Raw genomic sequence first — 461373 nt, 5'->3', positions numbered from 1 at the left:
GCAGGTGCTTCGTTCTTCCCGATCAGCGGCAAGGCAGGGATCGCGGTGATGTCGGCTCTTAACGCAGTGCCGATTGTTGCACTGGCGCCCATCATGAACAACTGGTTTGGGGACGGCATCTGGTCACGGATTGCCGTAGTGGCCGTCATTACGATGGCTGCCATGGCAGTCAGTCTGTTCAAAGGGCTTACTTCCATACAGCCGCAGTACGGTGAATTGCTGGACGGACTCGCTGCAAGCCGTATGCAGGTGTTCTTGAAGTTGCGTTTGCCACACGCCTTGCCGTCCCTCTTTGCCGGACTGAAGATCAACATGTCCACCAGTATTATCGGTGCCATTGTGGGTGAATTTTTTATCGCTTCCCAAGGTCTTGGATATCTGCTGTCGGATCAGATTCGGCTCGCCAACATGCCACTTGCCTGGTCTTGTATCGTCATTGCTGCCGCTCTCGGCATCGTGCTCTATGAAGCCGTTGTACTGGCGGAGAAGCGGCTCATTCCATGGAACCGTGAGCGCACTAACGTATAACCCTCACCATCGTGCGGGAATACCACAGATCCGCTGCAGTACCTGATTGAATTCTTATATAAACAGGGGGTTGTTTGTATATGTACAAAACGTTGAAATCGGGTTTGATGGTCGTTGTGCTGATGCTCGCGGTTGCCTTGCTGGCCGCATGTTCCGCGAAGACGGAGCCGTCTGCCGAACCTGCTGCTGCAAGTTCAGGAGGAGACGCAGAACAGTCCTTAACGAAAGTGAAAATTCAGCTTAAATGGGTTCCGCAGGCCCAGTTCGCCGGAATTTATGCCGCGAAGGAACAAGGTTTTTTTGAAGATGAAGGCATTGATGCAGAGATTATTCCGGGTGGCCCGGATATCGTCATTGAACAGCAGGTGGTGAACGGCGCAGCCGATGTCGGCATCACGGGGGTAGACAGTCTGCTGGTGAGCCGTGACAACGGTCTGCCGCTGGTCTCCCTTGCCCAGATTTCACAGAAGAGCAGCTATCGCCTGATCGCCAAGAAGTCAGCAGGAATAACTGATCCGGCCCAGATGAAAGGCAAAAAGGTAAGCACATGGTTCGGCAGCCAGCAGTTCCAGGTCCTCGCTTTTATGGAGAAGAACGGACTTGATCCGAAGAAGGATATTGAGCTGGTGAAGCAGGGGTTTACGATGGATCAGTTTTTCAATGACCAGGTGGATGTCGCGACAGCAACCATATATAACGAATATCACGTTGTGCTGGAGAGCGGCGTACAGGAGTCCGATCTGGATGTGTTCAACATTGAGGAAGCGGGCGTAGGCATGCTGGAAGATACATTGATCGCGAAGAAGGACTGGGTCGATGGCAACCGCGATCTTGCCGTTAAAGTCACCCGTGCCATTCTAAAAGGCTGGAACTATGCCATTGACAACCAGGAGGAAACCGTGGATATCGTCATGAGCAACGTGACCGACGGCAGTACGACCCGTGAACATCAGGTTACGATGCTGGAGGAGATTGCGAAGCTGATTCGTCCGGAAGGATTTACGGAGCAGCAGGTGGGCAGCTTTGTGGATGAATCGTTTGCTCGTACAGCAGATATTGCACTGAATTATGGATTGATCAAGAAGGCAGCCAATCTGGATGAAGCGCTGGAGAAGAGCATTTACGAAGAAGCGGTGAAATAAGGCAGTCGAAGGAGGATGGCAAATGAGCTCCGTGGATCAGCAACCTCAGCCGCTTGGCGGTACCAAGGAAGAATGGCTGGAGAAAGACCGCAAATATGTGTGGCATCACATCTCACCTCATAATGATCATCCAATGATTGCGGTCAGCGGGGAAGGCAGCTGGATCACGGATCAGGATGGAACGCGGTATCTGGATGCCATGTCCGGGTTATGGTGCGTGAATGTGGGGCATGGACGGGAGGAGATTGCAAAGAGTGCATATGAGCAGATGAAAGCACTCGCTTATGTGCCGATGACCCAGAGCCATGAGCCGGCGATTTTGCTGGCAGAGAAGCTGAATGAATGGCTGGAGGGGGACTATCGAATCTTTTTCTCCAATTCGGGATCGGATGCCAATGAGGTGGCGTTCAAAATAGCCCGTCAGTTTCATCACCAGAATGGTGAGCCAACCAGACACAAGTTCATCTCCCGTCACCGGGCTTATCATGGCAACTCCATGGGTGCACTCGGTGCCACCGGGCAAGCTGCCCGCAAGATCAAGTATGAGCCGCTGGGTGTGGGTTTCTCCCATGTCCCACCCCCGTATTGCTACCGCTGTCCGTTTGGACGGAACAAGGAGGGGTGCGGACTCGAATGTGCAACCATCTATGAGGAGGTCATTCGCTGGGAAGGCCCCGAGACTGTTGCTGCGGTGATTATGGAACCGGTGATTACGGGGGGCGGCATGATTGTCCCGCCTCCGGACTACATGCGTACAGTGAAGGAAATCTGTGAGCGTTATGGTGTACTGCTGATCGTGGATGAAGTGATCTGCGGGTTCGGTCGTTCGGGACAGAAGTTCGGACACCAGAATTACGGGGTGCAGCCGGATATCGTCACTATGGCCAAGGGGATGACCAGCGCGTACTCTCCATTATCGGCTACAGCCGTGCGAGCGGAGCTGTATGATACGTTCCGGGAACCCGGACCGGATGCTCACTTTCGCCATGTGAACACCTTCGGCGGGAATCCGGTCTCCTGCCGGGTAGCACTGGCCAACATCGAAATTCTGGAGCGTGAAAATCTGGTGGAGCGTGCGGATGAACTGGGGCGAGTCCTTCGTGAGAAGCTGGAGCCGCTGCAGGAGCTGCCTGTGGTCGGAGATGTTCGAATGTTTGGCTTCGCCTGCGGCATCGAGCTTATAGAGGCGGACGGCTCTCCAGCTGATGCAGGGAAGGTGGCACACGTGCTGGCCAGTTGTAAGAGAGACGGCATTCTTATCGGTAAGAACGGGGACACGGTACCCGGTTTCGCCAACATTTTGACGATATCACCGCCCTTTGTCACCACGGAGGATGAGCTGGAGCTGATCGCGGAAAGTTTGCTTAAGGCACTGCGGAGTGTGGAGGCAGGATAGTGGCTGGATAGATAATTCCAGGAATGACTCTTGTATAACTCGTTTGAAAAATAAACCACGTGGAGGCGAGGCAAGATGCAGACCACAACCGGAATAGGCATTAACCATCTTCGGCTGAATGAACGAATTGAACAATTGTCCCGTATTGGACGAATCGGAGAGACGGGCGTTTGCCGGCTTGCCCTCACCCCTGAAGATATGGAAGGCATTATCCAGGTGCGTCTCTGGATGGAAGAAGCCGGACTGGTGACCCGTCTGGATCCATTCGGGAATCTGATTGGCCGCCTGGAAGGTACTGATCCTGCGCAGCCCATCTTGATGATTGGCTCGCATATTGATTCACAGCCTTATGGCGGTCGGTATGATGGTGCCATTGGTGTCCTGGGGGGCCTGGAAGCTGTGCAGTGCCTAATGGAGAGTGGCCTTCAGCCTCCGATGCCAATTGAGGTCGTAGCTTTTTGCGATGAAGAGGGTTCCCGATTTAACAAAGGCTTGTTCGGCTCCCGGGGAATGACCGGGCAGTTGGAAGATGGAGAACTGGAGCGGCAGGACAGGAACGGGGTGACTCGCCGGGAGGCGCTGGAAGCCTTCGGATGCTCGGTAGAGAAATTTGCTGAAGGAGTCTATGCACCTAATTCCATCGGCAGCTATCTGGAGCTGCACATCGAACAGGGCCCTGTGCTGGAATCGCTGGATGCCCCGGTGGGACTGGTCACGGGTATCTCCGGTCCATTATGGCTAACGATTACGATCAAGGGCATGGCAGGGCATGCCGGTTCGGTACCGATGGCCATGCGTCATGATGCGCTCGTTGGCAGTGCCAGAGTCATTGCAGCGTTTGACGACATGGTTAGAGCAGATCCGGCTGCCCCCACGGTTGGTACGGTGGGCAGTCTGAGGGTGTTCCCCGACTCGCGCAACATCATCCCTGAAGAAGTCAGCTTCACCTTGGACTTGCGCGATATGGAGATGGATCGCCGCAACCAGCTTGAAGCCCGGCTGATGAATGTGCTTGCTGAAGTATGCAGTCAGCATGGGCTTACCTATTCCGTGGCTGAAGATACCAATAGTGAACCGCGCTACTGTGCGGAACGAATCAAGGCAGCTATTCGCTCGTCTGCAGCGGAGATGGACTTGTCCTTGCCGGAGCTCATGAGTGGTCCATTCCATGATGCACTGGCGCTATCTTATGCGTGCGACTATGGCATGATTTTTGTCCGCAGCAAGGATGGGATCAGCCATCATCCGAGTGAGTATTCCTTCCCGGAGGACATTGCGCTGGGAACGGAGGTATTATACCGCACGATTCGGCAGATATGCGGGCAGCTGCCTGCTGACGATGAATCGGAGGGCTGATTCACCTTTTCTGATATGAAAAAGGAACCGATGAACGATCGAATTCATCTCTAATACATCCTAATCTGGGTAGAAGGAGGCGTTACTGGCGTATGGGGAAAATCAATATAGGCCTGATTCAGGCTTCGCATGAAGTGGAAGGATCGGCACCGGTTGAAGAGCACAAGGAGGCTGCCATTCAGAAGCATATCACCCTGGTCCGTGAGGCTGCAGCACGAGGAGCGCAGATTATCGGACTGCAGGAGGTCTTCTATGGACCCTACTTTTGCACCGAACAAAATCCCAAATGGTACGCATCTGCCGAACCGGTGCCGGAGGGACCGACAACCAGGCGTTTTCAGGCGCTTGCGAAGGAACTTGGCGTTGTGTTCATTTTGCCTGTGTACGAGGTAGAGGGCATTGCATCGTATTACAATACGGCTGCCGTCATTGATGCCGATGGCTCTTATCTTGGCAAGTACCGCAAGCACCATATCCCGCATGTGGAAGCAGGCGAGGGCACGAACGGCTTCTGGGAAAAGTACTATTTCAGGCCCGGGAATCTGGGATACCCGGTATTTGATACGGCTTACGCCAGATTAGGCGTGTACATCTGCTACGATCGGCACTTTCCGGAAGGAGCCCGACTGCTCGGACTCGCCGGAGCGGAGATTGTGTTTAATCCGTCAGCTACGGTGGCGGGTACATCGGAATATCTGTGGAAATTGGAACAGCCTGCCCACGCCGTTGCCAACGGCTATTACGTGGCTGCCATTAACCGGGTAGGCGTGGAGGCGCCTTGGAATATGGGGGAATTTTATGGTCAGTCGTATCTGGTGGACCCGCGCGGACGAATGGTTGCCATGGGCAGCAGGGATCAGGATGAGATCGTCATCGGCGAGATGGATACCGAAATCATTCGTGAAGTGCGCAATGTGTGGCAATTCTACCGGGATCGGCGCCCTGAGACGTATGAGCATCTGGTTAACCTGTAACTGGCATTTGAAGGGTTGTATTCAAAAAAGAACCCGGACCCTAATTCAATCCCTAGGAGGTGCATGTTCATGATAAACAGCACGGGAGCAGCGTTATCCGATTATGGATGGGAGAGCCGTTTTGCCGAGATGAAACCCGCCATGACAGGCAAGGAAGCGATGGAGGAATCCAACCGCTGTCTGTACTGTTACGATGCACCTTGCATCAAGGCGTGCCCAACGGACATCAATATCCCTTCGTTTATTCGGAAAATCTCGACAGGTCATCTGAAAGGCTCGGCCCGAACCATTATGGATGCCAATCCGGTAGGAGCCAGCTGTGCAAGAGTCTGTCCAACCGAGGAACTGTGCGAAGGCGCCTGTGTACTTAACGAATCGTCGAAGCCCATTCGCATCGGTGATCTGCAGCGATATGCCACGGACTGGGCACGGGAGGCCAATGAACCTTTGTTTCAGGCAGCCCCCTCCAATGGCCGTTCCATCGCTGTTGTTGGCGCCGGGCCTGCCGGCTTGTCCGCAGCCAGAGAGCTTGGCCGTGCAGGGTATGAGGTGACGATCTATGAAGCGAAGCCCAAGGGTGGTGGATTAAATACGTACGGGATCGTCTCCTTTCGTTTACCTCAGGAAGTGTCCCTGTGGGAAGTGGAGCAGGTTGAAGCGCTGGGAGTACACATCCGGTACGGTGTACGCATAGGCGTGGATCTGTCTCCTGAACAACTGCTGGAACAGCATGAAGCTGTCATTCTGGCTTGTGGTATGGGTTCTGTTCCGATGCTTGGGATCGAAGGAGAGAGCTTGGAAGGGGTGTACGATGCCATCGAACTGGTGGAATCCACGAAACAGGGCGTACCGCCTGCATTGAATGGTCTAAGAGTAGCTGTCATAGGTGCGGGCAACACGGCAGTGGATGCAGCCACCTGCTCGGTACGTCTGGGAGCAGAACGTGTACAGATGCTTTATCGGCGCGGAGAGGGTCAGATGACGGCCTATGCGTTTGAATATGCGTTTGCGAAACAGGAAGGGGTAGAGTTCCGCTGGTTTACGATGCCGCAGCGCATTATTGGCGATGAGAATGGGCGAGTCCGGGCTGTGGAGTGCGTGAAAATGGAGCTGGTCACGCCCCCAGGAGGCGGGCGAGCATTACCCGTACCCCAAGAAGGAACGGAGTTCGTGATTGAATGTGATACCGTTGTCCGGGCGATCGGACAGAACCGGCTGCTGCCTCTCATTGAAGCCTTCGGTCTGCGTCATCACTGGGGCGTTATTGAGGTGGAGCAGCAGACCTACCGAACGTCTCATCCACAGATCTATGCGGCAGGGGATGTGATTTTCGGCCAGGGGCAAGGCGAGGCCATGGTTGTCTCGGCTGCCCAGCAGGGGAAGCTGGCTGCAGCCGCACTGATGAAGGCACTGCCTGGACAGGTGGAGGAGACGGCTTGAGGTGAGCTTGTGCTTCGTATGGTGTTCAGACCATGAAGCCACCGAGTGCAGAGCAAGACCATATATGCAAACAACACCAAGGAGGGATCGTTATGGCTGACTTATCGATAAATCTGGCAGGTATTCGATCACCCAATCCATTTTGGCTGGCATCCGCGCCGCCGACGAATACGGGATATCAGGTGCAGCGTGCCTTCGAGGCAGGCTGGGGAGGTGCGGTGTGGAAGACACTGGGTGAACCGATCATTAACACGTCATCCCGCTTTGCCGCTGTACATTTCGGCGGACAGCGGGTAGCGGGCTTCAACAATATTGAGCTGATCTCCGATCGTCCACTGGAGGTCAATCTGCGGGAGATCGCTGAAACCAAGAAGCGCTTCCCGGATCGCGCGGTCATTGCATCATTGATGGTAGAACCGAAGCGAGAGAAGTGGCATGAAATTGTCAAAAAGGTGGAAGCCGTCGGGGTAGACGGACTGGAGTTAAACTTCGGCTGTCCCCATGGAATGGCCGAACGGGGCATGGGGGCGGCTTCCGGTCAGCAGCCGGATCTGGTGGAACTGCAGACGATGTGGGTGAAGGAAGTCGCGACGACCCCCGTGATCGTGAAGCTGACACCGAATATTACGGATATTACGGCAACAGCCCGGGCCGCAGTGCGCGGGGGTGCGGATGCCATTTCTCTTATCAACACCATTAACTCTCTGGCGGGGGTGGATCTGGATTCGTGGAATACCGTTCCCCATGTAGGCGGCAAAGGGGCCCATGGCGGCTATTGCGGACCAGCGGTGAAGCCGATTGCCCTCAACATGGTGGCCGAATGTGCCCGCCATCCGGAAGTGGGCGTGCCCATCTCGGGAATTGGCGGCATATCCGATTGGCGGGATACAGCAGAGTTTTTGCTCATGGGAGCGACAGGCGTGCAAGTGTGTACGGCAGCGATGCATCATGGTTTTCGCATCGTGGAGGATATGATTGACGGGCTGAACGATTATTTGGATGAGAAGGGCCTGAGCAGTGTGGCGGAACTTGTGGGCCAGACAGTTCCCCGATACTCGGACTGGGGTAATCTGGATCTCAACTACAAAGTGGTTGCCCGCATTAACCGTGATGTCTGTATTAACTGCAACAAGTGCCATATCGCTTGTGAGGACACATCGCACCAGTGTATCGATATGCTGACCGATCCTTCCGGCGCCTATCTGGAAGTGGTCGAGGAAGATTGTGTGGGATGTAACCTATGCTCGATTGTATGTCCGGTGGACGGGGCCATTGAAATGGTCGAGGTAGCACCTGAACAGACTCCATTAACCTGGAATGAACGTCAATCTGCGATTGCTGTGCTGCAATCGATTCGAGATCAATCAACCAAGGAGGCGATATCATGAGTGGGCGCAAACTGATTCAGAATGGCGTGTTGGTCACGGCAGCGGACACATTTGAAGCAGATATACTCATCGAGAACGGGAAAATCACGCAGATTGGCATGGGCATGGTGGCGGATGACCGAACGGAGATCGTGGATGCCTCCGGCTGTTATGTCATTCCCGGCGGTATTGATCCGCATACACATCTGGATATGCCTTTTGGCGGGACAGTGACCGCGGATGATTTTGCAACGGGAACTGCAGCCGCAGCGTTTGGCGGAACAACGACAATCCTTGATTTCTGTCTGACCCAGAAAGGCAAACTGCTCACCGAATCCCTGAAGGAATGGCATGCGAAGGCCAAGGGGAAGGCTGCCATCGACTATGGATTTCATCTGATGATCGGGGAGATGAATGATCAGGTATTGGAGGAACTGCCGCAGGTCATTGAGGAAGAAGGGGTGTCTTCCTTCAAAGTGTTCATGGCCTATAAAAACCAGTTCCAGGCGGATGATGGCATCCTCTATCAGACGCTGCAAAAGGCCAAGGAGTACGGTGCCCTGGTCATGGTGCATGCCGAGAACGGCGATGTCATCGATCTGCTTGTGCAGCAGGCGCTCGCTGAAGGACGGACTGAGCCGATTCATCACGCCCTTACCCGTCCTTCCATCCTGGAAGGAGAGGCGACAGGACGCGCTGCACGTCTGGCTGCCCTTGCGGATTCGCAGCTGTATGTTGTGCATGTGACGTGTGCCGAAGCTGTGGAGCAGATTGCACGCATGCGTGACATGGGTTACCGGATTTGGGGCGAGACATGTCCGCAGTATCTGACGCTGGATCAGTCCATCATGGATCAGCCTGATTTTGAAGGGGCGAAGTATGTCTGGTCCCCGCCACTGCGGGAAGCCTCCCATCAGGAGGTGTTGTGGAACGCACTGAAGAGCGGCCAGTTGCAGACGATTGGGTCCGATCACTGCTCCTTTAATTTCAAGGGGCAGAAGGATCTGGGGAAGAATGACTTTAGCAAAATTCCTAATGGTGGGCCTGTCATTGAGGACCGGCTTAGCATTTTATATTCGGAGGGAGTTGCCAAGGGACGTATTTCATTGAATCAATGGGTAGATCTGTGTTCTACCCGGGCGAGCAAGTTGTTTGGGATGTTTCCGCAGAAAGGAACGCTTGCAGTCGGTACCGATGCGGATATCGTTATTTTCGATCCTTCCATTTCCAGGGAGATATCGGCGAGTACACATCATATGAATGTGGATTACAGCGCCTTCGAAGGCATGCAGGTACAGGGATGTCCCGTTACCGTGCTGTGTCGGGGGGAGTATGTCATTAAGGATCGTCAGTTTGCAGGTGCGGCAGGATCTGGCCAGTATGTGAAGCGTGCCAAATACGATGCAGGTGCCCCCATGCCTGGGCGGCAGGCGGTTACGACAGTGACGGGAGGTTGAGGTGAATGCTGGAGAATGAAGCATTTGAAGCGGAGAAAGTGGCGATCGAACGAATGGTTGCGCTGGGATATCGAATCTATTCGGTCCAGGAACATTTGGAGGGTGCCAGTGTCGTATGGGAACATCCTGAACATCCGGGCGAAATGAAAGAGCAGCATGTGGGTACAGCGTCCGGACGAAAGTGGTTCGTCCACTTTCTGATCCGGCAGCTTCAGGAACAGCGGGGGCATAGTCCTCTTGCCATCTATGCAATTGGGCCATGAACGTATTCATAAGCGTAGATGGCGAGTTCGATGGCGACGCGTTTCTCGGGGAGGATATAGTCTTCTCCGAGCAAAGCTTCGATTTTGTCGAGCCGGTGATAGAGGGTCTGTCTGACAATGAATAGGGCAGTAGCGGTCTCCTGTTTGGAGCAGCACAGCACGAAATATTGCTTGAGTGTGCGCAGCAGCTGGCCGCCTTTCTCTGCATCATGCCGGATGACGGGGCCGAGGTATTCCTCAATAAAATCCTCGAGATTACCGCTCTGCTTCATCCCGGCGATGATGCGGTAACCGTGGAGATTGCTGTAAAACGGCTGCTGCATGGGTCCGGTATCCTTTTGAATGCGCAGCGTTTCCTTGGCCGTATCCAGGCTGTCCTTGAGTCGTGACAAATCGGCACAGCTGTGACCGATGCCCAGCAGACCGGAGAACAGACGATGGGTCTGGTCGGTTTCGTGCTGCTGGAGCTGCTCTATGCAGCGCCAGAGATGGCTTTTGCGCTGAGGACCTGGCTGAGGATCGAGGATGATCAGGATGATCTGATGATTCAATACCGTGCTGAACAGGGAGAACCCTTCCCTGGAGAATACAGAGCGGGCGACGATATTGCGCTGGATAAGCAGCTTCTGCAGCTTGAGGCTGTCGGTATAATTCGGATTACTGTCAAACAAAACGACGGTGCCTTTGCTGGCAGCAAGCTGGGGGCTGGCGGACAGGTACTCTTGAATTTCCTTGGCCGTGTGATGTCCGTTCAGCCAGTCGATGACCCACATATCTTCCTTGTAACGACGTTTCTCCTCCATGTATTTGGTTCGCATCCAGTCCTGTGCAATAGCGGCCGCGCAGCGCTCCAGTGCCTGAATGACAAATTCATCAGTAGGTTTGTGACGCAGTGACTCGGGCTCGTGTTCGGGAAGTTTCTCGAGAAAGAGCACCAGGTCTGCGAAGGTGTAATCGAGCGCTTGAACAGGCAGGGTATAGGCATTCATGGGCTGCTCCAAACGATGGGAATGGCTTGATTGTCCTGACTCAGGTGAATGGTTGCGCTGGGTTAACCAAGCCATTCTGCGGTTCTCCAATTGTTCTGGTGGACAATAAGGAACAGCACTGGCTTCCCCCTCGAGTGGGTATAATGCAACCGGGCAGCCGGTTGTGCGTGATAACAAGCGAAGCAGCGGCTGTACGCCGTCTCCGTTTAGCAGGAGCTGGTTGAACGAGGTAGTCAGATTGTCGAGTTCGGCGAGCATCCGCTGATGATTGCGAATCAGGGCGAAGTGCAGGTCCTGTGTAATATCAATATAGCGGACTTGTTCATGGAACCAGATCAGTGGAAAGTCATCTGCTGCTGCGATTTCCTTCATCGCTCCAAGTTGTGCCTTGGTGTGAATCCCCAGTTCGATACAGAGTCCAGCCGCACCACGGGCAATTAACTGCCGCAGAAAAGACAAACCTTGCTGCTCATCAGCCTGCCAGCCGATGCCGGTAGTCAGCACCAGTTCTCCTCCGTTTAACAAATCGCCTACATCCGGTACCTCCATAATATGGACCCAACGGACATACCTCTCCAGTGCCCGTTCACTGGCCAGTACCTCTGCCTTGCGAAATACAGGCCGTTTCAACATGTCTCTCATCTGAAGTTGGAGCGTCGTTTCCCCCATACAACCACCGTCCTTCCCCAATTGCATGTCGATTGCAATCCCGCCTCATGATGCAGGTTTCTGAAGAGCGTCTGTTATGTTGTGATGTACGAGCTGGATGACCTGTCTAAAATCCGTTAACTTACATAATTAAGCTATATTATAAGTCCGTTTACCGATGATGGGCTGAAATCTAACGCTGATTTGTTTTACATCACAAACTAGACTTCTTTCTTTGTAATATTGAATAATCCAGGTTCAGATTAGTGTCGTTTTACCTGACATTTAGGGAAGGGGCCCCTTAATGGTCAAACCAAAAAACCTCCTGATCTCATTGAAATGGTCAATCATTCCAATGGAGAACCAGGAGGTTTTTTATAATTCCGTATTGCTCTTTATGAACCGAAATTCAATGGAGCAGCTTAATCTTCGATTCTTTTCTTCTTGAATTTCATCAGGAATTCATACACGATCGGCACAATAACCAGGGTGAGCAGCGTAGAGCTGATCAGACCGCCGATAACGGTAATACCCAAGCCTTTCGAGATAATTCCCGCACTTTCTTCCAGTCCAGTAACGAGTGGCAGCAAGGCACCAATCGTTGCAAGAGCAGTCATCAGGATTGGACGCAGACGTGTTGCCCCTGCTTCAAGCAAGGCTTCACGCGTAGACATGCCGTCTTTCTCCATGTGAATGACACGGTCGATCAGGACGATTGCATTGGTGACTACGATCCCGATCAGCATCAGTCCACCCATCATGGCAGAGACGTCAATGGTGCCGCCAGCCAGGAACAGACCTACCATGATACCAATAACGGTAAACGGCAGGGAGAACAGGATGGCGAATGGTGCGAGACCGCCGCCAAATGTAACGACAAGTACAAAGTATACAATGGCGATGGCTGCCAGCATGGCAAGACCGAGTTGGGTAAAGGTGTCATTGATCTGCTCGGTTGTACCGCCAAATTTCACCTCAACGCCATCAGGCAGGTCCAGCTTGTCGATGTTATCCTGCAGGTTTTGTGAAGCCTTCTGCACATCGGAAGCCAGGATGGTAGCCGAAACTTGTGCAACGACTTTGCCGTCAATGCGCATGATCGAGTTCGGAGAAGTGCCTTCTTCAACGTTTGCAACATCCTTGATCGGTACTTGGATGCCGAGCGGAGAAGTCACGGTCTCATTTTCAATGTCAGTGATGCTGTCGAATGTCTTCTGATCTGTCTCGACATACACTTTATAGGTTTTGTTATCAATATCCACTTCCGTCAGTACCGGGCGTTCCTGTACAGGGCTCAGTGCCATAGCCAATTGGCCTGCAGTCAGACCGAGCGAGCTCAGCTTTTCCTGATCTGCAACGAGGGTATATTGACCATACGTGTCAGAGAGTGTGGTGTCAGCTTTTTCGAAGTTTTCGGTATCTGCTTCAACCAGCTTGAACACTTCATCCGTGACAGGCTTGAGCTGTTCCACATTGTCGCCGTAGATGGAGATGCTCAGGCTGCTGCCTCCCAGACCGCCGGACATATCCAGCTCACTCCAGGTACCTACGGGAACTTCTTTACGCAAACCTTCTACAAGCTGTTCCTTCACTTGGCTGAAATCTTTGGTATCTTCATTGTATTCGATATAGAAGAGTGCCGAGTTCGAGCTTCCTCCACCCAAGCTGCTCAGTGGATTGCTGCCGCCGATGGAATACTGCATTTTCTCCAGGCCAGGCTGCTTCAGCAAATATTTCTCAGCAGCAAGCGCTTCTTTTTCAACGTCTTCACGCAGGGAGCCGGTTTCCGGGCTGTATGTGATCGTCACATATTTGTCCTGCTGTTCTGGCAAGAAGCTTGCACCAATGAACGGATACAGGAACAAACTGCCGACGAGCAAGACTACGGCGATGCCAACGGTAATGATTTTATGCGAAAGTGTCCAGTTCAGCAGGCGTTTGTAACCCTCTGCCATCTTCCCTGGTTTTTCCTCATGATTTTGCTTGTTCTTCAGGCCTTTGCGGAACAGGGTATGAGCCAGCATCGGAACGATGGTGATAGCTACTAGCAAGGATGCCAGCAGCGCAAATACCATGGTTAATGCAAATGGCATGAAGAGTTCGCCTACCATACCGCTAACGAGTGCCAGTGGCAGGAACACGGCGATGGTTACGATTGTGGAAGAGAGGATCGGAATGAACATTTCACGAGTTGCTTCCCGGATCAGTTCACGGCCTTTCAGTTTCTCTCCCTTCAGGGTCAATCTGCGATAAATGTTCTCGATAACAACGATCGAGTCATCCACGACCCGTCCAATGGCAACGGTCATGGCGCCCAGAGTCATCATGTTCAGTGTAATGTCCATGAGCAGGAGCGCAGTCAATGCCATGAGCAAGGAGAGCGGGATCGAGATAATCGAGATAATGGTTGAACGAATATTGCGCAGGAACAACAGGATGATCAGGATGGCAAACAGGGCACCAAACACCGCTTTGCCAAGCATCGTATTGACGGAATCCTGAATCGGCTTACCTTGGTCAAGCAATACCGTCAGTTGGGCATTTTTGAATTGCGACTGCAATTCTTCCGCTTTGTCTTTAACGGCATTCACGACATCCACGGTATTGGCGTCATTGGATTTCACGATGGAGATACCGATGGACTCCATGCCATCTGTCCGTGAAATGGATTCGGCCTGACCGATAACCTCAATGTTCGCGATCTCGCTTAATTTCACCGTAGGAATTCCTGCGGCATTGGCAGCACCGGAAGCACTGCCTGCACTTGCATTTCCACCCGCGGATGGTGCGGCAGACGGGGTCGATCCCTGTGCGGCATCCGGAGCTGTTGCTTGGCCTGCAGCACCGCCTGCTTGAGCAGATGGATCTGCTGCAGCACCTGCGCCGCTAGGTACCACAGGAATGGCAAGGTTCTTCAGGTCATCAAGATCAATGATGTTACCATCAACTACAACGGCTTTTTGTGCTTCGTCCAGTTCGAACAATCCGAGTGGAACGCGGACAGAGGAACCTTGAACGATGCTGTTAACGGTATCTTCTGTCAGGCCGAGTTCATTCATTTTGTCCTGGTTGAACTTCAGTTGAACTTCCTTGACATACTGACCGGAAACCTGTACTTGGGCTACACCGTCGATATCTTCGAGTGCAGGCTGAATATCGGATTCAACGAGTCTGGTCAACTGCTCCAGATCTCCGCCGTCCTTATCGGACAAGCTCAGTGAGACAACCGGGAATGAATTGATGCTGAATTTGGAAATGGTCGGTTTCTGTACACCGTCCGGAAGCTGCACTTCATTTAGCGCCTCGCGAACAGCTGCAGTAGCATTGTCCAGATCTGTTCCATAATCAAATTCCAGTGTGATGGAAGCCGCATTCTCCATGGATGTGGAAGTGAGTGTCTTGATTCCCTCCACATTGCGCAGAGTCTGTTCCAGCGGCTTGGTCACATCCTCTACGATACCTTCTGGAGCCGCTCCGGGATCAATCGCCGTGACACTTAGAAATGGCACATTGATGTTTGGGATGGTTTCCTGTTTCATCGTCAGTCCGCTGTACAAACCAGCGAAGGAAATGATAATGGTCAGGATCCAGATCGCAAACTTGTTGTTCAGTGAAAAATTAATGATTCCTTTCATACGATGGTCTCTTCTCCTCTCTGTTCTCCCTGTTTCTATTTGTTTGACGAGTCAGCCTGGATGAACCGGCTATACATGGCATCCAGAATATGCTGAAGCTCGGAGTGCAACGATTCGATGGCAGGAATGTTCTCCAGGTTGTGCATCATGCCCAGGATAATGGCCCGGCGCGGCGTGAATTCCATCATTTCCTGCTTGAGAATGGCGATGGTTTCTAACGCATCGTTTCGGGATTGTCCTGCGGACAGATCGGTAGTTACGATATCCTGCATCTGTTTGATGATGTGAATGGGGTGACGCATCATGGTGGAATCCGTATTGGATTCGCTGGTCCATGCCGGCCAGTTTTCCAAGCTAATCAAAGGCTCAGGTCGCTGATCCAGCAAACCGTACGCTGCATAATCCATCGTTTGCAGCAGATTCGCGGCCATTTTGGATACGGTAAGGGATGGCATCTCCGTAAACCAGATCTTGATGTAGGACAGGAAAAGTCCGTGCGTCAGCAAAATAAGATCCACAGTATATGGCTCAATCTCGGGACCGTACAGATCCTCCAGCTTATCCTTGAACCAGTGCAGGGTTCGGATCTCCATATCCCTTTGATGCGGGTCGCATTTCCTGCCGGGATGCTGCTGCTCATCATCCATCATCATGCTGCGCAGCTGCACCCGAAGGAATTCTTTTAATTCGGATACATGAAGCAGCAGCGTCTCAATCTGCTTGTGCAGACGTTCTCGTGATGTGAGGCCAGCCTCATGTTCAATCTGTGACATTTCATCCAGCAGGGTATAGATGCAGTACTCCATCGTACTGGCTTCCAATTCCTCTTTGGATTTGAAAATCAGGTAGAGGCTTCCCTTGGACATGCCGCATAGCTCCGCAATTTCCTGCATGGACGTTGCAGCACTGCCTTTAGCAGAAAACAGCTTGAGAGCTGTCGTTATAATGAGTTTTTTCTTCTCATTCATTTCATGAATTGGATTCATTTACGATACCTTCACCTCATCTGCGGAACTTATGAGTTCTTGAATTGACTTCAGGGTCAAAACAAGTATAAACGAAGTGGAAGGGCGAATTCAAATGGGAGGGAATTGGAAATTTAAACAATCAGAGCAGTTCGGTTTTTCAAGGAGGAGAGAGAGGTGGAAGTGAGCATTGCCGTGGATAAACGTAAGAACGTGTAAAGAACTATGCTCCATTCCCGAAGGCATGTATGGCCAGAATAATGATGACTGTCAGTGCAACCAGATAAAATGCAGCCAGGAGGGCTAGGAATGAATAGCCTGCAAGCGAGCTGAGACCGACCAACCATTTCTTCATACCAGTCATCCTTTCCATATTCACAGAGTACATATGCCTATTTACATGATATACCAAAAAGACGACTTCCAGATGGAAGTCGCCCTAGTTTTTACAGAATGAAAACCATCTTTACGTAATCAGTTTCAATCCGACTGCAGCCACCAGAATCATGGCAATGAACAGCAGCCTTTTGGCCTCCTTGCGCTCACCGAACAGGAACATGCCCGTTAAGGTGCTGCCAACGGTACCAATGCCCGTCCAGACAGCGTAAGCGGTGCCCATCGGAATGGAGGTCATCGCATAGGACAGCAGTGAGAAGCTGAATACAAAGGAAATGAGCATAAGCACGATATAAGGCCAGCCCTTTTTGGTCGAAGCGCCATTGATTCCAATTACGCCGAAAATCTCACAGATGCCTGCGCCTACAATTGCTAACCATGCCATTATGCCACACCTTCTTTCGCTTCTTCTTGCTGATCCGTCACAAGCTTCAGTCCGATTACGCCACAGAGCAGCAGTCCGATCAGCAGGATTTTGGCCAGACGGAATGGCTCCCCGAACAGCAGCATTTCCGCCAGCACGGTGCCTGCGGTACCGATTCCGGTAAATACGGCATAGACCGTGCCCACCGGCAATCTCTTGGAGGCTGCGATGATTAGGGCGAAGCTGATGATAATAGCTGCAGCGGTCAGTGCCCATTCCCATAGATTGGAGGCATGCTTCAGTCCGCTTACCCAGACAATTTCGATGATGCCTCCGATAAATACGTATAACCAGTTGCGGTTCATGATGATGCTTCTCCTTCCGGCACGATCTTCTGTGCCTTTTCGTTCAAATGATGAATGCCATGCCAAAAGACAGGCCATGCCGCCTCAAGACGTCTATTGTACCGACGTGAGCTCCCATAAATGATTTCCACGGTAATCCCGTCAAGAGAGGTCATGAAGGCAATGGCAGCTTGTTCCGTTGGAATGGAAGGTAATTCTCCATGACGTACCGCTCGCTGCAGGAGCCGGTTCAGTGATCGCTCCATGCCATCAAGAAATGGATGCGCGATGTCCATGACTTCGTTGTACAGTCCGGGAGGGGGGAAGTAGGACATGCGCAGCATCAAGCGTGTTGAAGGGCTGGCGTTATATTCCTGTTCGAACCAGGGAAACACTCCCTTAAGTCTGTCTTCCAGGGGAAGTTCGGCATGATCGCGGAAATATTCCAATGTACGGCGTTTTACTTCTTGAAAAGCATGAGCCAGTGCCTGGAGGAACAAGTCTTCCTTGCCGCTGAAATGAGCATATATGGACGGTTTCTTAATTCCTACATCGTCAGCAATAGCCCGAAGGGATGCCCCTTCATATCCATCTCTGGCAAAGTGGAACAAGGCCGCATTACGTATGGATTGTGCTGTCATTTTATTCACCTTCCTAACGGTCGTTAGGAGACCATATTTTCATATTTTACATCAGATGTCAAGTCCATTCAAAAAAAGCCGCCTGCAGAAATTTCACAGGCGACCGATACACAGCTCAGGGCAGCTTAGAACGTGGTAAATCCCAATATGAGCTGCAGTTTATAGAGGATTCCCTTCAGGAAAGTGGTTTTCTCCTGGAATTCGTCCAGGTTCAGAGTGAACTCGGCATCCTCATTATTCCACACGCGTTCAAAATAATCCGCCACATTGCGACTGAACTCATTATCCGCAGGCGCAGCGACCCATAGTTCATTTTCAAGATTATAGTCATTCATGTTTCGGGGCGTAAGGTTGGTTGATCCGCCAAGCACAATATGATCCCCGGTGGCTTTGGCAATATACAACATTTTGGTGTGATACTGCTCCTTGGTTGTGTTGTACCAGCGGATTTGGATCTTGCCATCCGATTTATCATGCAGCTCGGCGGCTACAGGACGATTCGGGATACCGATTTTCTCCTGACCAAATGCATTCTCGTTTGGATCAAGCACAAGCCGGATATCTACTTCCCGTTTGGAAGCATCAAGCAATGCGTCCAGTACTTTTGGAGAAGCAATGTAGAACATGCCCATCCACAAGGTATCCCCTTTTTCCGTCAGATTGATCTCATGCAGTACGGCATCATTCACTTTTCCTTCGGTCAGATAGCGGATGCGCAGATCGCCTTGGTTTGGATCGGTGGAAGGAGCTGTGTAGGAAGGAACTTGACCTCCCCCTGATATGTCCAGTACGGCTTGTTCCGATTGAAGGATATCTCCAATGACGGGTCCTGTAACTTCAAACCCCACATTGGAGTGGTAGGCACTAGCATCATGGATGTTGCCGGAGGAGACAATTGCCTTTTTCTCACTGACCACCACCTTGCGGTGATTGGCCTTTACATTAAGCAGCTTAAGGTAAGAGCGCATCGTAACGTCCGGGCCATCGCTTGCCATCAGATTCGGAATCCAGCCATCTCCCGACTGGCCAAACCATTGGAAGAACGTACGCCACACAGCCGAGTATACGGGTGTCGAATCCCGGAGCGGATCCACATTGGTAATCACAACTTCAATGCCAGCCTGCTTCATTCGTTCGAGCAGTTCATTAGGTGCCGAATTATAATTGGTGTTCACTTCATCCGTAATGAACAGAATCTGCATGTTCGGATGCTGCTTTTTTTTGGCAACCAGAGCATCTGTGAATTCTACGCTAACTGGCGGAAAGTGCTGACCCTTATGCTGATAGTTGTTGAACAGGAACATATCCACCACAACAAATTGCCCGGCCTCCTCCACAATCTGCAGCATGCGCTGAAAAATCTGCTGCTCGTGTTCCATCTGCCCGTCTTCGGACGGATAAGTGAGATCATGAAGGAATGCGACCTCGTCTACGCGATATTCCGGGCTTTCGTAGGAAATGCCAGCGGGCAGTGGTTTATAGGTTTGATATAACATGACGGCCACAAGCCATAGAATAAGGAGTCCAAGAGCTGTTCGTATGTATGGAAAACGACGTCTGGATGTTTGGTGTTCTGATGATGAGCGCCTTGTATTAAACAACGGCATATCCCCTTTCTGTAAACGTGCTGACTACTATTACCACTCTGTCATGAGCATTGACGCAGGCTGTGTAGGGGACAGGGAGAAATGTACTTTATTCATATACGATTTGCCTGAATGCAATCGACAGGTGTGTGGCCGTTGTGTATAATGAGTGTATTATTTTTGTAGAATGTTGGGATTTCCATATACCTGACAAGGACGGAGGAAGTATTCGTTAACCTATTGACGGTCGGGATATTTCAGAAAAGAGAGTAGGTAATCAAGTGTATTCCATCAAACAAGTCGCTGCCATGCTGGACATTCCAACGGTTACGCTCCGGGCTTGGGAGAATCGGTACAGTGCGGTAACCCCTGAACGGACGGAATCGGGTTATCGATTGTATACAGATGAAAATGTTGAAGATTTGCGTTGGCTGAAGGAGCAGGTTGAACAGCATCAGACCAACATATCAGAAGCCGTACGGATGTTAAAAGAAAACAAAGCAGCACCGCCAGAAGCGGTCATCCCGGCTCCACTTACTGCACCTGTTCCCACAATGAAAGAGGCCTACTTACGCATGGCTGATCAGATATACGACTCGCTCTACCATTTCCAAGGTGAACGTGCAAACGGGTTAATCGATTTTGGGTTTACCATGTATGGATATGATTCGATGTTTTACCATGTGCTTGTACCTATTCTCGTTCGTGTGGGGGATGCATGGGAGCAGGGCAGAGCCTCAGTCGCACAGGAACATTTTATGACCCAGCTGATCTCACAGCGGTTCTATCAGTTTTTCCATCTGTTCCCGATCTATCCGCATCTGCCCAAAGTTCTGGCACTCTGTCCGGAGGGGGAGCATCATCAGGTGGGATTGCTGCTGTTCTCGTTGTTTATGCGCAAAAATGGAGCCGAAGTATTATATCTTGGTGCCAATACTCCCGAGGAAGGGGTATTTCCCATAATCCGGGAGCAAAAGATCAAACTGGTCTGTCTCTCCATTACGAACCCAGCCTTAAGCGAGCAGAGTGACCGGCTTGTCGATCGCATTATGAACGAGTTTCCGCATATGCGCTTTATCCTTGGAGGCAAGGGTTATGAGCGCAATGAGAATGCAGCTTATCCGGAGTGGATCATGCCGGAGGATTCATCAGACTGGCAGGCATGGCTTGAGCGCGAGTATCTGACAGACAATCCAACCCGAACACAGGGATAAGCAGCCGTTCATCGGACGATTACTGTCTCTGACGAAGAGTTTAACGAGCGAATGTTATCCCATAATAATGTATTGGTTATAATTGAAAAGGCATCCTTTGACGCAAGTGCGTCAGGGGGTGTCTTTTCTTGATATTAACGATCATTTTTGCAGTTATTTGACCCATGAGTCATATTTATGTTTACAAGCTCGTATAATATTTGTATTATATTTGTATAACGTTTTGGCTATAATCCGCTTCGGTGATACTTCAATGGTTTAATAATAGACTAAGAATGGTATAAGTGCGTTTTGGACCATAAGAAAGGTGAGTGGCATGATATCTAATCAGCAACGTAAACATGCGGCTGTAATTGGCGCGGGTCCAGGCGGGCTTGCAGCGGCCATGTTATTGTCCGGTCAGGGATATGAAGTGGACGTTTATGAGAAACAACCGGTCATTGGTGGACGCTCTGCCAGGCTGGAGCTCGGAGAATACCGATTCGACCGGGGCGCGACGTTTCTGATGATGCCCGGGCTGCTTGAAGAGATGTTCGAGTTGGTAGGACGCAAACTGTCCGATTACGTGGAGCTGAAGGAACTGACCCCCTTGTATGCCCTGAACTTCGGCGATAAGGTGTTCACGCCTTCCCGTAATCGTGAAGATACGGCTGCTCAGATCAAGAAATTGTTCCCTGGTAACGAAGATAATTACCTGAGGTTCATGCAGGATGAGGAAGTCAAGTTTGGTAAAGTCATGCCTTTGCTGCGCCGGCCTTTCGGCAAGCTGACAGATTATCTGCGCAAGGATGCGCTAACGGCTCTCCCGAAGCTGGACGTGAACAATACCGTCTATGGCATCCTGTCCCGTTATTTTACTGACGAGCGTTTGCGCTGGGCCTTTACGTTTCAATCCAAATATTTGGGCATGTCTGCCTGGGATTGTCCGGGTACATTCACGATTCTGTCATTCATTGAGCACCATTATGGGCTGTTTCATCCGATTGGCGGTGTAAATCGTGTATTCCAGGGCATGGCTGACATTGTAAAGGAATATGGTGGACGTATACATACATCCTGCTCGGTGAAGAAGGTTATCGTGAACAATGGCCGTGCGGAGGGCCTTCTGCTTGAGAACGGAGAACGCATTGAAGCGGATCACGTGGTCGTGAATGCAGACTTTGCCCATGCGGTGAATCATCTGTTCGAACCGGGTGTGCTTAAGAAATATACGCCGGAAAAAATGAAACGCAAGAAGTACTCCTGCTCTACTGCAATGCTCTATCTGGGAGTAGACGGAGAGATTGATCTGCCGCATCACTCGATCTACTTTCCTGAAGATTACCGACTGAACGTGGATGAGATCACGAAGCACAAAGTATTGTCCGCTGACCCGTCTCTATATATTCATAACCCTTCCAAGCTCGATTCGACACTCGCACCTGCAGGAAAATCTGCATTATATGTGCTTATGCCCTCGCCGAACCTTACAGGGGACATTGATTGGGATGTGGAACGGGAGAATGTACGCGAGGCGATGATGAAGCGGCTTGAAGCGATTCCGGAGCTCGCAGACATTCGGAGCCGCATTGAAGAGTCCATGATGTTTACCCCGCTTGACTGGGAAAATGAACTGGATGTGTACCGCGGTGCGACATTTAACATGGCTCACAATCTGGGTCAGATGATGTATCTGCGTCCGCATAACCAGTTCGAAGAGCTGAAAGGGGTATGGCTGGTCGGCGGTGGAACCCATCCGGGCAGCGGACTGCCTACGATATTTGAGTCTGCTCGAATCAGTGTCAGGCTGATCCAGGAAGAGGATGCCAAAACCCGTTCGAACCGGTCTTCCTATGTGAAGACTGCTGAAGCCGGAGGCCATTCATGAAGCGGGCAGCCATTGTAGGAGCAGGCATTGGCGGGCTGACCTCGGCACTGCTGCTGAACCGGCAGGGCTGGGACGTCACCGTTTACGAACGAGGTTCCCGGGTAGGTGGACGCATCGGCTATGAGCAGAACGGGGAATATCGGATTGACCAGGGTCCAACCATCGTACTTCTGCCCGACATGCTGCATGGCATTCTGGAAGAGGCTGGCGTGGATCGCTCCAAAGTGGAGCTGCTCCGCTGTGATCCGTTATACAGGGTTCACTACAGCAGCGGACGTGTCATGACCAAGATGACGGATCGCGGTCAGCAGGCTGACGAGATCGAGCGGTTATTCCCGGGAGAGAGCGGGGGATTCACAAGATTCATGAAGGACATGGATACCCTGTTCCCGGCAGGACGGTCTGCTTTCCTGGAAAGAGCTTTTCCGCGGAAAAGGGATTTCTTCACACCGTCTCTCATGTCCCTGATGGGCAGGCTTCGTGCACACAAAAGCGTACGTAAAGCTGTGGGAGATTATTTTCATCATGAGGAACTGGTTGATGCCTATTCACTTCAGAGTCTGTATATTGGCGGTTCGCCGTTCGGGACTCCGGGAATCTATTCCCTTCTTCCTTATGCAGAGCATGAATATGGAATCTGGATGGTGAAGGGCGGATATGCTGCATTACCGGGGATTCTGGAATCCGAACTGATCGCGCGTGGCGGGCGTGTTGTGCTGAATACGGAAGTAACGGGACTGCGTATTGAACAAGGAGTTTGCCGAGGTATTGAAACGGCCGCAGGTTCGGAAGATGTAGACGCAGTCATCTATAATGGCGATTTCCCTCATCTAACGGGTCTGCTGGGCGGCATACCAGAAGCAGTGCGCAAAAAGAAACCCTATCGTCCCTCATCCGGTTGTGTGTTGATTTATGTTGGGATCGACAAGACCTGGGAAGATGCAACGACGCATCAATTTTTCCTGCCACCCAGTCTTGATGGAAGCTTGCGGGAAGTATTCAATCAGCGCCGTATTCCGGAACAGCCTTCATTTTATGTATTTAACCCGGTAGCTGTAGATGATTCTGCTGCGCCAGCCGGTCAAAGTGTATTGTATTTCCTTGTTCCGGTGCCTGACGCAGAAGGTGTGGACTGGTCCAGAGAAAGTGGGGCTCTGGTGGAACGGGTGCTGGAGGAAGCAGAACAACGCGGTTTCCCTGGACTTCGTGAAGCAATCAGATGGAAGAAAGTACGCACACCCGCAGATGCCGAGCGAGATGGACTCTACGGCGGTGGAAGCTTCGGTATTGCACCAATTCTGTTTCAATCAGGTGTGTATCGGCCGCAGCCGCAGCCGTTCCCGACGATACGCGGATTGTACGCAGCAGGAGCATCGGTGCATCCAGGCGGTGGCGTTCCAATCGTAATGCAAAGTGCACGCATGGCCGTCAATCTACTCATGAAGGAGATGGGAACATGAATGAAATGATTTTGAACAGGTGCGAAGAGTTGATGCAGAAGGGATCTTCTTCTTTTTATCAGGCTTTCAGAGGTTTGCCTAGTCCGCGCCGTGAAGCGGTGTATGTGATCTATGCGTTCTGCCGCATTATTGATGACAGTGTGGATGAGCCGGAAAATTCGATGTATACCATACATGAGATTCGGGATCATTTTGAATACCTGGAAGAGGCGGAAGGTCATTTTATCTGGCCTGCACTGAGATGGTTATTCTCGAACTTCCCCCACCTGGACAAAGGACCTTTCTTCCGGCAGATGGATGGACAGATGACCGATCTGGAGGTAACTCATTATGCAACGATGAAGGAACTGGAACATTACTGCTATCTTGTAGCAGGAACGGTAGGGGAGATGCTGCTTCCTGTGCTGCGTGATGACAATGGTGCCGAAGTGGCTGTAAACGGCATTGCTCTTGGCAAGGGCATGCAGATTGTCAACATTATTCGTGACGTGGGGGAAGATCGGGCAAGAGCGCGCCGTTATGTTCCGCTCGAAATCATGGAAAAGCATGGGTACTCCGAACAGGATTGGGCAGATGGTATTGTGGACGAACGGTTTGTAGCCATCATTCAGGAATTGAAAGCCTCAGCACTCGAATGGTTCCGTCTTGGCATGGATCGGCTGGAGACCTATCCTACAGAAAGTGCATTTGCCATTGAACTGGCGGCAGCCTTCTACTCCACCATACTGCATGCGGTAGAACGTAACGATTATGACGTATATAACAAACGGGCATTTGTGACCGATGAGCTGAAATTGGAGATGCTTGGAGCCATTGTGAAACGTTATCCGGTACTCGCCTATCAGGCTTCCCGTACGGCGGTCTCCTGATGATTCAGGGTCTGTATTGGGCATGGTACATCATTGGCGCCACGCTAATGCTAACCATTGGAGTACCTGAACAATTATCATTTTCCAACGGACTGTTTCTGGTGTTCTATGCACTTTATGTCGTGGAACTGATCTATCAGGGACGAAGAAGAAATGGAATGTCCGACCAGTCAGTCATATGGAAGAAGCCAGGACTGTGGGTGTCTTCTGCCATTCTGTGGCTGGGTGGCATGGGAATAGAGTGGATTGGTGTCCATACGAATTGGCCCTTTGGTGAATATGGCTATTCAGACTTCTTCGGCGTTCACTTGTTCAGTGTGCCGATTACCCTGGGATTTGCCTGGATTGCCGTCGTCGGGAATTCTGCACTGTTAAGCGGCGGGGGTTCGACCTGGAAGGGCAAGCTGATTCGGGCAATCAAGACCGGCTTCTGGGCCATTTTGCTGGATCTGGTACTGGATCCGGTTGCGCACGCCAGAGGTTTCTGGCATTGGGAAGCCCCCGGTGGCTTCTATGGCGTCCCTTGGACCAATTACATCAGTTGGTTCATTATGGGTGCGTTCCTGTCGCTCTTTCTTCCAGCCATGCCTGCTGACCGCAGTTCGCTGCTGCGGGCCAAGTGGCTGTACCAGCTGTTCATCCTGCTATTCGGCCTGCTTGCATGGAAAGAAGGCATCACAGGCAGTTTCATCATTGCGCTTGTGGGCATGCTGCTAGCAGAAGGGAGCTGGTTCTATGATTCCCGCCGCAAAGTCAAAATCATTTAACCGACTGTTTTATTTATACAATCAGTATTACTTGCTGCGTCGTCGCTTTCGTTCGTTCACGCTATCGGGGACACTGGATCCACAGTTTGACAGCGTGTCAGGCTCTAACATTGACCCGAACCGGCCTGTTCTCTATTTCATGAATCATAGCTCCTGGTGGGACGGACTGCTGCTCTATCATGCATCCCGCCGTACTTCAACGGGGGACCATTACGTTATGATGGAAGAGAGGCAGCTGCAGCAGTATGCCTTCTTTCGCAAGCTCGGCGCATACTCCATCAACAAGGAGAGCGCTTCTGCGATCCGAAAGACCATGCAGTACACAACAGGGCTGCTTCAATCCGGCAAAAGGGTGTGGATCTTTCCGCAGGGTGAAATCCTGCATCAGGATGCAAGACCCATTCGGTTTCGCCCCGGCATCGGGCTACTGCTTCGCCGTTCTCCGCAGACGCTAGCCGTTCCTGTGACCTTGTGTCATGGTATGGTTCAGCATGATATGCCGGAAGTTTCGATGCTCGTCGGTGCGCCTCTAATGGAAGACTGGCATGTATGGAAGAGCGAAGAGATTGCAGCCAGACTTGGCGGGGTGCTGGAACAACAGTTAGACGAGCATAAGTCTGAGCTGGTTCGCATCGGACAAGGGAGTCTTCCGGGGGCAGTTTCCCTGATTCGTAACGGAAGATCCACAAGTGAAAAATACGATGCAGCACGAAAGCGGGGGGTCCGTTAACATGAGTGCATCCGAGATATTATGGATCCTATTGACAGCTGCACTCGGTGTGCAGTTGATTTTTGCTCTCTGGAATGCGACCTGTCTTCCCGGAATTCGTTCGTTCTCTGCAGACCGGCTGCTGCACCAGGATAAGCTCGTATCTGTCCTGATTCCGGCTCGGAATGAAAGACTGCATATTCAAGGATGCCTGGAGAGTGTGCTCGCAAGCGACACAACCGGCTACCGGATGGAAGTGCTGGTACTGAATGATCGTTCCGAGGATGAAACGGCGGCTTTGGTTCAGGAGATTGCGAATCGGGATGCGCGTGTGAGACTGCTTGATGGGGCAGAGCCGCCCGCTGGATGGATGGGCAAGTCATATGCGTGCCACCAACTGGTTCAGGAGGCCAAAGGCGAGTGGTTTATGTTCGTTGACGCGGATGTCAGGCTTGAGCCAGAGGCTATTCGGCAGACCGTAGCTGCCGGCTGTGAGCTGGGAAGAGGTCTGGTAACAGGGTTTCCCTATCAGGTGGCCAAGACCTGGATGGAGAAGCTGGTCGTACCGATGATGGTATTCACGATCATCAGTCATCTTCCTATTTTCATGATACGCAGATCATCAAGTCCGCTATTTGTAGCAGCGACTGGAGCCTTCCTGCTGATTCATCGTTCGAGCTACGAAGCTTCCGGTGGCCATGCAGCCATCCAGGGAGATCTGGTGGATGACATGAGTCTGGCGAAGGCGGTCAAGCGTGCAGGTCATCCGGTTATGCTGGCGGATGTGCATGAATTGGTCAGCACGCGGATGTATCAGAATGGGACCGAAGTATGGAACGGATATAAGAAGAACATGTACGAAGGAACGGGACGCAGGGATGTGCTCCTGCTGGGCACCCTGGTCATGTATACCCTAATGTACCTTGTCCCTCCGCTTGGATTGCTGTTCGGATTACTATCAGGAAGCTCTGCAGCTATTACGTATGGACTCATTGGCACAATGCTGGGCATGGGGGTGAAAAGGGTGGCAGACCAAACGGGAGGCCAACCCTGGTGGCTTGCATGTCTGCAATCTGTCAGCATGGCCTGCGTGATTGGTATTGGAATGGCGTCCTGGCGGGCTGGTCGCTCAGGGAAAGGATACGTTTGGAAAGGCAGGCGGTATAGTTGAGGAGAAAAGTGGTCATTATTGGCGCAGGCTTCGGTGGCTTGTCCTGTGCCATTCGCCTTGCATTCCAAGGCATACAGGTAACCATGCTGGAGCGTCAGACACATGTGGGTGGCAAACTGCAGCAAGTGGAACGAAACGGATATCATTTTGACCGCGGTCCAAGTACGATTACGATGCCTTCCACCTTCCGCTCGGTCTTTGAGCATGCAGGTACCAAAATGGAGGATTACGTCCAGCTGTATGAGCTGGAGCCCCGAACACGCAATGTGTTTGCAGACGGTACCGTGGTGGATCTGTCCGGCAAGCGCGAATGGATGGAGGAACAGATTGCAGTATACAGTCCGGAAGATGCACTGCGTTACGATGCATTCATGGATGAATCTGCAGCGCTTTATGCGGAAGCCGATCGTCATTTTCTTGGCAAACTGCTGCTGACCGCAAAAGACAAGTACAATCTCCAGATGCTTCGCAGCTTGCTGCGTGTGCGCCCGGCCGTGAAGCTTAATCAGCTGCTGCGGTCGTATTTCAGTCATCCCAACACCTTGGCGATGTTCGGTCGTTACGCGACTTATGTTGGCTCATCGCCTTATCAGGCTCCATCCATCTTCGCCATGATGGGTCATGTAGAAGCAGATGAAGGGGTGTATGGTGTCAAAGGCGGAACCTACGAGCTAATCAAAGCTATGACGAAGCTTGCTGAGGAAAAAGGAGTACGGATCATGACGGGCATCGAGGTCCGGCAGATTATTGTTCGTCATGGCAGGGTCATCGGTGTGGATACGGATCAGGGCTTCTATGAAGCCGATCAGGTGGTGGCCAACGGCGATGTGCTCAGTGTAAATCGTCTCCTGCTTGCGCCGGAACATCGAAAGCAGATGAGTGATGGCAGGATTCGCAAATATGAGCCGTCCATTTCCGGTTATGTGACACTGGCTGGCGTGCGGAAGCAGTATGACTCCCTGCTGCACCATACTGTTTTTTTTCCGGATAGGTATGAACCGGAGTTCGAACATATTTTCCGTGAACGCAGGATGCCGCTGGATCCGACCATCTATATCTGTTATTCCGGTTATTCGGAGGCAGGTATGGCTCCGGCAGGAGCGAGTAATCTGTTTATATTGGTGAATGCCCCATATCTGTCGGATGCATGGAACTGGGAAGAGCAAACGGAGCAGTACGGCGAGTTGGTGCTGGATAAGCTTGCACAGCGGGGAATTACAGGGTTAAGGCAATCCGATGTGTTGATACGATACACGCCACAGGATATTGAACGCGATACATTGGCGCATCAAGGATCGATCTACGGGATTTCCTCCAATTCAATGAGACAGACCTTCTCTCGCCCCGGGAACAAAAGCAGGGATGTACAGGGGTTATGGTACGTGGGTGGAACGACGCATCCGGGAGGCGGGACGCCGATCGTAACGCTATCCGGGCAGCTGGTGGGCGAGCAGCTTGCATCCGTTCTCATATGATTCATCAGAGATGAACGGGTGCGCCCTTTCATTAGCATGTCCAGAACGGTATACTGGGTAGAGTTGACGCGTGGAAGATATCACCGAGGACCCTATAGGATTTTTTTACATGCAGAATTATTCGTTACATATGAGCAAGAAATAAAAAAAGCAAACAAATGGAGGATTTCAATTGAACGGAACCGGCAGGGGGCCCTGTCCATCCGCACAATTTCTCACATAAGGAGGTCTCATCATGAATGAACAAGAGCGAGCCGGTAAACGGCTGCTTCCCGAGGTGGCTACGGGGGAACGGAAGCTGGAGCATGTGCGCCTCTGTCTGGAAGAGAATGTGGCAGGAGAAGGGATCACGAGCGGAATGGAGCGGTACGTATTTCGTCATAATCCCCTGCCTGAACTGAATTTTGATGAGGTCAGTCTGAACACGGTGTTCTTGGGAAAAGAGGTTCGCACACCGCTGCTCATCAGTTCGATGACGGGTGGAAGCGAAACGACCGGGGCCATTAATGAGCGGCTTGCCCGCGTGGCCAATGCCAGAGGCTGGGCGCTTGGCGTAGGTTCCATACGGGCCGCAGTGGAACAACCTGAACTGGCGCGCACCTTCGATGTACGGCGCTGGGCCCCTGACATCCCGGTGATTGCCAACCTGGGTGCAGTACAGTTGAATTACGGCTTCAACACGGCTGACTTCCAGCGTGCAGTTGAGATCGCCGGTGCGGATGTGCTGGTACTGCATCTGAACGGTCTGCAGGAGATCTTTCAGCCGGAGGGCAATACGGACTTCAGCGGGTTGTTGAACCGGATTGAAGATCTGTGCCGTACGCTGGATGTACCCGTTGGAGTGAAGGAAGTAGGCTGGGGCATTGATGGAATAACGGCACAGCGGCTGTATGATGCCGGTGCGGCATTTATTGACGTGGCCGGAGCGGGAGGCACCAGCTGGGTACAGGTGGAGAAATACCGGAACAACAACCCGGTTCGCCGGGCAGCAGCCGAGGCTTTTGCCGATTGGGGCATTCCGACTGCCGAGTGCATCCGGGAAGTCAGAGCACTGAATCCAGAAGGAGTACTGATTGGCAGCGGGGGACTTCATCATGGGGTAGATGCCGCCAAGGCGCTTGCACTGGGTGCAGACCTGGCCGGTTTCGGTCGTTCCCTGCTCGAATCCGCAGTGGCTTCAGATGAAGCACTGAATGGGCGGCTCGAGCAGGTGGAGTTCGAACTTCGTACGGTCATGTTCGGTATCGGAGCCGGGCGAATCGAAGATTTACAGCAGACAGAGCGATTGGTCGAGCGGCGTTAATACGGAAGAGGGGCATCCTGTCATGTTCATGCTGATGACATCGGGGAAGTCCCTTTTTTATTATAAAAAGACAGAAGGATTACCAACACTCTTCTTTTACCGTAATATTGTCGTTAGTTACGTTGACATAGGTCTTGCCGGATAGATACTCCGTGTAACCACAGACGACTTTGGTATGAATTTCCCCTCGGCTATCCGTAAATTGCAGGTGAACGGATGATTCCCCTGAAGGACTAAGCCTAGGAGTGAACTTTACTTTTTTACCGCTGGCAATATCCTTCTTCAGCTTGTACACGGAGCCATCTCTTTCACTGTTAACCGGACCTTCACCTTGGACCAGGCTTGCATTGACATTTGTAAGATCGAAGTCTGATTGATTATGAATGGTGATCCTGAGTGATCGGAATTGGTCTATGGTTGGATACGCCATGCCTATAATGATTCCAATGAAGATAACCACAGCCGCCAAGAGAATGATGATTTTCCTTGAAGGCCGTTTGCGACGTCTGTTCATTTAGATCTGCTCCTCTCGCTATGGTTATTAAACAATGGAAGTCTGATAAAAGTTATGCAGATTTTTTTCCACTTCAGGTATGATGAACAATAAATCGTTTCATTTAGATAAAGACTTAGAAAAATCGAATACGGAATTTGAACCGGGGAGGGAATACCATGGAGCTTGTATCCATGAATGAACAGGAATTTGCAGATTTTCGTAAGCGTTCCATTGCGGATTTTGCTGTTGAGAAAGTAGAAGCAGGGACATGGGCGGAGGAAGAAGCGCCGGAACTCGCTGAGGCATCTTATGATCGCTATTTGCCTGAAGGACTGAATACGCCTGGAGCCTACATCTATAACCTGGTGCATCCGGTAGACGGTAATGTGGGGTACATCTGGTTTAACGTTACGGACAATCGCCGGGGTAAGGAAGCCTTCTTGCTCGATATTGTTGTCGAAGAAGCATATCGGGGCAAAGGGTATGGTACCGAAACGATGGAAGCACTTGAACAAAGGGCCCACAGTCTTCAGGTGGATCGAATTGGTTTGCATGTGTTTGGACATAATGTGCGGGCGAGCAGCTTGTATCGCAAGATGGGGTACGAGATCACGGATCTGACGATGTACAAGGAACTTAAACGGTAGCCAGGCAGAAACGAAACCCGAAGTTCCTTGATGCCTCCGGGTTTGTCATATATAATGTATAGGATTATCCATACCGAACAAGTAATGAATGAGGAGTTGTCATATACATGGCTTTGAAAGCTGGAATCGTGGGCCTGCCTAACGTTGGTAAATCCACTCTGTTTAACGCAATTACACAAGCAGGTGCCGAGTCGGCAAACTATCCGTTCTGTACGATTGACCCGAACGTGGGGATCGTTGAAGTACCGGACGAGCGTTTGGACAAATTGACAGAACTCGTTGTACCGAAGAAGACAGTACCTACAGCGTTTGAATTCGTAGATATCGCAGGGCTTGTACGCGGCGCAAGTAAAGGCGAAGGTCTGGGTAACAAGTTCCTTGCCCATATTCGTGAAGTGGATGCGATTGTCCATGTGGTACGCTGCTTTGTTGATGAGAATATCACTCACGTAGATGGCAAAATTGACCCGGTAAGCGACATCCAGACGATTAATCTGGAGCTGATCCTGGCGGATATCGAGAGTGTTGAGAAAAAAATCGAACGCTCCAAGAAAAACATGAAGGGCGGCAACAAGCAGGCTGCTCAAGAAGTCGAAGTACTGGAGAAAGTGAAGGCAGTTCTGTACGAAGATAAGCCGGCACGCAGCATGGAATTGACAGACGAAGAGCGTCTGATCGTACGTGATCTGCACCTGCTTACCCTGAAGCCGGTTCTGTACGCAGCTAACGTAGCCGAGGATGAGATCGGTGATGTGGCGAACAATGCCTATGTGCAAAAAGTAAGAGAATTCGCGGCTGCTGAAAATGCAGAAGTGGTGCCGATCAGTGCAAAAGTCGAAGAAGAAATCTCCGAGCTGGAAGGCGAAGATAAACAAATGTTCCTGGAAGAGCTCGGTATCGAGGATTCCGGTCTGAACCTGTTGATCAAAGCTGCTTACAAGCTGCTGGGTCTGTACACATACTTCACGGCAGGTGTACAGGAAGTTCGTGCGTGGACGATCCGCAAGGGTACAAAAGCACCGGGCGCAGCAGGTGTAATTCATACGGACTTCGAGCGTGGATTCATTCGTGCAGAAGTCGTATCCTACGAAGACCTGGTTGCAGCTGGTTCCATGAACGGTGCCAAAGAACGCGGACAGCTTCGTTTGGAAGGTAAAGAATATGTTGTCAATGACGGAGATGTTATGCACTTCCGTTTCAACGTATAATCGGTTAACCAATTCAAGCAGTACATGATAGACATGAACAGCCCTGCTGTCTTCTCTGAAGATGGCAGGGTTTTTATTTGGAATGAAGGTAGAGTGGCAGATTAGAGGGAGTAGGTGAGAACAGCAGGGAAGGAATTGTGATGGCGACCCGCTTGTTCTGCTTATACTGGATTGTTTGCGCGGTGTGGATATAATAGAGGAAAAGGGCATGGGGGAGGATGGACAATGGAGGATGCAGTAACTCGTATTCCATATGATGAAGCCTATGTGAAAGCGATACATTTACCGAAAGAGATTAGCGATCTGCTTCTTGTTGAGGGATTACCCCAGTTTCAAGATAAGGGTAACGATCTGCTGGGTGTCCATTTTCGGCCCATGCCGGAACGAGGCTTGATTCAAGTACAGCATGAAGATGGCTTCATCACGCTTCTGCCGATTGGATATGAGTGGGAGGACACGGCAGCCCTGCTCGGTGTGGAGACAGGAACGGGCGCAGTTTACTCGGTAGACGCATCATCAGGTGAACACGGGCTGATCAACACCAGTCTGCTTCGGTTTCTTGAATTTCTCCAGCGTTACGCTCAATTCATTGAGAATTTCTCGGAAGTGCATGAGCCCAGTGTGATGACACTGGAAGAAGTTCAAGCCAAGCTGGCCGCTTTTCAGAGGGGAGAGCTCATACCTGGAAAGAAAAAGGTCCATGGTTCCGGCCGGAAAGAGGCCATAAGCGAACTCCGGGCATTCTTTGCCGAACAGGATCCGGGGAGTTTATCGAATGAAGAATCCTGGTGGAGCCTGGTGCTTGAGCAGCTTGAAGATGGCTTGTTGTAGTTCATACCCATATGTAACATAATGTAATTAAGGCCATTGTCACTTGTGCCATAATCCAAAGCGAACCTGTAGGCAGATGGAAAAGCATCTGTTCAGGTTGAGAAGAATATGCTATAATTAAGAGTCGTGTACCTAGGTTGATTTAGCTCGCTTTGTGTAAGACTTAAGCAGGGCTCCGCGTAAGGTACATGGGTTCTTTTATATAACTTAAAAGTAAAGGATTTGATGACGTTGTAGCGATGTTGCGTCGGTCATTAATGAATGTTACGGTCAGGGTTCGGTTTGGCTTAGAGCCTATGCGTTATGAAAATAGATGATATCAATAAAGAACATGGAGCGCCTGCCCGGAGAAGACGTGCAGCGCATCACCAAAATAAATCGTGAGGTGACTATATATGTTGGATAAATTACAGGCATTGGCAGACCGTTATGACAAGCTTAGCGAGCTGCTCTGTGACCCGGATGTGGCAAGCGATAACAAAAAGCTGCGTGAATATTCCAAAGAGCAATCCGATCTGCAGCCGACGTACGAAGCATACAATGAGTACAAACAGGTGAGTCAGGATCTCGAAGCAGCCAAAGAAATGCAAGGCGAGAAGCTGGATGACGAGATGCGTGAAATGGTCAAAATGGAAATCGAAGAACTCAGCGCCCGTCAGAAAGAGCTGGACGAACTGATTCGTGTTCTCATGCTGCCGAAAGACCCGAATGACGACAAAAACGTCATCGTGGAAATTCGCGGAGCAGCGGGTGGAGATGAAGCGGCATTGTTTGCAGCGGATCTATACCGCATGTACACACGTTATGCCGACAATCAAGGCTGGCGCGTGGAATTGATGGATGCCAATACGAATGATGTCGGCGGATTCAAAGAGGTTATTTTCCTCATCAACGGCCGCGGTGCATACAGCAAAATGAAGTACGAGAGTGGTGCACACCGTGTACAACGTATCCCGACAACCGAATCAGGTGGACGGATTCATACTTCTACTTCAACGGTTGCCGTTATGCCAGAAGCTGAAGATTTCGATATTGAAATTCATGACAAAGACATTCGCGTGGATACGTTCTGTTCCAGCGGTGCCGGCGGACAGTCGGTTAACACGACGAAATCTGCTGTACGGGTCACGCACGTTCCAACCGGAATCGTAGCGACATGTCAGGATGGTAAATCGCAGAACTCGAATAAGGAAAAAGCGCTGCAAGTATTGCGTACCCGGATTTTCGATATGATGCGCCAGGAAGAAGAAGCGAAAATTGCTGGGGAACGTAAGAGTAAAGTGGGTACAGGGGACCGCAGTGAGCGGATTCGTACGTACAACTTCCCGCAAAGCCGCGTAACCGATCACCGCATTGGTCTGACCATGCACAAATTGGATCAGGTCATGAACGGAGAGATTGAAGAAATCCTGTCTGCGCTGACGATTGCCGAGCAGACGGAGATGATGGATAGAGGAGAATAATGCTGTGACCCGCGCGCAGTTTGTGATGACGCCGGAACAGAGCTGTCGGGAAGCCTTCGTGGAGGCTTCCTCTTTTTTGGAAAAGAGCGGCGTGTACGAGCCGCAGAATAATGCCCGGCTGCTGCTGGAACATGTACTCGGCGTCTATGGCGCCGCGTATTACATGATGCAGCCGGAACCCTTCCCCAGCGAGCTGCGCAGCCGCTGGGAGGACGCAATCACGCGCAAGGCTGCGGGTGAGCCGGCGCAGTATATCATCGGCAGCCAGGAATTCTATGGGCTGCCGTTCGAGGTCACGCCGGCCGTGCTGATTCCGCGGCCGGAGACGGAGCTGCTGGTCGAGGCTGTGCTGCGCGAAGCCGACCGCGTGTTTCCCGGCGGCGCTCCGCTCGCCGTCGATATTGGCACGGGCAGCGGTGCGATCGCGGTGACGATCGCCTCGCAGCGCCCGCGCTGGCAGGTCGGCGCCGGAGATATCTCGGCGGCGGCGCTGCAAGTGGCCGCGCGGAACGCGGCCGCGAACGGGGTACAGATCGACTTCCGTGAAGGCGATCTGCTGGCCCCGTTCGCAGGGGTGCGGGTGGACATTCTGGTGTCCAACCCGCCATATATCCCGGCGGCGGATATCGCCGGGCTGCAGCCTGAGGTGCGCGATCATGAACCGCGCACGGCACTGGACGGCGGCCCGGACGGACTGGCACCGTACCGGGTCATGCTGGAACAGCTGGCACTGCTGCCGGCGCCGCCGCAGGTCATAGGTTTTGAACTCGGTCAGGGACAGGCTCGCGACATCGCCGCATTGCTTGAATCGGCCGGACACTGGCCGGAAATTATCATTGTTCCGGACCTTGCCGGGATCGAGCGGCATGTCCTGGGTGTTCGTACTTCGGAACAGGTGACGAAAATGTAAGGTTCTGCGGGTTTTCTTTTTGCCGCGAAATCCTCTACAATGGGATATACCGAAGATTGCTGAATGCTTGGGGGAACATAACTACATGCTGCATAAATTCAAAAAGATAGACTACTCGATTGTTTTTATATTGGTTATATTGATGGTTATCAGTATTTTGTCGATTTATAGTACGACCTTTGGCAGGCCAAAGCTCGAGGGACTCACGCAAAGTTCCATTATGTATTATATTTTGGGCTTCGTGGTCTTTTTTGGAATGTCGATGATTAATTACAAATTCATCATCAAAAACTATCTGTATATCTATGGCGTAGGTATGCTCTTGCTTATTTTTGTTATGTTCTTTGGTAAAGAGTATTACGGGGCAAAGGGCTGGTTATCCATATTCGGTGTAAGTTTGCAGCCTGCTGAATTGTTCAAGCTATGCCTGATTGTGTTCTTGTCCGCCTTATTGGCCCGAAAGAAGAATCGTCCGCTTTATTTTGGACGTGATGTCATTCCGGTCTCACTATGTGTTTTGCCGCCACTACTACTCGTTCTTCTTCAAAATGACTTGGGGAACGCACTGAGTTATGTAATTATTCTCGTGGGCCTGTTATGGATTGGTAATATTAAATTCTCTCATGCTCTTATTGGTTTTGTTATTGCAGTCGCTGCTTTTGTCGGCGGTATACAAGCTTATATTCATTATCATGACGAGATTGTTAAGTTTCTGAAGGATGTTGGGCGTTCACACTGGGCAGACCGTTTCGACCCATGGCTCGTGCCGGATCAGACCTCCAGAGACGTGCTCTGGCAGACCTATAACGCGAAGCTGGCGATTGGCTCTGGGGGCATTAGTGGTAAAGGATACTTGGAAGGTACAACGATTCAATCCAATCGGGTACCGCTGGCGTATGCCGACTCGATCTTTGTGCAGATTGGGGAGGAGTTTGGCTTTGTAGGAGCTTCAGTGCTGCTGCTGCTGTACTTTATTCTCATCCACAGGCTTGTACTTATCGCCCTCGAATGTAAAGATCGCGCAGGCCCTTACCTCATTGTCGGCATTATAGCCATGCTGCTTTACCAGATTTTTGTCAACATCGGTCCGTTTATTGGTCTGATGCCGCTGACCGGGATCACGCTGCCGTTTATCAGTTCGGGTGGTACGTCAATCATGATTAACATGATCAGTATGGGTATCGTAATGAGTATCAAGGTTCATACGGAAGAGAACGAGGATATTCTGGGCTCTGCAGAACAACCGGGAATTACGGATATCGTCCTCAAGTTGTTCAGAAGGAAACCGTCCCAGCAGGAACAGTAATTCCTTTTATCAGGTACAGGAAACAAACGAGTGAGTCATAGAACCCTGGAGAGATCAATCCAAGCCATTTGGATCTAATGCTTCCAGGGTTTTTCTTATGCTAGATTTTCTCTAATAGCTATGTAAGTTGAAATCCATCCTCCGCGCGGTGATTAAAATTTCCAATTTATCTCTCTATTTTATACAATGGAAATTATAAGTCAATTTGGAAAATGCGTATAGGTATCCGGGAGGACGATTGCAGTGATGTGGAGAATGCTGAAAAAGATGGACGGTGTAATTCTGTTTGTATTGTTTTTGCTGATGATCGCAAGTGTGTTTGCCATTTATAGTGGTACGCAGACGGATGCTACTTTGGCCAGGCATCATATCAAAACCATGTTGTTTTATATCGTCGGATTTGTTGCAGTAGTGGGCATTGGACTAGTAAATTACAAGCTGTATGTGAAATATGCCTTTTATTTGTATGCCTTAGGCATCGTTTTGCTTGTTCTCGTCAACTTTGTGGGCGGACCTATTAATAATGCCAATGGCTGGATCAAGCTTGGGGACAATCTTTCGTTTCAACCTGCGGAGTTGTTCAAGATGATCCTGATTCTATTTCTCGCACATTTGCTTGTGAAACGCCAGCGAAACACGCTCCGGTTCTGGAGAGATATCATTCCCATCGGATGTTGGGCGTTCGTTCCGTTTGCACTCGTCATGATTCAGAATGATTTGGGCAACGCGCTGGGTTACGTCGTCATCTTGGCCGCGGTATTGTGGATCGGTAATATCAAGCTAAAACACGCAATCATTGGCCTTGTTATTGTAGCCGTAACTTTCTTTGGCTTCGTCAAAGCCTACACGACGTATCATGATGAAATCTTTACCTTTCTCGAGAAGGTAGGCCGTGAACACTGGGCGGAAAGGATAGATCCGTGGCTCGTACCGGAAAAGGCCACATCCAAGGCGACATGGCACACCAAAAATGCAGGCTTGGCTATAGGCTCCGGAGGCATTATCGGCAAAGGGTATTTGCAGGGAACTTCCGTCCAAAGTGGACGCGTGCCGTATACCTATTCGGATTCCATCTTTGTCGTTATCGCTGAGGAATTCGGTTTTGTAGGAGCGTCGGTGCTGTTACTGCTGTACTTCATTCTGATTCATCGTATGGTTCTGATCGGTATGGAATGCAAGGATCGGGCGGGACCGGTCATTATTGTAGGCATTATTGGCATGCTCTTATACCAAGTGTTTGAAAACATAGGTGCGTTCCTCGGACTGATGCCATTAACAGGGATTACCCTTCCGTTCATCAGTTATGGGGGGACTTCATTGCTCATTAATATGGCTTGTATCGGACTGGTCATGAGCATTAAATTATATGGAGATGAAGAGGAAGACGACCTGCTGCTTGGAGAGCAGAAGCCTGGTTTGCCAGACCGGTTACTGCATTTGCTGAGAAAAGAAAAGAGCGCGTTGTAATCATCGAATAGGGTTATATATTGGGTTATATATTAACAGTTAGGTTTGATAGATCTTAAGCAAGGCTGATGCACATCGGTAACAGATGTGGTCGGCCTTTTCTTAATCCGGCTCAACCACGTTAAAATGAAAGAATGAATTTGCTAGATTCATGATTTTTGCTAGGTTTACTTCTGTCTCTTCCGGGCATACTGATAGACATGAGAGAGTTGCAGGGAACATGATCACGGGAGCCGAGGGGGAGAACGGGATGAGCAGAAGAACAGTGAAACAAATGGGACTTATTATCGTTTGTCTTATGATGATTATTATGATGTGGGAAGGTCAGAAGACGGATGCAGCTGTAGCCGCTACAGCAATTCCGGAGCAATCCATCCGTTTGCGGATTCTAGCGAATTCGGATGCGCCAGGGGACCAACTGGTGAAACGCGAGATTCGGGATGCTGTGGTTGCCCAGATGAGTGAGTGGGTTACAGAGCTGGATAATCCGCAAAGTCTGGATGATGCACGCCATGTCATTCGTGAGCATTTGTCTGAAATCGAAGATCGGGTGGGAGAAGAGCTGGCCAGCCGTGGACTGGACTATGCATACCAAGTGGAGCTTGGTGTCGTTCCGTTCCCTACCAAACTATATGGAGGCACGGTATATCCTGCAGGTGATTATGAAGCAGTGCGTATAACACTGGGAGAAGGAAAAGGTCAGAATTGGTGGTGTGTGCTGTTTCCGCCATTATGCTTCATTGATGCAAGCACAGGGGATGCACTGGCAAATCCGTCTACGGTATCTGCAGCGGCAGCTGCTGAGCCTGGAGATGCTGAAGCATCTGTCCAGGGAGCAACACCAGAAGCACGTTTTTTCCTGGTGGATCTGGCGGTTAAACTATGGGATTGGGTAGCCGGATTGTTTGCATAATATCGTGACAATGATAGGGAAGGGCGACTTCGATACAGGAAGCTGCTCTTTTGCCTCATTTTTAATGAATGGCTGTCATGTTTAAACGAATGGGGTTTACAAGAGAGATAGCGAGCCCGTTCTTAGGTTGAACAGATATGCTATAATTATAGGTATTCGAAATGAAAGCAAGACAGCTACCGCCAAGGTCGAGGCCCCGCGGTTACTAACCTATTGAAGTTTAGGGATGATGGATATATGAGTAGAGAACAAGACCAATACACAGGAAACAAAGATTCGGGAAACCCAGAAGGATTGCTTACCTCGGTGTGGGATGTCAGAGCATTGATGAGTGAGAAACAGCCGCATGTTGTGGGTAATTTGGTTATGGGTGAACCTGAGGGACAGGGATCTGATGAGAAAAAAAAGAGCGCCTATCAGCAGGCACTCGCTGACTTGCAGACTGCTGCTGCCTACATTCGTCAGGGCCAGACCGTTGCGTTCCCGACGGAGACGGTATACGGTTTGGGCGCGGATGCGCGCAGTACAACCGCGGTAGAGGCTATATTTGAAGCCAAAGGCCGCCCGTCAGACAATCCGCTCATTGTGCATATTGCACATCGCGATCAGCTGGATTCACTGGTTACGGAAGTGAATGAGGCGGCAGAAGCGCTGATCAAAGCCTTTTGGCCAGGGCCGCTCACGATTGTGCTGCCTGTTAAACCAGGCGCCGTATCCCCGCGGGTTACGGCTGGCTTGGACACGGTGGGTGTTCGCATGCCGGATCACCCGGTTGCTCTACAGCTGCTCGCAGCAGCGGCGTGCCCAGTGGCTGCGCCAAGCGCTAACCGCTCCGGGCGGCCAAGCCCGACGCTCGCTTCACATGTGAGCGAGGATCTGGCTGGCCGCATCGGCGGCATCGTGGACGGCGGCCCCACGGGTGTGGGCGTCGAGTCCACGGTAGTGCAGGTCGGTGACGACGGTACCGTCACCATCCTGCGCCCTGGCGGCATTACGGCGGAGCAGTTGTCCGCCGTTGCCGCCCATGTCGCCACGGACCCGGCGATTCTCGCGGGTGGGTCCGAAGGCGAAGGCAGCCTGGCGCCGCGCTCGCCGGGCATGAAGTACACGCACTATGCGCCCGCAGGGTCGCTGTGCGTGGTAGAGGGGCCGCCGCCAGCCGTGGCGGCCTGGATCAGCGCCGCCCTCGCGGAGGCGGCGCAGCGCGGAGAGCGCACCGCGGTGCTGGCGTTCGCCGAGCACGCGGAGCAGTACCGCGCCGATGCCGTATTCTCGCTGGGCAATGCCAGCGAGCTTGAAGAAGCAGCGCGCCGGCTGTATGCCGCGCTGCGCAGCTGCGATGAGCAGGGCGCCACATACATTGTGGCTGAAGCCTGCTCACGCGAAGGGCTGGGAGCAGCCGTTATGAATCGGCTGCTCAAAGCTGCTGGTCACCAACTTATACAGGTTGGTGACCAGTAACACCGTGACCGGAGCTGACAATGTCTCTCCGGTCCACCTAATCGGCAGGCCGTGGCAGCAAGCACAACCACACCACGGCCTGCCGATTAGAGCCATCCCCTTTTGACACGCTTGCCTGCGTCTCAGCCGACTATTCATTCTCTATCTCCCGTCATGTTTGTGTCCTTGTCCGCATATCGTGTACAAGAACCTTTACGTGACTTGGGGGTATGGGAATGTGGGATGTGTCTGCCCATTTGGGGCAGTTGGTAACCATTTTGATCATGGCCGTCGCCCTTGGGCTGGATGCCTTCTCGCTGGGCATTGGGATTGGCATGAAAGGCATTCGTTTGCGTGATGTGCTGCGAATCAGCTTGGTTACGGCCTTGTTTCATGTCATCATGCCGCTGATCGGCATGTACACGGGAAAATACGTCAGCTCTCTCTTGGGAGATATTACGACGTATGCCGCAGGCGGATTGCTCGTTCTGCTTGGGGGTCACATGATTCTGAATGCATTTCGTGAAGGTGACACCAAGCTGGTGGACCATCGCTCCATGCTCGGTGTGATACTGTTTTCACTCAGTGTAAGCGTGGATTCGTTTTCCGTTGGGGTGTCCCTCGGCATGTTTAGCAGTGATCTGGTGCTGACGGTACTTGCCTTTGGTGCATGCGGTGGAATCATGTCCGTCATGGGTCTGCTGCTGGGAAGACGAGTGAGCCAGAACCTTGGTGATTATGGTGAAGCGATTGGTGGAGCCATCCTGCTTGCGTTTGGACTGTTGTTTATTTTTTAATAGTCATAGAGCGAAGCAGTGCAGCCCTTGTGCAGTCATAACCAAACTCTTTAACTGTTCATCATTTAAAATTAAAATATTGCATCATTCGACAACATTTGCGAAATGGGGAGGCTATCACAATGAAACATATTTTGTTTGTATGTACAGGTAATACGTGCCGCAGCCCCATGGCGGAGGGGCTTTTGCGCAAGCTGGCAGCGGAACGGGGCATTCAGGTAGAGGTTCGTTCTGCAGGTGTGGCGGCAGCATCGGGAATGCCAATTTCCCGTCATGCCGAAGCTGTATTAAGAGATCATCAGGCGGAAGGGCCTGGTCATTCCACACAGCTTAACGCGAGCCTGATTGGCTGGGCAGATTTGGTCCTTACGTTAACGCGAAGCCATAAACAGCATGTTCTGCAGGTTTTCCCGGATTCGGTACACAAGACGTACACGCTGAAAGAATATGTGGAGAATGATAATCAGGTTCTGAATGATCTTCAGGAACTGGACAGCCTGTTCGCCACAATGGAACTGAAGCGTGCACTCGGTCAGGAGATTCTGGCATCAGAGCGTGAACGCGTGATTGAGATCCGGCAGCGTATTCCAAGCTTTGATATATCTGACCCGTTTGGCGGCAGTCGTGATGATTACAATATCGCCGCTGCGGAGATCAGAACTGCACTGGATCGCCTTCTGGACAAGTTGGGATAAACCCTGATTGTGCAGGTCATAGTAATGGGACAGTGAAGATTGAATTTTTAAATTAAATTGTTATGCAAAAACGAACACGTGGTGTAAATTACCCGTTGATTTTAAGCGTGGGTTGTTTTATGATGAAGGGGAAAACAGGGATCCGGTGTAACTGGCGACGAAGTGGGCACAACCACAATGGAGCACCGGAACAAACGGCCGGTCGCCTGGGCAAAAGAGCAATTCTGCGATACCCGCAGACTGCTCTTTTTTTCGTCTTTCATCTGATTATTCGCTATAATAGTACCTGAGATGCCGTGCATGAATACAAGAGCGGACTGCCGTGAGGAAGTCAGGCATGATTTTATCGGGAGGCGATAGGATGACTATTGAGTTAGATTCGGATCAACCCGGATTGCAGGAACAGACCGTAACCATTCTGCGTGAACTGGCACTTGCCGGTAAGCTTGGACCTGGACAGATCGTTGTGATCGGTACAAGCACAAGCGAGGTTGCAGGCCAAAAGATTGGTACGAGTGGTGCCGTTGATGTAGCACAGCAGCTTCTTGCAGGGATTCGCGAGGTGCAGCAGGAATTTGGCTTCGAGCCTGTGTTTCAGTGCTGTGAACATTTGAACCGTGCACTCGTGATGGAGCGTTCACTGCTCACGCGTCTTGGTTTGACTGAAGTGGGTGCCGTACCGGTTCCCAAGGCAGGCGGTTCCATGGCATCTGCAGCATATCGTTCACTGAATGATCCTTGTCTGGCTGAACATGTGCATGCTCATGCAGGAGTGGATATCGGGGAAACGATGATTGGCATGCACTTGCGGCATGTGGCAGTCCCCTTCCGTACAACACTTCGCTACATCGGGGAAGCCCGTGTAACGACAGCGTTGACCCGACCGAAGCTGATTGGCGGCGAACGTGCGGTGTATCAGATGGAAGAGCAACCAGATTCGACATTTTGTGACTGATATCTTCAACCTACTATAAAGCGAAATTAATGTTTACACGAAAACGGAGAGTGCAGGACAAATCTGGAGAAACGAAGTGCTTGCCTAAAAGCTTTCTGAAAGAAAGCTACATCGGAAGCATAGGCTATCACCGGATTTCCCCTTTAAAGGGGGATTCAAAAAAATCTGGGGATAACAGCGATCGGAAGATTGTGCTGCATTCGGAGTGGCGAGTGTAACCTTTCAATTTTGCTTTATAACTTCACTAATATACTGGGAGGAATTTAAACATGGAACAATTGCGTAAGAATGACCCTGCAGTACTTGAAGCGATGAATTTGGAATTGAAACGCCAACAGAACAACATTGAGCTGATTGCATCCGAGAACATCGTAAGTGAAGCGGTAATTGAGGCACTTGGATCTGTACTGACAAACAAGTACGCTGAAGGATACCCAGGCAAACGTTATTATGGTGGCTGCGAGCATGTGGATGTCGTGGAAGATATCGCACGTGACCGCGCGAAGGAACTGTTTGGAGCTGAGCACGTAAACGTACAGCCTCACTCCGGAGCACAAGCGAATATGGCAGTATATCTTGCCGCATTGAAACCTGGTGACACGGTGCTGGGCATGAACCTTGCTCATGGTGGACACCTGACTCACGGCAGCCCGGTGAATGCATCTGGTTTGCTCTACAACTTCGTGGCCTATGGCGTACAGGAAGATACATTCCTGATCGATTACGATGAAGTGCGCAAAGCAGCGTTCAAGCACCGTCCTCGTCTGATTGTTGCAGGCGCAAGTGCATACCCGCGTACGATTGATTTTGAAAAACTCGCTTCCATCGCAAACGATGTAGGTGCATTGTTCATGGTGGACATGGCCCACATTGCAGGACTGGTTGCTGCCGGATTGCATCCGAGCCCGGTTCCGCATGCCCATTTCGTAACAACGACAACACACAAAACGCTGCGCGGACCTCGTGGCGGTATGATCCTGTGCCGCAAATCCTGGGCAGCTGCGATCGATAAAGCGGTATTCCCAGGTTCCCAAGGTGGACCTTTGATGCACGTTATTGCTTCCAAAGCGGTAGCTCTGGGTGAAGCCCTGCAGCCTTCGTTCAAAACTTATGCACAAAACGTAGTGAAGAACGCTCAGGTTTTGGCTGAAACACTGATTGCCGAAGGACTGAACATTGTATCCGGCGGTACAGACAACCACTTGATGCTGATCGACACTCGCAGCGTGAACATCACAGGTAAGGAAGCTGAGCATGTGCTTGATTCCATCGGTATTACCGTGAACAAAAATGCAATTCCATTTGATCCGACCAGCCCGTTTGTAACGAGCGGCATTCGTATTGGTACTCCGGCAGCTACTTCCCGTGGCATGAACGAAGAAGCCATGGTTGCTATCGGTAAAATCATTGCAAAAACATTGAAAAATCCTAGAGATACAGCGAAGCTGGATGAGGCTCGCGCGGAAGTAACGGCTCTGACAGACCAATTCCCGCTGTACACAGATCTGAAATACTAGTCCACAGGCACATGGAATTATTGTACAACTAGAGCAAAAAAGGACCGGAACATGCCAAGTTTCCGGTCCTATTTTTATAGTATTCGGTTTTCTGTAATGATTACATGTCCTTTGATGGTGTAATTCGGTGTAGGTGATGATATAATATACAGGATTTATCGGGCCTATGAATGATAATTAGGCATTATTGGTAATGCTGTACATGAAGAACTTACCGGAGGGACAAATTAGATGGGAAAATTAGTAATATGTGATCACCCCTTGATTCAACACAAACTGACGTTTATACGCGACATGCGTACGAATACGAAAGATTTCCGCGAATTGGTGGATGAAGTGGCTACGCTGATGGCGTACGAGATTACAAGAGAGATTCCGCTCGAATCTATTGATGTGCAAACACCAGTAGCTGAAACACAAGGAAAGGTCATCTCTGGTCGTATGCTTGGTCTGGTACCAATCCTGCGCGCAGGTCTGGGTATGCTGGATGGCGTTGTTAAACTGCTTCCTGCGGCAAAAGTAGGACATGTTGGTCTTTTCCGTGACCCGGAAACACTGCAACCTGTTGAATACTACACGAAGCTGCCTACAGACGTTACGGAGCGTGAGCTGATTGTTATCGACCCAATGCTGGCAACTGGCGGATCTGCCATTGCTGCGATTGACGTGCTCAAAAAACGCGGCTGCACCCAAATCAAAATGATGAACCTTGTTGCAGCACCTGAAGGTGTAAAAGCAGTTCAGGACGCACACCCGGATGTGGACATCTATGTGGCTGCACTGGATGATCGTCTGGATGATCATGGTTATATCGTTCCCGGATTGGGAGATGCAGGAGACCGTCTGTACGGCACTAAATAAGCATGCTGCATGCTGAATAGAAAAGGGGCTTTGTTTGAATGTCCAAGAAAATTAAAGTCATGACGATATTCGGAGTTCGTCCGGAAGCCATTAAGATGGCTCCGCTTATTTTGGAACTTCAGAAACATCCCGAATCTATCGAATCCATCGTCTGTGTGACCGCACAACATCGTCAAATGCTGGATCAGGTTCTGGAAGTGTTTAATATTCAACCGGACTATGATCTGGACGTGATGAAAGATCGCCAAACGCTGAATGAAATCACGATTCGTGTCCTTGGTGGCCTGGAGCCTGTACTGCGCGAAGCAAAACCCGACATCGTGCTTGTTCACGGGGATACGCTGACTACGTTTGTAGCCAGCTATGCAGCGTTTCTGCAGCAGATTCAGGTGGGCCATGTGGAAGCAGGCCTTCGTACGTGGAACAAGCTGTCTCCGTATCCGGAGGAAATGAACCGCCAGTTGACCGGCGTACTTGCAGACTTGCATTTTGCACCGACAGATTGGTCGTTCTCCAACCTTGCCAAAGAAAATAAACCGGAGTCTAGTACCTATGTCACAGGCAACACGGTAACTGATGTGTTTCAATATACAGTACGGCAGGATTACACACATCCGGTACTTGAATGGGCACAGGGCAAACGTCTTGTGCTGATGACAGCTCACCGCCGTGAATCCCAAGGCGAGCCTCACCGTAACATTTTCCAGGCCGTTAAACGGATTGCCGACGAGTTCGAAGATATTGCCATCGTGTACCCGGTGCATCCAAGTCCTGCTGTGAAGGAGCCGGCTCACGCGATTTTGGGGAATCACCCCCGTATTCAATTAATTGATCCACTAGACGTGGTGGATTTGCATAACTTTTATCCGCATACTCACTTGATTTTGACCGATTCAGGCGGTTTGCAGGAAGAAGCACCTTCGTTTGGTGTGCCCGTGCTGGTTCTGCGGGATACAACGGAGCGCCCTGAAGGCATCGAGGCTGGAACGTTGGAACTGGTGGGTACGGATGAGGAACGTGTTTATGAACGGACCAAAGCTCTGCTTACAGATGAAACGCTGTATGCAAGCATGAGTCAAGCTGCCAATCCATACGGTGATGGACATGCATCGGAAAGAATTGTCAATGCGATTTTGCACCATTTTGGCGTAAATAGTGAACGTCCGGAATCATTTCACAGAAAATTCAAAAAATAATTCGTTTTTTCTGACTGAATCATAAAGGGTACAGCATACAGTTAAACTGTACGGTTTACGCGGGTTTATGGGCTCCCGGGGGCCTGTAAACCCGTCGTTTTACCCTTTAAAACACTAAAATCATTCAATTGACAAAGGCTCTCATCATTCAGTAAAATTAACTGGGATTGCAAGGGTGGCGTGGAAAATGGCCGATTCGAACAAACCAAATTCATCCCGTAACCATGACAACAATGTATGGAAAGCGATGGGGCTCGTGACAGCTTTTGGGATCGAGATTGCTGTTCTCGCTGTTGCCGGATATTACGCTGGCTCCTGGTTGGACAAGACCATTGGAGGTAACGGAATATGGATCGCCGTAAGCGTTCTCTTTTTTCTGGCGGCAGGTGGAGTGAGCATCTACTTTATCGCGAAAAAATTCATGGGGGAAAGTGATGAGTGAACTAACCAGATACCGCAGATGGATGACTGTTTCCATCATGTACTTTCTTATGATTTGTTTTCTCGCAGCGGCCTTTATGCCACGTGTGGAGACAATTGCTTTGGGACTGGCCCTGGGTACAGGAATTAGCTGGATCAATGCATTTTACCTGGGCTACAAAGTAAGGAAAATGTCAGATGATGCGGCAGAAGGTAACTTGAAGCGTGTGAACCTGGGATTTTTGACAAGAGCGGCACTCGCAGTGCTCGGTATATATATATCGATGCGCTTTCCGCAGTATTTCAATACATATGCGGTTGCAGGCGGTCTGGTCATTGCGCAATTTTCCTTACTGATTATAGGGATCGTCTATTCCCGCAGAGCAGAATGATGTTAGGTGCTGCAGCTTTCAAGTCGAGAAAGGGGTGAGAAAAATATGCATGAAGCTCCAATTATTATGCTTGGCGGATTTCGACTGGATCTATCGGTTGTGTTAATGTTGGTCGTTACAGGTGCCCTCGTTTTTATTTTTGCTGTCCTGGCTACACGGAGATTGTCCGTTGAGAACCCCGGCAAGCTGCAAAATTTTATGGAGTGGGCAGTCGAATTCGTCCGCAATCTGATTTCCAGCACGATGGATATGAAGAAAGGGAAACATTTTATCTCTCTCGCACTTTCCATGATTATGTTCATCTTTGTCGGTAACATGCTGGGTCTTCCGTTCCAGGCAGTTACGGAAGTTACAGAGGTCAGTCAGGCACAGGTGTTTAATCAACCGATCGTTACAGCGGTCGATGCGTTTGAAGAAGCGCATGCCAAAGATCCTGAAGCACATCCACACGTTGAGCTGGCTTGGTGGAAATCACCTACCGCTGACTTGTCGGTAACGATGGGACTAGCACTTGTTGCGTTCATGGTATCTCATGGACTCGGATTGTTCCGCAACACGAGAGGTTATCTCAAGCACTACCTTCAGCCATTCGCCTTGTTCTTGCCCATCAACTTGATTGAAACGGCATCCAAGCTGCTGACACACGGTATGCGTCTATTCGCCAATATCTTCGCGGGTGAGGTACTGATCGCAACGATCCTGAAGCTGACCACGTTTAAAGTGTTTGGCGCAATAGCTGCCATTCCGTTGCTGATGGTGTGGCAAGGCTTTAGTATCTTTATCGGCGCGATCCAGGCATTTGTTTTTGTAATCTTGATGATGGTGTACATTTCACAGAGCATCGAGACGCACGACGAACATTAAGTTCCAAGCCCTACGAAGATTTCTTCACCAGGCTGAACAATAAAAAATTTGATTTATAATTTTAAGGAGGATATACAAATGGGAGCAATGGCATTAATCGCAGCAGCAATTGTTGCAGGACTGGGCGCGTTTGGCGCAGGTATCGGTAACGGTATGGTAATCAGCAAGACAGTAGAAGGAATTGCCCGTCAACCGGAAGCAAAATCCACTCTTCAAACAACAATGTTTATCGGGGTAGGTCTGATCGAGGTATTGCCGATCATCGGTGTGGTACTCGCGTTCATGTTCTACGGTGCGGCTTAATTAAATTGATAAGGTTTGGCGGGGAAGGCCATAGCCATCCGCGCCTTCTTTTTAGGTAATGTCCGTTCATGCGGATGAACGTTTCAAGGATACCTCCAGGAAGGAGTGAACAGATTGAGTTTCGTATGGGAAAATACGCTTCTTGCGATTATCGCATTTGCAATTTTATATTGGCTGCTTAGCCGTTATGCTTTCGGTCCTTTGTTCTCCATCATGGAAAAACGTCGCGAACTCGTGCTGACGCAGATGAATGAGGCTGCTCAGACTCGGGAACAGGCCATTGCCTATGTGGAGGAACAAAAACAAGCTCTGGAGCAAGCGCGCAAGGAAGCTCACGACATCATTGAACAGTCCAAACAAACGGGCGGCAAACAGGCTGAGTCAATTCTGGCTGACGCAAAAGCTGAAGCTAATCGTCTGAAAGACGATGCGGTACGTGAAATTGAAAGCGAGAAGAACAAAGCAGTTGCAGCGCTTCGCAGCGAACTGGGTACAGCTTCCGTTCAGATTGCTTCCAAATTGATCAAAAAAGAAGTTGAGAACGGTCCAGCACAAGAAGAGCTTGTGAACCAATACCTCAATGAGGTAGGGGGCCGACAATGAGCCGCGATACGATTGTTGCCAAGCGTTATGCGAAAGCATTGTTCGAAGTCGCTCTCCAGCAGCAGCAGGTACTTGAAGTTGAACAGGAGTTGCGTGCGGTTGTCAGTGGATTGACTGGGGATACCGAGATCATCAAGTTCATCGTATCTCCGAACATCTCTGATGAAGCCAAACGGAACGTGCTCCAAGCGAGCCTTGAAGGCAAAGTGTCCGAACCTGTTCTGCGTACGGTTCTGCTCCTGATTGAGCGTGGCCGTGTTGAACTGCTGGAAGCTCTTTTGAGTGATTATCTGAAGATCGAGGGCGACTCGCTCGGCATTGCCGATGCCCGTGTTTACTCGACTTATGCATTGAATGATGAAGAAAAAGAAGCGGTAGCCCGTGAATTCGGAGGCCGTGTGAATAAAAAGATCCGTATCGAGAACATTGTCGATTCGACTCTGCTGGGCGGATTGAAAGTCGCCATTGGCGATACGATCTATGACGGCAGCTTGGCTGGCAAGCTCGAACGTCTTGAGCAGTCTTTTAACAGACGAGTACAGTAGATTGGGGTGAGGACACTTGAGTATCAAACCAGAAGAAATCAGTACATTAATTAAGAGCCAGATCGAACAATACAAGAACGATATCGATGTAGTCGAAGTCGGGACGGTTATTGAGGTGGGTGACGGTATCGCCCGTGTATACGGACTTGAGAATGTCATGTCCAACGAGTTGGTTGAATTCCCAAGCGGTGTTATGGGCCTCGCCATGAACGTGGAAGAGAGCAATGTCGGTGTCGTTATCCTGGGACCTTACTCTGACATCCGTGAAGGCGACCAAGTAAAACGTACAGGTCAAATCATGCAAGTGCCGGTTGGCGAAGCATTGATTGGACGCGTTGTGAACCCGCTCGGTATTCCTGTAGATGGCAAAGGGCCAATCGCTACAACGGAATTCCGTCCGGTTGAAGGTAAAGCACCAGGCGTTATGGATCGTAAATCGGTTCATGAGCCAATGCAAACTGGTATCAAAGCGATTGACGCAATGGTTCCAATCGGTCGCGGACAACGTGAGTTGATCATCGGTGACCGTCAAACAGGTAAAACATCGATCGCAATCGATGCTATCCTGAACCAAAAAGGCAGCGGCATGAAGTGTATCTACGTTGCTATCGGTCAGAAGCAATCTACGGTTGCTCAAGTTGTGGAAACTCTTCGTCGTAAAGGCGCAATGGAGTACACAATCGTCGTAACTGCAGCAGCATCTGATCCATCCCCGCTCTTGTACATTGCACCTTACTCCGGTTGTTCAATGGGTGAGTACTTCATGTACAAAGGCGAGCACGTTCTCGTTATCTATGATGACTTGACTAAACAAGCGGCAGCATACCGTGAGCTCTCCTTGCTGCTTCGTCGTCCTCCGGGCCGTGAGGCATATCCGGGTGACGTATTCTATCTGCACTCCCGTTTGCTGGAGCGTGCAGCGAAGCTGAATGATGAACTTGGTGGTGGTTCTTTAACCGCTCTGCCATTCATTGAAACACAGGCTTCCGACGTATCTGCTTACATCCCGACGAACGTAATCTCGATCACAGACGGACAAATCTTCCTTGAAGCCGACTTGTTCAATGCTGGACAACGCCCGGCGATCAACGTAGGTATTTCCGTATCCCGTGTCGGTGGTTCTGCTCAGATCAAAGCGATGAAAAAGGTTGCAGGTTCCCTGCGTCTCGACCTCGCTCAATATCGTGAGCTTCAAGCGTTCTCCCAGTTCGGCTCCGATCTGGACAAAGCGACTCAGGCCCGCCTGAATCGTGGTGCCCGCATGATGGAAATCCTGAAGCAGGGTGTAAACCAGCCTCTGCCTGTTGAACAGCAGGTTGTGAGCTTGTATACAGCGGTTAAAGGATTCCTGGATGAAATTCCAACAGGTGACGTTACTCGCTTTGAGCGTGAGTTCCTTGCGTTCATGGAGAGCAACCATCCGGAAATTCTCGGGTCCATCCGTGATACAAAAGAATTGACTGCAGACAACGAAAATGCACTGAAAGGTGCAATCGAGAAGTTCAGAAAGAGCTTCGCTGTCTCTGTCTAAATAGATGATTGCAGCTGCGGAGTTGTTTAACCGATTCCGCATGTCTGCATGTAAAACTTTGATGCTTTCAAAGTAAGATAATGCTTACGAAGTAGTTTTGACTACGTCAAAACTTGTGTTGATGCTTACGAAGTAACTTTGGCTCCGCCAAAGTTTTGAGGTGGTGAAATCATGGCAAAAGGCATGCGCGAAATTAAGCGGCAAATTAAAAGCGTACAGAGCACCAAGCAGATCACCAAAGCAATGGAGATGGTTGCAGCTGCAAAACTGCGTAAAGCGCAGGAAAAAGCTGAGGCAGCCCGTCCTTATTCGGAGAAACTGAAAGAAGTTGTGGCTAGTATTGCATCCAGCACGCAAGGCATCCAGCATCCGATGCTAGAGAGCCGTCCGGTCAAAAAGACAGCTTATCTAATCATTACATCGGACCGCGGACTTGCAGGTGGATACAATGCGAATATTCTGCGTCAGGTTAACCAGACACTGAAAGAACGCCATAACTCACAGAATGATTATGAGTTGTTCGTAATCGGACGTAAGGGACGCGATTACTTCAGACGCCGTGAGATTGCGATGGCTTCCACGACAACGGATCTGTCGGATTCGCCTTCATTTGCAGATATCAAATCCATCGCACACGAAGCTGTTCGTGGATTTGAACTGGCTGAATTTGATGAATTGTACATTTGTTATAACCGCTTTGTAAATGCGTTGACCCAGATTCCTACGGTAGAACGTCTTCTTCCTATGGATACACCTGAGGTATCTGCTGCGAATGGACCAACTGCAAGCTACGAGTACGAACCGTCAGCCGAGGCTGTACTGGAGGTTCTGCTTCCGCGTTATGCGGAGACATTGATCTACGGTGCGCTTCTGAACGGTAAGGCGAGTGAGTTGGGCGCGAAAATGACGGCGATGGGTAATGCAACCAAAAATGCATCCAAACTCATTAATGATTTGTCATTGACTTACAACCGTGCCCGTCAAGCAGCGATCACGCAGGAGATTACGGAAATTGTGGCAGGTGCCAACGCAGCACAAGGCTAACCGTTATTTATTTAATGAAGGCTTGCACTGCAAAGATAAACGAACGGAACTTTATTTTTGTCAAAGTAGCAGGCTTGTAGGAGGGGAACGTTAAGATGAACAAAGGACGCGTTGTGAGCATCATGGGTCCGGTTGTTGACGTCGAGTTTGAACGCGGCGGTCTGCCGGAAATCCTCAATGCCATTACGATCACTACAGTAACCGAAAGCGGCGTAAGTGTAAGTCTTACACTCGAAGCTTCGAAACATCTGGGTGACAACCGGGTACGTTGTATCGCGATGTCCTCCACGGACGGTCTCGTACGTGGTATGGAAGCAGTAGATACAGGAGCTCCAATCTCTGTACCTGTTGGGGAAGCGACACTGGGTCGTGTATTTAACGTACTTGGCGAAGCGATTGATACTGGCGGTACTGTTGCTGCTGAACATAAAAACCCGATTCACCGCTCTGCTCCTGCATTCGATGAACTGACGACTCAAGCAGAAATGCTGGAGACAGGTATCAAAGTTATCGACTTGCTGGCTCCTTACGCCAAAGGTGGTAAAATCGGTTTGTTCGGTGGTGCCGGTGTAGGTAAAACCGTTACTATTCAAGAATTGATCAACAACATTGCACAAGAGCACGGTGGTATCTCCGTATTCGCGGGTGTTGGTGAGCGTACACGTGAAGGTAACGACTTGTATCACGAGATGAGTGATTCCGGCGTTATCAACAAAACAGCAATGGTCTTCGGACAAATGAACGAGCCTCCAGGCGCACGTCTTCGTGTAGCCCTCACAGGTCTGACAATGGCGGAATATTTCCGTGATGAAGAAGGCCGTGACGTGTTGCTCTTTATCGATAACATCTTCCGTTTCACCCAAGCGGGTTCAGAAGTATCTGCCTTGCTCGGACGTATGCCTTCCGCGGTAGGTTACCAGCCTACGCTGGCAACAGAAATGGGTCAATTGCAAGAGCGTATCACTTCCACGAAAAAAGGATCGGTTACATCTATCCAGGCGATCTACGTACCTGCGGATGACTATACGGATCCGGCTCCTGCAACAACGTTTGCTCACTTGGATGCAACAACGAACCTGGAGCGTAAAATTTCCGAGATGGGTATCTACCCTGCGGTAGATCCACTCGCATCCAGCTCCCGGATCTTGGCACCAGAAGTTGTAGGTGAAGAACACTATAGCGTAGCTCAAGGCGTTAAACGCATCTTGGCGCGTTATAATGAGCTGCAGGATATCATTGCGATCCTGGGTATGGACGAGCTCAGTGAAGAAGACAGAGCGCTCGTTTACCGTGCTCGTAAAATTCAACGTTTCTTGTCCCAGCCTTTCCACGTTGCTGAAGCATTTAACGGTATTCCGGGTAAATACGTTCCGGTTAAAGAAACGGTGCGCAGCTTTAAAGAGATTCTCGAAGGCAAGCATGACGATCTGCCGGAAGCAGCATTCCTCTTCGTGGGTACGATTGAAGAGGCAGTGGAGAAAGCTAAAACACTGGTATAATCTGAATCCAAGATTGTCCTTATGAAGCGAGCTATCCTTCGGATAGTTTCAGGAGGGATGGAATTGAGCACCTTTTTGTTGGAAATTGTAACGCCTGAGCGTTTGGTCTATTCGTCGCAAGCAGATAGCATCATCGCTCGTGGTATTGAAGGGGAACTGGGGATATTGCCAGGCCATATCCCTATGGTTACTCCATTGCAGATTGCACCGATTATTATCAAAAACGGAAAAGAGAACAAGCAGGTCGCTATTGGCGGCGGCTTTATCGAAGTCCGCAAAGATAAGGTTGTTGTTCTCGCAGAAAGTGCCGAATTCCCGGAAGATATCGATGTGGATCGTGCGCGTGCAGCGAAAGAACGGGCAGAACGCCGTCTCAGCAGCCAAAGCAACCAGGACCACTTTGATCACCGCCGGGCAGAGATTGCTCTGCAAAAAGCGGTTAACCGGATCAACGTATACGGCAAATAAACGATTAAAGGAAGCCCGGCGGCTTGGTCTGCCGGGCTTTTTTTGCTGTGTTTTGCAGAAATGACTTCCATATTTATGTATGAAATCATTATTTACTGGATGATTTTATGTAGATTCACCGTTAATTTTTGTAAACAACGATCACCGTTCGTGTGATATTGAATATAGTATAGGACTATAGTAATGGTGATAGTTACCACTAATAGACCCATTTTTGGCCAGTTCAAACCAAATTATTTCCGAGGAAATGACAAGATCGATATCGAAATAGCGCTCTTTTATGTCGTTTTAGTCACAAAATCCCGATGATTTAAAATTAAAATATTTTCAAAGTGGAAATCAATGTAATTGACAATGTATGATGAAAGAGCCTATATTCCATAGAGTCAGCAGAGAATGCAGCTGCGAAGATGAATTCCATGATCATTCACAGCCAGATGGTGCTGCTCGAAGAGTGGGCAACACGAAGGATCTCCATATGGGGTACTTCAGCGGTGAATCAGTTGTGTTCTGCTGGAACAAATCATTCTTATGAGTTTGAATTAAGGGTGACAAGCAAAATTGCGCTGGTTGCTGCAACAAATGTGGAGGTAATGAATATATGGATATTGATCTGACGAATCAGTTGAACCAGTCATTAAGCACAAATGGGTTAGTTTCGATTGTCGTTTCGCTATTGTGTATAGCACTCGCATGGTGGGCGCTGCAAAACCTGAAGCTTGATCTGATTATCAGACAGCCGAAGGGCGCTCAGGGAAGATTGCTGCATTTGCTGCTTGCCATTATTCTGGGTCATGCCGTATCCGGGTTCGTTATTGATTATTTATCATGGACCCAAATGTTGCGTCATTTGTTTTAATGTTGAGATGGTTGGTTAATCATCTGTTAGGTTCTTCATGAAGCCTGATTGTCGAATAACATCGATTGATTGTGTCAACAATTAGAGTATGGCCAACCTGTTAACAATTAAGAAAAATGTGTGACGTATAATTGGTTGAACTGAGATGTTTTATGTAAAAATGCTTGTATCGTACAATTCAAAAATGTTATGATGGAAGTTAGGGAATTAACTATTGTTCACTTTAACCTTAGGTTATAAACGGGATCCCCGGTATTTACCGGCTAAAAATTATCCCAATCCGTCTGTCCTGATGTTTTGCTGACCTGTAAGCCTTAATTTACAAGTTTGCAGGCAATCAGCACGGCAAGTGTTATCATCAATTTTGGATTATAAACCAATTCTTTTCTGAACAGACATCAGGCGTTTTTTGCCGGGCAATGTCGAAATTCCACACACAGCAACAGTCCTTTCTAACACAGAGGGCTTACGTATTCCGGAATGAAGAAAAGGGAATAAAAGCGCGGAGGGAACCATGATGAGCAAATTTATCGTCCGCGGTGGCAAAAGGTTGACCGGAAGTGTCAAAGTTAGCGGCGCTAAAAATTCTGTTCTTCCGATCATCGCTGCCTCTCTACTAGGGGAAGAAGGACAAAGCGTTATTATTGACGCGCCTCCTCTAGACGATGTGATGACGATTAACAAAGTGTTGGAATCGCTGGGAGCGGGTGTTACATACCGGGACGAAGTGATTACCGTGAATGCGGAAAAACTTACTTCCTGTGAAGCCCCGTATGAATGGGTAAGTAAAATGCGGGCGTCTTTTCTGGTCATGGGGCCTTTATTGACGCGTATGGGTCATACGAGAATTTCGCTTCCTGGTGGATGTGCCATCGGAACACGGCCGATTGATCAGCATTTGAAAGGTTTTGAAGCCATGGGTGCCGAGATCAGCTTGGGCCAAGGCTATATCGAAGCTCGCAGCCAAGGACGGTTGCGCGGTGCAAAAATTTATCTGGATGTAGCTTCTGTCGGAGCTACTCAAAATATTATGATGGCTGCAACACTGGCTGACGGTGTAACCGTGCTGGAAAATGCAGCAAAAGAACCTGAGATTGTGGATCTGGCCAACTTCCTTAACGGAATGGGTGCCAAAGTCCGTGGAGCGGGTACAGGAGTTATTCGCATCGAAGGTGTGGAGAAACTCACTGGAGTGAAGCACACCGTGATTCCTGACCGGGTAGAAGCGGGTACTTACATGGCTGCTGCTGCAATTTCTGGTGGCGACGTGTACATCGAAGGTGCTATCTCCGATCATTTGGGTTCGGTTATTGCCAAGATGGAAGAGATGGGAGTGACCATCCTGCCGGATGAGAATGGGGTACGTGTCATTGCAGACCGTCCACTCAAGGCAGTAGATGTGAAAACTTTACCATACCCTGGATTCCCTACTGATATGCAGTCCCAGATGATGGCGCTCTTGCTGGCATCAGAAGGAACAAGTGTCGTAACAGAGACGGTGTTTGAGAATCGCTTTATGCATGTGGATGAATTCCAGTTGATGAATGCGGAGATCAAAGTGGAAGGCCGTTCGTCCATCATTACAGGTAATGCCAAACTGAAGGGTGCCAAAGTTACAGCTACCGATTTGCGTGCGGGTGCTGCACTCATTATTGCGGGTCTGGTTGCTGAAGGCACAACTGAAGTCGGCGGTGTTCATCACATCGACCGTGGCTACGTTCACTTGGCTGAAAAGCTGAATGGACTGGGAGCCGACATTTACCGTATTTCGGTTGAAGAACCGAAACTGGACGCAGCTAAGCCTGCAACCGAAAAAGCTGAGGAAGAAGTGCCGATGTTCAAGGTGCAACCGACTTGGGCTTAAATCATGTTTTTAGTAAAAAGCTAAGCCATCTGGCTTGGCTTTTTTTTATGCCCTTTTTTGACACGATACTATTAAAAGTATGGCCAACAATTCAGTACCTGATTCTATTAATAGCTGGTCCTAATGGAAGAACTGTGGGTCCAAGTTTTGAATATATACATTTGAATAAAAGAACATCAATAGAGAATGCGGTGCATGGTTAAGCATGTCCAGAATGGCTGTATAGCGGCGGTTTATCTACTATAGCAGAGCAATGTTAATCTAACATTAAAAAGAACCAAAAGCTCTTTCTTTCTCTCAAATCAGGTTCTATCAGATCGAAACAGCTCATACCCTAAACTATGGATTTGAACAAAAGGACCGGTCTATGACGGCCTATGTACAACGGAGGGTATGTCGAAATGAAAGAAGCTCGTATACAGGTTAAGGTGCCCCTTGTCCCCCGTCCAATGATGGAGGAGTCCAAGCAGACTTCGGATGCCGGAATGGAGAAAGACAAGCTCGCAGCGATGAATACCAGAAGTTCAGCTGCAGAGGCCAAAAGAACAATCAATCCAAACCCAACAGGAGCATCAGACCCGTCTGAGCGTGAGTCAAGGGGAATCCGCGGACCGGTCATAGAACTGGATCAGTTCCGCCCAATAAAGAGACGCCGGATGAGGACATTCGGAAGAGGACGCAGGTGGTCAAGTGCATCCAGGCGCTGGCAACCAGCTGCTGCTGTTTCAGGACTCCTGGCGCTGGCACTCCTAATCCCTGCTATATTAGTGTGGCCCCGGACAAGTGATCCGGTGAAACCAATCCCTGTTGCACCATCAACAGGCAGTATAACGAACACCGTTCCTGCCCCAGCTGTGCCAGTGACATACCCAGAACCCAATGTAAGAGTGTATCTGTCGGCAACGGGAACAACAATCAATCTTCCGCTTGAGGAGTACGTGACGGGTGTTGTTGCTGCGGAGATGCCTGCGGAGTTCAGGCTTGAGGCACTGAAGGCACAGGCCATTGCCGCGCGGACCTTTATCGTCAGAAGGCTGGCAGCACACGATACCAGCGGTGTACCTTCAGGCGATGCAGATGTAACGGATACGGTCAGTCATCAGGTGTTTATTCCGCCGGATCAGGTGGAGAAGGAGTGGACACGGTTGGGGAAAGCGGAAGAATGGCAGAAGTTACAACAGGCCATCCGCGAAAGCCGGGACGCCGTGATGACATATCAGGGTAAGGCGATTACAGCGTCCTTTTTTTCTACAAGTAACGGTTATACGGAGAACGCGGAGGATGTATGGGGAAATGTCGTACCCTATTTGAAAAGTGTTGCAAGTCCATGGGACCAGAAATTAGCTCCGGGATTCAAGGAGACCGTCACAATGAAACGCAGCGAAATTCTCCAGAAGCTGAATTTGAGTGCCAGTGCTATCCCGGTCACTGCCCAGGAAGGTGGCTCATGGATAGAAGTGCTGTCTACAACAGAAGGTCACCGGATTAAGGAGATGCAGATCGCAGGTTCAACGTTCAGTGGACCAGAGGTGCGCAAGCTGCTTGGATTGAGATCCAGTCAATTCAGCTGGACGACAGAGGGTGACGAAGTGCAGATTACGACCTATGGATACGGACATGGCGTGGGAATGAGCCAGTGGGGAGCGAATGGCATGGCGCAGGAGGGACACACCGCGACACAGATTCTGAAACACTACTATACAGGTATCTCCTTCGGACAGGCATCGAAGATGCTTGCCTCAAAATAAGAGACAACAAGACGGCTGAATAAATGCGAATCAATCTGAATTCATCGGGATATATCCGGATATAGCAGATGAATGCGCGTTAATCCAAATTAATCCGAATCAATTGAATGAATACAAGAGTACGCAGATGAGCAGTTAGGGTTGTGCCTCCTTTTATACACCATTGACTCTAACGAACCCTGAGATACCTTATGGGGCCATATCGTTCGATTGGAAACTTTAACGAATCTCAGACACGTTATATCAAAACATATAAGCAATTAAACCGATAAACTTTGCCCAAAAGAGTAATTAGAGTTTCAACGATTCGTTAGAATTCCCAACCTGTGAATTTCTCTCTAATAAGACCACTCAGGTTCGTTAGAGCCTAGAGCACAATAAATTGGTTTATCTAATTACTTCCTATATCGTGTCGCATCGCTTTCATCCGATAAATTCACTTCATAAAAGGATTGGCCAACACAGCCAATCCGGGCTTCTCTACCAACCACCCATTCTGGAGCTTTTAAGACTTGGCTATATATGCGGAAAGTGAGAGCGTATGGAGAGCGTAGGGGACAGAAAAGACCAGTAGAAGCGAAGCGTCCGCCTTTACTCCTGGATTTCACCTTTGAAGAAGGTGATAGAAGAAATCCGGGAGTAACAGCCGGTCGAAAGGTTTTCTGGCCCCGAAGCGGCGCATGCACTAACCACTCATCCACATATATAGCACTCTCTGAAACCTCCGTGAAAAAAATTAGAGTCGCGCGTGTATAAAAGAGTTGCACCCGGTAACACTTGTTACTGAGGTGATCAAGATGAATGAACAAAACAAAAAAACAGTCCAAGAAGAAACTCCTAAAACAACTCAAGGAGTACCGGCCAGCCAGCCCTCTTCATGGAAAAGAGCAATGTCCAAACGTTGGGTCTTCCCGGCAGCCTACATCGCAGCAGCAGGCATTATACTAACATTAGTGTGGGTCTATCAGGGTACAGGCGAGAAAACGCTGAACTCCGATCCTGCTAGTGGAGTAGTAGAAACAGGAGCATCGGGTACAGAAGAAACAGCAGTTGGTGGAGAAGAAAGTGTGGAAGTTGTCGCTCAGTCGGAAAGTTTTGCATGGCCAGTAGCAAGTCCGTCGGAAGTCTCTGTGGTTAAACCGTTCTATGAGAACGAAGGCTCTACCGAAGAACATGAAGCCGCAATGGTGCAGTACAACGATACGTTTATTCCAAACACAGGCGTAGACCTGGCGCGTGGGGATAACAAATCATTTGAAGTAAAAGCAGCACTCGGAGGTAAAGTGACACGGGTGGAGCAAAATCCGCTGACGGGTCAAGTTGTGGAAATCACGCACAGTGATAACCTCAAAACCGTATACCAAAGCCTGTCTGACGTCAAAGTGAAACAGGATGATGAAGTGAAACAGGGAGATGCAATTGCATCCGCTGGCGTAAATGAACTCGAAAAAACGCTCGGAAACCACCTGCACTTCGAAGTATACGAGGAAGGTCAACCCGTTAACCCGCAAGGATATCTTCCGGAAAAATAAATGATTTTTAACGCAGAATGAAAAGGGCAGAGGGAAATCTCCTCTGCTTTTTTTGTGCTTTTCAGAAATTATTGGGACCTCCGAAGCTTGTCACACCTCTAAACCGCGAATATATAGGCATGCTCCTCATATAATGTACCAAACTATCCACACAGTAGGGAGGCGGGAGCGTGCACGATTACATTAAGGAACGGACCATAAAAATAGGTCGCTGCATTGTCGAGACGAGGAATACGGTCCGTACCATTGCCAAAGAATTCGGCGTGTCAAAGAGTACGGTGCATAAGGACCTGACGGAGCGTCTGCCGGAAATCAACCCTGATCTTGCTGACCAGGTGAAACATATCCTGGAGTACCACAAGTCCATCCGCCACTTGCGGGGCGGCGAAGCGACGAAAATCAAATACAAAAAAACAAGTGGCAAAAAGCGTGAAGTTCTGGCTTCCGCTAAATCGTAACCATCGCGAAAAGACGTAGGCCAAAAAGCTCACACATGGATTGAATCCCTCCCCTGAAGTATGATATGTTAAAAGCTGGTACAGGATCGAATTATGACATCTTATCAGCCCGATTTTTACATATATATGTTGCACTTTGTCGAACGAGCGGTGACGTGATAAGGGACTCTTTTTCACAGGATACGCTGACCAAATAATATCACTTTGGGGGCTCTTTTATGTTAAGCAAGGATATCGGTATTGATCTTGGCACGGCGAACGTGCTTATTCACGTGAAAGGAAGTGGGGTCGTCCTCGATGAACCTTCCGTCGTGACCATTGAAAGCGATACGAAGCGGGTCCTTGCTGTTGGGGAAGAAGCGCGTCGTATGGTGGGGCGTACTCCGGGTAACATTGTTGCCATCCGACCGCTGCGTGACGGCGTTATTGCGGACTTCGAAATTACGGAAGCGATGCTCAGACATTTTATTAATCGTGTGGGGGCGAGAAGCTGGTACAGCCACCCGCGTATTCTGATCTGTGCACCGACGAATATTACTTCCGTGGAGCAGAAGGCGATCCGTGAGGCTGCGGAGCGCAGCGGTGCCAAAGAAGTATTTCTGGAAGAAGAGCCAAAAGCGGCAGCCATTGGTGCAGGAATGGATATTTTTCAGCCGAGCGGCAATATGGTCGTGGATATCGGCGGCGGAACGACTGACGTTGCAGTCCTGTCTATGGGCGACGTAGTCACCGCCTCTTCTATTAAAGTCGCAGGGGACAAGTTCGACGAAGCGATTATCAAGTTTATCAAAGCCAAGTACAAACTCATGATCGGTGAACGCACGGCCGAGGATCTGAAGATTGCGATTGGTTCCGTAAACCCGGCTGGACGTCAAACCGAGATGGACATTCGTGGACGGGATATGGTATCCGGTTTGCCTGTTACGGTAACGGTGTCGGGAAGTGAAGTACAGGAAGCGCTATGGGATTCCGTGCAATCCATTATCGTTGCAGCAAAATCGGTATTGGAGCGGACGCCACCAGAGCTGTCGGCGGATATTATTGACCGGGGTGTCGTGCTGACAGGCGGAGGCGCTTTGCTTAATGGGCTGGACGAGCTTTTGTCCAATGAACTGCATGTACCGGTATGGGTTGCAGAGGATCCGATGCATTGTGTCGTAAAAGGGACCGGCATTATGCTCAATAATTTGGATCAAGTGGTTAAGAAAAAGTTCTGATCTGCCGATATAATTATCAAAGGTTCGCCTATGCTCGGCAATAGAACGGACAAGCATTGATCCTGCAGTGCAGGACAAGCGCTTGAGGAGAGGGGTTTATTCATGCTAAGAGGTTTGTACACCGCTACCGCGGGAATGATTACGCAGCAACGCCGCCATGACACAGCGACTCAAAATATTGTTAATGCCAACACGACGGGATATAAACAGGTGAACAGCGTAAGCCGTTCATTCCCCGAAATGCTCATTACGTTGGTCGGTGGAGATGCCAATGTTCCGACGAAGCGGCTGGGCAGGCTGAACACAGGGGTGTTCGCGGAAGAGAGCTTGTCCATGAATTTGCAGGGGGCGATTATGGAGAGTGGTCAAAAGAGTGATTTTGCCATCTCGTCCAATCTGTCCGTTAATGATCCGCAGACGGGACAACCTGTCGCTTTTGACGGTTCAGGCAAATTTGTACGAGCTGATGGCACGGTGATCTACCAGCCTCAAGCGTATTTTACGGTGCGGGATGCGGAAGGTAATACAAGATATACACGTGATGGTCACTTCCAGGTTACCGGAACGGGAGAACTATTAAGCTCAACGGGAGCGCAGGTTTTGGATAATAATGGACAGCCCGTTGTGTTGACAGGCTCAGTGGACCAATTTAAAGTGGATGAGCAAGGCCGTCTTGTGGATGCGGTCACGGGTGCACCAACGGGGGTTACGCTTGGAATCAGCGTCATTGATCAGCCTAACCAACTGGTTCGTGAGGGTGACGGTAATTTTAGTCTGTATGACCAGGAAGGTGCTACAGCGCGAATGATGGCTGCGGGAGATAATGTGCAGATCCGTCAGGGCTACCTGGAAGGATCGAATGTGGATGCTTCTCAAGCTACGGTGGATATGAATGCCGCTTATCGTGCGTATGAAGCGAATCAGAAGGTTGTGCAGTTCTATGATCGAAGTTTGGACAAAGCTGTCAATGATGTAGGTCGTGTATAACGCGCGGCAATAGAGAGGATGAATTACTAAATGAATAATTCCATGATTAGTGCGAAGGTCTCGATGACCGCGATACAGCAACGTCTGGATGTCATTTCCGATAATATTGCCAACGTGAATACGGCAGGCTATAAAAGCAAGCAGGCGGCGTTCGAGGATGTACTGACCCGGGTGCAGCAGCAACCGGACAAGTATAAGCTCGATGGACGTTCCACCCCAATGGGATATAATCTGGGATTTGGTGCCCGTTTGACGAGCGTGACGAAGGATATGTCTCAGGGGACGCTGAATGAGACAGGCAATCCAACGGATTTGGCTATTGAAGGCAACGCGATGTTTGCCGTTGAAGCGAATGGTCAGAAAATGTGGACACGTCAGGGAGCATTCCATTTTGTCCCTGATCCAACACCTAACCCGAACCCCAATGCACCTCAGATGATGGTGTTGGTTAATGGGGAAGGCTATTTCGCGCTGGATCGTCAAGGTAACCGAATCACGGCTCCGAACAATAGTAAAGTGGCCTTCGATGAGAAAGGTAATCTGTTGATTCGTCGCGGCAATGAAGCCAATGCAACGATTGGAGCCCAGCTGCAGCTTGTAGACATCGAACGTCCGGAAGGACTTGTGCAATACGCAGATAATCTGTTTGGTCTGGATGCCGGATTGACCGAGGATGATGTGTTTGGCGCTAATGCGGCTACACGTGATTCCGTAGCTACAATTCGTGCGGGCTTTCTGGAGCAATCCAACGTGGATCTGACACAGGAGATGGCACTATTGATGCAAGGACAGCGGACCTATCAGCTGGCAGCACGTGCACTGACATCAAGTGATTCGATGGCAGGTCTTGCCAACACTATAAGAGCATAAAGGTGAATGCGATGACAGATACACAGAAGCAGAACAGCAAGCCGGAGGAGAAGGAAGTCAAGAAGAAGAATAAGAGTGGATGGCGCGTCGCCAGATGGTTCCTGATCCCGGTCTTGCTTGTTCTTGCCCTCGCTGGCGGCATGGTCGCTGGTTATGTGGTACTGGGCAAACAGGATATTGGCTCCGTGTTCCAGTGGAGTACCTGGAAACATGTATATGATCTGGTGTTCGCTTCATGATCGTGAAATAGCGAAAACTCCTGCGCAGGCAGGAGTTTTCTTTTTCGCGTTGAAAACAGTATAATGATGGATGACGTTTGACGTCAAAAGAGGCCTCCCCTGCGAAAGACGATTGTCATCGCGAAGAGAGACCCCTTATCTCAACCTTCACTACTGCAGTCATGAAGGATATTAGTAGTGTTAACCGAAAATGCGTTTTTCATACCAAATAAAAAATAACCCATTTATATGAATTGATATTTTAAACTTTACACGTCAACGGAGAGGGCAGAATAAACCTGAAGAAGCGTAGCGTTCGCCTTTATCACCGGATTTCCCCCTTGAATAAGGGGATCAAAGAAATCCGGGGATAACAGCGATCGGAAGGTTGTTCTGCCAGCGTAGTGAATAGTGTAAATTTTAACGGTTTAATTCATATAAATGACTCTGGAAGGAGATTACACTGTGCTCGATAGCAAACAGATTCAAGCCATTATCCCGCACCGTCCCCCGTTTCTGCTGGTGGATAAGATTGTAGAAATGGAGGATGGCAAACGCGCTGTTGGTCTGAAAAATGTAACGATCAACGAACCGTTCTTCATCGGTCATTTCCCGGAATATCCGGTAATGCCAGGGGTGTTGATCACCGAAGCGCTGGCTCAAGTAGGCGCAGCGGCGATTCTTAACGTGGAGAGCAATAAAGGCAAAATTGGCTTTTTGGCGGGACTGGATAATTTCCGATTCCGTGGACAAGTTGTGCCCGGAGATACGTTGATGCTGGAAGTGGAAATTACACGTCTGAAGGGTTCGATCGGTAAAGGCAAAGCGACAGCCCGTGTCGAAGACAAAGTCGTCGCTGAAGGCGAGATCATGTTTGCACTGTCTGACCCAAGCTGATTACAACCATGAGCATTTGCATCAGTCGGAGTGTGTATATTTTTGATTGATGCAAGATGCTGAATTAGCTCAGCAAACCATTGAATTTATATAGACGGAAGGGGTTTATAGGAATGGAACAGTTAAGCGGAACAGCAGCACAGACGTTACAGCAGTGGTTGGAGGATGCTTCGATTGATGAAGCGACGAAACAGGAGCTTCGTGATTTGCAGGATCAGCCGAAAGAGCTGGAGGATCGTTTCTATCGAAATCTGGAGTTTGGTACAGGTGGATTGCGCGGGGTCATTGGCGCCGGAAGCAACCGGATGAACAAGTACACCGTTGGTCGGGCGACTCAAGGTTTTGCACGTTATCTGCTCGAGCAGCATGGGGACAAGGAAGGCAGACCTTCTGTGGTCATCGCCCATGACTCCCGTCACTATTCGCCTGAATTCACACTGGATGCTGCGTTGGTTCTTGCCGGAAACGGTATTGTGGCCAAGCTGTTCACATCCCTGCGCCCTACACCGCAGCTGTCCTTCAGTGTGCGTCACTTGCAAGCAACGGGCGGTATTGTGGTAACAGCAAGTCATAACCCACCGGAGTATAACGGATACAAAGTGTACAACCACGAAGGTGGCCAACTTGTACCGCACGAAGCAGAGAAAGTCATCCAATACATTCAGGAAGTGCCTTCCCTTGCCGATGTGAAAAAGCTGACCCAAGAAGAAGCTGAAGCGCAAGGCTTGCTGGTATGGCTGGGTGAAGAGGAAGATCAGGCATTTGTCGATACGGTTGCCAGCGTAAGTCTGAGTCGTGATCTGATTCAATCAGGCGTAGGCCGTGACTTCAAAATCGTCTTTACGCCACTGCACGGCACAGGAAACATTCCGGTTCGTCGTGTGTTGGAACAGATCGGTTTTGAGCAGGTACATGTTGTAGCAGAACAGGAACAGCCGGATGCTGAATTCTCCACCGTGAAGTCTCCTAACCCGGAAGAACGTGAAGCATTCACACTTGCCATGAAACTGGGTGAATCCGTAGGGGCTGACATTCTGATTGGTACCGATCCGGACGCAGACCGCATGGGTGCAGTTGTAAAAGACAATGATGGCAAGTATTTCGTGCTGTCTGGTAACCAATCCGGTGCGATCTTGGTGCACTATGTGCTGAGCCGTCTGCAAGAGACAGGCAAGCTGCCAAGCAACAGCGCAGTGGTCAAAACGATTGTAACGAGCGAGATGGGCGCGGTCATTGCAGAGCATTACGGTGCAGAAGTGATGAACACCCTGACAGGCTTCAAATATATCGGTGAAAAAATGAACCAGTTCGAGGCAACTGGCAGCCATACCTTCTTGTTTGGATATGAAGAGAGTTATGGCTACCTTGCAGGCAGCTATGCCCGTGACAAAGATGCCATCCTGGCTTCGATGCTCATTGCAGAAGCTGCTGCATATTACAAAAACCAAGGTAAAACGCTGTACGATGTCCTGCAGGAGCTCTATCGCCAGTTCGGGTATTTCCTCGAGAAGCTGGAGTCCCGTACGTTGAAAGGCAAGGATGGTGTAGCTCAAATCCAGGCGAAAATGACGGATTGGCGTTCCAATCCGCCACAGGAAGTAGCGGGTATCGCGATGCAAGATGTGCTTGATTACTCTCTTGGTCTGGATGGCTTGCCAAAAGAAAACGTCCTGAAGTTCATTTTGGCAGATGGATCATGGTTCTGCCTGCGTCCTTCCGGTACAGAACCTAAGATTAAAGTGTACTTCGCTGTACGTGGTGAGAGCCTGGAAGATGCGGAAGGTCGCATTGAACGTTTGGCTTCCGCGGTAATGTCGCGAGTAGACGCACAATAAGTACGATTATTGTACGAAGCACGAATGGTTAAAAGCCTCTCCGCACCGTAAGGTTGGTTGGCGGAGGGGCTTTTCTTTTAGGTGTAATTTTTGTAGAGGTTGAAACAGATTGATCGGATATTCGGAGGCTTGTTGACACAAGCTGTGTATATACCCGTTAATTATTTGAATGAATTACTTGAGCTGAACGTGGATTTGGTTCCAACACTTGAGGAGGTACATGTAGTGCGTCAAAAATGGCTTTATTGGAATACCGCTTCCCGGAAGTGGCTGTGGCTTGTTGTCATTATAGGACTGATCGCTTCCATCCCTGTTATTAGTGATCGGGTACAGACAGAATCGTCTGCCAAAAAGGTCGAGCTTGTATTCAATTATAGAGGTCTGTTGGATATATCGGCTTATCAAGCCCATCCTCAGGATTTTATGAATGAGCAATTGACTCGTTTGAAAGATGCTGGCGTCACAACGATGGCTGTATTCGAAAGTACGCTGGATGAGCTTAGAAAGTCACGGAAACTTACCGTATATAACGGGCAGGATGTTGCGAACCTGACGCAGAACGTGGTTTCTCCTAACGAGAACTTCACGTATGTGTTGTTCACATCCGAAGAAAATGCTCAAACGTATACACCCATCATTGAACAAACGTTCGCGGATCGTCAGATTCCGGTGGTACCATGGAAATTTGAAGGTCGAAGCGGCTTGATTTTGCAGACTCCTCCGGAGAATGCCAACATGCAGCCGATGCAGCCGGATCCGGTTGCCATCCAAATGCTGCGTGATAAAGGGTTTTACATTTTGCCAAGGATCGCAGATAGCGTGCCTTACAGCCAGGAATCCATGGAGCGCCTGCTGACCTTCTTCGAAGAGAATGGCGTGAAACGCATCCTGTTTGATGGTGATGCAGTGAAAGGGTACAATGATAATGCGGAGATGAAGAGTCTCGATCAATTCGCACAATTGTTGAACAAACACGACATTGGACTTGCAGCCATTGAAAACTTGAAGAAACCTCAATCCGGATTTGAAACACTTGCTTACAAAACGGATTACAACGTTGCTCGTTTGTATTCGTTAAGTGAGGGAGATGCCAATCTGGATGTAGATGTTATTGCGGACCGTTTTGTGCTCGCCACCAAGGACCGTAACATCCGCATGATCTATTTAAATGCAGGGCCTAGTCGGAATACGGCCAAAGCCATGATTACCGATCCGATTGAGAATCTGATTAACAGTCTGGGTGAGCCAGGACATGCGATTGAACGCATGGAGAAGCGCGGATTCGAGCTTGGACAGGCTGAGGCATTTACAGTAAAAGAATCTTCAATTCAGCGTTATGCCAAGCTGGTTGCGCTAGTTGGTGCAATTGCCATGATTACCTTGATGGTGTCATACTTCGTACCACTGTTGACCTTACTTGTGTTTGTGTTAGGTTTGGTTGGAAGTGCGGGCTTGTTCCTTCTGAAACCGACTTTGCTTGAGCAGGGGATTGCCTTGCTCGTTGCGATCTCCGCACCAACCATCGCGATGGTGCTTGCGGTGAGAACCGTGAATTATCAGCAGCAGCGTCAACCAAATGCATCTGCGGGTCGTCGATTGGCACAAACGTTGATCTTATATGTAAGAACGTCCATTCTGTCGTTCCTTGCCGTGCCGTTTATGATCGCATTGCTCAACAGCATTACGTATAGTCTGGTCATTAACCAGTTCAGGGGCGTTAGCCTGCTGCACTTTGCTCCAATGGGACTGGTAGCTATTTATATCTTGTTTTATCGTGGATCGGGTACGATTTCCATTAAGCAGCTCAAAGGAATTCTGCGTACACCGGTTAATGTACTGATGGTTGTTCTGGCGATTGTTGCAGCCGCAGCTGGATATTATTATTTAACACGTACAGGGAACTCGGGTTCAGTAACCCCATTTGAGATGTTCCTGCGTACAACGCTGGAAGATACATTTGGCGTACGACCAAGGTTTAAAGAATTTGTGCTGGGACACCCGCTGTTTATCGTAGGCGTGTTCGCCGCTTTAAAATATCGTCAAGTCATCTTTGTACTCATTATTGCAGCGATTGGACAGTTGTCCATGGTGGATACGTTCGCGCATATCCATACACCGGCTGTATTATCTCTCATTCGCGGAGTAATGGGACTGGGAATCGGCTTAATCTTCGGTATCATTGCTGTGGGTGTGTGGCAAGTAGCGGAAGGATGTTGGAAAAAATGGTCACCACTTCTCAAAAGTTAGTCATCTCAGGATATTACGGATTCCGCAATAGCGGAGACGAAGCGGTACTTAAGTCGATTCTGACTGCACTGGAAGAGGAGAGTCACAGATCTGGCGTCAACATTGAGCCGATCGTGCTCTCCATCGATCCGGAGTCAACGACCTCCATGTATGGGGTTCGTTCGGTTCACCGTATGAAATTGAAGGAAGTTCGCGAAGCAATCAAGGAAAGTGACGGATTGATCAGTGGCGGCGGAAGCTTGCTGCAGGATGCAACCGGACTGAAATCCATTCCCTACTATTTGGGTGTAATCAAGCTGGCCCAGTGGCTGAAAAAACCTACGTTTATTTATGCTCAGGGAATTGGACCCGTTAATCGTAAATTCTTTAATCCAATGATCCGATCCGTATTCAAGGGTTGTAAGTATATATCGGTGAGGGATGAACAATCCGCTGATTATCTGCGCGGTCTTGGACTGCAGTGGAATCAGATTCATGTTGTGCCTGACCCGGTTATGGGATTGCCTTTGCCTGAAGGTAGCAGGGAAAAGGATGTTACGACGGGGAATGTGCCGGATCAATCGAGCGATGGTTCATCTACGGGGCAAACGAAACTTCCGGTCATCGGTGTATCCGTGCGTTTCTGGGAATCCGATCGGAAGGAACTGACGGCGATTGCCTCAGGACTGAAGAAGCTATGTGCCAAAAAAGCAGTTCATCTGCGTTTTATGCCATTTCATTTGCCAAAAGACGAACAGGCCTCCCGTTTTATTATGGAGATGCTCGGAGACGTCACTAGTAAAGGCAGCGAGGTCAGCATAACTCCGAATCTGACTGATCCACAGCTCATGCTGGAGGAAGTCAGCAAGTGTGATGTTGTCATTGGTATGCGTCTGCACAGTTTGATCTATGCCGCATCGCAGTATGTGCCACCTGTGGCCATCTCATACGATCCCAAGATCGATCAGTTTATGCTCCGTCTGGATGGTGAGCCTGTAGGAAGCACGACTGCACTCGATGGGGACAAACTGGCGAAGAGCGTAGCCTCTCTTCTGGATCAACGCTCACAGTGGTTGAAGGAAAACGAAGATCGCATTACTGAACTGAAGCAGGAGGCCAGAGTGCCTGCACAGCAAATTCTTAACTATTTAGGCCGCAAAGGGTGAGATAAAGATGAATCAGACCGGACCAATACCTACCGTTTCAATCTATGGCATTCCTTTTTCCAAACTGACGATGAAAGAAACGGTGGAGACTCTCCGGGAAGCCGTGTTGTCCAAGAAGCCGCATCAGGTCATTACAGCGAACCCGATCATGGTGATGGCAGCACTGGAGAATCCGTCCATGATGCAAGTGATGCAGTCTGCCGAGTTGATTGTACCGGATGGTACAGGCGTCGTGTGGGCTGCCAATTATTGTGGGGATCCTGTGGCAGAGCGAGTACCCGGATTTGAGCTTTTACATGAATTGCTGCGGGTTGGAGAAAACTATCGTTGGGGCGTGTATTTGCTCGGTTCCACCCCTGAGGTGATTCAAGAAACGGCAGTTCGGTTACAACAGCAATATCCGGCGATCCGTATTGTAGGCTATCGCGACGGTTATTTTGGTCCGGCTGAGGACGAAGAGGTGGTTGCTTCCATTCGCGAAGCTGCACCTGATCTGCTGTTTGTCGCACGCGGCGCAGATACGCAGGAGCCCTGGATTCACAAGTATAAGGAGGCGCTTCAGGTTCCCGTAACCATGGGCGTTGGCGGCAGTTTTGATGTCATTTCCGGCAAAAGTAAACGTGCCCCAAAACTGTTCCAGAAGCTAAGACTGGAGTGGTTTTACCGACTGCTTCGCGAACCAAGTCGTGCAGGCCGCATGCTTGCGCTTCCAAAATTCGCGATTAAAGTGATCCAGGACAAAGAAAACGTGACTAAAGCCCGTTAAATACAGGCTATTACGAGAAAAATGCACGTTTTTGCTAAAAATTGAGGTTGGCGTTTCGCGTGTGATCAGCGTATAATTCATTCCGGATTACATGTGTGTTCGCAAACAATGAATTAAACCGTTACACTTGGCACTACGATTGCAAGGCAACCTTCCGATTGCTGTTATCCCCAGATTTCTTTTATTCCCTTTAGATAGGGAGAAATCCGGTGATAAAGGCAAACGTTACACTTCTCCAGGTTTTCCTTGCACTCTTCGTTATCGTGTAACCAATAGTTTATTCATTAAATATGGCTAACAATATTTCTTTATATATATAAAAGAGATCAGGGGATTTATAATTTCGTATGGGTATTATAATTGGGGGTCGAATGTTCAAATGGTAGCGATCTTTATCATTGGATTTATCGTGTCGATGGGACTGGCTCTTGCCCTGACACCGCTTGTCAAAAAGTTCGCGGTTAGAATAGGTGCAATGGACACACCGAATGCTCGTAAAGTGCACACTCGGATTATGCCACGTCTCGGTGGTTTGGGAATCTTTCTTGCTTTTATAATTACAGTAGCTGCACTTCTTCCATTTGTATCTGCATGGTTTACAACAAGAGATATGAGCTTTGTCAGTGCCTTTCTGATTGGTGGATCCATTATCGTTCTGATCGGAGCACTGGATGACCGTTTCGAACTGTCAGCCAAAGTAAAACTGCTCGGGCAGCTCATTGCTGCAGCAGTTGTAGTATTCGGATTTAACATCCGAGTGGATTTTGTGAACATTCCTTTTCAGGATTCGTACTCTTCACTTGAAGCTTGGGTATCCATTCCACTGACGATTCTGTGGATTGTTGGTGTAACGAATGCGATTAACCTTATTGATGGTCTGGATGGTCTTGCTGCCGGTGTATCCGGTATTGCGATTGGTACCATTGCTGTCATGTCCTTTCTGATGGGCAATATGATGATTGCCTTGATGTGTCTTGTATTGCTGGGCAGTATTGTCGGTTTCCTGTTCTTCAACTTCCACCCGGCCAAGATCTTCATGGGAGATACGGGATCACTATTCCTTGGTTTCTCTTTGGCGATGCTATCCATGCTTGGGTTTAAACAAATTGCAGTCGTATCCTTTATCACACCGTTGATCATTATCGGTGTACCACTCTCGGATACCTTCTTCGCGATCATCCGTCGTGCGGTACAACGGAAACCGATTTTCTCACCGGACAAAGGTCACCTGCATCACTGCCTGCGTGAACTTGGATTCAGCCACCGCCAGACGGTGCTGATCATCTACGGTATTGCCGCATTCTTCGGTGTACTGGCGATCATTCAATCGTCGGCAGCCATGTTCGAAGCCAACTGGGTAACATTTGTCGTGATCTGTATCATGATGTTCTTCCTCCAGGTTGGTGCAGAAGTGATTGGACTTGTAAGTAAAACCAGAAGACCGGTTATTAATTTCCTGATGCGCATGCGTGTCAAAATTAATCCGGAGACTCGCTCGAAATCCTAAAGATAAACGCTCGGTTACTGCAATTCTTGAATATTATCCAAGCCCCAAACCTTATCCGTTATGGATAAGGTTTTTTGTTTATATTGTTTTTTTACTAAATAATTGGAACCTAGGCACCGATATAAGAGGTAACTGACTTAAAAAGAGGAGAGATGGAATTCATGACTCAAAAGAAAAGGCCTTTAATATGGCTGATGCTGGCCACAATGATCTTTTCGCTATTTCCGCCTGGCTTGTTTGGTACTAACGTTGCGTCAGCTGCATCACAAGCTCCTGCAACTTACTTTATCCCAGACTTGAACAGTATCAGCAAAACATCTTTGCTGACGACTGAACCTACTTCAGCAAATGCCACGCAAATTGCTCGTGATAATGTTTATATGACCACAAGCCCTAACCTGACGATTACAGGAACATACTCCTATGTTTCCAAAGATACAATGCGAGTTAAGGTTGAGCAATTGAACTCTGTTACTGTCGGGAGTACAGTGAGATGGGTAACGGATGATACTCATTTTACTTCTGGAGCTGTAACAGCAGATACAAATGCAAGTAACAAGTTTACTGCGAGTAACCTTAATCTTTTTTCCGGATTCAATAAAATTACCTTTTACGGTAATCAAGGGAATGTAGAGAGATCGGATACGTTCTATGTACTCTATGACAAAGTTCCTTTTGTAGAGGATTTGAAAGTCTTTTCGGGTAACAATTCGTTTAACCTAAACGAAGGAGCACAAGTTGTAGTAAACACTCAAGCAGTTGCTGTTCAAGGTAAAGCACAAAATGCTACCAAAGTTACAGTGTCTGTGAATGGTGGATCAGCACTTCTTTCCTCTTTACTAGAAGATGGAACGTTCTTTACACCACAGATGAATCTTTCTTCCGGGTTAAATAACCTTAAATTTTCGATCACAAATGCATCGGATACGATTAATATTGAGCGTTCAGTGTACTATTTTGACAGACAACAACCTTTTTCTAAACTGGAAGTAGTTAGTGATACAGAAACGAAGTCGCTTCTTGGCTCCACTCAAACTGTATCCACTCCAGGTAATCCTGCGGGCACAGCATCGTTAAATGCTGAAATTCTCTTGCCGTATGATGCAAGTAATCAAAGTTTCGCCACGACAGCGCAAATTACGATTAACAACACTCCTGTGAACTTTACAGTAATAAGTGATACCGTGGTAGCTGGTAATGATGGAATTACTCCTGCTTACCGATTGGTTGCATTTAAAACAAATAACTATACTTTACAAACAGATGCGAACGGGATCAAAAGTGATCAGGCTGCCAACCTTATCTTGAACTATGGAACGTTTAGTGCTGCCTACAATGGGGCATTTAAGTATCTTCCTGGAGATACCGTGATCACTGACATGTATTTGTTGCCTGATTTTGATGAAACACTAAGAACATTTACTTCAAAGGTTCCTTTGAATAACAGCCAAGTTGATAAGGATAGTTTTTATATCTTGGTTGCTGCCAACAAGGCGCCGACTACGGCATTGGAAGCTCATTATTTGCCACTGGGAACAAACGCGTTGTCCATCGTCAATGTGACACCTACCACGGCAATCGGTGCCAATGAAAAGGTATATCAAGTAACTAATTTTGCAAGTGGCCAACAACAGGTCCGTTTTAAGTATAACGGTGCATCATCTTCGGCGAATGCAAATATCTCGTTTGTTTCCAAAAGTTATATTTATGTATCCAATCTTTTTGATGGACAAACATACACGTTCGACTCTCGTACAACTACCAACAAACTGGACGTGAAAGGTCAATATATTGGGTTTACCGATCTGAACGATCCAATGTTTAACGCTCAAGTTTTCGTGAACGGTGTGGATCAGAAACCAGGTAGTACAGCCTGGTTTACAGATAAAACCAAGGGTACATTTGAACTTGAATTTGATATCAAAAAAGAAGGTCCTTTAGTATTTGGTGAAAACACGATCGTTTTGACCGGTACAGATAAAGATGCGAATGGCGGTACGAAGGAAATTCGCAAGGAATTGCGTATTTACATTCTAGACACTAACGTTTCCAACATTGATCGCTTTATGCCTACGCTTATTCCAACTAATCAGCGTCAAGCATTTAGTGAAAAGGAAGTAAAAAATTATACGGCAGATCAAATGTCCAGAATTTTCTCCGTGACACCTGATTTTGCTTTCCAAACGGACAAATATGTAACAAGTGAAGAAGAGTATGATTTGGTATTCAAAGGTGGCGGTGCTCAAATCGTTAATCTGTACTTTGGTTCCAAGGTTGTTTTGACATATAACCCTCCAGCCAAAGGAAGTGAGACGAACGGTACAGCAAGTGATCCTCAAAGCGGCTACAAATATGATTTTGCAGGTAATGAAGATGAATTTATGATTCGGGTGCAGGATCTGAAATTTGATGCACCAGGAAGTCATGTATATACTCTTGAACTTATCAACAGTACAGGTGCAAGAACCACACAGCGTCTTGAAGTTGTACGTGAGCCATCATCTTATCGAATTCTGGCACCTCAGCCAACTGTAGGTGACAAAATCGTAGTGAACAAAAACTTTGTTCGTTTCGATATTGAAGCTGAAGGGGCAACCCAAGTCATCATTGATAAGAAACAAGCTGTCAAACGTACAGATTTGAAAGACCGTTTTGTATATGATTATGTCGGGTTGAAACCGAACAAAACAAATGCAATCAAAATTCAGGTTGTCCGTGAAGGAAACACTATTAATGATACAATTAATGTGTTTTATACGGGAACAGTCGAAGTGGACAGCCAGTACATGGCGGAAGAGGCATCTAACAAGTATAGCGTGTTCAATAAAAAGCTTGAATTGAGCTTCCCAAAAGGAACTATCCTGCAGTCTTCATCACAAGTAGGAAGCGGTGTTGTTAAATTCTATCCGGATAACAAGCTATTGTTCGGTATTGCTGATCCCAAAGATGGAGTTGTAGAAAGAAGAAACGATTACGGAAATATTATTAACGTAAACCCAGACTCCCGCAGCGAGGGAGGATTAAGTACAATCATCATTCCAGACACACTGGTGCTTTATTTTAACTCAACATTAAACACAAGTAACTTCACATCAGTCTCGGACATCTACTGGATTAACGGTGGTGTTGGTGAACTGGGAGATCAAGGGTCTACAGGTTATAAGCCAGGCACGAATGGTCTCGCACCATATTCCATTGAGGGCAACTTTACTCAGTTCCAGGCTGAACGCAAACTGGTACCTTCCCAGCGTGGTACATTGAAATTGAACTATGATCCTAACATCGTTGATGAAGTGGGCTCAACCATTACTGTTTTCCGTTATACGGATAAAGGTGTATGGCAGAACATTGGTGGAGAAGTAGATACGAAGAAACACACGATTAGTGTTCCATTTGATGAGTTCGGATACTATAAGGTCATGAAACAGAGCAAGGGATATTCGGATGTGACGAATCACCCATGGGGTAGAAATCTGCTTAATGCGTTGTATTCCAAAGGTGTAATGAACAACATTAGATTTAATGAATTTGGTGCAGATGATCAAACCACACGTGGAGAGTTTGCCACACTACTTGTCAAAGGATTAAGCTTGCCACTGAACTATGACGATAAGCAAACATTCTATGACATTGTACCAGGAGCTCAATCATCAACATGGGATTATGCTTCCATTGAGACTGCTGCGCGTGCGGGTATCATTCAGGGTCTTAGTGATGGATTCTTTGGTGCAGACCAAAGAGTAACACGTGAGCAGGCTGCAGTTATGATCGCACGTGCAATGAGTTTGAAGCTTTCTGCGAACAATGCTAAGTTATCCACAAGTTTGGGTAAATCATTTATGGATTCGGCAGCTATGGATTTCTATGCACGTCCAGCGATTGAGGCTGTAAGCAAAGCCAAGATCATGGAAGGAAGCCCGGTAACCGTGGCAGGTGCTAAAAAGCCTTTAGTTCAGTTTAATCCTAAAGGGAATTTGACACGGGCAGAAGCAGCAAAAATTGCGGTGGAACTGCTCAAAAAGAGCACAAAATTATTCCCTAAAAACTTGAGTTAGTTTGAACTGAACAGCTCATGTGATGGGTAGACCTGCCCCTGAATACCAGGGGCAGGTCTTTTTATGACTGAAAATGCAATGGCAAAAGAACACTTTTATAATAGAAGAAAGATGTTTTTTACCAATAACTATTTTTGTAATTTGCTAGAGTTTAAGATACAATAACGGTAAATACACAATGATCTAGAGGGTGAAGTTAGCTAATGAAACCGATTTATTCGAAGGCCCAGCTGGGCTATATGAAGGCAAAGACTCAGTTCGAAAAGCAGGCAGTCATTCTGGAGAAGAAGTTGGAAGATACACGCAAGACTCAAGAGATCTCTCAGGAAGTGATGGAAGGGCTTGTACAGACAACTGGCTTCCATGATGCATATAACCAATTGGTACTCGCTGAGAATGATTTGATTGAATGGTCTCACACCACTATGAAGCATGAGAAGACATACCGGGAGAACCGTTTGGCCATCGACGATATGTATCTGAAATTGAACAGTGATCCAAAAATGCGTGCTCAGATTATCGATCTTGCCATGAAAATTCGTTAAGGTATAGAACGAGGAATTACTTAAGGCATCCCTGTAGGGGTGCTTTTTATTTTTTTTACATATCATACAAATTGTCGCTTCATGGAGGAAAATTAAGGGTATAAATAAACGTCTTCATCAAAATAAACACAGAGTATAAGCATAACCGCAGTTGATTTGATCAAGATTACATGGTTTTGAACTGTCCCAGACCCGCGTTGTATCAGTACATAAATTAGTTCAAAACTTTTTTTGAAGAATCCGCAACTTTTTGAAATCTACTGCGTTTAAGATGTAGAGTCAAAAACATTGGGCCACTTACCAAGATTGACCTCGTGAAGAATCTTGTCTATTTATTAGAAAAAATTGCTTTACGTCAAGAGAGACCCATTGTATAATACGTAAGGTAGGATTAGGAAACTACTCTATTTTCGTATGGTTCTATTATTACTCTAGTTTACAAGTTTCTGTGATTTGCTCACAGACATCATTTATATTAACTTGCTCATGACTCTGGAAAGGGGGTGCGACAATAGAATGAGAAACACGAGCGACCCTATTAAAGAAAATTCCCATGTTATGAACGCCCAAGGAGGAGAAAAAAAGGTTATGAAGAAAATTTTATCCGTCGCTTTGTCTACAGCAATGGCATTCTCGATGTTTGCATCTGTAGCATTCGGTGATACAGCAGTTACACCACAACAACAATTTGATGCATTGAAAGCTAAAGGTATCTTCAACGGTTACCCAGATGGCACAGCTGGTCTGGACAAAGAGATGACTCGCGCTGAGTTCGCAAAAGTTATCACTAAATTGCTCGGCTTGAAAGAGATCACTGGTGTGTACTCTTACAACGACAAAAACTACAACGCTAAAAACTGGGCTGCTCCTTACATCGAAGCAGTAACAGCTGCAGGCATCATGGAAGGTAAAAACGTTGAGAAGAAAATCTTCGACTTCAACGGTAAAGTAACTATCGCTGAGATGGCTACAATCCTGACTCGTGCACTGGATCTGGAAATCCCAACTGAAACTAACAACAGCGCAGCAGCATGGGCTAAAGGTTATGTTCAAGCAGCGATCAATGCTGGTCTGATCGATGCTAACGCTAACTTCAGCGCTAACGCTTCCCGCGAATTGTTGGTAGGCGCAGCTTACTCCATCGATCAAGCTCAAAGCTTGAAAGTGACATCTTACACAGTATCCGAAGCTGGTAAAGTAGTTGAGTTCAAAATCAGCGATGGTGAAACTGTTAAAGTGACTTTGGATAAAGCTCTTGAAGCTAACAAAGAAACAGAAGTGAAATTCACTTACAAAGATAAAGAATTCACTGAGAAAGTTACTTATGTAGTAACTGAAGCAACTAAATTGCAAACTGTATCTGCAGATAACTTGAAAGAAGTAACTCTTACTTTTGACGGTAAAGTTGATAAATCAACTGCAGAACTTAAAGACAACTATAAATTGAATGCTAGTCTGGCTGTTAAATCCGCTGTACTGAGCGCTTCTGGAAATGAAGTTGTTCTGACTTTGGATCAAGATCAAGCTTTCAAAAACCAACAAAAATACACAGTAACTGTTTCTGGTGTTAAAGCTGGAGCTAAAACAATTCAAGCTAACAATGTTGAATTCACTCCAGTTGACAACAAACTGCCAGAAGTAGTAAGTGTTACTGGTCTGGGAACAAAAGCTATTAAAATCGTTTTCAGTGAGCCAGTTAAACAGTCTTACACTAACAACTTCCAAGTTGACGGTCAAGGATTCTACAGCTCTCCAAATGTTGAGGGACGTGAAGTGATTCTGAAATCCAGCTCTGCACTGAGTGTTGGTGAACACACACTGACAGTGACTGGTGTTGAAGATTTCGCAGGATTCAAATCTTTGAAATCCGATCACAAATTTACAGTTGTTGAGGATACTACACCTCCAACAATTGCTGAAGCTACTGCAACTTTGGAAAAATTGACAGTAACATTCAGCGAAGATATCGATGACTCTACTTTGGATGTAGCTAATGTTTATCACAAACGTGGAGATTCCAAAATTAGCCCTGATCGTGTTGTAAGATTGGCTGCTAACAAGTATGAATTCTACTTCGCTACTGATAAAGCTTTGCCTTCTTACGAAACAACAATTTTTGTTGAAAAGGTAAAAGACTTCTCTGGTAATGAAATCAAAGAAACCTCTAAATTGGTTAAAGCTGAAATTGACACTGAGCGCCCTCAAGTTCTGGATGCACGTGTAACTGCGGGTAATAAGCAACAATTGGCTTTGACTTTCAGCAAATCGCTGGCTGATCAAGACTTCTTGAAATTGATCACTGTTAAAGATAAAGACGGAAAAGTTCGTCAAATCTCTAGCGTGTCTTTCAAAGATCCTTCAACTAAAAATATCCTTTTGGTGAACTTCTTCTCTGATCTCCCAGAAGGTACTAACACACTGACTATCGCTGGTGTGAAAGACAATACAGTTCTTGGAAATGTAATGCTCGATTACACAACAACTTTTAATGTTGGTGATACAACTGCACCAAAAGTTGGATCTGTTTCCTTCAACGTAACAGATAACACTCGTCGTGCTGTAATCGTATTTGATGAAAAAATGGATCCTGAGTCCTTGTTGAACCGTGCTAACTACGTATTGACTTTTGAAGGTAAAAACGTTGGATTGCCTAGCGATGCTTACCTGTCCATCACACAAGATGGTAAGGCTGTAGTAATCGAACTGCCAGTGACTATCAACAATGTTGATGTAACTGCTGACAATTTGACTCAAATTCGCGTTCAAGGTGTTAAAGACGTAGCAGGTAACTACTTGGCTGGATTCCAAGAAGATCTGAAGTTCTCCGACTACAAATTTATTACACTTGGCGAGTACAACGATGCGAAAGATGAAGCTTCGTTGACTGCGAAAAGAGAAATTAAAGTTAAATTGAATCAAACAGTTTCTCGCGTAGTTGATGGTAAAACAACAGTTAAAGTTACATCTGCTACTGGTAGCACTTATGGTGTGACAGACGTTGTTGCAAATGATACTGATGAAATCACTATCAAACTTGCTAACGATCTTTATACTACAGAGGGCCTCAATGTTGAATTTGCTGGAACTAAATTCATTGGTGCTGCTCAAAACAACATCAGTTTTGATGGTACTCAAAGTGTTACAAAAATTGATGATGAAGTAAAACCTGAAGTAGCTTCTAATCAAAACACTTATGCTACTACAGTTTCAGGTGCAACTTACACTGTTACAATCAATGTAACGGAAAACCTGAAAGATGATAATGCTGAATTGGTTAAACTGTTTGCTCAAGATTTGACGGTAACTCGTCTCTCTGACAACAAAGTTGTACCGGTTAGCACAGTAGCTGGTACTGATTTCAGCTATTCTGTATCTGCTACAAATAATGTAATTACTGTAACAATCATCGATGCTAAAGGTAGCCCAGCTGGTTACTCCATCGAAGTAAAAGACAATGCTAAGTATATCCAAGATAAAGCTGGCAATGTCATTGCAGCAAAAGGTGCAGTTCGTACTTCTAACTAATCATCTTTTATTAAGAAACCTGGAGATATCTCCAGGTTTCTTTTTTATACATATTGGTTATCCTTTCCTGACAACATCGTAACTTTCTCCTTTGCCAAAGCGTCTATACTGTAATTATCGTAAGTAATTTAGGGAGGTCTGAAAGTGGTACAACGGAAATTTTTTGTGAGTTTGCTGGTGAGTACTTTACTAATCAGCTCTACAGGTGGTTTGGTTGCTGCAGCTAGTACAACAAAAAATGACAAGCAGACGTCTGTAAGTAGTTCAATTAATGATTCATCCAAGAGGAATACACCTGAAACAACAAGAGTGGTACATACACTAAGCAGCTTATCTCCTGTTAAAGTAACCTCACGCAGCACCGTAAAGCTAACGGATGTAAACATCTTGTCTCAGGATGATGGCAATGTGGTTACGTATACATTGACTTATAAAAATAATGACAGCACGCCAATGATGATGCTGGATTACTGGAGCAAAGTGAAAACGAAAGGTGGAACGCTCTTCTCACCTAAACTGATTGCGAAGGATCAGGAGAAGAAAACCGTTTCCCCTGGATCAACCGTAGATCTGACGTACGTTATGAAAGTTGGACGTGAAGTAAAGCTGAGCGACCTGAACTTTCTAATCGTTAAATGGGATTTCAGTCAAGCTAACTATGAACGAACGCTGGGTAAGTTCAATGTGCCCGCTTCCTATAGCATTACAACACCCGTAGGGAAAACAAAAACAGTTCGACTTAGTGACTCAGCTGTAAAGGTAAAGGTTGCTGGTATTAAGGTATTCCCAGGGGAAGATAAGAATCAGTATGTGAAAATTGGTGTGAATGTAAACAATATTAGTTACAAATTGCTTGAAAACCCGAACATCAAATGGATTTTGCGTACACCGAGCGGAACCAATTATCCGCTTACTCCAGATAAGGATAGTACAAGCGTGAGCATTCAGGCTCAGGCCAATAAAGCTCTCAGCTTGATGGCATCACTACCAACTTCGGTTAAACTGCAAAAATCCGAACTGCTTCTAGTTGAAGAACAGGGCGAGGAGAAAACGGTTTTACCTGTAGCTGCATTACAACTGCCAGAAGCCAGTAAAACGAACGTGGAGGTGGCTGCGAATCAGCCGAATATCATATCGGTTGAAGGACAACGGTTGTCCACACTTCTAGAGTCTGCCAAGGTCCGAGTAGATGATGGAGCGTTCGATCTCAACATGCAGCTGGTGCTTAAGAATGAAGGTAAGAAAGCGATCAAAGTACCAACATATACATTTGAGATCCGTACTGCAGATGGAACGGTGTATCCAATAGAAACAAAAGCATTGGATGCTCTGAAGCTAAATCCTGGAGATATTAAAACGATCAAGCTTAATACGAGTCTTCAAGGAGACGGAGATACGAGCAAGATCAAGCTGTACGCCATGAGTCCGATGAATAAAAGGGAAAGCACAGAACCAGCGACTCCATCTAATAGCTTTGAATTTTCCTACCCAGTAGGCGTTTATGCCATTCCACAAGCTTTTTCCAGTGGTGATGGATTAACTACAGAAAGTGTGATTAAAAACAATAAAGGAACCTTTGGTGTTTCTCTAGGGTCTTTACAGCGTCTGCCTTGGTTGGATAGTGACATTGTCGCAGCCAAAGTAACCATCCGAAATGCAGGCACCAAAACAGTACAGTTACCTGAGCTGGAGGCCATGTTTACCATTGACTCCGCTCAAGTTGATGGAGACAAGAAGCTGATCTATACGCAGAGCGGCAAGTTGTTGGGAGTGGGTATGACGACGGAAGCCTATCTGTTAACCAAGATTCCTTCTGAGCTTCGTATGAGCCGACTGGAAGTAAGTTTAATTGAGAAAGTCAGTGAAGAAGAAACCAATGAATGGATTACGTTGAATACATCAGGGCTGATTCAGCCAATTTCTTATGTAGGCACAGGTAAGACATATACGTCTGGTACAGCGGATAAAGAGACGGAGATGGGTGTGCGAAGAACCATTCGTTATCCGGGCACTTCATCAGATATTGTGTATACCGAATTCGAGATGACCAATAAATCACTCCGTCAGAGCGGTCTTGGCAAGCTGGTCGGATACTTCAAAACCTCGGACGGTCAATATTACCGAGCAACGGACAAACAATCTGAACGATTGCCTGGACCTGGGCAAAAGTCGATTGTTACGTTTTGGGCCAAAGTTCCGAAATCAGGCACATTCTCGGATATGCGTCTGATTGTGGGAGAGGGAATTGCGGATAGTAAATTTGTTACGGGTGAAGGAGAGGCAACTGCCTACGTGAATGCACTGGCTTTTGAAGTGCCGCCTACGTCCATTAACGTATTGGGCACTTTAACGAATATTGATCTCTATCCATATACCTTAACCGCTAACAGTGTAAGAGCATATCTAGCAGGAAGTTCATCGGTTCAGGTAGAGATGAATTACAGTTTATCGCGTAATGAAGAGATTGAGATGGGCGAGAACGAACACAAACTCATTCTTACATTGACCGATCAGTCTGGCAAAACATTTGAAAAAGAGCTGGCCATAGGAACAGATCTGAAGGCTGGCAGCAATCAAACGTTAAGCTGGAGTATAGAAGACAGCTTCTTCGAAAAATTGCGTGGTGGTTCGTATCGCTTAACCGTATACGACCAATTCCAAGGACAGCGTATTCAACTGGCCGAGCAAGGATATGGATACGATACATCCAAGCTTCCAAAAGAAGAACCTGAAGAGTTTAGATAAGTTTCCAACCTTTTAATCTCGTGTAATTTGACAAGCAAAACCTCGTTTCGTTTCATTGAAGCGAGGTTTTGCTTGTCGCACTGGGTATTTTTCTCTATAGTAAATGATAGATAGATTACTAGAGGAGGAAACAAAGCAATGAAACCTTATATGAAAGTATCCCTAGCTGCGCTGGCTATTGGTGTTGGCGTGTGGGTTGGGTCTGTATACAGCAACACAGCTATAGGCGCAGGAACCATTCAACCAGGGACAGCGGATGATCCGGTTGTCACAAAGAGCTATGTAGATCAACAGATTCAAAAGGCCTTAAACGGAGGTACTAATGCCGGATCGGGAAGCTCCGCAGGCAATAATAGCGGATCTACCGGGACAGGCAGCACAGGTGGTGATACCTCGCTTCCACCAGTGGTATCTGGAGCATCTGATGCGGTAGAGATCGTTACCGTGAGGCCGGGTCAACAGTTGATCGGTGCTTCTGGTGCGGAGTTCATTGTACGCAGCGGCAAGGCTGTGATCGTCAGTGAAGGTACGAACGGTGTAGCTGATCTGACGGACGGGGTTGACCTGACGAATGGACAGGCTGCGCCGACCAATCACCTGCTCTCTTTTCCAAGGGATGGACGGGGTATAACGGTATTGGATGGTAACAAGTACAGCCTGACGGTTATGGTTCGCGGCGGATATTCTTTGAAATAGGTTAAGCAATTATTCGCATTTTTATTCATTTCATATGTGTAGATTAACCAGTTCTAACAAACATTTATACGGCTAGCCATCAGGGTTCCTGCTCACTCTATAATTGTACAAAACCAATTAACGGAGGTGCAGGAATCATGGCTAGAAGTAACCGCAGAGTGGTACCGGAAAGTCGTCAGATGCTGGATCAGATGAAATATGAGATTGCTGCCGAATTTGGTCTGAATGTAGGGTATGCTCAAAATGCTCTTGCTGGCGCAGATACCGAGTTTGGTTCTGAGCTTGGCGCCGTGAGTGATCACTCCTATGGTCAATACAAAGGCTGGGGCCATCTGACTTCCCGTGAGAACGGATCGGTTGGTGGCGAGATTACGAAAAGGCTGATTCGTCAGGCAGAAAAGCAGTTATTATAAGGTTTTCCCTTATCCCACATGGTTTGACACGGCTTGACAAATGCGATAAGATGGCAGTTGAGGTATGCAACCTTTTCCAGGAGGAAAAGGTTGATTTTTTGTTAAGGCAATTACCTGAAAAATCCTTATCTTCGTAACTGCGGACCCTGCGTCCTTATTCCGCCCGGAAAGCTTTCGAGGGTACAGTGAACGAATCACCGTAAATGTTTTGTTCGGGCAATCGCCATACTACTAGTTATGGGAGGTTGAAACTTCATGTCTGTTAAAGGCCGACATCTATTCACATCGGAGTCTGTAACCGAAGGACATCCGGATAAGATTTGCGACCAGATCTCGGACGCCGTATTGGACGCGTTTCTGGCGAATGATCCAAACGCTCGCGTAGCGTGCGAAGTTTCCGTGGCTACAGGCTTAGTGCTTGTCATCGGTGAAATCAGTTCAGCTTCTGAATACGTAGACATTCCGGCCATTGTACGTAACACGGTTAAGGAAATCGGGTACACACGTGCCAAATATGGTTTTGACTACAACACTTGTGCCGTTCTGACTTCTCTGAATGAGCAGTCAGCGGATATTGCGCAAGGAGTTAACGCAGCACTGGAGAACCGTGATCCGGCTCAAGTCGCTCGCGAAACAGAAAACATCGGTGCGGGTGACCAAGGTCTGATGTTCGGGTTTGCAACGAATGAAACACCAGAACTCATGCCATTGCCAATCGCATTGTCCCACCGTATCGCACGTCGCCTCGCTGAGGTACGTAAAAACGGTACATTGGATTACCTCCGTCCGGATGGTAAAACTCAAGTAACGATCGAATACGACGGCGACAAAGTCGTTCGTGTCGATACAATTGTGGTATCCACTCAGCACGCTGAAGAGATTACCCTTGAGCAGATTCAAAAAGACATTAAAGAACAAGTTATCTTGCCTGTTGTTCCAGCTGAATTGCTGGATGAGCAGACTAAATATTTCATCAACCCAACAGGACGTTTCGTTATTGGCGGACCTCAAGGTGATGCAGGCCTGACTGGACGTAAAATCATCGTAGATACTTACGGCGGTTATGCACGTCACGGCGGTGGTGCGTTCTCCGGTAAAGATCCGACAAAAGTAGACCGTTCAGCTGCTTATGCGGCTCGCTACGTAGCGAAAAACCTCGTTGCTGCAGGTCTTGCTGACAAAGTGGAAATCCAGCTCGCTTATGCGATTGGTGTAGCCAACCCGGTATCGATCAACGTGGATACATACGGAACTGGCAGAGTCAGCGAAGAGAAGCTGGTTGAGTTGGTACGTAACAACTTCGATCTGCGTCCGGCTGGCATCATCCGTATGCTGGATCTGCGTCGCCCAATTTACAAACAAACGGCTGCTTACGGTCACTTCGGCCGTACAGACTTGGATGTACCTTGGGAGCAAGTGGACAAAGCTGATGCTTTGAAAGCTCAAGCGGGTTTGTAATTGGTAGTGTTAGTTAACTGATACCATTAAAACCGATTCCTCAGGAATCGGTTTTTTGGTTTGCATTTTATAGGGACATATGATTTTAGTAGAAGCGTTAAAAGATATATTTTCTGTAGAGAGCCTCAGTTGCTTCTAAACAAATGTTGCATAATAGCCGACATACATAAAGAGGTCTGCCTTATAGACGATGGGTGAATAAAAGATGAAAGGAGATATATTTTGAAAAAGATACAAAAGAATTTACAAAAGGTTATGTTGTTAGGTTTGGTTTTTGTTTTAATGAGTACCGTTTGGCCATCGACCACGCTTCTTAAAATTCAAGCAGCATCAAGCTTGTCTGACTTGGGTATAGTTAGTAGCATTCCATCTCCGGGAGCCATAGGTGTTGATGGAACCCATTCCCTAACCATTGAATTTAATCAGCTTGTTAAAAAAGGGACAGGGAATATTACCATTAAAAGAATCTCCGACAATACAGAAGCTTTACCTCCGATCTCAATGGCTGACGGAAGGGTTGTTATCGACACAAGTGCGGATCCTTCTGCAACATACGGGACAAATGTGAGCATTAATAACCTAAATCTGGCCGGTGGTGGATATTATGTGCTTATAGATCAAGGTGCATTTACATATGCAGATGATACCCCGTTTGTTGGAATTTCAGATGCAAGCCGTTGGACATTCTGGACGAATGGGGTAGGTGCTCCAACAGTTACACAGTTATCTCCTGAGAATGGTGCAACACGAGTATTGCCTGCAGCAAATTTCAAATTGTCATTTAGCAAAGATGTATATCCAGCTAGTGGCACAATTAGTATTTTTAATGTTAGCAACGATGGACTTGTTGAAGCAATTCCTGTTACTTCAACTCAAGTTACAGGTGGTGGCACCGCAAATATTATCGTAAATCCCGCAAATGACCTTATAAATAATACAAGTTATTATGTGACTGTGTCTGCAGGGTCTTTCCGTGACGCTCAGCAGAACGAGACACCTGCCATCGTTAAAGGAAACTGGAATTTCAATGTTTCTACGGATAATACCCCACTTGTAGTATCTTCATTATATCCTGCTGATGGTGCTTCAAGTGCTCCGATAAATAGTGGACTAACTATAACCTTTAATAAAGAACTGGATCCAGCTTATAAAGGAACAGTAACTCTGCGTAAATCTACAGGGACGCCTGTTGCAGTAACGACTACAATTGACTCAACAAACCCCAGAGTAGTCCGTATTGTACCTCAAAGCAACTTGGAGAACAGCTCAATTTATTATGTAGATGTAGCCAGCGGTGGATTTCGGGATAAGGCAGGAAATATCTTTGCTGGATTAACAGGGACAACATCGTGGAGCTTTAAAACTTATACGAGAGATACAACAGCCCCTATTTTGCAAACGGCAAAAATGTATACAAACACGATGATTCAATTGACATATGACAAGTCGCTGAACAATGCTGTAAACCCATCAACATCAAGTTACTCCGTAACCGTTAATGGTGAAAATAGGAACGTAAGCTCCGCTTATGTTTCGGGAAGCAGCGTTTACGTTGTATTGGACACGGGGGTAGCTGTTGGACAGATTGTACGTATGTCATATACTCCAGGAGTGCGTCCGGTACAAGATACCTCATTAAATGCTGCAACCGCATTTTCTGGACGTGAAGTAGTAAACGGACTTGATTCGGTGATGTCTAAACCAAGGGAAGGTTACGTATATGGTAGCAATCTGACTCTATATTTCCCTGAGAGCGTATATGTTACAAGTTCAAATGCTAAAAATCAATTTACAGTAACGGCTAATGGTTCGAATGTTGGTATAAGTTCAATTTCAGTTAGTAGTGGATCTGCGGTTGTTCTTTATCTCGATCGTAATATAACCAATAGTGAAATTGTAAAGGTATCCTATGAACCTGGATCTGATCCAATTAAGGATTTGAGGAGTCAAACTCTCGCAGGCTTTAGTGATTTTTATATACGGAATAGTCTAGATACAATACCGCCTGAATTTCAAAAGGCCGAAGTAAACGGGTCTAAATTAACAATTAAGTACAACGAAGCTTTAAGCAGAACGAATATCCCACTGAAGAGTCAGTTTTCCATTTTGGTAAACAACGCACCACTTTATGTCACAGGGGTAGAAATTTTAGATGATACAGTGACGTTGACGCTTGCTTCACCTATTACAGCCAATCAAAACGCAACGCTTTCATACGTTCCAGGATCTCTTCGTTTGACTGATTTGAATGGCAATCCTGCTGGGTATTTAAACCTCGTCCCTCTTACCCAGACATCCGGTAACGGAAGCATTAAAACGGCAATAGTTCAAGGAGATACGATTACTCTAACGTTTAACAATAATGTATTGAACCAAACAGGCCTTACAACCTCCCAGTTTGTTGTAAAAGCGAATGGGAATACAGTTAATGTACTTTCGGCTTCTTCTTCTGGTTCGACAGTTGTTTTGAAGTTAATGAGTGCTGTTCCAACAGGACAAACGGTAACTCTGTCGTATTCACCAGAATATGTACCGCTAAGGGATAGTCAAAATCAGGTTATAGCTGCTTTTGGGCCTATAAACGTAACTAACAGTACAAATAGCACAGTAACGGATACTGGATCTACGAACTTGCCTGCATGGCTCAGTTTAAGAGAAGCATCCTTATTCGGACAATCCATGTATGTAATGAATCAAAATGCTGCTTCGACTGTCCAAACACAGTCTAGGTACAGCCGTTCTGTGCGGCAGTACAATGTTGATGCAGACAAGATAAAAGAAGGATTTAAATATACAAGAAGTCTGGGCGGTTCATTACACATGCTGATATTTGAAGTACCGACTACAGATACTGCTGCATATGTTGACTTCCCTTTAAATACGCTTCAAGAAGTATATGCAGAGGACCGAGGTGCTGCAATTGGTGTTCAGCTTGCTGATCAATTATGGACAATTTCGCTATCCAAACTAAACTTCGCTCAGATTGCAAGCAGTGCAGGTGCTTCAATCGCAGAAACGAAACTGGCGGTTCAATTTGAACCAGTACCATCTACATCTGCTGGAACTATGGATGGTTTGCTTCTTGGTGCGAATGCATCGAAGTTTTCTGAATTGACAGATATTTATTTATCGGCTTCAAGTCCCTATAAGGCTTCAGCAGAGCTGGAACTATCCAGTGAATTCTGGGTTCGTCTACCAGGAACACCCCCAGCTACATCAATAGGTTTAGTACAATTTGATAAATCAATTGCCAGACTATCAAGTGTACCACACACGCCTGTCCAAGTAGCTAATGCACTTGTTCTTAGAGGAAAGCTTGCAGGGAACCAGACACTTGTAGTTACACAACATATGGTTCGCTTCTCAGATATAGCTTCTCACTGGGCAAGGCCGACACTGGAGGAGATGGCCTCCAAGTGGATTATTGATGGACAAGATGGGATGCCGTATCAACCAGATCTTAAAATAACTCGTGCGGAATTTGCGGTCATGGTAGCTAAAGGACTTGGACTTACAGGAAGCCAGGAGACAGCACAACGCTTCAAGGATGTCTCTTATGGAACAACTACCAGTGCTTATATTGGCGCAGCAACAAAGGCTGGTATAATAACAGGTTACAAAGATGGCACGTTTAAGCCAAGCAATCTTATAACTCGTGAACAGATGGCTGTTATGATGGTACGTGTAATGGATTATGCAAAACAATCCCCGACGTTGCTTAATTCAGCGGCAGCTACTTTGAGTAAATTTAAGGACAATAAAAAAATCCAATCCAAAGAAATTGTTGCCCAAGCAGTGCAGGAGGGGATTATCCAAGGGATAACAACCAGCACCTTCCAGCCAGCTGGGAGTGCAACCAGAGCCCAAGCAGCTGTAATGCTCAAGCGGGTGCTTAATAAGATAGGGTATCTATAACGTTGCTTAGGTCCCTCAGAGTTTTAAGGATTAATAGATTGTCTTATCACCTCGGAACTTGCATATATTCTGCATAGTTCCGGGGTGTTTTTTGTTCTCTTGGAGTCACGCTGTGATTAGGAATACCCTCAAAGTTGGCTGCGGGCGTAACTTTTTCCACGAAAAGCAGTCTATTAATAGTAGAGTATACTAGGGATCTAGCTGTTCTCTGCCATCTGGCGGCAGGACACGTGATGTCTAAGATTGATATACAAGATGGGAGAGACGTTTCAAACATGCTGGGGAAACACGGGAAACCGCTGGAAGACGTGAAGGGCAGCAAGGCGAAGAAATGGGCAATTGTGACACTGGCAGGTGTGATCTGGATTGCACCGGTCTTAGGAGCAGGGCAGCAGGTTTGGTCGGGAACGACGTGGGAGTCGGTAGCCGCTGCAGCATCTACAAGCACAAGCAAGTTAAGTGAGGAAATTCTGACTTCCGGCGCGAAGCTCATGAAATACAAATATACAACCACAAGATCCGGCTCGAAAGTGAATGTGCTGGCAGACGTAATTCAGGTAGATCTGCAAAACCCTTATGTGAAACTCGATGTGATGACAGGTAAGGGCGGCAACTTGAACAGTAAACAAAGCACAGGCGGTATGGCCAAGGAAAATGATGCGGTTGCTGCTGTGAACGGTGATTATTTTAACGTTTCCGGGGAGCTTGCTCCAATTGGTGGACAGGTCTCTGATGGGGTTCTAATCTCCACACCTTCGGAACTGACGGGAATGTATGCCCTCACCGTGACCAAAGATGGCAAACCGATGATCGACGAATACTCTTTTGACGGTACGGTGAAGGCTGATGACGGTTCAACCTTTGCTCTGCGTGGAATTAACAAGGAAGACTATACGGTAGAATCAGGCTCAGTCAAATACAGTCACGCCAACTCGATGTATATTTATACACCAGCCTGGACATCAACCAAACGTCCGAACGATCCTTCTACCACACCAACAGAGGTGCTTGTGCAGAACGGCGTTATTACGCAAATTTCCGATAAAAAAGCATTGGACATGACGGTGCCGGAAGACGGGTACATTTTGCGTGCACATGGAACGGCAGCTACCTGGATCATGACTCATCTCTCTGTGGGACAGACGCTTAACGCGGATTACAAGCTCGTAGCCAAAACAACGGGGCAATCCGTTGACCCAAGTAACCTCGACATGATGATTGGCGGTCATACGATCCTAGTCAATGGAGGCAAAGCAGCTACGTTTTCCCGTGATATCGCCTCTTCCGGTATTGGAGGTATTCGTGCGAGAACAGCGGTAGGTTATTCGCAGGATGGTCGATATGTCTATATTATTGCGGCTGAGAAAAACAGTAACAGCAGCGGCATGTCGCTGACTGAATTACAATCCTTCATGACCAGTATCGGCGTATGGAAAGGCATGAACCTGGACGGCGGCGGCTCCACCACCATGGTGACACGTCCGCTTGGGGAAGAAAATGCAAGTCTGACCTTCAACACGGAATATGGTACAGAGCAGCGTCAGGTCGTAAACACGCTCGGCGTATTCTCTACGGCTCCGGAAGGCAAGCTGAAAGGGTTCGCTGTAAGTGGCAGCCAAACGCTGCTGGTAGGACAAGAAGGCAAGTATTCAGCCAAAGGCTATGACACGTATTACAACCCGATTGCGACCGGAGACATCAAGCTGACCTGGAAATCAAGCAACAACGGCATCGTCAGCGTAAGTAATGGCGTGATCAAGGGTGTTAAACCAGGAACGGCTACGCTGACAGCAACAAGCAGCGGTGCATCTTCTACCATTAAAGTAACGGTGCTCGGTGGAAGCGAGTTGTCCTCTCTGACAGCAGGTTCTGGTCTTGGCTCGCTGAAAGCGGGAACGACCATGTCCATCCCTGTGACTGCGAAGACGAAAGACGGACAAAGTGTAACCGTTCCGGCTGATTCGCTGACATGGGAATTTATCGGTTTCAAAGGTAAAGTGGCTGGCGATCAATTAACGGTATCTTCTGTAAATTCAGGAGCACAGGTTGGATATGCAATCGGTCGTTATGACGGCTACAGTACGGTCGTTGTTCTTACGGCTGCTGACAGCGAAACCACCTGGGAGAACTTCGAGAATGTAAGTTATCCAATCAACTTTACAACGAACGCCGCTGGCGTAACTGGTTCAGCAGCCATAACGGCGGGTACAGGTGAAAAGGCTGGCTCCAAAGTGCTTCAGCTGAGCTACGACATGACTGCAGGTACAGGGAAAATGTATGCTTATGCCCAATTGAACGGGACAACAGGCAGAGAAGTATCTTCAGCTGCAACGACCATGTCGATGGATGTAATGGGTGACAAGAGCCTAAACTGGCTCCGTGCAGAGTTTACGGATGCCAATGGGAAAACAGTGTATGCCGATCTTGCGAAGGCCATTGACTGGAGCGGGTGGAAAAAAGTGAACGTGGACCTGAGCGGTCTGAACATTGCATATCCAGCCAAGCTGAAACGGGTCTATGTAGTCAATGTAGAAGAGGGCCAGGATGAGCGCGCCATGACAGGTAACGTTGCATTTGATAACATTGCCTTCACTATGCCATCGAAATCCAGTGAAGTGGGACTGCCTACAGGAACAGCTTCCCTGGTACTTGGACAGAAGTCGATGACCGTGAACGGAACGAAAAAGGCAATTGATGCAGCACCCGTGCTGAAAAATGGTACAACATATGTCCCAATCAAGCATGTACTGGATGCCTTTGGCGGACAGGCAAGCTGGGATAGCAAAAATCAGCGGATCACCGTTATTCGCGGCGGGAAACTGATTGATCTGGTCGTGGGACAGAAAGAATTCATCTTGAATGGAAAAAGACAGAGCGCAACAGTAGCCCCATATGTATCTGGAGGCAGGACTTTAGTCCCTCTTCGACTCGTTTCCGAGCAGCTTGGATTGACTGTAAAATGGGAACAGAAAACGAAGACCGTTACCATCTCATCGTGATATGGTATGATATATACCGGAAACGATAGAAATGGAGTCGAACTAACGTGGATTTACAAGCCGATGCCATAGACCGCGTCATTAAAAACGCCATACAAGTCATGGAAAACAGCAAATATCAAATGTTCGAAATCATGGACTCAACCCGTGAGGAGCTAAAAACTCTAAATGAGGAGTTGAAGTCGGTTCTGAAGGAGACGGCGGAAACGATCGAGAAAGTAGATCAATTGGAGCTCAACTACCGCCGCTCCCGGATCCGTCTGACTGAGGTTAGCCGTGACTTCGTCCGTTATTCCGAGCATGATATCAAGCAGGCGTATGAGAAAGCGACGCAGTTGCAGCTGGACCTGATGATTTATCGTGAGAAGGAAATGTATCTGAAGGCCCGTCGGGATGATCTGCAGAAGCGTGCCAAAAATGTGGAGGCTTCTGTGGAGCGTGCCGAAACGATTGGTTCGCAGATGGGGGTCGTACTGGAGTACTTGTCGGGTGAGCTGGGTCAAGTGACCCGGATTATCGAATCCGCCAAGAATCGACAAATGATTGGTTTGAAAATAATTTTGGCCCAGGAAGAAGAGCGGAAGCGTATTGCACGTGAGATTCATGACGGGCCTGCACAGATGCTCGCCAATCTAGTACTTAGGACGGAAATTGTAGAAAGAATGCTCATTAAGCAGGATTTTAAGATGGTCCAGGCCGAAATAGTAGATTTGAAAGGCCAGGTTCGTTCCAGTCTTGAAGAAATGAGAAAAGTAATATTCAATTTGCGTCCTATGGCACTGGATGACCTGGGATTGATTCCAACGCTTCGGAAATACGTGCAGGATTTTGAAGTAAAAACAAAAATTCGCTCGATTTTTGAAACAAGAGGCAAGGAACACCGCTTGTCTTCTGCAATGGAGGCCGCAATCTACCGTCTCGTGCAGGAGGGTCTGTCCAATGCTGCAAAGCATGCTTATCCCACTCATGTTGTAGTGGAAATTACATACCAGGCTCAGCTCGTTAAAATTGTCGTTCAGGACAATGGGCTTGGCTTCAAACCGGAGCTTCTTGCGAAGAAAAGCAAGGATCACAACCATTTCGGTCTGATTGGGATGAGAGAACGGGTTGAACTGCTGGAAGGCAGAATAGAGATCGAATCCGCAGAAAATCAAGGAACCAAAATCGTGATTCATATCCCGACAAACGTGGATAAGGGAAAGGAGTAGCAGGATGGAAAACCGTGATACTGGTAATACATCAATTAAAGTTCTTTTGGCTGACGATCATCAGCTGTTCCGTGAAGGGCTAAAACGCATTTTGAACATGGAGGACGATATTGAGGTCATCGGCGAATGTGGCGATGGGATTCAAGTGCTTGAATTCTGCAACCAGGAGAAGCCGGATATCGTTCTGATGGATATCAACATGCCTGTGGAGAACGGGGTTGAGGCGACAGAGAAACTGCGTGAGCTGTTCCCGGACGTTAAAGTTATTATTCTATCCATTCATGATGATGAGAGTTATGTATTTGAGACTTTGCGTAAAGGTGCCAACGGATACTTGCTGAAGGATATGGAAGCTGAATCCCTAATCAATGCGATTCGTTCCGTTCATGAGGGGCATGCGTTCATTCACCCTAAAGTAACTGGCAAACTGATCATGCAGCTGCGTCGTATGACGTATCTTAATGAAACAGGTGCAATGAGTGAGGGTGCTTCAAAAGAAGCTGGGGTTAAATTTGTTGCTGGCGATAACAATCCGCTTACTCGTCGTGAAGCAGAAGTGCTTCGTCTGATGGCTGAAGGTAAGAGTAACAAAATGATTGGTGAATTCCTGTTCATCAGTGAAAAAACGGTGAAAAACCATGTCAGCAGCATTCTGCAGAAGATGGAAGTAGACGACCGTACACAAGCCGTTATTAACTCCATCAAGTATGGCTGGGTTACGCTCTAATACAAGAAAGATGTCCTGTTAATAAAATAAGACTGGTATCATAGATATCTGTTCACTCGCACCCTTCCCGATTGCCCGGATTGGTCTGCGGGTTAATGGACTTTATCACTGCATAGGAACAGAGTGTGGAATCGTGCGGAATGATTGTTCAAGCTTGGTATGAATGTGGATGAATGACCTGGCCTGTCGTTTCCTTGGTGAATGTCAGCCAAAAGAAATATGGCGCCTGCAATGTGCAGGTGTAACCCTTTCGGGAGTACGGCATATACTGTCGTATACAGGGATGTTCGCCATGGGTGAGCATGACCTTCCGAGGAGGTGCAGTTGCCATGGTTGCTCATTTGACTATGATTCTGCTCATATACTTCCTGGCGGCAGTGGCCGTTCATGCCATGCACCAGCGTCATCTTTCTCGTCCGGAACCCGAAGGTTTCGAGCAAATTCTGCTCATTCCTTCCAATCAGGAACAGCGGATCGAAGGCGTTGTAAGAGCACTTTGCCGGGAGCTGTTTTACCGTGGAAAGAGCTTCACATTGACAGTTGTTGCTGATCGTATGGAATCGGAAACGGTTCGGATTATTGAAAAGCTGATGCGCAAGCAGGGGTTGGAGCCTTCATACCTGGCAGCTGTACCACCCGATATGGAACGTCCGAAACCAAATGGAGATCGTACGTTTCGACTTATTGATCTGCGTGAGCCTGAGCATTAATTTTAGTTAAAGCCTGAATCGAATTGTTTTCCATAGATCCACATGAAGATTACAGCATAGCTGTAATCTTTTTTTGTTCATTGTAGCCAAGTCTGCTGTTAAATTAAAAATGGGTTTTTATGCAATCTATGGTTATTGTTTGAATGTGGAGCTGCTGAGTTTGAAGTAAGAAGCGATTTGAAACCGTACATCTTAACTTAAAAGTATAGACGGTACCGATTGGGAAAAGTTTCGCACTTTATGAGATTGATTTGAGGTATTCGTTAAATTGGTAAAATGGGCCTAAAACCTGAATTTTAATTTCCTAAAGCTTGTCCTGCACTGGAGCAATTGATATAGTAAAAAGACAATAAGATAAGACATTGGATGAAATCAGGACATGAAGCACATGCTCCGGCAGATAGCCGGTTAAAGCGTGTGCTTTTTTTGCGTTTCTAGAAATTATTAAGTTTGGGGGAAGGTTTGGATGAGAGTTGCGCTCTATGTGTGTAGAGTCAAGGATAGGTGGAACATGCTACTGTCCTTGGATCTGCGGGTGGATGTCACATGGTGGTTGGAGGGAGCGAGTGGTCAGCAGGTGCTGAGCTGGTTGTTGTTGGATGAAGCGTTTCCGCTAAGTCGGGCATCATGGCTGATTGAACATTTTGAACCGGAGCGCGGAATGGATCAGTGGAATGAAGGGTATTGGCTGGCATATATGCGCCGTAAAGTGGAGGCGTATGACAAGCTTTCGGGAGAACGGGCAGCCAGAAAGGAAGTTGCAGGCTTGGCGGGGAAAGCGGGGATAGCTGCCGGTGAACGTAGGGCTGGGACAAGTGGGATGGCTGCTGCCTCCAGGGGAGCTGGGGTGGGCGGGATGCCAGCTGCTTATCCCGCCGAAGGGTGGGCTCAGCTGGAGCAGGGCGCAGCTCTGCTGGCTGAGCGGCTTCGCGGCCGCCAATTGCTGGCGGCCGAGGCGGAGGCGCTGCTGGCGGACACCGTCCCGCAGCTGGCCTCCTGGCGCGCGGCTGCGCAGCTCGCGCGCTTGCACGGGAGGCTGAGCATCACAGCCGCCCTGGAACTGCCCACGAGCCGCCGGCTCGCGAGGCTCAGCGCGCAAGGCACGCCCCGCTGCCGCAGGTGCGGCAGCGTTGCCAGGCAGCGCGTGCCCTGCGCTGCCTGCGGCCTGGCGGCGTGCGCCTACTGCGAGGCCTGCCTCGCATTGGGGCGCAGCCGTGCCTGTGCGCTGCTGCTGCGCAGCACAGCGCCTTCGGCCGTGCGGGGCACGGCCGCTCTTGCCACCGGCGGCGGGCTCGCCCGGTGGGGGCTTAGCGCAGCGCAGAGCGCGGCAGCTTCTGCGGCGCTGGCGTATTTGGCCCGGCCTACCTCCGCAGAGGATGGGCCGGGGCGGTTCTTGCTGTGGGCCGTGACCGGTGCCGGCAAGACCGAAATGATCTTCCCGCTGCTTCAGCATACACTAAAGCGCGGAGGGAGAGCGCTTGTAGCAACCCCGCGTAGAGACGTGGTGTTGGAGCTGGCGCCACGTTTGGCCAAAGCCTTTCCTGACGTTGCGCTGGCCACCCTGTACGGAGGCAGTACCGAACGGTGGAAAGATGCACAGCTCACCCTCGCGACCACGCATCAGCTGATGCGTTTTTACCAAGGATTCGATCTGGTCATCATTGATGAGCTTGACGCCTTTCCTTATCACAATGATCCCATGCTTGCTCATGCCGCGGCCGCTTCCTGCAAACCAGATGGGAATTTCATATATCTCTCGGCTACCCCGCCAGCCCGGCTGCAAAAAGAAGTATCACAGCGGAAGCTCGCTCATGCGAGGGTACCTGTACGCTTTCACCGCTATCCACTGCCCGTTCCGCATTTGATCAAGATACCGACTGTTGCTGAATGTATTAAAAAACGGAGCCTTCCCGCTGCCCTAAAGAATAGCATCCAAACCTCCTTGCAGCGTGATGCCCAGGTGTTTGTATTCGTAACGCGCATTGCCCAGATTGAGGCCTTTGTTCACCTGATGCGGCGCATATTTCCCCAAATCCATATCCAAGGCACATCATCCCAAGATACGGAAAGGGCAAGTAAAGTCATGGCATTCCGCGAACGAGACATCCGTCTGTTGGTGACGACCACCATTCTGGAGCGGGGAGTGACCATTCCGCGCAGCGATGTCTTTATTTTGGATGCAGATAATGGGCTTTTCGATGAAGCTTCACTGGTACAGATGGCAGGCAGAGCAGGGCGTTCCATGGATGATCCGGCAGGCAGAGTCGTCTTTGCATCCTCTAAGCGCACCCGTTCCCAGGTCAAAGCGGTCGCACAGATTCGGAAAATGAACACTATCGCACACCGCAAGGGTTACCTACACCCGCAGCCCAAGAAATAAATTCACTCCATTCAAGGAGGTAGCATCATGCTCAATCGGCTTAACGACATATCCGATTTTGTTCACCAACTCACCCATCGCATACATAACCTGCTTGCCCCGCCTGGGGCAACCTGCCTGACCTGTGGCACTCGTGCCGTACTATCTCCAACCTACCCGGGGATTTGTGCACGATGCGCTCAGCAGATTCCCTGGATTCGCTCCATCCGCTGTTTGCGTTGTGGCCGGGCCATCGGTTGTCCTGACTGCATCCGCCCACATATGAACAATCGTTCGTTTATCTGCAATCGCAGTGCCGTCCAATACAATGCTCTTATGAAAGAATGGATCGGTATGTACAAATTCAGGGGCCACGTGCGCTACGCACCGCTGTTAACGACACTACTCATTCAAGCCTTTCAAGCCATGAGTGAAGAAATGAGTTTGGTTGCGGCAAAAGAAACCCAAGTTTCTGTGGCTCATTCCGCCACCTCTACTCTACCTCCGGTGGATGCCAGCTTGCATCCACCGAGCCCGCGCGCGTCAACTCACGCGCGCGTTCAACATTCTAACGCACACGCATCAACAGCCGTGCGTGCTAACCTTCAAGCAGCAACACGCCAACCGAAGTTGCTGCTCCCAAGCCCCAAGCCGCGATGGCGGCCTGACGCGGTGACTTACGTCCCAGTCAGTAACGAGCGCCTTGCCGAGCGCGGCTTCAACCAGGCCGAGCGGCTCGCTTCCGGACTCGCCGCAGCCTGCCGTCTACCCGTAGTTGATCTGCTGCAGCGCCGGATCAACACGACGAAGCAGAGCTTCAAGACACGTGCCGAACGGTTTGAGACCATGAAGGAAGCTTTTTCAATAAGCCCCGGAGCAATGGATATTTTAAGAGACTTCTATAAAGATAAAGCAGAATTTCATTCTGCTATAGAGCACTCTTGTGCTCGTGCTCTTCGATTGCTATTGATTGATGATATTTACACAACAGGAAGTACCTTGGACGCCTGCGGAAGGGTTATTTTACATGTGGCTGTTTCATTTGATATTCCAATAGAGATCTATACACTAACCATGGCAAGATCCTAATCGTTTTAAAAATTTCGACTTATTGAATGTTGATTTGAGTATGTAGTTTTATTAAAGTGAAGAAGATTGATGTTGCGCATTCATGCAGGTTTAGTCATGGTTTATGGTACAATATTAAAAAGTAGACTTAAAAAGACGATATAAAGTAAAGTAGAGACAGTTGAAGTTTGAGAGGGGCGTTAAGCGCGATGAATCTGGGTAATTGTCCTCGCTGCGGCAGATTGTATGCACTGAATTTTCGAGATGTGTGCTCGAATTGTATCAAAGAAATAGAGCGAGAATATCAGGATTGTGCTGATTATCTAAGGGAAAATAAGGGCGCAACCATACAAGAGTTATCAGATGCGACGGAAGTTTCCATAAAACAGATTACTCGTTTTATCAGAGAAGGCAGAATAAGCATTGAAAATGCTCCTAATATGATGTATCCCTGCGAAGTATGTGGAACGTTAATAAGGGATGGCCATATGTGTGACTCTTGCCGGACAAGATTAACTAAAGATCTGGCAGGCGCAGCTCGTGAAGTAGGACAGAAGGGGAATGACCAACTAGGAGGACGAGCCTACAATGCCGTCGACAAACTCCGGGATTCCTAGTAACCAAGCCTTAAAAAAGGTTATAGCTATAACAAATGTTTTAGACCCTACCGATAAACTTATTAAAGATTATCGGTTTTTTATTTAATCTTTCATGGAAGGTGGGATAGTCGTTATGAAAATTAACGAAACCGGACGGATCGGGGCCATCAATTCATACCAACGGAATGTTGAATCCGGAAATCAGGCAGAATTGAAGAAAAGCCGCCGTAAGGACGAGGTATCTATATCTCCGGAGGCGATTAAAATGCTCCAGGAACAAGGACGCACACAAGATGCAGAACGTATGCAACGCATTCAGGAATTAAAAAGCCAGGTGAGTGCAGGGACATATCAGGTCGATAGCGCTAAGCTCGCTGATAAATTGATGCCTTATTTTAAGTCGTCTAATCAGTCAGGAGATGTTTAATGAGCCTTTTACAGGTAACTCATGCTCTGAAACAATTGATTGAGCTGCACGAGCAGTTAATTGCTGTAGGTGAGGAAAAAAAGCAAGCAATTATGTCCAATGATATCAGTGTTGTTACTCATTGCGTAGCCAAAGAAGCCCAACTCGTAAAAAAGGTGAATGTTGCTGATGAGGGACGGGTAAATGGCGTGTATGGTTTTCTTCGGGAAAAAGGGATTCGATCCCAACTTAATTTGACAATTACGGAGATGACTCGTCTTGTATTTGATCCAGCAGAAAGAAACGAATTGATTGTTCTTCAAACAAGCTTACATGAACAGTTATCTCGATTGAAAGAACTGAATGCAATCAATAAGGATTTAATAGAGCAGTCGCTTACTTTTATTGATTATTCGATGAATCTTATTGTCAATCAGCCTGAAGATCATATGATATATCAGAATCCGTCCAAGCAGAAACTTGATGCACCCAATCGTAATTATTTCGATACGAGAGCTTAGAAGGTGAGGAAAATAGATGAGGTCGACATTTCATAATCTGGAAATTGGTAAAAGGGGAGTCGTAGCTCAGCAAACTGCACTCAGTACAACTGGGCACAATGTTACAAATGCCAATACTGAAGGGTATTCTAGGCAAGTTGCAAGGTTGACGGCTTCCATCCCAATTGAATATCCAGGTCTAAATAAATCAACATACCCTAGTCAATTAGGTACTGGGGCAGAAGTGGAAAGTATTCGTCGTGTCCGTGATTTCCTTATGGATATAGAATATCGAAATCAGAATTCGACACTTTCAACCTGGCAGACGAGACAGGAGAATCTAAGCAAAATTGAAGGAATTATAAACGAGCCCTCTGAGGAAAGCATTGCAACAACGGTATCTGAGTTTTGGAATGCTTGGCAACAGCTAAGTAAGAATCCAAGCAGTACAGACCTCTCCTCTCGTACGGTGGTTCAACAGAAGGCAATAGCTCTTACTGAGACCTTCAATCATATGGCGTCTCAATTGGAAACGCTAAGTACTAATTTAACGGATCGAGTTAATTCACAGATTGCTGAAGCTAATAATTATATTAGCCAAGTATCTGCACTGACTCAATCCATCAAACGTATTGAGGGCATGGGTGATAATGCTAATGACCTGAGAGATAAGCGTGATTTGTTAGTTGATCAATTGTCTAAGCTTGGGAATATTCAGGTAACAGAGACCAATGATACCTATCAATTGAGTTTTGGGGGTGTTCAGGTCGTTGATGATCTGCAATCCACCCCGTTTGACATTGCTAATGTAGCTGGGCTGACACAAGGGGCAATCGCAGGAAATATTATCTCGCGAGATACCCATGTAGCGGAATATACCAACCAATTGAACTTAATGGCCAACACATTGGCAAATGGTAAGGTTGAAGTTACATTACCGGCTGGATCCATTTTGCCTCCTGGAGTAACCATTCCGAATGCTACCATGGATGCTTCTAATCCCCGTATGTTGGCACAAGACACGACTTATACTGTTGATGGACTAAATGGGTTGCATAAGCTCGGTTATACATTGGGTTCACCCGCGAGTGCAGGTCAAGACTTCTTCGTAACCTCTGATGGAACAAATGTGATTACAGCCGCAAATATTCGTGTGAATTCAGCCATCATTAAAGACGCCGCGAATATTGCAGCTTCCATGCGAACGGAAACTGTAGCGAATGCCGATGGTACCTCAACAGAGAAAGTACTCCAAGGTAATGGGGATCTTTCGCTCTTGATTGCAGGGCTTTCCGAGAAAAAATTCAGCTTTGATCCTCTAAGAAATAATGGTGCCATAACGGATCAGGCAACCTTTGGAGGATACCTGCAATCTGTAGTTGCTCAGCTGGGTACAGAAGCGGATTTGGCTAACAAAATGGTCGAAAATGGAACGTTGCTTACAAACCATGCGGATAACCTTCGTCTATCGGTAAGTAGCGTTTCAATGGATGAAGAGATGTCTAACCTGATCAAATTCCAACAGGCATATAGTGCCTCAGCGCGGATCATTACGACTGTGGATGAGATGCTTGATAAGTTGATTAACGGCACAGGTGTCGTCGGAAGATAGGAGATGAGTTAATTGCGGATTACCCAATCCATGATGAGCAGCGGGATGATGCATAACCTGCAGAATAACTACCAACGAATGGATAAGTATCAGGAACAGCTGTTAACACAAAAACAGTTGAATCGCCCTTCGGACAATCCTGTAGGCGTTTCGAGTGCTCTTAATTATCGTCAAGAGGTATCATTTACGGTGCAGTTCTCTGAAAATGTAGAGGATGCGGATTCTTGGATGAAGTTCACCGACTCCGTACTGACAGAAACAACCAGTATTGTACAGCGGTTATCTGAACTAGCTGTACAAGCGGGTACGGAAACTATGCCAGAAGATGCTCGTATCAACGTATTGCAGGAAGTCGGCCAGCTGTATGACCAGTTGGTTTCCCTTGGGAATTCCCAATTTAAGAATAAGTATATATTTAATGGACAACGTACAGACCAAAAGCCATATCCTGATGATCCGGCGAATACGACGTATCAACTGGATACGGGAGTGGTGAACTATCAGATTGGAGCAGGGATTACAGTTCCTGTTAATATGATTGGTGACTCGGTTTTTGGTAAGTTTGGAGAAGCTGATGGATTGTTTAAAGTAGTGGATGAATTTAAGAATGCTTTGACATCTGATGATACGGCTGGAATTCAAAGTTCTATTGAAGCACTTCAAAATTCACTGCAGAACATTACAACGGCTCAGGCAGAAATCGGTGGTAAACAAAATAGACTTGACTTCACCATGAGTCGGTTGGAAGGTTTGGAGCTTAATTACCTTGATTTGCAATCCCAAGTGGAAGATACCGACATGGCTAAGGCTATTACAGAGCTGAAAACAGCCGAGAGCGTTTACCAATCGTCACTGGATACAATCGCACGAATTATTCGCCCGAGTTTGCTTGATTTTCTGAGATAGGGTGATACTATGCAATTTCCACGCATTCAAATTACGCAAGGTTTTAGTAAAATTGGCCTCGATAAAATTGAAGGGCAATGGAATATAAGACAACCTAAAGCAGAATTGGGTATGCATCAGCAACAAGGTGATTTGGCTATTAAGTACACACCGGGTAAATTGGATGTCGATCAAAGTAAAGCGTGGTCTGCGCTTGCACTGGGCAAATCTATTGAAATGATTGATCGTATAGCCCAAAATGCGATGGACTCTTCCATGCAAAATATAGCTGAGATCGCCCAAGCTGGAGATCGCATGATGGATATTACGAATAAAGGCAGTGCTTTTGCTGATCTTGCATATCAAAACTTCAATAAAGATAGACCTATGGAAATACGAGGGCCTGCTGGATACGATAATGTTGATATAACCTACACGCCAGGAACTACAGATATTCAATATACTCGAAACGGTGTTACGTTTAATCCGGAGTACAATAAGCCAATTATTGAGTACACCCCTGGAAGTGTAAGTGCTTATATTACACAGAAAAACTTCATAAAGTTTAGTACAACTGGTACACAGATGGACAAGGTTGTATAAATCGAATGTTAAGGTAGCTATAATGAACATGATATGTTTAGTATAGCTATTTTTTTTGAATATATATTTTTGATAATGTGTAGGAGGAATGTTCATGAAAGTTCAATCCGCTAGGTTTGGAGAAATTGAAGTAGCAGAGGATTCAGTTCTCCAATTTGTTAGTGCCATTTTAGGTTTTCAAGAGGAAACGCAATATGTGCTAATACCGCAGGTGGAAGAGAGTCCATTTCAATATATACAATCTATTAAAGATCCTAATCTGACTTTTGTATTAGCTGATCCTTTTCTATTTTGTGCTGATTATGAGTTTACGATCGAAGATCGCTGGCTGCAAAAGCTGGATTTGCAAAGTCAAGAGGATGTTGATATTAGAGCTATTACAACGGTACGTTCGTCCTCAGACATTTCTATTAACTTGAAAGCACCAATAGTGATTAACAAAAAAAGCAAGGAAGCCATGCAAATCGTATTGGACAGTGCAGACTACTCCACACGATATTCTCTGTTAAATGGACAAGGGGAGGCTAAATAATATGCTGATTCTCTCCAGAAATAAAGGACAGAAGATCATGGTCAGTGACGACATTGTGATATCTATTATTGAAGTCTCGGGAGATCAAGTCCGTATTGGCATTGAAGCTCCATCCCATATAAGCATCTATAGAGAAGAAATCTATACTGCGATTCAGCAACAAAATGCGATGGCAGCCTCTCCATCAAATGATCAAGTGGATCAACTTCTTCAGCAAATTCCGACCTCCAAGAAAAAGTAAATTTTTTTGAAAAATATTCTTATTATCTATAAACATTGTGTGGGTTTGTCCGATATATATATTATGGGACGCATTCAAGAGTTTGACGGCCGTAAACGAATGAATGCACCAAATCATGGGTGAAGCAAGGATGCTAATCACCAACACATTCCAAGGAGGAATTTTATCATGCGTATTAACCACAATATCGCTTCTTACAACACTCAGCGTCAATTGACTGCTAACAACAATGCACAATCCAAATCCCTGGAGAAATTGTCTTCCGGTTTCAGAATCAACCGTGCAGCTGATGATGCTGCAGGTCTAGCAATCTCTGAAAAAATGCGTAACCAAATCCGTGGTCTTGAGCAAGCTAACAAAAATGCTCTCGACGGAATCTCTTTGATTCAAACAGCTGAGGGTGCATTGAATGAAACTCACTCAATGCTGCAACGTATGGGCGAACTTTATACTCAAGCTGCGAACGAAGTGTTGACAGATGAAGACAGCGAGAAAATTGATGCTGAGATTACTCAATTGACTAGTCAAATTGATGCTATTGCTAGTCAAACTAGCTTCAATACTAAAAACTTGCTTGGTAACGCAGCTCCAGCTGATTTGACATTCCAAGTTGGTGCTAATAAAGACGAAGTTATTAAACTGACTCTTACAAAAGCTACAACTACACAATTGGGTATTAATGGTATGACTGCATTGGATGGTACTAACGCAACTGCAGCTGCAAACCTTGAAAAAGTGCAAGCAGCAATTGATACAGTTTCTGCAAACCGTGCAGGATTGGGTGCTGTTCAAAACCGTTTGGAACATACTATCAATAACCTGGGAACTACTTCTGAGAACTTGCAAGCAGCAGAATCCCGTATCCGTGATGTAGACATGGCGAAAGAAATGAGCGAATCTACTAAAACGAATATCCTTCAACAAGCTGCTACTGCAATGTTGGCTCAAGCGAACCAACAACCACAAGGCGTTCTGCAGTTGCTTCGTTAATCTTTTGTTTAACGCAGGGGCCGGCCGGATTTTCCGGTCGGTTTTTTTCTATATTTTAACAAGGGGTTGTAAAAAATGCGTATTAATCCATCCGCTGATCTTCCTCTTCGATCCAATGAACCAACTATAGTCAACCAAGCTACTGGAGTACATCCTGTTCAACCGGACAAAAATGAATCCGTTAGTAAACAGCAACTGGATAAATTAATCGAGGATGGAAATAAAGTTCTGCAACGAATGGATACCCAATTACGTTGGTCTGTGAACAAAGAGAGTAATCAAATGATTGTTAAAGTCATGGATACTCAGACGAATGAAGTATTACGAGAAATACCTCCAGAGAAGTACCTTGAATTAGTCCAAAATTTGTGTGAGCAGGTTGGGTTGTTTTTGGACGAAAAGAAATGAACCTAAGGGGGGAAAACATTGAGTAATATTAAATTAAGCGGAATGGTTTCCGGTTTAGATACGGATACAATTATCAAACAGCTTATGCAAGTAGAGCGGGCACCGCTTGATAAACTTATGCAACAAAAACAAAAAATTGCTTGGAAACGCGATGAGTACCGTGAGATGAATACAATGTTAACATCCATTCGGAATTTAGCAGACAAGATGAGATTCTCAGCATCGTTTAATAAGCAAAGCGCAACGAGTAGCAACTCAAGTGTTATTACTGCGACAGCATCCTCCTCAGCGACAAGTGGAAGTTACTCGATACAGGTAAACAAGCTAGCTTCAAGTGCTTTAGTTGCAGGTGATAGTGTTTCCGTTGATAGTATTAAATCCAAGGTTGTTGGTGATGGTGACATTACCTTTAAAAGTTATCAAGGTTCAGTGGAGAAAAGTGTCACCGTAAACATTACTGCCGGGGCTACAACATATGAAGAAGTGATTAAGAAAGTTAACGCTGCCAATATTGGTGTCACTCTTAGCTTTGATAGCGTTAATAAAAGATTTATGGCTACTACAACAGCCACAGGAGAACGCTCCTCTGTTCAAATTTCTGGAAGTGCAGTATCACAATTTGGTTTTCAGGATATGACGAGCCCACAAAAGGGTTCTGATGCTGAAGTCATGGTCAATGGGAAAACATTAACCAACGCCAACAATTCATTTGAATTAAGTGGCGTTCGATTTGATCTTAAAGGAGTATCTTCAACGGCAACTTCAGTAACGGTGGCGCAAGATACAGGAAATATTGTAGACCAGATTAAAAGTTTTGTTAACGAGTATAATAGTTTGGTTGATAAAGTGAATGAAAAAACGAAAGCTGTCCCAAGTCGTAGCTATCTCCCTTTAACAGATGAACAAAAAGAAAGCATGAATGAGAAACAGATCGAACTTTGGGAAACTAAGGCTAAGAGCGGTTTGTTATACAGAGATGATATTCTGACTGACACACTTTCATCTTTACGCAACGCTTTAATCAATAGCGTTAGTGGGCTAGCCTTTGTGAGTAGTGGTGTAAAGACTGGCATAGACAATTTGTCAGACATTGGGATCACCTTTAAAAAGTTTAGTCCAGGAATGACGGGAGAGTTGGGGAAGTTAGAGCTGGATGAAACAAAACTTAACGAAGCTATTGCAAGCAATCCAGACGGAGTTATGAAGTTATTCACCAACTCTTCAAAACTTGATCCGAAAGACAAGGATTATTTTAAAGAAAGTGGTATCGGAGAAAGGCTTTACAGTACGTTAAATACTCAAATTAATAAAATCATAAAACGTATTGGTAGTAACGCGCTGTCTGATGCTGCAGATGGCAGTCAGATGGGTATACAAATTCGGGGGCTAAACAGCAGGATAGATGTTGTGAAAACCCGAATGCAGGCAGCAGAAGACCGTTATTACAAACAGTTTACTGCAATGGAGTTGGCTTTGCAGAAGCTAAATAGTAAAGGTTCTTGGCTTACTTCTCAATTAGGACAGTAATTACTATGGCCAGAGAGATTTAATTATTCAACTTAAGTATAAAAGGAGAGAGATGTACAATGTTAGCATCCAATTATCAACAGCAATATTTAAAAACCAAGGTGGAAACAGCAAGTCCTGGTGATCTGACCCTCCTTTTATACGAAGAGTTGTATAGAAAATTAAATATGGCCAAATCACATCTAGAGAAAGATCAGGATATTGAGATGTTTGAGCGTATCGATGGAGCAAGAGCGATTATGTATGAGCTTATGGGTACGTTAAATTTCGAATATGCTATTGCACATGAATTACGTGATTTATATCAATTTTATGTAACACAGCTAAATGTATTTGCAATTAAAAAGCAACCTGAGTTACTAGACGCGGTTATTGAATTTGCGAAAGGCTTTGCCGAGACGTGGAAGCAAGCACTACAAATTTCCAAGAGCGGAAAAGGGAAATGAGATGGAACGTTATCAGGTGATGGTGCTCTTAAAAAAATTGTATGAAGAGATCATAGAGAGTCAGGATGCGAAGATATATCTGCTACATGAAGAGAGAATTGATCAGTTATTTAATGTGTTACATTCTAAAGAGAACAAGCAATACGATTTAAATGAGCTAGTTATATTAAGTGATCTTAATGAATTGAATAATTCAATCCAAGCTTTAATAGAACTTGCGTTAAATCGTATGCAAAAAAGTCACGATATGGCTCCGTTGCTTACTAAGCAGTATGAGACAGCGATATTAACAGAATCTTACTTTATCGATAGAAAGCAATAATGGGAGGCCAAATATGAGAAAGTTAAAAAAAATGCTGGTTATGATGTTAGTGTTTTTATTGGGGGTCAGTTCATTCCCTTTTACATCTCAAGCTGCAACAGACTATGTGTCAGCTACTAAGATGGTGAATCCTTCTAGTATTTTAGTAGGTGAAGAAGCTGAGGTTACTCTTAGTATTCAAGGAACCCCACCTGTTAATGTAGTAAAGCCTAATGATGTTATTTTAGTTATAGACAAGTCAGGTAGTATGGGACAAGAAAAAATGAATAGTGCTAAGGCGGCAGCCAAGGGATTCATTGATCTTATGGATTTAACCAAACACCAAGTTGGTATCGTGGATTATCAGAGTAGCCCCAGCAAAGGTGTGGAGCTTACAAGCGACGCCACGACAGTTAAAAAATACATTGACACTATCAACTCAGGAGGAGGCACAGGAACAGCTTCTGCAATTGATAAAGCAAGAGAAATGTTGGACAGCCATCGAGCAGACGCACAACCAGTAATTGTGCTTTTGACAGACGGGGATGCTACTGAAGCTGGGGATGGATTAAATGCATATCAGTACTCTCTTAAAAAGGCCGAAGAAGCAAAAAATGCAGGTATTGTCTTTTATACAATTGCATTGCTTGATCAGAGCACTAATCCTGAAACAAGCGGTCCAAACAAACTAATGAAGGATATGGCAACAACATCCCATCATCATCATTTTGTTCTTGGATCTACCGGTCTCTCTGATATTTATGCTGCTATTGTAAAAGAAATTGGGTTAGCGAGCGCTTATGATGTGGTGGTTACTGACATTGTACCCGATAATTTTGAAATTGTTCCAGATTCTTATAATAACAATATACCAAAACCTATTGTTTCTGGGAACACCCTGACATGGAGCTTTCTTGAGCTGAAAAAAGATACACTTAGTTTTACTTATAAAATCCGTCAAAAGACTGATGGAATCGCTGGAAAATTCCCTGTGACCAAAAATGGTTCAAAAATCACTTATAAAGATTATACAGGGGTCAGTAGAGATTATGTTATTCCATCTTCTAATTTAACAATAAAGTATCCAGCGCCTACCATTACAAATGTCACTCCGAATAAAGCTATAGTAGATGGAGGAGAAAAAGTAGTTATAGAAGGGCAACACTTTCTCCCTGGTGCAATGGTTAAGTTTGGGGGATATTTTTCCTCTTCTGTAGACTGGATTAGTGATGGAAGGTTGGAAGTTATAGTTCCATCCGGGAATCAGGGGAATGTTCAACTAACTGTCTATAATACAGATAATCAGTCTGCAACAGCAAATTTTGATTATTATGCAGATCCAGAAGTCGATGACTTACAGCCAGCTTCAGGACCAATGACAGGTGGCACGAATATGGTCATCTCAGGAAAGTATTTTATGACAGGTGTGAAGGTGAAAGTTGGAGAGGGATATTCCAGTAATGTAACCCGCCATTCTTCAATCTATTTATTTGCATCAACGCCACCTTCATCTAGTCCAGGTCCAGTTGATGTAGTCATTGAAAATCCAGACGGTACACAAATTACGTTGCCAAATGCTTTTACTTACGATACTCCACCCCAAATGGAACTTACAGAGGTAACTCCAGGTGAGGGGTATACTACAGGTAATGAAACAGTAACTTTAACAGGTCAATTATTTGAAAAGTCCAGTAAAGTATATTTTGGTGATGTAGAAGCTCAGGGTTTAGTTTTTTATTCTAAAAATAAAATCACCGTCAAGTCACCAACATGGTCACAAGAAGAAACAGTAGATGTAAAGGTAGTGAATACTGACGGAACGATTTCGACTCTCCCCCAAGCATTTAAATATGTATCCCCCCCACCACCGAATGCTCCTTCAATTGATTCGATTAATCCATCAAATGGACCTTTAGTTGGTGGAACCACAGTTTATATTGATGGGAAGGATTTTGTATCAGGTGCAAAAGTTGTATGGGGAGCTTCTGAAATTAAAACAACGTTTATTAATTCGAGCAGATTGATGATAGTCACTCCACCATGGACAAGTTCAGAAGCTATTAGTGTGGGAATTGTTAATCCTGACATGCAAAGTGTTTCGGTGGACAGTGCTTTCACCTATGATGCACCGCCGAAGTTACCAGCACCTACATTGAAGAGTATTTCACCAAGTAGTGGTCCACTGGTAGGGAAAACTACTGTCTATGTGGACGGAACTGGCTTCAATTCAAATAGTAAACTATTTTTTACTATGAATGGACAAGACGTTGATTTGAATGCTGTTTATGTAAATGCTAAAAGAATGATGATAACTACGCCAGCGGGTTTAAATCCGGGACCAGTTGATCTAAAAGTTTTAAATTCAGATGACCAATCTGCTTTGATGACTAGTGCATTCACTTATGATGCACCTCCGATTTATCCAGATCCAGTCATTTCAAGTATTAATCCGAACACAGGAAACATGCGTGGTGGATATGTCATTGATATTTTCGGGACTGATTTCCAAAGGGAAGCGACGGTCATGTTTGGCTCTACTCCATTGACTCTAACTGCTTATATGAATTCAAGCAACGTAAGAGTTACAGTCCCTGCTGTATTAGTTACAGGGAAAGTAGATATTACGTTAACTAATCCTGATGGTAAATCATCAACATTGGTTGGGGGATTTGAGTATAAGGATGACATCCCGACAATAACAAAACTTTCGCCTAATAGTGGACCGATGACTGGAGGAACTTTAGTCTATGTTGATGGCTCTTATTTTGCTCAAGGGATGATTGTTACTGTTGATGGGATTGAAGTTAGTCACACCTATATTAACTCCAAGAGAATTATGCTAACCACTCCAGCAAGAGCAAATCCAGGAACGGTAGAGATAAGAATCACTAATCCTAGTGGTCTCTCAGCTGCGATGGACTATACCTATGATGCACCTCCAGCATTGCCTGCACCTGTTGTTACAGGAGTTTCACCATCTTCTGGCCCTGTTGCTGGAGGGACTTATATATATATTGATGGTCGTAACATTGTATCGGGTGGTATGATTAATTTTAATGGGGTAAACTACCCCTCAACCTTTGTAAATTCTAAACGTGCCATGTTTAGGGTGCCGGCTGCTGCGTCTCCTGGCGTTGTATCTTTCTTCATTATCAATCCAGATGGACAAGCAAGTGGGACTTTGAATTTTGAGTACAAGTAGGTTAATAGGGGGCCAATTCGGCCCCTTGTTTTTAAGTTCAGGAGGGAAATAATGCAGAAAGAAACACTAATGCCGACATACATGAAAAATTTTTCTTGTATAGGGTCAGCTTGCGAAGATAGCTGCTGTGTTGGATGGAGAGTCACATTAGATAAAAAGACGTTCAAAAACTATAAAAACCTTAAGCATCCCGTACTTGGCAAGAAACTAAATGATTCTATGAAACGTATCAAAAATGGCACCTCTAGTGATTCGCAGTATGCATACTTTGTAATGGATGATCATAAGCGCTGTCCGATGTTGGAAGAGAGCGGTTTATGCGGTATACAGGCGACCATTGGGGAAGAGATGTTATCAGCTACATGTACAACCTATCCTAGAGTGATAAATAAAGTGGATACTAATTACGAAATGTCTGCTAAGTTGTCTTGTCCTGAAATTTCCAGGTTGGCTCTGTTGAATCCAGAAGGTATTGAATTTGAACACACTGAGTATGATATGAATTCAGCTTGGGGCATGAATAATGATTTTTTAGATTCATCGAAATCAGAGAATGGAGAAAATCTATTCTGGCCATTAAGAATGTTTACTATCGGAATCATTCAAAACAGAAGTTTAGAGCTGAGTGATAGAATGATTTTCTTAGGTATCTTTATTAATAAGGTACAATCACTGATAGATTCTAAAGAATATAACAAAATTGCTACCGTGATCGCAGAATATAAAAGTAAAATAAACAATAAAGAATATATCGCTAGTCTCATGAATATTAAAAGTAGTCCTGAGCTACAGTTAAGGCTTGTGGTTGAATTAATCCAGAAGAGAAACGTTTCAGGTGGAGAAGTGCCAAGATATTTGGAAAGTTATATCGATATGTGTAAAGGTTTTAATATTCAAGAAAAGGAAACATTTGATTTAGAAAAATTGAAAATTACCTATAAAGAGAACTATTCGAATTATTACAAAAGGTTTAATGAAGACTATGGTTATATATTGGAAAATTATTTAGTTAATTATATATTTGAAAGTCTATTTCCTAACATTAAGAAGAGTGATATATTTAATCATTTTACAAGGATGTCAGTGTTGTACTCCATGTTAAGAATACATCTAGTGGGTGTTGCTGGTTATCATAACGGTTTAAGTGAAGAAATAGCTATTAAAGTTATTCAGTCTTTCGCACGAGTCGTTGAACATAACATGTTCTATTTAAACTCTATAACTGATTCACTTCAGCAGAGCGGTATGGATACACTTGCTCATATTGTCTCCCTATTAAAAGAGTAAAGTAAGTTTCATGTGTTTATTCCTTAAAATCCAACATTAATCTACAAAATAATTCCAATAAAACATTTTCTTTACCAATTGACAATGGATAAGTCTGGATGGTATAGTCTGAATTGTGGGCTAAGGCCTTTGCTAGAGCCTCACTTCATTTGACGACGAAGGGAATGTTAGTGCATGCAAGGTAAAGTAAAATGGTTCAACGCAGAAAAAGGTTACGGTTTCATCGAGACTGAAGATGGCGGCGACGTATTCGTACACTTCTCCGCAATTCAATCCGAAGGCTTCAAAACTTTGGAAGAAGGTCAATCCGTAGAATTCGACATCGTCGAAGGCGCACGTGGACCTCAAGCCGCTAACGTAATCAAATTATAATCATCCGGACAATCCGACCTACATATATGGTTAGATGGTTACCAATTGAATTATCGCTAGCAATAGACTCCGGTTTTCCGGGGTCTTTTTTTGTTTTTCTAATAGATTTATTTTAAGATATTACATAATAGATTGAGAAATGAGGAAAACGGTTAATTACTTCTTCAAGCGCACTATATCAACATCATGTAAATACGGAATTTCGCCTGAATATCGTGAAATATCTCGAAATATGGCGTTACGCGTAGGTGAGCAGATGTGGCTTGAATAGATGTCATGATTCGGTCACCGGGAGTTTTTACATGGCGCTTACATTCGTGTTATAATGAAGTGGCAAAGGAAAAGGAGGAGTGCCCTATGAATTTAAGTATTCGAGGTCAACAAATCGAGGTTACCGATGCTTTGAAAGATTATGTCGACAAAAAGTTGAGTAGACTCGAGAAGTATTTCGATGCACCCCTTAACTCTGACGGTGCTGTTACATTGAGCACGACGAGAGGCTTGCATACGGTTGAGGTGACGATCCCTTTGAAAGGCATTGTGCTCCGCGCTGAAGATGAGAGCGACGACATGTACGCTTCCATTGATGCTGTGGTGGACAAGTTGGAACGTCAGATCCGTAAACACAAAACGAAAGTTAACCGGAAGTTCCGCCAGGAAGGCAGCTTGAAAACACTCTTCGTTGAAGATCCGACAGGTACAGTAGCTACTGCTGAACTGGATATGGATACAGAGGACGATGACCTGGAAGTGGTACGGACCAAGCGGTTTATGTTGAAACCGATGGACGTGGAAGAGGCAATCCTCCAAATGAACATGGTCGGCCACAATTTCTTCGTATTCTCCAACATTGAGAATGAAGAAGTCAGCGTCGTGTACAAACGGAACGATGGGAAATATGGTCTAATCGAGCAAGGTTAACCTCCTTGTACGACAATACTGAATGACCCATTAAAGGTTAAAATGAGTACTTACGAAAATTGGACTGCAGGAGGACATCTTCGTATCCTGTATGATTAATTGAACAAACTAACAAGAGCCTCTGTCCCATACGGGATGGGGCTCTTTTCTGCATGGACGCAGCCGGGAAAATTTGTGCAAGCAAGTTTATGAAACTATTTCCCATGCAGCTGCGTCTAATAGAGAGTAGGAAGCAAGAGTACTGCCTACCCAAAAGATGAACTTTTACACTCTTAATGTGTAAATAATGGAGTTTTATGATAGACTCAGTAAACTGAGAAAAGGTTCCAATTTTACCATGAACATTTTCTTAAACTAACCATATGATCTGTAAATATGACAGCGAAAAGAAAGGCTTCCGCTAACGGCTATGATTTTTTGCACTTAAACGTGTACGAAGAGGCTCCAGAAGTTCCAAGAAGTATGCCTCGGCGTGTTGCGGCGACCCTTACAAACTGTTACAATTTATGCAAGAGAATCATTGTCCTGATGAGGAATTGTCAACGAATGATCGCTAATCATAATCAATGACAGGCACAGCACCATGAACATGATTCGTAAGGTTTGGAATTGCCCTTATTATGCAAGGCGCGAGTCCGTGAATATCGAATCAGCTTCATGAGTAACCCTGGTCAAGCCTGGAGTTGATTCATCCATATTAATGTTTATATCGTTTGTCACCCCCGGGCAAGTGGATGTACATATCCATCCGATGGTGTCGCATGGCGGCAGCAGGGGGTCTATTCTGTTTTGCACGAAAGGGGTATACCATGCTAGGACTTGTCAAAAAGATCTTCGGCGACATGAACGAACGTGATGTTAAACGTCTGATGAAGACGGTCGATGTGATCAATAAACTGGAACCACAATTTCAGGCGTTGTCTGATGAGCAACTGAAAGCCAAAACCGAGGAATTCCGTGCCCGTATCGAAAAAGGGGAAACAACGGACGAGCTTCTGCCGGAAGCATTCGCAACGGTACGTGAAGCATCCCGCCGGGTTCTGGGCAAACGTCACTATGACGTACAGATGCTGGGTGGTATTGCTCTTCATGAGGGCCGCATCTCCGAGATGAAAACGGGTGAAGGTAAAACCCTCGTGGGAACTCTCCCGGTTTACCTGAATGCATTGATGTCCAAAGGGGTACACGTCGTTACCGTCAATGACTATTTGGCACAGCGTGACAGCCAGGAAATGGGGCAGATCTACGAATTCCTGGGCATGACGGTAGGGGTTAACCTGAGCGGCATGGACCACGCGCTGAAACAGCATGCATATGCTTGTGATATTACGTACGGAACGAACAATGAATTTGGTTTCGACTATCTGCGTGACAACATGGTGCTATACAAAGAGCAAATGGTACAACGTCCGCTGTTCTTCTGTATCATTGACGAGGTAGATTCCATCCTGGTCGATGAGGCGCGTACGCCTCTGATCATTTCCGGACAAGCTCAAAAGTCTACTGACTTGTACTATGCAGCAGACCGTTTTGTGAAACGTCTGACACCGGAAGATGACTTTACAGTAGATATCAAAGTGAAATCCGTTGCCCTCACTGAAGGTGGGGTAGCTAAGGCGGAGAAAGCATTCGGCATTGAGAACTTGTATGATCACGCCAATGTTACGCTTAACCATCACATCGTACAAGCGCTGAAAGCGAACGTAATCATGCGTCGTGACGTCGACTACGTAGTCAGCGATGAAGAAGTCATGATCGTCGATGAGTTTACAGGCCGTCTGATGGCTGGTCGTCGTTATAGTGACGGGTTGCACCAGGCGATTGAAGCAAAAGAAGGCATCGAGGTACAGAACGAGAGCATGACGCTCGCTACAATCACATTCCAGAACTACTTCCGGATGTACCGCAAGCTTGCGGGGATGACGGGTACAGCGAAAACCGAGGAAGAAGAGTTTAAGAAAATCTACGGCCTCGAAGTATTGCAGATTCCGACCAACCGTCCGAACAAACGGAATGACATGGCAGATGTCGTTTACAAGAGCATCGACGGCAAGTTTAAAGCTGTAGTTGAAGAGATCGTGGAACGCCACAGCAAGAACCAGCCGGTTCTGGTCGGTACAGTATCGATCGAGAACTCCGAGCGTCTCTCCGACATGCTGAAACGCCGTGGTGTCAAACACCAGGTACTGAATGCCAAATACCATGCGGAAGAAGCAGAAATTATCTCTGGAGCTGGTCAAGCAGGTGCGGTTACGATCGCAACCAACATGGCTGGACGGGGTACGGATATTATCTTGGGTGAAGGGGTAGCCGAAGTGGGCGGTCTTCATATCATCGGTACAGAGCGTCACGAATCACGCCGGATCGATAACCAGCTGCGCGGACGTGCAGGACGTCAGGGTGACCCGGGTTCTACACAGTTCTATCTGTCACTTGGTGATGAGCTGATGAGACGTTTCGGTGCAGACAACGTACTGAACATGATGGAGCGTCTAGGCTTTGAAGAGGACCAACCGATTGAGAGCCGCATGATTACTCGTGCAGTTGAGTCCGCACAGAAGCGTGTTGAAGGAAACAACTTTGACGTACGTAAAGTCGTTCTTCAATATGATGATGTCATGAACCAACAACGTGAGATTATTTATAAACAGCGCCGCGAGGTGCTTGAATCCGAAAATATCAAACAGATCGTTATGGATATGATCAAGCCTTCCATTGAACGTATTGTTGAAGCACACTGCAGTGATGATATTCCAGAAAACTGGGAACTGCAGGAAGTGGCGGACTACATGAACAGCAAATTGCTGGATGATGGTGCGATTACCAAAGACGAGCTGTGGGGCAAGGAAGCCGAAGAAATCATCGAGTACCTGTTTGATAAAGTGCAGAAGAAGTACAATGCACGCGAAGAGCGTATCGGTGAAGAAATGGTTCGTGAATTCGAGAAAGTTGTTGTGCTTCGTGCAGTCGACAGCAAGTGGATGGACCACATTGATGCGATGGATCAACTGCGTCAAGGTATCCACCTGCGCGCATACGGCGGTACAGACCCACTGCGTGAGTACCAATTTGAAGGCTTCGAGATGTTCCATCAGATGATTGCTTCGATTCAGGAAGAAGTGGCAACTTATGTGATGAGAGCTCAAATCGAGAGCAATCAGGAACGTCAAGCGGTAGTGGAAGAGAGCCAAATCTCGACTAGCGGAGAACCTGCTGAGAAGCGCCCGGTAAAAGTCTCTGACCAAATCGGCCGCAATGATCCTTGTCCATGCGGCAGCGGCAAAAAGTATAAACACTGCCACGGCCAAGAATAGTTAAGCGATATTCTCTTACACCATAACGGAGATTGCAGAAGCAATCTGTAGAAGCGAAGCGTTCGCCTAAAAGCTTTCTGAAAGAAAGCTGCATCGGAAGCATACGCTATCACCAGATTTGTTCCTTTTATAAAAGGGAATCAAAAAAATCTGGGGATAACAGCGATCGGAAGATGCTACTGCAATCGGAGTGTTATGGTGTAATAGCAGCTAGGTTAACTTATATAGAATACATGAACGGCTCCTTGCTGCCGGGCATTTCAAATGATCAAATGAAGGATGCAGAACCGATGATTGGTGCATAGTTATAACTATACAGCCATGATCCAGGTGAAGAGAATTGCCGCTATATGGTAATCCGGACACCGAGGTGAAGCATCTGATACCTGATCTGGAGAAGTGCCCGGTTTGCGGGGAGCTTATCTTAATGAAAAGAGGAATTGCACATGATTGATCCAAGCGTGAAGCAGGACCTGCGTGAAATAGGCAAGAAACTAACAAACCTTAGGGGGTCTCTTTGACTTAGATCTCAAACAGGAAATGATTGAGAACTTTGAAGAGAAGATGTCAGCTCCCGATTTCTGGGATGATAATGAAAAGGCACAATCGGTGATCGCCGAGATGAATGCGGTGAAGGGATCGGTTGATCAATACGCCAAACTCCAGCAGGACTATGATGATGCCCTAATGATGGTTGAACTGGCCGATGAAGAAGGCGATGAAGACCTGGCTGCCGAGGTTGCCAGCAGCGTTACGGCCATCGTAGGCAAGTTGGAAGAGTTTGAGCTTCAACTTCTGCTGAATCAACCGTACGATAAAATGAACGCCATTCTTGAGCTTCACCCGGGTGCGGGCGGTACCGAGTCACAGGACTGGGGACAAATGCTGCTCCGGATGTACACTCGCTGGGCTGAGAAACGCGGCTTCAAGGTAGAGATTCTGGATTATCTGCCAGGCGATGAAGCAGGGATTAAGAGTGTTACGTTATCCATCAAAGGACATAATGCTTATGGTTATCTAAAAGCAGAGAAGGGTGTCCATCGATTGGTGCGGATCTCTCCTTTTGACTCATCGGGCCGGAGACACACATCCTTCGTATCCTGTGACGTTGTTCCAGAGATCGACGATACGGTGGAAGTAGACATCCGGACAGAGGATTTGAAGATCGATACGTATCGTGCGAGTGGTGCGGGTGGACAGCACATCAATACCACCGACTCTGCCGTACGGATCACACACATTCCTACCGGAGTCGTGGTAACGTGTCAGAACGAACGTTCACAGATCAAGAACCGTGAGCGTGCGATGACGATGCTTCGTTCCAAGTTGTATGAGCGTAAAATTGAAGAGCAAAAACAACAGCTGGATGAAATCCGAGGCGATCAGTCGGATATTTCATGGGGAAGCCAGATTCGCTCCTATGTATTCCATCCCTATAGTATGGTAAAGGATCACCGTACGAGCGTAGAGACAGGAAATACAGGTGCAGTCATGGACGGCGACCTCGATGCATTCATCGACGGTTATTTGCGCAGCCAGATTAAAGTAGAAACCGAGTAACTAAAGTTCCTGTATGGACCGGATACGTGTAGGCGTATGCTGGTGTATACAGGGGCTTTTTTTTGAGCCCAAATAGGGAAGAGAGTTCAGCAACTTATCAGTCATATAAAAGGAGAGCACGACAACTATGCAAGAGCATCAGCATTTCGTTCCAAACCGCAAAAAGAGGTTAGCCACCCTTATCCCTCTGAATGGACCCTGGAGAAACGTAGTGGATACGGCATCCATTATTATTGGTTCGTTTCTCATTGCGGTAGCCTTTAACTTATTTTTATTACCTAATCAGATCGCTTCAGGTGGAGTATCCGGGCTGTCTATTCTAGGAAAGGAATGGCTGGGGCTTGAACCCGCATACACGCAGTGGGCCATCAATATTCCACTTCTCATTGCAGGGTTTCTACTTATTGGGAAACAGTACGGGATCCGTTCGGTACTCGGGAGTATTGTACTCCCCCTGTTTGTTTATCTGACGAAAGACTGGGCCATTCCCACGACGAATCCTTTGCTCGGATCTCTGTATGGAGGTATCGGTGTGGGGCTCGGCATCGGTATTGTATACCGGGGAAGAGGTTCAACAGGTGGGATGAGTATCCTCGCCAGAATCGTACAGAAATACAGTGGACTTAGTTACTCTCTTTGCGTTGTGATTATGGATGCTACGGTTATTATTATGGCTGCGTTTGTATTGTCGTTGGAACAGTCACTTTATGCACTGATTGGGCTATACGTTACCGGAAAAGTCATTGATGCCGTGGAGATGGGACTTGGTTACTCGAAGGTTGCATACATTATCTCCAACAAGACGGAGCCGATCACCAAAGTCATTCTCGCCGATCTGGATCGTGGATTAACGAAGCTGGAGGCAAAAGGTGGCTACACGGACGACCAGCGTACCGTATTAATGGTCGTGGTTGGGCAAAATGAGGTGCCAAGACTGAAAGCACTGATCCGGTCCGTGGACCCGCAGGCTTTTGTTATTATCAGTAATGCGCATGAAGTGCTCGGCGAAGGCTTTAAGCGAGACGAGGCATAATTTCAGTTAGTGCCGATTAACGAGCGACATATAAAATAAAAAAAGCAGGGATGTCCATTCCAGCCAAACATGGCGGAGGATGTCCCTGCTTTTTACGTTTTAAATTACCCTTTAAATTACCCTATATTACTGTTACAAAATGGGAGAAAGTAAGCGGGAGATCGCTTCTTTGAAACGAATCTTCAGGCTGCGCTTGTTGTACTCCTCCTGCGTCATCTCTCGGGACACCTTAAGGTCATGCTCAAAGGTATCGACCAATGCCGTGGCGATGACCTCATCATACATAAACGCATTCACCTCAAAGTTCAACCGGAAACTGCGGTAATCAATATTTGCCGTACCCACCGATGCGACCATGCTGTCAATAATGAGCGTTTTGGCATGGATAAAGCCGTTATCGTATATAAATACTTTTGCTCCGACTTTTAACAGTTCACCAATGTAAGACAGCGTAGCCCAGTATACGAAGGCGTGATCCGGTTTGTTGGGAATCATGATGCGCACATCAATACCTGACAGGCACGCGAGACGTATGGCTTCGAATACACTGGCATCCGGGATAAAGTAAGGCGTCTGAATCAGAATGGAATGTTTGGCTCCATTAATCATCTTCAGATAACTGTTCTTGATGTGCTCCGTCTCTGCATCCGGTCCGCTGGAGACAATCTGCATCGCCGTCGTTCCTGTACCCTCAATATGCGGGAAATGTTCAGGAACATATGGGGTGTCATGCTGCTTGGATGCCTCATTCCAATCAAGAAGGAAGCGCGTCTGAAGCGCATGAACGGCATTTCCCTGAATCCGCAGATGGGTATCGCGCCAATAACCGAATTTGGAATTCAACCCGAGGTACTCATCACCCACGTTAAATCCGCCGGTATAACCGAGGTTACCGTCAATGATGACGATTTTACGGTGGTTGCGGTAGTTCATACGCAGATTGATTAGACTGAATTTCGATGGGAAAAAGACTTCCACCAAACCGCCTGCTTCGCGCAATTCTTTGAAAAAGCGATTTGACACCCGCCGCGATCCAAGCGCGTCGTACAGTAGACGAACCTTGATGCCTTCCCGTGCTTTGCGGATCAGAGCATCCCGAATGCGTTTACCCAGCCGGTCGCCCCGGTAAATGTAATATTGCACGTGAACATGATCCTGCGCCGCTTCGATATCATCGAGTAACCGTTGGAACTTGTCCGTTCCATCCGTGATGATCTCTACAGCATTGTCTTCCGTAAGGAGAGCGCCGTTTTGTTTCAGATTCATATAGATCATATCCTGGCTGCTTTCGGTGGCTCTGTTGTTGAATGGCGTCCGATTATCATGCAGCTGTTCGAGCTGTGCGGCGATGCGCTCCTCCAGACCAAGCTTCTTTCTCTCTTTCCATTGGAACAGCCGGTAGCGGGTCAGATTCTGACCTGTTAGTAGATAAAGTACGAACCCAAGCACAGGAATAAAGTTCAATACAAGCAGCCAAGCCCAGGATGCACTGGCATCCTTGCGTTCGAAGAACACAACTGCTGCAGCGAAGATAATATTCAGGCCCAGGAGTACCATAAGTAAAATGGATTCGATATGCACTGTAGTCCCCCATGTCTCGTAATGACCAACGTGAATCCATTCATAAACCCTTCCTCGTGTAGAATTTGTTATGAATAAGACCTTGGTATGTAATGTTTCCTATAAAACGTATTTTAGCAGAAGTATTCGGGTTCGTCCGCAGATATTGGAAAGATATGTTCGGATTTGATAAGAATCCATGTGAAATTGATGGTAGAGTGTTGTATTTATATAACTAGAGTCGTATAATAATACACAAATATGCATAGAAGCGACGGAATTACAGTGTGAGGGCCGTTTGAGGGCGTGAGCATCGTATAAGTATCGCATACAACAGGATTGGGGGAGCGAGAGTGAGTAACAAATTGAGAGTGGCAATTGTCGGTTCCACCGGCTACGGCGGGGTGGAGCTGATTCGTTTTTTTCAGAACCATCCACAGGTTGAAATCACTTCGGTGATCTCTTCATCCAGCAGCGGCGAGTCTATTGCAGACGGATTTCCGCATTTGACGGATGTGATTCGCAGGCCACTGGATGGCGTGGTTCCGGCTGAGATTGCAGAACGTGCAGATCTGGTATTCACGGCTACCCCATCTGGAGTTAGTGCGAAGCTCGTTCCAAGCCTGCTTGAAGCGGGGCTGAAGGTGATCGATCTGTCTGGTGACTTCAGATTGAAGGATGGAGCCGTGTATGAACAGTGGTATAAACACCCGGCTCCGCCGAGTGATCTGCTGGAACAGGCTGTATACGGGATGGCCGAAGTGTACGGGGATGAAGTAAAAGGCAAAAACTTTATTTCCAACCCGGGCTGTTATCCTACAGCTACCCTTCTTGGACTTATTCCTGCAGTGGAAGCAGGATGGATCGATCCATCCACGATTATTATCGATGCCAAATCCGGTGTATCCGGTGCTGGACGGGGAACGAGTCTGACGAACCATTATGCAGAGATGAACGAAAATTTCAAAGCCTACAAACTTAACAAACACCAACATATACCTGAGATTGAGCAAGTACTTGGCAATATTACCGGAAGTCCGGTAACGGTCACGTTTACGACGCACCTGGTGCCAATGACACGTGGGATCATGAGTACGATGTACGCAAGCCTGGTAGGAGAACACAGTGATCGGGACCTGGTGGATCTGTACCGTAAGTATTATGAGAATCGGCCTTTTGTAAGAGTTCGTGAACCAGGCATCTGGCCTTCGACCAAAGAAGTGCAAGGCTCCAACTACTGTGATATCGGATTTGCAGTTGATCCAAGAACCGGACGCTTAACAATCATATCGGTCATCGACAACCTGGTGAAGGGTGCTTCCGGGCAAGCGATTCAAAATATGAACCTGATGATGGGATGGGAGGAAAACCTCGGGCTGAACATGACGCCGGTATATCCATAAGGAGTGGTGATCGGGAGAGCAGGCAGATGCACTTCCGGAACTGTTCAGGAGACCATCGGAATCGGGATTAGCAAGCGGTTAATCGGCATGCAGCCGAACGCACACGGGGGATAACATATGGGAACAAATGTGAAGCAACAGGCTTACACCGTAGTGGAAAACGGAACGATTGTAACCCCGCGCGGGTTCGCTGCTGGCGGACTTCATTGCGGATTGAAAAAAACATCACGCAACGATATCGGAGCGATCCGTTGTGAAGTGCCAGCCACGGCAGCGGCCGTGTATACAACGAACGTATTCCAGGCTGCGCCGCTGAAGGTAACTCGCGAGAGCTTGAGCAATGGACGCCTTCAGGCCGTTGTTGTTAACAGTGGTAATGCCAATGCTTGTACCGGGCAGCAGGGTGAAAAGGATGCGTATGCGATGCGTTCGGCAGCAGCACGTGAACTTGGCGTAGCTGAAGAGGATGTAGCTGTGGCATCGACCGGTGTGATCGGTGAGTTGTTGAAAATGGACGCAGTACACTCGGGTATCAGTGCACTGCCGGCAAGCTTGGGGCAGGGAGCCAATGAAGCGGAGCAATTCTCTCAAGCGATCTTGACAACGGATTTGGTGAAAAAGGAAGCCTGCGTATCTGTCGTTGTAAACGGCAGGAACGTTACGATTGCAGGTGCAGCCAAAGGATCTGGCATGATTCATCCCAACATGGCGACGATGCTCGCATTTATAACGAGTGATGCGGTTATTGGCGCAGAAGCACTGCAAAGTTTGCTGCGTCAGGCGACCAACCATACGTTTAACATGATCACCGTAGATGGAGATACGAGCACAAACGATATGCTGGTCGCGATGTCCAGTGGGATGGCGGGGAACGAAGAATTGACCACGGACCATCCGGACTGGGACGCTTTTGCTGCAGGATTCACTTATGTGTGTGAAGTGCTGGCCAAAGCAATTGCACGTGATGGTGAAGGAGCAACCAAGCTGGTTGAGGTGCAGGTTACGGGTGGAGTGAGTGATGAATCGGCACAGGCGATTGCCAAAACGGTTATCGGCTCCAGCCTGGTGAAGTCAGCGATGTTCGGTGCGGACGCAAACTGGGGACGGATTATTGCAGCCGTGGGGCGTGCAGGACAGCCAGTTAACCCGGACACCGTGGATATCCGTTTGGGAGATATCTCGGTACTTGAGCAGTCCCGCCCAGTTGTATTTGACGAAGAGGTGGCGCTGGCCTACTTGCAAACCGATACCGTTCGCATTGTGGTAGATCTGCACCACGGCGAAGGAAAGGCTACAGCATGGGGCTGTGACCTGACCTATGACTATGTACGAATCAATGCGGCATACCGCACTTAATAAACGATCTTTTAACTATCTTGTGTTATTCAATATTAATTATTGCAATTTTACATGGTAACGGAGAGTGCAGGACCAATCTGTAGAAGCGAAGCGCTCGCCTTTATCCCCGGATTTTACCCTGTAGAAAAGGGATCAAAAAAATCTGGGGATAACAGCGATCGGAAGATGGTGCTGCAATCGGAGTGGCAAATGTAAAAGGTTTGTTTTTATATAGAACAAAATACGAAAGGAGTGCTCCTCATGAATTCAACATTGCAAAATGAGAGTGCCGGAGTGGAAAAAGGTGCAGAGAAGCAGACGTTTGTCATGAAATGCGGAGGCAGCACGCTCGCGGCTTTGCCAGAATCCTTTTTTGCGGATTTGCGCGACTTGCAGTCCCAGGGAACTCAGCCCGTCATCGTGCATGGTGGAGGTCCGGCGATATCGGAGAATCTGGCGAAGCTGGGCATTGAAACCGAGTTCGTGAATGGACTCCGCAAAACGACCGAACCCGTGCTGGATGTCGTGGAGATGGTGTTGGCCGGGAGTATCAACAAACAGATCGTACGCCTGATAGAGCGCGTCGGAGGACATGCGCTGGGCCTGTCCGGCGTAGACGGTGGACTAATCCAAGCCAAACCTGTGGCAAATCATGCAGAGATCGGCTGGGTTGGAGACGTAACAGGCGTTCAAGCAGAAATCATTCAAGGCATAGTGAACATGGGATATATGCCTGTGATTGCGCCGGTGGGCGTGGATGCAAACGGACAACGGTATAATATCAATGCAGATACAGCCGCGGGTGCGGTAGCTTCCCACCTCGGGGTAAGCCGGATGATCGTTGTGACGGATGTACCTGGAATCATGAAGACCGTTAACGGGGAGAAAAAAGTACTGCCATCGGTCTCTGTACAGGAAATCGAGGACATGATTCAAACCGGAGAAATCTACGGCGGCATGATCCCGAAGGTGCGCGCAGCGATTGCCTGCATTCATGGCAAAGTACGCGAGGTTATTATCGTGGACGGAAGCGAGCCGCAGATCCTGAGCCGCGTGCTGAAGGGTGAAACGATCGGAACCCGAATTATCCGCATGCAATAAGGTGAATTTCAAAACAGATAGATTAATATTCTGTACGGATTTATATAAGTTGAATAGCAACGTTACACAAGAACGTAGAGTGCAGAACCAATCTGGAGAAGCAAGGCGTTCGCGTTTATACCCGGATGTTAACCTCTAAAAAATTAATTCAAAAAATCCGGGGATAACAGCGATCGGAAGATGGTGCTGCAATCGGAGTGGCTCTGTGTAGGTTGGTTTGTCTTATATGGAGTATCGGTATACTTACAAAAAGGAATAGGAGTGTGAAAGGTGATGGCAAAAGGCAATGAACAGCCAGGTTCTGGCACAGCAGTAGCGGGAGCAGCAACAGGTGCAGCGGCACAGACGGAAAGCTCTCTTTTCCAAACGTATGCGCGTTATCCAATCAGTCTGGTCAAGGGTAAAGGCAGCTGGTTATGGGATGATCAGGGCAACCGTTATCTCGACTTCATGTGCGGACTCGCTGTAACGAGCCTTGGCCATGCACCGGAGAAAGTGGGAGCCAAGCTGAAAGCTCAGATCGATGAGCTGTGGCATGTCTCCAACCTGTTCCAGATTCCGGGCCAGGAGAAAGCAGCCGCGTTGCTGACAGACAATACATGTGCCGATGCGGTGTTCTTCTGCAACAGTGGCGCGGAAGCCAATGAGGCAGCGATTAAAGTCGCACGTCGTTATCACCAGAAGGTGAAAGGGAACGACCGTTATGAAGTGATTACGTTTGCCCAGTCCTTCCACGGACGGACACTCGCAACACTGACAGCAACAGGGCAGGATAAGGTGAAAGAAGGATTTTTGCCATTGCCAGCTGGATTCGTGACCGTTCCTTTGCATGATATTGCAGCTTTGGAAGCGGCAATCGGCCCTAGAACAGCAGCAATTATGCTGGAAATGGTTCAAGCCGAAGGCGGTGTATATCCGGTCGAACCGGAATTCGTCAAGCATGTACGGAAATTGTGTGACGAGCATGGTCTCTTGCTGATCGTAGACGAAGTACAGACCGGAATGGGACGTACAGGCAAGCTGTTTGCACATGAACACTATGGCATTGAGCCAGATGTGTTTACGGTGGCCAAAGGGATCGGCAGTGGTTTCCCGGTAGGCGCGATGCTGGGTAAAGGTTTCCTGCGGGATGCGTTTACGCCAGGCAGCCATGCAACGACATTTGGGGGTACTCCACTAGCTTCCTCCGTGGTCATTGCTACGATTGAAACGATGTTGGAAGATCGCTTGCCGGAGCGCGCTGCTGAGATGGGTGACTATCTGATGAGCTCCCTGCGGAAGCGTTTGGCAGGCAATTCATTTGTGAAGGAAGTTCGCGGATTGGGGCTTCTGGTCGGAATTGAATGTGCAGAGCCAGTAGGCGACATCGTTTTGGCCGGACAGAAACGTGGTATCTTGTTCGTGACCGCAGGGCCGAATGTCATTCGTCTGCTTCCGAATCTGTATGTGAGCAAGGAAGAGATCGATGAAGCGGTATCCCTGGTAGCAACGTTGATCGAAGAGCACGTAGCAGCGAAGAAGGTTTAATTCATTTTGACAAAATGAAAAGCATGCTGTACTGGGGCCTTTCATGGCCCTGGCGCAGAACTAGATGATGAATCCCTGTAGCCGCGCGGAGAACCTGCGGAAGATAAAGAAAGCCACAGGCTGCCTGAGCAGCGCTGCCACAGCTGCTCTCTTCTGCCCGAGCGGGTGCAGGGAACCGGATATAAGGAGGACAACATTCACATGACAGCACAACAAACGGAGAAAATCCAGAAGATTGATCTTAGAGGCCGTGACTTTATTGAGTTTACCGATTACACGGCCGAAGAGATTCGCTACTTACTGGACTTGGCCATTGAGATCAAAGGCAAGCAAAAAAATGGCGTAGCCTATCAGCCGCTGAAAGGTAAAACGATTGGACTTATTTTTGAAAAATCATCCACACGTACGCGTGTATCCTTCGAAGTAGGCATGTTCCAGCTGGGTGGACACGCACTCTTCCTGAGCAAAAACGATATCCAGCTTGGTCGAGGGGAAACAACTCATGATACGGCTAAAGTATTGTCCCGCTACCTGGATGGCATCATGATTCGTACCTTTGGACACCATAATGTAACTGAATTGGCGGAGCATGCCGATATCCCGGTCATTAATGGACTGAGCGATGCTGCTCATCCGTGCCAAGTACTAGCGGACTTCCAAACCGTGCTGGAGTACAAAGGCAAACTGGCTGGCTTGAAAATGGCTTATGTCGGAGACGGGAACAACATGGCACACTCTCTCATGCTGGGTGCAGCGAAGATGGGCATGCATGTTGCTGTAGCAACGCCAAAAGGGTATGAGCCGGATAGCGCAGTGGTAGAGCAGGCGCGCAGCATTGCGAAGGAAAGCGGTTCTGAAGTGACTGTGACGTACAGTGCTCAGGAAGCTGTGAAGGATGCCGATATCATCTATACCGATGTGTGGGCAAGCATGGGCTTTGAAGAGGAGCAAAAGGTTCGTGAGCAGGCTTTTGCTGCGTACCAGGTCGATGAGGAACTGATGAAAGGCGCCAAGCCAGATTACATGTTCCTGCATTGTCTGCCGGCACACCGCGGAGAAGAAGTAAGTGCGGGCGTCATTGATGGACCGAACTCCCTGATCTTTGATCAGGCAGAGAACCGGCTTCATGCACAAAAGGCCTTGATGGCTGCGTTAATGAGCGAATAACCGCTGTTTACCTAAATGAGTTGATTTTAGGCGCAGGGTTAGCGATGATAGATTCATCTATTTATACACTGAAATAAGATAAATTGGTGCATTCGCAAAAACGGAGAGACAGAAATGACCTTTAGAAACGAACGATTTATATCTATCCTGGGACGTCTTTCAAATTTATATAAGTTGAACCTGAATAAAACACGATAACGGAGAGTGCAGAACCAATCTGAAGAAGCGGAGCTAAAAGCTTTCTGAAAGAAAGCTACTTCGTAAGCATAATCTCGCCTTTATCCCCGGATTTTCCCCTTTAGAGGGGAATCAAAAAAATCTGGGGATAAGAGTGATCGGAAGATGGTACTGCAATCGGAGTGTTGTAGTGTAACATTCTAAAAGGCTATCTGTATAAAAAAAGAAACGATGGATCTGGGGATAAGAGCGATCGGAGGGTTTTCTGGCTCGTAGTTTTTAGCAGATGCATAGCTTGTTTAACTTATTGGCAATTGAATTTGGGGAGGACCAACGAACATGGCTAAGGAAAAAATCGTACTCGCCTACTCCGGCGGGCTGGACACATCTGTAATTTTGAAATGGCTGAAAGAAACCTATGACGCAGAGATTATCGCATTTACTGCAGATATCGGACAAAAGGATGAGCTGGACGGCCTCGAGGAAAAAGCACTCGCTACCGGCGCTTCGAAAGTGTATATCGACGATCTGCGCGACGAGTTCGCGAAAGATTTTATCTACCCGATGTTCCAAGCGGGTGCTCTGTATGAAGGACAATACCTGCTCGGCACAAGTATCGCTCGTCCGCTGATTGCTAAACGCATGGTCGACATCGCTCGTGCAGAAGGCGCTACTGCGATCGCTCACGGCGCTACGGGCAAAGGAAATGACCAGGTTCGTTTCGAGTTGAACGCAGCTGCGCTGACACCGGACGTTCAAGTGATTGCGCCATGGCGTTTGGAAGAATTCCGCAACCAGTTCCCAGGACGCGCAGAGATGATTGCTTATGCAGAGAAACACGGTATTCCGGTAACGGCATCTGCTGCTAAGCCTTACTCTACAGACCGTAACCTGCTGCATATCAGCTATGAGAGCGGTGTGCTTGAAGATCCTTGGTTTGACCCAAGCACAGACGAGAACAAAGACATGTTCCTGCTCAGCAACGCACCGGAAGATGCACCAGATCAAGCGGAGTACGTTGAACTGGAGTTCGAACAAGGCAACTGCGTAGCCCTGAATGGCGAGCGTTTGAGCCCGCTTCAAATGATGGAACAATTGAACGAACTGGGCGGCAAGCACGGCATTGGCCGTGTCGACATGGTCGAGAACCGTTTTGTTGGCATGAAGAGCCGCGGGGTATATGAGACACCAGGTGGAACAATCCTGTTTACGGCACATCGTAAAATGGAATCCATCACCATGGACCGTGAAGTGATGAACCTGCGTGATAGCCTGATCACGCGTTACAGCACACTCGTGTACAACGGCTTCTGGTTCGCACCGGAACGTCTGGCACTGCAAGCGCTGGTAAGCGAAAGCCAGAAAAACGTAACAGGTACCGTACGTGTGAAATTGTACAAAGGCAACATCATTGGCGCAGGCGTGAAAAGCCCTGTCAGCCTCTACAACCCGGACATCGCTACGATGGAAGCTGATCCAACGCAAGCGTATGATCAAGGAGATGCTACCGGCTTTATCCGCCTGAACGCCCTGCGTCTGAAAGTTAATTCCGGCGTGGAACAAAACAAGAAATAATACTTTAAAATAGCCTCATATCATGACCAATATAACTTTACAGGGCAGGCCGTTCTTGCACATCGGGCAGGGGCGGCTTTGTCCATGAACGAAAGGGGAGAACTCACCGTGAGCAAGCTGTGGGGAGGACGTTTTACCAAACAAACCAATCATCTGGTTGAGGAATACACGGCATCAATCAACTTTGACAAAGCTTTGGCTGAGGAAGATATTCAAGGCAGTCTCGCCCATGTAACCATGCTGGGCAAATGCGGTATTTTGCCTGCGGAAGATGTGGAAACGATTAAGGAAGGTTTGATTACCGTACTGCACAAAATCCGTGCAGGCGAAGTGGAATTCTCTGTTTCGGATGAAGACATCCACATGAACATTGAGAAAAACCTGATCGAAACCATTGGCCCTGTCGGTGGCAAATTGCACACAGGTCGCAGCCGGAATGACCAAGTCGCAACAGACATGCACTTGTACCTGCGTGAGCGTGTAGTTGGTTTTGTTGGCATGCTGCATGCGCTGCAGGAAGCGTTGATCGGACAGGCCAAGGACAACCTGGATACAATCGTACCGGGCTATACCCATCTTCAACGTGCACAACCGATTCTGTTCGCTCATCACCTGATGGCGTATGTCTCCATGTTCCAACGGGATGCAGAACGTCTGATGGACAGCTACAAACGGATTAACGTTCTGCCGCTGGGTGCAGGTGCACTTGCAGGAACAACATTCCCGATTGACCGCCACTTTGTAGCCGAGCAGCTCGGCTTCGACGGTGTGTACGAGAACAGTCTGGACGCGGTTAGTGATCGTGACTTTATCGTGGAGTTCCTGGCAGCAGCTTCCCTCATCATGACTCACCTGTCCCGTCTGAGTGAAGAACTGGTGCTGTGGAGCAGTACCGAGTTTGGTTTTGTTGAACTGGACGATGCGTTCTGCACAGGCAGCAGCATTATGCCGCAGAAAAAGAATCCGGATGTCCCGGAGCTTGTTCGTGGTAAAACCGGACGTGTATACGGCAACCTGATCGGTTTGCTGACCGTCTTGAAATCTCTTCCTCTGGCCTACAACAAAGACATGCAGGAAGACAAGGAAGGCATGTTCGATACAGTTGCTACGCTGGAAGGCGCACTGCAATTGTTCGCACCGATGATTGCAACGATGAAAGTGAATAAGGACCGGATGCGCCAAGCGGTGAATCAGGACTTCTCCAACGCTACGGATATTGCCGACTTCCTCGTGGGCGAAGGCTTGCCATTCCGTCAGGCGCATGAAGTCATCGGTAAAACGGTGCTGTACTGCATCCAGAACGGCAAGTATTTGCTGGATCTGAGCATTGATGAGTTCCGTCAGTTCTCCCCGCTGTTTGATGATCGCATCTACGATGTGCTCCAACCGGAAGCGGTGGTTAACGCACGTAACGTATATGGTGGCACAGCTTCCGGACAAGTGGCTGAAGCCATCGGACGCAGTGAAAAGGTGTTGGAAATTACGGCGCAATGGATCACAAGCCGCGGCTAACGCCAAGGCTGTCCCGGCAGTACAAAAGTTGAATTATATAAAAAGAAGCAGACCAGTGGAGATTCCTCCATGGTCTGCTTCTTTTTTCGCTTTTTTAATTACAAATCAAGCTGAATATGAAGGCTCTCTCAGAAGTAGATCCTCTAGCTTGCCTTCATTGCTCCGAGGCGCGCTTCCCTTTAGTTCCGTTCAGGCAGTGGCAGCCACCGCAGCACATTCTGAATTTTCTCATCCCAGTAAGCCCAGTCATGTCCGCCAGGTTCTTCTTCATAGGTCAACTGAAAATCGGTCTGTATACAAGCCTCACGGAAAGATTGGTTTTCTTCATACAGGAAATCTTCCGTGCCGCAGCATTGATAGAGAATTGGACGTGGCCCTTGGCTTGTCTGACTTTCTTTTAGCAAATGAAGCAGGTCATTCTCCGAACCCTTGATCTCTGGTCCGAAAATGCGCTCCATTTCGGTCTGCTGTAGTGCGGAGAGAATTTTGTTATCCATATGGGCGGCCATATCCAGAGCCCCTGATAAGCTTGCTGCTGCGGCATATTGCTCCGGTTTGCGCAGGGCCAGTTTGAATGCCCCGTAACCACCCATGGACAAGCCGGCAACGTAGTTGTCTTCCCGTTTGGAAGACAGCGGGAAGAAGGAGCGTGCCAGGGCAGGCAGCTCTTCACTGATGAATGTCCAGTAACGTCCGCCTTCGGCCATATCCGTATAGAAGCTGCGATGCACTTGCGGCATGACAACAGCGATTCCGAGGTTTGCCACATAACGTTCAATGGATGTCCGGCGCAGCCAGATGGAATCATCATCCGATAGGCCATGCAGCAAATACAGCGTAGGGTGAAGTCCTTTGCCTGAAACGTTATCCATCCCAATCTGATTATGGGTCTGCTGTGGCAGAATAACATGCATGCTCGTGCTAAGTCCTAGCGTGTCGGAGTAAAAATCACATTTTATAAGTGCCATCTCTACAAAGTAACCCCTTTCATGAATTCATTAACTGAATGTCCTGCCTGAGTTGAATGCGGTCACAGTTAATGGCTCCTTCGTTTCTATCACACAGGTTATACCCAAACCCCGTCCATTGCAACAACAACATTTATAGCTAAAGAAAGTGATGGTTTAACGAGGTCAGGCAGTGTTCAATAAAAAGTTAAGTAGGTAGCGGTTAATTGAGGTTCATGTTGAGCAAAATGATTTCTAGGCTTCACAACGTAACAATGTTATGTTACACTTGCATCAACACAAAGGGGGACCATATATGACGGATGAATTGATCTCCAAAAAAGACTTGCTGGACCTTACGGGGATTTCCTATGGTCAGTTATACCGCTGGAAGCGGAAAAACCTTATTCCGGAAGAATGGTTTATTCGGAAGTCTTCATACACGGGTCAGGAAACTTTTTTTCCTAAACAGCAGATGCTGACACGTATCGATAAGATCCTCAATATGAAGGATGGATTATCACTGGATGAGCTGGCGGACGTATTTTCGCCCACATTGGGTGAGGTTGAAATGTCTGCGGAGCAATTAATGGACCGAAACATTGTTTCATCGCCTTCGCTTGAACTGGTAAAAGAGGCCGGACGGGAACAACCTATGTATGCTCTGGAGCAGATTATGATGCTCTATGTCCTCGAGAAGCTGCTGCTCAGCGGGGATATCACCCGTCAGGAGGGCTCATTGCTGATAGATGTCATGTCTGAGCACTATTATCGTTTTGCAAACAGAGCAAGTGAGCTGCTGCTTATTCGTAAGATGGGCGTACCGACATTTATGCTGGTTGGTTCAGGATCAGAGCTTTATTTTGATCAGGGCGTCAAAGTGGTACTGAGAATTCCGCTGGGCACGTTTATGGAAGAGCTGAAACTTAAATTGGGATAAGGGGAGAATGGACATGGAAGAACGTCATTTGAGAAATGACCTGAATGTATCAGGTTTGAGTCAAACAGCAGGTGGAGCTTTTCACCGGGTTTCCATTGATGGCATGGCCAAAGTAAACGGCAATCTGGATTGTACCTCCTTGAGTGTGAATGGGACGTTGAAGATGCACGGAGCCTTAAGTGCGGAAAGTGCAACCATCAATGGCATGTGCACGCTGAACGGCCCCCTGAACAGCTCCCGTGTTCGTGTGGATGGCCTGACAACCATTCATGGAAACCTCAGTAGTCCTGAGCTTGAAGTAAACGGCAAGTGTACCGTACGTGGGCGAGTGGATGGAGAACGCATCGATATTGGCGGCATGATCACGATTGATGGCGACGTACAATGTGAGTCCCTGAACGTACAGGGCAACATCAAAATTAGTGGCTTCCTGAATGCAGGATCCGTTGAGATCAAGCTGCATACATCTTCTTCAGCCAAAGAGATTGGCGGAGAACGTATTGATATTCGTCGAACGGAACAAAGTGGCTTTTGGAAAAGTATCGGTCTGGGCGGTACACCCTCCTTCAAAACATCCTTAATTGAAGGGGATGAGATCGTATTGGAAGATACGGAGGCTGATATTGTTCGTGGAAGCAAAGTATATATCGGCCGTGGCTGCAGCATCAAACTTGTTGAATACTCAGGCGAGCTTGAGATTGATCCAGATGCCAAGGTGGGCAGCAGTCAGCGGATTTAAGTGGGATTGATATAGAAAGGAACGGGATGCGACTTGAATAACCATAACGTTAGCCCATCAGACAAGAGGAATGACATCAGCATTATCGGTGAAGGAAGCTCCGCTGGCGGTGTGTACGGCAAGGTCAAGGTTGTAGGAGATTCCTCCTTTAATCATGACTTATATTGTGATCAATTCAAATGTACGGGCACGTCGGTCATCTACGGATCTCTTGAATCAGACGATATTAAAATTACGGGAACGCTAACTCTAACAGAACGAGCTGTCGGCGCTGAAGATGAGAGTGGGAGTGGCGTATCCGGCTTTCATGCAAAAGCTGAAAAAATGAAAGTGGTAGGTGAGTTTCATCTACCGGGTGACTGTCAGGCGGAGAATCTCAAACTCAATGGTCGTTTCACGGTCGGAGGTATGCTTACCGCAGAACAAATGACACTTAAAATTATGGGTCCGTCTGAAGCGAGGGAAATTGGCGGTTCAATCATCTCTGTGAAGACCGGCCGGGGGAAGCTGCTTGAAGGCTTGTTCTCGAATAATCAATCGATCCTTAAGGCAAACATGATTGAGGGAGATGACATTGAGTTAGAGAACACGGTAGCCGAGGTTGTCCGGGGAGATAAAATAAAAATTGGCCCAGGCTGCCGAATTGGTACAGTTGAATACCGTTCTTCTCTGCAGATCCATTCACAATCCGAAGTTTTGGTTCAGCGCAATCGGTCCATGGACTGATTATTGGGGGCGGCTTTTCGGATATACTATTTCAGTCATATGAATAGAGCGTGAATGGAGAGATTGAGTACAATGGTTGCACGTAAAAACAGTATTGGATTGGTGCTGGCAGGGCTGCTGCTCAGCATACTGATGGCTTCGATGGATAACACCATCGTGGCAACGGCGATGGGGGATATCGTCGGGAAGCTTGGTGGCCTCGACAAATTTGTTTGGGTGACTTCAGCTTACATGGTCGCCGAGATGGCAGGCATGCCGATCTTCGGTAAATTGTCCGACATGTATGGACGGAAGAAGTTTTTTGTATTCGGAATTATCGTGTTTATGCTTGGTTCGGCGTTATGTGGAACAGCAACATCCATTGTGGAGTTGACCATGTACAGAGCCATCCAGGGGATTGGTGCAGGTGCCTTGGTGCCGATTGCATTTACAATCATGTTTGACGTGGTTGCACCGGAAGCACGGGGCAAGCTGGGCGGATTGTTTGGAGCTGTCTTTGGATTATCCAGCGTATTCGGACCGCTGCTGGGTGCATACATCACACAGTATGCCACGTGGGAATGGGTATTTTATATTAACCTGCCGCTAGGACTGATTGCGTTTGTGTTTATTGCCTTTTTCTACAAGGAATCTCACCAGCATCAATCCCAGCAGATTGACTGGCTGGGTGCAGTGACGTTGATTGGTGCTGTCGTATGTCTGATCTTCGGCCTTGAACTGGGTGGTAAAACGTATGCCTGGAACTCGTGGCAAATTCTCGGATTGTTCGCCGGATTTGCATTGCTGGCGCTGTTGTTCGTATTTGCCGAATCCAGAGCGAAGGAACCCATTATATCCTTTAACATGTTCCGCAACCGCGTGTACTGGTCCAGTAATGTCATAGCCATGTTCAGTGGTGCGGCATTTATCACGGCGTCGGTGTACATTCCAATCTTTATTCAGGGTGTACTCGGGGGTAAAGCGACCAATTCGGGTCTTGTGCTGCTGCCCATGATGCTGGGGTCAGTCATCACCGCTTCGATGGGCGGGGTGCTGATGACCAAGATCAAATATCGAAACATTATGATCCCGACACTGGCGCTGCTGGTACTTGGTCTTGGGTTGCTGACGACACTGGACGAAAGCTCGTCCCTATGGACGATCCGCGTATTTATGGTGCTCGTTGGTCTGGGTGTGGGAGCTTCGTTCTCCGTGCTCAGCAATGCGGCCATGAATGCCTTCGAACCGCAGAGACGGGGTGCCGCAAGTTCTACGCTTAACTTTTTGCGGTCGCTCGGGATGACGATGGGGATTACAATCTTTGGGATTGTTCAGAGCCAGGTATTTACGCGCAAAATGAACGATGCCCTAGCCGGTCCGGCTGCAGAAGCGGGCGGTGCAGGAGCCGGAGTGCCAGCAGGCGGTATGCCGGAGGGCTTGAATCTGAGCGACCCGCACGCCTTGCTCTCTCCGGAGCTTAGACAGGCTATTCCACCTCAGGTGCTGGAGGCCATCACTCATGCGTTATCCTCCTCGATCGTGCAGTTGTTTGCCTGGGCGGCTATTCCGGCTGCTCTGGCTCTGATTGCTGCTTTCTTTATGGGAAAAGAAAAGATGGTGATCGGCGAGGAACAGGGAGAATACACAGCAGGGCATTAATATGAATGAACAACAAAGATACACCATTCTGTCTCCAAGTGGGAGCAAGAGAATGGTGTGTTTTTACGTTGTCCAACTCTTATGGCTGTTTGGTATCACTCACGCCGTCCTCTACAACAGAAGGCTCCTCCGGATCTGGCAGGCTGCTATGACCAGAACGTGCAATAAGGCGATCCTGAGCTTTGTAGGTATCTCGCGAAATGGTTTTGGACTCCACCACTTTGCCATCGACCTTTTTGATACGTACAGTTTCCACAATGTAGCCAGGCTGCCCGTTTTGCAAAACCTGCTGAGCACCATCCGGCAGCACATTGCTGGATACATACTTTACAGGGGCACTTAGCGTTTCGATGGTGTGGGATTCGAGTGCGTAGCTGACGTTCTCGGGAAAAGTACCAAAAAATTTGACGGTTAATTGGTGATTCTTCACTTCAGCAAGGATCAGCAGGGATTTGCCCGTATTGTTCTTGAAACGGAAATTGATAGCGCCCGAAGCAAAGGTGGCGTCCAGTCCTTTTGGCAAATATTTGACGGGTATCGAATGGTTGCGCCGCTCAATAATATCAAGTCCAGTTAACAAGGCTGCATTGTATACGGTGCTAGACACCTGGCATATGCCTCCGCCAATTCCCGGGGTGAGACGCCCCCTAACAATAACCGGGGCTTCGCGGAAGCCGTATTCCTTCTCGGCATGTTGAATGATTTTTTCATAGTCGAACATGCCGCCAGGCTCCAAAATCATGCCGTTCACGGATTGTGCTGCTGCACTGACATTATGTATGCGTCCTTCCGTGCTGTTGCCAAGCCCTGTGGAGAACTGGATGATCTTCCGCTCAATGCCTTCCTTGCGTAAAGACTCCACCGTGACTTCAGGCTGCTGGGTGTATAGCGGCAGCTGAATTAACAGTGCGGCAGGTTTATCCCCAATGTCCAGCACGGTGAAATCATGGGGAAGCTTCGCCAGCAGCCTAGTCTCCAGTTCATCCCAGGCAATCCGCCGGACGCCCTTCTCCGGAATGTACTGGACCTTGTCGTTTGAGGTGATCCGCCGGACAGCGTCTGCGGGGGTGCCGAAGGTTTCCTTTTCCCACTCAGGGCTCAAACGTGTTCTGAGCGCTTGGTTATTGTACCGTTGTTCGAGAGGCCATTCCTCTGCGAAATGATAACGGGCATACGCACGTTCCCACACATTCCCTTCGTCCAGCTTATGTACCGCCGCAAGAAAGGCGTCTGCCCTGTAATCCGCACCGGCTTCGATCGCAGTCATGTTCAGCGTCAGGGAGGGCTCATCCACCTCCAGCGTAACAGGCCAGTCCCCCAGCTTTTTCAAACGTTCATCCAGTCCCCGAAGCGCCTCACTCCGATTCACGCCCCCGATCTGCCAGCCGCCAACTTGCACCTTACCCGGCAAAGCGGGCTGATTCACATACATATACAACAATCCGTAGGAAGCGGAGCCGATAAAGAGAATGGAAAACACAACAATGACGGCCAAATGTATTTTTTTCATATCCGTACGCTCCTTTTTACTTCTGATGTTCCGCAATTCGTAACACTTTCTATATATATGATCCAATGCAGGAAAACTTTCGGGTACTCAATAGGTAACAAATTTGTTACAATATATTTTATATGTTTCCATCCCAGAGGATCGAAATAAGGGTGAAATGGATTGCTCCTGATGAATTTCAGGTCTTTTTAAAGGAATTGCCGGGATTGTGTCGAAATGATAATGGCTAACTATGTGAGCAGGAAGTGATGATGTGATAGAAATGCAGGACGTGTGGAAGACCTACGCCAATGGGACCCACGCATTACAAGGGGTGTCGGTGAAGATCGACCGCAACGAATTTGTGTATATCGTCGGTCCGTCCGGCGCAGGTAAATCAACATTTATGAAACTGATGTACAGAGAAGAAATTCCGACTAAAGGACAAATATCCATCAATGGATTTAATATCGGCAAGTTGAAACCACGCAAGATTCCTTATGTGCGCCGCAACATCGGTGTAGTGTTTCAGGACTTCCGTCTCTTGCCCAAGATGACGGCGTTTGAGAACGTGGCTTTTGCCATGGAGGTTATTGAAGCGCCGAAGCGTCACATCAAGAAACGGGTCATGGAAGTGCTCGATCTGGTGGGACTGCGCAGCAAGGCGAATCGTGAACCTTCGCAATTGTCCGGAGGGGAACAGCAGCGTATTGCCATCGCACGGGCGATTGTAAACAATCCGTCGGTGATTATCGCGGACGAGCCTACGGGTAACCTTGATCCGGAGACGTCATGGGGCATTATGCAGCTGCTGGACGAGATCAATTTCAGAGGAACGACGATTGTCATGGCAACCCATAACAAGGATATCGTGAACACGATGCGTAAACGGGTTATCGCCATTGAGCGTGGCCAGATTGTACGGGATCAGATGAGAGGGGAATACGGTTATGAATTTTAGTACTCTCTTGCGCCATTTGCGGGAGGGATTCAAAAACGTATTCCGCAACGGCTGGATGTCTGTGGCATCCATCATGTCGATCATCGTGTCACTGCTCATTCTCGGGGTATTCATGCTGCTCGTGCTGAATGTGAACTCCATGGCTAACCAGGTGGACAGCCAGGTGGAGATCAGTACGTTTCTGGAGCTGAATGTGGATGAGGATCTGCGCAATACGCTGCAGCAGGAGATCAGTGCCATGCCGGAAGTAAGCGAGATTCGTTTTGTCTCCAAGGAAGAGGGACTGAAGGAGTTCCGGGAACGTCTCGGTGACAGTGCGAATAACGTGCTGGACGGTTTTGATGTGGATAATAATCCGCTGCCGGAGACCATTGAAGTGGAGGTCATTGAACCGGAAACCGTCACTTTTGTGGCGCAAAAAATTGAAGCCCTGAACGAAAAACACCCGGAGAAGCCGATCATGAAAGTGAACTACGGCAAGGAAACGGTGGAAGTGCTGTTCAAATTTACACGCCTTGTGCGGAATATCGGATTTATTTTTGTCGGGGGACTGGCTCTGATGTCCATGTTCCTGATCTCGAATACGATTCGCGTAACGATTTTGGCCCGTCGCCGGGAGATCGGCATCATGAAGCTCGTCGGTGCAACGAATACATTCATTCGCTGGCCTTTCTTTATTGAGGGTGCACTGATTGGATTCATCGGTTCCATGATTACGGTAGCAGTCTTGTTCTTCGGTTACAGCCGACTGCTGGCTACCATTGGTCAAGATGTATTTATGCAGATGCTTAACCTGATCCCGCTCAGCGACATTTGGTTGCTGTTTGGAACCCTTTTGATCGGACTCGGTGTGCTGGTAGGTATTTTGGGAAGTACACTGTCCATCCGCAAGTCACTTAAGGTTTAATGTTTTATTATTGAAATTGCAGAAATTGTCGAAATAGAATGACAAAGCAGGTTCACAATTGGACGCTGTTTGACGATATGTAGGGAAGACGCACTCTTAATTAGATGGAAGAAAGCATAAGAACATGATGTTCACCACCTGTGCAGGTTGCTTTCTTGTGAATTCATAGGATGGGGGATCACCATTTTGAAAAAAACAGCTTCGCTGCTGGCCTTTACGTTATTGGCCGGATTGACGCTTCAACCTTCGGACGGATATGCCAAGAGTAGCATTAGCGACATCGATCAACAGATTAGCCAGCTGGAGAGCAAGGCGGCAGCGGCCAAACAGGAACAGAAAAAGGCTGCTTCCAACAAGAAGGAAGCCCAGCATTACAAGAACAAAACCAATGCCTATCTGAAGGTTGTCATGGAGCAGATCAATGTTGTAAGTGATGAACTGGCGAACGTTTCCCTGGAAATTGAGAATACGGAAGAAGATCTTCGCACGACGAAAAAAGATCTCCAGGCTGCAGAGGAGCGCATTGTCGCAAGGGAGAAACTGCTGGAATCGCGTGTACGTCTGATGTATACCGACGGAGCAGTATCCTATCTGGATGTGCTGCTGTCTTCAACAAGTTTCTCGGATTTCCTGACGCGTGCAGATTCTCTGAAAACCATTGTGGATCAGGATCAGCATCTGCTGAATGAACACAAAAAGGACAAGCAGCTCGTTGTCGACAAAAAGGCTGAACTGGACAAGCAGTATGCGGAAGCCAAAAGCCTATATGCACAAAAGAAACAACGCAAAGCCCAGTTAAATGAAAAGGAACAGGAGAAGCAGGTGCTTCTGGCGTCCTATGATGCTAAAATTGAAGAGTCGGAAGAGCTGACGCAGGAGCAGGAAGATGTGTTGATTCAGATCGCCAGCAAGCGTTCAGCATTGCTTCAGGAAAAAAACAAACTTCGTGAGCAGCAGGCAGCAGCCGCTGCCAAAGCAAAAGCAGCCGCAGCAGCTCGGGCTGCAGCAGCAGCGAAGGCGCCAACGAAAGTCAGCACAGGCAGCAGTGAACCCGTGTATACAGCAGGCAATGGTATCTTCTCCAAACCGGTATCCGGCGGACGCATTTCCTCGCCATTCGGTCGTCGTACACACCCAATTACGGGTGAAGTAGGCAAGATGCACAATGGTACTGATTTTGCTGTACCTGTGGGGACCTCGGTTCACGCGGCATCAGGCGGTATCGTTATCATGGCAGAGTGGTACAGTGGTTACGGTTATACCGTTATCGTAGACCATGGTGGCGGACTCTGGACTTTGTATGGTCACCTGCGTGAAGGCGGATTTAAGGTAAGCAAGGGAGATACAGTGAGCAAAGGCGACCTTATTGCCGAGTCAGGCAACACGGGTAATTCAACCGGACCTCACTTGCACTTCGAAGTTCGTGAAAATGGTACGCCAGTGAATCCAATGAATTACCTGTAATGGATTGACTGTGAAGGAATGGAAAAGACATATTCCGTACAAGCTAGACATATACTAAGCTGGCATGTTCAGGGAATGGATTCGGGCATATGGAATCTGACACGCTTCAAAACTAAAGGCGGTGAGCAAACGGATGATGAAGAAAAGATCGGCGCTGCTGCTTGCCATTGTGGCCCTCCTTGGAGGGAGCCTGCTTACGCTGGTACTGATGAGTTATCCCGGTGTGGCCAATCAGACCACTTCGGGTGAAGGCCTGCTGGCCAGTGTAACCGGCAATACGCAGCAGAAGAACGATTTGAAGAAGATTGAAACCGCAATGGATTTGATCTCAAGCAACTATTATAAAGATGTCGATAAGACCAAGCTGATCGATGGTGCGATCAACGGCATGATGGAATCCCTTGGCGATCCATACTCCAACTACATGGGACAGGAAACGGCTGCCCAGTTTGAGGAATCCATTGAAGGATCCTTTACCGGGATCGGGGCCGAGGTATCCTCGCAGGATGGAAACGTCGTTGTCGTTTCCCCGATCAAAGGATCACCTGCCGAGAAAGCAGGTATTCGGGCGAAAGATATGATCATGTCTGTGAATGGTGAATCTCTGCAAGGTCTTGAATTAAACAAGGCTGTTAACAAAATCAGAGGTCCAAAGGGCAGTGAAGCCAAGGTGCAAGTGAAGCGCGCCGGTTCTACAGAATTGATTGAATTTACCATTGTGCGTGATGATATTGATCTGGAGACGGTATATGCCCACATGGAGGATAACGGTGTAGGTGTCATTACCATCACCCAATTCTCGCTGAATACCGGAGAACGCTTTAAGGAAGAGCTGGCCAATCTGGAGAAACAGAATATGAAGGGTCTGGTCATTGACGTACGTAATGACCCGGGCGGCGTACTGCAAGTCGTTATCGACATTGCCGAGCAGTTTGTTCCAAAAGGCAAAGTGATCGTGCAGGTCGAGGACAAAAACGGCAAACGTGAGCAAAGCAAATCGAATGGTTCCAGCAAGTCGTACCCGATTACGGTACTGATGAACAAAGGAAGCGCAAGTGCATCGGAAATTTTGGCGGGTGCATTGCAGCAGTCTGCAGGAGCAACGCTGGTTGGCGAAAACTCCTTTGGTAAAGGCACAGTACAGACGAGCTATGACAAGCAAATGGGTGATGGCAGCCTGCTGAAAATCACCATTGCAAAATGGCTGACTCCGAATGGAGACTGGATTCATGAAAAAGGCATCAAACCGGATATAGCGGTGAACCAGCCGGATTACTTCTCGGTAGCACCGATTAACAAAGAGAAATTACCTTTGAAATATGACAGCAATAGCACGGATGTGAAAAGTGCGCAGACGATGCTGAGAGGACTCGACTTCAAGCCGGATCGTGTAGATGGATACTATGATCAGAAGACGCAAGAAGCGGTCAAAGCATTCCAGAAGCAGAAAGGCATTGAGGCCACCGGCGAGATCGACGAGAAAACCGCTGAATCACTGGAAGCGGCTCTGATTGAACGTATTGCCAATCCTCAATATGATGCACAGCTGAAGCGCGCGATCGAAAATGTCTCGAAGGATATTTAGACCGTCGTGTCGAAGCCATTAAGAAGGCTGATTATCAGCCTTCTTTTTTTCTGAACCGGCTGAAAGAGAGGGGTGACGGGCCATCATGGAATGGGCTTGGCCGTGGTTAACGACATTAGGGGAAGCATTGCTGCAGTTGTTTACTCAGCCGTTTTACTATATTGCGGTCATTTTGATTGCACTAATTTATCATCGTCAATTATTACAGGAACGTAGGTTGTTTCATGTTCGTCTGCAAAGCTCCATCACCCAGACGATCCGTGCCTTACTCGGAGGTATCGTCATTGGCATCATCGTCTCGGTAATATCCATCTTCCTTGGGGCGCACCTTACACTTGCCAGTGTCATTTGCATATGGGCCGCAACGTTAATTCTGGCATTGTTCCGTATTCGCTATCTGTGCTTCGCCTACGCGGCAGGGCTGCTTGGCGTAGTGCAATTTGGCCTGAACCTGGCCTCAGGCTGGCAGCCAGAGGGATGGCTTGGCAGTGTCACGGAGGCATTGCGTGCGCTGGACATGCCTGCTTTACTGGTACTGGCTGCCTTACTGCATCTAGGTGAAGCGATGCTGGTTCGCTTGCAAGGGGTATCCATGGCTTCGCCATTGCTCTTTGAAGGCAAGCGCGGCAAGCTGGTCGGAGGATACCAGCTGCAGCATTTCTGGCCGATCCCGATGCTGATTCTGGTCCCTGTAACGGGGAGCGGAGCAGAACTCGCTTGGAGTCCTCTCTTGAATGCAGGAGGTGGCTATATGCTGATGGCACTTCCGATCCTGCTTGGATTCGGCGAAGTTACGCAGAGTATGCTTCCTGGGCAAAAGGTACAGATATCCGCCAAGCGGCTCTTACTCTACGGGACAGGCCTGCTTGTGCTCAGTCTCTTGGCGGCGTGGTGGTCACCATTTATGTTGGTTGCTGCTCTGGCAGCATTTATCGGCCATGAATTTCTGGTGTGGTACAGTGGGTTCGAGGAACAGCACCGCAGTCCGGTGTATGTCCATCCGGTCCATGGTTTGAAGGTGCTTGGCATTATCCCGGATAGCCCTGCTGCAGAGCTGGGCATCGAAGCAGGAGAGACGCTGTATAAGGTGAACGGTGTAATGGTAGACTCACCGGAAGCACTGCATCGCGCACTGCGGATGAATCCGGCCTTTTGCAAACTGGAAGTTCGTAACCATCAGGGTGAGAGCAAATTTATGCAGCGGGCCATCTATGAAGGTGAACATCATCAGCTTGGGGTGCTTATGGCTCCGGTCAGCCATGAAGCTTGGGCAGTGCAGCTGCGTCCGCTGACATTGTTCCATATCATTACACTCAAATTGTTTGCCCGCCGCAAAAATAATCATAATGATGAATCTCCGCTGGCTCTGCCGGCTCCAGGCATGAATGAACAAGGAACAGTAGAAATGTAATCAATAAAGGGTACTTCACCGCATGGACAGCGAGGAAGTACCCTTTATGCTATTTGAATCTAATTCTTCAACATAAAGATGGCGATCTGTGTCCGATCACGCAGGCTTAGTTTTCCGAGAATTTCGGTGACATAGTTTTTGACCGTACCTTCACTCAAGAATAGTTTAGCCGCAATTTCCTTGTTGGACAGCCCCTCCGATATCGCTTCTGCAACGGCCAGTTCCATTCGTGTCAGACCGTAAGTATCAAGAGGTGGAAGTGGATGTGATTGGGGAGCCGCAGCCGGACGTAGCAGCCCTGCAAGCTTGCGGGCAATATCGGGGTGAATCAGCATATCACCGTTATGTACTGTTTTGATGCCTTGAATAATTCGGTCGGGAGGTACATTTTTGAGCAAATAACCGCTAGCACCGTTCTGCAGAGCCTGGATAATATATTCGTCGTCGTCAAATGTCGTCAGCATCAGAACACGCATATCAGGAAAACGGGACTTGATGATACGGGTGCCCTCCACGCCATTGCAATCCGGCATGCGGATATCCATCAATACAACGTCGGCAGTGGTTCCTGACTCCAGCAGCTCAAGTGCCTCACGTCCATTGGAGGCCGTACCCGTGACGATAATGCCGGGATCAAGTCCGAGCAGCACCTTCAGGCTCTCGCGAATAAAAGAGTCATCATCCGTGAGAATCAGCCGAATGGGCTGGATTTGTTCAGCTTCCTTATGGTTACTTGGTTCCATTCGTTCTGACATGGGCACCATCACTTCCTTTCTTAGATCAGATCAGCCTTCTTCATCATGGGCAAACGTGTAGTTACGGTGTAAGGGTAAGCCTGCCGGATCTCAAGCCGGCCTCCAATGGATTCTGTACGGAGTCGCATTCCTTCGTGCCCCATTCCCGATGGGCTCGAATCTGCTGCTATGCTGCGGTTCGATTGTGTTGCCTCAGGCTTGGCTCTTGCAGACTGCTCTGTTCTGATTACTCCATCATTGCTGACGGACATGCAGACCTCACGTTCCCCGAACTCCACTTCCACCGTAATTGTGCTGGCGTTTCCATGTCTCAGGGCATTGGTTAGCGCTTCTTTGGCATTTTTATATAGTACGATCTGCATGCTCGGATACAGCTCACGGGATGAACCGCGGACTTCATAACTCGTCTTCACCCCCGTCTCCCTGCCCACCTCTTCCAGAAGGAGATCCAGTGCGTAGGCTTCGGACACATACGAACTGGAACGCAGTTTGTGAAGCGTAGAACGCATATCATCCATGCTTGCCGCCAATTGATCGCGTATTTGTCTCACCATTTCCGTGCCTTGTTCATTATCCAAAGGAAGGGTCAACAGGGCAGCCTCGGACATCATTTTCGTACGAATGAGGCGGTGTCCAATATCATCATGAAGCTGCCTTGAAATCCGGGTCCGTTCTTCCTCCTGAGCCACCCCCTCAAGCTGCTTCGTGAACAGCAGCAGTTGTGCTCGAGCGTCTTGAAGCTCGTAATGTTTACTGCGAAGCTCGTCATATACCTGTTCCAGCTGTCCGCGACTGCTCGCCATTCTGGAACCCTGCCAGGAGAGTGCGGCGGTAAGGACAAGGATCAGGTTCCCGACCATTCTTCCCGCTGTCTCCTCCAGGAAGGGAATTTTAGGTTCCGTAGGAACTGAAGCAAACCAAGGAAGCAGCTCTTGAGGCGGAGCGTATTGCCAGTGTAACGCTATATTTGTGGCGACAAGCTGTGCCCCCAACATCAACCAGCGGGATGTCCCTTCAAGTCGATACATATACACATAGAGTATGGATAAGGACAAAAACAACATGAAGGGTCCGTATACAGCAATCAGCCAGCAGCTCCAGAGCATTTCAGCCAGGATGAGCAGCACATACCAAGCACGAGAACGGGCAAAGTCCTTGCAGACAGCGAGTCCCAGGGCAATGATGATATACAGCGTATATAAATCTTCCTGGTCCAAAGGCAGCATCAAAAGGTACAGGACCGCAGGAACGAGAATTAAACCGTATTGCAGTATACGCATCGGCATAGGTAAGAAACATCCTTTTTAAAAATGGAATGGGAAATTACGGGTAATGCACCCCTGATTATAGCACAGCATGCTTCATATGAAGGAGATGACTTAAGTCACCTCCATCTTATGACCTTTCGTACCTTCGCGGGACCATGGGATTCGGTACAATACAAATATGAAATCTGGCGGCGGGATGCTGGAGTGGAAGAGGAGTGTATGAGCGATGGCTATTCTTGAAATGGAACATGTGGTAAAACGGTACGGCAGCAAGCTTTCGGTCGATCACTTGAACCTGAGTGTGGAGCGGGGGGAGATATTTGGACTCTTGGGACCGAACGGAGCAGGCAAAAGCACCACCATCAGTATGATTGCAGGTCTGCTCAGCATCGATCAGGGTGAAATCCGGCTGAATGGCATCTCAGTCAAGGAGCGACCGCTTGAAGTCAAACGCAAGATTGGACTTGTGCCGCAGGATCTGGCGCTGTATGAAGCGATGACGGCTGCGGAGAATGTCACTTTTTTTGCCAGACTATACGGACTGCGCGGGAAACTGTTGAAGGAGAGGGTGCAGGAATCGCTCGAATTTGTCGGGCTTCAGGATAAAGCGAAGGATGCCCCGTCCACTTTCTCTGGCGGGATGAAACGCAGGCTGAACATCGCATGTGCCATTATGCACCGGCCGGATCTGATTATTATGGATGAGCCAACAGTCGGAATTGATCCCCAGTCGAGAAATCATATTCTGGAATCTGTGCGCACGCTTAACAAGATGGGATCAACCATTATCTATACAAGCCATTACATGGAGGAAGTTGCGGCAATCAGTAACCGGGTGGCGATCATGGATCAGGGACACATCATTGCCTGTGGAACCGAAGCGGAGCTGAGAGAGCGGGTAGCATCCGAGGAGAAAATCGTGCTAAGCGCTTCGGGAATTGGCCCCGGTGCCGTTGAGGAACTAAGGCTTCATCCGCGTGTGCGTGCAGTAGAAGTGGCAGGAGACACCCTGACTATTACGCTGCCTTCGGCGCAGCAGGATCTACAGGATATCCTTTTCATCTGCAGCAAACACGAGATTGCCATTCAGTCGCTCCAGGTTGAAGAGCCCGATCTGGAGACATTGTTCCTCAATCTGACCGGTCGAACGCTGCGGGATTAGGAGGTGGCATGGATGAACATTTGGCATATTTGCATGTTTGAAATAAGGCGGATTTTAAGAATCCGATCTGTTCTCCTCAATCTGTTTGTTCTACCGCTGCTGCTCATCTTTATTTTGGGAGCCGCGTTATCCAGTACGATGGATACGGGGAAGGACAATGTGCCTGGACAGGTACGCGTGGGAGTGATTCAGACAGGTTCGAATTCAGGTTCAGTCACGCAAGCCTTGAACGCATTTGTAGCGGCTCCGGCTATATCCGACATGATGAAAGTACAGCATTTTACGTCGGAGGAGGAAGCAGAACGTGATCTCCGGCAAGGTGAACTCGATTTTGCAGTCTTGATCCCACCCGATCTGGAGGAACGGATGGCGAAGGGGGAAAATGCGAAGCTGCAATGGATTCTGGGGAAAGACGGCACACTGAACATCGTAGGTGAGACGTTGTTTACCCGCTTCACGGATGAACTGAACAGGCATATGGCAGCAGTGGAAGTGTTGGGACCGGAAGCAAGCATGGCCGTGGCATCCATGACTGAAGAGGGCTCAGCCGATATCTCTTATGTTAACGTCAGCAATCCTGGGACGGCAGGTACCTCATACAGTGCCTCTCAATATTATGCTGCATCCATGCTGGCCATGTTCATGTTATACGCAGGCATGACGACGACCAGCAGCCTTTTTAGTGAGCGGGACAAGAAAACCTTAACCCGTCTGCAGGCCGCTCCCGTAGGCAATGGTGTCATTTTTGCAGGGAAAATTGCGGGCAACAGCCTCCTGGCTTTCATGCAGGCGCTGATTATTGTTCTGATGACCTATTGGTTATACGGCGTGAATTGGGGGACACATCCTTGGCTGATTGTTCTGATCTGCGTTCTGATCACCATATCTTCAATGATGATTGGTGTAATTGTGGCACTCGTGAGCAAAAGTGCAGCATCTGCAAGTGCGTTAATGCAGGGCATCATCATTGCCATGACGTTTATTAGCGGCGGCTTCACGCCGATTGCCATTGATTTTGTACAGCGGATTGGTGAATTTACGGTGAATCACTGGGCTCTGCAAAGTTTCCTGCGCATGATGCTGAACGCATCGATGAGCGAGATTATGCACAATATCCTCATGCTCGGTGTGGTGAGTGCGGTCTTGCTTGCCATTGCAGCTGTGATCTACGGGAAGGTGGGATACCGCTATGAATAGTCTGAATATTGCCTGGTTAATGATCAAACGCACCATAGGACGCAAACGGGGGTTTATGGCATTCCTGCTGCTTCCCTGCCTTGTTGTCACAGGAGCAGTTGCGTTATTTGGGAGCGAGCAAGCCACGCGGGCCGTTATTCCTTATGTAAACGAGGACCAAGGGGCAGCCGGTGCATGGATTGTGAACGAACTTGCGAGCAAGGAAGAATATCTGCTCAAGCCGATGGACACGGAGGCAGAACTGCGAGAAGCGATAACCCGGCAAAAGGGGAATGCGGGGATCATCATACCTGCTCATTATACGGATGACTTGCTGCAAGGGAAGCAGGTATCGATCGAGCTGGTTGAACTCCGTGTCAGTGAGAGCTCCTACACGCTGCGGGCTGCAGTGGAAGGGATGGCTGGCGGACTCCATCAGTCGGCCCAGGTTGTGATGGCGGCAACGAGTGCAGCATCAAGTCAAGAACAGATTGCAGAATCGGCAGCAACTCAAGAGCCATTCGAACAGCTGCTGCAGAAAACGGCGGAACATCAGATCTCCGGCGAAGCTACCGACCTGCAGATGTATCCCAAACCAGGACTGAACAATGTGACTGGATTTACAATCATGTTCATGATGGGGCTGCTGACTAGCGCAGTAGCTGTCATTATGGAAGACCGCAGGCAGCGGACGATGGCCAGAGTGTACACTGCTCCTGTTCGTGCATATGAAATTGCCCTCGGTAACTTCCTGGGCAGCTTTGCCATCGGCATGATTCAGATTGTGCTTGTGCTGGGGATCAGCAGGTGGGTGCTGCACTATGACGCGGGTATTCCATTTGGCGTACATTTCCTCATCCTGGCTGCCTTTATGCTGGTATCCATGGGGATTGCGAGTACGGTGGCCGGATTGATCCGCGAATCCAAAAACGCAAACGTCCTGAATTCGCTTATTATCACACCAACCTGCATGATCGGCGGGTGCTTCTGGCCGCTGTCGATTATGCCGGATTATATGCAAAAGCTGGCCAACGTTGTCCCGCAAAAATGGACGATCCAAGCGGTTGAAACCATCTCTGCAGGCGGCACGCTGTCCGACATCAAACTGCCTCTGCTCATTCTGTGTGGCATGGCTGCCATATTGCTGACGGTCGGATCGGTTATTCTCCGTCCTAATCAGCCTGGTGTAGACGCATAACCTATGGAAATATGCTGCGACCATTCAGGATTGGTTCAATTAATCACTAGAAAGACTTCCATAAATTCGAACGGCCGGGTGCACATTTGTGTATCCGGTTTTTGGGCTGTAATTAGGTAGGGAAGGTGCCAAGGGTCTGATTCGTGGTGCCTGCTTTTGGGTAAATCAGTGAAGTTATACCTATGTCCTCAGGTTGTTAATCTATGATAAATTGTTCGTTAAGGAATGAATTAGACAGGGTCCATCCGGTATGCCGGACTTGTATATGCCAGCATATAACAAGGTCTGTGGGATTGTCCTGTACATTTTATAGATGTTGAACAGAAAGAGGGTAAGTACTCCATGACAATCATCGGTATTGATCTGGGAACAACGAACAGCCTGGTATCCTGCTGGGCTGGCGGAGAACCCGTTATTATTCCAAATGCACTCGGCAACCGCCTGACGCCTTCCGTCGTTAGTGTCGACGACAACGGGGAGATGCTCGTCGGTGAAGTGGCCAAAGAGCGGCTGATAACACATCCCGAGCGGACTGCTTCTGTCTTCAAGAGGTATATGGGGACCGGGCGAACATTCCATTTGGGTACATATCATTTTTTGCCGGAAGAATTATCGGCTTTTATATTGAAATCGCTGAAGGCGGATGCTGAAGCCTACCTGGGGGAATCCGTGACTGAAGCGGTTATTAGCGTGCCCGCGTATTTCAACGATGCCCAGCGCAAGGCCACACAGCGGGCAGGAGAACTGGCCGGTCTCAAGGTCGAGCGCTTGCTCAGCGAACCCACAGCAGCAGCCATAGCGTACGGTCTGCATCAGCAGCAGCCAGAGACGAAATTCCTGGTATTCGATCTGGGCGGCGGTACATTTGATGTATCGGTCCTGGAACTGTTTGATCAGATTATGGAAGTGAAGTCGGTTGCCGGAGATAACTTCCTGGGGGGCGAGGATTTCACAAGACTACTGGCGGACATGTTTGCCGAGCAGCATCAGATTGAGCATGATACGTTGTCAGGCAAGGCACAGTCCGCCCTTTGGAAGCAGGCCGAATCTTGCAAACGTGCTCTTGTTGATGGACGAGAAGGTACGATGTCCTTGACGCTGGAAGAGGGAGTAAAGGAACTTCATGTTGACCGTGCAAAATTTGATCAAGCGGCTAAACCGTTACTGGCAAGATTGCAAAAACCGGTCGAGCGTGCATTGCGCGATGCTTCAGTCAAACTCAATGAGCTGGATGCCGTAATCCTGGTAGGCGGGGCTACGCGTATGCCGCTTATTTATTCGTTTACAGGTAAATTGTTCGGCAGACTGCCTGCGAACCATCTGCATCCGGATGAGGCTGTAGCCCTCGGTGTGGGAATCCAAGCCGCAATGAAAGAACGCCATGCCGATCTGGAGGAAGTGATTCTGACAGACGTATGCCCGTATACACTGGGGACCTCTGTGTCGATGTCGCTTGGCAATGGACGATTCGAATCAGGCATGTTTGCGCCGATCATTGAACGGAATACAGTCATTCCCGTTAGTAAGGTCGAGCGATACTATACCATGCACAACAATCAGGCATCCATTACTGCGGATATATATCAGGGAGAGAGCCGGCTGGCGAAGAACAATGTCAAGCTGGGGGAACTGACGATCTCGGTACCACCTGCACCCGCGGGGCAACAGGCCGTAGATATCCGTTTCACGTACGATATTAACGGCATCCTGGAAGTGGAAGTGTCTTCGGTGGAGACAGGGGAGAAAAAGGTAGCGATCATACAGGGCAAAGAAAGTGACTTGTCCAAAGAGGAAATTGCCGAGCGATTCAAAGCGCTGGAAGCGATCAAGATCCATCCGCGGGATCGGATGGAGAACCGATTGCTCCTGGCTCGCGGAGAACGGATGTATGAAGAATCACTGGCCGAGTACCGTACGATCATAGCCGAGGCCATGCTGCAGTTCGAAGAAACACTCAAACGTCAGGACGACCGTGAAATCAGGAAAGAAGCAGAAAAGTTGAAGGAAGTACTGGATCAAATTGAAAGAGTGCGGGAGTGATATGTGAATGGACATCTGGACAAGATTGGGGCTTGAGCCTACGCAGGATACCGGAGCCATTAGACGTGCTTATGCGAAGCAGCTGCGAAGTACGCATCCGGAAGACGATCCAGAGGGGTTCCAGGAATTGCGGTCAGCTTACGAGCAGGCCCTGAAGGCTGCGAAAGAACCGATGCCGGATCAGGAGCTGCTTGCGGAGCAGGTCAGCCCGCAAGCACAGAATCAGTCCGAGATGGAGCTCCGCTCTGTTCAGGCAGAAGGCCCTTTGCAAGAAGCTGCTTCCGAATCCGGTGAGGGTCCCGTCTACTTTACTGTGGATCACTGGGATGCTCCTGTTGAGACGGCAGCCACTTCGCTTCAAGATACAGCGGCAGTGGATGACACAGTCCATTTGCTTGAACGAGCACGTTCTATTGTAGAGGATGTATTCAAACGGGCAGATTCCGCCGTATGGGAGGACTGGCTGCAGAGAGAGGAACTATGGCAGCTGGACGTGAAATTTTATACGGGAACGGAATTGCTGCGGATACTGTATGAGCGTCCTTTTTTACCGAAAGCCGTCTGGGGACGGTTGAATGACTTCTTCGGCTGGACGGAACAGCAAGAAGAGCTGAAAGAGGTGCTTCCGGAGGAAATCGCTGAGTATCCGGGCATGGAACTGGGGCGTCCTTGGGAGCTTCGGTATGACACGTTTGATCCGGGAAGAGACGTAGACTATGAAACCTTCATTCGTCTGCGTGAAACGGCATTCCAACTGATGCTTCGAGGTGAACTTTCAGAAGCCGCACCACACATTGAAGCAGGTATGGCATTGTATCCGGATGACCCGGACTTGATTCGGCTGGCCGCCAAATTTCGCCTGTGGAACAAGGAGGAAGACGCCGCTCTGGTCTTGTTTGAAAGGCTGGCTGCACTCGAACCAGATGCAGTGGACGGGCTGCTGCATAGCGCAAGACTTCTGTATGCTGCCGGGCAGAAGGAGCAGGCTGAGCAGCTGTACCGCAAGGTACTGGAACACGAACCTCACCAACTGGATGCATGTAATGGATTGGCCTTGTTCTATCAGGAGCAGGGCGAATTGGAGACAGCACTCCACATGGTTGAGCAGATCGTTACTCAGTATCCTCACGATCTGGAGATGCAGATTACACTGCTGGAGCTGAAACAGAAACGGGTTGAGCAGAAGATCAGAGCGGCTGAGCAGCAAGCGGATGCGGTCGTTCGTCGCACGCTGCAGCGTGAAGCTGCCGAGGGGTATGCTGAACTGTGGAACGATGAGCAGCTTGTTCAGTATCTGGGCGAGATTAATGTAAACGAGGAGTTGGATGCGGCATTATATCTGCTCTGGGCCCAGGGCTTTGTTCGAATAGGTAAAGGCGAGGAAGGGATTGAAGCTCTTCAGTATGCTGAAGCTGCTGCTATCAGAGAAGGAATCAGCAGCTTTCCGATATTGCTCGAACGGGGCCAACTGCATCTGCGCATGGACAATAATACGGCTGCTATAGAGGATCTGGGCAGAGCAGCAGAAATGGATCCGTCGCATGCGGAGGTCAGGCATTTGCTGGCGAGTGCTTACCAGAGAGAAGATCAGCTTGAGCCTGCCATTGAACTATCCGGTCAGGCGATTGAGCTGAATCCCGAGCCCTATGAATATTATTCGCTGCGGGCGCTTTGTTATTTTAGAATGGCACGTTATGAAGAGGCGCTTGCCGATTATGAAATTGTTGTGGTTAAGGAGCATGATTTTGCAAATGCCTGGTACCGGAAAGGGTTCGCACATTTGAAACTGGGGCAGTATGCTGAGGCCGTACAATCTCTTGAAACTTCTTTGGTCCATGAGCATGAAGCGGTCATTTATTATTATCTGGCCATTGCGCGAACGAAACTGGGGGAGATGGAACAGGCGCTGCACGATATCCGGCAATTCCGGAGCGAGAATCCGGGGGACCAGGATGGCCCTCTGATTGAAGGAGATATCCTGCGTTTACAGGGGCAGCTTATGCCTGCACACGATACATACGTCAACGGGTTAAATGAACATCCGAACGTATATGAGCTTGCTAAAATGGCAGTCGTTTGCGTGATGGAGTCTGATATGAAGGACAAGGATCCACATTTGAACAAACTTGCGGAAATGATGTCTAACATGGAGACGGTCGAAACATGGGGGTTGCTGTTCATTACACGATATCTGGTAGAAGTCCAAGACTGGGCAAGTGTCCGAGCATATGTGGAAGCTTATATAGACGGAGAAGAACCGAAGGATATTGATCCTCATATCTGGTTGTATTCCGGAATTGCAGCCTATCATGCGGGAGATATGGACCAAGCCATTCTTGAACTGGGCAAAGCCTACGGCGCAGGTCTGCGGGGCGATGTGTGCAGTGCTCTGAGCATGGTGTATTACGATAAACATGAGTGGGATCAGGCGCTCGCCTATGCTGAAGAGGCTATACACAGCCAGCCAGACCACCCGGATTATGTTGTGCGTCGTGACGCTATTGCTGCTCGTGCGGCAGAACGGGGATTTTCCTTTTTGAAAAAGCTTCGCAAATCCAAGCCTGCGTATGAACTGTGGCCTTCGACTGTACCCCTTCAGCATCTGCAGCCAGATGAAGTCATGGACTTACATTTTACATAGGGAGGAGGGCAAGGATCATGGGACAGGACAGAGAAGCGGCTCAGGCTCTGCAAGGTGTTACGGACAAACAGCTGTGGTTTCGGGGCATGAGCGCCATCATGGATGAGATGAATGGACTGGATATACGCAACGATTACGAGCATGATGAGAATGAAGAGGAAAAAGATCGATTTCGTACCTCTCTGGAGGAAGAATGGCGTATTCATAACAGGGAAGAACTCCTGTCGGCTTTGGAATGGATCCGGGAAGGCGGACATCGGGTCGCCTTTGAACAAATGAGGACTTTTATGAACGCATTATCGGAAGCCGATCAATGGAAATGCATTCACTCCCTTAATCCGGAAACGGGCCGATATCACGAATATCTGGTGGTCAAAACGTATATGTACAAACTGCCCCCTGCCGGCATTGCAGCCTGGGATTGGGGAAGATACGCCAACCTGTGCCGCAAGAGTGCATATGTCGGGTTTATCACCGAAGTGGAAGCAGAACAATTGATTTTGGAGGCGGCCCTTGAAGCACAATCGGCTTACTCTTCGTGGAAAGAGTACGCGGTTGCTTTCCTGGCGGGCAGATTGTACTGGTTGGAGCAAACGGCCGAGCCGCTGGTTCAGCGTCAGATCAATTATGTGCGGAATTTGTTCGTGCAATCGAACAGCATTTATAACAAAGTGGACTGGAATTTGAATTTGTCCCTACAGTAAAATGTCCCTACAGTAAAATAAAAACACAAAAGCACGTTCTACTGAATTCGGTTCAGCAGGAACGTGCTTTTTTTGGTGAAGTAACGGGATGCCTCGTCCGATTGGAACTTAGGTTTGAGGTTGCAGCTGACGCAGTACGGTGATTTCGACTCGGCGGTTCTTTTGCCTGCCGGCTGCGGTGGAGTTATCACCTGTGGGACGTGTGTCTGCATAGCCTGCGTACTGAAATCCGTCAGGGTCCAGATTTTCTTTGTCCAGGAAAAACCGCAGCACAGACAGTGCGCGTTCACCGGAGAGCTCCCAGTTATCTTTGTATGTGGAATTCGCGCCGACAGGCACATTGTCGGTGTGTCCCTCGATGCTGACGACAGTGCTCAGGTCACGAAACAGGCTTGCGAGCTTGCTGAGTGTAGGTGCAGCGTCACTTTTGAGGGCGGCCTGTCCCTGATCGAACAGAAAGCGGTCACTCAGGGTGATGGAGATCCCCTGCGGATTATCTGCTACAAAAATCTGATTTTCCAGTTTATTATCTTCGATATACTGGGTAATCACATTGAACAGATTCTGCAGCTCCTCTTCCTGGGATCGAAACTGTTCTTCCCGCTCGGTCAGTGGCTGACCTTCTTCGGGAGATGTTGTATCTTCGCCCTGGACCTCAGTTGGAGGGACTTCAGTGATAATATGACCTGCGGTTTCATCAACTCCATTGCCAAGGTCAAGAATGGAGTCGGATTGATTAAATGTATTTTGCAGTGATTGGGTTACCACGTCGTATTTGCCGGAGTCCAGATTGCTCATGGCGTACATGATGACAAAAAAGATCAGCAGCAGCGTAATGAGATCGGCATAGGTAATCATCCATCGATCCCGATGGTCACCAGGTTCACGTTTTCCGCGCCTTCTACTGCGCCGACTCATCCAATCCCTCCTTCATTACAGGACGTGAGATTTGACGATGCGTGAGGGTAAAGGACTCAAGCCGTTTCCGTACAAGATGAGGATTCTCCCCATTCTGAATGGCGAGCACACCTTCAAGCAGCATCTCCATCATCTGAATATCTTCAGCACTTCTGGACTTAATTTTGGAGGCAATGGGTAAAAAGATAAGATTGGCACTGGCTACCCCGTATAAGGTTGCGGTAAAGGCTACCGCAATGGCCGGGCCCAGTCCGGTAGGATCCGTCAGGCTGCCTAGAACCTGAATCAGTCCCATGACTGTACCGATAATACCCATGGTTGGCGCGTATCCTCCGGCCGACTCGAAGATTTTGGCATAGCCCTCATGCTTCTGTTCTACGGAATCAATCTCCAGCTCCATGATCTGACGGATTACATCCTGATCGGTGCCATCGACAACCATCTGGATACCGTCTTTCAGAAATGGATGCGGATGATCCATCACCTGGCGTTCCAGGGCAAGCACACCTGAACGGCGGGCAATGGAAGACATGTCCACCAATTCTTCCATCCACTTGCGCGGATCATTGTCATTCCGACCAAAAGCCATGCGCAGTGCTGCCGGAATGGTGCGCAGCCGATGAGACGGGAAGCTGGCAACCACTGCAGCAATTGTTCCACCGAATACAATCAGAGCAGCTGTTTTTTGCACGAGGCCGGACAATTGGCCGCCTTCCCACAAAAAACCGCTGATCACTGCGGCAATCCCGGCAATAATGCCGATAAGTGTCGCAATATCCATAAATTAACCCACTCCTGTCTTTACTTCACGTTTGCATCACATGTACGAACGAGGTATAATTATACGGGAACAAATATTCCTATTACTATAAGTTTTCCCATATGAAAATTCGGGGAACTTCGACAATATATAGTGACTATTATTTTAGACGATAGGGTGAGATACGGCAATGAGCGATATTATAATGAGCGACAAAACGTTCGAGATCGAGTCCGAGTTTTCTCCCCAAGGTGACCAGCCTGCTGCCATTGAAGAACTGGTGCAGGGTGTTCAGGAAGGGAAAAGATATCAGACGCTGCTGGGTGCAACGGGAACGGGTAAAACCTTCACAATTGCGCAGACGATTGCCAAGCTGCAACGTCCCACGCTGATTATTGCGCACAATAAAACGCTGGCAGCACAGCTTGCGAGTGAATTCAAAGAATTCTTTCCAAACAACATGGTTGAGTATTTTGTCAGTTATTACGATTACTATCAGCCAGAAGCATATATTCCGTCTTCCGATACGTATATCGAGAAGGACTCCAGCATCAACGAGGAAATTGACAAGCTGCGTCACGCCGCGACCAGTTCGCTGTTTGAACGCCGTGATGTCATTATTGTAGCGAGTGTGTCCTGTATCTACGGTTTGGGATCTCCGCATGACTACTCTAGCATGTTGCTGTCACTGCGCGTAGGCATGGAGAAGCCGCGTAATCAGATCTTGTCCCGATTGGTCGAGATTCAATATCAGCGGAATGACATCAACTTCGTACGGGGAACATTCCGTGTACGTGGCGACGTCGTAGAGATATTCCCGGCATCCAAGGGTGAACATGCCATTCGAGTAGAGCTCTTCGGAGACGAGATTGAGAAGATTACAGAGATTGACGTGTTAACCGGAGAACTGATCGGTGAGCGCGATCATATTGCGATCTTCCCGGCATCTCACTTCGTAACCCAGGAAGAAACGATGCGGGTTGCACTTGTCAACATTGAGCGTGAACTGGAAGAACGGCTTGAAGTGCTCCGCGAACAAGGCAAACTGCTGGAGGCGCAGCGACTGGAGCAGCGTACACGTTATGATATCGAGATGATGAAGGAAGTTGGATTCTGTTCGGGGATCGAGAACTATTCAGGTCCGCTGACATTCCGTGAACGTGGTGATACGCCATACACGCTGCTGGATTACTTCCCGGACGACATGCTGATCGTTGTCGATGAGTCCCACGTGACCCTGCCGCAGATCCGTGCCATGTACAACGGTGACCAGGCACGGAAGACCGTTCTGGTGGATCACGGATTCCGCCTGCCGTCAGCACTGGATAACCGTCCGCTGAAATTCGAAGAGTTTGAAGAAAAGATGAACCAGATCATCTATGTATCGGCAACGCCAGGACCATATGAGATTGAGCATACAGATACAATGGTGCAGCAGATCATTCGTCCAACCGGTCTGCTTGATCCGATCATTGAACTTCGTCCAACGAAAGGACAGATCGATGACTTGATCGGCGAGATTAACGACCGGATTGCCAAGGACGAACGTGTGCTTATTACAACGCTGACGAAGAAGATGTCCGAGGACTTAACCGATTACTTGAAGGAAATCGGAATCAAGGTGCGCTATCTGCACTCTGAGATCAAGACATTGGAACGTATGGCGATCCTGCGTGATCTGAGGCTGGGCACATTCCATGTGCTGATCGGGATCAACTTGCTAAGAGAGGGTTTGGATTTGCCGGAAGTTTCGCTTGTTGCCATCCTGGATGCCGACAAGGAAGGTTTCCTTCGTTCCGAACGCTCCCTGATTCAAACGATCGGCCGGGCCGCGCGGAACAGTGATGGCCGAGTTATTCTGTACGGTGACAAAGTGACCGATTCGATGGACAAAGCGATGAAGGAAACGGAACGCCGTCGTGAAATCCAAATAGCATATAACGAGAAGCACGGAATTACTCCACAGACGATTCGCAAAAAAGTGCGTGATGTGATCGAGGCAACCAAGGTTGCCGAATCCAAGAACGAGTATCTTACAGGCGCTGCCGAGAAGATGTCGAAGAAGGAGCGTCAGTCACTTATTCAGCGTCTTGAGGCTGAGATGAAAGACGCCGCGAAGAACCTGCAGTTTGAGCGTGCAGCAGAGCTTCGCGATGCGTTGCTGGAGCTGCGTGCGGAGTAAATTGATAAATAGATATGCAACAAGAGAACGGCCAGTTGGCCGTTCTCTTGTTGAGTAAAGAACCGGCAAGGAATGACCGATAATTAGTCATGTTGAAAACCTGGAATCAGGTCTATACTGATAGAAATGTTGAATTTGGTTAAAAGGTTTATAGGAAAGCATTTGGAAGTCGTGTAGAGAGGAGCCGAGCCAAAGGCAATGGCGACTACCGCGAACGAGGCAGGGCCGTGAGCGTCTTGGTGTTTAGTAGAGCCGAGCCGAAGGCAATGGCGACCACCGCGAGCGAGGCAGAGCCGTGAGCGTCTTGGTGTCTAGTGGAGCCGAGCCGAAGGCAATGGCGACTTACCGCGAGCGAGGCGGAGCCCGTGAGCGTCTTGGTGTTCAGTGGAGCCGAGCCGAAGGCAATGGCGACCTACCGCGAACGAGGCGAAGCCGTGAGCGTCTTGGTGTTCATTGGAGCCGAGCCAAAGGCAATGGCGACTTACCGCGAGCGAGGCGGAGCCGTGAGCGCCCCTCACAGTAGAGCAGCCTTCCAAGAGACCGGCAGCAGGCCGGAATCTTGGAAGGAGCTGCGGGCACACGACATACCTTCACATAGCAAGACCCGACCCCACACCAAGCACAGCCTGTTTCGGGTGTCCAGAGGGCTGCGCCCTATGGGGCCCTCCCTTGGAAGGGAGGGTTTGGGTGGGATCGAAACGCCTTTTAAAAAGGTTGGAATTACAACATTGAGAGGATGGATAACCATTGGCGAGCGAGAACATTGTCATTAAAGGTGCGCGAGCGCACAACCTAAAGAACATTGATATTACCATCCCGCGTGACCGTTTTGTCGTATTGACCGGTCTGAGTGGCTCAGGCAAGTCCTCGCTGGCTTTTGATACGATTTATGCCGAAGGACAGCGGCGTTATGTGGAATCATTATCTGCTTATGCACGCCAGTTCCTCGGGCAGATGGAAAAACCGGATGTCGACTCGATCGAGGGCCTGTCACCGGCCATTTCCATCGACCAAAAAACAACAAGCCGCAACCCGCGCTCCACGGTAGGAACGGTTACGGAGATCTATGACTACCTGCGTTTGTTGTTTGCACGTGTGGGACATCCTCACTGTCCGGATCATGGTGTGGAGATCACATCCCAGACCGTAGAGCAGATGGTAGATCGCGTAATGCAGTACCCGGAACGCACCCGGTTGCAGATTTTGGCACCGATTATCTCTGGCCGTAAGGGCGAGCACAAAAGTGTATTTGCCGATGTATCCAAACAAGGCTTCGTCCGTGTGCGGGTAAACGGTGAAATTCGTGATTTGTCTGAAGATATTCAGTTGGAGAAAAATAAAAAGCATACCATTGAAGTGGTTGTAGACCGGATTGTAGTCAAGGAAGATGTACAAGCACGTCTGGCGGATTCCATTGAAACGGCACTTAATCTGTCCGGAGGACAACTGCTGGTTGATATTATGGGGGAAGAAGAACTGCGCTTCAGTTCCAACTTTGCCTGCCCGGTGTGTGGGTTCAGTATTGAAGAGCTCGCTCCACGGATGTTTTCCTTCAACAGTCCGTTCGGAGCTTGCCCTGATTGTGATGGACTGGGTGTGAAAATGATCGTAGACCCGGATCTGCTCGTTCCGGATCGCAGCAAAACGATTGAAGAAGGCGCGTTTGATGCCTGGACAGGCGGTACGTCCACGTATTATCCGCAGTTCCTGAAGTCAGTATGCGAGCACTTTAATATTCCACAGGATGTACCTGTAGAGGATCTGCCAGCGGATCAGATGAACAAGCTGTTAAATGGTACAGGTTCGGAGAAGGTCCGTTTCCGTTACGAGAATGATTTTGGGCAGCGCAAGGAAGCCATGGTGACCTTTGAAGGAATCGTTAATAACCTGGAACGCCGCTATCGTGAGACGGCATCCGAGGGGATCCGGGAGTTTATTGAAGGTTACATGAGTGCGAAGCCTTGTGGTACCTGCAAAGGACACCGATTGAAACGGGAAAGCTTGGCTGTTACCATCAACGACCACAACATGGCATATGTAACCGGCCTGTCCATCGGGGAAGCAGGACGTTTCTTCGAATCGCTGCAGCTTACCGAGAAGGAACAAGCCATTGCCAAACTGATTCTGAAGGAAATTAACAGCCGTCTTGGCTTCCTGGTCAATGTCGGTCTGGATTACCTGACCCTGAGCCGCGCTGCCGGAACATTGTCCGGTGGTGAAGCGCAGCGGATTCGTCTCGCGACCCAGATTGGTTCCAGTCTGATGGGCGTGCTGTACATTCTCGATGAGCCGAGTATCGGTCTGCATCAACGGGATAATGATCGTCTGATCTCCACACTTGCTCACATGCGGGATATCGGTAACACGCTGATTGTCGTGGAGCATGATGAAGACACGATGCTGGCAGCCGACTACATTATCGACATCGGCCCAGGCGCAGGTATTCATGGCGGTACCGTCATGTCACAGGGTACACCGGAAGAGATCATGAATGACGAGAACTCGCTGACGGGGCAGTACCTTAGCGGACGCAAGTTTATTCCTGTACGGACGGAACGCCGCAGTGTAGGAGATCGCTGGCTGGAAGTTCGGGGTGCGAAGGAGAATAACCTGAAGAACCTGAATGTGAAAATTCCGGTAGGAGTATTTACTGCAGTCACAGGTGTATCCGGATCAGGTAAATCGACACTGATTAATGAAATTCTGTACAAAACGCTCGCACGGGATCTGAACCGTGCACGTGTGCGTCCCGGCCAGCACAAAGAGATCCGGGGTCTGGAACATATTGATAAAGTCATCGATATCGACCAGTCGCCAATTGGCCGTACACCGCGCTCCAACCCGGCTACGTACACCGGTGTCTTTGATGATATCCGTGATCTGTTTGCACAGACGAATGAAGCGAAAGTCCGTGGTTACAAAAAGGGCCGGTTCAGCTTCAACATCAAGGGTGGACGCTGTGAAGCTTGCCGCGGGGATGGAATTATCAAGATCGAGATGCACTTCCTGCCCGATGTATACGTTCCTTGTGAAGTCTGCAAAGGGAAACGGTACAACCGTGAAACCCTTGAAGTTAAATATAAAAACAAAAATATTGCGGATGTACTCGAAATGACAGTTGAAGATGCTACACAATTTTTCGAGAACATTCCGAAGATTCATCGCAAAATGCAGACATTGCTTGATGTGGGTCTGGGTTATATTAACCTTGGTCAACCTGCAACGACCTTGTCTGGTGGTGAAGCCCAGCGTGTGAAGCTTGCTTCCGAGTTGTATCGTCGCAGTACAGGCAAAACAATCTACATTCTGGACGAGCCTACTACAGGTCTGCATGTCGATGATATTGATCGTCTGCTTAATGTGCTCCACCGTCTGGTGGATTCCGGTGAATCGGTACTCGTGATCGAGCATAATCTCGATGTTATCAAAACCGCTGATTATATCGTGGATCTGGGTCCTGAAGGTGGTAGTGGTGGCGGAACGATTGTGGCGACAGGGACACCAGAGGATATTATTAAGGTGGAAGCCTCGTATACAGGCAGGTACCTTAAACCGGTATTGGAACGCGATACGGAACGAAGCAAAACGCTGCAATTGACGGAGTAGGTGGCACAGTATTGTTCGTTGAAATGAAAACATAGTGACCATCCACCCCACTTGATTCAGATTCATATATCATTTACTTATCTGTATCTTGGCGACAAGCCGAGCTGGAACGTAAATTGTGGATTAGCTAACAAGGGTGGATATCTCTATAATCAATAACCCTTCTTTTGATGAAGGGCGAGGTATTTATTTTCCGATGAGTGCCTTGCTCCATTCAAAAGAGGGATTATTCCTTTTTCAATGAAGTTAGCATAATAGTTTATTTCGATGAAAGTGTTTACAGATGAGGTAGGGCAGGCATTACAGCAACCCGAGTCCGAACTGGATTTTTTTCATTTTTCTGGATGATAGGGCTTGCATTACTAGCAGGGGACAGATAACATAGAGGAAGATATTAGGGTATGCGTTAGCTGTTCAACTATGGTGAGGGGGTCTGTCTATCCATGCTGTTTGCAGAAGCTGCCACGGCGAGTACATCCAATTTTAATGCATTTGATATTTTTGTCATTCTGTTTACAATCATTATTTTTATTGGTGTGGTTCGTCTTCTTCGAGCACCGCAGAAGAATCTGTTTGCGATCGGATTTGCAGTAGTCAGTCTGCTTGTCTTCCTAATGACGGATTATGCAATGATTAAGAACTGGTTTAGTTAGGGTATTTCGAAAATAGCAAACGGAAACAGACAAAACACTTTCCTGGGTAATGGTGGAGGGTGTTTTTTTTGTGTGCTGGTGGGTATGTGTGAAGCCATGTTTTTCCGAGTAAAAGTAGGACTGAAAACATTTGTACAGGAAGAATATGTATGTTAAATTGGAGGATACCGGTATAGCAGATGATAGAGACAAGAAATCCATAGAGTTGGATGCTAGGATGTCGCATAACGGAGGATATATGGAGAGGGTTAGGTGAAAAGATGAGATCGTTGGGGAAAAAATGCATGGCGGTGTGTATGGCTGCTGTACTCGGGGTGAGTGTTGCGTCTACGGCTGGAGCAGCAGAGCAGACAGCTGGCATGAAGGCCAAAGTCGTCGACGGACAAGTGTATGTCAGTGCAGCTGATCTGGTCAAGTCCATGGGTGGGAATGGCCAGTATGATGCAAAAACGGGAACCTATCAGTACAAGGGGAATGAAGCCATTCCTAAAGTCATCGAGAAGGTGTCACCATCTGTTGTTGGTATCATTGGCAAAGCAGATGCAGGGCAGGAAGGGGTCACGACAGACCGCTATAACCTGGCTCATGGGACCGGCGTGATTATACGCTCCAATGGTTGGATTGTGACCAACGCACATGTAGTGGATGGATTAAGCAACGCCTTGGTTGTGACGACCGATGGTAGTACATATAAAATTACAAAAACATACAGCGATCCACTGAGTGATCTGGCGCTCATCAAAATTAATGCCAAATCGCTTAAACCAGCGACGTTCGCCAAGGCTTCCCAAACTTCAGTCGGCGAGACGGTTGTTGCTATTGGTACACCCATCTCCTTCTCCCTGCGAAACTCGGCAACCGTGGGTGTCATTAGCGGCCTGAATCGCGGAGTGGAGGCAACCTATCGTTTGATTCAGACGGACACAGCCATTAACCCCGGGAACAGCGGAGGACCTCTTGTTAACCTCAAGGGGGAGGTTGTGGGCATTAATTCCATGAAGTTTTCAGCGGTGGGTGTCGAGAATATGGGATTTTCGATTCCTGTGGATACCGTTCAATATATTATCAATCAGTTTTTTGAATACGGCAAAATCAAACGGGCAAGCCTCGGTCTGCAGCTCGAAGAGAGCTGGTCTGCGATTGTGGGTCTGCCTACGGACGATCCATTGACGATCACGGGTGTGCTGTCCAGTGAAGCGAAGAAAGCCAAGATCCAGGAAGGAGACGTGTTATACAGCGTAGCAGGTACGCGTGTCTCTTCCGTTGTGGATATTAATGAGCTGCTCAAGAAATATGTACCCGGGCAAAAGGTGAAACTGCTGATGCAATCCGATGGTGATATCGTCACACGTACATTGGTGCTTGCGGATCGTGCGGATATCCAAGATGAGGATGAAGAGCCGTTTCCGGCTGACGAAGAACAATAAAGCCCGGTGAACGACCCGGATTAGAGAGGACGATAGAACGGAATGAAGAAGTCATTTTTACGTGTGCTGAGCACAGGGGTGTTGACCGGGATGCTGACCATGGGTGCTGTAATGCCAGTATGGGCAGCTGAATATACAACGAACGAACTGCGGATCCAAGCCGGAAGCACGAGCGCCTACATCAACGGCAGCAAGCAAGCGATCGCCAAACCGTATAAGGCTAAAGGGGTGACGATGGTGCCTGTCGGTGTGTTCAAGAAGGCATTTGGCAGCGAAATTCGGCTCGAGAAAAACGATGTTGTCAAAGTGAAGGAAGGTCCGCATACGGTCACCTTAACGATTGGCAGCTCCATTGCCTGGGTGGATGGGGTCAAAAAGGAGATGGGTGCCGCTCCCAAAATGGTGAATGGCGTGCTTATGGTCCCCCTTCGTCCGGTAGCTGCCGGCATTGGGGCGACACTCGCTCCGAGCAGTTCCGGGGAAGTGGTCATTCGATTATTGCAAACAGATGATTCCGTGGATGAAGATGAGGGCGGTATCGATCTCGACGCAGGCAAAACGAGAATCGGTAACAGCTATTACGGCTGGTCCATTAATTACCCGGCAGATCTGATGGTTTTGCAAACGGGTGAGCAGGAGCGGATGATGACGTTTGGCTCGGCGGACAGCAGCTACTACCTTGAGGTGTATGTTAGCGATCAGGATGTGGCTCTGGATTCGGATGACATGCTGCAGCAGCTGGTGCAGGAGGCCAAGCAGTCGGGGGATACAGTGCTGGACCGGGAATCCGTTGCCAAAGGCAAAACGCCTTATGCCCGAATCGTGGTTAAAGATATGGACGGCATGTTATGGGAGATGCGCCAGTACATTAATAATGGTCGTCAATATGATGTTTACCTGGCGGATTACGATGCACTGAACTACAAGGATCTGAACAAACGTGCTGCGTTCCTCAACTCATTCCAGCCCACCTACGTGCAATCGGACCGGACCATTAAGGATCTGTCCACTGTCGATAATGGCATGCGTTCTGCCTGGAATGACGATTATGGCATCGAACTGAGTGTTCCAGCTGGTTGGTCCATGGATAATACTCAGATGACTTATGAGTCCAAGGATGGCGCGTTTTTGCAAATGCGTGTGACCTCAGCGCCAGCTGGGGCAACCGTAAAAGACTGGAGCGGCCAACTGGACAAATGGATGCGAGAAACGTTCACACCTGAAAGTTATGAACCGATTCGTTCGTATACCATAGACGTTTCTGGCGAAACGGCGGAGGTAAATGAGTTCCGTTATAACTTCGGTGACGGGTGGCAGACGGAGTTCGACGTCCTTTTGCAGAAAAATGGTTATCGCTATTACGCCGAATACACATTCCCTGAGGAGCGGACTCAGGATCGGGAATGGTTTGAGCGGGTGATGAATAGTGTGGTTATTGATTTTGATACCGTCTCCGATAACTTCGGACAACTGGATGAAGATCCGTATTTGACCGATAAAACGAAGACTTTAACACGTACGTCCAAACGGTACCATTATAGCGTCGACATTCCGCGTTACTGGACAGCGTATAATGACCGATTCGAGTATTCTCCCGTTGTTTATACGTTCACAGGTGGCCAGTTCTCCATTGGCGTGAACGAGGATCAATCGGTTGAAATGACGGTCAGCCAGCTGAGAGAAGCTTATGAGGAAGCTGCGAAAACGCGGAAAAACTTCAAGCTGCTGAACAGTGGGGAAACGACCATTGCTGGTGTTCCGGCGTTCTCCTTCACGTATCATGAGCTGGACAATGGCGTGCCGTATACCGGGCAGCAGATCGTCTTTGAACAGAATGGTATGACGTATACGATCACAACGGGACTGAATGATGCCAACAAAACGGATGTGCAGATCGCAGCGCTGGAAAAAGCCGTGAAATCATTTACTTTTACAAAATAATGAAGTTTAAGCCGGAGGGTCTGAGATCTTCCGGTTTTTCTATTTCAATCAAATGAATCCAATATTACACGGAACGAAGAGTGCAGAACCAATCTGGAGAAGCGAAGCTGAAAGCTTTCTGAAAGAAAGCTACATCGGAAGCATAAGCCCCGTTTATCACTGAATTTTCCCCTTTATAAAGGGAATCAAAAAAATCCAGGGATAACAGCGGTCGGAAGATGGTACTGCAATCGGAGTGGTAAAGTGTAAAATTATAATTGAACAGATGGAAATGAAAATGGTAAACGGTTTTTTCAGGAAAGCGTAGAAGAGTGAGTGCAGAAGTGGTACAATATCTTAGTTCAGGAGTTATGACTGCTGATCTGATAAATTAAGATGACTGTAGGCTTGGGAATCAGGGAATACAGACATAATGTATAGATATAGCGATACAGTGACAATGCAGGCATACGGGATGAAGGTACAGGCTAAACGTAAGAGGAAACAGGGATGAAATCCGGCGAAGGCCGGTTATGGGGAGGATCTACATGAAAACAGCAACATTACGAAGAGAAGACGTCGAGCTTCTGGCACCTGCAGGTGACTGGGATTGTATGCGTTCGGCGGTGGCCAACGGCGCGGATGCGATTTTCTTCGGAGTCGAAAAGTTTAATGCACGGGCGCGCGCGAACAATTTCCGCATGGAAGAACTGCCGGAGATTATGGCGTTTTTGCACAGTTATGGCGTAAAAGGGTTCTTGACCTTTAATATATTGATTTTTGAAAATGAATTGGCGGATGCCAAGGAACTGATCGACGCATGTGTCGATGCTGGCGTAGATGCCGTGATCGTACAGGATTTGGGCTTGGTGAAACTGATTCGCGAGATCTCACCGGATTTCCCGATTCACGGTTCCACTCAAATGACGATTACATCACCGGAAGCGGTTGAGTTTACGAAGCCGTTTGATATGGAGCGTGTCGTTCTTGGACGGGAGAACAACCTGAAGCAAATTCAGAAGATCGGTGAACAGGCGAAACTTCCAATGGAAGTATTCGTGCATGGTGCACTGTGTGTATCGTATTCGGGACAATGTCTGACCTCCGAGATGTGGGGCGGACGTTCTGCCAACCGCGGTGAATGTGCACAGGCTTGCCGTTTGCCATATGACTTGATGATTGACGGAGAGCATAAGCCGATGGGGGATGTTGCATACCTGCTGTCTCCGAAGGACCTGGCTGCCATTGACTTAATGCCGGAACTGATCGAAGCAGGCGTAACTTCCTTCAAAATCGAAGGACGTCTCAAAACCCCGGAATACGTGGCGAACGTGGTCAGCAAATACCGCAAAGCAATTGATCGTTACTTCGACGGTGACAATACGCCACCAAGCAAGGAAGAAATCCGTGAGCTGCAGCAAAGCTTCTCCCGCGGCTTCACACATGGTTTCCTGGACGGGACAAACAACAAACAGCTGGTTGATGGTACATTCCCGAAAAGCCGTGGTGTCTACCTCGGACGCGTGGATCAAGTTCTGCGTGACGGTGTTGTGTTGAAGCTGGACGCACCTGTGAAGCGTGGAGACGGCATCGTGTTTGACGCTGGTGATCCAACGCAGAAGGAAGAAGGCGGACGGGTATACGACGTACGTCGCAAAGGCGTGAAGATTGAAGGCGAAGCCGGTGAAGGCTGGATCGTGGACATCGTGCCAGGTCGTAGTGACGTGGATCTGCGCCGCGTGAAGGTTGGCGACAAAGTGTGGAAAACGAATGACCCTGCGCTGGACAAACGTCTGCGCCAGAGCTTCGAGACTGAGAAGCCGTACCGTGTATTCCCGGTAAAAGTAAAAGTCATCGGCAGCCCTGGGCAGCCGCTCAGCACTTGGTGGACAGACGTGCAGAAAGGCACGACCGTACGGATCGATTCCGAGATGGAACTGGACATTGCCCAGAAGCGTCCAATGACCTATGAATTGCTCGAGGAGCAATTCGGACGTCTGGGCGGCACCGTGTTCCAGCTGGAAGAATTGGACGTCAACCTGCACGGTGACGTCATCATCCCGATGCGCGAGCTGAATAACATTCGCCGTCAGGCGGTGGAACAGCTCGCGGGCGAGCGCCCTAAACCGCCCGTCTACGTGAAACGGGCGGTGGAAGTTTACGGTGATGCGGTTAAGCCGGCATCGCCAGTGGCTCGCGGTCAAGCGGAGCTGACCGCGCTCTGCCGCAGCCTGCCTCAAGTCGAGGCAGCGCTGGAAGCGGGTGTCGGCATGATCTACGCCGACTTCGAGTTTATCAAGCAGTTCCCGGCTGCTGTGGAAGCCGTGCATGCCGCTGGCCGCAAGATTGCCCTGGCAACGCCGCGCATTCACATGCCTGGCGAGAACGGATACCACAACAACATCCTGCGTCTGAAGCCAGACGCTGTGCTGGTACGTAATACAGGTGCGCTGTACTTCTACCTGCGCCACCGGATGGAGAACCCGGATGCAGATCATCCAGAGCTGATCGGTGACTTCTCATTGAACATCGCCAACCATAAGGCTGTGGAATTGTTCCTGGAAGCAGGATGTGACTGGATCACACCATCTTATGACCTGAACATTCAACAAATGGTTGATCTGCTCGGCAACTCCCGTACAAGCCAGACCGAAGTGGTTATTCATCAGCATCTGCCGATGTTCCATACAGAGCACTGCGTGTATTGTACGTTTATGAGTGAAGGAACGGACTATACGAACTGTGGACGTCCTTGTGAAGAACAGCGTGCATCCCTGCAAGACCGGATTGGCATGTCCCACCCGGTACGTGTGGATGAAGGCTGCCGTAATACCGTTTATAATGCAGTGGAACAGTCGGGTGCCGAGTATCTGACCAACTTCATGGACCTGGGTGTATCCCGTTACCGCGTCGAGTTCCTGGAAGAGACGCCGGAGCAGGTTGTGGAGGTTATTGATCTGTACAACCGTGCACTTCGCGGCGAGATCAGCGGTACACAAGTGTGGAAAACATTGAAAGCAACCAACCAACTGGGCGTTACGCGTGGTCAATTGGTGAAATAAGCGGATCGTAGGTTACATTTATTAGGACGATAAGTATAATAGCAAGCAACAAGTTACAAGCATGAAGCAACCCCAATCTCTGCTTTACGGAGCTCTTGGGGTTTTTTCTGTAAAAGGGACAGGTGGATTTAGAGTTATTCATACCCGTCAGAACGCATAAGGAGGCGAAATACGTGGCGCCATTCACCATGATGGATATCAAATTGCTGTGCGGGGTCACGGCATTCAAACGAGGGGAAGCCTATAACCAGTCCGGCAGGGTGAGCAATCTGGTTGTCAGTGACGATCAGCGTCATTATGAAGCCATGGTGCGTGGCACGGAACGATATCAGGTGAAGGTGGATTTGGACGAAAAAGGGGAAGTTGAGGCAAGTTGCACTTGTCCAGGCGATGGCCGGTATTATGACTATTGCAAACATGTCGCTGCGGTTCTGTTGGCGATTCATGAATGGGGTGAGCAGCAGGAGCTTAATGCTGCCGTTACCGGTAGTTCGCAGAAGTCATCCAAACCTACCTCAGGGAATCCTTCTCGCTCTGGTACAGGCTCCGCTTCCAGGGTAGGCACGCTGGTAGAAGAGAAGGAGTGGGAGCGTCCCAACTCTTCTTCAACCTTAGACTCAGCTAGGAACGACAATCCGGAACGACACGAAGGTTCAGCTTCAAAACGGTATATGGACTCCAGTACGAATACAACATCGCATTCTTTTGCACAAAAGAATGGATCCTCGGCTTCAGGGTTTAACCCCGCTGCTGATGCGGATCATCGACCAGTTGCTCATTTTGCCCAGGCAGGTCGCCCAAGTTCAGCCCCTGGCTGGGGACGTTCAGCAGACAAGCCTTCGTACCGCACAGCTGACCAGATTCTGTCCATGTTTGCCAAGGAACGCAGTCCCTTACATGCCGGTGAACGTAAATATACAGCACCTGTCACCCGCTCATCGCTGCGGGAAGAGCTTCAGGTTCAGTTTATATGCAAGCTCGTTCAGGTTCACAAGGGGGGAGCCAAGCTCACTCTGGAGCTTAAGGTCGGAAGTAAGCGGTTATACGTCGTGCAAAAGGTGAAGCAATTCCTGAGCTGCGTTGAGAAGGGCGAGCCGATGTCGTTTACCAAACTGTTTTTCTATGATCCTTCCATGCATTATTTCAGCCCTCAGGATCAGGAGATTCTATTCATGCTGATTCGTATGAGGCAGAGCGAGGAAGCGTATCGTGAATCCATCTCCGGTTATTTGGGAGCTTCGGATGGACGGGATATATTGATTGCGCCGCTGGTGTGGAAACCTCTCCTGGAATTGCTGCTTCAGGCCGACAGCCGGATGGAAGGTACGGGTCTTGCGAACGGGCCGCTCACATTGGGTGAAGGGGCACTGCCTTTGTTTTACCGGATTGCCCAGGGGGACAATGAGGGGTACCAGCTCGAGATCTCGGGTTTGCGCGAGTTGATTCTGCTTCCAGCTTATGATGCTGCTGTGGTCGAAGGACAGCTTCACATGCTGGAGCCGATGCAGATGCGCAGTCTGGAAGACTTGAGCAGGGCACTCACTTCGTATGGCATTAAGGAAAGCATCGATATTTCATCTCAGCAAGTCGATGAGTTTGTACAGCATGTGGTGCCGGAACTGCGTACGCTTGGACATCTGTCGATCGACTCTCAGGTGCGTGAACGAATTGCTGAGCCGGAGCTTGCGCCGAAGCTGTATATTGATTTTTACCGGGAGCGGATCACTGCGCGTCTGGAGTTTGATTATGGTGTAATGGTGATTAACCCGCTGGCTGAGTATCTGATCGATGAAGAAGAGAAAAAGGTTATCCTAGTGCGTGATCGTCATGCCGAGCGGAATCTGATTGAGCGACTGGATCGTTCCTTCCTGGAACGGGAAGGCAGTGTGTGGGCAAGTGAACGGGAAGATGCCATCTATGATGTGATGTATCATTTGGTGCCTGAATTGGAGAAACAGGTGGACATCTATGTCCCGAATGCCGTAAAGGCCATGATGCAATCCTACCCAACCCCTCCCAAAGTTCGGGCAGATCTCGGGAAAGGTCTGGACTGGCTGGAGATTTCGTTTGAGATGGAAGGTGTGAACGAGCAGGAACTTCAGGAAATCATGCGCAGCATTGTGGAAAAGAAACCGTATTTCCGCTTGCGCAGTGGTGTCTTTCTATCGCTTGAAAATGAAGGAGCTGACAGCTTCGCCCACATGGCGGATTCGCTGGGACTTGGAGCGGGCGATATCAAAGGCAGCCACATTCGGCTGCCAGCAGTTCGAGCGTTACAGCTTCCGGGCCGGGATGAGGTTTCCGGTCATGTGAAGTGGGGAGGTTCCTTGAAGCGTTTCCTGGATGACCTTCGTGATCCTGAGCGGATGGATTTTGCAATGCCGAATGGACTCGCTCCCGTGCTGCGGGATTATCAGGCCAGTGGATATCAATGGCTGCGCACACTCGCCTTTTATCGCTTTGGCGGGATCCTGGCAGATGATATGGGACTTGGCAAAACGTTGCAAAGCATCGCCTATATCACGGCTGAACTAAGTGAGAATCCAATCTTAGATAGAGATGTTGGAAGATCAGAGCGTTACAGGAAAAATCTGCGAGAGGGTGCTTCAGAGGCAGCCTATTCAGGGATTGACCCTGCAACCGGATTGCCATGGGATGAAGCGTCTCTCGTAGGGCTAGGGGGGAATTCCCATGCGTCGGGAACATCGCAGGATGGCCTAACCATTCGAAGCCAAGCGACTCATCCCCCTGTGCTTGTCGTCGCACCTGCTTCATTGACCTACAACTGGGCGAATGAATTTGCGCGCTTTGCCCCGCATTTACGCGTCCTGATCGCTGCAGGACAAAAGGAAGAGCGCGCCAATATGCTGGCAGACATGAATCAGGCGGATGTGATCGTAACGTCGTATCCATTGCTGCGTCGAGATCTGGACATGTATTTGGGAAGAACATTCCATACGCTTATCCTGGACGAGGCTCAGGCAATCAAAAATTCTTCCTCTCAGACGGCTCAGGCCGTCAAGCAGATTCAGGCCCCACGGCGCTTTGCGCTTACAGGAACGCCTGTAGAGAACTCGCTGGATGAACTGTGGTCCATCTTCGAAGCCATATTCCCCGGTCTGTTTCCAAGCTATCGCAGATTCCGGGATCTGCCGCCTGAGCGCATTGCCCGGATGGTCCGTCCGTTCATTCTCCGCCGCCTGAAGAAGGACGTACTGGAGGAATTACCGGATCGTATTGAGACGGTACAGCGCTCTGAGCTAACAGTGGAGCAGAAGAAACTGTATGCCGCCTACCTCTCCCAGCTTCAGGATGAGACCTCCAAGGATATGGAAGAGAACGGTTTTCAGAAGAATCGGATCAAAATACTTGCAGGCATCACCCGTTTACGCCAGCTGTGCTGTCACCCAGCTCTGTTTGTAGAGGGCTATCAGGGAGACTCAGGGAAAATGGAGCAGCTGCTCGAAACGGTTCAGGATTGTCTGGCTGCAGGCAAACGAATTCTGATCTTCTCCCAGTTTGCAAGCATGCTGAACCTGATCAGGCAGACACTGGCTGCGCAGGGTAGGAATCTGTTTTATCTCGATGGCCAGACACCGTCTCAGAGCCGTGTCGACATGTGCCGCAGGTTCAACGAGGGGGAAGGCGAGCTATTCCTGATCTCAATGAAAGCTGGCGGTACTGGACTGAACTTAACGGGTGCTGACACTGTTATTCTATATGATCTGTGGTGGAACCCCGCAGTAGAAGAACAGGCCATTGGCCGCGCCCATCGGATGGGGCAGAAGCAAGTCGTTCAGGTTATCCGACTGATTACGGAGGGAACGATTGAAGAGAAGATTCTGGAATTGCAGCAACGGAAGAAGGATCTGATCGCGGAAGTGATTGAACCGGGAGATGGGGGATCAACAACCTTATCCGAGCAGGATATTCGGGAGCTGTTGATGGTATAATGAAGTCCAATCATATTGGAGTTTTCCATCATTAAATATATTAAAATATGACTCTATCTAGCAAAGGAGTGGGTTCTGCTGCGAATCCGCAAAGCCATTATTCCGGCTGCCGGGCTGGGTACCCGGTTTCTGCCTGCAACCAAGGCCATGCCGAAGGAAATGCTGCCCATCGTTGATAAGCCGACTATTCAGTACATTATCGAAGAAGCGGTAGCTTCAGGTATTGAAGATATCATTATCGTTACAGGTAAAGGGAAGCGGGCCATCGAGGATCACTTCGATTATTCGTTTGAACTGGAACAGAATCTGGCAGGCAAACAGAAGTGGGACTTGCTCAACGAAGTTCGCAAACCTTCTGATATGGCAGATATCCACTATATCCGGCAAAAAGAACCGAAGGGCCTCGGCCATGCCATCTGGTGCGCTCGCAAGTTTATCGGGAACGAACCGTTCGCTGTCCTTCTCGGGGATGACATCGTGGAATCCAAGCAACCTTGTTTGGGGCAGATGATGGAAGTCTATGACGAGCTGCAATCCCCGATTGTAGGGGTACAACCTGTGGACTGGAGCGAAGTTTCCCGTTACGGAATCGTAGACGGAGAGGTCGTTTCTCCAACTGATGATCGTGTATTCCGTGCACGTCGTTTAATTGAGAAACCGAAGACAGAAGACGCACCTTCGAACCTAGCCATCATGGGACGTTATATTCTTACGCCAGATATTTTCGATATTCTTGGTCAGCAATCTGCTGGTGTAGGCGGAGAAATCCAGTTAACGGATGCCTTATCCCGCTTGAACGATCAGCGACAGATACTTGCCTATCATTTTGATGGTCTGCGTCATGACGTTGGGGAGAAGCTGGGCTTTATTGAGACGACCATTCATTATGCGCTTCAGCGCCCGGATCTTAGGGATGATTTACTGAATTATTTGAGGAAGATCGTGTCATCGAATTAGCTTAACTTCTAAAGGATTAGAGAAAAAAAAGGTTTGCCCATCTGGGCAAACCTTTTTTAGTGTGAAATATTATTTAATAGAATCATAAGGAACACTTTTTTGTTAGAAGTTCAGTTCAGCAATTTGTTTAATTTCGTTCGCTTCATTAGGTGCAACAGCAATCAACTTATCATACACCGCTTGATCTTGTTGTCCGTCTTTCGTCAGAGCCGCAAGATACCAACGAGCAATTTCACGGTTGGTCGCATCGGACAGATCCTCTGCAATTCCACCTTTTAGAATCGTTACAGCTCCGGCAGAATCGTTTGACATGTATTTCATTTTTCCTGCATTCAGAATCATTGTTGGGGTAAGCTCGAATGGCTGTCCTTGAAGCTGCCCTTCAGGGAGAGTCTTGAGATGTTCTACGCCATCAACAACATGTTGGTAAGCATCCAGACCTGATGTGAAGTAAGATTCCTTCTTAGCTGTATCTCCTTGTCCAAGTGCTTGATACCCGAGATCGAACGAACGGCTAATTAGCGTCTCATACCAATCCATATCCCAGATATAGTTGGTAGCATACTCTTTTTGGAGAGTATAAGCTGAATCATATTCTGTTCTTAGATCATATAAACGAATCAGTTCCTTAACTATACTTTTATTATATGGTTCAGCTGCGATACCTTTTTGAAGTAAATCAAGAGAGTTGTTGTAAAATTGATCATCTTTTGTTTGTTCATAGCCCTGTTGATAAAGGGAAGAAAGCATCAGCAACGAATCTGTATGTGTGCTCCGGATAGACAGATCTTTATCGAGTGGAGCTTTGATCTCCTGGAAGTCCTGACTAACTTGAGCTACCTCTTTTGCTTCGAAAGCGTAATGGTTAGCTTGCAGGAAGCGAACAGATATAATGAGTAGGAGAATAACAGCCAATCCGGCAATCGCACTGTACATTCCACGTGCTGTGGAGTCACTAAGCTTTAATCGACGCAGCGGCTTAGGATCCATCGCAGCAGCCATTCCGCCGAGACCAAGGAAAACAAGAATTCCAATAAAGACATAACTCATATTGAAATCAAGGATACTCAGTACCAGAATGGACATGGACAGGATGAAGTACACAAAATGAGATTCGCGTTCTTCCTCACTCCTTTTGACATAGCTACGCACATATTGATAGAAAACAAAGAGTATAAATGCCATAAAAATAATAAAACCTACGATTCCAACCTCAACGAGGTACTGCATGAAGAAGTTGTGAGCTTGAGCGCTGACATAAGGATTGTTCTGATATTTTTCATACAAGGTGGTCCAAGCTCCACCCCCGGCACCTATGATTGGATAGTCCGCAAATAGTTTTGTGGCATCTTTATAAAACGTAATCCGTTCGAGCACACTGTGTTGTTGAAAATTGATGTTTTCAAGTCGTGTGCTAATGCTATCGGGCAAAATGTTCCGCACACTCGTGCCGAGCAGAAGCACAGCAACAATGACTGTCAAAATAACAGACCCTAGTGGGATCCATAGACTGGAGCCCTTTCGAGCTGACCAGGATTGAAGCCCGTTCTCCAGTCGCGGTGCGATCCAACGCTGGATAACCCAACATACAAGAGCCACGGTTATGGATGCAGCAATTAAATACATCCAACCTTTAGCTGCGAGAGAGTTGGAGAATTGTTGTTGCAATTCAAGTCCTGCTGTATTTATCGGATTTAACACTATCAGTGTACCAATTGCAGCTATCCCCAAATAGATAAACCACAGAATTTGCTTAGCAGGTTTCAACATCAATAGCAGAATAACAAATACAATTGGGAGCATAACAAGCCCGGTCCGAGAGAGTGTCAATAGTAGAGACAGAATGATCGGTACAAGCATGAATCCATGTAGTATTTGGGTGTATACTTTTTTTGCGCGAATCATACTAAAAACGGTAATAAACAAGAAAGCCATCAAGAAAGCGGCGTATGTATTAGGATACTGAAATACCGATGCAAGTCGAGGGCCGTTTGAGTCGTTCCAGATGGTTTGATTATAAACGCCATTCACCACGCCGGATGAGAACCACCCAACTAGCTTGCCCGTAAAACTAAAAGCACCAAACCAATTTAGCAATCCAAATCCGACAATTACATATGCAATTCCTATTAAGGAAGAATGTATGATATGATTGGTTTTGTTGTTTTTGAGCAGATACATAGTCATTACAAAGATCATGGCATAGATACATTGGATAAGAATCATGTTGACTGCCAAATATTTTGATGCTGCACTTACAAGTGACAAGACGTAGGTGAGTGGCAGTAATATCACCGCAATCTTAAGCCAATCTTGCTGTGTTTCTAGTTTCATGTGCTTGAAAGAGGCAGCTACCCAAATAACGAATAGGAGGGTTGAAAGTACAACTGCCCAATAAATGGGGCCCTCGTATTGGAGCAATTGCCCATTAAATAACGCAACTTGGAAAGAGGACCAGAGTAAAAATAAGATAAGTCCTATGGTCAATGTCCATAGTAGTGGCGTATTCGAGTTGCTATTTGCTTTTCTCGACGTCTTATTAGATTTCCCGTATACTGGATTCGACAAGGTATGATTCTCCTTTTCTTGTAGATACGACAATATTTTAGCATAACTGTACTACAAGAGCTATATGAGGGAATCTTCTGAACATAATAATTGAAAACTATAGTATTAAAGGGTGTGTAAAATGAAAGGTATTATTTTAGCGGGTGGTTCTGGCACAAGACTTTATCCACTAACTAGAGCTGTTTCAAAACAGATGCTTCCTATTTATGATAAGCCTATGATTTATTATCCATTATCCGTCCTAATGTTGGCAGGAATAAGAGAAGTTCTAATCATATCAACACCTAGAGATCTTCCTTTCTTTACTCAATTACTTGGGGATGGTAGCCAACTTGGGATGGACTTTAAATATCAAATTCAAAATGAACCTAGAGGTTTAGCTGAGGCTTTTATTATTGGTGAGAGTTTTATTAATAATGAACCCGTAGCGATGGTACTTGGTGATAACATTTTTTACGGTCAAAGGTTTAGTCAAACCCTACATAGAGCTGCTGAATTAAAAGAAGGAGCACTGATTTTCGGCTGTAATGTAAAAGACCCAACTGCATATGGGGTTGTAGAGTTTGATGAGAACAATAATGTGCTTTCCATAGAAGAGAAACCAGTTGTTCCAAAATCAAATTATGCAGTGCCGGGTTTATATTTCTTTGATGGAGATGTTGCGAACATAGCCTCCAAAGTAATTCCTTCAGCGAGGGGGGAATTAGAGATAACTTCCGTAATAGAAGAATATAAATACAGGGAACAACTTAAAGTTGAGCTGATGGGCAGGGGAATGGCTTGGCTTGATACTGGAACACATGAATCATTGCTTGAAGCAAGTAACTTTGTGGAAGCAATCCAAAAAAGGCAAGGCCTATACATTTCATGTATTGAGGAGATTGCTTTTCGAATGGGTTATATCTCCAAGAATGATCTCGTCCAACTTGCTCAACCTTTGTTAAAGACTCAATATGGCCAGTATTTAATGGATATTTATAATCTTAGCTAATTTGAGGAGGTAGAAAATGGGGAACTTTATATTTACTCAAACCGATATTGAGGGCTTAGTTATAGTTGAACCTAAGTTGTTTGGTGATGAACGAGGTTATTTTATGGAAACATATCATGAAGAGGAGTTTAAGAAAAACGGGATCAGCACATCCTTTGTTCAAGACAACCAGTCTATGTCTAAAAAAGGTGTCTTGAGGGGAATGCACTACCAGACCAGAAATCCACAAGGGAAACTGGTTCGAGTTCTTGAAGGAGAAGTATATGATGTAGCAGTTGATCTTCGAAAGGGCTCCCCAACATTTCTAAAATGGCACGGTATCCACCTTTCGGGCACCAATCGTAAACAGTTTTTTATTCCTGAAGGTTTTGCACACGGCTTTCTTGTGCTTTCTGATGTTGCTGTGTTTTCATACAAATGCACACACTTTTACGATCCAGGGCATGAGTCAGGGCTTCTCTGGAATGACCCAAAATTAGGAATTCAATGGCCTTTAGACGGATTAGTTCAACCTTCTCTTTCGGACAAAGATGCGAATTGGAAACCTTTGAGTTAGAAAGTTTTGAAAGGGAGTGAGAACTTGAGAGTGTTAATACTAGGTGGATTCGGATTGCTGGGACAAGAAATTTACCGTCAATTTAAATTAGAGGGACACCAAGTAGTAAGAACACCAAAACAAGATTGTGATATAACTGATCTTAGTTCCCTTAAGGCAGCTATAGAAAAATATAAACCGGAAGTAGTCATTCATTCAGCTGGAATTACAAATGTTGATCAGGTCGAAGACGATCCTTTACAAGCCTATAATGTAAATAGTCTCAGTATGTATAATCTTATAGAGAGCGTAAGAGAACTACAACCAATCATTGTCTTTATAAGTACAGACTATGTTTTCGATGGCCATAGTAACATCCCGTATAGAGAAAATGATGATCGTAAACCAATTAATGTATATGGTAGATCTAAAATGCTAGCTGAAGATATTCTCAAGTCTAATTATGAAAATTATTATATTGTTAGAACTTCTTGGTTGTTTGGAAAGGGAGGAAAATGTTTCCCTGATACAATCGTAAAGAATATTTCAGGGGACGCAAAAATCTTGAATGTAGTAGATGATCAATGGGGCTCGCCAACTTATACGGTAGATTTATCGGAGTCACTACTTGAGCTTATTGGATATCCATATGGAACGTATCATATTACTAATACGGGAATTACCTCATGGTACGAATTTGCCAAGTTGATAGCTGAAGTTAAGCAGTTCAAGCACAGTGAAATATGTCCAGTGTCATCAGAGAAATACCCGACAAGAGCTAGGCGGCCAAAATATTCTGTCTTGGATAATTCAAATTTGATTCGCAATAAACGACAGTTGAGACACTTCAGTGAAGCGCTTCATAGCTTTTTTATCGAATAACAACAGGGAGAGATTATATATTATGTCTATTCAATTATTTATGCCTACATTTAGGGTTGAAGAATGTTTAGAGGAGATTCGTGAGTGTCTAGAAAAAGGTTGGACAGGTTTAGGTTTTAAAACCGTGCAACTCGAAGAAAAGTGGAAAGAGTACACTGGACTGGAGAATGCCCATTTTTTGAATTCTGCGACTGTAGGACTCGGTTTAGCATTTAAGATTCTGAAGATGCAGAAGGAATGGGGAGATGATGCTGAGGTTATCACAACACCACTAACTTTTGTATCCACTAACCATGCTATTTTGTATGAGGATTTAAAACCAGTATTTGCTGATGTAGATGAATTTATGTGTCTTGATCCTAAAGATGTGGAAGCTAAAATCACGGATAAGACTAAAGCGATATTATTTGTAGGTATTGGTGGAAATACCGGGAGATATCTTGAAATTGTTGAACTTTGTAAAAAATATGGTCTGGCACTTATTTTGGATGCGGCTCATATGGCAGGTACCAGACTAAATGGAAAGATCCCAGGTGGAGAAGCAGACGTAGTAGTGTATTCTTTCCAGGCTGTTAAAAATCTCCCTACAGCAGACTCTGGTATGATTTGTTTCAAGGATAAAGATAACGATGATTTATGTCGTAAATTGACTTGGCTGGGTATAAACAAAGATACTTATGCCAGATCTACGGATAAAGGGGCTTATAAATGGAAGTATGACGTTGAACATGTCGGTTACAAGTACCATGGAAATTCTATTATGGCCGGAATTGGTCTTGTGCAACTTAAGTATCTGGATCAAGATAATGCTTATCGTAAACAACTGGCTCTCTGGTATGATCAAGGGTTCGAAGGGCATGAAAATATTAGATCAGTTAAAGTAGCTCCAGGATGTGATTCCTCTCGACATCTTTATGTTATTGAAGTTGATAAAAGGGATGAACTCCTCCTTGCTTTAAATGAATCTGAAATTTATCCCGGAGTACATTACCGAGACAACACAGAATATAGAATGTACTCTCATGCTAAAGGAACTTGTCCAAATTCTCACTATATTAGTGAACGGATTTTGTCGTTACCAATGCATCTTAGAATGCAGAAGAGTGATGTAGACAAAGTAGTCGAACACGTAGTGAAGTTTACAAGTATGTGATGGGGGTCAAAAAGTGCACCACGACTATGTAATCAAAAGTAATAAGTTTATCTTAACACCAGTGACAGAAGCAGACATTGAGTTGATGAGGGGATGGAGAAACTCCCCTCTTAATCACTCCAGTTTTCTGACTAATAATTATATTGATATGGATCAGCAAAAGAGATGGTTTGAGAACTATTTACAGAAAACAAACGATATTATGTTTATAGTTAAAGATCTCGAAGACTCAGGTAAAAGAGTAGGGATGCTTGGCTTATATGATATTGATAATGACAAAAAAAGAGCCGAATTTGGTAGATTGTTGATAGGCGAACCCTCGACTCGTGGAAAAGGCTTAGGATTAGCTGTCACCCTTAACTTATGTAAATTCGGTTTTCAAATTTTAGAGCTAGATGAAATATATTTAGAGGTAATCACAGACAATGTAACAGCGCATAAAATTTATAAAAAGGCTGGTTTCCTGGAAACTGAAAGATACTTAATCAATGGTAGAGAAATTATTGAAATGTCCTTGTTTAAGGAGAACTTTTAAATGCGTTTAACAAAAGTTGTCGCATTCTGTCTAGGTGATATTCCATCTGCAAAGGTTGGAATAGTGGAAATTATGAATTATTTACAACATGAACAGTTTATTAACTTTCAATTTTATTTAACCGCTCAACTCACCAAGGAAATATTGGCGGAGGCTGATATCATAATTAGTATCCGTTCAGCAGATTCTTATGAACTTGATATTATCAAGGAATGCAAGAGATTGGGTAAATTAGTAATATATTATCTGGATGATGACTTATTGAATATTCCTCTAGATGCTACTAGTAAAGACTATTTTAATACTGAAATGGTCAGAAAAAATATAATTACAATTATAAACAATTCAGATTTCTTACTAACTAATAATATTCATATTAAAAGGAAATATGAACCATTTGTAATTAGAAGAGCAGTTATAATAGATGCTCCTGCCCTTTTGATTAAAGAAGTTGCAGTAGAGAAGCATTCAGAGAATGAGAGAAAGTGTATAAAAATAGGGTTCAGCGGTGGTATTGATCATAAGACTAATATCGAAAAGTTTCTGAAAAGACCACTTAATGATTTGAAAGCTAAATATAAAGATGGTATTTCTATTGAATTTATGGGAGCTGAGCCTGATTTAGGGGCATTAAACTATAAATTCATTCCTTATAAAACCGATTATGAGGAATATATACAAGAAATGAAAAGTCTACACTGGGATATCGGAATAGCTATTTTACCAGCTAGTGATTTTCATGCATCTAAATACTTTAACAAATATTTAGAATATGGGGCTATGGGAGCAGCAGGGATATATTCTGATGTTGAACCATATCGTTTTGTTGTGAAAAATGGAAAAAATGGGTTACTTGTAGAGAATACAGAGGATGGATGGTTTCATGGATTATCATATCTTATTGATAATACGGGATTAAGGAGAACAATTGCAATTAATTCAAGATTACATCTTGAGGAAAAATTTTCAGTCTCTAAAATTGCTAGTGACTGTATTGGTGAGTTAAATGATCTTGTTACATTCCGATCTCAGCATTGTAACCCTAACCAAATCAAACTTAATCTAGGATCAAAAAAACTTTTATTCAGTAAGGTTTTTAATATTTTTAAATCAATGGGATACAAGGCACCAGCTTATATAATCAAAAAAATTATAGGTAAAATATGGAGAAAAAAATAAATAATTCATTTATAAGGTCAGTGAGGTTAGAGATAGGGTGAAATATTTTAAAAATTTATATGAGGCCCGCTATATATTGTTGAGTTTGACGCGACAAGATCTAAAAAATAAATACAGGAATTCTTTACTCGGAGTAGCTTGGAATTTCTTCTCTCCTCTTGGTATCGTTCTTATTATTGGCTTGGTATATTCAGTAGTTTTTAATACCCCACTTAAAGAGTTGGTTCCTTACTTATTTTCCGGCTTATTACCTTGGATTTTCTTCACAAGTAGTGCTGAAGGTGGTGCGCTTTCCTTTTTAAGTTCTCAGGGATACATTAAGCAAACGCAAGTACCTATAGAAATTTTCCCTTTAAGAGCTAGTATTGTCAACTTTGTGAATTTACTTATTTCATTAGCGGCATTCTTTTTATTGTATATTTTTATAGATCCAGGAAGTTTTGGGTTCAATATGTTGTATATTTTTCCGGCACTAATAATTTGGCTGTTATTTTGTTCGGCTTGGGCTACGATCTCATCAATAGTGAACTTGTATATAAGGGATTTCCAGCCGTTACAATCACTGGTGCTTCAAGGATTTTTTTACTTGAGCCCAATTATTTATAAACCTGAAATGATGGATTCAAGAAACTTCCAATGGGTTTATCTTCTCAATCCATTTTATTACTTTTTGGAAATTATAAGAGGGCCACTATTGGGTAAAAACATCCCCGGTTGGAGAACTTGGATGATTTGCATAATAATTACGTTATTATTAATTCAAATATCTATAATACTCATTAATAAAATAGGCAGAAAAATCACTTTTAGATTGTGAAAGGTGAAACACTATGAGCTTAATTGAAATGAATAATGTTAATTTGCAGTACCAGATCATGCAGGAAAGCAGTTTGAAAGATATATTAACTCCAAAAAAATATAAAAATAAGTTGTTAGAGAAAAAAAAGACAATTCATGCTTTAAAAAATATTAATTTATCTTTGTCAGATGGTGACCGTCTAGGGATAATTGGCCACAATGGAGCGGGGAAAAGTTCGTTCTTAAAAGTTATAGCCGGCATATTTCCTCCCAAGAGTGGTGAAATGAGAATTGAAGGGAAAGTGGCTAGTTTATTCGAATTATCCACAGGATTCGAGATGGAAGCAACCGGCTGGGAGAATATTAAACTTCGAGGATTAATGCTTGGTCAATCACCGAAAGAGCTTTCAATGAAGATGCAAGAAATTGCTGATTTTAGCGAATTAGGTGAACATTTGAATTTACCGGTCAAATATTATTCCTCTGGTATGTTCATTCGACTGGCATTTTCAGTTTCGACATCAGTTGAACCAGATATTTTACTTCTGGATGAAGTTATAGCTGCAGGTGATGCTAAATTTTTGAAAAAGGCGCAATCTAGATTAAATGAACTTGTAGATCGTGTCAAAATTCTCGTTTATGTCACGCATAGTATGTCCTCTGCCTTAGAGTTTTGTAATAAGTGTATTTGGCTGGAATATGGAGAAATTAAAATGATTGGTACTCCAGAGGAAGTTACGACAGCTTATATAAATTACACAACTGGTTTGGCAGTTGATAAAGAAGGTACGATATGATTTAAAAGAAAAGAATATAGAAGTCTGTAAACCGGAGAAAAGTCGATGGATTATTAAAACAAGGGCATAAGTGTTACTGTACCCTTTTGACAAACCAGGTCAGTTTTACAAAAAAACGTATACTGAGGATCGCTAAAAGGGAAATTTATATCTTAAATTAACATTCTCCTTTCAAGAAATGGTTTAGATTTTGTTTAAAAAAGGGAAATGGAGGAGAAGAATGGGAAAAAGTGCTCTAGTGATTGGTGGACAAGGTTTTATAGGCTTTAGCGTAGCGATGACATTATATAACAATGGTTGGAATGTAAGAATTCTAGACAGAAATATCAATAATAGATTTAATGGATTAAATATAGAGACCATGGTAGGGAATGTATTTGATGAAAATTTAATTAATTTGGCAATGGAAAATATAGATGTTGTATTTTATTTTATTTCACATTCGTTACCAAGTTCTAGTCAATATAATTTGAGATTTGAATTACAGAATACACTTTCAGCACTGGATAGTGTCTTAGATACAATGGTAAGATTAAATGTTAAAAAGATAGTGTTTCCTTCATCGGGGGGGACAATATATGGAAGTGTCGAAGAACAAATTTTGACTGAATCGACTGAACTGAACCCTCTATCATCTTATGGGCAAGGAAAATTATTAAGTGAGGAAATTATAAAATTTTATAATCGAGTTCATAATATCGATTATCTCATTCTTCGGATTTCAAATATTTATGGTTGTCACTTTTATAGAAAAGTTGAGCAAGGAGTTATAGATATTTTTATACAGAATATTCTTAATGGCAAGGATATTTCCATATGGAGTGGAGCAGAGAATTCTGTAAGGGACTACATTTTCATTGATGACTTTTGTGATGCACTTATTACACTGTTAAATCGAAGCAAAAACGGGATATACAATGTTGGAACTGGTGAAGGCAGAAAGTTGATGGATATCATACAAATAATTGAGAGGGTTCTGGAGAGAGAAGCAGTAATAGTTAGGAAAGATAATTATAGTGGAGTTACTAGAAATGTTTTAGATATATCAAAGATTAAAGAAGACTGTGAGTGGTCACCAAAATATAACCTTGAAGAAGGAATTAAAAAAACTATTAACAGAAAAAAGGAAAATGATAATGAAATTTCAAGAGTTCACTAAAGATCAGAATATCCTTGATAATGGTTACGAGAATAATAATCCCTTAGTTAGTATTGTTATGCCAACTTACTCTAGAATGGCAGAAGGCTTCCTCAAACGTTGTATAGAGTCGGTCCTGAGACAGACATATAAAAATTTTGAATTTATCATTATTGATGATGGTTCTAGTGACGGATCACAAGATCTTATAACTCAATTTGCTTCAAAAGATAATAGAATAGTTTATATACGTCATGATATTAATTGCGGTTTACCAGCTGTTAGAACAAATGAAGGCATATTGAAAGCTAGAGGGGATTATGTTGCCTTTATATTTGATGATAACATATGGGACCCTCTTTTTTTGGAAATTTTACTAGATGAAATGAATACAAAACCAGCTGATGTTCAATATTCTATTACAAATATGAAAGTTAACGACGAGCAATATTTTCTTCTTGGAGAATGGCCGTTAACATTTGAAATATTATATCATTTAAACACTATTCCAAATGGTTCAGTGCTCTGTAAAAGGTCCTTCTTCGAAAAATATGGACTTTATGATTCTCATATTGGAATGCGGCGTTTATGTGATTGGGATTTATGGTTTAGAGCTAAATCTTTAGGTGCTTCCTTTAATTTTGTGAATAAGATACTTAGTACTGAACTAGGTCCTTCCTCTCCAGTTTCGCTGGGGCTTTCGGTTAAAATGGATTACAAATTAACGTATGCGTATATGACTGATGAAAGACTTATTACTGAAAGAACTAATAAGTTACTTCCGAGTACAATTGATCAATTTGATGTATTTGACTTCAACGCTTTATTACCGTATTTAAAAAGTTATGATGAGTACTTGAATGTAGAGAACATCGTATATAAACCTTTTTTTGATGGTCATATCTATTATAGCAATGAAAACTCGTTTAATAACCAATTGTTTGGGAATAGTAATAACAAACTATCACCATTCAGAACTGAATTTGGTTTAAATCGAAAAATGCGGATTCTTTTAGTATGTAATGTATATAACGATAAGGTTTCCATGTATAAAAAACTCCTACAACAGCAGTACTCAGATTCAATTGTCATAACTTGTGGAGAATGGCAACTATCATCATATTCGCCATCAGATATTGATTTTCTTTTTTTGGTAGACTGCTCTGGCCCTTCTATTATCGATTGTATTCACCAATATAAAGAACTCAATATACCAGTTGTATACTTAATCTCGTATGGTCTTCAAACAAAAATTTCCCCGAATGTGCTTGATTACAATCAACTTGAATGTGTTCAAAATGTATTTAAAATGGATTTATACTTTCCTAAAGAAGGTCTTCCATGGGATGAAAAACAGAGTAGAGCTGCTGTTCAATTAATGGACTTATCGAACCTTGTAATTAATCTTACTAAAATTGATGATTCTATACTCAAAACTAATACCAGAAAAGTATCATTAGAAGAAGATGATTTTAGTAGCTACATTATAAGTACGGGCAAATTGTTAACAAACATTAATCATAATAAATGTTTTATATTCCTGAATTCTTCTATGGTTTCTGGCTCGGAAATTTATGGTGTACAAATTGGTAAAATGCTTCATAGTGCCGGTATTGATGTTCAGGTTTGTGTACCTGAAGAAAAAAGCTACGGGGATGATGAAAACGATGCTATTATAAATAAATATATTCAAGATTTAGGTCTAAAACCGGTTATTAAGGCTCCGTATAATTCAAACAATAAAGAAGAAAATTATATTGAAATTTTACTTAATTGGATATCTTCTCAAAATATTGGATTAATAATATCTAGTAGTTACATTCCAGACATTGTCTCAGTGGCCTCCATGTCAGATATTCATTCTGTGTTTGCCTTATTTCAGCCAACAGGATATTCCTACGAAGAAATATTGGAATTAAAACTTGCAGCAAGTGGAACAATTTCTGATTCGGAGTGGGCTGCTAAAATTTACAATCAAGCATTTGATTTAACGACAGTAAAAATACCTTCAATAGTCTTACGGGATTGTTTCTCTAAAGGGGATAATAATGGGGAAAAAATTTCAATAGCAATTGGCGGCACATTACAAAAAAGGAAGCGCCAGCTAGAGGCAGTTAAAGCATGTCATCTACTCCTTCAAGATGGATATAACATAGAGCTCAATATATACGGATATAAACTTCAAGTATTGTCGTCCTATGTGGAGGAGATACAAACTTATATTGAAAAAAATGGATTACAGGAACATATTAAGCTTCATGGGCTTGCACCTATGGAGGAGATAATCTCTAATAATGACATTATATTGTCAACTTCAGTTGACGAAAGCATTCCGCAGACCTTGTTAATTTGCTCAGCAGGTGGATTGATCTCAGTCGCCTGTCCTTGTGGGGGAATACCTGAATTGATAGTTGATGGTGTAACGGGATATTTATCAGAAAATTTCACAACCACAAGTATCCATCAAACTATTCAGAGAGCTATTGAAAATAAAGAAAACTGGAATGATATATCTAGAAACTTTAAGAGATTAATAAAAGATGAATACACCTTACAAACAGTAAGAAATGGACTGTTAGAATATCTTGTGTTAAAAACCAGTACGCCGAAACATAAGAGACACGTTTTATCTTTGAAACAAGAGGATAGTCCTGTCACTCCTAGAGTCATAGACACTAATGCCCTTAGCTTTTCGAGGCCTATTTCTAAATCAAAGAAGTATACTTTTAATTGTGACATAACTCAGTTAAGTGAAATAGGCGTGATTTTCGGTACTATGAATGAAAAACTTGATAGTGGAACGATCCATATGTCCTTATTTTTTAAAGGGAGGAAGATAAGAGAGTCACTAGTGGAGAACAATGATATTAAGTTTAATAACTGGACTTATTTTAAATTTGAACCAATTTTCAATTGTTCAGAAAAGATGTTTACAGTTCAATTCTCATTCAAAAACAACTTCAATGTTATTGGGACATTCGAGAACAGAGATAAAAGGAGTTACTTATACAAATTATTTAATCGATTAGAAATTCACCTTCCGATTGTTGATTTGCTTTATATTGACTTGAAGGAATGACTTGTTATACGCTGGAGGGCGAAATTATGGAAGATTTAGTAAAAGTCGATTTGGGTTGTGGACAACGAAAGTCCAGGGGGTACCTCGGACTTGATCGTTTCCAACTCCCTGGAGTTGACATCGTGGCAGACTTAAATAATGGAATTCCTCTCGAAGACAATTCGGTTGATATTATGTTATGTTCTCATTCGTTGGAACATTTTGATGATATTTACTTCATCATGGAGGAAATTTATCGTGTAAGTAAGCATAATTCTTTAATCTATGTCTTGGCTCCTTATCATATGGAGACTGTGAATTTTGCGAATTTTTATCATAAACAGGTGTTTAATGAATCGACTTTCCGTTTTTTTGCACCGCCTGACTCTACTACCTCTATCGAACTAAAGGATTATTATAATCCTCATGCTTTTATTTGGGGACTAGGTACAAGTGATAATAGCAAATTAGCTATAAATATACACACAGTTAGTGTGGAGTACTTTTATTTCCCTGAATATATAGATTTATCTGAGGATGAGAAGCGAAATGCCCGTAGGTCACTCCAAAATGTATGTGATCAAATATACTATGTTTTAGCAATAAATAAATCAGGTTCTCCTTACACTTCGAATGAATTAATAGAATTAAAAGAGTTGGCTAATGAAAATGAACCCGATATTATTCATGAAGTTCGTAACAGAGAAATAAACCGAGACATGGGAACATCAGTTTTATCAGATGTTAAAAAATGGGATGAAAAACTTGAAAAAAAAATAGACAGAGACATCAAAGAAGTTAGAAATAGACTTGAAGAAAAGATAGACAGGGACATCAAAGAAGTTAGAAATAGATTAGTTGAATTAGAAAAAAAGTCTCGTTTTTTAGAAAAAAAGACAAATCAAATGGACGAAGTTTTTATTTCAGACAGAATGGATAATATCCAAGAAATCGGGTCTATGAGAGCTATTCTTCATGAAACATTACTAAAAAATAATAGTATAGCCTCATCGGTACTTGAACTGACAAAGAATAAAGAAGCTACTGCGTCTAAACTTGGCAGCCAAAAACTGTTTAGAAAAGAGCATGACCTTTATGATGTACTAGTTAGTAATCATCTTAGATTTATAGATGGAATTACAGTCCAAAATAAATATTTTAAGAAGAACTCAATTTTGACGATATCTAATACTATCCCATATAGTGGATATGTTGAGTATTCTTTATCTGGAGTGGGTAATAAAATTAATTATTTTCTTTTTTCAAGTCTGGGTGCTAATTTATTTTTAGAACTTGTTCAGGACGGAAGAATAGTTCAGCAAATGAGTTTTTCTGTAGCAAATGAGGGTATGCATGCTTGGGTTTTGGAAAGAGAAATTAATGGTGAAGCAATACTTAGATTTCGAGTTCTTGATAACTATAGTATTGTAAGATTATTAGAGATTACTAATCGAAAGCTTGTGCTATTATCTAAAAAGAGTTTGGCCGCCTTTATTACTAGGATCTAGAAAAAGAGCTCACTCTTTTGATTCTATAGTGGTGGCTAGCGCCATCCCAGTGACGCTATTTTGCCAAAATCATTCATAATATCTCCAAAGAGGAAAAAATGAAAAAAATATTGCTAATTCTATTCAATCTATTGCTTGTTGTTCTGTTGATAGTGCTAGTTAAAGCTGAATTTAAGCATACTATAAAACCTGAATCTAAACCTATCATAGTGAATCAAAAAGAGGACACTGTAGATGTTATACAGTTGTTAAAAAACGAATTCCCTAATTTGTTTAGTAAAAGCTCCCTCGAAGAAGCTTATAAAGAGGGTCAATCTATCAATAAATCTCAGATAAAATCTATAGATAATCTATTAGGGAATTTTGATTCAGTAACTAAGGTGTCGAGTAATATGGGCATTGCTTCAGGATGGTTTTTTTCAGATAAAGATCAAGTGGATTTCATTTTATTTATTGATGATAAGAATCAGGTTCTAGGAGCTGGATTAGCTGGAATTGAACGCCCTGGATTATCTAAAGCGATAGGGAAAGAGAATGCCGATGATGCTGGATGGGTTGGTTATATCAATCTCAATGATAGTGTAAAGAAAATTCAAGTCATTTGTAATTTTAAAAACAAAGCAGGGTTTTACGCTATTACTAGCCAAGAAGAATGGGACATGGTTCAAAATAATGAAAAGTAGGTGCTGACTTGAGAATTTTAGTAACTGGTGGGGCAGGATTTATAGGAAGTAATTTTATTAACTATATGTTGCTACATTATCCGGATTACAATATTATAAATGTTGATTCTTTGACCTATGCAGGAAATCTAGAAAATCTGGTCAATGCTAAAGGATACTCAAACTATAAATTTGTCTGTGCTAGTATTCTTGACCAAGACTCAATTGAACCATTATTCCAAGAAGGAATAGATGTAATCGTAAATTTTGCAGCTGAGTCTCATGTGGACCGGAGCATAGTGGATCCGAATGTTTTTGTTATGACGAATATAGTTGGTACTCAAACATTGTTAGAATTATCGAGGAAATACAGTGTTTTGAAATATGTCCAAGTGTCTACAGACGAGGTGTACGGTTCTTTGGGAGAAACAGGGTTATTCAGTGAAACAACTCCCTTGGTTCCTAATAGTCCTTATTCCTCTAGTAAAGCAGGAGCTGACCTGCTTGTGAGAGCATATTATGAAACTTATGGGCTCCCTGTTAACATTACCAGATGTTCAAATAATTATGGGCCATATCAGTTTCCGGAGAAACTTATTCCATTGATGATTATCCGAGCCATGAACAACAAGTCTTTGCCAGTTTATGGAGACGGCCTTAACGTAAGAGATTGGCTCTACGTTGAGGATCATTGTAGCGCAATCGACCTCGTGATCCATAAAGGGATTATTGGTGAGATCTATAATATTGGTGGGAACAATGAGTATACGAATATTGATATTGTAACGCATATTTTGCAATTATTAGATAAGCCTGATTCTCTAATTAACTATGTTGAAGATCGGCTTGGACATGATAGACGTTATGCTATTGATGCAACTAAAATTAAAGACGAATTAGGTTGGGAACCTAAGCATAGATTTGAAACAGGGATAAAAGAAACGGTAAAATGGTATCAAGAAAATCCAAAATGGTGGAGAGCTATATTGGACGGTACCTATCAGCAAAGATGATAGGTACCGTTCAATATAGCCTTACGATTTACTTAGATTTTTGTTTTAAATTAATCTAATAGTATGGATAGCGTGAAATTTTAATTACCTTTCTGGTTTCTATAGAATAGATTTTTAGTAATCTTATTGAAGTGACTCATATAGGAAACTACTCTCATGTAGCACCCTCTTGGAACTTTTGAGGGTGTTTTTCTAATGCATATTAAAATATTCATGTACGTTAGTACAACTATTATCACAAAAAATTCCATCACATGGATTGGACTTTGGATAAAGATTATTTAGAGTTGTGAAAAACATCCAATTACATCTGTTTGATCGGTAAACGATGATAATCAATAAGGTGCTTAATTTCGTGAAGAATAGCACCAAATGCAGTTAAATTGAATAAGTAATAGGATGAACGACTTTATGAGATGTACGTTTATTTTTTATCTCTAAAGGAGGTATCCCATGAAACTGCTTGTTACCGGCGGAGCCGGATTTATTGGAAGTAACTTTGTCATATACATGCTAGAGCAGTACCCGGACTATGAAATCATCAATGTAGATGCTCTCACTTATGCTGGTAATCTGGAAAATTTAAAATCACTTGAAGGCAACAAGCAGCATACTTTCGTCAAAGCAGATATCACTGATGCTAAAAAAATGGACCACCTCATCGATCAGGGTGTGGATGTGGTGGTTAACTTTGCTGCGGAATCTCATGTGGATCGCAGTATCTTGAAACCTGATGTATTTGTGAAGACGAACGTCAATGGTACTCAGGTGTTACTGGATGCCGCCAAGAAACACAATATCACCAAGTTTGTCCAAGTTTCAACCGACGAGGTGTATGGTTCTCTCGGGCCTACAGGATTGTTTACAGAAGAGACTCCGCTTCAGCCCAATAGCCCTTACTCTGCCTCCAAGGCTGGAGGAGATTTATTGGTACGTGCTTACCACGAGACCTTTGATCTTCCTGTAAATATTACGCGTTGTTCCAACAATTACGGACCATTCCAGTTCCCAGAAAAACTCATTCCACTCATGGTCTCACGTGCCCTGAATGATGAAGCTCTACCTGTGTACGGAGACGGACTGAACATTCGAGATTGGCTGTACGTTGAGGATCATTGCAGTGCGATTGATCTTGTTATTCATCAAGGACGTAATGGTGAGGTATATAACATTGGTGGCAATAACGAGCGAACTAACGTGCACATCGTGAAAACCATTCTTGAGCAACTCGCCAAGCCGGATTCTTTGATTACTTATGTACAGGATCGCCCTGGACATGATCGCAGATACGGTATCGACCCAACCAAAACAATGACTGAACTCGGCTGGAAGCCTAAGCATAACTTTGAGACGGGAATTAAGGAAACGATTCAATGGTATCTCGATAATAAGGAATGGTGGACGCGTATTCAATCGGGGGTCTATCAAGAGTACTATGAGAAGCAATACGGTTCACGTTTGGGAGACGCCAAGGCATGAAAGTCCTTGTGACTGGAGCCAACGGACAGTTGGGACGTGATGTGACGCTGCTTTTGGAAAAAGAAGGACATTCGGTTCTAGCTTGTACTCGCGATCAATTAGAAATTACGAATCAGCATAATTGTAATAATGTTATATCGACATATCGACCTGAAATAGTCATCCATTGTGCAGCCTATACTGCTGTTGATGCTGCAGAGACGGATGTAGACGGAGCATATCAAGTCAATGCCATAGGGACCCGGAATATTGCGGTAGCTGCTGAGCAGATTGGAGCAAAGCTCATCTATATCAGTACGGATTATGTATTCGACGGTACCTCAGAAGTACCTTACCAGGAATATGACAATACCAATCCACAAAGTGTCTATGGCAAATCCAAGCGTGCAGGAGAGGTGCTGGTACAATCGTTATCTTCCCGATGGTTTATTGTTCGCACTTCGTGGGTGTATGGTGTTTACGGAAATAATTTTGTTAAAACCATGTTGAAACTGGGTCAGGAAAAACCAAAGCTTCAGGTAGTACATGACCAAAAAGGATCGCCCACGTATACCGCAGATTTGGCTGGTTTCCTGCTGAAGCTTATGCAGTCAGAAATGTATGGAATATACCATGCTTCCAATAGTGGTACTTGTACTTGGTATGAATTCGCGGAAGCGATCTTTGCGGAAGCTCGAAATGCTGGAGGGTTTACCATCCAAGCACAATTGGAGCCTTGTACGACAGACCAGTTCCCCAGACCAGCCCCTAGGCCGCGTAATTCAGTAATGGACCATCTATCCATTCGGACCAATGGTTTGGCGGATATCCGCCCATGGCGGGAGGGTCTGCGTGAATTTATTAGCTTAATGTCAAAATAGGAACGGCCACAGTAGCACTATGTAACTCTCGCTCTTACTGTTGAGCGGGAGTTTTCGTATATAATGAAAAAAAGTCAGAACATGAGGTGACACGTGAATAAGCCTAAAGTATGCATTATGGTTTCTACATATAACGGAGTAAAGTACATTGATGAGCAGATGGAAAGCCTTCTGGCACAACTTGAAGTTGACGTCCAGATTAATATCAGGGATGATGGCTCATCTGATGGAACTGTACAAAAATTAAACGAATATGCTAAGTCTCATCCGGACCAAATCCGAGTTATTAAAGGTGAAAATTTGGGTGTGGTCGGGAGTTTTTTTGAACTGATGCGCCAAACTGAGCCTGTGTATGATTATTACGCATTTTGTGATCAGGATGATGTGTGGAAGCCTGACAAATTTAGAAGAGCAGTAGCTAAACTACAATTAAGGCAAACGAACATACCACTTATGTATTGTTCTTCTACACAAATGGTAGATCAGGATCTGAACGACCTGAATGTGTGGCCGACGCTCCCGCCGAAGCCGTTAAGTATGTATAATGCCATGGTCGAAAACTGCTGTGTTGGCTGCACAATGGTCCTGAATCCAATCACGTTTGAGCTGGTTAGACGAAGTATTCCCATCGATTTGAAGCCCATTATTATGCATGATCGATGGATTTATCTGTATGTTAGTGCGTTTGGAGAAGTGATTTTTGATGAAGAGCCAATGATTTTGTACCGTCAACACCAGGGGAACGTTCTTGGTGGGAGTAGCGAAGATTGGCTCATGAAATGGAAAAGTAGATTAAAGCGTTTCCTCAGTGAAGGAAACTTTAGACTCAGTAGACAAGCATCTTTTTTTCTTGAAACCTATAGAGATCAATTATCTGCTCAGCAACAAAGGGATATACAGCATTTTTTAAACCAATTAGACAGCTCGTGGATAAAACGAATTAGATATGCTTCCAAAATGCCCTTTTACCGTCAAGCGTCTCTTGATAACCTTGTTCTTAAGCTCATATACTTTTTGAAGAAGGTATAACTTGTAGGTTGGTTCTGCTTTCCACATATTCGCCCATAATATGCTATACTTTCAATAGTTAAACACAGCATTACAAAGTCAGGAGTTTACAAAATGGTCGAAACAGCAGATGTCCCCTTACGAGGGGGATCGAAAAATAATAACAACTATGGTCCTGATGTCAGCATCATCATTGTAAACTACAATACACGCCAGCTGACAATGGACTGTCTCGCATCAGTGTATGAATCTCTCACTTCCTTTAAATATGAAATAATTGTTGTTGACAATGCATCGCATGATGGATCCGTGGAAGCGATCCGAGGGGGATATCCAGATGTTAGATTAATTGCTAACAGAGATAATACAGGTTTCGCTGTTGCAAATAACCAAGGTATGGACATTGCCAAGGGACGTTACATTTTATTGCTGAATTCCGATACCATCGTAAAGAAGGATACCCTCCATACCATGATCTATTTTATGGACCGCCATCCTGAGATGGGTGCATCCGGCTGTAAGGTGATTCTTCCTGATGGCTCCCTGGATAAAGCGTGCAAACGGGGATTTCCTACGCCATCGGCATCATTTTATTATGCATTCGGTATCTCACGTATGTTTCCGAATCGTCCAAAGTTTAACCAGTACCAATTAGGACATCTCAGCCCGGATGATGAGTATCCGGTAGACTGTCTTGTCGGCGCGTTCATGCTCGTGCGGCGTGAAACCATCGACCAAGTGGGGGGCTTGGATGAAACCTTCTTCATGTACGGTGAAGATATCGACTGGTGTTACCGCATCAAAGAAGCAGGCTGGGGCATTTATTACTACCCGCGTACATATATTGTGCACTACAAGGGTGCGAGTGCCCGGCGTAAACCTATGAAAATCATTTATGAGTTTCATAGAGCGATGTGGGTTTTCCACCGTAAACATTATGCCAAGCGCTATGGTATGTTGACCAACACAGCCGTATGGCTCGGTATCTCATTAAAATTCTCATTGTCTCTGATCAGCAACAAACTATTTCGGTCGGGTCCACAAAAAAAATCAGCATCCGGCCACAAGGCAGCAGTTCATGAGACATCTTCCGAGGTGAAAACATGATTCGTCGTAATCAGCAATTTTTGACTCAACTGTACATTGCGGCTGACTTCATGGTGATACAGTTTTCCTTTTTAGTGGCTTGGTGGATGAAGTTTGAAAGTGAACTACTAATCAACCATGGTTCGTTGCCAATTGAGAAGTACTTTGCATGGAGCTTAGTTTACGGGGGGCTTTCCGTCTTTGCGGGCGTGCTGTCTTCCCTTTATATGCCTAAGCGAAAAAAACGTTTTGTAGATGAATTCATGAAACTGATTCAAGTCCATGGCATTGCTTTTTTTATGCTGATGAGCTTAATGTTCTTCTTCAAGGAAGTCGACATTTCTCGTGCATATTTGGCCATGTACATGATTGGCAACGTTGCATTTACCCTAATTTACCGTTACATCGTTAAGCTTCAACTGCGAAGACTACGTAAAAAAGGTTTCAACCGTCAATTCGTATTAATCCTTGGAGCAGGTTCTTTAGGCAAACGATTCTATAATAACCTCCGAAGTTATCCTGACCTCGGGTACGAGGTATATGGTTTCCTTGACGATCATCGTCATTGGGATCATGAGGAGGAGCAGCACTACAGGCCGATTATGGGGCACATTGATCAGTTGGAAGAAATCCTGTCAACTCATATGATCGACGAAGTTATCCTTGCTCTTCCGCTGGATGCTCACGATAAATATCCGCATATTATTGAGGTGTGCGAGAAGGCCGGCGTACGGACGCTGATTATTCCAGACTTCTTCGATTATCTTCCGGCCCGTCCGCATTTCGATAACTTTGCTGGCATGCCGATGATTAACGTGCGTGATATCCCGCTGGATATGGCAGTAAACCGATTAATGAAGCGTGCATTCGATATTCTGTTCTCTCTCGTCGCCATCATCCTGACCTCCCCGGTAATGGTCATCGTTGCATTGGGTGTACGATTGACGTCGCCTGGACCGGTCATTTTCAAACAGGAACGTGTTGGACTTAATCGACGCAACTTCATGATGTTTAAATTCCGCTCCATGAAAGTCATTCCTGAAGGTGTAGTCGACACCGGTTGGTCCACGAAGGATGATCCGCGTCGAACGGCATTCGGTACATTTATTAGACGCACCAGTCTGGATGAGTTACCTCAATTCTTCAACGTGCTACTGGGTCATATGAGTGTAGTCGGCCCAAGGCCAGAACGTCCATACTACGTGAATCAATTCCGGGATGAAATACCGAAGTATATGATTAAACATCACGTCCGCCCAGGAATTACGGGATTGGCGCAGAGTAAAGGTTTAAGAGGAGATACGTCCATCGAAGATCGGATCGAACAGGACATTTTTTATATTGAAAACTGGTCTTTATTATTCGATATTAAAATCATCTGGGAAACCATTCGAAATGGTCTCAAGAATGCGTATTAGATTCAATAAGCTAAACCATACCACCATTTAACAGCTGCCTCCGGGCGGCTTTTTTGTTTTACCCCTCATCAATTCGGGTAGTTAGCTATCAAAAAGGAAATCCCGCACATACACTGTCATGTCTTATTAGCTATCTACTTCCTACCTCCAATATCACTCCTAAAGGATGTGAACATCATATGAAACGAATCGCTGCAGTCATTACACTACTGATTGTTACCGTGGGGACCCTGTTTTTTGCCTATGAGAGTCAAAGTGAGGAACAGCGCGATGGATTTACAGCCTACCGACTGATTGCTCACGCCATGGGCAGTATCCGTGATCAGCCTTATACCAACGCTTATGAAGCGATGATTGCCAATTATGAGAAAGGCACTAGAGTATTTGAGATCGACTTCATGCTCACCTCCGATCGCGTAGCCGTAGCCAGACATGAATGGACTGCCAATATGAGCAAACTGCTGGGACAGGAAGAGGAGCTTCCTGAAGACAAACAGGCTGGGGCACTTACGCACGATGAATTTATGAACACCCCAATTTTGGGCATCTACCAACCCATGGACGCGGATGGCATCATTAATGTACTGTCGCAATATCCCGATATGTATATCGTAACGGATACGAAGGAGCAGAAAGATGAGGATATTCAGCAGGTGCTATCTTCTCTCGTCAACGCTGCCAAAAAGAAAGATCCATCTGTACTGGATCGCATCGTCGTGCAGATTTATAATGAGCCCATGCTGGAAACCGTGAAAGAAATCTATGCGTTCCCGTCCATTATCTATACCCTCTATGCAACGAAGGATACCGAAGAACAGGTCGTTGATTTTGTGAAAAAGAATGATATTGATGCCGTAACCATGCCGGAATATAAAGTGAATCAGAATTTCGTCGCCAAGTTGAAGAAGGCCGGCGCTGTTACTTACGTGCATACCATCAATGACACCGACCAGGTGGCGAACTATGAAAAGTGGGGCGTATATGGCGTCTATTCAGATGTGCTGACGGAAGAAGAGCTGGATCAGATGAATACACGTTTTGCCTGGAAGCCATAGCATTTATAAGTGGAAAATTAACATTCCAATTACCTCAGAAAAGTAGCCCTTCATTATTACTCGAGCCATTATTAATTAATTTCAATATAACTCATTCCTCTTATAATCACGGATCGACCCCGTACTTTACAGGGAAAAGTCTGTGATTTTTTGTTCCCCTTTTTATGCGAACATTGACACTCACTGCCTGCTGACTTAGACTTAGTTTACAAGCTTTTTAGGATGCAGAAGAACCTCTGGAGGAATGTTCGTTGATAGACATGATTAAGCAGTGGAGACACGTATTTAAGCTCGACCCAGACCGGGAAATCACGGATGAAGCACTCGATCTGGTATGTATGTCGGGGACCGATGCTATTATCGTCGGGGGCTCTTCGGGAATCACCTATGATAACACGGTAGACCTGATGTCCCGCGTGCGTCGCTACGAGCTGCCCTGTGTGCTGGAAGTATCCGATCTGGAGGCGGTTGTGCCTGGTTTTGACGGATATCTGATCCCGATGGTGCTGAATGCTACGGATAGCAAATGGATGATTGGGCACCACCAACAGGCCATCGAACGTTTTGGTTACCTCATACCGTGGGATCTGCTAATTGCCGAGGGGTATATCGTGCTGAATGCTGACTCCACCGTAGCGCGTTTGACCGGAGCAGATACAGAGCTGACGACTGGTGCGGCGGTGGCGTATGTCCAAGCTGCAGAGCGGCTGCTCAATCTTCCTATCGTATACATGGAGTACAGCGGAACGTTTGGCGATATGGAGCTGGTCGGCGAGACGTATAGACAACTGGATCGCGCACATCTCATTTATGGCGGGGGAATTGATAATCCCGATAAAGCAGCACAAGCTTCCGAAGTTGCAGACACCGTCGTCGTGGGTAACATTGTGTACAGCGATTTGAAGAAGGCACTTGAGACGGTACAAGCTGTAAAAGGAACCGTTTAATCGGTTTAGTTTACCATTCCCCCAATTTCCCCTTACGATCTGTTAAAATAGAACTTTGCCCTACTAAATTAAGCAAATTCGTATACAAGTTTATGTTTACACAGAAACGAAGAGTGCGGAACCAATCTGAAGAAACGAAGTGTTCGTATTTATCACCGGATTTTCCCTTTCATAAAGGGGATCAAAAAATCTGGGGATAACGACGATCAGAAGATGGTTTTGCAATCGAAGTCCAAGTGTAACTGATAGATCTGTTATACCGATCAACAAACGAAAGGAGCATGCATGCATGCAACCTGTAAATATACATGATGCCGTGGCACGGCTTAACACCCCTCAGCGGCAAGCCGTCGAGGCAACCGATGGACCGTTACTGATTATGGCCGGAGCGGGCAGTGGTAAGACCCGGGTGCTGACACACCGGATTGCTTACCTTATCGCAACACGCAAGACACCTCCTTGGGGAATTTTGGCGATCACCTTTACGAACAAAGCTGCTCGTGAGATGCAGGACCGGGTATCCCAGCTCGTTGGCGGCTCCCAAGGCCGCGACATTTGGGTATCTACATTCCACTCCATGTGCGTGCGCATCCTGCGACGTGACATTGAACGCATTGGTTTTACTTCGAACTTCAGTATCTTGGACTCATCCGACCAGTTATCCGTTATTCGCAGTTGTATGAAAGACCAGAATATCGACACCAAGAAGTTCGAGCCCAAAGCCGTTCAGGCAATGATGAGTACCGCAAAAAATGAACTGATCGGCCCTGACCAGTATGAGAAGCAGGCTGGCGACTATTTTGAAGGCATTGTGGCGAAGGTATATAAAATGTACCAGAAACGTCTGAGAGCCAACAATTCGCTCGACTTCGACGATCTCATTATGGCAACCATTCAACTGTTCAAAGAAGTGCCGGAAGTCCTCGACTTTTACCAAAAGAAATTCCAATACATCCATGTCGATGAGTATCAGGATACGAACCGTGCGCAATATATGCTGTGCCGCATGCTGGCTGACAGTCATCACCGGATCTGCGTCGTGGGGGATAGTGACCAATCGATCTATCGCTGGCGTGGAGCAGATATCAGCAATATCCTGAACTTTGAGAAGGACTATCCAGAGGCACAGACCATCTTGCTGGAACAGAATTACCGTTCGACGTCCAACATTCTGAATGCAGCGAATGAGGTCATTGGCCTGAACTCCGGACGTAAGCCGAAGAAGCTGTGGACGGACAAGGAGGGCGGTTCGAAGATCAAGGTATACCGTGCGGACTCCGAGCATGATGAGGGGTATTTTGTTACCTCTGAGATTAGTAAAAACGTGAAGAACGGCAAATCCTATCAAAACCATGCCATTTTGTACCGTACCAACGCCCAGTCGCGGGTAATAGAGGAAATTCTGATCAAGTCTGATATTCCGTATCAGATTGTCGGCGGCATCAAGTTCTACGATCGTAAAGAGATCAAGGACATCTTGGCGTATCTACGCCTGCTGTCTAACCCTGATGACGATATCAGCCTCACCCGGATCATTAATGTGCCTAAACGCAGCATCGGAGATACAACGGTGGCGAAGCTGGCAGCTGCAGCAGGAGAACGTGGAGTTTCCATATTCCGTGTGCTTCAGGTTGTGGATGATCTCGGCTTTGCGGGCCGTACGCGGAACGCGCTGGTGGAGTTCTACGACATGATTGCCGCACTGCATCAGATGGTAGAGTACCTGTCTGTAACAGAGCTGACCGAGAAGATTCTGGAGATGAGTCAGTATCGGCTTGAGATGCAGAACGAAAATACACTTGAATCCCGTGCACGTCTGGAAAACATTGAAGAGTTCCTTTCCGTGACCATGGAATTTGAGAAAAATAATGAAGACAAAACGCTCGTCTCGTTCCTCACCGATCTGGCACTCATTGCAGATATCGACAGCATGAACGATGATGAAGAGGATCAGAGCGACGCGGTTACTCTAATGACGATGCACAGTGCCAAAGGTCTGGAATTCCCTGTTGTGTTCATCGTGGGTATGGAGGAAGGCGTCTTCCCGCACAGCCGGGCCTTTATGGATAATGAAGAGCTGGAGGAAGAACGCAGACTTGCTTATGTAGGGATTACGCGTGCAGAAGAACAGCTCTTCCTGTCTTGTGCCCAGATGCGTACCTTGTTTGGACGCACAACGGCGAACCCGCCTTCGCGCTTCCTGGATGAAATTCCGGATGAGCTCAAAGAGGATACTTCCATTGCCCGTGACCGTTACCGTCGTGGTGCCAATGCAGGTGGTTCTTATGGCGGACGTGGGCTGGGCTCCAGTGGCGGAAGTAACTTTGGTGGTGGAAGTGCGGCCAAGCTCTTTGAACAGCAGAGCAGAAGTGGCTCCTCGGCTACTTCGTCCACGCCAACTTCTCGCGTGACCACAAGTACTTCGCGTCCAACATATGCTACGCCATCATCTGCCTCCAAGCCCGCAGCTTCGAATAGTGAAGCAGGCTTCAAAGCAGGAGATAAAGTGCAGCATGGCAAGTGGGGTACGGGTACCATTGTAGCGGTAAAAGGTACCGGCAATGACACGGAACTGCAAATTGCCTTCCCGGCTCCGGTCGGTGTGAAACGCCTGCTCGCCGGTTTTGCACCAATTACCAAAGTAGAATAATTGTTTACGAACGAACGCTGAGTTGCTCAGACGTTCGTTCTACATAGATTAAATTAACGGAGGGATGGCCCTGTATGGACCCGATGCACCGGATGGAGCAACTCGTTACCGAGCTGAACCAGCATAATTATCAGTACTACACGATGGATCAGCCGCAGATCAGTGACAAGGAATATGATCTCCTGTATGACGAACTGGTTACCCTGGAACAGGAGAGCGGGATGGTTTTGCCTGATTCTCCAACCCAGCGTGTCGGTGGCGAACTGCTGAAGGGGTTTACCCCACATCGCCATCTGTCTCCATTGTGGAGCTTGGATAAAGCCCAAAACATTGAGCAGCTGCGGAGCTGGAATACTCGTGTACTGAAGCTCGTGAATGACTACAACAGTAAAAATCCAGGCAACCCTTTACCGGAACCTGGCTACGTTATTGAGTTGAAGTTTGATGGGCTCACCTTGAACCTGACATACACTAATGGTGAATTGGTACAGGCTTCTACTCGCGGGAACGGAACGGTTGGCGAAGGGATTTTGGCTCAGGTTAGAACGATCAAATCCGTCCCGCTCCGAATTCCGTATACCGACGGTACAATTGAAGTACAAGGCGAAGGCATCATGAATCTATCCGTTCTGAACCGGTACAATGAAACAGCAGCAGAGCCACTTAAAAACGCTCGTAACGCAGCAGCCGGAGCCCTGCGCAACCTGAATCCGAAAACGACGGCCGAGCGCAGACTCAATGCCTATTTTTACAATGTAGGATACTCGGATGACATTGAATTTGCCAATCATCAAGAGATGATGGATTTTCTGCGTGAGAACCGTTTCAAAGTGAACCCGTCGATTACGTACTTCCATGAATTTGATGATGTGATGGAACAGCTTGCCGCCATTCAGGAGAATCGGGGACAGCTGGACTACCTGATTGATGGGGCCGTTATCAAAATCACCGACATGCGCACTCGTGAAGTGCTGGGTTATACGGACAAGTTCCCACGTTGGGCTGTAGCCTACAAGTTCGAAGCAGAAGAGACCACTACTGTACTCAAATCCGTGGATTGGAATGTGGGCCGTACCGGCAAAGTAACTCCGCTGGCACGTGTGGAACCGGTCGAACTGGCGGGAGTAACGGTTTCGAACTGTACATTGAACAATGTGGGCGATATTGAGCGTAAAAATCTGAAGTTTGCCTTGGGCACGCGTGTCTTTATCCGCCGCTCCAATGACGTCATCCCTGAAATCCTGGGTAAAGTGACGGAAGAGAGTGATGGGGAAGAGATCATATATCCAGAGCAGTGTCCGGCTTGCGGATTCCCACTGGAGCAGCGCGGAGCGCATCTGTTCTGCAATAACAAATTGGCTTGTAAACCGCAGACTGTGGCCCGAATCTCCCATTTTGCTTCCCGTGATGCCATGGATATTGAGACATTCAGTGAAAAGACAGCGATTCAGCTGTATGATGAGCTCAGTGTGCGTGAGCCTGCTGATCTGTATACATTGCAATTTGATGATCTGGTGAAGCTGGAGCGGTTTGGTGAAAAGAAAGCCAATAACCTTCTTGCTGCGCTGGAGCATAGTAAGGATCGTGACCTTGCATCGTTCCTGTACGCGCTGGGCATTCCGAATACAGGTAAATCAACGACTCGTATGCTGGCCGACCATTATCGAGATCTGCACGCTATTATGAATGCAACCGTGGAAGAACTTGTTGAACTTCCAGACGTAGGCGGCATTGTCGCAGAGAGTATTGTAACGTTCTTCGCAGATCCGTTTACCCAGGCTGCCATCGAAAAGATGCTGGAATTGGGCGTGAAAGCACAGGCACCTGAGGCACCAGCAGTGATCGTCGAAGACTCCTTCTTTAGTGGTAAAACGGTCGTGCTGACCGGAACACTGCATCAACTGACACGTGACGAGGCAACGCAAAGACTGGAAGCGCTCGGAGCGAAAGTCACTGGCAGTGTCTCGAAAAAGACAGATCTTGTCATTGCTGGAGAGAAGGCGGGCAGCAAGCTGGCCAAAGCGCATGATCTGGGCATCCCAACCATTGAGGATGAGGATGAACTCGTTCGTCTTTTGAATCAGCAGGGCTAACTTATAAGCTAGGAAATGAAGAAACCCCCGATTAGCCACATTAGTTGGATCGGGGGTTTTTGCTATGCGTCTGTAGGATGTTTTTCAATTCATAGACTCTACATCGTTGGAGGTGAAACGTTAGGAACTGATATTGGGAATGCGCTGGGCTGCGCCAGTAAGCCACGCATCCTTGTCATATCCTCGTTCCTCCCAGTAACCAATATGTTCGCTGTCGATGAGTTCAATGCGATTCAACCATTTTACCGACTTATAGGCATACATCTGGGGAATGACAAGTCGTACCGGACCCCCGAGATCTGCCGGGATGGGTTTGCCGTCATGCATGACAGCCACCATGATATCATCCATCTGTGCTTGATCCATCGTAATGGCATCCGTGTATACCCCATCTCCAGAGTAAAACTTGACACTGTGCGCACCGGGCTTCACTCCAGCTTGGGTTAGCAGATGTTTAAGGGGAATGCCTTCCCAGGTATTTTTGTATACGGACCAGCCCGTTACACAATGGAAATCACTGACCTGTACAGTGCGCGCGAGCTTAACGAACTGTTCCCAATTCCAGACCTGTGCCCGTTCGACAAGCCCATCAATCCGGAATGACCAATTCTCATTCGAAAAGGAAGGGATGGGCGTAACCGTGTACACTCGGAAATGCCCTTCAGCTCCTCCTCCAATAGGAGGGGAAGAAGCAGCCGCAGGTTGCGGCAGCGGACTCATCCGATTGGGGTCGTTCTCCAGCATACTGTCGATGCTGTTATCGATACTGAGATTGCGTCCCACCCAGGAGACAAAGGTAGGGCCGAGGGTAACGGCTAATCCCACACCTACAGCAGACCGAATAAACGCGCGCCGTGTATACACGGGTTCGGGTTTCTGGGGCTGCTCAGGTGATTTTGTCGCAGCGGTACGATCCGATCTAGGAGTTGAAATTGCAGCAGCAGCTGTATTTTCTCCAGATGTACCCAATGAATCAGCAGTACCGCGGATGTCTTTCGTTGATGTGGTAGCACTCACCGTGCGGCGAGTTGAATCTTTCAACCATTTGGTACGGGTAATGGAGTGGTAGATAATATAGGGCAGACCCAGCCAGGTTAACAAATCATGAGTTAGTAACGCTGCATTGGACCACTTTGGTCCTGCGATTTTAAATTGCCACAATACAATGCCAGAGATTAACCAACCAATCAGCAGAACAAGCACGATAATCGTATTTACTTTTTGCCAAGGCTTGTTCCGAAGCTGTTTCCAGTGTTTACTCGCCAGGATCAAGTAATAAACAACAGGGGCTAACATAGCCAATCCCACAATAATATGCAGCCATTTTAGCCATACGCGCCCAATACCGAGTAGTTCACGCCAGAATCCACCGACTAGCATAAGTCCCGTTACGGCGAGAATAACTACGATCCAGGCATTCCAGAAGTGGAGAGACACGAGTTTCTTGCCATACCCTTTGCGAAGTTTTTTTAGCCACTGTTCCAAGAGTGATCACCTCAAATAAAGTTATAAGCAGTAAATCTTCCTATGTAGTAAGCGGTGAAAATAAAGAACGTATTAACTGATGCTATGACATTGCTTTCTCTTTATTGTATATACTTCATTATAGAAGCTTTGGATCACTCACATCAAACCGTTACATTAGTATGCGTTATAAAGTGAAGTCCATCTTGTTAAAAATGAGAAGAAAGGTTTATGGCTGCTTATATATATTAAATGCTCTTTGAAAAAAAGATTAAAAAATGCTTGCTATCTAAATTCAGACATGGTATATTATTTCTTGTCGCTTCAAACGAGTGATTGTCGAAAGAGTTTGAATGATGACGAAAAAGAGTGTTGACAGTTAGTTGGTTAACATGATAAAATAAATATCCTGTCCGGTTGACAATGGTCAACAGAAACGGACAACAAGTTCCTTGAAAACTGAACAAATGGAAAGTGACTTATGATATACAACGAATCGTCAGATTCAAAATGAGCTAATCGCTCTTTTCAATACTTTATTGGAGAGTTTGATCCTGGCTCAGGACGAACGCTGGCGGCATGCCTAATACATGCAAGTCGAGCGGAGTTGATAGGAAGCTTGCTTCCTTGATGCTTAGCGGCGGACGGGTGAGTAACACGTAGGCAACCTGCCCTCAAGCTTGGGACAACTACCGGAAACGGTAGCTAATACCGAATACTTGCTTTCTTCGCCTGAAGGGAGCTGGAAAGACGGAGCAATCTGTCACTTGAGGATGGGCCTGCGGCGCATTAGCTAGTTGGTGAGGTGACGGCTCACCAAGGCGACGATGCGTAGCCGACCTGAGAGGGTGATCGGCCACACTGGGACTGAGACACGGCCCAGACTCCTACGGGAGGCAGCAGTAGGGAATCTTCCGCAATGGGCGAAAGCCTGACGGAGCAATGCCGCGTGAGTGATGAAGGTTTTCGGATCGTAAAGCTCTGTTGCCAGGGAAGAACGTCCTTAAGAGTAACTGCTTAAGGAGTGACGGTACCTGAGAAGAAAGCCCCGGCTAACTACGTGCCAGCAGCCGCGGTAATACGTAGGGGGCAAGCGTTGTCCGGAATTATTGGGCGTAAAGCGCGCGCAGGCGGTCATTTAAGTCTGGTGTTTAATCCCGGGGCTCAACCCCGGATCGCACTGGAAACTGGATGACTTGAGTGCAGAAGAGGAGAGTGGAATTCCACGTGTAGCGGTGAAATGCGTAGAGATGTGGAGGAACACCAGTGGCGAAGGCGACTCTCTGGGCTGTAACTGACGCTGAGGCGCGAAAGCGTGGGGAGCAAACAGGATTAGATACCCTGGTAGTCCACGCTGTAAACGATGAATGCTAGGTGTTAGGGGTTTCGATACCCTTGGTGCCGAAGTTAACACATTAAGCATTCCGCCTGGGGAGTACGGTCGCAAGACTGAAACTCAAAGGAATTGACGGGGACCCGCACAAGCAGTGGAGTATGTGGTTTAATTCGAAGCAACGCGAAGAACCTTACCAGGTCTTGACATCTGAATGACCGGTGCAGAGATGTGCCTTTCCTTCGGGACATTCAAGACAGGTGGTGCATGGTTGTCGTCAGCTCGTGTCGTGAGATGTTGGGTTAAGTCCCGCAACGAGCGCAACCCTTGATCTTAGTTGCCAGCACTTCGGGTGGGCACTCTAAGGTGACTGCCGGTGACAAACCGGAGGAAGGTGGGGATGACGTCAAATCATCATGCCCCTTATGACCTGGGCTACACACGTACTACAATGGCCGGTACAACGGGCTGTGAAGCCGCGAGGTGGAACGAATCCTAAAAAGCCGGTCTCAGTTCGGATTGCAGGCTGCAACTCGCCTGCATGAAGTCGGAATTGCTAGTAATCGCGGATCAGCATGCCGCGGTGAATACGTTCCCGGGTCTTGTACACACCGCCCGTCACACCACGAGAGTTTATAACACCCGAAGTCGGTGGGGTAACCGCAAGGAGCCAGCCGCCGAAGGTGGGATAGATGATTGGGGTGAAGTCGTAACAAGGTAGCCGTATCGGAAGGTGCGGCTGGATCACCTCCTTTCTATGGAGAATCGTTTCCCGTAGCGGAAACATTCAAATACGCAGGTTCACTGAACCTGCGATAGCAACATCGTTACTTATCCATTTGTTCAGTTTTGATGGAATTTGAGGGGCCATAGCTCAGCTGGGAGAGCGCCTGCCTTGCAAGCAGGAGGTCAGCGGTTCGATCCCGCTTGGCTCCACCAAAGAATTTCGTCTATTTAGCTTGTTCTTTGAAAACTAGATATCGAAACGAAAATTGCGAATTAGAACATTCCTTTTAGCTGAACTTGTGTACAAACAAGTTTCAAATATTAGTGATACTGTATGAGCGAGTGATCGAATGGAACGACTTTTGGATTTGCGCAAGCAAACCAAGGGAAGAGACAGCTCGAACACGAGCGAATTGGTTAAGCTACTAAGAGCACACGGAGGATGCCTAGGCGCTAGGAGCCGATGAAGGACGTGGCGAACAACGATACTGCCTCGGGGAGCTGTAAGCAAGCTTTGATCCGGGGATGTCCGAATGGGGAAACCCAACTGGGGTAATATCCAGTTACTCATAACTGAATACATAGGTTATGTAGAGGCATACCAGGGGAACTGAAACATCTAAGTACCTTGAGGAAGAGAAAACAATAGTGATTCCGTCAGTAGCGGCGAGCGAACGCGGAACAGCCCAAACCAGGGAGCTTGCTCTCTGGGGTTGTGGGACGTCTCACATGGAGTTACAAAGGAACCGGTTAAACGAAGAGGTCTGGAAAGGCCCGCCAAAGAAGGTAAAAGCCCTGTAATTGAAAGTCTGTTCCCTCCGAGACGGATCCCGAGTAGTGCGGGGCACGTGAAACCCCGTATGAATCCGGCAGGACCATCTGCCAAGGCTAAATACTTCCTAGCGACCGATAGTGAAGCAGTACCGTGAGGGAAAGGTGAAAAGCACCCCGGAAGGGGAGTGAAATAGAACCTGAAACCGTGTGCTTACAAGAAGTCAGAGCCCGTTTTAGGGGTGATGGCGTGCCTTTTGTAGAATGAACCGGCGAGTTACGTTCCCGTGCAAGGTTAAGGTGAAGAGCCGGAGCCGCAGCGAAAGCGAGTCTGAATAGGGCGAGTTAGTACGTGGACGTAGACCCGAAACCGGGTGATCTACCCCTGTCCAGGGTGAAGGTGCGGTAACACGCACTGGAGGCCCGAACCCACGCACGTTGAAAAGTGCGGGGATGAGGTGGGGGTAGCGGAGAAATTCCAATCGAACTCGGAGATAGCTGGTTCTCCCCGAAATAGCTTTAGGGCTAGCCTCGGAAAACAGAGTCGTGGAGGTAGAGCACTGATTGGGTGCGGGGCCCGCAAGGGTTACCAAGCTCAGTCAAACTCCGAATGCCATAGACTTACTTCCGGGAGTCAGACAGTGAGTGCTAAGATCCATTGTCAAAAGGGAAACAGCCCAGACCATCAGCTAAGGTCCCCAAGTGTGTGTTAAGTGGGAAAGGATGTGGAGTTGCACAGACAACCAGGATGTTGGCTTAGAAGCAGCCACCATTGAAAGAGTGCGTAATAGCTCACTGGTCGAGTGACTCTGCGCCGAAAATGTAACGGGGCTAAACACACCACCGAAGCTATGGCTTGATCTTATGATCAGGGGTAGGGGAGCGTTGTATAAGGGTTGAAGGTGTACCGTAAGGAGCGCTGGACATTATACAAGTGAGAATGCCGGTATGAGTAACGAAAAGATCAGTGAGAATCTGATCCGCCGAAAGCCTAAGGGTTCCTGAGGAAGGCTCGTCCGCTCAGGGTAAGTCGGGACCTAAGGCGAGGCCGAAAGGCGTAGTCGAAGGACAACAGGTCGAAATTCCTGTACCACCGTAAATCGTTACGAGCGATGGGGGGACGCAGTAGGGTAGTGACGCAGACTGATGGATGTCTGTCCAAGCAGTGAGGCTGATGTGTAGGCAAATCCGCACATCGTAAGGCTGAGCTGTGATGGGGAGTGAAAATTACAGTAGCGAAGGTCATGATCTCACACTGCCAAGAAAAGCCTCTAGCCAGATGAAGGTGCCCGTACCGCAAACCGACACAGGTAGGCGAGAAGAGAATTCTAAGGCGCGCGGAAGAACTCTCGTTAAGGAACTCGGCAAAATGACCCCGTAACTTCGGGAGAAGGGGTGCCCCGGTAGTGTGAATAGCACGAGGGGGCCGCAGTGAAAAGGCCCAAGCGACTGTTTAGCAAAAACACAGGTCTGTGCGAAGCCGTAAGGCGAAGTATACGGGCTGACGCCTGCCCGGTGCTGGAAGGTTAAGGGGAGCGGTTAGGAGCAATCCGAAGCTGTGAACCGAAGCCCCAGTAAACGGCGGCCGTAACTATAACGGTCCTAAGGTAGCGAAATTCCTTGTCAGGTAAATTCTGACCCGCACGAATGGCGTAACGACTTGGGCGCTGTCTCAACGAGAGATCCGGTGAAATTTTAATACCTGTGAAGATGCAGGTTACCCGCGACAAGACGGAAAGACCCCATGGAGCTTTACTGCAGCTTGATATTGAATTTGGGTACGATCTGTACAGGATAGGTGGGAGCCTTTGAAGCATGAGCGCCAGCTTGTGTGGAGGCACCGTTGGGATACCACCCTGATCGTATCTAGGTTCTAACCTGGTGCCCTTAGCGGGTACGGGGACAGTGTCAGGTGGGCAGTTTGACTGGGGCGGTCGCCTCCTAAAGAGTAACGGAGGCGCCCAAAGGTTCCCTCAGAATGGTTGGAAATCATTCGAAGAGTGCAAAGGCATAAGGGAGCTTGACTGCGAGACCTACAAGTCGAGCAGGGACGAAAGTCGGGCTTAGTGATCCGGTGGTACCGCATGGAAGGGCCATCGCTCAACGGATAAAAGCTACCCTGGGGATAACAGGCTTATCTCCCCCAAGAGTCCACATCGACGGGGAGGTTTGGCACCTCGATGTCGGCTCATCGCATCCTGGGGCTGAAGTAGGTCCCAAGGGTTGGGCTGTTCGCCCATTAAAGCGGTACGCGAGCTGGGTTCAGAACGTCGTGAGACAGTTCGGTCCCTATCTGTCGTGGGCGTAGGAAATTTGAGAGGAGCTGTCCTTAGTACGAGAGGACCGGGATGGACGTACCGCTGGTGTACCAGTTGTTCCGCCAGGAGCACCGCTGGGTAGCTATGTACGGACGGGATAAGCGCTGAAAGCATCTAAGCGTGAAGCCCCCCTCAAGATGAGATTTCCCAGTATGTAAGACCCCTTGAAGACGACGAGGTAGATAGGCTGGGGGTGGAAGTGCAGTAATGCATGGAGCTGACCAGTACTAATCGGTCGAGGGCTTATCCAAATCGCAGGTTCTAGTCGCAAGTTTCGTTTCGGATCTAGTTTTCAGAGAATGATCTCTGAAATGAAAATCGGTACAACACTCCAATGTGTGTATGATTTTCAGTTCCACAGACGCTGAACCATTCATCCACACCGATGTGTAGGACCGAATGGAACGCGAACGCATTTGATACACAAATGCTCGTTTGGTGGCGATGGCGGAGGGGTTCCACACGTACCCATCCCGAACACGACCGTTAAGCCCTCTAGCGCCGATGGTACTTGGACCGAAGGGTCCTGGGAGAGTAGGACGCTGCCAAGCAAAGAACCACTGCCGAAGAATCTCGGTGGTGGTTTTTATTTGTTTATTTTTCGTTGTACTTATACTTTACACATCTAAATATGAATCCCCGGAGATGCGTCAGCATCTCTTATTTGACTTTGTACGACGCCTCTGACACACTCATAGAAGATACATACATCACATTTAAGGACACAATTTGAGTTGCTTACAATTCTGAAGAATGGGGTGCAGGATGATATGGATATTCGTAAACTAACCACTGATGATTTTGAAGCATGTATGACGCTTTCGGAGTACGCTTTTCAGTTTGAATTAAACGAGGAACAGGTTGAAAAGCGCCGTAAGGAGTTCAACTCACACAATGTATTGGGAGTATATGAGGATGTACAAGTTGGAGCGAAGCTTCATATCATTCCTTTTCAAACTTATATTCAAGGTCGATCATTTGCGATGGGCGGTATTGCAGGTGTGGCAACATGGCCGGAATACCGGCGCAAAGGTTGGGTAGCAGGGCTGCTTAAATCTGCACTCGAAGAGATGAATCGGAATAAACAAAGTATTTCCTTCCTGCATCCGTTCTCGTTTGCTTTTTATCGGAAATATGGATGGGAGACTTATGTAGAGTTTAAAAATTACAAGCTGTCTACCGATCAATTACCTGCGAAGAAGCCAACTTCAGGTACTCTCCGGCGGGGCAATCCAGAGCTTTCGGTGCTGAAAGAGGTATATGACACGTATGCAGAACGTTATAACGGAACCTTAACCCGGAATGATGCCTGGTGGGAAAATTCAGTTTATGCTAAGAAAGGTAGCCAGCGGGCTGTTTACTATGATGAAGCAGGACTGCCTCAAGGCTACGTTCTTTATGAGGTTAAGGAAAGAAAATTTACCATCGGTGAGTTGGTTCATCTAAATGAAGAGGCAAGACAAGGGTTATGGATGTTTATTGCCAACCATGACTCGATGATTGATGAAGTGACGTTAAAAGCGCCTGCGAACGATACACTGGCCTTTCAACTGGATAGTCCGCGCATTCAGCAGGAGGTTACCCCATACTTTATGGCGAGAATCGTTAGTGTGGAGCAGTTCATTTCGCAGTATCCTTTTGCAAGCCAAGACTCTCCGGTACAGATTCAGCTTGAGGTAGAAGATGCACATGCTCCGTGGAATGAAGGGGTATGGGAATTGAACGTGGCTATGAACGGAACAGCTTCCATCTGGAAAAAGGGGGAGCTTACGACGGAAGATCAGCCTGTGCAGCATATCAGACTTAACATCCAATCGCTCACGGCAGTGTTGATGGGGTATCGCAGACCTGCTGAGATGGCCCGAATTGACAGGATTCAAGGCTCGGAAGAGGATATTCAGGCTTTGGAAAAAGCGATCCCTATTCGTCAAACCTACCTGATGGATTTCTTCTGATTTTCAATGTTGTTTAAGAGTATATCCGAAGCCACTTCATACTGGGTGCCTTCCCTTTTCATATTAATAGAAAAACAGTGCTACAGTGAGACAAATGAACTTCTCCGGCTTTTTTGGAGAAGTTTTTTTGTGTCCGGGGAATATTTCGTGTAAAATCGTAAAAAATGAATAGTGACCCCACTTGGCAAAACCACAAAATATGCTATAATGTATATAAAGTCAAAGAAAGTCAAAGTCAACTGAAGGTTAAATACTTACGTAGCTTTCTTTCTACATTCCGGTGATGAGACACATTTCATGAACAATGGATATCATCGGAAAGAGGCAGTACCAAGAGGACCTTCGTGCGTCCTTGCTCTCCCGAATAAGCCACTGGAAATCAAGATTCGTCGTTTCCCTGTTTGGTTAAATGGGTTGAGAAGGTGTACTCTGTGGGGGCGTGTGGGTCCTTATTGACTTAACGTTTCAGACAGTGGAGGATGAGTGGATGCGTAATATCTCTGATATTATCGAACAATATCTGAAGAGTATTTTGCATGAAAGTCCCGAAGGAATGGTTGAAATTCAGCGCAATGATCTTGCAGATCAATTCTCATGCGTACCATCCCAGATCAACTATGTAATAAGCACACGCTTTACTCTTGAAAAAGGATATTTGGTCGAGAGTAAACGTGGTGGTGGCGGTTATGTCCGCATACAGCGGATTGAATTGCCGGCCCACTCTGCTTTGCATAATCATCTGCACCATAGCATCGGGGATGAGATTGGACAGACAGCTGCCGAAGGCTTGATCTATCAGCTGGAAGAAGCACGTTTCCTGAGTAAAAGGGAAGCCGGGTTGATGCGTGCAGCTGTATCAAGAGAAATTTTATTGGTCAAACTTCCTTACCGGGATCAAATTCGTGCCAGAATGTTAAAGGCGATGTTAATATCTTTGCTCGGTAAATGAAAACCTATCGGGATCAAGGAGGTACATCCTAAATGCTGTGCCAAGAATGCGACAAACGTCCGGCGACTCTTCATTTCACCAAAATCGTAAATGGAGAAAAGACGGAATTCCATATTTGTGAGTCATGTGCCCGTGAAAAGGGAGAAATGATTCCCGGAACATCGAATGGATTTTCCATTCACAATCTGTTGTCCGGGTTACTTGATTTCGAACCTAAGAATGGAAATGCCGGGGCTCCCCCTGCTCAGACTCTTCGCTGTGAAGAGTGCGGCATGACTTACTCACAGTTTAGCAAAATCGGCCGATTCGGCTGCAGTTCTTGTTATAAATATTTTGACAGCCGTCTGGATCCGTTGTTCAAACGGGTTCATGGCAACACAACCCATGTGGGCAAAGTGCCTGCACGAGCTGGTGGTCGCATTAAAGTGAAGCGGCAGATTGCCGACCTGAAGCGCGATCTTCAGGAGAGTATCGCCCAGGAAGAATTTGAAGAGGCGGCTCAGATCCGTGACCAGATCAGGGAACTTGAAAAAGAAATAGCTCAGGAGTAGAGTTTGTCATGAGTAGGAGGGACGCGTAATGCCTAATCTGCGCTTTACAGAGAAGGCGCTCAGCGACTGGATGCGCAGTGAAGCGGCTGATTCCGAAATCGTCATTAGCAGCCGTGTCCGGATCGCACGTAATCTTCAGCATTACCCATTTCCAATGCTTGCTTCCAATGAGCAATCGGAAGAAGTGCTGAATAAGCTGAGCGAAGTACTTCAATATGATGACGTTCATGCCTTTGGAGATTTCCATACCTTGGACCTGATGGATATTGATGATCTCGATAAGCGGGTGCTGGTGGAGAAGCATTTAATTAGCCCCAGTCTTGTGAACGAATCAAAAAATGGTGCGGTTATTCTCAGTGAGGATGAATCCATCAGTATTATGATTAACGAAGAAGACCATCTTCGTATCCAATGCCTCTATCCGGGGTTCCAGGTGAAAGAAGCCTGGGAGAAAGCTTCCGCCATAGATGATGCTTTTGAAGCGCATGTGGATTATGCCTTTGATGATCGCAGAGGGTACCTGACCAGCTGTCCTACCAATGTAGGTACAGGGGTAAGAGCATCTGTAATGATGCATCTGCCTGCGCTGGTGATGACACAGCAGATTGGACGCATCCTGACAGCTGTTTCTCAAGTGGGGTTAACCGTGCGTGGGATATATGGCGAAGGCAGCGAAGCGATGGGCAACCTTTTCCAGATCTCCAATCAAATTACGCTTGGACAGACGGAACAAGAGGTTATCGATAATCTGCACAGCGTAGTGCTACAGATGATTGGGCATGAACGTACAGCCAGAGAGCGGTTAATTTCCGACTCGAGACTGCGGATTACCGATAGAGTGATGCGTTCATATGGGATTTTGTCCCACGCAGCCATTATGGATTCCAAGGAAGCCGCACAGCGTCTCTCGGATGTTCGCTTAGGTGTAGATCTGGGGCTGTTGAATGGATTGTCCATTACGGTAATGAATGAGTTAAACGTGATGACACAACCAGGCTTTTTGCAGAAAACATTCGGAGAAGATATGCGCACAGATGAGCGTGACATCTACCGGGCTCAGTTGATTCGTGATACGATCAATGCAGCCAGTCAATCCTAGTAATTGTTTTCGTGAGATTTAATATTTAGGTTTCATGCCGCGTCTGCGGCTTTATATAAAACGGGCATTGGACTAAATGCCAAATGACTTTATTCGCAGCATGGCTGCAAACAAGAATGATATGAATTATACGTCGGGATCATGAACAAGGCCCACGTTTTATCCAAAACCATGGAGGTGCAGGAGATATGATGTTTGGAAGATTTACGGAACGGGCCCAAAAGGTGCTCGCACTCGCGCAGGAAGAAGCTGTCCGTCTCGGTCATAATAACATCGGTACAGAGCACATTTTGCTCGGCCTCATTCGTGAAGGCGAAGGCATCGCAGCCAAAGCGCTGATCGGCCTGGGACTCGGATTGGAAAAAATTCAAGATGAAGTAGAAACGCTGATTGGCCGCGGTCAAGAGCAACCTACGAACATTGCATATACGCCTCGTGCGAAAAAAGTAATTGAACTGTCCATGGATGAGGCTCGCAAATTGGGCCACACCTATGTAGGTACAGAGCATATCTTGCTCGGATTGATTCGTGAAGGCGAGGGCGTTGCAGCACGCGTGCTGAACAACCTTGGTATTAGTTTGAACAAAGCACGTCAACAAGTGCTGCAATTGCTTGGCAGCAGTGAGGCTGTATCCAGTCATAATGGAACGCCTGCTAATGTAAGCACACCAACACTGGACAGTCTGGCACGTGATCTTACCGCTTATGCGAAGGAGAACAACCTGGATCCGGTTATCGGCCGCAGCAAAGAAATCGAGCGTGTCATTCAAGTATTGAGCCGTCGTACCAAGAACAACCCGGTATTGATTGGTGAACCTGGTGTAGGTAAAACAGCGATTGCTGAAGGTCTTGCACAGAAAATCATCGCCAACGAAATTCCGGAGACTTTGCGCGACAAACGTGTCATGACCCTGGATATGGGTTCTGTTGTTGCCGGAACAAAGTACCGTGGTGAGTTTGAGGATCGTTTGAAAAAAATCATGGATGAGATTCGTCAGGCAGGTAACATTGTCCTGTTCATCGACGAATTGCACACCCTGATCGGTGCAGGCGGAGCTGAGGGCGCCATTGATGCTTCGAACATTTTGAAACCGGCTCTGGCTCGTGGAGAATTGCAATGCATCGGGGCAACAACCCTGGATGAATACCGCAAATATATCGAGAAGGATGCAGCGCTTGAGCGTCGTTTCCAACCGATTACTGTAGATCAGCCTTCTCCGGAAGAAGCTATTCAAATTTTGCACGGCCTGCGTGATCGTTATGAAGCCCACCACCGTGTGAAAATTACGGACGAAGCGATTGTACAGGCGGTTAAATTGTCCGACCGTTACATCACAGATCGTTTCCTTCCAGACAAAGCGATTGACCTGATTGATGAAGCGGGTTCCAAAGTAAGATTGAACTCATACACTATTCCGCCGAACCTGAAACAGCTGGAAAGCCGTCTCGAAGATATCCGTAAGGAAAAAGACGCAGCGGTCCAAAGCCAGGAGTTCGAAAAAGCAGCAGCTCTGCGTGACACGGAACAAAAAATCCGTGAAGAGCTGGATGTAACGAAGAACCAATGGAAAGAAAAACAAGGTCGCACCGATTCCGAAGTAACGCCTGAGGATATCGCACAAGTGGTAGCCAACTGGACAGGAATTCCAGTGAACAAGCTGAAAGAAGAAGAGACACAACGCCTGATGAATCTGGAATCCATCCTGCATGAACGTGTCATCGGTCAGGACGAAGCCGTGAAATCAGTCAGCCGTGCGGTTCGCCGTGCTCGTGCTGGATTGAAAGATCCAAAACGTCCAATGGGATCCTTCATCTTCCTCGGTCCTACTGGGGTAGGTAAAACCGAGCTGGCTCGTGCGCTTGCCGAAGCTATGTTCGGCGATGAAAATGCAGTGATCCGGATCGACATGTCCGAGTATGGTGAGAAACACTCGACTTCAAGACTCGTTGGAGCGCCTCCAGGATATGTGGGTTACGAAGAAGGCGGTCAGTTGACAGAGAAAGTTCGTCGCAAACCGTATTCCGTAGTCCTGCTCGACGAGATCGAGAAAGCACATCCGGAAGTATTCAATATCTTGCTGCAAGTGCTTGAGGATGGTCGTCTGACAGACTCAAAAGGTCGTGTCGTGGACTTCCGCAACACATTGATCATTCTGACATCCAACGTGGGTGCCGAAGCGATTAAACGTAACTCTACACTCGGCTTCACAGCGGTTGTGGATGCAGGTGCGGATTACGATAACATGAAGGGTAAAGTCATGGATGAGCTGAAAAAAAGCTTCCGTCCAGAGTTCCTTAACCGGATTGATGAGATCATCGTGTTCCACTCTCTTGAAGAGAAACACATTGCTGAGATTGTCTCCCTCATGAGCGAGGAGCTCCGGAAACGTCTGCGTGAATATGAAGTCGACTTCGAGCTTACAGACAACGCCAAGGCCTTCCTGGCCAAAGCTGGCTTCGATCCAGCTTACGGTGCTCGTCCGCTTCGCCGGGCAATCCAGAAGCATATCGAAGACAAATTGTCTGAAGAATTGCTTACAGGTACGGTAACCAAAGGCGATTCGTTGTTGATCGACGAAGAGAATGGTGCACTGTCCGTAACCAAAAAGGAAGCTGCCGTTCCTTCCAATGAAGAAATCGAAACCAAATAAGCAAATTTCAAACCTGAGAAATGGTTTATGATCCTTTCCGGCTTCGGCCGGAGAGGATTTTTTATTTTATTGTTGTCCAAGGAACATGTGTAAAGTTTACGATAATCCTTTACGAAAAATCTCAAACAATGGTAAACTTTTATTAACCCTGCACGTCAGAAATTCAGGGCAAAATTCGTCGAAAAATGCAAAATGCTGTTATAAAATAAATCCTAGGAGTGCTGAAGTGGCCAAAGTTAAAACCAAGTTTCAATGTACGGAATGTGGTTATGAAGCCCCCAAGTGGTACGGCAAATGTCCGGGGTGTCAGTCATGGAATTCCATGGTGGAAGAAACGGAAACGGTTGTCAAAACACAAGGGAGAAATTCCCCCCTCTTTGACAGTAAAGATAAACCGCTTCCCATCATAGATATAGATAGCGGTCAGGAACCGCGTGTGCAGACTGGAATTGGAGAGCTGAACCGGGTATTGGGTGGAGGAATTGTTCCGGGTTCTCTCGTGCTGGTAGGCGGAGATCCGGGAATCGGAAAATCAACGCTGATGCTGCAAACCTCGCATGCTCTAACGCATTCGGGTTTGCGCGTGTTATATGTTTCGGGTGAGGAATCGGTGAAACAGACCAAATTGCGGGCTGACCGTCTGGATGCACTCTCTCCTGAACTGTATGTGCTGTGTGAAACGAATATGGAACGTGTAGAGGAAGCGGTGGAGCAGATCCAGCCGCATTTTCTTGTCATCGACTCTATTCAGACGGTATATCTCCCAGAAGTCACCAGTGCACCCGGCAGCGTAGCACAGGTAAGGGAATGTACTTCTCGGTTTATGCGGATTGCGAAAGGCCGAGGCATTGCAACCGTGCTTGTGGGGCATGTTACGAAAGAAGGAGCTATCGCTGGTCCGCGTATGCTGGAACATATGGTGGACTGTGTTCTTTATTTTGAAGGGGAACGTCATCATACGTATAGACTGTTACGTGCGGTTAAAAACCGTTTCGGTTCAACCAATGAAATTGGTATTTTCGAAATGGGCGAAGATGGCTTGCGTGAAGTGGGCAATCCTTCCGAACTTTTTTTGTCGGAACGACCGCTCGGTGTAGCGGGTTCTACGGTAGTTGCAAGTATGGAAGGCACTAGACCGATGCTGGTTGAGCTGCAGGCGCTCATCTCTGCGACACATTTCCCGTCTCCCCGCCGTATGGCAACAGGGATAGATCATCACAGGCTGAACCTGATTATTGCCGTGCTTGAGAAGCGGATGGGCATGTTTTTGCAAACGCAGGATGCGTACCTGAATGTAGCTGGGGGAGTTCGGCTCGATGAACCGGCGGTGGATTTGGCGGTTGCCGTCAGCATAGCATCCAGTCTGAGGGATGTGCCGACCAAGCCAGATGACGTAATATTTGGCGAAATTGGTTTGACAGGTGAGGTTCGGGCCGTATCACGGGCTGAACAACGTGTGAAGGAAGCCGAGAAGCTGGGCTTCAAACGAGTCATTTTACCGGAGAAAAGCTTAAAGGGCTGGAAACATCCTCGCGGGATACAATTGATCGGTGTGAATACCGTGGCAGATGCACTAGCGGTTGCTTTAGATTAGGGGGCATAACAAGATGAAAGATTCGAGCCAACTGGATAATATGAATGAATTGTTGAGGCTGATCGCACCAGGTACACCTTTCCGCGAAGGTCTGGAGAACGTGCTGCGCGCCAAGACGGGGGCACTGCTTGTTGTAGGATACAGCCCTGAAGTAATGGAAGTGGTCGACGGGGGGTTCTCGATCAATTGCGATTTCTCCCCCAACTATCTATATGAACTCGCCAAGATGGACGGTGCCATCATTCTTAGCGAGGACCTGAAGCGTATTCTGTATGCCAACACCCAGCTTATTCCGGATTCCTCCATCTCTTCCTCTGAGACAGGGATCCGTCACCGGACAGCAGAACGTGTAGCCAAGCAAACAGGCAAATTAGTCGTATCCATCTCGCAGCGCCGGAATATTATTACCTTATATCAGGGAACGCTTAGATATTCGCTCAAGGAAATTGGCGTTATTCTGACGAAGGCTAACCAGGCGATTCAAACGCTGGAGAAGTACAAAGCTGTACTTACCCAATCCCTTACGAATCTAAGTGCCTCGGAGTTCGAAGAACTTGTCACTATTCCTGAAGTGGTAAATGTCATTCAACGTACGGAAATGGTGATGCGCATCAAAACGGAAATCAAGCGCTACATCCATGAACTTGGGAATGAAGGACGATTGATCTCCATGCAAATGGAGGAATTGGTTGGAACAACGGAAGAAGAAGCGTGGTTACTGTACAAGGACTATGCACGAGATGATAGCGACGAGAAAATTCGGGAAATTATCGTGGGCCTCAAACGCCTGTCGGATGATGAATTGCTGGATGCACATCACATCGTCCGTCTGCTCGGCTATCCTTCATCGGCTGCTACATCGGAAGATTCGGTTGCACCACGCGGATATCGGGTATTGAATAAGATACCACGTCTTCCCAATGTCATTATTCATAACCTGGTGGACCAATTTGAACAATTGCCGCATGTGATTATGGCAACGATTGAAGAGCTGGATGAAGTCGACGGTATTGGTGAGGTACGCGCCCGGACCATTAAGGAAGGGCTGAAGCGTCTGCAGGAGCAAATGTTTATCGACAGACAAATGTAATCCAGAGCTATCAGTATAGGTTTGCCTATAACGGCCCTGAAGATGATGAGGTGAAACAACAATGTTAACCAGATTCATTCCGAACCTCTTTACCTTGGGTAATCTGTTTCTTGGAATGATGGCGATACTGCTTGCAATTGATGGGAATTACAGCCTGGCTGCAATTATGGTGATCGTGGCGATGCTGCTGGATGGGTTGGATGGCCGGGTAGCGCGTGCACTCAATGCCCAAAGTGAATTTGGCAAGGAGCTAGACTCCCTGTCTGACATGGTTTCGTTTGGTGCAGCCCCGGCACTCATTATGTTTATGGTTTCCTTTCAGGATGCATCACCGGTTCTCGCCTGGATCGCTACGGCAAGCTTCCCCATTTGCGGAGCCATTCGGCTGGCACGCTTTAATGTAAGACCGGGAATTCCCGGGTACTTTACCGGCCTGCCCATTCCGGCAGCTGGAGGTGTGCTTGCAACGCTGACGTTGTTTAACAAGGATATTGGTCCCGTGAGCATGATGATAGCTGCATTGTTATTATCCTATCTGATGGTCAGCTCGCTTAAATATCCGAATTTCAAAAAGGTCGGTCTGCCGCGAAAAGCGATCTGGATCGCTCCTTGGGTGATTGTATTTGCTGTAGCGGTTGCTGTCATTTTCCCGGAACAGTTGTCGAAGCTGATCTTTATTCCACTGGTGCTGTACGCTCTATATGGAATGAAGCATAATATGCGGATGGCAGCCTCCCGCAACAGGGCGAAGAAGCGCAAGGAAGAGAAGTCTTCTCGTCCTTCCGATCGGTAATGGTTTACGGATTGGCATACTGCCTTGGATGAATAAGAAAAAGCACGCATTCTCCTTCAGGAGCATACGTGCTTTTTTTTGTTGATTCGAATCTATACGGTACCTACTCTTGTACGGCAACTTCGCCAATCATTTACGACAAATTGAACATCCCTAACGTCGAACATTTCTGTGATTCGTGATTCACGACTTCTTCCATGTTGATATCCAGCAGATTGCAGAGAGCTGACATATAAAACAGGTTCCGCCCCAGTTCGGAGCTGATGACCTCTTTGCAATTCTCGCACAATTCACCTTCCACATGCGTTTCCAGCAGGCCCTTGGTTTGAGCAATACCGCTCTCGGGGGCATATTTCTGCTTGGTGGCGTGCAGCTCAATGCAGCCGCATTCGGTAATGGCCTTGGACACGGCACGGTTGACAGAAGCTCCGGCTTGTCCTGTTTTGGACAGTACGTCAATCAGACTGCGATGACGCAGCAACAGCTCGGAAACCTGATCCTGAAAAGCCTGTAAACTTAGCGTACTCATTTTGCTACTCACCTCGGGATATGAATTGAATTCATTATATGCCAATAATTTACCTTCTTTCAACTGACGATTGCAAACATTTCCAAAAAGTTCTTGCAACCGGGATTAGCAATCCAACAATTGGATCATACTGGATATGAAGATGAAGGACAATTAAAGGAGGTGCAGGGACATATGTGGAAAAAAGGCATTTTAACTTTTACAGGATTGTGCGGTGCATGGTTTGGCTACACGGCATATCATCTGGCAGGAAAATCCGTCCCGTGGATGGCTGAATGGATTCAGTCAGCAGGGCTGCTGGGGGCAGGAGTAGCAACGGCACTGGGTGCTGTATTGTTTATGGCTGTATGTAATATTGGTGGAACCTTGCTGGCAAGCAGGCTGCAAAATGGGATTGATGCTTTGGCTAAAGTACCGATGAACGAACTGGCTGCTGGTGCAGCAGGTACTGTTGCAGGGTTACTGGTGGCCTTGCTGCTCTATCCATGCCTGACTTGGCTGGGAACAGCAGGAGAGGTGCTTCAGGTGGCTCTGACGGCCGTAAGCGGTTATTCGGGGTACATGTTAGCCATGGCGAAGAAAGACGACCTCGCTGCATTCTGGATGTCTGGGCGATGGGGTCATCCCGAGCTGGATGAAGACAGACGGATGGAAGAACACAAGATTTTGGATACCAGTGTCATTATTGATGGCCGTATCGCAGATATATGCAAGACCGGGTTTATCGAAGGTACAATCGTGATTCCGGAATTCGTCCTGGAAGAACTTCAACATATTGCAGATTCCTCGGATCTGCTGAAGCGAAACAGAGGACGGCGTGGACTCGACATTTTGAATAAAATCCAGAAAGAACTCGACGTGAAGGTTCTCATTTACGAAGGGGATTTCGAAGAAATATCGGAAGTGGACAGCAAGCTGGTCAAACTGGCCAAAGTGCTTCAGGGCAAGGTGGTTACCAATGACTTCAACCTGAACAAGGTTTGCGAGCTCCAGGGTGTATCTGTACTGAACATCAATGATCTGGCGAATGCGGTTAAGCCTGTGGTGCTGCCTGGTGAAGAGATCATGGTGCAGATCATCAAGGATGGCAAGGAGCATGGCCAAGGTGTAGCTTATCTGGATGACGGTACGATGATTGTCGTGGAAGGCGGACGCGAGTATATCGGCATGATGATGGAAGTGCTGGTGACCAGTGTGCTGCAGACCTCCGCGGGACGAATGATTTTTGCCAAGCCTAAACTGTTGGAAAAAGCCCAATAAAGGGGTATGATGGGTAGTGTATCGTTCACCGATATTTATATCGCTTGAAGATATTCAGTATCGTAGAACGATAAACTGACAGACAAGGCAGGGATTACGGCATGGATAAAGGGTGGGGTGTCGTCATTGTGGCAGCAGGTCGGGGAACCCGAATGGGAACAACCGAGAGCAAGCAGTTTCTGCTGCTGCAGGACAAGCCCGTTTTCATACATACGCTTGAAGTGTTTGCCGCTCTGGACGAGATCAGCGAGATTGTGCTGGTAACCGGAGCCGCAGATGTTGAACGCTGCCTGGATTGGGTAAAAGAATACCGACTGGAGTCGCGTGTCCGTGTCATCCCCGGAGGGAAAGAGAGACAGCATTCTGTTCAAGAAGGCCTGAAGGCCTTACAGACGGAGTGGGTTCTCGTTCACGACGGGGTACGTCCTTTTGTTGACCGTAAGCAGATTACAGGTTGCATGGAGGCCGCGATGTCGGGGGGAGCCGCTGTACTGGCCGTTCCCGTGAAAGATACGATTAAACAAGTGAATGCGGAGGGAATCGTTACGGCGACGCCTGACCGCAGCAGTCTGTGGAGTATTCAAACCCCGCAGGCTTTTCGTCTTTCTTCACTGCTGCTTGCTTACGAGTCGGCCGCAAGGGACGGATTTCTGGGGACGGATGACGCCATGCTGGCTGAGCGCCAGGGGATGTCCGTCCAGGTTGTGGAAGGAAGTTATACCAACATCAAATTAACGACGCCGGAAGATTTGGAATATGCCGCGTTTTTGCTTGGGGGAGAGAAGAAGCGATGATACGTGTAGGACAGGGATTTGATGTACACCAGTTGGTAGAGGGACGTCCGTGCATCATTGGCGGGGTAACGATTCCTTATGAAAAAGGACTGCTTGGTCACTCGGATGCAGATGTGCTGCTGCATGCCATCAGTGATGCCATTCTGGGTGCACTTGCACTTGGGGACATTGGCAAACACTTTCCGGACACCGATCCGGAGTTTAAGGACGCGGATAGCCTCAAACTGCTGGAGCATGTATGGCAGCTCGTGAAAGAGCGCGGATATCGTTTGGGCAACATCGATTCCACCATTATTGCGCAGAAACCGAAAATGGCACCTTACATTCCACAGATGGCCGAGGTTATTGCCAAGGCTCTGGAAGCGGATGTTGATCAGGTCAATGTCAAGGCAACGACTACGGAGCAGCTCGGATTCCCTGGACGGGGAGAGGGGATTGCGGCCCAATCGGTTGTTTGCCTTGTTCGTGTGTGATATTATCAACCAACTAGTATACGGAGGGGATATTTTATGAGCACAGAAGTTCGTGTGCGTTACGCGCCGAGTCCAACGGGACACCTGCATATCGGGAATGCCCGTACGGCGCTCTTTAACTACTTGTATGCCAAGCATAATAACGGGAAATTTATCATTCGTATTGAGGATACTGACGTAAAACGGAACATTGCGGGTGGCGAGGAAAGCCAGCTTAAATATTTGAAATGGCTCGGAATCGAGTGGGATGAGAGCATTGATGTAGGCGGGGAATACGGACCTTATCGTCAGACAGAACGTTTGGATATTTACCGCAAATACACCCAGGAGCTTCTGGACAAAGGTCTGGCTTACCGCTGCTTCTGCACGGAAGAAGAGCTTGAGCAAGAGCGCGAGGAGCAAACGGCTCGTGGAGAAACGCCGCGTTATTCGGGCAAACACCGGGACCTGACGCCAGAGCAGATCAGTGCTTTTGAAGCGGAAGGCCGCATTTCGAGCATTCGTTTCCGTGTACCGGAAGAGCGCATATATACGTTTGATGACATGGTTAAAGGCACCATTTCGTTTAACAGCAAAGAGTCCGGGGACTTCGTCATTGTGAAAAAAGACGGCATTCCCACATACAACTATGCTGTTGCAGTGGATGATCACCTGATGAAAATCTCCCACGTTCTCCGCGGGGAAGATCACATCTCCAACACGCCGCGTCAGCTGATGATCTATGAAGCGCTCGGCTGGGAGCCGCCGCAATTCGGTCATATGACCCTGATTGTGAATGAAAATCACAAGAAGCTGAGTAAACGGGACGAATCCGTCATTCAGTTTATCGAACAATATGATCAGCTCGGCTACTTGCCAGAGGCGATGTTCAACTTCATCTCCCTGCTTGGCTGGTCGCCGGAAGGGGAAGAAGAGATCTTCTCGCAGGAACAGTTGATCTCTATCTTTGATACCAAACGTTTGTCTAAGAGCCCGGCTGTATTTGATACGCATAAGCTGGCACACTTGAACAATCACTATATTAAACATGCAGACCCGGATCGTATTGCTGAAATGGCAATTCCGCATCTGCAAAAGGCAGGACGCATCGCAGCTGAGCTGTCACCTGAGCAGAAGGAATGGGCGTATACACTCGTTCATCTGTACCAGGAGCAAATGACTGCAGCCTCCGACATTGTGGAACTGTCCGAAGTATTCTTCCGCTCCCATCTGGAGCTGGATGCAGAAGCGACCGCCGTACTTGGAGAAGAGCAGGTGCCAACAGTTCTGAAGGCCTTTGCCGATAAAGTTCAGGCGAGTGAAGAGTTTACCCCAAGTAAAATGGCCGCATTGATTAAGGAAGTACAGAAGGAAACCGGATTTAAAGGCAAGCAGCTCTTTATGCCTATTCGTGTAGCACTGACTGGACAGACCCATGGACGTGACCTGAATCAGACGATTGTACTGCTCGGCCGGGATACGGTTGTTGAGCGTCTGCATGCACAGGTGAAAGGCGCGTAATCCAGGAACGCTGTAGATCCTGGTACTGCCGCGGGTGAGGGTCGGTATCGCCTAGGATGAAGTTATTGCAAGGTTGTTGTCAGTCCAGTACCTTTTCGCTATAATAGCAACACAAAGGTTAAATGACATGTTTCAGCATTCATCATAGAACAGCAAAGACCGGGAGGAGTAAACCGAACCGGACAGTTCCAGAGAGGATGGTCCCGCAGCGAAGAATGAATTTCTTTGGCTGCGGTGGCTGAGAACCATCCACTGTCCGTCGGTCGAAATGCGCCCGTGAGCTGCATAGCCGAATCCGGCCCCGCCTCTTGTACATGTGGGAGAGGAAAACGTCAGGATAGGTTGTGACGGTTGGTTTCCGTTACCGAACCGCTTGAGGGTTTATTCTTATTTGTCGGAAGAGGTGGCAGCCATTCGCTGACTGTCTAATTCTGATACGTAAGTTTGAGCCGAGCAGAGTGGGACCGCGATTAACGCCTCTGCAGCATTATGCTGCAGAGGCGTTTTTTGTTTGGGGCGAGTCAGCAGTACACTACCAAGAGGGCTGCGCCGTCCGGTATGCCGGAGGACGAAGACCTGAACAAGAGGGGAACGAGCATGTTCAAGAAGATCAGATCAGATATCCAGGCGGTGTTTGAAAACGATCCGGCTGCCCGGGGATGGTTCGAGGTTGTATTTACCTATTCGGGGCTGCATGCCATATGGGCTCACCGGATCGCGCACTTTTTCTATAAACGGAACTGGTTCTCGGTTGCCCGGTTCATCTCGCAGATCAGCCGTTTTATGACAGGAATCGAGATTCACCCTGGAGCGACCATAGGAAATCGGCTGTTTATTGACCATGGAATGGGTGTAGTTATTGGTGAAACCTGTGAGATAGGCGATGATGTTGTTATTTACCAGGGGGTTACACTTGGCGGAACAGGGAAAGAAAAAGGAAAGAGACACCCGACGATTGGCAATAATGTGGTTATCTCATCGGGAGCCAAAGTGCTCGGTTCATTCAGCGTTGGTGATCAATGTAACATTGGAGCCAACTCGGTCGTATTGAAAGAAGTACCATCCAACAGTACGGTTGTAGGCATACCGGGGAGAATCGTCAAGCAGGACGGACGCCGGGTGGATCGTCTGAATCAGCAGCTGCCCGATCCGGTCATTGACTCTCTGCGCAGTATGCAGCAAGAGATCGAACGATTGCGTGAAGAAGTGCGTACACTACAGGATAGCCGTAAGAATGAGACTTCACGTGATACAATAAATAAATAGGGAAGTATGGATGAAAGGAAAGTGACCATGACGCTTCAAATTTACAATACGATGAGTCGTACCAAAGAGAATTTCGTTCCCCAAGAACCGGGGAAGGTAAAAATGTATGTGTGCGGACCGACAGTGTATGATTACATTCATATCGGGAATGCACGACCGGTTATTTTTTTCGACACCGTTCGCGGCTACTTGGAACAGACAGGACATGAAGTAAACTACGTTGTAAACTTCACGGATGTTGATGATAAATTGATTCGCAAAGCCGAACAGCTGGGTACTGACGTTCCTCATGTTGCAGAGAAGTTTATTGCTGCGTACTACGAGGATCTTGAGGGATTGGGGATTCCCAAAGCCAGCAGCAATCCGAGAGTTACGGAGAATATGCCGCTTATTATCGATTTTATCCGTGAGTTGGTTGAAAAGGGCATTGCTTATGAAAATGGTGGGGACGTATATTACCGCACAGGCAAATTCGAAGAGTACGGCAAGCTGTCGAAGCAGAATCTGCAGGAATTGCAGTTCGGTATCCGGATTGGTGTAGATGAGCGCAAAGAACATCCCGAGGATTTCGTGCTCTGGAAAGCAGCTAAACCAGGTGAGATCTACTGGTCCAGTCCTTGGGGCAATGGTCGTCCGGGCTGGCATATCGAATGCTCTGCTATGGCGCGTGAATACCTGGGAGATACGCTCGATATCCATGGAGGTGGACAGGATCTGCAGTTCCCTCACCATGAGTGCGAATGTGCACAATCCGAGGTGCTGACGGGCAAACCGCTCGCCAACTACTGGATGCATAACGGATTTATTCGCATCGATAACGAAAAAATGTCGAAATCACTCGGTAACGGAGTGCTTGTAAAAGACCTTCGAACCCAGTACAAACGTGAAGCCATTCGTTATTTCATGCTGTCGACACATTACCGCAATCCGTTGAACTTTACCGAAGATACAATGGAGCAAGCGCAAAACAGTGTAGATCGTATCGCGAATGCCGTTGGCAATCTGAAGCATCGTTTGCAGGCAGTAACGGTAGATCAGGATATTACAGCGGAGTTCGCTGCTAAACTGGAGCAGATTCGCCAGCAGTATCACGAGAAAATGCAGGATGATTTCAATACTCCGGATGCCATTACAGCATTGTTCGAATGGGCTGCGGAAGCAAACCAGCTGCTGCAAAAGGAAGTCGTAAACGCTGCAGAAATTCGTGCATTGCTTGAGCTGTTTGGTGAGTTGAATGCAGTGCTTCGCATTTATACGGAAGCAGAGCTGGAGCTCCTGGATGAAGAGATTGAACGCCTGATTGAAGAGCGTACGGAAGCTCGCAAGTCCAAGAACTGGGCACGGGCTGATGAAATCAGAGACGAATTGTCAGCGCAGGGCATCCTGCTTGAAGATACGGCTCAAGGGATGAGATGGCGGCGCAAATGAACGAGGACCAGTTGAAAAATCTGTCTGATTCTGTCGAACATTCGGAGCAGGGGGAACGGCCTGCTGAAGAGCAGACAGAGGCTGTGGCACAGGGAGGGTGGTTTCCGTACCCGCCTTCCCGGCCTGCAAGATTGATTCCTCCGATTGCACTCGCCTATATCGGTGATGCAGTATATGAGGTGGCGGTAAGGCAGTATCTGTTGTCCAAAGCCAATATGCGTCCGAATCACTTGCATCGCAGTGCGACGGGTCTGGTATCAGCCAAGGCACAGAGTCGAATCCTCACAGGGATCGAGGAACAATTGACCGAAGAAGAGCGCGACGTTGTAAGACAGGGGCGGAATGCCAAGTCGGGCAGTATCCCCAAGAATGCCGATGTGCTGGAATACAGACATGCCACTGCTCTAGAGTGCCTTGTGGGTTACCTGTACAGTAGTGGTCGGCATGAGCGCATGATCCAACTGATTACGCAGGGAATTGAGCATGCAGAGAAACAGTCACCTCCACCAAACAAAAAATAAAAATAATAACTTAGTCGTTCCTGTTGTACAAGCCAATCAGGAGGTATATGCAGGACGTAATAGAGAGGACCGAAGCAATATGGAAGAAGAATGGATTGCTGGTAAGCACTCCGTGACGGAGGCGCTGCGTTCAGGACGCACCATCAACAAAATATGGATCGCTGATACAGCACAGAAACACTTGACCCAACCAATTATCGCGGAAGCCAAAAAACTCGGTATCGTAATTCAGCATGTGGACAAGCGCAAGTTGGATCAAACCGTGCCGGGCATTCAGCATCAGGGTGTTGTGGCGCAAGCGGCCCCTTATGCTTATGCTGAGGTAGAGGATATTTTGGAAGCGGCAAAATCGAAGAATGAGCATCCGTTTTTGATTTTGCTGGACGAAATTGAAGATCCGCATAACCTGGGTTCCATCCTGCGGACAGCTGACTGCACGGGGGCTCACGGTGTTATTGTCCCTAAGCGGCGTTCAGCATCAGTGACTGCAACGGTGTCCAAAACTTCTGCAGGTGCAGCTGAATATGTACCGGTTGCTAGGGTTAGCAACCTGGCACAGACGATTGATCGTCTCAAGGAAGAGGGCGTGTGGGTTGTGGGTACGGATGTAACTGCACGTGAGCCGGTGTTTGGCAATGGTGTATTCACAGGACCGGTAGCCCTGGTTATCGGGAACGAAAACAAAGGGATGGGCCGACTGATTCGTGAGAAGTGTGATGTACTGGTCAAATTGCCGATGCAGGGACAGATTAACTCCCTGAATGCTTCCGTGGCGGCGGGTGTTGTCATGTACGAAGTGCTTCGTTCGCGCCAAGCACAGGGATAGATGGTATGGCTGATTCCCGGGATGTGCTTCTGGTAGACGGGTATAACATGATTGGTGACTGGCCGGAACTGTCCAGACTGGCAGAGAGTGGGCTCGAGGAGGCGCGGAATCGTCTTCTCTTCCGTCTTGCCGACTATCAGGCGTTCTCCGGTCGCAAGGTCATCGTTGTTTTTGATGCCTATCTCGTACCCGGACTTGGTAAAACATACACACAGAGCAAGGTGCAGATCTATTTTACCAAGGAAAAAGAGACGGCTGACGAATGCATTGAGAGACTCGTACGGGAACTAAGCTCGCGGAGACGCCAAATCTATGTAGCCACAAGCGATATGGTAGAACAGCATGTCATTTTCGGACAGGGAGCATTACGTGTATCTGCCAGAGAACTGCTGATCGAAGTGGAGCAGAATGAGAAAGAATTGCAGAAACGTCTGGAGGAGGACCAGGCCAAGTCCACACGTAATACATTGGGAGCCAAGCTTAGCCCGGATGTGTTGAAGCAATTTGAGCGCTGGCGGCGTGAATAGGGGGCTGTTTTACAAATATTTCAATTTTGAAAGTCTTGACAATTATGTTATTTATGATCTTTTTTAGGGATAGCGTGGTTGACGGTGTAAGGTGCCATCATATATACTGTTCGTATATTTCATAGAGTAGAGTAACGGTGTACCTTGCGTTGCAGCCGGAGGGATTGTCTGTGAGTGTCGACCTCAAAGATATCATGTTATCAAAGTATGATTACCAAAGTGACGAAGACATTGTCGAAGCGGTCCGTGAAGGTGAGAGCGAAGCGCTGGAGTTTTTGATTAACAAATATCGCAACTTTGTACGCGCCAAGGCAAGATCTTATTTTCTGATTGGGGCAGACCGGGAAGATATCATTCAGGAAGGAATGATTGGTCTCTACAAATCCATTCGGGATTTCAAGGGAGACAAGCTGGCTTCGTTCAAAGCTTTTGCCGAGCTGTGTATCACCAGACAGATTATTACGGCAATCAAGACGGCAACACGTCAGAAACATATTCCGCTTAATTCCTATGTATCGTTGGACAAGCCAATCTATGATGAAGAATCCGATCGTACGTTACTCGATGTGATTTGTGGAACCCAGGTCAGTGATCCGGAAGAGCTTATCATTAACCAGGAAGAGTTTGTAGGTCTGGAAGATAAGATGTCGGAGATTCTAAGTGACTTGGAACGAAAAGTATTGATGTTGTATCTGGACGGGAGATCTTATCAAGAGATTGCAGTAGATTTGGACCGACATGTGAAGTCCATTGATAATGCACTGCAGCGCGTGAAGCGCAAACTTGAAAAGTACCTGGAAGTTCGAGATAATTGAACAATGTTGCTATTGACGGAAAAGGCTCGGTGTTTGAGTCTTTTTTTGCTGCTCTAAGTTTATAAGTCAAAAGATTGATAATACTAGTAATCGCTTGGTCCAAGCAGGAGAAGAGAAAAATCAGAGACGCCCGAACTACACATTTTTTGAACGGAACTTTTACCAGTGATGAAAGGCTATTCTTTCATTGACATGGTTATACCCTTATGATAAAGTGTTTTAGGTAGGCCTAAATTCGCGGCTTTTTTTTAGGATCAATTTAGAGACTCTGCTTTAAAGTGGAAGTCTTCGGGAGGTGTACATCATGCGGGTAATTATTACTTTGGCTTGTACAAACTGCAAACAAAGAAATTACACTACGACAAAAAACAAGCGTAATCACCCCGACCGCATGGAGATGAAGAAATTTTGCAAGTTTTGTAACGAGCAGACTTCTCATCGCGAAACCAGATAGTTTTTGGGAGGTGTAGTCGGCGTGAAACGTAGTTTCAAATCTCTGATTTCCTTTTTCTCAGAAAGCTGGGCTGAACTTAAAAAAGTTCGCTGGCCTAATCGTAAAGAGCTGACCAACTACACATTGATCGTTCTTGGTACTGTTGTGGTTATGACGCTGTTTTTTTGGGTCGTTGATATCGGCATCTCCGCTGTGATCGAAGCGATTATTTAAGAAGGGTCCCAGGTGGCTTGATATGGAAAAAAGATGGTACGTCGTTCATACCTACTCAGGGTATGAGAATAAGGTCAAAGCCAATTTGGAAAAACGCGTAGAGTCCATGGGCATGGAAGACAAGATATTCCGCGTTCTTGTTCCTATGGAAGAAGAAGTGGTAAACAAGGACGGTAAGAAAAAGACCGTTATGCGTAAAGTTTACCCCGGCTATGTCTTGGTGGAAATGATCCAAACGGATGACTCTTGGTATGTTGTTCGCAATACACCGGGTGTTACGGGATTTGTCGGTTCGACAGGTTCCGGGTCCAAACCAACTGCTCTGTTGCCTGAAGAAGTGGAACAAATTCTGAAGCACATGGGTATGGTTGAGCCGAAGCCGAAAATTGAATTCGACATTAAGGAATCCGTACGAATTAAAGTTGGTCCTTTTGCGAATTTTGTGGGCTCCGTGGAAGAAATTTTGGTAGACAAAAGCAAGTTGAAAGTGCATGTGAACATGTTTGGACGGGAAACACCGCTTGAGTTGGAATATACGCAAGTGGAGAAGATATAGTCTCTTCAAGTTTCTTGTGGGAGGACCGAAAGGTTCGTTAACCACTATTTTGCAAGGAGGTGTCAATCATGGCAAAAAAGGTAATCAAAATGGTAAAACTGCAAATTCCAGCAGGTAAAGCGAATCCAGCGCCTCCGGTAGGTCCAGCTTTGGGTCAAGCAGGTGTCAACATCATGGCATTCTGTAAAGAGTTCAACGCTCGTACAGCCGATCAAGCGGGATTGATTATTCCTGTTGAAATCACAGTGTTCGAGGACCGTTCCTTTACTTTCATCACTAAAACTCCACCAGCAGCAGTTCTGTTGAAAGTGGCAGCTAAAGTGGAAAAAGGATCCGGCGAACCGAACAAGAAAAAAGTTGCTACTGTTAAACGTGATGCGGTACGTCAAATCGCAGAACAAAAAATGCCTGACCTGAATGCAGCGAACGTTGAGTCCGCAATGCGTATGGTCGAAGGTACTGCCCGTAGCATGGGTATCACCATCGAAGACTAATTTTTCATCTGAAACATGGCTTCGTAAAGCCGGCCGATTCGCGGCCGGTTGATGTGGGAGGTATATCCGCTAAAACCACAAAGGAGGAATATAACATGGCTAAACACGGTAAAAAATACCTGGAAGCTGCTAAGCTGATCGACAGCGAAGCAACTTACGAGCCTTCAGAAGCTGTAGAGCTTGTGAAAAAGGCAGCCACTGCAAAATTCGATGAAACAATCGAAGCAGCAGTACGCTTGGGCGTTGACCCACGTAAGCAAGACCAGGCTGTACGTGGTGTAGTTGTCTTGCCACACGGCACAGGTAAAACACAACGCGTATTGGTATTTGCAAAAGGTGACAAAGCGAAAGAAGCGGAAGCGGCTGGCGCGGACTATGTTGGTGATGCAGACATGATCAACAAAATCCAACAAGGCTGGTTCGAATTCGACGTCTGCGTAGCGACACCAGATATGATGAGTGAAGTAGGTAAATTGGGCCGACTGCTCGGCGGTAAAGGTCTGATGCCTAACCCTAAAGCCGGAACGGTAACTTTCGATGTAACTAAGGCTGTTCAAGAAATTAAAGCCGGTAAAATCGAATATCGTCTGGATCGTGCAGGTCAAATTCATGCACCGATCGGTAAAGCATCTTTCTCTGCAGAGCAACTGAACGAGAACTTGAAAGCTCTCATGGACGCTCTGAACCGTGCTAAACCGGCGGCAGCAAAAGGTGTTTATCTGAAGAATGTTTCTCTTTCTTCCACGATGGGCCCTGGCGCACGCGTGAACGCAGCTTCTTTTAGATAATATCTGTTGACAGACTTGTTCTGTTTTGATATGATATAAAAGTTGTGAGTCCGAGTGACTGACCGTTGACATTTGAATATGCTTGCCGTAGACAGTAGGTGCCATCAGGCTTAATTTCCTACCGAGGTATGATTATAGAACTTAGAACGATGTAAATCGATGATGAGTATATATCAAGCCTTCGTGATTCTACGGAGGCTTTTCTTAATGGGATAAATTTGATCAGGAGGTGTACAGTTTGGCAAACGCAAAAGTGATTCAAGCAAAACAAGAGTCCGTTGATGCAGTAACAGCGAAATTGCGCGAGAGCGCTACGACAGTTGTTGTTGACTATCGCGGTCTGAACGTTGCCCAAGTAACTGAGCTGCGTAAGCAGCTTCGTGAAGCCGGAATCGAATTCCAAGTGCTGAAAAACACATTGCTTCGCCGTGCGACTGCTGCAGCAGAACTGACAGAACTCGATAGCGTTCTTACAGGTCCTACTGCAATTGCATTCAGCGCCGAAGATGCTGTGGCTCCAGCCAAAATTCTGAACGACTTCGCTAAAAAGAACGACGCACTGGAATTGAAAGGTGCAGTTGTTGAAGGTCGTGTAATCGGAGTAGAAGAAGTTAAGGCATTGGCAGAACTGCCATCCCGCGAAGGTCTCCTCTCCATGCTCCTCAGCGTGCTTCAAGCGCCAGTGCGCAACTTCGCGCTTGCGGTTAAAGCTGTTGCGGAAAAAGAAGAACAAGGCGCGTAAGCTACTTGATCTGATCGCTGCTTAGGCAGCATTGAATGACAAAAAAATAAAATTATATATGGAGGTTCAATCATGAGTAAAGAGCAAATCTTGGAAGCAATCAAAGGCATGACTGTACTGGAACTGAACGATCTTGTTAAAGCAATCGAAGAAGAATTCGGCGTAACTGCTGCAGCTCCAGTAGCTGTTGCAGGTGGCGGAGCTGCTGCAGCAGAAGCTGAGCAATCCGAGTTCGACGTAATCTTGGCAAGCGCTGGCGCTTCCAAAATCAACGTTATCAAAGCAGTTCGTGAAATCACAGGTCTTGGCCTGAAAGAAGCTAAAGAAGTAGTTGACAATGCTCCAAAAGCATTGAAAGAAAAAGTTAGCAAAGAAGAAGCTGAATCCATCAAAGCTAAATTGGAAGAAGCAGGCGCTACAATCGAAGTTAAATAATTTGGCTTTTACAAGCTAAATGAACAAAACAACAAACCCCTTGACTTATATCAAGGGGTTTGTTGCTGTAATTGTATATGGAAAGTGAGTGAGGACATGTCCAATCATTATTATTCGGACAAACCGCAGGTCGCACATGACAGACGGGCAACGGAAGCGGAGCTTCGTGGATGGAAATTGCGATTCGTTACCGATGCAGGTGTATTTTCCAAGAGCGGAATCGATTACGGCAGCAGAGTACTGATTGATGCAGTAGAGTTAACTGCTGGGGCTCATGTTCTGGATGTGGGTTGCGGGTATGGACCAATTGGTCTTACGGCAGCCAAGCTTGTACCCGAAGGACATGTCACCATGATCGATATCAACGAGAGAGCGGTTGAGCTTTCCAGAGAAAATGCAAAAGCAAATGGAATCACGAATGTAACGGTATTACAAAGTAATCTACTTTCTGAAGTGAACCAGAGGGACTTTGACGCAGTTCTAACCAACCCGCCGATTCGAGCAGGGAAGGAAACCGTTCATACCATTTTTGAGCAGGCGTATCAGCATCTGAAGGTAGGTGGTTCGTTGTGGATTGTCATTCAGAAAAAGCAAGGGGCTCCTTCCGCAAAAGCGAAGCTGGAATCCTTGTTTGGAAGAGTGGAAGAAGTAACGAAAGATAAAGGCTACCGGATTTTCAAAGCGGTGAAAACGGGGGACTCGTCCGAAGGGTAGTTTCCGATTTGTAAAGTAAGCAGGGGAGCATTTTTTTTGCAATAGGACTATTGACTTGAAATTCAGGTCGTGGTATTATTGTAAAATGTCAGTATTAAGATGCCCTACTTGGCTTTAGCTAACTAAAAATGTCAATCTTTTTTTACGCCGAACGGGCTTATTATGCCTACGTTTGGCGTATAATATGTACATTTTGGGCAAACTGGGGATAAGTATGATTTTGGAAGACATCCGCCGATCAAAGTTGCTCTTTTTTCGAACGACATTCGAGTAAGGGCTTTTCTTTATTTGTGGATGCATTGCTTTGCTCTGTATGTGTACCATTATAAGGTTACAAACAGAGGTTCGCAACGAAATTTTTAAAGTGAGTAGACATTGAGGGGTGAGTTTAAGTTGGCAGGACATCTTGTTCAATATGGTCGACGCACTCGGCGCAGTTATGCACGAATTAACGAGATACTCGAAGTTCCGAACCTGATTGAGATCCAACAAAAATCTTACGATTGGTTTTTGGAGGAAGGGTTGCGCGAAATGTTCCAGGATATCTCGCCGATCCAGGATTTTACAGGCAACTTGATTTTGGAATTTATCGATTACAGTCTCGGTGAACCGAAGTATACAGTAGACGACGCGAAAGAGCGTGACGTTACTTATGCAGCACCGCTTCGGGTCAAAGTCCGGCTCATTAATAAGGAAACCGGCGAAGTCAAAGAGCAGGAAGTATTCATGGGAGATTTCCCGCTGATGACCGAAACCGGCACATTTATTATTAATGGTGCGGAACGGGTTATTGTCAGCCAGTTGGTTCGCTCTCCTAGCGTTTACTTCAGTACCAAAGTAGATAAGAACGCCAAAAAAACGTATACCGCTACAGTTATTCCTAACCGCGGCGCTTGGCTCGAATTGGAGATGGACGCGAAGGATGTTGTATACGTCCGGATCGACCGTACACGTAAAATTCCAGTTACGGTTCTCCTGCGTGCTCTTGGTTTTGGCACAGACGCTGAGATTCTGGATCTGCTCGGTAATGACGAATATATTCGCAACACGCTGGACAAAGACAATACGGATTCCACGGAGAAAGCGCTGATTGAAATTTATGAGCGTCTTCGTCCGGGCGAGCCACCAACGCTGGATAACGCGAAAAGCTTGCTCGTAGCTCGTTTCTTTGATCCAAAACGATATGACCTGGCTAACGTTGGTCGTTACAAAATCAACAAAAAGCTACACATCAAAAACCGTTTGTTCAATCAACGTTTGGCTGAGTCTCTCGTTGATACTGAAACTGGCGAAATTATCGCCGAAGCAGGTCAAATGGTAGACCGTCGTTTGCTCGATGAAATCATGCCTTATCTGGAGAAGAGTGTTGGCTTCCGTACGTATCACGTAGCTAACGGAGTTCTGGATGCGAATGATATCCCAATGCAAACGATTGACGTGTTCTCGCCGATTGAAGATGGTAAAGTCGTTAAGCTGATTGCCAATGCTAACATTGATAAATCAGTGAAGAACGTAACGCCGGCAGACATCATTTCTTCAATCAGTTACTTCATTAACCTTCTGCACGGCATCGGAAGCACAGATGATATCGATCACCTGGGTAACCGTCGTCTGCGTTCGGTTGGTGAACTCTTGCAGAACCAATTCCGTATCGGTTTGTCTCGTATGGAACGTGTTGTTCGTGAGAGAATGTCCATTCAGGATGCTAACGTGATCACGCCACAGGCATTGATTAACATACGTCCTGTAATTGCATCCATTAAAGAGTTCTTCGGTAGCTCCCAATTGTCACAGTTTATGGATCAAACGAACCCTCTGGGTGAATTGACGCATAAACGTCGTCTGTCCGCACTCGGACCGGGCGGTTTGACACGTGAGCGTGCAGGCATGGAAGTCCGTGACGTCCATCCATCCCACTATGGCCGGATGTGTCCAATCGAGACTCCAGAGGGACCAAACATTGGTTTGATCAACTCCTTGTCTACATTTGCCCGTGTGAACGAATATGGTTTCATTGAAGCTCCATATCGCTGGGTAGATCCGAAGACTGGTGTCGTAACCGAGCAAATCGATTATCTGACAGCAGACGAAGAGGACAACTACGTTGTCGCTCAAGCGAACGCGAAACTGAATGAAGATGGAACTTTTGCGGAAGAAGCGATCATTGTACGTTACAACAAACAATCGGATAACATCCTTACGATGCCGAGCGAGCGCGTTGACTACATGGACGTATCTCCTAAACAAGTTGTATCCGTCGCTACGGCGCTCATTCCGTTCCTTGAAAACGATGACTCCAACCGCGCACTGATGGGATCCAACATGCAGCGGCAGGCGGTTCCTCTCTTGATTCCTAAAGCTCCGCTCGTAGGTACGGGTATGGAACACAAAGCTGCAAAAGATTCCGGTGTATGTATTGTCTCCAAATATGACGGGATTATTGAACGTTCTTCTGCGAATGAAATCTGGCTCCGTCGTGTGGAAGAGGTAGATGGCCAAGAAGTTAAAGGCGATATCGTTAAATATAAATTACACAAATTTATGCGTTCGAACCAAGGAACATGCATTAACCAACGTCCGATTGTCAAACGTGGTGCTGTTGTCAAAGCTGGCGACATCCTCGCTGACGGTCCTTCGACGGAAATGGGCGAATTGGCTTTGGGACGCAACGTCGTTGTTGCCTTCATGACTTGGGAAGGTTACAACTACGAGGATGCGATTCTGCTTAGTGAAAAACTCGTGAAGGAAGATGTTTACACATCCATCCACATCGAGGAGTATGAGTCAGAAGCGCGTGATACCAAGCTCGGACCTGAAGAGATCACACGTGACATCCCTAACGTAGGGGAAGAAGCGCTGCGTAACCTCGATGAGCGTGGTATTATCCGGATTGGTGCCGAAATCGCTGCTGGCGATATCCTGGTTGGTAAAGTAACGCCTAAAGGTGTAACTGAACTGACTGCGGAGGAACGTCTCCTGCATGCAATCTTCGGTGAGAAAGCACGTGAAGTTCGTGATACGTCCTTGCGTGTGCCTCACGGTACTGACGGGATCGTCGTAGACGTGAAAGTATTTACCCGTGAAAACGGTGATGAACTGCCTCCAGGTGTTAACCAGCTCGTTCGTGTCTATATCGCTCAAAAACGGAAAATCTCCGAGGGTGATAAAATGGCCGGACGTCACGGTAACAAAGGGGTCGTGGCCCGTATCCTGCCGGAAGAAGATATGCCATTCCTGCCGGACGGAACACCGGTTCAAATCGTTCTTAACCCGCTGGGCGTACCTTCCCGGATGAACATCGGTCAAGTGCTCGAAGTTCACTTGGGTATGGCTGCTATGCAGCTCGGTATCCACGTAGCTACCCCTGTATTCGACGGAGCGAAAGAGTATGACGTCTTCGATACGATGGAAGAAGCAGGTATGCAGCGTAATGGTAAAACCGTTCTGTACGATGGCCGTACGGGTGAAGAGTTTGAACGTGAAGTAACTGTCGGCGTCATGCACATGATCAAGCTGGCGCACATGGTTGATGATAAAATCCATGCTCGTTCCACAGGTCCTTACTCACTCGTTACGCAACAGCCGCTGGGTGGTAAAGCCCAATTCGGTGGTCAGCGTTTCGGGGAGATGGAGGTTTGGGCGCTTGAAGCATACGGCGCTGCCTATACCCTGCAAGAAATCTTGACTGTTAAGTCCGATGATGTTGTTGGTCGGGTGAAAACATATGAGTCCATTGTCAAAGGTGAGAATGTTCCGGAGCCGGGTGTTCCTGAATCGTTCAAAGTATTGATCAAAGAGCTGCAAAGCTTGGGTATGGACGTTAAGATTTTGAGTGAAGATGAACAAGAGATTGAAATGAAAGAAATGGACGATGAAGATGACGCTGCGAGCGATAAGCTCAGCCTCAACCTTGAGGGTTCAGAGGTCGGAGTGGAGTAACCGCTTCGGGCGCATGATGACCGGCGTTTTTCATCAGGCTCGCGTCTTGCTCCGGCTTCGGCCGGAGAAGGCGTAACCTAGAATACAGGAATTGGTTAAGGAGGGTTGCTCCTTGTTGGACGTCAACAATTTCGAATACATGAAGATCGGGCTTGCTTCCCCAGAAAAAATTCGTTCTTGGTCCCGCGGAGAAGTGAAAAAACCGGAAACGATCAACTATCGTACGTTGAAACCGGAAAAAGAAGGGCTGTTCTGCGAAAAGATTTTTGGCCCTACGAAAGACTGGGAATGTCACTGTGGTAAATACAAACGCGTTCGTTATAAAGGCGTTGTCTGTGACCGCTGTGGTGTTGAAGTAACACGTGCCAAAGTACGCCGTGAACGGATGGGCCATATTGAGCTCGCTGCTCCGGTATCGCACATCTGGTACTTCAAAGGTATTCCGAGCCGCATGGGTCTCGCTTTGGATATGTCTCCAAGATCTCTCGAGGAGATTATCTATTTTGCATCTTATGTAGTAACTGATCCAGGAGAAACTCCACTGGAGAAAAAACAGCTGTTGTCCGAGAAAGAATACCGCAGCTACCGTGAAAAATACGGATATGGATTCCAGGCTGGCATGGGTGCAGAAGCGGTTAAAAAACTGCTTCAAGACCTTGATGTAGACAAAGAGCTTGAATTCCTAAAGGAAGAGCTCCGCACTGCACAAGGACAACGTCGTAACCGTGCAATCAAACGTCTGGAAGTTATTGAAGCTTTCCGCAACTCAGGTAACAAACCTGAGTGGATGATCATGGATGTACTTCCTGTTATCCCGCCGGAACTTCGTCCAATGGTACAATTGGATGGTGGACGTTTTGCAACGTCTGACCTGAATGATCTGTACCGCCGTGTAATTAACCGGAACAACCGTCTGAAACGCTTGCTTGATCTGGGCGCACCAGACATTATCGTGCAGAATGAAAAACGGATGCTGCAGGAAGCTGTTGACGCATTGATCGACAACGGCCGTCGTGGACGCCCGGTAACGGGTCCTGGTAACCGTCCATTGAAATCCCTCAGCCACATGCTGAAAGGTAAACAAGGACGTTTCCGTCAAAACTTGCTCGGTAAACGTGTTGACTATTCTGGTCGTTCCGTTATCGTTGTCGGACCTTACCTGAAGATGTATCAGTGTGGTCTTCCAAAAGATATGGCACTTGAACTGTTCAAGCCTTTCGTAATGAAAGAACTTGTGAATAAAGGGCTTGCCCACAATATCAAGAGCGCGAAACGTAAAGTTGAGCGTGTAAGTCCTGAAGTATGGGATGTTCTTGAAGAAGTAATTAAGGAGCACCCGGTTCTACTCAACCGTGCCCCTACGCTTCACCGTCTGGGTATTCAAGCATTCGAACCAATTCTGGTTGAAGGTAAAGCCATTCGTCTTCACCCACTCGTATGTACGGCATACAATGCCGACTTTGACGGTGACCAAATGGCCGTGCACGTTCCGTTGTCTGCTGAGGCACAAGCGGAAGCGCGTATCCTGATGCTTGCATCTGGTAACATTTTGAACCCGAAAGACGGTAAACCAGTTGTTACTCCTTCCCAGGATATGGTCCTAGGTTCTTACTACCTGACTATGGACAACAAGGAAGAAAAGGGAACTGGCATGATCCTGCGTACAGTGAACGAGGCTGTATCTGCGTATCAACGCGGTACTGCCGGCTTGCATGCACGCGTGGCGATTCCGGTTAAAGCCCTGGGTAAAACTAGCTTTACTGAAAAACAACAAGATGCAATGTTGCTGACAACTGTCGGTAAAATCATCTTCAATGAAATCTTCCCAGCAAGTTTCCCTTACATTAACGATGCAACTCGTGCAAACCTTTATCAAGGTACTGCAGAGCATTTCTTTGTGTATGAGAAGGGGACTGACCTGAGAGAAGCAATCATGAACGCACCTCAAGCAGGTGGTGTTGGTAAGGAATATCTGGGTACAATCATCGCTCGTTGTTTTGAAATTTACCATACAACGGAAACAGCCGTTATTCTGGATAAAATCAAACAGCTTGGTTTCACATACTCGACTCGTGCCGGTATTACGGTTGCGGTTTCGGACGTAGTGGTACCAGATGAGAAAACAGATATCCTCAGACAATCCGAAGAAAAAGCACAAATCGTTACGAACCAGTACCGTCGTGGTCTGATTACGAACGAAGAGCGCTATGACCGCATCATTGATATCTGGTCTAAATCGAAAGATGATATTACCGAGATTCTGATGAAGTCGATGGATCGTTACAACTCGATCATGATGATGGTTGACTCCAAAGCACGGGGTAACAAATCGCAAATCACCCAATTGGGCGGTATGCGTGGTCTGATGGCCAACCCGTCCGGTCGTATCATCGAACTCCCAATCAAATCGAACTTCCGTGAAGGTCTGACGGTACTCGAGTACTTCATCTCGACACACGGTGCGCGTAAAGGTTTGGCCGATACGGCCCTGCGTACAGCCGACTCAGGTTACCTGACTCGTCGTCTCGTAGACGTGGCACAAGATGTGATCGTGCGTGAAGATGATTGTGGTACAGATAAAGGATTTACGGTTAGCCGTATCCAGGATGGTAAAGAGGTTATTGAAGATCTCTATGACCGTATCGAAGGAAGATACTGCTTCGAAACTGTTCGTCATCCGGAAACAAAAGAAATTATTGCACACCGCAATGAATTGATTGACTCCGACAAGGCAGAGGCAATCATCAAAGCAGGTGTTACCAAATTGCAAATCCGCTCCGTACTCAGCTGCCGTGCTCGTCATGGTGTCTGCAAAAAATGTTACGGTCGCAACCTGGCGACTGGTAAACACGTGGAGATCGGTGAAGCAGTTGGTATTATCGCTGCGCAATCCATTGGTGAGCCGGGAACACAGCTGACAATGCGTACGTTCCACACCGGTGGTGTAGCCGGAGACGATATCACGCAAGGTTTGCCGCGTATCCAGGAGTTGTTTGAGGCTCGTAATCCTAAGGGTCAAGCAACGATCAGTGAGATTGACGGTATTGTCAAAGAGATTCGCGAAGCAAAAGACCGTCGCGAAATCGAAATTCAAGGTGAAGCGGAATCCAAAGTTTACTCCGTTACCTACGGTTCCCGTGTTCGCGTAAGCGAAGGCATGGAGATCGAAGCAGGCGACGAGCTGACTGATGGTTCCATCGATCCAAAAGAAATGCTGCGCATCAAAGGCGTACGTGGTGTACAGAACTACATTCTGCAGGAAGTACAACGCGTATACCGTAACCAGGGCGTAGAAATTAATGATAAACACGTTGAAGTTATGATCCGTCAAATGCTGCGTAAAATCCGCATCGTCGATGCAGGAGATACAACGCTGCTGCCAGGATCGTTCGTAGATACGCATGAGTACGAAAGAGCTAACAAAACAGCGATTCTTAGTGATAAAGAGCCAGCGGTTGCGAAACCAATCTTGCTCGGTATCACAAAAGCGTCTCTCGAAACAGACTCCTTCCTCTCTGCGGCGTCGTTCCAAGAGACTACACGTGTACTGACAGATGCAGCGATCAAAGGTAAAGTCGATCAGTTGCTCGGTCTGAAGGAGAATGTAATCATCGGTAAATTGATCCCTGCAGGTACAGGTATGAACCGTTACCGCAGCATCAAGTTTGCTGAGCCGGAGGATGGTCAATCTTCAGTTGAAGAACTTGAGCCTGTTTCCGTTGATTAAATAGATTCCCCCTGTTTAGGGTGAATATAAAGTTTTGTATGTCAGGGGATGGACGTCTGTTTAATACAGATGGACATTTCCTGATGTGCGAAAACTTTGAATAAATGTTTTACGATTAGCATTGACATTGCTTGCGCTAGATGCTAATATATCAAAGGTGCGTGAGCAGCTGATTGTATATGTCCTATTCGGAGGAATGAACAATGTCTAATGAAAAAGGCCTGCAAGATGCTCATGTCAAAATAGGTACAAAACAGACCATGCGGATGGTCCAGTCAGGAATGGCTGCTGAGGTCTATGTGGCCGAAGATAGCGATCCGCAGCTCACTTCCAAAATCATTGCCTTGTGTGAACAACACAATGTGAAGTACACGAAAGTGGACACAATGAAAAATCTCGGCAAAGCTTGCGGGATTGGAGTGGGAGCAGCAATGGCTGCTGTCGCAAAATGATAGGGTAAGGAACGTTTTTGTCCGAGAACTTTTTAGGGATTCTCCAAGGCAAAAACTTTTCATTTGTCTTTTTATGAACCGCCTGGGTCTGTGGACTTAGCGATAAGAGGTTTATAAAGAAACATGAACAATTGAGGAAGGGGGTGGCAATCACATGCCAACTATTAACCAACTGGTACGCAAAGGACGTCAAGCTAAAGTTGAAAAGTCCAAATCACCAGCATTGCAAAAAGGGTTCAACGCTTTGAAACGTGAATCTACTAACATCAGTGCCCCACAAAAACGTGGTGTCTGCACTCGTGTAGGTACAATGACTCCACGTAAACCGAACTCTGCACTTCGTAAATATGCCCGTGTTCGTTTGACGAACCGTCTCGAGGTAACTGCTTATATCCCGGGTATCGGACATAACTTGCAAGAGCACAGTGTTGTATTGATTCGCGGAGGTAAAGTTAAGGACCTTGCAGGGGTTCGTTACCACATCGTTCGTGGAGCACTCGATACTGCAGGCGTGAACAACCGTATGCAAGCTCGTTCTAAATACGGTGCTAAACGTCCTAAAGCTAAAAAAGCCTAACACATTATAAGAAGCGATCCTGAATATCCTTTGGCTTAATGTCCAGAGTACAGGATCAGCTTAGCAAGAAAGAAAGGGGGATATCCATGCCACGCAAAGGTCCAGTTACGAAAAGAGACGTGTTGCCAGATCCGGTATACAACTCCAAGTTGGTTACTCGTTTGATCAACCGCATCATGCTCGACGGAAAACGCGGTGTTGCTCAAAGCATTCTGTATAATGCGTTCAAGTTGATCCAAGAACGCACGGGTAATGACCCGATGGAAGTATTTGAGACAGCAATCAAGAATATCATGCCAGTCCTGGAAGTTAAAGCTCGCCGTGTCGGCGGTGCCAACTACCAAGTACCAATCGAGGTAAAACCAGAGAGACGTACTGCTTTGGGTTTACGTTGGCTCGTGAACTACTCCCGCAATCGCGGTGAGAAAACAATGGAAGAGCGTCTGGCGGCTGAGATCATCGACGCTTCCAACAACACAGGCGCTTCCGTTAAGAAACGTGAAGATACGCACAAAATGGCTGAAGCGAACAAAGCGTTTGCTCACTACCGTTGGTAGGATTCAGTTCACAATAAAAACTTCAATTTTGAAGGGAGACCCATTTCATGGCAAGAGAGTTCTCCTTGAAAAATACACGTAATATCGGGATCATGGCTCATATTGATGCGGGTAAAACCACGACAACTGAGCGGATCTTGTTCTACACAGGCCGTACGCACAAAATCGGGGAAGTTCACGAAGGCGCTGCGACAATGGACTGGATGGAACAGGAACAGGAGCGCGGAATTACGATTACTTCCGCTGCGACTACCGCTGCTTGGAAAGGCCACCGCGTTAATATCATTGATACCCCGGGACACGTTGACTTCACTGTTGAAGTTGAACGTTCCCTTCGTGTATTGGACGGAGCAGTTGGTGTATTCAGTGCGAAAGAAGGCGTTGAGCCTCAGTCTGAAACTGTATGGAGACAGGCTGACCGTTACGGCGTACCTCGTATCGCTTACGTAAATAAAATGGATATCATCGGTGCTGACTTTTTGAACGTTGTCGCTGACATGCGTGATCGCCTTCAAGCGAACGCTGTTGCGATTCAACTGCCAATCGGCGCTGAAAATGATTTCGTTGGTATCATCGATATCGTTGAACAAAAGGCTCATATGTACAAAGATGACCTTGGTCAAAATATCGAAGAAACCGAAATTCCTGCGGAATTTGCTGATCAAGTTGAAGAACTCCGCAACGAATTGATTGAGCGGGTTGCAGAACTCGACGAAGAATTGACTATGAAATACCTGGAAGGCGAAGAGATCACTGTTGAAGAGATCAAATCCGCTCTCCGTAAGGGTGTAGTAGAAGTTAAGATCTTCCCAGTAATCTGTGGATCCTCTTATCGTAACAAAGGTGTTCAACTGATGTTGGATGCTGTTATCGACTACTTGCCAGCTCCAGTTGACGTTCCAGCAATCAAGGGTCTCCTTGAAGACGGAACAGAAGCAGTTCGCAAGTCTTCCGATGAAGAGCCATTCTCTGCATTGGCCTTCAAAATCATGACTGACCCTTACGTTGGTAAATTGACATTCTTCCGCGTATACTCCGGTATTCTTCAATCCGGTTCTTACGTATTGAATGCCACTAAAAACAAACGTGAGCGTATCGGTCGTATCCTTCAAATGCACGCGAACAGCCGTCAAGAGATCACTGAAGTTTACTCCGGTGACATTGCAGCTGCCGTAGGTTTGAAAGATACAGGTACAGGTGATACACTATGTGATGAGAAAAACCCGGTTATCTTGGAATCGATGAACTTCCCTGATCCGGTTATCGAAATCGCCGTTGAACCTAAAACCAAAGCTGACCAAGATAAAATGGGTGTTGCTCTCGGCAAGTTGACAGAAGAGGATCCAACTCTTCGCGCTCACACTGACGAAGAAACAGGCCAAACAATCTTGGCAGGTATGGGTGAGCTTCACCTTGATATCATCATCGACCGTATGCGTCGTGAGTTCAAGGTTGAAACTACTGTGGGTAAACCACAAGTAGCTTACCGTGAAACATTCCGTGCTCCAGCGCGTGTTGAAGGTAAATTCGTTCGTCAATCCGGTGGTCGTGGTCAATACGGTCACGTATGGGTTGAGTTCGAACCACTCGAGCCAGGTACAGGCAGTCAGTTCGAAAGTAAGATTGTCGGTGGTTCGGTTCCGAGAGAATACATTCAACCAGCACTGTCAGGGATTGAAGAGCAAATGAAAAACGGCGTTATTGCAGGCTTCCCGCTTGTAGACGTTAAGGCTACAATTGTAGACGGATCTTACCATGATGTCGATTCCAACGAGATGGCATTTAAAATTGCCGGATCGATGGCGCTGAAAGCAGCAAAAGACAAATGTAGTCCAGTTCTGCTTGAGCCAATCATGAAAGTAGAAGTAACCGTTCCGGAAGAGTACATGGGTGACGTTATGGGTATGCTTAACTCCCGTCGTGGCCGCATTGAAGGTATGGATTCCCGTAGTGGAGCTCAAATCATTCGTGCTAAAGTACCTTTGTCCGAAATGTTCGGATACTCTACAACTCTTCGTTCCGGTACTCAAGGACGCGGCGTATTCTCCATGGAGCTTTCTCACTATGAAGAAGTTCCTAAGAGCATCGCTGAAGAGATCGTTGCCAAAACAAAAGGCACCGAGTAGTTTTCTCACACTGGATGCTAGTGCATAGGGATATAATCTTCTAGATGCTAACGTCCAGTGAAAACATAAAATTTAACATTTTAAGGAGGCCACGTTCAAATGGCAAAGGCTAAATACGAACGTAATAAACCACACGTTAACATTGGTACTATCGGTCACGTCGACCATGGTAAAACAACTCTGACTGCTGCAATCACTACTGTATTGTCCAAAACTTACGGTGGCGCAGCGATCGCTTTCGATCAAATCGACAAAGCTCCAGAAGAGCGCGAACGCGGTATCACAATCTCCACAGCACACGTTGAGTACGAAACTGACGCTCGTCACTACGCTCACGTTGACTGCCCAGGTCACGCCGACTATGTTAAAAACATGATCACTGGCGCGGCACAAATGGACGGAGCTATCTTGGTAGTATCCGCAGCTGACGGCCCAATGCCACAAACTCGTGAGCACATCTTGCTCTCCCGTCAAGTAGGCGTACCTTACATCGTTGTATTCTTGAACAAATGCGACATGGTTGAAGACGAAGAGTTGTTGGAACTGGTTGAAATGGAAGTTCGCGACTTGCTCAACGAATATGAGTTCCCAGGTGACGATACTCCAATCACTCGTGGATCCGCTCGTGAAGCTCTGCAAAACCCTGAAGGTGAGTGGGCTCAAAAAATCGTTGAGATGTTCAAAGAAATCGATACTTACATCCCAACTCCAGAGCGCGACACTGACAAACCTTTCTTGATGCCAGTTGAGGACGTATTCTCCATCACTGGTCGTGGTACAGTTGCTACAGGTCGTGTAGAGCGTGGTACTGTTAAAGTCGGTGAAGAGATCGAAATCGTGGGTATCCACGAAGAAACTAAAAAATCCGTAGTTACGGGCGTTGAAATGTTCCGTAAATTGCTGGATTCCGCTCAAGCGGGTGACAACATCGGCGCATTGCTGCGTGGTGTTGACCGTGAAAGCATCGAGCGTGGACAAGTACTTGCTAAACCAGGTTCTGTTAAACCACACACAGAATTTACAGCTCAAGTATACGTTCTGACTAAAGAAGAGGGTGGACGTCACAAACCTTTCTTCACAGGATACCGTCCACAATTCTATTTCCGTACAACTGACGTAACAGGTATCATCAACCTGCCTGAAGGTACTGAAATGGTAATGCCAGGCGACAACATCACAGTAACTGTACAACTGATCGCTCCAATCGCGATCGAAGAAGGTACACGCTTCGCGATCCGCGAAGGTGGACGTACAGTTGGTGCCGGTGCGGTTGCATCCATCCAAAAATAATTCAGCTTTCCGCTGAGTAAGCATATGCAACAGTGTACTGGAACGAGTAACATTGTACTGTAACGAAGCTTCGGAAGAGTTCTTTATCCGACATCGGATAAAGAACTCTTTTATTATGTATAAGAGATTCGGAACCTGCGTCATAATGTGAATAGCATTCAAATGTATGTATAGAAAGATCGGTTAAGGCAGCCTGCATAACGATGAAACAACGCATTAAACAACGTCATTTCAATATGAAAAGATTAGTTTAAATGTTTTTCTTAAATATGCTTGCAATACGCCCATTTTTTCTATATAATAATGAATGTTGTTCTGAGACGTTGCGATGATGTGAGAGGTTACTGACACACCCGGCCCCTTTGCCATGGGAGGGATGTCGGAAAATTTTCACGGAGTATGTCCGATAATAAATTGGGCGATAGAAGGAGGGACTAAAATGGCAAAGCAAAAAATTCGTATTCGTTTGAAAGCTTACGACCACAGAATTCTTGATCAATCCGCGGAGAAAATTGTTGAAACAGCAAAACGTTCGGGTGCTGGTGTATCCGGTCCGATTCCGCTTCCAACTGAAAAACAAATCATTACTATTCTTCGTGCGGTACACAAGTACAAGGATTCTCGGGAACAGTTCGAGCAACGCACACATAAGCGTTTGATCGACATCGTTAACCCGACTCCACAAACTGTGGATGCCTTGATGCGCTTGGATCTACCGTCCGGTGTAGATATCGAAATCAAACTGTAATATAAATCAATAAGACCATGTATAAAGGAAAAGAGGTGTCAACATGAAAGGTATCTTAGGAAAAAAACTTGGAATGACTCAAGTGTTTACCGCTGAAGGTAACGTAGTACCAGTAACGGTTATCGAAGCAGGACCTTGTGTTGTTTTGCAAAAGAAAGATCTTGAGAACGATGGCTACGAAGCAGTTCAAATCGGTTACTCCGATAAGAAAGAGAAAAATGCCAACAAGCCAGAAGCAGGACACGCTAAAAAAGCGAATACTGCCCCTAAGCGCTACGTTCGTGAACTTCGCGGCATCAACATCGCGGAATATGAAGTTGGCCAAGAGTTGAAAGCTGACATTTTCGCAGAAGGCGAATTCGTTGACGTAACGGGTATTTCTAAAGGTAAAGGTTTTGCCGGCGTAATCAAACGTTGGGGACAAAGCACTGGACCTATGTCTCACGGTTCTCGTTATCACCGTGGCCCGGGTTCGATGGGTTCGATCCAAGCTAACCGCGTTCCTAAAGGCAAGCACTTGCCAGGACACATGGGTCATGAGACAGTTACAATCCAACGTCTTGAAGTTGTTAAAGTAGACGCTGAGCGTAACGTGTTGCTCGTGAAGGGTTCCATTCCTGGACCGAAAAACAGTCTTGTAAAAGTTAAAGAAACGGTGAAAAAATAACCACTGAAGAAAGGAGGAACACAAAATGCCAAAAGTATCAGTTTACAATGTAGATGGTAGCCAAGTGGGCGAAGTTGAACTGAACGATGCAGTATTCGGAGTAGAGCCGAACACTTCCGTTCTGTACGATGCAGTGCTTATGCAACGCGCTTCCCTTCGTCAAGGCACCCACAAAGTAAAAGGACGTTCTGAAGTACGTGGCGGTGGACGTAAGCCTTGGAAACAAAAAGGTACAGGTCGCGCTCGTCAAGGTTCGATTCGTTCTCCACAATGGAAAGGCGGCGGTATCGTATTTGGTCCGACACCACGGAGCTATGCGTACAAACTGCCTAAGAAAGTTCGCCGTCTGGCGATCAAATCAGCTCTTTCATCCAAAGTGCTCGACAATGACATTATCGTTTTGGACGCTCTTTCGCTGAGCACGCCTAAAACAAAAGAATTTGCAGCCATCTTGAACAACTTGAAAGTTGGACGCAAAGCTTTGATCGTAGCTCCTAGCTATGATGATAATGTGGCTCTTTCCGCACGGAATATTCCTGGCGTGAAATTCGTAGCAGCTGACGGCATTAATGTTCTTGACGTGCTTGCGCACGACAAACTGATCATTACGAAAGAAGCAGTTCAGAAGGTAGAGGAGGTGCTCGCGTAATGAAGGATCCTCGTGATATTGTTAAACGTCCGATTATTACGGAACGTACTGCTGACATGATGAATGACTTGAAATATGTATTTGAAGTCGATATCCGTGCAAACAAAACCGAGATCAAAAAAGCCGTGGAAGCTATTTTCAACGTAAAAGTGAAAAACGTGAACACTCTTCGTGTTCCAGCTAAGCCTAAACGGTACGGACGTTATTCCGGATATACTAGCGAATGGAAAAAAGCGTTTGTAACACTGACACAAGACAGCAAAACGCTTGAGTTCTTTGAAACTGTATAATTGAAATTGTTGAAGTAAGGAGGGAAACCCAGTGCCAATCAAAAAGTATAAACCGACATCCCCGGCAAGACGGAACATGTCCGTATCTACATTTGAGGAAATCACCACAGATCAGCCGGAGAAATCGTTGTTGGCCCCACTGAGCAAAAAGGCTGGCCGCAACAACCAAGGTAAAATTACAGTTCGTCACCACGGTGGTGGACATAAACGTAAATACCGTATCATTGACTTCAAACGTACTAAAGATGGAATACCGGGCCGCGTTGCTACGATCGAGTATGACCCGAACCGTACATCGAACATCGCCCTGATCCACTATGCTGATGGTGAGAAACGCTACATCATCGCTCCTAAAGGATTGAAAGTTGGAGATCAAATCTTCTCCGGTCCTGAATCCGACATTAAAATCGGTAACGCACTGCCACTCGAAAACATTCCAGTAGGTACCGTTATCCACAACATCGAGTTGAAACCAGGTAAAGGCGGACAGTTGGTTCGTGCTGCTGGTACAGAAGCTCAATTGCTTGGTAAAGAAGAAAAATACGTTTCCGTTCGTCTCTCTTCTGGAGAAGTTCGTCGTATTCTGAAAGTTTGCCGTGCAACAATCGGTTCTGTTGGTAACCAAGACCACGAGCTCATCAAAATCGGTAAAGCCGGTCGTAGCCGTTGGTTGGGACAACGTCCTGAAGTTCGTGGTGTAGTAATGAACCCTAACGATCACCCACACGGTGGTGGTGAAGGTCGTGCTCCAATCGGACGTAAATCGCCAATGTCACCATGGGGTAAACCTACTCTTGGTTACAAAACGCGTAAGAAAAATAAAGCTTCTGATAAATACATCATTCGCCGCCGCACGAAGTAATACACACTGTGCATAACTTCGTGAGGCATCTGCGGATGCATAAACGCTATGTTTGAAGGGAGGATCTCCACATGGGTCGCAGTTTGAAAAAAGGGCCATTCATTGATGGCTACATGCTGAAAAAGGTAGAAGAGATGGACGCTTCCGGTAAAAAGAACGTTATCAAAACCTGGTCCCGTCGTTCTACAATTTTCCCACAATTCATCGGACACACATTCGGCGTATATGACGGACGTAAACACGTGCCAGTATACGTGACTGAGGACATGGTCGGACACAAATTGGGTGAGTTCGCTCCAACCCGTACGTACAAAGGCCATACTGATGATGACAAGAAAACAAGAAGATAAATGAACATCTTTAATGTTTGAGAGGAGGTTACACAATGGAAGCAAAAGCACATGCTAAGTTTATCCGGATTGCTCCTCGTAAAGTTCAACTCGTTGTTGACTTGATTCGCGGCAAGCAAGTTGGTGAGGCGGTTGCCATTCTCCGTCACACTCCGAAATCCGCTTCTCCAATCGTTGAGAAGTTGCTTAACTCCGCTATTGCGAATGCGGAACATAACTATTCTATGGATGTTAATAACTTGGTCATTTCGCAAGCTTACGTGAACCAAGGACCGACAATGAAACGTTTCCGCCCTCGTGCAATGGGACGTGCAAGTCGTATTAACAAACGTACTAGCCACATCACTTTGGTGGTATCTGAAAAGTAGAAGGAGGGAAAACGTGTGGGCCAAAAGGTAAATCCGGTCGGACTCCGTGTCGGAGTAATCCGTGACTGGGAATCTAAATGGTATGCAGGCAAAGACTTCGGTGATCTTTTGATGGAAGACGTGAAAATTCGTGAATTCCTGAAAAATAAATTGAAAGACTCCGCTATGTCTCGTGTTGAAATCGAGAGAGCGGCTAACCGCGTGAACGTAACGATTCACACAGCGAAACCAGGTATGGTAATCGGTAAAGGTGGATCTGAAGTTGAGAATCTTCGTAACCAAATTACGAAAATTGCTGGCGGTAAAAAAGTACACATCAACATCTCTGAAATTAAGAACCAAGACCTGGACGCAATCCTGGTAGCAGAAAGCATTGCACAACAACTGGAACGTCGCGTTTCTTTCCGTCGTGCTCTGAAACAAGCTATTCAAAGAACTATGCGCTCTGGTGCTAAAGGTATTAAAACTCAAGTGGGCGGACGTCTTGGCGGAGCTGAGATCGCACGTTCGGAAGGCTACAGCGAAGGAACTGTTCCACTGCACACGCTTCGTGCCGACATCGACTACGGTACAGCAGAGGCTCATACAACTTACGGCCGTATCGGCGTAAAAGTATGGATCTATCGTGGAGAGGTTCTTCCTACGGCTAAGAAACAAGCTGCTAAGGAAGGAGGCAACTAATCATGTTGGTACCAAAACGTGTAAAACACCGTAAGCAACAACGCGGACATATGAAAGGCCAAGCAAAAGGCGGAACTACGCTGAACTTTGGCGAATACGGTCTGCAAGCTACGGAACCGGCTTGGATTACGAACCGTCAAATCGAAGCGGCTCGTATTGCGATGACTCGTTACATCAAACGTGGTGGTAAAGTCTGGATCAAAATTTTCCCTGACAAACCAATCACTCAAAAGCCTCTCGAGGTTCGGATGGGTAGCGGTAAAGGTAACGTAGAAAAATGGGTTGCAGTTGTGAAACCAGGTAAGATCATGTTTGAACTTGCTGGTGTACCGGAGGAGATCGCACGCGAAGCGATGCGTCTTGCCGCTCACAAACTGCCAATCAAAACGAAGTTTGTGAAACGTGAAGAATTGGGTGGTGAAGCAAATGAAAGCTAGTGAATTTCGCAACCTAACCTCTGCTGAAATCGAGCAAAAGATTGCCGGATTTAAAGAAGAACTCTTTAACCTCCGCTTTCAACTCGCTACCGGTCAGCTGGATAACCCGACTCGAATCCGTGATGTGCGGAAAGAAATAGCTCGTGCTAAAACCATCATCCGTGAAAGAGAACTGGGTATCGGTTAATTAGAGGTCGGATATACATTCCGTCCGTAATCAGGAAGGAGGCCAACAATGAGCGAAGAACGTAACGCACGTAAAGTGCAAACTGGTAAAGTTGTTAGCGATAAAATGGATAAAACGATTGTTGTTGCTGTAGAAACTTACAAAAACCATAAATTGTACCATAAACGCATCAAGGTTACTAAAAAGTTCAAAGCGCATGACGAAGAAAACACTGCGAAAATCGGTGACACGGTGAAAATCATGGAGACTCGTCCGCTTTCGAAAGATAAACGCTGGAGACTTACTGAAATCGTAGAAAAAGCGGTTATCATCTAATGCATTATCAGCATAGCTGGAAGGAGGAATACTAAATGATTCAACCATTTACACGTTTGGCTGTAGCCGACAACTCCGGTGCGAAGGAACTGATGTGTATCCGCGTACTCGGCGGTACGGGACGTCGTACAGCACAAATCGGTGATCTGATCGTTTGTTCTGTAAAACAAGCAACACCAGGCGGCGTTGTCAAAAAAGGTGATGTAGTTAGAGCGGTTGTCGTTCGTACGAAACGTTCTGTACGTCGTAAAGACGGTTCCTACATCGGTTTTGATGAAAATGCAGCTGTTGTTGTAAAAGACGACAGAAGCCCACGTGGAACACGTATTTTCGGACCTGTTGCTCGTGAACTTCGCGAGAAAGACTTCATGAAAATCGTTTCCTTGGCCCCAGAGGTTATCTAATAGATTAAGCTCGTGATGTTTAGAAACAGGAGGTGTACGAAATGCCAAGAGTGAAAAAAGTTCTGGAATCCCATAACAACAAACTTCACGTTAAAAAAGAAGATACGGTTATGGTGATCAGCGGTAAAGACAAAGGTAAAAAAGGCCGTGTCATCGCTGCTTATCCTCGTGAGAACCGCGTCCTTGTGGAAGGTGTTAACATGATTAAAAAACACCAGAAGCCTAACCAGCAAAATCCGCAAGGCGGCATTATCGAGAAGGAAGCTCCGATTCACGTTTCCAACGTGATGCACATCGATCCAAAGAGCGGAAAAGTAACCCGTGTTGGTTACAAAGTGTTGGATAACGGAAAGAAAGTGCGCGTTGCTAAACGTTCCGGAGAAATTATCGACTAATTGAACCGAATGAGAAAGGAGGGCTATGATTCATGGCATCAAGAATGAAAGAACGTTACCTGCAAGAAATCGCTCCTGGTTTGATGCAGAAGTTTAACTATACAACGGTAATGCAAGTGCCTAAAATCGAGAAAATCGTTATCAACATGGGTGTGGGCGACGCTGTCCAAAACTCCAAAGTGTTGGATTCCGCAGTAAACGATTTGCAACTGATCGCGGGTCAAAAACCTGTAATCACTCGTGCTAAGAAATCTATCGCAGGTTTCAAACTGCGTGAGAACATGCCTATCGGTGTGAAAGTTACATTGCGCGGCGAGCGTATGTACTACTTCCTCGATAAATTGTTCAACGTTACATTGCCTCGTGTCCGCGACTTCCGCGGTGTATCGAGCAAAGCGTTCGACGGACGTGGTAACTACACACTGGGTCTGAAAGAACAATTGATCTTCCCAGAGATCGAGTATGATAAAGTAGACAAAGTCCGCGGTATGGACATTGTTATTGTAACAACGGCGAAAACAGACGAAGAGTCCCGTGAGTTGCTCACGCAACTGGGAATGCCTTTCGTAAAATAAAGTTGGCATAACGTTTCCGGGTGTCTGGAAGGACTCCCTTTTCTCCGAAATTATTTAGGAGGTGTCAGGCTAAAGTGGCAAAAACTTCGATGAAAGTTAAACAACAACGTACACCAAAGTTTAAAGTACGTGCTTATACACGCTGTGAGCGTTGCGGACGTCCACATTCGGTGCTGCAAAAGTACAAAATTTGCAGAATTTGCTTCCGTGAATTAGCTTATAAAGGCCAGATTCCTGGCGTGAAAAAAGCAAGCTGGTAAAAAGTCCTGAACGGGAAGGAGGTTAACTCACAATGACTATGTCTGATCCAATTGCAGATATGCTTACTCGTATTCGTAACGCGAACACTGTTCGTCACGAAACAGTAGAAATGCCTGCTTCGACAATGAAAAAACAAATCGCCGATATCCTGAAGCGTGAAGGTTTCATCCGTGACGCTGAAGTTATCGATGATAACAAACAAGGGATTATCCGTGTTTTCCTGAAATACGGTCAAAATAACGAGCGCGTTATCACTGGTCTGAAAAGAATCAGTAAACCTGGTCTTCGTGTTTACACGAAAAGCAACGAAGTACCTCGTGTACTTGGTGGCCTGGGTATCGCGATCATCTCGACATCCAAAGGTGTTATGACGGACAAAGAAGCTCGTCAATCTAAATCCGGCGGAGAAGTCGTTTGCTACGTTTGGTAATATAACGTCACAAGATAGGAGGTGCAACATATGTCTCGTATTGGTCGCAAACCAATTACAGTACCAAGTGGTGTGGACATCACACTGGACAACACCGTTATTACGGTAAAAGGACCAAAAGGAACTCTGACTCGTGAACTTCATAAAGACATGAAGGTTACAGTTGAGAACAACGAAATTACAGTTGTGCGTCCTTCCGATAACAAAACTCACCGTTCTTTGCACGGCACAACGCGCAGCGTTGTAAGCAACATGGTGAGCGGCGTTACTGAAGGATTCGCAAAATCTCTGGAGTTGGTTGGGGTCGGATATCGTGCAAGCAAATCCGGAGATAAAATCGTTCTGAACGTTGGATACTCTCACCCGGTTGAAATTACACCGGAAGCGGGAATTGAATTCGAAGTTCCTTCGAATACAAAAATCATCGTTCGCGGGATCGACAAAGAGCGCGTAGGTGCTTACGCTGCTAAAATCCGTTCCGTTCGTGAACCTGAGCCGTACAAAGGTAAAGGTATTAAATATGAAGGCGAGCGTATCATCCGTAAGGAAGGTAAAGCCGGTAAGAAGAAATAAGATTTCTCTTACCGCCTTTGCGCGGCTTTCGGCTTGCTTGCTTCGTGTGTTTCTAATATACCCCGTGGCTTCCGGTTTGAAGCCAGCGAGGTAACCTGAAAGGAGTGAATCCCTGAGATGATTACGAAACAAGATAAAAACAAGGCTCGTCTGAAAAGACACCTGCGTGTTCGTAAGAAAATCCAAGGAACGGCAGCACGTCCTCGTTTGAACGTATTCCGTTCTGGTAAACATATGTACGCTCAAATTATCGATGACGTAGCTGGTGTAACGATCGCTTCCGCGTCTACTGTAGACAAAGAACTGAGCAGCGACATCAAAAACGGCGCTTCTGTTGAGTCAGCTCGTAAAGTTGGCGAACTCGTTGCAAAACGTGCGAAAGACAAAGGCGTTTCTAACATCGTATTTGACCGTAGCGGATATCTGTACCATGGTCGTATCGCAGCATTGGCTGAAGCGGCTCGTGAAGCAGGACTTGAGTTTTAAGATATTTTTCAAAAGGAGGTTAACGACTTGCGTGTAGATCCGAATACTTTGGAACTGACTGAAAGAGTTGTAAATATTAATCGCGTAGCTAAAGTAGTAAAAGGCGGACGCCGTTTCAGCTTTAGCGCACTGGTTGTAGTCGGCGACGGCAACGGCTGGGTTGGAGCTGGTATCGGTAAAGCGGGCGAAGTACCTGATGCAATTCGCAAAGGTATTGAAGATGCTAAGAAAAACCTTGTACACGTTCCACTCGTAGGAACATCGATTCCTCACTTGGTAACAGGTAAGTTCGGCGCAGGACGCGTTCTGTTGAAACCAGCATCTGAAGGTACTGGTGTTATCGCTGGTGGTCCTGTACGTGCGGTTCTCGAACTTGCTGGTGTAGGTGACATTTTGACAAAATCTCTGGGTTCTTCGAATTCCATGAACATGGTCAATGCGACTTTGGAAGGTTTGTCCCGTTTGAAGCGTGCTGAAGACGTGGCTAAACTGCGCGGAAAATCCGTCGAAGAGCTTCTGGGTTAAGGAGGGAATCTCATGGCTAAATTGGAAATTACCCTCGTCCGCAGCTTGATCGGACGTCCGGAGACGCAAAGAACAACTGTGAAAACATTGGGCTTGCGCAAAATCAACAGCAAAGTGGTTCAAAACGATAATCCAGCCATTCGTGGTATGATTAACAAAGTAAGTCACTTGGTAGCTGTTAAAGAAGTAGAAGCTTAATTCGGGATATTCCCATAAATCTTTAAGGAGGTGCAACGAACGATGAAGTTACATGAGCTTTCCCCAGCTCCTGGATCCCGCAAAGAGCGTAAACGTGTTGGTCGCGGTCCAAGTAGTGGTACGGGTAAAACATCAGGTCGCGGTCACAAAGGACAAAACGCTCGTTCCGGCGGTGGTGTACGTCCGGGCTTCGAAGGTGGACAAAATCCATTGTATCGTCGCTTGCCAAAACGTGGTTTCGTAAACCCAACTCGCAAGGAATATGCGGTTGTGAATATTGAAGACCTGAACAGTTTTGCTGCGGGTACTGAAGTAACTCCAGAATTCTTGATGACGAACGGCGTAGTTAAAAACGCTAAATCCGGAATCAAGATCCTGGGTAACGGTGAAGTCACTGTGAAGCTGACTGTTAAAGCTAACAAGTTTTCTCAATCTGCGGTGGAGAAAATTGAAGCTGCCGGCGGTACAACCGAGGTGATTTAATGTTCAAGACCCTAAAGAATATCTGGCGGGTTGAAGATCTGCGCAAAAGGGTATTATTTACCCTTTTTGTACTGATCATTTACCGCATCGGATCCTTCGTTCCAGTACCTGGAGTAAACAAAGAGGTTTTCGAAGCGACAAATTCTGCGGGTAAAGAAGTTTTTGGACTTCTCAATACGTTCTCGGGTGGAGCACTGTTCCAGTTCTCGATCTTTGCACTCGGGATCGTACCTTACATCACTGCGTCTATCATAGTACAGTTGCTTTCCATGGACGTTATCCCTAAGTTAGCGGAATGGGCTAAGCAAGGTGAACAAGGTAAGAAAAAATCAGCTCAGCTGACTCGTTATTTAACGATCGGTCTGGCATTGATTCAAGCGTTTGGTACGTCGATCGGATTCAACCGCTTGTACAATACAGAGATGGTGCCTAACGCCACTTTTGCTGATTATATCTTGATCGCGATTGTACTTACGGCCGGTACTTCATTCCTGATGTGGCTTGGTGAGCAGATCACCGAGAAGGGCATAGGAAACGGGATTTCGATTTTGATCTTTGCGGGTATCCTTTCAACGGTGCCTAACATTATCAAACAGACAATCGAGTCCGACTTCATTCAACCTGATCAGTTGTTCATGAACATCCTTAAAGGTGTAATCGTCGCAATTGTTATTGTGTTGATTATCATCGGTGTCATTTACATTCAGCAGGCGATTCGGAAAATTCCTGTACAGTACGCGAAACGCGTCGTAGGTAACAAAATGTACGGTGGACAGAATACACACATCCCGCTGAAGATTAACGCAGCAGGTGTTATCCCTGTCATCTTTGCTTCATCTCTGTTGATGTTCCCAACGATTATCGCCAACTTCTGGGCTGATCGTTTATGGGCACAGTGGATCGGACAAAATCTGACTACTCACAAACCTCTGGGTATGTTATTGTATGTCGTGATGATCTTCGGTTTCACTTTCTTCTATACTTTCGTACAGATGAATCCACAGCAGATGGCTGATAATATGAAAAAGAACGGCGGTTACATCCCAGGCATTCGCCCGGGTAAAGCAACCGAGAAATATCTGACCCGTGTCATGACTCGTTTGACAATGGCCGGAGCCATCTTCTTGGCAGTCATTTCCGTTCTGCCTGTATTCTTAGGGGCACTTTCTGGTTTGCCTCAATCGGCGCAAATTGGAGGAACGTCTCTCCTGATCGTTATCGGTGTTGCGCTCGATACCATGAAGCAAATCGAAAGCCAATTGATCAAACGCCACTACAAAGGTTTTATCAATAAATAGGCAATAGGTACCGGTCAAGCTAAGACTTACTTGCCGGCACCTATTGTGCTGTTTGTTGATGTAGGGTAGTCTTGGAGGGAGTGACATAACGTGAACATCCTATTCATGGGCCCTCCGGGGGCAGGAAAAGGAACACAAGCAGACGTCATCGTGAAAGAGTTCGGTATTCCCCACATTTCAACAGGCGATGCATTTCGTCTGGCGATTAAGCAGGGAACTCCCATTGGCCTGAAAGCCAAGGAATATATGGATCAAGGATTGCTTGTACCAGATGATGTAACCATCGGCATCGTTGAAGAACGGTTGCAGCAGCCTGACTGCAGAGAAGGATTTCTCTTGGATGGTTTTCCAAGAACCCTGTCTCAAGCAGAAGCGCTTGATGGCATCCTGGACCGACTGAACTCAGGTCTCGATCATGTAATCAACCTGAAAGTGGACCGCGACAAATTGCTGGCTCGTTTGACGGGTCGTCGCATTTGCAAAAACTGTGGCGCCACTTATCATGTCGTATTCAATCCGCCTAAGCAGGAAGGTATTTGTGATAAATGCGGCGGCGAGTTGTACCAACGCTCGGATGATAACGAAGAGAGCGTAGGAACCCGTCTTGACGAATATATCAACAAAACAGCACCACTCCTCACGTTTTATGAGAACAAAGGTCTTCTTCGTCAAATGAACGGAGAACAGGATATTGATCAAGTCTCTCAAGAGATCGTGTCCTTACTGCGAGGTTAATTGAATGATCATTGGTAAGTCCGAAACGGAACTGGGCTTGATGAGGGAAGCAGGGAGAATCGTTGCGGAAACGCATCGTCTCTTGGCAGAGCATATCGCTCCCGGTATTACGACTGGAGAACTTGACCATATGGCCGATCAATACATCCGCAGTCAAGGAGCTGTGCCGTCTTTCAAAGGTTATAACGGTTTTCCTGCCAGTGTGTGCGCTTCAGTAAATGAAGAGTTGGTGCATGGATTTCCCGGCAAACGCAAGTTGAACGAGGGCGATATCGTTACGTTTGACATTGGCGCGCAGTACCAGGGGTATCATGGAGATTCTGCCTGGACTTATCCGGTCGGCCGTATTTCCGAAGAAGCCCGTCGTCTTCTGGACGTTACCGAGGCTTCGTTATACGCAGGTCTGGCGCTGGTTAAACCGGACATTCGCTTGTTTACTATATCTCATGCGATTCAGAAATATATTGAGGATGCCGGTTTTTCGGTAGTTCGGGAATATGTCGGTCACGGCATAGGAGCGGATCTGCACGAAGAACCCCAAATTCCGAACTATGGTCTTCCTGATCGAGGACCACGGCTTAAAGCGGGCATGGTGCTGGCCATAGAGCCGATGGTTAACGCAGGTAGCCGGTATGTGAAAACGTTGGAAGATAACTGGACTGTCGTTACTGTTGATGGATCGTTATGTGCCCACTTTGAACACACCGTAGCAGTTACACCAGAAGGCATGGAAATTTTCACAAAACTGAATGCGTAGGTGATGAGGCATGAATAATCAGTCTAATCCGCAGCTCGGTCAACTTGTGAAGATCCGTAAAGGCCGCAATGCGGACCAAGCCGCGGTAATTGTTGCTATAGCGGACAGTAGGTTCGTGTATATAGCGGATGGAGACAAACGTAAGTTTGATCAACCAAAGAAGAAGAATATTCTTCATCTGGAGCTCCAGCCGATGATCAGCAGCGAGGTTGTAAACAGTTTAAACGAGAGTGGTCGGGTGACAAACGGAAAGCTCCGCTATGCGGTTCATTCGTTTCTGGAATCCACCAACATTCAAGCTGAAGAGAAAGGAGACTGACTAATGGCCAAGGAAGATGTCATTGAAGTGGAAGGCACGGTTCTTGAACCGCTGCCGAATGCAACATTCAAGGTTGAGCTTGAGAACGGTCATCAAATTCTCGCTCACGTTTCCGGCAAGCTGCGGATGCACTTTATCCGTATCCTGACTGGTGACAAAGTAGTTGTTCAGTTATCGCCTTATGATCTGACAAAAGGACGTATAACTTACCGTAAATAGTAGTAGACAGTTGCAATGAACTGTGAAGCTTGAAGCGGGTTTTGCCCGGCAAAACTTGCGAAAGCTTCGAAGCCGGTTTTACAATGGTAAAACGAGGTCAATGCTTACGAAGAGAGTTTTGCTAAGCAGAACTTTGAGGAGGTAATTCACATGAAGGTAAGACCTTCGGTCAAACCGATTTGCGAAAAATGCAAAGTCATTCGCCGCAAAGGGAATGTTATGGTTATCTGTGAAAATCCGAAACACAAACAAAAACAAGGTTAATGAAGGGGGTGTAGCGTAAAATGGCACGTATAGCTGGTGTGGATTTGCCACGTGATAAGCGCGTTGAGATCGCCTTGACTTATATTTTCGGAATCGGTAAAACGACTTCCCAGAAAATTCTGAGCTCTACAGGCATCAATCCGGACACTCGTGTTCGTGATTTGACGGAAGATGAAGTCAGCAAATTGCGTGAAAGTATCGACAAAGAGGTCAAAGTAGAAGGTGACCTGCGTCGTGAAATCTCTTTGAATATTAAACGTTTGACGGAGATCGGTTGTTACCGTGGAGTTCGTCATCGTCGTGGTCTGCCTGTTCGTGGACAACGTACGAAAACGAATGCTCGTACTCGTAAAGGTCCTCGTCGTACAGTAGCGAACAAGAAGAAATAATAAGGGGGGATAAGAGAAAATGGCTAAACCGAAAAAAGTCGTACGTACTAAACGTCGTGACCGTAAAAATATTGAATCTGGCGTGGCACATATCCGTTCCACTTTCAATAACACTATCGTTACCATTACGGATCCTCACGGAAACGCAATTTCGTGGGCAAGCTCCGGCGGCCTCGGATTCAGAGGTTCCCGTAAATCGACTCCGTTTGCTGCACAAATGGCTGCTGAGACTGCTGCCAAAGCTGCAATGGAACATGGGATGAAAGCCGTTGAGGTTATGGTTAAAGGACCAGGCGCAGGCCGTGAAGCAGCGATCCGCTCTTTGCAAGCTGCAGGTCTGGAAGTTAACCTGATCAAAGACGTAACTCCAGTCCCACACAACGGATGCCGTCCTCCAAAACGTCGTCGTGTCTAATGAGATTTGCCCCTGCGTGTGGTATAAATCCAGCACAATCTGCTAATAATGGTTGTTTAGGCATACTACTACATGTTTTCGCAAGAGAAGGTAAATGTTTCATAGAGGACCGACGTTTTGAAGGAGGGGTATTGCAGTGATTGAAATCGAAAAGCCGAAAATTGAGACGGTTGACGTCAACGATGATGGCACCTATGGGAAATTCGTAGTAGAACCGCTGGAGCGCGGATACGGAACGACGCTTGGAAACTCGCTTCGCCGAATCTTGCTCTCGTCACTGCCGGGTGCGGCAGTGTCTTCGGTTCAAATCGATGGCGTTCTGCATGAATTTGCTACAGTTCCTGGCGTAATGGAAGATGTAACGGAGATTATTCTTAACCTGAAAGCTTTGTCGCTTAAAATTCATTCGGATGAGGAGAAAGTGCTCGAGATTGATGCTGAAGGCGAAGGAGCAATCACGGCTGGAGATATCCGTGCGGATTCCGATGTGGAAATCCTTAACCCGGATCTGCACATCGCTACGCTCGGACCAGGTTCGAGACTTCACATGCGTATTTTTGCCAATCGCGGTCGCGGCTACGTCCAGGCAGATCGGAATAAACGCGATGACCAGCCGATCGGCGTCATCCCAGTCGATTCCATCTTCACCCCGATCAGCCGCGTTAACTACGCTGTGGAAAATACGCGTGTTGGCCAAGTAACCAACTATGACAAGCTCACGTTGGAAGTTTGGACAGACGGAAGTATTCGTCCTGAAGAGGCTGTAAGCCTCGGCGCTAAAATTTTGACCGAGCATTTGATGCTCTTCGTGGGTCTTACAGACGAAGCGAAAGACGCTGAGATCATGGTCGAAAAAGAAGAAGACAAAAAAGAAAAAGTACTCGAAATGACGATCGAAGAGCTGGATCTCTCTGTTCGTTCCTACAACTGCCTGAAACGTGCCGGTATTAATACCGTGCAAGAGCTGACTACGAAAACGGAAGAAGACATGATGAAAGTCCGTAACCTCGGACGCAAGTCTTTGGAAGAAGTTCAAGAGAAGCTCGAAGAATTGGGTCTGGGACTCCGTACAGAAGAATAGACAGCTGAGTGCTTGAAGTGAAGGAGGGAAAACAATGGCATACCAAAAGTTGGGCCGTAATTCCAGCGCGCGTAAAGCTTTGTTCCGTGACCTGGTAACCGACCTGTTCTTGTACGAGCGCATTCAGACAACTGAAGCGAAAGCAAAAGAGGTTCGCTCTATTGCTGAAAAACTGATCACTAAAGCGAAAAAGGGAGATCTTCATGCCCGTCGCCAAGTGGCAGCTTATGTTCGCCGCGAAACTATCGATGGTGAGCAAGATGCAATCCAAAAACTGTTTAGCGAATTGTCCGGTCGTTACGCTGAGCGTCCAGGTGGATACACTCGTATCCTTAAACTGGGACCTCGTCGTGGTGACGCAGCGCCTATGGTTTACTTGGAACTGGTTGACCGCGCGTAAAACAGATGAGATGAGGAAAGGGGACAGAGTCGTTGATTCTGGATTAACCCTTTTTTTCACTTCATTTCGGAATTCGTGCTGTAATAGAAGCTCCGGAAGGGGCTTCTTTTGCTGTTCGGGGTAGGGTATGTATAGTATGGAACGAAGGTGTGGTAATGATGCGCAACTTGTGCATGACGCTTGCTTACGATGGCACTGCTTATTATGGCTTCCAGGTACAGCCGGGGGGGAATACCATCCAGGATCATCTTGAAGATGCCATTCGTGCATTGACAGGTGAGACGGTAAAGATAACGGGGTCAGGTAGAACTGACGCGGGTGTTCATGCTCGCAGGCAAATCTTCAACTTTGCTACCGAATCTCAAATCCCGATTGAACGATGGTGTATTGCACTTAATTCTAGATTACCCTCTGATATTGTTGTGATTGATGCAATAGAGGTACCGCTTGAGTTTCATTCTCGCTATGCAGCGAAAACGAAGACGTACCGCTATACGATCAATGCAAATCAATTTCCGGATGTATTCAACAGAAGGCTGCAATACCATCATCATGCCAGGTTGGACGTAACTGCAATGCAGGAGGGGCTTCGTCATTTTATTGGTACGTATGATTTCACCTCCTTTGCTTCTCGCAAGTCTCAGAAAGACAATCATATACGTTCGGTATACGACGCATGGATAGAGGTTGACCGTTCAATGTGCAGAGATCATCCGCGCGATCAGGGTGTCATTCATATTTATGTGAGCGGCAACGGCTTTTTGCAGCATATGGTTCGCATTATTGTTGGTACACTGCTGGAGATCGGAGAGGGCAAACGGAAAGCCTCTGATGTACCGAATATGATTGCCGCATGTAATCGCTCTGCTGCAGGACCAACTGCGGTAAGCTGCGGTTTAATGCTATGGGATCTTGAATACAAAAAAGATTAAATTTGGTGAGTGAAAAGCTTAATTAACACTTGCGATTTAAACTCCTATCATGTAATATAAAAGTTGTGTTTTCTTAATGGCTTTCCCACAGCCCCAATTAAGAGGTTCACATCGCAACAACTATCCATCAACACCTAAAGTTATCACTTAATGAACGAAGATAAATGAAAATGAGATTTTGAACATTTTAAGGAGGAACTTTTCAATGCGTACAACGTACATGGCGAAGCCTAACGAAGTTGAGCGCCAATGGCACATCATTGATGCCGAAGGCAAAACGCTCGGACGTTTGGCGAGCGAAGCAGCTGCTTTGATCCGCGGCAAACACAAGCCACAATTCACTCCACATGTGGACACTGGCGATTTCGTAGTTATCATCAATGCGGAGAAAATTGTATTGACTGGTAAAAAAATGCAAGACAAGAAATACTACCGTCACTCGATGCACCCAGGTGGTTTGAAAGTAACTTCTGCAGAAGATATGGTTAAAAACAAACCGGAACGTATGTTGGAATTGGCTGTTCGCGGTATGCTTCCTAAAACTCGCATGGGCGAGAAAATGAAGCTGAGACTTAAAGCGTACAGAGGCACTGAGCATCCACATGCAGCACAAAAACCAGAAGTTTACGAACTTCGCGGTTAATTAAAAGGAGGACAGTTTCATGGCACAAGTACAATACTATGGGACAGGTCGTCGTAAACATTCGGTAGCTCGTGTTCGCCTTGTACCGGGTGAAGGACGCATTGTCATCAATAAACGTGATATTAATGAATACTTCGGTTTGGAAACACTCAAACTGATCGTAAAACAACCACTGACTTTGACAGAAACGCTTAGCAACTATGACGTTTTGGTTATCGCTCATGGTGGCGGAATCTCCGGTCAAGCTGGAGCAATCCGTCATGGTATCTCCCGCGCTCTGCTCAAAGCAGATCCAGAATACCGTGCTTCCCTGAAAAAAGCAGGATTCCTGACTCGTGACCCACGGATGAAAGAACGTAAAAAATACGGTCTCAAAGCCGCTCGTCGCGCTCCTCAGTTCTCCAAACGTTAATATGTCTTACAAGCCTCTGGCCTCGGTCAGGGGTTTTTTTGTTGTCTATAAGACATGGATCAGTTATCCTATTTCCATAGGATGCCCAGACAAGTTTTCATATGTATGTGTTCTAAGATCTAATGTGATAAAACTCGGCTTATTTCTTATCTTAAATTTGACTGAGGATAGTTCTTACAAGACAGGTTATGCGAGGTCATAATCATCAGTTTTTCTTATGAATTCAATAAATGTCACTTACATGTATGCACAGAGAATTCAAATTTTTTCATGCACTGTTGGTCCCTTTGTATCTCGTATTTGGTTTTGTAACGAGTAATATCAATACGAACTTTAGTCCTGTTTAATCCAAAAAAACCAGAAGGGACAAAGAATTTCACATTTTGCTTAACGAATTGGACCTAATAACTTCTAGCCTGCTTAAATTAGTTGCAATGAAATTTATTGAAAGAGAATCGAAATGTTTACAAAATGATTGGTAATCCACACACCAAAATGGGCTGTAAAGGAATCATTTTACCATGCGGCAGGCCATTGACATCCCCCCTGAAAGATTTATACTATACATAATTCATATTAGATTGGTCGGCATTGAAGTTTTCGGGAAAAGCAGAATGGGGGAATTTCAGAATGAACTTGTTGGAAAAAGAAGAACTTGCTCGGGTGAAAGCAGAAGAATTGGAGAACGCAAGCCCTGAGGATATTATCCGTTACGCTGTTGAGACATTTCCAAATATCACTTTTGCATGCAGCTTTGGTGCGGAAGATGTTGTACTTGTAGATATGCTGCAGAAGATCAGTCCATCTACGGATGTTTTTTATCTCGACACTGATTTTCATTTCAAGGAAACGTATGAGACACGTGATCTTATGAAAGAGAAATACAATATGGATTTTGTTCGTGTTTCTCCTAAAATTACGCCAGAAGAGCAGGCGGCCCAACATGGAGAGGAATTGTGGAAATCGGATCCTAATGCTTGCTGCAATATTCGCAAGGTTGAGCCGCTGACACGTATCCTTTCCAAGTATGATGCATGGATCACGGGAATTCGCAGAGATCAAGCACCGACTCGTGCTAATGCGAAGAAGGTGGAATACGATACGAAGTTTGGACTTATGAAATTTAACCCGATCGCTCACTGGACTTCTGAGGATGTGTGGGATTATATTCGGGCTAATAACGTTGTATATAACCCTCTCCATGATCAGAACTATCCGAGCATTGGTTGTGAATATTGCACCCGTCAAGTTATGCCAGGTGAAGATCCGCGTGCAGGACGATGGTCCGGTAATGATAAAACAGAATGCGGACTTCATAAATAAAGTATTCGAAATAGCAGGAACATTCTTTAGAGCTTACATTATAGCTTTGAGCTTATCTCTATCGAACCACCACTAGGAAGAGAAATTAGGGAGCTGACAAAATGACATCCCTTCTGCCTCTATGACGTTATCCGTTACAAAAGTGCCTGGTCAGCTCCTTGATGGAAAGCCCGTGATGGAGAGTGCCCGCCACCAGAATTAACTCATCCTGAGGTAGCTGAAGTGCTGATTAAGGGAATGGCGGAGCAAGTCCGCTCCTAAGGGTATATTTGTCCATCTTGTCCCATATAGATGATTAGAGTCATTTATAGGGACGAGGTGGTTTTTTTATGCGTAAAAATATGGGGAAGCATTTTGTGGTATGGATCCGGTTGCGTACAGTGAAGCGTGTGCTATTAAGCCTCTGTCTACTGGCGATGTTGGTCGCTGTGGTGACGTATGAACTTCCTTCATCCAAGACGTCCGGATATTGGGGGCTGCCGCTAGCAGGTAAAGTCATCGCAATCGATGCAGGGCACGGTGGACCAGACGGGGGGGCTGTGAGCAAGCAGGGGGTTATCGAGAAGGATATTAATTTGTCGATTGCTTTGTATGTACGGGACTATCTGCAGCAAGCTGGAGCACTGGTGGTCATGACACGAGAGATTGACACAGATCTTGCAGAGGCAGATACCAGAGGATATTCCAAACGGAAGACAGAAGATCTCAAGCAGAGAGTAAGACGAATTGAAGACAAGCAGGCAGATCTGTTTATCAGCATTCACATGAACAGTGTCCCTTCGAACCGCTGGAGTGGTGCGCAGGTCTTTTATACACCCAACCACCCGGACAATGAAGGATTGGCCAATCTGTTGCAGCAAGAGATGATCCGTAATCTTGAAAATACAGATCGAATTGCGAAAACGGTAAATACCGTGTATCTGCTTCAAGCATTGAAAATTCCGTCTGCTCTCGTAGAAGTCGGTTTCTTATCTCATCCGGATGAAGCACGTCTTCTTGCTGATGAAGCATATCAACGTAAAGTAGCCGCTTCCATCTATAATGGAATCTTGAGGTATTCCTCGGGGGAACGTCCCAAAAGTTAGTTACAAAGAGAAGGAGAATGTTATAATTAACACAGCATACCTAATTACATGCCAATAGATAAAGCTGAGGTGCTGTCTGATGATATCAAAAGAACAGATACTTGAACTATTGCAACCTTTACAGGAACCACAATTGGGAGTAAGTCTGACCGAGCTTCAATGGATTCGTGATGTCATGGTAAAAGAAAATCATGTGGCACTGACCATTGTTACATTGGACAATCAGACTGAGGATACAACTGCTCTTAGTGACGCCGCACGTAACCTATTGTCTCAACATGGGATTCAGGATGTACATATACGTCTGCGTGCAGCATCAGAACATGAACGAGAGAGTGTGAATGCAGGACAACCAGGGAATGAGCAGAATGACGAGGAAGTGCTTGTAAAAGGCCATGCAGCAGGTCTGGATGGTCATGAGTTATTAAGCCCTGAATCGGGTGTTCGCTATATTGCAGTAGCAAGCGGCAAAGGTGGGGTAGGTAAATCTACAGTCACAGTGAATCTGGCTGCTGCCCTCGCTCGGCAAGGTAAAAAAGTTGGATTAATTGATGCGGACATCTATGGTTTCAGTGTACCTGATATGATGGGGATTGAAGAATACCCTGTTGTAGAGGATGGAATCATTCAGCCGGTTGAGCGTTTCGGTGTAAAAGTGATGTCGATGGGATTTTTCATTCGTGAAAATAACCCTGTAATCTGGCGCGGTCCCATGCTGGGTCGCATGCTGCGTCAGTTCTTCACAGATGTAAATTGGGGTGAACTGGACTACATGCTGCTTGATTTGCCTCCAGGCACTGGTGACGTAGCGCTGGATGTGCATCAAATGCTGCCGCAGAGCAAGGAGATCATTGTGACAACGCCGCATGCAACAGCTGCATTTGTAGCCGCGAGAGCGGGTGCAATGGCGATTCAGACCGAGCATGAGCTGCTGGGTGTGGTAGAGAACATGGCTTATTACGAATGTGGCAAATGTGGGGAGAAAGACTATGTCTTTGGCCGTGGGGGCGGCGGACGTCTTGCGGAAAGCCTGCATACAGAGCTGCTTGCACAGATTCCTCTCGGTTCACCGGACAATCATCCATCGGAGCCTGATTTCTCGCCATCTGTATATAAGGCTGATACAAGCATCGGCGCCATATACGATGAAGTAGCTCAGGCAATTGAGACTAAGTTTTAGCATATTGAAAAAAAATCAACACAACATCAAAAAGCCTGCATCCATCGGATGCGGGCTTTTATAACGTATAACATGGTTCCGTTCCTGAAATCAGGATTAACTGTATATCAACGGTATCCCTCGACAGGGGTTATGAGCCTCCGCCACTTCCGGAATCACTACCGCTACCCCCATCGCCGCTGTCTCCGCCGCCGCTTCCACCTTCTTGGCCGCCACCTTCTTGCTGTCCACCTTGTTCCTGCCCGCCGCCGGATTCAACTTTGGGCTGTAGTTCTTCCTGTACTACTTTTTTGAGCAAAGTCAGTACTTCCATCCGGAACAGTGGATTCTGCATGACTTCCTGCATGACGGTCATGGTCTGTTTACGATACTCTGGGGTTTTGGTCATGTCCATAAACATTTTGGACACTTCCGGTGATTTCATGATATCCCCAACCGATTTCTGATACGTGGGATCTTTGATCAACTGCATATGCAGCTGCTTGCTTTGCGAGTTAATGGCTTTGGCAAATTCACTCGCAAATTGTGGATCTGTCATGATTTTCTCGAATTCCTTTTGGTACTCGGGAGCCGTGATGGTATCTTTAACAGCAATACGTATTTGTTCTGAAGATTGCATGGGCATTAACATTTTCATACCGATGGTTCCAGACCCGCCACCCGATCCGCCGCCACTTTGTTCGGAATCTCCACCTTCGCCGCCACCCCCGGAGGAACTTTGGCCAGTTAGAGCTTCTTCGACAGCCTTCTTGCCTTCGTCACTTTTCAGAATATCCACGACCATCGTTTTCATCTCTTTATAACTGCCCTGAGGAGGCGAAGAATTCTGATCTGAACCGCAGCCGGCAAGCATGACGGATAGCCCCAATACGGCGCAGCTTAGCTGCCACAAAGGCCGTTTCATGTGCATAACCCCTCCTTGATTAGATACTGCATGTAGTATGTGATGGGCAAGCACTAAATATGTTGAATGATGATGGTTTTTTGCTGAGAAGGTTGGTAAAATAAACTCTCGGGGGTGGAAAACATTTGAATTTACGTAAATGGTTTTTCCTATTTTGGACAGCCTTACTTATCGGAGCAGCCGGATCGCTAGTAACAGGTCTCATTATGATGCTGGTGAACGGAGAAAGAACGAACGGAATTATCGATTTTCTGCTGTATCTCCTGATTTTATTTGGATCAGGGGTGATGATTAGTGTGTATTCTCAGATGGGTTTTTTCGCTTACTTGATACTGAATTATATGGGCAAAGGTGTATTTCCAAAAAGCGGCTGGCAGATCGTTCAGCTTGTTTTAACCGTGCTGGCTTTACTTGACGTCATGTTTTTGCGTTTGTTCGTTGGAGGCGGACGAGAGCGTCTGTCCGATATCGTACTTGGAATCATTATTTTGGCAGCCGCAATTGTTACCGCTTACGTGAAAGTGAAAAAGACACATATTTCGGCAATGGTCCCAACGCTCTTTTTCATGATTGCAGTAACCGTGGTGGAGACGATCGGTGTGCTCCGAATCGATGTAAATGCCGCTACCACCTTTATTGTGGTCCCGTTACTGGCATGTAATGCATATCAAATGCTAATATTACATAAGCTGGTGGATGGTTCTGCAGAGCAGGCCGTGAGCGGGAGAACGGAGCAAGCATAAGAAGGACGGCTATTCTGGATCTTTTAATAAAACGCGAAAAAGAGCTAACCTGGTTAGCTCTTTTCATTTATCTCTGCCAATATGATATTTAACCTTCAGAATGGAATATACAGCCTATAGTATAACCGTATATCTTGTGAGTTCTATTGAGCACTGGCTTGATCCCGGACTTCTGTACCTTTGGCACTGGAATGATTCAGCAGTTCGGAGACGGTTACGAATTCATATCCCTGGTTTCTTAATTTATCGATAATGACGGGCAGTGCTTCATGAGTTTGTTTGGAAGAATCACTCGCATGTAGAAGTACGATATCTCCAGGGTGCGCTTTGCTGACTACCCGATCTACGATGGTTTGTACACCTGGATTCTTCCAATCCTGTGAGTCGGTATCCCATTGAACGACCTGGTAGTTAAGACTGCTGGCTACTTGAAGTACGCGCTTGTCAAAATCCCCATTGGGCAGACGAAGCAGATTCGGTTCTTTTCCCGTTAAATCGGTTAAAATGCTATGAGCTGTCGAAATTTCCTTGCGAATTTCCTCTTCGGTCATGCTGCTGTAATTATCGTGCTTATGTCCGTGGCTGCCAATTTCGTATCCCGCTTCCTTGATGGAGGTTACAATCTCGGGGTGTGTCTTGCTCCAGGGGGAGGATAAGAAGAAGGTAGCCTTCTCCACTTTGTTATCCTGCAGCACTTTAAGGATTGGTTCCGTGCGCTTATCGCCCCAGCTAATATCAAATGTAAGTGCAATTACTTTTTTCTCTGTTGGTACGTTGTAGACAGCCGACGGTGCATCCTCCGAGAATACTGAAACATTGCCGCTTTCCAGATAAATAATCCCGATAGCAAAGACGGCAGCAGCCAGCACAATCAGGAAACGTTTAATCTTTTTGCCGCTAAATACATAGAACGAGTTCATTTCAATAAGCGCCCCTCTCCCATAAGAAATGCTTGTTTACTCTCCAATGTATGCTCGTACAGCGCAGTTATTCGCATGAGAAATTTGTTTGTCCATCAACTTCAGTCATTAGGAGGTTACCATGTTAAAATTCAGTACATTTCTAAGGGATCTGGGATCCATTCGTAACGCATTAATCTGGTCGGTCATATTGTTTGTTGCAGGGATAGGAGCTGGATGGGTAAGTACAGGGCCGCTGCAGGACATATTAATGAACCAGATAGGCGGACTTCAAGAAGTAAGCAGACAGCTCGAACAGAGCGGAAATGTGCAATGGAATTTCTTTATCTTTATCTTTTTTAATAATGCCATCAAAAGTGTACTCGTGATCTATGCAGGAATTTTCTTTGGCATATTGCCTGTTATCTTTTTAGTAATTAACGGAATGGTTATCGGTTTCCTAGTGCATATCACCACAGATAATGGGGCCAGCTTTTTTGATATCGTGGTAAAGGGGCTTTTACCGCACGGAATTATAGAAATTCCCGTTATTATCATTGCCTGTGCTTTTGGTCTCAAGTTTGGGGGACTGGCATCCAGAAGCCTTATTGAACTTGGAAGTGCTAAACGTCAGGGGTTAGGAAAACAGTGGGGGACTTTTTTGAAGAGGACGTTAACGGCGTCGTGCTGGGTCATTATCCTGCTGTTTATTGCAGCCATTATCGAAAGTACGATTACCTTCAGTATTGTGCGTGGATAAATTTGTATGGAATGACATTCATAAATTTTCAGAAAGTTGACCATAACAATAAAACGGGTTTCAGCAATCCCTTAGGTAAGAGAATTTATAACCCATAGGGGCTGGAATCGGCGCGTCTAATATAGCCCTGACTTTAGAGAGTGCAGGATTCAATATACAAATATAAAGGCGCGCCTTATCCATATGCAGAAAAAGGAGAACTCTTAATGCTGGGTATGCTGTTTAACGAGAAGGAATGTAAGGAACTCGATTATGTGTTACGTAAAGAGCTGGATGAGATGTTGTTTGACCTCAGTGATAATCGCCTCGACCAAGAGATCAAATACGCTATAGCGAGTAGATACAAAACAGTATTCCGCATGTATGCTCGATTCGCTCCGCCGAAGGAGCTGTCCAAATACGCAAGAAGTGGCAAACTCAAAAAGTCTAAACCGTAAGAAGCATGGTACAGAGCTTCAAACATGCAGTATTAATTGATGAGCGAGGTGCGGCCTACTGCAGCCAGAGCTGTACCTCTATAACTACCTAGGACGGAATCTATGAATGGAATAACATGAATGATATCAAATTGTCGAAAAAGGGTTGACCTATTGGTTTAGATATGATAAATTAATTTTCGTTCCTTTTTAGGACAAACCACTAAAACAAGTACCTAGCAGCAAAAGGAAAGAAAAACATTCCTGAAAAAAAGTACTTGCAAAGTGGAAGTGAACATGATATATTATAAAAGTCGCCGCTGAAAACGACGACAACATGAAAAACAGCAACGAACTGAATGTTTGATCTTTGAAAACTGAACAACGAGTGAGTAACGATCTTACTTTATAAGGTCGAAAAGCTGAGAAATCGGTACAAGTCATCTGACTGTATGATTTCGAAGCGAAAATGAGATTTTTAATCTCGTCAGATTCAAAATGAGCTAATCGCTCTTTTCAATACTTTATTGGAGAGTTTGATCCTGGCTCAGGACGAACGCTGGCGGCATGCCTAATACATGCAAGTCGAGCGGAGTTGATAGGAAGCTTGCTTCCTTGATGCTTAGCGGCGGACGGGTGAGTAACACGTAGGCAACCTGCCCTCAAGCTTGGGACAACTACCGGAAACGGTAGCTAATACCGAATACTTGCTTTCTTCGCCTGAAGGAAGCTGGAAAGACGGAGCAATCTGTCACTTGAGGATGGGCCTGCGGCGCATTAGCTAGTTGGTGAGGTAACGGCTTACCAAGGCGACGATGCGTAGCCGACCTGAGAGGGTGATCGGCCACACTGGGACTGAGACACGGCCCAGACTCCTACGGGAGGCAGCAGTAGGGAATCTTCCGCAATGGGCGAAAGCCTGACGGAGCAATGCCGCGTGAGTGATGAAGGTTTTCGGATCGTAAAGCTCTGTTGCCAGGGAAGAACGTCCTTGAGAGTAACTGCTCAAGGAGTGACGGTACCTGAGAAGAAAGCCCCGGCTAACTACGTGCCAGCAGCCGCGGTAATACGTAGGGGGCAAGCGTTGTCCGGAATTATTGGGCGTAAAGCGCGCGCAGGCGGTCATTTAAGTCTGGTGTTTAATCCCGGGGCTCAACCCCGGATCGCACTGGAAACTGGATGACTTGAGTGCAGAAGAGGAGAGTGGAATTCCACGTGTAGCGGTGAAATGCGTAGAGATGTGGAGGAACACCAGTGGCGAAGGCGACTCTCTGGGCTGTAACTGACGCTGAGGCGCGAAAGCGTGGGGAGCAAACAGGATTAGATACCCTGGTAGTCCACGCCGTAAACGATGAATGCTAGGTGTTAGGGGTTTCGATACCCTTGGTGCCGAAGTTAACACATTAAGCATTCCGCCTGGGGAGTACGGTCGCAAGACTGAAACTCAAAGGAATTGACGGGGACCCGCACAAGCAGTGGAGTATGTGGTTTAATTCGAAGCAACGCGAAGAACCTTACCAGGTCTTGACATCCCTCTGACCGTCCTAGAGATAGGGCTTTCCTTCGGGACAGAGGAGACAGGTGGTGCATGGTTGTCGTCAGCTCGTGTCGTGAGATGTTGGGTTAAGTCCCGCAACGAGCGCAACCCTTGATCTTAGTTGCCAGCATTTCGGATGGGCACTCTAAGGTGACTGCCGGTGACAAACCGGAGGAAGGTGGGGATGACGTCAAATCATCATGCCCCTTATGACCTGGGCTACACACGTACTACAATGGCCGGTACAACGGGCAGTGAAGCCGCGAGGTGGAACGAATCCTAAAAAGCCGGTCTCAGTTCGGATTGCAGGCTGCAACTCGCCTGCATGAAGTCGGAATTGCTAGTAATCGCGGATCAGCATGCCGCGGTGAATACGTTCCCGGGTCTTGTACACACCGCCCGTCACACCACGAGAGTTTATAACACCCGAAGTCGGTGGGGTAACCGCAAGGAGCCAGCCGCCGAAGGTGGGATAGATGATTGGGGTGAAGTCGTAACAAGGTAGCCGTATCGGAAGGTGCGGCTGGATCACCTCCTTTCTATGGAGAATCGTTTCCCGCAGCGGAAACATTCAAATCTAAAATCTAGCCAGGTCGGCTAGTTACTCACTCGTTGCTCAGTTTTGAGAGCTCAAACTCTCAAACGTTTGGTGGCGATAGCGAAGGGGTTCCACACGTTCCCATCCCGAACACGACCGTTAAGCCCTTCAGCGTCGATGGTACTTGGACCGCAGGGTCCTGGGAGAGTAGAACGCCGCCAAGCGTAAACCTTTTTGGGTTTCAATAATAATATACGGGCCCTTAGCTCAGTTGGTTAGAGCGCACCTCTGATAAGGGTGAGGTCGGTGGTTCGAGTCCACCAGGGCCCACCATTTACACTTTCATAATTTGATATGGGGCCATAGCTCAGCTGGGAGAGCGCCTGCCTTGCAAGCAGGAGGTCAGCGGTTCGATCCCGCTTGGCTCCACCAACAAGATTTCAAGCTTGTTCTTTGAAAACTAGATATCGAAACGAAAATTGCGAATTAGAACATTCCTTTTAGCTGAACTTGTGTTAAACAAGTTTCAAATATTAGCGAAAACTGCATTGCTCATCATGAGCATTTGGTTAAGCTACTAAGAGCACACGGAGGATGCCTAGGCGCTAGGAGCCGATGAAGGACGTGGCGAACAACGATACTGCCTCGGGGAGCTGTAAGCAAGCTTTGATCCGGGGATGTCCGAATGGGGAAACCCAGCTGGGGTAATATCCAGTTACTCACAACTGAATACATAGGTTGTGTAGAGGCATACCAGGGGAACTGAAACATCTAAGTACCTTGAGGAAGAGAAAACAATAGTGATTCCGTCAGTAGCGGCGAGCGAACGCGGAACAGCCCAAACCAGAGAGCTTGCTCTCTGGGGTTGTGGGACGTCTCACATGGAGTTACAAAGGAACCGGTTAAACGAAGAGGTCTGGAAAGGCCCGCCAAAGAAGGTAAAAGCCCTGTAATTGAAAGTTGGTTCCCTCCGAGACGGATCCCGAGTAGTGCGGGGCACGTGAAACCCCGTATGAATCCGGCAGGACCATCTGCCAAGGCTAAATACTTCCTAGCGACCGATAGTGAAGCAGTACCGTGAGGGAAAGGTGAAAAGCACCCCGGAAGGGGAGTGAAATAGAACCTGAAACCGTGTGCTTACAAGAAGTCAGAGCCCATTTTAGGGGTGATGGCGTGCCTTTTGTAGAATGAACCGGCGAGTTACGTTCCCGTGCAAGGTTAAGGTGAAGAGCCGGAGCCGCAGCGAAAGCGAGTCTGAATAGGGCGAGTTAGTACGTGGACGTAGACCCGAAACCGGGTGATCTACCCCTGTCCAGGGTGAAGGTGCGGTAACACGCACTGGAGGCCCGAACCCACGCACGTTGAAAAGTGCGGGGATGAGGTGGGGGTAGCGGAGAAATTCCAATCGAACTCGGAGATAGCTGGTTCTCCCCGAAATAGCTTTAGGGCTAGCCTCGGAAAACAGAGTCGTGGAGGTAGAGCACTGATTGGGTGCGGGGCCCGCAAGGGTTACCAAGCTCAGTCAAACTCCGAATGCCATAGACTTACTTCCGGGAGTCAGACAGTGAGTGCTAAGATCCATTGTCAAAAGGGAAACAGCCCAGACCATCAGCTAAGGTCCCCAAGTGTGTGTTAAGTGGGAAAGGATGTGGAGTTGCACAGACAACCAGGATGTTGGCTTAGAAGCAGCCACCATTGAAAGAGTGCGTAATAGCTCACTGGTCGAGTGACTCTGCGCCGAAAATGTAACGGGGCTAAACACACCACCGAAGCTATGGCTTGATGCTTTGCATCAGGGGTAGGGGAGCGTTGTATAAGGGTTGAAGGTGTACCGTAAGGAGCGCTGGACATTATACAAGTGAGAATGCCGGTATGAGTAACGAAAAGATCAGTGAGAATCTGATCCGCCGAAAGCCTAAGGGTTCCTGAGGAAGGCTCGTCCGCTCAGGGTAAGTCGGGACCTAAGGCGAGGCCGAAAGGCGTAGTCGAAGGACAACAGGTCGAAATTCCTGTACCACCGTAAATCGTTACGAGCGATGGGGGGACGCAGTAGGGTAGTGACGCAGGCTGATGGATGCCTGTCCAAGCAGTAAGGCTGATGTGTAGGCAAATCCGCACATCTAAGGCTGAGCTGTGATGGGGAGTGAAAATTACAGTAGCGAAGGTCATGATCTCACACTGCCAAGAAAAGCCTCTAGCCAGATGAAGGTGCCCGTACCGCAAACCGACACAGGTAGGCGAGAAGAGAATTCTAAGGCGCGCGGAAGAACTCTCGTTAAGGAACTCGGCAAAATGACCCCGTAACTTCGGGAGAAGGGGTGCCCCGGTAGTGTGAATAGCACGAGGGGGCCGCAGTGAAAAGGCCCAAGCGACTGTTTAGCAAAAACACAGGTCTGTGCGAAGCCGTAAGGCGAAGTATACGGGCTGACGCCTGCCCGGTGCTGGAAGGTTAAGGGGAGCGGTTAGGAGTAATCCGAAGCTGTGAACCGAAGCCCCAGTAAACGGCGGCCGTAACTATAACGGTCCTAAGGTAGCGAAATTCCTTGTCAGGTAAATTCTGACCCGCACGAATGGCGTAACGACTTGGGCGCTGTCTCAACGAGAGATCCGGTGAAATTTTAATACCTGTGAAGATGCAGGTTACCCGCGACAAGACGGAAAGACCCCATGGAGCTTTACTGCAGCTTGATATTGAATTTGGGTACGATCTGTACAGGATAGGTGGGAGCCTTTGAAGCATGAGCGCCAGCTTGTGTGGAGGCACCGTTGGGATACCACCCTGATCGTATCTAGGTTCTAACCTGGTGCCCTTAGCGGGTACGGGGACAGTGTCAGGTGGGCAGTTTGACTGGGGCGGTCGCCTCCTAAAGAGTAACGGAGGCGCCCAAAGGTTCCCTCAGAATGGTTGGAAATCATTCGAAGAGTGCAAAGGCATAAGGGAGCTTGACTGCGAGACCTACAAGTCGAGCAGGGACGAAAGTCGGGCTTAGTGATCCGGTGGTACCGCATGGAAGGGCCATCGCTCAACGGATAAAAGCTACCCTGGGGATAACAGGCTTATCTCCCCCAAGAGTCCACATCGACGGGGAGGTTTGGCACCTCGATGTCGGCTCATCGCATCCTGGGGCTGAAGTAGGTCCCAAGGGTTGGGCTGTTCGCCCATTAAAGCGGTACGCGAGCTGGGTTCAGAACGTCGTGAGACAGTTCGGTCCCTATCTGTCGTGGGCGTAGGAAATTTGAGAGGAGCTGTCCTTAGTACGAGAGGACCGGGATGGACGTACCGCTGGTGTACCAGTTGTTCCGCCAGGAGCACCGCTGGGTAGCTATGTACGGACGGGATAAGCGCTGAAAGCATCTAAGCGTGAAGCCCCCCTCAAGATGAGATTTCCCAGTATGTAAGACCCCTTGAAGACGACGAGGTAGATAGGCTGGGGGTGGAAGTGCAGTAATGCATGGAGCTGACCAGTACTAATCGGTCGAGGGCTTATCCACATTGCAGGTTTTAAGTCGCAAATTTCGTTTCGGATCTAGTTTTCAGAGAATAATCTCTGAATGTATAGCAGCATCGTTTGGTGGCGATGGCGGAGGGGTTCCACACGTACCCATCCCGAACACGACCGTTAAGCCCTCTAGCGCCGATGGTACTTGGACCGAAGGGTCCTGGGAGAGTAGGACGCTGCCAAGCGAACTCTTTCATCTTACATAGAAAACAGGCTCTGCATGTTAGCGTTGTACGATGAATTGCATTTGCCCTGCAAATGCATATTATTCCCTGATAGCTCAGTTGGTAGAGCACTCGACTGTTAATCGAGTTGTCACAGGTTCGAGTCCTGTTCGGGGAGCCATTTGCTCTCATAGCTCAGTAGGTAGAGTGCATCCATGGTAAGGATGAGGTCACCGGTTCGATCCCGGTTGAGAGCTTTGGAAATGGGGCCCGTTGGTCAAGGGGTTAAGACACCTCCCTTTCACGGAGGTAACAGGGGTTCGAATCCCCTACGGGTCATAGGATGGAGGCTTAGCTCAGCTGGGAGAGCATCTGCCTTACAAGCAGAGGGTCGGGGGTTCGAGCCCCTCAGCCTCCACCATCTTTATTATTGGGGATTAGCCAAGCGGTAAGGCAACGGACTTTGACTCCGTCATGCATAGGTTCAAATCCTATATCCCCAGCCATTTATTAAGAGCCATTAGCTCAGTTGGTAGAGCACCTGACTTTTAATCAGGGTGTCGAAGGTTCGAGCCCTTCATGGCTCACTTGTTATATGCGCGTGTGGCGGAATTGGCAGACGCACTAGACTTAGGATCTAGCGTCTTTGACGTGGGGGTTCAAGTCCCTCCACGCGCATCCTTTATAAGCGGACGTGGCTCAGCGGTAGAGCATCGCCTTGCCAAGGCGAGGGTCGCGGGTTCGATTCCCGTCGTCCGCTCCAATATATATGCGCCCTTAGCTCAGCTGGATAGAGCGTTTGACTACGAATCAAAAGGCCGGGAGTTCGAATCTCTCAGGGCGCGCCATTATTTCATCAATATCGGGATGTAGCTCAGCTTGGTAGAGCACCTGGTTTGGGACCAGGGGGTCGCATGTTCAAATCGTGTCATCCCGATTTTATGATTACGCGGGTGTAGTTCAATGGTAGAACTTTAGCCTTCCAAGCTAATAGCGTGGGTTCGATTCCCATCACCCGCTTATAGGATTTTAAGAGCAGTCTCTACATGATGTAGAGGCTGCTTTTTCTATACGACAACGCTTAGGGAAATGTATAAAAAACGTAAGAAGAAGCCAAGGCCTTCATGTGTAGAAGGTCTTGGCTTCTTGTACTCTGTACGTCACTTCATTCATCCTACAAGACAGCCTAAAAGGGCTTCTAAACACTTTAGTTGCATTTAGGAACCTTCGTATAGCTATTAACGTTCGTGACGGTCAGAAACTTTTCTACGCATACCTGCTAAGCCGAGAAGTCCGAGCAAACCGAGCCAGCCCCAGTCCATATCATTGTCTCGGTCAGTCGCAGCATTTGCACGAACATTGTTCGTACGGTAGTCACCCGTGTTGTAGTTTGTGCTGTTCATTTGTGTTCCACGGTTTTGATCCATACCTTGGGTTGCAGTACCATTCGCCGCGGCAGGACCAGCCAATGCTGCCACCAGAAGTGTAGAAGCAATAAGTGTAGATACCTTTTTCTTCATCAGATGTCGCCTCCTTTTTGTTTGAACTATATCTAATCTGCCTTTTACTAAATGAAATTATGTAAATGTTCTTACGTTAAAATATCCCTCTGGCATAAGTGATCATGCGGTATAAAAAAGCCCACCAATATTAGCTAGCCAAAGAATCGATTTACCCTCAAACCTTTGGAAATCCAGAATGAACTTTAATGAAGAATCATTTAAAACAGCTTAAAGAATCTATATTGATCATTGAAACGCATTTAAGCACATAATTAGGCATCAAAATTGGCATGGTTTCATCATAAATCATCTTCGCTTAAAGCCTCTAACTTGTTGTTTACATAAGGGGAGATACCAAATGATAATAATTTTTAAATTGACACTTTAATTTATTACATCACTGTGGTAAAGTATACAAAAGCTTGCTTTGCCGGTCATGTTTTTGCATGGGGATTGAACTGCATAAATCATGGAAATGATATTATACTCTTTTGTATGAGTATATTTAACGCTGCTGTATATTTATAAATTATAACGAATATGTATAAGATATTTGTTTATATAGAGTATGTGAAAAAGGTATCATGCGACAAGCTTTTGCTCATTAAATGAAGCAAATTAAGAAAATGAATAATAAAGTGCGTTTTTGTGCGGAAAATCGGGGATAATCCCCTTTTTTACTAATAGAAAAATAAAGATTTTCGTACCATTTTATTGTATGATGTTATGAAGGTGTCAAATTTACGTGTACGAATGTGAACGATCAGATGGGAGGATAAGCATGACTGAAACTATGGTAACCGCCAGCAAAAGCCAATCTAACAACCTGCTCCGGCGAGACGTGCGGTTCCTGGGCAATATACTCGGAGAAGTTCTTGTCCATCAAGGGGGCACGGAGCTTCTCGATATCGTTGAGAAAATTCGGGAAACGAGCAAATCGTTGCGTGCAGAATTTTTGCCTGAACTGTATACAGAGTTCAAAACGATGATCCAGGAATTAGATTCTGAAAATCGTCACCAGGTCATTCGAGCTTTTGCAATTTATTTTCAATTAGTTAATATTGCTGAACAAAACCATCGGATCCGGCGTAAACGGGATTATGAACGATCTGCAGGGGATGCAGTACAGCCTGGTTCGATCGAGAAGGCCGTACAGGATCTGAAGGAGCGCGGATTGTCTCATACCGAAGTCGAGCAGATTCTGGACGAATTGTCGCTGGAACTGGTTATGACAGCTCACCCAACCGAGGCTATGCGCCGGGTTATTTTGGATATCCACAAACGGATATCTGAAGATGTCATGCTGCTTGATAATCCTACGCTGACGTTGCGTGAACGTGAACAATTGCGGGAGAAACTGCTTAACGAAGTTATTACACTCTGGCAAACAGATGAGCTTCGCGACCGCAAACCGACTGTACTGGATGAGGTACGGAACGGAATGTATTATTTTCACGAAACGTTGTTCCACGTACTTCCGGATGTATATCAGGAGCTTGAACGCTGCCTGAATAAATTTTATCCTGACCACGACTGGCATGTGCCGACGTATTTGCGCTTCGGTTCCTGGATCGGTGGAGACCGGGACGGAAATCCTTCGGTAACTTCAGATGTAACGTGGCAGACGCTGTTGATGCAGCGCAAGCTCGCTTTGCGTGAATATCAGCGGATTATGATTGAGCTCATGGGGCATCTCAGCTTCAGTACGAACATCATCCACGTGTCGGATGAATTGGCTCAATCCATTGAGCAGGACCGCAGCTGTGTCACTTTGAAAAAAGTAGACATTTGGCGTAATGAGAAAGAACCTTATCGGATCAAACTGGCATACATGATTGCCAAAATGAATAATGTACTTGATGAAAATAAAGTCGGACAGCCGGACCGTTATGACAGCGCTCAGGAATTGATCGATGATCTGATGATTATTGACCGCAGCCTGCGCCATCATTTTGCAGATTATGTAGCGGATACGACGGTTCGCAAAATGATTCGCCAAGTGGAGCTTTTCGGATTCCACACGGCTGCGCTGGATGTTCGTCAGCATAGTCAGGAACATGAGAATGCGATGGCCGAAATTTTGGCGAAGATGAACATTGTTGAAGATTATGCTCGTCTGACAGAGGACGGTAAAATTGATTTGCTGGCTCGCCTGCTCGAGGATCCACGTCCATTGACTTCTCCATATCACCAGTACAGTGAGGGAACAAAAGAATGTCTGGATGTATTCCGTACAATCAAACGTGCACAGAGCGAGTTTGGTACAGGATGTATTACAAGTTATCTGATCAGTATGACGCAGGGAGCAAGTGATCTGCTGGAAGTCATGGTATTTGCCAAGGAAGTAGGATTGTTCCGTAAAGGACAGGGCGGAGAGATTATTTCGACACTTCAGGCTGTGCCACTGTTTGAAACGATTGATGACCTTCATGCAGCTTCTGACATCATGCAAAAGCTCTTCAATCTTCCGGTATACCGCGCAAGCGTAGCTGCCCGGAATGAGCTGCATGAAATCATGCTTGGTTATTCAGACAGCAACAAGGATGGCGGAGTGGTAACGGCTAACTGGGAGCTTCGGGTAGCCATGAACGCCATTACTGCTGTAGGTAATAAGCATGGCGTCAAGCTGAAGTTCTTCCATGGTCGTGGCGGTGCATTGGGACGTGGAGGTATGCCGCTTAACCGCAGTATTCTTGCACAACCACCTCATACCATTGGTGGGGGAATCAAGATTACCGAGCAGGGCGAAGTCATCTCATCCCGATATTCCCTTCAAGGTATTGCTTACCGCAGTCTGGAGCAGGCGACATCGGCATTGCTCACAGCTGCCCTGAACGGAATGGAGCCGCAAGAATCAGTCTCTGAACAACACTGGGATAGCATCATCAAGGATATTTCCGAGGTATCTCTCACGAAGTATCAAGATTTGATCTTCCGTGATCCGGACTTCTTCAAATTCTTCAAGGAATCAACACCGCTGCCGGAGGTCGGAGAGCTCAACATTGGTTCAAGACCATCCAAACGGAAAAACAGTGATAAATTCGAAGACCTGAGAGCAATTCCATGGGTATTTGCCTGGACTCAAAGCCGCTATCTTCTCCCTGCATGGTATGCAGCTGGAACAGGATTGCAAAGCTACTACCAGAATAAAGAGGAAAATTTGGCTGTCCTCAAAGACATGTATGCCAACTTCCCATTCTTCCGTACACTTATTGATACGGTACAGATGGCTATTGCCAAGGCAGATCTTGTAATTGCCAAAGAATATTCCGCAATGGCCTCCAATGAGGAAGCGCGTGATCGTATCTATGGTCAGATTGAGTCTGAATTCAAACTGACAAAAGAGCTGATTCTGAAAATTACCGGAGAAGAAGAGATTTTGGATGATGTACCGGTAATTCAGGAATCGATTCGTTTGCGTAATCCTTACGTTGATCCATTGTCCTATATGCAGGTGCAGCTACTTAGCGAGCTGAGAGACATGCGTGAGCGCGGGGAAGATGATACCGAATTGCTGCGTGAAGTGCTGCTGACGATTAACGGTATTGCTGCAGGACTTCGCAATACAGGCTGATGCATTACCTGGCCCATATGATTCATGTAGTGAATAGTTAATGGAATTGGATATTAAAATGCACGGTTCTCTCCGCAGTCTTGTGTGAGAGATGAAACGGGACTCCAGTAGGAGTTCCCGTTTTTACTGTTTTTGGTGGATATTTTCCGGCACAGTCTTGATTTTTGACCAAAGTTGATTTACGATTTGATTGGTGAATTACAAGTGTGGACGGGTATCAGAAGGCGGAAGACCCATCAGCATGTCTGGGGGAATAAAGGTGGACAATTTGGAGAACAGGCTGGTTAAGCTGGTCCTAAAGGGTGATCAGCGGGCCTTTGCAGAAATCGTAGAACTATACAAGGACAAGCTATTTCATTTGGCATACCGGATGCTGAACAATCGTCATGAAGCTGAAGACGTTGTACAGGAGACGTTTTTGCGTGTGTTTCGTAATATGGAGAAATATGATCCGAATCAGAAGTTTTCAACCTGGATTTACCGGATTGCAACCAACTTGTGTATCGACCGTTTACGGAGAAAGAAACCATCTTACTCTTTGGATGCCGAGTTGAATGATCAGGAAGGATCCGATGGTTATTCCATGCTTCCGAGTGATGATCGTACACCAGAGAGCGAAGCACTATTGTCAGAAACACAGACACTCATTCGTGAGGCTATAGACAGTCTGCCGGCCAAGTATAAGTCCGTCATGATTTTGAGATATTTACAGGACTTGTCGCTGCAGGAAATTAGTGATGTCACAGGCATGCCCGTAACAACGATCAAAACACGTGTGCACCGGGGCCGTGACTTTTTGCGTAAAAAACTGGAATATAAGCTGTAAATCCATTTCAATTTTTTTAGGCGAAATTATTTGAAACATATCCGAAACGGATGCGTATGTAATGTATGCAAGTCTTATGCGTTGTATTTGAAGATGCATGGACTAAGTGATCTAAGAAAGGATTGGCTCTCATATGGATTGCAACTCGGCCGTCTCTTTAATGCATGAATGTTTGGATGAGTCGTTGTCCCCGGCCCAGAAGGTAGAACTGAAAGGTCACCTTGTTACCTGTCCGGAGTGTCGCATGCGCTTTAAAGAGTTGGAACAGACGGAAATGCTGCTCTTTGCCATGAAACATTATTCACCGTCTGCCTCGGATGAGCTGACCAATCGTATTATGAATGCTCTGCCACAGCCCAAGAGACAACAGGTATGGCTCAAATGGGTCAAAGGACATCCCGGGCTGACGGCGGCAGCCTTCTTTTTGGTCGTGATGCTCTTTAGCGCTTGGAGCTTCTGGGATCAGAATAACGAAATGGTCGTGAAGGGGAATAATCTGGACCAGATCGTCATTGAAGGAAACACGGTAATTGTTCCTCAAGGCAAGTCAATTGCGGGCGATCTTACGATAGAGAATGGTACCGCCCAGGTATATGGTGATGTAGATGGCAATCTGACGGTGATCGACGGACAACTGTATCAAGCTTCGACGGCGCATATTTCCGGTCAGGTGAAAAGCATTGATCAGGCGCTGGACTGGTTCTGGTACAAAATAACCAATATGGTGAATGAAGTGGCTTACCGCTAGCACAGGGTGAATTCTTCAATGGTATATACCAAGCAGGGTACCTCCAGTTTGCATGGGGTACTCTTTTTTTATTGGTGAGATTGTAATTTATGGTATTTGTGTTGTTTCTGCGCAGTTTGTGACTGCCGTAACTTGCAACCTGAACGTTATCGTTATAACCTAGATACTAAAGAGAACATACTACTACATATAGAAAAGCATTTTGCATCTATCCAAAGGCGGTCTTCCAAGCGGCAAGATATAGAATGAACTGGTTATATTCGTCTATACATTGTTGTACCGGGGAACACTCTTTCCCTCCAACTTATATGGCCGGAGGCTTGTCTGTGTCGGATGTGCAAAAGCTAAGACCAGGGATTACATAAAATCCTAATGGGTTAATATGAGATCAGGGTTTACTCATCAATGGGGATAGCGGGGGCTAGCTTATGAACTATTTTGCTGACTTAACGTGGAAAGAGTCCATTAAGGACGTTATCGATATATTGATTGTTACCTATATTATGTACAAACTGATTTTACTTGTACGGGGTACACGTGCAGTACAGCTGCTCAAGGGCATTCTGTTCCTTGTGGTGATCTGGGCACTAAGCACATGGCTAAACCTGTATACACTCAAATGGCTCATGAACCAGATGTTTACATTTGGTGTGGTAGCCGTCTTTATTATATTTCAACCGGAACTGCGCCGCGGTCTGGAGCAGCTGGGACGTGGTAAATTGTTCGGACGCTCCACAGCAGCCAGCGATGAAGAATTAACGGTGTTAATTGGCGAGATTATTAAGTCTGTGAATTATTTGTCCCGTCGTAAAATTGGTGCACTTGTGGTCTTCGAACGAGAAACGGGCCTGAACGATTACACCGAATCCGGAATTCAGATGCAATCGTTGGTTAGCTCGGAACTGATGATCAATATCTTTATCCCAAATACACCGCTCCATGATGGGGCTGTGATTATCCAAGGCAAACAGATCTCTGCAGCGGCATGTTATTTGCCTTTATCCGAGAATCCGTTTATTAGCAAGGAACTTGGAACACGCCACCGTGCCGCAATTGGTATTACGGAGGTAGCCGATGCAATCTGTCTGGTTGTCTCGGAGGAGACTGGACAAGTATCGCTGGCGATGAATGGACAGGTCGTTCGTGACATTAAGGAAGAGTCGCTGATTGCCAAGTTATATGAAGAGCTTCGTCCAACATCCAATTTAAATAAAAAGAATAACTGGACTTCTTTCTGGAAACGGAAGGGGGGAACGAAGTAATGGATAAATGGTTCAACAATAATAACTTTGCCAAAATCCTTGCGCTTGCAGTAAGTTTGCTGCTCTGGTTTATGATTCATCTGGATGAAGTTCCTACCACGCCAACGATTGCTACAGGTACAACCAACAAGGTAGTAGAGCGTACCGTACCTGTTCAGCCTTATGGCCTTGACAGCAACTCGTATGTGCTCACTTCATTAAGTACGGATGAGGTGCGACTGGAGATCAAAGGACAGCGTTCCATGTTAACTTCCATATTTACAAATGATGATTATAAGGTACTCGTTGACCTGAGCCAGGTCAAAGATGGCTCCAATACGCTGCCGCTCGTTCCCGATCTGCCTTCTGGCGTCGAGGTGGTTAGCATGGAGCCTTCCATGGTTACAGTCAATGTTGAAAAATTGGGCACCAAATCCTTCAATGTGAATATTGTACCCGAAGGAGATCCATCCGCTGGTTACAGCCTTGGGACGCCTGTCGTTGAGCCAACGGGTCCGGTTAAGGTAACTCTTCCCGAAGGGCAGTTGGACGCTGTAGCGAAGGTACAGGGCAGTGTGAGTGTGAAGGATGCAAAGGATGATGTAACGCAGAAAAGGGTGAAACTGCAGGCATATGATGCAGAAGGCAAAGTACTTGAAAATGCAGTCATTACGCCGCAGACCGTTGAAGTTCGCATTCCGGTTAATCAGCCCTATAAATCAGTACCCTTAAGAATCAAATATTCAGGACAGCTGCCGGAGGGATTGGTACTGTCCAGTGTGGAACCAAGCGTGAAAGAAGTCTCGGTTTACGGTACGGATGAGGCGCTTGCGGGTATACAGGCCTACGACCAAGTTACCTTGGATCTGACACAATTTGAAGAGGCAGGTACATCGACAGTTAACGTGGACTTGACGCCGCCTTCGGGTTTTGAGAAAATCGAGCCTAGTTCGATTCAGATGAAGGTTACTGTGTCACCTTATGATGAGACAGAGGAGACAACAAAGGTCTTTCCCAATGTCCCCATAACCATTACGGGTGTGGGGAACGGTTTGGAAGCTGCACTGGTCACGCCAAAGAGCGGTGGTGTAAATCTTACACTGAAGGGTTCTCCGAGTATGCTTGAAGGTCTGAGTGGCGAGGATATCAAGCTGACGGCAGATCTTCAGGGGCTTGCCGCCGGGACACATGATGTGAAGCTGGATGCTGAATTGCCTCGATTTGCTGAGCTGGATGGTACCTCTACTCCATTGAGCGCTACAGTCAAGATCAGTGAAAAAGCAGAGGATACGACGGTTCCCCCAAGCGAAGAGCCCACGGATGAAGGAAATGCCGGGCCTGAGCCTTCGCCTGCAGAAGTGGAGAACGGAGAAACGGATCCTGCACCTGATGAAGGGGAAACGACAGAATCGAATACGGAAAATCAGGAGCAGCAAACCCAGCAAGGTAATGCAACGAATAAAGGGAACTCGGGTAACAGCAGCGGTAGCGGCGGTACCAATGGCTCGAATCCGTAATGATTCAGATCGATTTGATAAAATAACTATTTGATGCTCTTATATGATGCGAATAAAAGGAGTTAGATCATGGGGAAATATTTTGGTACAGACGGTGTAAGAGGTGTTGCCAATAAAGAATTAACGGCGGAGCTGGCTTACAGCATCGGTCGATGTGGCGGTTACGTGCTTGCTGGCGGCGTAGAGAGACCCAAAGTGGTTATCGGGATGGATACCCGGATCTCGGGACTGATGCTGGAATCTGCGCTGGTTGCAGGTCTACTGTCCATCGGTGCAGATGTCATCCGTCTGGGCGTTGTATCCACTCCGGGAGTGGCCTATATTACTCGTTTGCTTAAAGCCGACGCAGGAGTCATGATTTCGGCTTCCCATAATCCGGTAGAAGATAACGGAATCAAGTTTTTTGGCGGAGACGGTTTCAAATTATCTGACGAGACGGAGAACCGGATCGAAGAACTGATGGATGCTGAAACGGATCAATTGCCACGTCCTGTTGGCGGCGGATTGGGTACCGTAACGGTAGATGAGCAATCGCGTTACAGTTATCTCGAATACCTGAAAACAACTGTAACCGAGTCGTTCTCTGGACTTAAAATTGTACTCGATTGTGCCAACGGAGCAGCTTATGAGCTTGCACCTAAATTGTTTGCAGAGCTTGGGGCGGAAGTCATTGCAATTGGTGCTGAGCCTAACGGCCTGAATATCAATGAGCAATGTGGTTCCACACACCCGGAGCATCTGAAGCAAGAAGTGCTTAAACATAAAGCGGATCTGGGTCTTGCTTTTGATGGAGATGCGGATCGTCTGATTGCTATTGATGAAACGGGCGCAGAGGTCGATGGAGACTTCATTCTGTGCATCTGTGGTGATGCGATGAATCGTGCGGGCAAGCTAAAAGACAGTACAGTGGTATCCACCGTCATGAGTAACATCGGATTTTATAAAGCGACGGAGAAGCTTGCACTGAAAACAGCTAAAACGGCTGTGGGCGACCGCTATGTGATGGAGGAGATGCGCCGCGGTGGGTATAATCTGGGTGGTGAGCAGTCCGGCCATGTTATTTTCCTGGATTACAATACAACCGGAGATGGCATGCTGACAGCTATTCAACTCGTGGATACCCTCAAAGCATCGGGTAAGAAGCTGAGTGATCTGAAATCACTAATGACTCAATACCCACAGGTTCTGGTCAACGTACGTGTGGAAGACAAGAGCAAATACGAAGGTAATGCTGCAATCGAGCAGGCTATTGCTACAGTAGAACAGCAGCTTGGTGATAATGGACGTGTTCTTGTTCGTGCGTCTGGTACAGAATCTCTGATTCGTGTCATGGCGGAAGGACCAGATAAAGGTGAACTGGAGCAGTTTGTATCCCAGATCGCAGACGTGGTGCAAAAGGAACTGGTTTAACACCTTAGATATACATTTTGTGTACACATTCCCACTGTGGGATGACCATCATAGAATGTTATAATAAAGGGTATATGCTTGAAGCAAGAACAGAAAACCCGCGTCCCGACTGGCAAGGCCTAAGGTCTGATAATCCGGTCGGGATTGTGGGTAAATATGCTGATTTGGTCACAGGTACTTTGCTCCATTGCAAAATGAACCTGACGTGCATATAATGAGTGGAGTCGTCATTCAGACACAGAAAGTGAGGATCGTAAGGTATTAGTTACACAAGCGCCAGAGCTTGAAGTTGCGCGGGAAGGATTCTGAAGCGGTACGGATCTTGAAACTCAAGATTCACTGATCAGGATCGACGGCAATCAAGCTGACGAGGTGGAGGTGTTCGGATTGTTCGGCGGGGACCTCCCGGTGATGCACTATAGCCGTAAACCGAATTGCGGAAAATGGATGGGTGACTGTCCACACAACGCGCCGGTAGGTGCAGGAGTAAACTAAAATTCAAATGAATGTGCGCAAAGAGCAAAATAGGTGCGCGGACGGAAAAATGATGTACATTCATGATTGCATTCATAACATCTTATGATGACTGAAGAGCGGCAAGAGGCCGGTCTGATCATTGATAATTGAATAGGTAACAGGTATTCATGATACATTTAGGCAATCATTCATTTTTTCGATATGCCGCGACAGCCTGTTTCTCTTCGTGACACAGTATTCATATACAAACGGAGGAACTAAACTATGTGCGGTATTGTTGGATATATTGGTAATAAGAACACTCAATCGGTATTGGTCGAAGGATTGAAAAAGCTCGAGTATCGTGGTTATGATTCTGCAGGTATCGCAGTATTCACACCGGAAGGTCTGCAAATCACGAAAGCTCTTGGTCGTCTTGCGAACCTTGAAGCCAAGCTGGATGGTGCACCACTGGTAGGTAATGCCGGAATCGGACACACACGTTGGGCAACTCATGGTAAACCATCGGATGAGAACTCCCATCCTCACACGGATGGAAGCCAGAAGTTCTCTGTTGTTCACAACGGTATCATCGAGAACTATCTCGAACTGAAGGATGAACTGATCTCTCAAGGTCATACGTTCACTTCCGAGACAGATACTGAAGTTATCTCTCACCTGATTGCACGTGAATACAATGGTGATATCGTTAAAACAGTGCAAAAAGTGACCACATTGTTGCGTGGTGCATTCGCACTGGGTGTATTGACAGAGCATGAGCCGGAGAAACTCGTAGCTGTGCGTCAAGCAAGCCCATTGATTATTGGTATTGGTGAAGGCGAGAACTTCATTGGTTCCGACATCCCGGCAATTCTGGAACATACACGTAACGTGTACATTCTGAATGATGGTGAAATGGCTGTTTTGACACATGATGCTGTCGAATTGATGACGATTGAAGGCAACTTTATTTCTCGGGAAATGATTCGTGTCGATTGGGATGCTGTAACTGCAGAAAAAGGCGGATTCGAGCACTTCATGTTGAAAGAAATTCATGAGCAACCAAAAGCATACCGTGATACCATGCTGGGTCGCATCGACAATGAAAGCAAAAAGGTTCAACTTCCTGAGTTGAAAATGACTGAAGAACAAATCAAAAATATTCGTAACGTTCAAATCATTGCATGTGGTACTGCGTACCATGCAGGTCTCGTTGGACGTACAGTAATTGAGCAATTGGTACGTATTCCGGTTGAAACGGATGTTGCTTCCGAGTACCGCTATCGTTCCCCAATCGTGGGCAAAGATACACTCGTTATCGTGGTAAGCCAATCTGGTGAAACTGCGGATACGCTTGCTGCACTGCGCGAAGCACAATCCAATGGTGCACATGTACTGGCAATCACGAACGTAGTGGGCAGCTCCATTGCACGTGATGCAGATGATGTGATTGCAACACTGGCAGGACCGGAAATCGCGGTTGCTTCCACCAAAGCATATACATCACAGTTGATCGCATTTAACTTGCTTGGTCTGTACCTTGCACAAGTGCGTGGTACACAAACAGCAGAAGAGATTGCACATACCCTGGCAGCAATGCAGGCATTGCCAGAGCAAGTGGAGTCCATGCTGGAGCAAGCGGATGCGATCAAAGGATACGCAGAGCAAATCTCCAAACATCAACATCTCTTCTTCATTGGCCGTGGTCTCGATTATGCGGTAGCTCAAGAAGGATCGTTGAAACTGAAAGAGATCTCTTACATCCACTCTGAGGCATATGCTGCAGGTGAGTTGAAACACGGTACACTGGCATTGATCGAAGACGGTATTCCTGTTATTGCCTTGGCAACACAAGAGAACGTACTCGAGAAAACAGTGAGCAACATCAAGGAAGTAAAAGCACGTGGCGCGGATGTACTGGCAATTACGTACGAAGAGCACGTAGCAAGCTTGCTGAAATCCGTAGACCAAGCGTTTGCGATTCCTAAGACACTACCACTGCTCAGCCCGGCGTTGTCCGTAGTTGCATTGCAATTGCTGGCATACTACGCTTCCCTGGCACTGGGTCACGATGTGGATAAACCACGTAACCTGGCGAAAAGCGTAACGGTTGAGTAAGAGGTAAATCGTTCGTTTCGATAATGGATAAGAGTAGTGAATGGTATTCATGAAATCCTAATATAATATAATCGTTAGTAAAAAAGATGATATGACTTGGTCATATCATCTTTTTTTGTTATCCAGTATACTGAACATAAGTTTTTTCATCATCTGAACAAATTTAAATAAACATATTCCAAGATGAAAGAGGTAAAATGATGGCGACTTGTGCAGATGTGTTGATTGTGATCGATCTACAAAATGGCGTATGTTACAGTGGTGAGAATCATTTATATGAGTTGCCGAATTTACTCGATAGAGTCAATCGGAGAATTGCTATGTATAGAGAATTAGATAAACCCATCATTTTTGTCCAGCACGGTGATGAAGAATTAGTGCCTGGAGAGGAACCATGGGCTATTCATTCCGATCTGGATGTTCAAGAGCAAGACGTTTTTGTGCGGAAAATACATGCGAATTCATTTTATAACACAAACCTGAAAAGCCTCCTGGACCAATTCTCTGTAAAGCGTATTGAGTTTTGTGGTGCCCAGACAGAGTATTGTATGGATGCTACGATTAAATTTGCTCATGGGCTGGGATACGAAAACTACATGACACGTAATGCAACCTCTACTTTAGATAATCAATGGATGTCTGCAAAAGAGACCATTTCCTTTTATGAACACATATGGGGGGATCGATTTTTGAATTGGATAGATGATGAGTCTTAGAAGTTGGATAGATGGAGAACCGTTGAACACCCTGTATATAATCAATACATGAGCATTGATTAGCTGAGTGTAAATATATGTAAAAGTTAATAACAATACTCTAAGTAATTGTAATGTAGTAAAGGGTCCTGATGGCATTAAATACTGTCATAGGACCCTTTTTGCATCCAACAATAAGGTGTTTTTCTCTGTATGAATATCATTACAACTGTTTATATCTTTGAGGTTTGGCAGGTTAGTTAAAGCTCCTAATATAACTTTGAGACAAACGTACTACTTATATGGAGGCTATCCTCCTGTCATTCTTGTGAACAGCTTCTGATTATGCCCACGTGGTAATCGTATCAACCGGGAGGCGGTAGGAAGGATGCCCATCTTTGACAGCTTTGCCTATGGAAATCAGCATCACGGGTTGGAAACGTTCTTTGTCCAGGCCAAAGACTTCGGCAATTCGGTCTTTATCATAACCGGCCATGGGATTGGTATCATATCCGTGGGCACGGGCAACGAGCATGAGCTGCATACTAATAAGGCCTGAGTCAATGAGATTCATGTCACGCAGCTCGGATGGACTCATACTTGCATAATAAGGCTTGGCCTGCTGCATCTGCATTTCCTTGATGTCCTGCGGCATGTATCCCAATTCCACTGATTTACTGAAAATCTCGTCCATATACGCTATGTTCTCGGCATCGTAAAATACAGCAATAACTGCTGATGAGGTAAGAGCCTGTGTTTGGTTGAAAGAGGCTAGTGGGGCAAGCTTCTCTTTTCCTTCAGCACTGTCAATAACAAGGAAACGCCAGGGTTGCATGTTAATGGCAGAGGGGGCCCGGGAAGCCTTCGCCAATATCTCACTCATTTCCTCACGGCTGATTTTCACCTCGGGGTTGTAAACTTTAACGGAACGACGTTCCAGGACGATGTTATCAAAATCATTTGTTCTGTTAGATTGGCCAGTAGTTGTATCCATATCGTTATCTCTCCTCGATCATATTTGCGTGATTGGATTTAGGCTTTCATCCGACTCACTATGAGGAGTGTAAACTATGAAGTATACTTTATAGCAAGAGCACGAAGAGGGGCGATCCATATGAAAATTAGTGAAGTAGCTAAACGAGTAAACCTTCCTATATCAACGATCCGTTACTATGAAAAGATGGGGATTATCACGGATGAGTATGTTCTGAGAGACCAGAATAACTACCGGGTATATGATTCAGGCATCGTGCAGCATCTGGATGTGGTGAAGCAAAGCTTGGCTGTTGGCTTTACGATTCAGGATATTCAATCCATGATCTCCAAAGCCGGATTTTCACGAAATGAACAGAGAAGCATTCTTCAGGATAAGATATCCGAAATTGAAGAAATACAGAAGAAGCTGGAACACGCTAAACAAAATCTGTACGACATCCTTGAGGAGGATATTACCTGTGAGGATGGATTCGGAAAGTATTAGATCACTTCAAATCAAACATGCTCCAGTAAATCCATATAATATTGTCTCAGTGCTTGCTTCAAGCTGGCTGGCTTCATGATCTGAATGGATTTGCCATAGCCCGCAAGATAACGAATGATAAATTCAAGCTCATGAGGTTCATATGAACCAACAAGATAGGTCTGTTCCGCATACACTTCGAGTTTCATGGATGGGAAGTGTTCCTGCTGAAATAGCTCCATTCCCGCTTCATTGATGCGGCATTGAAAGGGGATGGCTTGTTCGGATGGCTTCCAGAGCGAGTGGGCATCCTGGAGCGAAAGCTCCTTGATATGATCCAGGGGCTCGATATCCGTTAGTTGGGGTGATGATATTCGGTCACATCGGAATACGCGGTAGGCTTGCTTATGCAGGTCATATGCCTGGCAATACCAATAGCCTCTCATCGCATATAGGGCGATGGGCTGGATGGTACGGACATTGGAGCTGGTTACGTTTGAAGACGAGCTCTTGGTATGTCTGCTCGTGCGAACATTTTGATAAACAATCTGTATCACTGTATTCTGTACGGCGGACATCAATAGAAACTCCAGGTTCTCACTATCCTTAATTTGCTCCGTATGTTTGAACGAAACCCGATGCTGTATGTTCTGGATTTCCAGACGCTGCTTATCGGATAAGGCGTTTATGAATTTCTCATGAATCGAACGGAAGGTAGCCTGAAAGGGCAGGTTAGAGAAACTCCGAAGGGCCTGCATGGCAAAATAAAGGGCATGAAGCTCTCCCGTATTAAACGATATGGGGGGCAGCTGCATCTGTTGAAGCAGACGATAACCACCGTACCTCCCGTACTCGGCATAGATGGGTGCACCGAGTTCTTCGAGTGAGGCGATATCTCTGATCGCGGTTCGCTTGGAGATCTGAAACTCCTGCATGAGATCCTGCAGGGTAAACTGCTGTTTTTGATTGATATAGCGCAGCATCTGGTTCATGCGTTCTGATTTTTTCATCGTAAAAAAACCTTTCAATGGTGCCATGTGTTGGCACCTTTTGTTGTTATGATGATAAGTGTAATCCAATCGAACCAAGGAGGCAAACGATAATGAATTTTGAAGTGATCCCATTTTTGTCGATGAACGGGGATGCGGCAGCAGCCATCGCATTTTACGAGAAGGTTCTGGGGGCCAAAGTGCTTTTTAAGAAAAGTTATAAAGAGATGAAGGAAATGAACCCGGGCTTCGAATACCCTGCAGGCCAAGATGAGTATATTACACATTCGGTGCTGGAGATTGGGGTAAACAAGATCATGATTGCAGAGGAGGCAATGGATCCGGAAAGACCGTGGCAGCTCGGAAACAGTACTTCGCTATGTATTCAGTCCAAGGATAAAACTACGATGGATCAGCTGTATACCTCTCTTGTGCAACATGAGGACGTGAAAGTGCTCGTACCTTACGAACAAAATGAATTTAGTCCAGGTTATGGGATTGTGCGTGATCCGTTCGGAATTGCGATTCAGCTCTGTGTGACGGTGCACGATTTCTAACATAAATCAAGGACGGGGGCTGCTCGCCCGGTACAATAGAATATCATCAAAAGCAACAAAAAAAGAAGATCCACTGGTAACCATGCCAGTGCGCTCTTCTTTCTTTGTTTTCCCGTATAGGGATGTTCCCACAATCTAAAGATGCCTGATCATCGAGGAATACAGGAGCCTGTCCTTCTTTTACTCATTTCCTTTGTAACTGTGACGCTTGAGCTTCATCATTTTTTTCACTGAAAATCAAAGCCAGTGCAGCGAGCATCAAAACGAGGGAGACAGCCCGCTGCCAGGAAAACTCAATGAGCTCACTGCCGAACAGTCCCGTTGCATCGATAATAAAACCGGCAACAATCTGACCTACGATTGCCGTAAGATTGGCAGGTGTTACCCCGAGTTTATTCACAGCAAAAGTGGATAGGAACAGATATCCAAAACCCATGAACACCGCAGAGAGCTGCAATTTGGGTGCATGAAGCAGGTCGAGCAGGTGCCCACTGCCAAAAAAGTTAATCAGCACGGCGAGAATCAGTGTACCTGACGCAAAAGTGAAAAATACGGTCTCCAGCAGGCCGATATTACGGCTAATGGTACCATTAATGGACGACTGTGCACTAAGCACTGCTCCACCGATCAAAGTAACGATGACAATCAATAAACCTATGCCCATGGTGATCCTCCTTAGAATAAAGTTAGCGCCAGCGCACCCAGCATCAATACCAAGGCGGCAATGCGTTTGCTCCCAACCGGTTTGCGGTTGCTCCCCAGCCATCCGTAATGATCAATCAGAATGCTGGTTACCATCTGTCCGACAACAATGGCAATCATGGAGATTCCTACGCCCACAATTGGAACACCAATGACCAAGGTCAGCAGGTAGATCACCCCGAGCAAACCACCAAGGAGGTTCCATTTTGGAAACTTGGTGATGGCAGAGAGGTTTCCTTTGCCGAAGAAAATCAACAAAATCAGGGAGATGATCGCACCCATGAAGAAATTATAAAAATCCGCTTCCAGCGTGCCGACTTGTTCCCCAAGTTTGCCATACAGTGCCCCCTCAAAACTTAGAAGAGCTCCTGTCGCAATGGCGATAATATAAAAAATCAGCTTTTTCAATTGATCTCGACTCCTTGAAATGTGATTAATTTGCAGGTGCATGACCCATCATAAGAAATTGGAGAGGCGAAGACAATGAAAGATCTTGCTTTGTTTTTCTGAAAAATTATAGATCTTGCTGTAGCAAACAGGGTATAGTAATACACTTAGAGAGTGACCAAGTATGGATACAGGAGGAGACTTCAATGAACGAGACAAGAAAAGAAGCGTCCTCCCGATTGCTGTACATAGGCAGAGTCAATGGTAATCCCAATTGGAATTTCCCAAGCCACATGCATGAGGATATCACTGAAATTGTCTATGTGTCTGATGGGGAAGGCATTATTAAAATTAACGAACATCCCTATGCGGTGCAAAAAGGCGATCTGTTAATCTACAATCAGGGTGTCATTCATGAGCAATGTACCTCTCCGGTCTGTCCACTCAGCCTTTATTATTGTGGAATAGCCAATATCTATACAGACGGGGCAAGGGGAGAACACATCATTTCCGAAAACGCCTCTCCGTATATCAAAACGGAAGCGTATGCTGACAGAATCGGCGAGCTGCTTGACTTCATGTATGAGGAATCGTCCAATCAACAGGCAGGTTATGAGAAAATCTGTGAAGGATTGCTGGGTGCACTGCTTGCCTTAGTACAGCGGTTGGTTCAACCGAATGATTCACGAAAGCAGGATTCGGATCACCTGGCTGTGCGGATCAAGGAATATCTTGATGAGAACTACCTGCAGCACTTGAAACTGCAGGATATCGCTGCGCATTTTCATATGAACCCTTACTACTTATCCCATGTGTTTAAGCACAAGTATGATGATTCTCCAATCCGTTACATTGTCTATAGAAGAATGGGAGAAGCGAAGTGCCTGCTGACCACGACAGACATGAAGGTGAGTGAGGTTGCACATGTTTTGGGCTATCAGAATGCAAACTATTTCACCATTCTGTTCACCAAGACGATGGGTGAATCGCCTACCCAATACAAGAAAAATGAACGTTCAGAACGCGTCGATCTAACAGAAACGTAAACCTAATGCTATAAGCATAGGGGGAGTGAACACCCTGCTCTACGTCATTAACTCATCATTGTGATGTTATGTATAATTAGAGGAAAGCCTAACGTCAGAGGTGGGCAAGTGTAAATAGTGAGGGGGCAGGGGATTGGATTGCGAAAACAAGGGGTTATCGGGAAAGAGAGCAGACTGCGACTATTGGAGGCTGCCACACAGGAATTCGCGTTAAATGGATTCTATCAGACGAAAATAAGCTCCATCGTTGCGCGTGCAGGGGTAACGCAGCCTGCATTTTATCTTTATTTTGAGAGCAAGGAAGCAGCTTTTGCAGAGCTTATTGATGGTTTTCGAAATGGACTAATCCAGGTTGTTCGGGATAGTCATATCGAGGCAGGGAAGAACAGGGACGATCTCAAGGAAGCCGTCGTGGAATCATTGAGTCAGATCTACCGTTATCTCGGGGAGAATCCGGCGCTGACCCGGATCGGGCTGTATCAGTCCGCAGAGTCGGTGAGAATCAAAGCCGAAATTGCGGGTCTGATGGAGCAAAATTTGATTGCAGAACAACAAGCCGGATATTACAGGCTGGATCTGGATACGGTTTTCTTCGCCGAAGCTTTGGTTGCCATCGTGGAGCGGTTAACACTGATCAAGCTGCTGCCGGGGCACGAAACGCCATCCAAGCTTGCTCGGATCACGCAGGATCTGTTTTTCTACGGAATTTTGGACACGAAGCATCGGGATTAAAATCCTATTCAATGCGCTATGCAGTTGAACCAGGCTTTTGATTTCATTATGGTTTTGCATTTGAATGATAACCTAATATGATAACACTAAGAGCCAGACTCCGAATTATCGAAGTCTGGCTCTATTCGATTTTCGGTTAGACTGCGCTCGCAGCATAAAAACCAGAGCGCACGGCAGTACCTACTTTACCAATTTGCACGCAATCGCCGATAAGGCTGGTTTTGGATTCGAACTTGGCTCGAATCTGCTCTGCTACGGTTGTATTTTTTCTCATACCAAAAGCATTAATCATCGTATCTGCCTCAATAAACACCTTGGTACCCGCCGAATTCTCCGCATATAAACCATTGGCTTCAAAGGAAAGGACTTTGTGCCCTCCGAGTATGGTCACCCCGTGACTTTCTAGCATGGGCATCAGAGCTGCCCGATTAATGTACATCACATCCTGTCCCGCTTCCGGACGCATCTCCACAATGGTCACTCTTTTACCTTCCATAGCCAGCTCAAGTCCCAGGTCACATCCTGTTAAACCGCCACCCGTGATGACGATCTGTTCGCCGCGAACAAGTTCCTTCTGCAGATGCGCCTCAATTGCCCCAATGACATGCTCACTATGAATACCGGGGATTGGGGGGATGAGAGGTACAGCCCCTGCCCCAATGAAAATGTGATCGGCCGATTGGAGCGCTGGATCATCCGGTGTGATCTCATGGTTCAGATGAATATGCACGTGAAGCTGCTCTAGCTGCCGTTCATACCAGCCAATCAAGGCACGCAGCTGACCTTTGAATTCAGGCGTAGCCGCACTGGTTACCTGTCCGCCAATCGCTGCCTCTTTCTCATACAAAGTAACCTCATGACCTTTGAGTGCAGCTACACGGGCTGCTTCTAGACCGGATGGACCGCCGCCTACAACGATAATTTTCTTCGGTGTCTTCGCAGGCTCGATGGTAAATCGCTTTTCATTCGCGGCCTGGATATTAACCGCACAGCTGATTTTGGTGTTGCGCTCAATAATGCGACCAATGCACTCCTCGTTACAACGAATACATGGACGGATATCTTCGCGCATATTGTTGCGCAGCTTGTTCGGAAGCTCGGCATCGGCAATGAGCGCGCGGCCGAACATGACAAAATCGGCATCGCCGGAGGCTATTAACCGTACTGCACTTTCAGGAGTATGGCTGCCCGAGTTCAGGATGGGAATGTTCACTGCTTGCCGGGCAGGTGCACACATGTAGTCCATACAGGCATCACCCAGATAGGCTGGCGGGAAAATGTAATCGATTCTCTCGTAGGAACCTGCATCGATATCTATGGCGTCCACGCCAGCACGTTCCAGAATCTGAAGCATCTCCAGACTATCCTCAACTGTACGGCCGCCTTCAAAGCGATGATCCAGCGCGCTTCGGAACAGGATAGGCATGTTAGGACCTACGGCCTTGCGAATCGCCTGAACAATCTCAACTGCAAATCGCATGCGCTTCTCGGTACTGCCTCCATATTCATCTTCACGTTTGTTCCAAATAGGGGACATGAACTGATCTATCAGATAACCGGCATGGGCATGAATCTCGATCCCATCGAATCCTGCCCGTTTCAGCCTGGCAGCCGAATCGGTAAATTGATCCATGATCGTCTGAATTTCCTCCACGGTGAGTGGATGACATAGAACCTCCGGATTATAGATCGCAGGGATGGCCGAGGCGGATACCGGGGGCTTGCCTGAACGATCTGGCAGTGCATTACGCCCGGTCCCGCAGCTTAACTGAGCGATAATCCGGGTACCGTAACGCTGCACTGCATCCACAAGATCGGTAAGCATTGGCACGACATAATCTTTTTCAACGATGCCTTCGAGTACACCCTGTGCCAAATCTTCGGTCAGAAATTGTGCACCTAAGATGATCATGCCTGCGCCACCTTTGGCACGTTCTTCATAGTAATCAATCTCTTCGAGTGAGATTCGGCCATCGGGACCGGCAGAGTTGGTCCCCATAGGGGACATGACGATTCGATTTTTCACGTCCATACTTCCGATGTGGAAGGGGGTGAACAGCTTTTCATAAGAATGACTCATGTGGATATACCTCCTGTTGTTCTGGCTCGTGGACTTAATCAATAAATGAATTCTAGAAATTTCGATTTCGCTAAGATAGGTTACTGGTGAGTAATATAATGAATAAGCTCATGGTAATACTTTTGCATGATATTAAAAGTGAAAAAAATCACAAACATAACCATTGTCTATGAAAGTGCCAACCTGTCAGTGATGCTTATCGTAATAATCGTAGCTGAATTAGAGGGACGAGGGCAGATGGTCTCAAGTGACGGTGGATAAAAAAGGCCTGCAGGAATGTTACCTGCAGGCCCAATGTATGATCCAAGCAATTAAACCTCCTGCAAGCTGGCGGCTTCGAGCTTGGCAAGACGTTTCATGACTTTCTTCAGCATCACGGAGGCTTTAACACGAAGGGGAAGATCAGGAGAGACTTCAATGGTGTAGTGCCCGGCAGCGATCAGCTCTTTCAGTTCGGCAACAGAGGCACAAGGGCGGTCCAATACATTAAACACACTGCCATATTGCAGACATTGGTGCGTATCACTTCCGGCCGTTACGGGTTTACCCAGAGATTGGGCGAATGTTTCAACCTGACTGCGGCAGGTATGGATACCGGTTTTGTACATATCTTTGGCGTTCAGGTCGAAGGCATCCAGACGTCCAAGCAGACCTGGGTCAAGCTCATACAGAGGGGTCGATTCCCGGAAAGGATGTGCACCAATTTTGAACAGGGGCCAGGCTTCGGCCAGATTCAGCAGGTTGGCAAAGGGGATAAATGACCCCTTGGCTGTATAATTTTCCAGCCCGGCACGAACGGCAAGGATATGTTCCTTTTGACCAATGAGCAAAATATGTCCAGTCTCCTGAATGTCCACCTCCATCCCGGGAAAAATGCACAGTCCGTCCGCGTCATAATATTCTCCGTTGTAGGGGTAGAGGCGATCCAGCGTCTCGTAAACATCGTAGAAGTGGCGAGTGTTGAAATGTTCGGTAAGCGCGAGGGCGTCCAGTCCGCTGGCCTTAGCCTCGGTGACCATTTCAGTGAAGTAGTCGACAGAGAAATCAGAGTTTTTGGATAATTTGCCGTGAGTATGAAGATCAATACGCATGAAAAGACACTCCTTTTATTCCATGAATGGTTAAGTATATGAATTACAAAATTACGTAATGTGCGCCCAGCCAGAACAGGAGGACAACATAGATGGCTGACCCGACAAGAAAACCAATATCGCGTGGGGTAACCTTCAGGTGGGCCAGCCTCAGCCGTTTCGAATCCGGATTCTTCATTCCGTAAGAGAAACCACGGGTTTCGAGTGCTTCCACAGTGGTACGGGAACGTTTGGCGGTTGCCAGCATTAACGGGAAGAAGGATACAACAAACAGTTTCATGTAGTAAACAACAAGCCTCCAGTAGAACCAGCCATGGCTGGATGGGACCTGACCTCGCAGTCTGTACGAGAGCATAATGTTGCGGAATTCACCAAACAACACGGGCAAAATGCGGTACGCATACGATAGGCTGAACGAGAATGTCGCAGGCATTCCGATTGCCAGCAAGCCATCCCCGATTCGTTCCGGATCCATACCGGAGAAGACAGTGATGCTTGCCAGGGATACGATCGACAGCTTCAGGGTTAGGAGTAACAATGGAAATGCGGATTCCAGGTTCCCCCCGAAGAACAGCGAGATAATAAACATCCAGCCCACCTGACCGATCAGCCCCAGACATAGAATAATGATGATGAAGGGAGCGGCGCGGGACAGAATGGTCGTGGTGACCATGAGCATAAACATGCCGAGCAGCACCGTACCGTTATGAACGAACCAGGGAACGATGGCAAAGAAGAGATACCAGATGAGCATGATACGCGGATCAATGCGGGACAGACTTGCATGACCGCTGCCATATACGGTATTCATCAACTCCAGCTGAATGCGTTCAATGGATATTTTGTCAAACCAGTTGCGGACAAGCTGCATCAATGTCTTCCTCCTTGGTAAACGAAAGATTCGAATGATTCAAAAGATTCTCCACAAATGTCTCGGGAGTCGGACAGAGTGCGGATAGACCCAACCGATGAGATAGTTCCATCATCTGAGTTAGGGCAAGTCCGGAGCGGCGCAGAAGCGGCTCGTCAGCAAACACCTCGGAAGGTGTCCCATCTGCTTCAACACGTCCGTCATGCAGCACGATGACACGACTGGCCCATCGGGTAACCAGTTGCATATCATGAGTTGCAATCACGGTTGTCCGCACATGCTGATCCAGTTCATCCAATACGCCGATCAGTTCTTCTCGCGTAGCCAGGTCCAGGTTGGCGGTAGGCTCATCAAGCAGCATAAGAGAAGGTTTCATGGCTGCGCCGATCGCAAGGGTAACGCGTCGCTGTTGTCCGCCGCTAAGGAGACGCGCATCCCGCTCCTGTAACGGAGTAAGCCGAAAGCGATCGAGTACATGTGCGATTTGTTCATCGGCTCCCTGGATGCGGCGGCGTCTCAAGAAATAGGAAACCTCTTTGCGCACACTGTCTTCGATGAACATCTCGGCCGATTGTTGAAAAATATAAGCAACTCGGCCAGCCAGCTGTTCCAACGATGAACGATGTGTGATCTCCCCAAGCACGCGGACACTGCCTTCCTGAGGCAGACTGATGCCGGCCATGAGCCGGAGTAGTGAAGACTTGCCTGCCCCATTGTTGCCCACCAGGGCAATCCGTTCTCCTTCATGGAGTGAAAAGTTAACACCACGAATAATCTCATGTTCTTTTTTGCCAAGCCCTCTATATCGCAGACGTGTATCCTTGAATTGAACAACCGGCAGAGAAGCAGCATGTGCATGTTCTTCAGAACGGGATTGTACCGTGCTCTCCGAAGGATGGGACTGTCTGCCCGGATTGGCCAGTAGTGCGGATATCGCAGCAGAGTGCTGTTTATGAAAATAAACCGCGGCTTCCTCCACTGTGACTGGAAAGAGCTGATGATGCAGCTGTTCGGGTTGGGTTGCCTGATCTCGCTTCAATAATGGAACAGCCTGAATGGCTGCACGGGTCACTTCAGGAGGCTGAATGCCCAGACGCTCCAGGTCTGCGATGCGATTCAAACCTTCCTTAACTGGCAGATTCCACAGCACACGTCCTTTGTCCATCAGGACCACATCTGCGCAGAAGTCAGCGATAAATTCGGTATGATGCTCGATGACAATAATGGTCTTGCCGTGATCTGTATTTAACCGAGACAGGCATTCATAGATGAGTCTGGCATGCTGTGGATCGAGCTGGGAGACGGGTTCATCCACGATGAGGATGTCCGGGTCCATGGATAGTGCCCCAGCGAGTGCAAGCAGATGTTTCTGTCCGCCACTCAATTCCCAGATATACCGATTGTGAATGGAGTCCAGTCCGCACATCGTCAGCGCACGTTCACCCAGCTCCTTATAGTTGGCCAGTCCGTAATTCAGTGGAGCGAAGCAAGCTTCATCGAGTACGGTCGGGCGCACCAGCTGATTATCAAAATCCTGATAGACATATCCAATTTTTCTGGACAGGTCGGCAACACTTTGCCCCGCGGCTGAGACTCCCAGTACATGAACTTCACCCGCAAAGTCACCCGTATAGAACTGGGGAATCAGGCCGTTAAACAATTTGCACAACGTTGACTTGCCACATCCGTTGCCTCCGATAATCGCAGTGAAGCTTCCGCGGGAGAGCTCCAGGGAGGCTCCGTTCAGAACAGGTTCTTCCGAACCGGGATAGGTAAACGTAACATCATGAATGGCAATAGCGGTATCGGGTGAAGAAGCAGGGTGGGAAGAGTGTGTATTAGGCATAAGGGCGATTCTCCGTACCTGAAATGCCTTTGTTTTTGCTTCGTTTCACTCGCATGATCCAAACTGTAACGACCGCGATGAATGCAGCAGCACCGATACTGATCCAGATCGAGGCTGAGCCGTATTGATCGGCATAGTCCGTTTCCCATACGGCGAAGTTGATGTCCATTTCGGACAGGGATTCCGCGCCAAAAGCTAGTGCGAGCAGCAGCAGACCGAATAGGAACAGCTTCGGACGGAAGAAACCGACACCTTCATATTTCATGCCAGGATTACGCGGTTTAATGCCAAGCAGTGGTTCAATTTTGCCATAGAGAAGAGGAACAAGGTACAGCGTAGGCAGCAGAGCGAACAGGATACCCGAGAATAATACGTCGTTCAGGAATCCAACGCCTTCAATCAGCACAACACTCTCGGCAAGTCCGGGAACGGCTTCGAGTTCTTCCACGCCAATCCATACTTTGCCGATATCAACCAATGAACTGAGAAATTGATGAATGATGACCCCAGTCATGGCTGCGATGCCTACTTGCCTGCGATTGCGCGGATCACTGACCATACGGCCTGCGACATACATCGCGAAGGAAAAGGTAATGAATTTCTCCAGTTCGCCGAGTCCGCCGAATTGGCCCAGCATCAGCTCACCGAAGATGACTTCACCAAGAGCAGCACCGAGAGCGGCAATCATGGGATGGAACAGGATGCAGAGCGTCAGTGGAATAAAAGCAAAATATTCAACCGACAATTCAATCGGTCCAAGCTGCAGCTTGGGAATGAGCTCTGTAAACATGTTGGACAAGCCGTACAGTGACATGGAAAGCACAAACACCATCATTTTCTGTGAAGACGTCAGCGTATACCGCTCAGTCATCTTCTTCATCGATACATACCTCCCTGAATGTTGTTGATCATAGCCACAGTCTAGGGGCAGAGTATTAACGCAAAAGGAGAGATTTGTAAATCAATTGTAATATTTATTACAGATTCAAAAATTAATGAAAAATTTATTACATAGATAAGCCACTTGATCAGAGGCCAGCTGGTATACTGATGGCAGAGCGAGAAAAGGAGTGTATTCGGAATGAATTTATTTGCCCAAAAAGAACAGCTATCACCTGGTCATCTGAAAATTGCCGATTTTGTTGAGCGCAACCCGGAGGAGATATTATTCATGACGGAGCAGGAAATTGCCGACAAGCTTGGAGTAAGTATAGCCACCGTTTCGCGCTTCTGGCGGGCTGTTGGATATGACAATGCCAAAGCATTCAAAATCCGGCTGCGAACCTCGGAGGACACGACACCTGCACTCAAATTAAATAAAACAATCTCCCGCATGGACACGAGCAGCTTGCCTGTGCAGTTGCTGGAAGCCTCGGTATCCCATCTGCAGGAGACGTTATCACATATGAAGCAGGGAGATCTGGAGCATGCGGCTTCCATCCTTGCTGAAGCCAGAAGAGTATATATCTATGCGCCCGGCCCCTCAGCCGGTTTGGCAGAGCTGCTGTCATTCCGGTTATCGAGATTTGGATTAACCGTCATCCATCTGGCTGGAAGCGGACATGAATTGCTGGAGTCGCTAATGCACATGCAGCAGGAGGATATGGTCTTACTGATGAGCTTTACCCGTCTGCTGCCTGAAGCAGAGGTCATTCTGGATTATGCCAAGGAAGTAAACAGCAAGGCCGTACTTGTGACAGACCGGGAGGATCTGTTATACGGATTGGCAACGGAATTGTCTTTCTATGTGAGTCGCGGTGAGCTGGGGGAATTCCACTCCATGGTTACTCCACTACTTCTTATGGAGCAGCTGGTGCTCGCTGTTGGGTTATTGCAGAAGGAGCTGGCGTTATCCAAGCTGGAGAGGCTTGCTGAACTGCGCAGCAAATATGCGGATAAGCTGCCTCGCGGATAATTCATGGTATAGCTGTGGGTAATCTGACGTTGTTATATCGGTCCTCTTATGGTGTAAAAACATGATGAGAGCAATTGCTGCTGCTCACGAGCATGTTGAATTACATATGGAATGAGGGGATCGTATGACAACAAGAGGAATCGACCATATAGGGATTACGGTGCCGGATGTGGAACAAGCGACTGTTTTTCTGCAGCAGGCATTAGGCGCCAGAATTATATATGACAACATTACGCCTCAGGATCCCCCGCAGGAAGGTCCGGAAGCAGAAGGGAAGCTGGGGCTTCGACCAGGCGCCAAGGTCACTCATATTCGGATGTTATCTGTCGGGGAGAGCGCCAGTATTGAACTATTTCAGTTTGGAAATACCGAGCAGAATGATCCCGCTAGGGCATCAGACTTCGGTGTCCAGCATGTAGCCTTATATGTGGATCAGATGGAGAAGGCGGCGAAACGATTCACAGAGGCAGGAGGAAAGCTTCTCTCCGAGCCCAGTGCATTGTCCGGCCCGATCGAAGGCGGGAAAGGCAATCAATTTGTATATGGGCGTGCACCGTGGGGCATGTTGATTGAGCTGATCTCCTACCCGGCCGGCATCAATTATCCCCAGGATAGTGAGGATCAACGGTGGACACCTAAGGCAGGAAGGACTGATTAGAGACTGGAAAAGGCCAATTTATGTTGATGTGCTGGGCATGCTCCTTGTGAGGACCGTTTCGGATGAAACGGTCCTTTTTTTGTGCGTATTTGTCCATTTACGTGTTGACACGTTGATAATAAAATGAAGTTTAGTCCATTAAGTTTACCAAAATAAGATTATGCAAAATTTTTTTTAGGGAAAATCAAAAATAAGTGATCCAAATGTCCTGAATTGGGGTATCAATAGTAGAAGCGTTCAGAACGATCACATGAATATATAAAAAAATTGGAGAAGACAGATTGTCCATTTTTTGAATATGTGCAGGGAGTAATCTATTAAGAAGTAATAATAAATAAGAATTAGAGTGTGGGGGAAATGGAGTGTCTATAAAACAATTGGATAAGAAGGACATGGTCACAGATGCGCTGGTCGTTAAGGCTATGGAAAAAAGTCTGGCGATCATTCGTTTTGACCTGGATCGGCGGGTAACTTATGTCAATGAGACCTTTGCTCATACGATGGGATACCCGGTAGATGAAATGTACGGGATGCATCATCGGCAATTATGCTTTGCTGATTTCGCAAACAGCCTGGATTATGAGTTGTTCTGGAACAGTATCTTCAACGGTGTAAGCTTCCAAGACAAGATCGAGCGTAAGGATGCCAGTGGAAACTCTGTCTGGCTTGAGGCAACATATATGCCTGTCTATGATGAGTTTAATGAGAGAATTCTGGGTGTCTCCAAAATGGCAACCAACATTACAAATCGTCAGAGAAACATCTCGGCTGTGGTCCACGAATTGAAAACGATGTCACATGAGATGAACGAGCATGCGGATATTGGGATGGAGCGCAGTCGTGAGCTGCTGTCCGGTATTACGGAAATTGCAGAAGTTTCGGCTCATAACCGGGCTACGTTGACTGATTTGCAGGAGCAAGCAGGCTCGATCCAAGGTGTCGTCAAAACCATTCAGCAGATAGCCTCGCAGACACAGCTGCTCGCACTGAATGCTGCCATTGAAGCTGCCCATGCAGGTGAGTACGGGCGTGGGTTCGATGTTGTAGCCAAGGAAGTCAGAAAGTTGTCTGCCATGGTGACGGATTCCATTAATGAAATCCGCGATAGCGTGAAAGGCATAACCAAAGAGATTCAGAACATTTCCAGCGGAACTCAGAAAGTTGAAGCGTACGCCCAGCAAAGCCAGCAAAAGATTGCGGTGGCGTTGAAGGATTTTACAGCCATTGCGGAATCTGCACAGCTGCTTGATGCCAAGGCGCAGCAAGTTACCAAGATCGTCTAAGATGCACACTCTTCTATAAAATAACCTTGAACAATAATAATAACGTAGCAGGTCTCCGACACAGGGGCCTGCTTTTTTATTACGCCAAAAAAACGGGAATTATTGTGAGCCTTCGGGGAAAGAATACTCAGAAATACATGTAGGTTCATAGCACAGAGAAATGTTGGGGTGAGGGTGATGTGGTCCAAAATTTTATCATACGTCCCGAGTTGGGAGATATGGGTACAAGCCTTTTTGGTTGTAATCATTCCGCTAGTGATATTAAAAGCAGCTCGGTGGATTAGCTCATCCATTAGAAAAGGTGCATTCACGAATCCCAGTTCGCAGCAAAAACAAAACTCAGGAGACTCCTCTTCGAATGGTACTGACCAGGCACAAGGAACTGAATCCGGTACATATGCGAACATCAAGCTGACAGGGCACTATACCACAGATCTGATCAGTTCAAGAGAGACCTTTGGGCAGAATGCTGACGTACATATCCGGGAGTTCTTCATCTATGGTACGGACACATCTGCGGCTGTCATGTATGTTGATGGTCTGGTGGATCAGGAGTTGGTCGACGACCATTTGATCACGCCTCTTATGCTAAGAGGCGTGCCTGAACTGAAACAGGATGCCTTCAATCATCCGGTACACGCCCATCTGCTTAAGGGATACCTGACAAATCATTTACTGCCTGTCAGTCAGGTAGAGGAAACCGAGTCATTACAGGAACTGGCTCTGGGTGTACTGTCCGGGAAAAATGCTCTCATTATTGATGGTATGCCTGGTGCTCTCCTCATTGGATCAGCCAAAGGAAAAACACGCAGTATTGAAGAGCCGTTATCCGAAGCCCTGCTCCGTGGGCCGCGCATTGGTTTTACGGAAAGTCTCAGTGATAATACGGGGGTACTGCGGCGATATGGGACTAACCAGAGCCTGTTCATACAGAAATATGAAGTAGGTACACGGATCAAAAAGGATCTGGTTATTGCGTATATTCAAGATATTGCCAACCCCGAGATTGTAGCTGAAGTACAAAAACGAATCGAAAAGCTGGATGTAGACGCCATGCTGGAATCCGGGTATGTAGAGCAACTCATTGAGGATGATCAGCTGAGTCCTTTTCAGCAGGTGCAGAATACGGAAAGACCGGACCGGGTGATCAGTGCTTTGCTTGAAGGACGTGTTGCCATATTGCTGGACGGTACACCCTTCGCCTTAATTGTACCGGCCACCTTCAGCATGCTGCTGCAATCACCTGAAGACTATTATGAGCGATGGATTCCGGGTACCTTTCTCCGTATGCTTCGTTTTCTGGCAGCCATGATCGCCCTTCTGGCACCTGCCTTGTATATCTCGTTTATTTCCTTTCATCCGGGTCTGATTCCGACCAAACTGGCATTAACCATTATCGAGACGCGAAAAGGAGTACCCTTTCCCTCCATTATCGAAGCACTCATTATGGAGACGGCAATTGAGATATTGCGCGAAGCCGGTATACGTCTACCGAAACCGATTGGACCCGCGATGGGGATCGTCGGCGGTCTCATTATCGGGGATGCCGCTGTACAGGCAGGGATTGTCAGCCCGTTTCTTGTTATTGTCGTTGCCGTTACAGCAATCTCGTCATTCTCCATTCCGACGTACAGCGCAGGGATAACGCTGCGGATTCTGCGTTTTATAGGCATGTTTAGTGCGGCAGTACTTGGCTTGTACGGGGTGGTTTTGTTTATCCTGTTACTCTGCAGTCATCTTGCACGGTTACAGAGCTTTGGCGTTCCATACGTCAGCCCGAGTGTCCCTTATCGATTATCAGACTGGAAGGACTTCCTAATCAGGGCACCAATGAGCATGATGAAGAAACGCCCTTACATGATGAAACCCAAAGATCAGGACCGCAAGAAATGAGGACAAGGCTATGAAACTGATGAAGAGGTGAAACCAATGAAGCCTTCCTACACACCCCTAACAACCGCTCAGGCTGCGATCATGATCATTAACTATATGCTGGGAGCAGGTATCCTGACCTTGCCGCGAACAACGGTAGAAGCCGTAGATACACCGGATGTCTGGATTTCCATTATCATCTCGGGTGTAATTATTACGCTCATTGGTTTCATCATGGTTACGCTGTGCCGGAGATTTCCAGGGAAAACGGTGTTTCAGTTTGTCCCGGAGATTACCGGCAGAATGATTGCCATGGTAATCAGTATGTCAATCATCCTGTATTTTCTCATTATCTCTGCATTTGAAGTCAGGGTGCTCGCGGAAGTGACCAATTTATATCTTCTTGAGCGTACGCCAACTTGGGCGATAGTAATGGGATTTATGTGGATCGGGATTTATCTGATATCGGGCGGTTTGAATGCAATCGTGCGGTTGTTCGAGATTATTTTGCCTATCACAATTGTTATTTTTGTCATAGCTATCCTGCTTAGCAGCAAAGTCTTTGAGATAAACAATCTGAGACCCGTGCTGGGAGAGGGATTTATGCCGGTCATAAAAGGATTGAAGCCGTCGCTCTTGGCCTATACAGGATATGAAATTATGTTTGTCGTTATGGCCTATATGAAGAGTCCAGAGAAAGGATTTAAGTCTGTTATTTGGGGGACAGCTATTCCTACAATGATCTATCTGGTTACAGTCATTATGGTGGTGGGCAGCTTGTCCATCAATGGCATGAAGACTCGAACCTGGCCTACACTCGATTTAATGCGAAGTTTTGAAATTCAGGGATTGATATTTGAACGCTTCGAATCGTTACTTCTGGTCATCTGGATTATGCAGATCTTCTCCACCTTCACCGTCACACTGTACGGTGCTTCCATAGGATGCGCTCAATTGTTCAAACGAAAGGAAATACTGGGAGCCATGTTTATTTTAGTTTCCATTATCTATTTTATTGCCTTTCTTCCAAACGACGTCAATCAGACTTTTGCACTTGGTGACTTTGTGGGAAAGGTATCTGTTTATTTGTTTGCTATCCTTCCAGCCCTTTTGCTGCTGTTAAGCTTTGTTCGCAAAAAAGGAGGCCAGAAGAAATGAAGATGCCTTGGAAGAAGCTGATATTGTTTTCTGTATCGCTATGCATGTTGTTTACGCAAACAGGCTGCTGGAGCAGCAAAGAAATTGAGGACTTGGGTGTCTATGTGGCTCTTGGGATTGATGTGCCTGAGCAAACTGAATTTGAAAAGGACGTAAACGCTCATGGTGGTCATTATCCCAAAGAAAACAATATAACCGCCACAGTGCAGATTGTACCTAAGGATTCATCCAAACAAAACAGCCAGCAAGGTTCTCCGTCAGCGGGCAAGTCCTATTTCAACGAACAATTAACGGGGGATTCTCTATTAGAAATATTCCGTCAGTTTGCACTGAGAAGAGATCGTCCCCTTATCGGACATCACTTGAAAGTGATCGTGGTTTCGCAAGAAATTTCACGGAAATATAGCTTGGAACAATTGCTTGATTTTGTATTGCGTGATAACGATATCCGTCCCAGTTGCCTGGTTGTGGTGAGTGATGAAAAAGCCATTGATGCTTTGCACTCCAATGATCCCAGTGAAATCCCGGCATTTTACCTGACAGGTCTTGTGGACAATTCATACTTGTCGAATAAAATCATGCCCGCTGTGTCACTAGCCAAGTTGGACGCAACCATGAAGTCTGGCAAAAGCTTTCTCCTGCAAAATGTTATTTCCTATAAAGGCGAACATAAATTTTCGGGTGCAGGCATATTTGACTCGAAGACAAAACGCCATATAGGAACCTTAAGCCAGGTCGATCTCGAAGGATTGTCATGGATTCAGGAAAGGCCTAGGGGTGGCGTAATTAAAACATATGAAGAACAAACCGGGAGTACCATCGTGTATGAAATTAAGCATACCAAAGGTAAAATTATCCCTACAGTGCATGGGGAAGATATCTCGTTCCATGTTAAGGTGGAATCGGAAGGGTGGTTCATGGAAGATTGGACTGTTCCCGAAGCCTCGGGAGACGAAGAATATCTTCACAAATTGGAGAATGATTTTAAGAAAATCGCGGAACAGCAGGTGAAACAGGTCCTCGATAAAATGCAGCATAAGTACAAGGTGGATGTTGGCGGATTTGGCGAGAAACTGCGCATTAAATATCCCAAGGTATGGAAAAAGGTTAAACCGGATTGGGATAAGACGTTCAGTAAAATTCCAATTACCTACGATATTAAAATCAAAATCAAGAATCAGGGATCTTCGACGGAGTAAGATCTGAAAAAGTAATATCTGGACAAGCCATACAGCCTTTTCAACCCGTGGAGGATCTGAGAAGGCTGTTTCACATGCCCTTGTCAAAGTTATTCAATTACCAGCATACGAGGCGACGTGTCCTGAATGACACGGGAGGAGAACCAGGAGCCGAGAGCTGCTGCAATAATGCCGACACAAACGGCTAGAACTATTCCAACCCCATTCAAAATAAGAGGAAGATGTACTATACCATAGTCAGCAAGGATCATTTCAAGAAGAATAGGCAGCACATACACACCAACCAGAATTCCCAGCAGGGCGCCCATAGCGGATAGGAGCGATACTCCCATGGCAATAGACATCCGAATGCGGCGCGAGGTTAATCCAAGCGATTTGTAGATACCATACGTTCTGCTTTCTTTGCGGATACTAATCCGGCAGGTACTGAAAATAATAATAAAGGTAACCAGGATAAACAGCAGCCCAATCAGGCTCATGGGGTAAATTAAAATATCTGCCGCTTCGGCGTAGACCGAATCGAGCAGGGTCTGCTGCGTTACAACTGAAGCGGAATCCTTGAATCGATGATTCATTTCCCTGGCAACAAGCTCTGCTTCCAGCGGATCATTCAAATTAATGAATACGGCATCAAAATCATTGTAATTCGGGCGAATCGTATTCATGGCCTCCATCGTAATTCGTCCCGAGATGGACATATTGGCAATAGCTTGATAAATTCCTGTGATGAGGAATGTGCGCTGTTCCCCTTCAATATAAAGCTCCAGGAAGTCACCCGGCTTTTTGTTTAAGGATTTAGCTACACCCACGCCGATGGCTATTTCATTCTCCTGCTGTGGGTTATTTCCCTCTAATGTCTCAAATCCAAGATCCTGATAACTTCCTTCCAGTACACTCAGAGTTACACTGGTAGAGTGCCGTTTATCATCCCCTGAAGAGTTTGGGCTAACTACGCCAGTAATGTTTCCTTGCCAGCCTGCATTTTTGATTCTTGCATCCTCTTGTAGCCATTGCTTGAAATCCTCTTTGGGAAAAGTACTCTTATTCACAACGACAGCGGCGATGTTGGCATTGTCATAACCCCACTGGGCAGCGGTCTGAGCAATTCCGGTGATACTGCTTAACAAAACATATCCCAGAACCAGTACGGAAGAGGCCGTAGTTGTCAGCAAGAGCATCAGAATAGAACTTTTAATGTTTTTGGTGACATGGCGGACTCCGATAACTGCAGCTACTGGAAGGCGAGTGAACCCGAAAAGGCGGGTTAGCGGGGAGTTCATTCTCCGTGCCATCCGGCTATTGTCCAGCTCCGACATTCCATAACGGATGGCCTGCACCGGCTGAATATTCCGTGCTTTTTTGGCATACATCACAACGAACAAAAGGATCATGGCGAACAGGAAGACGCCCACAAGCATGGCTAAGCCTATCCCCTCTACCGAGATATCTCGATTTCCCACGCGAAGAGAAGACACGGAGATATTGATGATGAATTTGGATATCCATATGCTGAGCCCAAGTCCCGGAAGGATGGCTATACCGGAAAGCATGGAATACTGCATGACATATGTGCCAATGGTTTTTGCCGAGGTCAGACCGAGTGATTTCAAAATACCGATCGTTTTATAGTTGGCCAGGATGGCATCCGAAATCGTAAATCCGATTGTAATCAGAGCGATGGCAAGCATGACAACTCCTAGGAAAATCATGATGAATCCGATGATTTGATTAATGATCAGATAGAAAGAAGAGATGCCCTCAAACTCCATCTTGGTTTCCAGAAACGGACTGCCTGTCTCGAGCGAATACCGTTCCCAATAGCTTGAATTGGCACTATAATCGTCGAAGTGGATACCCAGCATATAATTATCGTTGCCTTCAAAAGATTGAACATGCTCCGAATAATCGGAAGGGTTCATCCAGACACGTGCTGTGTTGGTGAATGGTGCCCCATAGGGGACATCGATTACAATACCGGATACATTCAATTCGATGGTAGTGCTCCCCGTTTTGAAGCCAATAGTATCTCCTGCCGAGACAGCGTAGGCATTGGCCATGGAAGTGGGAATCCAGACCGAACCTGGCGCAGGAAACATTTCCGGTGTTCCACTAGAAAAAATAAGCTCATCCACAATCCGCGGCGTTGACGGGGTATTTATCATGTAAAGGTAAATGTTAGGGATATCCGTTCCATGAAACGAGATGCCCGATAACGTTCGGTACGTTAACAGTTCAGACACTTTAACGCCTTCCTGGGAAGCCCACCAGGAGTGGACAGCTTTTGGATCATTCAAGCCTTTATCAAAAGTCAAAATCTGATGAGATCCATTGGTACGGGTATGCATTTCTCTAAACTGATTACCTGTGTTGGCCAGAATCATGACAGCTGTAGACAACAGCAGCGTGGATAGAAGAATGAGCAGAGCGATGAACGAGTTTTGGATTTTGCTTCTTCCCAGATAGGAGAGGCTAAGTTTCAACATGACAGCCATCGTTATTCCTTCCCCGATACAAAGGCAAATATCATGTCCTCACGGTCATGAACCTGGTGCTCGTTATAGGGTTCGAATTCGAGAATGCCACCCACTTTGCCGTCCCGGATTAATATCAGACGATCGGCACGACAGGCAGCCTTGATATCGTGCGTGACCATGACAACGGACTGCCCTTTTCGATGAATGTCTGTCAGGATGTCAAGAACAGCCTTACCATGCTCCACATTCAGACTTCCAGTCGGTTCATCAGCGAAAAGGACGTCAGGAGTATTGATCAAAGCCCGCGCAATGGCGGCTCGCTGCTGCTGCCCTCCTGAAGTCTGGGAGGGAAGACGGCTGCTCAGACTGTCAATATCCAAGGATTTCATCAATTGGTCTGCCCGCCGCAGAATTTCATTCTTTTTGGTCCCGGCGATGTAACCCGGCAGTGCAATATTCTCTCGAATGGAGAGATCCGGTACGAGATTTATACTTTGATAGATATAACCAATCCGGCGAGTGCGAAAATCAGACATTTCCCGCTCGCTGTAATCATCGATGCGTTGTTCCTGAAAATAGACCTCACCAGCAGTAACATGATCCAGACCACTCAGCAGATAGAGCAGGGTGGATTTGCCCGAACCGGAGTTGCCCATGATGACGGTAAAATCCCCTTGATATATATCCAGATCAACATTGCGTATAGCATGGTATTGTTCCGGGCCTGCGCTGTATGTTTTGCATAGGTTATGCGCACGAATAATCGTTGTTTTGCTCAAGAAAATCACTCCCCAAAGCAGTATATGTTTTATTTTAGAGGGGGGATGTTGAGGAAGTCTTATCAAATTATGAATAAAGTCTTACAGGCTGGATGCCAGCCTGAATGGGGTGGGACGAGTCAGCAGACCGGCAGACTAAATTGAAAGCTGGTTCCTTGCCCCTCTTTGCTTGAAAAGGATATGCGTCCTCCATGTGCTTCAACGATATTTTTGCAGATGGATAAGCCAAGGCCTGTACCCTCGTGCACGTGTCTGGATACAGGAGACGTCTGCCCTCGGAAATAACGTTCAAATACAAAAGGTATATCCTGTGCCCGAATTCCTTGACCAGTGTCTGTGATTGTCACAATGAACTGATTGGCTTCCAGCTCAGTATGAACACGGATGGTATCCCCGCGATGGGTGTGCTTCAGTGCATTGGATATGAGATTGGCCAGCACTTGCTCGATCCTTGTGGTGTCCATGCGTATTAATACATTTGGAACGGATCCGGGCGTTTCATACGTTAGACCTTTCATGCGTACAGCATGACCGAATGATCCAAGCATGGCTTCAAAAGAGGGACCGCTATAAACTTCACGCGGCTCTACGGATATCTGACCCAGTTCCTGCAGCGCATGAAGTAGCAGATCTTCAACCAATCGGGCTGTTTTGTCCGTGTGGGTCTGCATGATTCGCATATACTCCATCAGGGTTTCCTCATCTGCGCAAATGCCTTCCATAATGGCTTCAATATACGCTTTAACCGTAGTAATGGGTGTTTTGATATCATGCGAAATATTGGTGATGAGTTCCTTTTGCGCCTGTTCTTGCTTCGTGCGTTGTTCACTCAAATACTTGATTTCGGTGCGCATCAGATCGAACATGGCATATAACTCGCCTACTTCATCTGCATGTTTATAATGAATTGGACTATTGTACTGTCCCTTGAGAATAGATTCAGCATGATACTGAAGCATATGTACCGGTGACAGTAATCGTTTATGTATTTTGCGATGCATGGTTAATAAAAGAATGCCGAGAATAAGTGCGATTACGATGGATATGGCTGCAACCAGATAAGGCAGGATGGATGAAGGCTGGATAGTAACCATGACTTTAGGGATGGTAAAGATGGCATTTCCGATCTGAATTTCATCCGCAGCATGGAGGACAGGAAAAGCCATGTTCACCACATCCTCTCCATGGTTGGCATGCTCGGCATAGTTCAGATCATAATGCAAGGCGGATGCCAGATGAATATGTTTTCCTTGAGAGGATGGATCGGAAGAGAATAGGATCGTACCGTCCAGGCCGACATAGGATAACTGGATGCCTTGCTCTTCAGCGAGGGCACGAACGTTTTCCTGAACCTCCGGGCTGGTGAGTTGATGATGATTCTGCTCCAAAGCAAGCATTACCGGATTGATGATGAGCCGGACCAGATGAATGGACAAGTTGGACTCCTCTGTATGATGAACTGACCGATTCACGGCAAGTGTCAGGCTGCATCCAAGGAGAAAAATAAGCAGAATGAGTACGGTAATCAGCCAGCGTTTGGACCATTGGTGTAACAACATCGAGATTGTGGTCTCCCATCTATCTTAGTGGTTGAATTTGTAGCCGACGCCCCAGACTGTCTTCAGAACAACGGGCTCGGAGGGGGTGGCTTCAATTTTCTCTCTCAATCTTCGGATGTATACAGTGACCGTATTTTCATCCCCGTAAGCATCATATCCCCAAACTGCGTCCAGCAGTTGTGACTTCGAGAACACCTGATTCTTGTGGCTCGCCAGGTAGTACAGCAGTTCGAATTCCTTCGCAGAAAGCGAAACTTCATCTCCGCTTACCGTAACCTTGTACGCTTTCTTGTCGATTACCAGGTTGGAGAGACGAAGAAGATGTTCCTCCTCACGCTCGGATGCAAGACTGTCATACCGCCTGAAATGGGCATTGATTCGCGCAAGCAGCTCACTCAGGGAGAAGGGCTTGGTCATATAATCATCTGCCCCAAAGCCCAAACCAAGCACCTTGTCGGTATCACTTCCTCTTGCACTTAGAATGAGAATCGGAATATTGTTTCTTCGTCTTATTTCACGGCATACCTCAATACCATCCATATCCGGAAGCATGATATCCAGGATAATATAGTCCGGCTGCAGCATGTCCATCAGTTGCAATCCATCTTGTCCAGTGGCTGCGACTGCCGCGTCATATTGGTTTTTGTTCAGATAGTCTCTTACAATGCGTGAAATGTCCTGCTCGTCTTCAATAATGAGTATTCTACGTGAATGAGGCATGGGTATCGCTCCAATAAAGGGTAATGGAAATTTCGTTAATGATGGTTGAATCTGTAAATGACTATAATTTTAACTATACAGGGTTATGTGGGAGGAGTCATGAGTAAATTTGGAGCAGTAAAAAGTTCGAAGAACCCATAACGTGACCTGTGTATAGGTCGTCATGGGTTCGAGGTTCCAGGTGATGTTACACATGCTCCATATCAAAAGACGGGTGGGACTGGGATTTCAGATATTCCAGAGGGGACATGCCGAAGTGAGCGCGGAATACCCGGTGGAAATAGGAATAGCTGGCGAATCCACACGTCTCGGCGATATGCTCCAGTGTCATCTCACTGTACTTCATGCGTTCCAGTGCAACATTCAGACGAATTTCAATAGCGTACTGGATCATGGTTTTGCCGTAGTGTTCCTTGAACAGCCGTACTGCGCGTGACAGACTAAGACCAGCGTAACGGGCAGCCTCCTCAAGTTTGAACGTAACGGTAGCATGTTCTTCTATGAAGCGTTTTAGCTTCAGAGTGGAGGACACGCTTCGATCCGTCTGGAGACTTTCGCTAATCGCACGGTCGATGTACAGACAGAGTCCGCGCAATAGGGCGTCTTTTAACTCCTCATTTTCTTCAAGAGGTCCCCGGCGCTGCTCCAGCAAAATATTGCGCCACAGGCTGACCAGCTTGTCATCCAGTCCAATTCGGTTTACGGTAGGGCGCTGAATTCGCTTCCACCACTGATCAATCCAGGAACCTTCACAGAACAAATAATAATCCCCGCTGGACAATCGTCCTTCCTTATGCGGTTCTGCGACCACGAGATGATAGTCATCTCCTGGTTTCAACAGCAGTAAATCGCCGCTCGTCATCGTAAATTCTTCATCCTGCACATATACCTTGCAGGAGCCTTCGGTTTGCAGACGGAACAGATAGGTCTGAAGCTCGCCCTTCATGTTGTGGTTAAATGCCTTGTAGTGATAAGAGTAGTCACAGATCAGTACTGAAGTCTTCAACGGTTCCAAAGATGCAATCCTCCAATATAGGTATCCTGCATGCACTTTTATAGGTGAAATATCGTGATGCAAAATACTGGAATAAAAAATCAGTCAAATAGTTCATGTTCTGACGATATTGTATATGTTCATTCTAGCCTGTTTTGCGGTAGGATGATACCAGATAGAGCAATGAAAGCAAATTTGAGAGCAGAGGTGTATCATTCATGAAAAAACTTAATATTGGTTTGCAATTGTTCACCCTCCGTGATGAAACTGCAGCAGATTTTCGTGGCACATTGCGCAAGGTAGCAGAGCTTGGTTATGAAGGTGTGGAATTCGCTGGTTATGGTGACATTCCTGCCGAAGAGATGAAAGCATTGCTGGATGAGCTGGGCCTCAAAGGATTCAGCAGCCACGTTTCCCTGCACGCGATGCGCGAAGATTTGCAAAAACAAATTGATTACCTCAAAACCATTGGGGCTCAATATATGATCTGTCCTTACCTCATGCCTGAAGATCGCCCTGATAATGCTGAAGGCTGGACTAAGTTGTTCGCTGAACTACAGCAATATGGTGCGGAAGCAGCGAAACAAGGTTTGATCTTTGGTTATCACAACCATGACTTCGAATTCCATGGCCAAGTTGGCGACAAAAATGCCTTTGATGCCATGTTCGCTGAAACAACTCCAGAGGCTGTACAAGTGGAAATGGACGTATGTTGGGTGCAATTTGCGGGACAAAATCCGATCGAGTATATTAATCAATATGCAGGCCGTCTGCCGCTTCTCCATCTGAAGGACTTCAGCAAAGACGAACAGGGTCAGATGAAAACATTGGAACTGGGACAAGGTTCGGTTGACCTGCCAGCAGTTATTGAAGCATCAACGAGCGCAGGCGTGGAATGGCTGATCGTGGAACAGGATGTATGTCAGAATCCTCCACTTGAAAGCGTAGCCAACAGTTATAACTGGTTGAAACAGAACTACCTGAACCAATTTTAATCTAGCAATTCGAATCATTAAATGAAGCAAATGCTGAATCTACTTGTCAAAGGGGACATTAATCCATGAGTAAAATTAAAGTTGCTGTATTCGGCTGTGGAGCCATTGCTGAACGCAGACATATTCCAGAATACGCTGCTAATGAAAACGTAGAGCTTGTCGCTTTTGCTGATCCAATTGTGGAGCGTGCAGAGAAAATGGCCGAAACATACGGCGGGAAAGCATACTCCAGCTATGAAGAGCTGCTTGCAAACGAAACCGTTGATGCAGTTAGCGTATGCACACCTAACTATCTGCATGCCTCCATGGCCATTGCTGCTGCGAATGCAGGTAAGCATGTGCTGGTTGAGAAACCGATGGCTGTTACCACCGAAGAAGGCGAGCAAATGATTGAAGCTGCCAAGAAAAACGGTGTGTATCTGATGGTTGGACACAACCAACGTCTGATGCCTCCACACGTCAAAGCAAAAGAAATCCTGGATTCCGGCAAATTGGGTAAAGTGCTGAATTTCCGTACTTCCTTTGGTCACCCAGGACCGGAAGGCTGGAGTGTGGACGGAGCAGAGAGCTGGTTCTTCCGTAAGGAAGAAGCAATTATGGGCGCCATGGGTGACCTTGGTGTGCACAAGTCTGACTTCATTCGCTATTTGCTGAACGATGAAGTATCCGAAGTAGCTGGGTTCATCAGCACCCTGCACAAAGAAGGCACGCAAGTGGATGACAATGCGACATGCTTGCTTCGCATGAAGAGCGGTGCCATTGGTACACTCGTTGCCAGCTGGACTCAATACAGAGCAGGAGACAACAGTACGGTTCTGTGGTGTGAGAATGGCGTCATGAAGATCGGTACGGTTGAAGGCGACGAAGTCATCGTTGAGCTGACGAACGGAACGGTTGAAACGTACAAAGTTGGTGCGATGGCAACGAATGAGAAGCAGGTACCAAGCGGCGTAATCGACGCATTTGTGGAATCCATTGTGACTCAAACGCCTCCAAGCATCTCCGGTGAAGAAGGCCTTCGTTCCCTGCAGGTTATTCTGGCAGCGTTCGAATCCCAGAAGACCGGTCAGATCATTAAACTGTAAGACGGACCCGTTCAAGGTCATTATATATGTTCATGTGAGGGTACCTCCAGCGTTTCTCTGGTTGGTGCCCTCTTTATTTATTTTAGGAAGGAAAAGAGACGGCCTCCCGCATCGAAAGTGGGGAGGGCCGTCTCTTAAACTGTACTCCGTTTGAAGCGTTTCCGCTTTGGATCAGCTCTTGTGGTTACACAACCGGTTTGACGTCGCTCGCAAGATCAAGCCAGGCAATCTCGTCACCAGTCAGAGTCAGGCGTGAGCCTTCGTCACAGGATAACAGCTCATCGCGATTCTGTGCACCGATCAGTGCGCAGGTCGGGAAGGACTGATTCAATACATAAGCTAATGCAATCTGAATTGCCGTTGTATTCTTCGTTTCGGCCAATTCCCCGGCACGGCGCAGTCTTTCCCAGTTGCCGTCACTGTAGAAGACACGAACCAGATCGGCATTGTCACGAACCTCGGGTGTGAAACGACCGGTGAAGAAGCCGCGTGCCTGCGAGGACCAGGACAGCAGCGGAAGCTGTGTCCGTTCATGCCATGCCAGAGTCTCTGCATCTGCTGATACACAGCCAGCCCAAAACGGCTCGTTCGCCTTGGCCAGGCTAAGATTCGGGCTGCTGAATGTGAAGCCCTTCAGACCATGTGCTGCCGCATACGTGTTGGCTTCCTCCAAACGCTGCCAAGTCCAGTTGGAGGCACCAATCGCACCAATTTTACCAGACTCTATGTGCTCATTCAGTGCTTCAAGAATGATGCCAACAGGAATGTTCGGATCGTCCCGGTGTAATGCATACAATTCGACATGATCCGTCTGTAGACGTTCCAGGCTGGTAAGCAGATCGCTGCGAATGGCATCGGCATTGACACGAGGGCCGTTCTTATCATGATGGGCACCCTTTGTCAGAATGACGACCTGATCGCGATTACCGCGCTCTTGCATATAACGTCCGAGCACTTCTTCACTCTGTCCGCCGCAATAGATGTGAGCTGTATCAACAGTATTTCCGCCAATCGCCAGAAAAGCATCCATATTCGTTGCAGCTTTTTCGTAAGCATCATGCACAAAATAATCCGTACCTTTGATCAACCGGGAAATCGGTTTTCCTGCACCATTAATTGTAATGAATTCCATTGTACACACCATCCTCGCTTATAGTGTAATTCGTGTACGTTCCTCTGCAGAACGAAGGCAAGCTTCAAGCACTTTCATATTGGCCACCGCATCGGATGAAGCAAAACGCATATCTTTACCTTGAAGCACAGCGCGTGCCATATCATCCCCCTGCAGGGAGTAATGATTGACCTGAGGGACCTCAACTTCCCTGCGTTCACCGCCCGCCGTAACGTAGAAGTTCGAGCTGCGGTCCGGTTTGCTGATAAATGCGGACGGAACCTCGATTATGCCATCCGATCCAAGCACCTCCAGCGTATTGCGGAATGCTGCCCACATGCTGCTGTCAAACGTGACGCCGACGTGATCATTGAATTCAAGTAATCCCGAGGCCATCATGTCGACATGGTCGTGCTCAGGGGAGAACATGCCAATGACCGTTACCGCAGAAGGTTCCTGGCCGAGCAGCAGCCTTGCTGCACTGATGGAATAACAGCCGATGTCATAGAGAGCACCGCCGCCCCATTCACGTTTGAACCGGACATTGCCTGCAGAACCGGAATTGTTGAACGAAAATGTACTGTGAATACCGCGAATTTCCCCAATTTCACCGCTGGCAATGACATCTCTGATCTGGTCGTAACGGGGATGATGCCGATACATGAATGCTTCGGCGAGCAGTACTCCGGCATCATCACAGGCTTGCGCCATTTCGCGTGCCTCCTGCTCGGTTAACGCGAGTGGTTTTTCGCACAGAATATGTTTGCCCGCCTCAGCTGCGCGGATCGTCCACTCCCGGTGAAGATGGTTGGGAAGGGGAATATATACAGCGTCAATGGAGTCATCCTCGAGCAGTGCTTCATAGCTGCCGTAAGCCTGGGGGATTCCAAGCTGATCGGCGGTCTGTTTCGCCTTTTCCTCGTCCCGGCTTGCGATCGCCGCCACTTCATTCAACTCCGATTGCTGCAAACCAGGAATGACAGAACCTTTGGCAATGCTAGCGCTACCAAGAATGCCCCAGCGTAATTTTCGATCTGAATTCATGAGTTGTTTCCTCCTGTGGATGAATGTATATTGTGATTATAAGGAATAGATCGATGAATGAAAATGATAATATATTGAGATCTATTAACACAATATTGCTTGCCAAGGAGAAATATTCATGATGAGACAGACTGTATTGCTAACCCTTCAGGATATTCCATATTTTTGTTATCCCGAGTCCGTTGGCCATTATGTGGATCACCCCGAGCATTCCGTGTTGCGGGAGGCTGGAGCACTTAATAACTTCAATATTCACTACGTAGCTTCAGGTAAGGGATATGTGGAAGTGGACGGGATTATCCATGAACTTCGGGCAGGTCAGGCGGTACTCTATTTCCCGCAGCAGCGTCAGCATTATTACAGCAGTGAGGATGATCCGTGGGATGTGCGCTGGGTTCATTTTTACGGTGAACGTCTCCATGACTACATGATTGAACGGGGGCTGCATCGCAATCTGCTGTGGACGCTGCGGCAGCAAGCTCCTTGGGAAGAGGCTCATCTGGCCTTGCTGCACGAGGCTGAACAGAACCGGATGCTGCGTCCGGCGCAGCTGTCCACGTTGACGTATGCTGTTCTGGCTGAGTTTGTCCAGCATGCAGTGCCTCTGAAAAATACACGTACCAGCCAAGCGGAGAACCGCATTCTCGGATTGCTCCCGCAAATGCAGCAGGAGGCTTGTCAGCCGTTTTTGCTTCAGGATTGGGCAGACTTGGCGGGTGTCAGTTCGTATTACTTTTGCAAATTGTTCAAAAGTGCCGTCGAAATGACGCCGATGGAATTCGTAACCCGTTCCCGGCTGCAGATGGCGAAGCAGTGGCTGCTCGAACGTCCAACGGCCAACATTGGACAGATTGCCGAGGAGGCGGGATACCCGAACGCCAGTTATTTCAACCGCCAGTTTATGGCGCACGAAGGCATGACACCTACGGAGTACCGAGGACTTTATCACAATTAATAACTACTATATATAGAGGTTCCAAGTAACCGCGAAATCGCAGATCCTCTGGGGTTTGACAGCGAGCTCAATCAAGTCTATTATGGATAAATTAAATCCGCATACAATGAGGTGCCCTCATGAAATATTCAAAAGCAACCAACTATGCCTTGCATACCATGCTTCACCTTGTGATTACAGAACCGGAGCAGCTGGTTAGTGTTCATCAACTGGCTGATTTGCAGAAAGTCTCTCCAACCTATCTGTCCAAAATATTGACCAAACTGGTTAAAGCGGGCATGATTGAATCCACTTCCGGGGCCAACGGTGGCTATCGTCTGAGTCGCAAAAATCCGGACCCTTCGTTTCTGGAAATTATTCACGCCATTGAAGGGCAGGCATCCCTGTTCGAATGCTCTCAGAACCATAACGAGGGCTGTCTAATTCAGCAGGTCATGATTCATGCCGAGGAACAGATGGAGAACTATCTAAGCAATAAGAAAATGTCCGAGCTGGCTGCCCAGATGAAGGCATATCAGAGGTAACGTTTGGGGGAAGAGCGAATCAGCTTCAAGCTGAGTGCTGCTTACCACTTTAGTTTTAGATATAGATACGAATAAGTTCAAAAGTCCGAGGATAGGCATGCAGCAGCATGCCTATCTTTCGGACTTTTTTCGTAGTCATAACCAAACATACAATATGCCGTTGTGCCTAATACAAGCAGAATGGTACAATAAGGAAGATTAATAGATACATATCTTTCAACCTATTACATCTCTGGAGGGACAACAGATGAGCCAATCAACCATCACAGGACTGGAACAATTGCTTGCACTCGAAAATATCCGTAACACGAAGGCACGTTATTGCCGCTTTATTGATACGAAGCAGTGGGACGCGCTGGGCGATGTATTTGCACCGGATGCAGTAGCTGATTTCAGTACGGAAGGTAACCCCATTCCGGTATTAACGGGCCGTGACACCATCGTGCAGGTATTCCGTGACCTGGTGGATGTTGCTGTAACCGTGCATCACGTACACAGCGCCGAGGTTGAATTTGTATCCGCGAACGAAGCCAAGGTTATTTCTCCGATGGAGGATTGGGTAACATTCCCCGAAGGCAACGAGAACAAATCCTTCCACGGATTTGGACATTACCATGAGACGTTTGTTCAGATCGACGGTCAATGGTATATCAAGCATACAAGCCTGAAGCGTCTGCGTTTGGATATGTTTGAATAATAATCATGAGAGATATAAAGTAAATCAGAATAGCAAAAGCCCCAAGAACATGATTTCATGTCCTTGGGGCTTATTTTATTTTGAGAAGCCTAGCTAATCTAGTCTAGTCTGTCAATCCTTAAGAGCTTGGATTAGGACGAAGCGGAAGAGGCTTTTTTGCGGGACTGCATAGACAGATACACCCAAGAGAACATCACGGATGCCAGAGCAACCACGGTCATACCCCAGAAAATATTCGTATAGGCTGACGACAAGGACAGCTGCTGCATCGCAGTCAGAGCCACGCCGGTTACGGCAACACTGAATGCACCGCTGAAGAACTGGCTAAGTTGGAACAGACCCATGCCTGCACCCACCTGATCCATGGTCAGGTTATTGGACAGTTCGTTGGAAACACTCGTAGTAAGAGCGGAGAAACCTACACTCAGCAGGATATAAATGACCATAATGGCGTAGATGCTGTTATCTGCAAACAGAGCGAATAATCCCGCGGCAGCGAGCAGCAGCCATGGTGCAAACCTAAGCAGCTGTGTATTGCCATGTCTGTCAATCATTCGGCCAATCCGGTTGGACAGCAGCATGGAGACAACTGCACCAGGGAAGATAACCAGTCCGGATTGGGCTGGTGTCAAGCCGTACAGATGGGCCAGAATTTGCGGCAAAAGAAACAGTGTAGCAAAGTTGTTAATGTAGGAAACGATCCCTAGCGAGCTGAGCATCATATATTTTTTGTTTTTGAACAGAGCTGGCTGGACAAATGGATCGGCCGCACGGCGAATCCGTAACCAGAACAATAGAAGTGCTACGACACCAACGACAAGAGTGACCCACTCGCGTGAAGTGAGGAACAGCAGAACGCCCGTTGTTCCGATCGCGAGAAGCAATGCGCCCAGCAAGTCGAACGAACCCTTTTGCGGCATTTCACTCGGAAGCAGTTTGAAGAACACAGGGATCAGGAATAACGTTAACCCCGTAACGATAAAGAGATCATGCCATCCAAGAAATTGAGTAATGCTGCCGCCGATGACAGGACCAAGTCCAAGACCAAGGGAACTGGCAGACATAATCACAGCCATGGATTTACCCCGGCGGTCACTCGGAACGTAACGTGTGATGAGCACGATGGCGAGTCCCGGCACGGATGCGGCGCCTGCTGCCTGAATCAGGCGTGCACAGAGCAGGATAATGAAGTGATTGCTGAAGAATCCCAGAACCGATGCTGCACCAAGTAAAGTGAGACCGGTTGTAAACAGCGTCCGAATCGGTACAAAGTCCGACAGGCGTGAAAAGGTAATCGACGATATGGCAAAAACGATGGAATAACCTGTTACAATCCACGAGGAAGCAACGGATGAGAGCTGGAATTCGGCTGCAATTTTGGGCAGGGCCAGGTTGAACATCATCGTATTCATGACGACGAGAACTACCGTGAAACCGAGCAAACTTACAATTAACCCTTCCTGTAGTCCGGTCGTTCGTTCCCCGGGTGATGCGGTAGCGGTGTTATTCATGAAAACCTCCTTGATCTAATGTGTAATTTCGCAACATTTCAGAAACGGTATGTAACATTTGCAAAATGAGATATACAGTGAATCCCATGCCTGACAGCAGGGGAACCATTAACGAAATTAAAAATTAAAGTTCGATTGGTATCGAACATTAGAAATATATCATGGAATTGTGCTAAAATACAATGGATAGTCTGAAAAAAGGAGACTACATTATGAAAATTTTACATCATCCTCAATTGGAGGATATTGAACTTTCTTCCGTGTTGTACGCGTTAAGCGATCCGACCCGCCTTGGCATTGTTGCGGAAGCAGCCAAGAGTGGAGAGCAGCCCTGCAGTCATTTTAATGCGCCTGTTGTGAAGTCCACGATGTCCCATCATATTCGCACGCTGAGGGAAGCTGGCGTCATTCGGGTGAGGGTGCAGGGGACCCAGCATTTCCTTACATTAAGGTTGGAGGATCTGGAAACACGATTCCCGGGCCTTATGCAGCCTTTGTTGCAGGCCGCTGCTCAGGCGTCCACCCAACAGTCCTAAGACTTGTCCTTTCTTCAAGCTGAAGAGGGGGCATTTTTTTATTCCTGCTTGGCGAAAGGTCCATTAATACACCTACTTATTTCAGCCTGTACAAGAAAAAATATACAAATTTTAATTTTGGGGTAATCCGCAGCCCTTCATGTTCCGAATATTATAATAGATGGTCTTTTTTGGGTGATGGATATTGAAGGACAACAGGGGGCGGGAGTATGGTGCATAATCCGGAAACCATTCAGGAATGTATCGAAAAGGCAAGGCAAAGACTCTACCAGATCGCAAATTCACATGCGGAATTAATGCATCCGGAGGTCATTCGTCAATCGATGATTCTGGATGAGTTAATTAATGAATATAACAAAGCCATTCGTATAAACGGAAAAACACCCCGAGACAAAAGCCCCGGGATGAGATAATGCAACAATAATTCGCGTTCGTTCTATTCTTTTACCGCCCCAAGCACAATCCCCTTGACGAAGAAACGCTGCAGGAACGGATACACGAGCAGGATCGGCAGTGCACCAATGAAGATCTGAGCAGCATTGACCGTACGTTGAGACATGTTTTGTAGCTGCGTGGCATCCACATTCATGTTGGAGAAGTCCTGCTGTACGATAATGGTCTGCATCAACGTAGCCAGCGGATATTTGGAAGCATCATTCATATAGATGAGCCCGTCAAACCAGGAGTTCCATTGGCCTACCATGGTGAACAGCGAGATCGTCGCAATCGCGGGCATGGACACCGGCAGATAGATCCGGAACAAGGTTGTAATATGGTTAGCTCCATCAATAAAAGCTGCCTCTTCCAGCTCTTTCGGAACATTACGGAAGAAGTTCATCATCAGAATCAGGTTCCAGACCGCAACTGCTCCTGGCAAAATCAGTGCCCACAGCGTGTTGATTAGCCCCAGTTTTTGAATCAAAATGTAAGACGGGATCAGCCCGCCGCTGAACAGCATCGTGAAGATGAAAAACCAGGCATACATCGAGCGTCCTTTGAAATGAAGACTTTCTTTGGATAATGGATATGCCGTCAGAATGACCAGTACCATACTGAGCAGCGTGCCAAGAACGGTACGCTGAACCGAGATCCAGAGTGCGCTGAGAAAGTTGCTGTTACCAAATGTTTTGGTATAGGCGTCTACGGTAAAATCAATCGGCCAGAGTGTGACCAGATTGGCGGAGGCTGCAGCCTTGCCGCTGAAAGAGACCGCCAGAATATGAACGAGCGGCAGCACACACAGCAGTGAAACGGCTGCAATGAAGAACAGGTTGAAGCCATTGAATATCCGGTATCCGGTCGTTTTGTGATACACCTTGATTCCCCCTTAATGCAGTATGCTAAACCCCTTAGAAAATGCGGTAATTGGCGATTTTGTAAGCCATCCGGTAGGCAGTAATGACCAGGAACATCGCGACGAAGGACTTGAATAGTCCGACCGCTGTTGCGAAGCTCATTTTGCCATTCAGGATCCCCATCCGGTACACAAACGTGTCGATAATATCGCCCTTCTCATACACGAGCGGGTTATACAGATTGAAAATCTGGTCAAAACCTGCATTCAGAATATTGCCAAGGGACAGCGTTCCCACTACGATAATCATCGGCACCAGGGCAGGCAGCGTAATGTGCAGCGTCTGCTTGAGCCGTGTTGCCCCATCCACCTCGGAAGCTTCATAGAGAGCCGGATTAATCCCCGCAAGTGCAGCCAGAAATACGATCGTGCCAAATCCGAATTCCTTCCATACATCACTAATGACAACCGTTACCCGAAACCAGTCACCATCTCCGAGAAAGAAAATCGGTTCAATCCCTGCAGCTGCCAGCACCTGATTCACCAGTCCACCCTCTGGGGACAGCATGTCGAGCAGAATGCCGCCTAGTACAACCCAGGACAGGAAGTGGGGCAGATACACGAGTGTCTGTGAGAACCGTTTGAAGGTGGAGTTTCGTACCTCATTCAGCAAAATGGCGAATACCACCGGGGCCACCAGGCCGGCCACAATTTTCATGGAAGCGATCAGCACGGTGTTCCAGATCACCTGTACACTGTCCGGATACTCGAACATGAACCGGAAGTTATCCCATCCTACCCATTTGGAGCCCGTGAATCCGAGCCACGGTTTGAAATCCTGAAAAGCAATAATAATGCCGCCCATGGGTACATAGGCGAACAGCAATGTGAGCAGTACAGCAGGCAGCAGCATCAGGTGCAGCGGCCATGTGCGTTTGAAGTTCCAGCGGGTACGTTTGCGTGGATTGCGTATCGCCTGCCGTACCGGTGTGTTGGTTGTTAATGGTTGTTCCATAGCCATCAGTGTCCCTCCTTATGTATCGTCCAGCCTCCGCATGGTGAGGCATTTCGGCCTCTTGCAAAAAGTGGAGCAACTGAATTATAGCAACGGAAAAGGGTGCGCTATAGACCAACATTTCAAGGCGAATGTTGATTTGTTAACCTGTTGATGACATCCACGCTTTCAAAAATCAATATAGATATGAAAGGGTTTTCAATATAAAATAGGACTTCGAACACGTTCGATTATATCTCGAGACAGGGTGAAACGATGAAATTCACAGTATTTGCAAAAACGGTCATTCTGCTGATCTGCCTGCTGGTGCCCATCTTGCTGCTCTATACCTATGCCAACCAGGCGAACGTGGACATGGTCGTGGAGGAGAAACAGCAATCGAGCTTGAACCAATTCAATTATTTCAGCTCCCAGGTAGATAAAAATATTGAGCAGCTCTCGCTCTATGGGCTTACCCTTCTGAGGGACCCCAGCATACTGCATTACCGTTACATGACGGAAACGACCAGCCAGTATGAGAAGAACAGCATTTATCTCGATATTCTCGACAAATTATCGTTGTACCAGTCCACCAGCCGCTGGAAAAACGACATTACAATTGTGCTTCCGCAGGCCGAACTGGTGTTATCCACCAAGACAAGCCGAACCGTCTTCAATGAGAACATGCTGAAGTTTCCCCAGCCTGGCCAGTGGCAATTGGATGAGGGAGGATTCACGTTTTTTTTCACGGACAATTATGAGTGGAATGCCAAGTCAGCGACGACAGGGGTTCGTACCGTGATGGAGATTAATTTTGATCCCATGAATATTGTCGCCATGCTGGATGACTTCAAGGAGGCGCAGGGAGGGGACCCTTTTCTGTACGTGCCAGGCAATGACCCCTTATTAAACCGCAGTGCTGACCCCGATCTGGTCCAGGCCATTATGGAAAATATGCCGTTGAACGGGCTGGACAGCGAGGGGAATCATCAGCTGGAGGCCGGTGGCAAGCAGTATCTGGTGAGTTATGTCCCTTCCAAACAGCTTCATGGCGTCTATGTAAATCCCGTTGTACTGGATGATCTGCTCACCCCGATGGATAAGAGCCGGAACATGTTTGTTACATCTATACTCCTGCTGCTGGGATTGAGCATCGGGGCGGCATTATTGCTCTACCGCAAGGTACAGATTCCCATCTATCGCCTGATGCAGGGGCTGCAGCAGATTCGCAAAGGCCAGCTGTCGACCCGAATCCCGGTGGATCATTCACGCGATGAATTTGCGTACCTGACCCAGAGCTTCAATCATATGGCGGAACAAATTCAGGAATTGATCGAAAAGGTGTACGAGGAACGCATTCGTTCAAGAGAAGCCACGCTCAAGCATTTGCAGTCACAGATCAATCCGCACTTCCTGTACAACTGCCTGTTCTATATTAAAAATATGACCCAGCTCGGTCATTCGGAAGCCGTTATTGCGATGTCGCTGAGTTTGGGAGATTACTACCGGTACATCACCCGGGATGAGAATGACATGACAACGGTAGAGGAGGAAATTCGGCTGCTCGACAATTATTTGTCCATACAGCAGATGCGGACCAATCGTTTATCCTACGAAATTGCTGTACCGCAGGAGCTGATGCAGCAGCAGATTCCAAGGCTTCTCATTCAGCCGATTGTGGAAAATGCGGTCATTCATGGCATCGAACCAAGCGAAGGCAGTGGCCATATCGTGGTGACCGGAATGTCAGCCAAAGAGCAAATCAAAGGAAAATCCTTCAACCGCTACAGTTTGTTCGTGGATAACGATGGGGTTACGTTGACACCCGAAGAGATTGAAGCGTTGGAACGGGAAGTGAACGAGCCGATGGGTGAGGAGATCGGTACCGGCACCTGGAACGTGCACCAGCGTCTGGTTACGCGATATGGGCATTCATCCGGGCTTCATTTTGCAGCGATTCCTTACGGGGGACTTAGTGTGGAAATACGATGGTTTGAGGAGGAACAATCTCATGATGAATCTAATGGTCGTGGATGACGAACACTCAGCGGTGGAATCCATCGCTTCTTCTATCGCATGGAGGGAATATGGCATCGGTCAGGTATATAAAGCATATTCGGTCAAGGAAGCGTTGCAGCAGATGGCTGCTCATCAGGTTCATATCATCATTACGGATATCCGTATGCCGGGACTGTCTGGACTGGATCTCGTTAGTCATATTCGGCAAAAGTGGGAGAAGACCAAATGCATTATTTTATCAGGACATGCGTCTTTTGATTATGCTAAACAGGCCCTTAAACATGGAACGGTAAGTTATCTGCTTAAACCGGTGCGCGATGAAGAACTGATCGAAGCCGTGCAGCAGGCCTCCGTGCAGATCCGGCTGGAAGGAGAGAAGCAGCAGCTGCATCAGCGTGCGATGTATTCGGTAAGGGAGCATTTGCCGGAAAAAAGGGCGGAGTTAATGAAGGATGTGCTGCTCGGGCGCAAGTTTGCCGAAGATGAACTTGAGAGTAAGCTGGAACAATTGGAGATCGGCTTCCGTCCCCAGGATAAAATGCAGCTGCTGCTGATCCGCTATGATGACCCACAGCCAACGCACAAGGCATTTCGATTAATGAAATACGCCATATCCAATGTGGTGGAAGAAATCTTCAGCAGCAGCTACCATCTCTGCCATACCGATGATGCGTATGATGATCTCGTGTTTATGGCCAGTCCGAAACAGGCACAGTCTGAACCGGAACTGCTGATGGGACGGCTGGGCGATCGATTGATACACAGTGTGAAGCAGTATTTGAACGCAACAATCTCGCTATCGGTCAGCAAAACAGGCCGTTTCCCGCATCAGGTACCGCAGCTGTATCATCAGGCTGTGAGTGCCTTGCGGAAGCAGGGTGAAGCAGGGAAAGGATTGCATCTGAATGCCGCAGCCAGCTCGCATGGAGCCTCCTTGAAATCACTTACTGCGCTCTATGAACCACCTGGTCTGACAACGCTGCTGGAAGCCGGGAGAATGGAGGATGCACATCGCAAGATCGATCAGATCTTTGCCGAGCTATCAGGCAGCGTATTTCCGGAGCATGTCTACGTTGCCTTTCATTATCTGGCGGCAGCCTTCTCTTATATGGCTCACCGGGAAGGCAAACAGTTATCTGATGTGCTTGGGGAACAATATCAGCAGCTGCTGAAGGATGGTTATGGTGTATCGCTGCGGAGCCTGGAGGCATGGACCCGGAACGTCATGCAGCAATGGACAGAGCGTACGCAAGATTCGGGTCAAGAGAGCGGGTCCACCCTGATTCGGCAGGTACAGCACTGGATTGACCATCATCTGGGAGAAGATCTGTCCTTGCAGGTCATTGCGGGAGAGGTGCATCTGCATCCGGTGTATTTGTCCAAAATGTACAAACAGTCCACTGGCGAAGGCATCAGTGATTACATTATTCGCTCCAGAATGGAACGCGCCGTGCACCTGCTGAAGCATACCGGGATGAAGATCTATGAAGTCGGCCAGGAAGTGGGCTATAACAATACCCCTTACTTCATTCAAGTGTTTCGCAAGCATTATGGCCTGACACCACAGGATTTTCGGAACGGTTAACAAATCAATATGAACATTGAAATTGTGATATATGTTTGCCTCCCCGGCTGCACTATCCTTTTCATGTAAGGTGCATGAAGCATGAATGGATGATGCGAGATGCACAAAGGGTATCCAAAGTTACCTGAGGAGGGGTTAGTTGATGTATAAAAAGATGATGACGGCTGTGCTTGCATTAACCATGGTTGCTGTAACAGCATGCAGTTCGGGGGCCAAGGAGGAACCTGCGAAGGAAGCGGCAGCGCCGCTTGCGATGCAGAACGGGAAGTACGAACCAGCGGTGCAGATGAGCTACTTGCGGGCCTGGAACGATGACACGAAGTTTAAGAACGGGGAAACGGCACAGAGCAATGTGCATACCAAATGGGCCAAGGAACGTCTCGGCATAGAGCTGACCACACCATGGGCTGTGTCAGTGACCAATGACGCCTTCTATACGAAGCTTCGCCTGTCACTGTCTGCCAACGAGGAGCTGCCGGATATCGTCTCCATCCGTGGGGACTACAACCTGGTGCGTGAGTTGATTGAGTCCGGCAAGTTCGCTGATGCAGGTGCACTGTTTGATAAATATGCATCCGACACGTGGAAACAGGCGGCCGAATCGGCACCGGAGGAATGGTATCCTTACATGTATGAGGGTCAGCGTTACGGGATTCCGATCTTCGACTATGCCTACAACGGCGATCCCGTGATGTTTATTCGGGAAGACTGGCTGAAGAAGCTGGGACTGGAAGAACCCAAAACGATCGATGAGCTGGTTGCGGTCATGGATGCATTTACGAATCAGGACCCGGACGGTAATGGCAAGAAGGATACGTATGGTTTGACCGTCGGCATGAAGAATGCACTGAATACATGGATGACGGAATCCGGCTGGATCTTCGGCATGTATAACACGATGCCAGGACAATGGAACGAGGCTGAAGACGGAACGCTGCAATACGGCTCGGTGCAGCCAGGAGTGAAGGAAGGTCTGGCAACAATGAAAGACTGGCTCTCCAAAGGTTATCTGCCCAAGGAAGCTGGCGTATATGATGAGATCAAGGCAGCTGAACTGTTTACAGCAGGCAAGGCCGGGATCATCGTGGGTCCGCACTGGATGCCTAACTGGCCCATTGATGACGTGAAGAAAAATGTGGACGGTGCCACCTATAAAGCCATTGCTCTGCCGACCGGCCCGACGGGTGAGAGTCATCATCATGGTTCCGGAGCCAGCAACGGGGTAGTGTTGATTAACAAGGATATGGCTAACCCGGAAGTGTTCTTCACCTATCAGAATTATCTGTTCGATAACTTTGCCAATCCGGAGGTGGGCGGCGAGTTTGAGCATGGATTTGCCCAAGGATATGATTATGACATCGTGGACGGCAAAGTTGTGGGCGAAGCTGAAGTGAAAGATGGCGTATCGCCGCTGAAATACACGATTACCTATGACGGTGCACGGATCCCGAACCTGATGATGGATACGCTTGCAGAACTCGCGACAGGCAAGGAACCGGAGACACCTTTTGAGAAAAATACGAGCATCGCCAACAAACCGGAAGTATTTGCTGCAGCTCAAGTTGTCGTTGCACATAAGGATGATGCGATCAAGAACAAGTTCACGGGTGCGCCAACCGATACAATGAAGATGAAGAAGGATGCGCTCGACAAGCTGGAGAAGGATACGTTCAGCAAAATCATTTATGGGCAAGTTGGCCTTGAGGAATTCGATGCCTTTGTAACGAAGTGGAGGTCGATGGGTGGCGACGAGATTACCGCCGAAGTAAACGAATGGTTTAAGACCGTGAATTAATAGGGTAACTGATTCAGCAGCAGAGGGAGGTTACACTTTGCCACTCCGATTGCAGTACCATCTTTCGATCGCTGTTATCCCCAGATTTTTTTGATTCCTCTATTTAGAGGATAAAATCCGGTGATAAAGGCGAGCGCTTCGCTTCTCCAGATTGGTTCTGCACTCTCCGTTTTCGTGTAATCTTAACTGTCTGAACGGAATCATACTAAAGTATGAAAAGAAGAGTGAGGGTTTCGTGAATACACCGGATTTGGGCGTAAAGTCGCCTGACTCCGGTGTTTTTTTTGGTATGAGTGCCGGATGCACAGACAGGTGCAGAAGGGGGAGATCATCTATTTTCTTAGTCAACAACCGTGCATAAGTCTTATTGTTCCTGGTGTGCTTGAGAGAGTAAAATAATAGGTGTTATGCGAACGTCAATACGTATTTTCACTTGCGAGATCTATGGAGCGATCCTGAAGGAATAGAACATGAGTTATTTGAAAGAGTTTAATCACGAAAGGCAGGAGATAAGATGAGTACACTATATGATCAGGCCATGGACGAGATGATTGGCGCCATTCATGAATGGTTTGATGAACAGGAGAAGCGAAGCGACTTGGACAAGGTCGTGAAGCGAACCACACTGCAGATGGGGATCATGGGTGATGTTTTACTGGATTACAGACCTGGACGTACGACGGTTGACAGCCTGGATCTCGGTTTCGATGATGGCTTGAACTCCAGGAATGCAGGTTCATTTACGGAAGAGCAGGTGCGAAGCGAAATTCAGCCTCAGCTTGCTGAAGTGATCCAGAGAAGATTGGATGGGCTGGGAGATACACCACTGATCGACTATCATTTCACCTTTCGCGGGAAATTTCCAACAACCGAAGGGAAGCTGCATTTGACGCTATTTGAATATATCAACGAAGAGAAGAGAGAGCAGCTGCTGGATCGCATCCATACCTATGTCGAACAAAAGCTGGAGAATGGTACATATCCAACGAAGCCGCTGGAGTCCTTTTTTCTGACACGTCATTTGCTTGATCCAGTGCTGTTTCCGAGTCCAAATATTGCATGGATTATAGCTCAGTATGACCGCATTCAGGAATTGAATAAAGGGCGTCAGGATGCCCTGGCGGAGCATCGCGGCAATATCATTCGTGCATTGAAGGATTGGGCAGAGAATCAATTTTTGCCACAGTATTATGATATTCAGTTATCGGAGTATAGGTCGAACGAATATACACTCAAGCCAGGCGCCGTACTGGAACAGAATGAGTCTCATGGAGAAGTTAAGAACCAGGGGCAGCAAGAGGCCCAGCCTATCGATCTGCTGCTGTACGCAGCGGTCATGATTCTGCGTTTTGAGCCCAGCTACAGTAAACCGACAGGCCTTACCTTCCTGGAACTGGCGAAACAGCTGGGGAGCGACCGTGCAGTTCGAATGATGACAGAAGGCAGCGGGGCTTATGCCAAGGAAGATATTCATGTGAAAAATGAACAGGTGGAATGCACAGCCAATGATGTGTTCTCTCTCATTACAATCATTATCCGTCAGGAGGAAGCATCTGCCTACGAGCAGGCACTCGCATTCATTATTCGTTTACTGAAGAAAGGCTTCCCTAAGAGCTATAAGATCAAGCTTAAATCCAAGACAAAACCATATTTGCCGATAAAGGGACTCGCCAAGTCGGATACTCATCGGTTCTTCGCGAGTGCACTGGATTATCCGAATTTGCATCCACTTCTTGAAGAGTACGCTCGTGAAGCCATTGAAGAATTCGAATGGTATGGAGACACGGAGGGGGAGAAGAACTGTATGCCAGGCAGCTATGCCACGTTTGGACTGGGGCTCGCAGACGAGGCGTATTTTCCTTTGGTTGAATTTTATATGGGAGAAGTGGACGATGAACACCAATTGGTGCAGGACAAATTCACTGCTGCCTTTGCCGAAAAGCATGGTATAACAGCTAACTCTGCACCTGTATTGGTTGCCTGCCTACGACGTTCGACGGATGGCTTGAAGCTGAAGATTCAGCCCGAACTGGAGAATGAAGAGAAGCTTGCGCTTATGGTGCAGCAGATCAGCGGTCTGGAAACCTATGAAGTGGAGCGTGTGATATATCCAATCTGGGGCAAAGTGGAGAAGCTTGCAGGTCTGGCCCGCAAGGCTGAAGGGAAACGGAAAGAGCTGCTGCTAGAGCTCCTGCAGGCTGCAGGTAGATAGGAGCTTAGTCATCAAGGCGTGGAAGAGCATCTGGAAAGGCGGAGAGCCATGGAAACATTGACTCGTGCCATATGGGCAGGGTTATCTGTTCAGGAAAAAGAAGAGCTGCTGCAAGGGATGATTGCTTTGTGTCCGGCGGGTATGGAATACATCGGTGTAAAAACGTTTGAACGGTTCGGTCAGCGAACCGAAACGGGTGTATTTATGTATGCAGGGCGAAAGTTTGTGTTTGTACCTGGAGACCATGTGACCTTAGGGTGGAGTCAGTGGCAGGAGGGCATGAATGAGGAGACTTCAGCAGATCTAGCTGAGGCGATAAGTGAGTATGGCATAGAGGACGTGGATTCTTTTCTGGCGAGCCAGATGTCACCGGTAAGAGAAGCGGCTATCGCTCCCATGCTGGTGGAGTGCCTGACACAATCACTTGGCTGGATTGATGTTACCGAGGAAGAAGCACTCGCAGGGCATGAACCTGGTTTTGCAGCAGAGCTGGAGAAATTCAATCATTCTGATCTAAAGGGATTGGAGCAGTATCAGACATTTCGCCTGGAGCGTCAGGGTGAGGAAGTCCGGATACAACTATACAATGAGGAGCTTACGCCTGAAGACTTGCTGGAGGAACAAGCTGAAGCGGGTTTTGGTTTGCTCACCGAGGATGAATGGGAGTATTTGTGCGGGGGTGGCTGTCGTACGTTATTTCCCTGGGGCGACAGTTTCGATTATACGATGAAGTTGAAGCATTTTGGACGCTTGGAAGGGCTGACTGAGATCGTGGGTGAAACGGTCGAGACGGACCTGTCGCTTGTTGCAGAGGATGAAATGCCGTATGATTTGGAGCAGCCCAATTTTTTTGGACTCCAGTTTGCCGGAGATCCATACAAAGTTGAATTGACGATGGATTGTTCTGGAGAAGTGCTGCCCAAAGGCGGCGATGGCGGCGAGATGATCTGTGGCGGCATGGGTCCCTTGGTTGGTTATCTTCCTGCGTCTGCTGTATATTATCGTAACAGCAATGCTAGTGAACTGGACTGGGAAGATTGGTTGGATTCCATGTATTATAGAAGAGTTATTCGTTTAACCGATCTGACCTGAAGACGATAGGAAGCAGCAGGGAATATTCGGTCCTTGCTGCTTTTTTGTTTCTAGCTTCTCATTTAAAATTTCAAAATTCAGAAGTGATTCAACCCTGTGCGTTTTCACAGCTTAGTGGGTAAATATAATCAGGTTGAACGTCCCAAGAACAGGAGCGGGGGCGCATTGAGCCTGAATGATGATCCTTTTACAATAAAAAGATAGGCTCTTCCATTGGAGTTTGATGCATAAATCATGGAAAAGAGGAATGACTGTGCCTACATATACTTCGTTTACCTGCTCTGGCCGGGAGGCTCTGTTTCTGTTTCAGTTAATGAATATCCCGGAAGCTGAAGTACTCTTTGCACATCTGAACGATGCTGCATTACAGGGTGAGCGGGCCAAGCCTGCATTTGAAAAAATAAAAGCCGATCTGATCAAGGACGGCGTTATTGAATCTGAAGATAATGACATTACCATACATCCGCAAGTCCATCAGCTGCTCCAGAGCTGCAAGCTCAGCAGCGCAGTGATGAAGCTTCACTTGCATAACTCAGGCACAGCACAGCGTGAATCATCTCTGACCTATGGCTTCATTTCCGGAACAAATATCGTTGAATGGCTCTGGCATCCTGAACGGGATCAGGTGACCCTGACTTCATTCGAAAGCTTGCAGGACTTGCTTCGTATTATGGGCAATCGGATTGAATCGCCTGACTCTGCCGAGGAATCCATCCATACCCCTATTCAGAAGCACACACTGCAGCAGTTGCTGACGCTGGATAATGAATCAGGCATCGATAGGGTAACCAACGCCTTGCGCCAGGACCTGCATGTACATTCGGCTGCAATTCACGAACTGACCCAAGCGTTTGTTAACATCCAGAAACAAGGGCAGTTTGAGGTATCCACCCGCGGGATGCAGAACAAGCCACAGACCATTTATTTTATCGGCAGTCGTGCAGGCAATTGGCTGTTCATCGAAGACATGGAAAGTGAAAGAAAAGACATGTTTACAGCATTCAAGATAACAGAAGAAGAGCTGATCCAGAGCCTTTTTTTGCTAACGACGCGTTCGTTATCCATTTTGCCTGCAGTTTAATCCCATAGAACGCAGGTAGCTTAAGGGGGAGATCCAGTTGACCAAGATTATTATGAAGTCGGAGTACCTGAACTCGCTGGCACAGCAGATTGAACAGGTTACTGCACAGCTGCAGCAGGTAGATGGTGTTCTCCAGCGTTCCATTCAGGGAGCGGCCTGGCAGTCTAGTAACCGGCAGACCATTATTGGCTTGTATCAGTCGCATCAGCAGCGGTTTCAGACTGCTGGACAGAGCATGCAGCAGCTGGCTGCATATGTGAAAACGACTCGTGAGCGAATGGAACAGGAGGATCAATCCGGGGGAACATTTGGGCTGACAGGCATTAACCCACTTGCACCATTCGATGGTCCTGGCAGCACGGTGGGTACACTGACGGCGGCAGCGGCTGTTGCCAAACTGGGGTATCGGGTTAGAAATGGCTATATGGTGAAGCAGCAGCTTGATCGGAATACTCCGCGAATTTTGGTTCGTGAAAGTTATGATTCCGTCAAAAATAATACTGTAGTCAATGGCAGACCCCGTGAATATAAAATTCATTATGTTCGTGACATTGAAGCCAGAATAGCCAACGGAACGGCCACGCCTCAGATTAAGGAAATCGCCTCGATGATCAAACCCGGTTATGCGGTCAGATCAGCATTGACGGATAAGCTGGGCTGGGCCAGCGTTGGCATTGATGTGTTCACAGACACGCAGGAAAACATCAGCCAGAATGCATCCTCTGACAAAATTGCCGGGGATATCATCGGAAACGTTGTGGTTGGTGGGGCAACGACAGTAGGTGCAACTCTGCTGACCGCTGCGATTCTGCCTGCGGCAGCACCCGTACTGGCCGTTGGTGCGGTTGGTTTGGGTGTATCCGTAGGTCTGACGTATCTCGCCGAAGGGGTAACCATGAATATGGATCTGGATGGCGACGGGCAGGATGATTCCGTGAAAGATGTGGTGAAACACGGAGCGAAGAAAGCCTGGTCTACCGTATCAGGATGGTTCAAATAGATGGCCCGTCAGAAACGTTCCACGTCATCTACGAATAATTCTGCTGTGAAAAGGGTAGAAGGAACCTCCTACCACCCGGAGGCGTTTGAAAATTATCTTGCGGTATATGCGGCGGATGGGATTCGTTTCAGCGCAAGTACGCTGGTACTCTTTTTTCTGAATGTCTTCCTGCTAATCCCGATATTTAGTATTCCGTTCCAGTCCTTATATGCTTATATTCTGCTGCCTCCTCTGGCAGTCATGAATGTATGGGCATTAGCCCTGATTGCGGCACCGCGCAGACTGCAGCTGAATTATGTTTTGTTCCGCGGCGTATTTGGAATCGTCTGTTCCCTGGGATTCATGATCATCGTGCAAAAGTTTGCTTATGGCATGCTTGGACTGACAACCCCATGGTATGCGATCGGGTCGTTTGCAGTATACGGTTTCGCCTTGTATCAGTATGCCAGGTTCCATCTGCGTAAGCTGCAGCAACCTCCACATCGACCAAAAGCGGGTAAAGGCTCACGTATGCCTGTCGCGACGCTGACCATGCTGACTGGGGCCGGTTATCTGGTGGCCAATCTATCATTGGCCTTTGTCACGCAGCAGACGGTTGCGGTGGTCCTGATGTGTGTCTATATTATGCTGGCTTTTGTTGTATTTCACTTTATCATGGATGTGCATCGGTATTACTGGCTGCGCCGGGTACTGCATGCCCCGAAGGAAACCACCGCACATAAAGCGCAGAATAGTTGAAGGAGGTTACATACCATATGGAAAAAGATACATTGACTTTACTGCCCAACGGCTCCGTAATCCGGCTGAAGGAAGGCACCAAAAAGCTTGTCATTTATGGACGCAAGCAGATGTTAATGACAGAACCGCCTCGTCAGTTCGATTACATTGGGTGTTTGTACCCGGAGGGATATATTAATCCGGATTATACGTATGTATTTAATCATGAAGATATCGAAGAGATTATTTTCAGAGGGTATGTGGATGAGGAAGAAGAAGCATTTGCTGGGAATTTGAATGAATAAATGATGGCTTGAGTTGAAAAAAAATAAATATGAACGTTGCAGAAATGTGCAAAGTTGAAAATACAACCTTAACGGATAACGGATCAGTCCTAGCGTGACTGATCCGTTTCACGAAAGCGGGTTGCTGTCTGCTGCAGACTGGTGCTGGTCTCCTGCAAACCAAGGAGATAATTGCTGATCGATGTCATACTGTCGTTGATCCGCTGCATGAATTCACGCTGCCGTTCACCTTCCCACTGGCCTTCGGCTTGATCCACCATCGTTCTCAGCTGTGCCAAAATATCATTACCGTTCTGGGAAGCCTTGCTGAATTCACCTGCCAGCTGCTGCAGCTCCTCAGGCGAAAGATCTATTCGCTGGTTCATTGTTTTTCCCTCCCTATCTGTTCATGGCTCTATTAAATGTGCATATACCATTCATTATAACCGCATCTGGAGTGAATTGAAGCTGGACGAAAGCCTTGTTTTCATAACAGTCATATTGTTTGGAATAGGACAAAACACACATCAAAGCTGCCCCCGTTAATAGGAGCAGCATGATGTGTGTTTTAGTATGTTTCGTTTTATTTCAGTTTTTGCACGGATACGGCCATTTGTTCCAGCTGTGTGTGTGTCAGTGCATTATTTGGTGAGCTGAGCGTAACATAGCGATCATCCAGTTGGAAGGTCAGCAGATCTGTTTTGTCCGGTGTATACCACTTGGCTTTTACGCCGTTAGACAGTTTGACTTCTTTGCCATCATAGCTGAACGAGTAGTCTTTCGGGGATACCGTCACATTCATATGTTTGAAAACAAAGTTAACGCCATCACCGCCGGCACTTACACTTTTGAATGCATCTCCGGCAATCATGTGCTGAGGCGCGTAAGCCGTCTCAAAGCCATCGAATTTCGCAAATGCTTTACGAATGGTAGCTGCTTGTTCCTTGGTGTAATTTACATTGGCAAACCCGGTAATGCCTTGATCGTTGTTATTCACCTTTTGGACAGATACGGCCACCTGAGCAAGCTGTGCCTGAGTCAACTTATGGTCAGGGGAGCTAAGCGTTACATAACGATCATCCAATAGGAAGGTCAGCATGCCCGTTTGATCCGGCGTGTACCATTTGGCAGTTACTCCATTGGACAATTTCACATCTTTGCTGTCATAGCCATCCGAGTAATCACGTGGAGATATGCTTACTTTCATATGGGTGAAGACAAAGCTTACACCATCACCCCCGGCGCCAACGCTTTTAAACGTATCACCTTGGATACTTTGCTGAGGTGCATAGGCTGTTTCAAAACCATCGAACTGTGCAAATGCTTTTTGAATTGCTTCTTTTTGCGCAGCACTGTAGGTTACATTGGACAGGGCAGAAGGATTGCTGGCTGCTTCGCCGATGGTAACCTGACCTTTTTTGCCGTCGTACGATACAGGAACATGCAGCGCTTCAGCAATGGCACGTACAGGCAGGTAGGTTGAATTGTTGTAAGTGATCGGTGCAAGTTTATTCCCATTGCCATCCGTTGGTGTATAAGCTGCTCCATCTACATTGAAGCTGATGCCATGATTAAGATAAGCGGAGATTTTCTCCAGTTGAGTACCGGCGAATACACCAGCAGCTCCTGTTAAGGTCATGCCAAGAACCATCATCGCTGCAGCAGATTTCTTCAGGTTTTTTTTCATCATATATAACTCTCCTTTAGGCTCAGTGTATAAGTTGATCTGATCGAATTTACACTTTACCACTTCGTTTGCAGTACCGTGTAAAATGTTAGGATCAACTTATGATTGTCATTTGTAGGGCTCGCTGTCCCTTATGGCTTTATATTAAACCCGGAAGTTATCGATAATAATTCTGAATTATCTCCAACTTGTAAACATTGCAAATCTATTTATGAGCATAGTGAAACCAATAAAATGAAAAGGAGAGAGGGAAGCTTGACCGACATTCATTGTGGTTCGAATTTGAAGTTGGGTATGTGTATGAGGTGTATTGATCAAAAGGAGCCTTGTGTGAACAGATCCATGTATGGATGCTGCGAGGGTGCTTGGCGGTGATCAAGGAGAGGGGAATGAATTCCCCAGTCATCTTATATGTAAAACGAACGATTGAGATGTTGAACAGATATAAAGTCATACTTAATTGAACCAGGGAGTTCGTTTAGTTTACAAGGTAAAGGACCAGTCCGCCCATGCCAAGCACGATTGCACCAACGTATACATAGGTTAACCGGCTCAAATTCTGCTTGGTTCGGCGGTCGTATTCGGGGTTGCTGGTCTGATTGGCTTTGGAATTTCCGATGATCAGGGTGGCAATGCCGCCGAACAAGGCAATACCAATAATTAAAAGATAAGGCAGCCAACTCATGAGTGAACCTCCTTCAAAAGGCATATAATTCATCTCCTTTATTGTACCCCAGGATGACCTGGGATGTAAGGTTTTATTTGTGAGATTAAGGGAAATTAAGCAGATGACTTACAGTGTATACAACTCAATTTCAACAATAGATCACAATAAATTAAAATGATTATGATTATGAAAAAAACCAGTAGTGATGCGGATTCGCGGCTCTCTCAAACGGAGGCCGTGAATTTTTTTTGCCTATGGGGTGATCCAGATTAGGGATCCCTGCGTTACACCCTTTGAAAACGACGACGAGGAAACAAAGCATACAAAATTAGATTGAGGAGTGAATACGTAATGAAAATGAAAATGAAGAAGTTTATCGCACCCATGCTAAGCTTGACGCTCTTGATGCCGGGAATCGCAGGGGCTGCTTCTGCACAACAGATGCCACTGACTACGATGAAGGTTTCCGTGAACACACCTGCTGCTGACCTTAGAGCCAACTTGGATCACCTACTTTCGGAACATTTTGCACTGGCGGTAACAGCTATGGCTAAAGCATATGACGGAGCAAAAGATGCAGACGCAGCTTACAAAGCACTCGACCAAAATGCCCTGGATATGCAGCCGGCCATCGCCTCCCTGTACGGTGATGCAGGTGCGAAGGAATTCGAACGTATCTTCCGTGCTCATAATAAATACACCGACGACTTGGTGAAAGCAACCAAAATGGGCAACCAGGCTGGCATCAAACAAGCACAGGATAACATCAATGGATTTGTCGATGAGTTCTCCACATTCCTGAACACCGCAACGGAAGGCAAATTGCCAAAAGCGGCAGCCAAAGAAGCACTGAAGGTACATGAAGATCTCGTGCAAAAAGTATTCGATGAATATGTAGCCGGAGATTACAGCGATGCATACAAGGCGTACCGCGAAGGTTTCAAGGAGATGTTCGACGTAAGTAAAGCGCTCTCCACGGCAATCACGACACAAATGCCTGAAAAGTTCGAGAACACCAAAGCCGATACAAAAGCAGCTGATCTAAGATCTGCTCTGAATCACCTGGCTTCCGAGCACTTTGCGCTGTCTGCCCTGCAAATGCAAGAGGAATATGATGGACGGACAGCTGCCTCGAATGCTCTGGTTACAGCTGAAGCCGGGAACACAGCTGATTTCAAAGCAGCCATTGCTTCGATCTACGGTAATGACGGAGCCAACGCTTTCGAGAAAATTTGGGTAACCAATCATGTTAATGCACAGAGTGACTATGTAAAAGCCGTTAAAAACAATGATGCAGCAGCTCGTGCAGCGGTAGAGAAGCGTATTGATGGTTTCACCACAGAATTTGCTGCATTCCTCGATTCGGCAACTGCAGGCAATCTGCCTAAGGCAGCCGGACAAGAAGCACTGACTACACACGAGGAGCAAGTACAGAAAGTTCTCGACCAATATGCAGCCGGCAATTATGATGCTTCATATACAACGAATCGTGAAGGTTTCAAAGTGATGTTTGGTGTAGGTCAAGCCCTGGGTAATGCGATCGTGACTCAGAACAATGACAAGTTTCAGGAGCCGATGACACCTGCCCCAACACCAACGCCAGCTCCGGACATGACCACTGTTTGGATGAAGCTGAACAGCAAAATGCTGAAAATTAACGATAAAACGACCAACATGGACACTACACCCGTGCTCTGGAAAAACACGACGTACATTCCACTTCGCTTCCTGAGTGAAGGAATTGGTGCAACGGTGAAATGGGATAAAAAAGCCCAGGAAGTTACGGTTATGGCTGGTGATGATACCCTCGTATTCTGGGTGAACAACAAAGTCATGGAAGTGAACGGTATGAAGAAGAACGTAGGCTCCACAGTGTTTGTTAACAAAGACGGACGTACCCAAGTACCCCTGCGTTTCATTGCTGAAATTCTGAACTGGGACGTAAAATGGGCTCAAAAGGACGGTTCCATCACATTGACCAAATCGATGTAATCATAGGAAGTAGACCAACGAGTAACCAGAAAGAAGCAGGAGGGCTGCCCGCAAGGCAGCTCTTTTGTGTTTCACCAATTTATTCAAATATTTGGTATAATGATCATCATGTAACACCCTACATAACGGCTTGAATAGCCCTTGCGTCATGAATGAGGTATTATGATATTTCAAAATGCAGAGGAGGCCAGATGAATGAGTACATCATCAAAACCTGAGCGACCGGCGAGACACGTGGATACCCGGCTGTTTATTGCTTGGGCCGTATCCGTCATCGCGACGGGAGGAAGTTTATATTTCAGCGAGATTAAGGGATATATCCCTTGTGATCTGTGCTGGTTCCAGCGAATTTTTATGTATCCACTGACCATAGTACTTGGAATTGCCTACTTCAAGGATGATGTAGGGATTACCAAATATGTGCTTCCGCTTAGTTTCATTGGCGGTGGAATCTCGTTATACCACGTTACGATTCAGCGAATCTATTCAGCTACTGGCAATTCCGTTGCTTGTGGGCAAATTCCTTGTTATACCGACTATTTGAACTGGTTTGGTTTCATCACGATTCCATTGCTTGCCCTGATTGCGTTTATCATCATTATTGTAATGTTGTGGGGAATTGGCAAAACACCAAAATCTTCTTCATAAGAAAGGACAGATGATGGATGAGTGGACAAGTCCGTTGGTTCATGCCGTTAATTATCATTCTGCTCCTTACGACTGTGGGCTGCTCCAACGATGAGCAATCCCAGAGTACAGATACGCTGGAGATGATTAAGGTGCAGCTCATGGTACCGGATAAGGTGTCCATCCAGGATGATGTTGCCCTGCAGATTAAACTGACGCAGGGAGGTCAGCCCGTGGATGATGCAGACCATGTGCAATTTCAGGTATGGAATGAAAAAGATGAACCAGCAGCACCTGCTGTGGATCAAGGAATGAATCCTGAGGATCTGGAAGCTCAGGGAGCGATTACAGCCCAATCCACAGGGGATGGAATCTACGAGGCTAACTATGCGTTCGAGGAAACGGGCGTATATGTCGTACAGGTCCATGTAACCGCTGGGGCCATGCATGCAATGCCGAGAACCAAGGTAACTGTAGAGAGCGCTTCGGGCGATTAAAAAAGAATGCTCAGTTGAACATGAAAACCCGCCAGACGAGGTACAAGCCAATCAGGGCTGCTGTACTACGTATGACGGGTTTTCTAATGATGACTGTTATTAATTCCTGATTTGGAAGAGATCATATCAGCCCCTTAATGATATGGTCAAAAAGTTTAACCTTGACCTTGAAGTATGCTTCAAGGTTTATCCTTGTTGTATTACAGAGATGTTGGAGGTTGAACGATGAGAATATTGGAATGGATTTTAGTACTTGTAACTCTTGTGGTCGCCATATTGATGCTGGTTCGTCCGAGACGCGGGATGAGGATGGCTATGATATCTGCTTTGGTTTTGTTTACTGTGCTGCACGGTGTAATAGAGCAATTTCGAGTGCAAATGCTGCCTACATATCTTCTGGTCCTGGTTCTTTTGGTTATGATTGTTGTTCGACAAAAGAATCACAGATCACGGATCCAAGCCACGCTGACTTCTATCATGGTATTGCTACTTAGTGCAGGTTCAGTGGCACTGACCTGGTTACTTCCTGCTTTTACAATGCCTGAACCAACCGGCCTGTATGCCATCGGTACATTCCAACAGCAGCTCGTGGATGAATCCCGCGAAGAGACGAAGTCGCCTGAGCCAGGAGACAAGCGAGAACTTATGATCAATGTCTGGTATCCAGTGGATCACGAAGCTGCCAAGGGACTTCCGCTGGAGCATTATCCCGCAGAGCTGGGTGAAGCTATCAGCCTCGTGTTCGGTATTCCACCACAGGTGTTTAGCTATCTGGACACGATTCCCACACATGTGGTCACGGGTGCAAAGGTATCGGCCGCCGAGAGCAGTTATCCTGTGCTGCTGTTCTCTCCAGGGGTTCGTTCTGCCCGTTTCCAAAGTATGACCGCTATTGAAGAACTGGTTAGCCATGGATACATTGTGGTGGGGATAGACCATCCGTACACATCAGCACAAGTTACATTTCCGGACGGGCATGGCGTGGCGTATGAAGCTAATCCCGAATTCGATACGTCAGAAGAACTGTATCAGTATAATGTCCAAGGAGTAGGCATACGTGCAGCTGACGCAAGCTTTGTACTGGATACGCTCACCCAGTGGAATAAACATGATCCAAATCAACTACTGAAAGGTAAGCTGGATTTGGACCGTGTCGGTATCTTTGGTCACTCCTACGGCGGTGCGACAACAGCGGAAGCGCTGGCGCAGGATGACCGTTTCAAAGCAGGACTCAGTTTGGAAGGCGGATTCTGGGGGACCGTCTCCACGACAGCCATGAAACAGCCGTTTATGTATATCATGTCAGGTGAGACAGCCAAAAGTTTTGCACCAGACGCTACCGAAAAAGACAACGTGTTTTATCCGGAGTTTGAACCGGATTTGGATCATGTCATGACACATAGCTTGAATGATACCTACTACCTGACTGTGGATGGTTTTTTCCACCAGAGCTTCACAGATATCTCGTTGATCTTGCCCCGAATGTTTGCCAGGGGCATGACGCCAGAGCATAATGTGGATATCACGAGATCGTATACGCTGGCATTCTTCGACCGCTATCTGAAAGGAGAGCAGCAGGGGCTGTTGGAAGGACCATCAGACCGTTTCCCGGAGACAGCATACGATACCGAATATACAAGCATAGGTAATAAGTAGATGAATTAACAATAGGAGGAAAGGTGGGACAGACTTTGTGGGTACCATGACGAGAGGCGAATTGGCGAAACGGACAGGAATAAGCATGGCCGCCATCCGTTATTACGAGAATAGTGGCATACTGCCTGCTCCCCGCCGGGCATCTAACGGATATCGAATATATACAGAGGATTATCTGGTCAAAATCAAATTTATTCAGGATGCACAGTCACTGGGATATTCGCTCAAAGAGATTCAGGAAAACTTGCAGCTGCTTAGCCAGGAGGATATGGAAAGTGAACAGCTGAAAATGCTGGTACGTGACCGAATCACAGACATTGAGAGTCACATTAAGAATCTGCAACGTATGCAAGGGTTCCTTGAAGCCTTGCTCATGACATCGGAAAAGGATATCCATAACTACATTCAATCCTTCCGTAACAATAAAGAGGAATAAAATAATAACCTCCCTTCCATATTACGATGGAATAGGGAGGTTACTTATTTCAAATAAACCCTGCTTCCCGCAAAAAGTGGTGTACAATTCTCGTCTGGTACTTGATCCGTACGGATCGCTTCAGGCTCCAGCAGGTTTCAACGGTGACGGAACGAGCCTGCAGCAATCTGGCTGCAGCTGTCCGGGCAGATCCAGGAAGCTCATGCTGCTTCAGGTTGAAATGCCGATCACGAATGGCGATGGAACGATTCATGTGTTCAATAATTCTTCTGCATGCTGGAACAGCACGGCTTCCGGGATTGGTGATCAGGGTTTGCCCCAATACACGGGAGCTGAGCTGTGACAATCCGTTAGCCTCGTGCAGGTCGATCCACCAGTCCGGTCCATGTTCGCGTGCCAGACGAAAGACGGCAGCAGCAAGTGGATGTTTCGCTTTGGCAGATAAGCGGCGTGGAAATGTTCTGTTCAGATCGGGATTGCCCCTGATTTTTTTGCCATAAGCCTTCTGGTTCACTCTTGGAATAATAATGAGAAGACCACGCTGAATGGATAATCGTCCTGCTGCGCAATCGTCGGCGAGTTTTTGCGCAGCAGCCATGCTTGCGGTTTCATTTCCATGAACGCCGGAAGTGACAACCATCACGGGGCCAGACGCTGCACCACGCACCATGTAGTAGGGAGTAGAGTGTGTGCTGGACGCGGCCAGTACATGTTTAGTGACAAGCATGAACCTCACCTCCGTTACTACAGTACGTCATGTCCTTCTTGCATGTAACGGCATCCGAACAGGCCCTCATCCAGATCTGTCCAAATTGGGCCAATCAGTATACCTGGTGGATAATATCTTCGAAATCCGGTTCCTGCATCTCCACATCGATAATCTCGCCCCATTGCTCCAGCAGCTTCAGAATATTCATCGTACTCCATTCTTTCCGGTTCACTTGTACAGTTACGACCAGTCCATCCACCCCTGTAATCTGTATGGCAGGAGGTATGGCATCCGGAATATGAAACTCCCCTCGGTAAGTCACCCGGATAATTGTGGGCAGACCAATCGTATCCCGCAGAGAGGAGATCGTACCGTCATATGTGAGCCGGCCGTGATTGATAACCATCACCCGGCTGCATAACTGCTCGATATCATCCATATCATGCGTCGTCAGCAAAATCGTTTTGCCAAACTCTTCATTTAGAGTCCGCAGAAACTGACGTATGTTCCGTTTGGCGTTTACATCCAGCCCAATGGTGGGTTCATCGAGAAAAAGCAGTTCCGGATCATGCAGCATGGAAGCTGCCAGATCTGCACGCATTCGCTGTCCAAGTGAGAGTTTACGGACAGGCGTAGCCCAGAAGGATTCAAGGTCCAGCAGTTCAGCGAACTGGGACAACCGTTTCCTTTTGAGTTCAGCAGGTACACCGTACATTTCAGCCAGAATATCATACGAATCCTTCACGGGAAGATCCCACCAGAGCTGGCTGCGTTGACCAAATACTACTCCTAGTCGCCTTACGGTTTGCAGCCTTTCCTGATGCGGGTTCATGCCGGCTAGCAGGACTTCCCCCGAGGTCGGGTGGAGGATGCCGGTCAACATTTTGATCGTGGTTGACTTACCGGCACCATTCGGCCCGATGTATCCAACGAACTCCCCTTGTGGAATGTCAAAACTGATGTCACGTACAGCCTCTTTGGACACGTATTCGCGTGAAAATAACGTCCGGAGTCCGGAGAACCGGCCTTCCCGAACGACCGGCGTTTTGAATTCTTTTTGCAGCTGCCTCGCTGTGATCATGTTCATGGTAAGATCCCTCCTTAGCTTCCCGTGCTTTGATATTTGGTGATACCGTATTTCCAGAAGCGCAGACTGGCTGCCAGACACAAAGCAGCTACAGCCGCAATCGCGGCAAGCACCCAAGCTCCACCTTGACCCCGCAGTAGATACAGGGAGGGGATGTAGTTGACGAATCCAACCGGAATGACCGTCAGCAGAATGCCGGACATCCACTTGGGATATAACGTTAGCGGATATTGGGCAGCTGTACGGGCGGCATCTTCAGTGATTGTCTGCAGTTCTTCAATCCGTGTGGTCCAGAATCCCAGCGTCGCTGTAGCCAGTCCAATGGAGAAGAGGATGATGGCTCCGGTCACAATAATCAGCAGAGAGAGGGGAATGACCGTCCAGCCGATCTGCCCGCTGTGCATCATGCCTGCCAGAGACCAGCATAGAATGAATCCTCCCTGAAGCACTTCGCCGACCATGATGCGGAAATTTTGCGGCAGCAGGGCAAGTAATACGGGCATGGGCCTCGTTAACAGTTGATCCAGTTCGCCGCCGACTAAATATTTCTCCAGATGATGAACCTCATTGCCGAAGGTACGGTAAAGTGTTTTGGATAACGTCATGATGGCGAACAGATAACCGATCTCATGCAGAGACCAGCCTTTAATCGCACCAAACTGATGCAGCACCAGCGCAACCATGAGAAATTCGGAGATCTGAATCAGTGCGGCCAGAACGGATGCCAATATAAAATTGAACTTGTACTGCATCCGGCTGCGGATGCTGGTTCGAATCAGTATTTTATATAGATGGTACCAGGAAGTTCGCTTCATCCGCCCTGCACCTCCACTTTGCGGCGCATCACATGGGTGATGACCAGACAGATCAGGGTCATGAGCACACACCAAAGCAAGGTTCCCCAGAGCAAGGAGCCATCTTCAAAACCGAGATAGATTCGGGTAGGAACATAGAGCAGAAAGGGATAGGGTGATAACCAGGCCAGACGTTCGAGCCAGTCAGGAAGCCATTCGAGTGGAATGAAGAAACCAGCCAGCAAATTCATCATGGCATGATTGCCCCAGTGTAGCCAGGATGATTCGGTCGTCCAGATGGCAGTAACCCCAATGATGTAATTCATGCAGATGGATAAGTAGGATGCGCCGGCAAGACCAAGCGCTGCAAATAACAGGGTTGAGACCTCCGTAGGCCATTGCAGGGAAAAAACGATAGAGAATAGCAGGTAGATTGGAATGCTCTTGTACACGAACTGGTAGGCAATCTGTCCCCATTCGCGTGCCATAAGGTGAGTAAACAGATGCACCGGCCTCATCAGATCCAGCGCGATCTGCCCTGTCCTGACTGTAAGAGGAATTCCGAGTCCATTGGTGAGAAAACCCGAGATCCAGAGAGAGGATTGCGTAAACGCAATGTAACTGACCATCCCCTGTGTCCCGTATTCCCCGAGAGAGTGATCGGCCCCGATACCGATCCAGAGGCAGGCATACATGTAACCGAACATGGCGCTTGCCAGGTTATGTACCATGTGTGCTCCGCGGTATTGCAGATTCCGGGCGTAGGCTTTGGAAGCCAGAGTGAGATAAAGCATATAACACCTCCGATAAGTGGATTGAACGGCGGTCCCGTTCACTTCAGTCAAGGCGAAAAAGAGAGAAGGACAACAGCATACCAATATATTCCTTCACAGGCAAGACATTTTTTTGGGATATCCCGGAAGAAACGGGGCTGTTCAATAATGCGCCACAAGACATCGGTTCGCCAGGTCCTTTATAATGAAGGAGTAATGACGTAAACGTTTACAATTAGTGTTATTCAAATTTAAAATAATCCGCCGGGCATGTGCCTGACGATGGAGGATACAGCTTCAACAATCCGGCAAGAGAGAAGGTTGGAATGAAAAAAATTGCATGGGTTACCGACAGTACCAGCACACTCGATCCGCTGTTTGCAGAGCAAAATCATGTATACATTGTACCGCTGCGCGTTGTATTTGGAGAGGAATGCTATCGGGAGACCGAAGACATCTCATCCGAACAGTTCTATGAGATGCTTACAGAGGCTGCAAGGGCAACCAGCTCTCAGCCCCCTATAGGTGAGTTTATCGAACTATATGAATCGCTAAAAGGTCAGTATGATGAGATTATTACCATTCACTGCTCAACTGCACTTAGCGGAACGCTGCATACTTCAATGCAGGCGGCAGAGATTGCTGGAGTATCGATAACGGCAATTGATTCCAGAGCGGGAGCTTACCCGCTGCGGGAGATGATTTTGCAGGGCGTGGAAATGCAGAAACTGGAATGTTCCGTATCTGAAATCAAGCTTCACATCGAACAGATGATGGACAACATGTCCTTTTACCTCATTCCGGCCTGTCTGCAGCATCTTCACCGTAGTGGGCGGGTTTCAGGCACACAGCTTGTACTCAGCCAATTGTTGAAAATTCATCTGCTCTTGCGATTTGAAGAAGGCAAGGTCGTCGTGAACGAGAAGATTCGTACCTTCAAGCGAGCCAAACAGCGCATGTTAGAGGTGCTTAAGGTAGACATGGAGAAAGTAAAACATGTGTGTATCATGCATGCAGATAACCAGGAAGAAGCCAACACGATCAAGCAGCAAATCGCCGATCTGCTGCCCCGATTGAAGACGGAAATCATGCCTTTTATCCCTGTGGTGGGTATTCACGCAGGTGCAGGTACGATTGGTCTGTGCTGGATACGAAGCGAGACGACATAGATGGATTAGTGATCGACATGGCAGGCGAGCCACCTTGAATACAGGTGGCTATCCTGCCTTTTTTTGTTTTTTTTTGAGATGAGATTAGATAGAGTGTTATTCCACGCATTGCCAATTCGTGTGAACTGTGAGGTAATAAAAGAAAACAAAAAAGTTGGGGGAAATCACGTGTCGAGTCACCGTTTGCTGCTTGTGGAAGACGATCGTTCAATTAGCGAGATGGTTGGGCCATATCTGGAGAAAGAGGGGTACAACGTCACGTACGCATATGACGGATTAGAGGCTGAGCATAAGTTTCGAGAAGCGGAGCCTGCGTTTGATCTGGTCATTCTGGACCTCATGCTGCCGGAGCGAAGCGGCATGGACGTACTGCAGACCATCAGAGCTGCCAGTCTTGTCCCTGTCTTAATATTATCTGCAAAGGATGGGGAAGTGGACAAGGCACTGGGGCTTGGTTTAGGTGCAGACGACTATTTGAGCAAGCCGTTCTCCCTCATCGAATTGACCGCGCGAATCAAGGCGGCCATTCGCCGCGCCAATTATACAGTACCCTCGGTTACCTCGACACCAGCTAAGGATCAACGGATTGAAATTGGCGGGCTGGTCGTGGATATGGAAACCTATGAAGTGGAGCGGGAAGGCATCCCTGTAAGACTGACATCCAAGGAATTTGGCATTCTTAAGCTGTTTGTTACGCATCCTGGCAGAGTGTTTACGAAAGCACAGATTTACGCCTCTGTCTGGAATGATCCGTATTATGGGGACGAAAATATTATTAACGTACACATGCGGAGGCTGCGCGAAAAGATCGAGACCGATCCATCGAATCCGCAGTATATCAAAACGTTGTGGGGGATCGGTTACAAGCTGGAGGTGGAGTCCAAGTGATCATCCTATTGGCCATCTTAACTGTTGCTCTCCTCATGGTTGTCATTTTACTCGCTGTGAGGCTGAATAAGCGCAGCCGGCAATTGGCATATATTCATCAGAAGCTCGGAGGCATTCTGGAAGAGGGGACATATGAGCGTTTGCTGGTCTTTAGCAGCGATGCACAGATTCGCCTCCTGCTGGGGGATATCAACGAATTGCTGGACTACGCACACCGGACCGGTGCCCGTTATGCCAATCAGGAGAAGGAGATCCGCAATATGCTCTCCAACATCTCCCACGACTTGAAAACCCCTCTAACGGTCGTGATGGGTTATAGTGAAACGCTACTCCATAGCTCTTCATTAACCGATCAGGAACGGGAAGGTATGATCAGCAAGATTCAGGATAAAGCGCAGGAGGTGCTGCGTCTGATCCATTCTTTCTTTGATCTGGCCAAACTGGAGTCAGGGGATACCGAGCTTGCATTGACTCGAATAAATCTTAGTGAATTATGCCGGGTGAAGATGCTCTCCTTTTATGAAATGTTAACGAATCAGGGTCTGCAGGTGGAGCTGTCCATTCCTGAGAATGATCTCTTCGTAACCGGCAATGAGGATGCACTCGACCGGGTGCTGGATAATCTGATCACGAATGCAATGCGATATGGGGCGGACGGTAAGGTATTGGGCCTGCTGCTTGAACCAACGAATCATGGAGAGGTCATGCTGCAGATTTGGGACAAGGGTAAAGGCATTCCGGAAAAAGAACAGGACCGTGTTTTTGAACGTATGTATACGCTGGAGGATTCCCGCAACCGTCTCTATCATGGAAGCGGGCTTGGCCTCACCATCACGAAACGACTTGTCGAACGCATGGGGGGACGCATTGAGCTGCGCAGTGTACCCTATGAGCGGACCTCATTTAAAATCTCTCTTACATCTCGTTAGCCTGCCTTTTTGTGTGAATAGAGGAACTTAAGTTTTTTGTAAGATTTGATTAATAAAAAAGCAGACTTTTCTCTTTACAATACAGATATAAGAACCCGTCAGGGATCGTAAAGGAGAACAGAAGAGATGACATATATTGCACGCACCATCGGGGTGACCAAAACCTATGCAGGCACGGAGGTCGTATCCAACGTCAATATGAATATCAAGTACGGTGAAATATACGGATTTTTAGGGCCGAACGGAGCAGGGAAAACGACAATAATGAAAATGTTGACCAATCTGGTTAAGCCCACCGTAGGGGAGATTGAGATGTTTGGGGAGAAACTTACCCCTGACTCTTATGAAGTGCTTAAGCGCATAGGCAGCATCATTGAATATCCTTTTTTCTACGATAAACTGTCCGCCAGAGATAACTTGGAGCTTCACTGCGAATATATGGGGTTTCATAACAAGAAGGTTATCGGCGATATGATGGAAAGTGTAGGTCTGAAGGATACCGGCAAGAAACCGGTGCGGGACTTCTCTCTGGGGATGAAGCAGCGGCTGGGTATTGCGCGTGCACTGATTACAACACCGGAGCTCCTCATTCTGGATGAACCCATCAACGGGCTCGATCCGGTTGGCATTAAAGAAATGCGTGACCTGTTCAAACGCCTCAGTACGGAATACAGAATTACTCTCCTGATCTCCAGTCATATCCTGGGCGAGATTGAGCAAATTGCCGATACGGTAGGGGTGATTCGTGGCGGTCGTCTGGTTGAGGAAGTGTCCATGGAGAGTATTCGAGGGACTCAGAGCGAGTATATCGAGCTGCAGGTGATGGATGGACGCAAGGCGACTTATGTTATTGAGCATCAGCTTGAGTTGAACAATTATAAGTTGGTTGATGATCGTACAGTTCGCATTTATGACCCTGGTGTATCTCCTTCCCAATTAACAGGCAGGCTGGTTCAGCATGGTGTTGAGATTGAGTCGATTATCAAGCGGTCCCATTCGCTGGAGGAACACTTTCTTAACCTGGTGAAGGGGGATGGAGACGTTGCTTAAACTTATTTTTCTAGAAATGCGAAAACACCGGTTTGCTCGTAATTTCGGATACGCAGCGATCGCCAATGTGGGGATTCTGTTGTTTCTGATCATGATTGGTGTAGTGGACTGGGGAGCAGAAGATTATGCCTTTATCACATATCCTCTCTCCTTTATGCTGATTGATACCTTTGCCCGGGCAACCTTTATTATTTTTGGAGGGGCATTGATCTCGAAGCTGATTATTAGTGAATATAGCAACAAAACGATGAATGTGATGTTCACCTATCCAATTAAACGTCACAAAATTATTGCTGCCAAGCTGATTATCGTATTTGCCTTTACCTTTTTCATGATTATGTTTACCAACTTGCTAATGGGAGCAATCCTGCTGACAACAGATCACTTTTATCCCTTTATCACGGATGAGCTGACGGGTAATCAAGCACTTCAATTGCTGATCAAATATACGATTAGTTCGCTGTCTGCTGCTGCGATGGCATTAATACCACTGTTTTTCGGCATGCGAAAGCACTCGGTTACGGCAACCATGGTGTCGTCTATTTTCTTGGTTCTCGTCGTGTGTTCCGGTGTGAATGGACCGAGCGTTTCCATAAATTCCATTATTGTGATTCCATTAACTCTAGGCGCCATCGGACTTTGGATTGCTTCACTTTCCATGGTTCGGCTGGAGACAAAAGACGTGAACTGAAATGCGCGAAAAACCATGCTTCCTATGGCTTCAGATGCCATTGACATCCGCTCGTACAAGGGATAGGATAATGTCAACTGAAACATGAAGGAGAATGCGACTACCATGACGATTCCAAAAACATTGACAATAGCCGGCTCAGATACAAGCGGCGGCGCAGGAATTCAAGCTGATTTGAAAACATTCCAGGAGCTTGGTGTGTACGGTATGACCGTTCTGACGACGGTTGTGGCGATGGAGCCTGAAACATGGGACCATCAGGTTTTCCCTGTGGCTCTGGATGTAGTGGAAGCACAGCTCCGTACCGTTCTGGACGGAATTGGTTTTGATGCGATGAAGACGGGAATGCTGGGCTCCGTAGATATTATTGAACTGGTCGCGAAGCATGTTCGCCGCAGTGGTCTGCCACAGATCGTCATCGATCCGGTAATGGTTTGCAAAGGTACAGATGAGGTGCTGCAGCCTGAAAATACGGAAGCGATGATTGAATTTTTGCTGCCGGGTGCTGACCTGGTTACTCCAAACCTGTTTGAAGCTTCCCAACTGGCCAAGAGCGGACCGATCCGTTCCAAGGAACAGATGGAAGCAGCAGCTGCTGTAATTCACAACCATGGGGCGAAGCATGTCCTGATCAAGGATAGAGGCGTCATTACCCCAGGTAAAGCGATGGATCTTCTCTATGATGGCAAAAACTACGAATGGTATGAAGCCGATGTTGTTGGTTCCGGTTATACGCATGGGGCGGGTTGTACAACCTCTGCAGCGATTACCGCTGGTTTGGCGCGCGGTCTGTCTGTAAAAGAGGCTGTACGTGAAGGCAAAGCCTTCATTACTCAAGCGATTGCTGGCGGATTCCCGCTCAATCGTTTTGTTGGCCCGACGCTGCACGCGGCACACCGCTTGGAGCAACAACGCTAATAGCGGATGCGGTAAGCGATACCGGGAAAGAGAACTTGGATTCAGCTGAAGGGTGGTTGTCAATGGGCGAAGGTGGCTCGTTGGCAACCGCCTTTTTGTGTGGATTGCTGCGAATTCGGTAACTTATATGGGGTATTAATCGTATATAACATGGAGTTCATTCCAGAACATGGATGGACACACGAACGACACATGGAATCGGTATGTTAACAGAAGAAAGATAAAAGGAGAGTCGGCCATGGTGAGAACAGTGCTTCTCGTGGAAGACGAAAGCCGCATTCGTGAAATTGTGGCCGATTATTTTATAAAGGAACAATGGAATGTAATCGAGGCAGAGCATGGAATTGAAGCACTCCAACTGCTGGATCTTCATGAAGTGGATCTGGTCATTCTCGATGTGCTGATGCCTGAAATGGATGGATGGACGCTATGTGAGCATATTCGGTCTCAATCCACCGTACCTATTATAATGCTGACCGCAAGGTCTGAAGATGATGATAAGATCCACGGATTTAACCTTGGAGTCGATGACTATGTAACAAAGCCCTTCAGTCCTCGTGTGCTGGTTGCGCGTGCAGAGACATTAATGAAGCGAGTCGAAGGTGCAATCAGCAGGGAACAGGGTGTGATCCGGTTTGGTCACGCATTGCTTGATCCTTGGGCAAGACGACTGGAGATGAATGGAATGGAGGTAGAGCTTGCACCAAAAGAGTATGAGCTGCTGCTCTACCTGGCACGCAATCAGGGAATCGTTCTATCCCGGGATGCAATCCTTAATCGGGTCTGGGGATATGACTTTGATGGTGATTCCCGCGTTGTGGATACGCACATCAAGAAGCTGCGCAGCAAACTAGGGGATGAAGCCAAGTGTATCCGGACAGTTATTGGCACGGGATATCGATTCGAGGCTGAGGCATGAGACGTAATGGCGTAACGATGAAGCTATTTCTGGTTATGGCTGGTTTTCTGCTCCTCTTATATGGAACATCAGTGACCGCACAGTTGGTCTGGTTCCCGGACTTTTACCAGCATCAGAAGATCAGCAGCATGAAGAAAAAACTGGCGAAATTTGAACAGCAGTATTCCAGAGGGCATTGGGATAGTATACAGCTGGCCAAGGAAACCGGGAAGTTCATGCGTCAGAATCAGTCGCATCTGGTGATTTTGACAAGTACGGGTAAACTGGTCAACGATCCGTTTCACATTACTCTTCTCCGCGAGGATGGCAGTCAGGTGAAGGTCTCCCTGTCCCTGTTCATCAATAGTGAGAACGCGGGCTGGATTGCCACTCATCTGAAATATGGTCAGGAATTGACCGTCACAGGTCCGGCCAGCGGGTTGAACGAACCGATGGTCTATCCGTTGAAAATCCAGGACAACAACTCTGCCGCGCGAGGTACGGAGGACTTTCAGGAGCTCTCTGAGCCGGTTCAGGAATGGTCTGGTGTATTGACCGAAGTGGTGCTTCCCAATCTGGGAACATGGAGTCAGAGACAGGGATTGCTTGTGCAGGCACTGGACAGCCGCTTCCCTCTCTCAACGGAGGACCAGCTTAGTTTGGCTAATGGCAAGATGCTTAATGAAGAATGGACCGATAGCTGGAGTGGTGTTCGGAATGTGATTACCATTGCTCCGGTCCACAAAAACGGGCCTCAGCAGCAGCTTATTTTTTCCCTGACTTCTCTGCAGGAGATGAGGGAAGCCAATGAAGCAACGCGTTTGTTCTATGCATATTTTGGTATGGGTGCTTTTGTGCTGATTCTGTTGCTTTCTCTGTTATTATCCAGAATCGTCACAAAACCCTTACTGGCCTTGAACCATGTGGCCAAAAAGATGTCGACGCTTGATTTCTCCGTGAAATCACCAATCAAACGCAATGATGAAATTGGCAGTTTGTCCGACAGCCTGAACGCTCTGTCCACCACATTGGGGCAAACGCTGGAGGAGCTTAGACAGGCGAATCGTCAAATGCGGACCGATATGGAGATGAAGCAGCGGATCGAACAGCGGCAGCGTGAATTTTTTGCGGATGCATCGCATGAACTCAAAACGCCTATCAGTATCATCAAGGGATATTCCGAAGGGCTGAAGGATGGAGTCAGCGAGAACAAGCGGGAGCGTTACATTGAGATCATTGCGGATGAAGCGGTCAAAATGGAAACGATGGTTGAGGAAATGCTGGATCTCGTTCGGTTGGAATCCCAGGCGATCAAGCTGAATATCGGTGCAGTTGTCCTTGGAGACATGATCGAGGAGATTGCCGGACGTCTCGGCCCGCAGCTGAAGGAAAAAGGGCTCGAAATCGTGCTTGTCTCCACTACAGAGCAGACCGTCGAAGGAGATCGAAGCAAGCTGGAGCAAGTGATCTATAACATGATGATGAATGCTATACGTCATGCGCTGCCGCAGACCGATATAATGATAGAGATCAGCAGACTGGAAGGGCAGGTAAGAATCTCCATCGAGAATAAAGGCGAAGGGATCTCGGAAGCTGAACGCCAGTATATCTGGGAGAGATTTTATCGGGTAGAACGATCACGGAATCGCAAAATGGGGGGAACAGGCCTGGGCCTGGCCATCGCGAAGCAGATTCTTGATCTGCATGGATGCAGTTATGGAGTGGAGAACACGCCGGACGGAGTCCGCTTTTATATTATTTTTCCTAATGCTTAGTACGAAAGGGAGTCAAGTCTATGAAATCTTTACCGTCCATTTTAACATTGGGCAATTTAACTTCTGGCATGCTCGCCGTCATTATGGCTATTCATGGCGAGTTTGCACTGGCCGTGACAATGATTTGGGTGGCCATGTTCTTTGATCTGTTTGACGGCTATGCCGCACGAAAATTGCATTGTGAAGGGGAGTTCGGCAAGGCGCTGGATTCCCTGGCTGATGTCATTTCCTTCGGAACAGCCCCGGTGCTGATTCTGTATCTGAATTCCATGAACGAAGTAAGTGTGCTTGGCATGGCATTAACGGCATTGTTCCCAGTATGCGGCGCCTTGCGTCTCGCTCGTTACAACTGTCAGAAGACAGCAAGTGTAGGTTTCGTCGGAATGCCGATTACGTTTGCGGGCGGACTAATGTCCTTTTTCGCGCTCTGGAGTCCTTATTTCACCCACGGTGTAGCCTATCTTGTTATCGTTGTATTATCCGGTCTAATGGTCAGCCAAATTCGATTCCCATCTCTGAAACAGGTGTTGGCGCCTCATGAGAAGGACATCGTGGAACCGAAATAAGGAGCGAGTCAGTCATGGAAATTGCTAAGGAGTTTATTGGTCAATATGGATATTTTGCAATCTATGGATTGCTTGCTCTTGGTGTCTTCGGTATGCCCATTCCAGATGAGGTGATGATGACCTTTGTGGGTTATCTCGCCTCGATCTCGGTCCTTAATTATTCCGTCTCGATCATTGTCAGCTTTGGCGGTGCATTTACCGGCGGACTGCTCAGCTACGCGATTGGCAAGAAGGCGGGAAGACCCCTCGTCGTAAAGTATGGCAAGTGGATAGGGGTGAACCCCAAAAGGCTGGGGAGGGTGGAGGGCTGGTTTCTGAAGTATGGGTACTGGTCCATTATCCTCGGCTACTTTATTCCTGGCATTCGTCATCTGATGTGCTGCTTCTCCGGCATCAGCCGCATGGCCATCGGAAAATATGTAGTGATCTCCGGGATCGGGGCATTCATATGGTGCGTCGTATTTATAACGATCGGTTTCTACGTTGGTGTGTTAACTTAAAATGGGACAACCTGTTCGGGTTGAGGATAAAGACCTCTTGTATATGGAGCGGTCTTTTTTTGTTTTTCTAGAAGCTTGAAAGGAATACAAAAAGCCGCTCTGAACATTTACCCCTTTTTGGATCAAAAGGAGAAAATGTATCAAAGCGGCGTGTGCTTCACGGCCTAATTTTCTTTATTGAGGACAAGTATAACGTTAGAAGCCGGACTATTTCAATATTCAATATTGTAAAAGATAGTCATTCCGAAGCTCTACTGTGGAACATACTGCATTCGTTAAAGGGACTATCCATTTAAATGAGCGTCCTCAATCCCTTGTTCAACACGTGTCTCCCCTTTTTTGCGAGCAAAGGTTATTTTGAGCAGCGGCGGGGTAACAAGTGTAGTTATGATAACCATGATGACCACGCTGGTAAAATACTCGGGGTCGAGCAAGCCGGAAGTGAGTCCGGTTGAAGCAATAATTAGTGCAACCTCACCTCTGGATATCATTCCCGCACCGATGGCCATGGATGATGAGCGATCAAAGCCTGTAAGCCGTGCACCAGCTCCCCCACCAATCCATTTGGTTATAATGGCAATCAGACTAATGACTACGATGAGCAGGATCTGTGAACCAACCCCGTCAAAGGTAACATTTAGTCCGATGCTTACGAAGAACACAGGCACGAAAATGCTGTATGCGATGGGCTCCAGTTTCGTCTCGACTTCATGTTTGAAGTTGGTTTGAGAGATCGCAATCCCGGCGGCAAAGGCACCGATGATTCCTGCCACGCCCATCCATTCGGCGAAATAGGAGAAGGCAAAGCAGATGATCAGTCCAGCAGTAATGACGGTTTCTGTTACCCGTAAAGGGGCCATCCATTTCATAATCCGTGGAACAAGCCACCAGCCGGCAAAGGCGATGATAACGAAGAAGAGCGCCTTCTTACCGATAAGCAGGCCGATCGAGACATCACCTGCGCCAGCTCCAAGCAAGCTCATCATTACGGCCAGCAGAACAACGACCAGCACGTCGTCCACAACGGCTGCACCCAAGATGGTCGTACCCTCACGTGAACTGAGTTGATTCATATCTTTTAATGTTTGTACGGAGATACTGACAGATGTTGCACAGAACAGAAGTCCGAAGAACAGCGCATGTGCCTGCGTCATGCCAAAGGCAATAGCCGATCCATATCCGCCGATAAAAGGCAAGATCACGCCCCCAACCGCTACGGCGAAGGCCGACTTCCAATTTTTCTTCAATTGCTCCAAATCCGTTTCCAAGCCCGCAATAAACATCAGTAACAGTACACCAATTTCAGACATGTGATGGATGAAATCCGTAGGCTGAACCCAACCTAACAGCGCAGGTCCAAGAATTACGCCTACGATCAGTTTACCCAGTACAGAAGGCTGTCCTAATCTAACGGATAGGTCTCCGGCTATTTTGGTGAAAATCAGAATGATGGCAAGAACCAAAACAAATTCCATAGTGTGCTCCTCTCTTGTTCGCGTTTATAAGGTTACCTGTCCAAAGGTGTTTCATTCCAAGTCCAGCATACAAAAAAGGCATGCAGATAGGGCTTGGAAACTGCCTCTGCATGCCTAAAAAAGACAAAGAGGGGCCCTTGGTGACAGGCTCCTCCAGTTTTGAACGCGTATGTGATTAATTGCATTAATTATACCATAAACTCTGTTTTGGGTAAACCAGAGACTGCCTATATTCGGATGAAAACAAACTGTTAAGGGCATTTTATATGGGCAGGGGACGCTTTTTGTTCAGAGTGTTGTCACTTAACAGGGGGCAGGCCGCGAGATATAATGACATAGAACATAGAAGTTAGCATATGAGGAGGATTTTGCTTTGGGCAAACATAACAAAGGGGATTCGAATATTCAATCCAATTCGGCCGCCCCGACAAGTAATAAAAATTTTGCAGGTATCATTATTACCATTTCTATTCTTGCCAATGTCATTATTTTATTGTTGTTCTTCGCACCTTCGATCGGATACAAAGGGGATGTCGCCTTTGATATCACGGTGCTGCCGCGGTTCAATGCGGTGTTTAACAGTTTCACTTTCATTTTCCTGCTTGCCGCGCTGATTGCTATTATCAAAAAGAACGTAAAGCTCCATAAACGGTTTATTCTTGCTGCGTTCTCAACAACATTGCTGTTTCTTGTCACGTATTTGTCGTTCCACTATCTCTCTCCGGAAACGTCCAAATACGGCGGGGAGGGCATTGTTCGCTCCATCTATTTCTTTATTTTGATTACTCACAGTGTTCTTGCAGCCATTATTGTGCCGCTGGCTTTGTTCACTCTCGTGTGGGGCTGGACAAACCAATTGAAGAAACACCGCAAAATTGCTCGCTGGACGATGCCGATCTGGCTGTATGTTAGTTCCACAGGGGTAGTCGTTTACCTGATGATGGCTCCATACTATTAATGTAGTTCATTTTCTGAGGCATATCTCGCCGCACATGCGGGTAATGATTTCGAGGAAGGAGGTACGGCAATGTACAGAGTGGTATTAATTCGTCATGGACAGAGTATGTGGAATGTAGAGAACCGATTTACAGGCTGGACTGATGTAGACCTGACTAAGGACGGATATGGTGAAGCCCGCAAAGCTGGCAAAATCTTAAAGGAACAGGGTTTTGATTTTGACTATGCTTATGCTTCAGTACTTAAACGTTCCATCCGAACGCTGGACATTGCGCTTGATGAGATGGACCGGTTGTGGATTCCGATCACCAAGACATGGAAGCTTAATGAACGTCATTACGGTGCTCTGCAGGGTTTGAATAAGCAGCAGACCGCCGTCAAATACGGAGAAGACCAGGTTATGGAGTGGAGACGTTCAGTTAGCGTATCTCCGCCACCGCTGGATGAGACGGATGATCGTTATGTGCAGGATGTGGACAAGTATAAGCGTCTGGGTTGTACCATCCCCCGTACCGAGAACTTGATGGATACGTCCAAGCGGGTGCTGGAGTACTGGAACAGCGAGATCAAACCCATGGTGTCAGCCGGGAAAAGGGTACTGATCTCTGCGCACGGGAATACACTTCGTTCACTTGTTATGCATTTGGATGAGATGTCGGAAGCCGATGTTATGGCTCTCAACATCCCCACAGGCATTCCGCTTGTTTACGAGCTGGATGAAAATCTGCATCCTATCGGACACTTCTACCTGACTGCGGATGGTTCGACGTACAAGCATGAAGAAATGACCCATGTTGCACCGCCGTCGGATTGATCTCAAGTCAAAGAGCTAATCAAGGTGACTCCTAATTTTAGGGGTCATTTTTTGATGATATCAATTAGGGTGCTCGCATTCAGGAGAGTTCTCTGCATCGTATCCAGGAGATATGGCTAGCGTGACATAGCCGTTTCGTTTTCCTCACAGAGGGTAAATTTCAAGCAAGACACGATGTACATCAATCCCTTAAGGAGGAGAAACACATGTCTAAAAAAAGCGGAATTATAATGACGGCCATTGGTGCAGGCGTAACTTATCTGATGAGGAACAAGCAGGCTAGAGATAAACTGTTCTCAACGGTTTCCGGCATGATGAAAGGCTCAAATTCTTCAAATGGAAGCAAAAAAGTACAGCGAGTAGACATCAATTAGACTCACGTTGTGGATACATTAGCGAGGCCCGGAGCCCTTTAAGTTCCGGGCTTTTCTGTGTTTATTCCCATGGCAACCTTGGATGCGATTTTTACAAGGAAGAATGATACAATGGATACTTGCAGAACGTATGAAAGGGGATGTACACACATGAAGAAAAACCGTCTGGGCTCATCTGAACTGTACGTTGGAGAAATAGGACTGGGCTGTATGTCGCTCGGAACCGAAGTAGAGCCCGCCATTAATTTGATTCATGAGGCACTGGATCGCGGCGTCAATCTGCTGGATACAGCTGACCTGTATGATGCAGGACGTAATGAGGAAATTGTGGGGAAAGCAATCCAGGGACGCCGTGATCAGGTAATCCTGGCAACGAAGGTCGGCAACCGCCGATTGCCAGGGAAAGAGGGCTGGTCATGGGATCCGTCCAAAGCGTATATCAAGCAAGCTGTCCATGACAGCCTCAGACGACTCCAAACGGATTATATCGACCTGTATCAGCTGCATGGCGGTACATTGGAGGATCCAATTGAAGAGACGATTGAAGCCTTCGAGGAGCTGAAGCAGGAAGGGCTGATTCGGTATTATGGCATATCGTCCATTCGCCCGAATGTAATTCGGGAGTATGTAAGAAGATCATCCATTGCCAGTGTTTTGAATCAATACAGCGTCGTGGATCGCCGGGCTGAGGAGGAAGTGCTGCCTTTGCTTGAACAAAAGGGGATTAGCGTCATTGCCCGCGGACCTGTTGCCAGCGGTGTACTCGCAGATTCCGGTGCTTCCAAGGTAGAGAAGGGTTATCTGGATTATACGCCGGATCAGCTGCTTGCCATTCGTGAAGGCTTGAGCCGCCTCGTTACGGACAAGCGAAGCATGGCGCAAACTGCGATTCGATACGCCTTGTCCCATCCTGCTGTAGCTGCCGTTGTTCCTGGAGCAAGCTCCCGAACACAGCTGCTGCATAATATTGAGGCTGCATCATCTGCACCTCTTACGGCTGCGGAAATTCAAGAAATAAGGGAGCAATATCCGGCCAATCAGTACAAGCAGCACCGATAAACATCCGGTCTGCCTATTGCAATTGTAACTATTAGAGGTACAATAGAGGTCAACCATTAAGATTAGTACAAGGGAGAGAAGACATATGGAAAGAATTCAAAGTGAACAGCAATACCGTGATACCATTAATTCAGACGGGCTGACCGTCATCAAATTCGATACAAACTGGTGCCCGGACTGCAAAAACCTTGACCGTTTTATTGGCGCAGTCATCGATCAGCACTCGGACAAAACCTTCTATGCAATGGATGCGGAGGAATTCCAACCGCTTGCTGAGGAAAATGCGGTACGCGGCATTCCAAGTTTGCTCGTGTTCCAGAACGGCAAGAAAATTGCCCACCTGCATAGCAAATGGGCAAAAACGCCTACACAAATCTCCGAGTACCTGGAGACGCTGGAATCCAAAGTATAAGGATATGAAGAAGGCGACACCGGTTCCGGTAGGAACGCGTGTCGCCTTTTTAGATTTGTTTTTTACTTGAACTACATCATCAAAATGAAAAAGAATACAGCTGCCAGCACAAAGCGATAAATCGCAAAGACAGTCAGGCTGAGCTTTTTCAAAATGGACAAGAATGTCTTAATGGCAAGCATAGCTACGATAAATGCAGCGATAAATCCAATCGCAAAGATAGGGAAGTCGCTACCGTTCAGATGATCGATGCTTTTGTAGAGGTCGTATCCTGTGGCTCCAATCATGATAGGAACGGATACCAGGAAGGTAAATTCAGCAGCAGCAACGCGGCTTACCCCTGCGAACAATCCTCCAGAGATCGTTGAACCGGAACGTGAGAAACCGGGCCACAATGCCAAAATCTGAAAAAGTCCCACGACAAATGCTTGTGTATACGTAATATCGTCCACATCATGTGTTGTGATTCGGTGACTGCGGCGGCTCCAGCGCTCAGCTACAATCATCAAGATCCCGCCAATGACCAAACTGTACAATACGGTCTCTGGCCCAAATAGATGTGCCTTGATCCAGTCGCGGAAAACAAGTCCAATGACTACAGCCGGTACCATCGCCAAAAAGATATGTACAAGGTTCAGACGTTGGGAGTAGCTCCTTTTGCCTCCGGTGAAGCGGAACATATCAATGAATTTGTTCCAGTAGAGCACAACGACAGCAAGTACAGCACCGAGTTGAACAACCACTTCAAACGTTTTGACTGACTCGTTGTCCTCCGATAATCCCAGCAAGTGGGCGGTCAGAATCATGTGTCCGGTTGAGGACACGGGCAAAAACTCAGTCAAACCTTCGATGATGCCCATAATAATGGATGATAAAATGTCCAATGCTCTTCCTCCTTGAAATGCAGATGCAGAAGGTGGTCTGCTCTGCTTGACTGACAATGCTTGTTCAGCAGAACAAGGCTATCATCTATTATGATCAGAAACGTGTCCAACTTCAACTTATGCATTGAATTGATTGTTTAAAACCATATTGACAAAAACCTAGTTATCCCATAGGATATAGTTAACTGACTGACTGATCAATCGGGAGGGTATTGAAATGTCCAAAGTAAATGACAAGGAACCCGGAGAAGAACGCCGGGATCAGATTATACGTATTGCGATGCAGCGATTTGCGACTCATGGGTATCACCAGACCAAGATATCGGATATTGTTCGTGAAGCTGGTGTAGCTCAAGGGACGTTTTATTGGCATTTCAAGAGTAAGGAAGCCATCGCTGAAGAAATTGTGTTAACGGGCAGAGAGAAGCTGCTTGAAGCTATCGGTCAGGGTTATCGCAAGGATGCAGGATCGGTTGAGGATATGGTCAAGGCGTCAGAGCGATTGTTCGTCCGGTTGTTCTCTTTTGCCGCAGACAACCGTTACTTTATGGAGCTGCTGCTGAAAGGTGTCGTGACCGAAGAATCGGTACGTCGTCTGGTTGAGGAGACACGCGGTGCTGTGGAGTCAGCATTCCGCCATAACATGGAACGTGCCATTGAACTTGGCATGCTGCCACCTTCGATGGATGTGCCTGTACGGGCTGCTCTGTTGGTGAGTATGATCGAAGGCATGATCTCCCGCTGGCTGTTTGGCTCTGCGGAGCTGCATGAGGGTATATCGGCCAAGACAGCTGAATCGCTCGCGGCGGAAGCATCCAGCTTTGAATTTTACGGTTTGCTGGGCACGTAATGCTGTGCCTGTACCGAGGGCTTTTTTACATGATTGAGACAGAAGCAGGGAATAATGGATACAACTATTAACCACATGAATGAGAGGAAGTTAACATGATGAATAAAGGAACACCAAGTAACGGCAAAAAGATGCGCAAAAGTTGGATGCTGACGGCAATTCTGCTTATGGTTGTACTGGTTGTAAGTGCATGCGGAAGCAAAACAACCGACAATGGCAGCAGTAATGGAGCACAAGCAAGTAATGAACTGGAACAGATCAAGTCAGCGGGTACCATGAAAGTAGGTATGATGGGTACATACCGTCCATACAACTTCCTGAATGACAATAAGGAGATGGATGGTTTTGATGCAGATATCGCACGTGAGGTTGCCAAGCGCCTCGGGGTTGAAGTTGAATTTGTCTCCCAGGAATTCTCTGGCCTGACACCAAGCCTGCAATCGAAAAAGATTGATGCCATTATCAGCCAGATGACGATCACCGACGAACGGAAACAGGCGCTCGATTTCAGTGAAGGCTATATCACAAACCAAGTCAAAATCATTGTGAAAGACGATAATAGCGATATTACCAAACTCGAAGATTTCAAAGGGAAAACGATTGGTGTAGGTCTGGGTACAAATGATGAAACTTATCTGCGTAATGAAGTGCTGCCGAAAGTGGGAGACTTCACCATTAAGACGTATGACGATGTCATCACATCGCTTAAAGATCTGGATGCAGGACGCATCGATGCAACAATCAACAACCTATACGCGCTTAAACCCATTATTGATTCCAACGGATTCAAGATTAAGGCTGTAGGTGAACCGATCAAGAGTGACCAAGCCGGTATTGCTGTTCGGAAAAATAATCCGGAACTTGTTGCAGCGCTGAACGAAGCTCTTCAAGGCATGAAGGATGATGGCACGTACAATACCATTTTCAAAAAATGGTTTGGTGAAGAGCCTGCGCAATAATGACCGGCAAGGCGAAGGGAAGTTTGATCCATGGAACTGGTATTTGAGAATATCCCCTTCTTTTTGAAGGGGGCTTATTACACGCTTTATGTGACCATAATTTCAATGTTTTTTGCATTTTTGATCGGTGTGATTGTAGCTGTTGTCCGACTGAAAGGGCCACTATGGCTTCGGATGATCGCACGATTCTACGTATCCATCATGCGGGGAACCCCGCTGTTGGTGCAATTATTTGTTATCTATTACGGATTGGTCGATTATGGTGTAACCTTGGGATCACTCACAGCAGCATGTTTGGGACTTAGTTTGAATGCAGGAGCGTTCCTGTCTGAGACATTCCGAGGCGCCATACAAGCTGTGCCCAAGGGACAGACAGAAGCGGCTTATGCAACGGGAATGACACCTTTTCAAACGATGAAACGAATCATATTCCCGCAGGCAGTTCGCATTGCCATTCCACCGATGGGGAATACCTTTATTGGTATGCTGAAGGAAACATCACTTGTGGCAACCATCGGTGTAACGGAGCTTCTGCGCTCAGCACAGCTGCTGGTATCGCAATATGCTTTAAACATGCCGTTTTATCTTGCAATTGGTGTTATGTACTGGATTATGAGTATCGGCTTCTCGGCCATTCTGGAACAAGTGGAGCGCCGGTTGGCCCGGGCTTACTGATGGAGGGAGAGAACCGATGATTACAACGACTGGACTGAAGAAACATTTTGGAAATCATGAAGTACTTACGAATATTGACCTGCACGTGAATGAAAAAGATATCGTAGTCCTGCTAGGACCAAGTGGTTCCGGCAAAAGCACGCTGCTTCGCTGTCTGAATGGACTAGAGGAACTGTCCGGCGGAAAGATCGAAGTGAACGGCATTATCGTAGACAGCAATGATCCGCTGCGAGTTCAGCGCTCACGGGTGCTTGAGATCCGCCGTCAGACTGGCATGGTGTTTCAGCAATTCAACCTTTATCCGCACAAAACGGTACTGGGAAATGTGATGGAAGGCCTCGTGACGGTGAAGAAAATCAAGCGCGACGAAGCGGCCGAACGCGGCCGCATTCTGCTGGATCGTGTAGGACTGTCGGACAAGCAGGATGCTTATCCATCCCGGCTGTCAGGTGGACAACAGCAGCGGGTTGCGATTGCTCGTGCACTTGCCATGGAACCGAAAGTGATGCTGTTTGATGAGCCGACTTCAGCCCTTGACCCTGAACTTGTAGGCGAGGTTCTGTCGGTCATGAAGGAGCTGGCACAGGAAGGCATGACGATGCTGGTGGTCACGCATGAATTGAAGTTTGCCAAGAATGTGGCCAATAAGATCGTATTTATGGCCGACGGTTCGATCGTGGAAGAAGCCAGTCCACAGGCATTTTTCGAACATCCGGAACAGGAACGAACACGAAGATTTTTGCAGCAAATTACTGAATTTTGAGAATGCCGTACCTGAAACGGATATCTGCAGAACGTAAACCATTTTAAGAAAGAAGGATAACATCATGAATGTAACAACCGTATGGAAAGGCAAACGCGCGTTTACTTCCGAAGGACCCTCTGGCTATGCTGTAGGCATGGATGCCACGGCTGCTTATGGTGGTGACAGCAAGGGTGCTACACCGATGGAACTGTTGCTTGCAGGTCTTGGAGGATGTATGGGAATCGATATTACGATGATTCTGGACGCCTTCCTGGACAAAATCACCGGAATTGAGATTGAAGCTCAGGGTACGCGCAGTGAAGGGATGCCCAAAGGCTTTACGTCCATTGACCTCATCTTCAAAGTCGACGGAGATATCCCGGATTACCGTATCTGGAAAGCCATCCAGATGGCTGAAGAAAAATACTGCGCTGTATCGGCTTCATTGAGCGCGGATATTCATCCTAAGCTGATTCTGAATGGGGTAGAGACACCCCGTCCTTAATTGTTTAATATAGCTTCAGCAAAAGGGTCTTGCGTTTATATCGCCATCTGTTTGCGATGCAGCATATCTGCAAGCCCGGCCGCCATACCTATGGCGGCCTTTTTATTGTTTTTGGATGGTGAATACATCATTTGGTCACTGCAATTGAGCAAGAATGTATGCTAATCTAAGGAAATAATTGCCGAGACCAAAACCTGGAGATATAAGAGCTTATACGGGTTGTATGGTATGATAAGTGGAAACGCAGGAACTGATTGATCTTGCCATTTGTATGTAAGCGCTTATATAGACAATGGAAGGTGCAGATATGTTAAGAAGGTTTATACGTGTATCGAACAATCTCAAATTGAAGCATAAACTGCTGATTTCCTATGTACTTGTCGTCATGATTCCGGTTCTGATCATCGGTCTTGCCGTGACCGGATATTTCCGGCAGCAGGCACTGGATAATGCGATCGGGCAGACAATCAACAACGTGGACAAGATCAAGAGCCAGACAGCCACATTGCTGCGTGTGCCGACGGATATTTCCGATATTCTGATGTTCAACAACGAACTGAAGGAGATTGTGAACAAGCGCTATTCCAGCGTAATGGAACTCACTTCTGCTTATTTGGCCTATAAGGATTTTCAGGAATATAAGCGACAATATCGTGAGGTGGCAGGCATTCGTTTTTATTCCGATAACCCCACCCTGATCAATAATCTGGAGTTTATCCCGTTGAACGAGCAGACGAAGCAGAGCTATTGGTATCAAAAAGCGCTGTTATCGACGAACACGGGATGGTTCTACATTCCCGACAAGGAAGATAATCCGGTTCACAAACTCAGCCTGGTGCGCAAAGTGCCTTTTCCTGAATATCGCACTGAGGGTGTACTGCTGATTGAAATCAATCAGGATGAGCTCAACGAATTACTTCGACAGGAACCCTTTGAAACGCTGATGGCGGATGAGCAGGGTTATGTTGTGGCTGCCAAAAATACGGATCTGGTGGGCAAAACGCTGGACGAGCTGGATTTCGGCGTTGATTTACAGAATCAGGCCAAGGGAACACTGGAAGCTGATTTTCAGGGAGAGCCGTCCAATATTGTTATCGATGAGCTGCGCCCTGTGTCGAGTATGAACAGCTTGAAGGTGATCTCCGTCTTCGAGACCAAGGATATCGTCAAGGATGCCAATAAGATCAGTTTGATCGGTATGCTCTTTATCTCCCTTGTCTTAATCATTGCCCTCTTACTTGTATATATTATTTCATTCCTTACTTCGAACAGGCTGCTTCGTCTTAGCAAGCATCTGAACAAGCTGGCCCTTGGGGATCTGAATGTGACGTCCAGAATCGATGGAGACGATGAAATTGGACAATTATCGAGACAATTCAATTACATGGTCAAAAGCATAAACGAATTAATGACGCAGGTCGTTGAAACGACTGAGCAGAACAACCAATTGGAAATCGCGCAGAAAGAGATTAAACTTAAAATGATGGCAAGTCAGATTAATCCTCACTTTTTGTTTAACGCCCTGGAGTCCATTCGCATGAAAGCTCATATCAAAGGGGAGGCTGAGATTGCGAATATCGTCAGACTGCTCGGCAAACTGATGCGCAAGAGCCTTGAAATCGGGAGTGGCAAAACGACCTTCCAGGCTGAGCTCGAGATGGTTAGCTCCTACCTGGAGATACAGAAATTCCGCTACGGGGATCGACTTGCCTTTCAGATTCATATCGATCCCGGAGCAGAGAAAATATACATTCCGCCTTTGATCGTTCAACCTCTGGTGGAGAACGCCATTGTGCATGGATTGGAGAATAAAGAGGGAACGGTCCATGTCAATGTAGATATTCGTCTGGTCAATGATGTGGTACAGGTTCGTGTCAAGGATGATGGGGCCGGTATTACACCGGAGCGTCTTGCAGAGGTTATGCAATTTATTCGCGGACCGGAGGAGCAAGAGAAGAGCCGGATTGGGCTGCGCAACGTGCATCAACGGTTAACGCTGACATACGGTGAACCGTACGGATTACAGATTACGAGTGTGTATGGGGAAGGAACAGAGATTGCTTTTGAATTACCTTCAGGAGGGGAACCGCATGTATAAAGTATTTTTGGTGGATGACGAACCGAGCATACGCGAAGGACTGACAACGATCATTGATTGGGCCGAGTATGGATTTGAGGTGATCGCTACCGCCGCCAGTGGACGGGAAGCCATTACTCGATTTGATGAGCTTAAACCGGATCTGACCATTATCGATATCCGTATGCCAGGCATGACTGGACTGGACGTAATCGAAGAGGTGCGGAAACAACATCCTGGATCACATTTTCTCATTCTGAGTGGGTATGCCGATTTTGATTATGCCAAGAAAGCAATCAGCTTCGGTGTGGATGGATATTTGCTCAAGCCTGTGGATGAAGAGGAGATTATTGGTGAGCTTCAGCGTATTGCTGCCGTGCTTACACGTGAGCAGGAAGCGCTGGCGCGTCATGCAGGTGAAGATACGGCATATCGGGAGCATCAGATCGAGGCACTTTTGTTTGATAATCTGGAAGGCGTTGGTCCCATCGAAGAGGATGCCCTTGGGTTGAAGTGGCCGCAATATCAGGTTGTGCTGTTAGAGATGCATACTGCACCTGATGTGCAGCGTGGAGGTGTAGTTAAACGCAAGCTGGCAGAGGCCTTTGATCAAAAGGATCGGGGAATCGTCTTCTCTTATCATTCGGGTCTTGCCTTGCTGTGCAAGGATCCTATCACATCGGCTTCGTCTGCCGAGCATCTATATGATGAGCTGAAGCGGCTGCTCGGAGAATGGAACATTACGATGTACGGAGCTGCAGGTGAACCGGCCAACACCACCTCGGAGATTGTGAGATCCTATAAAGAGGCGAACGGACTGCTGGCAGAACGTTTTCTATTCACCGAACAACGCATTATGTTGTGGAATGAAGAGCTTGCTGCTGAAGGAACGGCTGCTTCCATGATCGGCGAAGATGAAAGCGCTGAGCCTGAAGAGTCGGAACTGGCAGACAAGCTGTATTATGCGCTCGACATACGCAGCATGGAATCTGTAATTCGGGTGCTGGGTGAGATCGAGGAGCGAATTGTCCCTTATCACCGGACAGAGCAGGCAATCAAAACAGCATTCTCTCAGGTATTCTCCATGGCTATCAACAAACTGGCTGCCTCTAACCAGCATATGCAGTCCATCATGCAGGAACATTCTGTCCTGATTAACGAAGTTTATCATCAATTAACGGTATCTGATCTGAAGGCGATGGCAGAAGGCCATCTAAGCCGTCTTATTCAACGTATGGGCGGTGGCAGTAAAGATACGGCACTAAAACAAATGATCGATTTTATTCGGCGTAATCCCGGGGAGAATCTCAAGCTGGAGGTTCTTGCTGAAGTGTTCAACTATAACAGCAGTTATCTGGGCAAGCTGTTCAAGAACCACACAGGAGAGTATTTCAACGCATTTCTGGACAAGGTTCGTATGGAAAAAGCGAAGGAGCTGCTTGATGAAGGGTTAAAGGTTCATCAGGTCGCTGCAAGAGTGGGGTATGCTAACGTGGATTATTTTCACGGCAAATTCAAGAAATATGTAGGAGAGTCTCCTTCCGCGTACAAACATGCCAGATCCCAATCTAAAGATCAGCCTGAAGAGCCTGACGGCGTATAGTCGCAGGTAAAATAGCTCTACTTTTTATATGTACATTTTCTTTTCTTAAGATATAAAACGTTTTCGGGCTTTTCATGTCTTATTTGCATCAGGATATAGTCCATCGTCTTCCTTATATAAGCAATGGTGCCTTCCATATGTACGTCTTAAACTGGATGTATCTCATTCCGGACAAGGAGACAATCAGATGAAACCATCGGATATACAAGCTGTTCGTCATACGTTTGACCTGAAGGGGACCTGGAAGTTCTGTCTCGAAACAGACCTAGCCAATGGCGGGAGACCGCCATTTTCTGAAGAATCCATATGGGGAACGATTCAGGTTCCAGGTTCCTGGGAAGAGCAGGGGTATGGGAACGAGCCGGATTATCACAGGATGGATACATGGACCAAAATACGTGAATACGAGGGTGCTGCCTGGTACTGGGCCGTAGTAGATCTTCCGGTGTCAGAGCCGGACTGCGATTATGTATTGAGACTTGAGGGAGTCAGATGGACAACAGATCTCTGGGTAAATGGACATCATGCCGGGCAGCGTGACAGTCTGCTTGTGGCGCAGGAATGGAACATTACATCTCTAATCCATTCGGGAGGGCAAAACCAGCTGGAATTGCGTGTGGATAATACGATGAAGCTGCCTTTGGCCGGAAGTCATATCCATTCCATCCATACGGCTACAGCGTGGGGCGGAATTACAGGCGGAGCCTATCTGGATCGGCTGCCGTCTTCCCGGATCAAGCAGTTGTATATCCTGCCTGACGCGGAGAACGGGATCATAACGATCCGATATGATGTAAGCGCTAGCGAGTCAACCCTATCCAGTACAAGTCAACTTCATGTGGATATTAGGCATCCTGATGGTAGCTGGCTTCCGAGGCAGAGCCGCACCATCGCTTCGATGTCTCTTCCGAATGAGGACCAACAATTCGAAGGGAGTTATGGAGCGGAGCAGTGGGATCTTGATCTTGATCTTGATCTGGAGAAGGACATTGCTCTGTGGTCAGATAGTTCTCCGAGGTTATATCAGGTCGTGGTCTCCTTGCAGGATGAGGGACGAGAGCTGGATCGGGTGGAACGGACATTCGGCATGCGTTCCTTCAGAGCAAATGGAAAGAAGCTTGAGTTAAACAATGTGCCGGTATTTTTGCGCGGATACGTGGATTGTTGCATTTTCCCATTAACGGGTTATCCGGTCTGGGACAAGCAGCATTATGTACAGCAGTTCCGTACGGCAAAGTCTTATGGATTCAATCATGTACGTCTGCATGGGTGGAGTGCACCCCGGCCGTTCTGGGAGGCTGCAGATGAAGAAGGCATGCTTGTCCAGGCTGAACTTCCACATTGGTCACGGTGGTTTGAGAATCGTGACGTGAAGGCACCAGCAGAGATCAAACTATTTTTGACCCGGGAATTAAAAGGTTTATTGCATTCCTTGCACACACATCCTTCCTTTGTCATGTTTTCGTTGGGAAATGAACTGATTGGGCCTAACGGACATCCTGAATTGAATGATTTGGTAGAACTCGCTCGTTCGCTTGACCCAACAAGGTTATATACGGATAATACGGGCTTTGGTCAGCTGCCGGCTCAAGGCCGAAATGCAGACTTTTATATTCAGTCATTGAACTGGCATCCTCCTCTGGAATCGGAGCTGTCTGCCGTACCGGACACCACGCTGGATTACCATGAAGTCACCCGGCTTACAACTAATCCGGTCGTTGGGCATGAACATGCACAGTTCACCATGTATGTACGCCCTCAGGAGCGGGAGAAGTACACAGGCGTCCTGCGCCCAAGCTGGCTTAAGTCCATTGAAGAGTCCATTGCACGCAGAGGTCTGGCCGATGATGTGGCAGATTTTCAGCATGCAAGTGGCATACATCTGATACGGTCGCTAAAGGAAGCAATGGAGCGAGTTCGCCGCACTCCAGATGCAGCCGGCATACAACTGCTTGATATCCGCGACTTTCCTGGACAAGGACATGCGACCACGGGATTTCTGGACGTGTTCTGGGAGAGCAAGGGAATAGTGGAACCAGCCGCATTCAAGCAGTTTAATGAAAGCATTGTGCTCTTGCTGGGTAGCAGACAGCGGACCTACTATGCTGGGGAACCCGTCCATATTGAAGCCAGCTTATCTCATTATGGAGAGAAGCCGATTGTAGATGCCTCAATCCATTGGAAGCTAATCCGTAATCATATCATTGAGGATGAGGGTGAATGGTCATATGGAGATATCAGCTGTGGCTCGGTTGTTTCACTTGGGCGTCTGACCATACAGGCACCTAAGGATGGGGCTGCTGCCTTTGTCATTGAAGCTGAGATCAGATCAGGCCATTCGGAGATCGTTGCAGATAGTGTCTGGTATGGGTGGTCATTTCCTCACTATCATCCTCACGACCGATCTCATCGGATCTGGAATGGTGTAGGTGAGCTGCAGCCATTTTTACTGGATTCCCTCCATCGTCAGGTGGACCATCTGGATGGAAAAGACTTGATCAGCCAAAGTCAGATAGACTTGGTAATCATCTCTTCACTTACGCCTAATGTACTTGATTATCTGATGAATGGTTGCAATGTCTGGCTTCAGGTCAAACCGGATGAACTCTATGATGCTGTAGAGACCAAGTATCTGCCTGTATTCTGGAATTATCTCATGTTTGCAACACAGTCTGGAGCAACAATGGGATTAAATCTGCAGGAAAAGGTACCTTTGCTGGGTCGTTTCCCCCATGATCAGGCTTCAGATTGGCATTGGTACCACCTGGTGAATGGTACTCCTGCGATATGCCTTGATTCGCTGCATGGAGTACGTCCCTCTATAGAAGTAATTGATCATTTTCACAGAGCCAAACGATTGGCATATGCTTTTGAGGCCAGAGTGGGGCGGGGGAAACTGCTAGTATCGTCTTTGCCGTTTGCCAATGTTTCCATGATGAAGCGCCCTGAAGCTGCTTTCCTGTTTCAGGAGATGGTCGCGTACTTGCTCGGAGATCAATTCGACCCTGCTGCCACGATATCGGCGGCCGAGTTGCTGGGCGTCGTTAAGCTGCAGACCATTCAATTCACATTATGATTATGAGGACCTGATTCAGGTCCTTTTTCGATTCTCTAAAAATGAAGGTAAACGAATTCTATAAAACGTTTTCGGTTTTTAGCATTTAAGATTATTTCTACCTTTTTATGGCGTAAATTGTAGATGAAAGGCTATAAAATAGCTGATTTTGAGCAGATAATGTCGAATTCTGTGGGGGGATATCTAATTTTTATATGATTTTCTCTAAAATCCAGATGGTATTTTGAAAACGCTCTATCAGTTATGATGGATCTATAAAACAGAGGAGGGGGAACGGAGATGGAAACGCTAACAAAAAAATCCGCTTCCGCGAAAAGAAGCAGTAACCCCAAGCCGCCAACAAACAAACGGCGGAACGGAATTTGGGATAGCATCAAGCAGCAGAAGTATCTATATCTCATGTCACTGCCATTCGTAGTTTGGGTTTTTGTATTTAACTATCTGCCGCTATGGGGATGGACAATGGCTTTCCAAAATTTCAAACCAGCCAGATCGTTCAGCGACCAAGAATGGGTTGGTTTTAAACACTTTGTAGAGCTGTTTAGCGATGAGCGGTTCTATCTGGTACTTCGAAATACGCTTGCAATGAGCTTAATGGGGCTGATTGTCGGTTTTGTCGTGCCGATTTTCTTTGCAATTCTCTTGAATGAGCTCAAAGGCATGTTCTTCAAACGTGCGGTGCAAACGGTATCATATCTGCCTCACTTTGTATCTTGGGTCGTGGTTGCGGGGATTATTACCAAGATGCTTTCCACCGATGGCGGGATCATCAATGACCTTTTGTTAGGTTTGAATATTATCGATCAGCCAATCCAGTTCATGGCGAAGGGCAACCTGTTCTGGTACATTGTAACCGCTTCAGATATGTGGAAGGAAACCGGCTGGAACGCCATCATCTATCTGGCGGCGATTACCGGTATTGACCAGGAACTTTACGAAGCTTCCCGAGTGGACGGTGCGAACCGCTGGAGACAGATGTGGCACATCACACTGCCAGGTATTCGGACGACAATCTCCGTATTGTTCATCATGTCCATCGGACACTTGATCAGTATCGGTTTTGAGAAGCAGTTCTTGCTTGGTAACAGTTTGGTGACCGACTACTCCGAAGTACTTGATCTATATGCGCTCAACTATGGTTTGAACATGGGACGATTCTCATACGGTACAGCTATAGGTATATTCAACTCCGTTGTCAGTATCATCCTTCTGTTTACAGCGAACGGGTTGTTTAAGAAATTCACCAAAGAAAGCATCATGTAGGGAGGGGGGAACACTATGGCGAACAAATCATTCAATGCTACACGGGGCGATAAACTGTTCGATATATTCAATATCATTGCTATGGCGCTGGTACTGATCGTGACGCTGTATCCATTCCTGAACGTGCTTGCGATCTCCTTGAATAACTCAACAGATACGGTACGTGGCGGAATTTACTTGTGGCCGCGGGAATTTACACTGGAAAACTACAAAACGATCTTCCAATATGACGGGCTGCTGCAAGGTCTGCAGGTTTCCATTATGCGTACGATTGTAGGTACACTGCTCGGTCTGATCAGTTCCTCGATGATTGCCTTTACACTGGCTCGTCCGGACTTCAAATTGAGAAAATTCGTATCCACTGCACTTGCACTTACGATGTATTTCTCCGGTGGTCTGATTCCGGTCTACATCCTGATGCGTGACCTGAACCTGATCGGTACGTTCTGGGTGTATGTATTGCCAGGCATGATCAGTGCGTTCAACGTATTCGTTATTCGTTCCTTTATTGACGGACTTCCGTATGCGCTTCAAGAATCGGCGAAACTGGACGGTGCCAATGACTTTAAGATTTATTACAAAATCATCCTGCCACTCTGTAAACCGGTTCTTGCAACGATTGCATTGTTCCTGGCGGTAGGCCAATGGAACGCATGGTTTGATACGTATCTGTACAACGGTTCCAAAGCACATCTTACAACACTCCAGTATGAGTTGATGAAAGTACTGCAAAGTACACAGCAAGGTTCTGGTGCTGGACGGAATGCCAATGACATGGCACAGCAGATGACGCAGATTTCACCAGAATCCATCAAGATGGCCATTACGATCGTTGTTACCGTTCCAATCCTGGTTGTATATCCATTCCTGCAAAAGTACTTCGTAGGCGGTATGACACTGGGTGCAGTAAAAGCATAATAATCAACATTATAGAGCTGCCAAAAAGAGCAGCCGTAAACTAAAAAAAGCATCAGATGCCCGAGGCGTGACCAACTGGTTTGCGCCTCACCGTATAGGGCTGCGGAGCGGCATTCATGAAGCTATAGACAGGGACAAAAAAGTCCCGGATAAGACAGACATATGAAACAGGGAGGATTACCATTATGGCAAGTTTTAAAATGAAAGGGGCACTGGCTCCTGTACTTGCGATGTCTTTGCTCGCAGGTTGTGGCGGTGGAGGAACTGGCGGCGAAACGTCGTTTAAAGACACAAGTGGTGAAACGACTCCGCTCACATTCAGCTTTTTTAGCGTCGATCCGAGTCCAAACTGGAATGGCATGAAGGATGAGGTTGGCCAGGTTATCACGGAGAAAACAGGAGTAACACTTAACGGTGAATTTGCCGTCAGCGGTGGTCAGGACAAAATATCCTTAATGGCAGCGAGCGGCGATTATCCCGATATCGTGTCACCCAAAGGTGAGCTTAGCAAGCTGGTGGATGCAGGAGCAATGTTGGATCTGACAGATCTGATTGACCAGTATGCTCCCAATCTGAAGAAGCTGTATGGTAATTACATGGACCGGTTGAAATACAGTAATGAGGATGAGGCCATTTATGTGCTGCCAACATATTACGCGGTAGACCAAAAGTACTTTGATGCAGGCGGCGGGTTCGGTATTCAGCACCGTGTATTGAAAGAGCTTGGCTACCCTGAGGTGCGCACACTCGAGGATTTCGAAAATGTGCTGAAGGCATACAAAGAGAAACATCCGACGATTGATGGACAACCAACGATCCCTCTAACACTTGATGCGGATGACTGGAGAATCATGATCACGGTAACGAATCCGGCTTTCCTTGCAACAGGTGCACCGGATGACGGTGAATACTACATCAATCCGGAAACGTACGAAGCAATGCTTCACTACAAGCGTCCAGAGGAAAAAGAGTACTTCCGTTGGTTGAACAAAATGTATAACGAGGGATTGCTTGATCAGGACAGCTTCGTACAAAAAACGGATCAGTATAAATCCAAGATCGCAAGTGGACGTGTACTTGGTGTAATTGACCAGGATTGGGGCTACTCCGATGCTGAAAATGCATTGAAAGCAGCAGGCAAACCTGAAGCAACGTATTCACACTTCCCGGTGACCCTGTCTGAGGACATCAAGGACCATTCCTATCAGGACACGGGATTCGTATCCGGCTGGGGTGTAGGTATTACTACGACGAATCCGGATCCGGTTCGTGCGATTAAATTCTTCGACTACCTGGCTTCGGAAGAAGGTCAAGTGCTGATGAACTGGGGAATTGAAGGCCAGCACTACGAAGTGAAGGATGGCAAGCGTGTCATTCCTGCCGATGTTCTGGACCAGAAGACAAACAATGCTGCCGTATTCCAAAAAGAGACAGGGATTGGTCTCTACACGAATATGTCCGGTCACTACGGAGACGGGGTTAAAGATTCGACGGATAACTACTACACCACGAATTTCCCTGAACAGATCGTAGCAGCTTATTCCGAACCAGAGAAAGAAACACTGCAAGCATATGGTGTTACAACCTGGAAGGACCTGTACCCAAGTGAAGATGAGTTTGCGGTTAAGCCATGGGGAGCAGCTTACAATTTGCCAACGCCAGGTGACTCCGATTATAACGTCATCTTCCAAAAAACGCAGGATATTATCCGTAAACGAATTCCGGAGGCTATTCTCAGTTCCCCGGATCAGTTTGACGGCATCTACGATGGAATGATTGCAGAAGTGAACAAGGCCGGAGCAGAAAAAATGGAGCAGCAATACACCGAGCTTGTCCAAAATCGCGTTAAATTGTGGAATGGTGAAGCTCAATAATTGATTATTGTTTATCATTCATTTTTTGAAGAGAGGAACCCAGAAACCTGGGTTCTTCTTTTTGTACTAAAACGTTTTCCGAAAAACGTTTTCAAATTTGTGATTTCACTATTGACAAGGAGTTTCGGAGCGATTATGATTCAATTATGAAAGCACTTACATCACTGGTATGACAGACCTTAACGGCTATCCCTTCAAGTTCGAAGTAAAGGAATATATCAGGTTTATTAATTTTGAAAAGGCAATGATCAACTCATTTGGTAAGCGCTTTTAAAGTAATAATAACTAAAGTTTTACATCGAGATCATTCACTTTCCGGTATGTGCAGGCCAGCCTGTTATACAATAGATAGCTTCATTTTATCCATAAGGGGGATTATACATGAAGGGCAAAACACCAAAAACATTCGCAATGCTCCTACTTGCAAGTGCACTTGCCATTACGGCAGGCTGCGGAGGAGGTACTACTGCTTCTGAAACACCGAAGGATACAGGGGATACAACCAGTCCAATCACGTTTACATTCTTTGGTGCAGATGCAAGTCCAAACTGGAACAATATGAAGGATGCAGTCGGCCAAGAGATTACCAAACGAACAGGTGTTACGATTGAGGCAGAGTACGATGTGAATAATGGCGGAGATCAGAAAATACCTTTGATGGCTGCCAGCGGTGATTACCCAGATATTATCTTTCCTAAAGGGAACTTATCGAAGCTTGTTGACGCAGGTGCTATGCTTGACCTTACCGATCTGATCGAAGAACATGCACCAAACCTGAAAAAGATCTATGGCGATCAGATGAATCGTTTGAAATACAGTCTCGAAGATCAGGCCATTTATGCCATTCCGACGAACATGGGCGTAGATAACGTTTCATTTGACGCTGGTGGTGGATTCGAGATTCAACAAAAGGTTCTAAAAGAGCTTGGATATCCAGAAGTGAAAACGCTTGAAGATTACGAAAACGTATTAAGAACCTACTATGAGAAACATCCAACGATTGACGGTCAGCCAACCATTCCTCTGACATTGAATGCGGATGACTGGAAGATCATGATTACGGTAACGAACCCGGCATTCCAGGCAACAGGTGCACCGGATGACGGTGAATATTATATCAACCCGGAAACATATGAAGCGATGCTGCACTACAAACGTCCGGAAGAAAAAGAATATTTCCGTTGGTTGAACAAAATGTATAATGAAGGACTGCTCGACAAAGATACCTTTGTTCAAAAAGATGACCAATACAAATCCAAAATTGCCAGCGGCCGCGTACTCGGTTTGATTGACCAGGACTGGAACTATGGTGAAGCTGAAAATGCCCTCAAAGCTGCGGGCAAAGATGACAGCACGTATGCTCACTTCTCTGTATCCCTGAACGAGGATATCGTGGATCACACATTCCAGCCAACTGGATTCGACGGATACGGAATCGGGATTTCAACAACGGCCAAAGATCCGGTACGAATCATCAAATTCATGGATTGGCTCGCTTCAGATGAAGGTCAAGTGCTGAGAAACTGGGGAATTGAAGGTCAACATTACAATGTTGAAAATGGCAAACGTGTTATCCCTGACGAAATTCAGGATCGCAAAGTTAACGACAATTCAGCATTTACCAAAGAAACAGGTATTGGTCTGTACAACATCTTCAGCGCGAGATATGGCGACGGGGTAAAAGATTCTACGGACAATTACTACACAACCAACTTCCCTGAACAGATCCAAGCGGGTTACACTCCAGCTGAGAAGGAAACGCTGAAAGCATATGGTATTACAACATGGAAGGATTTCTTCCCATCCGAAGATGAACTGAAATTGAAAGACTGGGGCGCTGCGTACAACATGCCGGTTCCATCGGATACAGACTACAACGTAACATTCCAGAAAACACAGGATATCATCCGCAAACGGATCCCTGAAGCTATTCTGGCGAAGCCTGAAAACTTCGATCAAGTCTACGACGGCCTCTTGGCTGAACTCGACAAAGCAGGGGCAGTAGAGATGGAGAAACAGTACACTGTATGGGTGAAGGAACGTGTAGCCCTGTGGACGGGTAAAGATGTGAAATAACTGAAATTTTTCAGAAAACGAACGATAATTTAAAGCTTTTGTTTTGCAGAAAGAGGCCTTGTAAAAAGGCCTTTTTTTGTTGTTGACGGGACGGGTCGGATAGCATATAATCATTGATGTAAGCACTTTCAGTAAGCGTTTTAAAGTAAGTTTCGAAAACGTTTTACCATTGTTAGAAGCATTAAAGTAATATGTCCATACAATATATTTTAGGCTTACAAAAAGTATGGATTGGTCTTATGGTAAGCGCATACAGAAATGCGCTCCAAAAGTGGTATTCGCAGGCTTAGCCTGTTATACAGATAAAACCTTCATAATAATAGGGGGAACTAGACAATGAGAGGCAAAATGAAAGGCAATACACCTAAGACTTTTGCAATGTTGATGCTCGCAAGTGCGCTGTTGGTTACTGCTGGTTGTGGAAATTCGGGAAGCAAAAGTGCTTCTGAAGATTCAAACGGTACCGATCCGGTTACATTTACGTTTTTTGGTGCTGATGCAAGTCCAACGTGGAACAAGATGCAAGATGCAGTCGGTAAGGAAATTACCAAGCAAACTGGCGTTACAATTGAAGCAGAATACGATGTAAACAATGGTGGCGATCAAAAGATTGGTCTTATGGCTGCCAGTGGTGATTATCCTGATATCATTTTCCCAAAAGGTAACTTGTCTAAGCTTGTAGATGCTGGTGCGATGATTGACCTCACGGATTTGATTGAGGAGCATGCACCGAACCTGAAGAAAATCTATGGCGATCAGATGAATCGTTTGAAATACAGCACGGAAGATCCATCCATCTACACGATCCCAACCAATATGGGTGTAGATAATATGACGTTTGACGCAACAGGCGGTTTTGAAATTCAGCAAAAAGTGTTGAAGGAGCTCGGCTACCCTGAGGTGAAAACACTTGAGGATTACGAGAATGTACTCAAAGCCTACTATGAGAAACATCCAACGATTGACGGTCAGCCAACCATTCCGTTGACATTGAATGCGGATGACTGGAAGATCATGATTACCGTAACGAACCCGGCATTCCAGGCAACAGGTGCTCCGGATGACGGTGAATATTATATCAACCCGGAAACGTATGAAGCGATGCTGCACTACAAACGTCCGGAAGAAAAAGAATATTTCCGTTGGTTGAACAAAATGTATAATGAAGGACTGCTCGACAAAGATACCTTTGTTCAAAAAGACGACCAATACAAATCCAAAATTGCCAGCGGCCGTGTACTCGGCTTGATTGACCAGGAATGGAACTATCAAGAAGCTGAAAATGCACTGAAAAGTGCAGGCAAGGATGACAGCACGTACGCTCACTTCTCTGTATCCCTGAACGAGGATATCGTTGACCACACATTCCAGCCAACTGGATTCGACGGCTACGGAATTGGAATCACCACTGCAGCGGAAGACCCAGTGCGTATCATTAAATTCATGGACTGGCTCGCTTCTGACGAAGGTCAAGTGCTTAGAAACTGGGGTATTGAAGGCCAACATTATAATGTAGAGAATGGCAAACGTGTTATCCCTGACGAAGTTCAGGATCGTAAAACGAACGACAACTCTGCATTCAGTAAAGAAACAGGTATTGGTCTGTACAATATCTTCAGTGCAAGATATGGTGATGGTGTGAAGGATTCTACAGATAACTATTACACAACGAATTTCCCTGAGCAAATTGTGGCTGGTTATACTCCAGCAGAGAAAGAAACGCTCAAAGCCTATGGCATTACAACCTGGAAAGAGTTCTACCCGTCTGAAGAAGACCTTCCTCTCAAAGAATGGGGAGCGGCATACAACATGCCTGTACCTTCAGGTACAGACTATGACGTAACATTCAGAAAAACTCAGGATATCGTACGTAAACGGATTCCAGAAGCAGTTCTGACGACGCCAGCAAATTTCGATAAAGTCTATGATGACATGCTCGCTGAGCTGGATAAAGCAGGTGCAGTGGAAATGGAGAAACAATATACGGTTTGGGTTAAAGACCGTGTATCCCTCTGGACTGGCAAAGATGTGAAATAATCAAGCATGGATGGAGGTTCATCCATAGTATAGAAGAGGCCCTGAACAAGGGTCTCTTCTTGTTTGTCTTGTGATGTTTTTCGTTGACGAAGAATTCTAAATCCAATATACTTTTCTTACTGAAAGCACTTTCACCTTAATGTTGCTAAAGCACTAAATTAAGGTGTACGGAGATCCAGTGAATACATGACAATGGCATCTGTTTTGATGTATTCGAAAACGTTTTAGTTATTTCGGTAAAATAATAGATGAATGAAGAGGAGTTAGTTTATGCCCCCATTCAATGAGGAAGCAAAGATCAATCGTCTATGGTACCGCCAGCCCGCAGCTCGATGGGAAGAGGCGCTGCCTATTGGGAACGGTCGTCTCGGCGGTATGGTGTACGGTGGTGCAGCAGAAGAACGTATACAGTTAAATGAAGATACCCTGTGGTCAGGTTTCCCGCGCGATACCATTCAGTACAGCAGCCAGAGGTACTTGAAGCGCACCCGTGAACTAATCATGGCGGGACAATATAGTGAAGCTGAAGAGCTGCTCAACCGTGAAATGTTGGGCCGTGATGTGGAAGCTTACCAGCCGATGGGGCACTTCATTCTGCAGCAGGAAGGACTTCTTGGGCTAAATTATGAAGAGTTTGAGCGTGAACTTGATCTGGAATCCGGTATAGCGAAGACGAGCTATGTCTACGAAGGCGTTCGTTATGTTCGTGAAGTGTACACCAGTACACCGGATGATCTGATGATATGTACGCTCACGGCTGACAGGGACGGGGCAGTTAACATCACTGCTCATTTGGATAGCCCGCATCCGTATACAACCCAGCTTTCTGAAGATGGCGTGACTATGTTCAGCCGTTGTCCGAGTCATGTGGAATCGAACTATTTCCGGAACCATCCCGAATCGGTCATCTATGAAGAAGACCGGGGGACACCGTATGCAGTTCGTTTAGCCGTGACAGTGACCGGAAATGAGGCGAAGATATCAACGGTGGATGGCAAGCTTCATGTTCAGGGAGCCAAACAGGTTGTATTTTACTTGGCTGCAGCTACTGCTTTTGAGAGCTATGAGATTGTTCCCGTAAAGGATGGACCGTTGCTTGAGCAAGAGTGCAGAGATGTCATTGCGAAAGCCATGACATTAGGGCATGAAAGTTTGCGTATTCGGCATGAGGCTGATCACCAGTCTTTGTTCTCTCGGGTCCGTCTTAATCTCGGATCTACTTCTAACGCAGAGCTGCCTACCGATGAGCGCCTGCAATCCTACCAGAGTGGAGTTCAAGATCCCGGGCTCGAAGCTCTTTATTTTCAATATGGCAGATATCTATTAATGGCCAGCTCGCGACCAGGCACACAGCCAGCCAATCTGCAGGGCATATGGAATCATCAGGTTGAGCCGCCGTGGCACAGTGATTATACGATCAACATCAATACGGAAATGAATTATTGGCCGGCTGAGGTGTGTAATCTGAGTGAATGCCATGAACCACTATTCGATTTGTTGGAGGACCTCAGCCAGACTGGGCGCAGAACAGCTCGCATATTGTACGGTGCTCGTGGATGGACAGCCCATCACAACGTGGATATTTGGAGAACGACTACACCTACGGGCGGTGATGCCAGTTGGGCATTTTGGCCGATGGGTGGTGTCTGGTTGACTTCACATCTGTGGGAACATTACCTCTTTACCGGAGATCAGCGTTTCCTCGAAGAGCGTGCTTATCCAGTCATGAAGGAGGCGGCACTTTTCTGTCTGGATTGGCTGATTGAAGGACCGGATGGATATTTGGTTACTGCCCCTTCAACCTCACCGGAGAACAAGTTTTTGACAGGTGAAGGAGAAGCACGCAGCATTTCGATGGCGTCGACAATGGATATGACACTGATTCGTGAATTGTTCACCAGATGTATAGAGGCAGCGGGGACTCTTGAGGTCGATCAGGCACTGATTGCGGAATGGGAAGACAGCCTGAGCAGATTATATCCGTTCCGGATTGGCAGTGAAGGTCAATTGCAGGAATGGTTCAGGGATTTCGCCGAATCGGAGCCAGGACATCGCCATGTTTCTCATCTGTATGGCCTGTATCCGGGGGAACAGATCAATCGAATGGATACACCAGAGCTTGTAGAAGCTTCGCGCATAGCGCTTGAACGGCGCATATCGCAAGGGGGCGGGCATACCGGTTGGAGCTGTGCATGGTTAATCAATCTGTATGCGCGTCTGCTTGACGGTGGCCAGGCGCATCAGTTTGTACGTACACTGCTTGCCCGCTCCACTCACCCTAATCTATTCGACGATCATCCTCCGTTCCAGATTGATGGCAACTTCGGGGGCACGGCCGGCATTGCAGAGATGCTGCTGCAGAGCCATCTGAATGAACTGCATTTGCTGCCGGCTCTGCCAGATGAATGGACACAAGGCAGCGTAACTGGTTTGCGTGCACGGGGAGGCTATACCCTATCCATGGAGTGGAAGGACAGCCAATTGGTATCTGCCGTAATCAAGGCTGAGCGGGATGGTTCGGTGACCATTCGAAGTGCACACGCGCTGCGAGGTGAACATGGGGAGCAGCATCAGGCTGTGCTGACACCACAAGGGGATTATGTAATAACTTTATCCATGACCGCAGGACAGACTGTCCGCGTATCATAGGGAGACGGGGGAAAAACCAATGACCATTTTTCAATTTCCGCAGGATTTTCGCTGGGGTACAGCAACAGCTTCCTATCAAATAGAAGGAGCAGCACAGGAAGGTGGACGCGGTGTATCCATTTGGGATACGTTTGCCCGGACACCAGGCAAAGTTTTCAACGGGGATAATGGAGATGTAGCTTGCGATAGCTACCACCGTTATGAGGAAGATATTAAGCTGATGAAGAAGCTGGGTATCAACACCTACCGATTCTCCATTGCCTGGCCGCGCATTATCCCGGACGGGGATGGCGAGATCAATCGTGAAGGCCTGGACTTTTACCACCGATTCGTGGACAAGCTGCTTGAGGCAGGTATTGAACCTTTTTGCACGCTCTATCACTGGGATCTGCCTCAAGTGTTGGAGGATGACGGAGGTTGGGGAAACCGGAGAACCGTCGATGCCTTTGTTAAATATGCAGAGGTCATCTTCAAGGAATTCACGGGTAAAATCAAGTTCTGGCTGACGTTTAACGAACCATGGTGTATTGCATTCCTGTCGAACCTACTGGGAATCCATGCACCGGGGAACAAAGACCTTCAGACCTCCCTTAATGTCGCTCATGGACTGCTTGTTGCTCATGGTAAAGCGGTACAGTCCTTCCGGCGCCTTGGCACAACGGGACAGATCGGTATTGCACCTAACGTATGCTGGGCTGAGCCTTACAGTAAGTCACCGGAAGATCAAGCGGCATGCGACCGCTCTATCGCACTCAACACAGACTGGTTCCTAGACCCGATCTACAAAGGTTCCTACCCGCAATTCATGGTGGATTGGTTTGCCCAAGCGGGTGCCACAGTGCCAATCCAGGAAGGTGATATGGAGATTATCTCGCAACCGATTGACCTGCTGGGGATCAACTATTACACGATGGGCATTAATCGTTTCAATCCGGAGGCAGGGGTACTGCAGTCTGAAGAAGTGGATATGGGCCTGACGAAGACGGACATTGGCTGGCCGATTGAATCCCGCGGGCTGTATGAGTTCATGCATTACCTGCAGAAGTATGGCAACGTCGATGTCTACATCACCGAGAATGGTGCTTGTATCAATGATGATCTGGAGAATGGGAAAATTAATGATGATCGCCGGATTTCGTATTACGAACAGCATTTAGCCCAAATTCACCGGATCATTAACGATGGCATTAACCTGAAGGGATACATGGCATGGTCTCTGATGGACAACTTTGAATGGGCAGAAGGGTACCGGATGCGTTTCGGTCTTGTTCATGTGGACTATCGTTCACTGGTAAGAACGCCGAAGGAAAGCTTTTACTGGTACCAGAATGTCATTAAAAACAACTGGCTGGAGACACGTAATTAGTTGGAGCTATCCATACACAATATAGATTCGAAACAAGACGGTGGGTTCGGTTTATCCGAACCGCCGTTTTTTTTTGTGACGATTTTCAGGGAAAGGAGACATGTTCATAAAGCGTTCAAAAGGTTAAATCCTATTGCTGTTATGAAGAGGCCGTTTTTGGGTTATACATAACAAGAGGGTAAATCAAGTGTTTGTCAACAGTCTAAATCAAAATAAAGTGTCCAAATTTCGAAATAAATTTGAACATTTGTTGACTAAAAATCATACTGATGTGGTATATTGGTAAAAGGAAAGCACTTACAAAAAGGGAAAAGGAAGTGTTTACTATGGCATCGAAGACAGCAATGGTAAGCCAATTGGAGCGTAAAGATAAGAATATGCGGCGCGCAGTGTTGACGATGACAGTTTTGGCCTGGATCGCCCTCATTACTGGAGTGGTCATGTGTTTGATTAACCTGAATGAATTTAATGACCGTAATCTTGGCTTGATGGTCGGTATCGGTTTTCTGGTAGGTAGTGTGTTTATTTATGTAATCGCCAAATCAATTGGTCTTGTTCATACACGCCGGGAAGATGAAGGAGCGGATTAATTATAATCTGGCGATCTTTCGTTCATAATAAGACTGGATAAGTACCCGGAATCCAGTCAATAAAGCCCTTTGCGGATTCGTTGAGACTGTTCAACGGGACTGCAAAGGGTTTTATTTTGTGACTCGAAGTGTAATGATTACAATGGAAAAATATCAAGTGTGCAAGTGATTTGTGAGAAAAAATTCACACATTTAAGGTGTAAAATCGACAAATTTGTTAACAAGACCAAAAAAGTTGCTCATTTCTGATATCTTTAGAAGGAAGAGAGTAGTATACTGATTTTTCAGTATGAGCGAATTTAAGGAGAGGGGATCAAGATGAACAAGAAACCTAGGTCGCTTACCCGGATTATCATTCCGGTTGTCCTGACGTTGGTTACAATTGCATTGATTGTCTGGCCAATGCTGGCAGGCGGGCAGTACGTTGTTCTGGATCCGAAGGGACCTATTGGCGCTTCGCAGAGAGATTTGATTGTCATTTCGACAATTCTTTGTGCGATCGTTATCGTGCCTGTGTTGATTTTGTCTGCTGTAATCGTTTGGCGTTACCGCGACAAGCCGGACAATAAAGCTGCTTATGAGCCGAACTGGGCTCATAGTACCAAAGCTGAGGCTATCTGGTGGACGGTTCCAATTATCATCATCGGATTGCTTGCGATCGTAACTGTTCGCTACACCTATGATTTGGAGCCATCGAAGCCACTGGCTTCCGAGAAAGAACCCATTACCATTCAAGTATCTTCACTGGACTGGAAATGGTTGTTTATGTATCCTGAGCAAGGCATTGCAACGGTCAACACGTTGAATATTCCGACAGACCGGCCCGTTAAATTTGAGCTTACTGCGGATTCACCGATGAACTCGTTCTGGATTCCGCAGCTTGGTGGACAAATTTATACGATGTCGGGTATGGCGATGACCTTGTATTTGCAAGCCGATCACGAAGGAACTTACTTCGGTTCTGGCGCCAACTTTACCGGCGAACATTTCGCCCAAATGCGTTTTGATGTCAATGCCACATCGGATGAAGAATTCAACCAATGGGTGGATGAAGTGAAACTACAATCCCAACCGCTGACACAAGAAACGTATAACACACTGGCGGAACCGGGAACTAGCAATGTTGCTTATTATTCTTCCTTCCCTGAAGGATTGTTCCAAGACATCGTGACCAAGTATGTCATTGAAGGTACAGGCGCTCATAACCATGGAACTTCGGAAGAAGCTTCAGGCGCCCAAGAAAATACGTCTACGAAAGTGGACAAGAGTTCTAACTAAAGATTCGAAAGGAGGCCCCCAATGTTAGAGAGACTTAAGGAGTTTGCATCGGAGTTTTTCGTTACCGGTGACCCGCTGATTTATGGTGCGGACGTGGCCATCGGTATTACGATGATTACCATCGTAGCGGTGCTGACTTATTTCAAAAAATGGGGCTGGCTCTGGCGTAACTGGTTAACAACCGTCGATCATAAAAAGATCGGTATTATGTATATCATTGCTTCCATCATCATGTTGTTCCGTGGTGGTGTCGATGCGCTGATGATGCGTCTTCAGCTAGCTATGCCTAACATGGATTTCTTGCATCCAGAACATTATAACCAAGTCTTTACGACTCACGGTACCATCATGATCCTGTTCATGGCGATGCCATTTATGTTCGGTTTGTTTAACGTAATTGTGCCTCTACAAATAGGGGCAAGGGACGTCGCATTTCCGTTCCTGAATGCTTTGAGCTTCTGGTTATTCTTCCTGGGAGCAATGCTGTTCAACCTATCCTTCGTTATCGGTGGATCACCTGATGCAGGATGGCTGAGTTATCCGCCTCTATCGGAGCTGTCACACAGTCCGGGGGTAGGACAGAACTTCTATATATGGGGTATACAGATCTCGGGTATCGGTTCCCTGGCTACCGGTATCAACTTCCTGGTTACCATCATTAAAATGCGTGCGCCAGGCATGAAATGGATGAAAATGCCGATGTTCACATGGTCGGTATTCTCCACTTGTATCATCATCTTGTTTGCATTCCCAATCCTGACTGTGACACTTGCATTGCTCTTCCTGGATCGATTCGGCGGGGCGCATTTCTTCACGCTTGATATGGGCGGTAACCCTATGATGTATATCAACTTGATCTGGATGTGGGGTCACCCTGAGGTATACATTGTCGTCTTGCCGGCATTCGGTGTCTTCTCGGAGGTTGTAAGTACCTTCGCGAAGAAAAAACTGTTTGGTTACAAATCAATGGTATTTGCGATGTTGATCATTAGCTTCCTGTCCTTCTTCACATGGGCGCATCACTTCTTCACGATGGGTTCGGGAGCAGACGTTAATGCATTCTTCGCTGTTACAACGATGTTGATTGCCATTCCGACAGGGGTTAAAATCTTCAACTGGCTGTTCACGATGTATCGCGGACGGATCCGTATGGCCACCCCGATGTTATGGACAATCGCATTTATTCCATGCTTTATCGTCGGTGGTATGACGGGGGTTCTGCTCTCCGTAGCACCAGCTGACTTCCAGTTCCACAACAGTTACTTCTTGATTGCCCACTTCCACCAAGTATTGATCGGTGGTGTAGTATTCGGATACTTCGCAGGTCTGTACTACTGGTGGCCAAAAATGTTCGGTTTCCAACTTGAAGAGAAACTGGGCAAATGGGCGTTCTGGACTTGGAATATTGGTTTCTATGTCTGCTTCATGCCGCAGTACGCTGTAGGTTTGATGGGTATGACACGTCGTCTGAGCACCTACGGCTGGGATACCGGCTGGTGGGAACTGAACTTCGTATCCACAATCGGGGCATTCCTGATGGGTGTAGGTTTCTTGTTCCAGGTTGCACAAATCGCAGACGGTATTCGCAAATACAAAACACTCAAAGCATCCGGCGATCCATGGGATGGTCGTACACTCGAGTGGTCGATTCCTTCACCAGCTCCTGAGTACAACTTTGCCATTACACCGCGCGGTGATGATATTGATGAGTGGTGGGAAGAGAAAGAACGTCGTGCCAAAGGCATCTACCCACCAGAACAGCCGCTCGAACCGATTCATATGCCTAAGAACTCCGCAATTCCGTTTATCATGTCTGTCTTCTGGTTCATCGCCGGCTTCGGCTTTGTATTCGGATGGCTGTGGATGGCGATTCTCGGACTCGCTGGCGTAGGGATCTGCATGATCGCTCGTTCATTCTCATACGATACGGATTATTACATTCCGGTCGACGAAATTAAGCGTACCGAAGCGTCGTTAAGGGGGTCGGTATAATGGCTCAAGCAGCCGCTAAGCATGGTCACGATCACGGTCACGACCATGGTCACCATGATCCACAAGAATTGAAATTGCTCGGTTTCTGGTTCTTCCTGATTTCCGACGTTATCCTGTTCTCCGTATTGTTCGCAACCTTTATTGTGTTGCGTGACAATACGGCGGGCGGACCAATATTGTCTGAGCTGATCAAAATGCCGGGCGTTATCGCCGAGACATTCATCTTGCTCACAAGTTCATTCACGAGCGGACTTGCCGTTCTTGCGATGAACCAAGGTAAAGTGAAGCAGCTGATTAGCTGGCTGGCAGTTACAGCCGTTCTCGGTGCAGCCTTTATCGCACTTGAAGTAACCGAGTTTGTTGAGATGATTCACGAAGGATTCAGCTACACGACGAGTGCTGCTTCCGGCGCATTCTTCACCCTCGTGGGAACTCACGGACTTCACGTATCGTTAGGTTTGATCTGGATGATCGGATTGATGTTCCAATTGAAAAAACGTGGTATTACCGATGTGACTCGCGGTAAAATCAACGTAATCAGCTTGTACTGGCACTTCTTGGACGTCGTCTGGATCTTCCTCCTGTCGATCGTTTATCTGATGGGGGTGATGTAGATGGCAGAGCATAACTCACATGATTCCCATGCTCACGAACAGCATGGCTCCATGAAGTCTTATGTCATCGGCTTCATTCTGTCCATCGTCCTCACAATCATCCCATTGGTGGTTGTACTGAACGATATGATGGGCAGAACAGGAACAATGGCTGTTATTCTCGTAACGGCCGCACTTCAGTTTGTGGTTCAACTCTTCTTCTTCATGCATATTCGTGAAACAGGAAAACCACGCTGGAATGTCATGGCTTTGATTTTCGGCTTGCTGATCATGTTGACCATCGTTCTTGGTTCAATCTGGATCATGCTGAACAATGCCGTTGCACATTAAGATTTGAATGAAGAGGATCTCCCCGTCTGCATTGCAGACGGTGGAGATCCTCTTTTTTGTTTTCGCTAAATTGGTAAACCCAAATACAGCTTAATTAAAATCTGTTTATTTTCGAAAAAAAGGTACACAAATGATACATAATGAACTAAAATGAACTTATATGAACTTTGTAATCAAATGATCTCAAACATCACTCAATTGACGAAGGGAATGGATTAATGATGGAAAATCGTTATGCTGCACACCCCAATGAAGTGAAAAATTATGATACGTCTCGCCTGCGTGAGGAATTTTTGATGGAGCAATTGTTCGCAACAGACGAGCTGGTTACTGTGTATTCTCATGTGGATCGTTATATTGTAGGGACTGCGGTACCTCAGAGCAAGGACATTGCGCTTGAAGTGAACCTGAAAGACATTGGAACGGACTTTTTCCTGGAGCGTCGTGAAATCGGTATCATTAATGTTGGAGGACATGGAACGGTCACTGCAGATGGACAGGGTTATGAGATTGGTGCCAAAGAATGCCTTTATATCGGAAAAGGTGTAAAAGAAGTCGTATTTAAAAGTAATGGAAATGAGCAGCCGGCTCAGTTTTACTTTGTATCCACTCCGGCACATCACGCTTATCCTACGCAAAAGGCAACCCAGGAACAAGCTCAGCCGAATCATCTGGGCAGTATTGAAAGTTCGAATGAACGGACTATCTATCGCTACATTCACCAGGGTGAGGGCGGAATTCAGAGCTGTCAGCTGGTGATGGGCATCACGGAGCTCGACAAGGGAAACATGTGGAACACAATGCCTGCACATACCCATAACCGCCGCTCCGAAGTATATTTGTATTGGAATCTGCCCGAAGACGGAGTAGTATTCCATATGATGGGCGAGCCGAACGAGACCCGGCATCTGGTTGTGCGTGACCGTCAGGCGATTATCTCTCCAAGCTGGTCCATTCACAGCGGCGTTGGCACAAGCAGTTATACCTTTTGTTGGGCCATGGCTGGTGAGAACCAAACGTTCGAGGATATGGACGGCGTGGCGATGAAAGACCTGAAATAAACGCGTAAATTCCAAGAAACAGGAAGTTGATTGAATGAATCCATTAAAAAGACATGAAAAAATTATGGAGGCTCTGCTGGAGCGCCAGGAAGTTACCGTTAATGATCTGAGCGAACTGCTGCAGGTGACAGGCAAGACAGTTCGGGAGGATCTCGACAAGCTGGAAGCGATGGGACTGCTTGTACGCGTCCATGGAGGAGCCATGCTGGCTCAGAATGATCAGTATGGTATCCTCACCAGCCGTGGAGCAACAGAGAAGCATCATTCGGAGAAGACGGAGATTGCCGAGCGTGCGCTCGCTTACATACGTCCCAATGAAATTATTGCGCTGGACGGAGGGAGCACCACACTCGAGATGGCGAAACGGATGGACAATCAGCCGCTCACTGTCGTAACCAATGATCTCTTTATTATTGCTGAGCTAACCAAGAAGGAGCAGATCCGGCTGGTCGTGCCTGGTGGGGCGAGAGTCCGTAATATGCTGGTGGGAGACGACACAGCGGCTTTTATCTCCAGTCTTAATATCCACAAAGCATTTATCTCTACCACTGCACTACATCCGGAGTTCGGACTCTCCATCTATACAGGTGATCTGGTTCCACTAAAAAAAGCGATGATCTCTGCCTCTCAGCAGGTCTTTGGCGTGGTTGACCATTATAAATTTGGACAATTTGCGCTGCGGACCTTCGCGCATTGTTCGGAGCTGGACTGTATTATCAGTGACAGTCAGCTGGGTGAAGAGACCGCTGCACTGTATAACCACATCGGTGTCAAAGTCGATTATCAAAGCTAAACGCACAGATGGACTTAATTTCTGAATCGCTAATCATATCCAAAAAGTTGATTGGCATCACTTACAGGTTTGCATCTCATAACATGCGGAGGAATCATTCATGAATCCATTTGATCTAAGCGGACAAGTTGCGCTTGTAACCGGTACTTCCGGTGGTTTGGGGCAGGGAATGGCGATTGGTCTGGCGGAGGCCGGAGCAGATGTGATACTCGTTTCCTATTCAAAACCATCCGAGACAGCAGGCGCGATCGAAGCGCTCGGGCGCAAAGCATATATCATTGAAGCCGATTTAAGTCGTGAAGATGAATTGCCGGCAGTATTTGAGAAGGCATTAGCATTTCAAGGTAAAATAGATATTCTCGTTAACAATGCGGGTATAATTCGTCGTACACCTGCGGCTGACCATGGACAGCAGGACTGGCACGATGTCATCGGGCTTAACCTGAACACGGTATTTTTCCTGAGTCAGCTGGCGGGCAGACACATGATTGAACGCGGTAGCGGCAAAATCATCAATATCGCCTCCATGTTGTCCTACCAGGGAGGTATTAACGTCCCGGGTTATACAGCCAGTAAGCATGGGGTTGCAGGCTTGACCAAGGCGCTCGCTAATGAGTGGGCAGGTAAGGGTGTACAAATTAACGGGATCGCACCAGGTTACATGGAGACGGATAATACCACTCAGATTCGTGCGGATGAAAACCGGTATCGGGATATCACAGCTCGTATTCCTGCAGGACGATGGGGAACTCCGGAAGATTTGAAAGGGCCAGTCGTGTTTCTTGCATCGTCTGCTTCGGATTATTTGAATGGTCATGTACTGAATGTAGATGGCGGCTGGATGGCTCGTTAATCTGCTCTGCTATCAATGGTGAAGGAGGCAGTGACATGAAACTTGGTATTCTGGCACATACGTTTGGCCAACAGCCTACAGCCCAGCTTGCGCAAACGATCGCAGATCATGGATTCAATTCGGTACAGCTGGCGCTTGCAAAAGCCCTATCGGATGTTGACTCGTCTAACGGCAAACTCAGTCCAGGACTGGCGAATGAAATTGGGGACCAGTTTGCTAGGCGCGGAGTCAAGATCGCTGTTCTGGGCTGCTATATTAATCCGATTGATCCGGATGCTGAACGCAGAAGGGCAGACATCGAGCGTTTCAAGGAACATCTGCGGTATGCCCGTGATTTTGGCTGCAGCATGGTTGCAACAGAAACGGGAGGTTTGGACACCTACCAAGCCACCCACCCAGATGGGTATGAAGAAAAAGCCTGGAGCGTGCTGCGGGAAACGCTGGAGGAAATCACGGAGGAAGCGGAAAAGTGGGGCGTACATGCGGCCATTGAGCCTGTATCTACCCATACACTTCATACACGTGAACATATGACTCGTTTGTTTGAAGAGATCCCCTCCTCCAATCTGGGCATGTTATTTGATCCATGCAATCTGATTAAACAGCCGAATGTTGCAGACCAGGGTGCTTTCCTGCGTGATGTAATGGAGACGCTATACCAGCGAATCATTGTCATTCATGCGAAGGATGTGGCCTTCAATGCACAGGGCGAGAAGATTAATCCAGTACCCGGTGAAGGCATATTGGATTATCCGCTGTTTTTCGAGCTGTTAAAAACGTATAAGCCACATATCGATATCTCACTGGAGGGGGTAACTGCCGAAGAGGCCGTTCCTGCAGCCAAGCATTTGCGTGAAGTATGGAATGGTGTGAGAGTGTAGAGATGGGCTGAAGATAAGCTTATTCTGCGATATCGCGATATTAAAATAGCCAGGAAACCTTTGCCCTCGCAAAGGTTTTTGGTATAACCTTGTCAACAATACATATAAAATATTTCTCATCGGATAAATCGGAAATAACTCTTTTCAAACACGACATCTTGTGAGAGAATATGGAAAACATATGCCACCATGTGAGGACATCAGGATCTTTGAAACGTATAAGCCAAGGGAGGATTCAGATTTATGTCAAACGAACGTGAGCTTTCATTTGAAACATTGGCAATTCATGCAGGCCAGGAGATTGATCCAACGACTCATGCACGTGCTGTGCCTTTGTATCAGACCACATCTTATGGTTTCAAGGACACGGAACATGCTGCCAATCTGTTTGGTCTGAAAGAGTTTGGCAACATCTATACCCGTCTAATGAACCCGACAACCGATGTGTTCGAGCAGCGGATTGCGGCATTGGAGGGAGGAGCCGGGGCACTGGCTACAGCTTCCGGGCAGGCAGCCATTACGTTTTCTCTCTTGAATATCGCAGGTGCAGGGGATGAAATTGTATCCTCGGCGAGCTTGTATGGTGGTACGTATAATTTGTTCTCAACCACATTGCCGAAGCTGGGTCTTGATGTGAAGTTCGTTGATTCCAGTGATCCCGAGAATTTCAGGGCGGCCATTACAGAGAAAACGAAAGCATTATATGCGGAAACGATCGGTAATCCTCAAGGAAACGTGCTGGACATTGAAGCTGTTGCGGCGATTGCTCATGAGCATGGTATTCCTCTGATCGTGGATAACACGTTCCCCAGCCCATACTTGCTTCGTCCGATTGAACATGGAGCGGATATTGTGGTTCACTCGGCCACGAAGTTTATTGGCGGTCATGGTACATCCATTGGTGGCGTGATTGTCGATAGCGGAAAATTCGACTGGAAAGCGAGCGGCAAATTCCCCGGTCTGACAGAGCCGGATGCCAGTTACCATGGTGTGGTATACACCGAAGCGGTTGGACCGATTGCCTACATTATCAAAGCACGGGTGCAGTTGCTGCGCGACCTGGGCGCAACCATCTCGCCATTTAATTCATGGCTGCTTCTGCAAGGACTGGAAACATTGCATCTGCGTGTGGAGCGCCATAGCAGCAATGCACTGGCTGTTGCGGAATATCTGGAGAAACATGAGGATGTGCTGTGGGTAAGCTACGCAGGTCTGCCAAGTCATGCATCTTATGAACTCGCACAAAAGTATCTGCCAAGAGGGCAGGGAGCAATCCTGACATTTGGTATTAAGGGCGGTGTAGATGCAGGACGTAAGCTGATCGAAAGTGTGAAGCTGTTCTCACACCTTGCGAATGTGGGTGATTCCAAGTCATTGATCATTCACCCCGCAAGCACAACCCATCAGCAGCTGACAGAAGATGAGCAGAACGCAGCAGGCGTTAACCCTGAACTTATCCGTCTGTCGATCGGTACGGAGAATATTCAGGATATCCTGTATGACCTGGAACAGGCCATCAAGGCGAGTCAGGGAGCAAGTGTTGGAGCGTAACCAAACAGATCATACGAAAGCCGCCGTCCTTTAGGACGGACGGCTTTTTTGCATTTCAGCAGCCTGTGATCAGGAAATTGCCCATTTACAAACGTCAGATCGAGGCCTATAATATACTCGAAGTTGTATTGGGTAAACATAATTGCATAAGTACAAAAATGATTATCATTCTCATTCAAAAACCATGCTGCTGCGGGATTCCCGCAGCAGCATGTGTCATTTTTAGGGCATTAACAATGGCTCTCATTCTCAATACGACTCTACTTAATCAACTAAACAAGAAAGGATCGTGATTCACATGCAAGCGATACATCAACCTATACCCACCCAGGTACAAGCAGAACAGAACTCTGCCCAGTCACCTAACCCGAACCGTGGACGTAAACCTAATTTTCGCGCCATGCTCCGGAATAAGGAGATGCAGGCGGCTCTCGGCAGCGGGTTATTAATGCTTGTTGCATGGGGAACTTCACCCTATTTCAATGCAATATCCATCATGCTGTACATCGTTTCTTACGCAATCGGAGGATGGACCAAGGCCAAGGAGGGTGTGGAGACACTGGTCAAGGACCGCGATCTGGATGTGAATCTGCTCATGATTGCAGCATCACTGGGTGCAGCAGCTATTGGATATTGGAATGAGGGCGCGATGCTGATCTTCATTTTTGCGTTAAGTGGTGCGCTGGAAAGTTATGCGACGGAACGGAGCCATAAGGATATTTCATCGCTGATGGCACTTAAGCCGGAGACAGCACTCCGTATTGAGAAGGGACAGATGAATCTTGTTGCCATTGATGAGCTGATGCCTGGTGACCTGCTGCTGGTCAAACCGGGGGAATTAATCCCGGCCGACGGTACCGTATATCGCGGGAGTTCATTCATTAATCAGGCTTCCATTACGGGGGAATCCCTGCCGGTGGATAAAGCTGAGGGAGACGAGGTTTATGCAGGAACGGTGAACGGCGAAGGAGCTCTGTATGTAGAGGTAACGAAGTCGGCTGCAGGTTCGCTGTTTGGCAAAATCATTAAGCTGGTCGAAGAGGCACAAGCCGAAGTGCCGGATTCACAGCGTTTCATAGAGCGATTCGAAGGCATTTACGCACGAGTGGTTGTGGGTGTAACTTTAATGGTTATCGCAGGAGCTCCACTGCTGCTGGGCTGGACTTGGAATGAGGCTTTTTATAAAGCCATGGTTTTTCTCGTTGTAGCTTCACCTTGTGCACTGGTTTCCTCCATCATGCCAGTCATGCTGTCTGCGATGTCCAGCAGTGCACGTCGCGGTATTCTGTTCAAGGGAGGGGCCCACGTGGAGAATATGGCTCAGACCCGAGTCGTGGCTTTTGATAAAACAGGGACATTGACCATGGGTACTCCCCAAGTCACAGATATATTAACAGCCGAGGGCATAAGTCGCGCCGAACTGCTGTCTGCAGCAGCTGCCATTGAGAACTTGTCCATGCACCCGCTGGCTCGAGCCATTGTAGATCAGGCAGTGCGTGAAGGTATTGTGACGCAAGAAGCCGAACGGGTACAAACACTGACGGGTTGGGGTATTGAAGGGTACGTACACGGTGTTCTCTGGAAGATTGGGAAAACGAATGAGATACACCTGGATACCCATTCACACTGGCACGACGAACGTGCACGACTTGAGCGTGAAGGCAAAACGGTATCCATCGTCATGGCGGATAACCATTTTGCTGGCCTGATCGCCATGCGGGATACCGTTCGTCCACAAGCCGCAGCAGCAGTGAAGAAGCTGGAGGATATGGGCGTGAAGGTGGCCATGCTGACAGGTGATCGGGCCACATCTGCAGCTGTAATCGCACGGGAAATAGGAGTAAGTCTCGTCTATGCCGATCTGCTTCCCGAAGATAAAGTGAAACAGGTACAGGCATTGCGTCAGGAGTACGGACAGGTGCTCATGGTTGGTGATGGTGTGAATGACGCTCCTGCACTTGCAGCGGCTACTGTGGGCATGGGCATGGGAATGTCGGGAAGCGGGACAGCGCTGGAGGTGGCTGATGTGGTGCTCATGAATGATAATATTGAGGAAATTGCCTGGGTGATTGAGCAGGCGCGAAGAGCACAACGGACCGTGAAGCAGAATATGTTTTTTGCCATAACGGTTATTCTGACACTGATCGCGGGGAATTTTCTGCAAGGAGTTGCATTGCCACTGGGGGTTGTTGGGCATGAGGGCAGCACAATTCTGGTAATACTTAATGGTTTAAGACTGCTTCGCTAATAATCCGGAAAATGAATCTCTAGGAAACCGTTCCATGCATCCTGATGGGACGTATTAAGCCAACCTTACAAAGTCTCCCAGTAATTTCATGTAATCTTCATTTGTGACCAAAAAAAGAACCTGCAGGGCAGAATGATCTGTCCTCAGGTTCTTTGGCATGTACGTTTATCTACGGAAAAGTCTTGCTTAGAATAGCTCAGTCAAACCAATCATCGTAATGAGTCCCAGCAAAAATGAAACGGTGGCTACACGTGCGTTGCCATCTCCGTGACTTTCGGGAATCAGTTCTTTATATACAATGAACATCATTGCACCTGCGGCGAATGCAAGCCCGTAAGGGACAAGTCCTGCGACAAGGCTGCTAAGCGTGTAGCCGATCATGGCGGTGATAATTTCGACGGCTCCTGTCAGGGTAGCGATTCCAAGTGCCTTGAAGCGGCCGATATTCTGATTCACCAGGAACAGAGCAACCAGGAATCCTTCGGGAGCATTTTGCAAACCAATCGAAAAGGCAATGAGATTCCCCAGACTGGCATCGGTACTGGCGTAACTGACACCTACAGAAAGGCCTTCAGGCAGGTTATGCATGGTGATGGCTGCAATTATCATGAAGGCTTTGGCTTCAATTTTAAATGGCATCTTCTCCGGATTCTCCAGATCCACATGAGGGATCTTCATTTCGAGTACCAGCAAAACCATGCTGCCGAGCATAATGCCAAGAGCGAGCACGAACAAGTTCGACTGCCCCAGCGCCTCGGGAATGAGATTGTACACCGAAGCCGAGGTCATGATGCCTGCTGCGTAAGCAAGCAAGATATCGCGCAGACGGTGTGTTACTTTCCGCATAAATAAAATAGGTACCGCCCCAAGGCCGGTAGACATGGCTGAGATAAAGCTGCCAATGAGTGCATCGTTCATGCTTCCATTTTCCCTCCTGATGAAGACTTCTTCATAATCGCTGCCGAGCATTGACACCGTAGTTAAAAGAGATCATAATGAACAACAGATTAGAATGATTATAAATTAGAATTCCATTTCTGCATAGGGCAATTGTCATATTGGGCAGGTCTTGTGGACATGAATTAGGCTTATATCGATCTAGTGTATGCAGGGGCATTTGCTTTTGATGCTAGTGAGCCCAACCTTTTTGCAGAACTCGGGGGAGGAACTATACATGTATAAATCCATTATTATCGGAACAGGCCCAGCAGGGCTGACAGCAGCAATCTATCTGGCTCGTGCCAACCTTAACCCACTGGTTATCGAAGGACCACAACCTGGTGGCCAACTGACAACAACAACGGAAGTGGAGAACTTCCCAGGTTTCCCTGATGGTATTATGGGTCCTGAACTGATGGATAACATGCGTAAACAAGCAGAACGTTTTGGCGCTGAATTCCGCACAGGTTGGGTAAACAACGTCGATATGAGTGAGCGTCCGTTCAAAATTCAGGTTGAGGGCATGGGTGAACTGGTATCGGAAACCCTAATCCTGTCTACTGGTGCATCTGCTAAATACCTTGGTATTCCTGGAGAAGAAACAAACGTGGGCCGCGGTGTCAGCACTTGCGCAACATGTGACGGATTCTTCTTCCGCAATAAAGAAATCATCGTTATCGGCGGAGGCGACTCTGCATTGGAAGAAGCAAGCTTCCTGTCCCGTTTCGGTTCCAAAGTAACTTTGGTACACCGTCGTGAGGAGCTTCGCGGTTCCAAAATCATGCAAGACCGTGCACGCAGCAACGAAAAAGTGGAAATAGCTCTGAACCGTACGCCGATCGAAGTCATTGCTGGTGATCATGGGGTAACTGGACTGAAAGTGTTGAACAACGCAACGGGCGAAGAAGAAATTCTTCCGGCAAGCGGCGTATTTGTAGCGATCGGTCACACACCAAACACTGGGTTCCTTGGTGGACAGATTACAACGGATGAACATGGGTATATTATGACCACACCAGGTACTTCTGAAACGAACATTCCAGGCGTATTCGCTTGTGGAGACGTTCAAGATACACGCTACAAACAAGCGATTACAGCGGCAGGCAGCGGATGTATGGCTGCAATGGATGCAGAGAAATTCATCGAAAGCCTGGAGCATAGCGCAGTAGCACTGTAAGGTATTTCGTTTAAATGGGTAAATTAACGTTATAACTATATATAAACTATATGAGGTGAATGAATAATGGAAAACGTAATTGTATACACATCGACCAACTGCCCGAACTGCAAAGCAGTGAAGACGTTCCTGGCTGATAAAGGAATTTCTTATGAAGAGCGCAACATTGAGACAAGTGACGAGTTTGCACAACAAGTATGGGATATGGGCGTACGTGCAGTACCTCTGACTGTTATTGGTGAACATCGCATCTTGGGTATGAACAAAACACAATTCGCAAAAGCACTGGACGCTTAATTATCCCCATCGGATTATTAAGAATGGATGGAGCTATTCCGGTTCGCGCGAGCCGTTTGAATATATAACTGAAAGAAGCCTTGGTCCTGCTCTGGACTAGGGCTTCTTTTGTTGCGATTACGTTATTTTTGAAGTGAAAAATCCCCTTGCGCCAGTGATCAGGAGCACATGGTAACATGAACTCTAGATTCACTGCGGAAAGGGATTTCGTCATTTAAAACGAGGGTTTTCATCTAAAAAAAGATGCTCATAAACGTCTGAAAAACTACATACACCAATACGCCTGACAGCATATACATGAACCCAGCCTTCTTTTTGCTCTGAAACAATCGAAGTATGCCGAGGCTGAACAGCGGCGCAAGCACGATCAAGAACAGGAGTACGGTGACAAACATTTGCGCCGAGATATCTGAAGTATCCACGTAGGTCACGGGTTTTCACTCCGTTTCGTTATAGGAATTAACACAGCGGCAATCATCCCGCCATGACAAAAATCACATATCCTCATTATAACTCTGGATTTCTTTAACAAAAAGGGAGGAAATGGGGCAAAATGATGTCAATTTTCAGCAGTTATTAGACCGACACTCTTATTTTACCTAGAAACTGGGAAATAGCAGAGTAAGCGGCACCAATACGGGTAGAACGGCTGCCCAGTGCTGCCCATTCGATTTGCAAACTGCGACGGTGATAGGGCAGTGTACGCTCTTCCACAACTTGTTTGAGCGCTGTTTCAATCCATGGACCTGCTTCGGAGAGTGGCCCGCCAATGATGATGCGCTCGGGATTGAAGCTGTTAACGATATTCGTGATGCCCACGCCCAGTTTGCGACCGATGTTTTCGTATAAGTTCAATACGGCCTCATGACCTTGCTGGGCATATTCTACGAGCTCGCGAGTGGTGTGAGCTGGCAAATGAAGCTGGTGGTCTGGGTGCTCATAGGCTTTTTCGGAAGCATATAGCTCCCAGCAACCGTGATTGCCGCAAGAGCAGGGTCTGCCTTCGGCTTCGATTGACATGTGGCCTGTCTCCCCGGCGTAGCCCCAGGCACCTTTGTACAATTCACCGTCTACCATAATGCCCGATCCGATACCCATCCCTGCACTGATATAGATGAGATGACGTACCCCAATGCCGCTGCCAAAATTCAATTCACCATGAGCCCCTGCATTGGCCTCGTTGTCAATCGTTACAGGAAGCTCAAACATCTCCTCCAGCATGGAGCGAAGCTCGACCTTCTCCCAACCCAGGTTGGGTGCAAACAGCACTGTACCAGCCTCATCCACCATCCCGGGTACCCCAATGCCAATACCAATTACACCATGTGGGGAGGGAGGAGCCGACTGAATCAGATGTTCCGCTGCACGTTTCAACTGTTCCAATACGGAAGGCACATCATGCTGTTCCAGCTTGATGGCATACTCCGTTATGATATGGCCCTCCAGATCGGTAAGCACACCCTTCAGGTGAGTTACGCTCAGCTCCAGACCAACTGCATATCCAGCCGTACCTCGAAACAGCAGCATGAGCGGCTTGCGGCCACCGCTGGATTCACCCGGACCAATCTCCTGGACAAGCTCATCGCTGATGAGATCGGCAACAAGGTTGGACACGGTTGCTTTGTTAAGTCCCGTAACTTCGGATACTCTTGCGCGGGAAAGAGGGGCATGGCGACGAATCGTATCAAGGACGATGGACTTGTTTATTTTTTTGACCAGCATCTGGTCTCCGGTAATTTTCATAACAATCAGGCACTCCTATTCTGTATATAAAAGGGTTCAATCATTCATCCCGTGCTCAAGCTATTCGACTATTATAGCGTAAACAAACCCGGAAAAAACAATTTTATTTTACTTTGTTTAACCAATAGACAAAGTATAACCGATGTGATAGGATAACGGTGTAAACGATTTCTTTAAAACTATTGAGGAGGCATTTTACATGGCCTATTTTGAATCCGTTAATAAAATCGCATTTGAAGGCAAAGACTCCACCAATCCTTTTTCTTTCAAACATTATAATCCGGAAGAAGTTGTTGCTGGCAAAACGATGGAAGAGCACTTCCGTTTCGGCATGGCTTACTGGCATACATTAACTGCAGGCGGCAGTGACCCGTTCGGTGCAGAGACAGCTGTTCGTTCTTGGGATAAATACTCGGGTCTGGACCTCGCGAAAGTACGCGTGGAAGCGGCTTTTGAATTTTTGGAAAAAATGAATCTCCCGTTCTTCTGTTTCCACGATGTGGACATCGCACCAGAAGGCAACAGCCTGCGTGAGTTCTACAGCAACATCGACACGATCGTTGACCTGATTGAAGACCACATGAAATCCAGCGGCAAAAAACTGCTCTGGAACACGGCGAACATGTTCTCCAACCCGCGCTTCATGTTTGGTGCAGCTTCCACATGCAATGCTGACGTGTACGCACATGCAGCAGCGCAAATCAAGAAAGGTCTGGAAGTGGGTAAACGTCTGGGCGCTGAAAACTATGTATTCTGGGGCGGCCGTGAAGGTTACGACACATTGCTGAACACAGACATGCAACTGGAGCAGGACAACATTGCCCGCATGTTCCACATGGCTGTAGACTACGCGAAGGAAATTGGCTTTGACGCACAATTCCTGATCGAGCCTAAACCAAAAGAGCCAACGAAACACCAATATGACTATGATGCAGCGACTTCCATTGCCTTCCTGCAAAAATACGGTTTGGACAAACACTTCAAACTGAACCTGGAAGCAAACCATGCAACTCTGGCAGGTCACACATTCGATCACGAAATCCGTGTTGCCCGTACAAACGGCATGCTCGGTTCCCTGGATGCCAACCAAGGCGATATGCTGATCGGTTGGGATACGGATGAGTTCCCAGTGGATATGTACGATGCAACATTGACGATGTACGAAGTATTGAAAAACGGCGGTATCGGCCGTGGCGGCGTGAACTTCGACGCCAAAGTACGCCGTGGATCCTTCGAAGCAGACGATCTGTTCCTGGCTCACATCGCAGGTATGGATACGTATGCTAAAGGTCTGAAAGTAGCTGCTAAATTGATCGAAGATCGCGTATTCGATGACTTCATCGAAAAACGTTACAGCAGCTTCAAAGAAGGTATCGGTGCTGAGGTTGTTGCAGGCAAAGCGACTCTGGCTTCCCTTGCAGAATACGCACTGAACAACGAAAGCCCACGCAAAAACCAATCCGGTCGTCAAGAATTGCTGAGAGCAAAACTCAACCAATACATCTTGGCTGACTAATAACTGGAATCAACTTGTATAAGCTTGGCTAGGGACACAGCCCATATATGCACGAGCTTGTACCATGGACGTTGAACAGCATGACATTCGGACCGTCCCCGACTTTCCCCTGGGAAGGCGGGGGCGGTTTTTTGATACCAAGCGGAGTGAATTTCATGCGCATCTAGGTTTGCATGTGCATTACTAATGACGGTTATATGTCGTTGGCGCGATTTTCAGCTACAGAAACGAGTACGTTTTACTCGTTTCATATCCATGTGTGTCCATGATAATGCATGCAGAACGAAGTGAGCAGAAAGGACCCGAGAAGCGGAGCGTTCGCATTTACCCCGGGATTTCACCCTTGCTAAAGGGTATAAAGGAAATCTGGGGGTAACGGCGATCCGAGGGTTTTCTGATCACGGAGTGACTTTCATGTAAACATGGATTTTCGTGGATATAACCTGTGATAAACGAGAGGAGTTAACCCATGAGTTACGTTATTGGTGTCGATCTGGGAACCAGCGCAGTCAAAACGGTGCTGGTTAACCGTGAAGGAAAAGTGGCATTTGAAGCATCCGAGGCTTACCCGCTGCACCAGCCCAAGGCGGGCTACAGTGAGCAGAATCCGGAAGATTGGGTAGAGCAGACGATTGTCTCCTTGCGCAAATTGCTGGAAGTATCCGGCGTACAGCCTTCTGAAATTGAGGGGCTTAGCTTCTCTGGGCAAATGCATGGACTCGTTCTGGTAGATGCAGAGGGGAAACCACTGCGCAATGCCATTCTGTGGAACGATACACGTACTACCGCTCAGTGCCGCCGCATTGAGAAAGTATTGGACAATAAACTATTAAGCATCGCCCGGAACCGTGCACTTGAAGGCTTCACGCTCCCGAAAATCCTGTGGGTACAGGAAAACGAGCCGGAGCTGCTGCAGCAAGCATCCTTGTTCCTGCTGCCGAAGGACTATGTTCGTTATCGCCTGACTGGCGATTATGCCATGGATTATTCGGATGCAGCAGGTACATTGCTGCTGGACGTTGCTGGCAAACAGTGGAGCAAGGAGATTGCGGAAGCTTTTGAACTGCCGATCTCACTCTGTCCGCGTCTCGTGGAATCGTTTGAAGAAGTGGGTACATTGCTTCCAGAGATCGCAGATCAAACGGGTCTTGCTGCGGCGACCAAAGTATTTGCAGGCGGAGCCGACAATGCATGCGGGGCAATCGGCGCAGGCATTCTGAGTGAAGGACAGACGATGTGCAGCATCGGTACGTCCGGGGTGGTGCTTTCTTACGAGGAACGCAAAGATCTCGATTTTGAAGGTAAAGTACACTTTTTCAACCATGGGGAGAAGGATGCCTTCTATATTATGGGGGTAACGCTTGCTGCTGGATACAGCCTGTCCTGGTTTAAGGATACGTTTGCAGCGGACAAATCATTTGATGTGCTCTTGCAAGGAATTGATCAGATTCCGGCGGGAAGCAACGGCTTGTTATTCACTCCTTATATTGTTGGAGAGCGGACACCTCATCCAGATGCGAACATTCGCGGCAGCTTTATCGGCATGGATGCCGGACATAAACTGGAGCACTTTGGGCGTTCAGTGATGGAAGGAATTACATTCTCCCTGCGGGAGTCGATCGATATTCTGCGTGGTGCAGGCAAAACGGTCAATGAGGTCATCTCCATCGGAGGTGGTGCCAAAAATGAAGCCTGGCTGCAAATGCAGGCGGATATCTTTGATGCCACGATTGTGAAGCTTGAGAGTGAGCAGGGTCCAGCAATGGGCGCGGCAATGCTTGCCGCATATGGCTGCGGCTGGTTCCCTTCCCTGCAGGAATGTGCGGCGGCGTTCATTCGCCCTGCCAAATCCTATGTACCGAACCCGGAAACGGTAGCCGTGTATGATGGACTCTTTGCACTGTATCAGGAAGTATACGGTCAGACACGCAGTCTGAATGATCGTCTGGCCGAGTACCGTTAATTCATAAAGTGAAACATTCAATATATGTAACAAAGGTTAACCGAGGCACTCGCGGAAGCGAGTGCTTTTTTGTTGTACAACGAAAGCAGCTAAAAGCACCGGATCACAGTGACGAGGTGAACAGCAAAAGGGGAGTTCTCAGACATAACCCCATCCGGGATTTGCATAGAATGAATATAGAGGATTGGCATAAGCCGAGAAGCCAAACGTTAAGTTGAGACCGATAATTGGTCAATAAGAAAGTTTATCTGATGAATACTTAAGCCTGTAAATAGGCTCTGATCCAGTCCTATATGCCTTTTTTCTATGCAATCAGATAGCAAATCCTTGAGAGATACTAGAAGTCAGCTTAAGACGCGGGGGTGAAGCTTTGAATGACCGTGAGGAAGAGGACAGACCACATATTACGCTGTCCATGATCGTACGTAATGAAGAACAGCGATATCTTAGACAGGCACTGCAAACGCACCGGCCTTGGATTGATCGTGCGGTCATCATAGATGATGGGAGCACCGATCATACGGTTGCTCTATGTAAAGAGCTGCTTGAAGGGATTCCCCTGGTCATGGTTGAAAATCGGGCATCCCGGTTCGCCGATGAAGTGAGTCTGCGTAAGCAGCAATGGGAGGCGACGATAGCTACTGGACCTGAATGGATACTGAATCTGGATGCCGATGAGATTCTGACGGCTGACTTTGGCATACAGCGCAATCAGCTCCTGGGAAGTAGCGAGGACGCGATCTACTTCAGATTGTTTGATATGTGGAGTGATACGCACTACCGGGAGGATCAATATTGGCAGGCACATGCATATTACCGTCCATTTCTCGTCCGTTATCGTCCCGGATTAACTTATGAGTGGAAGGAAATCCCGCAGCACTGCGGACGTTTCCCCCTTACGATCCAGCATTTTGCCTATGGATGTCATACGCCTCGTGTGAAGCATTACGGCTGGGCTCGCGAGGAGGATCGCATCCGCAAATTCGAGCGTTATCAGGCACTGGACCCGGATGCAAGGTACGGCTGGAGAGAACAGTATGAATCCATTCTGGATACAGATCCAAGGCTGCTGCCCTGGATGGAATAAGAAAGGGGGCCTGTACTTGAATAAGGTAAAACCGAAGGAGAAGGTGCTGATTGCCAGTCCGGTTCGTCAAACCGCAGCAGTGCTCCGTGAATTTTTGGAATCTCTGACCTTCTTGGAGCGAACGACGGTGGAGACGGACTATTTGTTTATAGACGATAATGAAGAGGAGGCGTCTTCCAATATCCTTCGTGATTTTGCATCCCAGCAGGAAGGAACGGTATTTGAATCCGATAACGATGATGGAACTGCTCAGGGAAAAGGGACATACAGCAGGGATGAGGGAGGTCATTACTGGCGCGACGAACAGATTTGGCGGGTAGCCGGATTGAAAAACCGCATCTTGCAGTACGCCCGCGAACAGAATTACGATGCTGTTTTCCTGATTGATTCGGATCTTGTGCTGCATCCCCGCACGCTGGAACAGCTTGCTTCCACGCACAAGGATATTGTATCGAATATTTTCTGGACGCGCTGGCAGCCGGGTACAAGAGAAATGCCGCAGGTATGGCTGCAGGATGAGTACGCATTGTACCGAAAAGGCGGGAAATCCGAAGCGGGTAAGGAAATTTTGGATGAGAACACGCAAACCGATGCCTTTCTAAATCAATTGCGAGTGCCAGGCTGTTACGAAGTGGGTGGGCTCGGTGCATGTACGCTCATTCGCAAGAATGCTCTGGTGGGTGGGGTTTCCTTCGATCAGATTCCGAATGTATCGTTCTGGGGTGAGGATCGTCATTTTTGCATTCGAGCCCAAGCACTCGGTTTTCGTTTATACGTGGATACTCATCATCCGGCCTATCATATCTACCGATTATCTGAACTTCCCGGTGCTGCTGCGTACAATCGCAGGGTCAGACGAGGAGAAGAGGCAATTCGTATTACGCTGTGTATGATTGTGAAAAATGAAGAGGCTTCCCTGGCCAGATGCCTGGATTCAGTGAAGGGCATTGCCGACGAGATTGTCATCGTGGATACGGGCTCAACCGATCGCACACGTCAAATTGCAGCCAAATATACAGAACGAATTGTTAATTTTGAATGGATCGATGATTTTGCAGCTGCTCGCAATTTTGCATTTGATCAGGCAACCACAGAATATATACTTTGGCTGGATGCTGATGATGTGTTCGAACCGAATGACCGGGCGAAGCTTATTGATTTGAAACACTCTCTTGATCCTGCAGTGGACAGCGTTACCATGGACTATAATTTGTCATTCACTCCAGATGGGAAGGTTGCCTACAGTTTGAGAAGGAATCGACTGGTGCGACGGGATCGAAATTTCCGCTGGATCGGTGCAGTGCATGAATATCTGGAAGTTGGCGGCAATTTGCTGCATAGCGATATTGCGGTGACCCATAAGAAAGACAAGGAGTACACCGACCGCAACCTGAGGATTTACCGGAAGCGTGAGGAAGCAGGTGAACATTTTACTCCCCGGGATCTCTATTACTTCGGTAATGAACTGAAAGATCATGGACAGCATGAGGATGCGATTACATACTACGGGAAGTTTTTGAATACGGGTCTTGGTTGGGTGGAGGATCAGATTGCTGCCTGCCAAAAAATTGCAGATTGCGAAGCGGCATTGGGGCACTCCGAACAGGAAGTTTCAGCGCTTCTGAGGTCGTTTGCCTATGATTTGCCGAGAGCAGAGATCTGCTGCCGCCTGGGGGGTTATTTCGCCGATCGAGGAGATTATCGCAAGGCAGTATTCTGGTATGAACAGGCGACCCATGCTGTTCGTCCAGCCGATCCGATGGTCGTGCTGAACGAAGCAGCCTGGACATGGATGCCCCACTTGCAGCTATGCGTATGTTATGATCGGCTGGGCAATCGTGCCAAGGCGAAGGAGCACAATGATATTGCTCTTGCATATCATCCTACACACCCCAGCATGCTGTACAATGATCAGTATTTCAAGGATCTGGAAAAGGAAAGTGTATTGGAAGAGGCTTGAATCCGGCAAAACCTCTCTTATGGTCATGGGTTGAATGGGGGTTCTCCACCGACATTCGCCCATGCTGATAAGAGAGGTTTTTTGGGTTGTGTATTTCATCAAGGATAAATTCGTTTTACAATATGAATTAACGGAAAAGCGGTGATACTAATATTGTCTTCGGCTGCCGAATCTATGAAGCAAGGGGAAGCTCGCATGAATTTGACGGAAGTACTACTGGAGTCGAGGCTGGTTGCCATTGTTCGCGGCATTAGCCGGGAAGCAGCAATAACAGCAGGAAAAGGCATGACAGACGGTGGAATCCGCCTGATGGAAGTAACGCTCAATACACCCGGGGCACATGAGATTATCGGAGACTGGCGGACCCGGCATGAAGGACAGGCTTATATTGGAGCAGGAACGGTTCTTAATGTGCAGATGGCCAAGGATGCAGTGGCAGCAGGTGCTCAATTTCTGGTATCGCCCAATGTCGATCTGTCCGTTATTGAATATGCTGTAGAACATGGGGTGGAAATATGGCCGGGAGCCATGACACCTACCGAGATTGTTGCTGCCTATGAAGCAGGCGCACGTGTGGTGAAGCTATTTCCGATGGCGAGTCTGGGACTGCCGTATTTACGGGAGATCAAGGCACCGCTTAATCATATCCCGCTGCTTGCAACGGGCGGAGCTAATCTAAACAATATCACAGACTACTTTGCTGCTGGTGCAGCAGCTGTAGGACTTGGCAGTGCACTTTTGCCGAGAGAAGCACTGGATGGAGGTAATCATGAACAGATTGCAGCATGTACACATGCATTTGTGGAAGCAGCCAGAGTCTAAATGTAAAAAACGCAATCAACAATATGTATATTTGGGTATATATAAAAGATGTAGCTATTTAACAGAACGTTAATGGTATTGGCGTAGAATAGGTGTAAGACAGAGGCCGGAGAGGAGAAATGCACAGTGAAAGCCAGAACGATGATTAGTGGAGTTATTGCGGTTGCTGCCGTGACGGCAGGTGGCTTATGGAAGGCAGCGGTGAAGAGTCAGACACCCAAAAAGATCCCCATCACGATTACTCCGCCCATGCCATTCGAAGATGTCACCTTCGAGAGTGGCGGAGGACGGGTTCATGGATGGTTTATTCCGGCTGGTGCCCATGTTCCCAAACCTTGGCCATTAATCATTATCGCCCATGGCTGGGGTTCCAACCGATCACGTGTGCTCCGTTACGCACGTCCCATCTGGGAAGCCGGATATGCTCTCTTCATGTATGATGTCCGGAGTCATGGGGCGAGTGATCCGGTAAAAGCAGCGTCTGCCTATCTGTTCCGTGACGATCTGCTCTCGGCACTACGCTACACCACCTCTCGGCCGGAGATCGATCCGGGTGCCATCGGCGTGCTCGGACATTCCCTTGGAGGTCTGGGAACGATCATGGCGGTAACGGAACATATTCCGGTGTCGGCCGTCATCACGGATTCGATGCCATCCCAGTTTGAAGTAATCGTCAGTTCGGAGCTGAAACGCCGGCGGTTGCCGCTGTTCCCACTGGCACAGTTGATTCCGCGGATCTGGTTCTGGAGGCTCGGTGAATCACTGAAAACGTACCGCCAGCGCGATCCGGTCCTGCTGCTGAATGAACGGCGTAAAGGCATGCAGCTGCCACTGCTTATGGTGCATTCCAAGGGAGATAATTTTATCCCGCCAAGTGAGCTGGAATACTTCATGTCCAAGGCTGATCCGCCTGTAGAGCATCTGTGGGTGAATAGCGGTGGACACAGCTGCTCAGAGGAAGACCCTGCCTTCTGGGAGACCGTCATTCCGTTCTTGAAAAAACATGTTCAGGTTCAGGCTCAACCGAACAATTCGGATATAACCTCTAATAAATCCTAATAAACCGTCAGCCTGCATGACAATCAGGCTAACAGTAAAACGCCAACCAGGTTGGCGTTTTTTGGTATGTTGCAACCATTATGCAAAAATTCTCATTTGTAAAATTGTTGGGAAAATGACGATTAAAAAGGAAGCTTATGGTATCATAGAATAGACTGGCAATATTCATGCAGGGTTATTTCGCATGCATCCATGTATGAAATTGAAGGGAGAGGTCCAGATTTGAGTTTTCAGATTCGATTCAAAATGATGACAGCCAGAGCTGCTTCAGCAGCCATGGCGGCATTGCTTCTGGCATCGCAGACTCCAGGGTTTGCAGGCAGCGTGTCAGCAGCACAAGCAGAACAGGTAACAGAAGCTGTACCGGGGGAAAATGAACAACTAGACGTGACTAGCAATGACGTGCCTGAGGGGGCTAAAATCTCCTCCAAGCAAGCCAGTGAGAATATATTGAAACTGTTTCCGATGTTGAAAAAAGCGACCATCACCTCGTCGCAATTTGATCCGAACAACCAATTCCCTCCGCTGGAGTACAAAACATGGGATATCGGATTTCAAATTACCGAGGGGAATCATTCCATGGGGTTCGGCGCATCTGTACATGCAGGGACAGGGGAAGTCCTGAGTGTGCATTTGCCATCTGATTTACTGGATAAGCAGTTATCTGGGTCAGAAGCCAAACTGACCAAGGATGAAGTGGAAGAGCAGGCTGTGGCCTTTCTGTACAAGGCTATCCCTGGTTTGAAGGAAGGTGCATACGCATCTTTGGGTGACCTGTACCAACCGGCGGGACAGCAATCGTTGTTCGGCAGAACCGAATATCAATTTGCATACCAACTGAAGCATGACGGTTTGTTATCTGAGGCGGAGAGGGTTTACATAAGTGTGGATCAAAGTGGCCTGGTAACAGGATATTCACGAATGACGACCGCGGCGGAATATCCTTCATCGAAACCGGCTGTTTCTGCAGAGAAGGCAAGGCAGCAATTCGAAGACCAGTTCGATGTGGAACTCGCCTACATTTCGAAAAACCGCCTGTCTTCCAAGCAAGGTCAGCAGTATTATCTTGGATATACGCCGAAGGATTCCAGCATGGTTCCGCTTGAGGCGAATACACTGGAAAGGTTCAACACCATGACTGGAAAAGTCATTACCGAGGATACCGTACAACAGGACAAACCGCTGAAAGGCAGTGTGGCCGCTTTTGTTCCAGCGAAAGGACAGAGACTGAATGCCCAGCAGGCAGAGAGCCTGGTGAAAAAGAGCTTTGACATTCCGGAAGGATACAAGCTGGATTACAGCCAGTTAAATAAAGGCAGCTACTGGAGCCCGAACAATCAGGTTTGGAGTCTGAGCTGGAGCAACCGGAACGCGAATATGTCCTATATGTTCATGCGGGACATTTCAGCACAAGTGGATGCCACCACCGGACAAATTTACAGCTATAGCCTGTATCAGCGAATAGGTTCGGATGCCGCACAAGAGAACCCCGATGAGAAAAATGAAGGCAAGTCCGTAACCCGTACACAAGCCGAGAAACTTGCGATTAATTCGGTTATTGCACTTGTGCCGGATGCCACGGAGCAGTTCAAGCTGTCCAGCGTGCTTGAGGTAGAGGACGCACGTACGTTCATTTTTCAGCGTTACTTGAATGGAATCGCCGTTAAGGATGATCTGGTGCAGGTACAGGTCCTGAACGATGGAACGATTAGCGAATTTTATGCCAATCTTGCTGCAACGCCTGAGCAGCTGCCTGCAAGCAAAGAGCCTGCGATCAGCTACGAAGAGGCAAAAGCGGCCTACCTCGAAGAATTCAAGCTGGTTCTGGCATACTCCCGTTATGGTGGACAGGGTACGAGCAGTGGCCAAGTCACGCCGTCGGGGATCAATCTTGCATATATGCCTACACGGGATGATCAATCGATCAACGGCGGCTATGAAGTACTTGATGCCAATACAGGCGAATGGATGTCTTTGTACAACACTTCCAGCACGGCAGCTCAAACTGCACCTAGTGATATTGCTGGTCATGTGGCCGAAGAGGCCATCCTTAATATGACCCAGCATAGCGTCCTGGTTCCTGATGAGCAGGGACGTGTCTTCCCGGATCGGGTGATTACCCGAGGAGATTGGTTTAACTATCTCGCAAGAGCAGTTAATCCGAATCTGGACATCTATTACACGGTGAACGGGGATGACAAGCTGTATGCGGACATTACGCCGGATAGCCCTTACTATCAGGCAGTCCGTACACTAATTGACCAGCGCTGGCTCGCTGGCGCAGATCCAGAGGTTAGTCTGAATCCACAGGATGAGATGACTCGGGAAGAACTGGCTGTATTACTTGTCCGTATTCTTCGTTACGAGAAGCTGGCTGGTTTCTACAGCATGCCATCAGATCTGCCGAACCTTGTAGATGCGAATTCGATTACCAATAAAGGTGCCGTATCTCTTAGCATGAAGCTGGGATTGCTTCCTTCCATTGAAGGACGTTTCATGCCGGCGCGCAAAGTGACTGTTGCTGAAGCGTCACAGGTACTGGAGCGATTGGCCAAGCTGCAGGGCAAGACAGATTCATTTATGACAGGCAGTCGTCTGTATTAAGAGGTATTCTTGCATAACCCGCTCTGGTAAGTCATAGGCTGGATATAGCGGGTATGTGTTTTTTTGCTGAAGACAAGGGAGACCTTCTGCGGAAGGTCTCTTTTGATGCTTTTCGACAAAACTAGAAGCCTGACGTCAGATCCTTTTGTGATACAATGAGGCTTGAGAATGTTGCAAAGAGAGGTGGTATCCTTTCATGGGCAAAAACGGAAAACGAGTGATCACCATATTGCTGGCAGGCTGTCTGATTGCGGTGGCTTTACCTCGTGCGGTTGACCTGGATCAACTGTATGCTGCATCCGACACATCAGATATTTCCACAACCAAGGATTTACGTCAGACGCTGCTTACAGCCATGTCACAGCGAACGGAGGAGCTTGTATTTACATACAAGGGCGATGTGAAAGGACTCAAAAAGCAGCTCCAGAGCTCCATTGATGAAGCAATGACCAGTGATCCCTACATCCAATATACCGTCAAGAGTTATGCTTTTAATTATAAAGGTTCCAACGTGTCGGCCGAGGTCCATGTGAATCTGTCCTACCGGGAGACCAAGGAACAGACCGATTACGTTAACCGCAAAGTAACCCATGTTTTAAAAGAGATTATTACACCTGGCATGACGAATCATGAAAAGGTAAAAGCGATCCATGACTGGATTGTTCTCCATCTTGCCTATGATACTTCTCTTCAGAAATACACGGCCTATGATGGACTTGTCACGGGCAGCACCGTATGTCAGGGGTATTCCCTGCTTGCGTACCGGATGCTGGATCAGGTGGGCATTGAGAACCGGATTGTGGAAGGTACGGCAGGTGATCAGCTGCATGCGTGGAATATCGTGAAGCTGGACGGCAAATGGTACCACATGGACACGACCTGGGATGATCCGACACCTGACCGTAAAGGGAAAGTTAGCCATAATTACTATTTGCTCAGCGATGACGAGATGGCACGTGACCATATCTGGACGGGCAAAGGCAAATATCCGACTGCATCAGCTCCTTACCGGGAGGCCCTGCAAACCTTGATACAGAGCGGCGGCAGCAAGGCACCTGCGTATCAGAAGCTGTACCACACGCTGGAATATTCGCTCTATGACGAGAAAGATGCGGTTAGTGGACATTCCGCACTGGAAACCAAGGTGCAGAATGTGCTGAAGGAAGGTGGAACCACACTGACTTTCAGGTACAAAGGTACCGAGACCAGTCTGGTTGAAGATTTGCAGAATTTGTATCAGCTCGGGATGAAATCGATATCGTATTATGTGTCCAAAATGGAAGATACAACGGATCTGCGTGTGAAGATCAATTGGACGTTATGAATCAAGGCGGATGTAATAACGCCTTCATCTTATTCAAAACAAAATCCCCCTGCTTCTAAACCGTACAGAACGGTCAGAAGCAGGGGGATTTTCTATGAGATTACTGCGCAGAGGAATCCGTAGGGGAGAAGTCACATTCCTTCAGCGGCACCACTTTGGTTTTCTTGATCCACTTGTAACCAAGCCATAGAATCAGGAACAGCGGTACACTCAGGTAGGCAACAAGCGCTCCGCTCCAGTCGATCTGATCGCCCGTAAAGGCCTGGTAGTTCTGTCCGATAATAACGATGATACAGAGTACAAAAGCGAATATCGGTCCGAACGGGAACCAGCGTGCGCGATAAGGCAAGTCTTTCAAGTCCCTGCCCTGGGCAACATAAGCCCGGCGGAAGCGATAATGGCTGATGGCAATGCCTAGCCAGGTGATAAATCCGCACATGCCGGAGGCATTCAGCAGCCAGGTATACACAATACCGTCACCGAACAGGGAAGCGAGAAACGCCAGCATGCCGACAGCTGTAGTTACAAGCAGGGCATTCATTGGAATGCCTTTTTTGTTCAGTCGTGCTAGGAAACGCGGCGCCTTGCCATCACGGGCAAGAGCATAGAGAACCCGGCTTGAAGCATACATGCCAGAGTTGCCGGCAGACAGCACAGAGGTCAGAATGACTGCATTCATGACCGAAGCTGCAATGGCAAGCCCGGCTTTTTCAAATACCAGCGTAAATGGACTGACACCGATATTCTTCAGATCACCTTTGAGCAGGTTCGGATGCGTATACGGGATGATCAAACTGATTACCGTGATGGCCAAAATGTAGAAGATCAGAATCCGCCAGAATACCTGCCGAATGGCACGAGGTACATTTTCACGCGGATTTTCACTCTCACCCGCAGCGACACCAATGAGCTCGGTTCCCTGGAAAGAGAACCCTGCAGCCATGAACACACCAAGTACGGCGAAGAATCCGCCATGGATGGGCGCATCACCCACTGTAAAGTTGCTGAAACCGACGGCTTCTCCGCCCATAATACCGAAGATCATCAGCACACCTACGGCCAAAAAGATAATGACGGTAGCCACTTTGATGATGGCAAACCAATATTCCGATTCGCCATAACCTTTAACAGACAGCACATTCAGAGCAAAGATTAAAACGAGAAATAGCAGGCTCCATAACATGGACGAGCTGTCAGGGAACCAATACTTGATGAGTACCGTAGCTGCAGCCAGTTCGGCCGCAATGGTGACGGCCCAGTTGTACCAGAAATTCCAGCCCATGGCGAAGCCAAGTGCGGGATCAACGAAACGAGCGGCATACGTATTAAATGAACCGGAGTCAGGCATAAATGTAGCCAGTTCTCCAAGGCTTGTCATCAGAAAGTAAACCATGATGCCGACGGCGGCATATGCAATCAATGCTCCACCCGGTCCGGCTGTGGAGATGGCGGTACCACTTGCGAGGAACAGCCCTGTACCGATGGAGCCACCGAGGGCAATCATCGTCATATGCCGTGCACGCAATCCCTTTTTCAGGGAACCGTTTCCTGCTGTTGTTTGCTTGTTGCGGTCTTGCAATGAAAACACTCCTTCACTCAGCGTACTGATGATATGGATCAATGGCACTATACACACAAAAGACCGCAGGCTTCAGCCTGCGGTCTTATTATCCATTGTCCGCACCTGTCCCAGATGTTATAAGATAGCTCAACACAGAAGAATTCATACCCACCCATGCGGGCTGGTGTGTATCTCTGTGACAGTTCTGTACCTTTCGGCAGCAGCCCCAACCATACTGGACAAATGTAAGGAACCGTCCAGCAGGCTTCGGCGGGTGCACCTTTCGGCTGATCTCATGAGCGGCTCCTTAGCGCCTCCTTCAGCTTACTGATCGCACCCGCGACCTCTACCTCATCATCATGGATGAGGTGTATCTATTGTCTATGAAATTATTGAATAGCAGAACGTTACATGCCATGTTCTGTTGCTCAAACAGACATTCAGTATACCTTTCCTTGTTTCATCATGCAATAACAAAAGTTGGATGTTCTCTTAACAAGGACTATTCCGTCTTTTTGTTGCGTCCGGCCATTTGCTGCCATACGGTACCTGCAGCCTGTTCACCGGATTCAATTCGCTCCAGTGCCATCTTGGCTTGCAGGCTAACTTCAAATTCAGGATCGTCCGCTGCCTTCCGCAGAGCTGGTTCTGCTTCTTCGGTTCCCACTTCATATAAGAAACGGGCTGCCCGCCAGCGCACGAGTTTGCTGCTGTCGGTGAGCGTAGCCGTCATCGCAGCGGTTGCAGCCGGGTCGCCGATATCGGACAAGGTGTCTCCAGCGGTACGACGTACGGCAGGGGAGCTGTCTTTGAGTGCTTCATACAGCAATTCCATGGCTTCCGGCGTTTTGATATCTCCAAGATAGACTACCGCCAACCGGCGTATCTGCATTTTACTGTCATGCAGAGCGCGGGCAATAAGCGGCAATCTCTCTTCTGTAGGCTCCATACCGTCAAAAGCTGCATAGCGTACATTCCAATCCTCACTGCTCAGTGCCGCTTCCAGCTCGGCACCTTCCAGCTTGCGGCGGCGTTCCACAAACTCTTCTGTATTGGTTCCGTGCGCAATGGCCTGTTCAATGACCTGCTTCAGACGCTCCGGAGGATAGGCTGCCTCCAGCTCCTGCTCAACCTCACGGGCAATATCCGGCAATTCGCCGTACCGTACGCCGTAATCACTTAACTTACGTTCTTTGATCAGCGTTGCACTGGCCACTTCGGTAACGGCTTTAACGAATCGATCGGAGAGAGAGATTCGTTCTTCCTTTGCACCGGCCTTAACCCGAATCTGCATCGGAACCCCGCGGAAAAACTGTACAAATACCTGTGCTTCGCCAAAATGCTCGCCTGAAGCATCCTCGGATTCAATCCAGTCGAGGTCAATTCCTTGTTGGCCCAGACGGTTCTGGACTTCTCCCAGAATGACGGACCAGTCGGCATTCCCCTTGCGATCCAGCGCCACGAAGTCCGTGGTATGAAACACACTTTTAACACCAGGAATATGGAGCATCTGGCGGATAAACGCTGGAGCAGAGCGTTCATTATCCAGCGTGTAGGTTCTGCGGATCCCGTCTTCGAGTCGCTCATCAAGATGAAGCATCATCGTATTGGGACTGGGTGTTGGTTCAATGGAAACAATATTCATCGGTTCATAACCTCCTGTACCGGATTCATCATTTAAGTTCCCGTGATAGCAACGGGTATATTCCTATTTTACATGAATGGAGGCAAACTGCGAAATGAGTGTGAAGTAAAAGGGAATTATGAAGAAAGTACATCCATTTTCATATTAACTTCATATGTGCACACAAACATTTTTAAATGTTGATTGGGAAAATAGGACTATATTACAAACTTGGAGGCATGACTATGGACCCTGTTTTTATTCTTTCAGATGGAGAAAGAAATATTCAATTTAAAGAAATCGTCCATTTCTATAATGTGATTTTAGGGGAGAACGAGGAAAGCTCAAACGGCAGCTCTTTTGACTCGTCACGTTGCTGTATCATTGACTATAAAGATCCTGAAAAAGTGGTCTCAGCTTCCAATGCTATCCGTGCTTTTCACCCACAAATCCCTTTATTAGTTATTACAGACATGAGATCTACCCTACAGGACAGTCATCTGTTGCGTATTACTGGTGTAGGTAGGATTCGTTTGCTGCATTGGAATGCAAACTATCCGGATAAACTACTTACAGACATACAGAGTTTGTTGCATCCGGAATATCCGGCCAAGAGTGCACATATTGCTTTCATTTTATCCGTATATAACGAAGAAAAACGATTTTCTTATGTTGAGAGCTTTTGTCGCAAGCTACAGGAATATATCCGTTCACATGTGATTGAGGGTTCGCTTTACCTTATTGACGATGGTAGTGGAGATCGGACTATGGAATTAATTCAAACCTTAGAGAAAGATACAACGTTGTCCATTAACAGAATAAATCGTGATGTAAGTCCATTAATGAATGCAAGAGAATTGGGTAGAAATACTAGAAAAGCAGGTACATATCTAGAAGGAATGAAGGAGATCGAAGCAGATTATTTTGTTTTTGTTGATGCGGATGACTCCTTTTTTATTGAGGACATTGCACGAATGCTGAATATTGTGAAATTGGGATATTACGATATGATCACTGGTACCAAGGATACTTCAGCAGAAAATCGTCCCTTATTGCGTGTCGGATTGAGCTTTTGTAAAAGATTAATATCCAAACCCTTTCTTCCAGAAGGAGTAATTGATTCACAGACTGGTTTAAAGGTACTGAATGCCATAGCTGTCCGAAGATTGTTTCCTCATTTGAAAGAAAATCTTGGATTGGCGGTGGATCTTGAAATGATGTTCTTAGCGAAAAAGCTCAGATTAAGGGTACTGCAGCTGCCAGTTGCTTGCATTGACCGGGAAGGATCGCATATCCATGTCTGGAAAGATTCGATACGCTTTCTAAGATCTATAGCTGATATCTGGCGCCTAGATCGGCGAATTCGATGAGTGTTACATTAGCGAGCAATCGTTGGCGGGTATTCGTATTTCCATTTTTTAATGTTCTATTAAACGGATTTAACTTTTTATTTCATATTATAGCCGGGCGTTATTTGACTACTGAGCAGTATGGGCAGTTCAATGCTCTGCTTGCCATGTTTACGTTGCTATCAGTGGTAGGATTGTCGATACAACTAGTTACCGCAAAGTTATCGTTTCAAGGTAGGGATATAGTAGTTCTTTCAAAAGCAAAAAAAATATCACTTTTTACAACTGTTAGCTGTTTTATTTTATTCGCCTTTGTACCCATAATTAGTAAATTTATTCAAATAAGCATTCTAAGTTATATTTGGCTGATTATCCTCATTTGGCTTCATATAATAACTAGCTACTACAGGGGGATGATGCAGGGAAGCGGATCTCTAATGAAGCTGAATCTTAGTTTTTATGCTGAAGTGGGGGGGAAATTGCTCCTTGTATTTTTCTTTATAAATCTTACTAAAACGGGCCTTGATGTGGAACGTTTAATGTTGGCGGTCATGCTGGGTATGCTTGCCTCAACCATTTATGGGTACATGTCTTCTACATCTGGTGACGATAGAGCAAATCGGAGAAACACAGGTGAAAAGATATCATGGCAGCAGGTCAAGCAGGATCTAGGGCAATCATTTGTTTTGAATTGTAGTATTTTATTTTTTTTATCAATTGATATGCTTGCTGTGCACTACTTTCTACCTAATCAATCAGGAGAATATGCAGTCGCTCTAAAATATGGTCAACTTGTATATTTTGCTGCATTTAGCATTATCACTGCACTGGTTCCGAAGATAAATAAAGCCCTAGCTCAGGAGGGTGAAACAATCAATGCAAAAACAAATACCATAACGATAATTTTAGCTGGGTATGGTATCTGTATTTTTTTCGGTCTAATTCTATATCTACTAATGAGTAATGTACTTTTTCTGCCGTCTATCTCGCTTTTTTTTGGCCCGGAGTATTCGGGCGTTTCGGCGATATTGTTACCGATCGGGATTGTATATGCAATATTAGCCTTGGTGGTTTTTCTAGCGTATCTTCACATGCTTTCTGGAAACTCCAGATTGAAGGTATGGCTTTTGGCTGGTGGAGTGAGCATAATGATCGCTTTCATTCTGAATCATCGTAATTTAAGACAGATACTAGTTGATGAAATAATCGTTTATGGATTGTTGTCCATAGGGCTATTTATAGACTGGTTACGATATAAAAATACTGATCGTGTGAATTCAATAAGTACAGAAGGAGATTAAACAAATGAATTTGAAGATGGAGCTTACAAAGCCGGTGGTGCTGCTCTTGTCATGGCGTGATATCCTTGCTCCTCGCAGAGGAGGAGCTGAGGTTTTTACTCATGAGATGCTGAAACGTTCAACCTCAGAACGATATCAATATGTTCATTTTTCTCCTGAGTTTCCAGGGTCGCAACCTATTCAAGAGATTGATGGAATCCTATATGTACGTTCTGGGAATATATGGAGTGTTATCCTGCACGCAGCAAAATTCTATCGTAAACATCACAAACAAATCAGTTATGTAATCAATCAATGTAATACACATCAATTTTTTACCCGTCTGTGGGTGCCACGATCCAAAAGGATTTTTTTTATTCATCAAACCACCCGAGAGATTTGGTATCAGAATATGGACATTATTAGAGGATTGTTGGGTTATGTATTGGAACCGATGTTACTTCGTATGGCAAAGTATGATCAAACTATTACGGTCTCTGCTTCTACTCGTAATGACCTAATACGCCATGGCTTTGATCCGGATGATGTAAAGGTGATTCCAGAAGGGATTGAATTTGATCACTGGCCACGTGAAAGTTGGTTACCTAAAGGATCACGTCCTACTTTCTTATATGTTGGACGTTTTATGAAGTACAAAGGTATTGATTTTGTATTTGAAGCCTTTGGTAAGTTGAAAACAACATTCCCTAATGCTGTGTTATGGATTGCCGGAAAGACTAACCACCAATATGTTGATCTAGAACTCAGACCTATTATGGAACGCTATAAATTGAGAGCAATGGAATATTCGGAAACAGATGATTTGGCTCAATTGAATGATCATGTGGATGTGATTTTTCACGGATTTGTTACAGAAGAACGTAAGCTAGAGTTAATGAGCCGTGCACAGGTGCTTGTTTTTCCGTCACAAAGGGAGGGATGGGGGCTGACCATTACGGAGGCAGCTGCAGTAGGAACGCCAAGTATAGTGAGCAACTCTCCAGGCCTTGTGGATGCAGTGGATTATGGGCGTAGTGGATACCTCGTTAGTCATGGAGATGTGGAAGCGTTAAGTAGACAAATGGTTCGTAGTATAGACAAGCCTGAGGAATATGAGTTCATTCGCCAGCAAGCTTACACATTTGCCAAACAATTTCACTTCGACCACACTGGACAGGAATTTGGTGAATGGTTAGAACATTTGAGTAGAGGGGAGAAGAGTAATGAAACCTAAAGTAGCTATTGTGTTTTCTACGTATAACAATGCGGAGTGTATTGAGGAGTGTTTAAAAAGTTGTCTAAACCAATCTTACTCAAATGTCGATATTATCATAGCGGATGATGGTTCTACGGATGAAACTGCATCATTGATTCATAAGGTAGCCCTCCACGGGAAGCATCATGTCAGAGTACTGAATCTACCACACGGGGAGCGTGGAATTGCAAGAGTTACGGCCGTAGAAGAGGCACAGCGAGAAGGTGCAGACTACATCCTAATTATTGATTCGGATATGCTTCTTGAATCAGATATGATAGATCAATTAATGGCTGTAGTAGAGAAGTATACGGAGATCGGTGCACTTGTCATTCCGGAAAAGGCCTTCACCGCACATCAAAACTTCTTCTCAAAGGTTAAAGTCTTTGAACGAAATATTATTAATAATGCTGGTGAAGAAGTAGGTAAACGCTCTATTGAGGCTGCGAGATTTTGGAGAATGTCTGACTACTTATCTACAGGGGGATTTAATGCGGGACAGATATCTTTTGAAGAAATTCAGCCCACTCTGCGGTATATAGAGCGGGGAGGAAGAATAAAGCGGGCTGTGTGTACAAATCTGTATCATGATGAGAAGAAAGTACTCCTAAGAGAGCTACTTGCTAAAAAAGCCTATTATTTTACCGCGATGGATCGTACTTTGGCATCAGAAAGCGAAGGACTTCGCAAAGCTCTGGAGCGTTGGTACTTTTTTCGCCCTGTCCTCTACAGAAAGGATAACATGAAGCAATACGTTAGACACCCGCTGTTGACTGCTGGGATGTTGTTTATGTATGGCTGTCTTAGTCTACTTGGCGTTTACGGAATCATTAAGGGTCGAATTGGACGTCAAACCCCGTTAGTACAAACGGAGAAAATAAAATGATGTACCAAACGTGTTTAGTCGTACAAGTGTGTACTCTTCATGCTCTGTGATATCTCTGTTGCTGGGTAGGATATGTAAATGATGATTTGGTAAATAAAATCCTTCCCATGCTTCATCCTTTAAAATAATACCCGGTGAATAAGCTTCAGATAGGGCAGGGTCTGCTGCGATAATTTCACCGTTATCTTTAAGTAAGAGGTATAGGCCTTCATTATGCTTGAGCATGGTGATCAAAAATTGTTGCAGTAAGGTCGCTGAGTGTTTCTCAGATATTTGTTTTTGTCTGTTTCGATTAGCTTGATTGAGTGCATTCAAGATGACAGTTGTGAATTGATCAGTATACTCTAAGGGCTTAGTCATAAATGCAAAAATACCGACTTCATTGATTGCGGTCAGCATGGAAGATGTATGAAGGTGTCCTGACAAAATAATACGTACTATGTGTGGATAGACTCGTTTAAGTGAGCGCAGGAAGGCAAGCCCATCCATATCGGGCATCAAAATATCTGAAATTACAACGTCGATTTCCTGATTTTCTAGAATTTCAAAAGCTTCTTTTGGATTAAGTACGGTAATTACGTTGACTTCTTCAGTTTCAAGCCAGCGCTTCAGGATGGTTAACACCATCTTGTTATCATCAACACATAAAATGTTTCTTGTTGTCATTGTTAGTGGCAGCTCCAATCTAAAAAAAGGAATGAACTCCTATATATGAATGATACCAACATTATTGCTTTTTTGAAAGACAAGAAGTTGGGAGAAAGTTTGAACCTAAATTTTAGGCGTATGACTTCACTAGAGAGGGCATTAAGGGCACGAGGAATGAAGCTGTTTCATGGGGTTCCAGAGAAAAAGTGGGGTCAGTTGAATTTCAACATCACAGACACACTAGAACATATTGACGGTACTCGTGATCTTTACATTATAGATGGGAGAGCATTTGATGTTGAAGGCTTGGAAGGGATGTATTTTGTTCGGAACAGTCGCATCCTTCTTCTTCATGACGGTAACGAACAAGCTTCTCATATCTATGAGTTCTTGGAACGCAAGGTTCAGTATTTGTGGTGTCTGAGAGTACCCTTGATAGAGTTTGAGTTGGAATGTATTGCAAAACAAGTATTTATCTAATGAAATAGTAGAGGAGAGGAAACAGACTGTTTAGAAAAGTGAATAATGTACTTCAATCGGCTCTCCCGCTCACAATCGTAGTTCTTGCAATAACATTGCTGTATTTCTGTGCTATCCAATATTTGAATTCCCAGTATCGAGAACAGTCCGTACGTAGCCATGAAATGGAGTTAGAGCGGACGATAACCGTAATGAGTGACAAATTGGAATCAAGCTACTTGTTGTGGCAACAATCCTTTAAATATTTTGCTGAAACTGGATTGATAGAAACAGCCGCTGGAGAATTTAAACCCACTCAAGAGAATGTTGAAGTGTTACCTGACACATGGGCAGTTTTAAATAAGAAAGGAGAAGTAATTGTCTCCAATGGCGAGAAAATAACTGTCGCCACTAACATATTGGACACAGTGACTGATTCGACGTGCAGCTGGACAGAGTTTTCCATAGAAAATAATGAACCCCATCAGTACTTCACATGCAAAATACCAAATGAGAGGGGAGCTGAAGTGTATGCGATTCTTCAGATAGGACCTGCTCAATTATCTGAATTAATAGATGAAGATCTGCCATATCATGTTTCTATTTATAATCATGAGTATCGAGTCATTGCATCTGATTCGGAAGAAGAAATAGGGAATGCTGAGATTACTGAGTTAACCAAAAAAATGCTAGATGGTAATACAGGAAAGGAATCGTCTGGTGGAAGGAAAACGGCATATGGGTTTAGTGATACGATTGCAGGCCCTCTCTATGTGACAGCATGGATGGACGATACACAGGTATACAGCGAGTCTAATAGATTTAAAACGTGGAGTTATCTGTCGATTGTGCCTGCTGTAATTGTATGTATGTTCATCGCTCTTTGGTACCGAAAAATGATTATCTCTCGTGAAACGGATCAACAGCGGTCAAGGGATGTTCTTCATCAGGAGAGTTTGTTGAAGAGACAGGATGAGTTTCATGTACCACTCATGCAAGAGATTAGTCAAGGGATTGGCAGTGTTCATAGCCGATTAGGTACATTGACAGGTGGAGAGAGAATGAGGCTTTTGGGCTTTTATCGGGACATAGCTGCAGAATGGGGAAAGGAAGACGGATTGACTCTCAATTTGGAAAGAGCAGAGAAAAAGGCATTTTTCGATGAGCTTAATGATATGTTTACCAAGAGTCAGATTAAACATGAGAAAGAAATCGAAGTCGTTCTAAATCAATTGAGAGCGATGGAGGAGAGAGTAACGTCGCATTTTCAGACTGGGATGAACAATGAACTAGTGGATATTAATCTTCTTATCAAGGATACTGTCATATGGGCCAGAAAAAATATGACATTATCAGGTGTAGAACTGCTTTTTGAGTCAGAGGATATTCCGGCAGTTTTAATACATACAGTCTCTTTTCGCAAGATTATGGTCGGATTACTCGAGAATGCATTGGAAGCTTCCAATAAGCATCAATATAATTATTTGGGGAATACCCCTTCAAGAAAAATAAGTCGCTCCAGAAGTGAATTTACCAAAACAAAAATTCAAATATACACGCGTTTGGAACCCCAGGAAATTATCATTGAAATGGAAGATGAGGCAGGGGGGCTGGACGACAAAATGCGATATCAATATTTTCAGGAGAACTATTCTAAGAGTCTTCAAGAGCATGGATTTAGTCTGTTCCGAATGGATCAGTATCTGAAGAGCATTAACGGCAAACTAAAGCTTAGGAATACGGATCTTGGGTTAAAAGCAACCATTCGGGTACCTCGTTAGTTAGCAAGAGGTCTATTAAAATTTAGTTTTTTTAATGCATGGGGGGCGAAATATGAAACAACGTTTATACGCCTATAGATACGATGCTGCAGCTATCTTTTTCATAACTGCAGTCATCGGCATATTCTTGGCCCCGATTTATGCAGATGGGCACATAGTATTCAGTGATCTGGCATTTGGTTGGAGTTCAAACCGCTATATGGAAGAAATTGTTGGAGTATGGAACGAGCGATGGTCTACTTCAACACTATTCAACGCACCAAGATTGCTATATATTTTACCGTTTTATGTTATCTCCACTTTGTTTGAATATAGCGGAGCAGTATTGATAAAGTCTTTTATAACCTGCTTGCTTCTTGTATCAGCACTCTCCATGTATCTGTTTACTAAAAGGCTTGTCAGTGTGTATTACTCTAAAAACTTTACATTTCACCGAATTATGGCTTTAACCACAGGTTCCTTGTTTTACGGTATAAATCCTTGGGTTGTTTTTCGTATTCAACATATTTACTTATTATGCGGTTATAGCTTGTTTCCCTTGGTCTTAATGTTTTTTTTCAATGCATTTGATCCCAAATTTCAGTCACAGCGCATAGCTGGATATCAAATTTTTAAAATATACCGTAAAAATGTTGTAGATCTTTTTTTGCTGGCGTTTGTTTTTACAATAAGTGCTGCAGCTATTCATTATTTCTTTTTTGGTGCCATTTATTTGGCATTTTTCGCTTTATTATTATTAATGAAAATAAGTTGGCAGCATAGAAAAGGCGGGCTGCCGGTATTAGTCGGCATATATCGGAATTGGATGCTAAAAGGACTGATATTTGCTGCCTTCTTTTTTATGCTTAGCTTTTATTGGTTGTCTTTGTATGGCGGAAGTATATTGATGGAGGCGCAGGCTTCACAGCATAATATTAATGTTGTGGACACCCTATCTTTATTTAGTCGTAACAGTACGCTGCTGAATGTACTTCTAATGATTAGTTATTGGTGGCCAATGTTTCCTCTCAGCAGTCTACCCTTAGCCTTTTATATTTGTGGGGGGATCCTGCTCATTCTGATGCTCATTGGTATGATAGTTCGTTCTAAACGGAGAACCTTAATTCTTATTTTTGGGGGGATTGGCCTAGTACTTGCTCTAACTGCTACAGGTACGACTATTCCATGGCTTGCCAATGTCTTTGTGATAGCCGTTACAAAAACTCCTATAATTGGTTCGATGTTTCGCGACCCCAATAAAATTGTTGGCCTTTTAGCTATACATTTGGCTATTTTGCTCACGTTTGGTGTCATCCAAATTCAGGAGTGGCTGAAGGGTAGGCGGTTGGGCCGTCCTTTCAAGGTTGCAATGGTCATTGCGGTAATTGCGTGCTTATGGCTCTACATAAATCCGGTCCGTCATGCTTTCATTGCGGGGTATTATAAACCCGTTCAGATTCCTGAGGAATATCGTGAAATTCAAGATGAACTTATTAACGCGAATAATCACGATAGTAAAGCGCTCTATATCCCACTGGCAGATCAAATGATCCAAAATTATAACGGTGTAGCCACACCCAAGTGGAACACAGGAGATACTGCAATGGAAAAAGCCACTGGTGACTTTCAAGTATATTCTTCCTCAAAAAATACGTTGTTCCATCATGAAGGAAACGCACCAAGTATCGGATATTATATGAACTTTTTGCAATATCTGCTCGATCAAGGACTCAGTTCTAAATTAGGGGAGTTGTACGTGCCTTTTGGTATTAATCAACTTATATACCATAATGAATATTCAGGCCAGGTGGAACGTCAACAATTTAACGAGCAAATTCTGAATCTTCAAAAGGGCATAGATTTAACCTATAAAAACTCTATTTTCTCTAGTTATCGATTGGGTGATCCACTCCCATACATGTCATTGATGCCAAGCAAAGTCATCACACCTTATGGGTACAGCCGTGCTGAGAGTTACAATCATCATCCTGGATTTGACTTCAAACAATTTGGTGTTTTATACAGTGCTCTTGACCCTACGTTGCCAACAGTTCAAACGGCAAATTCAGGCGATTACATAGAGGCTTCTACTATGAATGATCTGTGGTTGAGCCAACTTCCAGAGTCTTATTATTTACGTCCTTTTGATGTCATTGAGGATGGGAATGCATTTTTGAAATGGTCTAAAACGTATGTGTCCAATGCCGATTGGATGTGGTTTCTCAGCTCGCAGGGAATACGTAATTTTCCGTTTGATATGGATATGGGGACAGGGACTGCTGTTACTTTTGCCAGCAATAAATTGGATGTAATGCCCTACCAGATGAATCAAATCGAAGGTAGAGTAGTTGCCGACTTCGATTCGTTATTAAAAACGGAAAAGTTCTTTGAGGCTGATAACCCTGGAATGTTTGATGTTCAGGCCAATCCCGTTGCTGCTTCTAATGATATCCCTTTGCTCCATGGAGAAATCATTAAAGGTGATCCCGATAATATATGGCAAGTGGCTAAATCCGGGTTGCTGGATGCCAAAGAAAACAATCCATATCGATTCTCTATTATAGCCTCTGGGAGAGGCACCAATAAAATGCATGTAAAAGTACGTTTTTATGATAAAGACATGAAAGAATTAGGCATTAGTTACGTTGTTGCTCCAACTGAAGAATACAATTTCGACGGGGTTAACTTTTTTGGGGAGTATGTGTCACCTCCTGGTAGTGCTCATATGCGGATTGATCTATTGAGCCAACAGCGTCCCGAGCAAAAAACGTACTGGTGGGTTCATGATATACTTCTTCAGGATTTAGAGGACTATAAAAAACCTAATACATTTACCATGATTAAAAGAATGGAAAAGGATACGACAGCCCATGTCTATGCCAGGGTGTTAAAAAATCAGGCTGGTGGAGAAATTGAAATTGATTTGCCAGATGGGATTAAAATGTCCATAAAAACTAAAAGTCAACAAATCAATCAGTTTGAATGGATTGATTTGGGTACGCATAAATTCCCAGGTGGAGAAACACCAATTACAGTAAGAAACCAAAATGGTTTTAATGCAATTAATACCTTTGCAATTGTTCCTGAGAATCTTGTAGAGAAAGTGTTATTTCCAATTAAACAGGCGGTTAAACGAGCCAAAGTTTTTTTTGTATTGGAGGCCGAGAATGATTTCGAGGGAATCGCCCAAATTCAATCTACAAGAACCTATCCGGAACTAAGTCTCGGAAGGGGATTGCGGTATCAGAAAGGTAGGCTGACCAAAAATATAGATATTTTAAAATCCGGGGAGTATACCCTGTCCCTGCTGGCAGATATACCCAGGTCTACGGGAGGAAAGATCATTGTTAGCTTGGAGAACATGCACACAGGTCTGACAGTGAAAAATGTAATTGGTTCCAATGACATCGTCCCCAATGAGGATAACAAATCTGAACATAAAGTGGTTATCACTGATCCATTGCGTGAAGGATTCAACAGGATACTTACCTCTTCAGATGCAATTTTGGAAGGCTACGGACAAGCAGATATCAAACCAATTTATCTTGAGTCTGGACAATATAAGCTGAGAATTGATTTTGATAGCCAGGTTCCTTCGATGGTTTCGTTAGACCAATTTCACATGATGCGCGGCAATGAGTATGACCTGTCAGATATATCGGAAGAGAAAAACAACTATGATTTTATTGAAGATCCTTCATCAGCATGTGCTTTTAGTGGACTAAGTTTGGGTGAACTAAAGTCGAGAGTATCCAAAGGAATATTAAACATTGAGTACGGTAAGACATATTCATGTGAGTGGTACGCACATACATCTGATCAGGTTCCGGTTATCGGTCAGGAAGAATATCTTGTTTCTTTTAATGCTAAGTCTGAATTCATACATGATAGACATATAAAGGTAGCCTTTCTCGATAGCTCCAATAAGTTGATTGAAACAACTTATATAGACGAAGTTGAGGAGAAGGACAAGTCGAGGTGGAACCATTATGCTCAACTTATCACAGCTCCCCAGCAGGCAGTTTCAATGCAAATACAGATATTGGCCAAAGGTAATGGTTTGAAAAATGGAAACTTTAGCATGAAAGATATCAATGTGATTCCATATCATCAGTTAGTTATGCTTGATCAAATCATGGTTGCAGAGGGAAGTGACAATTCTTCTGGCTTTTTTAGAACAGAAACGAGTGTTGCTAAGATAAATTATGAACGTACAAGTTCAATGAGTCGTATATTATCATTATCTAACCCGAGAGCAGAGCGGTTGCTTATTAACGAAATTGAGTCACCTAATCCATTGTGGGAGTTTACTCTAGGTGAAGAGAAGAAACGTGCTCTTTTGGCTGTTAATGGTGTTACATCAGGATTCATAACAACAGGCTCCGGTATAGGAGAAATACAGATTATATTAGTGCAATTTTATCATATAGGCTTGATCCTGCTCCCATTGGGATTACTAGGTGGTATAGCCTGCATGGTACCATGGAAAAGAAAACGGAAAAAAACTTATAGAACATATTTGTAACCGGTGCCCCAGACCGTTTTAATGTACCGAGGATTTTTGGGGTCCGGTTCAATTTTTTTACGCAAACTTGAGATATGCACATCGATTGTACGGTCCAGATAGGCACGCTCAGATCCTTTAATCCGATCCATAAGTTCGTTTCGAGTGAATACTTTTCCAGGGCTGCGATGAAACTCTTTCATTATTTCGAATTCAATATGTGTTACTTCAATCTCACAATCTTCAACAAAAAGTGTTCTTCTATACTCGTTAACACTTACACGCCCTGGAACTACAGTTGCTTCGTTAGATACAACGACTTTCTCAGAATGAAAAATCGAGGATCTTCTCAGAAGTGCTCTTATTCGTACGTCTAGCTCTTTAAGGCTGAAAGGTTTACATAGAAAATCATCTGCTCCATTTTGCAAGGCGCGCAATCGATCATTCAGCATTGTACTTGCGGAGATCATAAGCACCGGAATGGTAGAATGCTGGCGTAAAGACTGTACTAACTCATTTCCGTCTGTCTCTGGCAGCATCAGATCCGTTACAACAATGTCGGGTTTGAATCCTGAAAATGCCTGCAGAGCTTCACGTGCATTATGTGCACGTTCAGTTTGGTAGCCTTCTTCTTCGAGGAAAAAAGCGATCATATCTGCCAGGTTTCTTTCGTCTTCAATTAGTAGCACTTTTACGGACATACCAACACACCTCTTATGTATAGATTTGTTAAGAAATTGCTAAGAAAATATCTAGTATGACAAAAAAATGATGGAAGAAGTTTAATGATTTTATCCCAAAATATAGGATGGAAAGCATTGGGTCTATTAATTGTATAACACTTTGTGATGAAAGGGGCATTCAGATGCGCTTAATATTATTATCGGGTGGAGCGGGCAAACGTTTATGGCCTTTATCAAATAATAATCGACCCAAGCAATTTTTGCCCGTTCTTCAGCATGGTAATATAAGGGAAAGTATGCTGCAGAGAGTATGGCGTCAACTTGAGGGTGCTGGTATGACAGATAATGTTATTTTTTCTGCAAGCGGCAGTCAGAAGGAATTGATCACTAGCCAGTTATCAAGAAATGTTGAGGTAATTGAAGAGCCTGAAAGAAGAGATACATTTCCTGCCATTGCACTTGCTGCAGCACACCTTTACTCTCAGAATGTGGACAAAAATGAGGTTGTGGCTGTTATGCCGGTAGATGGTTATGCTGATGATTCTTTTATAAAACAGCTTGCACATTTACCTAAAATATTGGAACAATCCTATTCTGAAATTGCATTAATAGGAGTTAAACCAGATCATCCGTCTGAGAAATATGGTTACATTGTTCCTGGAAATACGGGGATAGCTAATATTCCTTATCACGTGGTAGAGTATTTTTCCGAAAAGCCAGATATCCTCAGGGCCGAACAGTTAATACAAAAAGGAGCTTTGTGGAATTGTGGCGTATTTGCTTTTCGTCTGGGTTACATGATTGATATTCTTCGTAAAAAAGGACTACCTTATCACTACCATCAATTGCGAGATATGTATAGTAAGGTTCCTAAATCCAGTTTTGATGTCGAAGTTGTGGAGAAATCAAACAAGACTGCAGTTATTACTTATGGTGGAACGTGGAAGGATCTTGGTACCTGGGATTCGCTAACTGAAGAAATGCTATCAAATGTAGCTGGAAAAGGTTATCTATGCAGGCATTCACAAGATTCGCATATTATTAATGAGCTTGATTTGCCAGTAAGTGTGTGGAAAGTACCTAACATTATTGTTGTAGCCGGTCCTGACGGTATTTTGGTAACTGACAGGAATGAGGCAACAGGTATCAAAAGCATGGTACAAGAAGTGGAAATTTCGCCGAGATACGAAGAGAGATTGTGGGGAAAGCAGACGGTTCTCATGCATAAAAAAAATGCCGAGGGGATTGAAACCATCACCAAACGTATCATCATTTCTCCAGGCAGAGGCATCAGTTATCAAGAACATTATTTGCGTAAAGAAGTGTGGACAATTGTGTCGGGCACGGGTGAGACATGTTTGAATGGGGCTGTTTCTCCAATAATGGCCGGAGATATTATCATTGTTGAGGCTGGAACAAGACATGCTATACGTGCGGGAAATGAACATTTAGAATTAATCGAGCTACAAGTCGGGAAGGAGATTGGTGAGATGGATACAATTAGATTCACGCATGATTGGGATTATACGCCGCTAACAAGTTGATACAATGACAAGAATTGCAAAAGACACACTTGAGACGATGCTAGCTGAAAAATTAAGAAGACCTTGGATCGGAACGCTGGTTTTGACCGTTTTGGGAACGATAGGAAGCATTTTTCCGGTTAGTTTATTCCACGGTGTCAATCTAGTGATGGGGTCTTTAGCTGCTTTGGTTGTACTTCGGATGTTCGGCGGCATATATGCAATGGTTTCAATATTATTAATCAACATGATGTACATGCTCATAACCGGAGACTGGACACACAACTTGGTTGACATGACGATTGTTGTTCCTGAGATAGCGTGTGTCTGGTATCTCCAATATAAAAGGAAAAATACAAGTGTTCTAAAGGCAGACACCTTCTATTGGATCTTCATGATCATTCCTTTTTTTGTGATAGGACAGTGGGGGTTAAATAAGGGTTTGGACAACATTCAATACTATTATTTGAGTTATAGTGTGAATGGTATGGTCAATGCCTTAATCGCGGGAGTTATTATAGATTACTGGATTACCAAGTATCCAACCAAAAGAGAGAGACCCTTTACCATTCCTTTATCCCGAATTGCATCCAAGTATGTGGTGGCGTTTGTCGTCGTTGTTTCCTTGATGCTCATAACAGCCGACAGTCGCAGACAAATGAATGATATTAAATCTTCAATACTGGCCAATCTTAAACATGCTGCATATGGAGTAATACAGGATTCGAATAGAGGGATTTTAAACCTTGAAAATATAACAGATAGTATGCAACTATATAAAGAATTTTATGCCGTAAATTTAGTGATTGTAGACAGAGAAGAGAGAATTGTTGCATCCGCTATAGATGAAATAAATAGTGGGGAGACATTGGATTTAAGTGGGTACCATATGATTGACATTGATGAAACACAAGTATATCAGAGAAACACAGATAAATTTGAAAGAGACGTTTTACAAAATTGGAAAAACACGTCGTTTATCTATGAGATTAATATACCCGATGTATTTCCATATAAAATGCTCATTGAAATGGATTCCAAACAATACTACAGCCATGTTCGGAAAATTTATTTACTGGCTCTTCAGTCCATTTATCTAATCATGTTAACATCCATGATGGTGGCCTCCCCGCTAAGCAAAAAAGTAGTGAGTCCGATGAAGGGCCTTACCAGATTGACAGGCTCGCTACCGCTCATTTTATTTCGTGAGAGACAGATCAGTTGGCCTTCTAGCCATGTTACGGAAGTTCAAATTCTTATCAATAATCTAAGAAAAATGGCCAATGTACTCGTCGAGCAGTTTGAACAAATCCGACAGGACAAGATGACATTAGAGGATCGCGTAAATCAGAGAACGTCCGAGTTACAAAATAGTGAAGAAATCAAGAAGGCAATAATAGATTCTTCAATTGATCCTATTGTTTCCGTTGAACCGAGCGGAATCATCATAGAGTTTAATCCTGCTGCGGAGCAATTGTTTGGATGGCAACGAAAGGAAGTAGTTGGTTTGGTCCAAGCCTCCTCTTTGTTCAAAGGGGCAAGCTGCGAAGAGATCAAAAACCGATTAAATGGTTTTGGGTATGTCAGACACCAACGTTTTGTCGTACTTACTGATGAGATTTCTGGTCTGCATCGAGACGGTTCAACTTTTCCTATTGAGTACAAGATTGTAGAAATTCAGGTAGGGAATAATGAGTCCTTGTATAACCTTTTTATCAGAGACATGACAGAGCGGACTATCGCAGAAGAAGAAAAGGTCAGACAAGCTCTTGCTCTGGAAAACTTGAATGGAGAATTGGTCAAAGGAAAAAGCGCTATTGAAGAACAACGTGACATTAGTGAACATTTCATTGAGTCTGTCAGAGAAGGATTGGTAATGTGTGATCCAAAAGGTGTAATTACAATTGTAAATCACCAGATAGAACTAATGTTTGGGTTAGGGCATTACAGAGGGAAATCTATATCGGAATTCGCCAAGGAAATCGATAATGCCTCGACAAAAGTAGATCTTCAGTTGGCGGAAAAAGTGAATTCGTTCTTGTTGAGGGAACTATCGTTTATTGAAACTGAATTCACCTATGGCGCTGTGGGATCAGAAGGGAATGTGTTTTCACTATATATTAAGCATGTAGAGAGCCCTCACAAGTCTATAAATCATGGATTCTTGCTAGTTTTTAGAGATCGAACGGAAGAAGAGCGGTTAAACCGAATGAAGAATGAACTAATTAGCGTTGTATCTCACGAATTAAGAACACCTATTGCAGCAATTATGGGACACGTAGAATTGATGCTTATGTATGATATCCCTTCGGAAAAACGTAATCAGTTTATGCAAACCATATCTGCAGAGGGAACACGATTAACGGGTCTTTTAGACGATTTTCTGGATATTCAGCGTTTGGAAAATGACCGAATGACATATCACATGACATATGTGCCTTTGCTTGAAATGGTGGAGGGCGTTGCTGAACAGTGGAATCTCAAAGCAAAGCAACGAATATATGTGCATGCTCTGGACGGTGACTTCTTCGCTTATGCTGATCGAAATCGAATGATCCAGGTACTTCACAACATAGTAGGGAATGCAGTGAAATACTCTCCTGGTGCAGATCGCATAGATATTACCGTCTGGGAGGGAGAAGAATATTTGTGCGTAGACGTAAGAGATTACGGCATCGGAATTGCAGAAAATGTCCAAGATAATCTTTTTACGAAGTTTTATAGAGTTGATAATTCGGATCACAGGCAAATCGGGGGAACTGGACTGGGATTATATATTTCTAAGAGAATTGTTGAAGATCATGAAGGAACCTTAACCTTCTCGTCAACTCCCAATAAAGGCAGCACTTTTATGATACGGTTGCCTAAGTATGATGAATTAATTTAAATGTGCTATGTAGACGAGTCTAAGGAGGTGGATATATAAATTTGCTATAAAACAGACGAAATGGCAGACATACCAGGATTTTAGAAAGGTCACCCGGCAGGGGTGACTGTTAGTGAGGAAGGTGAGGTACATTTTTACTCAACAATTCTACATAGGGCCTTATAATTATGATGGATAACTACAGGTTTGCTCAGAAAATCTTGTTTTGCCTGTTAAGTCTGCTGTTAATCATTAATGAACCGGCATATGTAGGAGCACAAATTGCAACAAAAGATATTTTTAACGATATCCGATATTCATATGCAAATTATGAAATCAATGAGTTGGCACGAAACAAAATCATTGAAGGATATAAGGATGGAACCTTTCGTCCAAATCAGTTTATTAATCGTGAAGAATTTGCAACTATGGTAGGCCGAGTTTTAAAGCTTCCTGTACCCACGTCTAATCAATGGGTACCAGCTAGAGTTTCATCTTGGGCTGAACCATGGATCGTTGCTGTTATGGAAGCCCAGATACCCAATGTTTTACCAAATAGACACTGGTTTGGTGCCAAAAACCGAGTGACTAAGGAAGAAGCCATTATGTGGTACGTGAGGGGATTAGGTGTAGGAGTAAAGCTAGAAAAAATGGATAACTTGCCTGATTTTAATGATGTAGATCAGATTTCAGATGAGGCAAGAAACTCAGTTTGGCTAGCTCAACGACTTGGAATTATTCAGGGAAATGCGAATGGCGATTTGAAGCCACAGAGTATTTTAGATCGACAGGGAGCTGCTGCTATCTCTTATAGGGTATTTCGAAACGCAGCAAAGTACAAAGAAAGAGCCTTGAAGTTATTGGAAATGGTGGATTCCAAAGAAGGATCTGATTCGGAAAATCCGGTGGATCCAGGACCTACCCCGCCGAATCCGGTGGATCCAGGACCGACCCCGTCGAATCCGGTGGATCCAGGACCGACCCCACCGGATCCGGTAGATCCAGGGCCGACTCCGCCGGATCCGGTAGATCCAGGGCCGACCCTGCCGGATCCGATAGATCCAGGACCGACCCTGCCGGATCCGGTAGATCCAGGACCGACCCTGCCGGATCCGGTAGATCCAGGGCCGACCCCACCGGATCCGGTGGACCCTGTCGTGGATCCTATCACTGTTTCACTTGCTACCTATACGATTCCTGCAACGCATGAGGCTTACGGATCTAATTGGAAAATGGTATATACTTTTATAGATGTTCAGGGTCAAGAGATACCTTCCAATCGGCTACCTGCAGATCTACAAGTTACTTTTTCAGATGATTTGCAGATTTTAGGTTCGGATGGGGATATTTCAAATTTTTACAATATCCCGCCTTCAGGATCCTCAGTAGAAGGTCAGATCAGCGTAGTATCCTTGCAAAATGGAATTGACTTTAATCAATCTTTCAGTTTGACAGTCGAACCTTCTTCAATAGGACAACAATACTTTGGGGTTTCTATTTTGCTTGAAGATACCGGGGCTCAGGCGACAACCATTGCCGAAATGGATGAAATCCGAAGCATGTTGTCTACTATCGATCCATCATTAAAGGTGACATGGGCTCTGGATAACCGTTTTGTTTTTAATGAGAGTCAGCGTCCGCAATTAAAGCGTCTGTTAGAATATATAGATGCTTACGGCGATGAGGTAGGAATAGCAGCAGGTTACCCAAATAATAACTACTCGTTATCTGAATGGGCAAGTGAGATGAACTCATGGATGTATATGTATCGGTACAATGCATTAACCAACCTGCACGAGGGAGGAACGAATGGGCAATCTTCGGTTTGGAACAGCATTCCGGAAGCTTATCGGCCCAAGTCATTATCCACCTATGCAGTGAATCCCGAGCAAGCCATGTGGCTGAAACAAAATTTTAATATTGATTCGTTTATGGGATGGGCTGCAACGCAATATAACGTTGATCAACTTTCAGCGGAGGGTTCGCCTTTGATGCCTTACTGGTCCAATATTAACAATCCTATGGTGCCTGCTCAATCGTCTGGGGACAACAGTGGATTGATTTTCATGAATGCAATAACAATTGATCCTATCGGCTCACGTTACATCACAGGTTCATCCCGCTGGACAATTCATCCCGCAGACCCTTATGTTGATGAGATGAGTGCATTTCCCCAATTGCGGACAACGGCAAATTATATTAATAATCCGTATCGCAATTTAAACACTCAAAATTACTTATCACTAGTCGTAGGTGCTAATTGGATAATGCGAACTCCGAATTTAAAATCTAATTTTTCGGCCTATGTTAATCAATTCCCTGCAGGAGCAAAAACGAATATCGTGGGTGTACACCAGTTGTCAGAGACCTTCAAACAGCGTTCTGGAGGCAGCAATGATAACACCAGTTTCACTCTGATGTTCCGTGGTACGGGTTACACAACTTCATTGGGCAGCTATGTGTCTCCAGAAAATTTGCGCTATCTTTGGATGGAGACCAAGACAGAGAGAATAATATTAGCAAAAGAAGACCAAGAAACGGAATGGAATGTTATAGACTTTACAGATTATTCACGAACACCTATACCGATACTGCCTTACACCAAGCATGGTGCAGCAGAAGACATCAGTTATGTAACCGGGAGGAATTACAAGTTGGCTCCTGACGCACCTCTTGCACAATCTGAGGTGGATCGAGTGAAGCAGAGACTTCAATCTATACTATTTAACGAATCGGTACGTATACCTTAACAAATTTGCTTAATGAGCAAGGATATCAACATGTTAGCCTTTATCTTTCGGGGAGTGAGTTCTTCTCGAGGATAAAGGCTTTTTTTGTTTTTCAAATTTTCAGGATAAAAAACCATGAACTTTTGCAAACTGTCTATAGCGCCATAATTTGCATCGGATCAAAAGGAGGATGGCAGGTATATGTTTCGCAAACAGGAGAAAACGCTCATTATTGTCTGCCTGGTCGCAGCAGTGGTCGTACTGTATGCCGTTGTAAAAAGTATCATGCGTATCATGAGTTATTGAGCTATTAGGACAAGCAGATACATGAAGCTTTACATCATGATGAAGAGGAGTGTCACCCATGTCATCGCTGGACCCTGTTCTGCTCAGCCGGATTCTGACCGGTCTGACCCTGGCTGTACATATTATATTCGCCTCCATCGGCGTAGGCGTTCCGCTAATGATTGCGCTGGCCGAATGGCGGGGGCTGCGAACGAACGATATCCATTACACCTTGCTGGCACGCAGATGGGCACGGGGCTTTGTCATCACCGTGGCTGTAGGTGTCGTTACCGGAACCTCCATTGGTTTGCAGCTTAGCCTGCTGTGGCCGATGTTTATGCGGGTCGCGGGTCAGGCGATTGCCCTGCCGCTGTTTATGGAGACGTTCGCCTTTTTCGTGGAAGCGATCTTTCTGGGAATTTACCTGTATACCTGGGATCGGTTCAAGAAGAAATACACTCACATGCTGCTGCTCATTCCGGTAGCATTGGGATCATCCGCTTCGGCCATCTTCATTACAACCGTGAATTCCTTCATGAATCAGCCTCAAGGATTTACTTTGATTAATGGCATCATGAAGGATATTCATCCGATTGCAGCCATGTTGAACCCTGCTACGCCAACCAAGGTCTCTCACGTGCTGGGATCCTCATATACGCTCAGTGCCGGTATTCTTGCAGGTATCGCTGCGTTCAGTCTGCTGCGTGGTCGTGACCATGTTTATTACAAAAAGGCACTTAAGCTCACCACGGTATGTGCCCTAGTGTTTGCGGTTAGTACAGTCATGATCGGCGACTCCTCGGGCAAGTTTCTGGCGAAATACCAGCCGGAGAAGCTGGCTGCGGCAGAATGGCACTTCAAGACCATGAAGGAGGCCCCACTCGTCTATGGTGGAATACTCGACGAGAATAATGAGGTGAAATATGCGATTGAAATTCCGTATGCGCTCAGTATTCTCGCGGGGAATCGGCTGGACACCGAAGTGAAGGGACTGGAAGAGTATCCTGCTGATCTGCGGCCGCCGTTGTCCATTCATTACATGTTTGACCTGAAAGTAACGACAGGCGTGATCATCCTGCTGATTCCTGTTCTGTATGTGTTCCGCCGCTGGCTTCCGGGACGAAAGCCGTATCCGAAATGGCTCCTGCTCGGAATTGTTTTTCTCGGTCCACTGGCCATGATTGCCATTGAGCTGGGTTGGATGTTTGCCGAGGTAGGCAGGCAGCCATGGATTCTGCGGGGATACATGAAAGTGTCGGAAGCAGCTACTACCTCTACCTCGGTAGGATGGATGCTCGTTCTGTTCATCCTGTTATATCTGGTCCTGTGTTTTTCTGCTATTCGAGTACTCAGCAAGCTATTCCGGAACAAGGAAGCCGAGAAAGAGCTGGATTCGCTTGGACTTGAGGGAGGGATTGTCCATTGAGCTTCGAAATTGCTGGCATTGCGATATTATGGACATTTTTGTTTGGTTATTTGATCGTGGCTTCCATTGATTTTGGAGCAGGCTTTTTCAGTTTTTATAGCTTGCTCACAGGACATGAGAACAAAATCCATAACATTATTCAGCGCTACCTGTCACCAGTGTGGGAAGTGACGAATGTGTTTCTGATCTTTTTCGTCGTTGGTTTGGTAGGGTTCTATCCGGATAGTGCCTTTTATTATGGAACAGCTCTTCTGGTCCCCGGCTCCCTGGCTATTGTACTGCTGGCTATTAGGGGTGTCTACTACGCGTACAATACCTATGGCAATCATGGTAAAAACAGTCGCATTTACATGGCTCTATATGGTGCGACGGGATTATTGATCCCGGCTGTATTTTCTACGATATTGGCCATTTCAGAGGGCGGAATCATTGAGCAGGTTGGTGAGCAGGTGTTTTTTCGCTGGGGTGAATTCCTGACGAACCCATATACCTGGTCGGTTGTACTGCTTGCGCTTGTCAGTGTGCTTTATATTTCGGCGATGTTTCTGTCCTATTATGCCAAGAGAGCTGAAGATGAGGCGGCATTTGAAGTGCTGAGGGAATACGCACTGCTGTGGAGCTTGCCCACGATTTTTGCCAGCTTCCTGGCGTTCCTGCAGATTAACAAACAGAATCCCGTGCACTTTGATCAAATGGTCAATATTTCGTGGATGTTTATCGCATCGTTTATTTGTTTTGTGATTGCGGTCTCTCTTGTATGGAAGCGAAAGTACCTCGGCTCTTGCTTCATCGCCGTGATGCTTCAATTCGCCTTCGCCTGGTATGGATATGGCAGGTCGCATCTGCCTTATATCCTGTATCCGTACATTAACATCTATGACAGCTTTACCAACCGGACGATGGGGATCGCGCTCATCACGGCATTCAGTCTCGGTCTGCTGGTGCTGATTCCGTCGCTAATCCTCATTATGAAGCTGTTTCTGTTTGATGCGAATTACGTCCGTGGCCAATCGGGTAAAAAGAAAGGATGATCCTCATGAATCTGGAAGGGGTAACTGGCATTCCGGGCATAACGGGTTTGAGCTTCTTTGAAGAATTCACGATCATGTATGCACCGCCGCTCATTATTGTTGCTGCGATTGCGTTTCTGTTCGTGTATCTGGCAGTATGCAAAAACCCAAAAGATTAACGCGCCTCTCTTTTTTCAAAATGGCTTAGGTTGGGTTAAGATATTAGGAAGGGAGGAGGGCCCTTTCATGCCGAAAATCCGTTATAACAACATTGATAATGTAAGTACGGACAAAACGTTAAAGGAATTCAAGCAGTGGAGGGAGCAGCGGCGGAGCAAGGTGAAGGATTATTCCTATACCGTGCCCAAACACCCGCCTGAGCTGGATTACCTGCATGCCAACCGGGATGAGACAACGATTACCTGGATCGGTCACTCCACTTTTTTTATTCAATATTATGGACTGAACATCGTGACTGACCCCGTGTGGGCCGAAAAAATGGGATTTCAACGGAGACTGGGTCCCCCCGGTATTCCGATTCAAGATATTCCACCGCTGGATGTCATCCTGATCTCCCATTCTCACTATGATCATTTGCATCTCGCTTCATTGCGGAAGCTCGTTACCGCCAAAACCTTGCTGATTGTACCGGATGGGCTTAAACGAAAAATGGTGCGCAAGGGCTTCCATCGTTGCCATGAGATGAAGTGGTGGGAGCATATCGTGCTCGGCGGCGTCAAAATCACCTTTGTCCCTGCACAGCACTGGACCCGCCGGACGTTGTTTGATACGAATACATCCCACTGGGGAGGCTATGTACTGGAGCAGCATCATGGGCTGACGCCATCATCCGAGGAGAGTGCGGCTGCAAGTGAACAGAACGAACCGTCCTCAGATTCAAGAACGCAGAATTCGCAGCAATCAGAGGGACCACCTGTTTTGTATTTTGTTGGGGATACAGGCTACTTTCAGGGCTTCAAAACGATTGGAGAGCGCTTTGACATCGGTGTTACGTTAATGCCGATTGGTGCCTATGAACCCGAATGGTTTATGACATCCCAGCACGTCACGCCGGAAGAAGCGCTGCAAGGTTTCGTGGAGTCCGGTTCACAGCTTATGGTTCCGATGCATTATGGCACGTTTAAACTCGCGGATGATACGCCTAAGGAAGCGCTGGATCGGCTGGAAGTTGAACGTGAACGACTCGGAATCCACAAAGAACGAATCCGGGTGCTCGGACACGGTGAGACCCTGCGTATTCGTCATGAGGATCATAGAAAGAGCTAACAAAAGCGGGCTAAATATGCTAAGGTAAGGATATATCCGCAGCAGTTGCACAATTACCAAAACTTTAACGAGTAAAAAGCGGCTAATTTTCGAATTTGCCGTTTTTTTGTGTTATAATATGGTGCCAGAATAGGCTACGGGATATTGAATCCATGATTGCTATGAATGCAGTAGCAGATTATTAAAATAAAGGATGGTATGCTTAATGATTAGTACAAGCGGCATCACGCTCCGCTACGGAAAACGTGCACTTTTTGAAGATGTGAATATCAAATTCACGCCAGGCAACTGTTATGGCCTGATCGGCGCCAACGGAGCCGGCAAATCAACATTCCTGAAAATTTTGTCCGGTGAAATTGAAGCAAACTCGGGAGAGGTGCACATTACCCCGGGCGAACGTATGGCCGTTTTGAAGCAAAACCACTTTGAATATGATGAGTACCCGGTTCTCGAAACCGTAATTATGGGCCACAGTCGTCTTTACTCGATTATGAAAGAGAAGGATGCACTGTATGCCAAAGCGGACTTTACTGAAGAAGATGGTCTGCGTGCTGGTGAGCTTGAAGGTGAATTCGCCGAGCTGAATGGCTGGGATGCTGAGCCGGATGCAGCGGCACTCCTGATCGGTCTGGGTATCGATCGTGACATGCATGAGAAGAAGATGACAGAGCTGAGTGGTAACGAGAAGGTTCGCGTTTTGCTGGCACAGGCATTGTTTGGTACTCCAAACAATCTGCTGCTCGATGAGCCTACCAACCACTTGGATCTTGAATCCATTCAATGGCTCGAGAACTTCCTGATGGATTATGAAGGTACCGTTATTGTGGTATCCCATGACCGTCACTTCTTGAACAAGGTATGTACACACATTGCGGATATCGATTTCGGTAAAATCCAGCTGTATGTAGGTAACTATGACTTCTGGTACGAATCCAGCCAACTGGCGCTCGCGTTGCAGCGTGATGCGAACAAGAAAAAAGAAGAGAAGATTAAAGAGCTGCAAGCCTTTATTCAACGTTTCTCCGCGAATGCATCCAAGTCGAAGCAAGCGACTTCGCGTAAGAAGCAGCTCGACAAAATCACGCTGGATGATCTTCGTCCATCAAACCGTAAATATCCGTTCATCAACTTCAAACCTGAGCGTGAAGCAGGCAAGCAATTGTTGACTGTTGATCGTGTAAGCAAATCGGTTGAAGGCGAGAACATGCTGAATGATATCAGCTTCGTGGTAAACAAAGGGGATAAAATTGCTTTTGTTGGTCCTAACGGTAATGCCAAATCTCTTCTGTTTGACGTTCTGATGGGCGAAGTAGAGGCTGAAGGCGGTGAATATACTTGGGGTGTAACGACAACTCAGGCTTATTTCCCGAAAGACAACTCCAAATACTTTGACGGCGTAGAGATGACTCTGGTGGATTGGTTGCGTCAGTATTCCAAAGATCAGGATGAAACGTATCTGCGTGGGTTCCTGGGTCGTATGCTGTTCTCCGGAGAAGAAGCACTCAAAAAAGCGAGTGTGCTGTCCGGGGGAGAGAAGGTTCGCTGTATGCTGGCGAAGATGATGCAAACGGGCGCGAACGTACTCATTCTGGATGAGCCAACGAACCACTTGGATCTCGAATCCATCACGGCACTGAATAACGGTCTGATCGATTTTGACGGCACGATGCTGTTCACTTCCCATGACCATCAGTTCATCCAAACCATTGCGAACCGGATTATCGAAATTACGCCAAATGGCCTTATTGATCGCCAAATGAGCTATGATGAATATCTGGAAAGTGATGAAATTAAAGAACTGCGCAAAAAAATGTACCCGGTTGAAGCTTAATTTAAAATAAGGTGGGGTTCAGAACCCCAATGTAATAAAAAAGAACCGCAAGCCCTGTTGAAAGGAGCTTGCGGTTCTTTTTCTTGCATGCAGATCCGAGATTTCTCTAGGATCCGCCTGTACGGCGGCGCTGATTGTTAGGCTTTTTATTGTTTTGGCTCTTCATCGCTTTTGGTCCGCCTTCAAAGTAGGCGCTGGATTGGTTACCAGAGTTCGCCTGTTGTTTCTTCTGCGCCAGTTTCTGGCGTATCGCATCCTGCAAACTGATTTTTTTCGGTTCAGTGTTTTCGCTCATCATTGTTTCCCTCCCGGTCTTACAGTAAGCCGTCCAAATTGGACGGGATGTACCTATTTTATACGTTTTGCAAAAGCCCCACAAGGGCAACCTGATAATAAGCGGGGATCCTTCACTTTTTGACTAGGCCAACACTTTTTCTCTAAGGCTACAGCCATGCGGTTTGGCAACTTTGTTTCGGCTTCCCTACAGCCATGCAACCTGGCAACACTGTTTCTATAGACCCACAAGGGTGGCATTTGGTACCATGTAAAAACCGTAATACGAAACGTAAAAGGAGTGTCGCCCGGTTTGAACGCTTATGAAGAAATACGTAAAGGGGAGCGGGGGGCTTGGGTCAGCATTGCAGCTTATCTGATCTTGTCCGCCTTTAAGCTAATCTGTGGATATTTATTCGCTTCCAGCGCATTGCTGGCAGATGGTTTTAATAACCTTACGGATATTGTTGCTTCGGTTGCCGTATTGATTGGACTTCGGATTTCCCAGAAACCGCCTGACTCAGACCATGCTTATGGGCATTTCAGAGCAGAGACCGTTGCTGCTTTAATTGCATCCTTTATTATGGCCATGGTTGGACTTCAGGTTTTGGTTGAAGCAGTACGTTCATGGTATGTTGGGGACTTTGCAGCACCAAACTTATGGTCTGCTGCCGTTGCAGTAATCTGTGCGGTGGTTATGCTGGGGGTGTACCGCTATAATCATCGCTTGGCACTGCAGATTAACAATCAGGCGCTTATGGCCGCGGCCAAGGATAATCGGTCAGATGCCTGGGTGAGTATCGGAGCGGCAGTCGGCATTGTGGGGGCCCAATTTGGTTTACCGTGGTTGGACAAGGTAGCCGCAATTGCTGTAGGACTTCTGATCTGCAAAACCGCTTGGGAAATCTTCCGGGATTCCACGCATCGCTTAACGGATGGATTCGATCAAGATCAGTTAACGGATCTTAGGTCATCTGTAGCACGGGTTCCTGGGGTAGAGATGATTAAGGACGTCAAGGCACGTGTCCATGGGAGTCATGTGCTTGTGGATGTGGTCATTGAAGTGGATGGCGGGCTTAGTTTAATTGAAGGTCATCGGATCTGTGATCAAGTGGAGGAACGGCTGAAGCGTTCACACAATATAATGCATGTTCACGTGCATGTTGAGCCGAGAATGGAAGACATGGCAGAACCTACATGAGTGATCTGAGCTAAATATTTTTGGTTAAAAAAAGAGGACAGACGCTATGAGCGCTGTCCTCTTTACTTATGTTCAGAACGATTATACGATACTATTTAATGGCAACGTGGATCCACGCTTTGCCTTTCCAAGTGTACACTTGAACCCATTCGCCACCATCGAAACCGTCTACAACTTCACCAGTTGTATCGATTACTTGGGCACTGAGTGCACCGATTGGTTTACCGTTAGGTGCATCGTAGAACCAAGTGCGCTCCAGAAGGTTAAGCAGCATGGTAGGTACAAGAACCTCATCACCTGGTTTAACAACAGGCTCGTCGAAGATTTTGTCATCATCCGTGCCATATGTTGCGCCAGTAACCGTTTCTGTTGTACCTTCTACGGTTTCTACAACCGGTTTGTTTACTTCAACAGCAGGTGTTGTTTCCACAGTTGTTGCCTGAGTTCCTGTCTCCGGAGTTACAGTTCCAGTAACCGCTTCCTCAGCGCCGGCAGCAGCAGCCATCGAACCCATCAAAGTCAAAGCAGCGGCAAAACTTACGATTTTTTTCATTGTTTTTTCCTCCTCGGATTAGGTATGTAATTTGTTGTTCTGTGTTAAAAGTAACCAAGCGACCTCACTTGTGAATCAACATTTTAACAATATTTTCTTTTATTCTCCAGAGTCAACTGGAGCAATTGTGGGTATATGGGAAGCTTGTAAATATCAGACCACAGTGGGAGAAAACCGGGATGGCTATGTAAAAAAGTCCTGTTTGTGGTTAAAAATCCGGTTTAAAGAGAAGTGCGAATGGAATAGGGAAGAAAGGAGTGTAATACATAATAATTAGATGGGGGGACCTTATGCCCTGGGACAATCGATTCAAAAATGACAGACACATAACAAAAGCCTAACGGCTTTTGCAAGCACGCTAGGCTTTTGTATGTAATCTGTTGAAGAGATGATCCAGAGCAACCGGATTCATCGCATTCGGCTGCGTCCGGTAATCAGGGAGATGACGAACAATACAACAAAGATGAAGAAGAGGACTTTGGCAATCGAAGCAGCTGCCTCAACAATACCGAAGAATCCGAAAATCCCTGCTACAAGAGCAATAACTAGAAATAGTACAGACCATTTCAACATGAGTATTCATCCTTTCGTTTGAGAATATGGGGTCAGCGATGTTCATTCCGCTGCCGTGTGTAGTTGTTCTTTAACCTGGGGGTTTTGTAGTGAAACATCCGTGTGTTTTCCAAAAACAGGGGAGAATGAAGTCCGTTCTAATTTTGTTTCGCGCCTGAAATGGTCGGGTAACTATAGCAATAACAAAACGATGTATATGAGAAAGCGAGGTTCTTCTATGATCTATCAAATTAGTGTGGCCTTGATTGCGGTGGCTTTTGCAGTATTGGTTTTCTTTTTGATTCGTACACTGAAATCGGCCCAGGGCTCACTGGACAACGTGTCCAAGACACTTCAGGAGGTTCAGAAAACGATTGATGAACTGAGTTATGAAGTGAAGCAGACGGTAAGACATGCCAACGATATTACGGCTGATGTACAGCACAAGATGAAACAAATTGATCCGGTAATGGAATCGGTACAAAATCTGGGAGAGGTTTTGAATGAGGTGACCGAGGCCGCCAAACAGGTATCCACGACGATGATCGCCAAATTTCAAACGAAACGCAACAATCAAGACCCGCAAAACAAACGAGCAGAGGTAGCCAAAGTACAGACAACGCCTGCAACACCTACGGATCGGACCCTTCAAAGTTATCAGGCTACATATAATGATACTGCAAAGGGCGGGAAAAATTGGGTAAAGTATATCGATCTGGCGGCTAATGTGTGGCAACGTATGCGTAAATAACATGACCATGACCGCTGTGTAATCCTGAATGTCTTTCAGAGCGGTGATGAACTGAACTTGATGAAAGGGTGAGAATCATGATGAAACTACTGCTTGTTATGTTTAGCGTAATTTCTCCCTTTTCCGTTCAACCGGCGGCAGTACCTGCTGCTCAAGATATGCAATGGACGGTAGTGGAAGAAGAAGTGCCAGAGATTACTCTGGCTGCTGATCGATCCGGACCGGTTCGGCATTTTCAGACTCTGAATGGCATTTCCCTGGATGACAGCAAAGGTCATATTATATCGGAGAAGGGTCAGCCCCTTCACAAAAAGGCAGATCCATATCTGGGTTGTCCCGAATATGAGTTTAATGACGTCAAGGTTGGACTCTGTGAGGATACCGGAGAGATTCAGTATATTCACATTGATGGAGCCGAGGAGCGCTTGAAACTCAACCAGCAGTGGATTGACATGAATGTCGAATCCATTCGCCAGGTTTTGGGTGAACCGTATGTGGTGGCTGAAGATGGAGAAGTGTATCTGCGAGGTAATCAAGCCATTAAGGTTTATATCAAGCCCGGCACCGGGCAGATTGATGGAGTCGATCTGTTTGAAGATCATCTCCAGTAGAGGAGAAATGGTTTCTTATTAAAGAAGCGTTTCAAACCAATAGAGCAAGGTTATATATTAAAAGTAGCTCGAAAAGAAGATTATCAGAGGAGAGTGGAGACGATGAATTCAACCAATGCGCAAGCTTATGCAAAAGTGGTGGAAAACGGAGTTCAAGCGGTAGAAGCAGTGAAAGAGCTGCAGAATACCGGTTACCTTGCTGATCACATCTTCGTTCTGGCACACGAGAAGGATCGTACGGATCGAATTGCCGATACAGCGGATGCCAAGGAAATAGGCATCAAGGAAGAAGGCGTATTTGACTCCATGGCGAATTTGTTCCGATCACGTGGTGATGAACTCCGGGCCAAAATAGTATCCATGGGCTTTACAGAAGCTGAGGCAGACTTTTACGAGAGTGAACTCGATAAAGGCAAAGTGCTTGTTATTGCCAAGAAAAAGGATTAAATGGTTCAAATGGTAACTGAAGCATCCTGAATAGGACGAGCTTTAGATTCAAAAACATAGATAAGGAATGGGGATATCCCCATTCCTTATCTATGTTTTTGCGAGTTTGGAAGCGGGATCAGAACGCGGCAAAAACAGGGCAGCAAACAGGTGTTTTTTCCTGTGGTGGTGCCATTTACTGATAGAAGTTTTTTGCTTTTACGATTATAGTTATAGTAGGAAATATTATGTCTACCGCTGTATTGATCGCGAAAAATGTATATTTTGGGTTGTTACACGACTTGATAAAAATCGACAAACCCGGAACGGAACGCCACAGATAAGGGAGATAGAAATGAAAATACTTATTGTTGACGACAATCCGACGAATGTCATTATTATTCGAGAGATTCTGAAAAAAGAGAACTATCGTGACATTATAACCGCGAGTTCGGCCATGGAAATGTTTGAAGTTTTGGGAATCGGGGAGGAAAACAACGAACTTCGTCCCAGACCGTCGGATATTGACCTGATTCTGCTAGATATGATGATGCCTGAAATGGATGGAATTGAAGCTTGCGGTGTTGTTCAAAAATTCGAAAATCTTAAGGATATTCCTATTATCATGGTTACAGCAATCGGCGACTCCAAGAAACTTGCCGAAGCATTGGATGCAGGAGCGTCAGATTATGTAACCAAACCGATTAACAAGGTGGAACTAATGGCCCGAATTCGGCTTGCTCTCCGTTTGAAGCAGGAGAAGGACTGGCATAAGGAACGTGATCAGCGCATTCAGGATGAGCTTAAGCTGGCTGCCATGGTGCAGAATGCGGTGTTAAGTCCGGCAATTGAGGATCCGTTATTCCATGTGAATGCCATCTATAAACCCTCTTTTGAACTGGCAGGAGATCTGTATTCCTGGTACCCGCTGGGTGAAGGACGATATGGTGTATTGCTGCTGGATATGATGGGGCATGGTATTTCTTCTTCTTTGTTTACCATGTTTATCGCTTCGGTATTGAAGGATACGGTTACGACCTACGTAGACCCCGAGAAGGTGATTCAGGAGCTGAATCGTCGCTTTAATCAGCTGCATCTGGAAAAGCAATTAGTACAGTACTACTTCACAGCTATATATCTGGTTGTAGATACCCGAATGAAGCGTATTGACTATGTCAACGCAGGGCATCCGCCAGCATTGTTTTTCCAGGAAGATGGACGTGTAGCGACTTTTGATGCCGTATGCTGTCCGGTAGGTTTGTTCGATAAGATGGATATTGAACCACAGACCATCCACTACGAGGGTGACGGACATATTGCGCTTTATACCGATGGACTGCTGGAGGCCGTTCAAGGGGATCAGGAGGAGCAACTGGAATTCCTGAAAGAGCAGCTGAAGGGCTCACATCAATGGAATGAAGCTCACATGCAGGCTGTGTTCTTTGATGACGAGATTCCCCAAGAGCGAGATGATGATAAATGCCTGGTGTGGATTACGTTAAATAAAGGGGCGGAAACGGAATGAAGATCAGAAATAAGCTGCTGATTGGTTTTACCGCTCTCATGGCCATCTTGATTGTACTTACATTTGTGAGCTATGAACGGCTGAATAGCAGCAATCAACAGGTTGATCAGATGTATCAGGAGCGGTACTTAAAGGTTAGATATACTTCGTCTGTACGCGGAGAAGTTAACGATATAGCGAAAGTGCTGGCTAACTTACTGCTTAACCCAAATAACTCAACGAATGCTGCAGAAAATGACCTTAAGGAAATGCAGGAGCGAGGAGAAGGTTTCCTCAAGGAAGTTCGTGAACGGGCAGATAGTGCAGGCGAGCATCAGCTGGTCGACCGTGTAGATGCTGCCTGGGAATCATATAATTCATACGCGACTAGACAGATTAGCTTGATGGCTCAGGGACGTGCGGAAGATGGGAACAACTACCGCAATTCAACGGGCCTTGCCGTGCAGAAGGAAGCTGTAGATAGTCTAAACGCGCTCTCCCGTTTTCAGGACCAAGAGATTGATGCCGAAATCAGGCAGGCGAACGAGGAGTATAACCGTGCCGTTCAGATTACCGTAGGCATTATGGTTGGTGGCTTGCTGCTGGCACTTGGTGTGATTTTGTGGGTACTCCCAAGTATTACACGAGGGCTGAATACAGTCTCGATGATGATTACAAGTTTCGGTAAAGGCCGATATCGTACCATCAGACGCATTCAGGTCAAGTCTACAGACGAAATTGGGCAGATTGCGAATGTATTCAAAGAGGTATCAGCAGACCTGGAAGAAAAACAGGAAGTCGAGAAAGCTTACATGCAGGCACAGCAGGATCAGAACTGGATGAGCTCCAACATAGCCAGAGTGCCTGAATTGCTGCGTGGTGTTGGTTCCATTCGCCAGATCTCGCAAATGTTTATCAGTGAGTTTACTCCGGTCCTTGGAGCACAGCTCGGCGTGGTTTATCTGATTGATGAAGAGAAGCATCCCGATGAGTTGAGACGATACGGGGCATACGCTTTCGAGGAGAACGAAGACATTGGCAAGGAAGTATATCGGGTTGGCGAAGGATTAATTGGTCAGGCAGCACTGGATATGAAACCGATTATTCTTGAAAATACGCCTGGAGATTACATTAAGCTTGGTTCAGCATCGGGTTCTACCCGCGCAACCAGCATTATGATCTTCCCTGTCGTCTTTGAAGATGAACTCATTGGTGTTGTGGAATTGGCTTCTTTTGAAGGTTTTAATGATCTGCATAAGCAGTTATTCTCTCAGCTCATTATGAATCTGGGTGTCATTCTTAATAACGTGCGCCGCCGCCTGCGTGTGGAGGAGCTGCTGCGTGAATCCCAGGCTCTTACAGAGGAACTTCAGGTTCAGTCCGAGGAGCTGCAGACACAGCAGGAAGAACTGCGTCGTTCCAATGAAAATTTGGAAGAACAGACAGATGCCCTCAAACGTTCCGAAGAACTGCTGCAGCGTCAGCAGGAAGAGCTGGAGCACTTTAATACCGAATTGATTGCCAAGACGCGTGCACTTGAAGAGCAGGTTCGTGAAGTCGAAGAGAAAAATGACGAGATTGAGAAAACGAAAACGCAGTTGGAACAGCAAGCCATGCAGCTGTCGATGACAAGCAAATACAAATCCGAATTCCTGGCCAATATGTCGCATGAACTTCGGACACCGCTGAACAGTTTGCTGATCCTGTCTCAATTACTGTCTGAAAACAAGGAAGGCAATCTGAGCAGCAAACAGCAGGAATATGCTCAAACGATCTATATGTCCGGTGCGGATCTGCTTAAAATGATTGATGAAATTTTGGACCTGTCCAAGGTAGACGCAGGGAAAATGGATATCAATTATGAGACGGTTCGAATGGATGAGTTGACCGCTTTTGTGAAACAAAACTTTGGGCCTATGGCCAATAAAAAAGAATTGGATCTCAACATTGAATTTGAAAGTAATCTACCGGAATGGGTGTATACTGACGGCCATCGTGTGAAGCAAATTTTACGCAACTTGTTATCCAATGCCTTCAAATTTACCAACCGGGGATCCGTGAGCATTATTGGACGGAAGATGAAGCCTGAAGAACTTCCGGGGTATCTGAACACCAATCAGGAATATATCGGATTTACTGTGAAGGATACAGGAATTGGAATCCCTTCAGACAAAACAGATCTGATCTTTGAAGCCTTCCAGCAAGTCGATGGAACAACCAGCCGCAAATACGGCGGAACCGGACTGGGCCTATCCATCAGCCGTGAACTTGCTCGTCTGCTTGGCGGAGCGATCCAGGTCGAGTCCTCTGAAGGTGTGGGCAGTTCGTTTACGTTATACCTTCCGGACAATCATGAAGAAGCAGCTCCGGAAGAGGAAGGTGCTTCCCTGGCGGCTGCATCTGCCGAGTATGATTCGTCTGCAAACCAATCCGGGACAATACGTTCAAGCAGACAAACAGTCATTGCACCAGAACCTGACAGTATTTCTCTAATGAATATGCCAGCAAACGACACGGCTGTATCCGTTCAGATGGATGACGATCAGGACAATCTGGTGGAGGGTGACAAAATTCTGCTTATTATTGAGGATGACGTGAATTTTGCTCATATTTTGATGGATATGGCGAGAGGAAGAGGATTTAAGGCAATTGTGGCAACTCAAGGAGACAAAGGGCTCGAAATGGCTCGTCAATATTTGCCAGATGCGATTATTCTCGACATTCAGCTTCCGGTCATGGATGGTTGGGCGATTCTGGGCGAACTGAAGAGCAGCTCGGCAACACGCCATATACCGGTTCATGTTATTTCCGTAATTGATGATATGAAGCAGGGATTGATGATGGGGGCCATTGCCTACCTGAAAAAACCATCCAGTAAGGATTCTCTGGATAAAGCCTTCTCGCATATCGAATCCTATACAGAGAACCAGTTGAAACATTTGCTTATTGTGGAAGATGACGAAGTACAGCGCAAAGCAATCATTGAACTCATCGGACATGATGATGTTGCCATAACGGCAGTGTCTACAGGCAGCGAGGCTTTAACCGAGCTCCATAGCCAGCGGTACGATTGTATGGTGCTGGATCTAATGTTGACGGACATGACCGGATTCGAGCTGCTTGACCAGATCAGGGATGATGAATATCTGAATGACCTGCCGATTATCATTTACACAGGCAAAGAGCTGGATAGCAAAGAAGAAATGAAGCTGCGCAAATATGCGGAGTCCATCATTATCAAAGACGTGAAATCACCAGAACGTCTGCTGGATGAGACAACCTTGTTCCTTCACCGGGTAGAAGCCAATCTGCCGGAGGACAAGCGCCGAATTCTGCAGAAACTGCATAACAAGGAAACCTTGTTTGAAGGTAAGAAAATACTGCTCGTGGATGATGATATTCGAAATGTATTTGCCCTTTCGAGTGTGCTTGAAGGCTATCGAATGGATGTTACGTTTGCTGAAAACGGGCGGGAAGCTCTTGAGATTTTGGATAAGAATCCGGATATCGACCTGGTGTTAATGGATATGATGATGCCGGAAATGGATGGATACGAAGCGATGACACGTATTCGGCAGATTCCGAGATTCGAGAAATTACCAATTATTGCACTGACAGCCAAAGCCATGAAAGATGATCGTGGCAAGTGTATTGAAGCTGGTGCATCCGATTATGTGAAGAAACCGATTCAAACAGATCAATTGTTATCATTAATGCGCGTGTGGTTGTATTCGTAACCCGATAGTTTGGGTAATGAACAACAATACAACGATTACGCAAGTAACAAATGAAGAAGTGGAGAGAATCTATGACACCGTGGGAACCTACCGAGGCTGATGAACAATCGGTCCGCATGCCGCAAGATGAAGAACGCGAATTGATTGAGATTGAGTTGTTATTGGAAGGTATGCACCGTCTATATGGATATGACTTTAGAAATTACGCATTGCCATCTTTGAGAAGAAGAATTTGGCACTACGCACATTCGGAAGGTCTTAAAACGATATCCGGACTTCAGGAAAAGGTTCTGCATGAACGTTCAGCATTCGAACGTTTTGTCCAGAATCTGTCCATTCCGGTGACCGAAATGTTTCGTGATCCTGCGCTCTTCCGGACATTCCGTGAAAAGATCATACCTGTGTTAAGGACATATCCTTATATTCGGATTTGGCACGCAGGCTGCTCCACGGGTGAAGAAGTGTATTCCATGGCGATTATGCTGCATGAGGAAGGTTTGTATGACAAGGCACGCATCTATGCCACTGATATGAATGATCGCTCACTGCAGCAGGCCAAGGAAGGCGTATACGGAATTGAAAAGATGAAATTATACACAACAAACTATTTGGAGGCAGGGGGTACGAGAGCCTTCTCCGAATACTATACAGCGAAGTATAACTCCGTTATGTTTCATCCTTATCTGCGAAAAAACATTATTTTTGCAGAGCATAATCTGGCAACAGACCGGTCATTTAACGAATTTAACGTTATCTTTTGCCGCAACGTCATGATTTATTTCAATGATGAATTAAGGAATCATGTGCATGGGCTATTTCATGAGAGCTTGAGCCATTTTGGCATTCTTGTTCTGGGATCCAAGGAATCGATCCATTTCACAGAATTCAGCGATGCTTACGAGCCGTTAGACCGGACGGAAAAAATATACCGGAAGATCAAATAGGGGGTTAGGGTTAGCCATGGGGCTCAATGAACCAATCCACATATTATTGGTAGATGACCGCCCCGAGAATCTGCTTGCTCTAGAAGCAGTTTTGGAATCGGAACAGTATAAACTCGTCAAGGCAACTTCTGGAGAAGAGGCACTTCGATGCTTGCTTAAAGACGAATTTGCGGTCATTGTGCTTGATGTGCAGATGCCTGGAATGGACGGAATTGAGACAGCGAAGTTAATTAAAGCACGTGACAAATCAAAGGACGTCCCCATTATCTTTATATCTGCCAACAGCAGGGAAGCAGAACATTTATTTGCCGGATATTCGGCAGGGGCCATCGATTACATGGTGAAGCCGTTTATCCCCCAGATTCTCAAATCCAAAATTGAGGGTTTTGTCGAGATGTTCATCACGAACAAACGGCTGAAAACCCAAACCATGCTGCTTCATCAGAAAACGCAGGAACTCGAGAAAATGAATCAGCAGCTGATTCAGGCAAAAGAGGAAGCGGAAATCGCGGCCAATGCCAAAACCGAATTTTTGGCGATGATGAGTCATGAGATCCGCACACCGATGAATGGTGTTATCGGGATGGTTGATTTGCTGATGGAGACGGAACTGAAGGATGAGCAGAAGGAATATATCGATATCGTGCGAAAGAGCGCGGATGCACTTGTCACGGTTATTAACGATATTCTTGATTTCACGAAGATGGAATCCGGGAAAATGGAGCTGGAGGAGCATCCGTTTGAACTCGTTACATGTATTAAAGAGGTATTGGGCCTGTTTGCTGTGGAAGCCGGTAAAAAGAATCTGGAGCTGGACTATTTCCTCGAGGATTCCGTTCCTGCCTTGGTGTATGGCGATATGGCCAGACTGCGTCAGGTCCTGATGAATCTGATTGCCAATGCCATCAAGTTTACAGACCAGGGTGGGGTCTACCTGATCGTATCTGTTAACGAAGAAAAAGACGGTAGAATGACCTTGGAATTTGCAGTAAAGGATACAGGTATAGGAATATCCTCAGATAAGGTGGATCGCCTGTTCCAGCCATTTTCTCAGTTGGATACATCGATGACACGCAAGTATGGTGGAACGGGCTTGGGGCTTGCCATTTGCCGGACGTTAGTGGAAATGATGGGTGGCAGCATCCATCTGGATACGAGCGAGAAGCGTGGGGCTACCTTTGTCTTCACCATTCAGGTACAGCGCTATGTAGAGACGGAACTGATCATCGGGAACGGAGAAGAACAACTGGAGAATGTGGAACGTTATGAAATGCAACCTTCCGTATTGATTGTCGATGATCACCCCATTAACCAAAAGTTGATGGCGATTATGCTGAGCAAGCTGGGCTTCACATCCGATACCGCAGAAGATGGACAGAAGGCGCTGGATATGGTTCTAGAGAACCCAGGCTATGATTATATATTTATGGATTTGCAAATGCCGGTTATGGACGGATTGGAATGCACACGTAAAATTCGGGAAAGTCTTCCGAAGGAAAAGCAGCCTGTTGTACTGGCCATGACTGCTAATGTAATGGAGGGCATCCAGCAGCGCTGTCTTGCTGTCGGAATGGATGATTACATCAGTAAACCCGTTAAGATGGGCAGTGTGAAACAAAAATTGTCGCGATTTCAGGAAGACCGAAAGGGCTTCAAATCATCCTCCTCACCTATGAATCGAGCAAATTGAAATAATTGCTAATTATGATTTTGTTTCATCTGGGCACAAGTTGGGTTATTAGGTAAGGAAACCATTGATCAGGAGAGAGATGTCTAATGAATACAAATAAAAATGAAAAATTCAATGCAAAGACCGAAACACAGAACGGCGTGTGCACGGTATATCTTACTGGCGAACTGGATTTGTCGGTAGCTCCTGAATTTCGTTTGGTCATGGAGCCACTTGTGGACAACAAGGAGCAGGATTTAATTATTAACATGAAGGACCTGAAGTATATTGATAGCACAGGGATTGGAATCCTGCTATCTGTTCTGAAGGCACGACATGGAATGGAAGCACGCTTCGAAGTACAAGAAGTTCCTGCGCAGATTCAGAAGCTTTTTGATATGACGGGTATTGCCAAATTCTTTGTCTCACAGAAGAATTCCCAATAGGAAAGGATCGAAAAAGGAATGAATGCAGAAGTTCAAAGAGTCACCCT

General features: G+C 46.9%; 394 protein-coding genes, 14 tRNA genes, 7 rRNA genes, 1 pseudogene, 2 riboswitches and 1 other annotated feature (2 of these 419 cut by a window edge). Of the genes and pseudogenes, 356 read left to right on the top strand and 60 right to left on the bottom strand.

Annotated features, from left to right (window positions below; all coding sequences use genetic code 11):
• The 9 genes from F4V51_RS26615 to F4V51_RS26575 form a co-directional block, all read left to right on the top strand.
• A protein-coding gene (locus tag F4V51_RS26615) for an ABC transporter permease (protein WP_236146648.1) crosses the window boundary here: on the top strand, positions 1–528 show its 3' portion. 408 nt of this gene lie to the left of the window's left edge; only the last 528 of its 936 coding nucleotides appear in the window; its start codon lies off the left edge, out of view; its stop codon occupies positions 526–528.
• An 80-nt stretch (positions 529–608) separates the two neighbouring features.
• Positions 609–1670, top strand: coding sequence for an ABC transporter substrate-binding protein (locus tag F4V51_RS26610; protein ID WP_153980199.1), 1062 nt, complete (start codon positions 609–611; stop codon positions 1668–1670).
• A 22-nt stretch (positions 1671–1692) separates the two neighbouring features.
• A complete protein-coding gene (locus F4V51_RS26605; protein ID WP_153980198.1) occupies positions 1693–3066 on the top strand; it encodes an aspartate aminotransferase family protein in 1374 nt (457 codons plus the stop codon).
• A 75-nt stretch (positions 3067–3141) separates the two neighbouring features.
• A complete protein-coding gene (locus F4V51_RS26600; RefSeq protein WP_153980197.1) occupies positions 3142–4422 on the top strand; it encodes a M20 family metallo-hydrolase in 1281 nt (426 codons plus the stop codon).
• 92 nt (positions 4423–4514) lie between these two features.
• The gene (locus tag F4V51_RS26595) at positions 4515–5396 is read left to right on the top strand and encodes a nitrilase-related carbon-nitrogen hydrolase (RefSeq protein ID WP_153980196.1); all 882 of its coding nucleotides are present in this window, start codon (positions 4515–4517) and stop codon (positions 5394–5396) included.
• A 69-nt stretch (positions 5397–5465) separates the two neighbouring features.
• Positions 5466–6836 carry an NAD(P)-dependent oxidoreductase gene (locus F4V51_RS26590; RefSeq protein ID WP_153980195.1) on the top strand — a complete coding sequence of 457 codons (1371 nt, stop codon included), beginning with the start codon at positions 5466–5468 and terminating at the stop codon, positions 6834–6836.
• Positions 6837–6928: 92 nt separating this feature from the next.
• Positions 6929–8224, top strand: a complete 1296-nt coding sequence (gene preA / locus F4V51_RS26585; protein ID WP_153980194.1) for an NAD-dependent dihydropyrimidine dehydrogenase subunit PreA — start codon at positions 6929–6931, stop codon at positions 8222–8224.
• Complete coding sequence (gene hydA, locus F4V51_RS26580; RefSeq protein WP_153980193.1) at positions 8221–9660, top strand: dihydropyrimidinase; 1440 nt, start codon at positions 8221–8223, stop codon at positions 9658–9660. The genes preA and hydA overlap by 4 nt, the downstream gene beginning before the upstream one ends.
• Positions 9661–9665: 5 nt before the next feature.
• Entirely contained in the window at positions 9666–9923 is a 258-nt protein-coding gene (locus tag F4V51_RS26575; RefSeq protein ID WP_153980192.1) for a hypothetical protein, read from the top strand.
• Here the strand turns inward: F4V51_RS26575 and F4V51_RS26570 are convergent.
• The 8 genes from F4V51_RS26570 to F4V51_RS26540 form a co-directional block, all read right to left on the bottom strand.
• Positions 9905–11581, bottom strand: a complete 1677-nt coding sequence (locus tag F4V51_RS26570; RefSeq protein ID WP_153980191.1) for a PucR family transcriptional regulator — start codon at positions 11579–11581, stop codon at positions 9905–9907. The genes F4V51_RS26575 and F4V51_RS26570 overlap by 19 nt on opposite strands.
• A 401-nt stretch (positions 11582–11982) precedes the next feature.
• Positions 11983–15195 carry an efflux RND transporter permease subunit gene (locus tag F4V51_RS26565; RefSeq protein ID WP_153980190.1) on the bottom strand — a complete coding sequence of 1071 codons (3213 nt, stop codon included), beginning with the start codon at positions 15193–15195 and terminating at the stop codon, positions 11983–11985.
• Positions 15196–15230: 35 nt separating this feature from the next.
• Positions 15231–16181, bottom strand: a complete 951-nt coding sequence (locus tag F4V51_RS26560) for a TetR/AcrR family transcriptional regulator (RefSeq protein WP_153980189.1) — start codon at positions 16179–16181, stop codon at positions 15231–15233.
• 202 nt (positions 16182–16383) lie between these two features.
• A complete protein-coding gene (locus F4V51_RS29325; RefSeq protein WP_268893523.1) occupies positions 16384–16515 on the bottom strand; it encodes a hypothetical protein in 132 nt (43 codons plus the stop codon).
• A 111-nt stretch (positions 16516–16626) separates the two neighbouring features.
• The gene (locus F4V51_RS26555) at positions 16627–16941 is read right to left on the bottom strand and encodes a DMT family transporter (RefSeq protein ID WP_095291169.1); all 315 of its coding nucleotides are present in this window, start codon (positions 16939–16941) and stop codon (positions 16627–16629) included.
• Positions 16941–17285, bottom strand: a complete 345-nt coding sequence (locus tag F4V51_RS26550; protein ID WP_110758598.1) for a DMT family transporter — start codon at positions 17283–17285, stop codon at positions 16941–16943. The genes F4V51_RS26555 and F4V51_RS26550 overlap by 1 nt, the downstream gene beginning before the upstream one ends.
• Positions 17282–17905, bottom strand: coding sequence for a TetR/AcrR family transcriptional regulator (locus F4V51_RS26545; protein WP_153980188.1), 624 nt, complete (start codon positions 17903–17905; stop codon positions 17282–17284). The genes F4V51_RS26550 and F4V51_RS26545 overlap by 4 nt, the downstream gene beginning before the upstream one ends.
• 125 nt (positions 17906–18030) lie before the next feature.
• Complete coding sequence (locus F4V51_RS26540) at positions 18031–19506, bottom strand: phospholipase D family protein (protein ID WP_416226496.1); 1476 nt, start codon at positions 19504–19506, stop codon at positions 18031–18033.
• Between the two features lie 266 nt (positions 19507–19772).
• Here F4V51_RS26540 and F4V51_RS26535 point away from each other — a divergent pair, with 266 nt between their 5' ends.
• From F4V51_RS26535 to fni, 9 genes are all read left to right on the top strand, one after another.
• Positions 19773–20705, top strand: coding sequence for a MerR family transcriptional regulator (locus F4V51_RS26535; protein WP_153980186.1), 933 nt, complete (start codon positions 19773–19775; stop codon positions 20703–20705).
• 316 nt (positions 20706–21021) lie between these two features.
• Complete coding sequence (locus F4V51_RS26530) at positions 21022–22572, top strand: phytoene desaturase family protein (RefSeq protein ID WP_153980185.1); 1551 nt, start codon at positions 21022–21024, stop codon at positions 22570–22572.
• Positions 22569–24032 carry a phytoene desaturase family protein gene (locus F4V51_RS26525; RefSeq protein ID WP_153980184.1) on the top strand — a complete coding sequence of 488 codons (1464 nt, stop codon included), beginning with the start codon at positions 22569–22571 and terminating at the stop codon, positions 24030–24032. The genes F4V51_RS26530 and F4V51_RS26525 overlap by 4 nt, the downstream gene beginning before the upstream one ends.
• Positions 24029–24901 (top strand): phytoene/squalene synthase family protein, encoded by an 873-nt coding sequence (locus F4V51_RS26520; RefSeq protein ID WP_153980183.1) that lies wholly within the window; start codon positions 24029–24031, stop codon positions 24899–24901. Before F4V51_RS26525 ends, F4V51_RS26520 begins: the two co-directional genes overlap by 4 nt.
• Positions 24901–25668 carry a carotenoid biosynthesis protein gene (locus F4V51_RS26515; RefSeq protein ID WP_153980182.1) on the top strand — a complete coding sequence of 256 codons (768 nt, stop codon included), beginning with the start codon at positions 24901–24903 and terminating at the stop codon, positions 25666–25668. Before F4V51_RS26520 ends, F4V51_RS26515 begins: the two co-directional genes overlap by 1 nt.
• Complete coding sequence (locus tag F4V51_RS26510; protein ID WP_153980181.1) at positions 25637–26398, top strand: lysophospholipid acyltransferase family protein; 762 nt, start codon at positions 25637–25639, stop codon at positions 26396–26398. The genes F4V51_RS26515 and F4V51_RS26510 overlap by 32 nt, the downstream gene beginning before the upstream one ends.
• Position 26399: 1 nt before the next feature.
• Positions 26400–27548, top strand: coding sequence for a glycosyltransferase family 2 protein (locus F4V51_RS26505; RefSeq protein WP_153980180.1), 1149 nt, complete (start codon positions 26400–26402; stop codon positions 27546–27548).
• Complete coding sequence (locus F4V51_RS26500) at positions 27545–29023, top strand: phytoene desaturase family protein (protein ID WP_153980179.1); 1479 nt, start codon at positions 27545–27547, stop codon at positions 29021–29023. Before F4V51_RS26505 ends, F4V51_RS26500 begins: the two co-directional genes overlap by 4 nt.
• Before the next feature lie 235 nt (positions 29024–29258).
• Positions 29259–30326: a type 2 isopentenyl-diphosphate Delta-isomerase gene (gene fni / locus F4V51_RS26495; RefSeq protein WP_153980178.1), complete on the top strand. Its 1068-nt coding sequence runs from the start codon at positions 29259–29261 to the stop codon at positions 30324–30326.
• A 79-nt stretch (positions 30327–30405) separates the two neighbouring features.
• Here fni and F4V51_RS26490 read toward each other — a convergent pair whose 3' ends face one another.
• A complete protein-coding gene (locus F4V51_RS26490) occupies positions 30406–30840 on the bottom strand; it encodes a hypothetical protein (protein WP_153980177.1) in 435 nt (144 codons plus the stop codon).
• A 158-nt stretch (positions 30841–30998) separates the two neighbouring features.
• On the opposite strand from F4V51_RS26490, the gene F4V51_RS26485 reads away from it, so the two are divergent.
• The 75 genes from F4V51_RS26485 (at position 30999) to F4V51_RS26115 (ending at position 120009) form a co-directional block, all read left to right on the top strand.
• Positions 30999–31469: a GNAT family N-acetyltransferase gene (locus tag F4V51_RS26485; RefSeq protein ID WP_153980176.1), complete on the top strand. Its 471-nt coding sequence runs from the start codon at positions 30999–31001 to the stop codon at positions 31467–31469.
• A gap of 107 nt (positions 31470–31576) precedes the next feature.
• On the top strand, positions 31577–32677 hold the full coding sequence (gene ychF / locus F4V51_RS26480; protein ID WP_127537255.1) for a redox-regulated ATPase YchF: 1101 nt from the start codon (positions 31577–31579) through the stop codon (positions 32675–32677).
• Positions 32678–32902: 225 nt separating this feature from the next.
• Positions 32903–33508 (top strand): SUKH-4 family immunity protein, encoded by a 606-nt coding sequence (locus F4V51_RS26475; protein ID WP_153980175.1) that lies wholly within the window; start codon positions 32903–32905, stop codon positions 33506–33508.
• A 395-nt stretch (positions 33509–33903) separates the two neighbouring features.
• Positions 33904–34971, top strand: coding sequence for a peptide chain release factor 1 (prfA, locus tag F4V51_RS26470; RefSeq protein ID WP_095291198.1), 1068 nt, complete (start codon positions 33904–33906; stop codon positions 34969–34971).
• Between the two features lie 25 nt (positions 34972–34996).
• Positions 34997–35881, top strand: a complete 885-nt coding sequence (gene prmC, locus F4V51_RS26465; RefSeq protein WP_153980872.1) for a peptide chain release factor N(5)-glutamine methyltransferase — start codon at positions 34997–34999, stop codon at positions 35879–35881.
• 85 nt (positions 35882–35966) lie between these two features.
• A complete protein-coding gene (locus F4V51_RS26460) occupies positions 35967–37187 on the top strand; it encodes an FtsW/RodA/SpoVE family cell cycle protein (RefSeq protein WP_153980174.1) in 1221 nt (406 codons plus the stop codon).
• Between the two features lie 246 nt (positions 37188–37433).
• Positions 37434–38654: an FtsW/RodA/SpoVE family cell cycle protein gene (locus F4V51_RS26455; protein ID WP_153980871.1), complete on the top strand. Its 1221-nt coding sequence runs from the start codon at positions 37434–37436 to the stop codon at positions 38652–38654.
• A 250-nt stretch (positions 38655–38904) separates the two neighbouring features.
• Positions 38905–39567 carry a stage II sporulation protein R gene (gene spoIIR, locus F4V51_RS26450; RefSeq protein WP_153980173.1) on the top strand — a complete coding sequence of 221 codons (663 nt, stop codon included), beginning with the start codon at positions 38905–38907 and terminating at the stop codon, positions 39565–39567.
• Between the two features lie 237 nt (positions 39568–39804).
• Complete coding sequence (locus F4V51_RS26445; protein WP_153980172.1) at positions 39805–41028, top strand: L-threonylcarbamoyladenylate synthase; 1224 nt, start codon at positions 39805–39807, stop codon at positions 41026–41028.
• A gap of 215 nt (positions 41029–41243) precedes the next feature.
• Positions 41244–41804, top strand: coding sequence for a manganese efflux pump MntP (locus F4V51_RS26440; protein ID WP_095291207.1), 561 nt, complete (start codon positions 41244–41246; stop codon positions 41802–41804).
• A gap of 122 nt (positions 41805–41926) precedes the next feature.
• Positions 41927–42499, top strand: coding sequence for a low molecular weight protein arginine phosphatase (locus F4V51_RS26435; RefSeq protein WP_153980171.1), 573 nt, complete (start codon positions 41927–41929; stop codon positions 42497–42499).
• Between the two features lie 137 nt (positions 42500–42636).
• Positions 42637–42718: riboswitch (ZMP/ZTP riboswitch) on the top strand.
• 142 nt (positions 42719–42860) lie between these two features.
• A complete protein-coding gene (locus F4V51_RS26430; RefSeq protein ID WP_153980170.1) occupies positions 42861–43454 on the top strand; it encodes a TIGR01440 family protein in 594 nt (197 codons plus the stop codon).
• A gap of 269 nt (positions 43455–43723) precedes the next feature.
• The gene (gene glyA, locus F4V51_RS26425; protein WP_153980169.1) at positions 43724–44971 is read left to right on the top strand and encodes a serine hydroxymethyltransferase; all 1248 of its coding nucleotides are present in this window, start codon (positions 43724–43726) and stop codon (positions 44969–44971) included.
• Between the two features lie 231 nt (positions 44972–45202).
• The gene (gene upp / locus F4V51_RS26420; protein WP_127537245.1) at positions 45203–45832 is read left to right on the top strand and encodes a uracil phosphoribosyltransferase; all 630 of its coding nucleotides are present in this window, start codon (positions 45203–45205) and stop codon (positions 45830–45832) included.
• A 38-nt stretch (positions 45833–45870) separates the two neighbouring features.
• The gene (gene wecB, locus F4V51_RS26415; protein ID WP_095359964.1) at positions 45871–47028 is read left to right on the top strand and encodes a non-hydrolyzing UDP-N-acetylglucosamine 2-epimerase; all 1158 of its coding nucleotides are present in this window, start codon (positions 45871–45873) and stop codon (positions 47026–47028) included.
• Positions 47029–47215: 187 nt separating this feature from the next.
• Entirely contained in the window at positions 47216–47470 is a 255-nt protein-coding gene (locus tag F4V51_RS26410; protein ID WP_153980168.1) for an AtpZ/AtpI family protein, read from the top strand.
• Positions 47463–47840, top strand: coding sequence for an ATP synthase subunit I (locus F4V51_RS26405; RefSeq protein ID WP_153980167.1), 378 nt, complete (start codon positions 47463–47465; stop codon positions 47838–47840). The genes F4V51_RS26410 and F4V51_RS26405 overlap by 8 nt, the downstream gene beginning before the upstream one ends.
• Positions 47841–47885: 45 nt before the next feature.
• Positions 47886–48704, top strand: a complete 819-nt coding sequence (atpB, locus tag F4V51_RS26400; RefSeq protein WP_127537241.1) for a F0F1 ATP synthase subunit A — start codon at positions 47886–47888, stop codon at positions 48702–48704.
• Between the two features lie 78 nt (positions 48705–48782).
• Complete coding sequence (gene atpE / locus F4V51_RS26395; RefSeq protein ID WP_090922866.1) at positions 48783–49007, top strand: F0F1 ATP synthase subunit C; 225 nt, start codon at positions 48783–48785, stop codon at positions 49005–49007.
• Between the two features lie 114 nt (positions 49008–49121).
• On the top strand, positions 49122–49610 hold the full coding sequence (gene atpF, locus F4V51_RS26390) for a F0F1 ATP synthase subunit B (RefSeq protein ID WP_095291225.1): 489 nt from the start codon (positions 49122–49124) through the stop codon (positions 49608–49610).
• On the top strand, positions 49607–50155 hold the full coding sequence (locus tag F4V51_RS26385) for a F0F1 ATP synthase subunit delta (protein WP_153980166.1): 549 nt from the start codon (positions 49607–49609) through the stop codon (positions 50153–50155). Before atpF ends, F4V51_RS26385 begins: the two co-directional genes overlap by 4 nt.
• 16 nt (positions 50156–50171) lie before the next feature.
• Positions 50172–51686 (top strand): F0F1 ATP synthase subunit alpha, encoded by a 1515-nt coding sequence (gene atpA, locus F4V51_RS26380; protein WP_153980165.1) that lies wholly within the window; start codon positions 50172–50174, stop codon positions 51684–51686.
• Between the two features lie 171 nt (positions 51687–51857).
• A complete protein-coding gene (gene atpG / locus F4V51_RS26375) occupies positions 51858–52730 on the top strand; it encodes an ATP synthase F1 subunit gamma (RefSeq protein WP_153980164.1) in 873 nt (290 codons plus the stop codon).
• 95 nt (positions 52731–52825) lie between these two features.
• Positions 52826–54229, top strand: coding sequence for a F0F1 ATP synthase subunit beta (atpD, locus tag F4V51_RS26370; RefSeq protein ID WP_127537240.1), 1404 nt, complete (start codon positions 52826–52828; stop codon positions 54227–54229).
• A 63-nt stretch (positions 54230–54292) separates the two neighbouring features.
• Positions 54293–54697 (top strand): F0F1 ATP synthase subunit epsilon, encoded by a 405-nt coding sequence (locus tag F4V51_RS26365; protein WP_153980163.1) that lies wholly within the window; start codon positions 54293–54295, stop codon positions 54695–54697.
• Positions 54698–55107: 410 nt separating this feature from the next.
• Positions 55108–55314, top strand: a complete 207-nt coding sequence (locus tag F4V51_RS26360; protein ID WP_153980162.1) for a hypothetical protein — start codon at positions 55108–55110, stop codon at positions 55312–55314.
• Complete coding sequence (locus tag F4V51_RS26355) at positions 55299–55556, top strand: DUF1146 family protein (RefSeq protein WP_095291312.1); 258 nt, start codon at positions 55299–55301, stop codon at positions 55554–55556. The genes F4V51_RS26360 and F4V51_RS26355 overlap by 16 nt, the downstream gene beginning before the upstream one ends.
• Before the next feature lie 517 nt (positions 55557–56073).
• Complete coding sequence (murA, locus tag F4V51_RS26350) at positions 56074–57420, top strand: UDP-N-acetylglucosamine 1-carboxyvinyltransferase (protein ID WP_095359959.1); 1347 nt, start codon at positions 56074–56076, stop codon at positions 57418–57420.
• A gap of 401 nt (positions 57421–57821) precedes the next feature.
• Positions 57822–59168: a stage II sporulation protein D gene (gene spoIID, locus F4V51_RS26345; RefSeq protein ID WP_153980161.1), complete on the top strand. Its 1347-nt coding sequence runs from the start codon at positions 57822–57824 to the stop codon at positions 59166–59168.
• 797 nt (positions 59169–59965) lie between these two features.
• Positions 59966–60700: a M23 family metallopeptidase gene (locus tag F4V51_RS26340; protein WP_153980160.1), complete on the top strand. Its 735-nt coding sequence runs from the start codon at positions 59966–59968 to the stop codon at positions 60698–60700.
• Between the two features lie 170 nt (positions 60701–60870).
• Positions 60871–61158, top strand: coding sequence for a sporulation transcriptional regulator SpoIIID (gene spoIIID, locus F4V51_RS26335; RefSeq protein WP_024632710.1), 288 nt, complete (start codon positions 60871–60873; stop codon positions 61156–61158).
• Between the two features lie 218 nt (positions 61159–61376).
• On the top strand, positions 61377–62375 hold the full coding sequence (locus F4V51_RS26330) for a rod shape-determining protein (RefSeq protein ID WP_095291319.1): 999 nt from the start codon (positions 61377–61379) through the stop codon (positions 62373–62375).
• Positions 62376–62477: 102 nt separating this feature from the next.
• On the top strand, positions 62478–63362 hold the full coding sequence (locus F4V51_RS26325; protein WP_153980159.1) for a flagellar hook-basal body protein: 885 nt from the start codon (positions 62478–62480) through the stop codon (positions 63360–63362).
• Positions 63363–63392: 30 nt separating this feature from the next.
• The gene (locus F4V51_RS26320; RefSeq protein ID WP_153980158.1) at positions 63393–64232 is read left to right on the top strand and encodes a flagellar hook-basal body protein; all 840 of its coding nucleotides are present in this window, start codon (positions 63393–63395) and stop codon (positions 64230–64232) included.
• 11 nt (positions 64233–64243) lie between these two features.
• A complete protein-coding gene (locus tag F4V51_RS26315) occupies positions 64244–64471 on the top strand; it encodes a DNA-directed RNA polymerase subunit beta (RefSeq protein ID WP_153980157.1) in 228 nt (75 codons plus the stop codon).
• A 444-nt stretch (positions 64472–64915) separates the two neighbouring features.
• Entirely contained in the window at positions 64916–65347 is a 432-nt protein-coding gene (gene fabZ / locus F4V51_RS26310) for a 3-hydroxyacyl-ACP dehydratase FabZ (protein ID WP_095291326.1), read from the top strand.
• Between the two features lie 113 nt (positions 65348–65460).
• Entirely contained in the window at positions 65461–67182 is a 1722-nt protein-coding gene (locus F4V51_RS26305) for a phospho-sugar mutase (RefSeq protein WP_153980156.1), read from the top strand.
• 225 nt (positions 67183–67407) lie between these two features.
• Positions 67408–69429 carry a DUF5693 family protein gene (locus tag F4V51_RS26300; RefSeq protein WP_153980155.1) on the top strand — a complete coding sequence of 674 codons (2022 nt, stop codon included), beginning with the start codon at positions 67408–67410 and terminating at the stop codon, positions 69427–69429.
• Positions 69405–70574, top strand: a complete 1170-nt coding sequence (gene csaB / locus F4V51_RS26295; RefSeq protein ID WP_153980154.1) for a polysaccharide pyruvyl transferase CsaB — start codon at positions 69405–69407, stop codon at positions 70572–70574. Before F4V51_RS26300 ends, csaB begins: the two co-directional genes overlap by 25 nt.
• Positions 70575–70581: 7 nt before the next feature.
• On the top strand, positions 70582–71340 hold the full coding sequence (locus F4V51_RS26290) for a WecB/TagA/CpsF family glycosyltransferase (protein ID WP_095359951.1): 759 nt from the start codon (positions 70582–70584) through the stop codon (positions 71338–71340).
• 379 nt (positions 71341–71719) lie between these two features.
• Positions 71720–72847: a glycosyltransferase family 4 protein gene (locus F4V51_RS26285; protein ID WP_153980153.1), complete on the top strand. Its 1128-nt coding sequence runs from the start codon at positions 71720–71722 to the stop codon at positions 72845–72847.
• A gap of 161 nt (positions 72848–73008) precedes the next feature.
• On the top strand, positions 73009–76902 hold the full coding sequence (locus F4V51_RS26280; RefSeq protein WP_162009998.1) for an S-layer homology domain-containing protein: 3894 nt from the start codon (positions 73009–73011) through the stop codon (positions 76900–76902).
• Positions 76903–77105: 203 nt separating this feature from the next.
• Complete coding sequence (locus F4V51_RS26275) at positions 77106–77447, top strand: hypothetical protein (RefSeq protein ID WP_110758623.1); 342 nt, start codon at positions 77106–77108, stop codon at positions 77445–77447.
• Positions 77448–77963: 516 nt separating this feature from the next.
• Positions 77964–80972 (top strand): S-layer homology domain-containing protein, encoded by a 3009-nt coding sequence (locus tag F4V51_RS26270; protein ID WP_162009997.1) that lies wholly within the window; start codon positions 77964–77966, stop codon positions 80970–80972.
• Positions 80973–81116: 144 nt separating this feature from the next.
• The gene (locus F4V51_RS26265) at positions 81117–83717 is read left to right on the top strand and encodes a hypothetical protein (RefSeq protein ID WP_153980150.1); all 2601 of its coding nucleotides are present in this window, start codon (positions 81117–81119) and stop codon (positions 83715–83717) included.
• A 138-nt stretch (positions 83718–83855) separates the two neighbouring features.
• On the top strand, positions 83856–84413 hold the full coding sequence (locus tag F4V51_RS26260; protein ID WP_153980149.1) for a hypothetical protein: 558 nt from the start codon (positions 83856–83858) through the stop codon (positions 84411–84413).
• 137 nt (positions 84414–84550) lie between these two features.
• Positions 84551–84826, top strand: coding sequence for an alpha/beta-type small acid-soluble spore protein (locus F4V51_RS26255; protein ID WP_153980148.1), 276 nt, complete (start codon positions 84551–84553; stop codon positions 84824–84826).
• Positions 84827–85081: 255 nt separating this feature from the next.
• Positions 85082–86284 carry a methionine adenosyltransferase gene (gene metK, locus F4V51_RS26250; RefSeq protein ID WP_153980147.1) on the top strand — a complete coding sequence of 401 codons (1203 nt, stop codon included), beginning with the start codon at positions 85082–85084 and terminating at the stop codon, positions 86282–86284.
• A 222-nt stretch (positions 86285–86506) separates the two neighbouring features.
• Positions 86507–90199 carry a SwmB domain-containing protein gene (locus F4V51_RS26245; protein WP_153980146.1) on the top strand — a complete coding sequence of 1231 codons (3693 nt, stop codon included), beginning with the start codon at positions 86507–86509 and terminating at the stop codon, positions 90197–90199.
• 275 nt (positions 90200–90474) lie between these two features.
• A complete protein-coding gene (locus F4V51_RS26240) occupies positions 90475–93198 on the top strand; it encodes a stalk domain-containing protein (RefSeq protein ID WP_153980870.1) in 2724 nt (907 codons plus the stop codon).
• Between the two features lie 47 nt (positions 93199–93245).
• Entirely contained in the window at positions 93246–94406 is a 1161-nt protein-coding gene (locus F4V51_RS26235; protein ID WP_095359942.1) for a sensor histidine kinase, read from the top strand.
• Between the two features lie 4 nt (positions 94407–94410).
• Positions 94411–95133: a response regulator transcription factor gene (locus F4V51_RS26230; RefSeq protein ID WP_095291355.1), complete on the top strand. Its 723-nt coding sequence runs from the start codon at positions 94411–94413 to the stop codon at positions 95131–95133.
• Positions 95134–95462: 329 nt separating this feature from the next.
• On the top strand, positions 95463–95843 hold the full coding sequence (locus F4V51_RS26225) for a hypothetical protein (protein ID WP_153980145.1): 381 nt from the start codon (positions 95463–95465) through the stop codon (positions 95841–95843).
• 511 nt (positions 95844–96354) lie between these two features.
• Positions 96355–98223 (top strand): helicase-related protein, encoded by a 1869-nt coding sequence (locus tag F4V51_RS26220; protein ID WP_323131791.1) that lies wholly within the window; start codon positions 96355–96357, stop codon positions 98221–98223.
• A gap of 27 nt (positions 98224–98250) precedes the next feature.
• Positions 98251–99291: a ComFC family protein gene (locus tag F4V51_RS26215; protein WP_153980143.1), complete on the top strand. Its 1041-nt coding sequence runs from the start codon at positions 98251–98253 to the stop codon at positions 99289–99291.
• A 188-nt stretch (positions 99292–99479) separates the two neighbouring features.
• The gene (locus F4V51_RS26210) at positions 99480–99887 is read left to right on the top strand and encodes a TIGR03826 family flagellar region protein (protein ID WP_110758635.1); all 408 of its coding nucleotides are present in this window, start codon (positions 99480–99482) and stop codon (positions 99885–99887) included.
• A 115-nt stretch (positions 99888–100002) separates the two neighbouring features.
• Positions 100003–100296, top strand: a complete 294-nt coding sequence (flgM, locus tag F4V51_RS26205) for a flagellar biosynthesis anti-sigma factor FlgM (RefSeq protein WP_110758636.1) — start codon at positions 100003–100005, stop codon at positions 100294–100296.
• The gene (locus F4V51_RS26200) at positions 100296–100796 is read left to right on the top strand and encodes a flagellar protein FlgN (protein WP_153980142.1); all 501 of its coding nucleotides are present in this window, start codon (positions 100296–100298) and stop codon (positions 100794–100796) included. The genes flgM and F4V51_RS26200 overlap by 1 nt, the downstream gene beginning before the upstream one ends.
• Before the next feature lie 16 nt (positions 100797–100812).
• Positions 100813–102387 carry a flagellar hook-associated protein FlgK gene (flgK, locus tag F4V51_RS26195; RefSeq protein ID WP_110758638.1) on the top strand — a complete coding sequence of 525 codons (1575 nt, stop codon included), beginning with the start codon at positions 100813–100815 and terminating at the stop codon, positions 102385–102387.
• A gap of 12 nt (positions 102388–102399) precedes the next feature.
• On the top strand, positions 102400–103293 hold the full coding sequence (flgL, locus tag F4V51_RS26190; RefSeq protein WP_110758639.1) for a flagellar hook-associated protein FlgL: 894 nt from the start codon (positions 102400–102402) through the stop codon (positions 103291–103293).
• 9 nt (positions 103294–103302) lie between these two features.
• On the top strand, positions 103303–103875 hold the full coding sequence (locus F4V51_RS26185) for a DUF6470 family protein (protein ID WP_153980141.1): 573 nt from the start codon (positions 103303–103305) through the stop codon (positions 103873–103875).
• 94 nt (positions 103876–103969) lie between these two features.
• Positions 103970–104407 (top strand): flagellar assembly protein FliW, encoded by a 438-nt coding sequence (fliW, locus tag F4V51_RS26180; RefSeq protein WP_162009996.1) that lies wholly within the window; start codon positions 103970–103972, stop codon positions 104405–104407.
• A 1-nt stretch (position 104408) separates the two neighbouring features.
• Positions 104409–104648, top strand: coding sequence for a carbon storage regulator CsrA (gene csrA / locus F4V51_RS26175; RefSeq protein WP_153980139.1), 240 nt, complete (start codon positions 104409–104411; stop codon positions 104646–104648).
• Positions 104649–104816: 168 nt separating this feature from the next.
• Positions 104817–105638 carry a flagellin N-terminal helical domain-containing protein gene (locus F4V51_RS26170; protein ID WP_153980138.1) on the top strand — a complete coding sequence of 274 codons (822 nt, stop codon included), beginning with the start codon at positions 104817–104819 and terminating at the stop codon, positions 105636–105638.
• 75 nt (positions 105639–105713) lie between these two features.
• On the top strand, positions 105714–106046 hold the full coding sequence (locus F4V51_RS26165) for a flagellar protein FlaG (protein ID WP_153980137.1): 333 nt from the start codon (positions 105714–105716) through the stop codon (positions 106044–106046).
• An 18-nt stretch (positions 106047–106064) separates the two neighbouring features.
• Positions 106065–107573 carry a flagellar filament capping protein FliD gene (gene fliD / locus F4V51_RS26160; protein ID WP_153980136.1) on the top strand — a complete coding sequence of 503 codons (1509 nt, stop codon included), beginning with the start codon at positions 106065–106067 and terminating at the stop codon, positions 107571–107573.
• Between the two features lie 59 nt (positions 107574–107632).
• On the top strand, positions 107633–108019 hold the full coding sequence (fliS, locus tag F4V51_RS26155) for a flagellar export chaperone FliS (protein WP_153980135.1): 387 nt from the start codon (positions 107633–107635) through the stop codon (positions 108017–108019).
• Between the two features lies 1 nt (position 108020).
• Positions 108021–108341, top strand: coding sequence for a hypothetical protein (locus F4V51_RS26150; RefSeq protein WP_153980134.1), 321 nt, complete (start codon positions 108021–108023; stop codon positions 108339–108341).
• 13 nt (positions 108342–108354) lie between these two features.
• On the top strand, positions 108355–111522 hold the full coding sequence (locus tag F4V51_RS26145) for an IPT/TIG domain-containing protein (protein WP_153980133.1): 3168 nt from the start codon (positions 108355–108357) through the stop codon (positions 111520–111522).
• A gap of 51 nt (positions 111523–111573) precedes the next feature.
• A complete protein-coding gene (gene fliB / locus F4V51_RS26140; RefSeq protein ID WP_153980132.1) occupies positions 111574–112809 on the top strand; it encodes a flagellin lysine-N-methylase in 1236 nt (411 codons plus the stop codon).
• A gap of 174 nt (positions 112810–112983) precedes the next feature.
• Entirely contained in the window at positions 112984–113181 is a 198-nt protein-coding gene (locus F4V51_RS26135) for a cold shock domain-containing protein (RefSeq protein ID WP_024631599.1), read from the top strand.
• 357 nt (positions 113182–113538) lie between these two features.
• A complete protein-coding gene (hpf, locus tag F4V51_RS26130) occupies positions 113539–114102 on the top strand; it encodes a ribosome hibernation-promoting factor, HPF/YfiA family (RefSeq protein ID WP_127541020.1) in 564 nt (187 codons plus the stop codon).
• A gap of 809 nt (positions 114103–114911) precedes the next feature.
• Positions 114912–117416 carry a preprotein translocase subunit SecA gene (gene secA, locus F4V51_RS26125; RefSeq protein WP_153980131.1) on the top strand — a complete coding sequence of 835 codons (2505 nt, stop codon included), beginning with the start codon at positions 114912–114914 and terminating at the stop codon, positions 117414–117416.
• Between the two features lie 446 nt (positions 117417–117862).
• Positions 117863–118976, top strand: a protein-coding gene (gene prfB, locus F4V51_RS26120; protein ID WP_153980130.1) for a peptide chain release factor 2 whose coding sequence is annotated in 2 segments (ribosomal slippage) — positions 117863–117934 and positions 117936–118976 — 1113 coding nt in all. Because the reading frame shifts where the segments join, the coding sequence is not laid out codon by codon here.
• Positions 118977–119103: 127 nt separating this feature from the next.
• Entirely contained in the window at positions 119104–120009 is a 906-nt protein-coding gene (locus F4V51_RS26115) for a YitT family protein (RefSeq protein ID WP_095359914.1), read from the top strand.
• A 132-nt stretch (positions 120010–120141) separates the two neighbouring features.
• On the opposite strand, the gene cls is transcribed toward F4V51_RS26115, so the two are convergent.
• Positions 120142–121590 carry a cardiolipin synthase gene (cls, locus tag F4V51_RS26110; protein ID WP_110758656.1) on the bottom strand — a complete coding sequence of 483 codons (1449 nt, stop codon included), beginning with the start codon at positions 121588–121590 and terminating at the stop codon, positions 120142–120144.
• A gap of 332 nt (positions 121591–121922) precedes the next feature.
• On the opposite strand from cls, the gene argC reads away from it, so the two are divergent.
• From argC to argH, 7 genes are all read left to right on the top strand, one after another.
• The gene (gene argC / locus F4V51_RS26105; protein WP_153980129.1) at positions 121923–122972 is read left to right on the top strand and encodes an N-acetyl-gamma-glutamyl-phosphate reductase; all 1050 of its coding nucleotides are present in this window, start codon (positions 121923–121925) and stop codon (positions 122970–122972) included.
• Positions 122973–123089: 117 nt separating this feature from the next.
• Complete coding sequence (argJ, locus tag F4V51_RS26100) at positions 123090–124328, top strand: bifunctional glutamate N-acetyltransferase/amino-acid acetyltransferase ArgJ (protein ID WP_153980128.1); 1239 nt, start codon at positions 123090–123092, stop codon at positions 124326–124328.
• 243 nt (positions 124329–124571) lie between these two features.
• Complete coding sequence (gene argB / locus F4V51_RS26095; protein WP_153980127.1) at positions 124572–125411, top strand: acetylglutamate kinase; 840 nt, start codon at positions 124572–124574, stop codon at positions 125409–125411.
• A gap of 273 nt (positions 125412–125684) precedes the next feature.
• Positions 125685–126938, top strand: coding sequence for an aspartate aminotransferase family protein (locus tag F4V51_RS26090; RefSeq protein WP_153980126.1), 1254 nt, complete (start codon positions 125685–125687; stop codon positions 126936–126938).
• A 201-nt stretch (positions 126939–127139) separates the two neighbouring features.
• A complete protein-coding gene (gene argF / locus F4V51_RS26085) occupies positions 127140–128105 on the top strand; it encodes an ornithine carbamoyltransferase (protein ID WP_153980125.1) in 966 nt (321 codons plus the stop codon).
• Between the two features lie 516 nt (positions 128106–128621).
• Positions 128622–129857: an argininosuccinate synthase gene (locus tag F4V51_RS26080; protein ID WP_153980124.1), complete on the top strand. Its 1236-nt coding sequence runs from the start codon at positions 128622–128624 to the stop codon at positions 129855–129857.
• Positions 129858–129965: 108 nt separating this feature from the next.
• A complete protein-coding gene (gene argH, locus F4V51_RS26075) occupies positions 129966–131369 on the top strand; it encodes an argininosuccinate lyase (protein ID WP_127541049.1) in 1404 nt (467 codons plus the stop codon).
• 179 nt (positions 131370–131548) lie between these two features.
• Here argH and F4V51_RS26070 read toward each other — a convergent pair whose 3' ends face one another.
• A complete protein-coding gene (locus tag F4V51_RS26070) occupies positions 131549–132337 on the bottom strand; it encodes an alpha/beta hydrolase (protein ID WP_153980123.1) in 789 nt (262 codons plus the stop codon).
• A gap of 295 nt (positions 132338–132632) precedes the next feature.
• Between F4V51_RS26070 and F4V51_RS26065 the strand changes: the two genes are divergently transcribed.
• The 4 genes from F4V51_RS26065 (at position 132633) to F4V51_RS26050 (ending at position 136359) form a co-directional block, all read left to right on the top strand.
• Positions 132633–133256 (top strand): YhbD family protein, encoded by a 624-nt coding sequence (locus F4V51_RS26065; RefSeq protein ID WP_153980122.1) that lies wholly within the window; start codon positions 132633–132635, stop codon positions 133254–133256.
• A 13-nt stretch (positions 133257–133269) separates the two neighbouring features.
• Complete coding sequence (locus F4V51_RS26060) at positions 133270–133995, top strand: polymer-forming cytoskeletal protein (RefSeq protein ID WP_162009995.1); 726 nt, start codon at positions 133270–133272, stop codon at positions 133993–133995.
• Positions 133996–134028: 33 nt separating this feature from the next.
• Complete coding sequence (locus F4V51_RS26055; protein WP_153980120.1) at positions 134029–134721, top strand: hypothetical protein; 693 nt, start codon at positions 134029–134031, stop codon at positions 134719–134721.
• A gap of 72 nt (positions 134722–134793) precedes the next feature.
• The gene (locus tag F4V51_RS26050; protein WP_153980119.1) at positions 134794–136359 is read left to right on the top strand and encodes an MDR family MFS transporter; all 1566 of its coding nucleotides are present in this window, start codon (positions 134794–134796) and stop codon (positions 136357–136359) included.
• Positions 136360–136438: 79 nt separating this feature from the next.
• Here F4V51_RS26050 and F4V51_RS26045 read toward each other — a convergent pair whose 3' ends face one another.
• Positions 136439–137869 (bottom strand): VanW family protein, encoded by a 1431-nt coding sequence (locus tag F4V51_RS26045; protein WP_153980118.1) that lies wholly within the window; start codon positions 137867–137869, stop codon positions 136439–136441.
• A 253-nt stretch (positions 137870–138122) separates the two neighbouring features.
• Here F4V51_RS26045 and ftsE point away from each other — a divergent pair, with 253 nt between their 5' ends.
• From ftsE to F4V51_RS26020, 5 genes are all read left to right on the top strand, one after another.
• A complete protein-coding gene (ftsE, locus tag F4V51_RS26040; RefSeq protein WP_095291427.1) occupies positions 138123–138809 on the top strand; it encodes a cell division ATP-binding protein FtsE in 687 nt (228 codons plus the stop codon).
• Positions 138799–139716 (top strand): permease-like cell division protein FtsX, encoded by a 918-nt coding sequence (gene ftsX, locus F4V51_RS26035; protein ID WP_153980117.1) that lies wholly within the window; start codon positions 138799–138801, stop codon positions 139714–139716. The genes ftsE and ftsX overlap by 11 nt, the downstream gene beginning before the upstream one ends.
• Before the next feature lie 186 nt (positions 139717–139902).
• Positions 139903–141180: a murein hydrolase activator EnvC family protein gene (locus F4V51_RS26030; protein ID WP_153980116.1), complete on the top strand. Its 1278-nt coding sequence runs from the start codon at positions 139903–139905 to the stop codon at positions 141178–141180.
• A gap of 133 nt (positions 141181–141313) precedes the next feature.
• Positions 141314–142765 (top strand): S41 family peptidase, encoded by a 1452-nt coding sequence (locus F4V51_RS26025; RefSeq protein ID WP_110758674.1) that lies wholly within the window; start codon positions 141314–141316, stop codon positions 142763–142765.
• An 85-nt stretch (positions 142766–142850) separates the two neighbouring features.
• A complete protein-coding gene (locus F4V51_RS26020) occupies positions 142851–144176 on the top strand; it encodes a PDZ domain-containing protein (protein ID WP_153980115.1) in 1326 nt (441 codons plus the stop codon).
• 59 nt (positions 144177–144235) lie between these two features.
• Here F4V51_RS26020 and F4V51_RS26015 read toward each other — a convergent pair whose 3' ends face one another.
• The gene (locus F4V51_RS26015) at positions 144236–144931 is read right to left on the bottom strand and encodes a response regulator (protein WP_153980114.1); all 696 of its coding nucleotides are present in this window, start codon (positions 144929–144931) and stop codon (positions 144236–144238) included.
• Positions 144932–144951: 20 nt separating this feature from the next.
• Positions 144952–146217, bottom strand: coding sequence for a sensor histidine kinase (locus F4V51_RS26010; protein ID WP_153980113.1), 1266 nt, complete (start codon positions 146215–146217; stop codon positions 144952–144954).
• Positions 146218–146425: 208 nt separating this feature from the next.
• Here F4V51_RS26010 and F4V51_RS26005 point away from each other — a divergent pair, with 208 nt between their 5' ends.
• The 6 genes from F4V51_RS26005 to F4V51_RS25980 all read left to right on the top strand — a co-directional run bounded on the left by F4V51_RS26005 (position 146426) and on the right by F4V51_RS25980 (position 155120).
• Entirely contained in the window at positions 146426–147361 is a 936-nt protein-coding gene (locus tag F4V51_RS26005; RefSeq protein ID WP_095359892.1) for an ABC transporter ATP-binding protein, read from the top strand.
• Between the two features lie 12 nt (positions 147362–147373).
• Positions 147374–148558 (top strand): ABC transporter permease, encoded by a 1185-nt coding sequence (locus F4V51_RS26000; protein ID WP_153980112.1) that lies wholly within the window; start codon positions 147374–147376, stop codon positions 148556–148558.
• Positions 148551–149735, top strand: a complete 1185-nt coding sequence (locus tag F4V51_RS25995) for an ABC transporter permease (protein ID WP_153980111.1) — start codon at positions 148551–148553, stop codon at positions 149733–149735. The genes F4V51_RS26000 and F4V51_RS25995 overlap by 8 nt, the downstream gene beginning before the upstream one ends.
• A gap of 342 nt (positions 149736–150077) precedes the next feature.
• The gene (locus F4V51_RS25990; protein ID WP_153980110.1) at positions 150078–151775 is read left to right on the top strand and encodes a molecular chaperone HscC; all 1698 of its coding nucleotides are present in this window, start codon (positions 150078–150080) and stop codon (positions 151773–151775) included.
• 7 nt (positions 151776–151782) lie between these two features.
• Positions 151783–154416: a tetratricopeptide repeat protein gene (locus F4V51_RS25985; RefSeq protein WP_153980109.1), complete on the top strand. Its 2634-nt coding sequence runs from the start codon at positions 151783–151785 to the stop codon at positions 154414–154416.
• A gap of 17 nt (positions 154417–154433) precedes the next feature.
• On the top strand, positions 154434–155120 hold the full coding sequence (locus tag F4V51_RS25980; protein ID WP_153980108.1) for a DUF1266 domain-containing protein: 687 nt from the start codon (positions 154434–154436) through the stop codon (positions 155118–155120).
• A 108-nt stretch (positions 155121–155228) separates the two neighbouring features.
• On the opposite strand, the gene F4V51_RS25975 is transcribed toward F4V51_RS25980, so the two are convergent.
• Both F4V51_RS25975 and F4V51_RS25970 read right to left on the bottom strand, forming a co-directional pair.
• On the bottom strand, positions 155229–156038 hold the full coding sequence (locus tag F4V51_RS25975; RefSeq protein ID WP_153980107.1) for a flagellar motor protein MotB: 810 nt from the start codon (positions 156036–156038) through the stop codon (positions 155229–155231).
• The gene (locus tag F4V51_RS25970; protein WP_153980106.1) at positions 156022–156819 is read right to left on the bottom strand and encodes a flagellar motor protein; all 798 of its coding nucleotides are present in this window, start codon (positions 156817–156819) and stop codon (positions 156022–156024) included. Before F4V51_RS25970 ends, F4V51_RS25975 begins: the two co-directional genes overlap by 17 nt.
• Positions 156820–156988: 169 nt before the next feature.
• Between F4V51_RS25970 and uvrB the strand changes: the two genes are divergently transcribed.
• The 10 genes and pseudogenes from uvrB to galU all read left to right on the top strand — a co-directional run bounded on the left by uvrB (position 156989) and on the right by galU (position 174558).
• A complete protein-coding gene (uvrB, locus tag F4V51_RS25965) occupies positions 156989–158980 on the top strand; it encodes an excinuclease ABC subunit UvrB (RefSeq protein WP_153980105.1) in 1992 nt (663 codons plus the stop codon).
• Between the two features lie 295 nt (positions 158981–159275).
• Entirely contained in the window at positions 159276–159503 is a 228-nt protein-coding gene (locus F4V51_RS25960) for a hypothetical protein (protein WP_153980104.1), read from the top strand.
• Positions 159504–159727: 224 nt separating this feature from the next.
• Entirely contained in the window at positions 159728–162586 is a 2859-nt protein-coding gene (gene uvrA / locus F4V51_RS25955; protein ID WP_153980103.1) for an excinuclease ABC subunit UvrA, read from the top strand.
• Positions 162587–163029: 443 nt separating this feature from the next.
• Positions 163030–163239: a DUF2759 family protein gene (locus F4V51_RS25950; RefSeq protein ID WP_153980102.1), complete on the top strand. Its 210-nt coding sequence runs from the start codon at positions 163030–163032 to the stop codon at positions 163237–163239.
• Positions 163240–163499: 260 nt separating this feature from the next.
• The gene (locus F4V51_RS25945) at positions 163500–164666 is read left to right on the top strand and encodes a S1C family serine protease (protein WP_167301712.1); all 1167 of its coding nucleotides are present in this window, start codon (positions 163500–163502) and stop codon (positions 164664–164666) included.
• A 42-nt stretch (positions 164667–164708) separates the two neighbouring features.
• A complete protein-coding gene (locus F4V51_RS25940) occupies positions 164709–166607 on the top strand; it encodes a stalk domain-containing protein (protein WP_153980101.1) in 1899 nt (632 codons plus the stop codon).
• Between the two features lie 527 nt (positions 166608–167134).
• The gene (locus tag F4V51_RS25935) at positions 167135–169648 is read left to right on the top strand and encodes a U32 family peptidase (RefSeq protein WP_153980100.1); all 2514 of its coding nucleotides are present in this window, start codon (positions 167135–167137) and stop codon (positions 169646–169648) included.
• A gap of 188 nt (positions 169649–169836) precedes the next feature.
• Positions 169837–170079 (top strand): annotated as a pseudogene (locus F4V51_RS29495) (SWIM zinc finger family protein); the annotation flags it as partial.
• A gap of 240 nt (positions 170080–170319) precedes the next feature.
• Positions 170320–173601, top strand: coding sequence for a DEAD/DEAH box helicase (locus F4V51_RS29490; RefSeq protein ID WP_416226546.1), 3282 nt, complete (start codon positions 170320–170322; stop codon positions 173599–173601).
• Between the two features lie 78 nt (positions 173602–173679).
• Complete coding sequence (galU, locus tag F4V51_RS25925; RefSeq protein ID WP_153980098.1) at positions 173680–174558, top strand: UTP--glucose-1-phosphate uridylyltransferase GalU; 879 nt, start codon at positions 173680–173682, stop codon at positions 174556–174558.
• A gap of 102 nt (positions 174559–174660) precedes the next feature.
• Here the strand turns inward: galU and F4V51_RS25920 are convergent, their stop codons facing one another.
• Positions 174661–177126: an O-antigen ligase family protein gene (locus F4V51_RS25920; RefSeq protein ID WP_153980097.1), complete on the bottom strand. Its 2466-nt coding sequence runs from the start codon at positions 177124–177126 to the stop codon at positions 174661–174663.
• Between the two features lie 121 nt (positions 177127–177247).
• Here F4V51_RS25920 and rfbA point away from each other — a divergent pair, with 121 nt between their 5' ends.
• The 22 genes from rfbA (at position 177248) to ligA (ending at position 203971) form a co-directional block, all read left to right on the top strand.
• Positions 177248–178117, top strand: coding sequence for a glucose-1-phosphate thymidylyltransferase RfbA (gene rfbA / locus F4V51_RS25915; protein WP_153980096.1), 870 nt, complete (start codon positions 177248–177250; stop codon positions 178115–178117).
• A gap of 16 nt (positions 178118–178133) precedes the next feature.
• A complete protein-coding gene (rfbC, locus tag F4V51_RS25910; protein ID WP_153980095.1) occupies positions 178134–178673 on the top strand; it encodes a dTDP-4-dehydrorhamnose 3,5-epimerase in 540 nt (179 codons plus the stop codon).
• A 30-nt stretch (positions 178674–178703) separates the two neighbouring features.
• The gene (gene rfbD, locus F4V51_RS25905; protein WP_268893557.1) at positions 178704–179534 is read left to right on the top strand and encodes a dTDP-4-dehydrorhamnose reductase; all 831 of its coding nucleotides are present in this window, start codon (positions 178704–178706) and stop codon (positions 179532–179534) included.
• Between the two features lie 22 nt (positions 179535–179556).
• Positions 179557–180687, top strand: a complete 1131-nt coding sequence (locus tag F4V51_RS25900; protein WP_153980093.1) for a DegT/DnrJ/EryC1/StrS family aminotransferase — start codon at positions 179557–179559, stop codon at positions 180685–180687.
• 13 nt (positions 180688–180700) lie between these two features.
• On the top strand, positions 180701–181222 hold the full coding sequence (locus F4V51_RS25895; protein WP_153980092.1) for a GNAT family N-acetyltransferase: 522 nt from the start codon (positions 180701–180703) through the stop codon (positions 181220–181222).
• Positions 181223–182401: a glycosyltransferase gene (locus tag F4V51_RS25890; RefSeq protein WP_153980091.1), complete on the top strand. Its 1179-nt coding sequence runs from the start codon at positions 181223–181225 to the stop codon at positions 182399–182401. It abuts the gene before it with no gap.
• A 37-nt stretch (positions 182402–182438) separates the two neighbouring features.
• Complete coding sequence (locus F4V51_RS25885) at positions 182439–183218, top strand: ABC transporter permease (protein WP_162009993.1); 780 nt, start codon at positions 182439–182441, stop codon at positions 183216–183218.
• Positions 183219–183231: 13 nt separating this feature from the next.
• The gene (locus tag F4V51_RS25880) at positions 183232–183996 is read left to right on the top strand and encodes an ABC transporter ATP-binding protein (protein WP_153980089.1); all 765 of its coding nucleotides are present in this window, start codon (positions 183232–183234) and stop codon (positions 183994–183996) included.
• Between the two features lie 220 nt (positions 183997–184216).
• Positions 184217–185155, top strand: coding sequence for an NAD-dependent epimerase/dehydratase family protein (locus F4V51_RS25875; RefSeq protein ID WP_153980088.1), 939 nt, complete (start codon positions 184217–184219; stop codon positions 185153–185155).
• The gene (locus F4V51_RS25870; protein WP_162009992.1) at positions 185133–188213 is read left to right on the top strand and encodes a glycosyltransferase; all 3081 of its coding nucleotides are present in this window, start codon (positions 185133–185135) and stop codon (positions 188211–188213) included. Before F4V51_RS25875 ends, F4V51_RS25870 begins: the two co-directional genes overlap by 23 nt.
• Before the next feature lie 26 nt (positions 188214–188239).
• Complete coding sequence (locus tag F4V51_RS25865; RefSeq protein ID WP_162009991.1) at positions 188240–189700, top strand: methyltransferase domain-containing protein; 1461 nt, start codon at positions 188240–188242, stop codon at positions 189698–189700.
• A gap of 98 nt (positions 189701–189798) precedes the next feature.
• Positions 189799–190383 carry a hypothetical protein gene (locus F4V51_RS25860; protein ID WP_153980085.1) on the top strand — a complete coding sequence of 195 codons (585 nt, stop codon included), beginning with the start codon at positions 189799–189801 and terminating at the stop codon, positions 190381–190383.
• An 8-nt stretch (positions 190384–190391) separates the two neighbouring features.
• Positions 190392–191375 carry a dTDP-glucose 4,6-dehydratase gene (rfbB, locus tag F4V51_RS25855; RefSeq protein ID WP_153980084.1) on the top strand — a complete coding sequence of 328 codons (984 nt, stop codon included), beginning with the start codon at positions 190392–190394 and terminating at the stop codon, positions 191373–191375.
• Positions 191376–191828: 453 nt separating this feature from the next.
• Complete coding sequence (gene rfbB, locus F4V51_RS25850) at positions 191829–192854, top strand: dTDP-glucose 4,6-dehydratase (protein WP_153980083.1); 1026 nt, start codon at positions 191829–191831, stop codon at positions 192852–192854.
• Positions 192851–193714: a dTDP-4-dehydrorhamnose reductase gene (rfbD, locus tag F4V51_RS25845; protein ID WP_153980082.1), complete on the top strand. Its 864-nt coding sequence runs from the start codon at positions 192851–192853 to the stop codon at positions 193712–193714. The genes rfbB (F4V51_RS25850) and rfbD (F4V51_RS25845) overlap by 4 nt, the downstream gene beginning before the upstream one ends.
• A 93-nt stretch (positions 193715–193807) precedes the next feature.
• Positions 193808–194743: a glycosyltransferase family 2 protein gene (locus F4V51_RS25840; RefSeq protein WP_236146646.1), complete on the top strand. Its 936-nt coding sequence runs from the start codon at positions 193808–193810 to the stop codon at positions 194741–194743.
• Positions 194744–194944: 201 nt separating this feature from the next.
• Positions 194945–195829 carry a glycosyltransferase family 2 protein gene (locus tag F4V51_RS25835; protein ID WP_236146847.1) on the top strand — a complete coding sequence of 295 codons (885 nt, stop codon included), beginning with the start codon at positions 194945–194947 and terminating at the stop codon, positions 195827–195829.
• Positions 195826–197226 carry an undecaprenyl-phosphate glucose phosphotransferase gene (locus F4V51_RS25830; protein ID WP_153980080.1) on the top strand — a complete coding sequence of 467 codons (1401 nt, stop codon included), beginning with the start codon at positions 195826–195828 and terminating at the stop codon, positions 197224–197226. The genes F4V51_RS25835 and F4V51_RS25830 overlap by 4 nt, the downstream gene beginning before the upstream one ends.
• Before the next feature lie 179 nt (positions 197227–197405).
• Positions 197406–198281 carry a phosphatidylinositol-specific phospholipase C/glycerophosphodiester phosphodiesterase family protein gene (locus tag F4V51_RS25825; protein ID WP_153980079.1) on the top strand — a complete coding sequence of 292 codons (876 nt, stop codon included), beginning with the start codon at positions 197406–197408 and terminating at the stop codon, positions 198279–198281.
• A gap of 251 nt (positions 198282–198532) precedes the next feature.
• A complete protein-coding gene (locus F4V51_RS25820) occupies positions 198533–199228 on the top strand; it encodes a heptaprenylglyceryl phosphate synthase (RefSeq protein ID WP_153980078.1) in 696 nt (231 codons plus the stop codon).
• A gap of 289 nt (positions 199229–199517) precedes the next feature.
• On the top strand, positions 199518–201878 hold the full coding sequence (gene pcrA, locus F4V51_RS25815) for a DNA helicase PcrA (RefSeq protein WP_153980077.1): 2361 nt from the start codon (positions 199518–199520) through the stop codon (positions 201876–201878).
• Between the two features lie 74 nt (positions 201879–201952).
• Complete coding sequence (ligA, locus tag F4V51_RS25810; RefSeq protein ID WP_153980076.1) at positions 201953–203971, top strand: NAD-dependent DNA ligase LigA; 2019 nt, start codon at positions 201953–201955, stop codon at positions 203969–203971.
• Between the two features lie 120 nt (positions 203972–204091).
• Here ligA and F4V51_RS25805 read toward each other — a convergent pair whose 3' ends face one another.
• A complete protein-coding gene (locus tag F4V51_RS25805) occupies positions 204092–205456 on the bottom strand; it encodes a molybdopterin-dependent oxidoreductase (RefSeq protein WP_153980075.1) in 1365 nt (454 codons plus the stop codon).
• Positions 205457–205971: 515 nt separating this feature from the next.
• Here F4V51_RS25805 and F4V51_RS25800 point away from each other — a divergent pair.
• From F4V51_RS25800 to pssA (F4V51_RS25745), 12 genes are all read left to right on the top strand, one after another.
• A 16S ribosomal RNA gene (locus F4V51_RS25800) occupies positions 205972–207523 on the top strand.
• A gap of 108 nt (positions 207524–207631) precedes the next feature.
• Positions 207632–207707: transfer RNA gene (locus tag F4V51_RS25795), tRNA-Ala, on the top strand.
• Positions 207708–207909: 202 nt separating this feature from the next.
• Positions 207910–210834 (top strand): 23S ribosomal RNA (locus F4V51_RS25790).
• Positions 210835–211017: 183 nt separating this feature from the next.
• Positions 211018–211134, top strand: a 5S ribosomal RNA gene (gene rrf / locus F4V51_RS25785).
• Together the 16S, 23S and 5S rRNA genes with 1 tRNA gene alongside form the textbook arrangement of a ribosomal RNA operon.
• Positions 211135–211353: 219 nt before the next feature.
• Positions 211354–212538 carry a GNAT family N-acetyltransferase gene (gene eis / locus F4V51_RS25780; RefSeq protein ID WP_153980074.1) on the top strand — a complete coding sequence of 395 codons (1185 nt, stop codon included), beginning with the start codon at positions 211354–211356 and terminating at the stop codon, positions 212536–212538.
• A 487-nt stretch (positions 212539–213025) separates the two neighbouring features.
• A complete protein-coding gene (locus F4V51_RS25775; protein WP_095293442.1) occupies positions 213026–213487 on the top strand; it encodes a CtsR family transcriptional regulator in 462 nt (153 codons plus the stop codon).
• A 32-nt stretch (positions 213488–213519) separates the two neighbouring features.
• Positions 213520–214038 carry a protein-arginine kinase activator protein McsA gene (locus F4V51_RS25770; protein ID WP_153980073.1) on the top strand — a complete coding sequence of 173 codons (519 nt, stop codon included), beginning with the start codon at positions 213520–213522 and terminating at the stop codon, positions 214036–214038.
• 28 nt (positions 214039–214066) lie between these two features.
• Positions 214067–215137, top strand: a complete 1071-nt coding sequence (locus F4V51_RS25765) for a protein-arginine kinase McsB (RefSeq protein ID WP_153980072.1) — start codon at positions 214067–214069, stop codon at positions 215135–215137.
• Between the two features lie 188 nt (positions 215138–215325).
• Positions 215326–217788: an ATP-dependent protease ATP-binding subunit ClpC gene (gene clpC / locus F4V51_RS25760; protein WP_153980071.1), complete on the top strand. Its 2463-nt coding sequence runs from the start codon at positions 215326–215328 to the stop codon at positions 217786–217788.
• Between the two features lie 226 nt (positions 217789–218014).
• Entirely contained in the window at positions 218015–219382 is a 1368-nt protein-coding gene (radA, locus tag F4V51_RS25755) for a DNA repair protein RadA (RefSeq protein ID WP_095293438.1), read from the top strand.
• 13 nt (positions 219383–219395) lie between these two features.
• Positions 219396–220472 carry a DNA integrity scanning diadenylate cyclase DisA gene (disA, locus tag F4V51_RS25750; RefSeq protein ID WP_127540919.1) on the top strand — a complete coding sequence of 359 codons (1077 nt, stop codon included), beginning with the start codon at positions 219396–219398 and terminating at the stop codon, positions 220470–220472.
• A 61-nt stretch (positions 220473–220533) separates the two neighbouring features.
• Positions 220534–221265 (top strand): CDP-diacylglycerol--serine O-phosphatidyltransferase, encoded by a 732-nt coding sequence (gene pssA / locus F4V51_RS25745; RefSeq protein ID WP_153980070.1) that lies wholly within the window; start codon positions 220534–220536, stop codon positions 221263–221265.
• A gap of 133 nt (positions 221266–221398) precedes the next feature.
• On the opposite strand, the gene F4V51_RS25740 is transcribed toward pssA (F4V51_RS25745), so the two are convergent.
• Complete coding sequence (locus F4V51_RS25740) at positions 221399–221794, bottom strand: nucleoside triphosphate pyrophosphohydrolase family protein (protein WP_095293446.1); 396 nt, start codon at positions 221792–221794, stop codon at positions 221399–221401.
• Between the two features lie 174 nt (positions 221795–221968).
• Between F4V51_RS25740 and F4V51_RS25735 the strand changes: the two genes are divergently transcribed.
• The 62 genes from F4V51_RS25735 to F4V51_RS25430 all read left to right on the top strand — a co-directional run bounded on the left by F4V51_RS25735 (position 221969) and on the right by F4V51_RS25430 (position 269604).
• Entirely contained in the window at positions 221969–223054 is a 1086-nt protein-coding gene (locus F4V51_RS25735; protein WP_153980069.1) for a PIN/TRAM domain-containing protein, read from the top strand.
• A gap of 101 nt (positions 223055–223155) precedes the next feature.
• Positions 223156–223848: a 2-C-methyl-D-erythritol 4-phosphate cytidylyltransferase gene (gene ispD, locus F4V51_RS25730; protein WP_153980068.1), complete on the top strand. Its 693-nt coding sequence runs from the start codon at positions 223156–223158 to the stop codon at positions 223846–223848.
• Entirely contained in the window at positions 223845–224321 is a 477-nt protein-coding gene (ispF, locus tag F4V51_RS25725; RefSeq protein ID WP_153980067.1) for a 2-C-methyl-D-erythritol 2,4-cyclodiphosphate synthase, read from the top strand. The genes ispD and ispF overlap by 4 nt, the downstream gene beginning before the upstream one ends.
• Positions 224322–224357: 36 nt before the next feature.
• Positions 224358–225821 (top strand): glutamate--tRNA ligase, encoded by a 1464-nt coding sequence (gene gltX / locus F4V51_RS25720; RefSeq protein WP_153980066.1) that lies wholly within the window; start codon positions 224358–224360, stop codon positions 225819–225821.
• Positions 225822–226418: 597 nt separating this feature from the next.
• Positions 226419–227087, top strand: a complete 669-nt coding sequence (gene cysE / locus F4V51_RS25715) for a serine O-acetyltransferase (protein ID WP_153980065.1) — start codon at positions 226419–226421, stop codon at positions 227085–227087.
• Positions 227088–227114: 27 nt separating this feature from the next.
• Positions 227115–228515 (top strand): cysteine--tRNA ligase, encoded by a 1401-nt coding sequence (gene cysS / locus F4V51_RS25710; protein WP_153980064.1) that lies wholly within the window; start codon positions 227115–227117, stop codon positions 228513–228515.
• A complete protein-coding gene (locus F4V51_RS25705; RefSeq protein ID WP_153980063.1) occupies positions 228512–229036 on the top strand; it encodes a Mini-ribonuclease 3 in 525 nt (174 codons plus the stop codon). Before cysS ends, F4V51_RS25705 begins: the two co-directional genes overlap by 4 nt.
• Before the next feature lie 79 nt (positions 229037–229115).
• On the top strand, positions 229116–229862 hold the full coding sequence (gene rlmB, locus F4V51_RS25700) for a 23S rRNA (guanosine(2251)-2'-O)-methyltransferase RlmB (protein ID WP_095293430.1): 747 nt from the start codon (positions 229116–229118) through the stop codon (positions 229860–229862).
• 5 nt (positions 229863–229867) lie between these two features.
• Positions 229868–230389, top strand: coding sequence for an NYN domain-containing protein (locus F4V51_RS25695; protein ID WP_095293429.1), 522 nt, complete (start codon positions 229868–229870; stop codon positions 230387–230389).
• 170 nt (positions 230390–230559) lie between these two features.
• Positions 230560–231204 carry an RNA polymerase sporulation sigma factor SigH gene (sigH, locus tag F4V51_RS25690; protein ID WP_024633601.1) on the top strand — a complete coding sequence of 215 codons (645 nt, stop codon included), beginning with the start codon at positions 230560–230562 and terminating at the stop codon, positions 231202–231204.
• Positions 231205–231508: 304 nt separating this feature from the next.
• Positions 231509–231658 (top strand): 50S ribosomal protein L33, encoded by a 150-nt coding sequence (rpmG, locus tag F4V51_RS25685; protein ID WP_072735843.1) that lies wholly within the window; start codon positions 231509–231511, stop codon positions 231656–231658.
• A gap of 21 nt (positions 231659–231679) precedes the next feature.
• Positions 231680–231871 carry a preprotein translocase subunit SecE gene (secE, locus tag F4V51_RS25680; RefSeq protein ID WP_024633600.1) on the top strand — a complete coding sequence of 64 codons (192 nt, stop codon included), beginning with the start codon at positions 231680–231682 and terminating at the stop codon, positions 231869–231871.
• Positions 231872–231893: 22 nt separating this feature from the next.
• Positions 231894–232427, top strand: a complete 534-nt coding sequence (gene nusG, locus F4V51_RS25675; protein ID WP_056697652.1) for a transcription termination/antitermination protein NusG — start codon at positions 231894–231896, stop codon at positions 232425–232427.
• A 68-nt stretch (positions 232428–232495) separates the two neighbouring features.
• Positions 232496–232921: a 50S ribosomal protein L11 gene (gene rplK, locus F4V51_RS25670; RefSeq protein ID WP_053779217.1), complete on the top strand. Its 426-nt coding sequence runs from the start codon at positions 232496–232498 to the stop codon at positions 232919–232921.
• Between the two features lie 95 nt (positions 232922–233016).
• The gene (gene rplA / locus F4V51_RS25665) at positions 233017–233709 is read left to right on the top strand and encodes a 50S ribosomal protein L1 (RefSeq protein ID WP_127540933.1); all 693 of its coding nucleotides are present in this window, start codon (positions 233017–233019) and stop codon (positions 233707–233709) included.
• A gap of 67 nt (positions 233710–233776) precedes the next feature.
• Positions 233777–233924: a sequence feature (ribosomal protein L10 leader region), on the top strand.
• A 23-nt stretch (positions 233925–233947) separates the two neighbouring features.
• The gene (rplJ, locus tag F4V51_RS25660; RefSeq protein WP_095293427.1) at positions 233948–234451 is read left to right on the top strand and encodes a 50S ribosomal protein L10; all 504 of its coding nucleotides are present in this window, start codon (positions 233948–233950) and stop codon (positions 234449–234451) included.
• A 72-nt stretch (positions 234452–234523) separates the two neighbouring features.
• A complete protein-coding gene (gene rplL, locus F4V51_RS25655) occupies positions 234524–234886 on the top strand; it encodes a 50S ribosomal protein L7/L12 (protein ID WP_095293426.1) in 363 nt (120 codons plus the stop codon).
• Between the two features lie 96 nt (positions 234887–234982).
• Positions 234983–235600: a class I SAM-dependent methyltransferase gene (locus tag F4V51_RS25650; RefSeq protein ID WP_153980062.1), complete on the top strand. Its 618-nt coding sequence runs from the start codon at positions 234983–234985 to the stop codon at positions 235598–235600.
• Positions 235601–235993: 393 nt separating this feature from the next.
• Positions 235994–239539: a DNA-directed RNA polymerase subunit beta gene (gene rpoB, locus F4V51_RS25645; protein WP_095293424.1), complete on the top strand. Its 3546-nt coding sequence runs from the start codon at positions 235994–235996 to the stop codon at positions 239537–239539.
• A gap of 112 nt (positions 239540–239651) precedes the next feature.
• Positions 239652–243266 (top strand): DNA-directed RNA polymerase subunit beta', encoded by a 3615-nt coding sequence (gene rpoC / locus F4V51_RS25640; protein WP_153980061.1) that lies wholly within the window; start codon positions 239652–239654, stop codon positions 243264–243266.
• Positions 243267–243469: 203 nt separating this feature from the next.
• Positions 243470–243718 (top strand): ribosomal L7Ae/L30e/S12e/Gadd45 family protein, encoded by a 249-nt coding sequence (locus F4V51_RS25635; RefSeq protein ID WP_076292165.1) that lies wholly within the window; start codon positions 243470–243472, stop codon positions 243716–243718.
• Between the two features lie 154 nt (positions 243719–243872).
• Entirely contained in the window at positions 243873–244295 is a 423-nt protein-coding gene (gene rpsL, locus F4V51_RS25630; protein ID WP_017692070.1) for a 30S ribosomal protein S12, read from the top strand.
• 86 nt (positions 244296–244381) lie between these two features.
• Positions 244382–244852 (top strand): 30S ribosomal protein S7, encoded by a 471-nt coding sequence (gene rpsG, locus F4V51_RS25625; RefSeq protein WP_056697679.1) that lies wholly within the window; start codon positions 244382–244384, stop codon positions 244850–244852.
• A gap of 47 nt (positions 244853–244899) precedes the next feature.
• Positions 244900–246978, top strand: a complete 2079-nt coding sequence (gene fusA, locus F4V51_RS25620) for an elongation factor G (protein ID WP_153980060.1) — start codon at positions 244900–244902, stop codon at positions 246976–246978.
• A gap of 99 nt (positions 246979–247077) precedes the next feature.
• Entirely contained in the window at positions 247078–248268 is a 1191-nt protein-coding gene (gene tuf, locus F4V51_RS25615; RefSeq protein ID WP_153980059.1) for an elongation factor Tu, read from the top strand.
• A gap of 439 nt (positions 248269–248707) precedes the next feature.
• Positions 248708–249016 carry a 30S ribosomal protein S10 gene (rpsJ, locus tag F4V51_RS25610; protein ID WP_017692074.1) on the top strand — a complete coding sequence of 103 codons (309 nt, stop codon included), beginning with the start codon at positions 248708–248710 and terminating at the stop codon, positions 249014–249016.
• Positions 249017–249059: 43 nt separating this feature from the next.
• Positions 249060–249683 (top strand): 50S ribosomal protein L3, encoded by a 624-nt coding sequence (gene rplC, locus F4V51_RS25605; protein WP_095362280.1) that lies wholly within the window; start codon positions 249060–249062, stop codon positions 249681–249683.
• A gap of 25 nt (positions 249684–249708) precedes the next feature.
• Entirely contained in the window at positions 249709–250332 is a 624-nt protein-coding gene (gene rplD / locus F4V51_RS25600; RefSeq protein ID WP_095293419.1) for a 50S ribosomal protein L4, read from the top strand.
• Entirely contained in the window at positions 250332–250622 is a 291-nt protein-coding gene (gene rplW, locus F4V51_RS25595; protein ID WP_024633586.1) for a 50S ribosomal protein L23, read from the top strand. Before rplD ends, rplW begins: the two co-directional genes overlap by 1 nt.
• A 31-nt stretch (positions 250623–250653) precedes the next feature.
• Entirely contained in the window at positions 250654–251484 is an 831-nt protein-coding gene (gene rplB, locus F4V51_RS25590) for a 50S ribosomal protein L2 (RefSeq protein WP_095293418.1), read from the top strand.
• A 71-nt stretch (positions 251485–251555) separates the two neighbouring features.
• The gene (gene rpsS, locus F4V51_RS25585) at positions 251556–251834 is read left to right on the top strand and encodes a 30S ribosomal protein S19 (protein ID WP_095293417.1); all 279 of its coding nucleotides are present in this window, start codon (positions 251556–251558) and stop codon (positions 251832–251834) included.
• 35 nt (positions 251835–251869) lie between these two features.
• Positions 251870–252202, top strand: a complete 333-nt coding sequence (gene rplV / locus F4V51_RS25580; RefSeq protein WP_095293416.1) for a 50S ribosomal protein L22 — start codon at positions 251870–251872, stop codon at positions 252200–252202.
• Between the two features lie 15 nt (positions 252203–252217).
• A complete protein-coding gene (gene rpsC / locus F4V51_RS25575; protein ID WP_090924673.1) occupies positions 252218–252883 on the top strand; it encodes a 30S ribosomal protein S3 in 666 nt (221 codons plus the stop codon).
• 2 nt (positions 252884–252885) lie between these two features.
• Positions 252886–253320: a 50S ribosomal protein L16 gene (gene rplP / locus F4V51_RS25570; RefSeq protein ID WP_017692082.1), complete on the top strand. Its 435-nt coding sequence runs from the start codon at positions 252886–252888 to the stop codon at positions 253318–253320.
• Positions 253310–253507 carry a 50S ribosomal protein L29 gene (gene rpmC, locus F4V51_RS25565; RefSeq protein WP_017692083.1) on the top strand — a complete coding sequence of 66 codons (198 nt, stop codon included), beginning with the start codon at positions 253310–253312 and terminating at the stop codon, positions 253505–253507. The genes rplP and rpmC overlap by 11 nt, the downstream gene beginning before the upstream one ends.
• A 48-nt stretch (positions 253508–253555) precedes the next feature.
• Complete coding sequence (gene rpsQ, locus F4V51_RS25560; RefSeq protein ID WP_095293415.1) at positions 253556–253822, top strand: 30S ribosomal protein S17; 267 nt, start codon at positions 253556–253558, stop codon at positions 253820–253822.
• Positions 253823–253857: 35 nt separating this feature from the next.
• Positions 253858–254226, top strand: coding sequence for a 50S ribosomal protein L14 (rplN, locus tag F4V51_RS25555; RefSeq protein WP_090905289.1), 369 nt, complete (start codon positions 253858–253860; stop codon positions 254224–254226).
• Between the two features lie 41 nt (positions 254227–254267).
• A complete protein-coding gene (rplX, locus tag F4V51_RS25550; protein ID WP_024633578.1) occupies positions 254268–254621 on the top strand; it encodes a 50S ribosomal protein L24 in 354 nt (117 codons plus the stop codon).
• A 32-nt stretch (positions 254622–254653) separates the two neighbouring features.
• A complete protein-coding gene (gene rplE, locus F4V51_RS25545; RefSeq protein ID WP_095293414.1) occupies positions 254654–255196 on the top strand; it encodes a 50S ribosomal protein L5 in 543 nt (180 codons plus the stop codon).
• Between the two features lie 74 nt (positions 255197–255270).
• A complete protein-coding gene (locus tag F4V51_RS25540) occupies positions 255271–255456 on the top strand; it encodes a type Z 30S ribosomal protein S14 (RefSeq protein ID WP_009226651.1) in 186 nt (61 codons plus the stop codon).
• Between the two features lie 32 nt (positions 255457–255488).
• The gene (gene rpsH, locus F4V51_RS25535; protein WP_095293413.1) at positions 255489–255887 is read left to right on the top strand and encodes a 30S ribosomal protein S8; all 399 of its coding nucleotides are present in this window, start codon (positions 255489–255491) and stop codon (positions 255885–255887) included.
• A gap of 30 nt (positions 255888–255917) precedes the next feature.
• Positions 255918–256460 (top strand): 50S ribosomal protein L6, encoded by a 543-nt coding sequence (rplF, locus tag F4V51_RS25530; RefSeq protein ID WP_090924669.1) that lies wholly within the window; start codon positions 255918–255920, stop codon positions 256458–256460.
• Between the two features lie 117 nt (positions 256461–256577).
• Positions 256578–256946 (top strand): 50S ribosomal protein L18, encoded by a 369-nt coding sequence (gene rplR / locus F4V51_RS25525; protein WP_095293412.1) that lies wholly within the window; start codon positions 256578–256580, stop codon positions 256944–256946.
• A gap of 27 nt (positions 256947–256973) precedes the next feature.
• Positions 256974–257471 (top strand): 30S ribosomal protein S5, encoded by a 498-nt coding sequence (rpsE, locus tag F4V51_RS25520; RefSeq protein ID WP_017692091.1) that lies wholly within the window; start codon positions 256974–256976, stop codon positions 257469–257471.
• Between the two features lie 12 nt (positions 257472–257483).
• Positions 257484–257669 (top strand): 50S ribosomal protein L30, encoded by a 186-nt coding sequence (rpmD, locus tag F4V51_RS25515; RefSeq protein ID WP_017692092.1) that lies wholly within the window; start codon positions 257484–257486, stop codon positions 257667–257669.
• A 42-nt stretch (positions 257670–257711) separates the two neighbouring features.
• On the top strand, positions 257712–258152 hold the full coding sequence (rplO, locus tag F4V51_RS25510) for a 50S ribosomal protein L15 (RefSeq protein ID WP_153980058.1): 441 nt from the start codon (positions 257712–257714) through the stop codon (positions 258150–258152).
• Positions 258152–259450, top strand: a complete 1299-nt coding sequence (secY, locus tag F4V51_RS25505) for a preprotein translocase subunit SecY (protein ID WP_095293410.1) — start codon at positions 258152–258154, stop codon at positions 259448–259450. The genes rplO and secY overlap by 1 nt, the downstream gene beginning before the upstream one ends.
• A gap of 90 nt (positions 259451–259540) precedes the next feature.
• Positions 259541–260185, top strand: a complete 645-nt coding sequence (locus F4V51_RS25500) for an adenylate kinase (protein ID WP_095293409.1) — start codon at positions 259541–259543, stop codon at positions 260183–260185.
• 4 nt (positions 260186–260189) lie between these two features.
• Positions 260190–260942 (top strand): type I methionyl aminopeptidase, encoded by a 753-nt coding sequence (gene map / locus F4V51_RS25495; protein ID WP_153980057.1) that lies wholly within the window; start codon positions 260190–260192, stop codon positions 260940–260942.
• Between the two features lie 10 nt (positions 260943–260952).
• Positions 260953–261261, top strand: coding sequence for a KOW domain-containing RNA-binding protein (locus F4V51_RS25490; RefSeq protein ID WP_095293407.1), 309 nt, complete (start codon positions 260953–260955; stop codon positions 261259–261261).
• A 3-nt stretch (positions 261262–261264) separates the two neighbouring features.
• Positions 261265–261480, top strand: a complete 216-nt coding sequence (infA, locus tag F4V51_RS25485) for a translation initiation factor IF-1 (RefSeq protein ID WP_017692098.1) — start codon at positions 261265–261267, stop codon at positions 261478–261480.
• A 150-nt stretch (positions 261481–261630) separates the two neighbouring features.
• Positions 261631–261744, top strand: coding sequence for a 50S ribosomal protein L36 (gene rpmJ, locus F4V51_RS25480; protein WP_003333770.1), 114 nt, complete (start codon positions 261631–261633; stop codon positions 261742–261744).
• A 20-nt stretch (positions 261745–261764) separates the two neighbouring features.
• Positions 261765–262133 (top strand): 30S ribosomal protein S13, encoded by a 369-nt coding sequence (rpsM, locus tag F4V51_RS25475; protein ID WP_095293406.1) that lies wholly within the window; start codon positions 261765–261767, stop codon positions 262131–262133.
• Between the two features lie 19 nt (positions 262134–262152).
• Positions 262153–262548: a 30S ribosomal protein S11 gene (gene rpsK, locus F4V51_RS25470; protein ID WP_017692100.1), complete on the top strand. Its 396-nt coding sequence runs from the start codon at positions 262153–262155 to the stop codon at positions 262546–262548.
• A 136-nt stretch (positions 262549–262684) separates the two neighbouring features.
• Positions 262685–263629 carry a DNA-directed RNA polymerase subunit alpha gene (locus tag F4V51_RS25465; RefSeq protein ID WP_024633566.1) on the top strand — a complete coding sequence of 315 codons (945 nt, stop codon included), beginning with the start codon at positions 262685–262687 and terminating at the stop codon, positions 263627–263629.
• A 34-nt stretch (positions 263630–263663) separates the two neighbouring features.
• Entirely contained in the window at positions 263664–264029 is a 366-nt protein-coding gene (gene rplQ, locus F4V51_RS25460; protein ID WP_017692102.1) for a 50S ribosomal protein L17, read from the top strand.
• Positions 264030–264187: 158 nt separating this feature from the next.
• On the top strand, positions 264188–264961 hold the full coding sequence (gene truA, locus F4V51_RS25455) for a tRNA pseudouridine(38-40) synthase TruA (protein WP_127540945.1): 774 nt from the start codon (positions 264188–264190) through the stop codon (positions 264959–264961).
• Between the two features lie 205 nt (positions 264962–265166).
• A complete protein-coding gene (gene rplM / locus F4V51_RS25450; RefSeq protein ID WP_127540947.1) occupies positions 265167–265604 on the top strand; it encodes a 50S ribosomal protein L13 in 438 nt (145 codons plus the stop codon).
• A 19-nt stretch (positions 265605–265623) separates the two neighbouring features.
• Complete coding sequence (rpsI, locus tag F4V51_RS25445; protein WP_056697740.1) at positions 265624–266016, top strand: 30S ribosomal protein S9; 393 nt, start codon at positions 265624–265626, stop codon at positions 266014–266016.
• A gap of 630 nt (positions 266017–266646) precedes the next feature.
• The gene (locus tag F4V51_RS25440) at positions 266647–267339 is read left to right on the top strand and encodes a phosphoadenylyl-sulfate reductase (protein ID WP_153980056.1); all 693 of its coding nucleotides are present in this window, start codon (positions 266647–266649) and stop codon (positions 267337–267339) included.
• 329 nt (positions 267340–267668) lie between these two features.
• On the top strand, positions 267669–268424 hold the full coding sequence (gene cwlD / locus F4V51_RS25435) for an N-acetylmuramoyl-L-alanine amidase CwlD (protein ID WP_095293402.1): 756 nt from the start codon (positions 267669–267671) through the stop codon (positions 268422–268424).
• Between the two features lie 79 nt (positions 268425–268503).
• Entirely contained in the window at positions 268504–269604 is a 1101-nt protein-coding gene (locus F4V51_RS25430; RefSeq protein WP_153980055.1) for an Mrp/NBP35 family ATP-binding protein, read from the top strand.
• A gap of 130 nt (positions 269605–269734) precedes the next feature.
• Here the strand turns inward: F4V51_RS25430 and gerD are convergent, their stop codons facing one another.
• On the bottom strand, positions 269735–270508 hold the full coding sequence (gene gerD, locus F4V51_RS25425) for a spore germination lipoprotein GerD (RefSeq protein WP_153980054.1): 774 nt from the start codon (positions 270506–270508) through the stop codon (positions 269735–269737).
• A gap of 125 nt (positions 270509–270633) precedes the next feature.
• Here gerD and F4V51_RS25420 point away from each other — a divergent pair, with 125 nt between their 5' ends.
• Positions 270634–271251: a KinB-signaling pathway activation protein gene (locus F4V51_RS25420; protein WP_153980053.1), complete on the top strand. Its 618-nt coding sequence runs from the start codon at positions 270634–270636 to the stop codon at positions 271249–271251.
• A gap of 143 nt (positions 271252–271394) precedes the next feature.
• Here F4V51_RS25420 and pdaB read toward each other — a convergent pair whose 3' ends face one another.
• Positions 271395–272171, bottom strand: a complete 777-nt coding sequence (gene pdaB / locus F4V51_RS25415) for a polysaccharide deacetylase family sporulation protein PdaB (protein WP_110756607.1) — start codon at positions 272169–272171, stop codon at positions 271395–271397.
• Positions 272172–272292: 121 nt separating this feature from the next.
• On the opposite strand from pdaB, the gene F4V51_RS25410 reads away from it, so the two are divergent.
• The 19 genes from F4V51_RS25410 to F4V51_RS25320 all read left to right on the top strand — a co-directional run bounded on the left by F4V51_RS25410 (position 272293) and on the right by F4V51_RS25320 (position 280085).
• The gene (locus tag F4V51_RS25410; RefSeq protein ID WP_153980052.1) at positions 272293–272910 is read left to right on the top strand and encodes a stage II sporulation protein M; all 618 of its coding nucleotides are present in this window, start codon (positions 272293–272295) and stop codon (positions 272908–272910) included.
• Positions 272911–273116: 206 nt separating this feature from the next.
• Positions 273117–273347: a hypothetical protein gene (locus F4V51_RS25405; RefSeq protein WP_095293396.1), complete on the top strand. Its 231-nt coding sequence runs from the start codon at positions 273117–273119 to the stop codon at positions 273345–273347.
• Between the two features lie 503 nt (positions 273348–273850).
• Positions 273851–275402, top strand: a 16S ribosomal RNA gene (locus tag F4V51_RS25400).
• A gap of 106 nt (positions 275403–275508) precedes the next feature.
• Positions 275509–275625: ribosomal RNA gene (rrf, locus tag F4V51_RS25395) — 5S ribosomal RNA — on the top strand.
• 32 nt (positions 275626–275657) lie between these two features.
• A tRNA-Ile gene (locus F4V51_RS25390) sits at positions 275658–275734 on the top strand.
• 23 nt (positions 275735–275757) lie between these two features.
• A tRNA-Ala gene (locus F4V51_RS25385) sits at positions 275758–275833 on the top strand.
• Between the two features lie 135 nt (positions 275834–275968).
• A 23S ribosomal RNA gene (locus tag F4V51_RS25380) occupies positions 275969–278893 on the top strand.
• Between the two features lie 76 nt (positions 278894–278969).
• Positions 278970–279086: ribosomal RNA gene (rrf, locus tag F4V51_RS25375) — 5S ribosomal RNA — on the top strand.
• An 84-nt stretch (positions 279087–279170) separates the two neighbouring features.
• Positions 279171–279246, top strand: a tRNA-Asn gene (locus tag F4V51_RS25370).
• Between the two features lie 3 nt (positions 279247–279249).
• Positions 279250–279322: transfer RNA gene (locus F4V51_RS25365), tRNA-Thr, on the top strand.
• Between the two features lie 10 nt (positions 279323–279332).
• Positions 279333–279404 (top strand) — tRNA-Glu (locus F4V51_RS25360).
• A gap of 6 nt (positions 279405–279410) precedes the next feature.
• Positions 279411–279486 (top strand) — tRNA-Val (locus tag F4V51_RS25355).
• A 10-nt stretch (positions 279487–279496) separates the two neighbouring features.
• Positions 279497–279571: transfer RNA gene (locus F4V51_RS25350), tRNA-Gln, on the top strand.
• Between the two features lie 8 nt (positions 279572–279579).
• Positions 279580–279652, top strand: a tRNA-Lys gene (locus F4V51_RS25345).
• A 10-nt stretch (positions 279653–279662) separates the two neighbouring features.
• Positions 279663–279743 (top strand) — tRNA-Leu (locus tag F4V51_RS25340).
• A gap of 10 nt (positions 279744–279753) precedes the next feature.
• A tRNA-Gly gene (locus tag F4V51_RS25335) sits at positions 279754–279828 on the top strand.
• An 8-nt stretch (positions 279829–279836) separates the two neighbouring features.
• Positions 279837–279913: transfer RNA gene (locus F4V51_RS25330), tRNA-Arg, on the top strand.
• Between the two features lie 15 nt (positions 279914–279928).
• A tRNA-Pro gene (locus F4V51_RS25325) sits at positions 279929–280002 on the top strand.
• A 12-nt stretch (positions 280003–280014) separates the two neighbouring features.
• Positions 280015–280085, top strand: a tRNA-Gly gene (locus F4V51_RS25320).
• 218 nt (positions 280086–280303) lie between these two features.
• On the opposite strand, the gene F4V51_RS25315 is transcribed toward F4V51_RS25320, so the two are convergent.
• Positions 280304–280585 carry a WGxxGxxG family protein gene (locus tag F4V51_RS25315; RefSeq protein ID WP_153980051.1) on the bottom strand — a complete coding sequence of 94 codons (282 nt, stop codon included), beginning with the start codon at positions 280583–280585 and terminating at the stop codon, positions 280304–280306.
• Positions 280586–281348: 763 nt separating this feature from the next.
• Here F4V51_RS25315 and ppc point away from each other — a divergent pair.
• The 8 genes from ppc to F4V51_RS25275 all read left to right on the top strand — a co-directional run bounded on the left by ppc (position 281349) and on the right by F4V51_RS25275 (position 293173).
• A complete protein-coding gene (ppc, locus tag F4V51_RS25310) occupies positions 281349–284141 on the top strand; it encodes a phosphoenolpyruvate carboxylase (protein ID WP_153980050.1) in 2793 nt (930 codons plus the stop codon).
• Positions 284142–284400: 259 nt separating this feature from the next.
• A complete protein-coding gene (gene sigW, locus F4V51_RS25305) occupies positions 284401–284967 on the top strand; it encodes an RNA polymerase sigma factor SigW (protein WP_153980049.1) in 567 nt (188 codons plus the stop codon).
• 133 nt (positions 284968–285100) lie between these two features.
• Positions 285101–285715, top strand: a complete 615-nt coding sequence (locus F4V51_RS25300; RefSeq protein WP_153980048.1) for a zf-HC2 domain-containing protein — start codon at positions 285101–285103, stop codon at positions 285713–285715.
• Between the two features lie 428 nt (positions 285716–286143).
• Positions 286144–286977 (top strand): diadenylate cyclase CdaA, encoded by an 834-nt coding sequence (cdaA, locus tag F4V51_RS25295; protein ID WP_095292238.1) that lies wholly within the window; start codon positions 286144–286146, stop codon positions 286975–286977.
• The gene (locus F4V51_RS25290) at positions 286977–288473 is read left to right on the top strand and encodes a CdaR family protein (protein WP_153980047.1); all 1497 of its coding nucleotides are present in this window, start codon (positions 286977–286979) and stop codon (positions 288471–288473) included. The genes cdaA and F4V51_RS25290 overlap by 1 nt, the downstream gene beginning before the upstream one ends.
• Positions 288474–288542: 69 nt before the next feature.
• Entirely contained in the window at positions 288543–289883 is a 1341-nt protein-coding gene (gene glmM, locus F4V51_RS25285) for a phosphoglucosamine mutase (protein WP_095361678.1), read from the top strand.
• A 741-nt stretch (positions 289884–290624) separates the two neighbouring features.
• Positions 290625–292457 (top strand): glutamine--fructose-6-phosphate transaminase (isomerizing), encoded by a 1833-nt coding sequence (glmS, locus tag F4V51_RS25280; protein ID WP_153980046.1) that lies wholly within the window; start codon positions 290625–290627, stop codon positions 292455–292457.
• Positions 292458–292657: 200 nt separating this feature from the next.
• On the top strand, positions 292658–293173 hold the full coding sequence (locus tag F4V51_RS25275) for a cysteine hydrolase family protein (RefSeq protein ID WP_153980867.1): 516 nt from the start codon (positions 292658–292660) through the stop codon (positions 293171–293173).
• Between the two features lie 322 nt (positions 293174–293495).
• On the opposite strand, the gene F4V51_RS25270 is transcribed toward F4V51_RS25275, so the two are convergent.
• Positions 293496–294146, bottom strand: a complete 651-nt coding sequence (locus F4V51_RS25270; protein ID WP_153980045.1) for a nitroreductase family protein — start codon at positions 294144–294146, stop codon at positions 293496–293498.
• A gap of 120 nt (positions 294147–294266) precedes the next feature.
• Between F4V51_RS25270 and F4V51_RS25265 the strand changes: the two genes are divergently transcribed.
• Positions 294267–294632, top strand: a complete 366-nt coding sequence (locus F4V51_RS25265; RefSeq protein ID WP_153980044.1) for a MerR family transcriptional regulator — start codon at positions 294267–294269, stop codon at positions 294630–294632.
• A gap of 11 nt (positions 294633–294643) precedes the next feature.
• On the opposite strand, the gene F4V51_RS25260 is transcribed toward F4V51_RS25265, so the two are convergent.
• Positions 294644–295621 (bottom strand): helix-turn-helix transcriptional regulator, encoded by a 978-nt coding sequence (locus F4V51_RS25260; RefSeq protein WP_153980866.1) that lies wholly within the window; start codon positions 295619–295621, stop codon positions 294644–294646.
• A gap of 92 nt (positions 295622–295713) precedes the next feature.
• On the opposite strand from F4V51_RS25260, the gene F4V51_RS25255 reads away from it, so the two are divergent.
• Positions 295714–296157 carry a VOC family protein gene (locus tag F4V51_RS25255; RefSeq protein WP_153980043.1) on the top strand — a complete coding sequence of 148 codons (444 nt, stop codon included), beginning with the start codon at positions 295714–295716 and terminating at the stop codon, positions 296155–296157.
• A 184-nt stretch (positions 296158–296341) separates the two neighbouring features.
• Here the strand turns inward: F4V51_RS25255 and F4V51_RS25250 are convergent, their stop codons facing one another.
• Complete coding sequence (locus F4V51_RS25250; protein WP_227779966.1) at positions 296342–296821, bottom strand: DMT family transporter; 480 nt, start codon at positions 296819–296821, stop codon at positions 296342–296344.
• 11 nt (positions 296822–296832) lie between these two features.
• A complete protein-coding gene (locus tag F4V51_RS25245) occupies positions 296833–297267 on the bottom strand; it encodes a DMT family transporter (RefSeq protein ID WP_227779964.1) in 435 nt (144 codons plus the stop codon).
• A gap of 185 nt (positions 297268–297452) precedes the next feature.
• Between F4V51_RS25245 and F4V51_RS25240 the strand changes: the two genes are divergently transcribed.
• Both F4V51_RS25240 and F4V51_RS25235 read left to right on the top strand, forming a co-directional pair.
• The gene (locus F4V51_RS25240; protein ID WP_153980042.1) at positions 297453–298292 is read left to right on the top strand and encodes a helix-turn-helix domain-containing protein; all 840 of its coding nucleotides are present in this window, start codon (positions 297453–297455) and stop codon (positions 298290–298292) included.
• Between the two features lie 138 nt (positions 298293–298430).
• The gene (locus F4V51_RS25235) at positions 298431–299024 is read left to right on the top strand and encodes a TetR/AcrR family transcriptional regulator (RefSeq protein ID WP_153980041.1); all 594 of its coding nucleotides are present in this window, start codon (positions 298431–298433) and stop codon (positions 299022–299024) included.
• 136 nt (positions 299025–299160) lie between these two features.
• Here the strand turns inward: F4V51_RS25235 and F4V51_RS25230 are convergent, their stop codons facing one another.
• From F4V51_RS25230 to F4V51_RS25210, 5 genes are all read right to left on the bottom strand, one after another.
• On the bottom strand, positions 299161–301104 hold the full coding sequence (locus F4V51_RS25230; RefSeq protein ID WP_153980040.1) for an NAD(P)/FAD-dependent oxidoreductase: 1944 nt from the start codon (positions 301102–301104) through the stop codon (positions 299161–299163).
• Between the two features lie 311 nt (positions 301105–301415).
• Complete coding sequence (locus F4V51_RS25225; RefSeq protein WP_153980039.1) at positions 301416–302195, bottom strand: PHP domain-containing protein; 780 nt, start codon at positions 302193–302195, stop codon at positions 301416–301418.
• 43 nt (positions 302196–302238) lie between these two features.
• Positions 302239–303066: an energy-coupling factor transporter transmembrane component T family protein gene (locus tag F4V51_RS25220; RefSeq protein WP_153980038.1), complete on the bottom strand. Its 828-nt coding sequence runs from the start codon at positions 303064–303066 to the stop codon at positions 302239–302241.
• Positions 303041–304912 carry an ABC transporter ATP-binding protein gene (locus F4V51_RS25215; RefSeq protein WP_153980037.1) on the bottom strand — a complete coding sequence of 624 codons (1872 nt, stop codon included), beginning with the start codon at positions 304910–304912 and terminating at the stop codon, positions 303041–303043. Before F4V51_RS25215 ends, F4V51_RS25220 begins: the two co-directional genes overlap by 26 nt.
• The gene (locus tag F4V51_RS25210) at positions 304905–305792 is read right to left on the bottom strand and encodes a DUF8171 family membrane protein (protein ID WP_153980036.1); all 888 of its coding nucleotides are present in this window, start codon (positions 305790–305792) and stop codon (positions 304905–304907) included. The genes F4V51_RS25215 and F4V51_RS25210 overlap by 8 nt, the downstream gene beginning before the upstream one ends.
• Positions 305793–305993: 201 nt before the next feature.
• Between F4V51_RS25210 and F4V51_RS25205 the strand changes: the two genes are divergently transcribed.
• From F4V51_RS25205 to F4V51_RS25180, 6 genes are all read left to right on the top strand, one after another.
• Positions 305994–306827 (top strand): MurR/RpiR family transcriptional regulator, encoded by an 834-nt coding sequence (locus F4V51_RS25205; protein ID WP_153980035.1) that lies wholly within the window; start codon positions 305994–305996, stop codon positions 306825–306827.
• Between the two features lie 124 nt (positions 306828–306951).
• The gene (locus F4V51_RS25200) at positions 306952–307485 is read left to right on the top strand and encodes a VOC family protein (RefSeq protein ID WP_153980034.1); all 534 of its coding nucleotides are present in this window, start codon (positions 306952–306954) and stop codon (positions 307483–307485) included.
• A 362-nt stretch (positions 307486–307847) separates the two neighbouring features.
• Positions 307848–308768, top strand: coding sequence for a methyl-accepting chemotaxis protein (locus tag F4V51_RS25195; protein WP_236146645.1), 921 nt, complete (start codon positions 307848–307850; stop codon positions 308766–308768).
• Positions 308769–308945: 177 nt separating this feature from the next.
• A complete protein-coding gene (locus F4V51_RS25190; RefSeq protein WP_153980033.1) occupies positions 308946–310661 on the top strand; it encodes a spore germination protein in 1716 nt (571 codons plus the stop codon).
• Positions 310662–310697: 36 nt separating this feature from the next.
• Entirely contained in the window at positions 310698–311798 is a 1101-nt protein-coding gene (locus F4V51_RS25185) for a GerAB/ArcD/ProY family transporter (protein WP_153980032.1), read from the top strand.
• Entirely contained in the window at positions 311795–312997 is a 1203-nt protein-coding gene (locus tag F4V51_RS25180; RefSeq protein WP_323131790.1) for a Ger(x)C family spore germination protein, read from the top strand. Before F4V51_RS25185 ends, F4V51_RS25180 begins: the two co-directional genes overlap by 4 nt.
• Positions 312998–313086: 89 nt before the next feature.
• Here the strand turns inward: F4V51_RS25180 and F4V51_RS25175 are convergent, their stop codons facing one another.
• The 5 genes from F4V51_RS25175 to F4V51_RS25155 form a co-directional block, all read right to left on the bottom strand.
• Positions 313087–315489, bottom strand: a complete 2403-nt coding sequence (locus F4V51_RS25175) for an ABC transporter permease (protein WP_153980031.1) — start codon at positions 315487–315489, stop codon at positions 313087–313089.
• A 2-nt stretch (positions 315490–315491) separates the two neighbouring features.
• Positions 315492–316250 (bottom strand): ABC transporter ATP-binding protein, encoded by a 759-nt coding sequence (locus tag F4V51_RS25170; protein ID WP_193724397.1) that lies wholly within the window; start codon positions 316248–316250, stop codon positions 315492–315494.
• Between the two features lie 119 nt (positions 316251–316369).
• Complete coding sequence (locus tag F4V51_RS25165) at positions 316370–317809, bottom strand: sensor histidine kinase (protein ID WP_153980030.1); 1440 nt, start codon at positions 317807–317809, stop codon at positions 316370–316372.
• Positions 317810–317833: 24 nt separating this feature from the next.
• On the bottom strand, positions 317834–318529 hold the full coding sequence (locus F4V51_RS25160; RefSeq protein ID WP_127539720.1) for a response regulator transcription factor: 696 nt from the start codon (positions 318527–318529) through the stop codon (positions 317834–317836).
• A gap of 187 nt (positions 318530–318716) precedes the next feature.
• Complete coding sequence (locus F4V51_RS25155) at positions 318717–319535, bottom strand: AraC family transcriptional regulator (RefSeq protein WP_095361747.1); 819 nt, start codon at positions 319533–319535, stop codon at positions 318717–318719.
• A gap of 206 nt (positions 319536–319741) precedes the next feature.
• Here F4V51_RS25155 and F4V51_RS25150 point away from each other — a divergent pair, with 206 nt between their 5' ends.
• Together F4V51_RS25150 and F4V51_RS25145 are read left to right on the top strand one after the other, a co-directional pair.
• Positions 319742–320518, top strand: a complete 777-nt coding sequence (locus F4V51_RS25150) for a sugar phosphate isomerase/epimerase family protein (protein ID WP_095292272.1) — start codon at positions 319742–319744, stop codon at positions 320516–320518.
• Between the two features lie 65 nt (positions 320519–320583).
• Positions 320584–321603: a Gfo/Idh/MocA family protein gene (locus tag F4V51_RS25145; RefSeq protein ID WP_153980029.1), complete on the top strand. Its 1020-nt coding sequence runs from the start codon at positions 320584–320586 to the stop codon at positions 321601–321603.
• Between the two features lie 184 nt (positions 321604–321787).
• On the opposite strand, the gene F4V51_RS25140 is transcribed toward F4V51_RS25145, so the two are convergent.
• Both F4V51_RS25140 and F4V51_RS25135 read right to left on the bottom strand, forming a co-directional pair.
• Positions 321788–322735 (bottom strand): aldo/keto reductase, encoded by a 948-nt coding sequence (locus F4V51_RS25140; protein WP_153980028.1) that lies wholly within the window; start codon positions 322733–322735, stop codon positions 321788–321790.
• An 18-nt stretch (positions 322736–322753) separates the two neighbouring features.
• On the bottom strand, positions 322754–323758 hold the full coding sequence (locus F4V51_RS25135) for a Gfo/Idh/MocA family protein (protein WP_153980027.1): 1005 nt from the start codon (positions 323756–323758) through the stop codon (positions 322754–322756).
• Positions 323759–323876: 118 nt separating this feature from the next.
• Here F4V51_RS25135 and F4V51_RS25130 point away from each other — a divergent pair, with 118 nt between their 5' ends.
• The 3 genes from F4V51_RS25130 to F4V51_RS25120 all read left to right on the top strand — a co-directional run bounded on the left by F4V51_RS25130 (position 323877) and on the right by F4V51_RS25120 (position 325934).
• A complete protein-coding gene (locus F4V51_RS25130; RefSeq protein ID WP_095361703.1) occupies positions 323877–324713 on the top strand; it encodes an AraC family transcriptional regulator in 837 nt (278 codons plus the stop codon).
• Positions 324714–324832: 119 nt separating this feature from the next.
• Positions 324833–325237 carry an Rrf2 family transcriptional regulator gene (locus tag F4V51_RS25125; RefSeq protein ID WP_095292279.1) on the top strand — a complete coding sequence of 135 codons (405 nt, stop codon included), beginning with the start codon at positions 324833–324835 and terminating at the stop codon, positions 325235–325237.
• Between the two features lie 247 nt (positions 325238–325484).
• Positions 325485–325934 carry a nuclear transport factor 2 family protein gene (locus F4V51_RS25120; protein ID WP_095361704.1) on the top strand — a complete coding sequence of 150 codons (450 nt, stop codon included), beginning with the start codon at positions 325485–325487 and terminating at the stop codon, positions 325932–325934.
• Between the two features lie 131 nt (positions 325935–326065).
• On the opposite strand, the gene F4V51_RS25115 is transcribed toward F4V51_RS25120, so the two are convergent.
• Positions 326066–327445 carry an MFS transporter gene (locus tag F4V51_RS25115; RefSeq protein ID WP_153980026.1) on the bottom strand — a complete coding sequence of 460 codons (1380 nt, stop codon included), beginning with the start codon at positions 327443–327445 and terminating at the stop codon, positions 326066–326068.
• A gap of 212 nt (positions 327446–327657) precedes the next feature.
• Here F4V51_RS25115 and F4V51_RS25110 point away from each other — a divergent pair, with 212 nt between their 5' ends.
• Positions 327658–327981 (top strand): ArsR/SmtB family transcription factor, encoded by a 324-nt coding sequence (locus F4V51_RS25110; protein ID WP_153980025.1) that lies wholly within the window; start codon positions 327658–327660, stop codon positions 327979–327981.
• Between the two features lie 209 nt (positions 327982–328190).
• Entirely contained in the window at positions 328191–328394 is a 204-nt protein-coding gene (locus F4V51_RS25105) for an aspartyl-phosphate phosphatase Spo0E family protein (protein ID WP_153980024.1), read from the top strand.
• A 23-nt stretch (positions 328395–328417) separates the two neighbouring features.
• Here F4V51_RS25105 and F4V51_RS25100 read toward each other — a convergent pair whose 3' ends face one another.
• Together F4V51_RS25100 and F4V51_RS25095 are read right to left on the bottom strand one after the other, a co-directional pair.
• Complete coding sequence (locus F4V51_RS25100) at positions 328418–329296, bottom strand: carbohydrate ABC transporter permease (RefSeq protein ID WP_095292286.1); 879 nt, start codon at positions 329294–329296, stop codon at positions 328418–328420.
• Between the two features lie 34 nt (positions 329297–329330).
• Positions 329331–330296 carry an ABC transporter permease gene (locus F4V51_RS25095; protein WP_095361708.1) on the bottom strand — a complete coding sequence of 322 codons (966 nt, stop codon included), beginning with the start codon at positions 330294–330296 and terminating at the stop codon, positions 329331–329333.
• A 249-nt stretch (positions 330297–330545) separates the two neighbouring features.
• Between F4V51_RS25095 and F4V51_RS25090 the strand changes: the two genes are divergently transcribed.
• From F4V51_RS25090 to F4V51_RS25050, 9 genes are all read left to right on the top strand, one after another.
• Entirely contained in the window at positions 330546–332306 is a 1761-nt protein-coding gene (locus F4V51_RS25090; RefSeq protein WP_153980023.1) for a sensor histidine kinase, read from the top strand.
• Positions 332281–333873, top strand: a complete 1593-nt coding sequence (locus tag F4V51_RS25085; RefSeq protein ID WP_162009990.1) for a response regulator transcription factor — start codon at positions 332281–332283, stop codon at positions 333871–333873. The genes F4V51_RS25090 and F4V51_RS25085 overlap by 26 nt, the downstream gene beginning before the upstream one ends.
• Positions 333874–334015: 142 nt before the next feature.
• Positions 334016–335668, top strand: coding sequence for an extracellular solute-binding protein (locus tag F4V51_RS25080; RefSeq protein ID WP_153980021.1), 1653 nt, complete (start codon positions 334016–334018; stop codon positions 335666–335668).
• Between the two features lie 514 nt (positions 335669–336182).
• Positions 336183–337880, top strand: coding sequence for a DUF6138 family protein (locus F4V51_RS25075; RefSeq protein WP_153980020.1), 1698 nt, complete (start codon positions 336183–336185; stop codon positions 337878–337880).
• A 48-nt stretch (positions 337881–337928) separates the two neighbouring features.
• Positions 337929–338972, top strand: coding sequence for a hypothetical protein (locus tag F4V51_RS25070; RefSeq protein WP_153980019.1), 1044 nt, complete (start codon positions 337929–337931; stop codon positions 338970–338972).
• A gap of 253 nt (positions 338973–339225) precedes the next feature.
• Positions 339226–340053 carry a hypothetical protein gene (locus tag F4V51_RS25065; RefSeq protein ID WP_153980018.1) on the top strand — a complete coding sequence of 276 codons (828 nt, stop codon included), beginning with the start codon at positions 339226–339228 and terminating at the stop codon, positions 340051–340053.
• Between the two features lie 37 nt (positions 340054–340090).
• Positions 340091–341053 (top strand): hypothetical protein, encoded by a 963-nt coding sequence (locus F4V51_RS29185; protein WP_236146644.1) that lies wholly within the window; start codon positions 340091–340093, stop codon positions 341051–341053.
• Positions 341054–341791, top strand: a complete 738-nt coding sequence (locus tag F4V51_RS25055; protein ID WP_201281171.1) for a hypothetical protein — start codon at positions 341054–341056, stop codon at positions 341789–341791.
• A 17-nt stretch (positions 341792–341808) separates the two neighbouring features.
• Positions 341809–342075, top strand: coding sequence for a DUF4176 domain-containing protein (locus tag F4V51_RS25050; RefSeq protein ID WP_095361715.1), 267 nt, complete (start codon positions 341809–341811; stop codon positions 342073–342075).
• Positions 342076–342164: 89 nt separating this feature from the next.
• Here the strand turns inward: F4V51_RS25050 and F4V51_RS25045 are convergent, their stop codons facing one another.
• From F4V51_RS25045 to F4V51_RS25035, 3 genes are all read right to left on the bottom strand, one after another.
• Complete coding sequence (locus tag F4V51_RS25045; protein ID WP_095292300.1) at positions 342165–342440, bottom strand: WXG100 family type VII secretion target; 276 nt, start codon at positions 342438–342440, stop codon at positions 342165–342167.
• A 197-nt stretch (positions 342441–342637) separates the two neighbouring features.
• Positions 342638–343744, bottom strand: coding sequence for a stalk domain-containing protein (locus F4V51_RS25040; RefSeq protein WP_236146643.1), 1107 nt, complete (start codon positions 343742–343744; stop codon positions 342638–342640).
• A gap of 475 nt (positions 343745–344219) precedes the next feature.
• Positions 344220–344426, bottom strand: a complete 207-nt coding sequence (locus tag F4V51_RS25035) for a hypothetical protein (protein WP_153980017.1) — start codon at positions 344424–344426, stop codon at positions 344220–344222.
• A 339-nt stretch (positions 344427–344765) separates the two neighbouring features.
• On the opposite strand from F4V51_RS25035, the gene F4V51_RS25030 reads away from it, so the two are divergent.
• From F4V51_RS25030 to F4V51_RS25010, 5 genes are all read left to right on the top strand, one after another.
• The gene (locus tag F4V51_RS25030; RefSeq protein ID WP_153980858.1) at positions 344766–346400 is read left to right on the top strand and encodes a copper amine oxidase N-terminal domain-containing protein; all 1635 of its coding nucleotides are present in this window, start codon (positions 344766–344768) and stop codon (positions 346398–346400) included.
• Positions 346401–346595: 195 nt separating this feature from the next.
• A complete protein-coding gene (locus F4V51_RS25025) occupies positions 346596–347048 on the top strand; it encodes a disulfide oxidoreductase (protein ID WP_153980016.1) in 453 nt (150 codons plus the stop codon).
• 17 nt (positions 347049–347065) lie between these two features.
• Positions 347066–347524 (top strand): FixH family protein, encoded by a 459-nt coding sequence (locus F4V51_RS25020; protein ID WP_153980015.1) that lies wholly within the window; start codon positions 347066–347068, stop codon positions 347522–347524.
• A gap of 225 nt (positions 347525–347749) precedes the next feature.
• Positions 347750–349180: an alpha/beta hydrolase family protein gene (locus F4V51_RS25015; RefSeq protein ID WP_153980014.1), complete on the top strand. Its 1431-nt coding sequence runs from the start codon at positions 347750–347752 to the stop codon at positions 349178–349180.
• Between the two features lie 46 nt (positions 349181–349226).
• Complete coding sequence (locus F4V51_RS25010) at positions 349227–349616, top strand: MerR family transcriptional regulator (RefSeq protein WP_227779975.1); 390 nt, start codon at positions 349227–349229, stop codon at positions 349614–349616.
• A 49-nt stretch (positions 349617–349665) separates the two neighbouring features.
• Here F4V51_RS25010 and F4V51_RS25005 read toward each other — a convergent pair whose 3' ends face one another.
• From F4V51_RS25005 to F4V51_RS24990, 4 genes are all read right to left on the bottom strand, one after another.
• A complete protein-coding gene (locus tag F4V51_RS25005; RefSeq protein ID WP_153980012.1) occupies positions 349666–350343 on the bottom strand; it encodes a succinylglutamate desuccinylase/aspartoacylase family protein in 678 nt (225 codons plus the stop codon).
• 94 nt (positions 350344–350437) lie between these two features.
• Positions 350438–351406 (bottom strand): ABC transporter ATP-binding protein, encoded by a 969-nt coding sequence (locus F4V51_RS25000; RefSeq protein ID WP_153980857.1) that lies wholly within the window; start codon positions 351404–351406, stop codon positions 350438–350440.
• 20 nt (positions 351407–351426) lie between these two features.
• Entirely contained in the window at positions 351427–352227 is an 801-nt protein-coding gene (locus F4V51_RS24995; RefSeq protein WP_153980011.1) for an ABC transporter permease, read from the bottom strand.
• Complete coding sequence (locus F4V51_RS24990) at positions 352224–353000, bottom strand: ABC transporter permease (protein ID WP_153980010.1); 777 nt, start codon at positions 352998–353000, stop codon at positions 352224–352226. Before F4V51_RS24990 ends, F4V51_RS24995 begins: the two co-directional genes overlap by 4 nt.
• A gap of 305 nt (positions 353001–353305) precedes the next feature.
• Here F4V51_RS24990 and F4V51_RS24985 point away from each other — a divergent pair, with 305 nt between their 5' ends.
• The 10 genes from F4V51_RS24985 (at position 353306) to F4V51_RS24940 (ending at position 362363) form a co-directional block, all read left to right on the top strand.
• Positions 353306–354148, top strand: a complete 843-nt coding sequence (locus F4V51_RS24985) for a DegV family protein (RefSeq protein WP_153980009.1) — start codon at positions 353306–353308, stop codon at positions 354146–354148.
• Positions 354149–354367: 219 nt separating this feature from the next.
• A complete protein-coding gene (locus F4V51_RS24980) occupies positions 354368–355036 on the top strand; it encodes a response regulator transcription factor (protein ID WP_416226544.1) in 669 nt (222 codons plus the stop codon).
• A gap of 35 nt (positions 355037–355071) precedes the next feature.
• A complete protein-coding gene (locus F4V51_RS24975; RefSeq protein WP_153980855.1) occupies positions 355072–355965 on the top strand; it encodes a sensor histidine kinase in 894 nt (297 codons plus the stop codon).
• Between the two features lie 126 nt (positions 355966–356091).
• Positions 356092–357015, top strand: coding sequence for an ABC transporter ATP-binding protein (locus tag F4V51_RS24970; protein WP_153980008.1), 924 nt, complete (start codon positions 356092–356094; stop codon positions 357013–357015).
• A complete protein-coding gene (locus F4V51_RS24965; protein WP_162009989.1) occupies positions 357008–357706 on the top strand; it encodes an ABC transporter permease in 699 nt (232 codons plus the stop codon). Before F4V51_RS24970 ends, F4V51_RS24965 begins: the two co-directional genes overlap by 8 nt.
• A 105-nt stretch (positions 357707–357811) precedes the next feature.
• Positions 357812–358624, top strand: a complete 813-nt coding sequence (gene thiD / locus F4V51_RS24960; protein ID WP_095292321.1) for a bifunctional hydroxymethylpyrimidine kinase/phosphomethylpyrimidine kinase — start codon at positions 357812–357814, stop codon at positions 358622–358624.
• Between the two features lie 238 nt (positions 358625–358862).
• Complete coding sequence (locus F4V51_RS24955) at positions 358863–359543, top strand: response regulator transcription factor (protein WP_095292323.1); 681 nt, start codon at positions 358863–358865, stop codon at positions 359541–359543.
• Positions 359540–361297: a sensor histidine kinase gene (locus F4V51_RS24950; RefSeq protein ID WP_153980006.1), complete on the top strand. Its 1758-nt coding sequence runs from the start codon at positions 359540–359542 to the stop codon at positions 361295–361297. The genes F4V51_RS24955 and F4V51_RS24950 overlap by 4 nt, the downstream gene beginning before the upstream one ends.
• Before the next feature lie 20 nt (positions 361298–361317).
• Positions 361318–361863: a CDP-diacylglycerol--serine O-phosphatidyltransferase gene (pssA, locus tag F4V51_RS24945; RefSeq protein WP_153980005.1), complete on the top strand. Its 546-nt coding sequence runs from the start codon at positions 361318–361320 to the stop codon at positions 361861–361863.
• A 14-nt stretch (positions 361864–361877) separates the two neighbouring features.
• A complete protein-coding gene (locus F4V51_RS24940; protein WP_153980004.1) occupies positions 361878–362363 on the top strand; it encodes a DedA family protein in 486 nt (161 codons plus the stop codon).
• A gap of 284 nt (positions 362364–362647) precedes the next feature.
• Here F4V51_RS24940 and F4V51_RS24935 read toward each other — a convergent pair whose 3' ends face one another.
• A complete protein-coding gene (locus tag F4V51_RS24935; RefSeq protein ID WP_153980003.1) occupies positions 362648–363838 on the bottom strand; it encodes a cation:proton antiporter in 1191 nt (396 codons plus the stop codon).
• 373 nt (positions 363839–364211) lie between these two features.
• Between F4V51_RS24935 and F4V51_RS24930 the strand changes: the two genes are divergently transcribed.
• From F4V51_RS24930 to F4V51_RS24910, 5 genes are all read left to right on the top strand, one after another.
• Positions 364212–364796, top strand: a complete 585-nt coding sequence (locus tag F4V51_RS24930) for a DUF420 domain-containing protein (protein WP_176476205.1) — start codon at positions 364212–364214, stop codon at positions 364794–364796.
• A gap of 69 nt (positions 364797–364865) precedes the next feature.
• Positions 364866–365609: a 2,3-diphosphoglycerate-dependent phosphoglycerate mutase gene (gene gpmA, locus F4V51_RS24925; RefSeq protein ID WP_153980002.1), complete on the top strand. Its 744-nt coding sequence runs from the start codon at positions 364866–364868 to the stop codon at positions 365607–365609.
• 206 nt (positions 365610–365815) lie between these two features.
• On the top strand, positions 365816–365983 hold the full coding sequence (locus tag F4V51_RS28895) for a hypothetical protein (RefSeq protein ID WP_153980001.1): 168 nt from the start codon (positions 365816–365818) through the stop codon (positions 365981–365983).
• 150 nt (positions 365984–366133) lie between these two features.
• The gene (locus tag F4V51_RS24915; protein ID WP_153980000.1) at positions 366134–367042 is read left to right on the top strand and encodes an aldo/keto reductase; all 909 of its coding nucleotides are present in this window, start codon (positions 366134–366136) and stop codon (positions 367040–367042) included.
• An 85-nt stretch (positions 367043–367127) separates the two neighbouring features.
• On the top strand, positions 367128–367454 hold the full coding sequence (locus F4V51_RS24910) for a thioredoxin family protein (RefSeq protein ID WP_095292336.1): 327 nt from the start codon (positions 367128–367130) through the stop codon (positions 367452–367454).
• 71 nt (positions 367455–367525) lie between these two features.
• Here the strand turns inward: F4V51_RS24910 and F4V51_RS24905 are convergent, their stop codons facing one another.
• Positions 367526–368314 (bottom strand): undecaprenyl-diphosphate phosphatase, encoded by a 789-nt coding sequence (locus F4V51_RS24905; RefSeq protein WP_236146845.1) that lies wholly within the window; start codon positions 368312–368314, stop codon positions 367526–367528.
• Positions 368315–368555: 241 nt separating this feature from the next.
• Here F4V51_RS24905 and F4V51_RS24900 point away from each other — a divergent pair, with 241 nt between their 5' ends.
• The 26 genes from F4V51_RS24900 (at position 368556) to F4V51_RS24775 (ending at position 403202) form a co-directional block, all read left to right on the top strand.
• Positions 368556–369188, top strand: coding sequence for a TetR/AcrR family transcriptional regulator (locus F4V51_RS24900; protein WP_153979998.1), 633 nt, complete (start codon positions 368556–368558; stop codon positions 369186–369188).
• 131 nt (positions 369189–369319) lie between these two features.
• Entirely contained in the window at positions 369320–370147 is an 828-nt protein-coding gene (locus F4V51_RS24895) for a substrate-binding periplasmic protein (RefSeq protein ID WP_153980854.1), read from the top strand.
• A 30-nt stretch (positions 370148–370177) separates the two neighbouring features.
• A complete protein-coding gene (locus F4V51_RS24890) occupies positions 370178–370822 on the top strand; it encodes an amino acid ABC transporter permease (RefSeq protein WP_153979997.1) in 645 nt (214 codons plus the stop codon).
• A gap of 16 nt (positions 370823–370838) precedes the next feature.
• Positions 370839–371585, top strand: coding sequence for an amino acid ABC transporter ATP-binding protein (locus tag F4V51_RS24885; protein ID WP_153979996.1), 747 nt, complete (start codon positions 370839–370841; stop codon positions 371583–371585).
• A gap of 64 nt (positions 371586–371649) precedes the next feature.
• Positions 371650–372072, top strand: a complete 423-nt coding sequence (locus F4V51_RS24880; protein ID WP_076311998.1) for an OsmC family protein — start codon at positions 371650–371652, stop codon at positions 372070–372072.
• A 307-nt stretch (positions 372073–372379) separates the two neighbouring features.
• Positions 372380–374170, top strand: a complete 1791-nt coding sequence (locus F4V51_RS24875; protein ID WP_153979995.1) for a sensor histidine kinase — start codon at positions 372380–372382, stop codon at positions 374168–374170.
• On the top strand, positions 374163–375752 hold the full coding sequence (locus F4V51_RS24870; RefSeq protein ID WP_162009988.1) for a response regulator transcription factor: 1590 nt from the start codon (positions 374163–374165) through the stop codon (positions 375750–375752). Before F4V51_RS24875 ends, F4V51_RS24870 begins: the two co-directional genes overlap by 8 nt.
• A 187-nt stretch (positions 375753–375939) precedes the next feature.
• Positions 375940–378828 carry a glycoside hydrolase family 2 protein gene (locus F4V51_RS24865; RefSeq protein WP_153979993.1) on the top strand — a complete coding sequence of 963 codons (2889 nt, stop codon included), beginning with the start codon at positions 375940–375942 and terminating at the stop codon, positions 378826–378828.
• A 279-nt stretch (positions 378829–379107) separates the two neighbouring features.
• Positions 379108–380091, top strand: a complete 984-nt coding sequence (locus tag F4V51_RS24860) for an ABC transporter permease (protein WP_153979992.1) — start codon at positions 379108–379110, stop codon at positions 380089–380091.
• Between the two features lie 15 nt (positions 380092–380106).
• A complete protein-coding gene (locus F4V51_RS24855) occupies positions 380107–381009 on the top strand; it encodes a carbohydrate ABC transporter permease (RefSeq protein ID WP_095292355.1) in 903 nt (300 codons plus the stop codon).
• A 185-nt stretch (positions 381010–381194) separates the two neighbouring features.
• Positions 381195–382883, top strand: a complete 1689-nt coding sequence (locus tag F4V51_RS24850) for an ABC transporter substrate-binding protein (RefSeq protein ID WP_153979991.1) — start codon at positions 381195–381197, stop codon at positions 382881–382883.
• A 381-nt stretch (positions 382884–383264) separates the two neighbouring features.
• Positions 383265–384959 (top strand): ABC transporter substrate-binding protein, encoded by a 1695-nt coding sequence (locus tag F4V51_RS24845; RefSeq protein ID WP_153979990.1) that lies wholly within the window; start codon positions 383265–383267, stop codon positions 384957–384959.
• A gap of 336 nt (positions 384960–385295) precedes the next feature.
• Positions 385296–386996 carry an ABC transporter substrate-binding protein gene (locus F4V51_RS24840; RefSeq protein ID WP_390586369.1) on the top strand — a complete coding sequence of 567 codons (1701 nt, stop codon included), beginning with the start codon at positions 385296–385298 and terminating at the stop codon, positions 386994–386996.
• A gap of 270 nt (positions 386997–387266) precedes the next feature.
• Positions 387267–389645, top strand: a complete 2379-nt coding sequence (locus F4V51_RS24835; protein ID WP_153979989.1) for a glycoside hydrolase family 95 protein — start codon at positions 387267–387269, stop codon at positions 389643–389645.
• 19 nt (positions 389646–389664) lie between these two features.
• Entirely contained in the window at positions 389665–391011 is a 1347-nt protein-coding gene (locus tag F4V51_RS24830; RefSeq protein ID WP_153979988.1) for a GH1 family beta-glucosidase, read from the top strand.
• Positions 391012–391337: 326 nt separating this feature from the next.
• Entirely contained in the window at positions 391338–391601 is a 264-nt protein-coding gene (locus F4V51_RS24825; RefSeq protein WP_095292381.1) for a hypothetical protein, read from the top strand.
• A 318-nt stretch (positions 391602–391919) separates the two neighbouring features.
• Positions 391920–392879: a ubiquinol oxidase subunit II gene (gene cyoA, locus F4V51_RS24820; RefSeq protein WP_153979987.1), complete on the top strand. Its 960-nt coding sequence runs from the start codon at positions 391920–391922 to the stop codon at positions 392877–392879.
• A gap of 21 nt (positions 392880–392900) precedes the next feature.
• On the top strand, positions 392901–394871 hold the full coding sequence (locus F4V51_RS24815; RefSeq protein ID WP_153979986.1) for a cbb3-type cytochrome c oxidase subunit I: 1971 nt from the start codon (positions 392901–392903) through the stop codon (positions 394869–394871).
• Positions 394871–395485 (top strand): cytochrome o ubiquinol oxidase subunit III, encoded by a 615-nt coding sequence (gene cyoC, locus F4V51_RS24810; protein WP_095292385.1) that lies wholly within the window; start codon positions 394871–394873, stop codon positions 395483–395485. Before F4V51_RS24815 ends, cyoC begins: the two co-directional genes overlap by 1 nt.
• The gene (gene cyoD / locus F4V51_RS24805) at positions 395486–395815 is read left to right on the top strand and encodes a cytochrome o ubiquinol oxidase subunit IV (RefSeq protein WP_153979985.1); all 330 of its coding nucleotides are present in this window, start codon (positions 395486–395488) and stop codon (positions 395813–395815) included.
• A gap of 221 nt (positions 395816–396036) precedes the next feature.
• Positions 396037–396876 (top strand): 5-dehydro-4-deoxy-D-glucuronate isomerase, encoded by an 840-nt coding sequence (gene kduI / locus F4V51_RS24800; protein ID WP_095361811.1) that lies wholly within the window; start codon positions 396037–396039, stop codon positions 396874–396876.
• Between the two features lie 34 nt (positions 396877–396910).
• Entirely contained in the window at positions 396911–397669 is a 759-nt protein-coding gene (locus tag F4V51_RS24795) for a DeoR/GlpR family DNA-binding transcription regulator (RefSeq protein ID WP_153979984.1), read from the top strand.
• Positions 397670–397769: 100 nt separating this feature from the next.
• On the top strand, positions 397770–398522 hold the full coding sequence (gene kduD / locus F4V51_RS24790; protein WP_153979983.1) for a 2-dehydro-3-deoxy-D-gluconate 5-dehydrogenase KduD: 753 nt from the start codon (positions 397770–397772) through the stop codon (positions 398520–398522).
• Positions 398523–398557: 35 nt separating this feature from the next.
• Entirely contained in the window at positions 398558–399403 is an 846-nt protein-coding gene (locus F4V51_RS24785) for a sugar phosphate isomerase/epimerase family protein (RefSeq protein ID WP_153979982.1), read from the top strand.
• A 243-nt stretch (positions 399404–399646) separates the two neighbouring features.
• A complete protein-coding gene (locus tag F4V51_RS24780; protein WP_153979981.1) occupies positions 399647–400954 on the top strand; it encodes a homocysteine synthase in 1308 nt (435 codons plus the stop codon).
• A gap of 298 nt (positions 400955–401252) precedes the next feature.
• On the top strand, positions 401253–403202 hold the full coding sequence (locus F4V51_RS24775) for a heavy metal translocating P-type ATPase (protein ID WP_153979980.1): 1950 nt from the start codon (positions 401253–401255) through the stop codon (positions 403200–403202).
• A 186-nt stretch (positions 403203–403388) separates the two neighbouring features.
• On the opposite strand, the gene F4V51_RS24770 is transcribed toward F4V51_RS24775, so the two are convergent.
• Positions 403389–404120 (bottom strand): ZIP family metal transporter, encoded by a 732-nt coding sequence (locus tag F4V51_RS24770; protein ID WP_127539829.1) that lies wholly within the window; start codon positions 404118–404120, stop codon positions 403389–403391.
• A 256-nt stretch (positions 404121–404376) separates the two neighbouring features.
• Between F4V51_RS24770 and trxB the strand changes: the two genes are divergently transcribed.
• Positions 404377–405318: a thioredoxin-disulfide reductase gene (gene trxB / locus F4V51_RS24765; RefSeq protein ID WP_153979979.1), complete on the top strand. Its 942-nt coding sequence runs from the start codon at positions 404377–404379 to the stop codon at positions 405316–405318.
• Between the two features lie 66 nt (positions 405319–405384).
• Complete coding sequence (locus F4V51_RS24760) at positions 405385–405615, top strand: glutaredoxin family protein (protein WP_095292396.1); 231 nt, start codon at positions 405385–405387, stop codon at positions 405613–405615.
• A 233-nt stretch (positions 405616–405848) separates the two neighbouring features.
• Here F4V51_RS24760 and F4V51_RS24755 read toward each other — a convergent pair whose 3' ends face one another.
• The gene (locus tag F4V51_RS24755) at positions 405849–406046 is read right to left on the bottom strand and encodes a hypothetical protein (protein WP_053779005.1); all 198 of its coding nucleotides are present in this window, start codon (positions 406044–406046) and stop codon (positions 405849–405851) included.
• A 145-nt stretch (positions 406047–406191) separates the two neighbouring features.
• Positions 406192–407358, bottom strand: a complete 1167-nt coding sequence (locus F4V51_RS24750; protein ID WP_153979978.1) for an ROK family transcriptional regulator — start codon at positions 407356–407358, stop codon at positions 406192–406194.
• A gap of 199 nt (positions 407359–407557) precedes the next feature.
• Between F4V51_RS24750 and xylA the strand changes: the two genes are divergently transcribed.
• The 8 genes from xylA to F4V51_RS24710 all read left to right on the top strand — a co-directional run bounded on the left by xylA (position 407558) and on the right by F4V51_RS24710 (position 419693).
• A complete protein-coding gene (xylA, locus tag F4V51_RS24745; protein WP_095292400.1) occupies positions 407558–408874 on the top strand; it encodes a xylose isomerase in 1317 nt (438 codons plus the stop codon).
• A gap of 469 nt (positions 408875–409343) precedes the next feature.
• Positions 409344–410837 carry a xylulokinase gene (xylB, locus tag F4V51_RS24740; RefSeq protein ID WP_153979977.1) on the top strand — a complete coding sequence of 498 codons (1494 nt, stop codon included), beginning with the start codon at positions 409344–409346 and terminating at the stop codon, positions 410835–410837.
• 370 nt (positions 410838–411207) lie between these two features.
• Positions 411208–411924, top strand: a complete 717-nt coding sequence (locus F4V51_RS24735) for a glycosyltransferase (protein WP_227779953.1) — start codon at positions 411208–411210, stop codon at positions 411922–411924.
• A gap of 889 nt (positions 411925–412813) precedes the next feature.
• Positions 412814–413884 carry a glycosyltransferase family 2 protein gene (locus F4V51_RS29415; RefSeq protein WP_321573907.1) on the top strand — a complete coding sequence of 357 codons (1071 nt, stop codon included), beginning with the start codon at positions 412814–412816 and terminating at the stop codon, positions 413882–413884.
• A 195-nt stretch (positions 413885–414079) separates the two neighbouring features.
• Positions 414080–414706, top strand: a complete 627-nt coding sequence (locus F4V51_RS24725; RefSeq protein ID WP_153979975.1) for a bifunctional 4-hydroxy-2-oxoglutarate aldolase/2-dehydro-3-deoxy-phosphogluconate aldolase — start codon at positions 414080–414082, stop codon at positions 414704–414706.
• 126 nt (positions 414707–414832) lie between these two features.
• The gene (locus F4V51_RS24720; RefSeq protein ID WP_236146642.1) at positions 414833–415765 is read left to right on the top strand and encodes an alpha/beta hydrolase; all 933 of its coding nucleotides are present in this window, start codon (positions 414833–414835) and stop codon (positions 415763–415765) included.
• Positions 415766–415987: 222 nt separating this feature from the next.
• On the top strand, positions 415988–418369 hold the full coding sequence (locus F4V51_RS24715) for a YcdB/YcdC domain-containing protein (RefSeq protein WP_162009987.1): 2382 nt from the start codon (positions 415988–415990) through the stop codon (positions 418367–418369).
• 196 nt (positions 418370–418565) lie between these two features.
• Positions 418566–419693, top strand: coding sequence for a transglutaminase domain-containing protein (locus F4V51_RS24710; protein WP_153979973.1), 1128 nt, complete (start codon positions 418566–418568; stop codon positions 419691–419693).
• 100 nt (positions 419694–419793) lie between these two features.
• On the opposite strand, the gene F4V51_RS24705 is transcribed toward F4V51_RS24710, so the two are convergent.
• Positions 419794–421272, bottom strand: a complete 1479-nt coding sequence (locus F4V51_RS24705; RefSeq protein ID WP_153979972.1) for an amino acid permease — start codon at positions 421270–421272, stop codon at positions 419794–419796.
• A gap of 117 nt (positions 421273–421389) precedes the next feature.
• Positions 421390–421611: riboswitch (Lysine riboswitch) on the bottom strand.
• A 145-nt stretch (positions 421612–421756) separates the two neighbouring features.
• Positions 421757–422899 carry a virulence factor gene (locus tag F4V51_RS24700; RefSeq protein WP_153979971.1) on the bottom strand — a complete coding sequence of 381 codons (1143 nt, stop codon included), beginning with the start codon at positions 422897–422899 and terminating at the stop codon, positions 421757–421759.
• A 224-nt stretch (positions 422900–423123) separates the two neighbouring features.
• Between F4V51_RS24700 and F4V51_RS24695 the strand changes: the two genes are divergently transcribed.
• Genes F4V51_RS24695 through F4V51_RS24680 form a run of 4 tightly spaced genes read left to right on the top strand, consistent with a single transcriptional unit; the run spans position 423124 to position 427648 of the window.
• Positions 423124–424248: a glycosyltransferase gene (locus F4V51_RS24695; RefSeq protein ID WP_153979970.1), complete on the top strand. Its 1125-nt coding sequence runs from the start codon at positions 423124–423126 to the stop codon at positions 424246–424248.
• Complete coding sequence (locus tag F4V51_RS24690) at positions 424245–425528, top strand: oligosaccharide flippase family protein (RefSeq protein ID WP_153979969.1); 1284 nt, start codon at positions 424245–424247, stop codon at positions 425526–425528. The genes F4V51_RS24695 and F4V51_RS24690 overlap by 4 nt, the downstream gene beginning before the upstream one ends.
• 4 nt (positions 425529–425532) lie before the next feature.
• Positions 425533–426741, top strand: a complete 1209-nt coding sequence (locus tag F4V51_RS24685) for a glycosyltransferase family 4 protein (protein ID WP_153979968.1) — start codon at positions 425533–425535, stop codon at positions 426739–426741.
• Positions 426731–427648 carry a glycosyltransferase family 2 protein gene (locus F4V51_RS24680; protein WP_153979967.1) on the top strand — a complete coding sequence of 306 codons (918 nt, stop codon included), beginning with the start codon at positions 426731–426733 and terminating at the stop codon, positions 427646–427648. Before F4V51_RS24685 ends, F4V51_RS24680 begins: the two co-directional genes overlap by 11 nt.
• Here F4V51_RS24680 and F4V51_RS24675 read toward each other — a convergent pair.
• Positions 427622–428314 (bottom strand): response regulator, encoded by a 693-nt coding sequence (locus F4V51_RS24675; RefSeq protein WP_153979966.1) that lies wholly within the window; start codon positions 428312–428314, stop codon positions 427622–427624. The two genes, F4V51_RS24680 and F4V51_RS24675, sit on opposite strands and share 27 nt — an antisense overlap.
• Before the next feature lie 45 nt (positions 428315–428359).
• On the opposite strand from F4V51_RS24675, the gene F4V51_RS24670 reads away from it, so the two are divergent.
• From F4V51_RS24670 to F4V51_RS24660, 3 genes are all read left to right on the top strand, one after another.
• Positions 428360–428776 carry a hypothetical protein gene (locus F4V51_RS24670; protein ID WP_153979965.1) on the top strand — a complete coding sequence of 139 codons (417 nt, stop codon included), beginning with the start codon at positions 428360–428362 and terminating at the stop codon, positions 428774–428776.
• A 191-nt stretch (positions 428777–428967) separates the two neighbouring features.
• Positions 428968–430536, top strand: coding sequence for an ATP-binding protein (locus tag F4V51_RS24665; RefSeq protein WP_153979964.1), 1569 nt, complete (start codon positions 428968–428970; stop codon positions 430534–430536).
• A 52-nt stretch (positions 430537–430588) separates the two neighbouring features.
• The gene (locus F4V51_RS24660; protein WP_153979963.1) at positions 430589–435040 is read left to right on the top strand and encodes a hypothetical protein; all 4452 of its coding nucleotides are present in this window, start codon (positions 430589–430591) and stop codon (positions 435038–435040) included.
• Here the strand turns inward: F4V51_RS24660 and F4V51_RS24655 are convergent.
• Complete coding sequence (locus F4V51_RS24655; RefSeq protein WP_153979962.1) at positions 435022–435720, bottom strand: response regulator transcription factor; 699 nt, start codon at positions 435718–435720, stop codon at positions 435022–435024. The two genes, F4V51_RS24660 and F4V51_RS24655, sit on opposite strands and share 19 nt — an antisense overlap.
• Positions 435721–435884: 164 nt before the next feature.
• On the opposite strand from F4V51_RS24655, the gene F4V51_RS24650 reads away from it, so the two are divergent.
• The 8 genes from F4V51_RS24650 (at position 435885) to F4V51_RS24615 (ending at position 448659) form a co-directional block, all read left to right on the top strand.
• Complete coding sequence (locus F4V51_RS24650) at positions 435885–437246, top strand: sugar phosphate nucleotidyltransferase (RefSeq protein WP_153979961.1); 1362 nt, start codon at positions 435885–435887, stop codon at positions 437244–437246.
• 4 nt (positions 437247–437250) lie between these two features.
• Positions 437251–440112 carry a PAS domain-containing sensor histidine kinase gene (locus tag F4V51_RS24645; RefSeq protein WP_153979960.1) on the top strand — a complete coding sequence of 954 codons (2862 nt, stop codon included), beginning with the start codon at positions 437251–437253 and terminating at the stop codon, positions 440110–440112.
• A 167-nt stretch (positions 440113–440279) separates the two neighbouring features.
• Complete coding sequence (locus F4V51_RS24640) at positions 440280–442841, top strand: DUF3863 domain-containing protein (RefSeq protein WP_153979959.1); 2562 nt, start codon at positions 440280–440282, stop codon at positions 442839–442841.
• 343 nt (positions 442842–443184) lie between these two features.
• Positions 443185–444531: a cytochrome ubiquinol oxidase subunit I gene (locus F4V51_RS24635; RefSeq protein ID WP_153979958.1), complete on the top strand. Its 1347-nt coding sequence runs from the start codon at positions 443185–443187 to the stop codon at positions 444529–444531.
• Complete coding sequence (locus F4V51_RS24630) at positions 444528–445562, top strand: cytochrome d ubiquinol oxidase subunit II (protein ID WP_153979957.1); 1035 nt, start codon at positions 444528–444530, stop codon at positions 445560–445562. The genes F4V51_RS24635 and F4V51_RS24630 overlap by 4 nt, the downstream gene beginning before the upstream one ends.
• A 5-nt stretch (positions 445563–445567) precedes the next feature.
• Entirely contained in the window at positions 445568–445720 is a 153-nt protein-coding gene (cydS, locus tag F4V51_RS28890; RefSeq protein WP_153979956.1) for a cytochrome bd oxidase small subunit CydS family protein, read from the top strand.
• A gap of 67 nt (positions 445721–445787) precedes the next feature.
• Positions 445788–446828 (top strand): MBL fold metallo-hydrolase, encoded by a 1041-nt coding sequence (locus tag F4V51_RS24620; protein WP_153979955.1) that lies wholly within the window; start codon positions 445788–445790, stop codon positions 446826–446828.
• Positions 446829–447033: 205 nt separating this feature from the next.
• On the top strand, positions 447034–448659 hold the full coding sequence (locus F4V51_RS24615; protein ID WP_153979954.1) for an ABC-F family ATP-binding cassette domain-containing protein: 1626 nt from the start codon (positions 447034–447036) through the stop codon (positions 448657–448659).
• 106 nt (positions 448660–448765) lie between these two features.
• Here the strand turns inward: F4V51_RS24615 and F4V51_RS24610 are convergent, their stop codons facing one another.
• Complete coding sequence (locus F4V51_RS24610) at positions 448766–448954, bottom strand: hypothetical protein (RefSeq protein ID WP_095292429.1); 189 nt, start codon at positions 448952–448954, stop codon at positions 448766–448768.
• Positions 448955–449245: 291 nt separating this feature from the next.
• On the opposite strand from F4V51_RS24610, the gene F4V51_RS24605 reads away from it, so the two are divergent.
• On the top strand, positions 449246–450133 hold the full coding sequence (locus F4V51_RS24605) for a cation diffusion facilitator family transporter (protein WP_153979953.1): 888 nt from the start codon (positions 449246–449248) through the stop codon (positions 450131–450133).
• 91 nt (positions 450134–450224) lie between these two features.
• On the opposite strand, the gene F4V51_RS24600 is transcribed toward F4V51_RS24605, so the two are convergent.
• Both F4V51_RS24600 and F4V51_RS24595 read right to left on the bottom strand, forming a co-directional pair.
• Positions 450225–450686, bottom strand: a complete 462-nt coding sequence (locus F4V51_RS24600; protein WP_153979952.1) for a hypothetical protein — start codon at positions 450684–450686, stop codon at positions 450225–450227.
• A gap of 408 nt (positions 450687–451094) precedes the next feature.
• Positions 451095–451259 (bottom strand): DUF1328 domain-containing protein, encoded by a 165-nt coding sequence (locus F4V51_RS24595; protein ID WP_082704249.1) that lies wholly within the window; start codon positions 451257–451259, stop codon positions 451095–451097.
• Positions 451260–451476: 217 nt separating this feature from the next.
• On the opposite strand from F4V51_RS24595, the gene F4V51_RS24590 reads away from it, so the two are divergent.
• The 9 genes from F4V51_RS24590 to rsbW all read left to right on the top strand — a co-directional run.
• Positions 451477–451989 carry a DUF948 domain-containing protein gene (locus F4V51_RS24590; protein ID WP_153979951.1) on the top strand — a complete coding sequence of 171 codons (513 nt, stop codon included), beginning with the start codon at positions 451477–451479 and terminating at the stop codon, positions 451987–451989.
• 77 nt (positions 451990–452066) lie between these two features.
• Positions 452067–452600 carry a hypothetical protein gene (locus tag F4V51_RS24585; protein ID WP_153979950.1) on the top strand — a complete coding sequence of 178 codons (534 nt, stop codon included), beginning with the start codon at positions 452067–452069 and terminating at the stop codon, positions 452598–452600.
• A 102-nt stretch (positions 452601–452702) separates the two neighbouring features.
• The gene (locus tag F4V51_RS24580; protein WP_095292442.1) at positions 452703–453047 is read left to right on the top strand and encodes a YflT domain-containing protein; all 345 of its coding nucleotides are present in this window, start codon (positions 452703–452705) and stop codon (positions 453045–453047) included.
• 334 nt (positions 453048–453381) lie between these two features.
• The gene (locus F4V51_RS24575; RefSeq protein ID WP_153979949.1) at positions 453382–454551 is read left to right on the top strand and encodes a PP2C family protein-serine/threonine phosphatase; all 1170 of its coding nucleotides are present in this window, start codon (positions 453382–453384) and stop codon (positions 454549–454551) included.
• The gene (locus F4V51_RS24570; protein WP_153979948.1) at positions 454548–458267 is read left to right on the top strand and encodes a response regulator; all 3720 of its coding nucleotides are present in this window, start codon (positions 454548–454550) and stop codon (positions 458265–458267) included. The genes F4V51_RS24575 and F4V51_RS24570 overlap by 4 nt, the downstream gene beginning before the upstream one ends.
• Before the next feature lie 71 nt (positions 458268–458338).
• Entirely contained in the window at positions 458339–459211 is an 873-nt protein-coding gene (locus tag F4V51_RS24565; protein WP_127539871.1) for a CheR family methyltransferase, read from the top strand.
• A gap of 16 nt (positions 459212–459227) precedes the next feature.
• On the top strand, positions 459228–460901 hold the full coding sequence (locus F4V51_RS24560) for a response regulator (protein WP_153979947.1): 1674 nt from the start codon (positions 459228–459230) through the stop codon (positions 460899–460901).
• Between the two features lie 86 nt (positions 460902–460987).
• Positions 460988–461326 carry an STAS domain-containing protein gene (locus tag F4V51_RS24555; protein ID WP_095361785.1) on the top strand — a complete coding sequence of 113 codons (339 nt, stop codon included), beginning with the start codon at positions 460988–460990 and terminating at the stop codon, positions 461324–461326.
• An 18-nt stretch (positions 461327–461344) separates the two neighbouring features.
• Positions 461345–461373: the beginning of an anti-sigma B factor RsbW gene (gene rsbW, locus F4V51_RS24550; RefSeq protein WP_095361786.1), read on the top strand. Its footprint extends 424 nt past the window's final position; only the first 29 of its 453 coding nucleotides appear in the window; it begins with the start codon at positions 461345–461347; its stop codon lies beyond the right edge, outside the window.

Origin of the sequence: Paenibacillus xylanilyticus (genome assembly GCF_009664365.1) — a bacterium.
Classification (GTDB): Bacteria; Bacillota; Bacilli; order Paenibacillales; family Paenibacillaceae; genus Paenibacillus; species Paenibacillus xylanilyticus_A.
This window is presented reverse-complemented; position numbering and strand designations above follow the sequence as displayed.

Excerpts from the sequence above, each read along its gene's own strand:
- F4V51_RS26610 (WP_153980199.1), top strand. The coding sequence starts at position 609 with ATGTACAAAACGTTGAAATCGGGTTTGATGGTCGTTGTGCTGATGCTC.
- F4V51_RS26605 (WP_153980198.1), top strand. The coding sequence starts at position 1,693 with ATGAGCTCCGTGGATCAGCAACCTCAGCCGCTTGGCGGTACCAAGGAA.
- F4V51_RS26600 (WP_153980197.1), top strand. The coding sequence starts at position 3,142 with ATGCAGACCACAACCGGAATAGGCATTAACCATCTTCGGCTGAATGAA.
- F4V51_RS26595 (WP_153980196.1), top strand. The coding sequence starts at position 4,515 with ATGGGGAAAATCAATATAGGCCTGATTCAGGCTTCGCATGAAGTGGAA.
- F4V51_RS26590 (WP_153980195.1), top strand. The coding sequence starts at position 5,466 with ATGATAAACAGCACGGGAGCAGCGTTATCCGATTATGGATGGGAGAGC.
- preA (WP_153980194.1), top strand. The coding sequence starts at position 6,929 with ATGGCTGACTTATCGATAAATCTGGCAGGTATTCGATCACCCAATCCA.
- hydA (WP_153980193.1), top strand. The coding sequence starts at position 8,221 with ATGAGTGGGCGCAAACTGATTCAGAATGGCGTGTTGGTCACGGCAGCG.
- F4V51_RS26575 (WP_153980192.1), top strand. The coding sequence starts at position 9,666 with ATGCTGGAGAATGAAGCATTTGAAGCGGAGAAAGTGGCGATCGAACGA.
- F4V51_RS26570 (WP_153980191.1), bottom strand. The coding sequence starts at position 11,581 with ATGGGGGAAACGACGCTCCAACTTCAGATGAGAGACATGTTGAAACGG.
- F4V51_RS26565 (WP_153980190.1), bottom strand. The coding sequence starts at position 15,195 with ATGAAAGGAATCATTAATTTTTCACTGAACAACAAGTTTGCGATCTGG.
- F4V51_RS26560 (WP_153980189.1), bottom strand. The coding sequence starts at position 16,181 with ATGAATCCAATTCATGAAATGAATGAGAAGAAAAAACTCATTATAACG.
- F4V51_RS29325 (WP_268893523.1), bottom strand. The coding sequence starts at position 16,515 with ATGAAGAAATGGTTGGTCGGTCTCAGCTCGCTTGCAGGCTATTCATTC.
- F4V51_RS26555 (WP_095291169.1), bottom strand. The coding sequence starts at position 16,941 with ATGGCATGGTTAGCAATTGTAGGCGCAGGCATCTGTGAGATTTTCGGC.
- F4V51_RS26550 (WP_110758598.1), bottom strand. The coding sequence starts at position 17,285 with ATGAACCGCAACTGGTTATACGTATTTATCGGAGGCATCATCGAAATT.
- F4V51_RS26545 (WP_153980188.1), bottom strand. The coding sequence starts at position 17,905 with ATGACAGCACAATCCATACGTAATGCGGCCTTGTTCCACTTTGCCAGA.
- F4V51_RS26530 (WP_153980185.1), top strand. The coding sequence starts at position 21,022 with ATGATATCTAATCAGCAACGTAAACATGCGGCTGTAATTGGCGCGGGT.
- F4V51_RS26525 (WP_153980184.1), top strand. The coding sequence starts at position 22,569 with ATGAAGCGGGCAGCCATTGTAGGAGCAGGCATTGGCGGGCTGACCTCG.
- F4V51_RS26520 (WP_153980183.1), top strand. The coding sequence starts at position 24,029 with ATGAATGAAATGATTTTGAACAGGTGCGAAGAGTTGATGCAGAAGGGA.
- F4V51_RS26515 (WP_153980182.1), top strand. The coding sequence starts at position 24,901 with ATGATTCAGGGTCTGTATTGGGCATGGTACATCATTGGCGCCACGCTA.
- F4V51_RS26510 (WP_153980181.1), top strand. The coding sequence starts at position 25,637 with ATGATTCCCGCCGCAAAGTCAAAATCATTTAACCGACTGTTTTATTTA.
- F4V51_RS26505 (WP_153980180.1), top strand. The coding sequence starts at position 26,400 with ATGAGTGCATCCGAGATATTATGGATCCTATTGACAGCTGCACTCGGT.
- fni (WP_153980178.1), top strand. The coding sequence starts at position 29,259 with ATGAATGAACAAGAGCGAGCCGGTAAACGGCTGCTTCCCGAGGTGGCT.
- F4V51_RS26490 (WP_153980177.1), bottom strand. The coding sequence starts at position 30,840 with ATGAACAGACGTCGCAAACGGCCTTCAAGGAAAATCATCATTCTCTTG.
- F4V51_RS26485 (WP_153980176.1), top strand. The coding sequence starts at position 30,999 with ATGGAGCTTGTATCCATGAATGAACAGGAATTTGCAGATTTTCGTAAG.
- ychF (WP_127537255.1), top strand. The coding sequence starts at position 31,577 with ATGGCTTTGAAAGCTGGAATCGTGGGCCTGCCTAACGTTGGTAAATCC.
- F4V51_RS26475 (WP_153980175.1), top strand. The coding sequence starts at position 32,903 with ATGGAGGATGCAGTAACTCGTATTCCATATGATGAAGCCTATGTGAAA.
- prfA (WP_095291198.1), top strand. The coding sequence starts at position 33,904 with ATGTTGGATAAATTACAGGCATTGGCAGACCGTTATGACAAGCTTAGC.
- prmC (WP_153980872.1), top strand. The coding sequence starts at position 34,997 with ATGACGCCGGAACAGAGCTGTCGGGAAGCCTTCGTGGAGGCTTCCTCT.
- F4V51_RS26460 (WP_153980174.1), top strand. The coding sequence starts at position 35,967 with ATGCTGCATAAATTCAAAAAGATAGACTACTCGATTGTTTTTATATTG.
- F4V51_RS26455 (WP_153980871.1), top strand. The coding sequence starts at position 37,434 with ATGTGGAGAATGCTGAAAAAGATGGACGGTGTAATTCTGTTTGTATTG.
- spoIIR (WP_153980173.1), top strand. The coding sequence starts at position 38,905 with ATGAGCAGAAGAACAGTGAAACAAATGGGACTTATTATCGTTTGTCTT.
- F4V51_RS26445 (WP_153980172.1), top strand. The coding sequence starts at position 39,805 with ATGAGTAGAGAACAAGACCAATACACAGGAAACAAAGATTCGGGAAAC.
- F4V51_RS26440 (WP_095291207.1), top strand. The coding sequence starts at position 41,244 with ATGTGGGATGTGTCTGCCCATTTGGGGCAGTTGGTAACCATTTTGATC.
- F4V51_RS26435 (WP_153980171.1), top strand. The coding sequence starts at position 41,927 with ATGAAACATATTTTGTTTGTATGTACAGGTAATACGTGCCGCAGCCCC.
- F4V51_RS26430 (WP_153980170.1), top strand. The coding sequence starts at position 42,861 with ATGACTATTGAGTTAGATTCGGATCAACCCGGATTGCAGGAACAGACC.
- glyA (WP_153980169.1), top strand. The coding sequence starts at position 43,724 with ATGGAACAATTGCGTAAGAATGACCCTGCAGTACTTGAAGCGATGAAT.
- upp (WP_127537245.1), top strand. The coding sequence starts at position 45,203 with ATGGGAAAATTAGTAATATGTGATCACCCCTTGATTCAACACAAACTG.
- wecB (WP_095359964.1), top strand. The coding sequence starts at position 45,871 with ATGTCCAAGAAAATTAAAGTCATGACGATATTCGGAGTTCGTCCGGAA.
- F4V51_RS26410 (WP_153980168.1), top strand. The coding sequence starts at position 47,216 with ATGGCCGATTCGAACAAACCAAATTCATCCCGTAACCATGACAACAAT.
- F4V51_RS26405 (WP_153980167.1), top strand. The coding sequence starts at position 47,463 with ATGAGTGAACTAACCAGATACCGCAGATGGATGACTGTTTCCATCATG.
- atpB (WP_127537241.1), top strand. The coding sequence starts at position 47,886 with ATGCATGAAGCTCCAATTATTATGCTTGGCGGATTTCGACTGGATCTA.
- atpE (WP_090922866.1), top strand. The coding sequence starts at position 48,783 with ATGGGAGCAATGGCATTAATCGCAGCAGCAATTGTTGCAGGACTGGGC.
- F4V51_RS26385 (WP_153980166.1), top strand. The coding sequence starts at position 49,607 with ATGAGCCGCGATACGATTGTTGCCAAGCGTTATGCGAAAGCATTGTTC.
- atpG (WP_153980164.1), top strand. The coding sequence starts at position 51,858 with ATGGCAAAAGGCATGCGCGAAATTAAGCGGCAAATTAAAAGCGTACAG.
- atpD (WP_127537240.1), top strand. The coding sequence starts at position 52,826 with ATGAACAAAGGACGCGTTGTGAGCATCATGGGTCCGGTTGTTGACGTC.
- F4V51_RS26360 (WP_153980162.1), top strand. The coding sequence starts at position 55,108 with ATGAATTCCATGATCATTCACAGCCAGATGGTGCTGCTCGAAGAGTGG.
- F4V51_RS26355 (WP_095291312.1), top strand. The coding sequence starts at position 55,299 with ATGGATATTGATCTGACGAATCAGTTGAACCAGTCATTAAGCACAAAT.
- murA (WP_095359959.1), top strand. The coding sequence starts at position 56,074 with ATGAGCAAATTTATCGTCCGCGGTGGCAAAAGGTTGACCGGAAGTGTC.
- spoIID (WP_153980161.1), top strand. The coding sequence starts at position 57,822 with ATGAAAGAAGCTCGTATACAGGTTAAGGTGCCCCTTGTCCCCCGTCCA.
- F4V51_RS26340 (WP_153980160.1), top strand. The coding sequence starts at position 59,966 with ATGAATGAACAAAACAAAAAAACAGTCCAAGAAGAAACTCCTAAAACA.
- F4V51_RS26330 (WP_095291319.1), top strand. The coding sequence starts at position 61,377 with ATGTTAAGCAAGGATATCGGTATTGATCTTGGCACGGCGAACGTGCTT.
- F4V51_RS26325 (WP_153980159.1), top strand. The coding sequence starts at position 62,478 with ATGCTAAGAGGTTTGTACACCGCTACCGCGGGAATGATTACGCAGCAA.
- F4V51_RS26320 (WP_153980158.1), top strand. The coding sequence starts at position 63,393 with ATGAATAATTCCATGATTAGTGCGAAGGTCTCGATGACCGCGATACAG.
- F4V51_RS26315 (WP_153980157.1), top strand. The coding sequence starts at position 64,244 with ATGACAGATACACAGAAGCAGAACAGCAAGCCGGAGGAGAAGGAAGTC.
- F4V51_RS26305 (WP_153980156.1), top strand. The coding sequence starts at position 65,461 with ATGGAACAGTTAAGCGGAACAGCAGCACAGACGTTACAGCAGTGGTTG.
- csaB (WP_153980154.1), top strand. The coding sequence starts at position 69,405 with ATGGTCACCACTTCTCAAAAGTTAGTCATCTCAGGATATTACGGATTC.
- F4V51_RS26290 (WP_095359951.1), top strand. The coding sequence starts at position 70,582 with ATGAATCAGACCGGACCAATACCTACCGTTTCAATCTATGGCATTCCT.
- F4V51_RS26285 (WP_153980153.1), top strand. The coding sequence starts at position 71,720 with ATGGTAGCGATCTTTATCATTGGATTTATCGTGTCGATGGGACTGGCT.
- F4V51_RS26280 (WP_162009998.1), top strand. The coding sequence starts at position 73,009 with ATGACTCAAAAGAAAAGGCCTTTAATATGGCTGATGCTGGCCACAATG.
- F4V51_RS26275 (WP_110758623.1), top strand. The coding sequence starts at position 77,106 with ATGAAACCGATTTATTCGAAGGCCCAGCTGGGCTATATGAAGGCAAAG.
- F4V51_RS26270 (WP_162009997.1), top strand. The coding sequence starts at position 77,964 with ATGAGAAACACGAGCGACCCTATTAAAGAAAATTCCCATGTTATGAAC.
- F4V51_RS26260 (WP_153980149.1), top strand. The coding sequence starts at position 83,856 with ATGAAACCTTATATGAAAGTATCCCTAGCTGCGCTGGCTATTGGTGTT.
- F4V51_RS26255 (WP_153980148.1), top strand. The coding sequence starts at position 84,551 with ATGGCTAGAAGTAACCGCAGAGTGGTACCGGAAAGTCGTCAGATGCTG.
- metK (WP_153980147.1), top strand. The coding sequence starts at position 85,082 with ATGTCTGTTAAAGGCCGACATCTATTCACATCGGAGTCTGTAACCGAA.
- F4V51_RS26240 (WP_153980870.1), top strand. The coding sequence starts at position 90,475 with ATGCTGGGGAAACACGGGAAACCGCTGGAAGACGTGAAGGGCAGCAAG.
- F4V51_RS26230 (WP_095291355.1), top strand. The coding sequence starts at position 94,411 with ATGGAAAACCGTGATACTGGTAATACATCAATTAAAGTTCTTTTGGCT.
- F4V51_RS26225 (WP_153980145.1), top strand. The coding sequence starts at position 95,463 with ATGGTTGCTCATTTGACTATGATTCTGCTCATATACTTCCTGGCGGCA.
- F4V51_RS26220 (WP_323131791.1), top strand. The coding sequence starts at position 96,355 with ATGCTACTGTCCTTGGATCTGCGGGTGGATGTCACATGGTGGTTGGAG.
- F4V51_RS26215 (WP_153980143.1), top strand. The coding sequence starts at position 98,251 with ATGCTCAATCGGCTTAACGACATATCCGATTTTGTTCACCAACTCACC.
- F4V51_RS26210 (WP_110758635.1), top strand. The coding sequence starts at position 99,480 with ATGAATCTGGGTAATTGTCCTCGCTGCGGCAGATTGTATGCACTGAAT.
- flgM (WP_110758636.1), top strand. The coding sequence starts at position 100,003 with ATGAAAATTAACGAAACCGGACGGATCGGGGCCATCAATTCATACCAA.
- F4V51_RS26200 (WP_153980142.1), top strand. The coding sequence starts at position 100,296 with ATGAGCCTTTTACAGGTAACTCATGCTCTGAAACAATTGATTGAGCTG.
- flgK (WP_110758638.1), top strand. The coding sequence starts at position 100,813 with ATGAGGTCGACATTTCATAATCTGGAAATTGGTAAAAGGGGAGTCGTA.
- F4V51_RS26185 (WP_153980141.1), top strand. The coding sequence starts at position 103,303 with ATGCAATTTCCACGCATTCAAATTACGCAAGGTTTTAGTAAAATTGGC.
- fliW (WP_162009996.1), top strand. The coding sequence starts at position 103,970 with ATGAAAGTTCAATCCGCTAGGTTTGGAGAAATTGAAGTAGCAGAGGAT.
- csrA (WP_153980139.1), top strand. The coding sequence starts at position 104,409 with ATGCTGATTCTCTCCAGAAATAAAGGACAGAAGATCATGGTCAGTGAC.
- F4V51_RS26170 (WP_153980138.1), top strand. The coding sequence starts at position 104,817 with ATGCGTATTAACCACAATATCGCTTCTTACAACACTCAGCGTCAATTG.
- F4V51_RS26165 (WP_153980137.1), top strand. The coding sequence starts at position 105,714 with ATGCGTATTAATCCATCCGCTGATCTTCCTCTTCGATCCAATGAACCA.
- fliS (WP_153980135.1), top strand. The coding sequence starts at position 107,633 with ATGTTAGCATCCAATTATCAACAGCAATATTTAAAAACCAAGGTGGAA.
- F4V51_RS26150 (WP_153980134.1), top strand. The coding sequence starts at position 108,021 with ATGGAACGTTATCAGGTGATGGTGCTCTTAAAAAAATTGTATGAAGAG.
- F4V51_RS26145 (WP_153980133.1), top strand. The coding sequence starts at position 108,355 with ATGAGAAAGTTAAAAAAAATGCTGGTTATGATGTTAGTGTTTTTATTG.
- fliB (WP_153980132.1), top strand. The coding sequence starts at position 111,574 with ATGCAGAAAGAAACACTAATGCCGACATACATGAAAAATTTTTCTTGT.
- F4V51_RS26135 (WP_024631599.1), top strand. The coding sequence starts at position 112,984 with ATGCAAGGTAAAGTAAAATGGTTCAACGCAGAAAAAGGTTACGGTTTC.
- hpf (WP_127541020.1), top strand. The coding sequence starts at position 113,539 with ATGAATTTAAGTATTCGAGGTCAACAAATCGAGGTTACCGATGCTTTG.
- secA (WP_153980131.1), top strand. The coding sequence starts at position 114,912 with ATGCTAGGACTTGTCAAAAAGATCTTCGGCGACATGAACGAACGTGAT.
- F4V51_RS26115 (WP_095359914.1), top strand. The coding sequence starts at position 119,104 with ATGCAAGAGCATCAGCATTTCGTTCCAAACCGCAAAAAGAGGTTAGCC.
- argJ (WP_153980128.1), top strand. The coding sequence starts at position 123,090 with ATGGGAACAAATGTGAAGCAACAGGCTTACACCGTAGTGGAAAACGGA.
- argB (WP_153980127.1), top strand. The coding sequence starts at position 124,572 with ATGAATTCAACATTGCAAAATGAGAGTGCCGGAGTGGAAAAAGGTGCA.
- F4V51_RS26090 (WP_153980126.1), top strand. The coding sequence starts at position 125,685 with ATGGCAAAAGGCAATGAACAGCCAGGTTCTGGCACAGCAGTAGCGGGA.
- argF (WP_153980125.1), top strand. The coding sequence starts at position 127,140 with ATGACAGCACAACAAACGGAGAAAATCCAGAAGATTGATCTTAGAGGC.
- F4V51_RS26080 (WP_153980124.1), top strand. The coding sequence starts at position 128,622 with ATGGCTAAGGAAAAAATCGTACTCGCCTACTCCGGCGGGCTGGACACA.
- F4V51_RS26070 (WP_153980123.1), bottom strand. The coding sequence starts at position 132,337 with ATGGCACTTATAAAATGTGATTTTTACTCCGACACGCTAGGACTTAGC.
- F4V51_RS26065 (WP_153980122.1), top strand. The coding sequence starts at position 132,633 with ATGACGGATGAATTGATCTCCAAAAAAGACTTGCTGGACCTTACGGGG.
- F4V51_RS26060 (WP_162009995.1), top strand. The coding sequence starts at position 133,270 with ATGGAAGAACGTCATTTGAGAAATGACCTGAATGTATCAGGTTTGAGT.
- F4V51_RS26050 (WP_153980119.1), top strand. The coding sequence starts at position 134,794 with ATGGTTGCACGTAAAAACAGTATTGGATTGGTGCTGGCAGGGCTGCTG.
- F4V51_RS26045 (WP_153980118.1), bottom strand. The coding sequence starts at position 137,869 with ATGAAAAAAATACATTTGGCCGTCATTGTTGTGTTTTCCATTCTCTTT.
- ftsX (WP_153980117.1), top strand. The coding sequence starts at position 138,799 with ATGAATTTTAGTACTCTCTTGCGCCATTTGCGGGAGGGATTCAAAAAC.
- F4V51_RS26025 (WP_110758674.1), top strand. The coding sequence starts at position 141,314 with ATGATGAAGAAAAGATCGGCGCTGCTGCTTGCCATTGTGGCCCTCCTT.
- F4V51_RS26020 (WP_153980115.1), top strand. The coding sequence starts at position 142,851 with ATGGAATGGGCTTGGCCGTGGTTAACGACATTAGGGGAAGCATTGCTG.
- F4V51_RS26015 (WP_153980114.1), bottom strand. The coding sequence starts at position 144,931 with ATGTCAGAACGAATGGAACCAAGTAACCATAAGGAAGCTGAACAAATC.
- F4V51_RS26010 (WP_153980113.1), bottom strand. The coding sequence starts at position 146,217 with ATGCCGATGCGTATACTGCAATACGGTTTAATTCTCGTTCCTGCGGTC.
- F4V51_RS26005 (WP_095359892.1), top strand. The coding sequence starts at position 146,426 with ATGGCTATTCTTGAAATGGAACATGTGGTAAAACGGTACGGCAGCAAG.
- F4V51_RS26000 (WP_153980112.1), top strand. The coding sequence starts at position 147,374 with ATGAACATTTGGCATATTTGCATGTTTGAAATAAGGCGGATTTTAAGA.
- F4V51_RS25995 (WP_153980111.1), top strand. The coding sequence starts at position 148,551 with ATGAATAGTCTGAATATTGCCTGGTTAATGATCAAACGCACCATAGGA.
- F4V51_RS25990 (WP_153980110.1), top strand. The coding sequence starts at position 150,078 with ATGACAATCATCGGTATTGATCTGGGAACAACGAACAGCCTGGTATCC.
- F4V51_RS25985 (WP_153980109.1), top strand. The coding sequence starts at position 151,783 with ATGGACATCTGGACAAGATTGGGGCTTGAGCCTACGCAGGATACCGGA.
- F4V51_RS25980 (WP_153980108.1), top strand. The coding sequence starts at position 154,434 with ATGGGACAGGACAGAGAAGCGGCTCAGGCTCTGCAAGGTGTTACGGAC.
- F4V51_RS25975 (WP_153980107.1), bottom strand. The coding sequence starts at position 156,038 with ATGAGTCGGCGCAGTAGAAGGCGCGGAAAACGTGAACCTGGTGACCAT.
- F4V51_RS25970 (WP_153980106.1), bottom strand. The coding sequence starts at position 156,819 with ATGGATATTGCGACACTTATCGGCATTATTGCCGGGATTGCCGCAGTG.
- uvrB (WP_153980105.1), top strand. The coding sequence starts at position 156,989 with ATGAGCGATATTATAATGAGCGACAAAACGTTCGAGATCGAGTCCGAG.
- F4V51_RS25950 (WP_153980102.1), top strand. The coding sequence starts at position 163,030 with ATGCTGTTTGCAGAAGCTGCCACGGCGAGTACATCCAATTTTAATGCA.
- F4V51_RS25945 (WP_167301712.1), top strand. The coding sequence starts at position 163,500 with ATGAGATCGTTGGGGAAAAAATGCATGGCGGTGTGTATGGCTGCTGTA.
- F4V51_RS25940 (WP_153980101.1), top strand. The coding sequence starts at position 164,709 with ATGAAGAAGTCATTTTTACGTGTGCTGAGCACAGGGGTGTTGACCGGG.
- F4V51_RS25935 (WP_153980100.1), top strand. The coding sequence starts at position 167,135 with ATGAAAACAGCAACATTACGAAGAGAAGACGTCGAGCTTCTGGCACCT.
- F4V51_RS29490 (WP_416226546.1), top strand. The coding sequence starts at position 170,320 with ATGGACTCCAGTACGAATACAACATCGCATTCTTTTGCACAAAAGAAT.
- rfbA (WP_153980096.1), top strand. The coding sequence starts at position 177,248 with ATGAAAGGTATTATTTTAGCGGGTGGTTCTGGCACAAGACTTTATCCA.
- rfbC (WP_153980095.1), top strand. The coding sequence starts at position 178,134 with ATGGGGAACTTTATATTTACTCAAACCGATATTGAGGGCTTAGTTATA.
- F4V51_RS25900 (WP_153980093.1), top strand. The coding sequence starts at position 179,557 with ATGTCTATTCAATTATTTATGCCTACATTTAGGGTTGAAGAATGTTTA.
- F4V51_RS25890 (WP_153980091.1), top strand. The coding sequence starts at position 181,223 with ATGCGTTTAACAAAAGTTGTCGCATTCTGTCTAGGTGATATTCCATCT.
- F4V51_RS25880 (WP_153980089.1), top strand. The coding sequence starts at position 183,232 with ATGAGCTTAATTGAAATGAATAATGTTAATTTGCAGTACCAGATCATG.
- F4V51_RS25875 (WP_153980088.1), top strand. The coding sequence starts at position 184,217 with ATGGGAAAAAGTGCTCTAGTGATTGGTGGACAAGGTTTTATAGGCTTT.
- F4V51_RS25870 (WP_162009992.1), top strand. The coding sequence starts at position 185,133 with ATGAAATTTCAAGAGTTCACTAAAGATCAGAATATCCTTGATAATGGT.
- F4V51_RS25865 (WP_162009991.1), top strand. The coding sequence starts at position 188,240 with ATGGAAGATTTAGTAAAAGTCGATTTGGGTTGTGGACAACGAAAGTCC.
- F4V51_RS25860 (WP_153980085.1), top strand. The coding sequence starts at position 189,799 with ATGAAAAAAATATTGCTAATTCTATTCAATCTATTGCTTGTTGTTCTG.
- rfbB (WP_153980083.1), top strand. The coding sequence starts at position 191,829 with ATGAAACTGCTTGTTACCGGCGGAGCCGGATTTATTGGAAGTAACTTT.
- rfbD (WP_153980082.1), top strand. The coding sequence starts at position 192,851 with ATGAAAGTCCTTGTGACTGGAGCCAACGGACAGTTGGGACGTGATGTG.
- F4V51_RS25835 (WP_236146847.1), top strand. The coding sequence starts at position 194,945 with ATGGACTGTCTCGCATCAGTGTATGAATCTCTCACTTCCTTTAAATAT.
- F4V51_RS25830 (WP_153980080.1), top strand. The coding sequence starts at position 195,826 with ATGATTCGTCGTAATCAGCAATTTTTGACTCAACTGTACATTGCGGCT.
- F4V51_RS25825 (WP_153980079.1), top strand. The coding sequence starts at position 197,406 with ATGAAACGAATCGCTGCAGTCATTACACTACTGATTGTTACCGTGGGG.
- pcrA (WP_153980077.1), top strand. The coding sequence starts at position 199,518 with ATGCAACCTGTAAATATACATGATGCCGTGGCACGGCTTAACACCCCT.
- ligA (WP_153980076.1), top strand. The coding sequence starts at position 201,953 with ATGGACCCGATGCACCGGATGGAGCAACTCGTTACCGAGCTGAACCAG.
- eis (WP_153980074.1), top strand. The coding sequence starts at position 211,354 with ATGGATATTCGTAAACTAACCACTGATGATTTTGAAGCATGTATGACG.
- F4V51_RS25775 (WP_095293442.1), top strand. The coding sequence starts at position 213,026 with ATGCGTAATATCTCTGATATTATCGAACAATATCTGAAGAGTATTTTG.
- F4V51_RS25770 (WP_153980073.1), top strand. The coding sequence starts at position 213,520 with ATGCTGTGCCAAGAATGCGACAAACGTCCGGCGACTCTTCATTTCACC.
- F4V51_RS25765 (WP_153980072.1), top strand. The coding sequence starts at position 214,067 with ATGCCTAATCTGCGCTTTACAGAGAAGGCGCTCAGCGACTGGATGCGC.
- clpC (WP_153980071.1), top strand. The coding sequence starts at position 215,326 with ATGATGTTTGGAAGATTTACGGAACGGGCCCAAAAGGTGCTCGCACTC.
- disA (WP_127540919.1), top strand. The coding sequence starts at position 219,396 with ATGAAAGATTCGAGCCAACTGGATAATATGAATGAATTGTTGAGGCTG.
- pssA (WP_153980070.1), top strand. The coding sequence starts at position 220,534 with ATGTTAACCAGATTCATTCCGAACCTCTTTACCTTGGGTAATCTGTTT.
- F4V51_RS25740 (WP_095293446.1), bottom strand. The coding sequence starts at position 221,794 with ATGAGTACGCTAAGTTTACAGGCTTTTCAGGATCAGGTTTCCGAGCTG.
- F4V51_RS25735 (WP_153980069.1), top strand. The coding sequence starts at position 221,969 with ATGTGGAAAAAAGGCATTTTAACTTTTACAGGATTGTGCGGTGCATGG.
- ispD (WP_153980068.1), top strand. The coding sequence starts at position 223,156 with ATGGATAAAGGGTGGGGTGTCGTCATTGTGGCAGCAGGTCGGGGAACC.
- ispF (WP_153980067.1), top strand. The coding sequence starts at position 223,845 with ATGATACGTGTAGGACAGGGATTTGATGTACACCAGTTGGTAGAGGGA.
- gltX (WP_153980066.1), top strand. The coding sequence starts at position 224,358 with ATGAGCACAGAAGTTCGTGTGCGTTACGCGCCGAGTCCAACGGGACAC.
- cysE (WP_153980065.1), top strand. The coding sequence starts at position 226,419 with ATGTTCAAGAAGATCAGATCAGATATCCAGGCGGTGTTTGAAAACGAT.
- cysS (WP_153980064.1), top strand. The coding sequence starts at position 227,115 with ATGACGCTTCAAATTTACAATACGATGAGTCGTACCAAAGAGAATTTC.
- F4V51_RS25705 (WP_153980063.1), top strand. The coding sequence starts at position 228,512 with ATGAACGAGGACCAGTTGAAAAATCTGTCTGATTCTGTCGAACATTCG.
- rlmB (WP_095293430.1), top strand. The coding sequence starts at position 229,116 with ATGGAAGAAGAATGGATTGCTGGTAAGCACTCCGTGACGGAGGCGCTG.
- F4V51_RS25695 (WP_095293429.1), top strand. The coding sequence starts at position 229,868 with ATGGCTGATTCCCGGGATGTGCTTCTGGTAGACGGGTATAACATGATT.
- rpmG (WP_072735843.1), top strand. The coding sequence starts at position 231,509 with ATGCGGGTAATTATTACTTTGGCTTGTACAAACTGCAAACAAAGAAAT.
- nusG (WP_056697652.1), top strand. The coding sequence starts at position 231,894 with ATGGAAAAAAGATGGTACGTCGTTCATACCTACTCAGGGTATGAGAAT.
- rplK (WP_053779217.1), top strand. The coding sequence starts at position 232,496 with ATGGCAAAAAAGGTAATCAAAATGGTAAAACTGCAAATTCCAGCAGGT.
- rplA (WP_127540933.1), top strand. The coding sequence starts at position 233,017 with ATGGCTAAACACGGTAAAAAATACCTGGAAGCTGCTAAGCTGATCGAC.
- rplL (WP_095293426.1), top strand. The coding sequence starts at position 234,524 with ATGAGTAAAGAGCAAATCTTGGAAGCAATCAAAGGCATGACTGTACTG.
- F4V51_RS25650 (WP_153980062.1), top strand. The coding sequence starts at position 234,983 with ATGTCCAATCATTATTATTCGGACAAACCGCAGGTCGCACATGACAGA.
- F4V51_RS25635 (WP_076292165.1), top strand. The coding sequence starts at position 243,470 with ATGTCTAATGAAAAAGGCCTGCAAGATGCTCATGTCAAAATAGGTACA.
- rpsL (WP_017692070.1), top strand. The coding sequence starts at position 243,873 with ATGCCAACTATTAACCAACTGGTACGCAAAGGACGTCAAGCTAAAGTT.
- rpsG (WP_056697679.1), top strand. The coding sequence starts at position 244,382 with ATGCCACGCAAAGGTCCAGTTACGAAAAGAGACGTGTTGCCAGATCCG.
- fusA (WP_153980060.1), top strand. The coding sequence starts at position 244,900 with ATGGCAAGAGAGTTCTCCTTGAAAAATACACGTAATATCGGGATCATG.
- tuf (WP_153980059.1), top strand. The coding sequence starts at position 247,078 with ATGGCAAAGGCTAAATACGAACGTAATAAACCACACGTTAACATTGGT.
- rpsJ (WP_017692074.1), top strand. The coding sequence starts at position 248,708 with ATGGCAAAGCAAAAAATTCGTATTCGTTTGAAAGCTTACGACCACAGA.
- rplC (WP_095362280.1), top strand. The coding sequence starts at position 249,060 with ATGAAAGGTATCTTAGGAAAAAAACTTGGAATGACTCAAGTGTTTACC.
- rplD (WP_095293419.1), top strand. The coding sequence starts at position 249,709 with ATGCCAAAAGTATCAGTTTACAATGTAGATGGTAGCCAAGTGGGCGAA.
- rplW (WP_024633586.1), top strand. The coding sequence starts at position 250,332 with ATGAAGGATCCTCGTGATATTGTTAAACGTCCGATTATTACGGAACGT.
- rpsS (WP_095293417.1), top strand. The coding sequence starts at position 251,556 with ATGGGTCGCAGTTTGAAAAAAGGGCCATTCATTGATGGCTACATGCTG.
- rplV (WP_095293416.1), top strand. The coding sequence starts at position 251,870 with ATGGAAGCAAAAGCACATGCTAAGTTTATCCGGATTGCTCCTCGTAAA.
- rplP (WP_017692082.1), top strand. The coding sequence starts at position 252,886 with ATGTTGGTACCAAAACGTGTAAAACACCGTAAGCAACAACGCGGACAT.
- rpmC (WP_017692083.1), top strand. The coding sequence starts at position 253,310 with ATGAAAGCTAGTGAATTTCGCAACCTAACCTCTGCTGAAATCGAGCAA.
- rpsQ (WP_095293415.1), top strand. The coding sequence starts at position 253,556 with ATGAGCGAAGAACGTAACGCACGTAAAGTGCAAACTGGTAAAGTTGTT.
- rplN (WP_090905289.1), top strand. The coding sequence starts at position 253,858 with ATGATTCAACCATTTACACGTTTGGCTGTAGCCGACAACTCCGGTGCG.
- rplX (WP_024633578.1), top strand. The coding sequence starts at position 254,268 with ATGCCAAGAGTGAAAAAAGTTCTGGAATCCCATAACAACAAACTTCAC.
- rplE (WP_095293414.1), top strand. The coding sequence starts at position 254,654 with ATGGCATCAAGAATGAAAGAACGTTACCTGCAAGAAATCGCTCCTGGT.
- rpsH (WP_095293413.1), top strand. The coding sequence starts at position 255,489 with ATGACTATGTCTGATCCAATTGCAGATATGCTTACTCGTATTCGTAAC.
- rplF (WP_090924669.1), top strand. The coding sequence starts at position 255,918 with ATGTCTCGTATTGGTCGCAAACCAATTACAGTACCAAGTGGTGTGGAC.
- rplR (WP_095293412.1), top strand. The coding sequence starts at position 256,578 with ATGATTACGAAACAAGATAAAAACAAGGCTCGTCTGAAAAGACACCTG.
- rpmD (WP_017692092.1), top strand. The coding sequence starts at position 257,484 with ATGGCTAAATTGGAAATTACCCTCGTCCGCAGCTTGATCGGACGTCCG.
- rplO (WP_153980058.1), top strand. The coding sequence starts at position 257,712 with ATGAAGTTACATGAGCTTTCCCCAGCTCCTGGATCCCGCAAAGAGCGT.
- secY (WP_095293410.1), top strand. The coding sequence starts at position 258,152 with ATGTTCAAGACCCTAAAGAATATCTGGCGGGTTGAAGATCTGCGCAAA.
- map (WP_153980057.1), top strand. The coding sequence starts at position 260,190 with ATGATCATTGGTAAGTCCGAAACGGAACTGGGCTTGATGAGGGAAGCA.
- F4V51_RS25490 (WP_095293407.1), top strand. The coding sequence starts at position 260,953 with ATGAATAATCAGTCTAATCCGCAGCTCGGTCAACTTGTGAAGATCCGT.
- infA (WP_017692098.1), top strand. The coding sequence starts at position 261,265 with ATGGCCAAGGAAGATGTCATTGAAGTGGAAGGCACGGTTCTTGAACCG.
- rpmJ (WP_003333770.1), top strand. The coding sequence starts at position 261,631 with ATGAAGGTAAGACCTTCGGTCAAACCGATTTGCGAAAAATGCAAAGTC.
- rpsM (WP_095293406.1), top strand. The coding sequence starts at position 261,765 with ATGGCACGTATAGCTGGTGTGGATTTGCCACGTGATAAGCGCGTTGAG.
- rpsK (WP_017692100.1), top strand. The coding sequence starts at position 262,153 with ATGGCTAAACCGAAAAAAGTCGTACGTACTAAACGTCGTGACCGTAAA.
- rplQ (WP_017692102.1), top strand. The coding sequence starts at position 263,664 with ATGGCATACCAAAAGTTGGGCCGTAATTCCAGCGCGCGTAAAGCTTTG.
- truA (WP_127540945.1), top strand. The coding sequence starts at position 264,188 with ATGCGCAACTTGTGCATGACGCTTGCTTACGATGGCACTGCTTATTAT.
- rplM (WP_127540947.1), top strand. The coding sequence starts at position 265,167 with ATGCGTACAACGTACATGGCGAAGCCTAACGAAGTTGAGCGCCAATGG.
- rpsI (WP_056697740.1), top strand. The coding sequence starts at position 265,624 with ATGGCACAAGTACAATACTATGGGACAGGTCGTCGTAAACATTCGGTA.
- F4V51_RS25440 (WP_153980056.1), top strand. The coding sequence starts at position 266,647 with ATGAACTTGTTGGAAAAAGAAGAACTTGCTCGGGTGAAAGCAGAAGAA.
- cwlD (WP_095293402.1), top strand. The coding sequence starts at position 267,669 with ATGCGTAAAAATATGGGGAAGCATTTTGTGGTATGGATCCGGTTGCGT.
- F4V51_RS25430 (WP_153980055.1), top strand. The coding sequence starts at position 268,504 with ATGATATCAAAAGAACAGATACTTGAACTATTGCAACCTTTACAGGAA.
- gerD (WP_153980054.1), bottom strand. The coding sequence starts at position 270,508 with ATGAAACGGCCTTTGTGGCAGCTAAGCTGCGCCGTATTGGGGCTATCC.
- pdaB (WP_110756607.1), bottom strand. The coding sequence starts at position 272,171 with ATGAACTCGTTCTATGTATTTAGCGGCAAAAAGATTAAACGTTTCCTG.
- F4V51_RS25410 (WP_153980052.1), top strand. The coding sequence starts at position 272,293 with ATGTTAAAATTCAGTACATTTCTAAGGGATCTGGGATCCATTCGTAAC.
- F4V51_RS25405 (WP_095293396.1), top strand. The coding sequence starts at position 273,117 with ATGCTGGGTATGCTGTTTAACGAGAAGGAATGTAAGGAACTCGATTAT.
- F4V51_RS25315 (WP_153980051.1), bottom strand. The coding sequence starts at position 280,585 with ATGAAGAAAAAGGTATCTACACTTATTGCTTCTACACTTCTGGTGGCA.
- ppc (WP_153980050.1), top strand. The coding sequence starts at position 281,349 with ATGACTGAAACTATGGTAACCGCCAGCAAAAGCCAATCTAACAACCTG.
- F4V51_RS25300 (WP_153980048.1), top strand. The coding sequence starts at position 285,101 with ATGGATTGCAACTCGGCCGTCTCTTTAATGCATGAATGTTTGGATGAG.
- cdaA (WP_095292238.1), top strand. The coding sequence starts at position 286,144 with ATGAACTATTTTGCTGACTTAACGTGGAAAGAGTCCATTAAGGACGTT.
- F4V51_RS25290 (WP_153980047.1), top strand. The coding sequence starts at position 286,977 with ATGGATAAATGGTTCAACAATAATAACTTTGCCAAAATCCTTGCGCTT.
- glmM (WP_095361678.1), top strand. The coding sequence starts at position 288,543 with ATGGGGAAATATTTTGGTACAGACGGTGTAAGAGGTGTTGCCAATAAA.
- glmS (WP_153980046.1), top strand. The coding sequence starts at position 290,625 with ATGTGCGGTATTGTTGGATATATTGGTAATAAGAACACTCAATCGGTA.
- F4V51_RS25275 (WP_153980867.1), top strand. The coding sequence starts at position 292,658 with ATGGCGACTTGTGCAGATGTGTTGATTGTGATCGATCTACAAAATGGC.
- F4V51_RS25270 (WP_153980045.1), bottom strand. The coding sequence starts at position 294,146 with ATGGATACAACTACTGGCCAATCTAACAGAACAAATGATTTTGATAAC.
- F4V51_RS25265 (WP_153980044.1), top strand. The coding sequence starts at position 294,267 with ATGAAAATTAGTGAAGTAGCTAAACGAGTAAACCTTCCTATATCAACG.
- F4V51_RS25260 (WP_153980866.1), bottom strand. The coding sequence starts at position 295,621 with ATGAAAAAATCAGAACGCATGAACCAGATGCTGCGCTATATCAATCAA.
- F4V51_RS25255 (WP_153980043.1), top strand. The coding sequence starts at position 295,714 with ATGAATTTTGAAGTGATCCCATTTTTGTCGATGAACGGGGATGCGGCA.
- F4V51_RS25250 (WP_227779966.1), bottom strand. The coding sequence starts at position 296,821 with ATGGGCATAGGTTTATTGATTGTCATCGTTACTTTGATCGGTGGAGCA.
- F4V51_RS25240 (WP_153980042.1), top strand. The coding sequence starts at position 297,453 with ATGAACGAGACAAGAAAAGAAGCGTCCTCCCGATTGCTGTACATAGGC.
- F4V51_RS25230 (WP_153980040.1), bottom strand. The coding sequence starts at position 301,104 with ATGAGTCATTCTTATGAAAAGCTGTTCACCCCCTTCCACATCGGAAGT.
- F4V51_RS25225 (WP_153980039.1), bottom strand. The coding sequence starts at position 302,195 with ATGCGTATTGATCTTCATACTCACGGCAAATTATCCAAAAACTCTGAT.
- F4V51_RS25220 (WP_153980038.1), bottom strand. The coding sequence starts at position 303,066 with ATGCAGCTTGTCCGCAACTGGTTTGACAAAATATCCATTGAACGCATT.
- F4V51_RS25215 (WP_153980037.1), bottom strand. The coding sequence starts at position 304,912 with ATGCCTAATACACACTCTTCCCACCCTGCTTCTTCACCCGATACCGCT.
- F4V51_RS25210 (WP_153980036.1), bottom strand. The coding sequence starts at position 305,792 with ATGAAGAAGATGACTGAGCGGTATACGCTGACGTCTTCACAGAAAATG.
- F4V51_RS25205 (WP_153980035.1), top strand. The coding sequence starts at position 305,994 with ATGAATTTATTTGCCCAAAAAGAACAGCTATCACCTGGTCATCTGAAA.
- F4V51_RS25200 (WP_153980034.1), top strand. The coding sequence starts at position 306,952 with ATGACAACAAGAGGAATCGACCATATAGGGATTACGGTGCCGGATGTG.
- F4V51_RS25190 (WP_153980033.1), top strand. The coding sequence starts at position 308,946 with ATGTGGTCCAAAATTTTATCATACGTCCCGAGTTGGGAGATATGGGTA.
- F4V51_RS25185 (WP_153980032.1), top strand. The coding sequence starts at position 310,698 with ATGAAGCCTTCCTACACACCCCTAACAACCGCTCAGGCTGCGATCATG.
- F4V51_RS25180 (WP_323131790.1), top strand. The coding sequence starts at position 311,795 with ATGAAGATGCCTTGGAAGAAGCTGATATTGTTTTCTGTATCGCTATGC.
- F4V51_RS25175 (WP_153980031.1), bottom strand. The coding sequence starts at position 315,489 with ATGGCTGTCATGTTGAAACTTAGCCTCTCCTATCTGGGAAGAAGCAAA.
- F4V51_RS25165 (WP_153980030.1), bottom strand. The coding sequence starts at position 317,809 with ATGTTGTTACACCAATGGTCCAAACGCTGGCTGATTACCGTACTCATT.
- F4V51_RS25160 (WP_127539720.1), bottom strand. The coding sequence starts at position 318,529 with ATGCCTCATTCACGTAGAATACTCATTATTGAAGACGAGCAGGACATT.
- F4V51_RS25150 (WP_095292272.1), top strand. The coding sequence starts at position 319,742 with ATGAAAAAACTTAATATTGGTTTGCAATTGTTCACCCTCCGTGATGAA.
- F4V51_RS25145 (WP_153980029.1), top strand. The coding sequence starts at position 320,584 with ATGAGTAAAATTAAAGTTGCTGTATTCGGCTGTGGAGCCATTGCTGAA.
- F4V51_RS25140 (WP_153980028.1), bottom strand. The coding sequence starts at position 322,735 with ATGGAATTCATTACAATTAATGGTGCAGGAAAACCGATTTCCCGGTTG.
- F4V51_RS25135 (WP_153980027.1), bottom strand. The coding sequence starts at position 323,758 with ATGAATTCAGATCGAAAATTACGCTGGGGCATTCTTGGTAGCGCTAGC.
- F4V51_RS25130 (WP_095361703.1), top strand. The coding sequence starts at position 323,877 with ATGATGAGACAGACTGTATTGCTAACCCTTCAGGATATTCCATATTTT.
- F4V51_RS25125 (WP_095292279.1), top strand. The coding sequence starts at position 324,833 with ATGAAATATTCAAAAGCAACCAACTATGCCTTGCATACCATGCTTCAC.
- F4V51_RS25120 (WP_095361704.1), top strand. The coding sequence starts at position 325,485 with ATGAGCCAATCAACCATCACAGGACTGGAACAATTGCTTGCACTCGAA.
- F4V51_RS25115 (WP_153980026.1), bottom strand. The coding sequence starts at position 327,445 with ATGAATAACACCGCTACCGCATCACCCGGGGAACGAACGACCGGACTA.
- F4V51_RS25110 (WP_153980025.1), top strand. The coding sequence starts at position 327,658 with ATGAAAATTTTACATCATCCTCAATTGGAGGATATTGAACTTTCTTCC.
- F4V51_RS25105 (WP_153980024.1), top strand. The coding sequence starts at position 328,191 with ATGGTGCATAATCCGGAAACCATTCAGGAATGTATCGAAAAGGCAAGG.
- F4V51_RS25095 (WP_095361708.1), bottom strand. The coding sequence starts at position 330,296 with ATGGCTATGGAACAACCATTAACAACCAACACACCGGTACGGCAGGCG.
- F4V51_RS25090 (WP_153980023.1), top strand. The coding sequence starts at position 330,546 with ATGAAATTCACAGTATTTGCAAAAACGGTCATTCTGCTGATCTGCCTG.
- F4V51_RS25085 (WP_162009990.1), top strand. The coding sequence starts at position 332,281 with ATGATGAATCTAATGGTCGTGGATGACGAACACTCAGCGGTGGAATCC.
- F4V51_RS25080 (WP_153980021.1), top strand. The coding sequence starts at position 334,016 with ATGTATAAAAAGATGATGACGGCTGTGCTTGCATTAACCATGGTTGCT.
- F4V51_RS25075 (WP_153980020.1), top strand. The coding sequence starts at position 336,183 with ATGAGTACACTATATGATCAGGCCATGGACGAGATGATTGGCGCCATT.
- F4V51_RS25070 (WP_153980019.1), top strand. The coding sequence starts at position 337,929 with ATGGAAACATTGACTCGTGCCATATGGGCAGGGTTATCTGTTCAGGAA.
- F4V51_RS25055 (WP_201281171.1), top strand. The coding sequence starts at position 341,054 with ATGGCCCGTCAGAAACGTTCCACGTCATCTACGAATAATTCTGCTGTG.
- F4V51_RS25050 (WP_095361715.1), top strand. The coding sequence starts at position 341,809 with ATGGAAAAAGATACATTGACTTTACTGCCCAACGGCTCCGTAATCCGG.
- F4V51_RS25045 (WP_095292300.1), bottom strand. The coding sequence starts at position 342,440 with ATGAACCAGCGAATAGATCTTTCGCCTGAGGAGCTGCAGCAGCTGGCA.
- F4V51_RS25040 (WP_236146643.1), bottom strand. The coding sequence starts at position 343,744 with ATGATGAAAAAAAACCTGAAGAAATCTGCTGCAGCGATGATGGTTCTT.
- F4V51_RS25035 (WP_153980017.1), bottom strand. The coding sequence starts at position 344,426 with ATGAGTTGGCTGCCTTATCTTTTAATTATTGGTATTGCCTTGTTCGGC.
- F4V51_RS25030 (WP_153980858.1), top strand. The coding sequence starts at position 344,766 with ATGAAAATGAAGAAGTTTATCGCACCCATGCTAAGCTTGACGCTCTTG.
- F4V51_RS25025 (WP_153980016.1), top strand. The coding sequence starts at position 346,596 with ATGAGTACATCATCAAAACCTGAGCGACCGGCGAGACACGTGGATACC.
- F4V51_RS25020 (WP_153980015.1), top strand. The coding sequence starts at position 347,066 with ATGAGTGGACAAGTCCGTTGGTTCATGCCGTTAATTATCATTCTGCTC.
- F4V51_RS25015 (WP_153980014.1), top strand. The coding sequence starts at position 347,750 with ATGAGAATATTGGAATGGATTTTAGTACTTGTAACTCTTGTGGTCGCC.
- F4V51_RS25010 (WP_227779975.1), top strand. The coding sequence starts at position 349,227 with ATGACGAGAGGCGAATTGGCGAAACGGACAGGAATAAGCATGGCCGCC.
- F4V51_RS25005 (WP_153980012.1), bottom strand. The coding sequence starts at position 350,343 with ATGCTTGTCACTAAACATGTACTGGCCGCGTCCAGCACACACTCTACT.
- F4V51_RS25000 (WP_153980857.1), bottom strand. The coding sequence starts at position 351,406 with ATGATCACAGCGAGGCAGCTGCAAAAAGAATTCAAAACGCCGGTCGTT.
- F4V51_RS24995 (WP_153980011.1), bottom strand. The coding sequence starts at position 352,227 with ATGAAGCGAACTTCCTGGTACCATCTATATAAAATACTGATTCGAACC.
- F4V51_RS24990 (WP_153980010.1), bottom strand. The coding sequence starts at position 353,000 with ATGCTTTATCTCACTCTGGCTTCCAAAGCCTACGCCCGGAATCTGCAA.
- F4V51_RS24985 (WP_153980009.1), top strand. The coding sequence starts at position 353,306 with ATGAAAAAAATTGCATGGGTTACCGACAGTACCAGCACACTCGATCCG.
- F4V51_RS24980 (WP_416226544.1), top strand. The coding sequence starts at position 354,368 with ATGGTTGGGCCATATCTGGAGAAAGAGGGGTACAACGTCACGTACGCA.
- F4V51_RS24975 (WP_153980855.1), top strand. The coding sequence starts at position 355,072 with ATGGTTGTCATTTTACTCGCTGTGAGGCTGAATAAGCGCAGCCGGCAA.
- F4V51_RS24970 (WP_153980008.1), top strand. The coding sequence starts at position 356,092 with ATGACATATATTGCACGCACCATCGGGGTGACCAAAACCTATGCAGGC.
- thiD (WP_095292321.1), top strand. The coding sequence starts at position 357,812 with ATGACGATTCCAAAAACATTGACAATAGCCGGCTCAGATACAAGCGGC.
- F4V51_RS24955 (WP_095292323.1), top strand. The coding sequence starts at position 358,863 with ATGGTGAGAACAGTGCTTCTCGTGGAAGACGAAAGCCGCATTCGTGAA.
- F4V51_RS24950 (WP_153980006.1), top strand. The coding sequence starts at position 359,540 with ATGAGACGTAATGGCGTAACGATGAAGCTATTTCTGGTTATGGCTGGT.
- pssA (WP_153980005.1), top strand. The coding sequence starts at position 361,318 with ATGAAATCTTTACCGTCCATTTTAACATTGGGCAATTTAACTTCTGGC.
- F4V51_RS24940 (WP_153980004.1), top strand. The coding sequence starts at position 361,878 with ATGGAAATTGCTAAGGAGTTTATTGGTCAATATGGATATTTTGCAATC.
- F4V51_RS24935 (WP_153980003.1), bottom strand. The coding sequence starts at position 363,838 with ATGGAATTTGTTTTGGTTCTTGCCATCATTCTGATTTTCACCAAAATA.
- gpmA (WP_153980002.1), top strand. The coding sequence starts at position 364,866 with ATGTACAGAGTGGTATTAATTCGTCATGGACAGAGTATGTGGAATGTA.
- F4V51_RS28895 (WP_153980001.1), top strand. The coding sequence starts at position 365,816 with ATGTCTAAAAAAAGCGGAATTATAATGACGGCCATTGGTGCAGGCGTA.
- F4V51_RS24915 (WP_153980000.1), top strand. The coding sequence starts at position 366,134 with ATGAAGAAAAACCGTCTGGGCTCATCTGAACTGTACGTTGGAGAAATA.
- F4V51_RS24910 (WP_095292336.1), top strand. The coding sequence starts at position 367,128 with ATGGAAAGAATTCAAAGTGAACAGCAATACCGTGATACCATTAATTCA.
- F4V51_RS24905 (WP_236146845.1), bottom strand. The coding sequence starts at position 368,314 with ATGGGCATCATCGAAGGTTTGACTGAGTTTTTGCCCGTGTCCTCAACC.
- F4V51_RS24900 (WP_153979998.1), top strand. The coding sequence starts at position 368,556 with ATGTCCAAAGTAAATGACAAGGAACCCGGAGAAGAACGCCGGGATCAG.
- F4V51_RS24895 (WP_153980854.1), top strand. The coding sequence starts at position 369,320 with ATGCGCAAAAGTTGGATGCTGACGGCAATTCTGCTTATGGTTGTACTG.
- F4V51_RS24890 (WP_153979997.1), top strand. The coding sequence starts at position 370,178 with ATGGAACTGGTATTTGAGAATATCCCCTTCTTTTTGAAGGGGGCTTAT.
- F4V51_RS24885 (WP_153979996.1), top strand. The coding sequence starts at position 370,839 with ATGATTACAACGACTGGACTGAAGAAACATTTTGGAAATCATGAAGTA.
- F4V51_RS24880 (WP_076311998.1), top strand. The coding sequence starts at position 371,650 with ATGAATGTAACAACCGTATGGAAAGGCAAACGCGCGTTTACTTCCGAA.
- F4V51_RS24875 (WP_153979995.1), top strand. The coding sequence starts at position 372,380 with ATGTTAAGAAGGTTTATACGTGTATCGAACAATCTCAAATTGAAGCAT.
- F4V51_RS24870 (WP_162009988.1), top strand. The coding sequence starts at position 374,163 with ATGTATAAAGTATTTTTGGTGGATGACGAACCGAGCATACGCGAAGGA.
- F4V51_RS24865 (WP_153979993.1), top strand. The coding sequence starts at position 375,940 with ATGAAACCATCGGATATACAAGCTGTTCGTCATACGTTTGACCTGAAG.
- F4V51_RS24860 (WP_153979992.1), top strand. The coding sequence starts at position 379,108 with ATGGAAACGCTAACAAAAAAATCCGCTTCCGCGAAAAGAAGCAGTAAC.
- F4V51_RS24855 (WP_095292355.1), top strand. The coding sequence starts at position 380,107 with ATGGCGAACAAATCATTCAATGCTACACGGGGCGATAAACTGTTCGAT.
- F4V51_RS24850 (WP_153979991.1), top strand. The coding sequence starts at position 381,195 with ATGGCAAGTTTTAAAATGAAAGGGGCACTGGCTCCTGTACTTGCGATG.
- F4V51_RS24845 (WP_153979990.1), top strand. The coding sequence starts at position 383,265 with ATGAAGGGCAAAACACCAAAAACATTCGCAATGCTCCTACTTGCAAGT.
- F4V51_RS24840 (WP_390586369.1), top strand. The coding sequence starts at position 385,296 with ATGAGAGGCAAAATGAAAGGCAATACACCTAAGACTTTTGCAATGTTG.
- F4V51_RS24835 (WP_153979989.1), top strand. The coding sequence starts at position 387,267 with ATGCCCCCATTCAATGAGGAAGCAAAGATCAATCGTCTATGGTACCGC.
- F4V51_RS24830 (WP_153979988.1), top strand. The coding sequence starts at position 389,665 with ATGACCATTTTTCAATTTCCGCAGGATTTTCGCTGGGGTACAGCAACA.
- F4V51_RS24825 (WP_095292381.1), top strand. The coding sequence starts at position 391,338 with ATGGCATCGAAGACAGCAATGGTAAGCCAATTGGAGCGTAAAGATAAG.
- cyoA (WP_153979987.1), top strand. The coding sequence starts at position 391,920 with ATGAACAAGAAACCTAGGTCGCTTACCCGGATTATCATTCCGGTTGTC.
- F4V51_RS24815 (WP_153979986.1), top strand. The coding sequence starts at position 392,901 with ATGTTAGAGAGACTTAAGGAGTTTGCATCGGAGTTTTTCGTTACCGGT.
- cyoC (WP_095292385.1), top strand. The coding sequence starts at position 394,871 with ATGGCTCAAGCAGCCGCTAAGCATGGTCACGATCACGGTCACGACCAT.
- cyoD (WP_153979985.1), top strand. The coding sequence starts at position 395,486 with ATGGCAGAGCATAACTCACATGATTCCCATGCTCACGAACAGCATGGC.
- kduI (WP_095361811.1), top strand. The coding sequence starts at position 396,037 with ATGGAAAATCGTTATGCTGCACACCCCAATGAAGTGAAAAATTATGAT.
- F4V51_RS24795 (WP_153979984.1), top strand. The coding sequence starts at position 396,911 with ATGAATCCATTAAAAAGACATGAAAAAATTATGGAGGCTCTGCTGGAG.
- kduD (WP_153979983.1), top strand. The coding sequence starts at position 397,770 with ATGAATCCATTTGATCTAAGCGGACAAGTTGCGCTTGTAACCGGTACT.
- F4V51_RS24785 (WP_153979982.1), top strand. The coding sequence starts at position 398,558 with ATGAAACTTGGTATTCTGGCACATACGTTTGGCCAACAGCCTACAGCC.
- F4V51_RS24780 (WP_153979981.1), top strand. The coding sequence starts at position 399,647 with ATGTCAAACGAACGTGAGCTTTCATTTGAAACATTGGCAATTCATGCA.
- F4V51_RS24775 (WP_153979980.1), top strand. The coding sequence starts at position 401,253 with ATGCAAGCGATACATCAACCTATACCCACCCAGGTACAAGCAGAACAG.
- F4V51_RS24770 (WP_127539829.1), bottom strand. The coding sequence starts at position 404,120 with ATGAACGATGCACTCATTGGCAGCTTTATCTCAGCCATGTCTACCGGC.
- trxB (WP_153979979.1), top strand. The coding sequence starts at position 404,377 with ATGTATAAATCCATTATTATCGGAACAGGCCCAGCAGGGCTGACAGCA.
- F4V51_RS24760 (WP_095292396.1), top strand. The coding sequence starts at position 405,385 with ATGGAAAACGTAATTGTATACACATCGACCAACTGCCCGAACTGCAAA.
- F4V51_RS24750 (WP_153979978.1), bottom strand. The coding sequence starts at position 407,358 with ATGAAAATTACCGGAGACCAGATGCTGGTCAAAAAAATAAACAAGTCC.
- xylA (WP_095292400.1), top strand. The coding sequence starts at position 407,558 with ATGGCCTATTTTGAATCCGTTAATAAAATCGCATTTGAAGGCAAAGAC.
- xylB (WP_153979977.1), top strand. The coding sequence starts at position 409,344 with ATGAGTTACGTTATTGGTGTCGATCTGGGAACCAGCGCAGTCAAAACG.
- F4V51_RS29415 (WP_321573907.1), top strand. The coding sequence starts at position 412,814 with ATGATTGTGAAAAATGAAGAGGCTTCCCTGGCCAGATGCCTGGATTCA.
- F4V51_RS24725 (WP_153979975.1), top strand. The coding sequence starts at position 414,080 with ATGAATTTGACGGAAGTACTACTGGAGTCGAGGCTGGTTGCCATTGTT.
- F4V51_RS24710 (WP_153979973.1), top strand. The coding sequence starts at position 418,566 with ATGGGCAAAAACGGAAAACGAGTGATCACCATATTGCTGGCAGGCTGT.
- F4V51_RS24700 (WP_153979971.1), bottom strand. The coding sequence starts at position 422,899 with ATGAATATTGTTTCCATTGAACCAACACCCAGTCCCAATACGATGATG.
- F4V51_RS24695 (WP_153979970.1), top strand. The coding sequence starts at position 423,124 with ATGGACCCTGTTTTTATTCTTTCAGATGGAGAAAGAAATATTCAATTT.
- F4V51_RS24690 (WP_153979969.1), top strand. The coding sequence starts at position 424,245 with ATGAGTGTTACATTAGCGAGCAATCGTTGGCGGGTATTCGTATTTCCA.
- F4V51_RS24685 (WP_153979968.1), top strand. The coding sequence starts at position 425,533 with ATGAATTTGAAGATGGAGCTTACAAAGCCGGTGGTGCTGCTCTTGTCA.
- F4V51_RS24680 (WP_153979967.1), top strand. The coding sequence starts at position 426,731 with ATGAAACCTAAAGTAGCTATTGTGTTTTCTACGTATAACAATGCGGAG.
- F4V51_RS24675 (WP_153979966.1), bottom strand. The coding sequence starts at position 428,314 with ATGACAACAAGAAACATTTTATGTGTTGATGATAACAAGATGGTGTTA.
- F4V51_RS24670 (WP_153979965.1), top strand. The coding sequence starts at position 428,360 with ATGAATGATACCAACATTATTGCTTTTTTGAAAGACAAGAAGTTGGGA.
- F4V51_RS24665 (WP_153979964.1), top strand. The coding sequence starts at position 428,968 with ATGAGTGACAAATTGGAATCAAGCTACTTGTTGTGGCAACAATCCTTT.
- F4V51_RS24660 (WP_153979963.1), top strand. The coding sequence starts at position 430,589 with ATGAAACAACGTTTATACGCCTATAGATACGATGCTGCAGCTATCTTT.
- F4V51_RS24655 (WP_153979962.1), bottom strand. The coding sequence starts at position 435,720 with ATGTCCGTAAAAGTGCTACTAATTGAAGACGAAAGAAACCTGGCAGAT.
- F4V51_RS24650 (WP_153979961.1), top strand. The coding sequence starts at position 435,885 with ATGCGCTTAATATTATTATCGGGTGGAGCGGGCAAACGTTTATGGCCT.
- F4V51_RS24645 (WP_153979960.1), top strand. The coding sequence starts at position 437,251 with ATGACAAGAATTGCAAAAGACACACTTGAGACGATGCTAGCTGAAAAA.
- F4V51_RS24640 (WP_153979959.1), top strand. The coding sequence starts at position 440,280 with ATGATGGATAACTACAGGTTTGCTCAGAAAATCTTGTTTTGCCTGTTA.
- F4V51_RS24635 (WP_153979958.1), top strand. The coding sequence starts at position 443,185 with ATGTCATCGCTGGACCCTGTTCTGCTCAGCCGGATTCTGACCGGTCTG.
- cydS (WP_153979956.1), top strand. The coding sequence starts at position 445,568 with ATGAATCTGGAAGGGGTAACTGGCATTCCGGGCATAACGGGTTTGAGC.
- F4V51_RS24620 (WP_153979955.1), top strand. The coding sequence starts at position 445,788 with ATGCCGAAAATCCGTTATAACAACATTGATAATGTAAGTACGGACAAA.
- F4V51_RS24615 (WP_153979954.1), top strand. The coding sequence starts at position 447,034 with ATGATTAGTACAAGCGGCATCACGCTCCGCTACGGAAAACGTGCACTT.
- F4V51_RS24610 (WP_095292429.1), bottom strand. The coding sequence starts at position 448,954 with ATGAGCGAAAACACTGAACCGAAAAAAATCAGTTTGCAGGATGCGATA.
- F4V51_RS24600 (WP_153979952.1), bottom strand. The coding sequence starts at position 450,686 with ATGAAAAAAATCGTAAGTTTTGCCGCTGCTTTGACTTTGATGGGTTCG.
- F4V51_RS24595 (WP_082704249.1), bottom strand. The coding sequence starts at position 451,259 with ATGTTGAAATGGTCTGTACTATTTCTAGTTATTGCTCTTGTAGCAGGG.
- F4V51_RS24590 (WP_153979951.1), top strand. The coding sequence starts at position 451,477 with ATGATCTATCAAATTAGTGTGGCCTTGATTGCGGTGGCTTTTGCAGTA.
- F4V51_RS24585 (WP_153979950.1), top strand. The coding sequence starts at position 452,067 with ATGATGAAACTACTGCTTGTTATGTTTAGCGTAATTTCTCCCTTTTCC.
- F4V51_RS24580 (WP_095292442.1), top strand. The coding sequence starts at position 452,703 with ATGAATTCAACCAATGCGCAAGCTTATGCAAAAGTGGTGGAAAACGGA.
- F4V51_RS24575 (WP_153979949.1), top strand. The coding sequence starts at position 453,382 with ATGAAAATACTTATTGTTGACGACAATCCGACGAATGTCATTATTATT.
- F4V51_RS24570 (WP_153979948.1), top strand. The coding sequence starts at position 454,548 with ATGAAGATCAGAAATAAGCTGCTGATTGGTTTTACCGCTCTCATGGCC.
- F4V51_RS24565 (WP_127539871.1), top strand. The coding sequence starts at position 458,339 with ATGACACCGTGGGAACCTACCGAGGCTGATGAACAATCGGTCCGCATG.
- F4V51_RS24560 (WP_153979947.1), top strand. The coding sequence starts at position 459,228 with ATGGGGCTCAATGAACCAATCCACATATTATTGGTAGATGACCGCCCC.
- F4V51_RS24555 (WP_095361785.1), top strand. The coding sequence starts at position 460,988 with ATGAATACAAATAAAAATGAAAAATTCAATGCAAAGACCGAAACACAG.